Raw genomic sequence first — 443,796 nt, forward strand, 5'->3', positions numbered from 1 at the left:
GCCTGGCGCGCGATCCACCCGGTGCTGCCGCCGCATCACGAGTTCCCCTACACGATCCGCGTGGTCTCGGAGATCACCGAATCCAACGGCTCCTCGTCGATGGCTTCGGTCTGCGGCGCCTCGCTCGCGCTGATGGACGCAGGCGTGCCGTTGAAGCGGCCGACCGCGGGCATCGCGATGGGCCTGATCCTCGAGGACAAGCGCTTCGCGGTCCTCTCGGACATCCTCGGTGACGAAGACCATCTCGGCGACATGGACTTCAAGGTGGCCGGCACCGAGCAAGGCATCACCTCGCTCCAGATGGACATCAAGATCGAGGGCATCACCGAAGAGATCATGAAGGTGGCGCTCGGCCAGGCCAAGGAAGGCCGTATCCACATCCTCGGCGAGATGGCGAAGGCGCTCACCAACGCCCGCGCCGAGCTCGGCGAATACGCGCCGCGCATCGAGACCTTCAAGATCGCCACCGACAAGATCCGCGAAGTGATCGGCACCGGCGGCAAGGTGATCCGCGAGATCGTCGAGAAGACCGGCGCCAAGGTCAACATCGAGGACGACGGCACCGTGAAGGTCGCCTCCAGCGACGGCGAAGCGATGAAGGCCGCGATCAAGTGGATCAAGTCGATCGCGTCCGATCCGGAAGTCGGCCAGATCTATGACGGCACCGTCGTCAAGGTGATGGAGTTCGGCGCCTTCGTGAACTTCTTCGGCTCCAAGGACGGCCTCGTCCACATCAGCCAGCTCGCGGCCAACCGCGTGCAGAAGACCTCCGACGTCGTCAAGGAAGGCGACAAGGTCAAGGTCAAGCTGCTCGGCTTCGACGACCGCGGCAAGACCCGCCTGTCGATGAAGGTGGTCGACCAGACCACCGGCGAAGACCTCGAAGGCAAGGGCGGCGAGGGCGAGAAGGCCCCGCGCGAAGCCGCCGGCGAGTAAGTCTCACGACATCAGAAACGCGAAGGGCGGCCGAAAGGCCGCCCTTTTTGCTTGTGTTCGCTCCGGGCGATCTGCGCTCCCCCCTCCCGCTTGCGGGAGAGGTTGCACCGACCACGAGGCGAGATCGCCTCACGCCACGATGTCGTAGCGGTCCAGGTTCATCACCTTGGTCCAGGCCTTGGCGAAGTCAGCCACGAACTTCTCCTTCGCATCCGAGGTCGCGTAGACTTCCGCGTAGGCACGGAGCTGCGAGTGCGCGCCGAAGATCAGGTCGACACGCGTGCCGGTCCACTTCACCGCGTTGGTCTTGCGGTCGCGGGCCTCGTAGCTGCCGTCAGCCGCCGGCGTCCACTGCGTGCTCATGTCGAGCAGGTTGACGAAGAAGTCGTTGCTGAACGTACCCACCTTCGCGGTGAAGACGCCGTGCTTCGACCCGTTCGCATTGGCGCCGAGCACACGCAGTCCGCCGACCAGTGCCGTCATCTCGGGGCCGGTCAGCCTCAGGAGCTGCGCACGATCGACCAGCGCCTCTTCCTGCTGCATGAACTGATGCCGCTTGCCGACATAGTTGCGGAAGCCATCAGCCCGCGGCTCGAGCGGTGCAAAGGACGCCGCGTCGGTCTGCTCCTGCGAAGCATCCATGCGGCCCGGCGTGAACGCAACCTTGACGTCGACGCCGGCATCCTTCGCGGCCTTCTCGACCGCGGCGGTGCCGCCGAGGACGATGAGGTCCGCGAGCGAGACCTTCTTCGCGCCTGACGAGGCGTTGAAGTCCTTCTGGATCGCTTCGAGCTTGCCGAGCACCTTGCTGAGCTGCGCCGGCTCGTTCACCTCCCAGTCCTTCTGCGGGGCAAGGCGAATGCGCGCGCCGTTGGCGCCGCCGCGCTTGTCCGAGCCGCGGAACGTCGAGGCCGACGCCCAGGCGGTCGAGACCAGCTCGGACACCGAAAGCCCCGAAGCCAGGATCTTGCTCTTCAGCGCAGCGATGTCCTGATCGCTGGCCAGCTCGTGGTTCACGGCCGGAATCGGATCCTGCCAGATCAGCGTCTCCTTCGGCACCAGCGGGCCGAGATAGCGCTGGATCGGACCCATGTCGCGATGGGTGAGCTTGAACCAGGCGCGGGCAAAGGCGTCAGCGAACTGAGCCGGGTTCTCCAGGAAGCGGCGCGAGATCTTCTCATAGGCCGGATCGAAGCGCAGCGAGAGGTCGGTCGTCAGCATCGTCGGCCGATGCTTCTTCGACTTGTCGAAGGCATCGGGAATGATCGCGTCGGCACCCTTGGCCGTCCATTGCTGCGCGCCGCCCGGGCTCTTGGTCAGCTCCCATTGGAAATTGAACAGGTTCTCGAAGAAGTTGTTGCTCCACTTCGTCGGCGTCGTCGTCCAGGTGACTTCGAGGCCGCTGGTGATGGCGTCGCCCGAGTGACCCGAGGCGTGCTTGCTCTTCCAGCCGAGGCCCTGATCCTCCAGAGCGCCCGCTTCCGGCTCCGGTCCAACCAGCGAAGGGTCGCCCGCGCCGTGGGTCTTGCCGAAGCTGTGGCCGCCGGCGATCAGCGCGACGGTCTCCTCGTCGTTCATCGCCATGCGGGCGAAGGTCTCGCGGATGTCCTTGGCCGCGGCGACCGGGTCCGGTTTGCCGTTGGGACCTTCCGGATTGACGTAGATGAGGCCCATCTGCACCGCGCCGAGCGGCTCGGCGAGCTGGCGTTCGCCGCTGTAGCGCTCATCGCCGAGCCAGGTGCCCTCGGGGCCCCAATACAGCTCTTCCGGCTCCCACACGTCAACGCGGCCGCCGGCAAAACCGAAGGTCTTGAAGCCCATCGATTCCAGCGCGACGTTGCCGGCGAGAACCATCAGATCGGCCCAGGAAATCTTGCGGCCGTATTTCTGCTTGATCGGCCACAGCAGGCGGCGCGCCTTGTCGAGATTGGCGTTGTCGGGCCAGCTGTTGAGCGGCGCAAAGCGCTGCTGTCCGGCGCCGGCGCCGCCGCGACCGTCGGTGGTGCGGTAGGTGCCCGCGCTGTGCCAGGCCATGCGGATCATCAGGCCACCGTAATGACCGAAATCGGCCGGCCACCATTCCTGCGAATCCGTCATCAGGGCGGTCAGGTCCTTGATCACGGCGTTCAGGTCGAGCGTCTTGAATTCCTTGGCATAGTCGAAGCCTTGGCCCATCGGATCGGACTTGTCGGAATTCTTGTGCAGCACCTCGATATCGAGCTGCGTCGGCCACCAGTCGCGGTTCACGCGCGTGGGTTTTCCGCCCGAAAACGGGCACTTCGAAGTGTCGTCCATGAATACCTCCTCTGGTGGCGTCGAACTCGCGCCTTTGACCAGGTAGAACCACTCTAGGCGCCGCGTTCGATCAGGGGAAGTTGACTTTAGTGATCGCTGCAATAAGAATTCCTGATGCTCAACGTGACCCTGCGCCAACTCCGGTATTTCGATGCGCTGGCGCGTCACGGCCATTTCGGCCGCGCGGCCGAGTCCTGCTCGATCTCGCAACCGGCCTTGTCGATGCAGATCAAGGAGTTGGAGGAGGCGCTGGGCGGGCTGCTGCTGGAGCGCAGCGCGCGCCAGGTGGCGCTGACCCGATTCGGCGAGGAGCTCGCACAGCGCGTCCGCGACATTTTGCGCTTCGTCGATGAGCTCGGCGATTTCGCCCGCGCCTCGCAGGATCACTTCTCGGGCCGCTTACGCATCGGCATGATCCCGACCATCGCGCCTTATCTGCTGCCCACGATCACCAAGAATCTCACGCGCATGCATCCGGAGCTCGACATCCGCGTCCGCGAGACCATGACGCCGCGGCTGATCCAGGAGCTGGTGGAGGGACGGCTCGACACCGCCATCGTGGCGCTGCCGGTGTCGGAGCCTTCGCTGACCGAGGTTGCGCTGTTCGAGGAGAAATTCCTGCTGGTCCGGCCCAGCACGGATGAGGGCACACCGGCGCCGTCGCGCGAGAGGATGCGCGAGATGCGGCTGTTGCTGCTCGAGGAAGGCCACTGCTTCCGCGATCAGGCGCTGTCGTTCTGCAACATGCAGTCGGCGCCGCCGCGCGAGATGCTGGATGCCAATTCGCTGTCGACGCTTGTGCAGATGGTCAGCGCCGGCATTGGCGTGACGCTGATCCCGGAAATGGCAGTGCCTGTGGAGACGCGATCGGCCTCGGTCTCGCTGGCACGCTTCCGCGACCCGCAGCCGTCCCGCACCATCGGCATGGTCTGGCGCAAGACCAGCCCGCTGGCCCGGCAGCTGCTGCAGATCTCCGAAGTGGTGTGCCTGTCGGCCGGCAAGGCACGCCCGCGTTCGGCCGCGCGCGATCATCGCAGCTGAGCGCCAGATGTCGCATCCCGTCATTCGTCCCGCCCGCGCAAACGAATACGATGAGGTCGGCCGCGTCTGGATGGAGAGCTGGGTCTCGACCGGCCTCGGCGAGGCCAGCGACTTCCTGCTCGCCAACCTGCGCGCGCGCATCCGGCGCGAGATCGCGGACGGCTGGAGCCTGTTCGTTGCCGACGATCGCGGCACGATCGCCGCCATGCTGGCGCTGCATGTGCCGAAGCGTTATCTCGACATGCTGTTCGTCGCGCCCGCCTATCAGGGCCAATCGCTCGGACGAAAGTTGCTCGCCTTCACCCGCACGCAAATGCCGGATGAGATGCACCTGCGCTGCGTCCGCGAGAACGAAAAAGCCTGGCGCTGGTACGAGCGCGAAGGATTTGTGTTCGAGAAGCAAGAGATCGAGCCGTCGAACGGCTTCATGATGAAGTACTATCGGTGGAAGCGGCCCATCGGGTAGGCACCGAACTCCGAGCGCAGCTTGCGGTTGTCGCCTTGACAACCTAGTGTGACGCGTCCGCTGTCACGTTGCGTCTGATCCCACTTGGAATCCATGTTTCGACCTGCTGTCCCAGTGCTCGTCCTGCTGTCCCTTCTGGGTCCGGCAGAGGCACATACTACGCCTGCAACCAGTGCTCCCGCCGCTCAGTCCGCGCCACAGGCGAAGCCGGCTCCCAAGAAAGCGGCCGCGAAGCCGAAGGCAGCAGCCAAGCCTGCGGACCCGGCGACGGCCGGTCCTTGCGGCGTCGGCGTGATTGCGGGGACCGGCGACATCTTCGTCGTCCAGAAGATCGGCCTGACCGTGTTCGGCAACGACTATGCAGAAGTCCCGGTGTCCTGGGGCCTCGACGATCTCGTCTTTGCGCGGGCGCGGGCCGCGGCAGGCAACACGCCGGTACGACGTATCAGCTACGCCAAGGGCGCGCTCGATTCCTACTATCACCCCAAATCCGGCCTGTTCCGTAATCAGCGCCAGGAGTTGTCGAACCTGATCCGACAGGTCGCGGGCAATGCCGGTTGCGAGCGTTATCTCGTCATCATGCGCAGCGAAGGACAGCTCGACGGGACCAATCAGTCGCTCAGCGGCATCGGCATCTTCAGCCGGGGTGTCGGTCTCATCTCCTACGCCTACGTCTTCGCCTCTATCGGCGTGACATGGATCGACGGCCGCACCTTCGAAGTCATGAAAGGTCCGGCCGTGACGTTCGAAGGTGTCATGAAGCATATGGCGGACAACTTCACGTCGAACGAACTGTTACAGAAGGTGGACAAGTCCATGTTTCCGGAGGCGGCCACGGACTCCGCCAGCAACACCGCCCTGCGCGACACCACGCGCGACTTTCTGACAAAGCGGCTCGACAAGATCTTGCCGCCGTATTTCGCGCAGTGAAGCGAGCACGATGTGACCATCAATCTTCTCGCCGTTGTCGCAATGGTCTCATATGCGCTGGTGTCCCCAAGCGGCGGACAGGTGCAATCGGCGCCAAAGCCGGAGCCGGTAAGACCGGCTGCAAAGAAGCCGGCTGTCGCTCCACGTGCCACCGCAGAAGCGGGCCCGTGCCACGTCGGCGTGATCCCGATCGCAGGCGACCTGTTCATGGTCGAGAAATTCGGTCCTCTGAAGTTTCTCGACAAGTACACGCGCACGTCGGTCGCGGCGTGGGCGCTCGACGACCTCGTCGTCTCCCGCGTTCGTGCTGCTGCACTTGGCATTTCCGTACGCAGGGTTCCTTACACCCTCGAGGAGCTCAGGTCCGGGGGCCGACAAAAGCAGAATCCGTGGTTCTATCGGGCCGAAGCCGACGTGAAGGGCTTTGTTCAATTTCTAGCGCCAAAGATCCGCTGTGATCGTTACCTCGTCGTCCACCGGCACGGCGGAACGCAGCGCGAATACGGTATCGGCATCTCGCAATACCCCTATGGCGGACCCGTGCATCTCTTCGCCATGATGCTCATCCGAATCTACGACGGCCGGACTTTCGAGCTGATCAAGGAGGCGCCGGCCTTGATGACCGAGGACACCTATATCGAGCGCATGACGCATAATTTTCTCGGCGGGCCCTCGATGAAGCTGGATCCTGCGATGTTTCCGGAAAAGCCTGCGGAAGTGGTCAACAATACTGTGCTGCGCGCCGGTGTGCGGACGATGCTGATAAAGAGCCTCGACAAGACGCTTCCGGCCCTGTTGCAACGTCCGACATCGCCTTCGTCGCGTTGACCAAGATATCGCTCGCAAAACTCTCCTTGCCTCTAGGCGTAGTGCGTTGCGAATGCGCTGCAAACGCGCCATGAATTGCGCGCCACCCGCCCCTTGCCGATGGAAGGTTCCGCGCCATGATCAAGCTCTATTGGTCGCCCCGCTCGCGCTCGTTCACGACGCTTTGGCTGATGGAGGAGAGCGGCTTGCCCTATGAGCGCGTGCTGACCGACATCTCGACCGGCGCGCAGAAGGCGCCGGACTATCTGAAGATCAACCCAATGGGCAAGGTGCCGGCGCTGACCGACGGCGATGCCGCGCTCGGCGAAGCCGCCGCGATCTGCGCCTACATCGCCGACCGCTATCCCGAGACCAAGCTTGCGCCGGGGGTGACCGATCCACGCCGCGCGCGCTATCTGCAATGGCTGTTCTTTTCGCCGGGCTGCATCGAGCCCGCCATCATCCAGATCTTCACTAAGATCGAGATTCCGACCTCGACCGCGGCCTGGGGCAGCGCCACGCAGGTGTTCGACGTGCTGGAAGCTGCGCTCGCCAAGGGACCGTGGATTCTCGGCGAGGATTTTTCGGCCGCCGACGTCACGATCGGCTCGGGCCTGAATTTCGCGGTGCGCCAGTTCAAGATGGTACCGACGCGTCCCGCCTTCGACGCCTATCTGGCGCGCTGCACCGCGCGGCCGGCGTTCCAGCGCGCGGAGAAGATCGCGGCGGGGTGAGACGGCGCGCTTACAATTTGATCTTGAGGACGGCGAGCCCGGACTGCTCCAGCAGTCCGGAGGACGTCATCGCAACACCGTAGCGGATGCCGAGATCGAACCCCTTGCCGTCCGCCGCGACGAGGCCCAGCGCGGTCGAGTAGATCCAGGGCGACAACGCAAGACCATTGGTAATGAAGCTCTCGCCACCGCCGGCAAACGCCGATTTGATCTGCAATCCCTGGTTCAACGTGTTGTAGCCGACGCCGACATCGCCGGTGAGATAGACCTGCTTCGCGATCCGGTATGCGCTCTTCAGCCCCGCCGTCACTGTCAGCTCGCGATAGGTTTGTGAATCCACATGGAGACTGAAGCCGCCCGCGCCGCCTTCCTGATAGGCGGGCGAGCGCACGTGCCCATAGTCCAGCCGCAATGACGGGGCGATCGCAAGTCCGGGCTCGATCGGAATCAGCTTGCGAATGCCGGCGCCCGCATGACCGCTATAGGAGCGATAGCCGGCGCCAGCCATGCCGTTGATGAAAGTCAGCGAACGGCTCTCGCTGCTGTCATTCAGCGCGCCGTCGAGCTGGCCATCGAGTTGAATGCCATGGCCGAGGGCGTAGGCCCCGTAGAGACCCGCCTGATAGGAATCGATGGCGAGCCGGTTCGGGACGGCATCGTCGCTGCCGGTGATGGCTTGATGCGAATAGGCGAGCACGCCGCCGAGCATCGCGCGCGGCGAGATCGTCGCGTCGGCACCGAGGGCCATGCCGCCGCCGGTCGCGTTATAACCGGGTACGCCGTCGACGCTTGCCTGCCGAATGCTGCCGCCGAGCGGCTTCATCCAAAGATTCCGTTCAGCCGCAACGCCCGTATTCAGCCCGAGCACATCGTCCAGTCGCCCCGTCATCGCCTGCTGGAACACGCGCTGCGTGGCGTAGGTCGCCTGCGATGCCGCGCCCGTTATAACCGGCAAGGTCTGGTTGACCGCGTTGACGAGACCGGATCCGTTGAGATTGTCGAGCGCAGTGAAGCCGGTTGCCATGCTGCCGCTCCAGCCGAGCGATGTCGCCGACAGGCGATACAGCATGCCGGCCGCACCCAATCCCGCGCGGCTATTCTGGGCCTGAAGCGTCTCGGCATAGGGGCGCACCAGGGAGAGATAGGCGTGGCCGCCGGTCGGATTGCCCGAGAGATCGTAGGTGCTGACGAGCATCTGCGCGCCCGAGGCGTCGCCGCTGGCGGAGCCATAGAGGCTGGCGAGCGTGCCGCGCGAGAGCGTGTTGAAGAGCACGTTGCCCTCCGGTGTCACGGATCCCAGCAGCGTGAAGTTGGCCGCATTGCTGCCCGCCGGCGCGACGCCCGCGCCCCAGAAATATCCGTTCTGGTAATTCGTGATGACGAAGCGGCCGGGCGCGGAGGTGCCGAACAACGAATTGCTGGTGATCCGCCATGGCGTGCCTGAGGTCCACGCCCATTGCGGGACCGAGTTGGCGGGAACGGGCTGCGAAGCCGGCGGCGTGAACGTCGCGGGATCGTAGGGCAGCATATAGGCCCAATGCGTCACCAGCAGGCTGTCGCCCGTGATCATCTGCATTTCCATCGCGGTCACGCCGTTGATGGTTCTCATATGACCGAGGCCGACCGTCACCGCGCCGCCCGATGTCGGCGTGAACTGCATCGTGATCTGGCCCGCGGTCGTGACGAAGCCCTGGATGGTCGAGGTGTCGGTCAGCAGCGCCGGCCCAAGCTTGAGCTGCGCCACGCTCGCTCCCGTGAACGAGCCGTTGGTCGCGGTCGCCAGCGACCACAGGGTCTGGTCGCCGATCGGAATCGGATTGGAGAAGCCGGTCTTGGGCGCGGCATAGGCCAGCAGCTGCGCCGTCGGGACGTACCAATTCGTGTTGGAGAGGGTCGTGTCCCAGATCGTGGATTGTGCCAGCGCGTGCGAGCCACCGCAAAGCAGCATCGCGCCGGCAACGGACGCCAGCGCGCTCGCGCGACACATCGCATGCAGCCTTATCGCATGCCGCCTTGGCACGATCACCCCTCCCGAACCGCAGGGAAAACGACCCTGAGGCGCCACCGGGGAGCAGCAAGCATAATTCTGTGGGCGAGTCAGCCCCATGATCGTGGGGCGCGAAGCTACTCCGGGGACTTCAAATCGTCCGGCCGCGGCATCAGCACGATGTTGTAGCCGGAATCGACATAGTGGATCTCGCCGGTGACGCCGCCGGAGAGATCCGACAAGAGATACAGCGCCGAACCGCCGAGCTCATCGAGCGTGACGCCGCGGCGGAGCGGCGAATGCTTCTGCATGAAGGCGAACATCGCGCGCGCCTCGCCGATGCCGGAGCCGGCGAGCGTACGGATCGGACCTGCGGAGATCGCGTTGACGCGGATGCCGCGCGGTCCGAAATCCGAGGCGAGATAACGCACCGAGGCTTCCAGCGCAGCCTTGGCGACGCCCATCACGTTGTAGTTCGGCATCGCTCGCTCCGAAGCGCCGAAGGTCAGCGTGATCATGCTGCCACCCTCATTCATCAGCTCGGCGGCGCGCTTTGCGACCTCCGTGAAGGAGAAGCAGGAGATCACCATGGTGCGCGAGAAATTCTCGCGGCTGGTGTCGGCGTAGCGGCCTTTCAGCTCGTTCTTGTCGGCGAAGCCGATCGCGTGGATGACGAAGTCGAGCTTGCCCCATTTTTCGCGAAGCGCCGCGAAGGTGGCATCGACGCTGGCGATGTCCTCGACGTCGCAAGGCAGCACCAGATCGACACCAAGCTGCTCGGCCAGCGGCTTGACGCGCTTGCCGAGGGCCTCGCCCTGGAAGGTGAAGGCAAGCTCGGCACCGTGCGCATGCAACGTCTTCGCCATGCCCCAGGCGATCGAATGATCATTGGCGATGCCCATGATCAGACCGCGCTTGCCCTTCATCAAACCTTCCATCTCAAGACCACCTTCCGCTTTCGTCATGCCCGGGCTTGTCCCGGCCATCCACGCCCTTCGGAGCCTGAGGCCAAGACGTGGATGGCCGGGACGAGCCCGGCCATTGACGAGAAAATCAACGGTGCACCAACAAGGACGTCACACATCCATCCGGCTGAACACCAGCGTGGCGTTGGTGCCGCCGAAGCCGAAGGAGTTCGACAGCACGGTGCCGATTTTGACGTTGTCGATGCGCTTGCGCACGATCGGCATGTCGGCGAACACAGGATCGAGCTCCTGGATATGGGCGCTCTCGCAGATGAAGCCGTTGTTCATCATCAGCAGCGAGTAGATCGCCTCCTGCACGCCGGTGGCCCCCAGCGAATGGCCGGTCAGCGCCTTGGTCGCCGAGATCGGCGGGCACTTCTCGCCGGCGCCGAACACCCGACGCAGCGCGTCGATCTCCGGCGGATCGCCGGCCGGCGTCGAGGTCGCGTGCGGATTGATGTAGTCCACCTTGGTCTTCACCGTCGACATCGCCATGCGCATGCAGCGCTCGGCGCCTTCACCCGATGGCGCGACCATGTCGTAGCCGTCCGAGGTTGCGCCATAGCCGACGATCTCGCCGTAAATGCGCGCGCCACGCGCCTTGGCATGCTCGAGCTCTTCCAGCACGAGGACTCCCGCGCCACCGGCGATGACGAAGCCGTCGCGGTTGACGTCGTAGGGACGCGAGGCCGTGGCAGGCGTGTCGTTGTATTTCGAGGACATCGCGCCCATGGCGTCGAACAGCACGGACAGCGACCAGTCCAGCTCCTCGCAGCCGCCGGCGAAGATGACGTCCTGCTTGCCGATCTGGATCGTCTCATAGGCATTGCCGACGCAATGGTTCGACGTCGCGCAGGCCGAGGAGATCGAGTAGTTCACGCCCTTGATCTTGAACCAGGTCGCGAGCGTCGCGGAGGCCGTGGACGACATCGCCTTCGGCACCGCAAACGGTCCGACGCGCTTCGGCCCCTTGGTGCGGGTGATGTCGGCGGATTCGACGATGGTGCGGGCGGACGGACCGCCGGAGCCCATGATGATGCCGGTGCGGATGTTGGAGACTTCGTCAGGCGACAGACCGGAGTCCTGGATCGCCTGCTCCATCGCGACGTGATTCCACGCCGCGCCCTGACCGAGGAAACGCATGGCGCGGCGGTCGACCACAGTCGCGGGATCGAGCGACGGCGCGCCTTGCACCTGCGAACGAAAGCCGAGCTCGGCATATTTCTCAGCCCGAGAAATGCCCGACTTCGCCTCGTGAAGGCTCGCAAGCACTTCCTGGGTGTTGTTTCCGATCGACGAGACGATGCCCATCCCGGTGACCACAACCCGCCTCATGACAGCCTCGCCCTGCTCGTTATCTTCTCGTTCTCTTCGTGGTGAATGCGCGTTAGCCCAGGCTCGTGCCCTGCTTGAACAGGCCGACCTTCAGGTCCTTGGCGCGATAAATAATCTGGTCGTCGACCGAAAGCCACCCGTCGGCAATACCGAGCACCAGCTTTGAACGCATCACGCGTTTGATATCGACGTTGTACACAACCTTGCGTGCCTCGGGCAGCACCTGGCCGCTGAACTTCAGCTCGTTCAGGCCGAGCGCGCGACCACGACCTTCGCCCCCGGTCCAGCCCAGGTAGAAGCCGACCATCTGCCACAGCGCGTCGAGGCCGAGGCAGCCGGGCATCACCGGATCGTTCTTGAAATGGCAGCCGAAGAACCAGAGGTCGGGCTTCACGTCGAGCTCGGCGCGCACCAGCCCCTTGCCGAACTCGCCGCCATTGTCGTTGATCTCGGTGATGCGATCGAACATCAGCATCGGCGGCAGCGGCAGCTGGGCATTGCCCGGACCGAACATCTCGCCGCGGGCACAGGCCAGCAGATCTTCGTATTCGTAACCGTTGCGCCTGTTCAGCATGGACGAGCCTCTGTTTGAATTCCGGTTGAGCGGCGTTTTTTGGCGAAAATGGGCCCCGTCTCGGTCGGAGAGCAACGCCAATTGCCACCGTCAGGCGCAGCTCCCGCATGCCCCGGATGGACTGCCGGCCGGGCCTCCATGCCCGGCTGCGCCAAAATCGGCTAAGCGGAACCGCGGGCTCTCTAACACAGGCCATTTCCGGTGGCAAAGTGCATCCATGAAGGTAAAATGACGCGATGTCGGCCCGGTTCCAAGATTGATGAGAACCTTCAAGGCTGATTAGAACCTCTCTAGTTGCGAGAAACTTGCATCTGCATCTTTCTGTTCTTATATTGCAGAGAGATATTTGTTCACGCGTGCCCGAAATCTGGAAATGAGCGAGAATACTGCGCCCCATCACGACGACGACGTCCACGCTGCGGCCCTCTTGTCCGGCCGTCAGCCGGCTTTGACCGGCTGTCCCTGGCACGACGTCAACGAAATGCTCCAGTCCGCCGGGCTCCGTCCGACGCGCCAGCGCATGGCGCTCGGCTGGTTATTGTTCGGCAAGGGTGCACGCCACCTGACGGCTGAAATGCTCTACGAGGAAGCGACCCTGGCTAAGGTCCCGGTGTCGCTGGCCACCGTCTATAACACGCTGAACCAGCTCACCGATGCCGGTCTGCTCCGGCAGGTCAGCGTCGACGGCACCAAGACCTATTTCGACACCAATGTCACCACCCACCACCACTACTACCTCGAGAACAGCCATGAGCTGGTCGACATCGAGGATCCGCATCTGGCGCTGTCCAAGATGCCGGAGGTGCCCGAGGGCTACGAGATCGCGCGCATCGACATGGTCGTGCGCCTGCGCAAGAAGCGCTGAGATCGGTCCGAACTGCTGAATTCGTCGTCATGGCCGGGCTTGTCCCGGCCATCGCCGTTTTGCGCGGTCATTCCGGGACGGTGCGGAGTACCGACCCCGGAATGACGCTTCGCGTCAATTCACCTGCTCGTCCGAGTAGACGCCCCAGAGGCGCTCCTGCTGGATCCAGCCGTCGAAGCCGTTGCCGGTGACGCGGCACCAGTTTGCAGTGCACTTCTTCACCTGCGTGACGACGCCGGCCTGGAGCTTTGCTGCAACCGCGCTGTCGAGATCGGCGCGATCGTAGATCGGGGCGAGATCGTCCTTGTGCTTCATGGTGACCACCGCGGTGCGGCGGCCCGACAGCAGCGAATGATAGACCCAGCCCTCGGCGCCCTCGGAATCGCGCACCCGGCGCCAATTCTCGAACTCGGCGGTAATTTCGACCGGCAGGCCGGCACGGGTGTAGACCCAGGCCACGTCATTGTCCTTGGTCGGACCGGCGCGAACATTGACGTGATCCGACTTGAGGCTGACGTAACGCGGCACCGGCAGGCCGCTGGTGGTCTGCGGGGTATTATCCTTGGCCGAATGCGAGGGACCGACCGAGGCGCTCCACCAGGTGCAAACGAGCGCCATCACCGAACAAAAACGCCCCAACGCCATCAACCCGTCTCCTGTCGAGGACCCGGCCTTGCCGGACCCCCACCCCAAATCCAAATCCTGCCGCGTCGATCCCGACCCGCCCCACGCGGGTGTTCCCCAAGCCTGGCCCGTGGTTCTTGTCTTGGCCCGGCCTTCTGCTAGAGAGGACGAGCACTTGAACAACCAGTTTGCCCCGATTTTCCGGGCCGGAAATCTCGGGAGAGCTTGAAGGAAACGCCGGAGACGGACACGGCAAGGGCAGTGTCGAACAACCGGGTTAATGAGGCCTCAACGACCAGCCTTTGGCGACAGGGGCGGCCTGCGACGCCTCATGAGAGCAGGACATGTCGGTGAAGAAAAAGCCCCTCGTCGTGGTGACGCGCAAGCTGCCGGATTCGATCGAGACGCGGATGCGCGAATTGTTCGACGCGCGGATCAATCTCGAGGACACGCCGATGTCCGCCGAACAGATCGCCGAAGCCGCGCGCACCGCCGACGTGCTGGTTCCGACGGTGACCGACCATATCAGCGCCGACATCGTCAACCAGCCCGACTGCAAGCTGCGGCTGATCGCCAATTTCGGCAACGGCGTCGACAATATCGACGTCGAGGCCGCCCACGCGCGCGGCATCACCGTCACCAACACGCCGAAAGTTCTCACCGAGGATACCGCCGACATGACCATGGCGCTGATCCTCGCCGTGCCCAGGCGAATGATCGAAGGCGCCTCGATCCTGACCGAGGGGAAGCCGTGGCCGGGCTGGTCGCCGACCTGGATGCTCGGCCACCGCATCGGCGGCAAGCGGCTCGGCATCATCGGCATGGGCCGCATCGGCCAGGCGGTGGCGCGCCGCGCCCGCGCCTTCGGCCTGCAGATCCACTATCACAACCGCCGTCCCGTCGCCCCGAAGATCGCCGAAGAACTCGGTGCGACCTATTGGGAAAGCCTCGACCAGATGCTGGCGCGGATGGACATCATCTCGGTGAACTGCCCGCACACGCCGGCGACCTATCATTTGCTCTCGGCGCGGCGGCTGAAGCTGATCCGCAAGGACGCCTACATCGTCAACACCGCGCGCGGCGAGGTCACCGACGAGGACACGCTGATCAAGCTGATCGAAGGCGGCGAGATCGCCGGCGCCGGCCTCGACGTCTACGAGCACGAGCCCGCGGTCAACCCGAAGCTGGTGCGGCTCGCCAAGGCCGGCAAGGTGACGCTGATGCCGCATATGGGCTCGGCCACGATCGAGGGCCGCGTCGAGATGGGCGAGAAGGTGATCATCAACATCCGCACCTTCCTCGACGCCCACAAACCGCCGGATCGCGTGCTGCCGAGCATGCTGTGAGAGCCTATTCGCCTCGCGCTTCGCACTTGCGCCAGTCGGCGACGAAATCGATGAAGGCGCGGAGCGCCGGCGGCGTTTGCCGCCGGCTCGGGTAATACAGGAACGGACCAGGGAACGGCTCGCACCAATCTTCCATCAAGCTGACCAGCGCGCCGGTTTTCAAGGCGTCGCCGACATAGCCGTCGATCGTTGCCCAGATGCCGACGCCGTCGAGCACCGCGCGCATCGCAAGGTTCATGTTGGTCGAGATCAGCTTTGCGGGCGGATCGACCTTCACGACCTGGCCGGCCTTCTCGAACTCCAGATCGTGCATGACGCCGCTCGAGTAGCGCGCGCGGATGCAATCATGCTCGAGCAGATCCTTCGGATGTTTCGGCCGGCCGCGCCGCGCAAGATATGCAGGCGATGCGACGACGACGTAGCTCTGCGGTCCGCTCAGCGGGATCGCAACCATGTCCTGCGCGAGATGCTCGCCATAGCGCACGCCGGCATCGTAGCCGGCACTGACGATGTCGACGAAGCCGCTCTCCGAGACGATGTCGAGATCGACCTGCGGATAGGCGCTCAGAAACGGCCCGACCATCGGCCCCAGCACGAGATCGACGGCCGGTGGCGGCGCGTTGATGCGCAGGCGACCCGAGGCGACCTCGCGAAGGCCCCGGACCTGATCGAGCGCATCGCCGACATCGCGCAAGGCCGGCGCCACCCGCGACAGCAGCAACTCGCCCGCCTCGGTCAGGGCGACGCTGCGGGTGGTGCGGTTCATCAGGCGGACGCCAAGGCGCTCCTCGAGGTCCCGGAGCCGCTGGCTGAGGCTCGACACCGACACGCGCATTTCGACCGCCGCACGCCGGAAATTGCGGGTGCGGGCGACCGCCACGAAGACATCGAGATCGCGCAGATCAGGCTCAGGCATTGTTCGCTAATGTGAACAAGCTATTCTTGATTGTCCAGCTTATCGGCGCAATCGAGCCGGCGCATATCTCCCTCGTCACGCGGCGCAATCAGCCGCATTTTAAGGGAGAACCATCATGGAACAGCGCAAACTCGGTTCAGCCGGCCCCACCACCTCAGCCCTCGGCCTCGGCTGCATGGGCATGTCCGAGGTCTATGGCCCCGCCGACCGCGGCGAAGCCATTGCCACTGTGCATGCGGCGATCGACGCCGGCATCACACTGCTCGACACCGGCGATTTCTACGCGATGGGTCACAACGAAATGCTGGTGCGCGAGGCCCTGAAGGAGGTCGCCCGCGACAAGGTGCAGATCAGCGTCAAGTACGGCGCGCTGCGCGGTCCGGCCGGTGAGTTCGCCGGCATGGACACGAGGCCGGGCGCGACCAGGAACTTCCTCGCCTATTCACTGCAACGTCTCGGCACCGACTATCTCGACATCTACCGTCCGGCGCGGCTCGATCCCAACGTCCCCATCGAGGAGACCATCGGCGGCCTCGCCGATCTCGTGAAGGCCGGATACATCAGGCATATCGGCCTGTCCGAGGTCGGCTCCGATACCATCCGCCGCGCGCATGCGGTGCATCCGATCGCAGACCTCCAGATCGAATATTCACTGATCGAGCGCGGCATCGAACGCGATATCCTCAAGACCTGCCGCGAGCTCGGCATCGGCATCACCGCTTACGGCGTGCTGGCGCGCGGACTGATCAGCGGCCATTGGACCAAGGACAGCGGCAAAGTCGGCAGAGACTACCGGCTGATGACGCCGCGCTTTCAGGGCGCCAACCTCGATGCCAATCTTGCGCTGGTGGAATCCCTCCGTGCGATCGCCACCGAGATCGGCGCAACGCCGGCGCAAGTCGCGATTGCCTGGGTGGCGGCGCAGGGCAAGGAGATCGTGCCGCTGGTTGGCGCACGAACCCGCAACCGTCTCACCGAAGCGCTCGGCGCGACCCGGTTCACGCTGACACAGGCGCATCTTGCGGCGCTGGCAAAAGCCTTCCCGCCGGATGTCGCTTCCGGCACGCGCTACGCCGCCGAGCAGATGGCGCATCTCGACAGCGAGAAATTGGCCACGGCGTAATCAGGCGATCAGCTGCGGTGGGCGCTGAGGTCGGCGACCACGGGCCCATCGCCGTTGAGCGGGTTGGCCGGATCGCGCCCATAGCGCAGCGTTTCGAAGCGCATCGCGCGCGCATCGATCATCAGGAGGCGGCCGACGAGGCCCTCGCCAAAACCGACGATCTCGCGGATCGCCTCCAGCGCCATCATCGAGCCGAGCACACCGGCGAGCGCCCCCATGACGCCGGCTTCCGCGCAGGCCGGCACGGTGCCGGGCGGCGGCGCCTCCGGAAACAGGCAGCGATAGGTCGGATTGAATTCGCCCTGCTCGTTCCTCTCATGCGCGCGGATGGTGGTGAGCGAGCCGTCAAAGGTGCCGAGCGCGGCAGTAATCAGCGGCCGCTTCGCGAAGAAGCACGCGTCCGAGACCAGATAGCGCGTCGAAAAATTGTCGGAGCCGTCGAGCACGAGATCGTAGTCGCCGATCAGGCTGAGCGCGTTGTCGGCATTCAGCCAGGTGGCATGGCCGACGAAGCGGACATGCGGATTGAGCGCCGCGATCCGCTCGGCGGCGCTCTCGACCTTGTGCCGGCCGATGTCGGGCGTGGTGTGGATGACCTGGCGCTGCAGATTGGACAGCGACACCACGTCGTCGTCGACCACGCCGAGCGTGCCCACGCCGGCCGCGGCCAGATACATCAGAACGGGCGCGCCGAGGCCGCCGGCGCCGACGACCAGCACGGAGGCCTTTTTCAGCGCGGCCTGGCCTGGGCCGCCGACGTCGCGCAGCACGATATGGCGGGCATAGCGTTCGAGTTCGTCCGGGCTCAGCATCGCTTTCGTTCCTCTCACCCCTCATGGTGAGGAGGCGCGAAGCGCCATCTCGAACCATGCAGGCCCTGCTGCGGCAGCTCGGCCTTCATGCTTCGAGACGCCGCTTCCGCGGCTCCTCAGGATGAGGGTCAACAGCCTGAACCACCCCAACATTGTTCGCGACCAACGAGATGTGCTTCAATGGCATTGCGTTCAATGGGCTGGTTGGATTTGTCATGAGATCGATGCTTGCGGCAACCTTGATGTTTGCGGCTGCCACCGGCGCGCAGGCCCAGATGACGACGCCGCAGATCCCCGGCACCAAGCCGAAGACGGTGCAGACCGTGCCGATCCAGCCTCCGGCCATGCAGACGCCGGCGGCGACGGCGGATGCCATGGCGAAGGCCGAGCGGCTGGCGCTGCAATCCGACCTCGCCTGGGTCGGCCAGTACAACGGCGCCATCACCGGCGACGTCAGTGAGCGCTTGGTCAACGCCATCAAGGAATACCAGAAGGCCAAGGGCGGCAAGCCGACCGGCGTGCTCAATCCGCAGGAGCGCGCCGCGCTCGCCGAGACGGCGCGAAAGAAGCAGGACGGCGTCGGCTGGAAGATCGTGACGGAGCCGACCAGCGGCGCCCGGCTCGGCATCCCCTCGAAACTGGTGACACAGCAGGCAAGCGACGCCAACGGCTCGAAATGGACCTCGCCGAGCGGAACCGTGCAGGTGCTGCTCAGCCGCCGCAAGGAGGCGAACCCGACCGCGGCAAAACTCGCGGAGCTGGAGAAGGAGCCGTCCGGACGCAAGGTCGATTACACCGTGGTGAAGCCCGACTTCTTCGTGCTGTCGGGCTTGCAGGGCCTGAAGAAGTTCTACGTGCGGGGCGCCTTCAAAGGAGATGAGGTCCGCACCATGACGATCCTCTACGACCAGGCGATGGAGAACACGGTCGAGCCGGTCGTGATCGCGATGTCGAGTGCGTTCAACGCGTTCCCGTCGGGACCGCAGGCCGGGCCGCCGCCGCGCAAGACCGTCGAATACGGCACCGGCATCGTCGTCAGCGACGACGGCGCGATCGTCGCTGACCGCCTCGTCACCGACAGCTGTCTCGCGATCACGATCGCCGGCCATGGCAGTGCCGACCGTCTGGCCGAAGACAAGGAGCGCGGCCTCGCGCTCCTACACATCTACGGCGCCCGCGGCCTGAAGCCGTTGAGCCTTACTGGCGGCGCGGCAAAGACCAGTGTGGATGTCGTCGGCATCGCCGATCCGCAAAGTCAAGGCGGCGCCGGCGGCGTGTCAATCGTCAAGGCTGCGCTGGCGCCGGTCCCGAGCAGCGAGTCCATGCTGTCCCCGCCGCCGGCGGTCGGGTTTTCCGGTGCTCCGTTGATCGATAGCGACGGCAAGTTCGCCGGTATTGCGCTGTTGAAGCCGGCCATGGTGGCGGGACCTGCGACATCGGTTCCGGCCTCGCAGGCCGTGATGGTGTCCGCGGACGCCGTACGCGATTTCCTGAAGGCGAACAATGTCGCAGCCAACGGCACCTCGACGGACGCAAAGGCGGCCGTCGTGCGCGTGATCTGCGTCAGGAAATAGAGCGAGAGATCATCATGCTCTCTCGTGTCCGATGCGGTGCGGCACGTGATGCGCTCCGCTCGGCCACGCCCATGCAGAGTCTCACGTGATATTCTGCGAAGTCCCGAGATTCTTAAGGGGCGCCGTCAGACGACATTTGAGCCCGGCCGAGCCGTAGGAAACATCGACGGAACCGCTGAAATCGTCTTTCAGCACGCGCGAAATAAGCCTGGAGCCGAAACCTGCGCCAACGGGCTCCGATACAAGCGGGCCGTCAATCTCCTCCCAGACAAAAACGAATTTGGACTCGCCATCCTCAGTCTCGACCGTCCATGTGATGGATACACAGCCTCCCGCCACGGTCAGAGCGCCGTACTTCAAAGCGTTGGTCGCAAGTTCATGAAGCGCCAGGGACAGAGCAAGCGCTTGGCGAGACTTCACGACGAGTGGAGGACCCGACACCGTGAAGCGGCCTTCACCTGTCCGATAGGGTGCTAGAGCCGTGCGGATCACATCGTGGAGCGGCGCGGCCGCCCAGTTTGACGCGGTCAGCAGGTCCTGCGCGCGTCCAAAGGCGCCCAGCCGCGCCTGGTACTTTTCGAGGCTCGCTTTGCTCGTGGGATCGCGAAATGTCTGCGCAGCGACCGCGCTCAACACTGCAAGCGTATTCTTGACGCGGTGCTTCAGCTCCTCGTTGATGAGGTTGAGCGCTTCCCTTGCAATATGCTCGGACGTGACATCCCTGCAGACGACAAGCACGCCGCCAACCTCGCCTTCAAGATCGATAGGGCCGAAGCTATAGGTCCACCAAACGTCCTCGCGACGTCCGTGACGCGTGACCGGCACCAATTGGTCCTCATTCCAGGTCGCTCCCTTGCCGGACATGACGTACTCGATCTGAGGACCAATGATGTCCCAGATCTCAGCCCAGCACTCGCGGCCGCAGCTCCCCAAAGCGCTTGGGTGCCTTTCCGGCCCCATCGTCTCCCGGTATGCATCGTTGTAGAATTGGATGAGCTCCGGCCCCCACCAGATGAACATGGGGTGCCGCGAGGTCAGAACGAGCCGCACCGTGACCCTAAGACTTTGGGGCCAGCTTTCTGGAGCGCCCAGGGATGTGCTCGACCAGTCAAACGCTCGCGTCAAAGCGCCCAACTCGCCTCCGCCAGCCAAGAAGTCGCCGCCGATATCCCTGCCCATACGCACAGCCTTACTGAGACGTTGACAGACGCGCCTGCCGCCAGCCAGCCCCAGCATATACTGCCGGGCTCACGCCGTCATCCGCAGGGGATCGGGTCCGAGGTGACGTCGATGTGCACCGGCAAAGGCCATTGTTCGAATAATGCCGCGGCAATCCGAGAACTGCCAAGCGCGGAACGAAGGCGATGCCGTCCGCAGGCGATTGGACGAGTTCAGTGGCCTCGACGGGCGAGCGAACCGGTCTTGTAATTTCCCGGTCAGCCCAACCTGAATCTGATGCCACTCCGCGCGAGACCACCCGATATCCCGACCGGCGTGCCGTCAGCACGCCAGCAGGCGGCCCCGGTCATGGTGCCGTCGTCGTCGAAAGCGATGCCGTTCATGCCGCCTGCGACCGTCGCAACGGGCTGCACTGTGTGGCCGAGGCTTTCGAGCTTGGTGCGCACGGTCTCCGGCACCGTCTGCTCGACCTCGAGCGCGTTGCCCTCGGTCCAGACCCTGGGCGCCTCGACGGCCTCCTGCAGGCTCATGCCGTGGTCGATCAGATTGACCAGGGCCTGCATCGCACTCGGAAAGATGCGCTTGCCGCCGGGCAATCCGAGCGCATAGCGCAGCTTACCACCCTTCAGCGCCATCATCGGCGACATCGAGGTGGTGACACGCTTGCCCGGCGCCAGCGAGAGCGCGTGGCCCGGTCGCGGATCGAACAGGTTCATGTAGTTGTTGGCAATGGCCCCTAAGCCCGGGATCATGATCTTGGCGCCGAACAGATTGTTGATGGTCTGCGTCGTCGCGACCACGTTTCCGAAAGCGTCCGCCGAAGTCATGTGCGTGGTGTGGGCACCTTCGAGCTGCGACACGCCGGCGCCCCAATTCTGCGCCCGCACGGAGTCGATGGCGCGCCGGCGCTCTTCGGCATAGGCTTTGGAGGTCAGTTTCTCCACGGGGACGCCGACATAATCAGGATCGCCGCTGGCCGCAGCGCGGTCGGCAAAGGCGATCTTCAGCACCTCGGCAAGATAGTGGATCGTCTCTGACGTGCCGAAGCCGAGGGCGCCGATGTCATAGCCCTCCAGGATGTTGAGCATCTGGGCAATGTGCACGCCGGACGCGGCGGGCGGCGGAGGTCCAAGGATGGTCCAGCCGCGATAATCGGCGCGGACCGGCTGCCGCTCGACGGTCTTGTAAGCCGTGAGGTCATTGCGACGAATGAAGCCGCCGTTCTTCTCCATGTAGTTGGCGAGGATATCGCCGAGCGGCCCTTCGTAGAGAGCTTTTTCGCCATGATCGGCGATATAGCGCAAGGTCTCGGCATATTCGGCTTGCACCACGCGCTCGCCGACCTTCAGCGGCTCGCCATCGGGCAGATAGATCGCCGCGATCGGCTTATCCTTGCGCATCTCGACGGCGCTCTCGCTGATGCATTCATGCAAGTAGGGCGTCGCCGCATAGCCGCGGGCCGCATGCTTGATCGCGGGCTGAATCACGTCGGCGAGGCTCATGGTGCCAAACCGATGCAGGGTCTCGCACCAGGCCTTGAGCGAGCCCGGCACCGCGACGGCCTTCGCCCCGTTGAGGTTCTCGTTGCCGACGGTGTCGAACACGTCGTGGGCCGAGCCGGGCGCGGACGTATAGGTCGTGTCGCGAACGGCCGACGGGACGGTGCTCTGGCCATCGATGAAGCGGTGGCTTCCGTCGGCCAGCCGGATGTGTGCCATGCCGCCGCCGATGATGCCGACCATCATCGGCTCGACCACGGTCAGCGTGAACAGGGTCGCGATCGCGGCATCGATGGCGTTGCCGCCGGCGGCCAGCATCTCGGCCCCGGCGCTGGAGGCCAGGGGATGGTTGCTGACCACCATGCCGCGGCTCGAGACCGCCGGCATCTTCTGGCAGTCAAAGGTGGTTGTTGTCCGGTCGCGCCAGTTACCGCTCATCGCCTGCCCTTTCCATCACGGCAGCGAGCACATCACACGTACGAGTACTGGTCCAGTAATGGTACGGATTAGCTGGCATTCCCTATTCCGCCATCATCATGACTGCTGATTCGGACCTCCGCGATCCCCCTTTGGATCGGGCCGGCACGTCCTGAGCGAGAAGAGCTCAGCATCGCGATTGATGCACGTTCGCGTGGCGTATTCCTGACCCAAGCACTCCAAAGGATTGACCTTCAAATGCACACGATCGTACTGGCCACCCAAAAGGGTGGCAGCGGCAAGAGCACGCTCGCCATCGGCCTCGCGCTCGCAGCCAAGCAGGCCGGCTTTACCGTCCGCCTGATCGAGACCGACCCGCAGGGCACCCTGTCCAACTGGCAGCGTCGCCGCACCGCCGACGATCTCGTCGTCGAGCCGATCTACCACGCCGCCGACATCGAGCCGCGCCTGAAGATGCTGGCTGACAGCGGCCTGCAGCTCGCGATCGTCGACACCGCCGCCGGTCTTTCCGCCGCCACCACCGCTGCGATCCGTCATTCCGACCTCTGTCTGATCCCGGCCCGCCCGAGCGTCGCCGACATCGAGGCGACCGTCTCCACCCTCAGCGTTGCCCGCGCCTGGAAGCGGCCCTACAGCTTCGTGCTCAACCAGACCCCGATCCGCGGCCAGCGCATCGACAACGCGGCCAACACGCTCGCCGAGGAAGCCGCACTCGATCTCGCTGACGTGCTGGCACGCCCACTGATCGTGATGCGCAATGATCACCAGGACTCGCTCGCGAGCGGCCTTGCGGTGAGCGAATTCGCGCCGAACGGCAAGTCCGCGGACGAGATCCGCGACCTCTGGCGCTGGATCGAGACCCGGCTCGAGCTCGAAGCCACGACCAATGTCCTGATCGACCAGGTGATGTCGGCCGCAGACGGCATGCTGCACATCGCTGCCGAGCTCGCGGCGGACGAGACCACGACTCTGGCGTCCTGAGCGGGGCCATCGCTCAGACGACCGTCGGCCCTTCGCCATCCGGAAGGGCCGAAGCGACGAAGCAGTCCGGCCACCAGCCCGGCCGGATTGCTTCGCTTCGCGTTTTTGGGAAGACGCCTTCGTGCCCGATCATCACTTCTGACATTTCGGACACCAGAAGGTCGACCGGCCATTCTGGGTGAAACGCTTGATCGTGCCGCCGCAGCGCGGCGTGGTGCATTTCTCGCCCTCGCGGTCGTAGACTTTGAACGAATGCTGGAAATAGCCGAGCTCGCCGGAGGTCTGGCGATGATCGCGCAGTGACGATCCGCCGGCCTTGATGGCGTCGTTCAGCACGGTGTGAATCGCACCGACCAGCCGCTTCGCATGATCGGTCGGCTCGCCCGCGCCGACGCCCTTGCGACCCTTGGTCGCGAGCGTCGCGGCGATCCTGCGTGGCGACAGATGCGAGCGATGCAGGGCTTCGCAGACATAGATGTTGCCGAGGCCTGCGACCACGCGCTGGTCGAGCAGTGCCGCCTTCAGGCTCGTGAGCTTGCCTGCGCAGGCCCCCGCCAGCATCGCGGCATCGAATTCGTTGCCGAGCGGCTCGGGGCCGAGCCCACGCAACAACGGCTCCTCGTCGAGTGCACTGCGCGCGATCACTTTCATGTAACCGAAGCGGCGCGGATCGTTGAAGACGATATCCGCGCCGGAGGACATCCGAAACAGCACGTGGTCGTGCGCCGAATCCTTGCCCTTCGGATAGTGAAACTCGCCCGGAGCGGCGTCGTTGTCCGGCTTGATGACGCGGAACGAGCCCGACATGCCCAGATGCATCAGAAGCACGTCACCGGAGGCAAGATCGGCCATGAGATATTTTGCGCGGCGGCCCAGTCCTGTGACGACCTGGCCCTGGAGCCGGGCCACGAAGTCCGGCTGGAACGGAAAGCGCAGGTCCGGCCGGCGAGCCTCCGCCTTGAGGATTTTCGCACCCTCCATGACGGGCTGAAGGCCGCGGCGGACGGTCTCGACTTCGGGCAATTCAGGCATGGTCAGGCATTCACCTTATGAGGGCGGTGTGATAGCGCCATTGCGGCGGGCGCGCTATGGTCCGCCCAGTGGAGTAGAGTAATGGATCGGCCGGGCGAAACCACGCATTTTGGCTTCAGGGACGTGCCCCTCGGGGACAAGCAGACGCTGGTGAACGACGTGTTTCACAGCGTGGCGTCGCGCTATGATTTGATGAACGATTTGATGTCCGGCGGCCTGCACCGGGTCTGGAAGGACATCATGATCACGGCGCTGGATCCGCCCAGGAGCGATCGGCCGTTCGCCTTGCTCGACGTGGCCGGCGGCACCGGCGACATCTCGTTCCGCGCCGCCAAGGCCGCAGGTGCGGGCTTCCATGCCACCGTCTGCGACATCAACACCGACATGCTGGCGGTAGGCCGCGAGCGCGCGGCCAAGCGGCATCTCGAAGCCAAAGTCGATTTCGTCGAAGGCAATGCCGAAGCGCTCGGCTTCGCGGACCGCAGCTTCGACGCCTATACGATCGCGTTCGGCATTCGCAACGTACCCCGGATCGATCTGGCGCTGCACGAAGCCTATCGCGTGCTGAGGCCCGGCAGCCGCTTCCTCTGCCTTGAATTCTCCAGCGTCGAGATGCCCGGGCTCGATCGGCTTTATGACCTGTTCTCGTTCAAGGTGATCCCGCCGCTCGGCCGTATGATCACGGGCGATGCCGAGTCCTACCAATATCTGGTTGAATCGATCCGCAAGTTTCCGAAGCCGAACGCCTTCGCCGACATGATCCGCGAAGCCGGCTTTTCCCGCGTCAGCTGGCAGACATTGTCCGGCGGCATCGTCGCACTGCATTCGGGCTGGCGTTTGTGATCTCTGCCTTCAACCACATTTCGCGCCTGATCCGCGCCGCGTTCGTCTTCGCGCGCGAGGGCGTGTTCGGCTCGGTCGATCCGAGCCTGGTGCCCCCGCCGGGACAGCTCGCGCTGAAGCTCGCACGCCTCGTCGAACGCCGCGGCACCAAGCACGGTCCCCGGATCGCTCGCGCGCTGACACGGATGGGCCCCGCCTATCTCAAGCTCGGACAGTTCCTGGCGACGCGCCCCGACGTCGTCGGCGTCATCATGGCCCGCGACCTCGAAAGCCTGCAGGATCGCCTGCCGCCGTTTCCGCAGGACGAAGCCGAGGCCGCGATCGCGACGTCGCTGGAGCGCCCGCTGAAGGACGTGTTCGTGAGCTTCGGGCCGGCCGTCGCAGCCGCCTCGATCGCGCAGGTACATCGCGGCGAAGTCCTGCACGACGGGATCCGCAAATCGGTCGCGGTCAAGGTGCTCCGGCCGAACGTCGCCGCGCGTTTCCGCCGCGATCTCTCCGACTTCTTCTTCGTCGCACACAAGGCCGAGACCTACTCGGCGGAAGCGCGGCGGCTGCGCCTCATCGAAGTCATCAACACCATGTCGCGCTCGGTCGCCATGGAGATGGACCTGCGTCTCGAGGCAGCTGCGCTGTCGGAGATGGCGGAGAACACCCGCGACGACCCCGATTTCCGCGTGCCTGCAGTCGACTGGGACCGCACCACGCACAACGTGCTGACGATGGAGTGGATCGACGGCATCGCGCTGAACGATCACAAGCGCCTGGAAGAGGCGCAGGTCGATTTGCCCGACCTTGGCCGCAAGGTGATCCAGAGCTTCCTGCGCCACGCGCTGCGCGACGGCTTCTTCCATGCCGACATGCATCCGGGCAATCTGTTCCTCGACGACGCCGGCCGTCTCGTCGCGGTCGATTTCGGCATCATGGGCCGGCTCGGCATGAAAGAGCGGCGCTTCCTCGCCGAAATCCTGCTCGGCTTCATCACCCGCGACTATCGCCGCGTCGCCGAGGTGCATTTCGAGGCGGGCTACGTGCCCGCGCATCACTCGGTCGAGAATTTCGCGCAAGCCATCCGCGCCATCGGCGAGCCGATCCACAATCGCACGGCGGAAGAGATCTCGATGGCGCGGCTCTTGACGCTGCTGCTCGAGGTCACCGGCCTGTTCGACATGACGACGCGGCCCGAGCTGATCCTGCTGCAGAAGACCATGGTCGTGGTCGAAGGCGTGGCGCGCGGCTTCGATCCCCGGCTCGACATCTGGAAGGTCGCCGACCCCGTGGTGCGCGAATGGATCGAGCGCAATCTCGGTCCGATCGGCCGGGTGCAGGGCGCGCTCGCCGGAACCGGCGACATCGCGCGGGTGCTGATGCGGCTGCCAGAGATCGCCGAGCGGTCGGTGAAGGTGCTCGAGCAACTCGAAACCATGACGCGGGAGGGCATCAGGCTGTCGCCGGAGAGCATCGCCGCGATGGGACGGAGCGAAGGCCGCAAGAACCGCTGGCGCACCGTCGCGCTCTGGATCATCGCCGCGACCTTCATCGGAATCCTGATCGCCGTCCGGAATTTATGATTGCACTGCAATCATGCGAATGATAGCATCGCTATCATTCCGTGCTGGAGGGCGCCGTGGCAAGCCTCACCATCCGCAAGCTCGACGAACACGTCAAAACCTATCTGCGGCTGCGCTCGGCCAAAAACCACAGGTCGGTCGAGGAAGAGGTCCGGGTCATCCTGCGGGAGCTGATCGAGGGCCGCGAGGAGCCGCTGAGGCCGTTTTCGGCGCCGCCCGCCGCATCCACCGCCCCTACGCCGCAGCGCGCCGGCGCGGTCGCAGAGGCCAGCGTCACCCTGATCATCGGCGGCGGCATCGCGGCCTACAAATCGCTCGACCTGATCCGCAGGCTGAAGGAGCGCCGCATCGAGGTTCGGTGCGTGCTGACCAAGGCGGCCCAGCAATTCGTCACGCCGCTGGCGGTGAGCGCGCTGTCGCATGAGCGCGTCTACACCGACCTGTTCGATCCCCAGAGCGAGTTCGACGCCGGGCATATCCGCCTCGCGCGCGACTGCGACCTCATCGTGGTGGCGCCGGCCACCGCAGATCTGATGGCGAAGATGGCGAACGGCCATGCCGACGATCTCGCCAGCGCCATCCTGCTCGCAACCAACCGCAAGGTGCTGCTGGCACCGGCGATGAATCCGCTGATGTGGAGCAATGCGGCGACCCGCCGCAACGTCACGCAGCTTCAGCGCGACGGCGTCGTGCTGTGTGGACCGAATTCCGGCGAGATGGCGGAGGCGGGCGAGGCGGGCGTCGGCCGCATGTCGGAGGCGATCGAGATCGCCAATGCCGCCGAGCGCCTGCTGCGGCCCCCGATGCCAAAGCCGCTCGCCGGCAAGCGCGTGCTGATCACTGCAGGTCCGACCTACGAGCCAATCGATCCGGTGCGCTACATCGCCAACCGCTCCTCCGGCAAGCAGGGCTTTGCCATTGCCGCGGCCGCTCAGGCCGCCGGTGCCGAGGTGATCCTGGTGAGCGGTCCGGTCGATCTCAGCGATCCCCCGGGCGTGACGGTAAAGCATGTCGAATCGGCCCGGCAGATGCTGGAGCAGGTGCAGGCCGCGCTGCCCGCCGACATCGCGATCTTCGCTGCCGCCGTCGCCGATTGGCGCGTCGCCAATGAAGGCGAGCAGAAGCTGAAGAAGACGTCCGCCGGCATGCCGCCGCTGCAGCTGGTCGAGAATCCCGACATCCTCGCCACGATTTCAAAATTGACCGACAAGCGCCCGCCGCTGGTGATCGGCTTTGCCGCCGAGACCGAGCACCTCATCGACAACGCCAAGTCGAAGCTCGCCCGCAAGGGCTGCGACTGGATCGTCGCCAACGACGTCTCCCCCGCCACCGGCGTGATGGGCGGCGACCGCAACACCGTGCATCTGATCAGCCGCAAGAATGGTGAGAAGAATGGCGAGATGGCAGTTGATTCCTGGCCGGTGATGACCAAGGAACAGGTCGCCATCGAACTGGTCGCGCACATCGCAAAGAGCGCGACCGACACATCCCTGGAGTCGGCGCCTTGAGCACGAAAGTCACTGTCGAACTGCAGCAACTGGCGCATGCCGACGGCCTGCCATTGCCGGCCTATCAGACCAGTGAGGCCGCCGGGCTCGATTTGATGGCCGCGGTTGCGGACAGCGAGCCGCTGACGCTCGCGCCCGGCCAATATGTGCTGGTGCCGACCGGGCTTGCGATCGCCTTGCCGCCCGGCTTTGAGGCCCAGGTGCGGCCGCGCTCGGGACTCGCGGCCAGGCACGGCGTCACCGTGCTGAACTCGCCGGGCACGATCGACGCCGACTATCGCGGCGAGATCAAGGTGATCCTGATCAATCACGGCACGGCCCCGTTCGTGATCAAGCGCGGCGAACGCATCGCCCAGATGGTGATCGCGCCCGTGGTGCAGGCGGCGCTGGTTCCAGTGGCGACGTTGTCGACGACCGATCGCGGCACCGGCGGCTTCGGCTCGACCGGGCGCTAACGCACGGCAGATCCAGCCGAATCATCCCGAAGAACTACGTGAGCTGGAACACCGCGCCCCGCATTTTTTTGGGGCCGCCTTTGCGTTCACGATCTGGACTCTTACCGGCGGAGTCACGGTGAGGGTATTGTCTTTTGATTCGCGCGCGACGGGGGTCGCCGCGCGTAGATTCGTGCGGTCTTGGGGCAACTATGTCAGGCGTGATCGTGTCGATGCGTCGGACGCTGCTGTCGTGCACATCACTTGCGCGCAACGGCTTGTTGGGAGGCGCTCTTGCAGCGCTGCTGCCGGCTGCGCCGGCCGAGGCCGCCGACCTCATCGACACCCTCTCCATCATGCTGAATTTCAACCGGCAGGAACTCGCGGTGCTCGCCACCGCGCTGGCCCTGCTCGGCTTCTCGGTGATGGCCGCGATCCTGTTGATGCGCACGCGCGTGCGGACGGCGAAGAGCGAGGCGCGGCTGCGCGCCCGGATCGGGGAACTCCAGCTGCAGGCCGACCGCTTCGGCGCGCTGCTGTTCGCCGAGCCGCAGATCCTGATCTCCTGGCCGGCCGGCGACAATCGCGCGCAGATCTCCGGCGACATCTCCTTGGTGCTGCCGCGCGACTCCTCGCCGCAGCGCGTGCTCGCCTTCGGAACCTGGTTGCCGCCGGAACCCGCGCTGCAGATGGACCATGCGGTCGACGCCCTGCGTGACCGCGGCGACGGGTTCCAGCTGACGCTGGGCACCGCACATGGCCATACGCTGGAAGCGATCGGCCGCGCCATCGGCGGCCAGGCCATCGTCCGGATTCGCGAACTCTCGGGCCTGCGCCGCGAGCTGGCCGAGACCCATCTGCGCTACAACGCGCTCTCCGACGAGACCGAGATGCTGCGCGGCTTTGCCGCCGCCGCACCCTGGCCGATCTGGGCCAAGAGCGAGAACGGCGCGCTGACCTACGCCAACCCGGCCTATGTCCGCGCGACCGAAGCGAACAGCGTCACCGACGCGCAGGAACGCAAGCTCGAGCTGCTCGACAGTGCCGATCGCACCGCGCTGGAGCGGGGCCTGAAGGACGCGGCCAGTTTCAACGCGCGGCTGCCGATCGTGATCGGCGGCGAGCGCCGCATCTACGACGTGCGCGCGGTCAATGTCGGCAGCGGCAGCGTCGGCGTCGCCATCGATGCCAGCGAGGCCGATGGCCTCAGCTCGGCGCTGGTGCGCATGGCCGAGGCGCATCGCCGCACCCTCGACCAGCTCTCCTCCGGCGTTGCCGTGTTCGACGGCCAGCGCCGCCTCGCCTTCTACAACGATTCCTACCGCCGGCTGTGGGACCTCGACCGCAGCTTCCTCGACGCCCATCCCGACGATTCCAGCGTGCTCGACCAGCTCCGCGCCGCGCGCAAGCTGCCGGAACAGCCCGATTTCCGCGCCTGGAAAGCGAAACTGCACGAGGCCTACCGCGCGGTCGAGGCTGCGAAGGACACGTGGTATCTGCCCGACGGCCGTGCGCTCTCCGTCGTCACCACGCCGAACCCGGAAGGCGGCGTCACCTATCTGTTCGACGACGTCACCGAGAGCCTCGAGCTCGCCCGCCGCTTCGACGGCATGATCCGGGTCCAGCGCGAGACGCTGGACAGCCTCGCCGAGGGCGTCGCGGTGTTCGGCAGCAACGGCAAGGCGCAGCTGTTCAACCCGGCCTTCGTCCGGATGTGGAAGCTGTCGAGCGATGCCATGCGCGACGAGCCGCACATCCAGACGGTGGAAGGCTGGTGCCACCAGCTGTTCGACGACCCCGCGGTCTGGCGCCAGATCCGCGAGGCAGTCACCTCGATCGAGAGCCGCGCCGACGTGCCGCTGAAGCTGGAGCGCAAGGACGGCAGCGTGCTCGACGGCATGATCCGCCCGCTGCATGACGGCGCAACCATGCTCACGTTCCAGGACATCACCGACACCGAGAATGTCGAGCGCGCGCTGCGCGAGCGCAACGAGGCGCTGGAGACAGCCGACCAGATGAAGGTGGATTTCGTCCACCACGTCTCCTACGAGCTGCGCTCGCCGCTCACCACCATCATCGGCTTCGCGCATTTCCTCAGCGATCCCTCGACCGGGCCGCTGACCCCGAAACAGGCCGAATATCTCGACTACGTCACCAAATCGACCAACGCGCTGCTGGCGCTGACCAACAACATCCTCGATCTCGCCACCATCGATGCCGGCGCGATGAAGCTGGAACTCGGGCCGGTCGACGTCAGCAAGACCATCGAACTCGCCGCCGAGGGCATCCAGGACCGCCTCGCCACCGACCGCATCCGCCTCAAGGTCGAGATCGCGCCCGATGTCGGCAGCTTCGTCGGCGACGAGAAGCGCGTGGTGCAGGTGCTCTATAACCTCCTCGCCAACGCCGTCGGGTTTTCTCCACAGGATTCCACCGTCGGCATCAGCGCGCGGCGTACCGAGCGCAGCGTGGTCTTCACCGTGACAGATTCCGGGCCTGGAATACCTGCCGACATGAAGGACAAGGTGTTCAACTGGTTCGAAAGCCGCTCGCAGGGCTCGCGTCACCGCGGCGCCGGGCTCGGCCTGTCGCTGGTGCGCTCCTTCGTCGAGCTGCATGGCGGCAAGGTGCGGGTGGATTCGATCGTCGGCCGCGGCACGGTCGTGATCTGCGATTTCCCGACCGACCAAGCGGCGCATCGCGACGCCGCCGAATGACAGAACCCACGAAACTCTCCGTCGCGCTTCACAACGAGACGGCCACCGCGCAATTGATGGCCGACCTCGCGCTGCTGGTCGGCCCTGGCGACGTCATCGCCCTGACCGGCGATCTCGGCGCCGGCAAGACCGCAGCAGCGCGCAGCCTGATCCGCTATCTCGCCAGCGACGAGGAGCTGGAGGTGCCCAGCCCGACCTTCACGCTGGTGCAGGGCTACGAGCTGCCGCCCTTCCCGGTGCTGCATGCCGATCTCTACCGCGTCGAGGACGAGAGCGAGCTCGAGGAGATCGGGCTGTCGCCACTGCCCGATGCCACGCTCGTCCTGATCGAATGGCCGGAGCGCGCGCCGTCGGCAATGCCGCAGGACCGCATCGACATCGCGTTGACGCATCGCCCGGCGCTGGGGTCGAATGCACGCGCAGCCGACATCGCCGGGTATGGCAAGGGTGCCGCGACTGTGGCGCGATTGCAGGCGCTGCGCGAATTTCTCGATGCCTCCGGATACATCGACGCGACGCGCAAGCGGATGGCCGGCGATGCCTCGACACGATCCTACGCGCGCCTGATCCGCGACGACGAGGTCGTCATCCTCATGAACTCGCCGCAGCGGCCGGACGGCGCGGCGCTCTACAACGGCAAGTCCTACAGCGCCGCGGTGCATCTCGCGGAAAACATCAAGCCGTTCGTTGCCCTCGACGAAGGCCTGTGCGAGGCAGGAATCTCCGCGCCGAAGATCCACCATTTCGATCTCGACCACGGTTTCCTGATCTCCGAGGATTTCGGCAGCGCAGGCGTGATCGAAGGCGATCCGCCGCGCCCGATCGCCGAGCGCTACGAGGCCGCGACCGATCTATTGGCCGCGCTGCATGGCAAGACGCTGCCGGAGACGTTGCCGCTGGACGGGCAGACCTATGCCATTCCCGTCTTCGACATCGAGGCGATGCTGATCGAAATCGGCTTGATGCCGGAATGGTATCTGCCCGACCGCAACGCGCCGCTGAGCGAGGCAGCGCGCGCAGAATTCTTCGCGATGTGGCGGGAGCTCTTGAAGAAGCCGCTGGCGGCACCGCGGACGTGGATCATCCGCGACTACCACTCGCCGAACTTGATCTGGCTCGCTGACCGCGACGGCATCCAACGCGTCGGCGTGATCGATTTCCAGGACACCGTGCTCGGTCCGCACTCCTACGACGTGGTGTCGCTGCTGCAGGACGCCCGCATCGACGTGCCCGAAAACATCGAGCTGACGCTGCTGTCGCGCTACATCAAGGCGCGGCGCGCGGCCGATGCCGGCTTCGAGGCGGCCGGCTTCGCCGAGCTCTACGCGATCATGTCGGCGCAGCGGAACACGCGGCTGCTCGGCACCTTCGCCCGCCTCAACCGCCGCGACGGCAAGCCGCATTATTTGCGTCACCAGCCGCGGATCTGGACCTATCTGCAGCGCTCGCTGGCCCATCCCGCGCTGAGTGCCTTGCGCGACTGGTATCTCGCCAACGTCCCGCCTCCTCAGGCCTGATTAACGACCCGATTTACCGGCCGTTAGCCAAGATGTCGCTATTCTGACGGCGAGGGAGCCGGATGATTACGGGGCTGGAGCAGGGCAGATGGCGGCGAAAGCGGATCAGCGCGGAAATAGCAGGGTCGTTTTCGAGCGTGGGATTCCGGCCCAGATGATGGGTATCGACGGGACCTGGCGGCGCGAATGCACCATGGAGGATGTCTCCGATAGCGGCGCCAAGCTGACCATCGACGGCTCGGTCGAAGGCCTGCACCTGAAAGAGTTCTTTCTGCTGCTGTCGTCCACCGGACTGGCCTACCGGCGCTGCGAGCTTGCCTGGGTCAATGGCGACCAGATCGGCGTCAATTTCCTCAAAGTGGGCGACAAGAAGAAAAAGGTGCGTTCCACAGCCGTCGGGGCATGACGGCAACACCCGTCGTACAACCGTCACGGCGGGTGGCTAAGGCGGTTGAGATGCGGTGCGGCCAGTCGTGGCTCATGCTAGGATTGCCGCGAAAGCGAAATCAAGGGATCTGAGAAAGCGAAGGATGTCCGTCAAGCCGACCAAAGCCATGGTGCTCGCCGCAGGGTTCGGCCTGCGCATGCGTCCGCTGACGGACAAGATGCCGAAGCCGATGGTGCCGGTCGCCGGCCAGCCGCTGCTCGATCACGTGCTCGACAAGCTCGGCCAGGCCGGCGTGAGCGAGGCCGTGGTCAACGTGCATTACCTGCCGGATCAGATCATCGATCACACGGCCTCGCGCCAGCATCCGCGCGTCACCATCTCCGACGAACGCGACCAGGTGCTGGGCACCGGAGGCGGCGTGGTCAAGGCGCTGCCGCTGCTCGGTGATGCGCCATTCTATCATGTCAATTCCGACACGCTCTGGATCGACGGCGTGCGCTCCAATCTGACGCGGCTCGCTGAAAATTTCGACCCCGCGCGCATGGACATCCTGCTGCTGATGGCGCCGACCGCAACCAGCATCGGCTATAGCGGCCGCGGCGATTACGGCATGCTGCCTGACGGCGCCCTGCGCAAGCGCAAGGAAAAAGAGGTCGTCCCGTTCGTCTATGCCGGCGCGGCGATCCTGTCGCCCGCGATCTTCGCAGGCGCGCCGCAGGGTGAGTTCTCGCTGACCAAGATGTTCGACCGCGCCAACGAGCAGGAGCGGCTGTTCGGCCTCCGCCTCGACGGCGTCTGGATGCATGTCGGCACGCCCGATGCAGTCCATGCCGCGGAAGAAGCGTTCCTGGAGAGCGTGGCGTAAGCGCTTCCGTGTCCTGGACGCGGTGCGACGCCATAAGCGCGTTTACGCGCGTCTTCGACACGCTATGGTGCCGCGCCGCAGAGCCGGCACCCACTCGATCCTCCCTCACGGAACGAAGCAGCGTGGGCCCCGGCTCAGCAGCGCATCACTGCGTGCTGCGCAGCGTCCGGGGCACGAGCGGTGGCTCGCACGAACAACGGGGACTATCTACCCTCCACCCATGACCATTTGATCCCGCCTCCTTATATTGGCGCCTGATCCACCGAATCAGGCAGCTCATGCGCGTCTTCAGCGTTCCCCTCTCAGTTCCGTTCCTGCGCACGGTTGTCACGGCCCTGCTCGAGGGGCGGCTGGTCGAGGGATTCGAGGCGCGCAAGGAACCGGCGCGCCTGGCGGACGCCACGCTGTATTTACCGACCCGGCGCGCCATGCGCGTCGTGCGCGAGATCTTCCTCGACGAGATGAAGGCGGATGCGGTGGTGCTGCCGCGCATCGTCGCGCTCGGCGACATCGACGAGGACGAGCTCGCTTTCGCTGACGAGGGCGAGCAATTCTCCGGCACGACGCCCCTCGAGATTCCGCCGCGGCTCGGCGAGCTCGAACGGCGGCTGACGCTGGCGCAGCTCGTCGCGGCCTGGGCCAAGGGCCCGGTGCTGGCGCCGTTGGTGGTCGGCGGACCCGCCTCGACGCTCGCGCTCGCCGGCGATCTCGCGCGCCTCATCGACGACATGGTCACGCGCGGCGTCGACTGGAGCGCGCTCGACGGCCTCGTGCCTGACAACCTCGATCGCTATTGGCAGCACTCGCTCGAATTCTTGCGCATCGCGCGCATCGCCTGGCCCGCTCATCTCGCCGAGATCAACCGGATCGAGCCCGCGGCGCGGCGCGATCTCCTGATCGCGGCGGAAGCCAAACGGCTGACCGCGCATCCAAGCGGGCCGGTGATCGCGGCGGGATCGACCGGCTCGATGCCGGCCACCGCGAAATTCCTGCACGCGGTCGCGCAACTAGCCCATGGCGCCGTGGTGCTGCCGGGCCTCGACACCGATCTCGACGAGGACGCCTGGCGGACCATCGGTGGCGTGCGCGATGCGCTCGGCAAATTCGTGGAGCATCCGGCCTCGAACCATCCGCAATATGCCATGCACGCGCTGTTGCAGCGCTTCGGCATCAAGCGCACCGACGTCGAGATCCTTCAGCCGCCGACTGAGGGCGGCCGCGACCTGCTCGCATCGGAATCGATGCGCCCCTCGGCCAAGACGGAAGTCTGGCACGACCGGCTGAAGCAGCCTGATGTCGCAGCGAAGATCTCAGGCGGCATGAACAATCTTGCGGTCGTCGAGGCTCCCAATCCTGAAATGGAAGCGCTCGCCATCGCCATTGCGATGCGTGAGGCGCGACATCTCGACAAATCCGCCGCGCTGGTGACGCCCGACCGCGCGCTGGCGCGACGGGTGATGGCGGCGCTGACCCGGTGGGGGCTCAGTTTCGACGATTCCAGCGGCGATGTGCTGATGGAAACCTCGGCCGGAATCTTCGCGCGCCTTGCGGCAGAGGCGGCGACGAAAGGGTTGGAGCCACCGACGCTGTTGGCGCTGCTGAAGCATCCGCTGTGCCGGCTCGGACGCGCGGGCGGCGCATGGAAGGCGACGATCGAAGACCTCGAACTCGCGGTCTTGCGTGGCACGCGTCCGCCCGCCGGCACCGCCGGCCTGCTGCGCGAATTCAACCGCTTTCGCGAGGAGCTTGCAAAACTGGGGCGCCGCGAGGTTTCCGCACTTCATAAATCCGAGCCCCGCGCGCGTCTCAAGGCCGAGGATCTCGATGGCATCCAGGCGCTGATCGGCGTTTTGCAGAAGGTGCTGGCGCCGATCGAGAGCCTGGCCTCAGCGAAACCATATGACTTTGCCGAACTGGCACACCGGCACCGTGAGATCATGATCGAGCTGTCGCGCGACGAGCAGGGTATCCCACTCGCTTTCGAGGACCGCGAGGGCCTCGCGCTCGCCAGCGCCCTCGACGATCTCCTGCGCGGCGGCACGACCAGCGGATTGATGGTGCAGCTGCCCGACTATCCCGACGTCTTCCAGACCGCCTTCGGCGATCGCGCGGTGCGACGGCGCGACAAGCCCGGCGCGAGGCTGCAGATCTACGGCCCCCTGGAATCGCGCTTGATGCAGGCCGACCGCATCATCGTCGGCGGCCTGATCGAGGGCGTCTGGCCGCCGGCGCCTCGCATCGATCCCTGGCTGAGCCGGCCGATGCGGCACGAGCTCGGCCTCGATCTGCCGGAGCGCCGCATCGGCCTCTCCGCCCATGACTTCGCGCAACTGCTGGGCGGCGTCGAGGTCATCCTCACCCATTCCGCCAAGGCGGGCGGCGCGCCCGCGGTGGCCTCGCGCTTCCTGCACCGGCTCGAGGCGGTCGCGGGCGACGAGCTCTGGAAGGCCGCCATTCGCGCCGGTGAGACGTATGTGCGATTTGCAAACAGGCTGGATCAGCCCGACAAGGTCGAGCCGATCAAGCAGCCCGAGCCGCGGCCGCCGCGCGCGACGCGGCCGCTGAGAATGTCGGTCACCGCGATCGAGGACTGGCTGCGCGATCCCTACACGATCTACGCAAAACACATCTTGCGGCTGGATGCGCTCGATCCCGTCGACATGCCCTTGTCGGCCGCCGACCGTGGCTCTGCGATCCACGAAGCGCTTGGTGAGTTCACCAAGTCCTATGCTTCGTCTCTGCCCGACGATCCCGCCCGTGTGCTGCGCGAGATCGGCGAAAAGCACTTCGCACCTTTGATGGAACGTCCCGAGGCGCGAGCGCTGTGGTGGCCGCGCTTCCAGCGCATCGCGCGCTGGTTCGGTGAATGGGAGACCGCGCGCCGCGAGGCGATCGAGGCGGTCACCGCAGAAACCCGCGGCGAGATCTCGATCCCACTCGACAATGCGCGCACGTTCTATCTCTCCGCGCGCGCCGACCGCATCGAGCGGCGCCAGGGCGGCAGCTACGCCATCCTCGACTACAAGACCGGGCAGCCACCGACCGGCAAGCAGGTGCGCATGGGCCTGTCGCCGCAGCTGACGCTGGAGGCCGCGATCCTGCGCGAAGGCGGCTTCGCTGATATCGACGCGGGCTCGTCAGTGAGCCAGCTCGTCTATGTGCGCGTGAGCGGCAACAACCCGCCGGGCGAGGAGCGCATTCTCGAGCTCAGATATCGGCAGAGCGACGCACAGCAGCCGCCTGACACGGCGGCCGCGGAAGCACGCGCCAAGCTGGAGGCGCTGATCCGCGCCTTCGAGGACGAGAACCAGCCCTACACCTCGCTGAACCTGCCGATGTGGACGAACCGCTACGGCGCCTATGACGACCTCGCCCGGATCAAGGAATGGTCGGCCGCGGGCGGATTGGGGATCGAGGAATGGTGAAGGCACCGCGCCCCATCCCCGACGAGGTGCGTGCGCGGCAGGCGCGCGCGTCGGATCCGACCGCCTCGGCCTTCGTGTCGGCCAATGCCGGCTCGGGCAAGACCCATGTGCTGGTGCAGCGCGTGATCCGCCTCTTGCTGTCGGGCGTGCCGCCGGAAAAGATCCTCTGCATCACCTTCACCAAGGCCGCCGCCGCCAACATGGCCGAGCGCGTGTTCACCACGCTCGGGCATTGGGTGACGCTGGATGACCCCGCGCTCGACGCGGCGATCCGCGCGGTCGGCATCCCGCATCCCAATGCAAAGCTGCGCCGTGACGCGCGAAAGCTGTTTGCTTGCGCGCTGGAGACGCCGGGCGGCTTGAAGGTGCAGACCATCCACGCGCTGTGCACGCGCCTGCTGCAGCAATTCCCGTTCGAGGCCAACGTGCCTGCGCGCTTCTCCGTCATCGACGAGCGCGACCAGAACGACATGATGGAGCGCGCCAATCTGAAGGTACTGCTGGAGGCCGCGCGCGATCCCGAGAGCGTCACCGGCCGCGCCTTGCTGACCGCGATGGCGAGCGCCGCCGACGTCACCTTCAAGGAGGTCGTGCGCGAGGCCTGTCTCAGCCGCGATCATTTCATGGCCTGGACAGACGGGGCCGGCAACGCGGAAGCTGCTGCCGCGCAGATGGCGGCGGCGCTGGGCGTCGATGCCGGGGACCGGATCGAGGACGTCGAGACGGAGATTCTCGATGGGCCCTATTTGCCGCGCTCGCGCTGGGACGACATCGCCTTTTCGCTGGAGGACGGCAGCAAGTCCGACAATGACCAGGCTGGCCGGCTCCGCGAAGCCAAGATATTTTCCGGCAGCGCGCAGGTTGACGCCTATCTCGGGGTCTTCCTCACCGACGAAAAGCTGCCGCGCAAGACGCTGCTGACCAAGAAATTTTGTGATCATAATCCCTCCGTCGCCCGCCTGTTCGAGGCGGAGGCGCAGCGCGTGAGCGGATTGGTCGAGAAGCGCCGCGCCGTGACCATGCGCGACCGCACCGCAGCCTTGCTGCATATCGCGACCGCGGCCGCCGCAAACTATCGCCGCGAAAAGCAGGAGCGCGGCCTGCTCGACTACGACGATCTCATCGACAAGACGCTGGCGATGCTCGACCGCATCTCCTCGGGCTGGGTGCATTACAAGCTCGATCGCGGTGTCGACCACGTCCTGATCGACGAGGCCCAGGACACCAGCCCGCGGCAATGGGACATCGTCGCCCACATCATCTCCGAGTTCACCGCCGGCGAAGGCGCGCGCGAGGGATTGAACCGCACCATCTTCGCGGTCGGCGACGAAAAACAGTCGATCTTCTCGTTCCAGGGCGCCGCGCCGCACGAATTCGACGCGCGCCGGCGCGAGCTGCACCGCAAATTCACCGCCGCCGGGCTGAAATTCGACCCCGTTGCTTTCACCTATTCGTTCCGCTCGGGCGCCACCATCCTGCACTCGGTCGACCACGTCTTCCGCGATCCCCAGATCTACAAGAGCATCCATTCGGTCGAGATCGGCCACCCCCTGCACAATGCACTCGCTGACGCCGGCCCCAGCGTGATCGAGCTGTGGGATCTTGCCGAGGCCGACGACCGGCAGGAGATCGAGGGCTGGCGCGCGCCGTTCGACGGCGTTGCCGCCACGAGCCCCGAGGTCAAGCTGGCGCGCCGCATCCAGGCCGAGATCAAGCGGCTGGTTGAGAGCGGCACGCTGACGGGACACGAAGGCGAGCGCCGGCCTCTGCGTTACGGCGACATGCTGATCCTGGTTCGCCGGCGCGGCAATGCGTTCGACGCGGTGATCCAGGCGCTGAAGCACGCGGGCGTGCCCGTCGCCGGCGCCGACCGGCTCAAACTCACCGAGCATATCGCGATCATCGATTTGATGAACCTCGCGGACGCTCTGCTGCTGCCGCAGGACGATCTCGCGCTCGCGGTGGCGCTGAAGAGCCCGCTGTTCGGACTCGACGACGACGACCTGTTCCAGCTGGCCCATGACCGCAAGGGGTCGCTGCGCCGCGCGCTCGGCGAGCACGCCGTCGGCAACGAGAAGTTCGCGACCGCGCTGCGTCGCCTGGAAGCCTGCGAGATGTGGGCGCGCGAGGAGACGCCGTTCGCCTTCTACGCCTGGCTGCTCGGCGGCGACGGTGGCCGCGCCCGCATGCTGCGCCGGCTCGGTCACGAAGCCAACGACGCGCTCGACGAGTTCCTGGAGCTGGCGCTGAACTACGAGCGCAAGGCGCCGGCCTCGCTGCAGGGCTTCATGGCGTGGCTGCGCTCGGCCGACACCGAGGTGAAGCGCGACATGGAGATCTCGCGCGACGAGGTGCGGGTGATGACCGTGCACGGCGCCAAGGGTCTCGAAGCCTCCGTCGTGTTCATGGTCGACACCACGTCGTCGCCCGCGGACTCGCAGCGGGTCCGGCTGATCCACGTGCCGCGCGGCAATGGCGGCGAGGTCGTGGTCTGGGCCGGCCGCAAGGCCGACGATCCCAAGCCGGTCGCGGACGCACGCAAGGCGATGATCGACGAGACCGAGGACGAATATCGCCGCCTGCTCTATGTCGCGATGACGCGCGCGGCAGACCGGCTGATTGTCGGCGGCTGCATGCCCGGCAACATGAAGACGGTCCGCAAGCTCAGCTGGTACGATTTGGTCGACACCGGGCTCGCCGGCTCCGGTCTGGACAAGCAGGTGATCGAGACGCCGCTCGGCAAGGTGACCCGATTCGCCCGGCCGGAGGATGTGGCGGCGCTGGGCACGCCGGCGGCATCCGTGGACCAGACCGTTGCCCTCCCCGATTGGCTACGGGAGGCGGCGCCACGCGAGACCACCGACGATGACATGGTGCGCCCGTCGGGTCAGCCGGCCGACGAAGGCCGCAGCGTGCGATCCGGCGAATCGGTGCAGTCCCGCGCGCTCGCATTGCAACGCGGCACGCTGGTGCATCGGCTGCTGCAATCCCTCCCCGACATCGCCGTCGAGCGGCGTCGCGAGGCGGCCCTCGGCTTCATGGCGCGCAATGCCGCGGACTGGACCGACGCCGATCGCACCGCACTGGCCGACAAGGTGCTCGCTTTGATCACTGAACCGCGCTTTGCGCCGGTCTTTGCCGCCGGCAGCCGGGCGGAAGTCGCCATCGCCGGCCGGCTGGAGCGGCCGGGCCGCCCGCCGGCCTTGGTGTCGGGGCAGATCGATCGGCTGGTCGTGCGTTCGGATGAGGTTTTGATCGTCGATTTCAAGACCAATCAGGCGGCGCCTGCGAGCGCGGCTCAGGCGCCCGTCGCCTATGTCCGGCAACTTGCGCTGTACCGGGCGGTGCTGGCGCGGCTTTATCCCCAAAAGCCCATCCGGGCCGTTCTGCTCTGGACCGAGGCCCTTGAATATATGGAGATTTCAGCCCCCGCGCTGGACGCGGCGCTGGCATCCCTTCATCTCGGTGTGAGCGTCCTTGACCCGGCAAGAAGCCGTTCATAGGTTCACCCCATGATCCCGGGCGCGATTCCAGGTCGCGCCGATTCTTTCAACCCGTGTGAGGTACTCCCAATGGCCGTTAGCAAGGTTTCCGACGCCGATTTCGAAGCCGAAGTGCTCAAGGCGAACGGCCCCGTGGTCGTCGATTTCTGGGCGGAGTGGTGCGGCCCGTGCCGCATGATCGCACCCGCGCTCGACGAGATCGCCGGCGCGATGGGCGACAAGGTCAAGATCGTGAAGCTCAACGTCGACGAGAGCCCGAAGACCGCCTCGAAGTACGGCGTGATGTCGATCCCCACCCTGATGATCTTCAAGGGCGGCGAGATGGCCTCCCGCCAGGTCGGCGCCGCGCCGAAGGCGAAGCTGCAGCAGTGGATCACCTCCGCGGTCTGATCCGTTTCGCGCAAGATTATTTTCGACAACGGCCGGCGAAAGCCGGCCGTTCTGCGTTGACGGGACGTGTTCAGCGTATGACGAGTCCCGTCCTTGCCAGCCCCTCCCCGAAAGCGCGCCCGAAGATCGACCTCGCTCGTTGCGATGGAGGCGCGCTCGGTCGACGAGATCCCGCGCGGCAAGGAGTGGCAGTACGAGCCGAAATGGGACGGCTTTCGCTGTCTCCTCTCGCGCGACGGCAGCCGGGTCGATCTGCGCTCGAAGTCAGGTGAGGACCTCGCGCGCTATTTTCCGGAAGTGGTGGCCGCTGCCCTGAAGCTCAAAGCGGATCGTTTCACGCTCGACGGCGAGCTCGTCGTGCCGCACGGCAAGGGTTTTTCCTTCGACGCGCTGCTGCAACGGATCCATCCCGCCGCAAGCCGCGTGAAGAAGCTCTCGGAAGAAACCCCGGCGCTCTATCTCGCCTTCGATCTGCTCGCGACCGCCAGAGACGAGCAGCTTGCCAAAAAGTTGCTGAGCGAACGGCGGCCGGTGCTGGAAGCATTTGCGAAAGCCAATCTGAAAGGCGGCATCTTTCGTCTCTCGCCGTCCACGACCAGCTATGCCACGGCCAAAAAGTGGCTGGCGCAATCCGGCGGCGGCTCGGACGGCGTCATCGCCAAGCGGATCGACCTGCCGTATCAGGCCGGAAATCGCGACGGCATGCAGAAGATCAAGAAATTCCGCAGCGCCGATTGCGTGGTCGGCGGCTTCCGCTATGCCACCAACAAGATCGCCGGCCGCAAGGTGGTGGGATCGCTGCTGCTCGGGCTCTATGACACGAAGGGACTGTTGCACCATGTCGGCTTCACCTCGGCGATCAAGGCGGGCGAGAAGCCCGAACTGACCGACCGGCTGGAGGCGCTGATTGGCGAGCCCGGCTTTACCGGCAACGCGCCGGGCGGACCGAGCCGCTGGTCGACCGAGCGCTCAGCAAAGTGGTGCCCGCTGAAGCCGAAGCTGGTGATCGAAGTTTGCTACGACCATTTCAGCGGCGAGCGCTTTCGCCATGGCACCTCGATCCTGCGCTGGCGCCCGGACAAGGCCCCGCGGCAATGCAGCTTCGATCAGTTGAAGCAGAAGGCGGCCCATCCGATGAAGCTGCTGAAGTAGCACGGTCTGGTGCCCCGGACGCAGCGCGAAGCGCTGCAGAGCTTTGTGCTGCACCGCGCCCGGGACACGAGCGTGGTTACCCGATCCATCCCGTCGCGAGCGCGTTCGCGAGCTCAGGCTGCCCGTTGCGACGTGCGAGCACCGCCATAGCCTCGTGATCATACGCGACGTTTCGGAACGTCACCTGCCAGGCACCATCAAACAATTCGAGGATCGCATAGCGCGCGTGCGGCGTGCCGGCTTCGACGACATGCGGATACGGATGCTTGTCGCGAAAACCGGGGCAACCGACGCTGCCGGGATTGACGATCAGCCGGCCGTCACGCAACCGCACGGCACGGGCGAGATGGGTGTGGGCGCAGAGGATCAGCGGTTGCGTGACGCCATGCGCGAATTGCTCGATCCGGTCCAGCGGCGACAGCGCCACCGCGCCGTCGGGATGCACAATGTCGAGCCAATAGATCTCGTCATTGCCGGGGGTCGCATGACAGAGAAACACCTGATCGCGAAATACAAGCGTCATCGGCTGCGCACGCAGCCAGTCGAGTTGCGCGGCATTCAGTGCGTCATGGGCGGGACGGTCCCACGAGCCCATCTTCTCCGGCGGACGGTCGAGCAGATAGCGGTCGTGATTGCCGAGCACGTGCACGGCGTCGAGCGGCATCAGCATTTCCATCGTGCGGCGGGCATCGAGCGGGCCGCTCAGCATGTCGCCGAGATTGACGATGTCGGTGATGCCAAGCGCGCGGATGTCGGCGAGCACCGCCTCCAGCGCAAGGTAGTTTCCGTGGACGTCGGCGATGGCCGCAAAGCGCATTGTCGTGATCCCCTAATCTCGTGCCCCGGACGCGGCGCATCACGCAGTGGTGCGCTGCTGAGCCGGAGCCCATGGTGCGGCATTCCGGGTCCCGGCTCGCGCTTCGCGCGTCCGCGACACGCAACCTCATGCAGGAGGCGTGCCGTTGATCGCCAGCACGTGACCGGCCAGATACAGCGAGCCCGTGATCAGGATGCGCGGCGGCACCTCATAAGCGAGCTTCGACAGGGCCCGCAGCGCGGCTTCGACGTCGGGCGCGGGCTCGACGCGCATGCCGAGGCTGCGCGCGGCGTCGGCGAGGCGGTCGGCCGGCATTGCGTTCTCGGTGTCGGGGATCGGCACCGCGATGATGTGGCGGGTGAGGCCGGCGAAATTGGCCAGGAAGCCTTGCGCATCCTTGTTGGCCATCATGCCTGCGATGACGACCAGCGGCCGCGACACCCGCTCTTCGAGGTCGCCCAGCGCCGCGGCCGCGACACGCCCGCCTTCGACATTGTGCCCGCCATCGAGCCAGATCTCCGAGCCCTGCGGACCCCAGGACAGCAGCTCGCCCGAGGTGATGCGCTGCATCCGCGCCGGCCATTCGGCGCCCACGATGCCGGCCTCGAAGGCGGCCTGATTGATCTTGAAATCCGGAACCGCGCGCAGCGTCGCGATCGCGAGCCCGGCATTGTCGAACTGATGGCGGCCGAACAGGCGCGGTGCCGGCAGATCCATCAGGCCACGATCGTCGGAATAGACCAGACGTCCGCGCTCGACATTGACGTGCCAGTTCTCGTTCGCGGCAAACAGCGGCGCACGCATGCGCCTCGCCTGCGCCTCGATCACCGCCATGGCGTCCGGCGATTGCTCCGCAGAGATCACGGGCACGCCGCGCTTGATGATCGCCGCCTTCTCGCCGGCAATCGATGTCAGGGTATCCCCGAGGAAGTCCATGTGGTCCATGCTGACGGGGGTGATCACGCAGGCCGCAGGAGTGTCGATCACATTGGTCGAGTCGAGCCGGCCGCCGAGGCCGACTTCGAGCAACACGACGTCAGCCGGATTCTGCGCGAACAGATGAAAGGCGGCTGCCGTCTTCAGCTCGAACAAGGTCGCGACCTCGCCGGCATTGACGCGCTCGACCTCTTCCAGCGCCGCGCGTAGTTCATCGTCACCGACCAGCACGCCGCCGCCGGCGCGGCCGAGCCGGAAGCATTCGTTGATGCGGACGAGGTAGGGCGAGGTATAGGCGTGGACGCGCAAGCCCGCAGCCTCCAGCGTCGCGCGCAGATAAGCCAGCGTCGAGCCCTTGCCGTTGGTGCCGGCGATGTGGATCACCGGCGGCAGCTTGCGTTCGGGATGGCCGAGCCGCGCGAGCAGGCGGTGCATCCGCTCGAGGCCGAGATCGATGCGCTTCTGATGCAGGGCCGACAGCCGCCCGATCAATTCGCCGAGCGGCGTCTTCGTGCTGTCAGGGGACGCGTTCACGCGTGGGGCGCAGCCGGCGCCGTCTCAGCGGCCGATACGATCTGTGCCGGGCTCGTCACGGCCTGGGTCGGCTTCGATACGCCCTCCTGCGCCGGCGCCTTGGTCAGCAGGCGGCAGAGCCGCGCCAGGGTCGGGCGCAACTCATGACGATGCACGACCATGTCGACCATGCCGTGCTCCTTGAGATACTCGGCGCGCTGGAAGCCTTCGGGCAGCTTCTCGCGGATGGTCTGCTCGATCACGCGCGCGCCGGCAAAACCGATCAGCGCGCCGGGCTCGGCGATCTGCACGTCGCCCAGCATCGCGTAGGACGCAGTGACGCCGCCGGTGGTCGGATTGGTCAGCACGACGATGTAGGGCAGCTTGGCCTCGCGCAGCATCTGCACTGCGACCGTGGTCCGCGGCATCTGCATCAGCGACAGGATGCCTTCCTGCATGCGCGCACCGCCGGATGCGGCGAACACGATGAACGGAGACTTCTTCTCGACCGCGAGCTCGAGCCCGCGCACGATGGCTTCGCCTGCGGCCATGCCGAGCGAGCCGCCCATGAAGTCGAAATCCTGCACGGCGACGACGACGGCGGCGCCTTCGAGCTTGCCGTAGCCGACCTTGATCGCGTCATTGAGGTTGGTTCGCGCGCGGGCATCCTTGATGCGGTCGACGTATTTCTTCTCGTCGCGGAACTTGAGCGGGTCGGGCGTCACGTCGGGCAGCGCCACGTCGTACCAGGTCTCGTTGTCGAAGATCGACTTCAAGCGCGCCACCGCGCCCATGCGCATGTGGTAGTTCGAGCCGGGGATGACGAACTGGTTGGCCTCGACGTCCTTGTAGAACACGAGCTGTCCGGAATCCGGGCACTTGATCCACAGATTCTCCGGCGTTTCCCGCCGCAGCATGTTGCGGATCTTCGGCCGGACCACATTGGTAAGCCAGTTCATGGTTTGCTCCGATGTGCGAGCCCCCGCTGGGGTTCGCCTGAAGGGATATATGGCCGCCGGACCTAGCCCCGGCAAGCCGTCGTCTCGGGCCTATTCGGCCGCCTGTTGCGCGCCCTTGACGCCCTGGGCCAGGGCTGCGGTCAGCTCGGCGACGGCATTGACGGTCTTGGCCGTCGCGCGCCCTTCCGCATCGAGGCTGTTCTTGAGCGCATCGACCAGCGCAGTGCCGACCACCGAGCCATCGGCCTTCTCGGCAATGGCACGTGCCGCCTCCGGCGTGCGGATGCCGAAACCGACGCATATCGGCAGCTTGGTGTGCCGCTTGATGCGCGCGACAGCGTCGCCGACGACATTCGCGTCCGCCGCCGCTGCACCGGTGATGCCGGCGATCGAGACGTAATAGACAAAGCCAGAGGTGTTCGCGAGCACCGCGGGCAGGCGCTTGTCGTCGGTGGTCGGAGTCGCCAGGCGAATGAAGTTCAGGCCGGCCTTCAGCGCGGGAATGCAGAGCTCGTCGTCTTCCTCCGGCGGCAGATCGACGATGATCAGGCCGTCGACACCGACCGTCTTGGCATCGGTCAGGAACTTGTCGACGCCGTAAATGTAGATCGGATTGTAATAACCCATCAGCACCAGCGGCGTGACATTGTCGTCCTTGCGGAAGTCGCGCACCAATTCCAGCGTCTTCTTCAAGGTCATGCCGACCTTGAGCGCGCGCAGACCTGCAGCCTGAATCGAGGGACCATCCGCCATCGGATCGGTGAAGGGGATGCCGAGTTCGATGACGTCGGCGCCTGATTTCGAGAGCGCCTTGACGATCTCGAGCGACGTCGCCGGATCAGGATCGCCGGCCATCACATAGGTGACGAAGGCCGCGCGGCCCTGCTTCTTCAGCTCGGCAAAACGGGTGTCGATACGCGTGGTCACTTCTTGCCCCTCAGGATGTCGCCGACCTGCGGGACGTCCTTGTCGCCGCGGCCGGAGAGATTGACGACCATCAGGTGGTCTTTCGGCCGCTTCGGTGCCAGCTCCATCACCTTGGCGATGGCATGCGCGGGCTCGAGCGCGGGAATGATGCCCTCGAGCTTCGACAGCAGCTGGAACGCGGCGAGCGCCTCGTCATCGGTCGCCGAGAGATAGTTCACGCGGCCGACCTCGTGCAGCCAGGAATGCTCGGGCCCGATGCCGGGATAGTCGAGGCCGGCCGAGATCGAATGGGCGTCCTGGATCTGCCCGTCGGCGTTCATCAGGAGATAGGTGCGGTTGCCGTGGAGCACGCCGGGGCGGCCGCCCGCGATCGAGGCCGCGTGCAGTTGCGTCAGGCCGTGGCCTGCGGCCTCGACGCCAAAGATTTCCACGGAGGGATCGTCGAGGAACGGATGGAACAGGCCCATCGCGTTGGAGCCGCCGCCGATGCAGGCGACCAGCGAATCCGGCAGGCGACCCTCGATCTCCTGCATCTGCGCCTTGGTCTCGTGGCCGATGATCGACTGGAAGTCGCGCACCAGCATCGGATAGGGATGCGGGCCTGCGACCGTACCGATGCAGTAGAAGGTGTTGTGCACGTTGGTGACCCAATCGCGCAGCGCCTCGTTCATGGCGTCCTTCAGCGTGCGCGTGCCCGACTGCACCGGGACCACCGTCGCGCCCAGCATCTCCATGCGAATGACGTTGGGCTGCTGCCGCTCGACGTCGACCGCGCCCATATAGACCACGCATTCCAGGCCGAAGCGCGCACACAGCGTCGCGGTGGCGACACCGTGCTGGCCCGCGCCGGTCTCGGCGATGATGCGCTTCTTGCCCATGCGCCGCGCCAGCATGATCTGGCCGAGCACGTTGTTCACCTTGTGCGAGCCGGTGTGGTTCAGCTCTTCGCGCTTGAGGTAGATCTTTGCGCCGCCGAGATGCTCGGTCAGGCGTTCTGCGAAATATAGCGGCGAGGGCCGGCCGACATAGCTCTTGAGATAGCCGTTCATCTCGGCCTGGAACGCCGGATCGGCCTTGGCCGCTGTGTAGGCCTTCTCCAGGTCGAGGATCAGCGGCATCAGGGTTTCGGCGACGAAGCGTCCACCGAAAATGCCGAAATGGCCGCGATCGTCGGGGCCGCTGCGATAGGAATTGGGTTTGGCGACGTTCATCGAACACTCAACTCTTGGCTGGCGCGCGCGGCGCGAATGAAGGCTTTGATCATCTCCGGGTCCTTCACGCCGGGAGCGCTCTCGACACCGGAGGAAACATCGACGCCGCCAGCGCGAGTGACGCGCAGGGCTTCGGCGACGTTCCCCGCATGCAGACCGCCCGAAACCATATACGGCAGCTTGAGCTCAAGGTTTCCGAGCAGGCGCCAGTCGAAGGGCGTACCGAGGCCGCCGGGCCGCGTCGCGTCTTTCGGTGCTCGCGCGTCGAACAGGATGCGGTCGGCAACCGCCGCGTAGCCAGGCAGCACGGCAAGATCCGCAGCCACCTCGACCGGCACCACTTTCATCACCGGGCGGCCGAACCGCTGCTTGATGTCGCGCAGCCGCGCGACGCTTTCCTTGCCGTGGAGCTGGAAGATGTCCGGCGACAGCGCGTCCATGATGTTGTCGAACGTGGCATCATCGGCATCGACGGTGAGCGCCACCTTGAGCGCGCGCCCCCTCACCTGGCGACCGAGGTCGCGGCCGAGCTCCAGGGACAGGTGCCGCGGCGACGGCGGAAAGAACACGAACCCCACCATATCCGCACCCGCCTCAAGCGCCGTTTGAAGCGTCTCGGGCGTGGACAGGCCGCAGATCTTGACGAGCAGGGACATGGTCTCAATGCAAATGGAGGCCGCAGGTCCGCGGCCGGAAAACGGGGCTTTCGGTTGCGGCCGCTTCTACAACGTCGCGCGCTGCTTGTCTCGCCCGATGGGCCCGTAAAGCCCGACCCCGGAGGGAACGGGAAGGCGCTGGGACTGTGGCCTTGCTGCAGCCGCCTGGGCCCGCAGATCGGCCAGTTCGCCCTTGGCGGCCCGGGCATCCGCCTCATGCCGGCGCGCGGAGCGCCGCCAGTGCCGCTGGCCGAACCAGACGGCGCAGCCGCCGGCGAAGACGCCGATAGCCGCCACCAGGATCAGCAGCAGGAACAGCGGCAAGGTGACCGACAAGGACGGGTCGTTCGCAATGAAGGGATCGAACGAGACCGTGACGAAATGCCGGTTGGCGACGGCGAAGGTCACCAGGATCAGGCCCAGCGGAAGCACGATCAGCGCGGTCAGGAACTTTCGCATCTCGCTTTGCTCGCCTTGAATCAAGCTTGCGGCCGCATGCACGACCGCAAGACAAATCCCCATGCCAGCTCAGTCTGGGGCGCCCGGATCCGGATGATCGCGGTTCAGCCGCTCGCGCATTTCCTTGCCGGTCTTGAAGAACGGAACGCTCTTCTGATCGACGGGCACATGCGCGCCAGTCCGCGGATTGCGCCCGGCGCGTGCAGGGCGATGCTTGACCGAGAAGGCACCGAAGCCGCGCAGCTCGACGCGGTCACCGCGTGCGAGGGCCGCTACGATCTCTTCGAGAATCGCATTCACAATGTTCTCGACATCCCGCTGGTACAGATGCGGGTTGTGCTCGGCGATACGCTGAACAAGTTCGGATTTGATCATCGAGAGATAGGACCCGGAAGCGTGCGGATGACCATTTCCGTGAAAATACCTTGATCTGTCAAGACGCTAAATGAAGGCTGAGCGTCGTGAAAATGCGTGACAAATGCCGAAAAAGCGGGCTGTCCCGATGCCCGTCAGACGGGAAAACCTTGGGAAGCTCGCCCGGCCCCTCAGTTTGAGGCGGCCGGTTGCCACAGAGCCAGCATTCCATCCATTCCAAACCGATCGACCGCCTGCGCGACGCCGGTTTGCCCGATTTGATGCGCAATCGAGCCTAAACCAAGCGCTTCCAGCGTGACGGCGGCCGCCGTCTTGAGGAACGGCAGATCGCCAAATCGCGGCTCGAGCTTGTAGTTGCGTACCGGCAGACCCTTCTTGACGCTCTTGTTCTCGACCAGCCAGGTCACCGCCGTCTTCTCATCGCCGATCTGGTCGATCAGCTTGAGATCGATCGCCTGGCGTCCGGTGAAGACGCGGCCGTCGGCCACTTTCTCGAGCTGCGTGTCATCCATGCCACGCCGTTCCTTCACCAGTCCCCTGAACCAGGCGTAGGAATCCTTCACCAGCGCGTCGAGGGCGGCGCGCGCCTCGGGACTGGTCGGCTCGAAACCATTGGGTGCGGCCTTCAGAGGCGACGACTTCACCTCCTCGACCTTGACGCCGATCGTCTTCAAGAGCTCGGAGACGTTGGGATATTGGAACAGCACGCCGATCGAGCCGACCAGCGAGCTCTGCTGGGCGATGATGTGATCGCTGGCGATCGCCGTGATGTAGCCGCCGGAGGCCGCCAGGCCCTCGACCACAACCACCAGCGGCTTCTTCGCTTTCAGCCGGACCAGCGAATCGTAGAGCTGCTCGGAGCCGGCGGTGGTGCCGCCCGGCGAATTGATGTGGACGATGACGGCGGCGGCCTGCGAATTCTCGAGCCGCTCCAGCGCCTGCGTGCGATCGGAATCGCTGCGGATCAATCCCTCGATCTGGACCCGCGCGATCGAGCCGGCGGATACGAAGGACCCCCGCGCACCCGGCGTCGCAATCAACGCGACGCTTGCGATCGCCGCGATCGCGATCAGCGCGGCCATGACGCGCCAGAACGTCAGCTTGCGACGGATCCGCCGACGGTCGACGATGATGTCCGAATCGAGCGACATCGGAATATCTCCAAATGAAAGACTGGACGCGTTGTGCCGTCACGAGATGACCGACGGCTTATCTCGATACATCAATTGCGGCGCAATTTGAAGAAAACAAGGCTGTAAGCGGTAGCTGCGTAGCCCGGATGGAGCGCAAGCGTAATCCGGGGCCGTCACCGCGCCGAAAGACCTTCCCGGATTACGCTTTGCTCCATCCGGGCTACGGGCAACAAGGCCAACAAAAAAGCCCCGGCTTGCGCCGGGGCTTCGATGTCAGCGAAAGCTGCGTTTCGCTTACTTGCTGTCGCGGTTCTTGAGCGCGGTGCCCAGGATGTCGCCGAGCGTCGCACCCGAATCCGAGGAGCCGTACTGCGCGATGGCTTCCTTCTCTTCGGCGACTTCGAGCGCTTTGATCGACACCTGGACCTTGCGGGCCTTCTTGTCGAACTGGATGACGCGGGCATCGACTTTCTCGCCGACGGCGAAGCGTTCGGCGCGCTGATCGTTGCGGTCACGGGCAAGCTCGGAGCGCTTGATGAAGGTCGAGAAGTCGGTCCCGGTGATCTTCACCTCGATACCGCTTTCCTTCACTTCGAGCACTTCGCAGGTCACGACCGCGCCCTTCTTGACATCGCCCGGCTCGGCGAAGGGGTCGCCTTCGAGCTGCTTGATGCCGAGCGAGATGCGCTCCTTCTCGACGTCCACGTCGAGCACCACGGCCTTCACCATGTCGCCCTTCTTGTAGTTGTCGATCACCTGCTCGCCCGGAAGCTTCCAGTCGAGGTCGGAGAGATGGACCATGCCGTCGACGTCGCCCTCGAGGCCCAGGAACAGACCGAACTCGGTCTTGTTCTTGACTTCGCCCTCGACCACCGAACCGGTCGGGTGACCTTCGACGAAGACCTCCCACGGATTGCGCATGGTCTGCTTGAGGCCGAGCGAGATGCGGCGCTTGACGGAATCGACTTCCAGCACCTGCACTTCGACTTCCTGCGAGGTCGAAACGATCTTGCCGGGGTGCATGTTCTTCTTGGTCCACGACATCTCGGAGACGTGGATCAGGCCTTCGATGCCCGGCTCGAGCTCGACGAACGCACCGTAGTCGGTGATGTTGGTGACGCGGCCAGTGAAGCGGGCCTGCAGCGGGTACTTCGCCTCGATGCCCTGCCACGGATCGTCCAGCAGCTGCTTCATGCCCAGCGAGATGCGGTGCGTCTCGTGGTTGATCTTGATGATCTTGACCTTCACGGTCTGGCCGATCGAGAGCACCTCGGTCGGGTGGTTGACGCGGCGCCACGCGATGTCGGTGACGTGCAGCAGGCCGTCGATGCCGCCGAGGTCAACGAACGCACCGTAATCGGTGATGTTCTTGACCACGCCGTCGATGACCTGACCCTCTTCGAGGTTCTGCACCAGCTCCTGGCGCTGCTCGGCGCGGGTCTCTTCGAGAACCGTGCGGCGGGACACCACGATGTTGCCGCGGCGGCGGTCCATCTTGAGGATCTGGAACGGCTGCGAGTTGTTCATCAGCGGCGCAACGTCGCGGATCGGACGGATGTCGACCTGCGAGCGCGGCAGGAAGGCCACGGCACCGTCGAGGTCGACGGTGAAGCCGCCCTTGACCTGGTTGAAGATGACGCCGTTGACCTTTTCGTTGTTCTGGAACGCCTTCTCGAGCTTGCCCCAGCTCTCTTCGCGGCGCGCCTTGTCGCGCGACAGCACGGCTTCGCCGAGGGCGTTCTCGATGCGGTCGAGGAACACTTCAACCTCGTCGCCGACCTTCAGTTCACTGTCACGGCCGGGGCCGGAAAATTCGCGCAGGGCGACGCGGCCCTCGGTCTTCAGGCCGACGTCGATGACGGCCATGTCCTTTTCAATTGCAACCACCTTGCCCTTGACGACGGAGCTTTCCTGCAGGTTGCCGCCTGCGAAGGACTCGTCGAGCATCGCGGCGAAATCGTCGCGCGACGGGCTATAGGTATCAGCAGAAGTCGAAGCCATTTGTTCTCCAGTTGCGGATGTCGTGCCGGCCGTTGGGTTCATGGGCGCATCGCACACGCAGTGTCGGAAGGTCCGCAGAACCTTCGAGCGACCGCTCGCAGCCCCGGCTTGACACCGGAACGGCGGAAGCGGGCCGGCTGAGGCCCGCGCGTTCGATACGTGGAAATCTTGTGTCCGGAGCCTGGATCGCGCCGGTCCCGAAACAGGGACCTGACGTATCGACCTCAAAGAGCGGGAGCGGGCACTTCCTCCAATGACGGCGGCGGCTTAACCCCGCGACCGGCCCGCTCGGACGGCCTCGATAATGTCGATGGCGGCCCGGACGCCGCTCTCTATATCCAGTTGGGAGTTATCTAGCAAGTAAGCATCCGGGGCGGGCTTTAAAGGCGCAATCGGCCGGTTCTTGTCGCGTTCGTCGCGCTGGATGATATCGGCGAGCACGGCGGCTTCGTCGGCCTCCTCGCCCCTGGCCTTGGCTTCCATGGTCCGGCGGCGGGCGCGGACCTTGGGGTCGGCGACGACGAAGATCTTCACGTCGGCATCGGGGCAGATCACGGTTCCAATGTCCCGGCCATCAAGCACGGCGCCGGGCGGATCGGCGGCGAATTGCCGCTGGAAATTGACCAGGACCTCGCGAACCCTGGGGATCGCCGAGACGATCGAGGCGCCCTCGCCGGCCTTCTGGGTCTTCAGGGCGGGATTGCCGAACTTTTCGGGATCGAGCTCCAGGGCGGCCTGCACCGCGGCGGCCTCGTCGCGGAGATCATGACCTGATTGCATCAGGGCATAGGCCACCGCGCGGTAGATCACGCCGGTATCGAGATGACGATAGCCGTAATGGTGCGCAAGACGCTTGCCGAGCGTCCCCTTGCCCGAGGCCGCGGGCCCGTCGATGGCGATGATCATGAAAACTCGGCCCCTAAAGAACGCATCATCGGAATGAAGTCCGGGAAACTCGTGGCGATAAAGGCGGTGTCGTCGACGGTCACGGGCTGATCGGAGGCGCAACCCATCACCAGCGCCGACATCGCGATGCGATGGTCCATGTGGGTGGCGACGGTGCCGCCGCCGGGAACGTGGCCGCGTCCCTCGACGATGAGATCGTCGCCGGAAATGGTGACCGTCACGCCGTTGACGCGCAGCATGGCGGCGGTGGCCTCCAGCCGGTCGGATTCCTTGACGCGCAGCTCCTGGAGGCCGCGCATGATCGTCGTGCCTTCGGCGAAGGACGCCGCCACGGCCAGCACCAGATATTCGTCGATCATCGATGGCGCGCGTTCGGACGGCACCTCGACCCCGCGCAGTTTCGAGGCGCGCACGCGCAATTGCGCCATCGGCTCGCCGGCGTCACGACGGACCTCGCTTTCCTCGATCGAAGCGCCCATCTCGCGCAGCGTCGTGAAAAGACCGGTGCGCAGCGGGTTGGTCATGACATCGGACAGGACGACATCCGAGCCCTCGACGATCAGCGCTGCGACGACCGGAAAGGCCGCCGAGGACGGATCGGCGGGCACCACGACGGTGGCACCATGCAGTTCGGGCTGGCCCTTGAGCGTGATGCGGCGGCCGTGCTGGCCTTCCTGCGCCGAGGTGATGTCGGCGCCAAAATGCTTGAGCATCAACTCGGTGTGGTCGCGGCTGGCCTCGCTCTCGATCACGGTCGTGGTGCCCGGTGCGGCAAGGCCGGCCAGCAGCACCGCCGACTTGATCTGGGCCGAGGCGACCGGGGTCGTGTAGGTGATCGGCAGCGGATCGCGCGCGCCCTGAAGGGTCAGGGGCAGGCGGCCGCCCTCGCCGCCGGAAATGACCTTCGCGCCCATCTTTTCCAGGGGATCGAGGATCCGGCGCATGGGGCGGCTGCGCAGCGAGGCATCGCCGTCGAAAACCGCCGAGATCGGGCAGCCGGCGACGGCGCCCATGACCAGCCGGCAACCGGTGCCGGAGTTGCCGAAATCCAGAGGGGTCTTGGGCGTGGCGAAGCCCGCAACGCCCACGCCGTTGACCTTCCAGGCAAAATCCCCGGTGCGCTCGACCCTGGCGCCCAGCGCCTGCATGGATTTGGCGGTGTTGAGGACGTCCTCACCCTCGAGCAGGCCCGATATCCTGGTCTCGCCGACCGCGAGCGCGCCCAGGATCAGCGCGCGGTGGGAGATCGACTTGTCGCCGGGCACCCGTACTTTCCCGGTCAGGGGACCGCTGGCGCGAGACTGAAGCGGCCTCGGTTGGTCGGAATGAGTCAAGATTGTGTCCTTGGATGAGCCCTGAGGGGACTGCGGCGCAGGTACCACATGGTCCGCGCCCCGTCACGGGCATGTCGTTCTCCCGTAATGCGCTATTGACAGCGGGCCGCCAACTAGCCAAGTGAAACACCGCTTTTCAGACATTCCCAGGATTCCTGCCGTGGCCAAGTCCGAACTCGGAACCAAACGTATTTGCCCGACCACGGGCAAGAAGTTCTATGACCTCAACAAGAATCCGGTGATCTCGCCCTATACCGGCGAAGTCGTGCCGATTGCCCCGGTGGCGCCGGCGCGTATGCCCCGTGGCGCCGAAGCCCGGCACGCGGCGACAGCGGATGCTGCGCCCGAGCCGGCAGAGGTCGAAGAGGTCTCGCTCGAGGAGGCCGACGCCGAGGAGAACACCGGCAAGGTCAAGGCCGTGGTGCCCGAATCCGAGGACGATATCGAGGTCGACGAGACCCTCGACGACGACGATGACGATGATTCGACCTTCATTGCCGATGAAGAAGAGGGCGATGAGGACGTTACCGACATCATTGGTGATGTCGGAGGTGATGAAGAGACTTGAGATCAGTCCTGATCTGTGAAAAAGGGTGCACCGCGCGAGTCGCCAGGACTCGCCGGTTGGGGTGATCCACCAGATTTCACCCCGTTAAGGACTAAGGGGCCATAGCTCAGCTGGGAGAGCGCTTGCATGGCATGCAAGAGGTCGGCGGTTCGATCCCGCCTGGCTCCACCAGCCTTCGCCCGCTTCGAAGGCAAAGCCGGCTCTGGCGAAACGCTACTTCCCGATCACCGCATTCAGCCGATCCCTGAGCGCCACGATCTCGTCCTTCATCGCCACCAACTCCGACACCGAGCAATCCGACGCCGCCAGGATCGATTGCGGCACGGCACGCGCCTTCTCCTTCAGGGCATGGCCTTGCGCCGTCAGCGCGATCAGGACCTGGCGCTCGTCCTCGCTGGAGCGGGTGCGCTTCACGAGATGCGCCGCTTCCAGCCGTTTCAGCAGCGGGGTCAGGGTGCCCGAATCCAGGAACAGCCGCTCGCCGATGTCCTTGACCGGCACGTCGTCGCGCTCCCATAGCACCAGCATCACCAGATATTGCGGATAGGTCAGGCCGAGCCGGTCCAGCAGCGGCTTGTAGACGCGGTTGAAGGCATGCGCGGCCGAATAGACCGCGAAGCAGATCTGGTTGTCGAGCCGCAGCGGCGCGTCCGCTGCCGATGATTTTCGGGGCATGGGAATCTCTTTGGGACTTGTCTCATTCTGGCGCCGCGCGCCGGCACATTCAATTGCGAACAATTAAATGTGAGACGGCGAAGTTTCAATTGCGCACAATCTAATTGTCTGCGATATAGATCGCACCCCCACCCCAAGACCCCAGGGAGACGACAATGTCCGTGAACGTCCTCTACAAGACCAGCGCCAAGGCCACCGGCGGCCGCGACGGCCATGCTGCGACCCTCGACGGCGCCCTCGACGTCAAGCTCACCACGCCGAAGGAGCTCGGCGGCGGCGGCGGCGCCGGCAACAATCCCGAGCAGCTGTTTGCGGCCGGCTATGCCGCCTGCTTCATCGGCGCGATGAAGTTCGTGGCCTCGCAGGGCGGCCCGAAGGTTCCCGCCGACGCCTCCGTCACCTCGACCGTCGGTATCGGCCCGCGCTCCGAGGGCGGCTTCGGCCTCGATATCGACCTCGCGGTCTCGCTGCCGGGCCTCGCCCGCGCGGAGGCCGAAGCACTGGTCGAAAAGGCCCACCAGGTGTGCCCCTATTCCAACGCCACGCGCGGCAATGTCGACGTTCGCCTGACGGTCGTCTGATCGGAACGGCGGATTGGCCGGCCCGAGATCCCCCTCGGGCCGGCCACTTGCGTTGATTTGCCACGCCGCGGGACTGACGCTCGGCGGCGCATATGGCCCTACGCGAGGGCCCATTGCTGGCGCAAACAAACCTCGCTAGGCCTGTGACCAAAGATCGACACAGGGGAAGCGAAGGCAATGAGTTCTGAAGCCGCCACAGGTGCCATGAGCGGACTGCGCGTCATCGATCTCACGCGCGTGCTCGGCGGTCCCTACTGCACCCAGATCCTCGCCGACCACGGCGCCGACGTGATCAAGGTCGAGCCGCCCGCCGGCGACGAGGTGCGCGAATGGGGTCCTCCCTTCCACGAGGAGGACGCGGCTTATTTCGTCGGCATCAACCGCAACAAGCGCTCGATCGGCCTCGACCTCGCCTCCGAGGGCGGCCGCATCGTGCTGCTCAAGATGCTGGAGACAGCCGACGTCCTGATCGAGAATTTCAAGCCGGGCACGCTGGAGAAATGGGGCATCGGCAACGACGTCCTCAGTAGGAAATTCCCGCGTCTCGTGCATTGCCGGATCTGCGGCTTCGGCGCCGACGGTCCGCGTGGCGGCAATCCCGGCTATGACGCCATCATCCAGGCCATGACCGGCATGATCGCCGCGACCGGCTCGCCCGAGAGCGGGCCGATGCGGATCGGCGTGCCCTTGGTCGACATCACCACCGGCCTTTATGCGGCGATCGGCATCCTGATGGCGCTGTCGGAGCGGCAGCGTTCGGGCCAGGGCCAATTCCTCGAGACCACGCTGTACGAGACCGGCCTTGCCATCATGCATCCGCACACCGCGAATTATTTCATGCATGGCAAGCCGCCCTCGCTCACCGGCAACGAGCACCCGAACCTCGTGCCTTACGCGATCTTCCCGACGAAAACCGACAACATCTTCATCGGCGTCGGCAATGACGGCACCTTCCGCAAGCTCGCCAAGGAGATCGGCAAGCCCGAGCTCGGCACCGATCCGCGCTTTGCCCGCAACAAGGACCGCATCGCCAACCGCGAGGCGCTGCGCGCCGAGCTTGCCGCCGTGTTCAGCCAGCACGAGGCCGAGCCGCTGTGCAATCGCCTGCTCGCCGCGGGCCTGCCCGCAGGGCCCGTGCAGAAGATCGACCAGGCGCTGACCAATCCGCACACGATCGCGCGCGGCGATATCATCGAGAAGGACTGGTACAAGGGCGTCGCCTCCCCGATCCGGCTCGACCGCAGCAAGCCGAGCCTGCGCCGGCTGCCGCCGAAATTCAGCCAGCACGCAGCCGAGGTGCTGGGCGAGTTCGGCTACTCCAGGGCCGAGATCGACGCGATGGTCGAAAAGGGCACGGTCTGCGGCCCCGAGCGCAAGCGGTAGAGGCCACCTCCGTCCAACGAATGATGCCGCAGTGCGGCGCGGGCACGATAGTGCACCGCGAACGGAGGAGGCTGGCTGTGGCCTCTTCGCCTATTTGACGACTTCCCATTTAGCAGCGCTTGCTGCTTTCGTTTCTCCCGCTTACACAGTCATGTGAACGTCATATGGCACTGCTAGCGCAAGCGCTTCTTTAGTGACGGGCAAGGGAGGTTTTCTTGATGGCTCTTCGACATTTTGGCACGGCTGCTGCTGTTGCACTCACGGTTGGTCTCGGCGCCTCGCCGGCATTGGCCGTGACCGAGATCCAGTGGTGGCACGCGATGACCGGCGCCAACAACGACGTCATCGTCAAGCTCGCCAACGACTTCAACGCGTCGCAGAGCGATTACAAGGTGATCCCGACCTACAAGGGCAACTACGCCGATACGATGAATGCCGGCATCGCGGCGTTCCGCGCCGGCAACGCGCCGCACATCATGCAGGTGTTCGAGGTCGGCACCGCCACCATGATGGCCGCGACCGGCGCCGTGAAGCCCGTCTACAAGCTGATGGCCGAGGCCGGCGAAAAGTTCGATCCCAAGATCTACCTGCCCGCCATCACCGGCTACTACTCCACCTCGAAGGGCGAGATGCTCTCGTTCCCCTTCAACTCGTCGTCGACCGTCATGTGGGTCAATCTCGACGAGCTGAAGAAGGCCAATGTCGCGATCCCAAAGACCTGGCCCGAAACGTTTGAGGCCGCCAAGAAGCTCCATGACAACGGTCATGCGACCTGCGGGTTCTCCAATTCCTGGGTCACCTGGGTCAATCTCGAGCAGCTCTCCGCCTGGCACAACGTGCCGCTGTCGAGCAAGGCCAACGGCCTCGACGGCTTCGACACCAAGCTCGAGTTCAATGGTCCGCTCCAGGTCAAGCATCTCGAGAAGCTGGTCGAGCTGCAGAAGGACAAGACCTACGATTATGCCGGCCGCACCAACACCGGCGAGGGCCGCTTCACCTCGGGCGAATGTCCGCTCTATCTGACCTCGTCGGCATTCTTCGGCAACGTCAAGGCGCAGGCCAAGTTCGCCTTCACCGCGGTGCCGATGCCCTATTACCCCGACGCGAAGGGCGCGCCGCAGAACTCCATCATCGGCGGCGCTTCGCTCTGGGTCATGGGCGGCAAGCCGGCCGAGGAGTACAAGGGCGTTGCAAAATTCCTGACGTTCCTCTCGGACACCGATCGCCAGGTCTATATTCACAAGGCCTCGGGCTACCTGCCGATCACCAAGGCGGCTTACGAGAAGGCCAAGGCGGAAGGGTTCTACAAGGACCAGCCCTATCTCGAGACCCCGCTGCTCGAGCTGACCAACAAGGAGCCGACCGAGAACTCCCGCGGCCTTCGCCTCGGCAACATGGTTCAGCTGCGTGACGTCTGGGCGGAAGAGATCGAGCAGGCGCTCGCCGGCAAGAAGACCGCCAAGCAGGCGCTGGACGCGGCCGTCGAGCGCGGCAACACCATGCTGCGTCAGTTCGAAAAGACCGCCGTCAAGTAAGGTCACGGATGGCAGGCCGGGCAACCCGGCCTGCCACTCCTGCGGACATCATGCAAAAGCAAGCCATTTTCCAATCAAAGCTGTTGCCGTATGCGCTCGTTGCGCCGCAGCTCGCGATCGTCCTGATTTTCTTCTACTGGCCGGCCCTGCAGGCCGTGATCCAGTCCTTCCTGCAGCAGGACGCCTTCGGCCTGTCGACCACCTTCGTCTGGTTCGAAAATTACGTCGAGCTGTTCGGGGATTCCGCCTATTTCGAATCGATCCTCCGCACCTTCTTCTTCTCGTTCGCCATCGCGGTCTCGTCGCTGTCGTTCGCGCTGCTGCTCGCGGTCATGGCCGACAAGCCGCTGCGCGGCTCGATGCTCTATCGCACGCTGCTGATCTGGCCCTATGCCGTGGCGCCGCCGGTCGTCGGCGTGCTCTGGATCTTCATGCTGCATCCCTCGCTCGGCGTGATCGCGCGTTATCTGCGCGCCCTGGGCATCGACTGGAATCCGCTGCTCGACGGCGACCAGGCCGCAACGCTGATCATCCTCGCCGCCGCCTGGAAGCAGATCTCCTACAATTTCCTGTTCTTCCTCGCCGGCCTGCAGAGCATCCCGCGCAGCGTGCTCGAAGCCGCCGCGATCGACGGTGCCCGCCCGATGCGAAGGTTCTGGACCGTGACCTTCCCGCTGCTGTCGCCGACCATCTTCTTCCTCTTGGTCGTCAACATCGTCTACGCCTTCTTCGACACCTTCGGCATCATCGACACCATGACCCGCGGCGGCCCCGGCAAGTCGACGGAAACGCTGGTCTACAAGGTCTATTCCGACGGCCTGCTCGGCGGCAATCTCGGCAGCTCCGCGGCGCAATCGGTGGTCCTGATGATCATGGTCATCGTGCTCACCGGCATCCAGTTCCGCTTCGTCGAACGCAAGGTGACGTACTGATGGTCGAGGAAGAGGGCTTTCGGCGCTATGTCGCCCACGTCATCCTCTGGATCGGGATCGCGATCGTCGCGTTCCCGGTCTACATCGCGATCATCGCCTCGACGCAGGAGAACGCGCTGATCGCGAACGGGCAGATGTCGCTGCTGCCCGGCGGTCATTTCTTCGAGACCTACTACCAGACCATCTTCGTCGGCACGAGCGGCTCGACCCGCGAGCCGGTCGGCCACATGATGCTGAACTCGCTGGTGATGGCGCTGATGATTGCGGTCGGCAAGATCGCGATCTCGATCATCTCGGCCTATGCGATCGTGTATTTCCGCTTTCCGCTCCGCATGCCGATCTTCTGGCTGATCTTCATCACCCTGATGCTGCCGGTCGAGGTGCGCATCTATCCGACCTACAAGATCGTCGCCGACCTGCACATGCTCGACAGCTATGCGGGCCTCGCGCTGCCGCTGATCGCCTCGGCCACGGCGACGCTGCTGTTCCGCCAGTTCTTCATGACCGTGCCGGACGAACTCCTGGAGGCCTCGCGCATCGACGGCGCCGGCCCTTTGCGCTTCTTCTGGGATACGCTGCTGCCGCTGTCGCGCACCAACATGGCGGCGCTGTTCGTGATCCTGTTCATCCTCGGCTGGAATCAATATCTCTGGCCGCTGCTCATCACCACCCGCGACGACATGCAGACCATCCAGGTCGGCATCCGCAAGATGATCACCACCACCGACGCGCTGACCGAATGGCCGATCGTGATGGCGACCGCCGTGCTGGCCATGCTGCCGCCGGTGTTCGTCGTCGTCGTGATGCAAAAATTGTTCGTGCGCGGGCTGGTCGAGACGGAAAAGTAAGAAGCGAGTTTTCATGGCTAACGTCACCCTGCGCAACGTCCGCAAGACCTATCCCGGCGGCTTCGAGGCCATCAAGGGCGTCAACGTCGATGTCGGCGACGGACAGTTCTGCGTGCTGGTCGGACCAAGCGGCTGCGGCAAGTCGACCTTGCTCCGCATGGTCGCGGGCCTGGAGACCGTCACCGGCGGCGAGATCGACATCGGCGGCAAGGTCGTCAACCAGGTCGAGCCCGCCGATCGCGACATCGCGATGGTGTTCCAGAACTACGCGCTCTATCCGCATATGAGCGTCTACAACAACATGGCTTACGGCCTGCGCAACCGCGGCATGGCGGAGGCCGAGATCAAGACCCGCGTCGAGGAAGCCGCGCGCGTGCTCGAGCTGTCGCCGATGCTGGAGCGCAAGCCGCGCCAGCTCTCCGGCGGCCAGCGTCAGCGCGTCGCCATGGGCCGCGCCATCGTGCGCCAGCCGAAGGTATTCCTGTTCGACGAGCCGCTGTCGAATCTCGACGCAAAACTGCGCATCGCGATGCGGGTGGAGATCCGCAAATTGCAGCGCCGGCTCAACACGACCTCGATCTACGTCACCCACGACCAGCTCGAGGCGATGACGCTCGCCGACATTCTCGTCGTGATGAATGGCGGCCAGGTCGAGCAGGTCGGCAATCCCCTGGCGATCTACGAGAAGCCGGCGACCACCTTCGTCGCCTCCTTCATCGGCGCGCCGCCGATGAATCTGATGTCGACGCGGCCCGAGGAAATCCGCGCGCAGCTCGCCGGCAGCAGTGCTGCCGATGCCGGCATTCTCGGCATCCGTCCGGAAGACTTCGTCATCACCGACCAGACCCCGGCGGGCGGCGTCGCCTTGCCGCTGACCGTGGAAGCGATCGAGCGCGTCGGCGCAGAAACTTTCGTCTATGGCTCGCGCGAGCAGGAAGAGCAGCACCTCGCCGCCACGCCCGGGGAGCTGCCGCCCGGCGAGATCATCGTCCGCATTCCCGGAACCGATGCCCCCGCCATCGGCGCGAAAATCCGAGTCGCTGCGGTACGCAGCAAGCTGCATTTGTTCAGCGGCGACGGCCGGACGCGGCTCGAGGCCTGAGGGTTCCGAGGCCTCCCAAACCAAAATTACGAAAACAACCCCATGCACAGTAGAGGGGGCTTTGTTTTCGTTGGGAAAAATCCGCGACGGAAAGCCATCACGCCCGGGCTTGTCGGCTCAGCCCGTACGACATCACTGAGAGGCGTCCGGAGACATGGCTGACACATGGGTGACAGCAGAATGGACGGGCGACCGACATGCCCCCAATCCACAGCATCCCGGCTACCTGCTTGAACCAACACGGGAACGTGCCCATATTGCGTCTCAAGGGGCGCCTCTATGGGCCCCGACACACCAAAGTCGCTTCTGCGAGGACTTTGTAAACTATGTCTCGTGTTCCCACGTTATCCAGTCCGTTCCTTCTGGGCTTCGACGAGATTGAGCGCGTGCTCGATCGCGTCGTCAAAGGCGCCGACGGCTACCCTCCCTACAATATCGAGAGGTGCGACCGATCGGACGGCCAGCCCGAGCGTTTGCGCATCACGCTGGCGGTCGCCGGATTCACGCGCGACCAACTCGATGTAACCATTGAGGAAAACCAGCTCGTGATCCGTGGGCGGCAGCAGGACGACAAGTCCCGGCAATACATCCATCGCGGCATCGCCGCGCGCCACTTCCAGCGCACCTTCGTGCTGGCAGAGGGGATGCTGGTGCTGGGTGCGGATCTGAAGAACGGGCTGTTGTCGATCGATCTGGCCCGGCCTGAACCGGAGAGGATCGTTAAGACAATCGCTATCAATGAGCACGAATAATGGAACGAGTAGCGGACTCGACCGCTTAGTGTTCCAGAGGAGTCGAGACCATGAGTGAAGGTCACGTTGCGTTCGAATACGAAGCCAAGAACGTCTCGCCCGAGACGCTGGCAACCCTCGGCGAAGGCCATATCGCCTATGTGAAGCAGATCCGCTCGGAAGACGTGCCGGGCCTGTTTCCCGAAGCGCCGAAAATCGCGCCGGGCCTCAAGCTCTTCGCGCTCCACGCCGCCGACGGCACGCCGATCATGCTGACCGACAGCCGCGAAGCCGCGGTCGCCAACGCCTGGAGCAACGAGCTGCAAGCGGTGAGCGTGCACTGAGCGCGCGAGCGTCGCACGAAGATTAGGATTTTGAGCGGGCATGCCTTCGCAGGAAGGCGTGCCCGTTTTCATTTGTGTGATGACGTCTCGGCTTTGTCATTGCGAGCGCAGCGAAGCAATTCAGAATCCCTCCGCGGAAAGACTCTGGATTGCTTCTGCGCTCGCAATGACGGCGTATAAGGCTATCGCACGCTCAGCTCTCGTGCCCCGGACGCAGCGCAGCGTCCCTTCGACGGTGCGCTGCAGAGCCGGGGCCCATGCGGCTGACCGCAATCCGTGAGGCGCTGGGTCCCGGCTCTGCGCAGCAACGCTTAAGCGTTGCTGCTGTCCGGGACACGCGCCACTCTCATTCACTTCAGAAAGCCAAGCCCTTCGCGCGCGGTGTCGACCGCCCATTTGTCGTTCGGCGGCAGCGCGAGCACGTTGTTGAAATCGGCGCGCGCGTGCTTTGGATCCGACATCATCATGTAGAGGAGGCCGCGATTGGCCGGCGCGGCCTGGTTCTTCGGATCGAGCCGGACTGCGTCGTTGTAGTCGGCGAGCGCACGCGTGTGCTCTCCCATGTCGCGAAGCAAGGCGGCACGGTTATTGTAGGCCGCCGAATTTGCGGGCTCCAATCGAACCGCTTCGTCGCAATCGGCGAGGGCGCGCTTGTCGTCACCCTTCCTGTGCCAGGCGAGGGCACGAGCGAGATAGGCTCTCGCGAAAGCCGGGGTCATCCGCGTGACCTCGTCAAACTCCCGGATGGCCCCGTCGGCATCGTCCTTTTTCAGGAGGATGACCGCCCGGCAATAATGGCCGCCGGCTTTGCCCGGCTCGAGGCGAACGGCGCTGTTGCAATCGTCGAGCGCCGCGTCGATTTCGCCCTTCCCGACATGGATCGTGCTGCGCAGCTCGTAGGGCCAAGCGGCAGCGGGGTTACGCCGCATCGCCTCGTTGTAATCGGCGACGGCGCGGTCGGTGTCGCCCTTCGCGGCGTAGGCTTCACCTCTCATGACGGTGGCAAAATAGACCTGCTTGGGATTGCGTTCGATCGCCTCGGTGAAGCCGACGATCGCGCCCTCGAAGTCGCGCTTGTTGAAATATTCCTGGGCACGCGAGGTGTAGGATGGCCCATAGCCGGGATCGAGACGAATGGCTTCGTTGTAGTCGGCCATGGCGTGATCGCGATCGCCTTTGGCGGAATAAGCGCGGCCGCGGCAATTATAGGCCCGGCCGAAATTCGGATCGATCCGGATCGCAGCACTGCAATCCTCGAAAGCGCGATTCCAGTCGTGCTTGAGGTAGTAGGCTTCGCCACGCAGTTCGTAGGCGACCGCGTTCGTCGGGTCGGCCGCGATGATCTCGGACTTCTCCGCGATGACGCGGTCGTTGGAGGCCTCGTCAGCATGCGCTGCGGCCGTGGTGATCACGGACACGGAGCAAAGCAGACCAAAAACCCGACCGATCGAACCGCACATCATCTCTGAAAATTCCCGCGCCAAATCGGCGCCGGGACGCACAACGATCAGAGCTGACGGAGACATGTCATGGCGCCCGGCCTAGACATTAGGTCGCAGCCGGCGCGGCTCGGGTTCGAACCGGAAGACTTACGCCGCGGTCGCCGGCGGCAGGGCCAGCACCGAATAGATCGCCTGCGCATCGCGCGAGGCGCGGAGCTTCTTGGCGATGTCCTGGTCGCGCAGGAGGCGGGCGATGCGGGCGAGGGCCTTGAGGTGATCGGCGCCGGCGCCTTCGGGGGCGAGCAGCAGGAAGACCAGATCGACCGGCTGGCCGTCCATGGCCTCGAAATCGATCGGGCGGTCGAGCCGCGCGAACAGGCCAAAGATCTTTTCGAGCTTGGGCAGCTTGCCGTGCGGGATGGCGACGCCATAGCCGACCGCGGTGGTGCCGAGCTTCTCACGCTGCAGCAGCACCTCGAACACCGAGCGCTCGTTCTGCCCGGTCAGCTCGGCGGCCTTGGCCGCGAGCTCCTGCAAGGCCTGCTTCTTGCTGTTGACCTTCAATGCCGGGAGAATCGCCTCGGGTGCGACCAGATCGGTAATCGGCATGGAGGCTTTCCGAGGTGAATTAAACCGTCAGGTTCCGAATTGGCCAGCTTGATAGACCAAGCCGAGCCAGCGTCAATAACGTGAAGCAGGAAGGGGACTTAGCCCAAAGTCCTGCCAAGTCCAGATGTGGGGGGCTTCTACTCCAACGCAATCCCGGTGCCAACTCCCGCGTGCGGCTTTGCCACGGTCATTGTTAAGGGCCGGGATCGTACGGAGCCCCGCCCCGCCTAACCGCCCGCCTTGCCATCGACCTTGCCGTCCACCTTGGCCCCCGGCGGATCGATCCAGCCGACATTGCCATCCGCCCGGCGGTAAATGATGTTCACCCGGCCCGAAGAGCCATGCTGGAAGACCAGGCACGGGGCACCGCTGAGGTCGAGTTCCATGACCGCCTCGCTGACCGAGAGCTGCTTCAACGAGGTGGTCTGCTCGGCGATGATCACGGGGCTGTAGCCGGTGACGTCCTCCTCGCCCTCGCCGGGCGCCTCCAGCACGTAGGCTGTCGCGTCGAGCGCAGCCATGGCCTCGGAGGCGACATGGGCCTTGCGGGCGGAGCGGTCCTTGAGCCGGTTCTTGTAGCGGCGCAGCCGCTTCTCGATCATCAGCAGCGCCTGGTCGGCGCTGGCATAGGCATCCGGCGCGTTCGAATCGGCCTCGAGCGTGATCCCCGAATCGAGGTGCAGGGCGCAATCGGTGCGGAAGCCGAAGCCGTCCTTGCTGAGCGTGATGTGGCCGGAATAATTGCCGTCGAAATATTTGCGCAGCACCTCGTCGGTGCGGTCGGCGACGCGGCCGCGCAGGGCCTCGCCGACGCTGATGCTCTTGCCCGAAATCCGAAGAGTCATGGGATGCCTCGCTTGATTTGCTCATCAGCCGCGACGACGCGTCACCGCAGCTGAAGTCGTTCCCTGCGCATGATCTCCCCACGAACCCGTTCCGCGTTGGTCGCGAGAGGAGACCGCTGTGCACTTTTTCGAATCATGCGCGTGCTTGGATCGGTTGCAAAGGGGAGCCGAGAGTAGCGCGATTTCGCGCCAGTGCAATCAGGCCGGTTCGGGATTGCGCGAGCGATCGGACAAGGCGGTGGAGAGGACGTTACCAAGGGCGCTCTGCTTGTCGCGGCGGCGTTGCACCGAGGAAGGAATGCGCATGGCTTCGCGGTACTTCGCGACCGTGCGGCGGGCAATATCAATGCCCGAAGCGCGCAAGCGTTCCACGATGGTGTCGTCCGACAGGATCGCGCTCGGCTCCTCCGAATCGATCAGCTGCTTGATGTGATGGCGCACCGCTTCGGCGGAATGCGCCTCGCCGCCGTCGGCCGAGGCGATCGAGGCCGTGAAGAAATATTTCAGCTCGAACGTGCCGCGGTTGGTCGCCATGTATTTGTTGGCGGTGACGCGGGACACCGTGGATTCGTGCATCTGGATGGCGTCGGCGACGGCCTTCAGATTGAGCGGCCGCAGATGCGCCACGCCATGGGTGAAGAAGCCGTCCTGCTGGCGCACGATCTCGGTTGCGACTTTCAGGATGGTGCGGGCGCGCTGGTCGAGCGCGCGCACCAACCAGGTCGCGTTCTGCAGCGCGTCGGTGAAATAGGACTTGTCGCCGTCCTTGCCGATCTTCTTCGAGAGCTGCGAATAGTAGGTCTGGTTGACCAGCACGCGCGGCAAGGTGTCGCTGTTGAGCTCGACATGCCAGCCGCCGTCGGGACCCGGGCGGACATAGACGTCGGGCACCATCGTCTGCAGGCGCGCCGAACCGAACTTCATGCCGGGCTTGGGATTGAGGCGGCGGATCTCGCCGATCATGTCGGCGATGTCCTCGTCGTCGACGCCGCAGAGCTTGCGCAAGGCGGCGATGTCGCGTTTGGCGAGGAGATCGAGATGCTCGACCAGGGCCTGCATCGCGGGGTCGTAGCGGTCGAGCTCGCGGAGCTGGATCGCCAGGCATTCGCTCAAATTGCGCGCACAGACGCCGGGCGGATCGAACTTTTGCAGCACGGCAAGGACGCCCTCGACGTCGGCTTGCGATGCGCCGAGGCGCTCCGCGGCCTGGCCGAGATCGGGCGGCAGATAACCGGCCTCGTCGACGAGGTCGATCAGGTACTGGCCGATCATGCGCTGCGCGGGCGCGGTGAAAGCCACCGAGAGCTGCTCGGCGAGGTGGTCGCCGAGTGTCATCTCAGCAGCGACGAAAGCTTCGAGATTGTAGTCTTCGTCACCGGAGGCGCCGCCGCCCCATTCGGTGTAGGTGGTCGGCGCGGCGTCCTGGGCGTTGCGTGCCGCGGCCTCGGCCGGCTCCTCGGAGAAGACGTTGTCCAGGCCCGTGTCCAGGGTCTGCTCGATCTCGGCGCGGGTGCCGAGATCCTTGCTCATCCATTCTTCCTGGCCCGGCTCGAACGCCTCGCCGGGACCGCCGCCGGGCTCATCGGCGTTGCCGCCGCCGAAATCGTCGCTGTCGCTGAACTGGCCAGCATCCGTGGGGGTCTCACCCGCGGGGGCCTCGTCACTGGCCCGTTCCAGCAGGGGGTTACGCTCGAGTTCCTCTTCCACGAAGGTCGTGAGATCGAGATTGGACAATTGCAGCAGCTTGATCGCCTGCATCAGCTGCGGCGTCATGACCAGCGACTGCGACTGCCGGAACTCTAATCTCTGCGTGAGCGCCATGAAGCTAGAACCGATCCCAAAAAGTTGGTCCGATTTTTGCTTATCCTAGTCCGGGCCCGATGTACACGTCTTGACGAAACGCAAAAACGGGCTAGAGGCGGAATTCCTCGCCAAGGTAAAGGCGGCGCACGTCCGGATCGGCCACGATCTCATCCGGGCTCCCCTCGGTCAGGATTTCCCCGGCATAGACGATATAGGCGCGATCGGTGAGGCCGAGCGTCTCGCGCACATTGTGGTCTGTGATGAGCACGCCGATGCCGCGATTGGTGAGATGGCGGACGAGGTCCTGGATGTCGCCGACCGCGATCGGGTCGATGCCGGCGAACGGCTCGTCGAGCAGCATGTAGTTCGGCCGCGTCGCCAGCGCGCGTGCAATCTCGACGCGGCGGCGCTCGCCGCCGGACAGCGCGATCGACGGCGATTTGCGCAGCCGCGTGATGTTGAATTCGTCGAGCAGCGAGTCGAGCTGCTGCTCGCGCTTCTTGCGCGAGGGCTCGACCACTTCGAGCACGGCGCGGATGTTCTGCTCGACGGTGAGGCCGCGGAAGATCGAGGCTTCCTGCGGCAAATAGCCGATGCCGAGCCGCGCGCGCTGATACATCGGCAGTTTCGTGACGTCGTGGCCGTCGAGCTCGATCGCGCCGCGATCGGCCTTGATCAGGCCGGTGATCATGTAGAACACGGTGGTCTTGCCGGCGCCGTTCGGACCGAGCAGGCCGACGGCTTCGCCGCGGCGCACATAGATGCTGACGCCGCGAACCACCTGGCGGCTGCCGAAGGCCTTTTCCACGCTATGCACAGCCAGGAAACCCGGCCGCTTCAGGAGCTGAGGCGCGGTCGCGCCATTGGACCTGCCGGCAGCCCTGACCGGGTGAACCGCCTGCGGGCGGGGCTCGGCGTGATAATCGGCTTCGTAGCCGTCCTGATAGTCAGCCTGGAACTGATCGGGCGCACGCGCCGGGTCGCGGGCGAGCGGCGGCGCATCGCGGATCGGGCTGGCCACGAGCCCGCCGACACTGTCACCGAGCGCGGAGATGTCCTGGCGCGCAAATCCTGGCCGGCCGCGCTTGGCGGGGCGCCGACGGAACATGCTGAAGAGATCGACCATCCCCGCCTTCTAAGCCTTTCGCGACGATCCTGCGCGACGATCCCGCGCGAATTCGCGCGATCTGCCGCATCGGGCTTTCGATTCGCCGATGCAGCATGAGTGAAGGGATGTCTCATGCCCAGTGAAACACGCCCGAAAAGCGGCGGACCCCGCTTCGAAAGCCCTGGGCGCTAGATACAGTCTCGCCCGCCAAGCTTCAACCTCGGTTCGGTTGCATCCGAACCAAGTCTTTGAATTTATTTCGGTTTACTTGCACCAGGCAATTGCAGAGGCGCTGCTCCGCCGCCCTTGCCCGAACCGCAATCATTGCCGGCGCCCTGGGGCAGCAAGACCTGAACCCTCCCGCTATCAGATTCCACCCGCGACACGCCGGTCGTCATGTCGACCTTCAGCCGATCGCCACGCATCACGTTCTTGCACTGCGTCATGACCACCTGCCCAGCGCCGCCGCCGAACATCGTGATGAGATTGGTCTTGGTGTCGAATATGGCGGTCTCGCCCGTCACCACCTGGTCTTTCTGGGTGACGACGACATTGCCGTGCGCCTCCAGCCGCTTGATCGAGGAACTGCCGCCCGGGCCTGGCTGCGCCGACTGCATCGGCGCCGTCGACTTCGCGCCCTTCGCGGGCTGCGGCGGCGTGGCCGGCTTGTCGCCGCCCGATTCGTAAAACACCACCAGCGTCTTCGAGGTCATGGTGGTGTCGCCCTGGATGACCTTCACATTGCCGGCGAAGGTCGCCTCCTTCTTCTTGTCGCGCATCTCGAGCGAAGCGGCCTCGATCTGAATCGGCTGATCGCGGTTCTGCGAGAAGCCCTGCATCGCGTTGGGCACGCCCTGCATGGTGTTCTGCGCGATGGCCGCACCTGTGGCGACCAGAACAATGCCGACGGCAAGTGCAGCCGCGCTGACGATGGCGCGCCGCTGGTCGTCGCTGCGCGAAAAGATCTTGGTCATGAAAATCATCTTGAGTTGGCAGACTTGTTCTGAGGCGGACGTGTCTTTGCCGGCGGCGCGGGCTCGGGTGGCGCAGGCTGTGCGGCGGCGGGGTCATCCAGCTTGTCCAGATGCATGACCACATTGCCTTCGAAACGGATGACGTCGCCGCCTTCCGTAATTCGCAGGCGATCCGCGGTCAGCGTGCCGTTGGTCAGCTTGACGTCGACACGCTCGTCCGAGGAGACCGTGCCCTTGTTCATGTCGACGAAGGCGGAGTTCAGCCGCGCCTCGTAGCCGGTGGAGGTGCGCAGGAAGATGTCCTTGTGCAGATCGAGCTGCTGCTGCTTGTTGTCGAAGCGGCCGGTGCGGGCATCGAGGAACAGGGTGGATTGATCCTCCATCAGCACTTTCGCACGGAGGTCGTTGAGATCGACGTGATCAGGATCGGTGATGTCCTGCGTCGCGGTCTTGGCCCAGAGCTCATAGGGCCGCTGATCCGGTGTGAAGCCGGACAGATGCGGCGATTCCATCGTGATCTTGGTGCCCGACACCACCATGTTCTCGACGGTGAGCGGCAGCTCGGGAATCCGGAATTTGTTGAAGAACGCGATGTAGATGATCACGGCCATGGCCACGACCACCGTCGCGGGGACCCAAACCCTGAGAATCCGCACCAGGCGGCTGTGGCGCGCCGCGCTGGCAAACTTCGCCGCAAGCGCGGCGTCGTAGGTGGGATTATGGGCCGAATTCACCTGAGCTCCTGAGGTGTCGCTCGCCAAGCCGGATCGAGGGTCGTCCCATTGTACCCCTCACCGCGCCAATATGCAGCCGTGGACGTCGCTGGCTGGCGTTGCAGGCTTGGCGTGGCCTGGACAGACCGCGCGAAAGTGTCCGAAACGGGGCGCGGTCCAGAGTCTAACCGGGGACCCGGGCTCAGGAATGCGCGAAAATGTCCTCCTCCGCCCAGCCCTGGAGGTCGAGCAGTGCACGGGTCGGCAGGAAGTCGAAACAGGCCTTGGCGAGCGCCGTGCGGCCTTCCCGGACCAGCATGGCATCGAGTCGTTCGCGCAAGCCATGCAGATGCAGCACGTCCGAGGCGGCGTAGGCGAGCTGCGGCTCGGTCAGGCTGTCGGAACCCCAATCGCTGGACTGCTGCTGCTTGGAGAGATCGACATTGAGCACCTCGCGCACGAGGTCTTTCAGGCCGTGGCGGTCGGTGTAGGTACGGGTCAGGCGCGAGGCAATCTTGGTGCAATAAATCGGCCCGGTCATGACGCCGAAGGTCTGGTACAGCACCGCGACGTCGAACCGCGCGAAGTGGAAGATCTTCGTGATGGCGGGATTGGCCAGCAGGGCCTTCAGGTTCGGCGCGTCGGTGTGCCCCTTCGGGATCTGCACCACGTCGGCGCTGCCGTCGCCGGGCGAGAGCTGCACCACGCAGAGCCGGTCGCGGTGCGGGTTGAGCCCCATGGTCTCGGTGTCGATCGCCACCGCTGTGGTGTAGCGCGTGAGGTCGGGCAGGTCACCGCGATGCAGGCGTACGGTCATGGCGTTTCAAAACCTCGGGTCGAATCGGTTGCGTCGGCACAATAGCTAATTCGGATTGCCCGCGATGTAGCCATTGCCGGCGGGCCGCGCAAGCACGCGGTTCGGTCAGATCGCCGGCAGCATGATGCAGATCATCGCCGCGACCGTGATGCGGCCGCGCCCGCGCAACCCCCTCAGGGCGCCTTCTTCTGCGCAGGCACGGCGGGCTTGGCAGGCGTCACCTGGGCATGCGGCTGTGCCGGTGCAGCTTCCGGCGTCGCGATCGCGATCGCGAACAGGCGCCATTGCCCCGCAACGATCTGAAACGTCAGATCGAACTGGATCTGCTGCGGCCGGGTCGGAATGTAACCTGCGAGGCGCAGCATCCCGCGCTGATCGAGCGCGGGCGCTTCGCTGAATTGCGGCGCCAGCAATGCCGCAGCATAGAGATCGAAATTGCGGCGCCGCAGGTCGAGAAAATTCAATCCGAGATCTGCGGCGGTGTTGCGCGCCTGGAAGTCGGGCGCCGCGAGGTCGCGCAGCACCGTGTAATTGCCGGTGCGGTTGGCATCATTGAGCGTGAGCAGCGTCGAGCGGATCAGATAGAGCGCCTTCTCCAGCGTGACGGGCAGCGACGGCTGCGCCGGGGCCGGCTCGGGCGTCTTCTGCTGCGCCATCGCCCCGCTGCCGCAGGACAGCAGCAACGCCAGTGCAATCACGGCTCGCACGATCAATCGCATGGCACGGCCCCTTGCATGAAGTGGCCTGCTGCCTTCACCAGCCGACACGCATGCCGACGCGGCCGCCCAAGCCGCCGCCGTTCGTGCCATAGGTCAGCCCGCCGCTGGCCTGCACGTGCTCGCTGACACGCAGCGCCGCACTCATGGAGAGCGCATTGGTGTTCTGAAACGTGCCCCAGTTCATGCTCATCGCGATCTTCTCGGACGGCATCAGCCAGGGCGAGCCGGACATCGCGAAGGCCATCGCGACACCGTTGACCGCCTTGCCGGTCCTGCCGTCGAGGTCGTTGAGCCGGGCATTGATGCCTGCGAGCTGGCTGTTGATGCCTGCGATATCCGCGGGGCTCGCAAACCCGAGCGCGCTGAGCGAGGTGGATGCGAGATTGCCGGCAGCGTCAGTGGTGACGAGCTGCACGGGCCCTGACTGCGCGGCCGTGCTCGCGGCCGAGGTGACGCCTGTCATCGTGTAGGTATTGCTCGCCGTCCCGTAAACCTGCTGGTTCGCGCGCGTCGCGGTGGCGCCATTGCCGATCGCGGTGGAATTCCCGAAAGTTGCTGATGCGCCATTGCCGTAGGCCGACGAATTCGCGCCGGTGGCATTGGCGCCGTTACCGACCGCGGTGTTCGCGACACCGTTTCCGCTCGCATTGGCGCCGTTGCCGACCGCAATGTTGAAGCTGCCGGTCCCACTGGCATTGGATTGCGTGCCGTTCGCGATATTCGCCGAATTGGCGCCGCTGGCATTCGCCAGATAGCCGGCCGCCGCGTTGGAGCTGTTGGCGCCAAATGCGTTGGCGGCGTTGCCGGTGGCGACGTTATTGCTTCCGGACCCGCTCGCGTTGGTATTCACGCCGGTCGCGATATTGAAGCTGTTGTCGCCGGTCGCGTTGGAGTTGGGGCCGGTCGCGATGTTAGCGCTGCCGTTGCCGTAGGCGTTGGCGTTGGTCCCCGTCGCGGTGTTGAAGCTGTTGTCGCCGTAAGCCCTGGCGACAAACCCGGTCGCAACATTTCTGCTGTTGTTGCCGGAGGCATTGGAACTGCGCCCTGTCGCAACGTTCCTGCTGTTGTCTCCGTTGGCGAGGGCTGTCAGCCCGGACGCAAGATTGCCGCTGTTGTTGCCACCGGCGTTGGCTCCGGCGCCGGTCGCGATATTGTTGCTGTTGTCGCCGCTGGCCTGCGCGTTGTTACCGGACGCGATGTTTTTGCTGGTGTCACCGCTGGCGATGGCTCCCGCTCCGGTCGCGCTGTTGAAGCTGTTGTTGCCGCTGGCGTTGGCATTGTTTCCGGTCGCCATATTGGAGCTGCTGTGGCCGCTGGCGTTGGCGGAACCGACGGCAATATTGCTGCTGGCATTTCCGTCAGCGTAAGCGCCGCTCCCGATCGCGGAGTTGTTGCTGCCCGCACCCGGAGCGGAGGCGGAGGGCCCGCAGGCAAAATTGCCCGCTGAGCCGGCCGCACTGGCGCCTTGATCGGATAAGGCCCCATCCACGCAGATGAACTGGGCCCGGGCTCGCGGCGCGCCGGCGCAGGCCACGACGACGGCGATCAGCACCGTTGCGAGACAAGCGCTGATTCGCGCTCGCGATGAGATCATCATGTTGGTCCCCCCACCCCGTCTTCCGACCTTGCGACCGGCAAGTGGCGCACGAAGAACCAAGACCGCCGTCACTTCCAGCCGAAGGCCGCCACCACGTCAACGCGATTGACGCTTGCGCCATATGCGATACTCAAAGCATGCAGTCCATGGCTTTGGGAAGACGCGGATGCGCGACGGACCGCGCGGCATTCCGTCCCCCCATATTCATGGGGTGCGCGCGGTGCACTGCTTCTCAATCCGCGCACTCTTTTCGCAAAGAAGCGGACGGCTCGTCCGACGGGAGGCTGTTGCCCGGATCCCACAACCCGGCGCGAGTTCAGGTTCCCGGCAGCAACGAGAGCTAAGCGGCCCGTGAAAATCGTGCGGGCCCACCCCATCTGCCAGTTTCCCTCACCGCCCCCGACGAAATCGAGACCCATGACCGAACAGACGCTCGCTGCGCCTATCGACGCCCCATCGGAGCAGCCGCGCGGCTTTTCGCGCTACCAGGCGCTTCTCATCGCGCTGCTCGCGTTCACGCAGTTCACCATCATCCTCGACTTCATCATCATGTCGCCGCTCGGCGCCATCCTGATGCCCGCGCTCGACATCACGGCCACCCAATTCGGCGTCGCGGTGTCGGCCTACGCGTTCAGCGCGGGCATTTCGGGCGTGCTGGCCGCCGGCTTTGCCGATCGCTTCGACCGCAAGCGCCTGCTGCTGTTCTTCTATGTCGGCTTCACGCTCGGCACCGCGCTCTGCGCGGCGGCGCCGAACTACCACGTGTTGCTCATGGGCCGGATCGTGACCGGATTGTTCGGTGGCGTGATCGGCTCGGTGGTGCTCGCCATCATCACCGACCTGTTCCCGCTGCGGATGCGCGGCCGCGTGATGGGGATTATCCAGACGGCGTTCGCGGCGAGCCAGGTGCTCGGCATTCCCGCCGGGCTGTTTCTCGCCAATCACTGGAGCTGGCATGTCTGCTTCATCGCGATCGTCGTGGTGTCGATTGCCGCGATCGCCATCATCGCCTTCGCCATGGAGCCGGTCGATGCGCATCTGAAGCTGAGGCAGGACAAAAACCCGTTCCACCATCTGATCGCGACGCTCGCGCAGCCGCGCTACACGCTGGCCTTCGCGGTCACGACGCTGCTGGCGACCGGCGGCTACATGCTGATGCCGTTCTCCAGCGCCTTCACCGTGCACAATCTCGGCATCGACATCACGCATCTGCCGACGATCTATCTCGTCTCCGGCCTGTTCAGCATCGTCACGGGGCCGCTGGTCGGCCGAGCCAGCGACGCGTTCGGCAAATACCCGACCTTCGTGTTCGGCTGCGTGATGACCGTGATCATGGTGCTGATCTACACCCATCTCGGCCACGTCTCGCTGGTGACCGCGATCGTCGTCAACGTGCTGATGTTCATCGGCATCTTCTCGCGCATGATCCCGTCGCAGGCGCTGATGTCGGCGATCCCCGATCCGACCCAGCGCGGCTCGTTCAGCGCGGTCAGCGCCTCGCTGCAGCAGCTCTCCGGCGGCCTCGGCTCGGTGCTCGCCGGTGCGATTATCGTGCAGGCGCCCGACGGGGCGCTGCTCCATTTCGACCGGATCGGCTACGTCGTCGTCGCCACGACGATCATCACGCTGGTGATGATGTATTTCGTGCAGAAGGCGGTGGCCGAGCGGACGGGGAAGCGGGTGGTGTGAGGGGGGATTGCCCGGTTGGCGATTTGATGCAGCACCTTTCCAACAATGGTTATTGGGAGCGGCATTGGTGGAGCGAATTGTCATGGCTGCGAGCGCGGATCTCGGCGAAGCCCTTGAAAACTTTGTAAAAAATCTAGTCGCTTCGGGTCGTTATCACTCCAAGAGCGAGGTGCTGCGGGAGGGCGTCCGGCTTATCCAGGAGCGTGAAGCCCGTCTGGCCGCGTTGGACGCTGCAATCGCGCGCGGGCTTGAGGACGCCGGAGCAGGACGGGTCAAATCGAACTCTGAGGTGTTTGACCGGCTGGAAGCGAGATTGGCCGCCAAGGCTGAGCCCGCGTGATTGTCGTCATCACCGCGGAAGCGGAAGCCGACCTTGAGGAGATTGCGTCCTATGTCGCTGGGCAGAGCCCGCGGAGCGCGCTCGCGCTTATCCGCGCACTGCGCGAAAAGTGCGAATCCCTTGCTGACGCACCACGCGGCTACCCCTTGGTCCCGCGCTAGGAGCACAACGGTATTCGACGGCGACCGTTCGGAAGCTTTTTGATTTTCTACCGTGTCGGTATCGATGCGATCGAGGTGATCCACATCCTCCACGGCGCACGTGACTACGAGCCGCTACTCTTCCCGGAGGACCAGGGTGTCACGATCGACCGCTATGTGCAGCTCGCACAAGCACAAAATGGTGCCCAGGAAAGGACTCGAACCTTCACGGCCGTTAAGCCACTGGCACCTGAAGCCAGCGCGTCTACCAATTCCACCACCTGGGCATGCCGTTTGGGGCACGGAGGCGGTTACTACGGTTCGGTGACGCCGTTGTCAATTCATGCTTGCGGCCCGGTCGGGATGCCGATTGCGCATCGCAAACCGGCCCGATACAAGCCTGACAAGACGCACTCTTTTCCGCAGGATTGGCTCCCATGGCATCGAATCTGGAAACTCTCGTCACGGTTTTCGGCGGATCGGGGTTTTTGGGCCGGAATGTCGTCCGTGCCTTGTGCAAGCGCGATTATCGGGTCCGGGTCGCGGTGCGGCGGCCGGAACTGGCGGGCTTCCTCCAGCCCTCCGGCAGGGTCGGGCAGGTCCACACCGTGCAGGCCAATCTGCGCTATCCGGCCTCGGTCGAGGCGGCGCTGCGTGATTCGCATGTCGTGATCAATCTGGTCGGCGTCCTCACTGAAGCCGGCGAGCAGACGTTCGACGCGGTCCAGGCCAGGGGTGCCGAGACGGTCGCCAAGGCGGCGGCCGCGGCAGGGGCCCGCCTGGTGCATGTCTCAGCGATCGGGGCCGACGCCGAATCGCCCGCGCGCTACGCCAGGGCCAAGGCGGCCGGCGAAGCCGCGGTCTTGGCCGCGGTGCCCTCGGCCACGATCTTCCGCCCGTCCATGATGTTCGGCCCCGAGGACCAGTTCACCAACCGCTTCGCCGCGCTGGCCCGGATCTCGCCGGTGCTGCCGCTGATCGGCGGCGAGACCAAGATGCAGCCGGCCTATGTCGGCGACGTCGCCACCGCGATCGCGGACGCCGTCGACGGCAAGGCCAAGGCGGGCGCCACCTACGAGCTCGGCGGGCCTGAAGTGCTGACCATGCGCGAGATCATCGAGGCCATCCTCGCCATCACCGATCGCGAGCGGATGCTGGTGCCGCTGCCGTTCGGCCTCGCCCGCTTCAAGGCCGCCTTCCTGCAATTCGCGCCGGGCGCATTCAAGCTGACGCCGGACCAGGTCACGCTGCTGGAGCGCGACAATGTCGTGTCCGACGCGGCGAAGGCCGCCGGCCTGACGCTGGAAGGGCTCGGCATCCAGGCCGATTCGCTGGAAGCGATCGCCCCGCAATATCTCTGGCGTTTCCGCGCCGCGGGCCAGTTCCAGCGCAAGAGCGCGTGAGGGGTCGCCAAGAACGTCGATGCCCGGCACAAGGCCGGGCATGACGAGCTTCGACGTCGCGACTGCCGTTACCTGAACTTCGCGCCTACCGGCCGAGCGCCAGCGCGATCAGGCCGAGCGTGCCGACGATGACGCGCCACCAGGCGAACACCACGAAGCCGTGCCGGGTGACGTATTCCAGGAACGTCTTGACCACGATGATCGCGGTGATGAACGACACCACGAAACCGATCGCGACGATGCCCATATGGTCCATCGTCATCTCGGAGCGGTTCTTGTAGAAGTCGTAGGCGAACGCGCCGATCATGGTGGGGATGGCGAGGAAGAACGAGAACTCCGCCGCCGCGCGCTTGTCGGCACCCAGGAACATCGCGGCGACGATGCTGGCGCCGGAACGCGACACGCCCGGGATCATCGCCACGCACTGCGCGATGCCGATATAGAGATACATCAGCAGCGGAAACCTCGTGGCGTCATGCTCGCGCGGCTTGAGATCGAGCTTGTCGACCCAGAGCAGGATGGCGCCGCCGACGATCAGCGTGAAACACACGACCCAGGGATTGAACAGCACGCTCTTGATGTATTTGCCTGCGACGAGCCCGACGATCACAGCGGGCAGGAACGCCACCAGCACGCCGAGCACGAAGCGGCGCGAATAGGTGTCGCCGGTGAAGAAGCCGATCACGACGTCCCAGAGCTTCTTGAAGTAGAGGCCGACGATGGCGAGGATCGCGCCGAGCTGGATCAGAACCGTAAACGAATCCCAGAACGCGCCTTCGCCGAGATGGAAGAAGCGCTCCGCGAGCAGCAGATGGCCGGTCGAGGATACGGGAAGGAACTCGGTCACGCCCTCGATGATGCCGAGGATCACTGCCCGTATTGCGTCTGACATATTTACGGTCCATTTCGGCTTGAAAAGCGGGGCTCTTCTCGCCTATTCGCCCCTATGCCGCAATCGCAAAATGCGACATCACGCCCTTGCCTCGCGGTTTTGAAGGACTAGTGTGGCGCTGCACAAACATTGATGGATTCTTAAGCACCATCAAATAGTCAAAGGCTTCATGTTTACGCTGTTTCATCATCCGTTCTGTCCGCATTCGCGCTTCATCCGCTTGATCGCGGGCGAGTACGGGCTCGACCTGAAGCTGGTCGAAGAGCGCAGCTGGGAACGGCGCGAGGCATTTCTGCTGCTCAACGCGGCGGGGACGACGCCCGTCATGGTCGACGACGAGCAGCCACCCGTCCCGGGCGCGGCGATCATCGCGGAATATGTCGACGAAGCCTATGGCGCCGAGATGGGACCCAAGCGCCTGATGCCGGAGACGATTTCCGAGCGCGTCGAGGTGCGCCGGCTGATGGCCTGGTTCAACGAAAAGTTCTTCGAGGAGGTCTCGCATCCCCTCGTCACCGAGCGCATCTACAAGCGCTTCATGAGCGAGGAGAACGGCGGCGGTGCGCCTTCCGCCGACGTGATGCGCGCCGCCAAGGCCAATGTGCGCTATCATCTGGCCTATATCGGCTGGCTGGCGCAGACGCGCAATTTCCTCGGCGGCGACCGGCTCACTTACGCGGACCTCGCCGCCGCGGCGCATCTTTCGGCGATCGACTATCTGGGCGACGTGCCATGGAGCGAGGACGATTCAGCAAAGGCGTGGTACGCGCGGGTGAAGTCCCGCCCGTCGTTCCGTCCGCTGCTGAGCGAATGGCTGGCCGGCGTGCCGGCATCGCGGACCTACGTGGACCTGGATTTCTGAGCTCCGATCCGACTGAACTGAAAACGGCGCTCGCACGCGAAGCGCGTGAGCTCGGCTTCGACTGCATCGGCGTTACCGCACCCGGCACGATCGAGAACGCCGGAAGATACTTCCTCGAGTTCATCGCATCCGGCGGCCATGGCGACATGGACTGGCTGGCCGCGCAGCCGGAGCGCCGCGTCGATCCACGCGGGCTGTGGAGCGACGTGCGGAGCGTGATCATGCTCGGCGTCAATTATGGTCCCGACTCCGATCCACTGGCGATCCTGAAGCAGCGCACGCGCGCAGCGATCTCGGTCTATGCGCAAGGCGACGATTATCACGACCTCATCAAGAAACGACTGAAGGCGCTGGCGCGCTGGCTGGTCGCGACCGCGCCGTCGGACGTGAAAGTGTTCGTCGACACCGCGGCGGTGATGGAGAAGCCGCTGGCGCAGACCGCGGGTCTCGGCTGGCAGGGCAAGCACACCAACCTCGTCTCGCGCGGGTTCGGCTCATGGCTGTTCCTCGGCGCGATCTACACAACGCTGGAGTTGTCGCGCGACGCCGCGGAGATCGATCATTGCGGCTCGTGCCAGGCCTGCCTCGACATCTGCCCGACCGCGGCATTCCCCGCGCCCTACAAGCTCGATGCGCGGCGCTGCATCTCCTATCTCACCATCGAGAACAAGGGGCCGATCCCGATCGAATTCCGCAAAGCCATCGGCAATCGCATCTATGGCTGCGACGACTGTCTCGCCGCCTGTCCATGGAACAAGTTCGCGCAGGAGGGACGCGAAGCGAAGCTCGCCGCGCGCGATGAGTTGCGCGCACCGTCACTTTCCGAGCTGGCGCGGCTCGACGACGCCGCGTTTCGCGCGCTGTTCACAAAGTCACCGGTGAAACGCATCGGCCGCGACCGCTTCTTGCGCAACGTGCTGATCGCGATCGGCAACTCCGGCGATACAGCGCTGGCGGGCGAGGTACGGCGATTGCTGGAGGACGCGAACCCGCTGGTGCGTGGGGCGGCGGTGTGGGCGCTGGGGGAGTTGGTGGAGCGCGAAGAGTTTGTTGCGTTGAGGCATGCTGCGTTGGACAAAGAATCCGACGAGAGTGTGCGTGAGGAGTGGCGCGTCGCCTCCTAATCCACCGCTGTCATGCCCCGGCTTGACCGGGGCATCCAGTACGCCGCGGCCTATCGAGTAAACCGCTGCCGTCTCGGAGTACTGGATCGCCCGATCAAGTCGGGCGATGACACCGCTTTTGTGGCCACGCCTCATCACCCTTGATTTCTCCACTCATTCCCGCAATCTCGCGCGCATGACAAACATGCCTTTCTTCACCCGCGACGGCGACACATTCCATCCGACGGAAGTCGCGAACGGTCCATGGGATCCGAAATCGCTGCATGGTCGCGTCATCGTCGGCCTGCTGGGCTTCGCCATCGAAGAGCGCCATTCCGGTCCCGACCTGGTGCCGGCGCGGCTCACCGTCGACATGTTTCGGCTGCCGACCATCGACAAGCCGATCGAGGTGACGACGCGCCTTGTGCGCGACGGGCTGCGCATCCGCGTGGTCGAGGCGGAATTCGTCTCCGGCGGCGTCAGCATGGCGCGCGCCTCCTGCCAGCTGCTGCGCAAGACGCAAAATCCCGACGGCAATGTCTGGTCGCCGCCGAACTGGGACGTGCCGAAGCCGTCAGACATTCCAAAACCTGCCGATCCCAGGCTCGGCATGAACGGCAAATGGACGACGCGCCCGATCGTCGGCCACATGGGCTCGCTCGGGCCGCGCCGGCTCTGGATGAGCGAGGTGCGCGAGCTCGTTGCCGGCGTCCCGATGACGCCGTTCGTCCACGTCGCCACCGGCGCCGATTTCGCAAGCCCCTTTGCCAATGCCGGCGACAAGGGTCTCGGCTACATCAACAGCGACGTGACGATCTATCTGCATCGCCTGCCGGTAACGGAGTGGATCGGTTTCGAGGTGGTGAACCATCAGGCGACCGACGGCGTCGCGATCGGCGAATGCTGGCTCTATGACGAAGCGGGCCCGATCGGCACCGCAACGGTCGCCGCGCTGGCGCAGCGCAAGCCGATGGCGAATCCGTCGAAGCGGTAGGGAGCGCGCGCCTTTCTCCGCTCGTCATTCCGGGATACGCCGTCAGGCGCAGACCCGGAATCCATCGGGCTACAGGCCCGGAGGAGAAATGGATTCCGGGTTCGCGCTTCGCGCGCCCCGGCATGACGGTCAGGTGAGATGCCGCTGCATCTCCGGCCGCTGCTTCAATTCCATGCCCTGCTTGGCGACGATCTTCGCGATTCTTTCCGGCGCGAACTTCAGATCGACGAACGCCGGCGCCGTGTTGGCGACCTCGTGATAGCTGACGATCTGCCCCTCACGAAGCGTCATGATCGCCACGCCCTCGAACATCGCACGCGCACCATTCGCTTCCGGCAGCGTCGAGCGATAGCTGAAGGTGTACCGCGCATAGAGCGTGGCGCCGTCAGTGACGGGGTCATGCATGTCCCAGCGAAAATCGGTCGCCGTGCGATAGAACCAGTCGTCGATCATCGCGGCGATCTTTTCGCGGCCTGCGAAGGCGCCGTAGAAGACGTCGTGATAGACGCCGTCCTCGGTGAAGAGCTCGGCAAAGGCGCGGCCGTTGCGTTGCTCGACGGCGTCGCAGAAAGCGCGCAGCATGGCGATGGTGGTCATCGTGTTATCCTCCCGGCGCTCTTCTTTCCCTCTCACCTTGTGGGAGAGGGGGGAACAGTTTCACCCGATCTCGGCCACCGCGGCAAGAATGCGCGCGATGTCTTGCGGGCGGGAGAGGCGGTGGTCGCCGTCCTGGATCATGGTCAGCACGACGTCGTCGGCCGGCAGACGGTGCGTCAGCGCGAAGGCGTGCTGCCAGGGCACATCCGGGTCCTGGGCGCCCTGCAGGATGCGAACCGGGCAGCCGAGATCGATGGCGCTGCCGAGCACGAGATGGTTGCGCCCCTCCTCGATCAGCTTCCGCGTGATCGGATAGGGCGAGCCGTCGCCATAGTCCGACGGCCGCATCCAGACGCCCTTGGTCTCGATCTCCTGCTTCGCAGCAGGCGAAAAATTCTTCCACATCAGCTCTTCGGTGAAATCGGGCGCCGGCGCGATCAGCACGAGCCCCGCAAGCGAGGCCTTGGCTTGTTGTTTCTCCTGCCGCTTCTTGATCTCGCGCGCGAGCAACAGCGCCATCCAGCCGCCCATGGAGGAGCCGATCAGAACCTGCGGCCCCTCGCAAAAGCGCCCGAACACCGCGACGCTGTCCTCGAGCCAACTGCCGATGGTTCCATCGGCGAAATCGCCGCCGGATTCGCCGTGACCGGAATAGTCGAACCGGACGATGGCGCGGCCGTGATCCCGGGCCCAGGCATCCAGTGCCAAGGCCTTGCCGCCCTGCATGTCCGACTTGAATCCGCCCAACCAGACCAGGCCAGGCCCCGAGACATGGTCCTTCCCGGCACGGCGGCGCACCGCGATCCTGCGTGCGGACGGCCCCTCGCCCACGTTGATGAAGTCGGGCACGGCATCGGGAATTGCTGAAGTCATGGAACGTTTACTCTGGCTGTGCGGTTTGAGCTGTCCGGGGTGCCTCCTGCGACGCAACCGGGATGCGGCTGCGCCCTTTGGGACGCTTGCGGAACAGACGCAAGGTGTCTATGTCGGTCAGCGTGCCCGGGCGTGGCCAAAATACCTCGCATTTGAGGGTTTTTCGCGTCCCGCACGAGCGACTTGCTTGCCGGCAACCGCGACTTCCTTCAAGATGGCCGCTTCTTTCACAACTTTGGAGAACCACCCATTCGCCGTCCTAATAAAGCTCCGCCCGCTGCCAGCAAAGACGGGCCGCGCATCAATGATGATATCCGCAATGCGCAGATCCAGCTGATCGACGCGGCCGGTGACAACAAAGGCACCGTCGAGACAGTTATGGCAATCCGCATGGCTCAGGAAGCCGGCATGGATCTTGTCGAGATCTCGCCGAACGTCAGCCCTCCCGTCTGCAAAATTATGGACTACGGGAAGTACAAGTATTCGGCACAGAAGAAAGCCGCCGAAGCCCGCAAGCGGCAGAAGACCGTCGAGATCAAGGAGATCAAGCTCCGCCCGATGATCGACGATCACGATTACGACGTGAAGATGCGCGCGATGCAGCGGTTCTTCGAAGAGGGCGACAAGGTCAAGATCACGCTGCGCTATCGCGGCCGCGAAATGGCGCACCAGGAGATCGGCACCAAGTTGCTGGACAAGATCAAGACCGACGTGGCCGAACTCGCCAAGGTCGAGCAGGACGCGCGATTCGAGGGCCGCCAGGTCGTCATGGTGCTGGCGCCACGCTGATTCCAGCACGTTAGGACGTTAAGAGGTTCAACGGCCCGTCCGGATTTCCGGCGGGCCGTTTTGTTTTGGCCAAGGTGCAGGCCGCGAGCGCTGCTGCACCTCGCTCGCTTGCGGGAGAGGGAGCGCACCGAGCGTCTGACGACAGCTAGGTCCGTGTCGCCTGCCAGGTGCCGCTGCAGGCGTCGCCGGAAATGACGCCCTTCCACGAGCCGGCGCCGTTGACCCCGGCGAGCCGGCCGCCACCGTTGGCATGCGACGCGCCGACCGAGACCTGGACCGCGACCGCGCCGCCGCGCCTGACCGTGCCGGAGACCCGGCCGCCGCCGGCGGACGAGACCCGGCTGCCCGTGACGGTGAAGGGCACGCTGTAGCCCGAGCTGCAATTGCCCCTCGTGGTGGCGAAGGTGACATTCCAGGTGCCGTCATAGCCGCCGGCACGGGCATCGGCGGTCGATGGCAGCGCGGCCGTGGCCAGCACAGCGAGCAGCGCCAGATGGCGCGGGCGGGCGAAACCGGTCAGAGACGAAAGCAATTGGGAAAAATGGGCCATTGTGGTCCTGCTCCAGGCGACAAACTTGGACATGAGGGCAGCATTTCCGGATAGTCGCGGGGCGGGTTCCGGTGGTTCATCGTTGCCAATTGGCTTGTCCTCTGCCATAAGCCCAGCCTTCATCGCCCGGCTGATTAAGGGCTGCCGTGGCGGTGTTTCGTGCGGGTTTCGCGCTTGTTCGTAAAACCTGAGCACAATCAACGCTCTAACGAGCATTTTTGACGGCCAGCCGCCTTCGCGGGCGGAACTCTGTGGCCATTAGGAGAGCCAAATGCCCAAGCTGAAGACCAAATCGGGCGCTAAAAAGCGCTTCAAGGTGACTGCCACCGGCAAAGTGATGCACGCCCAGCGCGGCAAGCGTCACGGCATGATCAAGCGGACGAAGAAGCAGATCCGTCAGCTCCGCGGCACCCGCGTGCTGTTCAAGACCGACGGCGACAACGTCAAGAAGTACTTCTTGCCGAACGCCTGATCGCGTCCCCGATCATTGCCAACCGTGCCGCATCTCGCGGCAATCCGATAACCAAAGTCATCTCTGAAGGATTTCGTCATGTCTCGCGTCAAACGCGGTGTGACCGCCCACGCCAAGCACAAGAAAGTCTACAAGGCCGCCAAGGGCTTCTACGGCCGCCGCAAGAACACCATCCGCGCCGCCAAGCCGGCGGTCGAGAAGGCGATGCAGTACGCCTTCCGTGACCGCAAGCGCAAGAAGCGGACGTTCCGCGCGCTCTGGATCCAGCGCATCAACGCTGCCGTCCGTCCGTTCGGCATGACCTACAGCCGGTTTATCGACGGCATGGCCAAGTCCGGGATCACCGTGGACCGCAAGGTGCTGTCGGATCTGGCGGTCAACGAGCCCGCCGCGTTCCAGGCGATCGCCGAGAAGGCCAAAGCCGCGCTGGCGGCCTGATACCGGCGCAAGCCGTCCTCCACTGTGCTCTGCGCAGCATTCAGCTTGTGATGGCCCCGGGCAGAGGCGCTTCTTGCGCCTTGATGCCCCGGCCGTCTCTCGCGCAAACACTTCTCCGACGTGGAAGCCCGGCGCATTTACGCGAAGACGCGCTTCGCGCTTCTGGGCCGGGCGTAACGGGCTAGGATCATCGGCTCAGCATCCTGGCCAAAAGGGATTGCCATGACCGATCTTGCCCAGCTCCAAGCCCAGATCATCGCCGACATCGCCGCCGCCGCCGACGAGGGCGCGCTCGAAGCCGTGCGCGTCGCAGCCCTCGGCAAGAAGGGTTCGATCTCCGCGCTGCTCGCAACGCTCGGCAAGATGTCGCCGGACGAGCGCAAGTCGCAAGGGGCCGCGATCAACCAGGCCAAGGACGAAGTCACCCAGGCGCTCGCGGCAAGGCGCGACGTCCTGAAATCGGCGGCGCTCGATGCGCGGCTGGCGTCCGAGACCGTCGACGTCACGCTGCCGCTGCGCGAGGCTCAGGCCGAAGCCGGCCGCATCCATCCGCTGAGCCAGGTCTGGGACGAGCTGACCACGATCTTCGCCGACATGGGATTCTCGGTGGCCGAAGGTCCTGACATCGAGACCGACGATTACAACTTCACCAAGCTGAATTTCCCGGAAGGCCATCCCGCGCGCGAGATGCACGACACGTTCTTCTTCCATCCGAAGGAGGACGGCTCGCGCATGCTGCTGCGGACCCACACCTCGCCGGTGCAGGTGCGCACCATGCTGAGCCAGAAGCCGCCGATCCGCGTGATCTGCCCGGGCCGTACCTACCGCATCGATTCGGACGCGACCCACACGCCGCAATTCCACCAGGTCGAAGGCCTCGTCATCGACAAGACCTCGCATCTCGGCCACCTCAAATGGATCCTGCACGAATTCTGCAAGGCGTTCTTCGAGGTCGACCACATCAACATGCGCTTCCGGCCCTCGTTCTTCCCGTTCACCGAGCCGTCGCTGGAAGTCGACATCCAGTGCCGCCGCGACAAGGGCGAGATCCGCTTCGGCGAGGGCGAGGACTGGCTCGAGATCCTCGGCTGCGGCATGGTGCATCCGAACGTGCTGCGCGCCTGCGGCATCGATCCCGACGAGTACCAGGGCTTCGCCTGGGGCATGGGCATCGACCGCATCGCCATGCTGAAATACGGCATCGCCGATTTGCGCCAGCTGTTCGACAGCGACGTCCGCTGGCTGAGCCATTACGGGTTCAAGCCGCTGGAGGTGCCGACGCTGGCTGGGGGGTTGAGCACGTGATGGCTGTGATTGGCCATACGAAAGCTCTCTCCGTTCCCTCCCCCCTTGTGGGGGAGGGTCAGGGAGGGGGGTAGCCGCGGATGCCGCACGCAGTTGTGAGCGAGCGTCAGCGCAGCAAGGCGAAGGATCTTCGCCGAGCGATGACGCGCGCCGAAACACTGCTGTGGCGTTACTTGAAAGCTAACCGCATGGATGGCGTTGGGATCCGTCGCCAGACGCCGATCGGAAACTACATCGCTGACTTCGTGTGCTTCTCCTCAAAGCTCATCATCGAACTCGATGGAGAATCCCACAATTTCGAGGAACGTCAGAAGAAGGACGAGCGTCGTGACGCGTTCTTCGCAGCTGAGGGCTTTCAGGTCCTGCGCTTCAACAACGATCAGGTGATGACGAACCTTGAGGGAGTTGTTGAGGCAATTCGCCAGGCAGCTTCCGCCGGAGCCCGCGGCTCACCCCCCTCCCTGACCCTCCCCCACAAGGGGGGAGGGAACACTGGCACCGACCAAGATCAATTCGTAAACACCGACAAGAGCCGAGGCACACAGCCATGAAATTCACCCTCTCCTGGCTGAAGGATCATCTCGAGACTGACGAGCCGCTCGACAGGCTTGCCGAGAAGCTCACCATGATCGGACTCGAGGTCGAGAACATCGAGGACAAGGCGAAGGCGCTCAAGCCCTTCACCATTGCGAAGGTGATTTCCGCCGAGCAGCATCCGAATGCGGATCGTTTACGCGTCTGCATGGTCGACACCGGCGACGGTGGCGCGCCGGTGCAGGTCGTGTGCGGCGCGCCGAATGCGCGTGCGGGTCTGGTCAGCGTGTTCTCTCCGCCCGGCACCTACATCCCCGGCAAGGACATCACGCTGGGCGTCGGCACCATCAGAGGCGTCGAGAGCCGCGGCATGCTGTGCTCGGCGGCCGAGCTGCAGATCTCCAACGATCATGACGGCATCATGGAATTGCCGGCGGATGCGCCGATCGGCGCAGGTTACGCCGAATGGGCGGCGCTCGGCGATCCCGTGGTCGAGATCAATTTGACGCCGAACCGGCAGGACTGCACCGGCGTGCACGGCATCGCGCGCGACCTCGCCGCCGCCGACATGGGCAAGTTCAAGGACCCGACCATCAAGCCGATCAAGGGCGAATTCCCCTGTCCTGTGAAAGTCACGGTTGAGGACACCTCGCTCTGTCCGGGCTTCGCGCTTCGCCTCGTGCGCGGAGTCAAGAACGGGCCGTCGCCGGAATGGCTGCAGAAGCGGCTGACGGCGATCGGCCTGCGTCCGATCAACGCGCTGGTCGACATCACCAACTTCATGACCTACGACCGCGCGCGTCCGCTGCACGTGTTCGACGCCAAGAAGGTGAAGGGCAATCTCGTCGTACGCCGCGCGCGCGAGGGCGAGAGCCTGCTGGCGCTCGACGGCCGCACCTACAATCTCGATCCCGCGATTTGCGTGATCGCGGACGAGCATGGCGTCGAATCGCTGGCCGGCATCATGGGCGGCGAGGCCTCGGGCTGCGACGAGACCACCACCGACGTGCTGATCGAATCGGCGCTGTGGAACGAGATCAACATCGCGCAGACCGGCCGCAAGCTCGGCATCAATTCCGATGCGCGCTACCGTTTCGAGCGCGGCGTCGATCCGGCCTTCATGGTGCCCGGCCTGGAGCTTGCGACGAAACTCGTGACGGAGATGTGCGGCGGCGCGCCGTCCGAGACCGTCGTGGTCGGCAAATCCTTCGGCGACGACCGCGTGATCGATTTCCCGGTCACCGAGGTGAAGCGTCTCTCCGGCATCGACGTGCCGCAAGCAGAGATGAAGCGCATCCTGACCCATCTCGGCTTCATGATGGCCGGCCCGGGGCCGGTCGTGAAGGTCGCTGTGCCGTCCTGGCGCTCCGACGTGCACGGCAAGGCCGACATCGTCGAGGAGATTGTCCGCATCTTCGGCGTCGACAAGGTCCCGATGACGCCGTTCGAGCGCGGCGAGGACGCGCGCAAGCCGGTGCTGACGCCGCTCCAGCTGCGCACGCGCCGGGCCAAGCGCGCGCTCGCGGGCCGCGGCATGGTGGAGGCGGTGACCTGGTCCTTCATCACCAAGAGCGCGGCACAGTTGTTCGGCGGCGGCCAGCGCGAGCTCGAGGTCGCCAACCCGATCGCGTCGGATCTCTCCGACATGCGCCCGACGCTGCTTGCGGGCCTGATCGCGGCGGCACAGGCGAACGCCAACCGCGGCGTGAACGATGTCGCGCTGTTCGAGGTCGGCCAGGTGTTCAAGGGCGATCGCCCGCAGGACCAGTTCATGGCCGCGAGCGGCGTCCGCCACGGCATTGCTTCGTCCGAAGGCCTGGGACGGCACTGGACCGGCTCGGCGCAGGCCGATGTGTTCGACGCCAAGGCTGATGCGCTGGCGGTGCTGGCAGCAAGCGGCGCGCCGATGCAGGCGCTGCAGATCGTGTCCGGTGGACCGTCCTGGCTGCATCCGGGCCGCTCCGGCACCATCCAGATCGGGCCGCAGAACGTGCTCGGATATTTCGGCGAGGTGCATCCGCGCGCGCTCGAAGCGCTCGGCGCCGACGGCCCGCTTGTCGTGTTCGAGGTGATCCTGGACCGTATCCCGGAAGCGAAGAAGAAGCCGACCCGCGCCAAGCCGCTGATCGAACTCTCGGCGTTCCAGCCGGTATCGCGCGACTTCGCCTTCATCGTCGATCGCACCGTGAAGACGGGCGACATCGTGCGCGCCGCGCAGGGTGTCGACAAGAAGCTCATCACCGGCGTCAACGTCTTCGACGTCTATGAGGGCAAGGGCATCGACGAGGCCAAGAAATCGATCGCGATCGCGGTGACGCTCCAGCCGCGCGAGAAGACCCTGACCGATCAGGAGATCGACGCCGTCGCGGCGAAGATCGTCGCCGAGGTCACGAAGAAGACCGGCGGCACGCTCCGCGGATGACGCTCGCTGATTTCCTCCCCAAGGACGTCAGCCTCACCATCGCGATGGCGCTCTGCGCCGTCGCTTTCGTTTCGGGCACCGCCCGCGGCTTCTCCGGCTTCGGTTCGGCGCTGATCTTCATGCCGCTCGCGAGCAGCATCGCGGCGCCGCGGCTCGTTGCGGCGCTCCTGCTCGTCATCGATTTCGTCTCGGCGGCGCCGCTGCTGCCGGACGCGTGGCGGAAGGCTGACCGCAAGGCCACCGCCGTGATCGTGCTGGGCGCGCTGGTCGGCGTCCCCGTCGGCACCTATTTCCTCAGCGTGCTCGAGCCCGTCACCACGCGCTGGATCATCTCCTGCTTCGTCACCGCGCTCCTGCTTCTGCTGCTGTCGGGCTGGCGCTATCGCGGCAAGGACCATTCCTGGCTCTCGGTCGGCATCGGCGGGCTCTCCGGCTTCTGCAGCGGCCTCGCGCAGACCGGCGGCCCGCCGATCGTCGGCTATTGGCTCGGCCGACCGATCGCGCCGATCGTCGCGCGCGCCAACATCGTGCTGTTCTTCGGCGCCTCTGATTTCTTCTCGATGATCAGTTACGCGACCACGGGCCTGATCAGCCGCGAATCGCTGGTGCTCTCGCTGATCGTCGGCCCGGTCTATGCGATCGGCGTCGCGTTCGGCGCCTCGCTGTTCGGGCGCGCGAGCGAGAAGGTGTTTCGCGGGATTTGCTACGGACTGATTGCGTTGGCGGTGATTTTTGGATTACCGGCGCTGGACGGGGTGTTGCGCCGATAATCTCCGCTGTTTTGAGGCGGAGTGCCCTATTGCCGCGGCACTCGCCGCTTCTTGGTCGATTGCGTCGGCACATCCGCCGGGTCGTCCTTGAGCGCGCCGATCTTGCGCAGGGCGGCATCCGCGGCACGCTCGCCACTTTCCCAGGCGCCGTCGACGGTGCCCCACAACGTCTCATGGGTGGCTTCGCCGGCGAGGAACACATTGCCGATCGGCTCGGTCAGAATTTTTCGCGAGAGCTGACCGCCGGGTGACGCCGCCGACATCGCGCCCATCACGTAGGGCGAGGCGTTCCAGCGCGTGACGCTGGTCTTCTGCACGGCGGCCGCCGCCTCGCTGCCAAACAGCTTCGTGATCCATTCCCTGGCAAAGGCGACCATGGCCTTCTCGCCCTGCTCGGACAGTTCGCGGCCGAACGCGCCGCCGACATCGATGGAGCAGAGCGAGGATCCCCCGATATTGGCGAACATCAGCGCCGTGCGTGTCGAATTGCTCTGCTCGATCAGGCTGTCGTCGCGCGACAGGCCGAGCGGATTGCCCGGCAATTGCAGCATGATGCGATCATAGCTGCCGAGACCGAGTTTCGACGCCGCGTCCAGCGTGCGCTTGGGAATGTCAGGCGCGAACTTGATCGCGCCAGATGTCAGCACGTTGGTCGAGACCGTGACGATGACGGCGCGCGCGGCGATCTTGCCCGCTTGCGTCTCCACACCAACGTCGCGGCTGCTCCAGGCTATGCGGCTCACCGGGCTCGACAGCGCCACCGGCGCCTGCTCGCCGAGCCTGGTGATCAGCGTGCCCAAGCCCTGACGGCAGGCGATCGCCGCGTTGCGGTCCTGCGCGCGGCCCTTGTCGATCGCGGACAGCTCCTTCAGATCCTTGCCGGCGAAGCTCGCGCCCAGCATGAACTCGGCCGCGCCCGCCCAGTCGCCGAGATCCTTCGGCAGCACGGACGCGCAGGAAGTATCGAGCTTGCCCCGCGCCGCCTCGTCGATGGCGCGGTTGGCGCGCACCAGCGCCGCCAGGAACTGCTCGGTTTCGCCCGCACGCGCGTTGCGGCGGCCGATACGCATCTTCTGGCCGGACGGCGCCGGCAGCACGTCGAGCCCGGCGCTGCGCGCCAGCCGGATCATCGGATTAGTGTCGGGATTGTGCATCCAGCGCGCACCGCGGTCGAACGGCGTGTCGAAGGTCGTGCTGTCGGTGATACAGCGGCCGCCAATTTGCGATGCCGCTTCCACCACGACGACCTTGCGGCCCGTCGCCATGATGCGCCGCGCCGCGGCGATGCCCGCAGCCCCCGCCCCGACCACGACGATGTCGGCCTCGCGCGGCAAGGGCGCGGCGCTTGCGCGCAGGACCGGCATCGCGGCAAGGCCCGCCGACGCGACAAGGAAACCGCGGCGCGTGATTGTCATGTCATGGTTTCCGAGGACTTGCGGCAAACGGGAACAGTCAGCGAACCTTGCCGCATCTGATGTTGCACGGCAACCATCATGGTGAATCAATCGTGCTTGACCTCACGGATTGATGAACCGAATGGCAACACGTTTCGACCATGATAGAGAAGGGAAAAAGACGGCCGGAAAAGGCCGTGGGGGGAGCTTGAAATGGGGACGGTCCTAGATTCAGTCGGCAAGTTGATTGCCGCGTACCTCTCCAAGGAGGTGCCCGGCTATGAGCCGTTCACGCCAAGCGACCCCGAGCACCTGCGCGGCGTCATCGAGCCCGGCGACGTGCTGCTGGTCGAGGGCAACAACCGCATCTCCGGCATCATCAAATATCTGACCCAGTCGACCTGGTCGCATGCCGCGCTCTATGTCGGTCCGGTCGAAGGCGCCGCGGAGCCCGATGGCGAGCCGCACGTGCTGATCGAGGCCAATATCGGCGAAGGCGTCACCTCGGCGCCGCTGTCGAAATATTTTCCGTATCACACCCGCGTCTGCCGCCCGGTCGGGCTGTCCTATGAGGATCGCACCACGGTCTGCCGCTATGCGATCAACCGCATCGGCTTCGGCTACGACACCAAGAACATCGTCGACCTCATGCGCTTCCTGTTTCCGCTGCCGGTGCCGCAGCGCTGGCGGCGTCGCATGATCGCGATCGGCTCGGGCGATCCGACCAAGATCATCTGCTCGGCACTGATCGCGCAGGCCTTCGACGCCGTGCGCTACCCGATCCTGCCCAAGATCACCAAGGCCGGCAGCCGCGCCGCCCGCCGCGAGATCCTGCACATCCGCGATTCCTCGCTCTACATGCCCCGCGACTTCGACATCTCGCCCTATTTCGAAGTCGTCAAACCCACCATCGTGCACGGGTTCGACTACACCGCCCTGCACTGGGCCGACAAGCAGAAGCCGCTCGAGGAGGTAGCGGGCACATTCAGTGTGTTTCCAGAAACGATCAGTGCGCCGCCGCTCGTTCCTGAAGCGATTGACCAAGAGGCGCCGGATGAGATTCCGGCTGAGCAAGTGAGTGCGGATGTTGCAGTGGCCGGAAGCGTCACTGCTTCCGAGCATGTTCCGCTGCTGAAGAAGCTGGCGATGTACCGCCCGCGTCGGCGTGGCCGCGCAAGAGAGAAAGCGGCATAGCCGCTGCGGCCCTTCCGTTCGCAGGCACGACACCGAGTGTGTTGCGGGACTTCTCCTCACGGACCGTTATTGCGATGGGCGTAGCGACGAAGCTGCGCTCGCGACAACGGTGAAAACCTACCGCTCCGCCCGTCCGATCACCGCCATCAGCTCCGCGATCTTCTCGCGCTGGTCGGTCTTGTCGCCGCTCGCGATGGCGTGCTCGACGCAATGGGCGACGTGATCCTTCAGGACTTCCTCCTCGACCCGGCGCAGCGCGGCACGCACCGCCGAGATCTGCGTCACGATGTCGATGCAGTAGCGGTCCTCCTCTACCATTTTCGAGAGGCCGCGAACCTGGCCCTCGATCCGGCCCAGGCGTTTTCCGACAGATGCCTTGATGTCCTTGCGCATGAGGTCTATATACCCCTACCGGGTATGGGTTGCAAGCCCGGATACGGGACCAGGCACAAGGGCCGGAGCATGGCAATGAACAACAACGAGCACGGGCATCATCACGACACGAACAAGCCTTCCGGATGCGGTTGTTCGAGCAAGGCGGCGCCGGCCGCCAAGCCCGCGACCTCCTCGTGCTGCGGGGGTCACGGCGATCATTCCGGCCATGCCCATCATCACACCCATGACCGCGGTGACGCCTTGACGGGGGTCAAGGACCCCGTCTGCGGCATGAGCGTCGATCCCGCGACCTCGAAGCACCGCTTTGACCATCACGGCGAGACCTTCCATTTCTGCTCGGCCGGCTGTCGCACCAAGTTCGCCGCCGATCCCGCCAAATATCTCGCCAAGGAGAAGGCGCCCGAACCCGAGATGCCCGCGGGCACGATCTACACCTGCCCGATGCACCCCGAGATCCGCCAGGTCGGTCCCGGCAGTTGCCCGATCTGCGGCATGGCGCTGGAGCCGGAAGTCGCGAGCCTGGAGAGCGGACCCAACCCCGAGCTCGCCGACATGACACGCCGGTTCTGGATCGGCGGCGCGCTGGCGCTGCCGGCCGTGGTGCTGGAGATGGGCGGCCATCTCACGGGTCCGCACAACTGGATCGACGCGACGCTCTCGAACTGGATCCAGCTCGTCTTCGCCACGCCGGTGGTGCTGTGGGCCGGCTGGCCGTTCTTCGTCCGCGGCTGGCAATCGCTGCTGACGCGCAACCTCAACATGTTCACGCTGATCGCGATGGGCACGGGCGTTGCCTATGTCTACAGCGTCCTCGGCACCGTCACGCCGCAGATCTTCCCTGCGACGTTCCGTGGCCATGAAGGCGCGGTTGCCGTCTATTTCGAGGCGGCCGCCGTCATCACCGTGCTGGTGCTGCTCGGCCAGGTGCTGGAGCTGCGCGCGCGTGACGCGACCTCGGGCGCGATCAAGGCGCTGCTGCAGCTCGCGCCGAAGACCGCGCGCCGCGTCGATGCCGATGGCAGCGAGCACGAGGTCGAGATCGATACGCTTCATGCCGGCGACCGCTTGCGCGTTCGTCCCGGCGAGAAGGTGCCGGTCGACGGCATCATCCTGGAGGGGCGCTCCTCGCTCGACGAATCCCTGGTGACGGGCGAGTCCATGCCGGTCACCAAGGAAGCCGGCGCCAAGGTCATTGCCGGCACGCTGAACCAGTCGGGCAGCTTCGTGATGCGCGCCGACAAGGTCGGCCGCGAGACGCTGCTGTCGCAGATCGTGCAGATGGTCGCGGACGCGCAGCGCTCGCGCGCGCCGATCCAGCGCCTCGCCGATCAGGTCGCCGGCTGGTTCGTTCCCACCGTGATCGTCGTCGCTCTCGTCGCGTTCGGCGCATGGGCCTGGTTCGGACCGGAGCCGCGGCTGGCCTTCGGCCTCGTCGCGGCCGTCAGCGTGCTGATCATCGCCTGCCCCTGCGCGCTGGGCCTTGCGACCCCGATGTCGATCATGGTCGGCGTCGGCCGCGGCGCGCAGGGCGGCGTGCTGATCAAGAACGCCGAAGCGCTGGAGCGGATGGAGAAGATCGACACGCTGGTGGTCGACAAGACGGGCACGCTGACCGAGGGCAAGCCCAAGGTTGTCGCGATCGTGCCGGCCGCCGGCTTTGCGGAAGATGACATCCTGCGGCTCGCGGCCAGCGTCGAGCGCGCCAGCGAGCATCCTTTGGCTGACGCGATCATGCGCGCGGCCAAGGAGAAGCAGCTCGCGCTCGGCCAGGTCGAGCACTTCGACTCGCCAACCGGCAAGGGCGCCACCGGCAAGGTCGACGGCAAGACCATCGCGCTCGGCAACGCCAGATATCTCGCCTCGATCGGAATCGACACGATAGCGCTCGACGCCGAGGCCGAGCGGCTGCGCCAGGACGGCGCGACCGTGATCAACATGGCCGTCGACGGTGCGCTTGCCGGCCTGTTCGCGATCGCCGATCCGGTCAAGGCCTCGACCCCGGAGGCGCTGAAGGCGCTGGCGGACGAAGGCATCAAGGTGATCATGCTGACCGGCGACAACCGCACCACGGCGGAAGCGGTGGCGCGCCGGCTCGGCATCTCCGAGGTCGAAGCCGAGGTGCTGCCGGACCAGAAGAGCGCGGTGGTGAGCAAGCTGCAAAAGGCCGGCCGCGTCGTCGCCATGGCCGGCGACGGCGTCAACGACGCGCCGGCGCTGGCCGCCGCCGAAGTCGGCATTGCCATGGGCACCGGCACGGATGTCGCGATGGAGAGCGCCGGCGTGACACTGCTCAAGGGCGATCTCGTCGGCATCGTCCGCGCGCGAAAACTGTCGCAGGCGACCATGAGCAACATCCGGCAAAACCTGTTCTTCGCCTTCATCTACAATGCCGCCGGCATCCCGATTGCGGCCGGCATCCTCTATCCGGCGTTCGGCCTGTTGCTCTCGCCGATCATCGCCGCGGCGGCGATGGCCCTGTCCTCGGTGAGCGTGGTCGGGAACGCGCTGCGGCTGCGCGCGACGCGGCTGTAGGGATGGCGGCGTAGCCCGGATGGAGCGCAAGCGAAATCCGGGGGCCTGCCCTCTTATTGGCACCGTCCCGGATTGCGCTTCGCTCCATCCCGGCTACGGTTCAGGGGGACACAGGCGGGAGCATCTGATGCAGCGAATTACGATCACGATCGAGGACGATCTGCTGGCGGAGATCGACGCGGCGGCAGAGGCGCGCGGCTACCAGAATCGCTCCGAGATCATCCGCGACCTCGCCCGCGCCGGCCTGCAGCAGAGCACCGAGGACACCGCGCAAACAGGCCAATGCGTCGCCGGCCTCGTCTATGTCTACGACCACGCCGCCCGCGATCTGTCGAAACGACTGGTGCAGGAATTTCACGGCCATCACGACCTCGCGCTGGCGACCCTGCACGTCCATCTCGACGACGACAATTGCATGGAGATGACGGCGCTGAAGGGCGCTGCCGACGAGGTCAAGCATTTCGCCGACCACATCATCGCCGAACGCGGCGTGCGCTATGGCCGCGTCGTGATGATCCCGACCGGGGAGCGGAAGCCGGCGAAGGCGCGGAAGCACGGGCACCGGCATGGGTAGACCGGAACGAGTGTGCGGGCAGTGCAAACCCTCTCCCCCTTGTGGGAGAGGGTGGCTTGCCGCGTAGCGGCGAGGCGGGTGAGAGGTATCTATCTGCGATTCCAATTCTCATTTGGACTCGCGGATAGATACCCCTCATCCGGCGCTTCGCGCCACCTTCTCCCACAAGGGGGAGAAGGGAAGCAGCCGCTCTCCCTTGCCGAAGCCGCAATCGGTGTCTACCTCTCGCGAGTGATTTCGTGAAAGGGTCTCCCATGCTGGATGCCGCCGTGAAGGCGCTGTCGCAAATGATGTCGCCGCCGATGCGCTCGATCCTGTGGCGGTCGATTGGGCTCGCGCTGGTGCTGATCATCGTGCTGGCGATCGGCTTGCAGCGGCTGCTCAGCTGGTTTGCGACCTCCGGCGAGGTCTGGCTGGAAGGCCTGCTCGGGCCGGGCTGGCATACGTCACTCGACGTCCTGTCCTGGATCGTCTCGATCGCGGCGGGCCTCGGCGTCGTGTTCGGCGGCATCTTCCTGATGCCCGCGATCACCTCGCTGGTGGCGAGCCTGTTCGTCGACGACGTCGCCGATGTCGTGGAGCGCGAGCATTATCCGGCCGAGCAGCCGGGTCTCGCGCTACCCTTCAACCAGGCGATCTTCGAAGGCATCAAGACCGCGCTGCTGACGATCTTGGTCTACCTGATCGCGCTGCCGCTGGTGCTGTTCGCCGGCGCCGGATTCCTGATCTTCTTCCTCGCCGCGGCCTGGCTGCTCGGCCGTGAATATTTCGAGCTCGCGGCGATGCGCTTCCGTTCGCCGGAGGAAGCCAAGGCGATGCGGCGCGACAATGCCGCGACCATCTTCACCGCCGGCCTGTTCATCGCCGCCTTCGTCTCGATCCCGATCGTCAATCTGGCGACGCCGATCTTCGGCATGGCCTTCATGGTCCACATGCACAAGCGGCTGTCAGGCCCGCGGCCGGAGCTGATCGAACCGGCGCGGCAGATGCGCTAACGGCGCCGTCTCAGACCGTCTTCTCCGGCCACCGGCAGAGATCGTTGATCAGGCAGACCTCGCAGCGCGGCTTGCGCGCGAGGCAGGTATAGCGGCCGTGCAGGATCAGCCAATGATGGGCGTGCAGCATGAACTCGGCCGGGATGACCTTCTCGAGACCGAGCTCGACCTCCAGCGGCGTCTTGCCGGGCGCCAGGGCAGTGCGGTTGCCGACGCGGAAGACATGCGTGTCGACCGCCATGGTGTGCTCGCCGAAGGCCATGTTGAGCACGACGTTGGCGGTCTTGCGGCCGGCGCCGGGCAGCGACTCGATCTCGGCGCGGGTGCGCGGCACCTCGCCGCCGAACTCGCTGAGCAGCTTTGCCGACAGCGCGATCACGTTTTTCGCCTTGGTGCGGTAGAGGCCGATGGTCTTGATGTAGTCGCGCAAGCGCTCCTCGCCGAGGTCGAGCATCTTCTGCGGGGTATCGGCGATTTCGAACAAGGCGCGCGTCGCCTTGTTGACGCCGGCATCGGTCGCCTGCGCCGACAGCACCACGGCGACCAGCAGCGTGAACGGATTGACGTGCTCGAGCTCGCCCTTCGGTTCCGAGTTGGCCTTGCGGAAACGGCTGAAGACCTCGCGGACCTCGGCGGGCGTCCAGGGTCTGATCGCTTTGAGTGATTTTTTCGCTGGAGCCGTTTTCTCGCCGGGCTTGGGCTTCGCGACAGCGGCCCTTGCCTTTTTCGGCGCGGCGGCCTTGCGCGGGACCGGCTTGCGGGTGATTTTCGCCATGATCGGGATATACTGACGGACGATGAGCACAGGCAACGAAATTGAGCGCAGCGATCGTGATCCGCGCGACGTGCAGATCTTCTCCGCGCTGCTGACGCCGCACCGCTCGCTGAACCGCACCGGCTTCCTCGCCGTGATGCTGTTCGTGAGCGCGGTCAGCTTCGTCACCGGCCTCGTCTTCCTGATGATGGGCGCCTGGCCGGTGTTCGGTTTCTTCGGCCTCGACGTTCTCGTGATCTGGTGGGCCTTCAAGGCCAATTTCCGCGCCGCGCGGGCCAGCGAGGAGATCGTGATCACGCCTTCGGAGCTGCGCGTGCGCCGCGTCAGTCACCGCGGTCAGGTTGCCGAATGGACGTTCAACCCGCTCTGGGTCCGGCTCGACCAGGAGATCGACGAGGAATACGGCATCGAACATCTCTATCTGATCTCTCGCGGCAGCCGGCTGCGTATCGCCGGCTTTCTCGGACCGGAGGAAAAGACAAGTTTTTACAATGCCTTGGTCGGCGCCCTGAATGCCGCCCGACGCGGCCCGACCTATAATCCGGTGACTTGAACGTAGTCAGGAATCGGGTGGTTTCCGACCCGCCCCTCTCCTACATTTCCGGTCATGATGACACTCGCCATACATGACCAGCGCCTGACCAAGCCGGGCCCCCAACACGCCGCGTTGCGCGACTATGATTCGGTGCGCCGGGCGATCGCCTTCATCTCGGAGAACTGGCGCGCGCAGCCGACCATCGAGGCGATGGCCGATGCGGCCGGCGTCACGCCGGATGAGCTGCACCATCTGTTCCGCCGCTGGGCCTCGATCACACCAAAGGCCTTCATGCAGGCGCTGACGCTCGACCACGCCAAGGGCCTGCTGCGGGACTCCGCGAGCATTCTCGACGCCGCGCTCGATTCCGGCCTGTCGGGCCCGGGCCGGCTGCACGATCTCTTCGTCACGCATGAAGCGATGTCGCCGGGCGAATGGAAGAACGGCGGCGCCGGCCTCACCTTGCGCTACGGCTTTCATCCCTCCCCGTTCGGCACGGCGATCGTGATCGCCACCGATCGCGGCCTGTCGGGGCTTGCCTTCGCCGACCACGGCGACGAGAAGATCGCGCTCGCCGACATGACGCGGCGCTGGCCGAATGCCACCTATGTCGAAGACCACGAAGGCACGGCGCCGCTCGCGGCGCGCATCTTCGACACCAGGCTGTGGCGGCCGGACCAGCCGCTGCGCGTGGTGATGATCGGCACCGATTTCGAGGTGCGGGTGTGGGAGACGCTCTTGAAGATCCCGATGGGCCGCGCGGTGTCCTATTCGGACATCGCCTGCAACATCAACAGTCCGAAGGCCTCGCGCGCCGTCGGCGCCGCGGTCGGCAAGAACCCGGTCTCGTTCGTCGTGCCCTGCCACCGCGCGCTCGGCAAGAGCGGCACGCTCACCGGCTATCATTGGGGCATCACGCGCAAGCAGGCGATGCTGGGCTGGGAAGCCGGGCAGCTCGGGATGCAGCGGAATTCGTAGGGTGGGTTAGCCGTAGGCGTAACCCACCTCTTATGCTTCCGCGGCGGCAGAGATGGTGGGTTACGCCAGCGATTGCGCTTCGCGCAGACGCTGTCTAACCCACCCTACGGCACCGCGCGTGGAGCGAGGTTTAGCCCGCCAGATCCAGCTTCGACGCCACGGTCGAATCCGCGTTGAGCCGGTAGATGATCGGCACGCCGGTCGCGAGCTCGCGCTTCAAAATGCCTTCGGGCGACAGCTTCTCCAGCACCATGATCAGCGCGCGCAGCGAATTGCCGTGGGCGGCAACCAGGGTGCGCTTGCCGTTGAGCACGCCGGGCAGGATCTCCTGCACGTAATAGGGCAGCGCGCGCGCGAGCGTGTCCTTCAGGCTTTCGCCGCCGGGCGGCGGCACGTCGTAGGAGCGGCGCCAGATCAGCACCTGATCCTCACCCCATTTCTTGCGGGCGTCGTCCTTGTTGAGGCCGGAGAGATCGCCGTAGTCGCGCTCGTTCAGCGCGAGGTTCTTCGAAGTCGGCAAGCCCTTCTGGCCGAGCTCGCCGAGGATGATATCGAGCGTGTGTTGCGCGCGCGTCAGCACCGAGGTGAAGGCCACGTCGAACACGAGACCCTGTGCCTTCAGCTTGCGGCCGGCTTCGGTAGCTTCCTTCACGCCGAGCTCGGTGAGGTCAGGATCCTTCCAGCCGGTGAACAGGTTCTTCAGATTCCATTCGCTCTGGCCGTGGCGCACGAGCACGAGAAGACGTTCGCTCATTGACTGCTTTCCGTTGCTTATTGTCGACTAGATATCGGCAAGGCCGAGCACGTCGGCCATGGAGTAATGCCCCGGCGCTTTGCCATGCGCCCACAGCGCCGCCTTCAGCGCGCCATGGGCGAACAGCATGCGGTCCTCGGCCTGATGCGTCAGCGTCAGGCGCTCGAACGGCCCGAGGAAGGTCACGCTGTGATCGCCGGCGACGGTGCCGCCGCGCAACGAGGCGAAGCCGATATTGCCAGGCCTGCGCGCGCCGGTGATACCGTCGCGGCCCCGCTCGGAATGCTCATCGAGCGTGACGCCGCGGCCACTGGCGGCGGCCTGGCCCAGCATCAGCGCCGTGCCGGAGGGTGCATCGACCTTCATGCGGTGATGGGTCTCGACGATCTCGATGTCGAAACCCTGGTCGAGCGCCTTGGCGACGCGCTTGACCACGGCGGCAAGCAAATTGACGCCCAGGCTCATATTGCCCGACTGCACCACGACGGCACGGTTGGTGACGCTCTTGATCACGGCGTTGTCGGAGCCCGACAGCCCGGTGGTGCCGACGACATGGACGATGCCGCGCTCGGCGGCGATCGCGACATTGGCGATGGTGGCGGCAGGGACGGTAAAATCGAGGATACCGTCGGCCTCCTTCGACATCGCCCAGAGATCGGCCGAGAGCTTGATGCCGTTGGCGGGCAGCCCTGCGAGCACCCCGGCATCCTTGCCGAGCAGCTCCGATCCCGGGGCCTCCAGCGCGCCGGCCAGCACCGCGCCTTTGCTCTCGGAAATCGCCCGCACCAGCGCGCGGCCCATCCGGCCGCCGGCTCCAGCAACAATCAAGCGCATGTCGGACATGGTGTGATCCTCTTCGCCGCCGTTGTAGCGGGGGGAGGCAGTTCCGGCAACCGAGGGGCTTGGGAGGCACGCGCTCGCTTACCCTCCCCTGGAGGGGAGGGTAAGTGAGATCGCGCCTCAGCCGTCCTGCGGCTGCGGGCCGTCATAGCCCTCGATGATGATGAGATCGGCGACCGAGTGCGGCTGGCGCACCTTGATGTTGGCCTGGTATTCCGGCGAATTGTAGCAGGCGATCGCGGTCTCGTAGTCGGGGAATTCGATCACGACGTTGCGGGTGCGGCTGGCGCCTTCGACGGTGGTGAACTTGCCGCCGCGGACGACGAAGCGGCCGCCCCATTTCTTGAAGATCGGACCGTTGGCGACGGCGTAGGGCTTGTAACCCTCGTCACTGCTCACGTCGACGCGCCCGATCCAGTAGCCCTTTGCCATTATTCTTCTCCCTGTGTTGTTGATCAGCCCAGCGCCTGCGCGATCTCGGCCTGAATGGCGTCTGCGATGGCCCTGGGATCAGCGGCTTCCACGACCGGACGCCCGACGACGAGATAATCGGCGCCGGCGGCGATCGCGCGGCCCGGCGTCATGATGCGCTTCTGGTCGCCGGTCGACGAGCCGGCGGGCCGGATGCCCGGTGTGACGAGGCACATCTGGTGGCCGACGATCTTGCGGAGCGCTGCAGCTTCCTCCGGCGAGGACACCAGCCCGTCGACGCCAAGCACCTGCGCCTGCTGCGCGCGCGCCTCGACCAGCTCGGAGACGCCGAGCCGGAAACCTGCCGCATGCAGATCGTCGTCGTTATAGGAGGTCAGCACCGTGACCGCGAGGATCTTCAGGCTCGAATTGCCGCGGCCCTCGACCGCGCCCTTCATGGTCTGCGGATAGGCGTGCACGGTCAGGAAGGTGGCGCCGAGCCTGGTGATGCTCTCGACGCCTTGCGTCACGGTGTTGCCGATGTCGTGCAGCTTGAGATCGAGAAAGACCTTCTTGCCCTTGTCGGCGAGCTTGCCGACCAGCGGCAATCCGCCGGCATAAGCGAGGCGATAGCCGATCTTGTAGAAGGTGACGCTGTCGCCGAGACGGTTGATCGTCGCCTCCGCGGCATCGACGCTGGGCAGATCGAGCGCGACGATCAGGCGGTCTTTTGGAGCGATCTCGGCTGGCGTCATGTCACCTCACATCATGCGTTGGGAAATGTCGATCAATTGCGCGACGAGCTCCTTCAACGCGGCGATGTCGCCCTCGTTCTTGAGCCTGTCCATATCGTCATAGGCCTGGTCGGCAAAGCCGAGCGTGAGCTGACTGGCAATCACATTGGCGTGGCAGGAGGTCAGGATCAGCCGCAGCGCCTGCAGTGCGCGCGCCGCGCCGAGCCGGCTCTGTGACGCCCCGGCAAGCGCGAAGGCGCGGTTGCGAAACACGTCGCCGCGCGCCTCATTCAGCTCGTGCACGCGGCTGACCCAGTCGATCGCGTTCTTGAGCAGCGGCGGCACCGAGGCGTTGTATTCGGGCGTGACGAACAGCACGCCATGATGCGCGCCTATCATGCGCTTGAGGTTGATCGCGTGCTTGGGCACGCCGGATTTGGCCTGGAGATCGCCGTCATAGATCGGAAGCGGAAAATCGGCGAGCGAGATGCGGGTGACATCGACGCCGGCCCGGGCAAATTCATAGGCGATGACCGCCGCCAGCTTCGCGTTGTGCGAGCCGGTGCGCAGCGAGCCGGGAATGACCAGGATTTTCGGTGCGGACATCCACTTCCATACGTTCGGCGAAACGAGCCCGCCGCGCATAGAAGGAAGCCGGCGGGATTAGTCCTTGCGATACACCCAGACGCGGGCCGGCGGAAGGTTCATCCAGATCCGTTCCGAAGCCTCTGTGGACACGCCGGGCAGCGATTTCGGGATCGGCGGCACCACCGCATAGGTGAACTGGACGAAGGGCGCGCCGGGCGCCAGCGCCGTGAAGGCATCGCGGATCAGCCGCAGCCGCGTCAGCATCGGCTTTGTCACGAGCGGCAGGCCGGAGACGACCGCGCTGGCCGGCGCGCTCAGCACGTTCCAGAGCGTGTCGCGCAGGCGATAGGCATCGCCCTGCACCACCTTGGCCTGCGGATAGCGGTCGCGCAGCAGCGCGCAGAAGCCGGGATTGTATTCGACGAGAACGAGACGCTTCTGGTCGACGCCGCGCTCGACCAGCGCGGAGGTGATGGCACCGGTGCCGGGCCCGAGCTCGACCACTGGCGCGTCCGAATCGACATCGACGTAATGGGCCATGGTCCGGGCCAACAGCTTGCCCGACGGCATCACCGCACCCATGTGCAGCGGCTTTTCGATCCACGATCTGAGAAAGCGCACCTCGTCGTCGAGACGAGGCTTCTTCAACGCACGCGCGGACGATGGCAATGGCATGTCTGGACCGGACGGGACCGCAGGACCGCGGCGTGTCAGAAAATGGTCATAAAGACGTATAGGCCGAAGGCGGTACGGTCAAGCCGAGTCAACTCGCCCGATTACCGAAGAAATCCTTGACCTTGGCGAAGAAACCCTCGGATTCCGGCTGGGTGTTGCCGCTTGACAGCCTTTCGAACTCGGCCAGCAATTCCTGCTGCTTCTTGGTGAGGTTCTGCGGGGTCTCGACCACGACCTGAACATACATGTCGCCCATCTGGCGCGACCGCAGCACCGGCATGCCTTTTGATGCAATGCGGAATCGGCGGTTGGACTGGGTCCCGGCCGGCACCTTCACCTTGGCCTTGCTGTTCTCGATGGTCGGCACCTCGAATTCGCCGCCGAGGGCGGCCGTCACCATCGAGATCGGCACACGGCAATGCAGATCGGCGCCGTCGCGCTGGAAGAACTGGTGCTGGGCCAGCGACAGGAAGATGTAGAGGTCGCCGGGCGGACCGCCGCGGACTCCCGCTTCGCCTTCGCCGGCGAGCCTGATCCTGGTGCCGTCCTCGACGCCGGGGGGAATGTTGACCGACAGATTGCGCTCGCGGGTGACGCGGCCCTGGCCCGAGCAGGACGGGCAGGCATCCTCGATCATCTGGCCGCGGCCCTGGCAGCCCGGACAGGTCCGCTCCAACGTGAAGAAGCCCTGCGATTGCCGCACGCGGCCGGCGCCGCCACAGGTCGAGCAGGTCTTCGGCTTGGTTCCGGCCTTGGCGCCGATGCCCGAGCAGGCCTCGCAGGTGACCGAGACCGGAATCTCGATCTGCGCGGTCTTGCCGCCAAAGGCTTCCTCGAGCGTGATTTCCATGTTGTAGCGCAGGTCGGCGCCGCGCTCGCGGCCGCCGCGGCCGCGCTGCCCGGCCATGCCGAACAAATCTTCGAAAATGTCGGAGAAAGAGGACGCGAAGCCCGCACCGAACCCGGCGCCGCCACCGCCCTGCTCGAAAGCGGCATGACCGTAGCGGTCATAGGCGGCGCGCTTGTCCTTGTCTTTCAGAACCTCGTAGGCCTCGTTGATTTCCTTGAACTTGACTTCGCTGGTGTCGTCCCCGGGATTACGGTCGGGGTGGAACTTCATCGCCAGCTTGCGAAACGACGATTTCAGCTTGCCTTCGTCGGCATCACGTTCGACTTCGAGAGTCTCGTAGTAGCAGCGCTTGGTGGACGTGGACATGATGAGCTCGGTCTATCCAATCGCGAATCAAGTCGGAGCGAAACGATGCCGCTGCGCGACGACATAAGCGCCCTTCCGCCTCGCGACGGAAGCCGGCACGGCGGCGTTCAGCATAACAGCTGGGAATTGATCGATCGTTGCGGGTATCGGTCCCGCTGAGCCCGACACCGTGGCCTCCCCCGCGAGGGAGGAGGCCTTTGGTGCGTGTGGGGTCCAAGCCGTCCGCATCATCACCCTCTTGGGGCTTAAGCGGACTTCTTGTTGTTCTTGTCGTCGTCGACCTCGGTGAATTCCGCGTCGACGACGTCGTCCTTGGCCGCGTCCTTCTTGGCATCGGCCTCGGCCTGCTGCTTGTACATGGCCTCGCCGAGCTTCATCGAAGCCTGGGCCAGCGTCTGGGTCTTGGCCTTGATCGCCTCGGCATCGTCGCCCTTCAGCGCTTCCTTGAGGTCGCCGACGGCGTCCTCGATCGCGCGGCGCTCGGTCTCGCCGACCTTCGAGCCGTGCTCGGCCAAAGCCTTCTCGGTCGAATGCACCAGACCATCCGCCTCGTTCTTGGCGGTGACGGCCTCGCGGCGCTTCTTGTCCGCCTCGGCATTGGCCTCGGCGTCCTTGACCATCTTCTCGATGTCGGCTTCCGACAGGCCGCCGGAGGCCTGGATGCGGATCTGCTGCTCCTTGCCGGTGGCCTTGTCCTTGGCCGACACGTTGACGATGCCGTTGGCGTCGATGTCGAAGGTCACCTCGATCTGCGGCATGCCGCGCGGAGCCGGCGGAATGCCCATCAGGTCGAACTGACCGAGCATCTTGTTGTCGGCCGCCATTTCACGCTCGCCCTGGAAGACGCGGATGGTGACCGCGTTCTGGTTGTCTTCGGCGGTCGAGAACACCTGGCTCTTCTTGGTCGGGATCGTGGTGTTGCGGTCGATGATGCGGGTGAACACGCCACCCAGCGTCTCGATGCCCAGCGACAGCGGGGTCACGTCCAGCAGCAGCACGTCCTTGACGTCGCCCTGAAGCACGCCGGCCTGGATCGCAGCGCCGATCGCCACGACTTCGTCCGGGTTGACGCCCTTGTGCGGCTCCTTGCCGAACAGCTGCTTGACGACTTCCTGGACCTTCGGCATGCGCGACATGCCGCCGACCAGAACGACTTCGCCGATCTCACCGGCGGTGACGCCGGCATCCTTCAGCGCCTTGCGGCAGGGCTCGACGGTCTTCTGGACGAGGTCGTCGACCAGCGCCTCGAACTTGGCGCGGGTGAGCTTCATCGTCAGATGCTTCGGACCGGTCTGGTCTGCGGTGATGAACGGCAGGTTGATCTCGGTCTGCGTCGTCGAGGACAGCTCGATCTTGGCCTTTTCAGCGGCTTCCTTCAGGCGCTGCAACGCGAGCTTGTCGTTGCGCAGGTTGATGCCCTGCTCCTTCTGGAATTCGTCGGCGAGATAGCCGACCAGGCGCATGTCGAAGTCTTCGCCGCCGAGGAAGGTGTCGCCGTTGGTCGACTTCACCTCGAACACGCCGTCGCCGATCTCGAGGATCGAGATATCGAACGTGCCGCCGCCGAGATCGTACACCGCGATCGTGCCGGTCTTGGTCTTGTCGAGACCGTAGGCGAGCGCGGCCGCAGTCGGCTCGTTGATGATGCGCAGCACTTCGAGGCCCGCGATCTTGCCGGCGTCCTTGGTCGCCTGACGCTGGGCGTCGTTGAAGTAGGCGGGAACGGTGATGACGGCCTGATCGACCTTCTGGCCGAGATGGGCTTCCGCGGTCTCCTTCATCTTCTGCAGGATGAACGCCGAGACCTGCGAGGGCGAGTAGGTCTGGCCGTCGGCCTCGACCCAGGCATCGCCGTTGGACGCCTTCACGATCTTGTAGGGGACGAGCTTCTTGTCCTTCTCGACCATCGGGTCGTCGTAGCGGCGGCCGATGAGGCGCTTCACTGCGAAGAAGGTGCGCTCGGGATTGGTGACGGCCTGGCGCTTGGCCGGCTGGCCGACGAGGCGCTCACCGTCATCCGTGACGGCGACGATCGAAGGCGTCGTCCGCATGCCTTCGGAATTCTCGATGACTTTGGCGTTCTTGCCATCCATCACGGCGACGCACGAATTCGTGGTGCCGAGGTCGATCCCAATGACCTTTCCCATGGTCCTGATATCCTTCTTTTTGCGGCAGGTTGGCTGGGCCCAGAAGGCACCCGAACCGAAACCCCCTAAGATCAAACATTCGCGATATTGCGATGGTTGAGGCTCATATAGGAGGGGGGGAGGGGCCCGCAAGGACCGAACGCAAGTTTGAGCCGTGAAAACATTGGGTTTTGGAAGATCATATCCGGGCTCCACCGCCCTTGCGGGTGAGGAATCATTAACAGGTTCAGGCATCAGCAAGCCCCCGCTACCGCGAGCCCCGCCCGCCCTGTTGCCTCGGGCCCAAACCCGGTAAAAGGCGGGCCGGCCGGGCAGCCGCCACAGCTGCTCCGCGCGACAAAGCGGCCCGGTGGCCGACCATCGAACGGCCTCAATGTGAACCAATCAGAGTGCCCATGAAGCTGATCCGCCCCCTCGCCGCGCTCGCCCTTCTCGCCGCCTCCGCGCTTCCGGCCCTCGCCGCCGACGCCGTGTTTCCACCCGGCCTGCGCCTCGGCATGGTGCCGCTGGTCGGCCTCAACACCGCAAAAACCTTTCCGGGCTTCGAGAGTGAGGATGGCAGCGTCAAGGTGCTGATCACCGAGCTGCCGCCGGCTGCCTACGGCGAGGTCGTGAGCGCCTTCAATGCCAATCCGGCCGGAACGAACGGCGTCAAGCAGGACAAGGTCGAGACCCCCGCGGGTCTGGCCTATTTCACCACCGAAAGCGGCAAGGCCGGCGACACCCCGGTGAAGCGCTATTCGATGATCGTGCCGGGCGCCGGCTTCTCCGGCTATGTCGCGGTGCAGGTCCCCGAGAACGCGACCAAGATCTACACCGACGAGGCGGTGCGCCAGATGTTCGCGAGCGCAACCACGCGCAAGCAAGTCTCGGCGGAAGAGCAGATCGCACTGATGCCGTTCAAGATCACCGATCTCGCCGACTTCAAGGACATCCGCACGCTGGCGCCGGGCAGCAGCATCATCCTGGCCGACGGCGACGAGAGCACGGGCTATGAATCGAAGCCGTTCATGATCCTCGGCGTGATCGGCGCCACCCCGCAAGCCGCCGACGACCGCGCCCGCTTCGCCCAGGAGGCCGCGCTCCAGATCCCCGGCGTGCGCGAATCCCGTGTCACGATGTCGGAGCCGATCCGCATCAACGGCCAGCAGGGCTTCGAGACCCGGATCGACGGCGTCAGCGGCAAGGACAAGACGCCGGTGACCGTGGTGCAGTGGATCCGCTTCTCGAGCGGCGGCGCTTCGCTGCGCATCATCGCCAGCGCTCCGCGCGACCAGTGGCAAGCAGCTTTCACCCGCTTCCGCGCCGTGCGCGACGGGATCCAGCCGAAGGGCTGAAGCGCGACGGCCGCGCAAAACACTTGCTGTCATCCCCCGCATTCGCAGGGTCGACAGCGAGGTTGGGGCTGCACGCCCAACCCCTCACCAACACCGGCTGCATTTTCGGGCTTCTGTTCGCTGCCGCGCAGAACTAGGCTTCGCTCCGTTGGATCATCCTGAGGGGAGGCGAACAATGCTGGATCGACGACAAGTCTTGGCAATGCTTGGAACGACGGCGCTGGCGACTCTCGCGCCGACCGCACTGCTTGCAGCGGCATCGATCAAGCCGGACGAGACCTCGGCGCTGCTCGTGATCGACGTACAGAACTGCTTCCTGCCGGGCGGAAGCCTCGCCGTGAAGGAGGGCGAGCAGGTGGTGCCTGTCATCAACAAGATCTCGAAGGCGTTTGCGAACGTGGTGATGACGCAGGACTGGCACACGCCGGGCCACGTCTCGTTTGCCTCAGTCCATTCCGGCAAGAAGCCGTTCGAGACCGTCGACCTTCCCTACGGCAAGCAGGTGCTGTGGCCTGATCATTGCGTGCAGGGCACCGACGGCGCGGCGCTGTCCAAGGATCTCGCGATCCCGCACGCCGAGCTCATCATCCGCAAGGGCTTTCACAAGGACGTCGACAGCTATTCGGCCTTCCTCGAAGCCGACGGCAAGACCTCGACCGGCCTCGCCGGATATTTGAAGGGGCGCAAGATCAAGCGCGTCTTCGTCGCTGGCCTGGCGACGGATTTCTGCGTGGCCTGGACGGCGCTCGACGCGCGCAAGGCGGGCTTCGAAGTCTATGTGGTGGAAGACGCCTGCCGCGGCATCGACACGCAGGGCTCGCTCGTAAAGGCCTGGGCCGACATGGCCAAGGCCGGCGTGAAGCGGATTCAGTCTGCGGATATCGCGGTGGGGGCCTAGGCGTTTCGCGTCGTCATTCCGGGGCGGCTCGAAGTGCCGAACCCGGAATCTCGAGATCCTCCGGTGCGCAGTGCGCACTGGAGTTCGATGCTGCGCATCGCCCCGGAATGACAACCCAACTCAGTTCGGCGCGCCGCTCGATTCGTTGTTGTTCGCGGCGGGCGCGGGCTTCGCACCGCCCTTGGCGACGCCGACCAAGGCCGGACGCAGCACGCGATCGCCGATGGTGTAGCCGGCCTGCATGATCTGGACCACGGTGCCAGAGGGCACCGACGGATCGGGCACTTCGTACATCGCCTGGTGGAAATTCGGGTCGAACTTCTGGCCCTGCGGATCGAGCTTCTTCACGCCGTGCTTTTCCAGCGCGTTGAGCAGCGACCGCTCGGTGAGCTCGACGCCCTCGATCAGCGAGATCAGGCCGGGATCCGCCGCGGCGCGAGCCTCGGGTGGAACGGCATCGAGCGCGCGCTGGAGATTGTCGGCGATGTCGAGCACGTCGCGGGCAAAGCCGGTAATGCCGTAGAGGCGGGCGTCGGCGACTTCCTTGGTGGTGCGCTTGCGCAAATTCTCCATCTCGGCCAGCGTCCGCAGCGTGCGATCGCGCGCCTCGGCGACTTCCTTCTGCAGGCTCTCGACCGAGCCTGGCTCGGGATCGTCGGGCATGATGTAGGGCTTCGACACCACGGGCTCGCCAGTCGGCGCGGCCGCGTCTTCGGGTTGCCGGTCTCGATCGGTCATCGGCTCTTATCTCGAACTCGTTTCCAGGGATTGTTGGTCCGGATATCGTGCTTTGAGCCGCGAAAATCAAGCGGCCGTGATCGGATCGAACCCGATCAGCCCCCCAATAGGCGGCTGACGATGCGAGCGGCGTAGTCCACAGTCGGGATCACGCGGGCATAATTCAGCCGCGTCGGCCCGATCACGCCCAGGACACCGACGATGTGGCCGGCGGCATCCCGATAGGGCGAGATGATGGTGGAAGACCCCGACAGCGAAAACAGCTTGTTCTCGCTGCCGATGAAGATACGCACGCCCTCGGCCGTCTCGGCCCGGCCGAGCAGATCGATCACGCCGCGCTTGGTCTCGAGGTCGTCGAACAGCAGGCGGACCCGCTCCAGATCCTCCAGCGCGTGCAAATCCTCCAGCAGATTGGCGTGGCCGCGCACGATGAGCTGGCGGTCCTCGTTCTCGCCGCCGGACCAGCTGGCGATCCCGGCGGAAATCACCTTCTGTGCCAGCTGATCGAGCTCGGCGCGGGCCTCGCCCAACGCCGTCTCGAGCTCGAGCCGCGCTTCCGCCAGGGTCCGGCCGCGGATTCGCGCATTGAGGAAATTGCCGGCTTCGGTGATCGCCGAGGAGGGAACTCCGGGCGGCAGCGTCAGCACCCGGTTCTCGACCTGGCCGTCCTCACCGACGAGGATGACCAGCGCTTTCTCCGGTTCCAGACGGACGAATTCAATGTGCTTCAGCCGCGCATTGGATTTTGGCGTCAGCACCACCGCGGCGGCCCGGGTCAAGCCGGACAGCCGCGTCAGCGCCTGGTCCAGCGCGGCCTCGACCGAGTGGGCCTGACCGACGGATGTGAGCTGGCTCTGGATCGACTGCCGCTCGGCCTCGTTGAGGTCGCCGACCTGCATCAGGGCGTCGACGAAGAAACGCAGGCCGAGTTCCGTCGGCAGCCGGCCGGCGGAGGTGTGCGGCGCATAGATCAGGCCGAGCTGTTCCAGGTCGGCCATGACGTTGCGGACCGAGGCCGGCGACAGCGGCATCGCGATCAGGCGCGAGATATTGCGCGAGCCCACGGGCTCACCGGTCGCGAGATAACTTTCTACAATTTGACGAAAAATGTCGCGGGAACGCTCGTTGAGCTGGGCAAGGCCTGCGCGCGGCGCGATCAGATGGATCGGATCGTGATGGGCCACAGACTGTAACTCCTCTCAGATACTCATAATTTGTCTATCCCCGAGGCGTCTGACAAGCGTGGCGTTTGCGGACCCGGAATCAGGGCAGGAATCGAGAGAGGAATCGAGGGAGAAATCGGGGGATGAATAAGCCCTTGCCGCCCACCCTCACCCCACCTACAAGCACCGCCAACAGCCTTATCCCGTGAATTTTGGAGGATTTCCCATGCGGCCAAGCCGCCGTGCGCCCGATGAATTGCGCCCCGTGACGCTGGAGCGCGGCGTGGTCAAATATGCGGAAGGCTCGTGCCTGGTGAAGTTCGGCGACACCCATGTGCTCGTCACCGCCACGCTGGAAGACCGACTGCCGCCGTGGCTGAAGGGCCAGGGCCGCGGCTGGGTCACCGCCGAATACGGCATGCTGCCGCGCGCAACCTCCGAACGCACCCGCCGCGAGGCCGCCGCCGGCAAGCAGAGCGGCCGTACCGTCGAGATCCAGCGCCTGATCGGCCGCTCGCTCCGCACCATCGTCGACCTCGAAGCACTCGGCGAGCGCCAGATCACGGTCGATTGCGACGTGCTGCAGGCCGACGGCGGCACGCGCACCGCCTCGATCACCGGCGCCTGGGTCGCACTGGCCGATTGCGTCAACTGGATGAAGGCGCGCAACATGATCAAGGCCAATGTCATGCGCGACAACGTCGCCGCGATCTCCTGCGGTATCTATAACGGCACGCCGGTGCTTGATCTCGACTATGCCGAGGATTCGGAAGCCCAGACCGACGCCAATTTCGTCATGACCGGCGATGGCCGCATCATCGAGGTGCAGGGCACCGCGGAACGCGAACCGTTCACGCAGGACGAGTTCCTGAAGCTGATGGCCCTGGCGCAGAAAGGCATCGCGCGTCTGGTGGACTTGCAGAAACTGGCCGTAGCGTAGTCAATAAGCCATGCACCGCCGAATCACCGGAAAGCTGGTCATCGCCACCCACAATCCCGGCAAGCTCGCCGAGATGCGGGAGCTGCTCGCGCCCCACGGCGTCGAGGCGGTGTCGGCCGGTGAGCTCGGCCTCGCCGAGCCGGAGGAGACCGGCAACGATTTCCGCAGCAATGCCGCGATCAAGGCGATCGCGGCGGCCCAGGCGACCAGGCTTCCTGCTTTCGCCGACGATTCCGGCATCGTGGTCGACGCGCTCGACGGTGCGCCCGGCATCTACAGCGCGCGCTGGGCCGGCCCGGCCAAGGACTTCAACGCCGCGATGGCGCAGATCGAGCGCCTGCTGCAGGAGCGCGGCGCCACCACACCGGACAAGCGCAAGGCACATTTCGTCTCGGCACTCTGCGTGGCCTGGCCGGACGATCATCTCGAAGAGGTCGAGGCGCGCGTCGACGGCACGCTGGTCTGGCCGCCGCGGGGCACCGCCGGTTTCGGCTACGATCCGATGTTCTTGCCCGACGGCCACGACCGCACCTTCGGCGAGATGGAGAGCATCGAGAAGCACGGCCTGCCGCCGCTCGGTCTCGGCCTGTCGCACCGTGCCCGCGCCTTCGTGAAACTGGCGGAGATCTGCCTTGAGCCGCGCTAACGAAGCTTTTGGCGTCTACGTGCACTGGCCGTTCTGCCTGTCGAAATGTCCTTATTGCGACTTCAACAGTCATGTCCGCCACGCCCCGATCGACGAGGTGCGCTTCGCTTCCGCCTTCGCGCGCGAAATCGCAGCGACCGCCGAGCGCGCGCCCGGCCGCGAGGTCACCTCGATCTTCCTTGGCGGCGGCACACCGTCGCTGATGCAGCCCGCGACCGTCGGCGCGGTGCTCGATGCGATCGGCAAGCACTGGAGCGTGGCAGGCGACGTCGAAGTCACGCTCGAAGCCAATCCCACCAGCGTCGAAGCCACGCGCTTTGCCGGCTATCGCACCGCCGGCGTGAATCGTGTCTCACTCGGCGTGCAGGCGCTCGACGATGCCTCGCTCAAGGCGCTGGGCCGGCTGCACAGCGCGCGCGAGGCGCTCGATGCCGTCGCCATCGCGCGACGCTCGTTCGACCGTTACTCATTCGACCTGATCTATGCCCGCCCCGACCAGACGCCGGCGATGTGGGCCGATGAACTGCGTCTCGCCATCGATGAAGCGGCCGAGCATCTGTCGCTTTATCAATTGACGATCGAGGAAGGCACGCCGTTCTTCGGCCTGCACCAGGCCGGCAAATTGAAGACGCCGGATGAGGCGGTCGCGCGCGCGCTCTACGACGTCACGCAGGAAACCTGCGACAAGCTCGGCCTGCCCGCGTACGAGATTTCAAATCACGCGCGGCACGGCGCCGAGTGCCGGCACAATCTCGTGTATTGGCGCGGCGAGGAATATGCCGGCATCGGCCCCGGCGCGCACGGCCGCCTCGACATCGACGGCGTCAGGCATGCGACCGCCACCGAGAAGCGTCCCGAAGCCTGGCTGATGCGGGTCGAGACCAACGGCCATGGCGTCGTCACCGACGATCTCCTCAACAGCGAGGAGCGCGCAGACGAATTTTTGCTGATGGGGTTGCGGCTTGCCGAAGGCATCGATCCCGAGCGCTACAGAACCCTTTCCGGCCGCCGGCTCGATCCCAAACGCATCGCGCTGCTGCGCGAGGAAGGCGCGATCATTGTGGATCCGACGGGACGGCTGCGCGTGACCAGCAGCGGATTTCCGGTGCTCGATGCAGTGGTCGCGGATCTCGCGGCGTAGCGAGCTACGCCCCAAAGCTCTTCGGCGAACCCGCGACAGCAACGCCGCCGCCTTGCGTCACCTTCATTACCGCGAGCCCGCGCTCATTGGTGCCGTCGGCGCGGAAACGGAACAGGCCGTCGATGCCGGCGAAACCCGAGGGGTTGGTGAGCACGTCGGGCGAGAAGCGCGTGGTGCCCTGCGTGCGCGCGAGCGCGGCAACGAGGGCGACGGCGTCATAGGCCAGCGTCGCGGTGCGGATCGGCTCGGCGCCGTATTTGGTGCGGTAGCGGCCCGAGAAGGCGCGAAAACCGGCCGGATCGGGCGCGGCGTAGAGGCCGCCTTGCAGGCTCGCATTGGCATAGACCCGCGGATTGTCCCACAGGCCGGTGCCGAGCAGCTGGATGTTGCGCAGGTTCGCGCCCGCGGCGGTCATCGCATCGGCGACCGTCACCACGGCATCGCCGTCATCGGCAATGAACAGCGCGTCCGCACTGCCGAGCTGCTGCGCCACGGTGCGCGCCGGCGTGGCGCGATCGGCGCCGTATTTCTCGAAGGCGACGATGCGTCCGCCGCGGCGCGGCACCGCCGCCTTCACCGCGGCCTCGACGACATTGCCATAGGCGTTGTCGGGCACCAGCACGGCGACGGAGCGCTTTCCGATGCCGGCGGAATATTCAACGATGCGGTTGACGTCGGATTCCGGCAGGAAGGAGAGCAGATAGACGCCGCGACCGGCAATGCTGGAATCGGTCGAGAACGCGATCACCGAGATGCCGCGCGTGCGCGCGATCTGCGCCACCGCCGGCACCGACTGCGCGAACAGCGGTCCGAGGATGATCTCGGCGCCCTCGTCGACGGCCTGCTGCGCACTCGCCTGTGCGCCTTGCGGGCTGCCATTGTCGTCCTTGATCAGCAGCTGAATGTTCGGGTTCTGGAACTCGGCCAGCGCCATCTCGGCAGCGTTGCGCATGGATTGCGCGGCCAGGCCCGCATTGCCGGCCGCCGACAGCGGCAGGATCACGGCGACCTTCACGCCGCCGGTGCCGGCGGTGGTCGCCTGCTGCGGGGGACCTGCCGGCTGGGCGGGCGGCGCCGAGCTCGAGAACGGGTTGGAGAACTGGCTGAGACTCTGCTGCACGCCGGCGCAGGCCGACAGCAGGGGCGCGCCAAGCAACAGGCCGAGCGCGCTCCGGCGGGTCGCCCCTGACATCGGGGGCCCCTGGACGGGAGACTTCAAATCGCGCGGGCCCACCATGGCAGCTTCTCTTCTGACCAGCGATCGCCAGCCGGTCACAACACTCGTCCCGCGACTAAGGCCGCGGATTCAGGCATATTGTCGGCAAATAGTTAACTAAAACAAAAGGATAATGATCGCTTAACGCGGCCGCACCCCAAAGTCCTGGCTAGCTGTCCACCGTCCGTCATCCAGCATCAAGGCGGCGTTTTCGCCGTGAATATGACGCTGATGCTTCATTCCCTTCGAATGTGATGCCTGTCGGATCACATTCCAGTCCTTCCTCACCCCTCACCTCGGTACGATCTTTTTCCAGGAGCTGGTTCCAAGCCCTGCGGATCGTGCCTAAGTTGACTTCATTATGCGCGCAAAGCCGGCCCCGATAAATACGCCTGAAGCCCAAGACGCCGCCTCGCGCGGCTTCTCCATTGATGCCCATCGGCTCCCGGCGCCGAAGGCGGCACCGGGCCTCCATCTGGTCGCAACCCCGATCGGCAATCTCGGCGATATCACGCTGCGGGCGCTGCAGACGCTGGCCGGCGTCGATGTCATCGCCTGCGAGGACACCCGCATCACCCGGCGCCTCACCGAGCGCTACGCCATCACCGCGCAGCTCAAGCAATATCATGAGCACAACGCCGAGGCCGCCCGGCCCAAAATCCTGGAGGCGCTTGCGGCGGGCGGCTCGGTCGCGCTGGTCTCGGACGCCGGCACGCCCTTGATCTCCGATCCCGGCTTCAAGCTCGTGCGCGAGGTCTGCGCCGCGGGCCACGCCGTCTATGCGCTGCCCGGGCCGTCCTCGGTGCTGGCGGCGCTGTCGGTCGCGGCGCTGCCGACCGACCGGTTCTTCTTCGAGGGTTTTCTGCCGGCGAAATCCGCCGCGCGCCGCGCCCGCCTGACCGAGCTCGCCCGCATCGACGCGACGCTGGTGATGTTCGACTCCGGCAACCGGGTGCAGGACACGCTCGCCGAGCTCGCCGAGATCATGGGCACACGCGAGGCCGCGATCTGCCGCGAGCTGACCAAGCTGCATGAGGAGATCTCGCGGGGAAAGCTGACCGAGCTGGCCCGCGATGCCGACGGGCTGGAGACGCGCGGCGAATTCGTGCTGGTGATCGCGCCGCCGGCTGATGACGCCGAGGTGCTGACACCGGATGCGCTGGACGAGCTCCTGCGCGAGCAGCTGGCCGCGCACAGCGTCAAGGACGCGGTGGCGCATGCGGTCGCGCTCTCAGGCCGGCCGCGCCGCGAGGTCTATGCCCGCGCGCTCGAGCTCGCAAAAGATTTGCGGGGCGGCAATGGCGAAGGCTGAGACGCCGAGGGAACCCAAGGTCGCCTCGCCCGAGCGCATCGCCGCGTTCCGCACCGGCATCTCCGCGGAAAGCCGCGCCACCGCCTATCTCATGGCCAAGGGCTACCGCATCCTCGCCAAACGCTACCGCACGCCGCATGGTGAGATCGACATCGTCGCGCGCCGCCGCAACTTGATCGCTTTCGTCGAGGTCAAGGCACGCGCCAGCCTCGACGATGCCGCCTTCGCCGTGACGCCGCGCCAGCAGCAGCGCATCATCGACGCCGCGCAAGGCTGGCTCGTGGCGCATCCCGAGCATGCCGAATTCGAATTGCGATTCGACGCCATGCTGATTGCGCCGCGCTCACTTCCGCGCCATGTGTTGGCGGCATTCGACGCCTCGACCTGAAAGGCAGACCATGAAACTGAACGTCGCCGTCCAGATGGACCCCATCGCCCGCATCAACATCAAGGGCGATTCCACCTTCGCGCTGCTCCTGGAGGCGCAGAAGCGCGGCCATGGCCTGTCCTATTACACGCCGGACAAGCTCTCGATGGTCGGCGAGGAGATCGTCGCGCCGGTTCAGCTCCTGACCGTGCGCGACGAGCCCGGCGATCATTTCACCCTCGGCGAGCCCCGGCGCGAAGCGCTCAACGGTTTCGACGTGGTGCTGCTGCGCCAGGATCCGCCGTTCGATCTCGCCTACATCACCTCGACGCACATGCTCGAGCGCATCCATCCGAAGACGCTTGTCGTCAACGATCCCGCCTCGGTGCGCAACGCGCCGGAAAAGCTGTTCGTGATGAACTTTCCGCAGCTGATGCCGCCGACGCTGATCTCGCGCGACTTAGATGAGATCAACGCGTTTCGCGACAAGCATGGTGCCGTCGTGATGAAGCCACTGCACGGCCATGGCGGCGCGGCGGTGTTCCGCGTGATGCCGCAGGACATGAATTTCGGCTCGCTGTTCGACATGTTCTCGGTGACGTTCCGGGAGCCGTGGGTGATCCAGCAGTTCATCCCCGAGGTGAAGCACGGCGACAAGCGCATCATCCTGGTCAATGGTGAATTCGCGGGCGCGGTGAACCGGGTGCCGGCCGCCGATGACCTCCGCTCCAACATGGTGCGCGGCGGCGCGGCGCAGGAGACCGAGCTCACCCCGCGCGAGCGCGAGATCTGCGCCACGGTCGGCCCGGCCTTGCGCGAGCGCGGCCTGTTGTTCGTCGGCATCGACGTCATCAACGGCAACCTCACCGAGATCAACGTGACCTCGCCCACGGGTATCCGCGCGATTGCGCGGCTCGGCGGCCCGGATGTCGCGGCGAAGATCTGGGACGTGATCGAAGAGAAGCGGAAGAAGTGAATCTTACTGGAGAGCCCGCACTCTCTCTCCACGCCGTCCCCTCACTAACCACCCGTTCACCATGACGCGCTCCCGCTCGTGCGAACGCACGAGTGCGCTTACGTGAATCTACGGGGTCGCTGGCCGACCGGCTAACGGGACGTTCACCATCTGCCGAAAGACCCCGGCGTGACCGGCGGGCGCGTTCGGCCTCGCAAGACCCCTTATACTTTTACTCCCTACTCATCGACACGGGGGGACCCGCCAGGTGCGGTTCGAGTGCCCCGCGTATGAGTAAAGCGTATGAACACCGCACGCATTGTCGTTCTCGTCATCGCGTTGGCCGCCGGCGGCGTCGCTGCCTATCTGGCGAGCGGCTATCAGAATGCCCCCGCGCCCGTTGCGGCCGTCGCCGAGAAGCTGCCGACGGTCGAAGTCCTCATCGCCAAGAACGACATCCAGCTCGGCCAGGCGCTCAAGCCCGACGATCTGCAATGGCAGACCTGGCCGGCGGCGACTGCGAGCAGCGCCTTCATCCGCCGTGACAGCAGGCCCGAGGCCGCGAGCCAGATCGCCGGCTCGATCGCGCGCGTCCCGCTGATGCAGGGCGAGCCGATCCGCGAGCAGAAGCTGGTCAAGGCCGAAGGCTCCGGCTTCATGGCCGCGATCCTGCCCTCCGGCATGCGCGCCGTTTCAACCGAGATTTCAGCCGAAACCGGCGCCGGCGGCTTCATCCTGCCGAACGACCGCGTCGACATCGTGCTGACCCGCCGCCTGAAGAATCCCGATACCAACGGCCCGACCGGCGGCAACGACCTCATCCTGTCCGAGGTCATCCTGACCAATATCCGCGTGCTCGCGATCGACCAGGCGCCGAAGGAGAAGGACGGTCAGAACGCGGTGGTCGGCAAGACCGTCACGCTCGAGCTCAAGCCCGACCAGGTCGCCACGCTGTCGGCCGCGCGCCAGGGCGGCACGCTGCAGCTTGCGCTGCGGAGCATCGTCGATGCCAACGCGACGGAAGTCACGGTCGAGGACCAGGGAGCCAAGCGCTCCGGAGGCGTCAACGTCATCCGCTACGGCGTGCAAACGCGGCAACTGACGTCACAGAAGTGATGGGGACATGATGAAGTACGGGGACAATCGGACGGGCGCGTGCATTCGGGGGAAGCGCGCACGCTCGTTCTGGACGGGGGTGGTGCTGGTGCTGGGGCTGCTCGCAGCCCCCGACTGCGTCAGGGCAGCGGACGCGCCGGTCGGCGACCAGGCACCGATGCAGGCGCCGGATCTCGGCGTGTCGCCGGTCGCGACGATGGCGTCGGCGCGGACGCGTTTTCTCTCGCTCGGTATCGGCAAATCCGTCGTCATCGACCTGCCCCGCGAGGTCAAGGACGTGCTGGTTGCCGATCCCAAGATCGCCAACGCGGTCATCCGCTCGGCTCAGCGCGCCTATATCATCGGCGGTCAGGTCGGCCAGACCAACGTCGTGTTCTTCGCCGCCGACGGCCAGCAGGTCGCCTCCTACGACATCGCGGTGAAGCGCGATCTCAACGGCATGCGCGCGGCCCTGCGCCAGTCGCTGCCGGGCGTGCAGATCGAAGGTGTCGGCGACAGCGTGATGCTGACCGGTTCGGTGTCGAGCCCGGTCGAGGCGCAGCAGGCCGGCGACGTCGCCGCAAAGCTGGTCGGCGGATCGGACAAGGTCGTCAACAACATCGTCGTGCGCGGCCGCGACCAGGTGATGCTCAAGGTCGTCGTCGGCGAAGTGCGCCGCGACATCGTCAAGCAGCTCGGCGTCGATCTCAGCGCCAGCCTGAACGCCGGCACGGCGGTGGTGAATTTCAACAATTCCAACCCGTTCTCGGTCTCGGGCGGGCCGATCGTCGGCAGCAACGGGCTCGGCGTCGCCGGGCTCGCCAAGGGCATCGCCACCGTCAGCGCCACCATGCGCGCGATGGAAAGTGCCGGTGTCATGCGCACGCTGGCCGAACCGAGCCTGACGGCGATCTCGGGCGAATCCGCCACTTTCGTTGCCGGCGGCGAATTCCCGATTCCCGGAGGCTATGCCTGCGATCCGGTCACTCACGTCTGCACCACCCAGGTCACCTACAAGAAGTTCGGCATCTCGCTGAACTTCACCCCGGTCGTGCTCAGCGAAGGCCGTATCAGCCTGCGCGTGATGACCGAGGTCTCGGAGCTGTCGAACACCAACTCGATCACCTTGACCCAGGCGGTGTCCTCGACCTCGAGCAATTCGATCACCATTCCCTCGATCCAGACCCGCCGCGCCGAGACCACACTGGAAATTCCCTCGGGCGGCTCGATGGCGATGGCCGGCCTGATCCAGCAGCAGACCAAGCAGGCAATCAACGGACTGCCTGGCGTCGACCAGGTACCGATCATCGGCGCGCTGTTCCGCAGCCAGGACTTCGTCAACAACGAGACCGAGCTGATGGTGATCGTCACGCCCTATGTGGTGCGCGCAGTCGCCCAGAAGGAATTGTCACGGCCCGACGACGGCTTTGCGCCGGCCTCGGACGCACAAAGGGCGCTGCTCGGCCGGGTCAATCGCCTCTACGGCGTCGCGGGCCCTGTCGATCCGGTCGCCGGCACGCCCGGGGATTTCGGGTTCATCATCGACTGAGACGAACGGTCTGGGGATCGGGGCAAGGAACGGGCAAGAGGGGACCAGGCGATGACGACAACATCAGCCGATCGACGTCGCGGCTTTGGGATCGCGCTGGCACTGACGGGCCTGTCCGTCATGCTCGGTGCCTGCAACACCACCGGCGACATCGTCACCCAGACGGTCCCGACCGATTACCGCCAGCGTCACCCGATCGCGGTGCAGGAGGGCAAGAAGTCGATCGTGATCTTCGTCGGCAAGGCGCGGGGCGGCCTCTCTGCCCCGCAGCATTCGGATGTCGCGGGCATTGCGCGGGACTGGGTGCGCGAAGGCACCGGCTCGGTCGTCGTCGACGTTCCCGTCGACAGCGCGAATTCGCGCGCGGCGGCCGCGACCTATCAGGAGATCCGCTCTGTGCTCGCATCCGGCGGCGTGCCGTCGCGTGCCATCGTGCAGCATCCCTATCGCCCTGAAGATCCCGGGCTGCTGCCCACGATTCGCCTGAGCTATTCCAGGATGGCCGCGGTGGCCGGCCCCTGCGGGCTGTGGCCGGAAGACGTCGGGCCTAACATCCTCGACCCCGGCTACAACGAGAACCGGCCCTTTTTCAATCTCGGCTGCGCCAGCCAGCGCAACCTCGCGGCAATGATCGACAACCCCGCCGATCTCGAGCAGCCACGATCCGAGACACCGGCCTATACCGCGCGGCGCGACATCGCGTTCGAGCGCTATCGCAAGGGCACGGCGATCTCGACTCCCAATCCCGACGCCGACAAGGCAAAGCTGAGCGACACAGGCAAATGACGGGCATCCACGACGAAGAAGCGGACGATTCGCTACATCCCGAGGAACACATCGCGCCGGTTCCTCGCATCTCGGTGCAGGCCTTTTGCGAGACCGAGCAGACGCTCAAGGCGGTGACCGCGGCCGGTCAGGACCGCCGGCTTGCCAAGGCGCATCTCACCGCCAAGGACGGCGGCCTTGCCGCGGCGATCGAAGTCTATGAGTCGATGCCGACGCCGAACGTGATCGTGATCGAATCCGACGGCACGCGCGACATTCTCGAGGGATTGGACGACCTCGCCGGCGTCTGCGACCCCGGCACCCGCGTGGTGGTGATCGGCAATCCCAACGACACGGCGCCCTATCGCGAGCTGGTGCGCCGCGGCGTCAACGACTATGTGGTCGGACCGGTCGAGACTCTCGACGTCGTCCGCTCGATCTGCAGCCTGTTCTCGGCCTCCGAGACCATCATCACCGGCCGCGTCATCGCAGTGGTCGGCGCCAAGGGCGGCGTCGGCGCGTCCACCGTCGCGCATAACGTGGCCTGGACCATCGCCCGTGATTTGTCGCTCGATTCGGTCGTGATCGACCTCGATCTCGCCTTTGGCACCGCGGGCCTCGATTACAACCAGGATCCGGTGCAGGGCATCGCCAATGCGGTGCTATCGCAGGACCGGCCGGATACGGCGCTGATGGAGCGCCTGCTCGCCAAATGCACCGAGCGCCTCAGCCTGCTCGCTGCGCCGGCGACCCTCGACCGCGTCTACGATTTCGGCGCCGAAGCCTTCGACGCCGTGTTCGACACGCTGCGCATGACCACGCCCTGCATCGTGCTCGACGTCCCCCATCAATGGTCCGGCTGGACGCGGCGCGCGCTGGTGAACGCCGACGACATCGTCATCGTCGCCGAGCCCGATCTTGCGAACCTGCGCAACACCAAGAACATGCTGAGCGTGCTGAAAGCGGCGCGACCAAACGACCGGCCGCCACTGTACTGCCTCAACCAGGTCGGCATGCACAAGCGCGCGGAGATCGACGTCAAGGCCTTCGCCAAAACCATGGAGAGCCAGCCGATCGCGGTGATCCCGTTCGATTCGAAGCTGTTCTCGACCGCGGCCAATAACGGCCAGATGATCGCGGAAGTCTCCAAGAACCACCGCACCACCGAGCTGTTTCAGAACATGGCGAACCGCCTCGCGGGCCGCGGCGAGGTGAAGAAGCCGAAGCGCTCGTTGCTCGAGCCGTTGCTGAAGAAGCTGAAGGGCCGGTCGGGCCGCCCATCGGCCCCGCATCGCAAGGCCTCGTAGGCAAGAAGGCCGGGCTACTTCTCGGCCCGCTGCTGCTGCTTCTTCGCCAGAAGCTGGCGCAGCGCCGTGACCTTTTCCGCCGCCTGATCCGGCGGCAAATCCGCCTTGACGAGGATTTCAGCCTCGGCCTGGCGTCCCTGCAATCCCAGCACGAGGGCGAGGTTGGCACGGATCCGCACGTCTTTCTGATTGCGCTGATGGGCGCGGCCGAGCACCTGTTCGGCCCGCGGCAACTTGTTCTGCAGCATGTAGGACAGGCCGAGATTGGACAGAATCTGCGGCTCATCAGGCACGATCTTCAGCGCGCTTGCGTAATATTGCTGCGCCTCTTCATTGCGGCCGAGCTGATCGAGCGCGGCGCCCTGCGCCGATAATATCCGCCAGTCGGGATCTTCAGGCGTATGCGCGCGGCTGAGCACGTCGAAGGCCTGCTGAAAATTGCCGCTGTCGGCGAGCGCACGGCCATAGCCGGCGAGCAGCGCCTTGTTGCTGGGATGGGCGAGCACGGCCTGCTCCAGCACCGCAACCGCCTGTGCGCGCTGGCCGGTGTCGCGCAGCGCCTTGCCGTATTCGAGCGCAATGGCGGGATCGCTGGGCTTGGCGCGGTAACGCTCGCGAAGCGCGTCCATCTCCGGCCTGGCGTCGGCTTTGGCGGCGGATTCCTGCTTGCCGTCGAGCGCCCCGGTGACGTCCTCGATGCCAGTGGTCTGACAGCCGCCGAGGCCGAGCACCAGGAGGGCGGGAAGCAGCAATCTCGCCGGGGGGAAGGCGAGGGACGAACGCTTGGACATACTCTGATCACTCGGCAACTGATCAGAGATGCTTACCGATTAACGCTAAAGTCCCGTTAAGGACGAAGGGCCCTTGCGTCTCAATCGGTGAATTCAGCGCCGAACTCGCAGCCGATGCGCCAGCGCAGCCGGCACTGCCGGGAATAGTCGGGCGCGAAGATGATGGTGAATTGCGGCGGCACTTCCAGAAACTCCGCCACGACCTTCACGCCGCCATCCGAGATATCCGTGATCGTGCAGTCCCGCGGCAGCGAGCCCGCGCCAAAATGGATCTTGGCGAGCCGGCTGCACACCCGACGTTCGCTTCTCCGGCGATTTGCAAGCATTTGAATTGTTCACCCGTTAGACCACGGCCCATCCCGCAGCCCTAGGAGTAACGGACATTCGTTGGAATGTGCTGAGGGGAGAAGCTCGCATTTGAGGTGGTGTGTCGGTCCGGCGTTTACGATCGGTTAGGGGTTGCTCGCCCTCCTCGAATGTTCCTGTATTGTTCTTGCGGAGAGGACCAAGCTCTGCTACCCCTAATTGCACAAGAGGGGCAGGCTGGTTTGAGCATGGTTCAGCGGGTTTCCACCGTCGCCTTTGAGGGGATCGAGGCCCGCGCGGTCGACGTGCAGGTGCAGGTCGCGCCTGGATTGCCGGCCTTCGCCATCGTCGGCCTGCCGGACAAGGCGGTGTCGGAGGCGCGCGAGCGGGTGCGTTCGGCGCTGATCGCCTCTGGGCTTGCGCTGCCGGCGCGGCGGATCATCGTCAATCTGGCGCCGGCCGACCTTCCCAAGGAAGGCAGCCATTACGATTTGCCGATCGCGCTCGGCCTGATGGCGGCGATCGGGGCGATTCCGCCGGATGCGCTGACGGGCTTCACTGTGCTCGGCGAGCTCGGTCTCGACGGCTCGATCGCACCCGTGGCCGGCGTTCTGCCCGCCGCGATCGGCGCCAATATGCGCGAGGAAGGGCTGATCTGCCCGGCCTCCTGCGGCTCCGAAGCGGCGTGGGCGAGCCCGGACATCCAGATCATCGCAGCCCACTCGCTGATCCAGATCGCCAACCATTTCAAAGGCACGCAGGTGTTGTCGCGGCCCTTGCCGAAGGTGCACGAGCCTGCTGCGTCCACGCTCGACCTGCGCGACATCAAGGGTCAGGAAAGCGCCAAGCGGGCGCTGGAGATCGCGGCGGCCGGCGGGCACCATCTGCTCATGATCGGCGCGCCCGGCGCCGGCAAGTCGATGCTGGCCGCGCGCCTGCCATCGATCCTGCCGCCGCTGTCGCCGGGCGAGCTGCTCGAGGTCTCGATGATCGCCTCCGTTGCCGGCGAGATCGAAGGCGGCGCGCTGACGGCGCGGCGGCCGTTCCGCTCGCCGCATCATTCCGCCAGCATGGCCGCGCTTACCGGCGGCGGCATGCGCGCCAAGCCCGGCGAGATCTCGCTGGCGCATCAGGGCGTGCTGTTCCTCGACGAGCTTCCCGAATTCGATCCGCGCGTACTGGATTCGCTGCGCCAGCCGCTGGAGAACGGCGAGGTCGCGGTGTCACGCGCCAATCACCGCGTCACCTACCCTGCCCGCTTCATGCTGGTCGCGGCGATGAATCCGTGCCGCTGCGGCAACGCGTTCGAGCCCGGCTATGCCTGCAAGCGCGGCCGCATCGACCGCTGCACCGGCGACTACCAGGCGCGCATCTCGGGGCCGCTGATGGACCGCATCGATCTGCGCATCGAAGTGCCGGCCGTGACCGCGGCCGATCTGATCCTGCCGCCGCCGGCGGAAGGCTCCGCCGAAGTCGCGGCGCGCGTGGCCGCGGCGCGCGACATCCAGCTCGCGCGTTACGCGGATGCCGGCCTGCCCAACGTCCGCACCAATGCCGAGGCGCCTGCGTCGGTGCTGGAGGAGATCGCCAAGCCGGATGCGCAAGGCGCAAAACTGCTACGCGACGCCGCCGAGACGATGCGGCTGTCGGCGCGCGGCTATCACCGCGTGCTGCGGGTGGCGCGCACGCTGGCCGACCTCGATCATGCCGACAAGATCGGCCGGCTGCATCTCGCCGAAGCGCTGTCCTATCGCGCACTCGCGGAGGATGTGCGGCAGCTGGCTTGATCATTCCGCACATCAACCCGGCGGTAACGAGTTTCCTTTACGCTCTGCAAACCATAAGGCCCGCTGATTTCGGTTTCGAGTTCCCCGAGGGCCCGGCGAGTAGAGTGTCATGTTGCGTTTCAAGATCCTGGCCTCGGTTGTTCCCCTGTTGGCGGCGGCGGTGTTTGCCCGGGCCGAGATCGGATCGGTCTCGCATCCCTGCATCGCCCTCGGCGACACCTCGGTCGAGCTGACGTCGCTGTTCTGGACCGCCGGCGTGCATGTCGCCTTCACCGATGATCCGGAACGGGCCACGGTCCGGGTGCAAGTCACCGACGATGCCGACGCTGCGGACTTCACCGTGGTGGACGACGGCCTCGGTTCCGAGCCGGATTCCTGCCAGGCCAATCCCTCCACGCGCCTCGTCTCGATTGCCGCGCAGCCCGTCGATGGCGGCCAGGTGATCTATCTCTCCACCGAAGGGCCGGCGGACTACCGCATCTATGTGCGCTCGAAGTCGTTCTCGCAGCGCGAGGCGGCGGCGCTGATCGTCGGCGCCCGCGGCAGCCATCGCCATCTCCAGGCCGCCTCGCTCTGAGGGGTTAACACCTCATCAACCCTGTTTGGAGGCAGCAGCAAAGCCTCAAACTGTTCGCAAGGTCGAGGCGACATCGTCGCACGCGGCGGCGGGTTTGAGACAAAGGTCGGTTGGCGATGGGTCGGACGTTCCGGATCAAGGTGCGCATGCGCCGTTTCAGGCGGCAGCACCCCCGCATAGCCTTCGCGATCCGCTCCTTCATGATCTTCTCGGCGACCTTCGGCGGCGCCTATGGTTTCGTCTCCGGCAGCCGGTCGGAAAACTCCGGCTACGATCCCCATGCCTTTGCGATCGGCGCGAGCCTGCTGTTCGCGATCGCCTGCCTCGGCCTTGCGACGCTCAGCATGCGCCTGCGCTTCGTGGCCAAGCGGCTGCGGACGCTCGCCGCCCACAACGAAACCCTGATCGACCGCAATTGGGAGCTGAAGGAAGCGGAAGAACGCGCCCGCAGCCTGTTCGAGCAGCAGGGCGATCTCATCGTGCTGCGCGCGACCGACGGCCGCATCACCTTTGCCAACGAGGCCTATTGCGCGCTCGCGGGACAAAAGCGCAGCGCGCTGGTCGGCACGCGTTTTAATTTCGACGTGCTGGAGCAGGGCGACAGCGCGCGCGAGAGCAACGGCACGCGCATCCACGACCAGAAGATCGCAACCCCGCTCGGCGCGCGCTGGATCGCCTGGCGCGAGGGTTATGTCCGCCTCGATGCCGGCCAGCCCGCCGAATTGCAGAGCGTGGGGCGCGACGTCACCGACCGCACCGAAACCGAGCGCGCCTTGTCCGACGCGCGCGACCAGGCCGACGCCGCCAACCGCGCCAAATCGCGCTTCCTCGCGATGGCCTCGCACGAGATCCGCACGCCGCTCAACGGCATCATCGGCATGGGCGGGCTCCTGCTCGACACCAATCTGACGCCGGAGCAGGCAACCTATGCCAAAGCGGTCAAGACCTCGGGCGAGGCCTTGATGGCGCTGATCGAGGAATTGCTCGACTATTCCAAGATCGAAGCGGGCAAGCTCGATCTCGAGCAGCGCCCCTTCGCGCTCTCGGTCCTGGTCGAGGAGATCACCGAGCTGCTGGCGCCGCGCGCGCAGGCAAAGTCGCTGGAGATCGCGGCCTATGTCGACGAGCGGCTGCCGCTGGAAGTGGTCGGCGACGCCGCTCGGCTGCGCCAGGTGCTGCTCAACCTCGCCGGCAACGCCATCAAGTTCACGGGCAGCGGCGGCGTCGCGCTGATCGTCGAGCCCGGCATCTGGCCGAACGAGATCAGCTTCCTGGTCCGCGACACCGGCATCGGCATTGCGCCGGAAGCGCAGCAGCGCATCTTCCGCGAATTCGAGCAGGCCGACGAGCGCATCGCCCGCACCTATGGCGGCACCGGGCTCGGGCTTGCCATCAGCGAACGCATCGTCAGGCGCATGGGCGGCCGGATCACGCTCGAAAGCGAGCCGGGCAAGGGCTCGACCTTCGAGATCGCGGTGCCGCTTCCGCCGTCGCAAGCCAGCGCGGGACAGACGGCCTTTCCGAGCCCCGACCTCGCCGGCAAGTCGATCCTGCTCGTCGCCGACGGCATCGAAGCCTCGCTGATTGCGCGGCGCCTGGAGCGCTGGGGCGGCCAGACCTGCATGGTTGCGGACGCCGCCGTCGCCGAAGCGCTGCTGCCCGAGCGCTCATGGCACGTCGTGCTGATCGATCGCGCGATCGGCCCTGAATTGGCCGACCAGCTGGGCGACATGGCCCGCGCGCATGCGCCGCAGCGCCTCGTCCTGCTGACGTCGAGCTCGCGCCATGAAAAGCAGTCGCCGGCCTTCACCGGCTTTCTGGTGAAGCCGCTGCGGGCGGCCTCGCTCGCCGCGCGCCTTTCGCTAGCGCCGGAGGTCGCCTCGCCCGATCTCGCGCCGGAACCACCGGCTGAAGCTACGGGCGGGCCACAAGCAAAGGGCCTGTCGATCCTCGTCGCAGAGGACAACGAGATCAACGCGCTGTTGATGCGCTCGCTGCTGACGAAGCTCGGCCATCGCGTCGTGATCGCCGTGCACGGCGAGGCCGCGCTGGAATCCTGGCTCGCAGCGTCATCGGCCGGTACGCCCTATGATCTCGTGCTGATGGATATCCAGATGCCGCAGCTCGACGGCATCGAGGCGACGAAGCGGATCCGCGCGCATGAGGCCGCCACGGGCAGCCACCACACGCCGATCCTCGCCCTCACCGCCAATACGCTGGTGGAGGATCGCTATGCCTGCTTCGAAGCCGGCATGACCGGCTTTCTGATCAAGCCGCTCGATCGCGACAAGCTCGACGAAGCGCTGGCAGGGCTCGCGGCCGCGCGGCGGCTGGCCGTCTAATCGGGAACCTCGCGGGAACCCGGGTCGGTCAGCATTCGATAATTGAAGTCGAGCGGTTTGCGCGTCACCATCCTCGGGGGCATTGGCAATCGAGGATTTTGCGCATGAACGTGCTTTGCCGCCTCACATTGATTGTCCTGCTCGCCGGCTTCTCCCGACATGCCGCGGCCGATACGCCTGATCTCATCGCCTCGCTCAAGCAAGGCGGCTACGTGCTGATCTTCCGGCACACCGCCACCGACGACAGCCAAAAGGACGTCTATCCCTTCAAGTTCGACGATATGAGCGCGCAGCGCCAGCTCAGCGACAAGGGCAGGGACATGGCGCGCCAGATCGGGGCGGCAATCAAGGAGCTCGCGATCCCGATCGGCGATGTCTATACCAGCCGGCTGAACCGCGCGATCGAGGCCGGCAAGCTGATCTCCGGCCACGAGGTCAAGCCGGTCGATGCGCTGACGGACAGCAGCAATGCCAGCGCGTCGGGAATGGCAAACCCGACCGGCGCCAATGCCAAGGCGGGACAGGCCGTGCGTCAACTCGTCGATGCGCCGCCGAAAGCCGGCACCAACACGTTCCTGATGACCCACAAGACAACCATCGCCGATGCCTTCGGCAAGGAGGCCGGCGACGTGCAGGAAGGCGAAGCCTTCGTTTACAAGGCCGGTGGCTCCGGCCCCGCCACCTTTGCAGGACGCATCAAGATCGCGGATTGGACCACGAAGGCCGGCAAGTGACAGGCCGGATCCATCCGGCCGGCGGCGCGACGGAGGCGGGGCGTGACTTGCGACCATGACTTGCCGCTCCGCCTCGGTCCTGTGCTAGCAACGTCCGGTAAGGTGCGACTGGAGGCCGGCGACACGTGAGAACATCGGAAGACCGCTCATTCCTCGTCTGGCTCGGCGCGATCACCCTCGTGTTCGGCTGGCTGCTTTGGCCGTTCTCCGGCGCGGTATTGTGGGCCACGCTGCTGGCGATCATCTTCGCGCCGGTCTATCGACGCTCCCTGGAAATGTTTCCGGAATGGCGCAACCTTGCTGCGCTCTCCACCGTCATCGTGGTGGTCGTCATGGTCCTGATCCCCGTCGGGATCGTGATCGCGTCGCTCATCGACCAGGGCGGCGAGCTCTACCAGCGCGTTCAGACCGGCGAGATCAATCTGGCTCATCCCCTGCAGCAGCTGAAAGCCGCGCTGCCGGATTGGGCCGCCTCCATATCGGATCGCCTGGCCGGCATCGATCTGACCGCACTGAAGGAACGCCTGTCGAGCCTGGTGGTGCCGGCCGGCCAGCAGCTCGCCGGGCACGCGATCAACCTCGGCCAATTGACGCTGGAGTTCGTCGCGAGCCTGCTCGTGATGCTGTACCTGCTGTTCTTCTTCCTGCGCGACGGCGACGAGCTGAACCTGCGGATCCGCGACGCGCTGCCGCTGCGCGCGAGCCAAACCGCCGAGATCTTGGACGCGTTCACGCTGGCGGTTCGCGGGACGATCAAGGGCATCATCCTGGTTGCGATGATCCAGGGTGCGCTTGGCGGGCTGATCTTCTGGCTGCTCGGGCTGACCGCGCCGCTGCTGGCGGGCGCCATCATGGCGCTGCTTTCGCTTCTGCCCGTGCTTGGCTCCGCCCTCGTCTGGGCGCCCGCCGGACTCTATTTGCTTGTGTCCGGTTCCGTCACGAAGGGGCTCATCCTGCTCGCTTTCGGAACCTTCGTGATCGGTCTTGCCGACAATTTTCTGCGTCCTGTCCTAGTCGGACAGTCGATCCGGATGCCCAGCTACGTCGTGCTGCTCGCCACGCTCGGCGGCCTTGCAACCTTTGGCGCGAACGGCTTCGTCATCGGCCCGCTCGTCGCCGCGATGTTCCTGACGGCATGGCAGATCTTCATCGGTTCGAAAGAGCGGCAGCAGATCCGCAAGTGACCCGTTACGCGGCGTGAGCCACAAAACGCGGCGCGGAGAGCCTGTCAGGCGGCCCCGGAGTTTCCTTGAAGATGGTATCCGCCTGCGCGGCGCGCTTGCAATGCGGGCAGACGAAGAGGTGCGCGATGATCGGAACCGGCTCGTCCGCGAGCAGTTCGGATCGCCACCATCTCATCTCGATATGGCAATCCGGGCAGGTCGGCGCTTCCAGATGCTCGGCGGCACTTCTGAGACGATCAACCATGGAGCCCTCGCATTTCGAAGGTCATAGCCGAATACCGCTTGCCGGTCTGCAACAAAAGACACTTTTTGCCCGAACAGACCAGCGCTGCTCAACCGATGCGATCACAGCCGCCTGAGCGCCACGCTCTCCACCGTGTGGTCGGCGCCCTTCTTCAGGATCAGCGTCGCGCGGGGACGGGTCGGCAGGATGTTGTCCTCGAGATTGGCGAGGTTGGTGCGCTCCCAGATCGCGATCGCGGTGGCGGTGGCTTCATCGTCCGAGAGCAACGCATAGCGGTTGAAGTAGGATTTTGGATTGGTGAACGCGGTGTCGCGCAGCGCCAGGAAGCGCTTGATGTACCATTGCCGCAGCGCCGCCTCGTCGGCGTCGATATAGACCGAGAAATCGAAGAAGTCGGAGACCACTGGCACCGCCTTGCCGTCCCGCGGCAGCTTGCCGGTCTGCAGCACGTTGACGCCCTCGACGATCAGGATGTCGGGCTGGTCGATCTCGGCCCACTGGTTCGGCACGATGTCGTAGGTCAGATGCGAATAGACCGGCGCGCGCACATGACGCCGGCCGGACTTGATATCGGAGAGGAAGCTGAGCAGCAGCGGCAGGTCGTAGCTTTCAGGGAAACCCTTCTTCTGCATGATGCCCTGCCGATCGAGCACCGCGTTGGGATAGAGAAACCCGTCGGTGGTGACCAGCTCGACCTTCGGACGCGGTGACCAGCGCGCCAGCAGCGCCTGGAGCACGCGGGCCGTGGTGGATTTCCCGACGGCGACCGATCCGGCGACGCCGATGATGTAGGGCACCTTGCGGTCGCGGATGTTCAGGAACTGGCGCTCGGCGTAATACAGGCGCTGCATCGCATCGACGTAGATCGAGAGCAGGCGCGACAGTGGAAGGTAGATGTCCTCGACCTCCTGAAGGTCAAGGCGGTCGTGCAGTGAGCGCAGCCGGTCGAACTCGCCCGGCTCCAGCGTCATCGGCGTGTCGTCGCGCAGTCGCGACCACTCTTCGCGCGTATAAACGCGGTACGGATTATACTGCTGCTCGGGTGCGCGGATATCCATGACGCGACCTTTCCGTTGAGAGCCTGACTAGCTGCCGCTCTTGCGTGACGCTTTCTCTTCCAACCCAGACATATTCGTCCGCTTGTCCAGCGCCGCCTCGACCTCCTCCAGCTTTACGCCGCGGGCCTTGAGCAAGACAAGGAAGTGATAGAGCAGGTCGGCACTTTCAGCGATCAGATGCGCGCGATCGTTTTCGACTGCTGCGATTACGGTTTCGACTGCTTCCTCACCGAACTTCTTGGCGCAATGCTCGGCGCCCTTGTCGAGGAGCTTGCGGGTATAGGACGCCTCGCCGCCGGCCGCCGCGCGGGCGTCGATGGTCTCGGCCAGATCGTGGATCGTGAAACGCGGCATCGGACTTACTCGAAAACACGCTTGGCAGCAGACTTGGCTACGGAGGCCATCCCCGCTACCTCATGTAGCACTTTTACGAACGGGAGTCGTCAGGCATCGAGGCGCATCGCCAGTCCGCGGCGGGCCATGTGCTCCTTGGCTTCGCGGATGGTGAATTCCCCGAAATGGAAGATCGAGGCCGCCAGCACAGCCGTGGCGTGTCCATCGCGGATGCCGTCGACGAGATGGTCGAGATTGCCGACGCCGCCCGAGGCGATCACCGGAACGGGCACGCTGTCGGCGATCGCCCGGGTCAGCGGGATGTCGAATCCTTTCCTCGTGCCATCGCGGTCCATCGAGGTGAGCAGGATTTCGCCGGCGCCGAGCGAGACCACTTCCTGGGCATATTCGATCGCATCGATACCGGTCGAGTTGCGCCCGCCATGGGTAAAGATCTCCCAGCGCTCACCGCCCGGGCGCTTGACCCGCTTGGCGTCGATCGCGACCACGACGCACTGCTCGCCGAATTTCTCGGCCGCTTCCTTGACGAACTCACGCCGCGACACCGCGGCGCTGTTGATCGAGACCTTGTCGGCCCCCGCGCGCAGCAGCGTCTTGATGTCGTTGACCTCGCGCACGCCGCCACCGACGGTGACGGGCATGAAACAGGCTTCCGCGGTGCGGCGGACCACGTCGAGCATGATGCCGCGGTTTTCGTGAGTGGCGGTGATGTCGAGGAAGGTGAGCTCGTCGGCGCCGGCGGCGTCATAGGCAATGGCGGCCTCGACGGGATCGCCGGCATCGCGCAGGTCAACGAAGTTGACGCCCTTGACGACGCGGCCGTCCTTGACGTCGAGGCAGGGGATCACGCGCACCTTGAACATGTGTCGGCTCCTAGGCGGTGCGCGCGTTGCGGATCAAGGTGAGGGCAGCCGCGGGATCGAGCCGGCCGTCGTAAAGCGCGCGGCCCGCAATCGCGCCGGCGAGCTTTTTCGCGCGCGGCGTCAGCATCGCCTTGACGTCCTCGATCGAGGCGAGGCCGCCCGAGGCGATCACGGGAATCGAGATGGCATCGGCGAGCGCAATGGTCGCGTCGAGGTTCAAGCCCTTGAGCAGGCCGTCGCGCGCGATGTCGGTGAAGATGATCGCGGCGACGCCGGCATCTTCGAAACGCTTGGCGATTTCGAGCACCGTGACCTGCGAAGTCTCGGCCCAGCCTTCGACCGCGACCTTGCCGTCGCGCGCATCGAGCCCGACCGCGACGCGGCCGGGGAATGTCTTCGCGGCAGATTTCACCAACTCCGGATCACGCACCGCGGCAGTACCGATGATGACGCGGGTGATGCCCTTGTCGAGCCAGGCTTCGACGGTCTGGAGATCGCGAATGCCGCCGCCGAGCTGCACCGGAATCTTGATCGTCTTCAGCATCGCCTCGACGGCCTCAGCATTCACCGGCTTGCCGGCGAAGGCGCCGTCGAGGTCGACGACGTGCAGATACTCAAAGCCCTGCTCGACAAAGCTCTGCGCCTGCGCGGCCGGATTGAGGTTGAACACGGTCGCGCGCGCCATGTCGCCTTGCTCGAGGCGCACGCACTGACCGTTCTTGAGGTCGATCGCGGGGAAGAGAATCACGGTTTCCATCGCAAAAAGTTCGAGATCAAAGCGAGGCCGAAGCGCTGGCTTTTCTCGGGGTGAAACTGCGTGCCGATGGCGGTGTCCTTGCCGACGATCGCGGTGACAGGCCCGCCGTAATCGGCGCGCGCGAGCACGTCCGCCTCGTTGGCGGCGTTGAGGTGATAGGAGTGAACGAAGTAAGCGTGCTGGCCCTTTGGGCCGAGCGGCAGCTTGTTCAGCACCGGATGCTCCCTGAGCACCTCCAGCGTGTTCCAGCCCATGTGCGGGATCTTCAGGCTCTCGTCGCGCGGCGTGATCTTCTCGACGTCGCCGCCGATCCAGTTCAGGCCTTCGGTGACGACATGCTCCTTGCCGCGGCTCGCCATCAGCTGCATGCCGACGCAGATGCCGAAGAACGGGCGCGCCTTGACGCGCACCGCTTCGGTGATCGCCTCGACCATGCCGTTGACGGCATCGAGCCCGCGGCGGCAATCGGCGAAAGCGCCGACGCCGGGCAGCACCAGACGGTCGGCTTCGTAAGCTTGGTCCGGATCGCTGGTAACAAAGACCTTTTGCGGGTTCTCCAGGCTGCGCGCGGCGCGCTCGAAGGCCTTCGCGGCGGAATGCAGATTGCCGGAACCGTAATCGATGATGGCGACGCTCATCTTGACCCTCCCGGTTCTGGAAACAATCCAATGATGCCGCCGGCCGGAATCGGCGGCGGGTTCGAGAATGGCTGACCCGGCACGCTGCGGGTCGGCGGCGGGCCGCCGCGATCGACGGCCCATTGATCATTGACGATGCCGTGCTGGGATTTACTCCAGCGCTCGAAGAAGCGGCGCTCGGCCGTGTCCTCGTCGTCGGCAACCACCACGTCGAGTTGCCGCCAATTGCCGCGCGACAGCGTCCAGCGGCACAGGCTCGCAGCCTCAAGACCCATCAAGAGGGCGACGATGAGGTCAGCGAAGAAGATCGACGAGCGTCCGACGCCGAGGCTCGACAGCCCCGCATTGAACGCGGCGACGAAGATCAGATAGCCGATCAGCGCCAGCCACAGCCTGTTCCACAGCAGCCAGAGCGGTCCGAAGATCATCGCCCAGAAATGAAAGCCGTCGCGCACGAACACGAATTTGTCGGTCGCGCGCAGATCGGCTCCGGCAGGGGAGGGAGCGTGAACTGTGTAGACAGGCATGGTGATGCCCCGTTCCTCGGAATTCAGTGATAGGCGGCGTGTGCCGCCGGCCGAATGTCAGCCGCCGAGCGAGCCCTTGGTGGACGGGATCTCGCCCACAGCCTTCGGATCGATCGCGACCGCCGTGCGCAGCGCCCGCGCCAGACCCTTGAAGCAGGACTCGGCGATATGGTGGCTATTATCGCCATATAGGGTCTCGACATGGAGAGTCACGCCGGCGTTCATGGCGAAGGCCTGGAACCACTCGCGCACCAGCTCCGTGTCGAACTCACCGATCTTGTCGCGGGGGAAGTCGGCCTTGAATACCAGGAACGGGCGGCCCGAGATGTCGATGACCACGCGCGACAGCGTCTCGTCCATGGGCATGTGCACGCCGGCATAGCGGGTGATGCCCGCCATGTTGCCGAGCGCCTGCTTGACCGCCTGGCCGAGCGCGATGCCGGTGTCTTCGGTGGTATGGTGATAATCAATGTGCAGGTCGCCCACCGCCTTGACCGTGAGGTCGATGCGGGAATGGCGGGCGAGGAGATCGAGCATATGGTCGAAAAAGCCGATGCCGGTCGCGATATTGGCCACGCCGGTGCCATCGAGGTTCACGGTGACCTCGATGTCGGTTTCCTTGGTCTTGCGCTTGATCGTCGCGGTGCGCATTGAAAACTGGCTTTCATCCTAGCTAGGGAGCCGAAAACGCCAGTCTATTAACAGCCAAATGCCCCCTTCGCTACTGCGGGAACGGCCGGCCGGCCCTCTACTTCTGCCTATGGTGAGCGAAATTCGGCCCGGAACGGCCCGTTGTGCCCCGGTTGTCGACCGCCTAAATCAGGCCGGACAACGAGGATCATTCATGCAGGATTCCCAAAACAGCTCCCCGGGCTGGCACGGCACCACCATTTTGACGGTCCGCAAGGGCGGCAAGGTGGTGGTCGGCGGCGACGGTCAGGTCTCGATCGGCCAGACCGTGATCAAGTCCAACGCCAAGAAGGTCCGAAAGCTCGGCAAAGGCGACGTGATCGGCGGCTTTGCCGGCGCGACCGCCGACGCCTTCACCCTGTTCGAGCGGCTGGAGGCCAAGCTCGAGCAATATCCGGGGCAGCTGACCCGGGCCGCGGTGGAGCTGGCCAAGGACTGGCGCACCGACCGCTATCTGCGGCGGCTGGAGGCCATGATGATCGTGGCCGACAAGGACGTCTCCCTGGTGCTCACCGGCACCGGCGACGTGCTGGAGCCCGAAGCCGGCGTGATGGCGATCGGCTCCGGGGGCAATTACGCGCTGGCGGCGGCACGGGCCCTGCTCGACACCGACAAGGACGCCGAAACCATCGTCCGCCGCTCCATGGACATCGCCGCGGATATTTGCGTCTACACCAACCGGAATCTGACCATCGAGAGCCTGGCGACAGGGTAGGGCGGAGGTCATTTGTCCGAAAGCCTATCCACATGCACGGTGCAACCTCTCCCGCTTGCGGGGGAGGTCCGCGCGAAGCGCCGGGTGGGGGCTTTCCCCCCTTGGGGGCTATCCCATTGCAGAGATCCCCTTTCCCCAGGCCTCTCCCGCAAGCGGGAGAGGGAGCGCACCGGCGCGCGATGACGCCTACCTACACGTTCCGTCCGATGACAGCGGCCGACCTGCCGCTGATCCAGCGGTGGCTGGGCGAGGCCCATGTGCGGGAATGGTGGGGCGATCCGGACGAGCAGTATGCGCTCGTCAGCGGCGACCTCGACGAGCCAGCGATGGACCAGTTCATCGTGTTGGCCGGCGACAAGCCCTTCGGCTATCTTCAGTGCTACCGCCTGACCGCCTGGAATACGGGCTTCGGGCTGCAACCGGAGGGCACGCGTGGGATCGACCAGTTCATCGGCGAGAGCGACATGATCGGACGCGGCCATGGCTCGGCGTTAATCCGTCAGTTTGTCGATGAGCAGTTTCGCAGCGGCCTGCCGCGCATGGTCACCGATCCTGATCCGCTCAACGCGCGCGCCCTGCGCGCCTATGAGAAGGCAGGCTTCGTCCGCGACCGCTTGGTCGAGACGCCGGACGGAGCGGCCCTATTAATGGTGCGCGAAGCATGACGCTGGTTCACGCGCGCGCAAGCAAGACCGCGTTTTCACCACTTGCCTGGGCCGGCATCGCGCTATCGCTGCTGGCTCTGCAGGCCGCGATCCTGCTTGCGATGGGCCGGGTGCCGATCTGCACCTGCGGCACTGTCAAGCTGTGGCACGGCGTGGTGAACAGCTCGGAGAATTCCCAGCACATCGCCGACTGGTACACCTTCTCGCACGTGCTGCACGGCTTCCTGTTCTATGGCTTGACCTGGCTTCTGTTCGCGCGCCTGCCGTTCCTCAGCTTGTCCTGGCCTGCTCGGCTGATCACCGCGATGCTGATCGAAGGTGCCTGGGAGATCGTCGAGAACTCGCCCTTCATCATCGAGCGCTACCGCGCCGGCACGATCTCGCTGGATTATTTCGGCGACAGCATCGTCAACTCGGTCTCCGACAATCTGGCCATGGTGCTCGGGTTCCTCGTCGCGCGCGCACTGCCGGTCTCGATGACCGTTCTGATCGGCCTCGCCTTCGAGATCATGCTGGCGCTGCACATTCGCGACAATCTGACGCTCAACATCCTGATGCTGATCCATCCGATCGAGGCGGTGAAGCAATGGCAATCGGGCCCGCCGATCATCTGACGGCCGAAAAAAGCGGCTTGTCCTCCTCCGCAACTGACCCTAGCTAAGGTCCCATGACAGACTTCTCTCCGCGTGAAATCGTTTCCGAACTCGACCGTTTCATCGTCGGCCAGGCCGATGCCAAGCGCGCCGTCTCGATCGCGCTGCGCAATCGCTGGCGGCGACAGCAGCTCGAAGGCTCCTTGCGCGAGGAGGTGCTGCCGAAGAACATCCTGATGATCGGCCCCACCGGCGTCGGCAAGACCGAAATCGCGCGGCGACTGGCAAAACTCGCGAACGCGCCGTTCCTGAAGGTGGAGGCGACCAAATTCACCGAGGTCGGCTATGTCGGCCGCGACGTCGAGCAGATCGTGCGCGACCTCGTCGAGGTCGCGATCGCCCAGGTCCGCGAGAAGAAGCGCAAGGACGTGCACGCCCGCGCACAGCTCGCCGCCGAGGAGCGCGTGCTCGATGCGCTGGTCGGCGCCAATGCCTCTTCCACGACGCGGGAATCCTTCCGCAAGAAGCTGCGCGCCGGCGAGCTCAACGACAAGGAAATCGAGGTCGAGACGCAATCCTCCGGCAGCGGCATGCCGATGTTCGAGATCCCGGGCATGCCGGGCGCGCAGATGGGCGCGATCTCGATCGGCGACATTTTCGGCAAGTTAGGGGGTCGCAGCAAGACGCGGCGCCTGACCGTGGAAGGCTCGCACGAGATCCTCGTCAACGAGGAATCCGACAAGCTGCTGGATAATGATCAGCTGACGCTGGAGGCGATCAGCGCGGTCGAGAACAACGGCATCGTGTTCCTCGACGAGATCGACAAGATCTGCGCCCGTGACGGCCGCGTCGGCGGCGACGTCTCGCGCGAGGGTGTGCAGCGCGATCTCTTGCCTCTGATCGAAGGCACCACGGTCTCGACCAAGCATGGCGCGGTGAAGACCGACCACATCCTGTTCATCGCGTCCGGCGCGTTCCACGTCGCCAAGCCGTCCGACCTGTTGCCGGAATTGCAGGGCCGCCTGCCGATCCGCGTCGAATTGCAGGCGCTGACCCGCGACGACATGCGCCGCATCCTGACCGAGCCCGAGGCCTCGCTGATCAAGCAATATGTCGCCTTGATGCGGACCGAGGGTGTGACGCTCGACATCACCGACAGCGCCATCGACGCGCTCGCCGACGTCGCGGTCGCCGTGAATTCGACCGTCGAGAACATCGGCGCGCGGCGGCTGCAGACCGTGATGGAGCGGGTGCTGGACGAGATCTCCTTCACCGCCCCCGACCGTAGCGGCGAGACCGTCAAGGTCGATGCCGATTTCGTGCAGAAGCACGTCGGTGATCTCGCCAAGAACGCGGATTTGAGCCGGTTTATTTTGTAATTCGGGGCGGTCACGCTATGGATGCGGCGTGACCGTACGCATCCTGCAAAATCCCTGGCGCCTGCTGCTCGCGATCAACGCGGCGGTGATCGTCAGCGTGTTCGTGCACAAGATCCAGCTGCCGCCTTACGTCCCCTACATCCACCTCCTGGTCGATTACCATTTCGGCTTCATCAAGCGCGCACTGATCGGGGCGATGGTCGCGCTGCTCACCGACAAGGTGCCGGTCTGGCTGGTGTTCGCGCTGGGCGGGGTGACGTGGCTGGCGACGCTGGGGCTGTACGCAAAGCTGTTCCAGAAGACCTTCGGCTTCACCGCGAAGACGCTGCCGCTGTTCGTCTTCATCGCGGGCTCGCCGTTCTTCCTGAAGAATTTCATGCACACGCTCGGCCATTTCGACATCTATGGCTGTGCGCTGGCCATGATCCTGCTGCTGATGCCCGCGCGCTCGCTGCTGTTCGTCGCCACGGCAGCGCTGTTCTCGGTCATCCTCGTGCTGATCCACCACATTCATCTCTTGATGTATGTGCCGACGATCGTCACCATCGTCGTGATCAGGCACTATCTCGCTTACGGGCTTGATCGCGGCAATGTCGCGTTCGGTATCGTCGCCCTCGCGATCGTCTCCGCGCTGTTCTTCGCCGCGCAATTCTGGGGAACGATGCCGATCCCGGAGGCGGACTTCGTCACCTATTTGAAAACGCGCATGGCCGATCCCTCGCGCACCGATCTCTTGCAATTCGCCTATATCTGGTACCAGCCGCTGGCGAAGGAAGTTTCCGACACCTGGGGCCGCCTGCCGCACAACAGCCTCGGTATACCTGTGTTCGCGTTGCTGATCTGGCTGCACACGCCGCTGTGGCGTTTCCTCGCGAAGCTGATCGGCACGCTCGCGAGCGAGATGCACCGCCGCCTCGTCATCGCGGCGCTGATCGGAATCAGCCTCGCCTATCTCGTGATGTTTGCGATGGTGTTCGACTATTCGCGCTGGATCTCGAACTGGGCGGTCTGCATGTTCCTGATCCTGCATGCGGTGAAGATGCTGCCGGCGGCGCACGAGACCGCGCTGATTCCGCCTGACGACCGGAAGACAAACATCTTCGGCCTGATCATCACCCTGATCCCGCGCGTCGGAATCATCCGGCCGTTCTAGAGTCTGGCCCGCCTGATCCGCACATACAGCGCGCCCTCGCCGCCATGGCCGATATGCGCCGTCTCGAATCCCACGACGAAGGCGCGGAATTCGGGCAGGCTCAGCCATTCCGGCACCTGGCGGCGCAGCACGCCGCTTTCGCCGCCGCTGCGGCCCTTGCCGGTGATGACCAGCACGAAGGTCAGGCCGTCATGATGGGCGCGGTGCAGGAAGCCGGTCAGCGCGCGATGGGCGCGCGTCTGGGTCATGCCGTGCAGGTCGAGCCGCGCCTCGATCTCGCTGCGGCCGCGCGACAGCTTTGTGCGCTCGCGCTTGCCAAGCGGCGCCAAGGGCGGGACTTGCGGCTTCGCGATACGCGGCGCCGGGGCCTCAGCCACCGGCCTCGGCGGTGGCGAGGGCCGCAGCGCCGGGGCTACCAGTGAAGGTCCAGCGAGCGGCGCGGCGTGCGCCTTGACCACCACCTTGGCCACGCGGTGCTTCCGCAGCGGCTTGACCTGTTTGGCGACCGTCTCCCACAGCTCGCGCTCCTCCTCGCTCAGCGCGCGACGACGCGGCGAGGGGCGAGGCTCCAGCACGGGCGGACGAGACGATCGCTTCATTGCTGCCGATGGGGACGCTTCTTCACCGGCCGCTGCGGTTCGGGAGCGGGCTCGATCGCGGGGCGCGGCACCGGTAGCGGGACCGGACCTGCGGTGGCAATTGTTTCCGTCTTGTTGTCCGCTGAAGCGGCGGCGGCTGCCGGCTTCGTCGTCCCCTTGCCCGGATCGGTCTGCGGAAACAGCTTTGCGATCTTCTCCGACGGACGCGGATCAGGCACCGGCAGGCGCGCGGCGCGAACCGAGGGATCGAGCCCCTTCGGCACCAGCATCACGAAATGCATGGGATGGCGCAGTCGGCCGGAGATGCGGCCGGCCTCCTGGCCAGCACCGAAAAACAGGTCGGCGCGCGCAGGCCCGATGATGGCCGAGCCGGTATCCTGCGCGATCATCAGCCGATGGAACGGTGTTTTCGCGCGGTCGGATTCGATCGGCAGCTCGCCCTCGATGAAGAACGGCGTGCCGTAGACATGCAGCGATTTGTCGACCGCGATCGAGCGTCCCGCCGTCAGCGGAATGCCTTGCGCACCCACCGCCTCGTCCTTGTCGGACAAATTGACCTCGCGAAAGAAGATGTAGGCGCGGTTGGCGCGGCGCAGCTCCTTGGCGCCGTCAGGGTTTTGCGTCATCCACTCCCTGATCTTCTGCATCGACATCTCTTCCCTGGGGATGATGCCGCGCTCGATCAGGATGCGCCCGACGGCGGTGTAGGGATAGCCGTTATAGGCGTCGTAGTTGAGCCGGACCGAGCTGCCGTCGTCGAACTTGATGCGCGCTGAACCCTGGATCTGCGCGAACAACAGATCGGTGGGATCCTTCAGCCAGGCGATCTCCAGTCCGCGGCCGGCGATCTTGCCGTCCTCGATCTCGCCGCGGTCGTAATAGGGCACCAGCTTGCGGCGGCCGATCTTGCGATAGACCGGGCCCTTGTTGGGCAGGCTCACCGAATCCTGCTTGTAGCCGCGCACGAACAGATTCGAAGGGCGGCGGTAGACAGGAACGTTGTAGATGTCGGTCTGGGTGCGCGATCCCTCCAGCACCGGCTCGTAATAGCCGGTGACGAAACCATCGGGCTCGCCGAGCCGCGAGATGCGCAGCGGCGCAAAATTCTCCTCGAAGAAGGTCTTTGCTTTCGCGTCGTCGCTGAGCTCGAGCGTCTTCGCGACCTTGCAAGGCTCGTTCAGCGAACCCGCCAGCGCTTTCGGTTCAGTCGCGCCGGTCTGCGCATTGATCGACTTGCAGCTCGCGCGGAACGTCTTGAACGCGGCGAGATGATTGTCGTCGCCCCAGCCCTTCACGTCCGCCCAGGCCAGCGGCATGTATTGCGCGCCTGATATTTCGAGCGGCAGGGGGAGTTGCGGATAGGGCAAGGCCCGCGGCGGAGCAGCGGGCAAGTGCGGGAGATGATGGTGATGGTTGCGGTAGTGGCGCCGCGCCGCCTCGGCGCCGAGCGAAAACGACGACAGCACGACGACGCCTGCGCAAAGCGCGGTCGCGCTGTTCTTCAATAGGATCTTAATTCGCGCTTCCGGTGCCAACCAGCTTCCAGTTCGGATCGCGAGAGGTGATGTCGCGGGCGAAAGTCCAGATGTCGGTGATGTCGGCAACCGTGTCGGCACTGCCGTCGACGATGTTGCCGGCCTTGTCCCGGGTGGCCGAGATCATCTGCGAGACGAAACGGATCGTGAGCTGGGCGGTCCGGTCGCGCAGCTCGGCGCCGACCAGCTCGGCCTTGTCGATCGAGACGAAGCGGGTCTCGGTCTTCTGCTCGTTCTTCTCGCGTTCCTTGATCGCCGCGTCGAAGCTGTCATAGACGTCCGGCGACAACAGGTCGCGCAGCGCGCGGCGGTCGCCGTTGGCGAAGGCCAGCACGATCATCTCATAGGCGCCGCGGGCGCCCGAGATGAAATGACGCGGGTCAAAGGTGGAATCCTTCTCGACGATGGCATCCAGGCCCTGCGCCAGCGTGGTCCCGGGTTCGGCGAGGCCCTTCCAGCGGTCGGAGGGAGGGGTCGGGTCGGCGGTCGGCGCCAGCGGGGCCTGGTCGATCACCTTGCCCGGCATGGTCACGACGTTGTTGTCCTGGGCACCTCCCAGCGCATTGCGAGCGGCGGTCCGATCGAACGGCGGCCGTTCGTTGCCGGTTCGCTGCCCGAGCACGCTGCGCAGCCGCAGAAAGATGAAGACCGCCAGCGCCAGGAAGATGATGGTGTAGATGTCCACGTCGTATTCGCTTTCTGGCCGTTGCCTGGGTCTTCGCTTTTGGGGTCGTCGCCGGGAAAATCAATCCGGCCAGTAGACCGTTCCACACGGGAACGGCAAGTCTACATCACCATTTTAGGTCCACGTCAGGTCCTGGGGATGTAGGCACGAAATCTTGCCCGGCCAATGGCGCCTTTTGGCACAGCACCGAGTGTAGCGCGTTTTATGCTTAAGGGGAAACCCGATCCTGCCCGGAAATCGCGCATCTTCAATCGTTTAAGGCGCTATTTTGCCGAAAAGGCCGGATGACCGCCGCAAGGCTTGGCGCGGCCGGAAATCCCACCCCGGGACCGTTCGTCCTTGTGGAACGAGGCAGCCCTATGTTAGCCAACCGCCGCGAAATTCAGCCCAAATCGGGTAAGGAGAGACTCTCATGACCAACGGTAACGGCACCCCTCCCGAGGCGGCCCAGGCTCCCCAGCTCAACGTGCTGGCGCAATATACCAAGGACCTGTCGTTCGAAAATCCGAACGCGCCCAGCTCGCTCCAGCAGCAGAGCCAGCCGCCCCAGATCAACATCCAGATCAACGTCAGCGCCAACAATCTCAGCGAACAGGAGTTCGAGGTGACGCTGTCGGTCGAGGGCAAGGCCGAGACCGCGGGCAAGATCATGTTCTCGTTCGAGCTCGCCTATGCCGGCGTGTTCCGCATCGCCAACGTGCCGAAGGAGAATCTGCATCCGCTGGTCATGATCGAGTGCCCGCGCCTGCTGTTCCCGTTCGCACGCGAGATCATCGCGACTGCGGTGCGCGACGGCGGGTTCCCGCCCTTGATGCTGGATCCGGTCGACTTCGTCGGTCTCTATCGCCAGAACATGGAGCGGCAAATGGCCTCCCAGGGCGGCGGCCAGACCGGCCAGGCCTAACTCACAGCCTTAACCAGCCGGAGAGGCGACTGGAGCAACGAGATACTCGTTCCAGATCGCCTTTTCGCCCATCGTTGCGATGAAGGCCCGATGGGCCTCCCGCTCGGCATCCGAAACCCGCGGCGCAAGCGGCACCAGGCGCTGCCGCCGCGGCGTATCGCCCGCAGCATTGATGCGAATCTCTTCGCTCTCCGACGCCAGAAGCAGCTGCGACTGCCGCGCCCCGACCAGATCGACATAGACCTCGGCCAGCAGCTCGGCATCCAGCAGCGCGCCGTGCTTGGTGCGGTGTGAATTGTCGATCGCATAGCGCGAGCAGAGATCGTCGAGCCGGTTCGACACGCCGGGATGCTTGCGTCGCGCCAGCAGCAGCGTGTCGACCAGCCGCTCACGCGGGATCGCTGCGCGCTTGATCCTGTCGAGCTCGGCGTTGATGAAGCCGATGTCGAACGAGGCATTGTGGATCACCAGCGGCGCATCGCCGATGAACTCCAGAAACGCATCGGCGACTTCGTGGAACAGCGGCTTGGTCGACAGGAATTCGGCCGACAGCCCGTGCACCGCGAAGGCCTCCGCCGGCATGTCCCGCTCAGGATTGATATAGACGTGATAGGTCTGGCCGGTCGGCATGCGGTTGAAGATCTCGACGCAGCCAATTTCGACCAGACGATCGCCGCGGAGCGGATCGAGGCCGGTGGTTTCGGTGTCGAGAACGATTTCGCGCATGACTTGAGATCAGTAAGTTGAGGTCGGAGTGCTGAAAGCCGGCGAGGCGGCGAATCAGGTTCGCCGCTGCGGCATCTTAACGACCTCGGCCAGGATGTGCGCGATTTGCGCCCGCACCGGCTCGAGTCCGTGCGAGGTATCCACCACGAAATCGGCCCGCTTGCGCTTCTCGGCATCGGGCGTCTGCTTGGCGATGATGGCGTCCAGCTTGGCTTCGTCCATCGTGCCGCGCGCCAGCACCCGCTCGCGCTGGAGTTCCGGCGAGGTCGAGACCACGACCACCGCATCGACCCGCTTCTCGCCGCCGGTCTCGAACAGCAGCGGGATGTCCAGCACCACGACCGGCGCCTTGGCAGCCTCGGCCTCGGCAAAGAACTTTTGCCGGGAGGCGCCGAGCATCGGATGCACGATCTGCTCGAGCTGCTTGATGGCGGCGGGATCGTGCACCACGCGCGCCGACAATTTTGGCCGGTCCACCTTGCCGTTCACGGTGGTGCCGGGAAAGGCGGCCTCGATCGCCGGCGCCGCGTCACCTTCATAGAGCTGATGCACGGCGGCATCGGCGTCGTAGACGGGCACGCCCGCCTCCGCGAACAGCTTTGCGGTGGTCGATTTGCCCATCCCGATCGAGCCGGTCAGTCCGAGGATCCGCATCAGCCTACAGCCATGTCTGTCATTCACACGGCAACTAGCCGTTCGCTTCGCAGGAACGCAAGCAGCGGCAGCAACGGCAGACCGAGAATGGTGAAATGATCGCCCTCGATGCGCTCGAACAGATGGATGCCCAACCCCTCGAGCTGATAGGCGCCGACGCTGGTCGTGACGGCGTCGCCGGCAACATCCAGATACGCTGAAAGCTCGCCCTCGGTCATCTCACGCATCGTCATGCGGGCGATCGAGACGTCTTCGAAAACAATCTTGCCGTCATGCGCCACGGCGACTGCGGAGTTTAGCTCATGGCTGTTGCCGGCGAGCTCGCGCAATTGCGCCAAGGCCTGCGGGCGGCCCGCGGGCTTGTTGAAGAGGCGGTTGCCAAGAGCCAGCGTCTGATCGGCGCCGATCACGTAGCTCCTGGGATAACGGGCGCAGACCGCCCTAGCCTTTTCGCGCGCCAGCAGCAAAGCGATCTCGCGCGGATTTGAAAGCTCTGATGCGCCTTGAATACCGCGTTCGTCGATATCAGCGGTCACAGCCCTGAACTCCAGCCCGGCATTGGCCAGCAGCATTTTCCGCGCGCTGCTCTGCGACGCCAGGATCAACGGAGATGTGCCGAGCCACAGACCCATCGCGAAAACTATTCGGAAGGCCGGTTGCGTTGGCGATCGCTGTAGAGCTTCATGATCGCCGCCGCGGTTTCCTCGATCGAGCGGCGCGTGACGTCGAGCAGCGGCCAATCGTGCTTGGCGCTGAGCTTGCGCGCAAACGCGACCTCCTCGGTGACCGATTGCTTGTCGGTGTAAGTGTCGCTGCCGGACTCGGCTCCCATGGAGAGCAGGCGATTCTGGCGGATCTGGATCAGGCGTTCCGGCGTCGCGTGAAGGCTGACCACCAATGGCCGCGTCAGCGTCTCCAATTGCGAGGGCACCGGAATGCCCGGAACCAACGGCACGTTGGCGGTCCGGATGCCGCGGTTCGCCAGATAAATCGACGTCGGTGTTTTCGAGGTGCGGGACACGCCGACCAGGACGACGTCGGCATCGTCGAGGCCTTCGACATGCTGGCCGTCGTCGTGGATCATCGTGTAGTTCAGCGCGTCGATGCGCTTGAAATATTCCGCGTTGAGGACGTGCTGGGCGCCGACGCGGCCGGTGGTTGCTGCGCCAAGATAGGCTTCGAACAGCTGCATCACCGGGCCGATGATCGACAGGCTCGGAACGTTGATCCCCTTGCACTTGTCCTCGAGCCTGGAGACGAGATCCTTCTCGAGCAGCGTGAACAGCACGATTCCCGGCGCCTCCTCGATCTCATCGAGGACCCGATCGAGCTGCTTCTGGCTGCGCACCAGCGGATAGACGTGCTCGACCGGCGTCACATTGGCGTATTGAGCCGCAACCGCGCGAGCCACGGTGATCAGCGTCTCGCCGGTGGAGTCGGAGACGAGGTGCAGATGGAAATAATTGTTCGAGGTCGGCACAAAAACTCTTTGTATGAGGGCGGTGTGGTTTGTGGATTTCTGTGGACCTTAACTCCTCGGAAAGGGTTGCGCGACACCAGGGGCGGGACAAGTGCCAATTTTCTTCACACCGCTGCCCGTCTGAACAAGTTCGCCGGCCTGCCCGCCGGGAAACGGGATTATGCGGACAACCCCCTTGATAAGCTGCCGACAGAAAGGCGCAAGCCTTTGAGGCTGGCCGACTTATCGCAGAGCGCCAGGAACGATAGGGGATATGTTGACGGGTGTGAACAAGCGCGCGCGAACCCGCGGATGGAATTGCATGAGTCCAATCCACGGTCACATAGACTCAAACCTTAAGAATCTAAGATTCTAGATTTGAGGAAGGCACACCGGACGGATATGTGTGCACGGTGAGACCTTAACGAGTTCTTACTATCCCCAGTTCCATTCGCTGGGCAGCAATCCGGGGCCGAAAATGTTCGAAGACGTCTATCTCTGGATCAAGGCCCTGCACGTGATCGCCGTCATCGCCTGGATGGCGGGCATGCTCTATCTGCCGCGGCTGTTCGTCTATCATTCCGAGGCCGAGATCGGCTCGAAGCAGTCGGAAACGTTCAAGGTGATGGAGCGTCGGCTGCTCAAGGCCATCATCAATCCCGCCATGATGGTCACCTGGCTCGCCGGCCTCTATCTCGCCTGGTCCGGCCATTGGTTCTCGTTCGGCTGGCTGCACGTAAAACTGGCACTGGTCCTGGCGATGTCGGCGGTCCACGGCTTTTTTTCCCGCTGGCTGAAGGATTTCGCTGCCGACCGGCGCCCGCGCACCCAGAAATTCTATCGCATTATCAATGAGGTGCCGACTGTCCTGATGATTGTCATCGTCATCATGGTGATCGTGAAGCCGTTCTAGGCAAGGCCTCTCGCGAATAGCTCAGCGCTTCTTCTTGCGGAGCTGGAAGCGATTTTCTATATTGTCGACATCCCACCCAACGCAGGCGGATGTGGTTGTGTCTGAGCTTTCCAGAGGCCGGACACCGCATCAGGTTTGAAGCCTCATCGGCACTTAACCTTGCCAGACCTGCGGACCTTCTCTTCTCACGTCCGCATTTCAGAGCCTCCTCGCACCCCCCTCCCCAGGTTACCCCACAGGACCACCCCAATGCGGGAAATTAAACTCGAAGACCTCAAGTCCAAAACGCCGGCCGAGCTCGTCTCGTTTGCGGAGGAGAATGGGGTCGAGAACGCCAGCACGATGCGAAAGCAGGAGCTGCTGTTCGCCATCCTCAAGCAGCTCGCACTCGCCGAGACCGACATCGTCGGCCAGGGCGTCGTCGAAGTGCTTTCCGATGGCTTCGGCTTCCTCCGTTCGCCCGATGCGAATTATCTGCCGGGCCCGGACGACATCTACGTTTCGCCGTCGCAGATCCGCCGTTTCGGCCTGCGCACCGGCGACACCATCGAAGGCCACATCCGCAGCCCGAAAGAGGGCGAGCGCTATTTCGCGCTGCTGAAGGTCAACACGCTCAATTTCGAGGATCCGGAAAAGGCCAAGCACAAGGTCAATTTCGACAACCTCACGCCGCTGTTTCCGAATCAGCGCTTCCGCATGGAAATCGACGATCCGACGCGGAAAGACCTGTCTGCACGCGTGATCGACATCGTCGCTCCCATCGGCAAGGGCCAGCGCGCATTGATCGTTGCGCCGCCGCGCACGGGTAAGACCGTGCTGATGCAGAACATCGCGCACTCGATCACGCACAATCATCCCGAATGCTACCTGATCGTGCTCTTGATCGACGAGCGTCCGGAAGAAGTCACGGACATGCAGCGTTCGGTGAAGGGCGAGGTCGTCTCTTCTACCTTCGACGAGCCGGCGGTGCGTCACGTCCAGGTCGCCGAGATGGTGATCGAGAAGGCCAAGCGTCTCGTCGAGCATGGCCGCGACGTCGTCATCCTGCTCGATTCGATCACGCGCCTCGGCCGCGCCTACAACACCGTCGTGCCGTCATCCGGCAAGGTGCTGACCGGCGGTGTCGACGCCAACGCGCTGCAGCGCCCGAAGCGCTTCTTCGGTGCCGCCCGCAACATCGAGGAGGGCGGCTCGCTGACCATCATCGCGACCGCGCTGGTCGATACCGGCAGCCGCATGGACGAAGTCATCTTCGAAGAGTTCAAGGGCACCGGTAACTCGGAACTTATCCTGGACCGCAAGGTCTCGGACAAGCGCACCTTCCCGGCGATCGACATCTCGCGCTCCGGCACCCGCAAGGAAGAGCTCATCACCGACCCGCAGGTGCTCAAGAAGATGTACGTGCTCCGCCGCATCCTCAATCCGATGGGGACGATGGACGCGATCGACTTCCTGCTCGACAAGCTGCGTTCGACCAAGAGCAATTCGGAGTTCTTCGACTCCATGAATACTTGAGTGCAGTGCAGCATAAGATCAGAGGGCGCCTTCGGGCGCCCTTTTTGTTGTGCGTTGTTGCTGCGGAAAAGCCGCAGCATGAGCGATGGCGGGACGACCGATTCCTGCCTTCGATTAATCTGTTGATATATCTTGGTAATACTTGAATTCGGCTCGGCCGAACTGCTGCCCGAGAAGGTGTTTCTGCAGCAGAATCCGGCGGATATATTGCAGTGCAATAAGGAATTGCTGCGGGATTTCTGCAGCAAATTGCGCCGCGGACGGAGCTGAAGCCCACATTTGCTTTTTCGTCGGCAGCTGGACAAATGGGCCATGCATCCGCGAGACCAGACCATTTTTGCGCTGTCATCCGGCCGGGCGCCCAGCGCGATCGCGGTGGTGCGCGTGTCGGGCTCGCAGGCCGGCCAGGTGCTGAAGATGCTTGCCGGCAAGCTGCCGGCACCGCGGCAGGCCAGCCGCCGCCTGCTCCGGGATAGGGCCGGCGAGCCGATCGACGATGCGGTGGTGCTCTGGTTTCCAGGACCTGCCAGTGCGACGGGCGAGGACATCGCTGAGTTCCATACTCATGGCGGCCGCGCGGTTCTGGCGACGCTGCTCACCTCTATTTCTTTTATTCCGAATACACGGGCGGCCGAACCGGGTGAGTTCACGCGGCGGGCATTCGAGAACGGCAAGCTCGACCTCACCGAGGCCGAGGGTCTCGACGATCTCATTCACGCCGATACCGACCGGCAGCGGCGCCAGGCGCTGCGCCAGTTGCAGGGCCTGCTCGGCGACCGCGCGCGCGACTGGCGCGAGCGCATCATTGAGGCGTCGGCGCTGATCGAAGCCGGCATCGATTTTTCCGATGAAGGCGACGTGCCCGCCGAATTGATGGCGCCGGCGATCAGCGCCATCAAAGCGTTGCATGACGAAATTGCAAAAGTCCTTGCGACGCAGGGACATTCTGAACGTCTGCGCGACGGGCTCGTGGTCGCGATCGCCGGCGAGCCGAATGTCGGCAAGTCGACGTTGATGAATCAGCTCGCACGCCGCGAGGTCGCGATCGTCTCGCCGCATGCCGGCACGACGCGCGACGTGATCGAGGTACAGCTCGATCTCGACGGCTATCCGGTCACGATGATCGACACCGCCGGCATTCGCGAGACCGACGATCCGGTCGAGCAGGAGGGCGTGCGCCGCGCCCGCGCGCGGGCCGAAGACGCCGACCTCGTGTTATGGCTGGTCGAACCCGAGCAAGCCGTTGATCCGGTGCCGTTGCAGTCGCTTCAAAATTCCGGGACTGAGAGCGATCGGTCCGGCGGCCCGGTGTGGATCGTCCGAAACAAGATTGACCTCAGCAGAGCCGGAGGCTCCGCCGCGCCGGGCGAGTTTGCGATTTCGGCGCGTGAAGGCGATGGCATCCCCGAGCTGGTCGAGGCCCTCGTCAAATTCGCGGCCGAGTTCTTCGGAGCCAGCGAGGACGGCGTTGTGACCCGGGCGCGCCAACGCGACCTGTTGAGCCGCGCGTCGGACAGCTTGCGCCGGAGCCTCGAGCTTGTAGAACAAGGCGAAGAGCTGGCCGCCGAGGAATTGCGTGCCGCCGCTTATGCCTTGGGCCGGCTGCTGGGTCGGGTGGACGTCGAGGATGTCCTGGGCGCCATTTTTCAGAAATTCTGCATCGGAAAGTAGGGCTAGTTCTTCATTGTAGAACTAGCGCTTGTTCCATTTCTTGTGTTTCACGTGAAACGTGGTCCCGCTTAGAAGTTCCGGCCTCGTAGCCCGGATGGAGCGAAGCGCAACCCGGGCCGGTCATAGCCGGGCCAACGAGCTTCCCGGGCGCTTCCTCCAGTGGGGTTCCGGTCGTTTCACGTGAAACAGGTGACGGCCGGACCGGTCTCGATTCCCCATGCCGCTAGCCAGTCGGAAAGCGCAACCGTCGAAACGATCGGTGTGCTCGCGATCCCGTCATTAAGAGGCGCTCCTAAAACGAAGCGATCCGGACCGCCTTCAGGGAGACAGGGGCTGGCTTGCTTCGCTGCGCTCCCAACGGCCGGGCCTGCCGCCGCCGGGCTTTGGCCCCGGCGCTTCAGGCATGGGCATTCCGTTTCACGTGAAACAGCATCCCTCCCAAGGTTTCCTACTTTGCATGGGGTTGTTTTCGCAAAATCGTTTTTGCCGCCCCGCCCGGCACATGTTTCACGTGAAACACCGTGCGCCCCAGTTTCCGCTTCCGGCTTTCCCGCCTCTGAGCTAGAAGTCCGCCCATGCGAACAGAGCGAGAGAGCTTCGACGTCATCGTGATTGGCGGCGGCCATGCCGGCTGTGAAGCCGCGGCTGCGTCTGCCCGGATGGGCGCGGCGACCGCCCTGGTCACGCACCGTTTCTCGACCGTCGGCGCGATGTCCTGCAATCCCGCTATCGGGGGTCTCGGCAAGGGCCATCTCGTCCGAGAAGTCGACGCTCTCGATGGTCTGATGGGCCGGGTCGGCGATGCCGGCGGGATCCAGTTTCGCGTCCTCAATCGCCGCAAGGGTCCTGCTGTCCGCGGTCCCCGGGCCCAGGCGGACCGGAAGCTTTATGCCGCTGCGATGCAGGCCGCGATCCGCGAGACCGAGGGCCTTTTCATCATTGAAGGCGAAGCCGACGAGCTGATCGTGACCGATGGCCGAGTGACTGGATTGCGCTTGGCTGACGGCCGGGAGCTCCGGGCAGGGGCCGTTGTCGTCACCACCGGCACCTTTCTCCGTGGTCTGATCCATCTCGGTGAGAAGAATTGGCCGGCCGGCCGGGTCGGCGAGGCCCCCGCGATGGGTCTGTCGGCCTCCTTCGAGCGGGCCGGCTTCACCTTGGGACGGCTCAAGACCGGCACTCCGCCGCGTTTGGATGGCACCACGATCGACTGGTCCGCGGTCGAAATGCAACCCGGTGACGAACCGCCGGAGCCCTTCTCGGTCATGACCGAGCGGATCACGACCCCGCAGATCCAATGCGGGATCACCCGGACCACCGCGGCAACGCATGAAGTGATCCGGGCCAATGTCCATCGCTCCCCGATGTACTCCGGCCAGATCAAGAGCTCCGGTCCGCGCTATTGTCCCTCGATCGAGGACAAGATCGTCCGCTTCGGCGACCGTGACGGTCACCAGATATTCCTGGAGCCGGAAGGACTCGACGACAGCACGGTCTATCCCAACGGCATCTCGACGTCGCTGCCCGAGGAGGTCCAGCTCGCGATCCTCGCCACCATCCCGGGCCTGGAGCGGGTGAAAATGGTCCGTCCCGGCTACGCCATCGAATACGACCATATCGATCCCCGGGAGCTCGATCCGACCCTGCAGACCAAGCGTCTGCGTGGGCTGTTCCTGGCCGGGCAGATCAACGGCACTACCGGGTACGAAGAAGCGGCCGGGCAGGGCATCGTGGCCGGTCTGAATGCGGCGCTTGCTGCGAGCGGAGCGGCACTGACGGTGTTCGATCGTGCCGATGGCTATCTCGGGGTGATGATCGACGACCTCGTCACCCGCGGCATCAGCGAACCCTATCGGATGTTCACCTCGCGGGCCGAGTACCGGCTGACGCTGCGGGCGGACAATGCCGATCAGCGTCTGACGGAGAAGGGCATCGCCCTGGGGTGTGTTGGAAGCGGCCGAACCCTGCACTATCGCGCCAAGATGGACGCCCTGAACGCAGCCCGGACGCTCTCGAAGTCGCTGACCATCACCCCGAACGAGGCGATCAAGCACGGATTGTCCCTGAACCGCGATGGCCAGCGCCGGTCGGCCTTCGAGCTGATGGCTTATCCGGAGATCGGTTGGAGCCAGGTCCGGACGATCTGGCCTGAGCTATCAGCCATCGATCCCGTCATCGCGACCCATCTTGAGATCGACGCCAAATACGATGTCTATCTCGAGCGCCAGAGCGCCGACGTCGAGGCTTTCCGGCGCGACGAGGGGATGGTGCTGTCGGAGGTCGACTACAGCCTCGTGCCCGGTCTGTCCAACGAGGTCCGCGCCAAGCTGGAGAAGGCGCGGCCGTTTACGGTCGGCCAGGCCGGCCGGATTGACGGCATGACACCAGCGGCGCTCGGCATCCTCGCGGCCTATCTTCGTCGCGAGGCACGGAAGACTTCCAAGGCAATCGCATAAGCCAATTGCAATAGGCGTTTCACGTGAAACAGCGCGGACCGGGCGGAGACAGACCGTTATCGCGACGACCCGGCACAGGTGAGGGCGCGGGTCATCGATCTGATCCGGGGCCCGCCAAGCCGAAGATCGACAAAGCCAGCGCGAACGATCCCGCACTCGATTCCATCATCGCCGCGGACAAGCGGGCGGCGTTGAAGCTCGCGCCCGTTTCACGTGAAACCGAGGAGCGGCTCGATCGCTATATCGCGCTGCTCCGGGAGTGGCAGGCCAAGACCAATCTGGTCGCACCTTCGACGTTGCCACAGCTTTGGACCAGGCACATTGCCGACTCGCTTCAGCTGGTCGAGCTCGCGCCTACGGCAAAACGCTGGGCCGACCTCGGCAGCGGCGGCGGCTTTCCCGGCGTGGTGCTCGCCTGCGCCATGGCCGGTACGCCGGATGCGAGGGTTCATCTCGTCGAGCGAATCGCGAAGAAGGCCGCCTTTTTGCGCGAAGCGATCCGCGTCACCACATCTCCGGGAGTCGTACATCTCGCTGAGATCGGGGATAATGTGGATAGAATCACCGGCCCCGTCGATTGCGTCACCGCGCGTGCGCTGGCTCCGCTACATCAACTCATCGGCTTTGCGGAGCCGCTGATGCGCCAGGGCGCAAAGGCGTTGTTTCTCAAGGGTCAAGATGTAGAGGCTGAATTGACCGAAGCCTCTAAATATTGGAATATTGCGCCTCAGCTCCACCAAAGCCGCACGGGTGACGGCTGGATCGTGGAGCTGGATGCGGCCGAACGGCGCGGGTGAGGCGTTCAGGGGACTGGGGAATTTTCGATGACCGTGATTGACGAGCCGCAGCAGACGCAAGAACCGACCAGCGAGGTGCCGCACGGCCACCCGCGCATCCTGGCGCTGGCGAATCAAAAGGGCGGTGTGGGAAAAACAACCACAGCGATCAATCTCGGCACGGCGCTCGCCGCGATTGGCGAACGCGTCCTGATCGTCGATCTCGATCCCCAGGGCAACGCCTCGACCGGCCTCGGGATCGACCGCCGCAGCCGCTCCTGCTCGACCTACGACGTGCTGATCGGTGAAGCGCCCCTGCGCGAAGCCGTGGTCTCGACCGCGGTGCCGCGGCTGCACATCGCGCCGTCGACCATGGATCTCTCCGGCCTCGAGCTCGAGCTCGGCACCACGCCCGGCCGCGCCTTCAAGCTGCGCGACGCCATCGGCGCGCTCAACAACAACGTCTCGCCGGATGCCGACTACACCTATGTGCTGATCGACTGCCCGCCCTCGCTCAACCTGCTGACGGTGAACGCGATGGCGGCTTCGGATGCAATCCTGGTCCCGTTGCAGTGCGAGTTCTTCGCGCTCGAAGGTCTGTCGCAATTGCTGCAGACGGTGGAGCAGGTGCGCTCGACGCTCAATCCGAACCTGTCGATCCACGGCATCGTGCTGACCATGTTCGACTCGCGCAACAACCTGTCGAACCAGGTCGTCGCGGACGTCCGGCAGTTCATGGGCGAGAAGGTCTACAAGACCATGATCCCGCGCAACGTGCGCATCTCGGAGGCGCCGTCCTACGGCAAGCCGGTGCTGGTCTACGATCTCAAATGCGTCGGCAGCGAAGCCTATTTGAGGCTCGCCACCGAGGTGATCCAGCGTGAGCGCGAGCTGCGCGTTACGCATTGACGTGAGATCCGCAGGGCGGGTTGGCGCAGCGTAACCCGCCGATCTCTCGCCGCGAACGAACCTGTGGCGGATTACGCTGCGCTGATCCGCCCTACGACCTACGATTTGAAATTCAGTTCTGGAGTGCTGCACCGTGAATCCAAGGGAGCTGGCGATGGCCGATGAAGCGCGTTCGCGACTGGGCCGGGGGCTTGCAAGTCTGATCGGTGATGTCGGTGGCGAGGCTCAGCACGTCGATCGTCCGCGCGCGCAGCGCAAGGTGCCGATCGAATTCATCAAGGCCAATCCGCGCAATCCGCGCCGCACCTTTTCCGACACCGAGCTGAAGGAGCTCAGCGAGTCCATCAAGCAGCATGGCGTGATCCAGCCGATCGTGGTGCGTCCCGTGAAGGGCGCGCAGGATCGCTTCGAGATCATCGCCGGCGAGCGGCGCTGGCGCGCTTCGCAAATGGCCGGCCTGCACGAAGTGCCGATCGTGCCGGTCGACATCAGCGACAGCGATGCGCTGGAGTTCGCGATCGTCGAGAACGTGCAGCGCGAAGACCTCAACCCGATGGAAGAGGCGCAGGGCTATCACGCGCTGGCCAACGAGTTCAAACGCAGCCAGGACGACATCGCGAAAGTCGTCGGCAAGAGCCGCAGCCACGTCGCCAACATGATGCGGCTGACCAAGCTGCCGGCGGAGGTGCAGGCCTTCATCGCAACCGGCGAGCTGACGGCCGGTCACGCCCGCGCACTGATCGGCGTGCCGGATCCGCTCGCCGCCGCCAAGCGCATCGTCGAGGAGGGACTCAACGTCCGGCAGGCCGAAGCGCTCGCGCATGAAGAGGGCGTGCCGGAGCGCAAGCCGCAAAAGGCGCGCAGCACGGGGGGCAAGGAAAAGGACCCCGACACGATCGATCTGGAGAAGCGCGTCAGCGATGCGCTCGGCCTCAAGGTCACCGTCAATCACCGCGACCCCGGCGGCTCGGTGCAGATCAACTACCGCAACCTCGATCAGCTCGACGAGGTCATGAAGCGTCTGGCCAAGGGCGCGCTGTAGGCCACGACCTGCCCTGGCGTTGTGAGCCGGGCGATTGGCCACACCTTCAGTGTTGTCCTGGCGTTCGCCAGGACGACCTTGGGAAGGCCGCGTGCTTCAACATTGCTTCGCTGCGCTCGCAATACGCGGAGAGAGTTCGGGCTCAGCCCCGCCGCTTCGCATTTGCGGCGATCGCCATCAGCGTGCGCTGGGCGATGGCGGCGGCAAGGGTGGATTGCTTGCGGGTGTCGAGCGCCGCGGCCGCGAGCTGCTCGATCACCGCGGCGAGCTTCGCCACGCTGAAATTGCGCAGCGCGGTTTCGACCGCGGGCTTTCGGGAAAAATGCAGGCGCGGATAGCCGCCGTCGAGCACGGCGGAGGCAGGCTGGCCGTCGGCGATGGCGAGCGCGGATTTGTGCAGCCACGCCGCCTGGCGCTGCGCGGCGGAGATGATCACGCCGGGATAGGTGCCGGCGATCATGGCTTTTGCGAATTCGGTCTCGACGATATCGGGCCGCCCGGCAAAGGCGCCGTCGACGATCGGGTCGAGCTTCAGCTCGGACGCGTCCGCGACCACCGCCATCACGTCGTCCAGCGTGACCTCGCCCTTGCCGTGGGAATAGAGCGTCAGCTTGCGCAGCTCGTTGCGCGAGGCCTGGCGGTCACCGCCGAGGAACGACATTAGCGCGGCACGGGCGTCCTGTGCGATGCGCAGATTCGCGATACGCAGCTCGTCGTCCATCAGCTTGGCGAGATCGCGCTCGGTGTCGGGATAGCAGCCGATCGCCACAGCCGTCTTGGCTTTCTCGCACGCCTTGCGCAGCGGCGATTCCGGGCGGAGCTCGCCGGCCTCGATCACGATGCGGCAATCCCTGACGTTCATCTCGGCCAGGGTGTCTATCCCGCTGGCAAAGCTGCGCGAGCCTGCGCGGATGCGGATGGCGCGGCGGCCGCCGAACAGCGGCACCGTCATGGCCTCGTCGACCAGCCGCGATGGCTCGGCAGACAGCTCGTCGCCGTCGAGCTTCACCATCGCAAAGGGATCGTTGGGATCATCGACGGCGGAGGCGATCAACGCATCGGCGCGCTCGCGCACCAGACCGGCGTCGGGACCGTAAAGCAGGATGATCGGACGGCCCGCATCGGGGCGGGCGAGGAAGCTGTCGATCTCTTTTCCACGCAGCGCGACCATGGCCTAGATCGTCATTCCGGTGCGCGCGAAGCGCCAACTACGGTGCGCATTGCGCACCTGAGAATCCAGAGATTGTTGATCGAGATTCCGGGTTCACGCTGTGCGTGCCCCGGAATGACGGGAGTGGTTCAGGTCCCCGCGGTAAAGAACGAGGCGAGCCGGGTCGTGATGTTCTCGGCAATCTCGCTGGCGGCACGATCCTCCGCGTCGCGCACGGCGCGGTTGCGGGAGAAGCGCTGATAGGACCCCGGCATGTCGTAGGACACGCGCGAGAAGGTCGAGCCGGACATGACGGATTTGCCGGTCGCGACGTCGATCAGATTGTATTGGGCGTCGATGCCGAGATTTTCGTTGGTCGGCAGTCCCGTCGCGGTGCTGACGATCAACGAGGAACGGTTGGTGGTGAAGCGGATGTCCAGCCGGTGGGTCGGCGGCATGCCCGTCGCCGAGCCGTAAAGCTTGAAGGCGAGGGCGTTGCGGATCTCGACGCCGACGCGAGCCTCGCGGGAGGCGTTGGGCTTGCTGATCGGGGGCAGCTCGACCCCCATCAGCTTCTCGCGCAGGCCGGGGGTGCCGTCGTTTCGCTCGGCATACATCGGCTGGAAGCAGCCGGCGGTCAACGCGGCCAGGGCGGCGACCGCCAGCAAGCGGGCTGCGATGCGGATCCTAGCCGACAACATTTACGATCCTCTTGGGGACGATGATCACCTTGCGGACGGGCTTGCCGTCCAGGGCCAGCTTTACCGCATCGAGGGCCAAAACGGCAGCCTCGATTTCCGGATTCTGGGCCGCTGTTGCAACTGTGACCTCACCCCGCTTCTTGCCATTGACCTGGACCACCAGGGTTACGCTGTCTTCGACCAGCAAATCGCGTTCGATTTGGGGCCAATTGGCCTCGGAAACCAGCCCGCTCTGGCCCATAGCCTGCCAGCACTCCTCGGCGAGGTGCGGCATCATCGGGGAGAACAGCTGGACCAGGATCTGGCTGGCCTCCCGGATCGCCCAAGCCAAATCTGGAGCGAGATCGGACGACGGCTGGCCGGGGCGCTGGAGGATTTCCGAGAAGCTGTTGGCGAATTCGCGGATATGAGCGAGGCAGACGTTGAAGTGCAGCCGCTCGATCCCGGTGGTCACCTTGTCCAGCGCGCCATGGGCGGCCTTGCGCAGGGCGGTGGCGTCGGGGCCGAAGCTGGCCGGCCGGGCCGCGGGCGCTGCCTTGCCGAGCTCCACGGAATCGTTCACCAGTCGCCACAGCCGCTGCACGAAGCGCGAGGCGCCCTGGACGCGCTCGTCGCTCCAGATCACGTCGCGGTCGGGCGGGGAGTCCGACAGCATGAACCAGCGGGCGACGTCGGCGCCGTAGGTCTCGATGATGTCGTCGGGGTCGACCGTGTTCTTCTTCGACTTCGACATCTTCTCGATCGGGCCGATCTGGATGTCTTCGCCCGTGCTGAGCAGCGTCGCGCGGCGCCCGTTGCCGCCAACCTCGACCTTGACCTCGGCCGGCTGCACATAGGTACCGTCGGCCCGCTGGTAGGTCTCGTGTACCACCATGCCTTGCGTGAACATGCCGGCGAACGGCTCGTCCAGCGCAATGTGCCCGGTCGCCTTCATCGCGCGGGTGAAGAAGCGGCTGTAGAGCAGATGCAGGATCGCGTGCTCGACGCCGCCGATATACTGGTCGACCGGCAGCATCCGGTTGGCGACCGCGGGCGTCGTCGGCGCGGTCTCATTCCAGGGATCGGTGAAGCGCGCAAAATACCAGGACGAATCCACGAAGGTGTCCATGGTGTCGGTTTCGCGGTTAGCGCTGCCACCGCATTTGGGGCAGGTGACGTGCTTCCACGTCGGATGATGGTCCAGCGCGTTGCCCGGCTTGTCGAAGCTCACATCCTCCGGCAGCACCACCGGCAAGTCGGCGTCCGGCACCGGGACCACGTCGCATTTCGGACAATGGATGACCGGGATCGGGCAGCCCCAATAGCGCTGGCGCGAAATGCCCCAATCGCGCAGGCGGAAATTGACCTGCCGCTCGCCGACCGGCGCGTTGCCGCGCAGCTCGGTCTCCAGGCGCTTTGCGACCTCGTCCTTGGCCTGATCGATCGTCATGCCGTCGAGGAAACGCGAATTGATCATGCGGCCGTCACCGTCGTAGGCGGTGTCGGTGATCACGAACGTCTTCGGATCCTGGCCCTCCGGGCACACGACGGGCGTATTGCCGAGATTGTACTTGTTGACGAAGTCGAGGTCGCGCTGGTCGTGCGCCGGACAGCCGAAGATGGCGCCGGTGCCGTATTCCATCAGCACGAAATTGGCGACATAGACCGGCAGCTTCCAGCTCGGGTCGAACGGATGCACCGCGCGGATGCCGGTGTCGAAACCCTGCTTCTCTGCGGTGTCGATGATCGACTGTGCGGTGCCGATCTTCTTGATGTCGGCGATGAATTCCGCGAGCTTCGGGTTCTTCGCGGCTGCTGCCTGCGCCAGCGGATGATCCGCCGAGATTGCCATGAACTTCGCGCCGAATAACGTGTCAGGGCGCGTCGTGAAGATCTTCAGCTCATTCTCGCCAGCCGGCGTCGTCGCCGCATCCAGCGCGAAACGGATCAACAGGCCCTCGGAGCGGCCGATCCAGTTGCGCTGCATCAGGCGCACCTTGTCGGGCCAGCGGTCCAGACCATCCAGCGCCGACAGCAATTCCTGCGAGTACTTCGTGATCTTGAAGACCCACTGGCTCATTTCCCGTTGTTCGACAATTGCGCCGGAGCGCCAGCCGCGGCCGTCGATGACCTGCTCGTTGGCGAGCACGGTCATGTCGACCGGGTCCCAGTTCAGCTTGCGCTTCTCGCGCTCGGCGAGACCTGCGGCGAGCATGTCCAGGAACATCTTCTGCTGGTGCTTGTAGTAGCTGGGATCGCAGGTCGCGAATTCGCGGCTCCAGTCCAGCGACAGCCCGATCGAGCGGAGCTGCTTCTTCATCGCGGCGATGTTGTCGTAGGTCCAGGCCTTCGGCGCGACCTTGCGCTCGATCGCGGCATTCTCGGCCGGCAGGCCGAACGCGTCCCAGCCCATCGGGTGCAGCACGTTGAACCCCTTGGCGCGCATGAAGCGGGCCAGCACGTCGCCGAGCGTGTAATTCCTGACGTGACCGATATGGATGCGCCCGGACGGATAGGGAAACATCTCGAGTACATAGTATTTCGGCCGCGAATCGTTGTTCTTGGAGACGAAGATCGCCTGTTCGTCCCAGAGGCGTTGCCAGCGCGGTTCGGCGTCGCGGGCGTTATAGCGTTCGGAGGTCATGGAATCGTTGGGGTTTTCATGGGTTCGGCCGTCTCAAGACGGCGGACTAGGCCATAGAAGTCCTCAAGGGGTCAATGGGTTGCCGCGATTTGGAACTTTGCGCGCGCCTCCGCATAACTACGAGGGCCTGCGTTGGCGTGTGATTAAGGGGTCGATGCCAATTTGCGGCCCAATAAGACCGCATGAGCGCAATGGATTCCAGCTTCGACGATCCCGATTATGATTATGCCGCCTCCATCGCCGGACGGGCGATGCGCAGCATGGCCGAACAGCGGATTGCGCCGACGCCGGCTAATTTCGCGGTCTGGTACCAATATTTCGCGGGCAGCCACGACGATCTGCGCAACGCGATCGATCTCTTGATCGACCACAATCGTCCGTTCGACGCCCGTACCAATCAGGATCTGTTCGAGACCTATGTCGCGCCCCAGGTCAGCGCCATCGTGGTCGACACGTCCGAGCGGCTGCAGGCCCTGATGGGAGCGGCCAAGGAATTTCTGGCGACCGCGATCGCTGACAACCATTCGCAGATGCAGGCCATCAGCCAGGTGGCCGACGAGAGCAAGGCTGGCGTCGATCCGAAGGCGCTGGTCGCCCAGCTCATGAACGAGCTGGCCCGGGCCGCCACACGCGCGACGCGGCTGGAAGCGGGCTTTGCGGAAAAAACCCGCGAGCTCGATGTCATCAGGGATTCGCTCTCGCGGTCCGAGCAGCGCGCCCGGACTGACACCCTGACGGGCCTTGCAAACCGGCGGGCGCTCGACGAATTCCTGCGCAAGGCGCAGGGGACTGCGGATTGGGGCGAGCCGCTCAGCGTGCTGATGCTCGACATCGACCACTTCAAGACCTTCAACGACAATTTCGGCCACGGCGTCGGCGACCAGGTGCTGCGCCTGATGGCGAAGGTGCTGCGGGAAAAGGTCCGGACGCAGGATCTGCCGGCCCGCTATGGCGGGGAGGAGCTGATCGCGGTGCTGCCGGACGCCGATCTCGCCACTTGCGCCGAGATTGCCGAACGCATCAGGCGTGCGCTCGCCGAATGCACGATCACGCGCCGCTCGACCGGCGAGACCCTGCCCAATATCAGCGTGTCGATCGGCGTGGCACAGTACCGGCCCGGCGAAGCGATCACCGATCTCATCGAGCGCTGCGATCGCGCGCTCTATCTCGCCAAGGGCAGCGGCCGCAATCGCGTGGTGACGGAGATCGAGCTCGATCGCGCGGGAGCTCCAGGATAGCGCCCGGGCCGGGACACGATCATTCCGTGCCGGCGTGCCAACAGCGTATCGGGTATTCCCATTCGATTCATTTTACCTTAGGTTGTACAGGCAAGCCCTCCAGTCAGGCTGAGCCGCGCAATGAACATTTTCGGCGCCGTCACCTTTGGAAGCCTGATCAAGACCTTCCTTCCGGGTCTGGTGTGGCTGTGTGCATTTGGCATCGTCGAAGCCGACATCGCTCAGTACAGGGGCTACGAATCCTATGTCCTGAAGATTCTCGGTAACAGCAGTCAGGCCTCGACGCTGTTGATCATCGCATTCCCGGCGTCGATCTTCGTCGGATTGCTGTCCAACATCATCGTCTTCATGGGATTGAACGACTTGCTCGTGCGCAATCCGTTCAAGATCAAGAACAGCGATTTGTCCGCGCTGCACGCCAGACTCTCGCAAATGCTGCGCGACAAGAGCTGGACGGTGCTCGGACTGAACGACGCCACGTTGAAGGAAAGCTTCGATCAGTGGACCGATCCCGAGATCATCCTGGTCGAGAGGATTGGTCCCGAAAAGCTGGCCTATGTCCGGGAGCAGTACTGGTATCATTTGGAGTTTCAGCTCAATCTTCTGATTTCCTTCCTCGCCGTCTTTCTCGCGCTCGTCATTTCGGCCTTCATCAACGGCATCTTCGATTCGGCAGGTGGCTTCGGCCGCTTTCTTGTCATGGCCGGCATCTACTTCCTGATCAGTGCCGGGTTGCTGCGCGCGGCCCGCAAGAACTACGAACGGCATGTCGCCAAGATGGCGAGCCTGCTGACCGCGGTGCTGACGCAGTCGCAAGACGAAGAGGATGAGGTTGCTTAGCCGGCCATCAACAGCTCTCGGAGCCCCCCGCGCATTGGCCGGTTTCGGATCGCCGCCCGATGACCTATATTGGGGGCATGCAGGCCTATTTCTTCGACCTCGACGGAACCCTGACCGATTCTAGGGCAGGCCTCTATCCTGCGTTTCGCCGCGGCCTGGAGGTGATCGGTGTCCACGGGGTGCCGGACGCCCGGCTCAAGACCTTCCTGGGAACGCCGCTGCCTCAGGTGTTTCGCGCGATGCGCCCCGACGTCAGCCAAGCTGAAATCGACCACGGAATGACGGCCTTCCGTGCGCTTTTCGAGCGGACCGGCATCGTTGCCAATGAATTGTATCCGGGCGTAATTGATCTGCTTCGCAGCATCCAGATGCGCGGTTCGGCGATCTGGGTGGTGACCTCCAAACCGCAGAACCAGGCGATCGAGGTGGTGAGCTATCTCAAGCTCGATCGCTATGTGGCTGGCGTGATCGGTGCCGGACTGGCCGAAACCGATACCAAGACCGATCTCGTCGGCCGGGCCCTTGCGGCCGCGCAGGCGGACAGCAGCAAGGCTGTGATGGTGGGTGACCGCTCCTACGATATCATCGGGGCAATCGACAACGGCGTGCTGCCGATTGGTGCCCTGTGGGGATATGGGTCCGAGGACGAACTGAAGGCGGCTGGATGCCGGCACTTTGCCAAGTCGCCGGACGATTTTCGCGTCGCGTATGTCGAGACAAGGGCAGGCTTTGTCGATACCGGCCTGACCGCCGCCGCCGGGCGATATTAGCCCGCCATCATCATATCAGCCGCGCCGCTCTCGATCGCCTGGATGCCGTGCTCGACGACATTGTTGCGGCCACGGTGCTTGGCGGCGTAGAGCGCGGCGTCGGCGGCTTCGATCAAATCGCCGGGACGCAAGGCCTCGTTGGGCTTCGTCGCGGCAACGCCGATCGAGACGGTGACGATCATATGGGCCGAGGTGATGTGCGGCAGGCACAGTTTCAGCACCGCCGCGCGCACCTGTTCGCCGATTTTCACGGCGCTGTTCACATCGGTGTTCGGCAGCAGCAGGCAGAATTCCTCGCCGCCATAGCGCGCCGCAAAGCCCATCGTGTCGGCGGCGATGCCGGACAGCGATTCGCCGAGCCTGGTCAGGCAGGAATCGCCTTCGAGATGACCATAGGTGTCGTTGAACAGCTTGAAATGGTCGACGTCGATCATCAGCAGCGCGAGGTCGCTGCCATATTGCTGCGCGCGCATCCATTCGAAGTCGAGCCGGCTCTGGAAGCCGCGGCGGTTGGCAAGGCCCGAGAGCATGTCGATCGAGGCCATCACCGTCAGCCGGTCGTTGCTCGCGATCAGCTCGCGTTCGCGCTGGCTCAGTTGCGCGGCCATCGCGTTGAACGCGCGGGCCAGCGGCACGAACTCGGCCGGCAGGCGATTGCGCGCCGCGCGGGCCGACAGATCGCCCTCGCCGAGACGCTTGGCCATGTCGACCAGCATCTCGATCGGCTTGATGACGAGCTTCTCGGCAGCGATCAGCGCGCCGAGCAGGACGAACACCACGACGAAAGCGAGCTGGAGATAGGCGGTGCGGATGTCGCGGCTGACCGCCGCGGACACCTTGTCCTCGTCGATGCTGGCGATCAGGCGGGCATTGGTGCCCGCGATGCGGATGTAGCTGACCGCGCGGCGCGAGCCGTCGGCGGCGAGGAAAGACAGCGCGCCCTCGTCCTGGTCTGAGCGCAGCGCCCGGTCGGCGATGGCGGACATCAGCGGCATGTTGTCGAGCGGACGGCCGACCGCGCTGTGCTGGTCGGCCGGCGCGGCCAGCACGGTGCCTGCGCTGTCGACCAGCACGGCGGTGATGCCGGCGCGGCCGCCCAGATTGCTCATCACCTTCGACATCCAGTCGAGGTTGACCGTGGCGAGCACGACGGCATCGGCGACGCCGCTGAAGGCGGACACCGGGTAGACCGCCATGACGGTTGGCGTCTGCACCGGGCGCGACAGGATGAAATCGCTCAGCACGAAGCGGCCGGTTTCCTGGGCCTGCTGAAAATACGGCCGGTCGCTGAGGTCGAGGCCGACATACATGTTGTTGGTGGCGCATTGGATGCGTCCGTCCTGGCCTGCGATCAGAAGCGTACGGATCCAGGGCAGATTCGACGGCAGGCTCGCGCGCAGCACGTCGCAGCTCTTGCTGACGCCGCCGGCGGAGGCGCGGATGAAAGCTTCCGACTTCAGGATGGTCTCGACCGACGAGATCACCTCGCGCTGCGCGTCGGCGCTGTGCCTTGCGACGGTGGTGAATTCAATCGTGGCCTGCGCGATCTGCCGGGCGCGGGTGTCTTCGAGCGAACGAATGCGCTCGAGCATCAAGGGTGCCACCAGAATCACCGCGAGCAACGCAAGCCGCGCTCGGATCCCGAGAACCTGCTTGAGTTTCGCTCGCTTGCGGTTGAGACTGATGCTTGCCATCTTCGCTACCCACCCCGATGGGCAAGGTAAAGCGAAGGGTTCAAAAACTCTTTCTTGAACTCGGTAAAATTGGACTTACCCCAGTTACGTCCTTAATCAGTCGACGTCATGACAGATGAAAACGCCGCGCCGGTAACCGGCCATTCACCAAACGCGCTTGCCGCGGTCGAAGCCGAAATTGCACGCGCCTGCAAGGATGCGCGGCGCGATCGCGCCTCCGTGACGCTGATCGCCGTGTCCAAGACGTTCGCCGCGGACGCCATTATCCCGATCATCGACGCCGGACAGCGCGTATTCGGTGAGAATCGGGTGCAGGAGGCCAAAGGCAAGTGGCCCGCGTTAACGTCTGTTTACCCCGGCATCGCGCTGCATCTGATCGGACCGTTGCAATCCAACAAGGCGAAAGAGGCGGTCGCGCTGTTCGATGCCATCCACTCGGTGGACCGTCCGAGCATTTGCCAAGCGTTAGCCAAGGAAATCAAATCACAGAACAAGCACCCGCAGCTCTTCGTCCAGATCAACACCGGCGAGGAGCCGCAGAAGGCCGGCATCGCGCCCGGAGAGGCCGACGCCTTCCTCGCCAGCTGCCGCGACACCTATGGGCTGACGATATCGGGCTTGATGTGCATCCCGCCGGTCGACGAACCGCCGGCCGCGCATTTCGCGCTGACCGCCAAGATCGCCGCGCGCAATGGATTGACCAATCTCTCGATGGGCATGAGCGCGGATTTCGCCACCGCAATCATGCTGGGTGCCACCCATGTGCGGGTGGGAAGTGCGATCTTCGGGCACAGGTGATTGCTGTCGTCCCTGCGAAGGCAGGGACCCATACCGCGTGATCTCTCATTTGATCACCGGTGTTCGTACCGGCGAAAGTTAGGTGACTCCGGTCTTCGCCAAACTTCTCCCTGGGGTTATGGATCCCTGCGTTCGCAGGGACGACAGGAGAGTGTGAGTTGCCTACACGAACCCCACCGCCACCGTCCCCAACACCCCAAAGTCCACCGTCATGTGATCGCCGGCCGCAATCGGCAGCGGTGGATGGCACGTGCCGGTCGTCACCACCTGCCCTGCCCGCAAGGTGATGCCGAGCCCGGAGAGCTCATTGGCGAGCCAGGCGAGCGCGACGCGGGGATCGCCGAGCACGTTCTTGCCGTGACCGACATAACGCTCGCCGCGCACCGTGATCTGCGGCCGCTCCTCGACGAGATCCATCGTACGCCAGTTCGCAGCCGTCGCCTCGCCCAGCACGAACAGATGCGCGCAGGCATTGTCGGCGATGAGCTGCGCCTCGCCGGCGCTGGCGAAATCGCCAAAGCGCGAATCGGGAATCTCGATCGCGGGATGGAAGCTGTCGACGGCGGACAGCACCTCGTCGACGGTGTACGACGCTGGGCGCGGCGGCAGGTCGCGTCCCATGCGGAAGGTGAATTCAGGCTCGCCCACGCGCATCTCGTTGCCCTTCATCGACGCAGTCCCTCCGTCGGCGATGACCGTGTCGCTCATGATGCGACCGGCCAGCGGTCCGGTGACATTGATGTGCTGCTGTCCTGATACGCTCGTGGCTGCGATCTTCCAGCCGAACAATTCTCCCAGAGACTGGGTTTCGAGCGCAGCTTGGATGGCGTAGCCCTCGATTCGGCTCTGCGGTCGCACCGGAGCCTCCAGCGCGTCAAGCTTGGAGCCGTCGCGCCAATGTTGAACGAGCACGCGCGATGCGGCCGCGATCTGATCCTTGTCGAGCATTGGTCTCACCCGATGATGATTCTTGTTTGTGGGCCCAGGCGCCGAACCAATTGCAGCATCGCAGATTTCGTCATCGAGACGCAGCCCGCAGTCGGGCCGAAATTGTCGCGGGCCAGGTGCAAAAATACCGCGCTGCCGCGGCCGGCAATCCGCGGCCTGGTATTGTGGTCGATCTCGATGATGAAGTCATAGAGATGATCTGTGCGCTTGAGGCGGTCGCCGCCCTGCCCCTCGCTCAGCCGGATTCCCTGGTTGTAATGGCGGTCCTTCGGATCCTCGCACCAGGCGTCGGCTGCCGTGATGGTCCGGGCCGGCAAGAAGCTCTGCGGACGGCTGTGCCGGTCGCCCCGCCACCACAATCGCCGGGGACGGAAGCTGCCTCGGGGGGTGCCGCCGTCGCCCTCGCGCTTGTTGGCCAGGATGCCGCCCCGCCCCAGCGCGACCGGAATGGTCAGCGAGCCCGCGATCAGCCAGCCTCGCCGCGGATTGCCGGCGGCAGGCTTAACGCGGATCGTTCGAAGCGGTCCGGCACTTCGATTCATGGTGTAACCGACTGAAACAGCTCTATTTTTCATGTGAACGTGCAATGTCGAATTCATTACAGGACATTCATCGAAACGCCCTGCTATTCTGAGTTAGAGTGGTTCTGGCTTGTGAATCGGTGACAGCCCACTACTTCAACACGAACAACAATAACAACAGCGACCCCTAAACTTCCCCTCACGGCTGGGTGCGGCATTGGATGCGCGCCGAGCCGGACCCCAAAAGGATGACCCCCTATGGCCAATGCCCGCAAGATCCTGATCGTGGATGACGATACCGATCTGCGCGATACGTTGGTGGAGCAATTATCGCTACACGAAGAATTTGAGGCCTCCGCCGTCGATACCGGCGCCAAGGGCGCGAGCGCCGCCAAGGCCAATGCCCCCGATCTCGTTCTGATGGATGTCGGCCTGCCGGACACCGACGGCCGTGAGGTGGTCCGCTCCCTGCGCAAGGGTGGCTTCAAGGCTCCGATCATCATGCTGACCGGTCACGACACCGATTCCGATACGATTTTGGGGCTGGAATCCGGCGCCAACGACTATGTGGCAAAGCCCTTCCGCTTCGCCGTCCTGCTGGCCCGCATCCGCGCCCAGCTCCGCCAGCACGAGGCCAGCGAGGACGCGGTGTTCTCGGTCGGCCCCTACTCCTTCCGTCCCGGCTCGAAAATGCTCACCGCGGCCAATGCCCGCAAGGTGCGCCTGACGGAGAAGGAAACCGCCATCCTCCGCTTCCTCTACCGCGCCGGCCAGATGCCGGTCTCGCGCGAGACCCTGCTCCAGGAGGTCTGGGGCTATAATTCCGGCGTCACCACCCACACGCTGGAAACCCACATCTACCGCCTGCGCCAGAAGATCGAGAAGGACGCCGCCAACCCGGAAATCCTGGTCACGGAAGCCGGTGGCTACAAGCTGGTGCCGTGATACGCTTGAAGGGCGTGCGAATCGTTTTAGATCGCATGCCCTTGAGCCTCGGATCTGAATGTCAATCGACGACGACGTAGCGCTTCTCGAGCGAGTTCCGACACTGCGCCTGTTGGGCGACGCCTCGTTGCGCATGCTGGCGATCGGGTCCGAGCAGCGTGACTTCGTCCGCGGCGACACCCTGTTCAATCTCGGCGACGACGCCGATGCCGGCTTCGTGGTCCAGCGCGGCGCGTTCCGGGTCGACGACGGCGCCGGCGCCGAAATGATCGCCGGTCCCGGCGCGCTGATCGGCGAGCTCGCGCTGGTGGTGCCGATGAAGCGTCCGTCGAGCGCGATCGCTCTGGAGCACTCCTCCGTCATCCGCGTCGCCCGCAGCCTGTTCCAGCGCGTGCTCGAGAGTGACCCCGCTGCTGCCGTTCGCCTGCGCGATGAATTCGCGGTGCGCTCGAGCCAGATCGCGAGCGACATCTTGATGGCGGGCGCGAAGCTGACGTCCTGATTACCGCTCCATCCGGGCTACGAACTTATACGTCCAGCGTCACCGTCACGGGCACATGGTCGGACGGCCGCTCCCAGCTCCGCGCATCGCGCAGGATTTTGAAATCGCTGACGGCATCCTTCAATGCGCGCGACACCCAGATGTGGTCGAGCCTGCGGCCGCGATCGCCGACGGTCCAGTCGGCGGAGCGATAGCTCCACCACGTGTAGACCTTCTCGGACATCGGAATGCGGTCACGTGCGACGTCGACCCATTCGCCGGCCTCGAGCGCGGCCTGGAGCTTTTCCGTTTCGACAGGCGTGTGCGAGACGACCTTCAGCAGCTGCTTGTGCGACCACACGTCGTTCTCGTGCGGGGCGACGTTGAGATCGCCGACCAGGATGTGGCGATCCTCTCCGCGCGGATGCAGCGGCTCGCACGCCTTCATCTCGTCGAGGAAGCGAAGCTTGTGATCGAACTTCTCGTTCACCGCGGGATCGGGAATGTCGCCGCCGGCGGGCACGTAGAAATTATGCAGCACCAGCGGCTTTGCGATATTCGCCTTCTCGCCGAACGAAACGGAGATGTGGCGCGAATCCACCTTGTCGCAGAAGGTACGGATGTCCTTTGACTCGAACGGAATCTTCGAGACGATGGCGACGCCGTGATAGCCCTTCTGCCCGTTCAGCGCGACGTGCTCATAGCCGAGTCGCTTGAAGCGCTTCAGCGGGAAGGCATCGTCGATGCACTTGGTCTCCTGCAGGCACAGCACGTCGGGCCGCGCGCTTTTGAGGAATTTCGCGACCAGATCGATGCGCAGCCGCACCGAATTGATGTTCCAGGTTGTCAGGGAAAAACGCATGGGAAATGCGTCTTAGCATGGATTGGCGCGGGGAAAGCACCCGTGCGCGATAGACCGACTATGGCCATCCACGACAATCTCTCGTGCCCCGGACGCGCTGCAGAGTCGGGGCCCACTGCGCTGCATTCTGGGTCCCTGTGTATCGAAATCCTGTCATGGTGGAGTGGGCGGGAAGCCGTTGGGTCCTTGGCGCTTGACGCCGTGAGCCGGCTCGGTCTCCCGCCCGTTCCATTTATCAACCTGAACAGTTGCACGAGGCTGCGCCAACAGACCTCGCATCACAGGGACAGGCACCATGATCATACGCCCTCGTTACGTCGGAATCGACGTCTCCAAACGATATCTCGATATCTTCGATGAGAGCCTGGGCGTGCCGGAGCGCATCGCCAACGCGCCGCAGGCCATCACACAGATCGCGGCGCGTTGGCGATGCGATGTGCTGGTCGTCTTTGAAGCCACGGGCGTCTATGACCTTGAGCTTCGTGAGGCGCTCAGCCAGGCCGGCATCCGCTTTGCCCGGATCAACCCGGCCCGGGCCCGGGACTTTGCGCGCGCCAGCGGCCAGCTCGCCAAGACCGACCCGATCGATGCCCGGATGCTGGCGAGCTTTGCCCGGGCCATGCAGCCTGCCGCTGAGCAGGCTGCCAATCCTGCCCGCAATGCCCTGGCGGGGCTTGCAAAACGGCGGGATCAACTGGTTCTCATGCGTGCCCAGGAGAAGAACAGGCGCAGCGAGGCCGAGGACCGCGCCATGGCCGATCGCATCGGTCGGCTCATTGAAGTCCTCGACAATGAGATCGCCGCAATCGAGGCCGATATTAGCGCACTGATCAAGACTGAGCCGGAGGTCTCCGATGATGCGCAGTTGATGCGGTCACTTCCCGGCGTGGGCCCCGTAACCTGCATGCAGCTGATCGCGCAGATGCCGGAACTCGGAAAAGTGGGACCGAAGCAGGTGGCCGCGCTCGCCGGCCTGGCTCCCTTCAACGTCGACAGCGGCGCTTACCGCGGCAAGCGGAAGATCGTCGGGGGCCGAAAGCGCGTCCGCGATGCCCTCTACATGGCCGCTCTCAATGCGGTCCGCCGGGCCGATCCATTCAAGGCCTTCTACGCTCGACTGCGACAGGCCGGTAAACCTGCCAAGCTCGCTCTCATTGCCGTTGCCAGGAAGCTGTTGACGGTCCTCAACGCCATCATCCGCGATCGAAAGCCGTACCTGTACACTAGACCGGCTATGCGCCGCACCGCTACGCGCTGCGTCGCGTCCGGGACACGAGACGGGACTAGCCCGGCGCCGGGCCGTAATTGGTGAAATCGATCTTGAACATGCCGGGATCGAGCTTCTTGCTCGAATCCAGATTGTAGACCGCGATCGTGGTGTCGTAGCCCTGCGGATCGGTGACGGTCCACTGCTTGAGCTGGCCGTCCTTGGCGCCGAACATCAAGAGCAGGCGGCTGGTGCCGACCAGCGCCTGCTTCTCCTCGATGGTGACGCTGACGAAGACGTCGTCGGCCGAGACGCCAACGACATTGGTGTCCTTCATCAGGTCGATGCGGTCGGACAACAGGAAGCGCAGCGGCGTCTGCGACAGCGGATAGACGTCCTGGGTCGCGAGCTTGCGGTCGCGCACCACCAGCGACGATCCGTCCGCGACGATGTCGATCGGGCTCGGCGCGTCATATTCGAAGCGCACCTTGCCCGGCTTCTGGATGTAGAAATCGCCCTGCGTCTTGCTGCCGTCGGGGCCGACCTGGACGAAATTCCCGACCAGCGTCGAAAGCGACGAGAGATAGGCGCTGACCTTGGCCGCCTGCGCCTTCTGGTTGGCATCGAAGGTCTGGAAGATGCTGCTCGGCACGTTGCGGCGCGGATCGGGGATCACTGGATTCGGCGGCGTCTGCGTCGCGCCGGTGACAGCGGGTCCACTGCCCCCGGATTGAGCACCATCACGGCCCTTCGGCGCGGGCTTCGGCACCGGCACGGTCTGCGCGAACGACGTCGCGGTCACCATCGCGGCAGTGACGAGCAGCACGCCGGCCACGCGCGCGCTTCGCGCAGCGATATTGGCAGCGAATCGAATGTCCGGATGTCTGATCAACGCGTCGTCCTGTATGTCTAGGCGCCTTTTAGCGTGATTTCGGGCAAAAGCAGATATCGATTTTGCGTGAAATGATGTCTCGTCGAGGCTCCTCGCCTCACATATGGCTGTCTTCTTCCTCGACCAGAATCTCGCGCTTGCCGGCGTGGTTGGCGGGTCCGACGATGCCTTCCAGTTCCATGCGTTCCATCAGCGATGCGGCGCGGTTATAGCCGATTTGCAGGCGGCGCTGGATATAGCTGGTCGAAGCCTTGCGGTCGCGTTTGACGATCGCAACGGCCTGCTGGAAGAGATCGCCGCCGCCGTCCGCGCCCATGCCGCTGGCGTCGAACACGGCGCCGCCGTCCTCGTCTTCGGTCGGCTCTTCGGCGGTCACCGCCTCGAGATATTCCGGTTGTCCCTGCGTCTTGAGGTGACGCACCACCTTCTCGACTTCGTCGTCGGACGCAAAGGGCCCGTGCACGCGGCTGATGCGGCCGCCGCCGGCCATGTAGAGCATGTCGCCCTGGCCGAGCAATTGCTCGGCGCCCATCTCGCCGAGAATGGTGCGGCTGTCGATCTTGGACGTGACCTGGAAGGCGATGCGGGTCGGGAAGTTCGCCTTGATGGTACCGGTGATGACGTCGACCGACGGACGCTGCGTCGCCAGGATCACGTGCAGGCCGGCGGCGCGCGCCATCTGCGCGAGGCGCTGCACCGCGCCTTCGATGTCCTTGCCGGCGACCATCATCAGGTCGGCCATTTCGTCGACGATGATGACGATGTAGGGCAGCGGGTCGAGCGAGAGCTTCTCTTCCTCGTAGATCGCCTTGCCGGTCTCCTTGTCGAAGCCGGTATGCACCGTGCGCGTCGGCTCCTCGCCCTTGGCCTTCAATTCGAGCAGGCGCGTGTTGTAGCCGTCGATGTTGCGCACACCGAGCTTGGCCATGTTCTTGTAGCGCTCTTCCATCTCGCGCACGGCCCATTTCAGCGCGACCACCGCCTTCTTCGGGTCGGTCACGACGGGCGTGAGCAGATGGGGAATGCCGTCATAGACGGAGAGTTCGAGCATCTTCGGATCGACCATGATCAGGCGGCACTGGTCCGGGCGCAGCCGGTAGACCAGGCTGAGGATCATGGTGTTGATGGCGACCGATTTGCCGGAGCCGGTGGTGCCGGCGATCAGCATGTGCGGCGTGCGCGCGAGGTCGATGATGACGGGGTCGCCGCCGATGGTCTTGCCGAGGCAGAGCGGCAGCTTGGCCACCGTGTCGGTTGCTTCCTTGGCGATCAGCAATTCGCGCAAATAGACCTTTTCGCGATGCGCGTTCGGCAGCTCGATGCCGATGGCGTTGCGGCCAGGCACGACGGCGACGCGCGCCGACAGCGCGCTCATCGAGCGGGCGATGTCGTCGGCAAGCCCGATCACGCGCGAGGATTTGATGCCGGGCGCGGGCTCCAGCTCGTACAGCGTGACCACGGGGCCTGGATTGGCTTTCACGATCTCGCCGCGCACGCCGAAATCCTGCAGCACGCCTTCGAGCGAGCGCGAATTGGCTTCCAGCTCGGCCTTGCTGAGCGGCTGGCGATCGCCGGCCTTGGGCGCGGCCAGCACGGACACGGACGGAAGCTCGAATTTGTCGGAGGATTTCTTGGGGGAGGCCTTCGGCGAAGCCTTCTTGCGCGGTGCGCGCGCGACGGGCTCCTCCTCTTCCTCCTCCTCGTCTTCCTCTTCCTCGTGCTGATCCTCGTCGTCTTCGTCGTCGGACTGCGGCGAGATCGAGGGCGCGGAGCGCCCGCCTCCGAGATTCGGCTCCTGCCGGCTGAACGCCACGGCCTTGGTCTTCGGTCCGCTCGAGACCAGCGAACGGTAGGCGGCGCCACACAGCCAGATCAGCCGCGCCTTCGTGCTCATCAGCGCATGGAACAGCCAGCCCAGCGACACCGAACCGCGATCGCTCTCATCGTCTTCCTCGAGCGGCTTGTCGTCGTCCTCGATCTCCGCGAGCTCGTCGTCATGCTCACGGGCGCCGAGGCCGCAGGCAATCAGAAAGGTCGCGGCCATCGCAGCGAACAGGATCGTGCCGAGCACGATGCGATAGATCGTGCCCGGCGGTCCGAAAATCACCGCGGGCGCGCGCACCAGGGCATCGCCGACGACGCCGCCGAGGCCGGTTGGCAGTGGCCATGCGCCGCCATGGGGCCAGCAGCTGACGAAGCCCGCCGCGATGACCGTGCAGAGAATCCAGGAGCCGAGCCGCAGCGCTTCGCGGTCGAACGGGCGATGCGTCATCATGCGCCAGCCCCAGACCGCGACGGTCAAGACCAGCATGATCGCGCCGAGCCCGAGGATCTGCATCGCAAGATCGGCGCCGATCGCGCCGGCATAGCCGAGGATGTTGCGGATCGGCCGCGAGGTGGCGTGGCTGAGGCTGGGATCCTGCACCGACCAGGTCATCAGCGCGGCCGAGGCGACGCCCGCCAGCGCGATCAGGCCGAGGCCGGAGAGTTCGCGCATGCGCCGCGCCAGACCCTCACGGATCGATGGCGGCAGATGGCCGACCAGTGGAATGACACGTTCGATTGCCGACATGCTCACGGGCCCGCCTAACCCAGAGTCTCGACCAGGCGATGCAACGCCTGCGCCGTGGTCTCACCATCCTGCACCAGCGCGAGACGAATGTAGCCCGCGCCGGGATTGAATCCGTCAGGTTGCTGTCGCGCCAGGAAGCTGCCGGGCACCACGCGCACACCTGCTTCCTTGAAAAGCTTGAGCGTCACGGACACGTCGTCGCCGATCCCCGACGTATTGAGCCAGACGCAGAAGCCGGCATCGGGCCGGCGATAGCCGTAACGGTTGCCGATGATCTGGTCGGCGAGGTCGAACTTGATCCGGTACAGCCTGCGGTTCTCCTCGACATGCGCTTCGTCGCCGTAGGCGAAGGTCGCGACATGCTGCAGCGGCACCGGCACCTGGGGCGCTGCGATGTTGCGCAGCTCCAGGAACATGCCGATGAATATCTTGTCGCCGGCGGCGAAGCCGACGCGCAGGCCCGGCAGGTTCGAGCGCTTCGATAGCGACTGGAACGCGGCCACGCGGGTGAAATCCGCGCCCGCGCATTCGAGCGCGCTGCCCGGCGCTTCGCGGGTGTAGATCTCCGAATAGCATTCGTCGCTGAGGATCATGAAGCCGTAGCGATCGGCGAGGCGCTTCAGGCGCGTGAAGTAATCGCGCGAGGCGACCGAGCCTTGCGGGTTGGCAGGCGAGGCCAGATAGAACGCCACGGTGCGCGCCAGCGTTGCCTCGTCGATGGCGTCGAGATCAGGCAGGAAGCCGTTTTCGACCGTGGTCGGCAGATAGACTGGCTCGCAGGCGGCAGCGAGAGCGCCGGCGCCATAGACTGGATAGAACGGGTTCGGCATCAGGATGGCGGGCTTGCCGGGGCGCGGGCCGACATAGCGCGCGGCTGCGATCGCGGCGAGGAACAGGCCCTCCCGGCTGCCATTGAGCACGAGAATCTCGCCCTTGGGGTCGAGCGCCCGCGGCAGCTTGAAGCGCGACGACATCCAGGCGCTTGCGGCCTGGCGGAACGGGTCGGTGCCCTGGTTCATCGGGTAACGCCCGAAATCGGCGATGTGCTTGGCCAGCACCGGCCCGACGAAATCGGGCACGGGATGCTGCGGTTCGCCGACCGCAAGCGAAATCAAGGGCTTGCCAGGCTGATGCGGCGCCAGCAGCTCGTTCAGACGGACGAAGGGCGAGCGTTCGTTGTTGGAGCTTCCACCGGCCTGCGGCGCACGGGATGAAGCGGTCATGACCATTCTGGGCGCCAGTACTCTTGGAACAGCCGGTCGCAGCACGGCGCCGGCAGGAAGCGGTTCAGTTCACCATAGATAGGGCGAGGTTAAGACGCGATTAACCATCGGTCGGCAGGTGCGTCCAGAGCTGGAATATTGAGGCCGGATAACAACGGGATGCGGGCGTGTTCGGGGGCTGCGTCATGGCCGGGCTTGTCCCGGCCATCCACGCCTTTCGGGCAGCACTCAAGAAACTGGATGCCCCGGACAAGCCCGAGCATGACGAGCTTGGCAAGCCTCCCGGCCTCAGCGCCCCGGCAGTTTCTCGAACGTCTTCATGCCCGCGGGGATCGCATGGAATTCCTGGATGTCGCAGGTGTAGATCGCCATCTGCGGATGGAACTGGGTCGGATCGTCCAGCGTGCCGACCTTCACCACCACGGCGGGCAGGCCCGGAACCTTGGTCACCAGATGGGTGCCGCATTCGGCGCAGAACTCACGCGTGACGGCGCGTTCGAGGTCCTTGCGGGTGAACTGCTTGGGCTGACCCTTGGTGTAGCTGAAGCCGGCCACCGGCATCGCGATGAAGGTGTTGGGCGCGCCGCCCGAGATGTACTGGCACTCGCGGCAATGACACTGGGCCTGCATCATCGGGTCGCCCTCGGCCTGGTAGCGCACTTCGCCGCAATAACATCCGCCTTCCAAACGCATGACGACCTCCCGCTTGTTGTTTCTTATGGGCGACATTTCTGCGCCGCCGGTGCGGAATGGCAATCCCTTTCTTCGCTGCGAAATCAAAAACAGCCGCGCGAAAAGAAAGGGGCTCCAGCTTGCGCTGGAGCCCCTCAACGGTCAGGGCATTGCCGGGTATGTGCCCGGACCGTAGTTGTGGACGCGGTCTCCGGGGAGACCGCGCCCGGGAGGAGCCTTACATGTTGTAGGCGCGCTCGGTGTGCTCGGTGATGTCGAGGCCTTCACGCTCGCTCTCGACATTGGTGCGCAGACCGACGATCACGTCGACGACCTTGTAGAGGATCGCCGAACCGACGCCCGACCACACCAGCGTAGTTCCGACGCCCCAGATCTGGGACATCATCTGCGCCGCGAAGTCGTAGTCGGCGACCTTCGGCGGGATCGCGGTATAGTCGATGATGCCGGCGCCGCCGAGGGCGGGGTTGACGAGAATGCCGGTGCCGAGGGCGCCGACGATGCCGCCGACGCAGTGCACGCCGAACACATCGAGGGAGTCGTCATAGCCGAGCGCGTTCTTCACGACGGTGCAGAAGAACAGGCAGACCACGCCGACGATGAGGCCGAGGACGATCGCGCCCATCACGCCGGAGAAGCCGGCGGCGGGGGTGACAGCCACGAGGCCCGCGACAGCGCCGGAGATGACGCCGAGCACCGACGGATGGCCCTTGATGATCCACTCCGCGAACATCCACGACAGCGCGGCGGCCGCGGTGGCGACGAAGGAGTTGGTCATGGCGAGCGCTGCGCCGCCGTTGGCTTCGAGGTTGGAGCCGGCGTTGAAGCCGAACCAGCCGACCCAGAGCAGCGAGGCGCCGATCATCGACATGGTCAGCGAGTGCGGAGCCATCAGCTCCTTGCCGTAACCGACGCGCTTGCCAATCAGGAGAGCGCCGACGAGGCCTGCGATGCCGGCGTTGATGTGCACCACGGTGCCGCCCGCGAAGTCGATCGCGCCCTTCTTGAAGATCCAGCCGGCGTCGGCGTTGATCTCGTCGAGCTTGGCCTGCGCCGCGGTCTTCGCCGCCGCGTCAGTCGCCGCGGCAAGAGCCTTGGCAGCGTCCTGGATCATGTCCGGGCCCGGCCAGTACCAGACCATGTGCGCGATCGGGAAGTAGATCAGCGTGACCCAGAGCGGGATGAACAGCGCGATCGCCGAGAACTTCATGCGCTCGGCAAAGGCGCCGACGATGAGGGCGGGGGTGATCGCCGCGAAGGTCATCTGGAAGCACATGTAGATGAGCTCCGAGATGTTGGCGTCGACCGAGAAGGTCGCGGCCTTCGAGTCGGTGGTGACGCCCATCATGAAGGCCTTGGAGAAGCCGCCGATGAAGTCGGAGCCGCCGGTGAAGGCCAGGCTGTAGCCGTACACGGCCCAGATCACGGTGACGACGCAGACGGTGTAGAACACCTGCATCAGGACGGAGAGCATGTTCTTGGAACGGACGAGACCGCCGTAGAACAGCGCGAGGCCGGGAATCGTCATCAACAGCACGAGCACTGTCGATGTCAGCATCCAGGCGTTGTCTCCCTTGTTGACCGTTGGCTCGGCGTAGGCTGCGGTCGCAGCGAACAGGCCGACTGCGAGAGCCGCCAATCCCGCGCCATAGGGACGCTTGAACGTCATATTATTCACTCCTGATTGGATAATGGTTGAGCGCGAAATCAAAGGGCCGCGGCATCGGCCTCGCCGGTGCGGATACGCACCGCGTGGTCGAGGTTGATGACGAAGATCTTGCCGTCGCCGATCTGTCCGGTCTTGGCGGCGGACGTGATGGCGTCGATGGTCTTGTCGACCTGGTCGGAGGCGACAGCGACCTCGATCTTGATCTTGGGCAGGAAGCTCACGGCATATTCGGCACCGCGATAGATTTCCGTATGGCCCTTCTGGCGGCCATATCCCTTGACTTCCGTCACCGTGAGACCGTGAACGCCGATGGCGGTCAGGGCGTCACGGACTTCTTCCAGCTTGAATGGCTTGATAATCGCCATAACAATTTTCATGGGTCCTATCCCCGCTTGGGCCCGGTCCGGACATGGCCGGGCGTTCTCGACTGGTTCGCCACGAGGGAGAAGTTCACTACGCGGGCACAGCCGGACCCATAGAATCAAATGCCGTGCCAGATCGGGCGCGTTGCCTAATGGACTATGAAAACGGGGGTTTTCGCGTTTGGCGGGTATTGCAGTGCGGTGCGCTATTCCGTCGCGCCCAAAACGTGGTCATGTCTGCTCAAAAGGAGTGCACGACAGGCTGCCGACACAATGTTGCTCATGTGTCGGGCAGCAAAAAGGTAATTACGTAGCGTCAGCGTTATTGCAGGGCTTCGCCGTGCTGCGAAATATCCAGCCCTTCGAGCTCGTGCTCACGGGATACGCGCAGTGGCACGAACAGGCCGACCAGCTTGAGCAGGACGAAGCTCACGCCGGCCGACCAGACGAAGGTTGCGGCGATCCCGTACAACTGGATCAGCACCTGCTGCGGATGGCCCTCGAACAGGCCGGCGGTGCCGCCGATGGCGCTGGTTGCGAACACGCCGGCGAGCAGGGTCCCGGTCAGGCCGCCGATGCCGTGGACGCCGAACACGTCGAGCGAATCGTCATAGTTGAAGCGGTGCTTCAGCCAGGTGCAGGCCCAATAGCAGACCGCACCGGCGACAATGCCGATGACGATGCCGTGCCAGGGCGCCACGAAGCCAGAGGCCGGCGTGATGGTGCCAAGCCCGGCCACCGCGCCGGAGATCATGCCGAGCACGGAGGGCTTGCGCCGCGTCGACCATTCGATCGCACCCCAGGTCAACGCGCCTGAGCAGGCCGCAAGATGCGTGGCGATGATCGCCATCACCGCGCGTGAATTGGCCGCGCCGGCCGAGCCGCCGTTGAAGCCGAACCAGCCGACCCACAGCAGGCCGGTGCCCATCACCGCGAGCGACAGATCGAACGGCGAGAGATTTTCGGAGCCGTAGCCTTGGCGACGCCCCATCACCTTCGCCGCAATGAGGCCGGAAGTGCCGGCCGACAGGTGCACCACGAGGCCGCCGGCGAAATCCAGCACGCCCATGCTGTTGAGAAAGCCGCCGCCCCACACCCAATGCGCCAGCGGAATGTAGACGAAGATGAACCAGGCCACGGAGAACAGAAGATAGGCGGAGAACCGCATCCGGTCGGCGACCGAGCCTGCGACCAGCGCCACCGTGATGATGGCAAACGTCATCTGGTACAGCATGAACAGCGCTTCAGGGATGGTCTTCGCCGCCGGATTGACGCTGTCCATGGTCATGCCGGCGAGAAACCAGCGGTCGAGCGTGCCGATCCACGGGCCATCGCCGACGAAGCAGAGCGAATAGCCGAACGCGACCCAGAGGATGGAGATCAGCGCGACCGCGGCGAGGCTCTGCGCCATGGTGGCGAGCACGTTCTTCTTGCGCACCATGCCGGAATAGAACAGGGCGAGGCCCGGGATCGTCATCATCAGCACCAGCGCGGTGGCGACGATCATCCAGGCGGTATCGGCGGCGTTGATCTCACTTGTCGCGGCTTGCGCCGGCGCGGCCATGACCAACGCAATTCCGATCGGCGCAGCCATGGCAGCTGCGCGGCGCAACAATCCCGCCATATCGTTCCCCCCGGCATCAATTGGCGTCACACAAGCTAGCGTCGTTGCTGGTGCGATCGAAGAAGATCAAAGCGTTTTCGCGCGAAGTGGATACCGGTTCGCGTGAAGAAAACGCGTCAAAACAAGAATCTAAAGCGCGTCGCTGTCGGTTTCGCCGGTGCGGATGCGCAGCGCGTGATCGATCGGCGTGACGAAGATCTTGCCGTCGCCGATCTGCCCGGTGCGGGCGGAGGCCGTGATCACACCGACGGCCTTGTCGGCGATGTCGGAGGCCACCGCGATTTCGATGCGCAGCTTGGGCAGGAAGTTCACGACATATTCGGCGCCGCGATAGATCTCGGTATGGCCCTTCTGCCGGCCATAACCCTTCACCTCGGTCACAGTCATGCCGTGGACGCCGATCGCCGTCAGGGCCTGGCGGACCTCATCGAGCTTGAAGGGTTTGATGATCGCGACGACGAGTTTCATGGTCAGGCCTATTCCCCGGGATGCGCCGCGCCGTATGTCCCCGGCGCTGCGTCAATCTGGCATCTTTCCGGGCAAATGGCACAAAAAACTTGCAGATTGAAGCGCAAAAACGTTTGGCCAAGGGCGGTCATGTGAACGGCCGCCTCTGTACAGGGCAACCGTTCATCCTTCACAATGCATTTTTGGCATGGATACGGTGAACCCGGGCCGGCCGAGCGGTACATAAGTATTTTGAGGGGACGCTTCATGGCGAGTTGGTTCTACGCATCCGAGGGCAAGCAGCAGGGGCCCTTTCCGGAAGGGCAATTCCGCGACCTCGTTGCCCAGGGTGTGGTGCGCCCGGATACGCTGGTGTGGACCGAGGGCATGGCCGGCTGGCAGAAGGCCGCCGAAATCCCCGGCCTGGTCGGGGGCGGCGGCGCGCCGCCGATGATCCCGGCGGGCGGCCCGCCGATGATGGGCTCCCGTGTTTATGCTGGTGACGCCGGCGGCGGATCGCTGGCCGTCGATTTCGGCATCCTCGAGTTCACCTGGCGCACGCTCGTCTTCGTGATTGGCTCGTGCTTCATCATCCCGGTGCCGTGGCTGTTTGTCTGGTACCTGAACTGGATCGTGCCCTGCGTGAAGGTCCCCGGACGGCCGAATCTCAGCTTCACCGGCACTGCGATGACGCTGGTGCCATGGTTCTTCGGCTTCATCGTTCTGGCGATCGCGATCGGTTTCGTCGGCAGCCAGCTGCTGAGCAATCTGCTGTTCATCGTCCAGATCGTGCTCTACTGGCTGCTGGTCAAATGGATGATCGCCAACCTCGCCTCCAACGGGCAGCCGCTGGGCTTGAGCTTCACCGGCTCGGTCTGGGCCTATATCGGCTGGAATTTGCTGTTTGCGATTTCCATCATCACCATCATCGGCTGGGCCTGGGTCGCCGCAGCCCAGATGCGCTGGTTCTGCCGCAGCATCGAGGGCACGCGGCGCGAGATCGTGTTCAAGGGCTCGGGCCTCGACATTCTCTGGCGCGGCATCGTCGCTGCGATCCTGAGCAGCCTGATCATCCCGATTCCGTGGGTGTATCGCTGGATCATGAACTGGTTCGCGTCGCAGACCGAGCTCGCTCCGCGCGGGTCTCTTGGTGCATGAGCTCAAAAGCCTCGAACGCGAGACCTCGCGTTCGAGGTGATCATCCCTTTCGCTCGCGCACGGAGCCTTCCTGCGCGACGGAGGCGACCAATGTGCCGTCGGGCTTGAAGATCGAGCCGCGGGTCAAGCCGCGGCCGCCGCGCGCATTCGGCGAATCCTGGGCGTAGAGCAGCCATTCGTCGGCGCGGAACGGGCGGTGAAACCACATGGCGTGATCGAGGCTCGCCGGCATCATGCGCTTGTCGAACAGCGTGCGGCCATAGCGCGCCATGATCGCATCCAGCAGCGAGAAGTCCGAGGCATAGGCGAGCGCGCACATGTGCAGCGCCGGGTCGTCGGGCAGCTTCGCGGCGGTCTTGATCCAGACATGGATGCGGCCGTCGTCGATCTTCTGGCCGAAATAGCGGCCGAGTTCGACCGGACGCAGCTCGATCGGCCGGTCCGATTCATAATAGCGGCGGATGAACTCCGGCATCTCCTTGAACATCGGCTGCTTCGCCACCTCCTCTGCCGTGAGCTTCTCCGGTGGTGGCACGTCGGGCATCTTGTCCTGGTGATCGAAGGCGCTTTCCTCCTCAGCATGGAACGAGACCATGATCGAGAAGATGGCGTTGCCGTGCTGGATCGCGGTGACCCGGCGGGTCGAATAGCTCTTGCCGTCGCGCAGACGTTCGACCTGGTAGATGATCGGGATCTGCGGATCGCCGGGCAGGATGAAATAGCAATGCAGCGAATGCGGCAGCCGCCCCTCGACGGTGCGGCAGGCCGCGACCATCGCCTGTCCGATCACCTGGCCGCCGAACACGCGCTGCCAGCTCGTCTTCGGGCTGTTGCCGCGGAACAGGTTCACCTCGAGCTGTTCGAGGTCGAGGATCGAAATGAGGTCGATCAGGCTCTTGGACATCGGGTGCTTTCAATTGTCTCGTCATTCCGGAACATCGCGCCAGCGATGAACCCGGAATCCCGAGCTGATAACCTCGATATTCCGGGCTCGCGCATTGCGCGCCCCGGAATGATGGGAACGAAGGGCTCGCCGCCCTTGTTTCACAGCACTGTTTCGCCCAGCTCAAGTCTGCTAGCAAGACCGAGAATTGACCGGGAATTTGGGTATGTCGGTACAGGGAAGCATTGTCATTGGCGGCGGCGCGTTTGCCGGCCTCGCGCTGGCCTTGGCGTTACGCCAGGGGCTCGGCCCCGAGATCCCCGTCATCGTCGCCGATCCCGCGCTCGCGACACGTCCCAGCCGCGACCCCCGCGCGACCGCGATCGTGGCCGCCTGCCGCCGCCTGTTCGAGGCGATCGGCGCCTGGGAGGACGTCAGGGCCGAGGCGCAGCCGATCCTCGACATGGTCGTCACTGACTCCAAGCTGGAGGACGCTACCCGTCCGGTCTTCCTCAATTTCGCGGGCGACGTCGCGCCGGGCGAGCCCTTTGCGCATATGGTCGAGAACCGCCGGCTGATCGATGCGCTGACGGCGCGTGCGGAAGCCGAGGGCATCGATCTCCGTGCCACCACCGTGGCGTCCTACGATGCGCGGCCCGAAGGCATCGACGTGACGCTGGGCGACGGCAGCGTGATCGCCGCCGGCCTTCTGGTCGCCGCCGATGGCGCGCGCTCAAAGCTGCGCGAACGCGCGGGCATCGCGACTCATGGCTGGGAGTATGATCAATCCGGCATCGTCGTCACGGTCGGCCACGAGCGCGATCATGAGGGCCGCGCCGAGGAGCATTTCCTGCCGGCTGGTCCCTTCGCGATCCTGCCGCTCTCCGGCAAGCGCTCCTCGCTGGTGTGGACCGAGCGCCGGGCTGAGGCCGCGCGCATCGTTGCGCTCAGCGACGAGAAATTTCACGCCGAGCTCGAGCAGCGCTTCGGCCTGCATCTCGGCGAGGTCAAGGCGCTCGACAAGCCGCGCGCGTTTCCGCTGTCCTATTTCGTCGCGCGCTCCTTCATCGCAGAGCGCCTCGCGCTGGTCGGTGATTCCGCCCATGTCATCCACCCCATTGCGGGCCAGGGCCTCAACATGGGCTTGAAGGATGTCGCGGCCTTGGCCGAAGTCGTGGTCGATGCCGCGCGGCTCGGCATGGATCTCGGCGGCGCCGACGTGCTTGAGCGCTACCAGCGCTGGCGCCGCTTCGACACCATGGCGATGGGCGTTGCCACCAACTCGCTGAACTTCCTGTTTTCCAACCAATCGACGCTGCTGCGCACCGTCCGCGACATCGGCCTCGGACTCGTCGACCGCGCTCCGCCGCTGAAGAACCTCTTCATCCGCCAGGCCGCCGGGCTCACGGGCGAGGTGCCACGGCTGTTGAAGGGCGAGGCGTTGTAGGATTTTCGTAGCCCGGATGGAGCGCAGCGTAATCCGGGGTCGCTGCACCGTCTGCGCAAGGATTCCCGGATTGCGCTGCGCTCCATCCGGGCTACGAGAAACTCAATCGATCTTCCGCGCCTCTTCCGGCAGCATGATCGGGATGCCGTCGCGGATCGGATAAGCGAGCTTGGCGCTGCGCGAAATCAGCTCCTGCTTGGCGGAATCGAACTCCAGCGGGCCCTTGGTCAGCGGGCAGACGAGAATCTCCAGCAATTTGGGATCGACGCTGGCTTCGGGACGTTCGGTGGGCGTATTCATTTTGGTCTCCGGCGTTCGGCTGCCTCTAGCACAGAAATTCGCCACCGCCCATCGCGGGCTCAAGCGGAGACCATCGTTAAGACCTCGTCGAGCATGGGCTGCAGCCGTGCCGCCGGCACCGGCGCGCCTGAAAGCGCGAAGCCGAGAAACGTCCAGTAGAGAATCTGTGCGCGGGCCTGCGCCGTCGCCGCTCCGAGCCCGCGCTTTCCCAGCAGCTGCTCGATATAGTCGAGCCTGCGGCGGTCGATCGCGCGCACGGCCCCTTGCGCAGCGGCATCGAAAGCCGCCCAATTGCGCACCGCGCGTTCGAGATCAAGCCGCGCGCCGAACGTCCTGCGCAGCAGCGCCTTCAACGGCTCGTCGCTGGCGGCCTCGACGTCGGCGATGATCTGCTCCGCCGCGATCTCGCGCCAGCGCTTCAGCACGGCGGCGTGGAACGCGCCGAGATCGGCGAAATGCCAGTAGAAACTGCCGCGCGACACCCCCATGGCCTTTGCCAGCGGGTCGGCCTTGAGCGCGGTGAAGCCGCTGCTGGCGAGCGCCTTGAGGCCTGCCTTGATCCAGTCGTCGGCTGAAAGCTGGTCGGTCATGTCGGGTTCCCGGAATTTGACCATACACTAGTGTATTGACAGGACGCAGACCAGCGCCTATCTCTCCATACAGCACTGTATGGACGGAGGAGGCGAGGTCTGCCGATGCGTGATCTGCTGCTGCAATGTGCCGGCGTCGCGGGAATCGTTGTCGCCCTGATCCATGGCGTGCTGGGCGAAACCAAGGTGTTCGCCAGGGCGACCATCACCCCGGAAAGCCTGCGCATGCTGATCCGCCTAGTCTGGCAGGCCGGGACGGTCGCCTGGATCGGCGGCGGCGTGCTGCTGCTTGCGGCGCCCATGCTGGGATCGGACAGCGCACGGCACTGGATCGTTGTGACCATCGTCGCCGTCTACGGCTTTGCGGCCGTCGCCAACGCCTGGTGGTCGCGCGGACGCGGCTTCGGCTGGAAGGCTCTCGCGGCCGTGGTCGCGCTGGCCGTCGCCGGATATTGAGGCTGCCGGCCCGCGCCAAAGGAGGAGCACGATGACTGATCGCGTCCGTGTGACTGTCGTGGATGACGTGGCCCACGTCCGCCTGAACCGTCCGGACAAGATGAATGCGCTCGATCCCGCGATGTTCGCGGCGCTCATCGAAGCCGGCGCAGACCTGCGCGACAGCCCGGAGATTCGGGCCGTCGTGCTCTCCGGCGAGGGACGCGCATTCTGCGCGGGCCTCGACCTGGAGCGCCTTGTCGCCACGACGCGAGGCGAGCCGCTGCTTCCGCCCGTGGATCTCACGCAGCGAACCCACGGCGTCGCGAATTATGCCCAGCACCTCGTCTGGCTCTGGCGCGAGCTGCCGGTGCCCGTGATCGCAGCGGTGCACGGCATTGCCTTCGGCGGCGGTTTCCAGCTCGCGCTCGGCGCGGACCTGCGCTACCTCGCGCCCGATACGAAGCTCGCGGTGATCGAGACGAAATGGGGTCTGGTGCCGGATATGTGCGGCACGCAATTGATGCGCCATCTCGCGCGCGAGGATATCGTGCGTGAGCTGACCTATACCGGGCGCGTTTTCTCGGCCGACGAGGCGGTTACCTACGGCTTTGCAACGCGGCTCGTCGATGATCCCGTGGCCGTCGCACTGGCAACAGCGCGTGAGATGGCTGGCCGCAGCCCTGATGCGATCCGTGCCGCCAAGCGGCTGCTCAAACTGTCCGCAACTTGCCAGGTGGCAACCGGTCTCGCCGCCGAGACTGCCGAACAGGCGGCGCTGCTCGGCTCCGTCAATCATGTCGAAGCGGTCAGGAGCAACCTCGAAGGCCGCACCCCACGATGGAGCCACGCATGAGCATGCTGCACGGATTCGACCTCCGAGCGCTCGAGGCGGTCAACGCGTCCGCGGCGTTCAACCGCGCCGCGGGCTTCGACGTTGTTGCGGCCGGCAAGGGCGAGGCGACCATTCGCATGAATTGGCGCGACGAGCTCACCCAGTATTCCGGGCATCTCCACGCCGGCCTGATCGCGGCCCTGCTCGACACGGCCTGCGGGTTCGCCGCAGCAACGCTCGTGGGCGCGGTCACCGCATCGCATTTCTCGATGAACTGCCTGAGGCCGGCCATCGGTCGCTCCTTCCTCGCCAAGGGAACGACGCTCCGCGCAGGGCGCAGGCAGGTGTTCGCCCGCGCCGAACTGTTCGCGGCCGATGAGCAAGATGCGTTGACCCTCGTCGCGACAGGCGAGACCGTGCTCGTCCCCACTGGCGAGCCGTCGCGCAAGACCGACGGGAGTTGAATCATGGTGCTGACGCTCGTCACCGGAGGTACAGGGCATCTCGGTCGGGATATCGTCGATCGCCTGGTTCGCGACGGACGTCGCGTTCGGGTGTTTGCACGATCGCCCGGCCTACGGACGGACGTCGAATGGGCCACAGGCGATCTCGCCACAGGCGCGGGGTTGCGGCACGCCCTGCATGACGTCGATACGGTGATCAATGCGGCGACCTATTCGCCGATCGCACGGCGCGGCAGCGTTCGTCCGATCGATTTCTTCAGATCGCCTTCCGCCGTGGATGTCGAGGGAACGGAGCGGCTGCTGTCGCTCTGCAGGGAGGCCGATGCACGGCATTTTCTGCATGTTTCGATCGTCGGGCTCGAGCAGGCAACCCTGCCCTACGCACGGATCAAGCTCGCCGGCGAACAGCTGGTGCGTGCCTCGGCCTTGTCCTGGTCCATCGTTCGCGCGATGCCGTTCTATTACCTGCTCGACAAATTGCTCTTGAGCCTCGCTTGGCTCCCGGTATGGCCGGTGCCAACCACGCTGTTCAATCCTGTCGATACATCGGACGTCGCCGATCACGTCATGACCTGCGCGTTCGACGGGGAGCGCGGCGTACGTGCGGAGATTGGTGGCCCCGAAGCTCTCGATCTCGTTGCTTTCGCCCGCCAATACCGGGATGCAAGGCAACTGCACCGGAAGATCCTGCCAATCGGCCTGTCCGAGGCGAAGGCGCGCGACATGGGCTTCGTCGTCAGCCAGGGTGTGCGCGGACGTCTCCGTTGGACGGACTGGCTGCAGCACAACTATCCGGCAATGCGAAGCGCGGCGTAACGCGGCTGGTGAGGCCGGCCGTTTATCCGGACCGTGAGGCGTAAGGCCGCACTGGTCGGCCGAATCCGCATTCTCCTCAGAGCGCGCTCACGTTTTCGTCCATGTTAGAACCAGTCTAAACTCAACAATAGAACTTATCTAAAGCGCGGCGTGCCCGTACCGGATTGACTTCATCATCCCCTTTGCTTCCTTCACTCCCGCTTCGCACCTCGCGTAGCGCGCACGACAGAAGAGGAGATGTTCGTGAAGGTCATTCGTGTTGTTGCCATTGCACTGACGGTCGGGATCGGCATGGGGTCGGCGGCCATGGCCGATGGTTTCAAGGACTGCACCAAGCTCGACAAGGCGTCGTGGAAGCCGGCCAGCGAGGCCGAAGCCAAGGCCAAGGCGCTCGGCTATGAAGTGCGCCGCTCCAAGATCGAAGGCTCGTGCTACGAGGTCTATGGCGTCAAGGAAGGCAAGCTTTACGAGCTGTTCTACAGCCCCGAAGATCTCAGCCTGAAGCACACGATCGCCAAGTAAATAGCCAAGCAAATAGCCAAGTAAATCGGCTGCGCGAATTGATCTGCGCAAAGCAGGGCTCGAGGATGGTCTTTGCTTGATTGAAGAAGCGATGCCAGAAGCGCGCGGGGCGTCCAACAGGACCCCCGCGGACCGAACCGCTTCGCGGACGGTCGTAGTCTGGGACCTCCCACTGCGCCTCTGGCACTGGGCTTTCGCGGCCTGCGTCCTGGCCGCGTGGTTCACACCTACTGTCTATGATCGGCTTCACCGCATCGTCGGCTATGCGGTGCTCGGCCTTCTCGCCTTCCGCTTCGTCTGGGGCTTCTGGGGAAGCCGCTATTCGCGCTTCCGCATGATCAGGGCCCGGCTCCGCGCCGCGCCGGGCTATCTCTGGAATCTACGCCGCGGCATCACCGGCCGCTATATCGGACTCAATCCCGCCGGCACGTTGATGCTGGTGGCGCTGTTGGTCTCGCTCACCGTCTCGGCGGTCACCGGCGCGATGTCGGTCACCGTCACCTTCTTCGGCATCTGGTGGGTCGAAGACACCCACCATTATTCATCGGACGCGGCCATCGTCCTGGTCGTGCTGCACGTGCTTGGCGTGCTGCTGATGGGGATTCTCCAGCGCGAGAATCTGATCCGCGCAATGCTCAGCGGCCGCAAGCACATCCGCAATCGTCCCTAGATATTCGTTGCCGATCGTTGCACGCCTTCGCCCAGTTTGGGCGGGATTGCGACGGGAGACATAGGAATGCCAGGCAAATTCGAATCGAATCCGAAGCATTAACGTGCCGGTAAGCATGCAACCGGACATTGCACGGGATTAACGCAAAGGACGCTTAGCCGGCCCACGATCGACCATATTGACGATGGAGCGGTACTGGATGTTCCGCATTTTCTCCTGTCTTACCGTTGAGCACGATTGGCGGCTGGTCCTGCTCGCTGGTCTGGTCTGCTTCGTCGCGAGCATCGTCGCGGTCAGTATTTTCCACCGTGCGATCGCGGCGCGCGCAAGAACGCGCCTGATCTGGATCGCGATCGCCGGCGCTGCGATCGGATACGGAATCTGGGCGACGCATTTCGTCGCAATGCTCGCCTACGAGCCCGGAGTCGCGACCGGCTACGGCATCGTGCTGACATCGCTTTCGCTGGCGACCGCAATGCTGCTGACGTCGGTGGGCTTCGGCGTTGCGGCCGGCGATTCCGGCCGGTGGCGCCCGGAGACAGGCGGCGTCATCATCGGTGGCGGCATTGCCAGCATGCACTATCTCGGCATGTGGGCCCTTGAAGTGCCGGGCCGCGTCGCGTGGTCGCTGGACCTCGTGCTGGTCTCGATCACACTCGGCGTGTGCTTCGGCTATGCCGCCCTGGCCGTCGCGATCAAGTATCGGCACTACCAGGGAACGCTCGCGGCGGCAGTCCTGCTGACGCTAGCCATCATCTCGCATCATTTCACTGCGATGGGTGCCGTGCACATCACGCCGGATCCGACGCGTGCGACGGACGCCCTGTCGCTGTCTCCGGGTGTGCTCGCGGTGGCCATCGCCGGAGTAGCGCTGTCCGTGCTGGGCATGAGCCTGATCGGCGTGCTGGCCGATCGCCGCCTTGCAAGCAGAACCGCCAAATTCGAGGGGATCATCAGCCAGCTCTCCGACGCCCGGCAGCAGCTCGAAGATTCGCAGCACGAATTGGAGGAGCAGACGCTGAGGCTGGATACGGCGATCAACCATATGGTCGAGGGCCTTTGCATGTTCGACGCCGACAAACGGCTCGTGATTTGCAACGAGCGTTACGCCAATTTGTACCGTCTGCCGCCGGAGCTGCTGCGCGCGGGAACGCCGCATAGCGATATCATCAGGCATCGCATCATCAGCGGCACACTCAAGGGCGATACCAGCGCCGCCGCCGCCGAGCAGCAAATCTCGAAGCTCGATGCCCTGCCCGTCAATGCGGTGTCGAGCCGGATCGACGAGTTCGCCGATGGCCGGTTGATCTGCGTGACACGGCAGCCGATGGCCGGCGGCGGCTGGGTGGCAACCCATCTCGATGTCACGGAGCAACGCCGGTCCGAAGCCAAGATCGCCTATATGGCGCAGCACGACGCGCTGACGGAATTGCCAAATCGCGTGCTGATGAGGGCGCGTTTGGACCAAGCCTCTGCCATCACGCGCAATGGAGACCTCCATCTGGCGGTCCTCATGCTCGATCTCGACCGCTTCAAGGAGGTCAACGACACGCTTGGACATCCGGCGGGCGATTTGCTGTTGCGCGCGGTGGCGACGCGCTTGCGCGAGTGCAGCAGGGAAACGACGTTGATTGCCCGACTCGGCGGCGACGAGTTCGCCGTCGTGGACTATGTGACGAATCCGGTCGTGGAGGCGGCCACCCTCGCAGAGACGATCAAAGCGGCGCTCTGCGAGCCCTTTGATCTTGGCGACCATCAAGTCACGGTGGGAGCCAGCATCGGCATAGCCGTTGCGCCCCGCGATGGCGTCGATTCCGATGTCATTCTCAAGAGCGCCGATCTCGCCCTCTACGCGGCGAAGGCCGCCGGACGCGGCGCATTCCGCTTCTTCGAGCCGGAGCTGGACCAGCTCATCCACGTCCGGCGCAACCTGGAAAAAGATATGCGGAAAGCGCTGGCGCGGGGCGAATTCGAGCTCCATTACCAGCCGTTCGTGAGCGTGGAGAGCGGACGGATCTGCGGCTATGAGGCGTTGTTGCGGTGGCATCACCCCGAGCGCGGTCTGGTCCTTCCTGGCGAGTTCATTCCGCTCGCGGAGGAAACCGGCCTGATCCTGCCTATCGGCGAGTGGGTCTTGAGGGCGGCCTGCACTGAAGCCGCCAACTGGCCTTCCGATCTCACGATCGCAATCAACCTGTCTCCCGCCCAGTTCAGGAGCAAGGAGCTCGTCTCCATCATCGTCGGCGCCCTCGCGGCCTCGGGGATTGGTCCGCAAAGGCTCGAGCTCGAGATCACCGAGACGGTCATCATGCATGACAGCGAAGCGGTGTTCGCAGCCCTCGAACAGTTGCGTGAGCTCGGCGTGCGAATTGCCCTCGACGATTTCGGCACGGGCTATTCGTCGCTCAGCTTCCTGCAGAAATTTCCGTTCGACAAGGTCAAGATCGACCGCAGCTTCGTCAGCGAGCTCGCCAGCGAGGGCGAAGAGGCGCATCGGATCGCCCGCGCTGTGGTTGCATTCGCCGTCAGCCTCGGCAAGACGACGACCGCCGAGGGCGTCGAAACCCAGGAGCAGCTGGCCATTCTGCGCGAGGAGGGCTGTGCAGAGGCGCAGGGCTATTATTTCAGCCGGCCCATGCAGGCCTCAGGGATCGCGCAACCGGCGCAGCGGGAGGCCGAAGCGGCCATCTGCGCAGCCTGAAGCGCGATGCGATCAGGCTGAATCGCCGTCCCTCACTGCAGCGGCGGATCGCCGCTGGTACGCTTCTTGGCGAGGTCCATCTCGGTGACCGCGATCAGGATCTCGGCGCGGGTCTTCAGGTCGGGCGCCTCCAGCATGGCCTGCTTCTCCGCGGGGCCATAGGGCGACATCATCGCCAGCGCATTGACGAGCGCTTCGTTGGGCGCGCTCTCGACGCCCTCCCAGTCGACCTTGAGATTGTTGGCCTTCAGGAAGTCCGCGAGTACCGAAAGCAGCGCCTCGCGGTCGACCTCTTCCTCGCCCATGCGCGCGGTGAAGTCATTGGCGTAGGCGAAGAAATCCACCTTGCACTGTCGGTAGGCCGTGAGCACCTCGAGCTCCTCGACCACCTTGAAGCGCGAGACGCCGGTGAGCTCGAGGATGTAGCGGCCGTCGCCGGATTCGGCGAGCTGGGTGATGCGGCCGACGCAGCCGACCCGGAACAGGGTCGGCTTGTCGGAATCCTTCGGGGAATGCGCGACGTCGGGCTGAATCATGCCGATCAGCCGATGGCCGTCGCGGAAGCTGTCGTCGACCATCGCAAGGTAGCGCGGCTCGAAGATGTTGAGCGGCATCTGGCCGCGGGGCAGCAGCAGCGCGCCCGGCAGCGGAAACACCGGAATGATCTCCGGGAGGTCGGCGGGCCCGCGATATTCGATGTTGATCGGCATCTGCCCGGTCCCCCCTGGCCTTGCCAGCGCGCCTTACGAAAACAGGATCGTCGACAAACGCTTGCGTCCCTCGACGGTTGCATCATCCGTGCCGCCCCAGGCCTCGAAGAACTGCACCAGCTGCTTGCGGGCGCCGTCGTCGTTCCATTTGCGGTCGCGCTTGACGATCTCGAGCAGCTGCGCGGTGGCAGCAGCACGGTCGCCTTTCGCGTTGAGCGCGGTCGCCAGGTCGAATCGGGCCTGATGATCGAGCGGGTTTGCGGCGACTTTCTGTTCCAGCTCCGCGACCGGCCCGAGCGATTGCGCCTGCTCGGCGAGATCGATCGTGGTCTGCACGGCCTTCACCGCGGGGTCGTTGCGCTTGGATTCCGGCACCATGGCAAGCGTCTGCTTGGCCTGTTCCATCGCGCCGGAGGTGGCGTAGCATTTTGCGAGGCCCGCGAGCGCGGCGATGTTGGTCGAATCGTACTGGAGCACCTCGGCATAGATCTGCGCGGCGGCCGCGGCATCGCCCTCCGCGAGGACGGCTTCGGCCTCCTGCAGGATTTCGGCGATATTCGGCTCGCCCGGCGCGGTCACGCCCTTGGTCAGCTTCTCGATGAAGGCGTTGAGCTGGCTCTCGGGCACCGCGCCCATGAAGCCGTCGGCCGGCTGGCCGTTGACGAAGGCGATCACGGCCGGGATCGACTGGATGCCCATCTGGCCCGGAATCGCGGGGTGCTGGTCGATGTTCATCTTGACCAGCTTGACCTTGCCCTTGGCCGCCCTGACCGCCTTTTCCAGCACGGGGGTGAGCTGCTTGCAGGGGCCGCACCACTCCGCCCAGAAATCGATCAGCACCGGCTGGCGCTTCGATTCCTCGATGACGTCCTTCACGAAGGTCTGGGTGGTGGTGTCCTTGATCAGATCGGCGGCGGCCGGGTTTGCGGCTCCGTTACCCTGGTCGATGATCGTCACGGGATCCCCTCGTCTGATGTCCGGAATGGCGGCTCTTTAGCACGTCGCCGCTTCCTGTGCTTTGCTGTCGGCTCCTAAATTGGGCCGAATGGGCCGAATTTCAATCCACCGCGGCCGATTCGGCGGTTCCCGGACCTTTTCGGGCCGTTCGGCCGCAGGAGGGGCCCAAATAGCGCCCTCGAATGCCAATTGATGCCGCCGGTAGCTGTTGCATTCCCCTCCCGCTTTTGGCATACGACAGCCGTTGCCGGCGCGTCACGCGACCGACACAGGATGCGGGTGTAGCTCAGTGGTAGAGCACGACCTTGCCAAGGTCGGGGTCGAGGGTTCGAGCCCCTTCGCCCGCTCCAAATTTTCCCAGAGCATCCAGCCAAACCGTACAGAATCGTGGTTCTCCACGCGGCTGGCGGCTGTCTTGGGGGCGCAATGACAATCCTGGTCACCGGCAGTGCCGGCCATCTCGGTGAAGCCATCATCCGCACCCTGCGTGGTCGCGGCTCGCCTGTGCGCGGGATCGACCTGAAGCCCTCGCCGTTCACCGATGCCGTCGGCTCGATCGTCGATCCCGGCTTCGTGTGGGGCCAGATGGCCGGCGTTGCCGCGGTGATCCACACCGCGACGCTGCACAAGCCGCATGTGGCGACCCACACCAAGCGGGACTTCGTCGACACCAACGTCACGGGCACGCTCAATCTGCTCGAGGCGGCGGCTTCTGCCGGTGTGCGCAGCTTCGTCTTCACCAGCACCACCAGCGCGTTCGGCTCGCAGCTTCGGTCCGGGGCCGGACAGGCTGCGGTCTGGGTCACCGAGGATCTGCCGTCGGTCCCGAAGAACATCTACGGCACCACAAAGCTGATGGCGGAGAATCTGTGCGAGCTGTTCTTTCGCGAGCGCGGCCTGCCGGTGGTCGTGTTGCGAACCTCGCGCTTCTTTCCGGAGGACGACGATGATCCCGCGATGCGGTCGGCTTACGCGCTGGACAACGGGCAGGCCAATGAGCTGCTCTATCGCCGGCTGGATATCGCGGACGCGGTGAGCGCTCATCTGCTCGCCGTCGAGCGCGCGGCAAAGATCGGGTTTGGCCGTTACATCGTCTCGGCCACCAGCCCGTTCGAGCCGCGTCATCTCGTGGCGCTGGCGCGCGATGCGGCCGGTGTCGTGCGTGAGCTCTATCCGGATTGCGCGGAGCTCTATGCGGCGCGGGGCTGGACCCTGTTCCGCGAGATCGACCGTGTCTATGTCAACGAACGCGCGCGTCGCGAGCTGGGCTGGCGGCCGGAGTATGATTTCGCGCATGTGCTGCGCAGCCTGCGCGAGAGCCGCGATTTTCGCAGTAGGCTGGCGCGCGAGATCGGCGCGAAAGGCTATCACTACATGGTGTTCGACGATGGACCCTACCCCGTCGCCGGGTAAGCGCGCGATTGCTGTTTTGCCCGACGAGTCAATTGCCTGCGGGGCTCGCCCCGCGCGGCGCGACCTGCGCCGTTCTACTGTGCATGGGGTTGTTTTCGCGTTTTTTGTTTTCCCGTTCTCGGCCTTGATTCCGCGTTGCAGCGAGAGCCCTGTCGTCACGCCGTTCGCTTGTTGACACTCCGTCTCAATTTTTATGCGGCGCAACTGCGGTGCGTGCGCCGCGCTTCTCAGCGCTCGCAGATGTGCTAACCTTTTTGCGTCTGTCGTCCCGACGGACCCAAAACTTCGCCTCTCGACTAGCAAAATAAAATAAATCGCAGCCCTGACGGCTGCCTTAGGGGAGTGACGCGATGACATCGGTGTTCCATCGATCCGTGTTGGCGCTTGCAGCCGTGGCCCTTCTTGCCGGGACCAGTGCTGCCAGCGCGCAAGACAAGAGCAAGCCACTCAAGAAATACGAATCCGGCACCAAGGAGTTCTGGACCCATCCGCCGGATGACTGGTTCCTTGGTGACGAGACCGAGGCGCAGAAGGGCCTAGCACCGCCGTCCGGCCCGCCGACCGGCGCTTCCGACGCTGAGCTCGCCAACATCATCAAGAAGGTCAAGCTGCCGCCGGGCTTCAAGATGGAGGTCTATGCCTCCGGTGTGCTGGCTGCGCGGCAAATGGCCTGGGGTGACAAGGGCACGCTGTTCGTCGGCTCGTTCGGCCTCGGCAACGTCTATGCCATCAAGGACAATGGCGGGAAGAAAGAGGTCAAGACCATCCTCAAGGGGCTGAACATGCCCACCGGCCTCGCCGTCAAGGACGGCGCGCTCTACGTCATCGCGGTCGACAAATTGATCCGCTACGACGACATCGAAAACAAGCTCGACAATCCCGGCGAGGGCAAGGTCGTCTATGACGACATGCCGTCCTATGCCGCGCATGGCTGGAAGTACATCGCGGTCGACAAGGAAGGCTGGTTCTACATTCCGTTCGGACCGCCCTTCAACATCGGCATCCCGCCGACCAGCGTCTCGCAGATCCGGCGCGTCGACCCCAAGACCGGCAACGCGGAGATCTATGCGCTCGGCGTGCGCAACTCGGTCGGCGGAGACGTCGATCCGCGCACCGGCAAGTACTGGTTCACCGAGAATGCCCGCGACTGGATCAGCGATGATCTGCCCTCAGACAAGCTGAACATGATCAACAAGATCGGCGAGCATTTCGGCTATCCCTACTGTCACCAGGGCAATCTGCCGGACGACAAGTTCGCGATGGGCCACAAGTGCTCCGAGTTCACGCCGCCCGTGCTGAATCTCGGCGCCCATGTCGCTCCGCTCGGCATGAAGTTCTACACCGGCGACCAGTTCCCCGCCGAGTACAAGAACAACATCCTGATCGCCGAGCACGGCTCCTGGAATCGGCACAAATATCAGGGCGGCCGCATCATGCGCGTGATCGTCGGGCCTGATGGCAAGAACCCCAAGCAGGAGGTGTTCGCCTCCGGCTGGATCGAGGGCGACCAGGGTTATCTCGGTCGTCCTGACGACATCATCCTTGCCAAGGATGGATCGATCCTGGTTGCCGACGACTGGGCCGGCGCGATCTATCGCATCAGCTACAGCAAGAAGTAAGCGCGACGTTGCGAAGAGGCTGCGACCGGGTGACGGCCGCAGCCTCTTTCATGACAAGGTCTTTTACTGTCGTTCCGGACCGCGCGCCAGCGCAAAGCCCGGAACCCATAACCCCGACTGGTGGTTATGGATTCTCGGATGCGCAATCGCGCATCGGAGCTCGCCCTCCGCACGCCCCGGAATGACGGGCTCGTTAAATCGGAATCCTCATCATGCGCCGTCAGTTTTTGTCGTACGCTATCGGTGCGCTATTGCTCGCAGCGCCAGCCTTCATCCCGGCCCAGGCCGCCGATAATTCCGCGATCAAGGAGAAGGCCTCGGTCTGCTCCGGCTGTCACGGCGAGAACGGCATTTCGCAGACCGAGAACATCCCCTCGCTGGCCGGGCAGCCCGATCAATTCATCCAGTGGCAGCTGGTGTTCTTCCGCGCCGGCTCGCGCAAGAACGACCAGATGAAGCCGATTGTCGAGGAGATCACCAACGAGGACATCCGCAGCTTCGGCGCCTATTTCTCCCAGATGACGCCGCCGAAGGCAGCGGACGACGGCGACCCGGACCTGTCGAAGAAGGGCGCGCAAGTTGCCGCCGGCCGCCGCTGCGCTTCATGTCACACGGACAGCTTCGCCGGCACCAAGGCAGTCGCGCGGCTCGCGGGTCAACGCGAGGAATATCTGGTCAAGGCGCTGCATGACTACAAGGCGGGCCAGCGCGTCGGCGGCGGCGTCGCCGCGATGGCCGACGTCGCCTATCACATGAGCGACGAGGAAATCACCGCCGTCTCGCACTATCTCGCGCATTTGAAATAGTTGCCGCAAACGCCACACCGAGTGTGTGGCGGGCCACTACCCCGCCCGCTGCTTTTCGTACGCCTTCAAATGGGTATACGCGATGCGCAGCTTCGGCACCGGCACCTTGGCGGCGTCTGCGCGCGCGATGAGGTCGCCGATGACGTGATCGGCCTCGACCGGCAGGCCGGCCTTGATGTCGCGGAACATCGAGGCGGTCATCGGCGATCCCTCCGCGGTGAGGTTGCCCTTCACCCGTTCGAAGAACGGCCCGCCTGGCGGATAGCCCGACGCAGTGGCGATCGCACTGGTCTCATCCAGCATGCCGAGCAGGAAATCCCGGCCGCCGGGCGCTGCGAGGATGTTGCCGACGGAGGTCCGCATCAGGCTGGTGGACGCTGCGAGCGAGGACAGGAACACCCACTTCTCCCACATGTCCTGCATGATGTTCTGGCTGGCGGCGGCGCCGGTGATGCCGCTCTTGAAGGCTTCATCGATCGCCTTGACGCGATCCGACAGCTTGCCGTCGCGCTCGCCGTAACTGATCGCCTGCATCGGCTGGAGCTGCACCACCTCACGCTTCTCGTTCAAGGTTGCCGCGATGGCGCAGAGGCCGCCGAGCACGCGCTCCTTGCCGAACTTGCCGTCGAGGATGTCGAGATGGCGCATGCCGTTGAGCATCGGGATGATCGCGGTGTCCGGCCCGACGGCCGCGGCAAACGATGTGATGGCGTCGTCGAGATCGAACGCCTTGCAGCTCAGGAGCACGACGTCGAACTTGTCCTTGAGCGCGTCGGCCTGCACGGTCGGCGGATTCGTCAAGGTCACATCGCCATTGGGGCTCTTGATGACGAGCCCGGCGCTCGCGAGCTCGCTGGCCCGGCGCGGCCGGACCAGGAAGGTGACGTCGCGGCCGGCCTGCAACAGCCTGCCACCAAAATAGCCGCCGATGGCACCGGCGCCGACCACGAGGATACGCATGGGATGCTCCGTTCTTTTCTTGGCGAATGGCGAATAGGGAGTAGCGAATAGCAGGCGCGATTTCCACTCGCTATTCGCTACCCGCCATTTGCGCGCTTCACTTTCCCGACACCATCTCCTCGACCTCGCGGAGCTGCTCCTTGCCGAAGAACATCTCGTTGCCGACGAAGAAGGTCGGCGAGCCGAACGCGCCGCGAGCCACGGCTTCCTCGGTATTCTTGATCAGCTTGCCCTTCACGTCGGGCTCCTGCGCGCGGGTGAACAGCTTCTGGGCATCGAGCCCCGAGGACGCCAGCGCCTTCGCGACGACTTCAGGATCGTCCATCTTCTTCGGCTCGCGCCACATGTGGTGGAAAGCGGCCTCGACGTATTTCTCGAACACGCCCTCCGCTTGCGCCGCGATCGCCATGCGCATCAAGTTCAGCGTGTTGACGGGAAAGTGCGGATTCCAGACATAGGGCTGAACCTTGAAGCGCTTGATGAAGCGCTCGGTCTCGACCTGCAGGAATTCACGCTTGTTCTTGACGCCGGCGAGCGTTTCGGCCGGCGACTTGTTGTTGGTCGACTTGAAGATGCCGCCGAGCAGGATCGGGACGTATTCGAACTTGACGCCGATGCGCCGCTCGATCGCGGGAATCGCGAGATGACTGAGATAGGCGTTCGGGCTGCCGAAATCGAACAGGAATTGCGGCTCTTTGCGGGTCAAACTCATTCTCCCTGACCTGACTTTTTGATCTGGCTTTGATCTATTGTGGCGCAGGGCGGTCCACAGGTCCACCGTTTAATGATGATCATAATACTCTGGGCATCAGACCAGGCGCCGGATCGCCCGCTTGCGCCACACCAGCAAGTAATAGCCCATCTGCAAAACAAGCATGGCGCAGAACACGATGGGATAAGCGGCCCATACGCCCTGAAGGCCAATGATGCGGCTCAGGACGATCGCAGCGGGCAGCTCGATCGCAACGATCGCGAGGATCGAGAGCAGCATCGGCGTCAGCGCGACGCCGGCTGCGCGCATCGCCCCGGAAAACACCGTGGCGAGGCCGAACGGCACCGAGCTCCACAAGGCGATGTCGAGCAGGCCCTTCGCCAGATCGAGCACGGCGGCGTCGGTGATGAAGATGCCGAGGATGGCTCGCGGCGTGAGATAGATCAGTGTCACGAGCCCGCCGGTCAGGACGAAGTTGAAAGCGAGGCCGGTCCGCACGATGCCGTCGAGCCGGCCTCTGTTGCCGCTGCCGACCGCCTGTGCGCCCAGGATCGAGACCGCGATCGAAATCGACATGGCCGTGAACTGCGTGTAGCCCATCACCTGGTTGACGGCGCCATAGGCTGCGGTGGCGTCCGATCCAAAACCGTTGACGAGGCCGAGCAGAACCAGCTCCGCGATCGCCATCACGACCATGCCGACGGCGCTCGGCAATCCGATGCCGAGAATCTTGCCGAGCATAGCGCGGTTGAGTCGCAGCTGGCGCAGCAGGGCCGCGTCGGGCGCGAGCGCGTGCTTCTTCCGCCGCAGATAGGCGGCCAGTGCGATCAAGGTGAGTGCGTTCGCGATCGCCGCCGCCCAGGCCGGGCTGGTGATGCCGGCCGCCGGCAGTCCGAACGATCCGCGGATCAGCATCGGGGTCAGGATCAGGCCGATCGCCGTCGACAACGCCAGGGCCAGCAGCGGCGTGAGCGCATCGCCGACGCCGCGGATCATCGCCGTCATCAGCAGGAAGACGAAGCCGAGCGGCAGGGTGAACAGCATGATCCGCGCATAGGCGCTGGCGGGAGCGAGAATGTCCGCTGGCGTGGCGAGCGCCATCATGAATTGACGGCTGAAGAGCCCGCCGATCAACGCCACCGTAATGGAAAGCAGCAGGCCGATCGCAAGCGTGGTGCCGACAACGCTTCTGATCTTGTCGTGCTCGCCCGCGCCGTAGGCCTGACCGATCAAGACGGTTGCGCCGGTGCTGAGGCCCATGACGAAGGCGAACAGGAAGAACATCACGGGGAAGAACACCGAGACCGCCGCCAGCGCATCGACGCCGATCATCTGGCCGAGATAGACGTTGCTGACGGTGCCGAACAACGATTGCAGCGCGTTGCTCAGCATCAATGGCGCGAGGAAGCGCAGGAACGTCTTCCAGAGTGGCGTGGCGGCGGACATGAATGTGCCTTTCATCAGGGCGTGCGACGCCGTTACCGCGCAAGGCGCGGTTCGGCCGTCGATGGGGTTGTGAAGAGCGGTGCGCGGCTTACGCGCGGTCGCTGTAGGCGAGCTTGACGATATGGTCGCGGATGTCGGTCGGCCAGTCCGCGATCAGTGCGGTGAAGCGGCGCCGGTCATCTGCGAACAGCGCGCGCGAAGCTTCCTCGAACTGCGGCAGATTGCCGGCCATGGTCGACATGAAGTGATAGGCCGCATCGCGTGCCTGCCGCTCGCGATCCTTGTCGCCGCTGGCGCGCCTGGCTTCGTCGACCAGCTTGCGCAGCGCGACCGAGGCGCCGCCTGCTTGCGCGCCGAGCCACTCCCAGTGCCGCGGCAGCAGCGTCACCTCGCGGGCGACCACGCCGAGCTTCGGCCGCCCGCGGCCGCGCGGCTCGCTCGGTGGCGTGCTTTCCTCGACAGGAGGCGGGACAAGCTTGGCCAATCGCGCCAAGACCTCGCGATCGCCGCCGCGCAGATCGAAGTCGATCGGTCGGCCCGTGGCGTCCTCGAATATGATGATCGGCTCGTCCGGCCGGGCCGCCACCCGCTTGACGACCAGTGCGACCTCGCCGGCCGGCCCGGACACCAGGCGGCGCGGCCCCTGGAAGGCGGTGAAAATCTTCTGCATTGGAATCTTTGCCATATTGACGATGTTATCCGTTTTAATACCCGGGTAAATTTGCGAGGTCAATATACCCGGGTGAAAATATCTGCCTGGACGGCTCGACATTGTGTTTCCAGGCTGGCACGAACAGCGCCGCCGACCGACCACGCCTAGCCACCACGCCTAAGCTTTGGGGACCTACCGATGCTGACCGTTCACCACCTCAACAATTCCCGCTCGCAACGCGTGCTGTGGCTGCTCGAGGAGTTGGGCGTGCCTTACGAGATCGTGCGCTACCAGCGCCAGCCGGACATGCGCGCGCCGAAGGAGCTCCGCGCCATCCACCCGCTCGGCAAATCGCCTGTCATCACCGACAACGGCAACACCATCGCCGAATCAGGCGCGATCATCGAATATCTCATCGCGACTTACGGCAACGGCCGGCTGATCCCGCCGCCTGATACACCGGAGCGGCTGCGCTTCACCTATTGGCTGCATTATGCCGAGGGCTCTGCGATGCAGCCGCTGTTGCTGAAGCTTTTGTTCACGCTGATGCCGAAGCGCGCGCCCGCGCTGCTTCGTCCGCTGGTGCGCAAGGTCTCGAACCAGGCGCTGACCACGCTGGTCAATCCGCAGCTCAAGCAGCACATGGATTACTGGGAAGGCGAGCTCGGCAAAAGCGAGTGGTTCGCCGGCAACGAGTTTACCGCAGCCGACATTCAGATGAGCTTTCCGCTGGAAGCGGCGCAAGCGCGCGGCGGGCTCGAGCAGGGCCATCCCAAGGCGATGGCGTTCCTCGAGCGCATCCACGCGCGGCCGGCTTATGCGCGTGCGCTGGAAAAGGGCGGGCCGTACCAGGTGGGGCGGTAGTTATCTGCCCCGTCATTCCGGGGCGGTACGCAGCGCCGAACCCGGAATCTCGAGGTTCTCAGGTGCGCAATTGCGCACCACAGTTCACGCTTCGCGTGCCCCGGAACGACATCTCTCCGTTAATGCGCGTGCAGCACACGTCCGCGTGTCTCCGGCAGCGCAAAGGCGGCGATGAAGAACACCGCGTAGGCCGCCACCGCGAAGATCGCGATCGCATTCGCAAGCGATGTCGTCGCCGACAGCGCGCCGACGAGGAAGGGAAACAGCGCGCCGATGCCGCGGCCGAAATTGTAGCAGAAGCCCTGGCCGGAGCCGCGCAGCCGCGTCGGATAAAGCTCGGTCAGGAACGCACCGACGCCGGAGAAATAGCCCGAGGCGAAGAAGCCGAGCGGGAAACCGAGCACCCACAGGATCTCGTTGGTGAGCGGCATCTGCGTATAAAGCAGCACCACCGCGATGGCTCCGATCGAGAAGATCAGGAACAGATTGCGCCGCCCGATCCGGTCGGCGAGCCAGGCTCCCGTGAGATAGCCGATGAAGGAGCCGATGATCAGCGTCGACAGGTATCCGGTCGAGCCGACGATCGACAGGTGCCGCTCCTTGGTCAGGAATTGCGGCACCCAGAAGGTGACGGCGTAGTAGCCGCCCTGGCAGCCCGTCGCCATCAGCGAGGCCAGGATCGTGGTCTTCAGGATCGGGCCGGAGAAGATTTCCCAGAGCGCAGGGCGATCGCCGCTCGCAGCCTGCCTGGCGCGGGCCTGCGCCGAGATCTCCGGCTCGGTGACCGAGCGGCGGATGTAGAACACCAGAAGGGCCGGCAGCGCGCCGATTACGAACATCCAGCGCCATGCCGTTTCCGGCGGCAAGACCGAGAACAGGATCGCCTGCGACAGCACCGCGAGGCCCCAGCCGACCGCCCAGCCCGATTGCACCGAGCCGACCGCGCGCCCACGATATTGCGGCCGGATCGCTTCACCCATGAGCACGGCACCCGCGGCCCACTCGCCGCCGAAGCCGAGGCCGAGCACGGCACGCGCGATCAGGAGCTGGTCGAAATTCTGCACGACCGCGCAGACCAGCGAGAAGAACGAGAACCAGATGATGGTGATCTGGAGCGTTCGCACCCGTCCGATATGGTCGGAGAGATAGCCGCCGAGCCAGCCGCCGATCGCGGACGCCAGCAGCGTCACCGTGCCGGCAAGGCCGGCCGAGGCGGCATCGACCTTCCACAGCGCGATAATGGTGCCGATCACCAGCGGATAGATCATGAAATCCATGCCGTCGAGCGCCCAGCCCGCCGCGCAGGCCCAGAACGTCCGGCGCTCCGGCGCGTTCATGTCGCGATAGAACGCCAGAAGGCTGGTGTCCTCGATCTCGGCGCGCTCGATGTTCTGGAGCGGATCGGTCGTGGTCATGGCGTTTCCCCGGCAGTTTTTTTGGCTGCCCTTTGGTAGCACGCGTGGCCGCGAGAGCTAGCGGGCCGGCGCTCCCGTGCCATGCAAACGGTGTGGCTAGTGCCCCGCCGCCTCTGCGCCCCGCGTGCGGGGGTCGGGCGCGCCGAGCGGCCCGTTCGGCGTCACGAGAATCGAATTCGCCGATGTCTGCCCCATCGGCTCGACGATCGTGTGGCCCATCGCCTTCAGCCCCTGCAACACGTCCTCGGGAAAGCCGCGCTCGACGCGCACTTCGTCGGGCAGCCATTGATGATGCAGCCGTGGCGCCGCGACGGCGGCCGCAACATCCATCCTGTAGTCGAGCACGTTCACGATCACCTGCAGCACGCTGGAAATGATGCGGCTGCCGCCGGGCGAGCCCGTCACCAGCACCGGCTTGCCGTCCCGGAGCACGATGGTCGGCGACATCGATGAGAGTGGACGTTTGCCGGGGCCGGGCAGATTGGCCTCGAAGCCGACGAGGCCATAGGCGTTCGAGGCGCCGACCGCGGCGGTGAAGTCGTCGAGCTCGTTGTTGAGCAGCACGCCGGTGCCTTCGGCAACCAGGCCGACACCGTAGCTGAAGTTCAGCGTATACGTATTGCTGACCGCGTTGCCGCGGGAATCCACCACGGAGAAATGCGTGGTGTTGCTGCCCTCGCGCGGCGAGGGGGCCGCGGATGCGAGCTCTTTCGATGGCGTAGCGCGTTCGGCAGAGATGCCGGAGCGCAGCTTGGCGGCGTAGTCCTTCGCGGTGAGCGTCTCGATCGGCGCGTTGACGAAGGCGGGATCGCCAAGATAGTGCGCGCGGTCCGCATAAGCGCGCTTCATCGCCTCGACCAGCAGATGCAGCGATGCCGGCGATCCCTGCTTCGAATCGGCAAGCTGGAAGCCTTCGAGAATGTTGAGGGTTTCCACCAATACGATGCCGCCGGACGAAGGCAGCGGCATCGAGACGATGTCATAGCCGCGATAGCTGCCGCGAACCGGCGCGCGGATCACGGCTTGATATGCTTTCAAATCGGCCGGCGTCATGATGCCGCCCGCATCAGCCACCGCCTTGGCGAGCTTTTCCGCAACCACGTCCTCATAGAAGCCGCGTGGCCCCTGTGCGGCGACGGCCGAGAGCGTTTCGGCGAGATCGCCCTGCACCAGCCTGTCGCCTTCACGAAGCGGCGAGCCATCGGGTCGCGAGAAGATCTTGGCCGACGAAGGCCAGCGTGCCAGTCGCCGGTACCAGGTCGGCAGCGTATCGGCCATGTCGTCGCTGATCACGAAGCCGTCGCGCGCGAGCGCAATCGCAGGCTCGAGCAATTGCGCCAGCGTGAACTGGCCGGAGCCGTATTTTTCCAGTGCCAGGGAAAGACCGGCAATCGTGCCGGGCACGCCGACGCCGAGCGCGGAATCTCGTGACTTCGCCGTATCGGGCTTGCCGTCGGCGTCGAGGAATATCTGCGGTGTGGTCGCCGCCGGCGCCGTCTCGCGGTAGTCGATCGTGATGTCTTCATTGCGGTCAGCGGAATGGATCACCATGAAGCCGCCGCCGCCGATATTGCCGGCGCGCGGATAGGTCACGGCCATCGCAAAGCCGGTCGCGACCGCTGCGTCGACCGCATTGCCGCCACGCCGCAGGATCTCGGCGCCAACTTGCGCGGAGATCTTCTCCTGCGCGACCACCATGCCATGCTCGGCCGCGACGGCGCGCACGGCGTCGCGAGCGGGTGGGACGTAGCCCTGCCGTGCGTCCTGGGCGGCTGCGGGCGCAAGACCGAACGTCAGAACGGCTAGCAAGGCGAAAAACGTCCGCCGGGTCGAATATGACGACATGATCAAGTTTCCGCAGGGGCTTCGGACTGGTTCACACGCCTCGCTGCAATGCTATACGGTTTGCCCCAACAGAGGCAAAACTGTTCGTGATGAGGACTGCGTGATGACGACGATCGCCCCGGATGCGCGCATGGCCGATGCGCAGCGGACCTATCCGCCACGCGCCGCCGTTGTCAGTTGGATCTTCTTCGATTGGGCCGCGCAGCCCCATTTTACGTTGATCACGACCTTCGTGTTCGCGCCGTATTTCGCCACCAGCATTGCACCGACCCCCGCAGCCGGCCAATCGCTGTGGGGATTTGCGATGGCGGCTGCGGGACTTGCGATCGCGCTGCTGTCGCCGGTGCTGGGGGCCATCGCGGATGCCTCCGGCCGAAGGAAGCCGTGGATTGCGGGATTCGGCGCGGTGCTTGTGCTGGCATCTTGCACGCTATGGATCGGCAAGCCTGGTGATCCCTCGGTCATTCCGCCCCTGCTCACCGCGGTTGCGCTCGCCAGCGTCGGAGCGGAATTCGCCACCGTCTTCAACAATGCGATGATGCCGACGCTGGTGCCGCCGGAGCGGATCGGCCGGCTCTCCGGCACCGGCTGGGCGACGGGCTATATCGGCGGCATCGTCAGCCTGATCATCGTGCTCGGCCTGCTCGCCGCCAATCCCGAGACCGGCCGCACATTGCTGGGCCTGACGCCGTTGTTCGGGCTCGATCCGGTCAGCCATCAGGGCGATCGCATCGTCGGACCGCTGACCGGGCTGTGGTTCGTGATCTTCGTGACGCCGCTGTTCCTGTTCACGCCGGATTACCCGGCGAAGCGTCCGCTGCGCGAAGCGCTGCACGAAGGACTGGCGGAGCTGAAGAAATCGATCAAAAGCCTGCCGAAGCAGAAGTCGCTCGCGGCATTCCTGCTCGCCAACATGATCTACACCGACGGCCTGGTGTCGCTGTTCGCCTTCGGCGGCATCTATGCGGCCGGCACGTTCGGCTGGCACACCATACAGATCGGCACCTTCGGCATCATGCTCGCGATAACAGGCACGTTCGGCGCATGGCTCGGCGGCAAGCTCGACGATCATCTCGGGCCGAAGCGCGTCATCGCCGGAAGCTTGCTGTTGCTGCTGCTGTCGGTGGCAGCGATCCTCCTCGTCGACAAGGATAGCGTGTTGTTCGTCAAGGTCGCGACGCCGCAAGCAGGCGCCGCCATGTTCTCGAGCGCCGCGGAACGCGCCTATCTGGTGCTGGGCTGCCTCATCGGCGCGGCCGGTGGTCCACTGCAGGCGGCGTCGCGCACGCTCCTGATCCGTCTCGCGCCGAGAGATCGCATCGCGCAATATTTCGGTCTGTTCGCGCTGACCGGGAAGGTGACGTCCTTCATCGGACCGCTGCTGATCGGCATGATCACCGCTGCGACGGCGAGCCAGAAGGCCGGCATGGCGGTGCTGGTGGTGTTCTTCGTCGCGGGATTGGGGCTGTTGATGCGGGTGCGGGAGTAGCACCCCATCGTCATTCCGGGGCATCGCGGAGCGATGAACCCGGAATCCAGAAGTTGTGGCGCGAGATTCTCAGGTGCGCAATTGCGCACCAGGGTTCGCGCTGCGCGCGCCCCGGAATGACGGCGAACTCAGTGGCGGAAGTGCCGCGTCCCCGTGAACACCATGGCGATGCCGTGCTCGTCGGCGGCCTTGATCACCTCGTCGTCGCGCATCGAGCCGCCGGGCTGCACCACGGCGGTGGCGCCGGCTTCGATGCAGGCGAGCATGCCGTCGGCGAACGGGAAGAACGCATCCGAGGCCACCACCGAACCCTTGGTGAGCGGCTCGGGAAGCTTCAGCTCGTTCGCCGCGTCCTGCGCCTTGCGCGCCGCGATCCGCGCTGAGTCTACCCGGCTCATCTGGCCAGCGCCGATGCCGACGGTGGCGAGATCCTTGGCGTAGATGATGGTGTTGGACTTGACGTGTTTTGCCACCCGGAACGCGAATTTGAGGTCGCGCATTTCGGCCTCTGTCGGCGCACGCTTGGTCACGACCTTGAAGGTCATGTCGTCAACCACGGCGTTGTCGCGGCTCTGCACGAGCAGGCCGCCGGCAACCGTCTTGGCGGTGAGGCCGGGCGCGCGCGGGTCGGGCAGGCTGCCGGCGAGCAAGAGGCGCAGGTTCTTCTTGCCGCCGATAATGGCGATCGCCTCCTCGGTGGCGTCGGGCGCGATGATCACCTCGGTGAAGATCTTGGTGATCTCGCGTGCGGTGTCGGCGTCGAGCGCGCGGTTCATCGCGATGATGCCGCCGAAGGCCGAGGTGGAATCGCAGGCCAGCGCCTTGCGATAGGCCTCGACGAGGTTCGCGCCTTCCGCGACGCCGCAGGGATTGGCGTGCTTGACGATGACGCAGGCCGCGGTGCGCTTGGTGTCGAACTCGCCGATGCATTCATAGGCGGCATCGGTATCGTTGATGTTGTTGTAGGAGAGCTCCTTGCCCTGGAGCTGCCGCGCGGTCGAGACGCCCGGGCGCTTGTCCGGCGTCGCGTAGAACGAAGCGGTCTGATGCGGGTTCTCGCCGTAGCGCAGCGACTGGATCAGCCTGCCGCCGAAGGCGCGGAAGTCGGGCGCGTCGATCTCGATCTGCCGGTTGAACCAGTTCGAGATCGCGGCGTCATAGGCGCCGGTGCGCGCATAGGCCTTTGCGGCAAGCCGCCGGCGCAGCTTCAGCGTGGTCGCGCCCTTGTTGGCGGCAAGCTCGTCGAGCACGGCCTTGTAGTCCTCGGCTTCCACCACGACGGCGACGTCGTCATGGTTCTTGGCGGCGGCGCGGATCATCGCGGGGCCGCCGATGTCGATATTCTCGATGCAATCCTCGAAGCCCGCGCCTTTGTCGACGGTCGCCTCGAACGGATAGAGGTTGACGACGAGCAGGTCGATCGGCGCGATGCCGTGCGCCTTCATCGCCTCCGCATGCTCCTTGTTGTCGCGGATCGCGAGCAGCCCGCCGTGGACCTTCGGATGCAGCGTCTTGACGCGGCCGTCCATCATCTCGGGGAAGCCGGTGAGGTCGGAGACGTCCTTCACCGCGAGGCCGGCCGCGGCGATCGCTTTCGCGGTGCCGCCGGTCGAGACCAGCTCGACACCATGCGCGGCCAGCGCTTTGGCGAAATCGATCAGGCCGGTCTTGTCGGAGACGGAGAGCAGAGCGCGGGTGACGCGGCGGGGGTGGTCAGTCATGAGCAAGATCCTCTGTTCAGGGAGTGTCTATGCCCAGGCGCGCGGCAGATATGTGTCGCGCTTCCCGATGGTGCTCCATCCAAGGTCGCCAGTCGCGCGAGCGAGGGCTCGATAGCAGCTTTTGGCCGTTTTCACAACGACGAGATGGGCCAAATCGCGTGCGTTTACAGCGGCAATTCCGGCTCCCGCCGCGCGTTACGGCGGGCATTGGTCACCGCCGGCGAGGCCGTGGAACGCACGAAGCTCCAGCGGATCGAGGGCGCCTGGCGTGCATCCTGCCGGATCACGATCTGCGCGGTGCGGCGCGGGCCGTCATTGCCGGCCAGGAACACGCTGTCCTCGAGGTCGACCTTGTCGTCCAATGCTTCGAAGGTCCAGACGTCGCGGTTCGGCAGCACCAGCATGACGCCGCGGGCATCCGACAACCGGCTCGCCTTCACGGCCGGATGCAGATGGAAGCGCAGCGCGAAATCGGCATCCGCGCCCTTGAAGCGTCCGCCCTGCGGCGGCGACAGCGTGTCCTCGCCATCGATGCGCGCGCCGTCATTGGCGATCATCAGCACGCGGCGATGGATCGCGCCGAACTTGGAGAGATAGCCGTCATGCGAGGCCGTGAGCAGCGTGCCGTTCTGCACGATCTCGCGGTAGCTCTCGACCTCAACGGGCCCGCTGGTGACGGGCGAGCCGTGCAGGAGCCGCTTCATCGCCGACATCTCGACGAACTGACAGGACGAGGTGTCGTGATAGGTCAGCGTCGAATGCGCCGCCGTGCTGCGTGCGAACGGCCGCCAATTGTCGCGGCCCGTGGTCGGCATGCCGCAATTGGTGACGATGCGGCTGATGCCGGAGGACAGCTCGAACGACAGGCAGCCGGCATGGGCATCGTGACTGACGCCGGCCGGCGGCGGCGGCCCCGTGTCGATGATCACGGTGGTCTGGCCGGCGTCGAGGCGCTGGAAGCCGGTATGCGGCATGTTCGCCATCGGCGCGCCGTGGGTGTCGTCATAGGCGAGCAGCGTGGCGAGCAGATCCGAGGATGTCGCGCTCATGCCGTTGAACAGCGCGAAATTGCCGTCGCCGTGCCGGAAGAAGCGCAGCATCGGCATCATGCGGTCGATCGCGTTGAGCAGCGCCGGCGGCGGCGCGATATTGCGCGCGGCGAAGGTCTGCCGCAGCGGCAAGAGGTCGATCAGGAGCTCGATCAGCGCGCCGGGGTTGCGGGAGATGTGTCCGCCATCGGGCAGGATCTGCCGCTGCAATTCGTCCGACAGCTTTTTCGATGCGCTGCGGATGTGGCGCGCCTGGTTGGCAAGGCACAGCGCCGCATAGCACAGCGCGATCAGCACCTGCAGCTTCGGCACCCCATCCGGAATGTCGACCATGGCGAAGCGCAGGAAGCGGATCTCGCGTGCGAGGGCACGCAGGTAACGGCGGTAGAATTTGTTGTCGGTCTCGTTCAGCACCAGCGGCGCCTGCGACAGCAGCGAGATCACGCGCCTCGCCAGCACGTCGGCGCGGCGCGCGACGGGGCGGCGCTTGTTGGCGGGGTTGGCGATCCAGTCCTCGATCAGGGCGCGCGCATTCGCGCGTGTCAGCGCGGTGTCGGCGGCGCGCAAATGGCGCAGCCAGCCGAAGCCGAGCAGCGCGACCTCCCAGTCCTCCGACGGCGGCTCGAGATCGAAGATCGAGCGGCCGTGGCAATTGACGATCTTGCCGGCGAAGACGAAGCGGCCGGCATAGATTTCGGCGGCGCGGGTCGCATCCGCGGTGCGCAGATCGTGCGGCGCGATGATCAGGCGGTCGGTGCGGCCGGGCCAGACCCGCGACAGCGCAACGGAACCGCCGCTCGCGCGCGCGAGCATGTTCCGCGCGAAGCGGTTCATGACGAGCGTCGAGATACGTCTGCGTTGAGCGACCGACACGCCTTGCCTTGAAGGGGGAGAGGGATTCCGACGAATCCCTATTAATCCCAAAATCGGACGCCTGACACCACCTTGAACGTGTGCGAATCAGCGCCGTGGTCGCAAAATCCAGTGCAAAATCAGGATTTAACGAGCCGGGCCGCGAAAAATCCGTCGAGACCGCCGAGCTTGGGATCGGCGTTCGGCAGATGGCTGGGCAGGGTGCGCAGATCGCCCTCCGGCGTGAGGATTTCGTCCAGGCCCGCGACCTCCGACGCCGTGATCGGGACGCGGCGAAGCGCAGGCTCGGCCGCCAGCAGCGTTGCCACGGCCTGCTCGCCCTCTTCGGGTTCCAGCGAGCATGTGCAGTAGATCAGCGTCCCGCCCGGCTTGAGCAGCGACACCGATTTTCGCAGCAGTTTTTGCTGGAGCGCGGTCAGGGCGGCGATGTCGGATTCCTGCCGCAGCCAGGCCACGTCTGGATGGCGGCGGATCGTGCCGGTCGAGGTGCAGGGCGCATCGATCAGGATACCGTCGAAGCCCTCGGCGGGACCGGCCCATTCGACGGCGTCAGCGACGACGGTCTCGGCCTGGAGCGACAGCCGCGCCAGGTTTTCGCGCAGTCGCGCCACCCGGGCCGGCGAGCGGTCGATCGCCGTGACATGCGCGCCAGCCAGCGCCAGTTGCGCGGTCTTGCCGCCGGGGGCGGCGCAGAGATCCGCGATGGACTTGCCCTTGACGTCGCCGAACAGCCGGGCCGGCAGCGCGGCGGCGGCGTCCTGCACCCACCATTGTCCCTCGGTGAAGCCTGGCAGCATGGTCACCGCGCCGTGCAGCAGCATCCGCACCGTCCCGGTCGGCAGCGTCTCGCCGTGCAGGCGGCTCGCCCATTGCGCGGGATCCGACTTCACGGTGAGATCGAGCGAGGGCTCGTGGCCGAGCGCCAGCGCCATCTCGCGTGCGGTCGCCTCGCCATAATGCGCGCTCCAGCGCGCGAGCAACCACGGCGGTAGGTCGAGCGATTGCGTGGCGACCTCCTCGACCAGCGCCTTGCCCTCGCGCGCGCAGCGGCGCAGCACGGCGTTGACGAGGCCGGCATAGCGCGCGGCGCGCCGGTCGGATTGCACCAGGCGTACGGAGAGGTCGACGGCCGCGTGATCCGGCACGTCCATCCAGAGGATCTGCGCCGCACCGATCAGCAGTGCGCTCTGTGCGCGCGGCGCTTCGGAGGGAATGCCCTTGTCGAGCAGGCGCGACAGCACGTGGCCGAGCGTGCCGAGCCGGCGCAGCACGGTGGCGACCAGACGCCGCATCAGTGCGCGGTCGCGGTCGGCCAGCGTCTTCAGTCCGGGATGGGCGCCGCCGCCGTCGAGCTGATCGTCGAGCGTGCGGTGCTTGTGCAGCACGCCGTCGACGATATCGGCGGCGATCCGACGTGCCGCAAGGCCTGGCACTTCGGACGGAGGGGCAAAACGTTGAGATGGCATGCGGAAGCAAGGTTCTGAGCGAGCGGCAGTTCCGCCGCAATGGGCGCATGCCTTGAGAAAGCGATCTCTGGCACGCGAATATGCCAAATGTAAGAATCACTTCCGGCTTTTTCAGCCCTCCGGGCCTGATTTCAGGAATGCGTTATTGCCCGTCGCAATGGGGCGCGTCCTGCGCTAGAAGACCGGACGATGAGTGACCAGCCTCCCGTCCCCGATCGCAAGCAGCTGTCGCCGGCCGCCCAGCGCGCGCTGGCCGAAGCCGAGGCACGCCGGCAGGCTGCCGCCGCGGAGGCCAACGGCGAGGCCAAGGCGAAGGAGCTGCAGGGACCGAAGGGACCCGAGCCGACCCGCTACGGCGACTGGGAGCGCAAGGGCATCGCCTCCGACTTCTGAGCCGTTCCGACTTCTGAGCCGTTGCCGATCCCGCCGATCGTGCCTGCCTCCGGACGCTACAGATAGTGATTGTCGCGGAGGTAACGGATGATGCGATCGCAGGCCGCGTCGGTCGACAGCTCCGAGGTGTCGATGGTGATCTCCGGCGCTTGCGGCCTCTCATAGGGATCGTCGATGCCGGTGAACGCCGGTATCTCGCCTGCCCGTGCCTTGCGATAGAGTCCCTTGGGATCGCGGCGTTCGCATTCGGCGAGCGGGGTCGCGACGTGGATCTCGATGAATTCGCCCGCCTCGACCCGCTGGCGTGCCAGCTCGCGCTCGCTGCGGAACGGCGAGATCAGCGCGACCAGCGCGATCATGCCGGCGTCGACGAACAGCGCGGCGATCTCCGCGGCACGCCGGACGTTCTCCGCCCTGTCCGCGCTGGAGAAGCCGAGATCGTGGTTGATGCCGTGGCGAAGGTTGTCGCCGTCGAGCAGCGCGGCGTGGCGGCCGAGCTCGGCAAGCCTGCGGTCGACGAGATCGGCGATCGTCGATTTGCCGGCACCGCTCAGCCCCGTGAACCAGAGCACGCAGGGCCGTTGCTGCTTCAGCCGCGCCCGCACCGATTTGTCCACGGCCAGCCGCTGCCAATGAATGTTGGTGGCGCGGCGGAGCGAAAGGTCGATCATTCCCGCGGCGGCCGTGCGGTGGCTGATCGGATCGATGAGAATGAAGCTGCCCATGTCGCGGTTGTCGCGATAGGCCTCGAACACCAATGGACGGTCGAGGTTGAGATGGGCGTAGCCGATCTCGTTGGCACCGAGCGTCTCGGCGCTTTCCTGCGCCATGGTGTCGATGGCGATGCGGTGCTTGAGCGTCGTGATCACCGCTCCGGTCGAGGCCGCGCCGCATTTCAGCAAATAGCGCCGGCCCGAGACCATAGCCTCGTCGTCGAACCAGACGAGATGGGCGGCCAACTGGTCCGAGACCTGCGGCGCGGCTCCCGCCGTCAGCACGTCGCCGCGGCTGACGTCGATCTCGTCGGCCAATGTGAGCGTGACCGATTCGCCCGCCGCCGCGCGCTCGCGCTCGCCACCGGGCGTGAGAATGTGCGCGACGCGCGTCTGACGGCCCGAGGGCTGCACCGCGACCGTCTCGCCGGTCGCAATCGTTCCGCTGGCGATCCGCCCGCAGAAGCCGCGGAATTCGGCGTTCGGCCGGTTGACCCATTGCACCGGCAGCCGGAACGGCTGCTGCGAGACCGCGCCGGAGACGTCAACCGATTCCAGATGGGCCGTGACGGTCGGGCCGCTGTACCAGGGCATCCGCGCGCTCGGCGCGACGATGTTGTCCCCGTCGGGCGCGACGATCGGAATGCACTGGACCTGCGAGATTCCGAGCTGTCCGGCCATGGTGAGATATTCGGCGGTGATGGCCGCAAAGCGATCCCCGTCGAATCCGATCAGGTCCATCTTGTTCACGGCGAGCACGACGTGACGGATACCCAGCAGCGACAGGATGTGGCTATGGCGCCGCGTCTGCGTGATCACGCCCTTGCGGGCGTCGACCAGCACCACGGCGAGCTCGGCGTTGGATGCACCGGTGGCCATGTTGCGCGTGTACTGCGCATGGCCTGGCGTGTCGGCGACGATGAAGCGGCGCAGCTTGGTGGCAAAGAAGCGGTAGGCCACGTCGATGGTGATGCCCTGCTCGCGTTCGGCCTGCAAGCCGTCGACCAGCAGCGCGAAATCGAGATCGCCGCCGGTGGTGCCGACGGTCTTGCTCTCGGACGCCAGCGCGTCGAGCTGGTCGTCGAGCAGTGTCTTCGAATCGTAGAGCAGTCGGCCGACCAGCGTGCTCTTGCCGTCGTCGACGCTGCCGCAAGTGACGAAACGCAGCGTCGGGCGGTCGTCCTGATCCAGCCGCGGCGCACCGGAGGCGGCGATCGTGGGGGCCTCGTGATAGGACATCAGAAATAGCCTTCCGCTTTCTTGCGCTCCATCGATGCCGGGCTGTCCCGGTCGATCATGCGTCCTTGCCGCTCGGAGGTGCGTGAGGCCGTCATCTCCCGCACGATCTCGGGCAGGGTTGCCGCCGTCGAGATCGTGGCACCGCTGAGCGGATAGCAGCCCAGGGTCCGAAACCGGACCGAGCGCCATTGCGGCTGTTCGCCTGCAAGCAGCGGCATCCGTTCGTCGTCCACCATGATCAACGCGCCGTCGCGCTCGACCACCGGACGCGAGGCCGCCAGATAGAGCGGAACGATCGGGATGTCTTCGAGCAGGATGTAGTCCCAGACGTCGAGCTCGGTCCAGTTCGACAGCGGAAACACCCGCATGCTCTCGCCGGGCGCAAGCATCGTGTTGTACAGGCTCCACAGCTCGGGCCGCTGGTTCTTCGGATCCCAGCGATGCGCCGCGCTCCGGTGCGAGAACACGCGCTCCTTGGCGCGCGACTTCTCCTCGTCGCGCCGTGCGCCCCCGATCGCGGCGTCGAAGCCGTGAAAGTCGAGCGCCTGCCGCAACGCCTGCGTCTTCATGACGTCGGTGTAGCGGGCCGAGCCGTGGGTGAAGGGGTCGATCCCCTCCCGCAATCCGTCGTTGTTGGTATGGACGATCAGATCGACGCCGAGCTCGCGCGCGCGGCGGTCGCGGAACGCGATCATCTCGCGAAACTTCCAGGTCGTGTCGACGTGCAGCAGCGGAAACGGCGGCTTGCCGGGATGAAACGCCTTCATCGCCAGATGCAGCAGCACCGACGAGTCCTTGCCGATGGAATACAGCATGACCGGCTTGCGGAACTCGGCCGCTGTCTCCCGGAGGATATGGATGCTCTCCGCCTCCAGGCGGCGGAGATGGCTGGCAGCGTGACGCTGCTCGCCGCCCGTTCTTTCAGCGAAGGCGGGTTCGGCGGTCGTGGGGCACTCCAGCATGCTGATCACGCGGCCTCAGCGAACCAGTCGCCGAACAGGTCCGCGGAGATTGCGGCATTGAGGCCGAGATCGCGAACGCATGCCGCGACCGAGGCTCGATAGGCGTCATTGACGCCGCAGCGCTCCAGAATTTCCAGCTGGGCTTCGCTCACCGAGGCCGTCGCGCGGCGCTGATAGCGATAGGCGCTGTCGGACGTGTGCAGATTGGGCACCTTGTAGATCGTCGCTTCGCTCGGAAAGATGACGCGTGCGTTGTTCGCTTGAACGTCCCCCGGTTCCCGCCATGACGTCACGGCATGCTCGGTGAAGCTGCTCGAAAGGCCGAGGCGATCGAACAAGACGCGCACCGAGGATAGAGCCTCCTTGCTCACCTCGTAGACGTAGTGGGTGACGGGAACGCCCTGTTGCCGGGCGTAGCTTGCGACGCGGGCCGCGCTGAGCGCGGCGACGACGTAGTGCCGCAGCAACGTATCTGCGGGCGCGCGCGAGATCAGCTTCTCGAGCCATGACGCCAGCGAACTCGCAGGCTCACGATCGAGCATGATGAGATGCAGGCGGTGCCGCGGATAGCCCGCGTCGATCAGGAGCTGCAACGGATTGAAAAAGCTCTCGGCGAGCACGTAGGGCCCGATCGTTTCCTTGCTGAAGATGTGCGGCTCGTCGGTCGCCGAGGGGATGACCCAGGGCGTCAGCGGACGGCCGACCAGCGCCTCGCGCAGGATCGCTTTCAGCGGTTGATAATATGAGGGCATGCCGGTCATGCCGAACAGATTGCTGAGAGCAGTCGATCCGACCCTGGCCTTGCCGCATGCGAAATAGAGCATCGGAAAGTCTTGCGCGGAGCGATGCTGGAAATGTCCGGCGAGGCAGTCCGTCACTTCGCGCATCAACGTCGCGAGGGTGACGGTTCTGGTCTGGAATTCGCCCACTGGCGACAACGGCATGGTGTCGAGGGAATGATGCTGCTGCCGAACGAGATCGGCCATTCGTTCGAGCGAATCGGCTGTTGCGTCGATGTTCATGTTGGGGGACCCACACGGCTGGGAGTTCCACGAGCAATTGCTCGTGGGTTCTTATCCAACCTACAGTTGCTGACGGTGCCTAACAATTCCGGGCAATCCCGGAGGCGCGATCTCTATGCGACGAGCATCGGAGATATGTTGCCGCTTTGCGGATTCATGCCGCGCGCACCGTGTTGAGGAACTTCTCCACCTCGGTCTTCAACAGGGCACTTTCGCTGGAGAGCGAACGCGCCGATGTCAACACCTGTCCCGACGCCGCGCCGGTGGCGCTCGCGCCGTGACTGACCTGGGCGATCTTGTCCGCGACTTCCACGGTTCCCTTGGCGGCCTCGCTGACGTTTCGCGCAATCTCGGCCGTGGCCGCACCCTGCTCCTCGATCGTCGCAGCAATGGTCGTCGAAATATCGGAGATGCGGGCGATGGTCGCGCCGATCTCCTTGATTGCGCCGACGGAGTCCTCCGTAGCCGATTGCATGCCGGCGATCTGCGCGCTGATTTCCTCGGTCGCTCGCGCCGTCTGCGCCGCAAGCGCTTTGACCTCGCTCGCCACGACTGCAAAGCCGCGGCCGGATTCGCCGGCGCGCGCCGCCTCGATCGTTGCGTTCAACGCCAGGAGATTGGTCTGCTCGGCGATCGCCGTAATCAATTTGACGACGTCGCCAATTCGGCCGGCCGCCTTGAGCAGTTCATTGATCCGGATGTCGGTGCGCTCGGCCTGCTTGACCGCTTCGCCGGCGATGCGGCTGGAATCGTGGACCTGGCGGCTGATCTCGACGACCGACGTGCTCATTTCTTCGGCGGCCGACGCTACGGCTCCGACATTGGTCGACGCTTCCTCCGAAGCGGCCGCGACCATCCCGGAGAGCTGCTGAGTCTCTTCCGCGGTTCCCGACAGCGTGCCGGCGGCAGCCTCGAGCTGTTGGGAGGCTGCCGACACGGAGCCGATGATGCCACCCACGGCGGCTTCGAACACGCCGGCCAGCTTGGTCATCTCCTCCTTACGCTGAGCAGCGGCTGCAGCTTCCAGATTCTTCTGCTCGGCTTCCATCTGCTCGATGCGAATCAGATTTTCCTTGAAGGTCTGAGCCGCGCGAGCGTTGTCGCCGACTTCATCGCCACGGCGCGTGTAGGGGATCTCGACCGCCTTGTTGCCGCTGGCGAGCTGGAGGAGCACGTCGCCGATACGCCGGATCGGCCGGGCGATGTTCAACACGGAGAACACTGCGGACCCGATCAACGTGAGAACGACGAATACGCCGACGATCAATGCGAAATTGGCGACGCGATCCAGTTCGGCGAGCATCTCGCCCTTGCGGCGCGCGGCGAATTCGTTGGCAACGCCAACCAGATCGTCGATACGTTTGCCGACTTCGAGCGCTGCCGGACGCATAAGCTCGGCGAGAATGCTTGCCCTCGCCGCTTCGGCTGCAGTCCTGGCGCTGCCGGCGGCGCTGATGACGGTCTTTTGCGCGACGGCCAGTTCAATGCCGCTGGCCAGATACGCATCGACAAATTTCTTGGTCTCACGATAGGCGTCCTGGGTGACCTTCCGGGTCGCCCGCTCCGTCGCGGCATCGATTTCCGCACCGGCTTCGCTTGCTCGTGCGCGGAGATTCTCCAGGAGCTTGTCGACCTCTCCGGCCGTCGCAGCGGAACCGATCTCGAGAGCTGCGAGCTGCGCCCGCGCCATCGCGGTCTGCGTCGCCTGGGCATTGCCCTTGTTGAGATAGTTGATCGTGACCAGGCGATTGGATTCAGCAATCGACCGGTTCCCGAGCATCTGGTTGGTCAGCATGCCGCAGACCAGCACGATGCTCACGCCCGTCACGATGCCGAGCTTCGTTCCAATGCGAAATCTGAAAGACCTCACCGCAATCTCCTCGCGTTACCCGTAACACGTATTCGCAACCAATGATTGAGATTTGGGTAATATTCGCGGATCTCCAGTAGAACTACGGCTGACGTAGTGGGGACCGGAACTTTCTTGCAGAGGTTGTTGCCGGTTCTGGCCTGCTGCAGCCCCGCTTGTGAGTTCCCCGACTCAGTCTTAGCGTGAGTTGATGCGTTTCCCCGATCGTCCCAGTTCCTATCGGCCACAGTTCAGCGGTTCGCCGTTCGGTCGGCACTTCTCCGGATTGTTGCCGTGGATGTTCGTGGTGGGCATCGTGCTGGCCGTCGTGCTGACGTTCCGCCATGGAACGGACTGGCTTGTTCCGCGGAGCGATGGCGACCGCACCGGGGATGCCGAGATCGTTCTCCGGCAGGCGGGCCATCCCGATGTCCGCGAGCCCGTAGACGTCGTTCGCACCATCGACGGCGATACGTTTCTGGCGCGTGTTCGTCAGCGCGACGGCCGCGATCTCGTCGTGCGCGTCCGGCTGCGCGGCATTGATGCGCCCGAGCTGAAGGCGTCCTGCCAGGAGGAGCTGGACAAGGCGGAAGCAGCGGCCCGTGCGTTGCGCGGTCTGCTTGGCCAGGGCGGTGTGACCATCACCAATCTCGGCCCCGACAAATACGGCCGCGTGCTCGCCGACGTCGCGACCCGGCGGACGGCGAACGTCTCGGCGGCGCTGCTCGCCGGCGGTTTTGCGCGAAGCTACAATGGCGGACATCGCGACGGCTGGTGCGCACGCGGCTGGCGCTTCTGGTAACAAAAAGGCCGCGTCCGGAGACGCGGCCCTTTGCTGTCGCGGCTGATCGCGGGATCAGCGCGTCACGATCACCGTCGTGCCGACGGAGACGCGGCCGTAGAGATCGGTGATGTCGTCGTTGAGCATGCGGATGCAGCCATAGGACACGAAGCCGCCGATCGAACCCGGCACGTTGGTGCCATGGATGGCATATTCGCCGCCGGCGAGAGTCATCGCCGCGACGCCCATCGGGTTGCGCGGCGAGCCGCCCGGAATCATGTCGGGAATGTTGGGCTTGTCACGCTTGACCTCGGCCGGCGGTGCCCAGGCCGGGTTGCGATACTTCCCGTCGATCTTCGTCGTACCGGCCCACTGCTTGCCGGCCTTGCCAACGCCGACCGGATAACGCACGGCTTGGCCGTTACCGACGATGAGATAGAGCCGTCGCTCGCTGGTTTTGACCACAATGGTGCCGGGCGAATAGTCAGCCAGATGCGTCCCGACCATTTCCGGCCGCGCCTCTGCTGCATTCGACATCAAGACGCCAGCCCCGATGGTGGCGGCCATCGCCACCGCAATCCTCATCGACATCGATCTCCCCCTTGCCCCAAAACGGATCGTCCAGAATGACGCAGAACCCGGCAATCGCCGCCGCGCCAAGTCCTTGTGAGGGACATTCTTAACCGCGCCCGTTAACCGGATGGTTTCCACGCGCGGCCTCCGAAGGCCGGTCAGCAGGGGGAACAAAGGAAATGTTCGAAATAAAGTAAATGACCTGAAAACAACACTCGGCGGGAAAGATGCGGGCGCCGTGCGGCGCGCGCTGACAAGCGCGTGAGGATGTGAACGGCTGTTGTTTTGGGGAGCGCGTTGGAGGGTGATGCACTCTCGTGTCCCGGACGCGCTGCAGCGCCAAGGCGCATGCTGCGCGGAGCCAGGACCCAGCAGGCCGCACGTTCCCTCGTCAGATGGGCCCCGGCTCAGCAGCGCACCGCCAAAGAGGCGCTGCGCTGCGTCCGGGGCACGAGAGCCTGCCTTACGCCGGTCTACGATTCTGTCGGTTCTTGACGAGATCGTCGACCACGGCGGGATCGGCCAGGGTCGAGGTGTCGCCCAGGCTGCCCGGCTCGTCCTCGGCGATCTTGCGCAGGATGCGGCGCATGATCTTGCCGGAGCGGGTCTTGGGCAGGCCCGGCGCGAACTGGATCTGGTCGGGCGAGGCGATCGGGCCGATCTCCTTGCGCACCCAGGTCACGAGCTCCTTGCGCAGATCCTCGGTCGGCTCGATGCCGGCCATCAGGGTGACATAGGCGTAGATGCCCTGGCCCTTGATGTCGTGCGGGAAGCCGACCACCGCGGCCTCCGAGACCTTCTCATGTGCGACCAGTGCGCTCTCGACTTCCGCGGTGCCCATGCGATGGCCGGAGACGTTGATGACGTCATCGACGCGGCCGGTGATCCAGTAATAGCCGTCGGCGTCGCGTCGGCAGCCGTCGCCCGTAAAATACTTGCCCTTGTAGGTCGAGAAATAGGTCTGCTCGAAGCGGGCATGGTCGCCATAGACGGTGCGCATCTGGCCGGGCCAGGAGCGGGTGAGGCAGAGATTGCCCGACGTTTCGCCCTCCAGCACCTTGCCGTCGGCGTCGACAATCTCGGGGACCACGCCGAAGAACGGCTGCGTCGCCGAGCCCGGCTTCAGCTTGGTCGCGCCCGGCAGCGGCGTGATCAGGATGCCGCCGGTCTCGGTCTGCCACCAGGTGTCGACGATCGGGCAGCGGTCGTCGCCGACGACGCGGTGATACCACTCCCAGGCTTCCGGGTTGATCGGCTCGCCGACCGAGCCGAGCAGGCGGAGCGAGGCGCGCGAGGTCTTCTTCACCGGCTCGTCGCCCGACTGCATCAAGGCGCGGATCGCGGTCGGCGCGGTGTAGAAGATGTTGACCTTGTGCTTGTCGATGACGTTCCAGAACCTGGAATTATCAGGGTAATTCGGCACGCCCTCGAACATCAGCGTGGTCGCGCCGTTCGCCAGCGGCCCGTACAGGATGTAGCTGTGACCGGTGACCCAGCCGACATCGGCGGTACACCAGTAGATGTCGCCATCATGATAATCGAAGACGTATTGATGCGTCATCGAGGCGAACACGAGATAGCCGGCGGAGGTGTGCAGCACGCCCTTGGGCTGGCCGGTCGAGCCTGAGGTGTAGAGGATGAACAGCGGGTCCTCGGCGTGCATGTGCTCGACCGGGCATTCCGTCGTCACCATGGCCGCCGCCTCGTGATACCAGAGGTCGCGCGTCGGGTTCATGTCGACCTTGCCGCCGGTGCGCTTGACGACGACGACCCAGTCGACGCCATCGGTCTTGGCCAGCGCCGCGTCGACATTGGCCTTCAGCGGCACTTTCTTGCCGCCGCGCAGGCCTTCGTCCGCGGTGATGATGACCTTGGATTTACAGTCATTGATGCGCTGGGCGAGTGAGTCCGGCGAGAAGCCCGCGAATACCACGGAGTGAACAGCGCCGATGCGTGCACAGGCGAGCATCGCATAGGCCGCTTCCGGAATCATCGGCAGGTAGATGGTGACGCGGTCACCCTTCTTGACGTTACGGGTGCGCAGGATGTTGGCCATCCGGCAGACCTCGTCGTGCAGCTCCTGATAGGTGATGTGCTTGGACTGCGAGGGATCGTCGCCTTCCCAGATGATCGCGGTCTGGTTGCCGCGCTTGGCGAGATGCCGGTCGATGCAATTGTAGGCGACGTTGAGGATGCCGTCCTCGAACCATTTGATCGAGATGTTGCCGGGCGCGAACGAAACGTTCTCGATTTTCGTGGGCGCGTGCATCCAGTCGATGCGCTTGGCCTGCTCCGCCCAGAAACCGTTGGGGTCCGAGATCGAGCGAGCGTACATCTCCTGGTACTTGGCCTGGTCGACCCAGGCGCGCTTCGCCCACTCCGCGGGGACGTCGTAGATCTTCTCGGACATGCTTTCCCTCCACATACGGCAGGCCGAACGCTAGCGACTGGCGAGCCGACTTGATCATTGACTGATTATGCGTCGGGCTAACCGGGCCCGACAAGGAGCACAAGCTGGACCTTCGGCGGGCCGCCGACCATGCGGAGGATCAAGGCCACCTGCTGCGATTGTCGCAGATCTGAAACAGGCCCGTGGGCGGCTTTCACTGAGTTTACTCAGACCATGGAGCAAGCCTGCGCAGAGCCTCCATGCATTCCGGGAGGTATTTAGAAACCGCCTGTCACTGATTCGGGACTCGCAATACGGTTCGGAACACCCTAAATGGCCAACCCGGGTCCGAAGAGACCCCTTGGAACAAAAATCAGAACAGCGGCATTGACCGGTAACAGACAGGGCTAAGGCATAAGACTATGATGGATCAGCAGAATCTCGGGACGATACGGCCCGCTTCGGCCGATCCTGCTGCCATTGCGCTGGCCAAAGCCCTCGGACAGTGGCCGAAACCGACCGGTTTCAGGCGTCCCAGCCCCAAAAAGACCTACGACACCGCGCCCGCGACGGTCGAGGCGCTCGCCAAGGAGCTTGGCCTGCGGCTCGGCGACCAGAATGAGCTGACCATCCGCCGCATCAAGCGCGGCAAGGGCTATTCCTTCGTCCGTCCCAACGGCGCGCACATCCGCGACGCCCGCACCATCCGCCGGCTGCATTCCATGGCGGTGCCGCCGGCCTATCGCGAGGTGCGCTACTCGGCCGATCCGAGCTCGCATCTTCAGGCCGTGGGCCGGGATGCGGCGGGCCGGCTGCAATATCGCTATCACGCCGATTGGGAGAAGGTCCGCGAGCATCGCAAGGCGCATCGCCTGGAGAAGCTCGTCGGCGCGCTGCCAAAGATCCGGCGCAAGGTTTCGGCGTTCCTGTCGGGCGACGAGCCGACGCGTGAATTCGCGCTCTCGGCCGTGATCGAGCTGATCGCGCGCACCGCGATCCGCCCCGGCAACGAATCCTACGCCCGCCTCAACGGCACGCGCGGCGCGACCACGCTCTTGAAGTCCAACGTCACGCTGGAAGACGATTGCTTCGTGCTGACCTTCAAGGCCAAGGGCGGCAAGGCGGTACGCAAGGAGTGCGACGCGGCCAAGCTCGTGCGCGCCATCGGTATTCTGCAGGGCGTCCCCGGCAAGCGCATGTTCCAGTATCGCGATGCCTACGGCATCGTGCGCGCTGTCAGCACCACGCAGGTGAATGCGTTCCTGCGCGAGATCGCCGGCATCAAGATCTCGCTGAAGGATTTTCGTACGCTGATGGCCTCGGCCGTCGTCGTGGAATCGCTGTCGCGGATCACGCCGGCGACCAGCCAGCGCGGCCGCAAGAAGCAGGTGCTCGACGCGATCCGCGCCGCCGCCGACAAGCTCTCGAACACGCCGGCGATCTGCCGCAAGAGCTATGTCCACGACACCATCGTCACCGCCTTCGAGGACGGAATCCTCGAACGTTTTGCGGCGACCATGAAGGGCCAGCGCTCGCAGGCAAGGCGCGAGCAACTGCTGGCGCAGGTCGTCGCGACCGCGGCGGTGTAACGGGCCAAGGCAGCGCCGGAGGATGGGCAAAGGCGCTTAGCGCCGTGCCCACCTCTCCAACCGCAGGATGGTGGGCGCGCGACGCTCTGCCGACCCCACAGAGCTACGGCTTGGTCGAGACGCCGTTATCGGGACCAGCATCGCCGCCCGCGGCTGCGATCGTCAGCCGACCCAGATAATGCCCCCACCCCGTCGCGTGCGCCGCGGCCTGCGCTTCGCTCGGCAGGCCGCTATGGGTCATGCGCAGCAGCGTGCCGCCATCGCGTTCGATCAGGTCGATCTCGATCAGGCTGGAGCCCGGCGGCACTTCCTGGCCGCCCTCCCAGCCGAACGTGTAGGCCAGACGGTGCACCGGCACGACCTCGCGGAAAGCACCGCGGGCGACGCCGCCGCGCGGGCCGACGCCCCTCAGCAGATAGAGCCCGCCGGGATGCGGCTCCGTGGTCGCGTCGGATCCCATCCAGCTCAAGATCTTTTCGGGGTCGGTCAGGTAAGCGAAAACGGTCGCGCGTGGCGCTGCGATATGGGTCTCGCGTCGCACGATGAACGGTTCAGTCATGGGCCATCATCCCTTCGCTGACATCACGACATGGCGGCGCCCGGGCGGCCCGTCAAGGATTGCCCGTGACAAACCCGGCCCGCCTTCGTCATGATCGGACCATGCAGCTCTCGCCGACGCTCGCCTGGCTTGTCGATGTCGCCTCGGACAGTGCCGGGGCCGACCGCCTGCTCGCGGAACTCGGCGCTCATCTGATGGCCGACGGCGTGCCGCTCGCGGCGGGCGCCCTGACGCTGGAAGTGCCGCATCCGCTGATCGCGAAGCGAACTTGGCTGTGGCGTGCCGACAGCGGCCAGGTGATCGAAGCGCTCGGCTTCGCGCCGGGCGGGCTCGCACCGGATCCGCCGAACGATGCCGGTCGCCGCTGGTTACGCGACATCGCGCGCGGCGAGGTGCACGAAGACGCCGTCGGACGGCCCGACGGCCCGCTGCTCGGCTGGATCGGGCCGCGGCCGTTCACCGCAGATGAAATCGGGCAATTGCGTCAGGCCGCGCGTTTTGCTGCAACGCCCCTCGCCGTGCTCGCCGCGCGCGCCACGTTGCGGGCGACGCTGGATGCCTATCTCGGCAAGCGCAGCGCCGAGCGGGTGCTGGCGGCACCCCTGCGGCGCGATCTCGGCGAGACCATTCAGGCCGCGCTGCTCTATGCGGATTTGCGCAATTTCACGACGTTGTCGGACACCTCACCGCCTGGAGAGGTCATTGCCGCGCTCGACGCCTGGTTCGATCGCATCGCCGGCGCCGTTCACGCTTTCGGCGGCGAGGTGCTGAAATTCATCGGCGACGGCGTGCTGGCGATCTTTCCTGTGGTCGAGGCGTCGCCGCGACGGGCCTGCGAGGCCGCTTTGCGTGCGGCAGGTGCCGCCGAGGCCGGGATGGCCTATCTCAACGCCGAGCGCGGCGCCAAGGGCCTGCCGCCGCTGGCATTCGGTGCCGCGCTGCATCTCGGTGAGATGCTCTGGGGCAATATCGGCGCGGCCAATCGGCTCGATTTCACCGCGATCGGTCCCGCCGTCAATCTTGCCAGCCGCCTCGAGGGATTGTGCAAGGCGTTGGGAAGAACCGTGCTGGTATCGGGCGCGCTCGCCGCCGAGACGGACATGCCGCTGGTCGCGCTCGGATCGCATTCGCTGCGCGGCATCGCCGCGCCGTGCGAGGTGTTCGCTTTGCCGTGAGGTGAGAGACTACATCCCGCCCATCTTGCAGACGAGCTTCCACTCCTCCGCCGTCACCGGCTGCACCGAGAGGCGCGAATACTTCACCAGCGCCATGTCGGCGAGCTTCTTGTCGGCCTTGATCGCGGCCATCGTCACCGGAGTCTTCAAGGGCTTGTCGGCCTTGATGTCGACGCAGACGAATTTTTCGGTCTTGTCGGTCGGATCCGGATAGGCTTCCTTGATGATCTCCGCGATGCCGACGATCTCCTTGCCTTCGTTGGAATGATAGAAGAACGCCTTGTCGCCCTTCTTCATGGCGACGAGGTGCTGGCGCGCGGTGTAGTTGCGCACGCCGGTCCAGGCCTCGCCCTTGGCGCCCTTCGCCACCTGCTGGTCCCAGGACCACACCGACGGTTCGGATTTCACCAGCCAGTACGCCATATCTATTCCTCTGACTTGAAGGGGCGCGTCAGCAGCCCCGAGATCGCGGCGTCGATCGTGCTCCGGCCGCTCAGGATCGACGCGACCGCTTCTGATACCGGCATCTCGATGTTTTGCGAAGCTGCGAGTTCGACCAGCACCGGCGCAGTGAATTCGCCCTCGGCAAGCTTGCCGGCGGGCGGCTGCTCGCCGCGGCCGAGTGCGAGTCCGAGGGCGAAGTTGCGTGATTGCGGGCTCGAGCAGGTCAGAATGAGATCACCGAGGCCGGACAGGCCCGTCAGCGTCTCGCCGCGCGCGCCGAGCGCGCGACCGAGACGCGTCAGCTCGGCAAAGCCACGCGTCGTCAGCGCGGCCTGGGCGGAGGCGCCGAGCTTGCGCCCGACCGCGATCCCGACCGCAATCGCCAGCACGTTCTTGGCAGCGCCGCCGATCTCGACGCCGCGAATGTCGGTGGAGTGGTAAGGACGGAATGTCGGCGAGCCCAACGCTTGCACGAGCGCGCTCGCCAACGTCTCGTCGCCTGCCGCCAACGTCACCGCCGTCGGCAGACCGCGCGCGACGTCGTCGGCAAAGCTCGGGCCCGACAGGATAGCCGGCAGCGCGCTCGGCGCGGCTTCCGCGATCACGTCGGTCATGAATTTGTGGGTGCCGTGCTCGATGCCCTTGGCGCAGGCAATGACCGGTGCCGGTCGTACCAGATGCGACGCCAGCATGTTGACGGCGCCGCGGACATGCTGCGCCGGCGCTGCGATCAGCAGCATGTCCGCGCGCGACGCCTCGGCGAGATCGCTCGTGACAATGATCTCGGGCGGGATTCGGACGCCGGGCAGCCGCGGGTTGTCGCGCGTCGAGGCGATCCGCGCGGCATGTTCGGCATTACGTGCCCACAGCGTCACGGCGCGCCCCGCCCGCGCGGCCACGGTCGCCAGCGCCGTGCCCCAGGCACCCGCGCCGATCACCGCGACGGATTTGAACGCAGACATTTTAATATCCCGCCCGCGTCTTGCCGTAGCCTGCCGGCGCCGTTGCGTTGGCATCGAGCAGCCAGCGCGCCCGCGGTTGTGCATCCATCGTGTCGGTCATGCCGAGCGCGAGGCGCTCGGCGCCAGCCCAGGCGATCATCGCGCCGTTGTCGGTGCAGAGCTCGGGCGGCGGCATGATCAATTGTGTCCCGGCCTGCTTTGCGACGTCGTCGAGGGCGCCGCGGATCGCCTGATTGGCGGCGACGCCGCCGGCGGCGACGAGGGCGCGGGGCGCGCCGAACCGCTCGCGGAAGAGTTTTAGGCCGACACTCAACCGGTCCGCCGTCGATTCGAGCACGGCAGCCTGGAAGCTCGCGCAGAGATCGCTGATGTCCTGCGGTGTGATCTCGGCGAGCCGGCTCGCCTCGGTGCGCACCGCCGTCTTCAATCCCGACAGCGAGAAATTGGCGTCGGGTCTGCCCTGCATCGGACGCGGAAGAGCGAAGCGAGCGGCGTCGCCGCTTGCGGCCGCGCGCTCGACCTGCGGCCCGCCGGGATAAGGCAGGCCCAGCATCTTCGCGACCTTGTCGAAGGCCTCGCCGATCGCGTCGTCGACGGTGGTGCCGAGCCGCACATATTGTCCGACGCCGGTGACCGCGACGATCTGGGTGTGGCCGCCGGAGGCGAGAAACAGGCAATAGGGAAATTCGATTGCATCGGTGAGGCGCGGCGTCAGCGCATGCGCCTCCAGATGGTTCACTGCGACCAGCGGCGTGTCGTGCACCATCGCGATCGCCTTCGCGGTGGTGAGTCCGACGATGACGCCGCCGATCAGGCCCGGCCCCGCGGCGGCCGCGACACCGCCGAGCTGGCTGAAGCCGATTCCGGCCTCGCGCATGGCGCGATCGACGATACCGTCGAGCAGGTCGACATGGGCACGGGCGGCGATCTCCGGCACCACGCCGCCGAAGCGGGCGTGCTCCTCGATCTGCGACCGCACGATATTGGACAGGATCTTGCCGCTGCCGTCGGACGCGCGCTCGATCACGGCCGCGGCGGTCTCGTCGCAGGTGGTTTCGATGCCGAGTACCAGCATTGGCGAATTGTTATCCAATTTGCGCCCTTGCGCTCATCCGTAAAGCAGAGTTCTGGTACGTCCGGTAGCATTCCGGGGCCGGATAGCGCAATCGGTCATGCGTCACCGCCAATTGGTTCGGGAACACCAGCGATGTCCATTCTTGTCACACGGCCGCATCCCGACAATGAAGCGACGGCGGAAAGTCTGCGCGCGCGCGGGCACGAGGTGCTGCTTGCGCCGGCGCTCAAGTTCGAGCCGGTCGCCTTTCACGACGAAGGTGAAGCTCCCTACGGTGCCATCCTCGTCACGTCGGCCAACGCGATCCGTGCCGTCGCGCCACAATTGCGGGACCCTGGTCTCCTGGAGCTGCCGCTGTTCGCGGTCGGCGAACATACGGCCGCTGCGGCGCGCGACGCCGGCTTTGTCCGGGTGATCGTCGCCGGTGGCGATGCCGCCTCCTTGCGCGACAAGGTGATGCAGAGCGCCCGCGACAAGGTGCTGAAGAAAAAGAGCACGCTGCTGTATCTCGCGGGCGCGGATCTGTCGCGCGACCTCGGCGGCGAGCTCGACGCGGAGGGCTTTTCCGTGGTCACGCAGACGACCTATCGGATGATTCCGGTCAAGCATCTGCCCCGCGCGGTCTGCGAGGGCTTTGCCGCTCACGGGGTCGAGGCGGTGCTGCACTACTCCCGGCGCAGCGCCCGGGCGTTCCTGGATGCGGCCAGGGACGAAGGCGTCGAAATCTCGGCGCTCGCCATACCACATTGCTGCTTGTCCGCGACGGTCGCGAGCGTGCTGCGCGACGCTGGCGCGTCACAGGTCCTGGTGGCGGAGACGCCGGATGAAAACGCCCTGTTTGGCACCTTGGAGCGTGCTTTGCGCACCCGTTTGGCGTAAGAGGTCGGGTCCGAATCCGACGCAATCTGATCTACCCAGGTATGGAAGTGTGAGGAACCGTCACGATGGCCGACGACAAGCCTGAAGACGCAGGATTGGCGCCCGACAGCGGTCGTGCCAAGCGCATTCCGCCCACCATTGATCTTGAAGCCACCGAAGTCTCGACCCAGCCACAGGAGACGGCGGTTGAGCCGGAGGCCGCGCCGGCGCCGGAACAGGCTGCGCCCGAGCAGGCAAATTCCGACAAGGTTGACGCAGAGCCGGAGCCCGTCGAAGCGCAGGCTCCCGTGTCGTCGGTTTCGCCCTGGGTCATTGCGCCGCTCTCCGGCGCTGTCGCAGCAACGGTGGTCATCGCGGTCGGCTGGATGCTGGGTTGGCCCGCCGTGCAGGCACCGCCGGCGGCGCCGCAAGTCACCACGGCGACGGTCGATGCGCTGAGCGGCCGTGTTGCGGCGGTCGAAGCCAGGGCCGGCAAGCCTGTCCCCGATCCGGCTATGGCGGCGCGGATCGACGCGCTGGAGAAGTCCGCAAACAGCTTGCGCAGCGACGTCGCCAATCTACGTACGCAGTTCGACAAGACCGCGAACGCGCTGAACGACACGAAGTCGAGCCCCGCCGCGGCCGCGCCCGATCTTGCCGCGCTCAACGAGCGCATCGCGCAGCTCGAGCGCGCCAGCAAGACGGAGCGGGCCGAGCTCGCGCAACAGGGCGAGAAGATCGCCGATGCAAAAGCCAGGGATGACAAGCCGCTGCGCTTCGTGGTGGCCGCGGCGCTGCTCGACGTCGCCGTTCGCCATGGCGATCCCTACCAGTCGCAGCTGTCCGCGGCGCGCACGCTTGCCGCCAAGCCTGACATGCTCAAGCCGCTCGACACGTTTGCATCGTCGGGCATCCCGACGCCGGTCGCGCTGAGCCGCGAGCTGCTCACCATCGTGCCGAAACTGTCGCCGCCGGCGGAAGCCCCGGCCGCGAGTGCCGGCATCGTCGAGCGCCTTCAGGCAGGCGCGTCAAAACTGGTCCGCATCGAACGCACTGACGGCGTGGGCAACGACCGTGGCGCGATCGTGGCACGCGTCACGGCGGCCGCGCTGCGCAATGATTTCGTGGAAGCGCGGCGCGAGCTCAAGGCGCTGCCCGAGGCCGATCGCGCACCGGCACAGGCCTGGCTCGACAAGGCCGATGCCCGCGACGCCGCGCTCGCCGCCTCACGCAAATTCGCCGACGATGCGATGGCGGATCTCGCCAAATCTGCTCAATAAAGGTTCGCGCAACAATCAGCGCGTATAGGGATCGTCATGCTTCGCATCGTCCTCTTCCTCGTCCTGATTGCGCTGGCGGCGGCCGGCGCGGCCTGGGTTGCCGACCAGCCCGGCGAAGTGGTCTTGACCTGGGGCCCCTGGCGCGCCTCGCCGACCATTCCAGCGTTCGTGCTGCTTCTCGGCGTCTTCGCCGTCGCGGTCGTCCTGCTCTGGAGCATCCTGACGACGATTTGGCGTATGCCGGGGCGTCTGCGGCGGCGCCGCCACGACAAGCGCCACGCGAAGGGCCGCCACGCCATCACGCACGGCCTGCTCGCGATCGGCCATGGCGACACCGCGCTGGCCCGCCGTCACGCCGAGGCTGCGCGGCGGCACGCGCCGAACGATCCGCTTGCGCTGCTGCTGCACGCGCAGTCGGCGCAGCTCGAAGGCAATCGCGATGAGGCGCAGCGCGCCTTCCGCGCCATGGCCGAGCGCGAGGACACGCGGCTGCTCGGGCTGCGCGGCCTGTTCATCGAGGCGCAGCGTGCCGACGATGCGGTCGGCGCGGTGATGATCGCGGAGGAAGCGATCAAGCTGTCGCCGTCCTCGACCTGGGCCTCGCATGCGGTGCTCGGCTTCCGCTGCGCGCGCGGCGATTGGAGCGGCGCGCTCGCGATCCTCGATTCGAATTTGTCCGCAGGCCTGATCGACAAGCCGGCCTATCGCCGCCAGCGCGGCGTGCTGCTCACGGCGCGCGCGCTGGAATTGGAAACCATGGACCGCGACGTCGCGCGCGAGAGCGTGATGGAAGCGATCAAGCTCGCGCCGACCCTGGTGCCGGCTGCGGTGCTCGCCGCGAAATTCGAGAGCGAGGCGCATCAGGTGCGCCGCGCTATGAAGCTGGTCGAGGCCGCTTGGCTCGCCAATCCGCACCCCGATCTCGCCGATGCTTACGCCCATGTGAAGCTCGGTGATTCCGCGCGCCAGCGCCTGCAGCGGGTCGAGACGCTCGCGGCCAAGACGCCCGCCGACAAGTCAGGCCATGTCGAGGGCCAGCTCGCGATCGCGCGTGCCGCGATCGACGCCTCCGAATTCGCCCGCGCACGCGAGGTGCTGGCGCCCTACGTCAATGACCCGACCCAGCGCGTTGCGCTGCTGATGGCCGAGATCGAGCGCGCCGAACACGGCGATAGCGGCCGCGCCCGCGCCTGGACCTTGCGCGCGGTGCGCGCCCGTCACGATCCCGCCTGGACTGCGGACGGTTACGTCAGCGACCGCTGGCGCCCGGTCTCCCCGGTCACCGGCCGGCTCGATGCGTTCCAGTGGCAGACGCCGGTCGCCAGCCTGCCCTCGGACAAAGGCACCACGATCGAATCCTCGGCCTTCGAGGAGGCCATGCTGGCGGCCCCGCCGCCGAAGCGCGTGACGGTGGCTCCCAGCGAAAGCCCGGCGGAACCGGCAGCAGTCGAGCCCGAGCCAGCCCCCGTGCCGGCCGCCCAGGACAATTCGCCTCCGAACGCCAAAGAAGAGCCGGCCGCAGTGGCCGCCGCCGAACCGGTCCAGCCGGCTCCCGAGCCCGCCGAATCATCGCCGCCGGCGGCGACACCGGTGTTCCGGACCCGCGCCGATCTCGGCAAACCCGCGCCGGCGCCGATTCCCGCGGTCGTCCCGATCGTCCGGGCTCCCGACGATCCCGGGATCGACGACGAGGGTCCGAGCGATGAATTTACGGAACAAATCGGCACGCCCAAGGCCCAGGCCGGCGGCTGGCGCGGATTCTGGTCCCGCTGGGGCGCGTGAGCCGCATTTCGAAGCCGGCTTGTCCTTGCCAATTCGGGCCATGCCCGATATCAGGAGCGCGCGTATCGGGGCCGGCATCGCCCGGGCCCCGGCAGGGTTCGCCGCAATAGCTCAGTCGGTAGAGCACGTCATTCGTAATGACGGGGTCGGGGGTTCGAATCCCTCTTGCGGCACCAGCGCCTCGGTTCATCCCGGTCCTTCCAACCAGCGCCAGCGCTTTGCTCCTTGAGGCCGGCCCGCGCGTTGCGCTCCGCCCTCGTGTCACTACGATGCGTGGGGACGGAAATGCGCGCAACGGGGCAAGTGGTGGGTACCGAGACGACGGCCAGGACGAATTGGATTGCATGGCTGCGGATCTTCGGCTTCGTCAGTCTCACCGCCGGCATCACCGCCATCGTCGCCGCGAGATCGCTCGATACCTCGCAGCTGCGCGGGCGGTTGTCCGTTCCCCCGCTTTATGACGACGTCTCCTATTTCCTGGATGCCATCAGGTGGATGAATGCGGTCGGTGACCGGAGCATCGCCGCAAGTAGCTGGACTCTGCTTCACGACCACGCGCCGTTTTCGACGATGGTGGCGATCACGGGATTTGCGCTGTTTCCCGGCAGCTTCATCGGGCCTTATCTCGTCCACGCCGTATTGGTCTTTGCATTTCTGCTCGGGATCGTCTGGCTGGCGTGGCGGCGGCCGGTGCTCGAGATCGCGGCGTGCCTGATCGCGGTCGCTTGCGTCCCGGTGCTGTGGCACACGGTGACCGAGGCGCGACCGGATCTGCCGTCGGGTCTTGCCATTGGCCTTGCTGCCGGGGCGATCGTTCACCGCGGCGTGCTCGATCGGAGCGCACGTGCCCTGGCCGGTCTCGGCATTGCCTGCGCACTGGCCGTCAGCATCAAGCCGACCGCGTTCTTTGCCACGCTCGCTCTGCTCGGCAGTTCATTTGCGATCCGGCTGTTCGTCGATTGCCTGGAGGCGGGCGGATTGCGCATCTCGATCCGCAAGGCGCTCGCTGCGCTGCTGTGGTTCGTGCTGCCGCTGCTTGCGACAACGGCCCTCTTGATCGGGCCTGCACTGGTCGAGACCGTCACCTACATCCTTCACGTTTTCGTCGGTCAGCGCGACCTCTGGACGACAGGCGAAAGTTTCTCGGCCGGTTTGCTGCGCTTCTCGATCGGCGGAGAAGGTCAGTTCGGCCTGCATTACTGGTTCGCCATCGGGACGGGCCTGATGCTGCTGCGTCTGGTGCTGGCGGTCATCTGCGGAAGCGCCGCGCTGCGCGACGCCGTCGTTCTGCTCGCGGCTGTGCTGATCGCCTATGCCATTCCCTCCGTCGCGGCGATCAAGACCTATTATTTCGGCGCGATGTTCTATGGCGTGTTCATCGTCGCGATGGTGCTCAACGGCTGCGCCAGCATGGCGCTCATTGAAGAGCTGCTCATCCGTTTCGGCCTCCGCAACGACATCCGCCGCTACCTTCTCACCGCCTGTCGGGTGCTGGCGCTCGCCTTTGTTCTTCAGCTCTTTCTCAGGCACGTCGTCATCGGTCAGATCAGCACGGCGACACCGCTCAGCGCGCAGCAGCAGGAGAGCATCCGCCGCGCGACCGGACGGCTCTGGTCGCTGCTGCGCGAGATCAAGCCGCAAGCGCCCGGCCCGCTCTATGTCGGCTTCTCCAGCCCTTATCCGGTGACGTCGGCGGCCATCCAGCTCTACGCGGCGCAGGCGAAGATGAATCTCGTCGTACGCGACGAGCTGTATTTCCGGAGCGCGCAGGAAACGGGCGATGCATTGTTGAAGTCGGAGATTCTCGTGCTCTCGAGCTCGATCCAGCACACGCTGGTCGGGCCGCGCGTCGGCGATGAGCTCATCGCCCGCATGGACGCGGAGAAGGGCGTTTGCCTGCTCGACAGCAAGAGCTTTCCGGACGTGACTCTGCGGGTGTATCGGCGCGGGTGTTGAGCGCAGCCGGCCGGTTCGAAATTGTACCGCGATTGTGTGAGGCCAATCACTTAACCCCACGCGCATCCCCCGTAATGTCCCGGTCACGCCAACACGGGGAGACTTTCACATGCGCAAGATCATTCTGGTTGCCGCCATGGTCCTGACCGCCGCATCCGCCCAGGCGGACGGCTCCCGCAGCCTGTCGCTGTCAGCGTCAGGCGCTCAGGCACCGGCTCCGCTGACCACGCCGACGTCGGCGACTACGGCACAAGTGAGCGAGCCAGCGCCGGCCACCGAGGCGCCGAAATATTCCGACCGTCCGCCGGCCGTGTCGCTCTCCGCGCCACCGGCCACCACGGCCGCACCTGCGGCGGCCGCGCCTGCCACCGCCGCGGCGCCCGCCGCGACGGCCAAGCCCGCCACCAGGAAGACCGCAAGGGCGGACAAGCCGAAGCCCAAGCGCAGCTGGACCGAGCGCCGCATCATCAGCGAGCTGCACCGCCACGGCATCTATTGGTAAGCTGCCTGCCCAAAGCAAATGGCCGGGCAAAAGCCCGGCCATGCGCATTCCCGCCTTGGTGGTCGCGTTTACTGCGAGACCGTCTGCACCACGCTCGAGATCGGACGCGTATTCGTGCTCGCGGTCGGCACCTTCATGTCCTTCATGATCGCTTCGTCATATTCCGGCAGCGTCTGCAGCGGCGCCTTGGCCTTCATCTGCACGACCTTGTAGCCGCCGGCCTTCAGCCGCGCGAGCAGCGTCGGCAGGGCGATGCCGGTGTTCTTCTGGAAATCGTGCATCAGAACGATGCCCTTGCCGAGCTTGTCCAGCCGCGTCATCACCGTCTCGACGATCTTCTCCGGCGTGGCGCCCTTGCGGAAGTCGAAGGAGTCCACGTCGGTCGAGAACATCGCGACGTTGCGGGTGCCGAAATAGCTCACGATCGCCGGATTATGCTGAAGCTGCGGGAAGCGGAAGAACGGCGCAGGGTTGGCACCGAGCGCGAATTTCACCGCGCTGATGCCCTTCTCGACCTCGTCCTTGGCCATCTGCTCGGTCATCTTCTTGCCGTTCAGATTGACGTGCGACCAGGTGTGCGTGCCGACCGTATGGCCCTGGGCCAGCACCTGGCGCAGGATTTCCGGATGATAGGTCGCGTGCTTGCCGACCGAGAAGAACAGGCCCTTGGTGCATTCATCCGCGAGCGCCTTCAGCACATTCGGCGTGTTCACGGGCCAGGGACCGTCGTCGAAGGTCAGCACGACCTCCTTCTCGGTGAGGAAGTCGAACTGCTTGAAATGATCGAAGCCGAAGCCGGGGCCGCCGGTGGTGTCGATCTCGACAACGCGGGAGACGCCCAGCGCATTCGGATTGGCGCAGGCCTGCTTCGGCTGCACCGGCATGACGGGAGCGGGCGCAGGCGCCTGGGCCATCGCCGCCGGCTTGGCCGCAACCGTCGCGGTGGTCTCGACGTCATCCCTGGCGGCGAGCTTCGCCGGCGCCGGCAACGGATCGGCAGCACGGGCGGCAATTGTCTTGGGAGCGCCCTGATCGGCGCGCGCGGAATAATAAAACCAACCGCCGGCGGCGATCACGACCGCCGCAACTACACTGGCCAGCATCAGGCCCAACGCATTACGCATCGCTACTCTTTCCAATTACGCAACCAAACCTGCGGAATTTCCCGCGCGACGAGCCATTAATGCGAAGTAACAGTTAACGTGACACCAACACGACGGCGGTTGTGGAGGAATTTCAGGGCGGTGCGCCAATGTGACTGAGATCACAATCGAGGCGGGCCGCGTGACTGTCATCACAGTGGAAACTGTTTTGCTGGAGCATCGTAGTTCCCATCAACAACGGGCGCCGTTGCGACGGCGCCAATGGGAGCCTCAAATGACCAAGTCTTCTGACACCAAGTCCTCTGACACCAGGTCCTTTAGCACCACGTCTCTGAACACCAGGTCGTTGACCAGCAGGATCCGCGACACAAGCCTGGCTCTGGGCTTTGCCGCCATCGTCTCTCTGATCTCGACGACCTCGAGCTTCGCCTTCTCGGCCGAGGCGCAGCAGATGTGCACCGGCGATGCCTTCCGCCTGTGCTCGTCGGAAATCCCCAACATCCCGAAGATCACGGCATGCATGATGAAGCATCGCTCGGACCTGAGCGCCGGCTGCCGCGCGGTGATGGACAAGGATCTCGCCAAGGGCGCCTCGCGCAAGGTCGCTGACGCCCAGGACAGTCAGTAACAGCGCACGACCACATCGTCGTGTGATCAGCTCCCTTCGCGATGTGCCCCGGCGTCAAGCCGGGGCCACGCGGCGGCGCGGCTCCTGCTCGCAATAAAGCGTTGCAGGTGTGGGATCATCGCACTAGCTTCCCCGCACGTCCTTCCGGGCAAGAGGCATTACGCGATGACCAGATTTCTTTTCGTTATTTCTCTGCTCCTGTGCGCATCGAGCGCCTCCGCCCAACAGCAGCCCGGCCATGATGCCTGCGCGCGCGATGTCTCGCGCTTCTGCCGTGCCGTGATGAACAATGGCGATGGCGCCGTGCTCGCCTGCCTGAAGCAGAACCGCACGAAGCTGAGCAAAGGCTGCGACAAGGTGCTGACCGAGCACGGGCAGTGATGGTCATTCCGGGCTCGCGCCTGACGGCGCCCCCCGGAATGACGACGTCTACGTGCTGCTTCCCGCTGCGGTCGCGACCACCGGCAGCACCTCGGCGCTGGCGCGGTCCGGCGTGTCTTCCTTCCAGCGCACCGAACCGAACGGGCGCTCCAGCATGCGGCGGATCCGCACCGGCTCGGGGCCGATGTGGAAGGCGATCGCCTCCTGGTGCAGCGCGCGTTCGCTCTGGGTCGAGCGGTTGCGCTGGCGCAGATAGTCGAACCAGGTCGGACAGTGGTAGCGCTCCGTCCACAATTCAGGATCGGCGATGTCGCGGGCGATCGACCAGCCATAGGCGCCGTTGCGCTGGCGGGAGAGCTGCACGTCCTGCATCACGTTGTGGAAGGCGCGCGCGTTGTCCTGCGCGACGCGATATTCGATCTCGACCACCAGCGGGCCGCTGCGCCCGGTCAGGGACAGCTTCACCTCGGGGTCGGCGAGCACGTCGGCATCCTCGTTGCGGGCACCGACGCGCGGCATCGTCAGCCAAAGCCCGAGCAGCGGCGAGATCAGCATCAGGCCAGCCGCGGTCAGCAGCGCGACCTCGACACCGGCATAGTCGGTGAGATGGCCCCAGCCCCAGGCGCCGATGGCGATGCCGCCGGAAATCGAGGCCTGGAACGCCGCGAGCGAGCGGCCGGCGACCCAGCGCGGCGCCGAAAGCTGCACGCCGATATTGAACAGTGCAATCGCAGCCATCCAGACCGCGCCGGCCAGCACCAGCGCCGCCGCCGTCAGCACCGGCTCCGTACTGAGGGCGAGCGCAGCCATCGCGAACGCCATCGAGATGGTGCAGGCGCGGATCGCGGCCTCGCCGCTCATGCGCTTGCGCAATTCGTGGATGTTCAGCGCGCCGATCACGGCGCCCATGCCGAAGGCGCCGAGCATGATGCCGTAGGTCTGCGCGCCGCCATGCAGGAGGTCGCGCGCGACCAGCGGCATCAGCGCCATGATGGCGCCGCCGATCAGGCCCATCACCAGCGTGCGCAACAGCACGATCTTGATCGGCGGCGAATTGGTGATGTAGCGGAAGCCCGACACCATGGCCCGGTTGAGCTTTTCGCGCGGCAGCCGGGAGGGCTCGGTGCTGCGCCGCCAGAGCAGTAGCACCACCAGCAGCGGCAGATAAAGGATCGCGTTGCAGGCGAAGGCCGCGACAGCGCCGAGGGCGGCGACGATGACGCCGCCGACCGCGGGACCGAAGCTGCGCGCGATGTTGTAGCTGATGCCGTTCAGCGCGACGGCCGAAGGCAGCGCATCGGGCGGCACCTGCTCGCTGACCGAAGATTGCCATGCCGGGCCGAACAGCGCGTTGCCGCTGCCGACCACGAAGCAGAAGGCCAGAAGCAATTCGGGGCTGATCAGGTTGAGGCCGGCCAGCACGGTGAGCGCGCTTGCGCCGATCAAAGCAATCATCAACGAGACCAGCGTGACGATGCGGCGGTCATACATGTCGGCGATGGCGCCGGCCGGCATCGAGATCAGCATGATCGGCAGCATCAGGGCGGTCTGCACCAGCGCAACCTGGTCGGCCGATGCCGCCATCTGCGTCATCGCCCAGGCCGCGCCCACGCCCTGGATCAGCAGGCCGAGATTGGAGAGCAGGCTGGCGAGCCAGATGCGCCGGAACACGGTGTAGCGCAACGGCGCGGTGATGCCGTCGGCGGCCATTTTCTGACGGTTTGGCTGCTCGGTCATATCCCCTTCCATATGGGCTGGCAGAACGGGTTTCGGGCGATTCCGGCAATTTCTTTGATGCCTGCGAAAGTCCTTCGCTGTCCAGTGGTTAGGCCGCTATAAGCGGTGCAAAGAGGCGGTTTGCCGGGGAGGAACAGATGAAGCTGTCACGACGGACGATCGTGCTGGGGGCTGGCAGCTTGCCCTTCGCAACTGCGAGCTTGCGGACCGGGGCATTCGCCCAGGCCGCGCCGGCTACGCCGGGCAATGAGGTGCCGCCGATCCTGTTCGTGCACGGCAATGGCGACTACGACGCGCTCTGGATGACCACGCTGTGGCGGATGGAATCCAACGGCGTCGCGCGCGATCGCATGATGGCGATCAATTTCACCGATCCCAATGCGCGTACCGACGACAAGGTCGAGCAGGCGAACCGCTCCTCCACCGAGGACCAGCGCCGCGAGCTCACGGCTGCCATCGCCGAGCTGAAGCGCCGGACCGGCGCGGCGCGGGTCGCACTGGTCGGCAGCTCGCGCGGCGGCAATGCGATCCGCAACGTCATCAAGAACGGCGGTGTCGCCGATGTCAGCCACGCCGTTTTGTGCGGCACGCCCAATCACGGCGTGTTCGCAACCGACGATCAGCAGAACAACGAGTTCAACGGCCGCGGCCCATTTCTGCGCGGCCTGAACGAGGGCGAGAGCGAGGTGACGCCGGGCGTCGCCTTCCTGACGCTGCGCAGCGACGGCATGGACAAATACGCCCAGGCCGATGGCCGTTTCATCGGCAAGCCCGGCACGCCGACCGGCGTCACCAATGAAGGGCCGGAGCTGAAGGGCGCAACCAACCTCGTGCTCGGTGCGCTCGACCATCGCGAGGTGGCGTTCCACCCGAGGGCGTTCCGCGAGATCTACAAGTTCATTGCCGGCCGCGAGCCCGCGCGCATCGCGATCCTGCCGGAAGCCAATGTGAAGTTGGGCGGCTTGGTCACGGGTACGCCCGGCGGCGTGTCGACCAACCGTCCGGTCGCGGGTGCAACCGTCGATGTCTTCCGCGTCGATCCTGATACCGGTGAGCGCAAGGACGGCGCAGTGTACAGCGCGCAGACCGGCGCCGACGGTCGCTGGGGCCCCGCGCCGGTCGATCCCTCCTGGTCGCTCGAAATCGTGCTGACGTCGCCTGGCGCGCCGATCACGCACATCTATCGCTCGCCGTTCCCGCGCTCGTCCGACGTCGTCCATTTGCGCGCCGCACGGCCGCTCGGGCCGGCCGACAAGGACGCCGGCGCGGTCGTCATCATGTCGCGGCCGCGCGGCTATTTCGGCCTGCCGCGGGACGTGGTTCTATTCGACGGAAAGCAGCCGGCCGACGTCAAGCCGGGCGTGCCGACGGATTCGGCGGCAACATTGCGGCTTGCGGCCGGCGAGGTTGGACGTAACATCGTGGCTCAATTCGGCGAAGAGCGGATTGTGGCGCGGGCCTGGCCCGCTTCCGAGAACAGGATTGCGATTGCCGAGCTGACTTATTAGCTGTTGCCTGCGTCACATCAGCGGGAGAGAGCCATGAATATCGCCAGCGTGCGTCGGCCCATCATCCCTCCGGCTCCCCCGCGTGCGCCCGACGACATGTCGTTCTTCGGCCGGCTTGCCGTGATCCGGCAGAACATGATCGCGACCTGGGGACAGCGCGCCTATGAGGAAGACGTCATCAAGGGCCGCTTCTTCCTCCGCAACAGCTTCATCCTGAACCAGCCGGACGCGATCCGGCATGTCCTGCTGACCAACTACGAGAACTATACGCGCACGCCGGCGGGCATTCGCATGCTGCGTCCCGTGCTGGGTGACGGCCTTCTGATCGCGGAAGGCCATTCCTGGACGTTCCAGCGCCGCACCCTCGCGCCGGCCTTCACGCCGCGCGCCACTGCCAATCTCGTTCCGCACATGACGGCGGTGCTCGACGAGACCATCGCCAAGCTGGATGCGCGCACGGGCGAAGACCTCGACCTGCGCGAGATCATGCAGCGCATGACGCTGGAGATCGCCGGGCGCACGATGTTCTCGTTCGGCACGGACCGGCATGGCGCGACCTTGCGCAATTTCATCATGGAATATGCCGCGCGGTTGGGGCGCCCATATCTTCTCGACATGGTGCTGCCGGTGTCGTGGCCGAGCCCGATGGATTTTGCCCGCGCCCGTTTCCGCCAGCGCTGGACCGAGTTCGTCGCCATGCTGATCGCCGAGCGGCGCGGGGCCGGCAAGAAGGACGGCGCGCCGCCGCGGGACCTGTTCGATCTCATGGACGCGGCGCGCGATCCTGAAACCGGCAAGGGCTTTTCCGACGAGCAGCTCGTCGACGAGGTCGCGACCATGATCCTTGCGGGTCACGAGACCACGGCGACGGCGCTGTTCTGGGCGCTCTATCTGCTCGCGCTCGATCCGGACACGCAGGAGGAGATTGCCTCCGAAGCGCGCGGCGAGCATCTCGACAGCATCGCCGACATTGACCGGCAGAAATTCACCCGCGCGGTGATCGATGAGACCATGCGGCTCTATCCGCCGGCGTTCCTGGTCGCGCGTGCCGCGCGCGAGAAGGACAATGCGGCCGGAATCGAGATCGGCAAGGGCGACATCATCATGATCGCGCCCTGGCTGCTGCACCGGCACGAGAAGCTGTGGGATCAGCCGAACGCGTTCATTCCAAAGCGCTTCATGTCGGCGGAGGCGCCCGACCGCTTCGCTTATCTGCCGTTCGGCGCGGGTCCGCGCGTCTGCATCGGCGCACCGTTCGCGCAAGCCGAATCCGTGCTGGCGCTGGCCCGGCTGATCGGTGCGTTCCGTGTCGAACTCGCCGATCAGGCCGATCCCGTGATCCCGCTCGGCGTGGTCACGACCCAGCCGGACCATTCGCCCATGTTCCGCATCACGCGTCGGTGACGGGTCTCTCGTCTGGCCGATGGCGTGGTCCACCCTAGATAGAGTCTCGCCATGAGCGACATCCAGGCCCAGTTCTCCGTTCTGAAGCAGACCGCCGACGCGAAGGTGGTCGATGCGATCGTGCACCTCATCGAGGATGGCGAGGATCACGAGCTCAACCGCGTCAATGTCCTCGATTTCTCGACGGCGCACGGCCTCGACGAAGAGCACGCGATCTCCGCCTTCCTGCATTCGGCGCGGCTCGGGCTGTTCGATCTCGGTTGGAACGTGCTGTGCCCGGGGTGCGGCGGCGTGCTCGGCGCGCACTCGACGCTCAAGGCGCTCAAGCCCGACGACTATCATTGCGCCCTCTGCGCCTGCGGTTACAAGGCCTCCGTCGACGACCAAGTCGAGGTCTCCTTCACGGTGAACCCGCGTGTCCGCCGAATCGCGGCCCATGACCCCGATACGCTTCCGGTCTGGGACTATTTCAAGCAGGTGTTCTGGAGCTCCGGCGTCGACTTCAACAAGGAATCCTTCGCGGCGCTGGCCAACGAAGTGACGCTCGATACGATGGAGCTGCCGGCGGGCGAGAAGGCGACCATGTCGCTGCAGCTGCCCAATGACTTCGTCATCATCTTCGAGCCGGTGACGCACGCCGCTCATTTCATCGACGTGCAGGGCGAGCCGACCAGGGACCGTCAGCAGCTCGCCATCATGTACAACAAGGTGCAGGCCCCGACCGGGACCACGACCATGCGGCCCGGTCCGCTGCGGCTGTCGCTGGAGAACCAGGCCGGCGTGCGCGTGCTGCCGTCGGTGTTCATCGCGGCCGAGGCGCTTCACCACCTCATCGGCAAGCGCAAGCCGTTCCTCACCGCCAAGCGGATGCTGTCGAACCAGACCTTCCGCGATGTGTTCAAGGCGGACAATCTCAGTCTCGATCAGCGGCTCCAGATCACCTCGCTCACCTTCCTGTTCACAGATCTGAAGGGCTCGACCGCGCTCTATGAGCGGGTCGGCGATCTCGCCGCCTTCGACCTCGTGCGCGCGCATTTTCATGCGCTGCTCGAGATCATCTCCTCCGAGAAGGGCGCGGTTGTGAAGACCATCGGCGATGCCGTGATGGCGACCTTCGTCAGACCCGAGCACGCCATCGTCGCAGGCTTGCGGATGCGCGCGGCCATGGATGAGCTCAACAAGCAGCGCGGCACCGACGATCTCATCGTCAAGATCGGCATCCATGAAGGCCCGTGCCTCGCGGTGATGCTCAACGAGCGGCAGGATTATTTCGGCCAGACCGTCAATATCGCCGCCCGCGTGCAGAGCCTGTCGACCGCGCAGGAGATCCACATCACCGGCCCGGTGCTGGACGCGCCCGCGGTTGCCGAGGTGCTGAAGCAGCGCGAAATCACGCCGATCCAGAAACAGGCGGCGCTGCGCGGCATCGCGGACAAGATGGTGGTGTACGAGATTCCTTGAGCTTTGGATCGTCATTCCGGATTCGCGCTTTACGCGCCCCGGAATGCCAGCGCCCATATTGCCGAAACGTAATCCGGCGCGCGGAACTGACGCACGTTGCGCCGGTTGAGTTTCCTGCTCATATAATGCTGTTAACAGCCGCGCTCCCCGCGGCGGCATCGATTTCGGTAGGACCTTATGCTCGACGGCCTGCGCCAATTCATCGCCGACATTGTCGCTCCCCACGACCAGAGCCGCAGCTTCGGCGACAGCGATTATCGGCTGGCGGCCACGGCGCTGCTGGTCCATGTGGTCTCGCTGGACGGCCAGCCGACGGCCGCCGAGCGGCGCAAGCTGCACAGCCTGATCGAAAGCCATTTTGGGCTCGATCACGGCACGGCGGATCGCCTGATCGCGGACGCCACCGAGGTCGAGGGCGAGGCGGTGGACCTCTATCACTTCACCAGTGTGATCATGCGCTCGCTCGACGAAGAGGGTCGCAAGCGCATCGTCCGGATGATGTGGGAGCTGGTCTATGCCGACGGCCAGGTCAGCGAGTTCGAGGACAACGTCGTCTGGCGCGCCTCCGATCTGCTCGGGATTTCCCAGCGCGAGCGGATCGAATTGAAGCATTTCGTTGCGGAGCGCGTCGGCGGTCAGGTGAAGAATGGCGCCGTCGGCGGCTGACCCGTCCCGCCCGGCGGATGGCGTGGCCTGCGAGCCACATGACGAAACTTTAATGTAATCGCCGGCCGTCCCCGTTCTGGCGGATTCGCCAGCAAATCCCTGTCCTTCCTGCCCCCCTGTCGCCCGCTCAAGCCGCCATTCCGCCAACGCCGCTTGCCTGTCGCGCACGGCTTATGCTCTCGTTCAGCCATTGCGGGGCCAAAGACTTCAATTCAAGAGACTTCGATCGTGATTGAGCGGGTAACGTTGATCACCGGTGCCTCGGCGGGCATAGGCACGGAGCTGGCGCGCGTATTTGCCGCCAACGGACATCGCCTGGCATTGACGGCGCGGCGCGCGGATCGATTGGAGGCGCTCGCGAGCGAACTCGTTGCCAAGGGCGGCAAGAAGCCGATCGTGATCGCCTGCGATCTCGAGGTCCCGGATGCCGGAGAGAAGATCGCTGCAAGGCTCGCCGCCGAAGGCGTCGAGCTCGATCACCTCGTCAACAATGCCGGCTTCGGCGTGTTCGGCGATGCCATCGAGCGCGATCGCGATACGCAGATCGGGATCGTCGATGTCAACGTGCGGGCCCTGACGGATTTGTCGCTGCGCTTTGCCGATCAGCTCATCAGGAACAAGGGTGGTCTGCTCAATGTCGGGTCGGTCGCGGGCTTTTTGCCCGGCCCCGGCATGGCCGTCTATTATGCCTCCAAGGCCTACGTAATATCCTTCACCGAAGCGCTGCGCGCGGAGCTCGCGCCGCGCGGCGTTCGCGTCACCGTGCTTTGCCCGGGCCCCGTGCCCACCGAATTCCAGGCGCGCGCCGGTGTCGGGTCGCAGCACGATACGGCCCTGCTCAATGTGTCTGCAGCCGATGTCGCGCAGGAGGCCTATCGTGGCCTGATGGCCAATAAACGGGCAGTGCTGCCCGGTCTGGGCATCAAGATCGTGCCGTTTGCGCTGCGCTTCTTCCCGCGGGGCTTCATCCTGGCCGCCACCAGTCGGTTCCAGAGGCAGAGGCGCTGAGAGCCCCCAGTGTCCGTATTGGCCCGGAGCTTGCTTCCTCTTGGGTGTGTGCGCGAACTCACACGAAATTAACGATCGCTTAGTTATGCTGGCGGTCTGAACCAATAGCTTTCGCAAGGGCAATGTCGTTCCGGACGGACAGGTTTGGTGGCGCAGAGGTGGTGCCCTTCCCGCGAAGGGCGCCTGGCGCGGCTGCCTCTGATTCGGCGAGCGGCCTGCCGGTTCTCATTATCCTGCATCAGGAATCCTCGACCCCGGGCCGCGTCGGCAATGCGTTCCGCGCGCTGGGCCATCGCCTCGACATCCGCCGTCCCCGCTTCGGCGATCCCCTGCCCGAGACGCTCGATCAGCACGCCGGCGCCGTGGTTTTCGGCGGTCCGATGAGCGCCAATGATTCCGACGATTACATTCGCCGCGAGATCGACTGGATCGAAATTCCGCTGCGCGAGCAGCGGCCGTTCCTCGGCATCTGCCTTGGAGCCCAGATGCTCGCGATGCAGCTCGGGGCGCGCGTCGCGCCGCATGCCGATGGGCTGACCCAGATCGGCTATTACCCGATCCGCCCCACAGCCGCGGGTCACGCGCTCTGCCCGGCCTGGCCGGCGCAGGTCTATCACTGGCATCGCGAGGGATTCGAGCTGCCTGTCGGCGCCGAGCTGCTGGCGGAAGGCGATGATTTTCCGGTGCAGGCGTTCCGCGCCGGCAATGCCTTCGGCGTGCAGTTTCATCCCGATGTGACCTACGCAATGATGCATCGCTGGACCACGCGGGGCTATGACGGCTTCAGCGCGCCCGGTGCGCGGCAGCGACATCATCATTTCGCGGATCGTGCCGTGTACGATGCCGCAGAGCGCGCCTGGCTCGACCATTTCATCGACGGCTGGCTGGCGCGCCGGCCCGTGCTGGCGCAAGCCGCCGAGTAACCCGCGCCTTGCCGCGAGTTCTTGGCGCGAGTTCTTGGCGCAAGTCCTTGGCGCAGGTCCTTGGCGCAAGTCGCTGCCTCCATCCTTGATATGCTAGGCTCTCCGCCAACGCGCGCGCACCAATGCGTGCCGGCGAACAAGGGAGAGCGCCATGGCCTACGAGCACATTCTCTACGACGTCAGCGACAAGATCGCGACCATCACGCTCAACCGCCCTGATCGCATGAATGCGTGGACGCCCACCATGGAGCGCGACGTGCGTCACGCGATGGAAGCGTCAAGCGCCGACGACAATGTTCGCGTCATCATCCTCACCGGCGCGGGCCGCGCGTTTTGCGCTGGCGCCGATATGGATGCTTTGAAGGGACTCGACCCCGATGATATCAGGCGGGCGTCGAACCTGCCGCCCTTCGACATGAACCGCCGGCCGGACTGGCAGACGCGCTATGGCTTCTATCCGTCGATCAAGAAGCCGGTCATTGCCATGCTCAATGGCGCCACCGCCGGCATCGGCCTCGTCCACGCGCTGTATTGCGACCTGCGCTTTGCCGCCGACAACACGGTGTTCACCACGGCCTTCGCGCGGCGCGGATTGATTGCCGAGCACGGTATCAGCTGGATGCTGCCGCGCATCGTTGGTCATGCCAACGCGATGGATCTGTTGCTATCGGCGCGGCGCGTGTCGAGCGAGGAAGCCTTTCGGATCGGGCTGGTCAATCGGCTCTGCGCGCCCGACAAGCTGCGCGAGGAGACCTACGCCTATGCCCGCGATCTCGCTGATTTCGTCTCGCCGAGTGCGATGGCCGTGATCAAGCGCCAGCTCTACGAGGTGCCGTTCCAGTCCCTGGCCGAGGCAACGATCGAAGCCAACCGTGAGATGATGGTGGCGCTGGCCGGCAGCGATTTCCGGGAGGGGGTGGCGAGCTTCATGGAGAAGCGGCCGCCGCGGTTTACGGGGAGGTAAGGGGAGATCGGAGAGAGCCCGGCTTCGACCTGCGGGCTACGCCGCGGCAGCCTTCGCTACGAAAGGGCTTGCCGAGCCGAAGCAGGCGCAGCCTACGAAGGCTGGTGGAGCCAGGCGGGATCGAACCGCCGACCTCGTCATTGCGAACGACGCGCTCTCCCAGCTGAGCTATGGCCCCTTTGCTGGCCGCTCTGGTAAACGCGGCCGACAACCGGGCGCCATTTAAGTCCCCGCCAAGGTCAAGTCAAGGACGGGTGTCGCCCGGTTTTAGCCATTCGGGGTGCCGACTTCCCTTGTTTGGGCGGGGGGGAACCGATATCTAGCAAAAGGCGTCACTTCCGCCCGCAGCCAGTCTTCAAAAGCCGCAGTCTTCAAAAGCCAGAGCCCTGAAAAATCATGCGTGCCGTTCTCGACATCGTCATCATCGTGCTCGACCTCTACGTCTGGCTGCTGATCGCGTCTGCGATCCTGTCCTGGCTGATCGCTTTCAACGTCGTGAACACCCGCAACCAGTTCGTGTCGGCTGTGGCGGAGTTCCTGTACCGAATCACCGAGCCGGTGCTGGCGCCGATCCGCAATTTCCTGCCCAGCCTCGGCGGCCTCGACATCTCGCCGATCATCCTGATCCTGCTCATCATGTTCATCGAGCGGGTGATCCTGTACTACATCTACCCCAACGTGATCTGAGCGGGCTGGAGCGCCTTGGTCGCGAACGAAGCTCGCAAGCAAGCTCACAAGGAACCTTGGCGCTACGGGGCCTCCGGTATCAGCATCGCGCTGCGGGTGACGCCGCGCGGCGGTCGCGACGACATCGACGGGATCGAGCAGCTGGCCGACGGCCGCAGCGTGCTCAAGGTGCGGGTGCGCGCCATCGCCGATGGCGGCGAGGCCAACAAGGCCGTTCTGGTCCTGCTGGCGAAATCGCTTGGCGTGCCCAAGGCCAGCGTGAGGCTCCTGTCGGGAGCCACCTCGCGGCTGAAGCAGATCGCGGTCGACGGCGATCCGGTGCGGCTCGGCGAAGCCCTGCGCCAGCTCGTCCAGGCCAAATCGGCTGACGCCAAATCGACAGACTGAGGAACTGACATGACCGCCAAAATCATCGATGGGAAAGTCATCGCCGCGGAGCTTCGGGCGCGCGTCACTGAGGAGGTCGCCCGGGTCAAGCGCGAGCACAATCTGGTGCCGGGTCTCGCCGTGGTCCTGGTCGGCAGCGACCCCGCCAGCGAGGTCTATGTCCGTTCCAAGCACACCCAGACCCAGGCCGCCGGCATGGCCTCGTTCGAGCACAAGCTGCCGGCCGACGTTTCGCAGGCAGATCTGCTGGCGCTGGTCGCAAAGCTCAATAACGACCCGGCCGTGCATGGCATCCTAGTGCAGCTGCCGCTGCCGAAGGGGCTGAACACCGAAGCCGTCATCAACGCCATCGATCCCGCCAAGGATGTCGACGGTCTGCATCCGAACAATGCCGGCCGGCTCGCCGGAGGCTTCCAGGCGCTGTCGCCCTGCACGCCGCTCGGCTGCATCATCCTGACCAAGAGCGTGCACGCCTCGCTGGAAGGCATGAACGCCATCGTCATCGGCCGCTCCAATCTGGTCGGTCGCCCGCTGGTGCAATTGCTGCTGAACGAGAACGCCACGGTGACGATCGCGCATTCGCGCTCGCGCGACCTGCCCGGCCTCGTGAAGCAGGCCGATCTCGTCTATGCCGCGGTCGGCAAGGCGGAGATGGTGCGCGGCGACTGGCTGAAGCCGGGTGCGACCGTGATCGATGTCGGCATCAATCGCATCCCCAAGGAAGACGGCAAGACGCGCCTCGTCGGCGACGTCGCCTATCAGGAAGCGCTCGGGGTTGCCGGCGCCATCACGCCGGTGCCGGGCGGCGTCGGTCAGATGACGGTGGCCTGCCTGCTGGTGAACACGCTGCGCGCGGCCTGCGCGATCGCCGGGCTGCGGAAGCCGGCGGTGTAGGCGAACTCTCGTGTCCCGGACGCGGCGCGTCCAGGAAAAAGAACTCAGCCCTTCTTCTTCTTCTCGCGATCCATGCCTTCGAGGATCAGCTTGTGCGCTTCTTCGGGGCCGCCCCAGCGCAGGATCTTCACCCATTTGCCCTTCTCGAGATCCTTGTAGTGCTCGAAGAAGTGCTGGATCTGCTGCAGCGTGATGTCGGGCAGGTCGGAGTACGACTTCACCTTGTCGTAGCGCTGCGTGAGCTTCGACGACGGCACCGCCAGAATCTTCTCGTCGCCGCCGGCTTCATCCTCCATGAACAGCACGCCGACCGGGCGCACGCTCATGACGGCGCCGGGAATGATGGCGCGGGTGTTGACGATCAGGACGTCGCAGGGGTCGCCATCATCCGACAGGGTGTGCGGAATGAAGCCGTAGTTACCGGGGTAACGCATCGGCGTGTAGAGGAAGCGGTCGACCACCAGCGTGCCGGCCTCCTTGTCCATCTCGTATTTGATCGGTTCGCCGCCCACGGGGACTTCGATGAGGACGTTGACTTCGTGCGGTACGTTCTTCCCGATCGAGATCGCATCGATACGCATTCAAGGCTCCGTTGTTGCCGAGGTAAAATCGCGCCCGGCAGCCGATTTTGGCGCTGTCATACGCGGGCTTGGCCCGCTGATCCATCGCGTTTTTGTGAAATAATGAATCCGGAAATCACCGGCGCGAAGGCGAACGGTATCGACGGAAGGAGGACGGCTGCCGCTTAGGCTTTCAGCAGCTCAATTGGTCCAAATTTGGTTGGTCCAGATCTTAATTGGTCCAGGCGAAGGCGACCTTGTCGAGCGCCTTCGGCCCGAACCGCTCCGACGAGCGCGCCACCATACGGCCGCCCAGCGCCCGGTAGAACTCGGTCGCCGGGTCGTTGTCCGAGAGCGCCCACACCACCATGCTCTTCAGTCCGCTCTGCATCAGGTCGCGGCGGGCGGAGGCGAACAGGCGGCGGCCGAAGCCGAGACCCTGGAATTCCGGACGCAAATAAAGCTCGTAGATCTCGCCGTCGAAATGCAGGCTGCGGGCGCGGTTGCGACCGTAATTGGCATAGCCCGCGATCTTGTCGCCGAACACGAGCACGCTGACGCGGCTGCCCTTGCGGATCGCGCTGTCCCACCATTGCGGGCCGCGGCGGTTGATGAGCTTTTCCAGCTCAGCGCCGGGAATGATGCCCTGATAGGCGGAACGCCAGGCTTCGTCATGAGTGGACGCCACCGCAGTTGCATCTGCAGCTTTGGCCGGCCGGACCTCGATCAGGGTTGTGCTCATGGACGCAATCAAACCAAGTCGCCGCGTCGGCGGCAAGACCTATCGTTAATTATCGGTTAACGTGTGGACTTTGTGCATCAGTATCTAAGCCGTGTTGTACCGAAAAAAGACAAGACGCCAACTGAAATGGCGCCGGCACGCCGTGCGTCGGTGCAAAACTCCAGCTGCGGCAACGGATGAACGGCAATGGCGACGCAGAAAGTCCGCCCATCCTGATTCGTTCCTACTAGTGTGACTGTTGCAATTCGCGTTCGCCCTCGGCCATTCATGCGGCTCCTCAACACCATCGCGCTCCTGCCTCTGCTGGCCACGCTGACTGCGTCGCCTCTGTGCGCCCAGGTCACGTTCGGCCCATCGGGCGAGGAGGGCGAACCGCTGCGCCGCCAAGAGTGGCTGGTGCCGTCGCCGGATACCGACATTGCCGCGCATGCCCTGCTGTTTCGCCCCACCGGCGCGGGTCCGTTCCGGCTTGCGGTGATCGCGCACGCCTCGACGCAGAACGTCTTGCGTCGTGCGCAGATGCCGCAGCCGGAATACCGCGCGCTCGCAGCCTTCCTGGTCGCGCGCGGCTTTGCCGTGCTGGTGCCGGAGCGGCTCGGCCACGGCGCGACCGGCGGCCGCTATGTCGAGGACCAGGGCGGATGTGACGAAGCCGATTATGCGCGTTCGGGCCGTGCAACGGCCGAGCAAATCCGGCTCGCGCTGGAGCATTTACGAAAGCAGGATTTCATTCGCAAGGAAGCCGCCATCGTGATCGGCCATTCCGCCGGCGGCTGGGGCGCGCTGGCGCTCGCCAATGCCGATCCGAAGACGATTTCCGCGATCGCCGTATTCGCGCCGGGGCGCGGCGGCCATGCCAATGACGAGCCGAACCGGATCTGCGCGCCGCACACGCTGCTTGCCGCCGCCGCGGAGTTCGGCAGGGGCGCGCGCGTCCCCGTCACATGGCTCGTTGCGGCCAATGACAGCTACTTCTCGCCGGCATTTTCGAAGGCGCTTGCCGATACGTTTCGCGGCAGCGGTGGCAAGGCCGATTTTCGCACCTTGCCCGCGGTCGGCGGCGAGGGGCATTGGCTGATCGAGAGCCAGGCCGGTGTCAAAGCCGCAGGCGACGCGCTCGCGCGCGTGCTGAACCCGTCGAAGCCCGTGGCGACCAAGAAGCCATGACGCTGTACTTCCTGGTAAAATATCTGCACGTGCTCGGCGCCATCGTCATCCTCGGCACCGGAAGCGGCATCGCCTTCTTCATGCTGATGGCGCATCGCACGAACGACGTGGCGTTCATTGCGCGCACGGCCTCGGTGGTGGTGGTCGCGGATGCGATCTTCACGCTGTCGGCAGTGATCCTGCAGCCGCTGACGGGCGGGCTGCTGATGATGCTCTCGGCGACGCCGATCACCGAGCAATGGCTGCTCGCCTCGCTCGCGCTCTACGTCGTCGCAGGCCTGTTCTGGATCCCCGTCGTGTTCATGCAGATCGAGATGCGCGATCTCGCGCGCCAGGCTGCCGATCAGCGCGCCGCCTTGCCGGAGCGCTACTTCATCCTGTTCCGCCGCTGGTTCGCATTCGGCTTCCCCGGCTTCGGCGCGACGATGCTGATCCTGTGGCTGATGATCGCGAAACCGTTTTGAGAGGCGCAATGAGTGAGCGAACCATTCTGGTGCTCGGTGCTTCCGGCCTGATCGGTCGCTTCGTCACCGATGATCTGCGCGCGCGGGGATTTCGTGTCGTAGGCCTTGCACGCAGCCTGTTGCCGGCGCAAAGGATGAGCCCACTGGACATCGAGCTGCCGATCCTCTCGCTGGATGCCGCAGCTCTGGCGCGGCTCCTGCGCGAGCGTGAAGCCGACGTCGTCGTGAATTGCCTCGGCGTGCTCCAGGACGGGCCTGGCAGCGATACGGGCGCCGTGCATCGCGATTTCGTCACGCGGCTGCTCGCGGCGATCGGCGAGAGCGGTCGCGCAATCAGGCTGGTGCACATCTCGATTCCGGGAACGGCGGAGGCCGACCGCACCGCCTTCGCGACGACCAAGCGCGAGGCCGAGCGCTTGATCGCCGCCTCCGGCATTTCACATGCCGTCCTGCGGCCCGGCTTTGTCGTGGTACCGTCAGCCTATGGCGGCAGCGCCATGCTCCGCGCGCTCGCCGCCTTTCCGCTCGATCTGCCGGCCAAGGAGATGGCAACGCCGTTCCAGCCTGTCGCGGTGGAGGATATTTCGGCCACCATCGCCTGGCTCGCCACGCGCGACATTGGCGATGCCGCCGTGACCGCGATGAGCTGGGATCTCATGCAGGCTGAGCCTGTCACGATGGCCGCCGTCATCGGGCAATTCCGCCGCGCGTTCGGCACATCCGGCTGGCTCCGCATCGCGGTGCCGGCTTTCATGCTCGATCTCGGGGCCAAAATCGGCGATCTCGCCAACGCTCTCGGCTGGATGCCGCCGATGCGCTCCACGGCCATCGCCGAGCTGCGCCGCGGCGTGACGGGCAATCCCGCCGCCTGGATCGCCGCGACCGGCATCACGCCAAAGACGCTGGTTGAGACGATCGGCCGCCATCCTGCCACCGTCCAGGACAAATGGTTCGCGCGCCTGTTCCTGATCAAGGCGTTGATCTTCGCGAGCCTGGTCGCGTTCTGGCTCGTCTCCGGCTGCATCGCGCTGTTCGTGTCCTATCGTGCCGCCGCCGGCATCCTGACGGCGCACAACTTTCCACCGGCGCTGGTCGATCCCATCACCATCGGTACCAGCTTGATGGACATGAGCATCGGCGTGCTGATCGCCGTCCGCCGCACGGCGGCAATCGGGCTCGCCGCGGGTATCATGGCTTCGCTCGGCTATATGGTCGGCGCGGCGATCCTGACGCCAGATCTCTGGATCGAACCGCTCGGTGCGCTGGTGAAGACGGGACCGGCGATCGTGCTGATGCTCGTCGCACTGCTGATGCTGGATAACCGGTAGCGTCTTCGAGCGAAGTGGAATTCCGGCTTCGCGTGAAGACAACGCGTCAAAAAGAGAGTCTGATGAGTAGATGGCCCGACGATGACGTGATCCTGTTCGACGGCGTCTGCATCTTCTGCTCGCGCTGGGTCCGCTTCGTTGCCGCGCGCGACACGGCGAGGCGGTTTCGCTTCACGCCGATCCAGTCGGATTACGGCGCCCGGCTCGCGCGCACCTTCGGCATCGATCCCCATGATCCCGATACCAACGCGGTCGTTCATGGCGGGGAGGTCTTCATGAAGTCCGATGCCGCGCTGACGGTGCTGTCGCAGCTTCCAGGCTGGAGCTGGGTGCGCGCGTTGTTCGCCGTGCCGAAGCCGCTGCGGGACGCCGTCTATAGCCTCGTGGCGCGCAACCGCTATCGCATTTTTGGGAAATACGATGCGTGCTTCGTGCCCGATGCTGATCTGCGGGCGCGGGTGATCGAGTGACGCGATAGCCACGCCACATGATTGGTGTCGTCCGGCGTTCGCCGGGACGACATTGGTAGGGAAGCTAGCGCTTCCCTATCGCCGCCAGCACTTCCTTCGCCGCCCGCTCGCCGCTGTCCCTCGCCCCGTGCGCTGTCGTGAAGAACTCCGGCGAGGTCGCCTCGCCGGCAAAGAACAGCCGTCCATCCACCGGCGCTGCCAGCACCGCACGATCGCCGGCGTGGCCGGGCAGCGCGTGCGAATAGGAGCCGCGCGCAAAGGGGTCGTGCGCCCAGCGCGACTCGTACAGCGGCTTCAGCTTGCGCCTGATATCATTGCCGAGAAAGCCCGCGATCTCGCTGATCGCCTGCGCGGCGATGGCGCCTTCGCCGGAATCCTCCAGCGCGCGGGCAAAGCTGCCGCCGAAAAAGCCTTCGATGCAGGGCTGGCCGAACGGGCGGATGTGATAGGTGCCCATCTCGGTGCGCATGGTGGCGCCGCGCAAATTGCCGTCCTTCGGAAAAGCTTCAGCGCCCTCGAGCGCCAGCATCACCTTGTCGTCGACGCCGAGCGGCAGGCCGGCGGCGGCATTGACCTTGGACGGCAGCGGCGGTGAGAAGCGCATCGTCTCATCGGCGAGCAGATTGGTCGGCACGGTGACGATCGCCTTGTCGGCGGTCAGCCTGCCCTGCGATGTTTCGATGCGGATGCGCCTATCGGAATGATCGATCAGGGTGACGTTGCAGCTCAACGCCACCGGGCAGGGCGCGCCGTAGGCCGACACAAGCGCGCCATAGCCGCGGCGGACGCGCCAGTTGAGGCCGGTGTCCTCGTAGGCGTCCCAATCCAGCGTCGACATGTCCTTGAGCTCGCAGCCGTTGATGTAGGTCGAGATCGCGTCGATCATGGGATTCCAGCGATTGCCCACGTCGAGGCTCATGCTCGCGGGCTCGTCCTTGCCTCTGTGCGCGGCCTGCCAGAGGCGCTCATAGAACGCGTCCATCGCGCGCATGAAATCGTCGCGCTCGACTTGCGGAAACGCGTTGCCATAGGCGCGCTCGCGCCACGGCGGCAGGTCCTTGTTGAGCTCGAAACCGAGCTGCTGCGCGATGGGGACGAAGGAGTTCTTGTCTGCCGAATGCAGCCAGCCGCAGCCGACGTCGAATGTGACCTCGGGCGAGGCCTGCACCGTCCAGGCCCGGCCACCGAGCCTGTCACGCGCCTCGAGCACCATCACCGAGAGGCCGGAGCCCGCCAGCGCATGCGCCGCACCGAGGCCGGCGGCACCGGCGCCGATGATCGCGACGTCGACGGAGGAGGGAAGCGACATGGGTCGGCTCTAGCACGTTCGCTGGATGTGCTGAAGCCGGACGGATATGCCGATCTCGTGTCCCGGACGCGGTGCGGCGTGTGACGCCGCTCCGCAGAGCCGGGACCCATGGTGATGTGCAGGAGGGAGAACGTCTGGGCCCCGGCTCGGCAGCGCACCGCTATCGCGCTGCGCCGCGTCCGGGGCACGCGAGAGGTGGCTTACGCCACCGCTTCCTTGGCCTTTTCCGCGCGCTTGCGCTCGTTCGGGTCGAGGTGCTTCTTGCGCAGGCGGATCGACTTCGGGGTGACCTCGACGAGCTCGTCGTCCTCAATATAGGCGAGCGCCTTTTCCAGCGTCATGCGGATCGGTGGGGTCAGGCGCACGGCTTCGTCCTTCGACGTCGTGCGGATGTTGGTGAGCTGCTTGCCCTTGAGCACGTTGATCTCGAGATCGTTGTCGCGGGTGTGCTCGCCGACGATCATGCCCTTGTAGACCTTCCAGCCCGGCTCGATCATCATCGGGCCGCGATCCTCCAGCTTGAACATGGCGTAGGCCACCGCTTCGCCCTGGTCGTTGGAGATCAGCACGCCGTTGCGGCGGCCCTGGATCTCACCCTTGTACGGCGCATAGCCGTGGAACAGGCGGTTCATGATCGCGGTGCCGCGGGTGTCGGTGAGCAGTTCGCCCTGGTAGCCGATCAGGCCGCGGGTCGGCGCGTAGAACACCAGGCGCTGGCGGTTGCCGCCGGAGGGCTTCATCTCGATCAGCTCGGACTTGCGCTCGCTCATCTTCTGCACGACGACGCCGGAATGCTCCTCGTCGACGTCGATCACGACTTCCTCGATCGGCTCCAGGGCGCCGCCGGTGGCTTCGTCCTTCTGGTAGACGACGCGCGGACGCGACACCGAGAGCTCGAAGCCCTCGCGGCGCATGGTCTCGATCAGGATCGCGAGCTGCAATTCGCCGCGGCCCGAGACTTCCATCGCGTCCTTGTCCGCGGCTTCCACCACGCGCAGCGCGACATTGCCTTCGGCCTCGCGCAGCAGACGGTCGCGGATCATGCGGCTCGTCACCTTGTCGCCTTCGGTGCCGGCGAGCGGGGAGTTGTTGACGATGAACGACATCGAGACGGTCGGCGGATCGATCGGCTGTGCCGGCAGCGGCACCTCGACGGTCGGGTCGCAGAAGGTGTCGGCGACGGTGCCCTTGGTCAGGCCGGCAATGGCGACGATGTCGCCGGCTTCGGCTTCATCGAGCGGCGTGCGCTCGAGGCCGCGGAACGCCAGGATCTTGGTGATGCGCCCGGACTCGACCAGCTTGCCCTCGGCGTTCAGCACCTTGACTTGCTGGTTTGGCTTGAGCACGCCGGACGAGATGCGGCCGGTGATGATGCGGCCGAGATAGGGGTTGGCTTCCAGAATGGTGCCGATCATCTTGAACGGACCCTCCTCGACCTTCGGCGGTGCGACGTGGCGCAGGATCAGGTCGAACAGCGGCTCCATGCCCTTGTCTTTCGGACCCTCCGGGCTGTCGGCCATCCAGCCCTGCTTGGCCGACCCGTAGAGGATTGGGAAGTCGAGCTGCTCCTCGCTGGCATCGAGTGCCGCGAACAGGTCGAACACCTCGTTGATGACTTCGGTCGGGCGCGCGTCGGGCCGGTCGACCTTGTTGATGACGACGATCGGCTTGAGGCCGACCTTGAGCGCCTTGGAGACCACGAACTTGGTCTGCGGCAGCGGGCCTTCGGCGGCGTCGACCAGCACCAGGGCGCCATCCACCATGTTCAGGATGCGCTCGACCTCACCGCCGAAATCGGCGTGGCCGGGGGTGTCGACGATGTTGATGCGGGTGTCTTTCCACTGCACCGAGGCCGCCTTGGCCAGAATGGTGATGCCGCGCTCGCGCTCCAGATCGTTGGAGTCCATGGCGCGATCCGTCACCTTCTGGTTCTCGCGGAACGTGCCGGACTGCTGGAGGAGCTTGTCGACGAGGGTCGTCTTGCCGTGGTCGACGTGGGCGATGATGGCGACGTTACGAAGATTCATGGATGAGCTTCTTTGCGGTCGAACAATGGGTTAAGCGCGATCTCGCCGGTCAGACCGGGACCTCTTCTCGAAACAACGCTGGAAGACTGGAAACGGGGCGCTTTCTGCCCAAAAAGGAAGCCCGGCCATATCAGACCGGGCACCTTACGCGTTGCGGCGCAATATATGCAAAAACGGCCAAAAAACAATGCGTTCTTTGGGCCTTGGTTGACTGAATTTTGTCCGGGAATCCCCGGGGGTTAGCTCCCATTCCGGGCCGGCGGGGCCTTTCGGCCCACGATGGCCGCCCAGATCATGACGACGCCTCCGATGCCGATGACCAACCCCAAAAAGACCAGCGAGGCGATGTCGGAGGGGATCTGGCCACCCTCGACCACCGACATTCCGCCGAACAGGAGCGCGCAGAGTCCCGGCAGCAGCATGAAGATCCCGGCGATCGCCATCAGTGCGGTCAGGCAGCCGCTGCGCGGTTGCTGGATCTGTGGAGGCACTGCCGGTGGGGTGGGGCTGGAATCGCTCATGGTCTCTTTCTCGCTGCCCTGATCAACATCACGCCGGCAAAGGCCACCAGCATTGCAAGCACGAGGACGGGGATGAAACGGGTGTCGAAGTGTGACGACTGGGTCTGGTCGAAGGCAAAGATCAGGGCGCAGATGCCGGGGAGCAGCAGGATCACCCCGCACATTACCATGAACGCGGTGACACATCCGCTCCGCGACGCTGGAGGTGAAGGCGTCTCGCTCAACGCGGCATCTCCTCACGCTGCCCGGCGTCCCGATAGGTTTCGCCGGCCAACTCGGCGCGGATGCCGTCGATCTTGCCGTTGCGGTAGAACAAATTGTAGGTGTCGAACGGAATGATCGCCCCCTGCTCCGTCACGAAATGGATGCAGCTGCGCTTGACGTTGCCGACGCAGAAATTGAAGCGGTCGAGGAACTGCACGATGGTGACGCGGAAGACGTTCTCGTAAGACAGCCCGTCCGGCACCTGGAAGCTCGGCAGGCAGCACAAGAGTTCGCAGACGCGCTCGCTCGTGTTGAGCGGGCCCGACGACAGCGAGAACAGATCGACGAATTTTTCCCGCAGCACCGGGTATTTCTCCGGGCTTATCGTGTTGGGCATCACCGCGACGAGCTGCTCCTGCGGGATCAGCGAGGTCAACGGCAGCACCTTCTCGCCATTGCGCAGGCCATAGCCGATCGAGATGCTCTCGGGATTGCACGGCAGCGGGATCATGTCCTTGTCGCCGAACACGCCGGTTTCGATCACGCGCTTGCGGATCTCCGACAGCATGATGCGGTCGGTCTTCTCGTCGAAATCGTCGTTGCGGCCGGCGTCCTGCACGGGCTGCAAGGTGACGCCGCGCACGCATGTCCAGGTGAGTGCGTGGCGGACGATGTCGCCGATCTCGGCATCGTTGACGCCGCGCTTGATGGTCGCCACCAGCGTGGTCGATACGCCAAAATGCTCGAGATTTTCCAGCGCCTGCTGGCGGATCTTGCGCAAGTCCGCGCCGCGCAGATTGATGAGCGCGTCGCGCTGCAGCGAATCGAACTGGAGATAGACCTCAAGGCCACGCTTGTTCTCGGCCAGCCGCGCCACGAAATCCTTTTCGCGAGCGATGCGCAGGCCGTTGGTGTTGATCATGACGTGGCGGATCGGGCGTGCGCGCACAGCGTCGAGGATCGCGAAGAAGTCCGGATGCAGCGTCGGCTCGCCGCCTGAGATCTGCACGAGATCGGGCTCGCCCTCGCTCGCGACCAGCGCGTCGAGCATTTTTTCGATGGTCGCGAGCGGGGTGAATTTCGTTCGCGCCGGCGACGATTCTGCGAAGCAGACCGGGCAGGTGAGGTTGCAGTGCTCGGTGATCTCGATCAGCGCCAGGCAGGAATGCTGCTCGTGGTCGGGGCAGAGACCGCAATCATAGGGACAGCCGAACTCCGTGCGCTGCTGGAATTGCAGCGGCCGGTCGCCGGGCTTGATGAAGTCCTTACACAGGCGCCAATAGGCGGCGTCCGTCGAGACCAGGGTCGACTGGACACCGTGCTCCCTGCAACGCTTTTCGTACCAGACCTCGTTGTCCAGGATCTGGATCTTCGTCGGCACCAGCTTCAGGCAGGTCTCGCAGAGAGATTGGGTCTGGCCCCAGAAAATATAGGGGCGCGATCTACGCAACGGCGCGTTCATGCAAATAACTCATTCTGCAAAGGTCTCGCTTTGGGCGTCGTCGCCAGCATGACGCCGGCGTAGAGCAGGATGGACAGCGACAGCAGGTGAAACAGGGTGAGGGGGCCGATCAGCGCGCCGTAGGGCTTGAGGAATTCCCATAGAAAGCGTTGCGCTCCATAATAGGCGAGCGCCAGGTAGAAACCATTGGTGATTACAAACGCGTTCCGGTTCAAGACTGCCAGCACATAGATGAGGGCAAACACGGCCATGGCCGCGCTCTCGTAGAGTTGCACGGGATGACGCAGAACGCCGTCGCCGAAATCATGGCCCCAGGGCAGCGATGTTGGCGTGCCATAGGTGAAGTCGTCGAGGCCCGCGAAGTAGCAGCCGAGCCGGCCGATCGCGATGCCGACGGCCAGCGGCAGCGCAAACCGCGCGCCGGTGCGCAAGGTGATGCCGGCCGTCCATTTATAGAGCTCGATCGCCACGATGCCGCCCGCCAGCGCGCCCTCGACCGAGCGCGCAATGCCGCTCTGGCCCGACAGCCAGAGATTGGCGGAGCCGAACAGATAGGCGCCGAGGCCGGCGCCGAACACCAGCGCGGCGACATACGGCAGCTGGAAGGATTGCGCCGGAAACTGCAGGCGTTGTCGCGACAGCCACCAGACGGCGGCGGCCGCCGCCAGCCACGCCAGGATGTCGAAGATAGTGTGCAGCAAAGCCCCGCTCATGCCGGGGATACTAGCGCAGGTTCAGGCGGTGCGGGATAGTGGGAAGAAGCCGCTACCCCGCCTCCCGCTCCTCGGTCGGGTAGACGCCGCGCAGCACCTCTTCGAAGTGCATCTTCACCGCGTCGTTGCACAGGCAGGCGCGAAGCCTCAGGCCGTCGCGGTTGAGGACCAGGATCGAGCCGCGCCGCGTGTCGAGAATCCGTTCTGCCTTGAACGACTGAAGCACGCGGCTGGCATAGGAGCGGCCAACGCCGAGCAGTGTCGCAAGCTGCTCGTGGGTCAGCGGCACGCTGCTCTCGTCGCCGGTCCGCTCCATCGCCGCCAAAATCCATTTGGCGGTGCGTTGCTCGATCGAATGGATCGCGTTGCAGGCGGTCGACTGGAAGATCTGGGCCAGCATGCAATCGGCATAGCGGGCGAAGATGTTGCGCAGCGACGCCGAGCGCAGCTTGGCCGCTTCCAGCTTGGCGACATGAATGCGCGCGAACGGCCCACCGAATTTCACGCAGATCCGGGTATAGGCCGGCAAGTATCCCTCGCTGACGATGCCGCCCACCGCGCCCTCGCGGCCGACCAGGATGGTTTCGACGTCGCGGCCGTCCTCGTTGGGAACGAGAAAGGTCGCGAGCGCCGGTCCGCAGGGGAAGTGGACGACCTGGACGTCATCGCCGGGACTGTAGAGCAATTGATTGGCCGCGGCGGTCTCGACCGTCACATGCGGCGCAAGCAGGGCGTAGTCCGCCTGGCTCAAACGCCGCAACAAATTGTTGGCCGGCCGGCTCTCGGCCTCGATTGTCTTGCCGATACGCGCATCCATCGTGAACTCCCATCCTCCTCCCTACCCTAGCGAGTTCCGTCAAGGTCCTGTGTGCACAAGTGGACAGACTAGGAAACGGCGATGTGGTGGGTTTCGTTCCGGGAACCCTTCGATGCGCTGTGCGCAGGCATCGTGTCGCGGCTGTCCTGATCCAAAACCCCCGCACCAAGATCCGATCATGACACCCGTAGTTCCCGATGGCACAGGCTGGCCGGCTGACGTTCTGATTGTCGAAGACGACCCGATCATCGCGATCGATTTCGAGGACCGGCTGCTCGGCTTCGGCGTGACGAATGTGCGGACTGTCGGCTCGGTAACCCAGGCGCTGAACGCCATTTCGGAGCGTGCGCCGGACTTCGCGCTGCTCGATGTCGAGCTGGTCCGCGAGACGAGCTTTGCGGTCGCCGAGCGGCTGGTCGCGCTGAAGATCCCGTTCGTCTTCGTCACCGGCTACGGTGCCGAAGCGCGCATTCCGCCCGAATTCTCCGGCCAGCCCCGGCTGCAGAAGCCGTGTTCGAGCGACGCCCTGGAGGCGGCGCTGAAGCTGCGCGCCACCGGTTAGAGCGTTCTCCGGCGAAGGAGAAGCTGCAACAGTCAGCTTGGCTTCGGATCGAGCGTGGTCGACCACAGCGCGACATCGGCGCGGTCGCGCAGCGTTACCGTCATCTGGCCGGAGGCGCCGTCGATCTTGACGTGACCGAAGAACTGCATGCCGGCGGACGGCGGCAGGTTCTGGCTGTCCTTGCCGGGCGCCTTGACGAAGCGCACCTCGGGTCCAAAGGTGTTGTCGAGCGCGGCCGGACCGAATGTGCCGGCATGCAGCGGGCCCGAGACGAATTCCCAGAACGGCTCGAACTCCTGGAATTGCGCCTTGTTCGGATCGTAATAATGCGCGGCGGCGTAGTGCACGTCGGCGGTCAGCCAGACCGTGTTGCTGATCGGCGCCATCTTGATGAAGCGCAGGATGTCGGCGATCTCGAATTCGCGGCCGCGCACCGGACCGTCGCCTTGCGCGATGGCTTCCGAGCCGCCTTTCGGCGTGTCCGACACGACGAGGCTCAGCGGCATGTCGGAGGCGATCACCTTCCAGGTCGCGCGCGAATTGATGAGGCCGCGCTTCAGCCAGGCGATCTGCTCCGGCCCGAGGAAATAGCTGGCGGGGCCGTATTCCGTTTCCAGATTCGGGCCGTTCGCGCCGCGATAGCTGCGCTCGTCGAGCACGAACACGTCGAGATGCGGGCCGTAGGCAATCTGGCGATAGACCCGGCCGGGCTCGTTGATGCTCTCGCGCAGCGGATACATCTCGTGGAAGGCGCGGCCCGCGCGCGCGGCGAGCAGCGCGATATTGCGTTCCTTATAGGTCGCCGGCAGCTCCTTCGACAGTGACCAGTTGTTGGTCACCTCGTGGTCGTCCCACTGCACGAAGATCGGCACCTCGGCATTGAAGGCGCGAAGATTGCCGTCGGTGAGATTGTATTTGTGCGCGGCGCGGAACTCGTCCAGCGTCTCGGCGACCTTGGCCTTCTCGGGAATGGTGAGGTTCTTCCAGATCTTGCCGTCGGCGAGCTTCACTTCGGATTGGATCGGGCCGTCGGCGTAGATGGTGTCGCCGGAATGCAGGAAGAAGTCCGGCCGGTGCGTGCGCATCGCCGAGAAGGTGAACATGCCGCCGTCGTCGGGGTTGATGCCCCAGCCCTGGCCCGCAACGTCGCCGCCCCAGACGAAGCTGACGTCGCGGCGGTCGGCCGGCGCGGTGCGGAAACGGCCGACGACCGCCTCGCCCTCGACCGCGCTGTGCGAGAGATCGCGGAAGCGGACGCGGTAAAAGATGTCTTGGCCGCCCGGCAGGTTCTCGATCAGCATCTTTGCGGTGAAGTCGCTCTCGGGGAGCGCCGTGATCGGCGGCAGCGCCCGGGCATTCTTGAAGGACTCGGTCGTTGCCACCTCGACCAGCATCTGCGCGGGCCGGTCGGTGCGTGCCCACACCACGCCGCCATCGACCGTGACGTCGCCCGACTGGACGCCGTGCGTCACCGCCGGCCGATCGGCCGCGCGCGACAGATAGGGCATCGCGATCGTGCCGAGCGCACCGGCGCCGGTGGCGAGGAAGCGGCGGCGGGAGAATTTGATGTGCATGGAAGTTGGCTCCAAATCCGAGCTTGCAGAAGAGGCCGTCATTCCGGGGCGTGCGTGGCGCGAGCTATGGTGCGCAATTGCGCACCTGAGAATCCATGTCTCCTCGCGAATGCGGCGCGATGGATTCCGGGTTCGATGCTGGCGTATCGCCCCGGAATGACACGAGGAGCTATATTGAGGCAATGTGACGCAGCGATTACGCGCGCGAGGGCTTACGCGTTGCCGGCGGCCCGGAACTGCGCGCCCGCGCGTTGCAGGTTCTGCGGCAGGCTGAACAGCACCGTCTTGCGGTCTGCGACGGCGGCGTGGAACTGATCCAGCGCGATGTTGAAGGCAGTGAGCGAGCCCTCCTCAATCGCGCCGTGATCGAAGCAGCGCAGCGTATCGCGCAGGATCTCGTCGGCCTCGGCCTGCATCTGGTCGAGCTCCTCGGTCGTCTCGCATTTGCGCGCGGTCGCGATCATGTCCAGCAGCCGTTCGCGCAGATGGCTGTTGTTGTCGCGCTCGTCCTTCTTCAGATAGCCGGCGAACCAGGCGCCGATTGAGCCCATGGCGGAGAGCGCCATCAGGCCCCACCAGATGTAATCGCTGTATTTGTCGAGGAAGGTCTTTTCCTCGCCGTCGACGAAGGCGGCCGCGCCGGGATGCACGGGGATCACCGCATCCTTGTCGGTATCAGGCGTTTCGATCTTCGCCGCGAGCGGGAATTCCGCCACCAATTGCTGGCGCACCGCGAAGAGCTGGCGTGTGAACGCCGCGATGGTGGTTTCGGACACGCCTTTGCGCGCCACGATGTGGTGCGAGAAGCTGACGGTCTTGACCTCGTCCTCGGGGCGGGCCGGCGAGCCACCATAGGTGCCGGCGGGAATCTCGGATGCTTCGTAGACCGGATGGTTCTGCGCGATCGCGTCCGCCGAATCGATCGCGATGAAGCTGGGCGAGCCGAAATCCTTGGTGGTGGCGGCGATCGCATCCGCCGTGATCTTGCTGTTGACCGGGCCCGCCGCGAGATAGACGTCCGCCTTCTGGCCCTTGATCGCCTCGGCAACTTCGTTGGCCGGGAACTGCACGATCTCGACCTTGGCGGGATCGACACCGTATTGCTGCAGGATCACCTTGAGCAGATTGACGTTGGCCTGGGTGCGGCCGACCACGCCGACGCGGTGGCCGGCGAGCTGCGAGATCTTGGTGATCTTCGCGCCGCGCTTCTTGCCCTTGCCAGGCACCGACCACAGCACCACGACGTTCTTGCGCAGGGTCGCGACCGCTTGCGCGTTCTTGGGAACATCGACGTCGCCGCGCACGATGGCGAGATCGACCTTGCCTTCCGCGAGCGCATTTGCGCTGGCCGTGGCGCCGTCGGTCTGGATCGGCCGCAGCCGCACCTGGCTCTTGTTCTGCGTGAAGGCCTGCGTCAGCGCCTGCACGACCTTGACGTCATCGCTGTTGGCGGGGCCGACCGCGATCCTCAGCGCAAAGGGCCGCATCGCGAAGTAATAGCCGCCGGCGAGCGCGCCGACGATCGCGAGCACGAATGCGAGAGTCACCAAGGCGGTCTTCCGCGCCGTGGATCGCGGCGAAGGCGGAGGGGGCGCTTCGGCCAGGTCCAATCCCCCGGTCATCGATCTCCCAAACAGGCGCTTGAGGCTCAGTTTCATCTTGGCCGGCGATTTACGCCCGCAATTGTAGCAAATTTCTTGTCCGGCGGGGTTACATCTCCGTCATGGTTAGCGGATGGCGGAAATCCCCGTATGAACCCGGGCGTCAGCACCGTGTTAGGGTAAAGTTCCCCTGAAGAACGGAGATGACCATGGCAGAACGGCTCTCGGCGGAGGCGCGCAAGCAGGCTTTGGGTGGATTGTCCGGCTGGACCGAGGTTCAAGGCCGGGATGCCATCGCCAAGACCTTTATCTTCAAGGATTTCAACGAGGCGTTCGGCTTCATGACCCGCGCCGCGCTGGTCGCTGAGAAGATGGATCACCATCCCGAATGGCGTAACGTCTACAAGACGGTGGAGGTGGTGCTGTCGACCCACGACGCCGGCGGCGTCACGGCGCTCGACGTCACGCTGGCCAAGGCGATGAACGCGATCGCAGGCTGAGACCCTACCGGCGTCTTGCAGGGACCGGCCACATCCCCATCTTGTGATCAACCAGGATGCGGCGGTCCGCCGCTTCGGGGCTGAACGGGGAGTTTATCGAACATGGCTGCCGAACACAGTGTCGGTTTCGAGCCGGCCGATCGGCTCGCGGAAGATCGCGAGAGCGTGCGCCGCCGCTTCTGGCGCAAGCTGAAGCGTGGCGCCTCGCATCTGCCATTCGCCGAAGACCTGCTTGCGGCTTACTATTGCGCGTTCGACCGGCAGACGCCGCGCCACGTCCAGGCCTCGCTGTTAGGGGCGATCGCCTATTTCATCCTGCCGTTCGACTTCGTCGCCGACGTGATGCCGATCCTCGGCTTCGCCGACGACGCCGCCGTGCTCGCCACCGCCATCCGCATGGTCGCCGGTCATATCACCAATGAGCACCGCGAAGCTGCCCGCGCCGCGCTGAAGCGTGGGGTGGAGGAAGGGGACGCGGAAGCGGCGTAACGGCTGCCGTCTCAGCCACACCCACCATTGTCATTCCCCGCGAAGGCGGGGAATCCAGTACGCCGCGGCCCTTCGTGGCGATGGCATCGCGACACCATTCGCCACGGCATGACCTCACGGATGCAAAATCACCTTGCCCATGGCCTGGCGTCCCGCAAGCACCTTCAGCGCGTCAGCGGTCTGGGCCAGCGGGAAGGTGCGATCGACATGCGATGAGATCTTTCCTTCCGCCGTCCACTTCACGAGCTTCTCGAGATTGGCGCGGTTCTTCTCCGGATTCTGCCGGGTCCAGGCGCCCCAGAACACGCCGCGGATGTCGCAGCCCTTCAGCAGCGCGAGATTGAGCGGCATCTTCGGAATGTCGCCGGCGGCAAAGCCGATGACGAGGAAGCGGCCTTCCCAGGCGATCGAGCGCAGCGCCTGTTCGGCATACGCACCACCCACGGGATCGAAGATGATGTCGACGCCCTTGCCGCCCGTGAGCTTGCGCAGGCCTTCCTTCAGGTCCTCCTTGGCGTAGTTCAGCGTCAGCTCGGCGCCGTGCGCTTTGGCGAATTCGAGCTTCTCGTCCGACGAGGCGCAGGCGATCACCTTCAACCCCATCAGCTTGCCGAGCTCGCAGGCGGCAAGGCCGGTGCCGCCCGCCGCGCCCAGCACCGCGAGCGTCTCGCCCGGCTTCGGGCTGGCGCGATCCTCCAGCGCATGCAGCGCGGTGCCGTAGATGATGATGATGCCGGCGGCGCGGTCGTAATCGAGATTGTCGGGAATCTTCACGATGGATGCCGCAGGCAGCGCGATCTTCTCGCGCGCGCCGTTGTGGCCGCAGGAGGCGACGACGCGATCGCCGACTTTCAGATCGCTCACACCCGCGCCGATGCTCTCGATCACGCCGGCAACTTCAGCGGCCGGCGAGAACGGAAACGGCGGCTTGATCTGGTATTTGCCCTGGATCATCAGGATGTCGAAGAAATTCAGCGCCGCGGCTTTGATCGCGATCACGGCCTCGCCGGGACCCGCCACCGGATCCGGCACCTCGGCCAGCACGAGATCGTCGGGCTGGCAATATTGCGAGCAGAGGATGGCTTTCATGGCGGCACCTGAAGCGTTTCGAGTGGAATTATAGTTGGGCCGTTTCTGCCGGATTTAGCCGCGGGCGACAATCCGGATTCTTTGTCTGCGGCCACGCACCGGCTTATCCTCGTCATTGCGAACGCAGCGAAGCAATCCAGGCTATTTCCGCGGCACGGACTCTGGATTGCTTCCCGGCGCTCGCAATGACGGAAGAAGGATTCAAACGATGTTTGAAACGGGTCTGCTCAAGAACAAGCGCATCCTCGTCACCGGCGGTGGCTCGGGTCTCGGCGCCGCGATGGGACGCCGCTTCGTTGCGCTTGGCGCCGAGCTCGTGATCTGCGGCCGCAAGCGCGACCGGCTCGAGGCCACGGCAACCGAGATGCGCGAACAGACCAATGGCAAGGTCACCACCATCGCCTGCGATATCCGCGACGGCGTTGCCGTCGAGACCATGATGGACCAAATCTGGCGTGAGGCGCCGCTCGATATCCTCGTCAACAACGCTGCCGCCACGTTCATCGCACAGAGCGAGCATCTGTCGCTCCGTGCGGCCGATGCGATCCTGGCGCCGACGCTGCATGGTGCGATGTATTGCACGCTTGCGGCCGGCAGGCGCTGGATCGAGGACAAGCATGGCGGCGTCGTGCTCTCGATCCTCTCGACCTCGACCATCACCGGCCGCGCCTTCACCGTGCCGTCAGCGATGGCGAAGTCGGCGCTGCTGGCGATGACCAAAAGTCTTGCCGTGGAATGGGGGCCGAAGGGCATCCGCACCGTCGCCATCGCGCCGGGTCCGTTCCCGACCGCCGGCGCGTCGGGGCAGCTCCGCCCCGAAGGCCGGGACGAAGGCTGGACCGCGCGCAATCCGCTGGGCCGGACCGGAGAGCACGGCGAGCTTGCCGATCTCGCCAGCTTCCTGGTCTCGGATCGCGCCGGTTACATCAATGGCGAGATGGTCGTCATTGACGGTGGCGCACATCTGCGCAGTTCAGGCGCCGAGGATTTGCTTGGCTGGACCGAGGCGCAATGGGCCGCCCAGCGTGCCGCGCGATCCAAAGGTTGAGACCGCTAACTGCCTTCCCAAATTGAACTTTCCCGGCTATCCCTGCCGCGGGGACAAAGCGCGGCCGGGCCATCTTCCAGTCACAATATTGAGGGAACCACTCCAGCATGTGGCGGGTGCTGATTTTAGCTTTGATGACTGGTGTGATGGCCGGTGGAATCGCCGATTCCGCGCGGGCGCAGACGGCGCAACCGGCGCCCAAGAGCGCTGCACCGAAGGCGGCCGCGCCTGCTCCCACGACCGCAAAATCGGCTGCAAAGCCGGAGAGCAAGCCGGCAGCACCGCCCGCGTCAGTTGCAGGTGGCGCGGAGCCGACCCTGATCGGCCAGTTCGGCACCTGGGGCGCCTATTCGGCGACGCCCAATGGCAAGAAGGTCTGCTTCGCGCTGGCCAAGCCGTCGTCGTCGAAGACCAACCCGCCGAACCGGCCGCGCGATCCCGCCTATGCCTTCGTCTCGACCCGGCCGGCCGAGAAGGTGAACAACGAAGTCTCGGTGATGATCGGCTATGCGCTGAAGCCGGGCTCGGAATCCTCGGTCGAGGTCGGCGGCGCCGCCTTTGCCATGTATACGCATGGCGACGGCCTCTGGATCAAGAACGCGGCCGAGGAGGAGCGGATGGTCGAGGCCATGCGCAAATCCGCCGACCTCGTCGTCAAGGGGGTCTCGGCCAAGGGCACCGAGACGACCGACACGTTCTCGCTGAAGGGCCTCGCCCAGGCGCTCGACAAGATCGCGCAGGATTGCAGGCGTTAAGCCTGCCGGCGGGAAGGTCGCAATCGGCGGTTCCGGTTGCTATATAGGGGCGGTTCCAGATTTTCTTTCCGTCATTCCGGGATGGTCCGAAGGACCAGACCCGGAATCTTGAGGTTCTCAGGTGCGCAATTGCACACCATAGTTCGATGCTTCGCATCGCCCCCGGAACGACAACACAATCGGGCCTATTCAATGCAACCGACGACCGAGCCGCACAACGCAATCCTGGTGGAGAAGACTCCGCTCGAAACCTATGTGCCGCCGGCAAGGCCGTCGCTGATCGGCCTGTCGCGCACGGAGTTGGCCGATCGCCTCGGCGAGATCGGCGTCGCGCCGGCGCAGCGCAAGATGCGGGTGCAGCAGCTGTGGCACTGGCTCTATTTCCGCGGCGCCCAGAGCTTCGACGACATGACCTCGATCTCGAAGGGCATTCGCGCCGAGCTCGCGCAGCATTTCACGGTCGACCGTCCCGAGGTCGTGGCCGAGCAGATCTCCAACGACGGCACCCGCAAATGGCTGCTGCGTTTGCCGAGCGGCGACAATGTTCAGAAGGCGCATGAAGTCGAGTGCGTCTATATCCCCGAGACCGATCGCGGCACGCTGTGCGTCTCCTCGCAGGTCGGCTGCACGCTGAATTGCTCGTTCTGCCACACCGGCACGCAGCGCCTGGTGCGCAACCTCACGGCGGGCGAGATCGTCGGCCAGATCATGGTCGCGCGCGATCGCCTGAACGACTGGGCCGATCGCGAGGACGGCACGCGCCGCGTCACCAACATCGTGATGATGGGCATGGGCGAGCCGCTCTACAATTTCGACGCGGTGCGCGATGCGCTTCTGATCGTGGGCGACAATGAAGGCATCGGCATCTCCCGCCGCCGCATCACGCTGTCGACCTCCGGCGTGGTGCCGAACATCGTGCGCGCCGGCGAAGAGATCGGCGTCATGCTCGCGATCTCGCTGCATGCGGTGCGCGACGAGCTGCGCAACGAGCTGGTGCCGCTCAACCGCAAATATCCGATCAAGGAGCTGCTGCAGGCCTGCCGCGACTATCCCGGGGCATCGAACGCGCGCCGCATCACCTTCGAATATGTGATGCTCAAGGGCGTCAACGATTCGCTCGACGATGCAAAACTGCTGGTGAAATTGCTCAAGGGCATTCACGCCAAGATCAATCTGATCCCGTTCAATCCCTGGCCCGGCACGGCTTACGAGTGTTCGGACTGGGACCAGATCGAAAGATTCTCCGAATACATCTTCAACGCCGGCTATTCATCCCCGGTGCGCACCCCCCGCGGCCGCGACATCCTTGCGGCCTGCGGCCAGCTCAAGTCGGAGACCGAGAAGCTCTCAGCCAGGGAACGCCAGGCGCTGCGCGCCATGGCGATGACGGATTGATGATGGCGGCGACGCTCTCGCAATGACCGCAACGGTGGCTTTCGTGTCATGTCCCTGATCGGCCGCCTCGTCGTCATCTTCATCGGCTTCCTCGCCGCCTGCTTCGTCGGCGGCATGATCGTCGTTGTCGCGCTGCTGTTCCCGGAATTCGCCGATCTCGGCGCCGGTCCCGTCGACCAGGGCACGATCGACGTTCTGCTCGGCTTCGGCTTCATCTTCGTCTCGGGCTTTGCACTGGTGCCGGCGATGGTGATCGTCGCGATCACCGAGGCGCTCTACATTCGCAGCGCGCTCGCTTACGCCGTCGGCGGCGGCCTCGTCGGGCTCGCCTGCTATCTCGGCCTCGTCCCGTTTCACTCTGACACGTTTCAGTTCGAGGGCATCGTGCGGCGTCATCTGGAGATCATGACCGGCGCGGGCATCGTCGCCGGCGTGGTCTACTGGCTGATCGCCGGCCGCAACGCCGGCGCCTGGCGCATCCCGCCGCCTCCGCGCATGCCGCCTCCGCCTTTGCCGTCGAATTCAAGGCCGGATGCGCCGTAGTTTACGCCGTCAATCCGGAATGACCGCTGCAAGGGTTTCCATCTCCGCCTCACTCCGCTAAACCGCGCGCCATGAACCGTACCGGACTCTTCATCGGCCTTTCGCTGTGGCTCGTGATCGGCGTCGTTTTCGGCCTCTATCCCGAGCTCGATCTCAAGCTCGCCTCGCTGTTCTTCGATCCCCAGACGAAAACCTTTCCGCTCAAGCTGAACGATTGGGCGGGCTTCGCGCGCGACGCTGCGATGTGGGTCGCCTGGGCCTTCGTGCTGCCGTCGCTGGTGGCGCTCGTGGTCAAGATGGTCAGGCCCGACCGGCCCTTGATGGTGTCGGGGCGCGCGATCGTGTTCCTGCTGGTCACGATCATCCTGTCGGCCGGCATTCTCACCAACCTCACCTTCAAGACCTATTGGGGCCGGCCGCGCCCGGTGGTGGTGACGCAGTTCGCCGGCGACCAGCAATTCGTGCCGTGGTGGGATCCGCGCGGCGGCTGCGCGCGCAATTGCTCGTTCTTCTCGGGCGAAGGTGCGACCGCGTTCTGGACGCTGGCGCCGGCCGCGCTGGCGCCGCCGGCCTGGCGGCCGCTCGCCTATGCCGCCGCCGTGATCTTTGGCGCCGTCACGAGCGGGCTGCGCATGGCCTTCGGCGGGCACTTCTTCACCGACGTCTCAATCGCCGGCCTCGTCACCTTCGTCGTGATCTGGTTTGCCTACGCGCTGATTTACCGCTGGCCGCGGACCCGGTTTTCCGACGAGGCGGTCGATGCCGCCTTGACCCGGCTGAACATGCCCGCCTACCGGCTCCGCCAGCGCCTGTTCGGCCGCAAGACGAGCGCCGAACCGTCCGTTTAGGCCATTAAATGGGTGCCGAGCCCCGCGAAATTTGTTATTCGCGCGGTCAATCGTCCTCACATCAGCCCCTTGAGACCCGATTGGAAGCCCCATGACCACGATCCTGAAAAGCCTGCCCAAGGGTGAGAAAGTCGGCATCGCTTTTTCGGGCGGCCTCGACACCTCCGCGGCGCTGCTCTGGATGAAGCAGAAGGGCGCGCGCTGCTACGCCTACACCGCCAATCTCGGCCAGCCCGACGAGGCCGACTACAACGAGATCCCGCGCAAGGCGATGGAGTTCGGCGCCGAGAAGGCCCGGCTCGTCGATTGCCGCACGCAGCTCGTCCACGAGGGCATCGCCGCGATCCAGTCCGGCGCCTTCCATATCTCGACCGGCGGCATCACCTATTTCAACACCACGCCGCTGGGGCGCGCCGTCACCGGCACGATGCTGGTCGCGGCGATGAAGGAAGACGGCGTCAACATCTGGGGCGACGGCTCGACCTTCAAGGGCAACGACATCGAGCGCTTCTACCGTTACGGCCTGCTCACCAATCCCGGCCTGAAGATCTACAAGCCCTGGCTCGACCAGCAGTTCATCGACGAGCTCGGCGGCCGCGCCGAGATGTCGGCGTTCATGGCGGCGCAGGGCTTCGCCTACAAGATGAGCGCCGAGAAGGCCTATTCGACCGACAGCAATCTGCTCGGCGCCACGCACGAGGCCAAGGATCTCGAAAGCCTCGACAGCGGCATCAAGATCGTCAACCCGATCATGGGCGTGCCGTTCTGGCGCGACGATTGCGCCGTGAAGGCCGAGAAGGTCGTGGTGCGTTTCGAGGAAGGCCAGCCCACGGCGCTGAACGGCCAGACCTTCGCCGATCCCGTCGCGCTGTTCCTCGAAGCCAATGCGATCGGCGGCCGTCATGGTCTCGGCATGAGCGACCAGATCGAGAACCGCATCATCGAGGCCAAGAGCCGCGGCATCTATGAGGCGCCCGGCATGGCGCTTCTGCACATCGCCTATGAGCGCCTCGTCACCGGCATCCACAACGAGGACACCATCGAGCAGTACCGCATCAGCGGGATGCGCCTCGGCCGCCTGCTCTATCAGGGCCGCTGGTTCGACTCGCAGGCCCTGATGCTGCGCGAGACCGCGCAGCGCTGGGTCGCGCGCGCCGTCACCGGCGAGGTGACGCTGGAGCTGCGCCGCGGCAACGACTATTCGATCCTCAACACCGAGAGTCCGAACCTCACCTATGCGCCCGAGCGGCTCAGCATGGAGAAGGTCGAGGACGCCGCCTTCACGCCAGCCGACCGCATCGGCCAGCTCACCATGCGCAACCTCGACATCAACGATACCCGCGCCAAGCTGAAGCTCTACACCGATACGGGCCTGCTCTCGGGCAGCGAAGGCTCGCAGATCTTCCGGCTCGAGAGCGACAAGGGCTGAGTTTCTCGTAGCCCGGATGGAGCGAAGCGAAATCCGGGACTTTGTCGCCAAGCGGATAGATCCCGGATTGCGCTTCGCTCCATCCGGGCTACGGCCTGCCAAAGGCACAAACAAAAATGGCCGGGATCGCTCCCGGCCATTTTGCATTTGTGTGTGCCGTTACCGCGGCGGCGCGGTGCCGGGCGGGGGCGGCGGCAACGAGGCCTGGCCGCCGTTGAGCAGCGGCGTGATGTTGCGGATCGTGACGCGACGGTTGATCGCGCTCGGGCCTTGCGTCTGCTCCTTCAGATACTGCTCGCCATAGCCCTGCGACGTCAGGTTCTCCGCGGGGACACCGAACTGCTGCGTGAGCAATTCGGCCGCGGCCTGCGCACGACGGTCCGACAGCGAGAGATTGTCGACCTCGTTGCCGACCGCGTCGGTGTGTCCCTCGATCAGGAAGACCTCGCGCGGATTGCGCTGGATCGCCTGGTTGAGGCCGTCGGCGATCGTCTGCAGCCGGGCCGCCTGGTCCGGCGGGATGGTCCACGATCCCGTTTCGAAGACGATCGTGTTGACGTCGATGCTCGGCATCTGCATGCGAACATTCGGGCTGTAGCGGATCTCGTCGAGCGAGTAGCGCCGATCGATCCGCTGCACAGGCGGTGCCACCATGGTCTGGTAGATGACATCAGGTGACGCTTCCTGGGCGTCGACGATGTAGCGATCGTAAGGAATGTTCACGACCGGCGGCGGCACGTCGACATAGAAGCCGCCGACCGCCCGTGGATCGCGGTAGGTGTTGTCGATGATGATGAGCTCGTGTCCACGGGGATCCCTGCGGATGCGCCGCATCAGCCGGCCGTCGGCGCCGACGACGGTGATGATTTCGCTGCCGTCAGGACGAACGACGACCGTGCGGGTTTCGCCGCCGACCGTGTCCGTGCGGATGTCGCGGGCGCCGTAACGGAAACGATAGAGGTCGTTGCCGCGGACATAGGCCTGCCCGCCCGGATCGCGGATGATGATGCGGTCCGGCTCGGTGTAGACGGTGCGGCCGCCTTCGATGGTCTCGCGTCGCTGATTGTGCATGTCGGCGATGGTGGCGCCGATCACGGCGCCGGCCACCACGCCTGCACCGACCGCGAGCGGCGTGAGGTCACGCTGCGGCGGACGCGGGGCAGGCGGCAAGGGCGCGGCGACCGTCGGGGCGGCCCGGAAGGCCGGGGCAACCGTCGGCGGAGCGTATTGTGCCCTGTTCGGCGGCGGCGCTGCGGCCGCCGAGCCGGGGACGACAGTCGGTGCTGCCGCGCCGGCGGGAGGTGCCGGCGGCCGGGGCGGAGCGCCAGCCTGCGGTGAGGCGGGCGGAGTTCCGGCGGCAGGCGGCGTTGCACCCTGCTGGCCAGGCGCTGGCGTCGCGGTCGGAGCCGGTGTCGCGCCGGGTGCCGCACCTGGGCGTCCGGGCGGCGGCGTCGGCGTGCCAGCCGGAGCTGGCGTCGCGGTCGGAGCGGCCCCGGGAGCTGGAGCCCCTGCGGCCGGAGGCGCGCCGGGACGACCGGGCGGCGGTGTACCGGGACGGCCAGCCGGCGGTGCGCCGGGTGTGCTGCCAGGTGTGCTGCCAGGAGCCGGCGTTGCGGTTGGCGCCGGTGTCGCGGCCGGAGCTGGCGCGCCCGGTCGTGCCGTCGGCGCGGCCGGTGACGGAGACGGCGTTGCCGTGGGCGCGGGCGCAGGGCGGCCCTGGGGAGTTGCTGCGGGAGGCGGAGCCGGTGGAGTCGGAGCGGGACGCGCGCCCGGCGGTGGCGGAGGCGGCGTGTGGGGTTGTGCGGCGGGCGGCGGCGTGGGCGCGTGCTGCGGCGCCGCGGCGGGCGGCGGTGCTGGGCGTGCTGCCGGCGGTGCGGGAGGCGGCGTCGGGGCATGCTGCTGCGGGGCCGCAGCCGGGGGCGGTGACGGCGGTTTCGGCGCGGCAGGCGGCGGGGGTGGCGGCGGCGGGGCCGGGCGGGCCGCAGGTGGCGGTGGAGGCGGAGGTGGCGCGGCCGGGCGAGGCGGTGCGGCCGCCGGCGGCGGCGCAGCAGGCGGATGGGGAGGTGCAGCTGCGGGCGGCGGCGCGGCGGGGCGCGCGGGCGGGGCAGGCGGCGCGGCTGCTGGCGGCCCCTTCGGCGGCTGCTTCGGTTTTCCGTCAGGGCCCGTGTCTTGCGGCTGGGCCTGCGCGACCACGAGCGGCGGCGCACTTTGCGCTTGCGATGCGGAGCTTGCGAATTGCATCGCGGTCAGAGCCGTCGTCGCAAGCAGCACGAAACGAAGATTGGTCATGGTGGTGAACTTCCCCGGAAGGTTCTTTGACGAAGTGTTGGGATGAACAGCTACGCGTTAGGCCGGATTGTGGCGGGCGAAGCGATCGCGGCCCGATTTATTTCTGCATGGAAATTACGTCACTCCAGCGACGTTCATTGCGCATTCAGACGCTGGTTGCAATTGCCTCACATGTGATGAGGCATCTCATGCGCTATCCCGCGGCGGATTCGCGTCCGTCGCGGGGTTGGGGGTGAGCGGCCCGTTCGGCCCGCGTGATGGAATCTCTTCGGGCACGTTGCCCGGGAGTTCATCGGGCCGCGGGGATTCACCGGGCTCGCGCACCGGCGGCGCGATTTCAGGCTGCGGATTGCCGGGCGGAATTCCCGGCGGCGGCTCGGTCGGCGTGCCCGGTGTCGAGGGTGGAATCTCGGGCGGCTCGATCGGCATCACATCGAGACCTTGCGGTTCTCACCGATGTCCGGGCGCGTGTTCGTCACCGCCGCAGCCGCCATCTTCACATAGGAGATCACCGTGCCCGGCGAATCCCAGAACTCGGCATCGTCGGGTGCGATCTTGAGCACGCGGATGTTGGGATCCTCCGCGCTGTCCCACCACGCCTTGGCTGGCGTCGAGAACAGCTCCTTGATCTTTGCACGGTCGTTGGAGACCACGGCCGTGCCGGTCAGCGAGACATATTTCTGGCTGCCGGAATCCGCGAACGACAAATTGATCGAGGGATTGCGGGCGATCTCCTCGTCCTTGTGGCGCCGTGCGTCGGTCAGGAAGTAGATCGTGTTCGCGTCGCGATCGAGATGGGCGCTCATCGGCCGCGCACGGAGCTTGTCGCCGTCGCGCGTCACCAGCATCGCGAAGCCGATCTTCTTCATCAGCTCCCAGGCGCGATCGACGTCGCGGGCATTGTCGTTGGCCATATCGTACTCCTCGCTGCAAGCAACGATAACGGCCGCCGGGATTTCAGGTTCCGGCAGGAACCCGGCTATTCCGGGGTGTGGCAGACCGCCTCGATGTTGTGGCCATCGGGGTCGAGCACGAAGGCGCCATAATAGTTCGGGTGATAATGCGGGCGGATGCCGGGCGGGCCGTTATCGCGTCCGCCGGCCGCGATCGCCGCCTTGTAGAACGCGTCGACGGTAGCGCGGTTGTCGGCACGAATGGCGATATGCACCGGCTTGTTCATGGCGCCTTCGCCGCCGAACCAGAAATCCGGCTTGCCCTCAGTGCCGAAGCCTGCGGCCGCAGCGTGCCCGGTCTGCTCAGCCGTGACCTCCATGACCAGGCCGTAGCCGAGCGGCGCCAGCGCCTTGGCGTAGAACGCTTTCGCGCGCTCGTAGTCGGAGACGGAAAAGCCCAAATGGTCGATCATCGCCAGCTCCCTAGTTCGTTCTTGCAAGCCGTGACAGGAACGTATTGCTTCGTGTCTTGCGCACGATCGTAAAGCCGCGCGCGACCATGTCGGCGATACAATCCTGCTGCCATTCGTTTTGCGAGAGGTGCTCGATCACCACCGCGCGCGGCCACAGCGCGGCCGGTGCGTCGCGGAAGAAGCCGGTCAGCACGCGGTCCTCAAAACCTTCGACGTCGATCTTGAGCGAATCGATCTGGGTGACGCCGGCCTCGTCGAGGATGCGCGTCAGGCGCAGCGACGGCACCTTGATCGCGTCCGCGCCGGCCGTGCCGGTGACGACATGGGTGGCGCCGAGATTGCCGCCGCCGCTCTCGATCATCAGCTCGCCGTCGGTCTCACCGGCCGCGGCCTGCACCAGGCGCACCTGCGCAGCTTTCGATGCGGCGTGATTGAAGGAAAGCCGTCCAAACGTCAGCGGATGCGGCTCGATCGCGACCACCTTGCCGGTGCTGCCGACCTGTCGCGCCATCACCAGCGCAAACGTGCCGACATTGGCGCCGACATCGACGAAGGTGCCGCCGGAAGGGGTGTACTGGCGCAGGAAGTCGAGTTCGTCGAGATTGTAATCGGGATTGAACAATGCGCCGCGCTCGGTCGCGCTGCCCTGGTGATAGAGCCGGAACGAGGCGCCCTGATATTGCACGTCGACGGGGCCGCTCCGCAGCAGGTTCACCAGCCGCGACATCCACGGACGGAACGCGCCGCGCTTCAGCCCCGATTGCGTCGTGAGGCGGATGATCGCGGCCTGCGCCGCGTTCGGCGCAAACGCGCCGAACGGCGCGGACGAAGGGGTATTGTCGGTCGTCAAGCAGCAGATCCTCGTTGCAAGCGGCGCATGCATAGCCGGTTTTGCGGAGGACTCCAATCTTCACGAGAAGTTCGTAATCCGGATAAGGCGCAGCGAGATCCGGGACCTTTTCCGCTTGCGGCACGAGCCCCGGATTGCGCTTCGCTCCATCCGGGCTACGGCCTCACGCCGCCTTCTTCGGCGCCTTTCGCTGCCTCAGGAATCGCCCGAGCAGTCGGCGCTTGCCCTTGCGCGGGATCAGGTCGATGTCGCTGACCAGCTTGGCGCCGCCCTTGCGGCGCTCCAGCACGATCTTGCGGCTGTGGAAGGCCTCGAGCTCCGCGCGATGCGCCACGCTGACGATGGTCGCCTTCGGCAACTCGTCGGTGACCATCTTCATCATCTTGTCCTGGCTCTTCTCGTCGAGCGCCGAGGTCGCCTCGTCCAGCACGACAATGTCGGGGTTGTGCAACAGGAGCCGCGCGAAGGCGAGGCGCTGCTTCTCGCCGCCTGACAGCGTCTGGTCCCAGGGGCCTTCCTCCTCGATCTTCTCCTTGAGATGATCGAGCCCGACCTTGTGCAGGGCCTCGCCGATCTCGTCGACGGTCCAGTGATCGGCTGCGCCGGGATAGGCGACCGCGCGGCGCAGCGATCCCGAGGGCACGTAAGGCCGCTGCGGCAGCATGAACAGGCGGCGGTCCGGATGGAAATTCACGCCGCCACCGCCCCAGGGCCAGAGGCCGGCGATGGCGCGCACCAGCGTGCTCTTGCCCGTGCCGGATTCGCCGGCGACCAGCAGCCGCTCGCCCGGCTCGATCACCACTTCGGTCTCGCCGACCACCGCGGTGCCGTCGTCGAGCGTGACCGAGAGGTCGTGCAGCTCCAGCATGGCGTCGTTGTGCGTCTCGCCGCGCTTGATGCGGCCGAGACCGTCGCCCTGCTCGGCGCGCTCGAGGCCGTCGAGCGACATCATCAGCGAGGCGATGCGGCGCGCGCAGGCGTTCCAGTCGGCGAGCCGCGGATAATTGTCGACCAGCCAGCCGAACGCGCTCTGCACGATGGTGAAGGCGGAGGCCGCCTGCATCACCTGTCCCAGCGTCATGCTGCCGTCGAGGAATTTCGGTGCGCAAAGCAGGAGCGGCACGACGGGCGCAACCAGGCTCGAGCCTTGCGACACCAGCGTGGTGCGCATGTGCTGGCCCGCCAGCCGCGCCCATTGCCGGATCACATTGGTGAAGTTGCGGTCGATGCCGCCGCGCTCCTCCTCCTCGCCGCCGAGCAGCGCGATGCTCTCGCCGTTCTCGCGCACGCGCGTCAGCGCGTAGCGGAAGTCGGCTTCGGCCTGGTTCTTGTCTTCGGACACCTGCACGAAGCGGCGGCCGATCACCAGGATCGAGCCGGAAGCTATTCCCGCATAGAGCATCGCGGCGATCACGAGGAAGCCTGGAATGGTGATGCTCGTGCCGCCAAGCGTCAAGGTGAGCGCGCCGCCGATGGTCCAGAGCACGACGATGAAGGTCGCGGCCGACAACAGCGCCGAGGCGACGCCGGCGAGGAAGTCGACCGGGGAATCGGTCGCGATGCGCAGATCTTCCGCGATCCGGTATTCGGGATTCTTGTGGTCGCCGCTGACGAGATTGAGCTGGTAGTAGCGCCCGTTCTTGAGCCAACGCGTCAGCACGCTCGACGTCAGCCAGGCCCGCCAGCGCCGCTGGATGCCCATGCGCGCGAACACTTGCGCGACGCCGAGCACGATGCTTCCGATCGCGAGCGGAAAGAACACCGCGGTGAGATGGAAGACGCTCGCGGCCTCGCGCTTCTCGATCGCGTCGAAGATCGCCCTGTTCCAGACATTGATGCCGTACTGGAAGCCGACGGTGAGGATGATCAGGACAACGAGGCCGATCGAGAACGGCCAGGCGAGGCGGTCGCCGCTGCGTCCCCAGAAGCCGCGCGCGCTGATCCAGAACCGCGTCAGCAGATAATCCTTGCGAACCTGCTCGGCCTCCTCGGGCGAGAGCTCCGGGTCGGGCTCGAGCAGCTCCGGCGGCGGAGGGGCGACCTCGTCGCCGTTCTCGCCCTTGATTCCGACGATGGGCGACTTGGAATTGTCTTGACGCTTGGGGGCGGGCTTGGGCATGCGCGGACAACGCGAGGGAAATCAACCGGTTCCCTCGGGTTCCGCAAGGTTCCTATTCGGCGGCGCCGTCCCGGACGCGCCGGATACGGGCGGCCCGATGCAGAACGCGCGACAATTCCTCGACCGAATAGGGCTTTTGCACCAGATCGAAGCCGGCCACGCCCTCTTGTGACAGGGCCTGGCTGTAGCCCGTGGTCAGCACGATCGGCACGTCGATGGCGCGGTCGCGGATCGCCTGCGCCAGATCGAGCCCGGTCATGCCCGGCATCACCACGTCGGAGAACACGACGTCGAAGCGATCGGCGTCCATCACGAGCTCGGCGAGGGCATCCGTCGCATTGTCGACCAGCGTGATGCTGTAGCCGAGCTCGGTGAGACCGTCGGCGGCGAAATTGGCAAGCTCGATATTGTCCTCGACCACCAGCACCGACATGCCGCTGCCGGCCACCGCCGGCGCCGTGTTGGGCGCCTGCCGCTGCGGCAGAAGCTCCGGCGGCACGCGCGGCAGATAGAGCGAGAAGGTGCTGCCGTGTCCCACTTCGCTCGTGACCGTCACCTCGCCGCCGGATTGCCGGGCGAAGCCGAACACCTGGGACAGGCCAAGGCCGGTGCCGTGGCCGACCTGCTTGGTGGTGAAGAACGGCTCGAAGATGCGTCCCAACCGGGCGGCGGGAATGCCGATGCCGGTGTCGCTGACGGTCACGCTGACGAAGCCATGGCTTGCCGGGCTCTGGTTTCCCAGACTGTGGCTGCCCAAGGGCTGATTTCCCAAGCTCTGGCTAGCCGAGGCCCCGGCCAGCGCGTCCGGAACGGCCGACGCGGTCTCGACCTTGAAAGTGATCCTGCCCTTGCCCTGCATGGCGTCGCGCGCGTTGGTCGCCATGTTGATCAGCGCCGTCTCGAACTGGCCGGCATCGGCACGGACCAGGCAGGGCTCGGTGGGCAGCCGCATGGCGATCTCGATGGCCGGCCCCAGCAGGGGCGCGAGCATGTCGTGCAGCGACTGCATCCGTTCGCCGACGTCGAACACCTCCGGCTTCAGGGTCTGGCGCCGCGCAAAGGCGAGCAGCTGCGAGGTCAGCTTGGCCGCCCGGGCCACGGCGTCCGCGATGGCGGTGATGTAGCGCTGGCGCCGCTCCTCCGTCAGCTGCGGCCGGTTCAACAGGTCGACGGAGGCGCGGATCACCGTCAGCAGATTGTTGAAGTCGTGCGCGACGCCGCCGGTGAGCTGTCCGAGCGCCTCGAGGCGCTGGCTATGCTTGAGCGCTTCCTCGGCTTCGCGCCGCTTGGCGGCTTCGGCCTGAAGGTGCTGGGTGCGTCGCAACGCCAGCGCCAACAGCAGAAACAGCAGTGCGGTGGCGGGAATGCCGAACACCAGATGCTGGCCGATCGTGGCGAACCAGCGCGCGCGGATCGCCGAGGTCTCGAGCCCGGCGCTGACATAGATCGGGTATTCCGCGACGCGCCGGTAGCCGATGCGGCGCTCGACCCCGTCCGACGGCCAGGCGACGGTGATGAGGCCACGCTCGGGGCGCGCCGCGATTTCCCGGCCGACCGGCCCGGTCGGATCGAGCCTGATGTCGCGGTCAAGCCGCGGGAAATGCGTGAGCATGGCGCCGTCGGTGCGGCCCATCGCGAAGAAGCTGCCGGGATCCGATCCGATGCGAGCGTAGAAGCTCTCGAAATATTCCGGCAGGACCGAGGCTTGGATCACCCCGATGAAGCGACCGTCGTCGGAGTCGCGGCGGCGGCTCACGCCGAAAAAGCGGGCGCCCTGATAGGGCGGTCGTGGCGTCAGGGCGGTGCCGATGAACGTGCCGATGCTCTGGTCGATATGGGCGTAGAAATAGTCGCGGTCGGCAAAGCTCAGCTCCGGCGGGGGGGAGGCGAGGCTGTTGACCAGCGCCTTTCCGTCCGCATCGAAGATCCAGGCCGATTTGAGCTGCGGCAGCGAATCGCTCAGCCGCTTCAGCCGCCGGTGCAGCGCCGGCTCGCGCGCGCGGATGGTGTCGTCGGAAAGGCCGCGGACCACCTCGTTGAGCTCGGCAAGGCTGCGGTCGATGGTCTCGAACACCTTGAGCGCGTGCTCATGCGCGACGTCGAGCGTGCGCTCGATCTCCCGGTCGGCGATCTCCCTGGTCGAGGTGTAGGAAATCGTGGCGGCGATCGCGAACAGCGCAACCGGCAGCGCCAGGGATGCCGCCATCATCCACTGTAACAGCCTTAGCGAGTTGCGTTGCGCCCTCTGCACAGTCGCTCCGTCCCTGACGCGAGCTTAACTGAATCTCGCGTGAGGAAGGAAGCAGCTTGTGCGGGAACCGCAGGTTGTGAGACGAAAATATACGCGCGCGGCGGGCCGGAGAAAATTCTCCTCGAATTGGCCGCGATCCCGGAACGTCCCGGCCGGTCAGCCGGAACGCGAAGCACGAAATACGTCTTTAGATCTGGCGCTCGACCATCTTGAGCTTGAGCTCGGCGATGGCTTCGGCCGGGTTGAGGCCCTTCGGACAGGCCTTGGCGCAGTTCATGATGGTGTGGCAGCGATAGAGCCGGAACGGATCCTCGAGATTGTCGAGCCGCTCGCCGGTCGCCTCGTCGCGGGAATCGGACACCCAGCGATTGGCCTGAAGCAGCGCGGCGGGGCCGAGATAACGTTCGCTGTTCCACCAATAGCTCGGGCACGAGGTCGAGCAGCAGGCGCACAGGATGCACTCGTAGAGGCCGTCGAGCTTCTCGCGGTCCTCGTGGGTCTGGCGCCATTCCTTCTGAGGCGTCGGCGATGTCGTCTTCAGCCACGGCTCGACGGATGCGTATTGCGCATAGAAATTGGTGAGATCGGGAACGAGGTCCTTCACGACAGGCTGGTGCGGCAGCGGATTGACCTTCACCGCGCCGTCCTTGACGTCGTGCATCGAGCGGGTGCAGGCCAGCGTGTTCTGGCCGTCGATGTTCATGGCGCAGGAGCCGCAGACGCCTTCGCGGCAGGAGCGGCGGAAGGTCAGCGACGGGTCGATGTGGTTCTTGATCCAGATCAGGCCGTCTAGCACCATCGGGCCGCAATCATTGGTGTCGACGTAATAGGTGTCGACGCTCGGATTCTTGCCGTCGTCCGGATTCCAGCGATAGACCCGGAACTCGCGAACCTCTGTCGCGCCCGCGGGCTTCGGCCAGGTCTTGCCGCCTGAAATCTTGGAGTTCTTCGGAAGTGCGAATTCAACCATTTCGATAAGGCCTTCGCTGTTCGCTCAATACACGCGCGCCTTCGGCGGGATGTACTGCACGTCGTTGGTCATGGTGTAGTCGTGAACCGGGCGGTACTCGATCTTGACCTTGCCGGCATCGTCCAGCCAGGCCAGCGTGTGCTTCATCCAGTTCTTGTCGTCGCGTTCGGAGAAGTCCTCGCGGGCATGGGCGCCGCGGCTCTCGGTGCGGTTGGCGGCCGAATTCATCGTCACCACCGCCTGCGAGATCAAATTGTCGAATTCCAGCGTCTCGACGAGATCGGAATTCCACACCAGCGAACGATCCGACACGGCGATGTCGGTGATGCCGCTGTGGACCTTCGCGATCAGGTTCTGGCCTTCGCTCAGCACTTCGCCGGTGCGGAACACCGCGCAATTGCTCTGCATCACGTGCTGCATGCCTTCGCGCAGTTTTGCGGTCGGCGTGCCGCCGGAGGCGTAGCGGTAATGGTCGAGCCGGCCGAGCGCGACCTCGGCCGAGTTCGCCGGCAGCTCCGGCTGCTTGGCGTTCGGCGTCAGCTTCTCGGCGAGGCGGAGCGCGGCGGCGCGGCCGAACACGACGAGGTCGATCAGCGAGTTGGAACCGAGGCGGTTGGCGCCGTGCACGGACACGCAGGCGGCTTCGCCGATCGCCATCAGGCCGGGGATGACGGCATTGTCGTCGCCGTCCTTCTTGGTCAGCACCTCGCCATGATAGTTCGTGGGGATGCCGCCCATGTTGTAGTGCACGGTCGGCACGATCGGGATCGGCTCGCGCGTCACGTCGACATTGGCGAAGATCTTTGCGGATTCGGAGATGCCCGGCAGCCGCTCGGCGAGCACCGCGGGATCGAGATGGTCGAGATGCAGGAAGATGTGGTCCTTCTTCTTGCCGACGCCGCGTCCCTCGCGGATCTCGATGGTCATCGCGCGCGAGACGACGTCGCGCGAGGCGAGGTCCTTGGCCGACGGCGCGTAGCGCTCCATGAAGCGCTCGCCTTCGGAGTTGACGAGATAGCCGCCTTCGCCGCGCGCGCCCTCGGTGACGAGGCAGCCCGAGCCGTAGATGCCGGTCGGGTGGAACTGGACGAACTCCATGTCCTGCATCGGCAGGCCGGCGCGCAGCACCATGCCGCCGCCGTCACCGGTGCAGGTATGCGCCGAGGTGCAGGACGCATAAGCGCGGCCGTAGCCGCCGGTCGCGAGAATCACGGTCTGGGCGCGGAAGCGGTGCAGCGTGCCGTCGTCGAGCTTGAGTGCGATGACGCCGCGGCAGGTGCCCTGGTCGTCCATGATCAGGTCGATGGCGAAGAACTCGATGAAGAACTCGGCCGCGTGGCGCAGCGACTGGCCGTACATCGTGTGCAGCATGGCGTGGCCGGTGCGGTCGGCGGCGGCGCAGGTGCGCTGCGCCTGGCCCTTGCCGAAATCCATGGTCATGCCGCCGAACGGGCGCTGATAGATCTTGCCGTCCTCGGTGCGCGAGAACGGCACGCCCCAATGCTCGAGCTCGTAGACCGCGTCGGGCGCGTTGCGCACCATGTATTCGATCGCGTCCTGGTCGCCGAGCCAGTCCGACCCCTTGACGGTGTCGTACATGTGCCAGCGCCAGTCGTCCTTGTGCATGTTGCCGAGCGAAGCGGAGATGCCGCCTTGCGCAGCGACCGTGTGCGAGCGGGTCGGAAACACCTTGGTGATGCAGGCCGTGCGCAGGCCCGCCTCGCTGCAGCCAACCACGGCGCGCAGGCCCGCGCCGCCGGCACCGACCACGACGACGTCGTAGGTGTGGTCTTCGATCGGATAGGCCTTGCCGTTGGTGGCGGGAGCGCCGTTGCCCGAGCCATTCGTTGTATTGGCCATGGGTTACACTCCGGAGGACAGTTTCAGGATCGCGTAGGTCGAGGCGAGCGCGACGGCGACCGAGAAGAAGTTGTTGAGCATGATCGAGACGAGCTTCAGCTTCTCGTTATGGACGTAGTCCTCGATCACGACCTGCATGCCGATCTTCATGTGCCAGGCGCTGGCGAAGATGAAGAGCAGCAGGATCACCGCGATCGGCAGCGAGCCGAGGATCTGCGCGGCGCCGGCCTGATTGCGGCCGAGCAGCATCATGACGATCACGATCACCGGAATCATCAGCAGTGTCATGGCGACGGCCGTGATGCGCTGGCGCCAGAAATCGGAGGTGCCGGAATGTGCCGCGCCGAGATTGCGGACGCGGCCGAGCGGCGTGCGCATGCTGCGCTTGGGCGTGTCGGCTGAGCTCATCGGCCGCCTCCGATCGCATAGGCGATGATCCAGACCAGCACGGTCAGCGCGATGCCGCCGATCAGTGCGCCCCAGGTCAGCGCTTCCCGCTCATTGGCCTTGAAGCCGTAGCCGAGGTCCCAGACGAAATGCCGGATGCCGCTCAGCATGTGGTGCATCAGCGCCCAGGTGTAGCCGAACACGATCAGACGGCCGATGATGCTGCCGGTGAAGGCCTGGACATGGGAATAGGCGGCCGGGCCGGAGGCCGCTGCGATCAGCCACCAGGCCAGCAGCAGGGTGCCGACGTAAAGGGCGATGCCGGTGGCGCGATGGACGATGGACAGCGCCATCGTCAGCGTCCAGCGGTAGACTTGCATGTGTGGCGAGAGCGGTCGTTCGATCCGTGCGGTCATGGGCTTTGATGTTGTCTTGCGGCCCAGCAGGGGGCGCGCGGGGATCGGAAAGGTCGGCTCTATTTACGGAGTCGATTTGGCCCGCGCAATCACCAAATCGCCATAAATCGAACCGTCGTTCAGCCCTAGAGCCTTGATGATGCAAGCCCAATCAGGGTCTTGGTATACCAGCATGCCTGTCCGCCAATGAAGTACCGAATATAAATTCATTTATTGCGATGACTGCGAGGTCCGTTGAAATTGCTATTGGAACGCATCTAAACGGACCATGCCGTCCAAACCGGCCGAGGGGGCCCGGCGGCGGCATCCACCCCATCTGTGGGCGCCATTCTGCGCCCTCGCTGCGGCCGGTTCGATCCGGTTTTGGATATGCACGCCCTGCATTCCACCCCAGCCGGGAAGCCCGGCGTGTCGACCGCGGGAATCAGATCGCCTAATGCTCCGTACGCAGCTCTCGGAAGCGAGCCGCTGCGACCAGTCGCCGGGGGCAGGTCAGGGGTGATTGCAGGTCTGGATATCAAGGACATCGTCGAGCTCGCGCTGCTGTTGATCGCAACCGGTGCGCTCTCAGGGTTTCTGGCCGGCGTGTTCGGCATCGGCGGCGGCGCGATTCTGGTGCCGGTGTTTTACGAATGCTTCCGCATCGCCGGCGTGCCGCTCGAAGTGCGCATGCCGCTCTGCATCGGCACCTCGCTCGCCGTGATCATCCCGACTTCGATCCGTTCGTTCCAGGCGCATTACAAGCGCGGCGCCGTGGACATGAGGATCCTGCGCGCGTGGTGGCTGCCGATCGTGGTCGGCGTCGTCGCCGGCAGCGTGATCGCGCGCTATGCGCCGGAGCGGCTGTTCAAGATCGTGTTCGTCTGTGTCGCCTATTCGGCGGCAGCGCGTCTCATCTTCGCGCGCGAGGGCTGGCGGTTCGGCGAGGATCTGCCGAAGGGTCCCTTGATGCGCGCCTACGGTTTCTGCGTCGGCATTCTCTCGACGCTGATGGGCATCGGCGGCGGCCTGTTCTCGAACTTGTTGATGACGTTCTACGGCCGTCCGATTCATCAGGCGGTGGCGACCTCGTCGGCGCTCGCCGTGCTGATCTCGATCCCCGGCGCGCTCGGCTACGTCTATGCCGGCTGGCCGGCGGCGGCGAACTATCCGGCCGTCGCCGCACTGCAAGTGCCGTTCGCGCTCGGCTATGTCTCGCTGATCGGCGCCGTACTGGTGATGCCGATGAGCCTCGTCACCGCGCCGCTCGGCGTGAGAGCCGCGCATGCGATGTCCAAGCGCACGCTGGAAGTGGCGTTCGGGTGTTATCTGTTCATCGTGGGCAGCCGGTTTGTACTGAGCTTGGTGGGTGGGCTGTAGCCGCCGCATACTCCGTCGTTGCGAGCGAAGCGAAGCAATCCAGAAATCTCTGCGCTGTGAAAGCCTAGATTGCTTCGTCGCAAGAGCTCCTCGCAATGACGGCGAGAGAGCGCGCCCCCTCACTTTTTCGCGTAAATATCCTTGTACGTCTCGCGCAGCACGTTCTTCTGCACCTTGCCCATCGTATTGCGCGGCAGCTCGTCGACGACGAAGACGCGCTTGGGCATCTTGAACTTTGCGAGCCGTCCGTCGAGGCCCTTGAGCACGGCCGCTTCGTCGATGCTCGCGCCGGGCTGGCGCACCAGTACCGCGGTGACGCCCTCGCCGAAATCGGCGTGCGGCACGCCGATCACGGCGGACTCGATCACGCCCGGCATGGCGTCGATCTCGCTCTCGATTTCCTTGGGGTAGACGTTGAAGCCGCCGGAGATCACGAGATCCTTGCCGCGGCCGAGGATGTGGACATAGCCCTTGGCGTCGATCTTGCCGAGGTCGCCGGTGATGAAGAAGCCGTCGGGCCGGAATTCAGCCTTGGTCTTCTCCGGCATGCGCCAGTATCCCTTGAAGACGTTCGGCCCCTTCACCTCGATCATGCCGATCTCGTCGCGCGGCAATTCCTTGCCCGTCTCGGGCTCGGTCACGCGCACCGAGACGCCGGGAAGCGGGAAGCCGACCGCGCCGGGCACCCGCTCGCCGTCATAGGGGTTCGACGTGTTCATGTTGGTCTCGGTCATGCCGTAGCGCTCGAGCACCGCGTGGCCCGTGCGCGCCGACCATTCGCGATGCGTCTCGGCCAGCAGCGGCGCCGAGCCCGAGATGAATAGCCGCATGTGCTTTGTCGTCTCCTGCGACAGCGCCGGGTTCTGCAGCAGCCGCGTGTAGAACGTCGGCACGCCCATCAGCACCGTGGCGCGCGCCATCAACTTGATGATGAGGTCCGGATCGAGTTTTGGCAGGAAGATCATCGACGCCCGCGAAAACAGCGTGACGTTGGTCGCCACGAACAGGCCGTGCGTGTGATAGATCGGCAGCGCGTGGATCAGCACGTCCTTGTCGGTGAAGCGCCAATAGCCGACCAGCGAGAGCGAGTTCGACGCGAGATTGTCGTGGCTGAGCATCGCGCCCTTGGAACGGCCGGTGGTGCCCGAGGTGTAGAGGATCGCGGCGAGATCGTCGTTTGCGCGCGGCACCGTCGTAAACTCACTGCTCGCCTTCTCGGCGGCATCCGTCAGCGAGCCCTTGCCGTCAGGCCCGAGCGTCTCGACCTTGGCCTTCACCTTGGCGGCGATCGGGGCGAGGCCTTCGGCCTTGGCGGGATCGCACACAACCAGCGACGGCTCGGCGTCGCCGATGAAATAATCGAGCTCGTTCAGCGTGTAGGCGGTGTTGAGCGGCAGGTAGACCGCGCCGGCCCGCACCGTGGCTAGGTACATCACGATATTGGCCACGGATTTTTCCACCTGCACCGCGACGCGGTCGCCGGGCTTCACGCCGCGTGCGACCAGCACGTTCGCCATCTGCCCGGCCCGCGCGATCAGATCGCCATAGCTGATGCGAACCCCGTCCTGCGTCTCGATCGCGAGGCGGTTGGGATCGTCCAGGCCATCGAACAGGCGGGAAAACAGATTGGCGTTGGCTGCTGGGTTCATGCAAGAATTCCTCGACCGCAAGGCTGACAAGGCCGGTCAAACCGAGGGCTGGATTAGCAAAAACCGCCCCGATGAAGCAACGGAGACAGTTTGCATGACCAAAATTGGGAAACGCGTGGCCTGGGTCACGGGCGGCGGCAGCGGGATCGGGGAGGCCGGCGCGGAGGCATTGGCGGCCGACGGCTGGATGGTGGTGGTCTCGGGCCGGCGCCAGTCGGCCCTGGATACCGTGGTGGCGAAGATCATCAAGGCGGGCGGCGCCGCCGAGGCGCTCGCGCTTGATGTCTCCAACGCGACCGAGGCCCAGAAGGCCGCCGATCAGATCGTCGCCAGGCACGGCCGCATCGACCTGCTGGTCAACAATGCCGGCATCAATGTTCCCAAGCGCAGCTGGAAGGACATGGAGCTGGAGGGCTGGGACCAGCTGGTCCGGGTCAATCTCAACGGCGTGCTCTATTGCATGCGCGCGGTGCTGCCGACGATGCGCAAGCAGCAGGACGGCGCGATCATCAACGTCTCGTCCTGGGCCGGCCGCCACGTCTCGAAGATGCCGGGCCCGGCCTACACCACCACCAAGCATGCGGTGCTGGCGCTGACCCATTCCTTCAACATGGACGAGTGCGTCAACGGCCTGCGCGCCTGCTGCCTGATGCCTGGCGAGGTCGCGACGCCGATCCTGAAGCTGCGCCCGGTGGTGCCGAGCGAAGCGGAGCAGGCGAAGATGCTGCAACCGGAAGATCTCGGCCGCACCATCGCGTTCATCGCGAGCATGCCGGCCCGCGTCTGCATCAACGAGGTGCTGATCAGCCCAACGCATAATCGCGGATTCATCCAGACGCCGAACAACCGGGATTGAGCGAGCACAGCGCGGGCCACATTCTCCGCTGTCGTCCCGGGGCGCGACGAAGTCGCGAACCCGGGACCCATAACCACAGGGAGAAGTGGTTGCGCGAAACTGGTCACTCCGAGTCTTCGCCAAACATCTTCCTGTGGTTATGGGTCCCTGTGTATCGAAATCCTGTCATGGTGGAGTGGGCGGGAAGCCGTTGGGTCCTTGGCGCTTGACGCCGTGAGCCGGCTCGGTCTCCCGCCCGTTCCATTTATCAACCTGAACAGTTGCACGAGGCTGCGCCAACAGACCTCGCATCACAGGGACAGGCACCATGATCATACGCCCTCGTTACGTCGGAATCGACGTCTCCAAACGATATCTCGATATCTTCGATGAGAGCCTGGGCGTGCCGGAGCGCATCGCCAACGCGCCGCAGGCCATCACACAGATCGCGGCGCGTTGGCGATGCGATGTGCTGGTCGTCTTTGAAGCCACGGGCGTCTATGACCTTGAGCTTCGTGAGGCGCTCAGCCAGGCCGGCATCCGCTTTGCCCGGATCAACCCGGCCCGGGCCCGGGACTTTGCGCGCGCCAGCGGCCAGCTCGCCAAGACCGACCCGATCGATGCCCGGATGCTGGCGAGCTTTGCCCGGGCCATGCAGCCTGCCGCTGAGCAGGCTGCCAATCCTGCCCGCAATGCCCTGGCGGGGCTTGCAAAACGGCGGGATCAACTGGTTCTCATGCGTGCCCAGGAGAAGAACAGGCGCAGCGAGGCCGAGGACCGCGCCATGGCCGATCGCATCGGTCGGCTCATTGAAGTCCTCGACAATGAGATCGCCGCAATCGAGGCCGATATTAGCGCACTGATCAAGACTGAGCCGGAGGTCTCCGATGATGCGCAGTTGATGCGGTCACTTCCCGGCGTGGGCCCCGTAACCTGCATGCAGCTGATCGCGCAGATGCCGGAACTCGGAAAAGTGGGACCGAAGCAGGTGGCCGCGCTCGCCGGCCTGGCTCCCTTCAACGTCGACAGCGGCGCTTACCGCGGCAAGCGGAAGATCGTCGGGGGCCGAAAGCGCGTCCGCGATGCCCTCTACATGGCCGCTCTCAATGCGGTCCGCCGGGCCGATCCATTCAAGGCCTTCTACGCTCGACTGCGACAGGCCGGTAAACCTGCCAAGCTCGCTCTCATTGCCGTTGCCAGGAAGCTGTTGACGGTCCTCAACGCCATCATCCGCGATCGAAAGCCGTACCTGTACACTAGGCCAACATAACAGTTGCCGGATCGGCGCTTCGCTTGTCCGGGACGACGGCAGAGTGTGTGGCGCGCGCCCCCACACGAACATCCCGCCCCAGAGTTTCACGCATCACAAAGAATTTTTCTCCGAAACCGCACGCCAAACCCTCCCGTAGTTCGGTCCAACGACGGCACTGCTGCATCGCCCCAAATTGTCGCAGTCGCCGTTGTTGCCCCAACCCAACACCGGCCATCGCCGGTCACAATCCAATCGGGAGACTCTCCATGTCGAAGCGCATTGCCTATATCGCTGCCGCCGCCTTCAGCGCCCTGGCCATCACCGCGACCATCGTCGCGCCGGCGAGTGCCGAGGAAAAGACCGTCATGGTCGGCGGCGCCGCGATGTTCCCCTCGAAGAACATCGTGCAGAACGCGGTCAACTCGAAGGACCACACCACGCTGGTCGCGGCGGTGAAGGCGGCTGGCCTCGTGCCGACGCTGGAGGGCAAGGGCCCGTTCACGGTGTTCGCGCCCACCAACGCTGCCTTCGGCAAGCTGCCGGCCGGCACCGTCGACAATCTGGTCAAGCCCGAGAACAAGGCCACGCTGACCAAGATCCTCACCTACCATGTCGTGCCGGGCAAGCTCGAGGCTTCCGACCTCACCGAGGGCAAGAAGCTGAAGACCGCCGAGGGCGAGGAGCTGACGGTCAAGAAGATGGACGGCAAGGTCTGGATCGTCGATGCCAAGGGCGGCACCTCGATGGTCACGATCTCCAACGTCAACCAGTCCAACGGCGTGATCCATGTGGTCGACACCGTGCTGATGCCGGCCTCGTAACACCGCGCGATCCTGTTTCATCCCCGGACAGGAATGGCTTCAGACCGCGAGCCGGGGATACCCGGCTCGCTTTTTTGTGACCACAATAGCCTGACGGCATCGATTCGATGACGAGCAGGACGTAACGGAAGCGGACGGTCTGGCGTATAATTCCCAACACACGATCCTCCAGGACGGAACCATCATGGCGAGCCTCACAGTCACCGATGAGCAGGTCAGGGCCATCAAGGCCAAAGTGATCCAACCGGCCTGGGTGCGGGTCATGCACTGGATCAACGCCCTTGCCATGATCCTGATGATCCTGTCGGGCTGGCAGATCTACAACGCCTCGCCGCTGTTCGGCTTCACCTTTCCGCGCGACTACACGCTCGGCGGCTGGCTCGGCGGCGGCCTGCTCTGGCATTTTGCCGCGATGTGGTTGTTGATGCTCAATGGCCTTGCCTATCTCGTCACCGGCTTTGCCACCGGCCGCTTCGCCAAGAAGCTGTTTCCAATCACCCCGTCAGGCGTGCTCCACGACGTCAGGGCTGCCCTGACCTTCAAGCTCGGCCATGACGATCTCACCGTCTATAATTACGTGCAGCGCCTGCTCTATGCCGGCATCATATTGGTCGGCGTGCTGATCGTGCTCACGGGCCTCGGCATGTGGAAGCCGGTGCAGCTCTATTACCTCGTTGCGCTGTTCGGAGATTACCCGACCGCGCGCTACATCCATTTCTTCTGCATGGCCGCGATCTGCGCCTTCCTCGTCGTTCACGTCCTGCTCGCGCTGCTGGTGCCGAAGAGCCTGCGCGCGATGATCATCGGTCGCTAAAGCGGAGCGGAGAACACAGCCATGGCCAAGCGTTCATTCCTGATCCCCGGCGTCGACAAGCGGCTCCTGATCAAGGACTCCATCAAGACCATGCCCGACGTCACCCGCCGCCGCTTCATCGCCGGCGGCGCCAGTCTCGGCGCCCTGACATTGCTCACCGGCTGCGACGTCGTCGATTCCTCCTCGGCCGAGGAGATGCTGAAGAGTGTTTCGAAATTCAACGACGCGGTGCAGGCCTTCATCTTCAATCCCGACGCGCTGGCGCCGACCTTCCCCGAGAGCGCGATCACCAAGCCGTTTCCGTTCAACGCCTATTACGATCTCGACGACGCGCCTGATGTCTCGGCCGCAGACTGGAAGCTCGAGGTCCGGGGCCTCGTCGACAACAAGAAGCCCTGGACGCTGGACGAGTTGCACAAGCTGCCGCAAGTGACTCAGATCACCCGTCACATCTGCGTCGAGGGCTGGAGCGCGATCGGCAGCTGGACCGGCACGCCCCTGCGCGATTTCCTGAAATTGATCGGCGCGGACACGCGCGCGAAATATGTCTGGTTCCAATGCGCCGACAAGGAGGGCTACAATTCGCCCTTGGATATGCGCAGCGCGCTGCACCCGCAGACCCAGATGACGTTCAAATATGCGAACGAGATCCTGCCGCGCGCCTACGGCTTCCCCATGAAGATCCGCGTGCCGACCAAGCTGGGCTTCAAGAACCCGAAATACGTGGTCTCGATGGAAGTCACCAACGACTACAAGGGCGGCTATTGGGAAGACCAGGGGTATAATTCGTTCAGCGGGAGCTGATGGCCGTCATTCCGGGGCTCGCGAAGCGAGAGCCCGGAATCCATCGGGCCGCAGGACTGGTGGATGAATGGATTCCGGGTTCGCGCTACGCGCGCCCCCGGAATGACAACCTAGCCCGGCCCCACTTTCCGCTGACACAGCGCCGCCACCGCACCCAGCGCCAGCAGCGCCGCCGACACGTTCAGCGCGTAGCTCAAGCTCCCCAGTGCATCCGTGATCGCGCCGACCACGATCGGGCCGAGCGTCTGGCCGACGCCGAACGAGATCGTCATTGCCGCGATCGCGGTCGGCCACACCTGCGGCGGATAGTTGAAGCGCACGAAGGCGGTGGTCGAGCCGACCACGGCGAAGAAGGCGACGCCGAACACCACGGCCGAGACCGCAAGCCATGCCGGCGAATGCCCGAGCATCGGCAGGGCCGCGCCCGCCGCGTTGGTTCCGAGGATGATGGCGGTGGCGAGCCCGCCGCGATCGAGCGCCAGCACGCCGCGCCAGGCCCAGGGCGTGACGAAGGCGGAGAGGCCAATGAGTCCCCAGAATCCCGCCTGCGCCGCGGCCCCGCCGCCGCCGTCGCGCACATAGGCGATCATGAAGGTCATGTAGGCGATGTACCCGGCGCCGAACAGGAAGTAGGCGGCCAGATAAATCAGCACCGGCCAAATCGCGAACGAGCCGTGACCGCCTTCCGAGAAGCGGACATCGCTCTCGATGCGGATCAGGAACAGCGGGATCGTCATCGCGACCGAGAGCAGCGTCAGCGCCCACCAGACGATCCACCACGAGCCCGGCCCGAAATATTGCAGCGTGAACGGGGCGATCAGCCCCGAGGCGAGAATGCCGATGCCGGGCCCGGCATAGAACAGGCTGAGCAGGAAATTGGCCCGCGTGGGCTGCGACTGCGCGATGGTGGCGGCGAGCGCCCCGCCGGCGACGAAGCCGGCCGCAGCCCCGAGACCGAGCACGAGGCGCGCCAGGCTCAGCGCGACGAAATTCCCCGATAGCGCGCACGTCGCGAGCGCGGCGACGCAGGCGAGGGTTCCGCCGCGGATGGCGGCCGCCCAGCCGACGCGCTGGATCAGGCGGGACGCCAAGAGCGCGCCGACGAGATAGCCGACGGCGTTGATGGTGTTCATGAATCCGGCCGCCGAGTAGGACCAGCCGAGGGTCTCCCGCATGTCCGGCAGCACCAGCGCATAGGCAAAGCGGCCGATGCCGAGCCCGACGGTGGCGGCCAGCGACAGCGTCAGGATCAGCCGCGCGGGATGCGCGTAGGGCGGGCGGTCAGGGGCGTGCAAGGGAATCTCCGGCCCTCGCAGTGTGGCAGGCCCCGTCCGCCTTGCACAGCCGCACCCCGGCAATGGTGTCTTGCCAAGCGCGCAACGCCGCTCTAGCACTCCGGCCGAATTCGACCTGAGAGGAACGACCATGGCGACCCACAAACTGCTGCTGCTTCCCGGCGACGGTATCGGCCCCGAGGTGATGGGCGAGGTGAAGCGGCTGATCGACTGGCTCAATTCGGCCGGGATCGCCAAGTTCGAGACCGATACCGGCCTCGTCGGCGGCTCCGCCTATGACGCGCACAAGGTGTCGATCTCCGAGGGCGACATGGCCAAGGCGCTGGCCGCCGACGCCATCATCTTCGGCGCGGTCGGCGGTCCGAAATGGGATGCCGTTCCCTACGAGGTGCGCCCGGAAGCCGGCCTGCTCCGCCTGCGCAAGGATCTCGCGCTGTTCGCCAATCTGCGTCCCGCCGTGTGCTACCCGGCGCTGGCCGAGGCTTCGAGCCTGAAGCGCGAGGCGGTCGAGGGCCTCGACATCATGATCGTACGCGAGCTCACCGGCGGCGTCTATTTCGGCGAGCCCAAGACCATCACCGATCTCGGCAACGGCCAGAAGCGCGCCATCGATACCCAGGTTTACGACACCTATGAGATCGAGCGCATCGGCCGCGTCGCCTTCGAGCTTGCCAGGAAGCGCAAGAACAAGGTGACGTCGATGGAGAAGCGCAACGTCATGAAGTCGGGCGTACTCTGGAACGAGGTCATGACTCAGGTTCACAAGCGCGAATATCCTGACGTCACGCTCGAGCATCAGCTCGCCGATTCCGGCGGCATGATGCTGGTGAAATGGCCGAAGCAGTTCGACGTCATCGTCACCGACAACCTGTTCGGCGACATGCTGTCCGACATCGCGGCGATGCTGACCGGCTCGCTCGGCATGCTGCCCTCGGCCTCGCTCGGCGAGGTCGACGTCAAGACCAAGAAGCGCCGGGCACTGTACGAGCCCGTGCACGGCTCGGCGCCTGACATCGCAGGCCAAGGCCTCGCCAATCCCATCGCGATGATCTCGTCCTTCGGCATGGCGCTGCGCTACTCCTTCGACATGGGCGATCTCGCCGACAAGGTCGACGCCGCGATCGCCGCGGTGCTGGCGAGCGGCCTGCGCACCGCCGACGTCAAGTCGGAGGGGACGACCGCTGCCTCGACCACGCAGATGGGTGAAGCGATTTTGAAGGAATTGCAGAAGCTGCACGGGTAAGGCGGGAAGAATCGTAGCCCGGATGGAGCGAAGCGAAATCCGGGTTCTCACCCCGTAGACAGACCTTGCCGGATTGCGCTTCGCTCCATCCGGGCTACGGCCTCATTGGAGACCGCCTCATGGATTCACCCCGCCCCAAGATCGCGGAATCCATCATCCATGACACGGTGCGCCGGCGCGAAGCACAGATCGGGCGCCGCTGCGAAATTCTCGCCAACACCCGCATCGAATACGCCTCGCTCGGCGACTATTCCTATCTTGGCGAGAATTGCGACGTCGCCGATGCCGTGATCGGCAAGTTCACGGCCATCGCCAATTCGGTGCGGATCGGCGCGCCCAATCATCCGATGGGCCGCCCCTCGCAGCACCGCTTCACTTATGTCCCCGAATATTACGAGGCGTCGGCGAGCCGCGACCGCGACTTCTTCGCGGATCGTCGCGGCGATCGCGTCATCGTCGGCAACGATGTCTGGATCGGCCACGCCGCCATCCTGCTGCCGGGCGTGAACGTCGGCGACGGCGCGGTGATCGCGGCAGGCGCGGTCGTCAGTCGTGATGTCGCGCCCTACACGATCGTCGGCGGCGTGCCGGCACGCGCCATCCGCAAGCGCTTCGACGATGCGGTCGCGGCAAGCCTGCATCGCATCGCCTGGTGGGACTGGCCGGACGAGCTCATCTTTGAACGTCTCGCCGATTTCCGCTCCGAGGCGATCGGGGAGTTCTGTCGGCGTTATGACCCTGCGGCGAATGCGTGAGGCGCAGGCAGCTCTCCAAACAAAAAAGCCGGGCGCGAGCCCGGCCTTTTGATTCGGTCGTGACGTCCGCTCAGTACAGCGGGAAATTCTGCGGATAGCCGCCGATATCCTGCGGCGGCGAGAGCGGCTGGCGGTCGATCGGGCGATTGAGGTTCTCGCGGGCGAAGGACGGATAGCCCACGGCCGGCGGGAAGGCGTAGTCGCTGAACTTGCGGTCGCCCGGATTCACCTCGGTGCCGCCGTCGAGCCAGGAGCGCTTGCTGACATAGATGCGGGTGCGGCCCTGCTGATAGACGGCGTTGGGGCCCGCCGGGCCGTAATAGTGCCGGCCGCGCTCGTCATAGCGCTTGGTCTTGTTGTCGGCCGAAGCCGGCGTCGCCAGAACAGAGGACATGGCAATCACGGCGCCCGCAGCAAACAAGGTCGCCAATTTGGCAGAGAATTTCGAGCTCATCACGTCCCCTTCAGGCGGCGCACCGCCAGTCGATGTCACCCCATACTAGCCCGGCCGGGGTCAGCGCAACTAGGTCTATTGGGTCACACCAGCTCGAAAATAATCGCGCGCGTCGGCGAAAGTTGCATCAATACCAGCCACTTGAGCTTGATGCGGACTAGAGCGCCCCGCGCAATTGCGCATTCGCGGCGCCCAGCAGCCAGTCCGGCGAGCCCTGGAGGTCGCAAGCCCGGCGCTTCAGCTCGGCGCGGGCGAACAGGTCCGCCAGCTTCGGCTCGTTGCCGGAGGTGAGCAGCGTCAGCCGGTTCAGCGTGCAGGCAACGGCCGCACGCTGGGCGGGCAGGGTGTTGCCCTGGCAGGAGAAGCCGGAGATCTGCAAGGCAGGCTCCTCGCTGCGCTTGAGGTAGCCGAGGCAGGCCGGCGTCCCCGTCGTGCCCATCGGCCGGAACAGCGCCACGGGGCCGAATTTGGTGTCGATCAGGCCGGCCTGCTCGAGCGGGGTCGCCGCGTTCAGACCCATCTGGACGGCGAGATCCATGGTTGCCGGACGGCCCAAGTCGAATTCGCCGCCCTCCCGGTAAATCTCGAGCTCGGCCAGCACCTTGTCGGCTTCGCCGGTCCAGCGCATGACGTCCCTGCGACCGCCTGCGGGATCCCGAAGGGTGGTGTAAGAGGCTGTTTTCTCTGACGAATCAAGTCGGCTGAGAGCGAAGGCCGGATGCGAGCGGTCGGCCACGCTCCAGGCCTTCCCCGGCGCCTGCTCATCGCCGCGCAAATCGGGCAGCTGGCCAAGCGCCGCAAGGCCGAGGATGGCAAACAGCGCCAGCGTCCCCACATAGGCGAACAGTCGCGCCAGCGTGCCGACCACCTCGTCGGCGAAGGCTGCCAATGCCAGATGGAGACTGGTCCGGGTCGAGATTGCGGCCATGCTGGCCTCAGGCGACTGCATCCACGGCCATCCGGCATGGTCCCACGTTGTCTTGAGGCCGGTTCTCGCATAGAAGCGCTGCTCTTCCTGTTTAAGCGTCAGCTTCAGGAACGGGCTTTTTCATCGGAGAGTGAACGATGGGTTACAAAGTCGCAGTCGTCGGCGCGACCGGCAATGTCGGACGGGAAATGCTCAACATCCTGGATGAGCGCAAATTCCCCGCGGACGAGGTCGTGGCCCTCGCCTCTCGCCGCAGCATGGGCGTCGAGGTCTCCTATGGCGACCGCACCCTGAAAGTCAAAGCGCTCGAGCACTTTGATTTCTCCGATGTCGACATCTGCCTGATGTCGGCGGGCGGCTCGGTGTCGAAGGAATGGTCGCCGAAGATCGGCGCCGCCGGCGCGGTGGTGATCGACAATTCCTCGGCCTGGCGCATGGACCCGGACGTGCCGCTGATCGTGCCCGAGGTGAATGCTGCTGCGACCGAAGGCTTCAAGAAGAAGAACATCATCGCCAACCCGAACTGCTCGACCGCGCAGCTCGTCGTCGCGCTCAAGCCGCTGCACGACAAGGCGGTCATCAAGCGCGTCGTGGTCTCGACCTATCAATCGGTGTCGGGCGCCGGCAAGGATGCGATGGACGAATTGTTCTCGCAGACCAAGGCCGTCTACACCAACAGCGAGATCGTCAATAAGAAGTTTCCTGCGCGCATCGCCTTCAACGTCATCCCCCAGATCGACGTCTTCATGGAGGACGGCTACACCAAGGAAGAGTGGAAGATGATGGCGGAGACCAAGAAGATCCTTGATCCCAGGATCAAGCTCTCCGCCACCTGCGTGCGCGTGCCGGTGTTCGTCGGCCATTCCGAGGCGGTCAACATCGAGTTCGAGAATCCGATCAGCGCCGACGAAGCCCGCGATATCCTGCGCAAGGCGCCCGGCTGTCTCGTCATCGACAAGCAGGAGCCCGGCGGCTACGCCACGCCGTATGAGGCGGCCGGCGAAGACGCCACCTATATCAGCCGCATCCGCGAGGACGCGACGGTGGAGAACGGCCTCGCGCTGTGGTGCGTGTCGGACAATCTCCGCAAGGGCGCAGCCCTCAACGCGATCCAGATCGCCGAAGTCCTGATCAACCGCAAGCTGATCAGCGCGAAAAAGCAGGCGGCCTGACGCTGCCGTAGGGCGGATTAGCCCGCGGCTGCGCGAAGCGCAGTCCGCTTGGCGTAATCCGCCGCTTCCCTTCGCGATACGAACGCTGGCGGATTACGCTTCGCTAATCCGCCCTACGAGAGCGGTGGCCTACGCCACGGCCCGCGCGTTCCTGAATTCCTTGCTCGTCTTGTCCAGCACGAACAGCGATCCCTCCGCGACGCCGAAATAGGCGCCGTGGGTCTGCATCTGGCCGCTCTCCACGGCCTTGCGCACGAACGGGAACGTCATCAGGTTTTCCAGGCTGCGGAACACCGCGGCCTTCTCGATGCGCTCGACGAACTGCGCCATGGTCTCGTGGTCGCGCTGCTCGACCACTTCGCCCGGCTTGATGAACATCTGCATCCATCTGCCGATGAAGTCGCCGGGCGTCAGCGGCTCGATCTTGTCGACGAAGGCACGGATGCCGCCGCATTGGGCGTGGCCGAGGATGACGATGTGCTTCACCTTCAGCACCGTCACCGCATATTCCAGCGCCGCCGAGACGCCGTGCGCGTTGCCGTCGGGCTGATACACCGGCACCAGATTGGCGATGTTGCGGACCACGAACAATTCGCCCGGGCCGACGTCGAAGATCACCTCGGGCGAGACGCGGCTGTCGCAGCAGCCGATCACCATCACTTCCGGGAACTGTCCCTTCACCGACAGTTCGCGATAGCGGGTCTGCTCGGTCGGCAGCCGCTGGGTGGCGAAGGCCTGGTAGCCTTCCAGCAAATGCTTCGGGAATGTCATCATGGCCTATGCCTAATCATATACCGCTGGGGTGAACAAGCCTTTCGAAGAGGCAGGCCAAGTGCTATCCGCTCCGCCAGGACGCCGCTAGGAAACCGCCAAGACAACCGCCAAGACAACCGGAAGGAACGCCCGCATGACCCGCCCGCGCCGCAGCCATCTGTTCATGCCAGGCTCCAATCCCCGCGCGCTGGAAAAGGCGCGCAATCTGGCCACCGACGGCCTCATCCTGGATCTCGAGGATTCCGTCGCCCCCGATGCCAAAGCGGCGGCGCGTGACGGCATCGCCGCCGCGATCGCAGCCAAGGGCTTTGGCAAGCGCGAGATTCTGATCCGGACCAACGGCCTCGACACGCCCTGGTGGGCCGATGACGTCGCGATGGCCGCCAAGGCCTCGCCCGACGGCATCCTGGTTCCCAAAGTTTCAAGCATCGAAGATCTCGACACGATCGGCCTGCGTCTCACCGAGCTCGGCGCGGCGCCGACGGTGAAGGTCTGGGCCATGATCGAGACGGCGCGCGCGGTGCTGCATGCGGAGGAGCTCGCCGAGGCCGGGCGCGATAAATCGCGGCGGCTGGAAGGCTTCGTGTTCGGCCCCAACGACATCTCGCGCGAGACGCGGATCAGGATGCTGCCCGGCCGCGCCGCGATGATCCCGATGATCACCCATTGCATCTTGGCGAGCCGCGCTCATGGCCTAGAAATCCTCGACGGCCCCTACAGCGACATCGCCAACCCCGACGGTTTCGCCACCGAATGCGCGCAGGGCCGCGATCTCGGCTTCGACGGCAAGACGCTGATCCACCCTTCGCAGATCGACGCCTGCAACGCGATCTTCACGCCCCCGGAGGAGGAAGTCGCGCGCGCGCGAAAAATCATCGCGGCGTTCGAGCTGCCGGAGAACGCCTCGCGCGGCGCGATCCGCCTCGATGGTGCAATGGTGGAGCGCCTGCACGCCGACATGGCCCGCCGCACGATCGCCATCGCGGATGCGATCGCGGCGATGGGGAAGGGCTAGAGGGATCAAGCTCTCACGGCTTTGCCACAGCCAGGACCGCGATAGCGATCGTGGCGAGCAGAACGAGCGCCAGGGATCTCGACGCCGTGGGTGAGGCGCCTGCCTCGATCCTGCGGAGGCGGCCGCTCTGGATGCCGTGCAGGGCCGACAACAGCCCGACAAAGCCGAGCTTGGCGTTGAGCCAACCCTGGCCGAACCATGGTCCGGATACGGCAAGCCCTGTTCCGAACGTCCAGACCGCGATGATTGCCGGCACCGTTACCCACCGGTCGTAACGGCGGATGCCCGCGACGAGCCGTTCGCTCGCTTGAGGCATCCCCGGCAACAGGGCAAGCGTCAGCGACGTCACCGTCACGCCGCTGACGAAGAGCAGCGCAGCCGCGACATGGGCGGCCTTCAGCCAAACGTAATAAGCGGCCAGGCTCATCGCGTGGAATATTTCTGCCGAAGAGCTTCGATGCGTCGCCGGATGTGACGCGACGCGAGAAAGCCGGCGAATGGCACGAAGGCCGAGGCTGCGAGCAGGGCGATCTGGCGGCGCTGCCAAACGTCGGCGCCGACGCTCTGCAGCAGTGCCCAGCCGTAGAAAATGAACGCAAGGCCGTGCAGCGGTCCGATCGCTCGCACGCCGGCGGGCCAATCCCAGAGATGTTTGAGCGGAACGGCAACGCAGACCAGCAGAGCCAGCGTCGAGGCTTCGATGACGGAGGCGAGCTCGAGGCGGCCCAGCAGCGCGGTTTTGATGTCGAGTTCGTTCTTCATGGCCTGACCGTCGGCGCTCTGTCGCGCGTCGGCGTGGTTAGCGGATCTGGCCAAAACCCACGAGTGGCGCTTCTGCCGATTAGTGATCGATTCCTGCCAAAACATGATACTGACGCCGGCAGGCGACCGTCGGAGACACAGCGTCATGGTTCACAGGGTTTGCATTGTCGCGATGGATCATGTGATCCCGTACGACATGACACTCGCTTATGAAGTGTTCGCCCGGCTCAAGGACGACAAAGGCAAGCCGTTCTACGACGTGCGCGTGTGCGCCGAGGCAGCCCGTGTCGACGCCGGCGCATTCGGTCTGGTCGTGCCCTTCCGCCTGGATGACCTCGCTCGTGCGCGCACCGTGATCGTGCCTGGGGTCGAGAATCCTCTCGTTCCCAGATCGAAAGCCGTTTTGCGCGCGTTGCAGAAGGCTCACCGCCGCGGGGCGCGAATTGCTTCGATCTGCTCCGGCGCCTTCGTGCTCGCGGAGGCCGGTCTCCTGAACGGGCGCCGGGCAACCACCCACTGGCTTTGCGCCGACCTGCTCGCCAGCTGCTACCCGCAAGTGAAGGTCGATCCGAACGTTCTCTTCGTGGATGAGGGGGAGATCGTGACATCGGCCGGTGCCTCGGCGGGAATGGACATGTGCCTTCATCTCGTCAGGCGCGATCTTGGTCAGGCCGTCGCGGCTCATGCGGCGCGGCTAGCCGTCGCTCCCATCAACAGGGAAGGCGGGCAGGCTCAATTCATCCGGCGAGATCCGCCGCGATCGAGCGGTTCTCTGGCATCGCATCTCGAATGGGTTGCAGCTCATCTGGCGGAGCCGCTCACGGTGGCACGGATTGCGGCCCAGGCGGCGATGAGCGAACGGAGCTTCGCGCGCCGCTTCCGGGAGCAGGTGGGCACCACTCCGATGCAATGGTTGCTGAGCGTGCGTATCCGCCGGGCGCAGGAACTCCTGGAGAGCAGCGCGGCTCATGTGGACCAGATCGCCGCGGCTTGCGGCTTTCAGTCGACTGTCACCTTTCGCGCGCGCTTTCGCCGGATCGCCGGCATCAGCCCCGGCGGCTATCGGCGCCGGTTCAACGCTGGACAATCATCCCGGACGCCGGGATCGAAAGGCCGTGTCGTGGCAGGTGCGAGCCGCAGCGAGAGCGATAGCGCTGCCGCTCAGTCGTAGTGCATCGCCTGCCGATTCAGACACCGCCTCAGCGCGGTGCGACGTCGGCGCGGTCGAGCGATTCCAGCGTCGAGGCATTGGCGCAATAGCCGCGATAATTCTCCGCGGCGGTGCCGTCGGCGAGATCGCGGTCGCATTGTCCCTTGTGATTGCACAGCGAGCAGACCCGCTCCATGTCGCGGAGCAGCAGCGGCTGCGCGCGGCCGAGCCCTTCGGCGCTGATGCCGAGCTGCTGCAGCATCATGGGCAGCTCGTCGGCGGAATGCCTGCCGTGACGGACCAGCTCTTCCAGATCGTCGGGCGCGATCCGCAAATCGCTCGCGATCCGGTCGAAATCGGCGCGGTCGAGCTGCCGCATCTCGTTCATCTCGCGGCGATGCTTCAGCCAGCTCGCAAAGGACTCGATGAGGTCCTGGACGATCGGATATGGCCTGCTTGCGGTGCTCATGGAAAGCTCCCTTCGGACAGCGGAACTGGAGCGAATTAAGCACAATGATGCAGGGGCGCGTTGCGCTGGATCAAACTGGGGGTGCCCGAGGCTCATGTCGGACGCGCTGCAGCGTGCAACGCTGCTGCGCAGAGCCGGCACCCATTCTTCCGCTGCGCTGGGCCCCGGCTCAGCAGCGCATCACCAGGGGGTGCTGCGCTGCGTCCGGGGCACGAGACCTAGCCAAACCGCTCCGTCGCCCAGGCATACAGGCTGCCCGGGATCGGCTTTTCGCCGCCGCGGCCCTTGGGCGAGATGTGCAGGCCGATGATCTCGGGGCTGGTGACGAGGCCGAGATAGCTCGAGGGATCGAAGAACAATTTCGGCTCGGCATGCACGGCATAGAACGACTGCTTCGGCAGCGCGTATTGCAATTCGCCGGTGCGGCGCGCCAGCGCGGTCAGGGCTGCGGGTCCGTAGATCGCGACGCGAATGTCCGAGAGGCGGTTCGAGCCGCCGCGCAGGCGTCGCATCATGAAGGTGACGCGATGGCGGATCGACAGCCAGTTCGGCGTCAGCTCCTCCTGCTCCATCAGCTCTTCGAAGGCGGCGACGATGCCGTGCGCGGGCGGAAGATAGATCACGGAATTGCCGAGCTGGCGCGGCCGCTCCCAGGCGAAATAGGGTTTTGCCGGATCGATCTCGACGGGCTTCAAGAGCAGCACGTCGGCATCGAGCCAGAGGCCGAGGCCCTTCGCCATCAGCTTCATGCGGAAGAAGTCGCTGAATTGCAGAATGGTCCAGTCGCGCCAGCTGCCATCCGGCTGCGGCGGCCGCAGCCGTTCTGAGAACGCATGCGGCAGGATCGCCTCGGCATCCGCGTTGGCGACGCCGGCGGGAAGGCCGGGAATGGTGTCGAAGCTGTAGACGGTGACCTTGTGGCCGGCAGCTAACTGCGAGCGCAGACAGGTCTGGCGCAGCGCGTCCATCGGGCCATGCCAGAAGGTGACGATCTCGGGGAGCATGCGGCGAAGCTATACGGGATAACCAAGGCAAAGAAAAAGCCCCGGCGCTGACGGCACCGGGGCTCGAAGCAAAGAGCGATCTCAGGCCCAGGCGCGTTCGCGCTTGAGCTTGTCCTCGTAAGAGTCGATCGAGGCCTTCTTCTCCATCGTCAGGCCGATGTCGTCGAGGCCGTTGATCAGGCAGTGCTTGCGGAACGGGTCGATCTCGAACTTGACCTTGCCGCCGTCGGGCCCGCGGATCTCCTGGTTCGGCAGGTCGATCGTCAGCGTCGCGTTGGCGCCGCGCTCGGCGTCGTCGAACAGCTTGTCGAGGTCTTCCTGGGAGACGCGGATCGGCAGGATGCCGTTCTTGAAGCAGTTGTTGTAGAAGATGTCGCCGAACGAGGTCGAGATCACGCAGCGGATGCCGAAGTCGAGCAGCGCCCAGGGCGCGTGCTCGCGGCTCGAGCCGCAGCCGAAATTGTCGCCGGCGACCAGCACCTTCGCGTTGCGATAGGCGGGTTGGTTCAGCACGAAATCCGGGTTCTCGCTGCCGTCGTCCTTGTAGCGCTGCTCGGAGAACAACCCCTTGCCAAGGCCGGTGCGCTTGATGGTCTTCAGGTACTGCTTCGGAATGATCATGTCGGTGTCGACATTGATGATCTTCAGCGGCGCCGCGACGCCTTCCAGCGTGGTGAACTTGTCCATCTTGGGCTTCCCGGTTTGTCTCAGGGAGGGCTGTTTAGCCCGGTTGGCACACAAATCCTAGGCCGGAATCGGCAATCTTGGTCTGTCAGCCCTGAGGAGCCATCCGGTCAGGCGCAAAGCCGGTCGGCAGACCGTCGATGCTCTTCACGTTCTTCAGGCCCCAGTACTTTCGCAAATTGTCGAGGCCCTGCCTGGTCCAGTAGCGCACGAGGCTGCCACGCTCTTGCTTATAGTCGAACAGTGGCACGCCCATGCCGCACGACGTCTGCACGAGGTCGATCGAGAGGCGGATGATCTGACGTGCCCCGGCGACGTCCTCGAACCGAGGGGCGAGGTCGGCGTAATCAGGCGTGCCTCGCATGAGCGACCGGCCTTGGCCATAGAGGCGCAGGATCATCGGGGCGCCATCGAAGGCGCAAAACATGATGGTCAGCCGCTTGTCGTCAGAAGCCATCAGGTGCGCGCGCGTCTCGCTACCGCTGCCAGTGACGTCGAGATAGGCGACATCATTGTCTCCGAGCACCCGGAACGAGGACAGGCCCTTGGGGGACACGTTGATGCGTCCCTTGGGCGGGGCGCTGGCAACGAAGAAGATCTTCTGCACCTCGATGAAAGCCCTGTGCTCCGGCTCGATCCGCGTGAACTGCTTGCCCATGCCCGTGCGTCCTCTGCGCAGCGACGAAATAACGACGGAAAAGCTAGCATGCGGTTAATACCAGTTTAAGGACCTATATTATGCTAGTATAATTACCACTATGAAAGGACAGGATCCAACCGCCCCGGCTCTCTCGCTCAGCGCGTTCTTGCGGGCGCTCCGGGAGCGCCAGTCACCGGCAGAATTCGGCCTCGCCGGTGGATCACGACGGCGCACGCCCGGACTTCGGCGAGAAGAGGTCGCGCAGCTCTGCGGATTGAGCGTCACTTGGTACACGTGGATCGAGCAGGGGCGCGACGTGTCCGTCTCCGCGGCGGCACTTTCGCGCCTCGCGCACGGATTGCGTCTGTCACGCGCCGAGCGCAGCTACCTGTTCGAGGTTGCGGGCAAGCGCGATCCCGAACGTCCCAGCACAAGGGATGATCCGCCTGAAGAAATCCTGGCCTGTGTCGATGCGATCGATGGACCGGCCTATATCCTCGATCGCACATGGCGTGCGCGTCGCTGGAATGCACAAGCGTCCCTCCTGTTTGCAGGATGGCTCGATGCAGACGGCGAAAAGAATCTCCTGCGCTACATCTTTCTGAGGCCTGAGGCTCGAACCCTGATCCTTGACTGGACTTCCCGAGCACGCCGCGTCGTTGCAGAGTTCCGTGCCGCGGTGACAGCCTACTCCGATGATCCCGAGATTCGCTGGCTGGTGGAGCAACTGAGACGAGAAAGTCCCGATTTCGAGCGCTGCTGGGACACGCAGGGGGTCTTGGCTCGCGAAGGAGGCGAGCGTGCGTTCAATCATCCGACCATGGGGCACCTGCACTATAAGCAGGTGTCGCTGTCTCTAGCGGGGTGGTCCGATTATCGACTGACGATGCTCCTCTCTGCGCCGCGCCTTGGTCAGTCCGCGTCCTGCTCCGCCTGAGCCTCGATCGCTTCCATATCGTCGTCCGAAAGACCGAAATGGTGGCCGATCTCGTGGATCAGGACGTGGCGGACGATGTGGCCGAGGCTTTCGTCGTGCTCGGCCCAGTAATCCAGGATCGGCCGGCGGTAGAGCCAGACCATGTTGGGCAGCCGCGCCACGTCGCCCAGGCTCTGCTGCGGCAGGCCGACGCCCTGGAACAGGCCGAGCAGGTCGAACTCGCTCTCGCACTCCATCTCGTCCAGGACCTCCTCGGTCGGGAAGTCGTCGACGCGGATGATCACGCCCTCGCAGAGCTTGCGGAATTCCGCCGGCAGGCCTTCGAAGATCTCGTGCGCCGTCGCTTCCATCTCGGCCAGCGAGGGCGCTTTCAATTCCGTCCACATGGGCTTCTCATAGCGTGGGTTCCGCGGCGATGCATCCCGCTTTATAGATGCGGCGAGGTTGACGGGCGGCGCCAAAACGGGGAGCGTGGCCGCTCGACGGGACGTTTCAGGTGGGCGAAAAAATGCGAGCAAGAACAGCGCTGACGCTACTGTGCATGGGGTTGTTTTCGCAATTTTGCGTTGGCGCGGAGGCGCAGACGGCGGCCCCCGGCGTCAGGCTGGCCCAGGCCGCCTCACCGGACGACATCCCGCCGCCGCGCAAACGGCACCCGGCGCGCCTGCGCGTCACGCCCTATTACAGCCCTGACGGCGTCTATCCGCGCTACAATCCCGGTCCCAATGCGGTCCGCGAATGCAACGCGACCTATGTGCAGGAATTCCGGCCGAGCGGCACGGTGATCGTGCCGCGCGTGAGCTGCTACTGGCGCCCGGGCTAGGGCGGCGCGCGGCGTTGGAGCCCGGCGGGGTGATCATGGCGAGATGGTTTGCATGGGCCGTTGCCGGCGCGCTGGCCGCCGGCCTGCCTTGCGCGTCAGCGGCGCATCGGGTGGCGATCCCGGAGGCCTCGGCCGGGATTGCGGTCTTCGATATGCGACGGCCCGCGCGAACCTACGTAGTGCCGCCCCTCGTGCGCCGTGATCCCCGCTACTACGCGCGGCCCGCGCACTACCGTCCCTATCCCTACGGCGTGCCCGCGCCGTTCGCGTTCGGCTACGGCCCGTTCTGGTGACGCGCTAGCCGGCGGGCGTAAATCCCTTCACCAGCAGCACGGTGGCCTCAGCGCCCGCCTTGCGGTCGCGGGAGATCTCCTCGTAGTCCGGTGAGTTCGAGAAGGCGAGGAAGGCCGCTTCGTCGGGAAACGACATCATGACCAGCTTGTCGTGCGGCCAGGTTCCTTCGAGCACGCGCGGGCGCTCGTCGGCGGCGAGCAGCCGGCCATTGTATCTCCTGAACACGTCGAAGAACCGCGCCTGGTAGCGGTCATAGGCCGCGCGGTCCGTCATCTTCAATTGTGCAATCGCGTAGACCGTCATCTCACGACTTCCTCCCATCGCGGCACAGCGCCGCAGCGCGCAGGCAGCTTCGTTCATTCATGGCGCGTTCACATCGCTGTCCGCAATTTAATCCCGGGAGCGACTGCAATTGAACAGGGATGACGCGGGCTCGGAACGAGCACCGCAACTCCGCTGTTCGGATTCAGGGAGGATTTCCATGCTGAGGATAATGGGTCTCAGGGCAAGCCCGATGCGCCTGCTCGGGATTGCGGCCGCGGCGACGCTGATGCTGACGGCCGGGACCGCGCGCCGGGCTGAAGCGCTGAACTTGATCAATCCGGCGACGTCACCCGCGACCAAGGCGGCGAGCGACGATCTCGTCACGCAGGTTCGTCATGGCGGCGGCGGACATGGCGGGGGCGGACATTTTCACGGTGGGGGTGGCTTCCGCGGTGGCGGCGGACATATCGGCGGCTTCCGCGGCGGCGGATTCCACGGCGCTCATATCGGCGGCATCCGCGCCGCGCCGGCCTTCCACGGCGGCGGCTATCGCTATGGCGGCGTTCACCGCTATGGCGGATTTCATCGCTACGGAATCTATCGGCCGCACTACGGTCACCGCCACTTCCACCGGCGCTATTATGTCGGCGGCTATTATCCCTACTACCACCATCCGCGCCGCTGCCGGATCATCTGGACCTATTACGGCCCGCGACGGGTCTGCCGCTGGCATCGCTGGCACCATCCGTACCGATACTATTGGTGATGTGAGTGAGGTGACGTCATCTCGAGATTCCGGGGTCGCCCGTCGGGCGCCCCGGAATGACGTCGGGGTTGGACGGCCTACAGCCAATCCTTCAGCTTCCACGACGAAGCCTTCCACCGCATCAAATTCTCGAGCTTCCACTGCTTGAACATCGCGGGCGGCCAGCGGCTGAGCTTCGATGTTTCCTCGACCTCCGGCTTGGCGACGATGCGCAAGGGCATCGCGCGCCGCCGGTGCTGGCGCGTGGCTTCGCTGATCAGGTCGACATATTCAGGCTTGTTGGCCATGGCGCGCGTCCTCGCGAAAACCTCGCGAGGACGACAGTGTCAGGCGATCGTTTAACGGCGGTTTGCCGCGATCGCTACAATTGCTGGGATTGGCTTAGCGCCAGTCCCTGACGTCGACGAAGTGACCGGCGATCGCCGCCGCCGCCGCCATCGCCGGCGACACCAGATGGGTGCGGCCCTTGAAACCCTGGCGGCCCTCGAAATTGCGGTTCGAGGTCGAGGCGCAGCGCTCTTCCGGCGCCAGCTTGTCCGGATTCATCGCAAGGCACATCGAGCAGCCCGGCTCGCGCCATTCGAAGCCGGCCTTGATGAAGATCTTGTCGAGACCTTCAGCCTCGGCCTGCTCCTTCACGAGGCCCGAGCCCGGCACGACCATGGCATTGACGTTGGCCGAGACGGTCTTGCCCTCCGCGATCTTGGCGGCGGCGCGCAGATCCTCGATGCGGCCGTTGGTGCAGGAGCCGATGAAGATGCGGTCGACCTTGATGTCGGTGATCTTCGTTCCCGCGGTGAGGCCCATGTATTTCAGCGCGCGATGCTTGGAGATGCGCTTGGCCTCGTCCGCGATCTGATCTGGATCGGGCACGAATCCGGTCACCGAGATCACGTCCTCGGGGCTGGTGCCCCAGGTCACGATCGGCGGCAGCTTGGCCGCGTCGAGGCGCAGTTCGTTGTCGAAATGCGCGCCGTCGTCGGAGCGCAGTTTCTCCCAGTAGCGCATGGCCGCATCCCAGTCCGCGCCCTTCGGGGCCTTCGGACGGCCGCGCAGGAAGTCGAACGCCTTCTGGTCGGGCGCGACGAGGCCGGCGCGGGCGCCGCCTTCGATCGACATGTTGCAGACCGTCATGCGGCCTTCCATCGACAACGCACTGATCGCGTCGCCCGCGTATTCCAGCACATAGCCGGTGCCGCCGGCGGTGCCGATCTCGCCGATGATGGCCAGGATGATGTCCTTGCCCGTCACGCCGTCAGGCAATCTGCCGTCGACGGTGACGCGCATGTTCTTCGCCTTTTTCTGGATCAGCGTCTGCGTCGCCAGAACATGCTCGACCTCGGAGGTGCCGATGCCGTGCGCGAGCGCGCCGAAGGCGCCATGCGTCGAGGTGTGGCTGTCACCGCAGACGATGGTGGTGCCGGGCAGCGTAAAGCCCTGCTCGGGGCCGATGACGTGGACGACGCCCTGGCGCTTGTCGAACTCGTTGTAATATTCGATGCCGAATTCCTTGGCGTTCTCGGCCAGCGCCTTGATCTGCTCGATGCTCTCCGGATCGGGATTCGGCTTGGTGCGATCGGTGGTCGGCACGTTGTGGTCGACGACGGCGAGCGTCTTCTCCGGCGCGTGAACCTTGCGCCCCGTCGCGCGCAGGCCTTCGAACGCCTGGGGCGAGGTCACCTCGTGCACCAGGTGGCGATCGATATAGAGCAGGCAGGTGCCGTCGTCGGCTTCGTGCACCAGATGGTCGTTCCAGATCTTGTCGTACAATGTGGTGGGCTTGGACATGAGCGTCAGCTCCGAAGAATGTGTGAAGCGGGTAAGCGCGCATCGCGCGGGCAACAAAATCGTCAGCGCAGCCTGTTAGGCTGCGGGACTAAGCTCTGACGTTGCCGAGGTCGCGAAGCGGCCGAAGAACCGGCCAGGCAGCCGCGAGCGATCGTCGATGACGATGCGCTGGACGGGGGCGAGGCTGGTCGGATCTGGAAACATTCCAGGAATATATAGCAGGCCGAACTGGAAGCGCGAGTGGTTTGAAGCGCACGGCTGACGCAACAAAAAAGCGCGGAGCCGAGCCCCGCGCTTTCGAAAACGTGCCTGGAGAAGCGAGGCTTACTCGTTGACGGCAGCCTTGGCGTGCTCGGTCTTCTCGACGATGCGGGCCGACTTGCCGCGCAGGTTGCGGAGATAATAGAGCTTGGCGCGACGCACCTTGCCGCGGCGCACCACCTTGATCGAGTCGATCATCGGCGACATCACCGGGAACACGCGCTCGACGCCTTCGCCGTAGGAGATCTTGCGCACGGTGAAGCTCTCGTTGAGGCCACCGCCGGAACGGCCGATGCAGACGCCTTCATAGGCCTGCACGCGGGTGCGATCGCCTTCGACGACCTTCACGTTGACGATCACGGTGTCGCCGGGACCGAATTCCGGAATGTCCTTGCCGGCGGACAGCTTGTCGAATTGCTCTTGCTCGAGCTGCTTGATCAGGTTCATGGGTAAATCTCCATCGGCGCGCCCAGCCCTGGAAACGGGGGGCTGCGCAAAATTCGTCTATCCAGCCATTGCGGATTTGGCCGCTGCTATAAGGCAAGCCGGAGCGTTTGTCACCCGTCTGTCTTGTTTTTTGGCGTTTTTTGGCGACGGGCCCGATTCGCCGGCTTGGGCGGGATCTTGGCCCATAAATCGGGCCGCCGGGCCTCGGTGAGGGCCTCGGATTGCGCCCGCCGCCAGGCCGCAACCTTGGCGTGGTCCCCGGAGGTCAGGATCTCTGGGATCGGAACCCCCTCGAACAGCTGCGGGCGGGTGTATTGGGGGTATTCCAGAAGACCATCGGAGAAGCTTTCCTCGGTTCCCGAGGCCTCCTTGCCCATCACCCCCGGCAGCAGCCGTACGCAGGCGTCGATCAGGGCTAAGGCTGCGATTTCGCCCCCCGAGAGCACGTAATCGCCGATCGAGACCTCCTCCAGGCCCCGCTTGTCGATCACCCGCTGGTCGATCCCCTCGAAGCGCCCGCAGACGATCAGGGGACCGGGGCCCCGGGCAAGCTCCGTCACCCTGGCCTGGGTCAATGGCCGACCGCGCGGGCTCATCAGCAGGCGCGGCCGCTCCGGTGCGATCTCGGCGGCGTCGATCGCGGCCGCCAGCACATCCGCCCGTAGCACCATGCCCGGTCCGCCGCCGGCGGGGGTGTCGTCGACGCTGCGGTGGCGGTCGGTGGCGGAGGCCCTGATGTCCCGCGCCTCGATATGCCAGAGTCCCGCGGCCAGCGCCCGCCCGGCAAGGCTCACGCCGAGCGGTCCCGGAAAAATCTCCGGAAACAGCGTCAGCACAGTCGCGCGCCAGGGTGAGGGATTGGTCATCGGATCTCGGTTCTCGTCGTCCCGGGGCGAGCGAAGCGCGAGCCCGGGACCCCTGACCACCGCACGTCATTTTGCGATGATCTAAGCTATCAGCTTAGCCAAAAAACGACGGCCTGTGGTTATGAGTCCCCGCGTTCGCCGGGACGACTCGGGGAGGGATCGTTGTCGTCGTCCCGATCGCCCTCGATCTCCTGCGGCAGCGCGATCACCACGCGGCCGGCTTTGAGGTCGACCTCCGGCACCACCGCATTCGAGAACGGCAGCAGCATCGTCGGTCCCTTCGGCGGCGCGATTTCGATGATGTCGCCGGCGCCGAAATTATGGATCGCGAGCACGCGGCCGAGCGCATCGCCGCCCGTGGTGACGGCGGCGAGCCCGATCAGATCGGTGTGGTAATATTCGTCCTCGTCCGTCGCGGGCAGTTTTTCGCGCGCGACGTAGAGCTCGATGCCGTTGAGGCTCTCGGCCTCATCGCGGGTCGTGACGCCCTTGAACGTCGCGACCAGATGATCTTTGGCCTCGCGCGCCTGCGCGACTTCGAACTGGCGCCTGCCATCCTTGGACAGCAGGGGCCCGTAGCGACGGACGGCAAACGGATCTTCCGTAAAAGTCCAAAGCTTGACCGCACCGCGCACACCATGCGCGGCGCCGATCCGCGCGACGCAGACCAGCGCCGACATGGTCTAGCCTTAGCCCTTGGCGGCGGCTTCGGCCTGCGCCTTGCGCTCCTTGCGCGGCACGGCCTTCTCGGGGTTGTTGCGCGCTTCGCGCTTCTTGACGCCGGCGGCATCGAGGAAGCGGGACACGCGGTCCGACGGCTGCGCGCCCTTGGCGAGCCAGGCCTTCACCTTGTCCATGTCGAGCTTCAGGCGGGTCTCGTTGTCCTTCGGCAGCAGCGGGTTGAAATAGCCGAGGCGCTCGATGAAGCGGCCGTCGCGCGGAAAGCGCGAATCGGCGACGACGACGTGATAGACGGGACGCTTCTTGGTGCCTGCGCGGGCGAGGCGGATAACGACGGACATCTAGTTCTCCTTCAAAATACGGTTTGTTCGGTTGATCGGTATTTGCGCGCCGCGCGAGACCGTGCGGTCCCTCGCGACGAATTCCTCATTTCTTCTTGCCGGGGAAACCGCCGAGGCCCGGCAGCGTCGGCTTGCCGCTGAGGCCCGTTAGCCCCGGCAAATTCGGCAGGCCCGAGCGAAGACCGGGCGGCAGATCCTTCGGCAGGCTGGGCAGACCCTGGCTGCCGCCGCTCTGCATCTTTTCCTGCATCGCCTTCATCTCTTCGGGCGAGGGCATCTTCATGCCGCCGCCAAAGCCCATCGCCTGCGCGATGCCGGCGAGCGGGCCGCGCTTGCCCGAGCCCATGGCCTTCATCACGTCGGCCATGTTCCGGTGCATCTTGAGCAGCTTGTTGACCTGCTCGACGCTTTGGCCGGAGCCGGCGGCGATGCGCTTCTTGCGGCTGGCCTTGAGCAGGTCGGGATGACGGCGCTCGTCGCGCGTCATGGAATCGATCACTGCGACCTGACGCTTCAGAATCTTGTCGTCGATGCCGGCGGCCGCGATCTGGTTCTTCATCTTGGCGATGCCGGGCATCATGCCCATCAGGCCGCTGATGCCGCCCATGTTCGCCATCTGCAACAGCTGCTCGCGCATGTCGTTGAGGTCGAACTGACCCTTGCGCATTCGCTCGGCGGTGCGCGCGGCCTTCTCGGCGTCGATATTGGCAGCGGCGCGTTCGACCAGCGAGACCACGTCGCCCATGCCGAGGATGCGGCCGGCGATACGGTCGGGGTGGAAATCTTCCAGCGCGTCGGTCTTTTCGCCGGTGCCGATCAGCTTGATCGGCTTGCCGGTGACGGCACGCATCGACAGCGCGGCACCGCCGCGGCCGTCGCCGTCAACCCTCGTCAGCACGATGCCGGTGAGGCCGACGCGCTGATCGAAGGCGCGTGCGAGGTTCACGGCGTCCTGGCCGGTGAGGCTGTCCGCGACCAGCAGCACTTCATGCGGATTGGCGGCGGCTTTGATCGCCGCCGCTTCCGCCATCATATCTTCGTCGAGCGTGGTGCGGCCGGCGGTGTCGAGCAGCACGATGTCGTAGCCGCCGAGCTTGCCGGCCTCCAGCGCGCGCTTGGCAATTTGCGGCGGCTGTTGCCCCGCCACGATCGGCAGGGTCGGAATGTCGAGATCGCGGCCGAGCACGGCCAGCTGCTCCATCGCCGCCGGACGGTAGACGTCGAGCGAAGCCATCAGCACCTTGCGCTTGTCGCGCTGGACCAGGCGGCGGGCGAGCTTTGCGGTGGTGGTCGTCTTGCCCGAGCCCTGCAGGCCGACCATCATGATCGGCACCGGCGGCACGGAATTGACGTCGATGGTCTGGCTTTCGGCGCCGAGCGTGTTGATCAGCTCGTCATGGACGATCTTGACCACCATCTGGCCGGGGGTCACCGACTTGACGACAGTGGCGCCGATCGCCTGCTCGCGGACGCGCTCGGTGAAGCTGCGGACCACCTCGAGCGCAACGTCGGCCTCCAGCAGCGCGCGGCGCACCTCGCGCATCGCGGCGTCGACGTCCTTTTCGGTCAGCGCACCGCGCCCCGTCAGACGATCGAGAATTCCGCCAAGCCGTTCCGACAGATTGTCGAACAATGAAGTTGTCCTGTTGCTGTCCCCCGCCTTCGCGGGGGATGACCACTTCCTCGGCCAAACGATCTTCCAAACACCTTTGCGCCCGAGGGCGCACAGCGCTGTCGGGCGTTGACCTCCGGCCCCGAGGGCCGGTCGGCGGGTCGAAAAGAAAGCCTTTCCGAGAAAGTGGCGGGGTTAAACGCCGCTCCCGCCCAAAAGTCAAGGAAAGTTAGGGTGCCGGGCCGCCGCTGCCAGGCCAAGGTTCTGAAAAGAGAGCAATTTTAGCGGCCGGTTCCTTTTCGCGGGGGTCCGCCCATATAGAGGCGATGACCTGCCTCCGTTACCACCCTTGAAGTTCCCATGCCGATCACCCGCCGCCGCCTGTTCGGACTGCTTGCCGGGGCCGGCGCGGTGGTCGGCGTGCCCTCGCTCTGGATGTCCTACATGAAAACCTATGACGGCCCGGTCTCCGATCATTTCGACGGCCTGACCTTCTTCGATCCGGACGGCGCACCGCCAAAGTCGCTGCGCGAGGTGCTGCGCTGGCAGCTCGGCGGCAAGCGGAATCGCGCCGAATGGCCCGACTGGGCGCCCAGCCCTCATGCCGACACCCCGCCGGCGCGGGTCGACGGCGATCGGTTGCGGCTCTCCTTCGTCGGCCATGCCAGCTGGCTGGTCCAGACCGGCGGCCTCAACATCCTCATTGACCCGGTCTGGTCGATGCGGGTCTCACCGGTCGCCTGGGCCGGGCCAAAGCGGCACAACGATCCCGGCATTGCGTTCGAGAAGCTGCCGAAGATCGACGTCGTGCTGGTCTCGCATGGCCATTACGACCATCTCGACATCGCGACGCTGTCACGGCTCACCAAGAATTGTGCCCCGCGTGTGGTCACCCCGCTCGGCAACGACGTGACGATGCGCAGCTGGGATTCCACGATCAAGGTGGAAGCCTTCGACTGGCACGACCGCGTCGAGCTCGGCGGCGGCATCGCCGTGCATCTGGTGCCGACGCGGCACTGGAGCGCGCGCGGCATGTTCGATCGCAACAAGGCGCTGTGGGCGAGCTTTGTCCTGGAGACGCCGGCCGGCAAGATCTATGTGGTCTGCGATTCCGGTTACGGCGATGGCCGGCATTTCCGCCGCGTCGCCGAGAAGCACGGCAAGCTGCGCCTCGCCATCCTCCCCATCGGCGCCTACGAGCCGCGATGGTTCATGCGCGACCAGCACATGAATCCGGAAGACGCCGTGAAGGCGCTGGCCGATTGCGGCGCCGAGGCCGCGCTCGGGCACCATCACGGTACGTTCCAGCTGACGGATGAAGCGATCGACGCGCCGGCGAAGGCGCTGGTGGAAGCGCTGGATGCCGCGAAGATTCCGCAGGAGCGGTTCGTGGCGATGAAGCCGGGGCAGGTGGTGGAGATCTAGGTCGTGTACCCATAAGCCCGGCGGCGTGATGCGACGAAAGCAGTGTCCGCTTTGCTCCCATGGCGACAAGTTCATGCGGCTCTGCGGTATTGAACCAGAAAGCCCATGACGCAACCAAACACCATGGATTTGGTCGGAAGACCTTGATTGATGGATGGAGCCGGCCTGTGGGATTTTTGCTGAGAATTGTGCTTGCAGCCGCTCTCGCGAGCCTTGCTCCTGCCGTCGTCCAGGCGAAGAACGCCGTCGCTTCTCCTGCCTTGCAGAAGGAATTCGATGGCTTCATCGAGAAGTTTCGCGCAGCGCTGAAGGCAAACGATTCCGCCGCCGTCGCCGCTATGACACGATTGCCGTTCATGAACGACAACGCCATTCGCGACGCCGCGCAATTTGGCGCCAAGACCTATCGGACCTCGTTCACGGCGAAAAATCGCGCGTGTATCCAGCGCGGCAAGGCCGTCTACGATCGCGATGACTACAAGAACGACAGTTACTTCGTCTTCTGCGGCGAGCTCATCTTCGTCTTTACCAAGACGCCGACGGGGTTCCTTTTTACGGATATCAGCGCGAATGATTGATCAGGCAGGTGGTGGAGATTTGGCTCCGCTGTCTCCAAATATTGCTGTCGTCCCGGACAAGCGAAGCGCAGATCCGGGACCCATAACCACAGGGGATGTCTGGCGAAGTTTCGGAGTTACCTGCGTCGCGCCATAACCACTCCCTGTGGTCATGGGTCCCTGCGTTCGCGGAGACGACGCCATTGATGTCGCGGCGATGTGTCACTTATTAGATGACGAGAGCTATTGCTCTTTCGCCTTGATCGTCCAGCTCACATTCACCGTCACCGACAGCGTCTCCTCGCCCGGCGCGACGGCGGCACCTGCGGCCAGGGGAGCTGCGGCCATCCGGCCCTTGAACAGCGGCACAGGCGCGCCGCCCTCGGACACGCTGAGCGGCGCGCCCAACGTCACTCCGGTTGCCTTGGCGTAGATATCGGCCTTGCGGCGGGCGTCCGCCACCGCCTGCTCGCGCGCGTCGTCGAGCAGTTTCGAGACCTGCGTCACCTCGAAGGAGATGTTGCCGATGTCGTTGGCGCCGGCGGCAACCAGCGTGTCGATGATGCCGGCGACCTTGGTCACGTCGCGGATCTTCACTGTGACGCGATTGCTGGCGCGGAAGCTGACCACAGGGGAGGCGCCGGTGGATTTGTTCTGGCCGTATTGCGGCTGCAGCGACAGGCGCGAGGTCTGGTAGTCCTTCTCGGCGATGCCGGCGCCCTTCAGCGCCAGCAGCACCTTGCCCATCGCGGCGTTATTGGCGTCGGAGGCTTCCTTCGCCGTCTTGGCGTCGTTGGCGACGCCGGCGTCGATCTGCGCGAGATCCGGCGCTGCGGACACGCTGGCTTCGCCGCTCACCGAAATGGCGGAGACGACATCGTCGGCGAGTGCGGACGTTGCCGGCAGGGTGACGGCAAGAACGGCGGCGAGGGAGGCAGCAAGGATGGCAGGCTTCGTCATGTCTCTCATTTCAGCGGCACGAAAACGTTGATCACGAGCTTGTCTTCGGCGGTCTTCAGGGGATCGGTGAGGTATTCCTCGATGAAGGTGTCCTTGGCTTCCAGCCTCTTGTCGTCGAGGTGATTGGTGATCGCCTCGTAGGTGTTGTCCATGTTGTCGTAGGAGCCGCGATGGACGAATTTCAGCACCTTGCCTTCCGGCGATTTGCCGATGCTCATGTCCTTGGTCAGGTTCTTGGGATCCTGCTCGATCGGGATCTCGGCCAGGAAGGTGAAGCCGGTATCGTCCGTCGAGGTGTAGACGATCATCGCATTGCCGGCATGCTTGATGCCCTGCTTGTCCAGCAGCGTGTTCAGCGCCTTGAAGGCGTCGATCAGCGTATCGAAGGCCGAATCCCAGTTCGCGGTGCCCTTGACCATCACGACCTTCTTGGCCTCGAGCGTGGTCTCGAGGCCGAACGGATCGGCGGTCTGCACCGGGGCGGGGGTCGCGGCGGCCGCCGGCGGCGGGGCCGTTGGGCTCGGTGAGGCGCTGGCGGCGGGCGAGGGCGACGCCGCCGGAGCAGGCGAAGCGCTGGCTGCAGGCGTTGGTGCGGGTGAGGCCGTCGCCGCGGGCGCCGGCGACGCGCTCGCGGCCGGCGCAGAGGAGGCCGATGGGGCCGGCGAGGGGCTTGCCGAGGCGGCCGGCACCGGGCTTGGGGTCGCCGGGCTCGGGGTCTGCGCCAGAACCTCGGGCAGGCCAAGCGACAAGGCCGCGGCCGGGATCAGCGCGGCCAGAGCGAGACGACGAAACCTGAACATTTTATTCTCCCCAAGGCCTCGACTGCTAAGGCCTCAACTACCAAGGCCTTAACCACCAAGGCCTAAATCCGTCTTTGCGCCCGGCCGCGCCCGGTTCGCGCGAACGCGCCGTTCTAACACGCGGGCGCCAAATTCGTCCCATGACAGATGCGTCATGGCAGACCTCTGGCGACCGCCGGCAAAACACTGGCCAAGCCGGCAAGGATCGCCATATAAGACAGGCGAAATTCGGGAATTTTCATGAGCGCGCTGGCCAATCACGCATTTGCCAAGATGAACGGCATCGGCAACGAGATCGTCGTTGTCGACATGCGCGATTCCGCAGGCCGGGTGACGCCCGACGACGCCCGCGCGGTGGCCTCCGCGAATGGCGGCGTGGCCTATGACCAGCTCATGGTGCTGCAGAAGCCGCGGCTCGACGGCACCGAGGCCTTCATCAGCATCTACAACAATGACGGCTCGGAAGCCGGCGCCTGCGGCAACGGCATGCGCTGCGTGGTGCGGCGCATCTTCGAGAAGAACGGGCAGACCAATGCGACGTTCGAGACCGCTTCCGGCCTGCTCAATGCCTGGCAAGGGCCGGCGCCCGATCTCTACACCGTCGACATGGGCATGCCGAAGTTCGGCTGGCAGGACATCCCGCTGGCCGAAGAGTTCCGCGACACCCGCTACATCGAATTGCAGATCGGGCCGATCGACAATCCGATCCTGCATTCGCCCTCCGTGGTGAGCATGGGCAATCCGCATGCGATCTTCTGGGTCGACGACGTCGACGCCTACGATCTCGGCCGCTTCGGTCCGCTGCTGGAAAACCACCCGATCTTCCCGGAGCGTGCCAACATCACGCTCGCCCATATCGTCGATCCCGAGCACATCACGATCCGCACCTGGGAGCGCGGTGCCGGCCTGACCAGGGCGTGCGGCTCGGCGGCTTGCGCCACGGCGGTCGCCGCGGCCCGCCTGAAGCGGGCCGAGCGCAATGTCGAGATCACGCTGCCCGGCGGCAAGCTCGGCATCGAATGGCGCGAGCGCGACGACCACGTGCTGATGACGGGCACGGCGACCTTCGAATATGAGGGCCGATTCGATCCGGCGCTGTTTGCGCCGGCCGCCTGATGGCCGTCGACATCGTCACGTTCGGCTGCCGCCTCAACGCCTTCGAGGCCGAGGTGATCCGCCGCGAAGCGGAAGCTGCGGGGCTCGAAGATACCATCGTCATCAACAGCTGCGCCGTCACCAACGAGGCGGTGGCGCAGGCGCGGCAATCGATCCGCAAATTGAAGCGTGAGCGCCCCTCAGCGCGCATCGTCGTCACCGGCTGCGCGGCGCAGACGCAAAGCGGCATGTTCGCCGACATGGCCGAGGTCGATCGCATCGTCGGCAATGACGACAAGATGCGCAGCGAAGCGTGGCACGAGACGCGCAGCGCCTTTGACCTTGGCGCCAGCGAAAAGATCGCCGTCAGCGACATCATGGCTGTGAAGGAGATGGCGCCGCATCTCATCGACGGCTATGCGAGCGGCCTGCCGCGCGTGTTCGTGCAGGTGCAGAACGGCTGCGATCATCGCTGCACCTTCTGCATCATTCCTTATGGCCGCGGCAATTCGCGCTCGGTGCCGATGGGCGCGGTGGTCGAGCAAGTGCGCAACCTTGTCGAGCGCGGCCATGCCGAGATCGTGCTGACCGGTGTCGACCTCACCAGCTACGGCGCTGATCTGCCCGGGGCGCCCAGGCTCGGCATGCTGACGAAGCAGATCTTGCGGCATGTGCCGGAGCTGAAGCGCCTGCGCATCTCCTCAATCGATTCGATCGAGGCGGATGCCGATCTGCTCGATGCCATCGCTGATGATGCGCGGCTGATGCCCCACCTGCACCTGTCGCTGCAATCCGGCGACGACATGATCCTGAAGCGCATGAAACGGCGGCATTCGCGACAGGATGCGATCGCATTCTGCGACCAGGTCCGCCGCCTGCGCCCCGACGTCGTCTTCGGTGCCGACATCATCGCGGGCTTCCCGACCGAGACGGACGAGATGTTCTTGCGGTCGCTCGATCTCGTCGAAGCGTGCGGGCTGACATTCCTGCATGTCTTCCCCTATTCGCCGCGCCCCGGCACGCCGGCTGCAAGGATGCCCCAGGTTGCGGGCGGTGCGATCAAAGAGCGTGCGCGACGGCTGCGTGCGGCAGGCGAGGCGGCGCTGCGGCGAAGGCTGCAAGCCGAGATCGGCACGACGCGTGAGGTGCTGATCGAGAGCGAGGGACAGGGGCGCACCGAGCACTATCTGCCGGTGGCGATTGCGGGCGAGCGTGCGGGCAGCGTCGTGCCGCTCGTGATTGCCGGCAGCGATGGCGAGCGGCTGACCGTATAGCGGTGTCGGAGTTGCCACGCATGGCATCCCCAACGTCGTCCCTGCGAACGCAGGGACCCATACCGCGTGATTTATCGGTCGTGGATGGTAGGAGTACCGAACTGCGAATCTTCGCTAAACCTCCCCCTGTGGTTATGGGTCCCTGCGTTCGCAGGGACGACACCGAGGGTGTGGAGACTCTGTCCTCGATCGCGCGCGCCGCTACGACGCCCGCACCTGCCAGAACCGCAGCGTCCGCTTTGCATTCTCCTGCGTCATCCGCGCGTAGTGTCCCTGCGCCCGCGCGAGGTCCGCTGGCTTCATCGCGCCGGTCGCAAAACGGCATTCGAGCACGGCGGTGGTGGTTTCCCAGCTCAGCTGCGCGGCCTTGCACGGCACCAGGAGGCCGTCGTCGCGCAGGCTCTGCATCAGTGGACGAATGACTTCGACGGTCGATCCGGACAGCGCCGCCAGGGCGGCTGCGGTCTCTTCGTAGCGCCGCTGCCTGGCGAAGCCGAGCAACGTGGCCTCATTGAGCTGGCCGGTGGCCTTGAGCATGGCAATCGCGCGTTTGGCGCCCTCGAAATCGCGGACACCGGACATCTCGCGCTCGACGCCGACGGCGATGGCCGCGATCGCGCTCTGGATCTCCTCGAACAGATGGGGCGGCGCGCGAGACAACAGGCGGGCACGCACGGCATCGGTCGCCGAGCGCAGCAATCCGCGGCGCAGCTCCGACGGCAGGTCGACGCGGACGCCGACGCTGAGGGCAAGCTCGGGATCCGCCTCGGCCTGGGCGACCAAAAGTGCGAATCCGTTGCCCGAGACTCGCGCGCCGGGATTGGCGGCGAGCCTGCGGCTGACGCTCGGATAGCGGCGCGCCAGCAGTGCGTCGGTGACGATCTCCTTCAGCCACCAGCGGCCGGCGATCGCGAGCAGATGCGGCTCGCCCTTGGCCGAGGCGATCTTCACCAGCTCGCCGTCGTCGAGGCGGGCGGATTCCTGCAGCACGGGACCGGCGATGCGGATCTCGTCATTGCTGGCGAGGCGGCGGATCACGGAGGGCGGCGCTTGAGCCACCGGCGCCAGTTGCGCGCTGATCTCGGCGAGCGCGATGCGAGCGCCCATGTCGGCAATCGCGCGCAGCTCGATGGTGCCGATCAGGCGATCGAGCACCTCGTCGAACAGCGCGATCTGCTCGTCGTCGAAACTGCCGGCGGAGGAGAGGAACAGGTCGGTGACGCGTCGGGCTGTCGCAAGGCCCTTTTCCGGCGAGCCCGCGCGAATTGCGGATTCGACCTCGTCGATGATCGATAGCCCGGCCGTGGACATGACGCGTTGCTCGTCCTGAGCGGTTACAGAAGCTTGTTCTAAGCAACCGTCATCATGAGGGACGAGGACTGAAGGTTTCGTAAACCATGGGCGGGAGCGGCGAGCGTCCGCAAGATGCAGCCGCGGCGTCGGTGCGCTCCCTCCCCCGCTTGCGGGAGAGGTGCACCTTGCGGCGCCTATTCCCCATTCCAGCCGCAGGCCCTGAGCTTCTCGTGCATATGCGGCGGCGCCGGCGCCACGACGCGGACCGGCTCCTTGTTCCGGGAGACCGGCACCACGATCTCGCGGGAATGCAAATGCAGCTTCGGCTCGCCGAAGCGCGGGCCGTTGCCGTAAATGTTATCGCCGAAGATCGGCCAGCCCGTCGCGGACGAATGTACCCGCAATTGATGGGTCCGCCCCGTGACCGGTTCCATGGCGAGCCAGGTGAAACCGTCGCCGCGGCCCATCACCTTCCAGTTGGTGATCGCCTTTTGCCCTTCCGGGTCCGGCTTCTGCCACCAGCCGCGCTCGGCATTGAGCCGGCCGAGCGGCATGTCGATGGTTCCTTCGTCTTCAGTGGGCCCGCCCTCGACCACGGTCCAGTAGGTCTTGCCGATCTTGCCGTGCTTGAAGAGCAGGCCGAGCGAGGCGGTCGCCTTGCGATGGCGGCCGAGCACGAGGCAGCCGGAGGTGTCCTTGTCCAGCCGGTGGGCCAGCACCGGCGGCCGCGGCAGGCCGAAACGCAGCGCGTCGAAGGAATCCTCCAGATTGGCGCCGCCCTTGGGGCCGCGATGCACGGGAAGGCCGGCCGGCTTGTCGATGATCAGCATCAGGCCGTCGCGATGGAGCACGCGGGCCATGATCTCGTCGGCGGACAATTGGGGAACATCGAGCAATTGCAGGACTTTCGGTCAAGTCTTTCGTTTGGAAGCCGGAACGGCTAACACACCGCCACCATGAACGATACCACGTCAGATCCCCCCAAGCTGAGCTGGTGGCGCCGCCTGTCCAACGGGCTGAAGCGCACCTCGTCCTCGCTCGGGACCGCGGTCGCCGACCTCGTCACCAAGCGCAAGCTGGACCGCGCCATGCTCGACGACATCGAGGACGTGCTGCTGCGCGCCGACCTCGGCACGTCAGTCGCGGTGCGGATCGCGGACGCGGTCGGCACCGGCCGTTACGACAAGGCGATCTCGGCCGACGAGGTCAAGGACGTCGTCGCGACCGAGGTCGAGAAGGTGCTGTCGCCGGTGGCAAAGCCGCTCGTGATCGACGCGGCCAAGAAGCCGTTCGTCATCCTCGTGGTCGGCGTCAACGGCTCCGGCAAGACCACCACGATCGGAAAGCTCTCGCAGAAATTCGCCTCCGAAGGCCGCAAGGTGATGCTGGCCGCCGGCGACACGTTTCGCGCGGCAGCGATCGAGCAGCTCAAGGTGTGGGGCGACCGGACGAAGACGCCCGTCGTCGCGGGGGCGCAAGGCTCGGATTCGGCGAGCCTCGCCTTCAACGCGCTCACCGCGGCGAAGGAGCAGGGCATCGACGTGCTCTTGATCGACACCGCCGGGCGTCTGCAAAACAAGGCCGAGCTGATGAACGAGCTCGAAAAGGTCGTGCGCGTCATCCGCAAGGTGGACGACACTGCGCCGCATGCCGTCCTGCTGGTGCTTGATGCGACCGTCGGCCAGAACGCGCTGTCGCAGGTCGAGGCGTTCCATCGCACCGCCGGGGTCACCGGCCTCGTGATGACCAAGCTCGACGGCACCGCGCGTGGCGGCATCCTGGTGGCGCTCGCGGAGAAATTCAAACTGCCGGTGCACTTCATCGGCGTCGGCGAAGGCGTCGACGATCTCGCGCCGTTCACCGCGCGCGACTTCGCCCGCGCCATCGCCGGAATCGAAAGCTAGAGATGGACAAGACCCAGCCGCATCCGCTGTTCAAGCTGGCGACCGAGCTCGGTCCGCTGCTCGTGTTCTTCTTCGTCAATGCGAAGTTCAATCTGTTCGCGGCAACCGGCGCCTTCATGGTCGCGATCGTGGCGGCGATGGCGGCGTCCTATGTGGTGACGCGCCATATCCCGATCATGGCGATCGTCACCGGCGTGATCGTGCTGGTGTTCGGCACGCTGACCCTGGTGCTGCACGACGAGACCTTCATCAAGCTCAAGCCGACCATCATCTACGGCCTGTTCGCCGCGATCCTCGGCGGCGGCCTGCTGTTCGGCCGCTCCTTCATCGCCGTGATGTTCGACCAGATGTTCAATCTGACGCCGCAGGGCTGGCGCATCCTGACCCTGCGCTGGGCGCTGTTCTTCGCCGGCATGGCGGTGCTAAACGAGATCATCTGGCGCACGCAAAGCACCGACTTCTGGGTGAACTTCAAGGTGTTCGGCGTCACCCCGCTGACCATGATCTTCGCCGTCGCCCAGATGCCGCTGACCAAGCGCTATCACCTCGAGCCGGTGTCACTGGAGGCCAGCGAGGCCGAAGCGGGGGACGTGAGCAAGGGGTAGCGGCCGGCGCCGGCCGGGGCATCCAACCACCACCCTCTATTCACGCTGGCGTGCACTTCGCGCGCGCAACTGACCGGATCGAGCGACGCGTCCGGCGGGTTCCTTCATCGCTCTATAACCGCAAGCTGAGATTCTTCAGCTCCGGACCTTGTCCGAACGGTCGCAGGCGATAGCCTCGGGTCGTGAAGAGAGGGTGGCACGCCGGAGGGCCCGGTGATGAGTGCAAAACAGGACCAGACCGCTGAACACCTGATTCAGTACCTCCGGCAACTCGCTCCGCAGGTCCGGCGCCGCCTGCTTGCCGAACTGGAGCGGCTGCACCTCCTCGGCGAGGACATCCCGCATTCCGAGCCATTGATCGCGGCGCTGCGTGCCGAGTTTCGCAACACGGGCCCGAACCACTACCGCGTCGGAAATCCCTCACGTTACTTCTTCGAGCCGCTCGAGCCGGTGCTGGTGGACAGCGCGCCAGAGCGGGCCAATAGCGGACAGATCGCCCGTGGATCGCTCGCACCGATCTGGAGCCTCGTGACCGAGCAATTGCTGCGCAGCATGGCGGCCGACTACATCGCCAACGCGACGAAGGCCATCTCTGCCGACAAGCAGCCCGAAGCACGGCAGATGGCCCAGGCGTTCCAGAAGAAGGTGCTGACCTCTCTCAACGGCCAGCTTGGGTCTGCCGAGGGCGCAGCCGGCATTCGCGACGGGCTGATGGCCTATACCAGCTCCCATGCGACGTTCGATGACCTCAAGAAGATGCTGCGCTGTCTCGACCTGCAGCGGGAGCTCGACGAGTTTGGCCGTGCGCTTGCGCCGAAGATCGCCCGGCTCGAGGGCGCCAGCCTCGACAAGGTCCTTGGCCTCCTCAGCACGCTCAAGTCCAGGCGCGCCGATGCGGTGCCGTTCGCGCTCACGATCGTCGCAAGGCGTCTGGAACGTCCATGGGAGCTGCTGTCGCTCGCGACCACGACAGCCGACGACCGGGCTGCGGCGCGGATCGCGGCGGGCCCCTTCGCGATCGCGGTTTCGATGGTGCTCGATCAGATCGAGCAGAAGCACCACCTCCTGCTCTTCGCGCTCAGGAACAATCGCCCGGTGCGGGCCAGGGAGATCGTGAGCGAGATCTACCGGATCGAGCAGGCACTGCGAACGCAGATCGAGCTCAAAGGGTCCGGCTGGGCCCAGCGCCTCGATGACCTCATGACGGATGTCCAAGCCGCCGTCGACGCGGAGGTCAGCAGCATTCCCGGCGATCACCGGCACCTGACGCACATTCTGGAATCGCCGCGGCTGCGCCCGGACGATTCCTTCGGCCACAAGGTCGGCCATATCTTCGAGAAGGGCTGGGATGCCGTGGCTGGCCTGCTCGCGGGCCACACGGACCCGACCCATCGTCGCGACAACGTGCCGTGAACTCACGCCCTCGGGCAGCTTGTCCGCGCCAGGTCAGCTTCCTGCCTTGAGCGCCTTCTCCAGCTCCGGCATCAGCACCGTCTTGAGGTTTTGCGCCGTGACCGGGCCGACCAGCTTGTAGACGATGGTGCCCTCGCGGCCGACGACGAAGGTTTCCGGCACGCCGTAGACGCCCCATTCGATCGAGGCGCGGCCGTTGGCGTCCACGCCGACGCGGCCGAACGGGTTGCCGTAGCGGCCGAGGAAGCGGCGCGCATTGTCGGCCGTGTCCTTGTAATTGATGCCGACCAGCTGGAAGCGCTTGTCTTTTGCCAGTTCGGTCAGAAGCGGTGCTTCGTCATGACAGGGCACGCACCAGGACGCCCAGACATTGACGAGACTGACCTTGCCCTTGAACGCGGCGGGATCGAGCCCCGGTACGTGCGCGTTGTCGGCCTGCAATCCCTCGAGTGGCGGCAGCACGGTCTGCGGCACCGGACGACCGATCAGCGCGGAGGGGATCCGAGAGATATCGCCGCTGCCGAGCCGGAACCAGAACAGCAGCGCAAGTCCGATGAAGGCGATCAGCGGCAGCACCATCAGGACGGTGCGGCGCTGCGGCGGCGCGGAGGCAGGTTGATCGGTCATCGCAATTCCGTCGCGCTGCGGCCGGAACGGCGCGTGATGCCGCGCTCCTCCAGCTCGCGCAGGCGCTGCGTCTGGTTGCGATGGTCGAGCGCGATCCAGCCGATCAGGATCGCGACCACGAGGGCCGCGGCGGCATAGGACGTCACGATGAAGGAGGCATAGGGACCCAGCGACATGATCATGCGGCCCCGACTTCGTTCGACGCGTTTTGTCCGCGCGCGCCGGCACCGATCTCGCTCGAGAACGCGACACGGCTCGCCTGCATCATCTGCAGCGAGCGGACGCGGCGGCGCAGGATCTCGTTGCGCATCGCGGCCAGATGCAGCGTGACGAACAGCAGCGTGAAGGCGATCGCCATCACCAGCAGCGGAATCAGGAAGGATTTGTCGAGGGCCGATCCGCCCATGCGCATCACCGAGGCGGGCTGGTGCAGCGTGTTCCACCAGTCGACGGAGAATTTGATGATCGGCAAATTGATCGCGCCGACCAGGGTCAGCACCGCGGCGGCGCGGGCCGCGCGCGAGGGATCGTCGACCGCCCGCCACAGCGCCATCAGGCCGAGATACATCAGGAAGAGAATCAGCACCGAGGTGAGCCGCGCGTCCCATTCCCAATAGGTGCCCCACATCGGCCGGCCCCACAGCGAGCCCGTGAGCAGCGCGAGGAAGGTGAAGGCGGCGCCGATCGGCGCGGCCGCCTTGGCGGCGACGTCGGCGAGCGGATGACGCCACACCAGCGTTCCCAGCGAGGCGATGCTCATCACGCCCCAGACGAACATCGACAGCCAGGCATTGGGCACGTGGATGAACATGATCTTCACCGTCGCGCCCTGCTGGTAGTCGTCGGGTGCGAGCGCGGCTTGATAGAGACCGATCGCGAGCAGGACGACGGTCGCGGCCGCAAGCCACGGCAGGACCCGCGCTGTCAGCGCGAGGAACCGCGTGGGGTTGGCGAGGTCGATCAGTGTCATGGTACCCTGATAATCGTCGATGGCCGCTCAGGCAATCAGCACGAAAGCGAGGGACGAAAGTTGATCGGGGTCAAGGTCGGCCGAGTCCATCCTAATCAAGTCCATGCCGCAGGCTCGCCGCGGCTGCGAAGGGGCCGATCACGAGGCTGACCAGCGACAGCGCGCACAGGATCGAGAACGGCGCGCCGAAGGTCATCGGGCCGACGATCACGGCCTGCGAGGCCGCTACGCCGAAAATCAGCACGGGAATCGACAGCGGCAGCACCAGCACCGCCATCAGCAGCCCGCCGCGGTGCAGCGTCACCGCCAGCGCCGCGCCGATCATACCGGTAAACGTCAGCGCCGGGGTACCCGCCAGAAGCGTCAGCGCCACCGCGCCGGTCGCGACCATGTCGAGGTTGAGCAGGAGGCCGAGCACGGGGGTTGCGACAATCAGCGGCAGGCCGGCGGCCAGCCAATGCGCCAGTGCCTTGGCGGCACAGGCGAGTTCCAGCGGCGTCCGGCTCATCGTGATCAGGTCGAGCGAGCCGTCCTCGTGGTCGGCCATGAACAGCCGGTCGAGGGTGAGCAGGCTCGCCAGCAGCGCTCCGAGCCAGAGGATGGCCGGCCCCAGCCGCGACAGCAGCGCCAGATCGGGCCCCACTGCGAACGGCATCAGCACCACCACGGTCAGGAAGAACAGCACCCCGATCAGCGCCCCGCCGCCGACGCGGAGCGCGATCCGGATGTCCCGGCGGACGATGGCGGACAGGGCGGTCATGAGGTGGCCCTTCTGGCGAAGCGGCCATGGGAGTCGGGCTGGCGCTGCGGGGACGGTGCGCTCCCTCCCCCGCCTGCGGGGGAGGAGTGGGGAGAGGGGATCTCGACAACGAAGATTTCCCCTGAGGATAGAACCCTCACCCGGCGCCTTAGCCGATGCAAAGCATCGGCGTTTTTTAGGGACGGCGGCCAGGGGCCGCCTATGCCGGCCTCTCCCGCAAGCAGGGAAGGCGAGGGGACGGAGCGGCCGCCACCTGGCCGCTCGGAAAGCTGAGGGTCGGGCCGCATCACGCCACACCCCCGATCCGCAGCTCCCGCGACTCAATCCCCAACGGCGCGTGGGTCGCCGCGACGATCATGCCGCCGCGCGACAGGTGCTCGCGCATCAGGTCGCCGAACATGTCCTGTCCCGCCACATCCAGCGCGTTGGTCGGCTCGTCCAAGAGCCAGACCGGGCGGCGGACAGTCAGCAGGCGCGCCAGCGACAGGCGGCGGCGCTGGCCGGCCGACAGGAAGCCGGCGGGCAGGTGGGTGGCGTGCGCGAGACCGACAATGGCGAGGCTCTCGGCGAAGTCAAAACGCTCGCCGCCGAGAAATTCGGCCCAAAAGGTCAGATTTTCGGCCACGCTGAGCGCCGGCTTGAGGGCATCGCGATGGCCGAGATAGTGGCACTGCTCGGGCAGCGTCAGCTCGGGATCGCCGCCCGCCAGCGCGATCTTGCCTTCCGCCGGCACGAGCAGGCCGGCGATCAGCCGCAGCAGCGAGGTCTTGCCCGATCCGTTGCGGCCGACGACCGCCACGGCCTCGCCGGAGACCGCGGCGAAATCGAGCCCGGCGAACACCTGGCGGCCGCCCCGCACGCAGGCGACCCCGTGTCCGGAGAGCTGCATCTCGCCTTGTTTCAGGTCACTCAAAACCGGGCCTCAGGAAAACTTGGGGTAGCGCATGGGAATTTTTGGCTGGCGGTTGCTGCGGCACGATTGTGGCTGTGGCGGCGCGGTTAGAAAGCTTCTATAAGCCCGGAACTACTTGATGCAGCAACTCAACCTGCCCCCGCAAGCGGCCCAGCCTAGATGTGCTGACGGTGTTAAAATACCCTGCCGGGTATAACTAACAATTGGGATTTCCTACATGACCTCGCTCGACAGCTTCAAATGCAAAAAGACCCTCAAGGTCGGCGCCAAGACCTATGTCTATTACAGCCTGCCCACGGCCGAGAAGAATGGTCTGAAGGGAATTTCCAAACTTCCCTACTCGATGAAGGTCCTGCTCGAGAACCTGCTGCGCAACGAGGACGGCCGTTCGGTCAAGAAAGAGGACATCGTCGCCGTCTCGAAATGGCTGCGCAAGAAGTCGCTGGAGCATGAGATTGCGTTCCGCCCGGCGCGGGTGCTGATGCAGGATTTCACCGGCGTGCCGGCGGTGGTCGATCTCGCCGCGATGCGCAACGCGATGCAGAAGCTCGGCGGCGACGCCGAGAAGATCAATCCGCTGGTGCCGGTCGACCTCGTCATCGACCACTCCGTGATCGTGAACTTCTTCGGCGACAACAAGGCTTTCGGCAAGAACGTCACCGAAGAGTACAAGCAGAACCAGGAGCGCTACGAGTTCCTGAAGTGGGGCCAGAAGGCGTTCTCGAACTTCTCCGTCGTGCCGCCCGGCACCGGCATCTGCCACCAGGTCAATCTCGAATATCTCTCCCAGACGGTGTGGACCAAGAAGGAGAAGATGACGGTCGGCAAGAAGACCGGCACCTTCGAGGTCGCATACCCTGACTCGCTGGTCGGCACCGACTCCCACACCACCATGGTCAATGGTCTGGCCGTGCTCGGCTGGGGCGTCGGCGGGATCGAGGCGGAAGCCTGCATGCTCGGCCAGCCGCTGTCGATGCTGCTGCCCAACGTCGTCGGCTTCAAGCTGAAGGGCGCGATGAAGGAAGGCGTCACCGCGACCGACCTCGTGCTGACAGTCACGCAGATGCTGCGCAAGCTCGGTGTGGTCGGCAAGTTCGTCGAGTTCTTCGGCCCCGGTCTCGACAATCTCTCGGTCGCCGACAAGGCGACGATCGCCAACATGGCGCCCGAATATGGCGCGACCTGCGGCTTCTTCCCGGTCGATGCCGCCGCGATCGACTACCTCAAGACGTCGGGGCGCGCCGCGCCGCGCGTTGCACTGGTGCAGGCCTATGCCAAGGCGCAAGGGCTGTTCCGCACCGCCAAGTCGCCCGATCCGGTGTTCACGGAAACGCTGACGCTCGATCTCGCCGACGTCGTGCCGTCGATGGCCGGTCCGAAGCGCCCCGAAGGCCGCATCGCGCTGCCGTCGGTCGCCGAAGGCTTCTCGCTCGCGCTCGGCACGGAATACAAGAAGGCCGAGGAGCCCAACAAGCGCTTTTCCGTCGAGGGCAAGGATTTCGAGATCGGCCATGGCGACGTCGTGATCGCCGCCATCACCTCCTGCACCAACACCTCGAACCCGAGCGTGCTGATCGGCGCCGGCCTCTTGGCCCGTAACGCCGCCGCGAAGGGCCTGAAGGCAAAACCGTGGGTGAAGACCTCGCTCGCCCCCGGCAGCCAGGTCGTCGCGGGCTATCTCGCCGATTCCGGCTTGCAGAAGGATCTCGACAAGGTCGGCTTCAACCTGGTCGGCTTCGGCTGCACCACCTGCATCGGCAATTCCGGTCCGCTGCCCGAGGAGATCTCGAAGTCGATCAACGACAACGGCATCGTCGCCGCCGCCGTGCTGTCCGGCAACCGCAACTTCGAAGGCCGCGTCTCGCCCGACGTGCAGGCGAACTATCTCGCTTCGCCCCCGCTGGTCGTCGCCCACGCGCTCGCGGGCAGCGTTACCAAAAACCTTGCCGTCGAGCCGATCGGCGAGGGCAAGGACGGCAAGCCGGTGTACCTCAAGGACATCTGGCCCACGACGAAGGAAATCAACGCCTTCATGAAGAAGTTCGTGACCTCGACGATCTTCAAGAAGAAGTATGCCGACGTGTTCAAGGGCGACGCCAACTGGCGCAAGATCAAGACGGTCGAGAGCGAGACCTATCGCTGGAACATGTCTTCGACCTACGTGCAGAACCCGCCCTATTTCGACGGCATGAAGAAGGAGCCGGAGCCGGTCACCGACATCGTCGAGGCGCGCATCCTCGCCATGTTCGGCGACAAGATCACCACCGACCACATCTCGCCGGCCGGTTCGATCAAGCTCACCTCGCCCGCGGGCAAATATCTCAGCGAGCACCAGGTGCGTCCCGCCGACTTCAACCAGTACGGCACGCGCCGCGGCAACCATGAAGTGATGATGCGCGGCACCTTTGCCAACATCCGCATCAAGAACTTCATGCTGAAGGGCGCCGACGGCAACATCCCCGAAGGCGGCCTCACCAAGCATTGGCCCGACGGCGAGCAGATGTCGATCTACGACGCCGCGATGAAGTACCAGCAGGAGCAGGTGCCGCTGGTGGTGTTCGCCGGCGCCGAATACGGCAACGGCTCCTCGCGCGACTGGGCTGCCAAGGGCACGCGCCTGCTCGGCGTGCGCGCCGTGATCTGCCAGAGCTTCGAGCGCATCCATCGCTCCAACCTGGTCGGTATGGGCGTGCTGCCGCTGACCTTCGAGGAAGGCACCTCCTGGTCGTCGCTCGGCCTGAAGGGCGATGAGAAGGTCACGCTGCGCGGCCTGCAGGGCGACCTCAAGCCGCGTCAGAAGCTGACCGCGGAGATCGTCTCCGGCGACGGCTCGTTGCAGCGCGTTTCGCTGCTCTGCCGCATCGATACGCTGGACGAGCTCGACTACTACCGCAACGGCGGTATCCTGCACTACGTGCTGCGCAAGCTCGCGGCCTAAGCGCGGATTTGTGAACGGTGGCTCACTGCGAAGTGAGTAGAAGGTTAAATGAAGGCGGCCTATCACAAGGCCGCCTTTCATGCGTTTGCGGCACGTTCGGATGGGCCCGCGCGGCGGAAAACGGTCCTTGGGCGGTTATCTGGACGGATGAAGTATCGTGCCCCGTAAGACTACGGTGACCATCAGGCGATAAGATCCCCCTCCACGAGTGACGGTGTGTGACGTTCGACATGACAACAATGACGGCTTCTCATCTGGTTTCACGTTGGTCCGGTGCCCTCTGGTCGAGTGCTCTCGGCCTTTGTGCCATCGTCGCCGTCGTCGTTCCCGCCTCTGCCGATCCCCGCGCCGTTGTCGAATTGTTTACCTCGCAAGGCTGCTCCTCCTGTCCGCCCGCCGACCAGATCATCGGCGATCTCTCCAAGGATCCGTCGATCATCGCGCTGAGCATGCCGATCGATTATTGGGACTATCTCGGCTGGAAGGACACGCTGGCGGATTCGCGCTTCTCTGCACGACAGCGTGCCTATTCGAAGATGCGCGGCGACCGCGAGGTCTACACCCCGCAGGTCGTGGTCAACGGCTCCACCCATGTCATCGGCAGCGACCGTACCAGCATCGAGAATGCGATCGGCAAGACCGACAAGGGTGTGGGCGTGATGAGCGTGCCGGTGACGATGTCGCTCGCGGGCAAGCAGATCAACGTCTCGGTGGCCGCGAGCAAAGAGCCGGCCGTCTCGCATGGCGAGGTCTGGATCTGCTCAATCGCCAAGTCGGTCCCGATCGCAATCACCCGCGGCGAGAATCGCGGGCAGCAGGTCACCTATCACAACGTGGTGCGCAACCTGCTCAAGGTCGGTGACTGGACCGGACGTTCGGAAAGCTGGACGGTGCCGATCGAGAATTTGACGCGCGACGGCGTCGACGGCGCGGTGGTCTACGTCCAGGACGGCAGCCGCGAGCGGCCGGGCCCAATGCTCGGCGCGGCATACACGTCGCTGCATTGAAGTAAGCACAGCATCTCGGCAATTGTTGCTCGTCATTCCGGGCGCGCGAAGCGCGAGCTAGGGTGCGCAATTGCGCACCTTAGAATCCATCTATCCATGGACAAGCTGAGAAATGGATTCTTAGATGCGCAATTGCGCATCGTAGTTCGCGCCAAGAGGCGCGCCTCGGAATGGCAGCGCGCCAGCAACATCCCGACACAAACAAAAAAGGACCAACTTGCGTTGGCCCTCCTTGTCGTGCGTACAGACCCGATCCTGTTCGACCCCGGGGGGCTGGGGGCTGAGGAATCCGGAACCGAAAGGACCGGGTCAACGCACATGAATCTTTTCGCAGTGCAGGGCGGCAGTCGCTAGGCGGAAAAGCGGCGAGACTATGATTCCTTCTAACGATCCCGTGACGGTTCGCCGCGACAAAGTTCCACCTTTGCGTGTGCCCGGCATCGCACCTGATTCGATCGGTTGAATGGGGGGGGGCGAGTTCCATCAAGAGCCTTGCGGCGAGAGACGGATGGCGCAATCATACCATTGTCATGATCCGGTTCCGGGGACGGTTCGCGGACGGGGTTCAAGTCGTGCGATGAGGAGGCTCTCCATGAGTCTGATGTCGGAGGATGCCGATCCGAGCGAGCAGCGCGCGGCGGCGCGCCCCGCCGCTGCGAATGCGCAACAACTGAGCCGGGTGACGTTCAACCGGCTCGAGCTGCACCGCATTCTCAATCTCTACGGCCGCATGGTCGCCGACGGCGAGTGGCGCGATTACGCCATCGACTTCCTGAAGGACCGCGCGGTGTTCTCGGTCTATCGCCGCGCCTCGGAAGTGCCGATCTATCGCATCGAGAAGGATCCGCGGCTGGCGCGCAAGCAGGGCATGTACAGCGTGATCTCGGCGACGGGCCTGATCCTGCGCCGCGGCCACGAGCTCGAGCGCGTGCTGCTGGTGATCGACCGGAAACTGGCAGTGGTGTAGCCACTGACCCCGTCGCCCGAAGGGAGCGAAGCGTAATCCGGGGCCGTTGTACCAGCGGATGGACCTGTCCCGGATTTCGCTTCGCTCCATCCGGGCTGCAAGAGCTTCCTACTGCCCCGGCACCGTGCTCGCGCCCTCGCCGAGGTCGCGCTGCATCATCACCGTGTCCAGCCAGCGGCCGAATTTCAGCCCGACATTGCGATGCGTGCCGATCATCTTGAAGCCGCCCTTGGTGTGCACGCCGATCGAGCCGGCATTGGCGGAATCGCCGATCACCGCGATCATCTGGCGAAAGCCGCGCGCCTCGCATTCGGCGACCAGCCGCTCCAGCAGCGCTGAGCCGACGCCGCGGCGATGGAAGGCGGGATCGAGATAGATCGAGTTCTCGACCGTGAAGCGATAGGCCGGCCGCGGCCGGTAGGCGCCGGCATAGGCATAGCCGGCAACGCGGCCGTCGAGCATGGCGACGAAATAGGGATAGCCGCCGTCGACAAGCGCGCGATAGCGGCGCGTCATCTCCGAGAGGTCGGGCGGCTCCAGCTCGAACGTGGCGGTGCCCTCGCGGACGGCCTGCTGGTAGATGGCGGTGATGGCGGGAAGGTCGGCCTCGGTTGTGGGCCGGATGTCTGCTGCGGTCATGGGGCGAAGATTAAAGCGTTCCCGGGACGGCTGGAAGGGGCGAACGGCCTTTCCACGTCGTCATTGCGAGCGAAGCGAAGCAATCCAGAAATGCATCTGCGGAGGGACTCTGGATTGCTTCGCGGAGTTCGTAATGAAGGGAAAGGCATCACTTGTAGCCCGGATGGAGCGCAGCGAAATCCGGGACAGGTGTATCGGCTGATGCCACGTTCCCGGATTGCGCTGCGCTTCATCCGGGCTACGGGAACGGTGCTCCCGGCCAAACAAAAACCCCGGCCTTTCGGCCGGGGTTCGTGTCGTTCGCTCTGTCAGTCGCTTAGTCGCGCTGGCCGAGCAGCTGCAGCAGCAGCGTGAACAGGTTGATGAAGTTCAGGTACAGCGACAGCGCGCCGGTGATGGCCGCACGCTCTGCGATGTCACCGCCGGCCGAAGCATAGCCGTAGATGTAGTCGTTCTTCAGCCGCTGGGTGTCCCAGGCGGTGAGGCCCGCGAACACCAGGACACCGACCACCGACACGATGAACTGCAGCATCGAGCTCGCCAGGAACAGGTTCACCAGGCTCGCGATGATGATGCCGATCAGGCCCATGAACAGGAACGAGCCCATGCCGGTCAGGTCACGCTTGGTGGTGTAGCCGTAGAGGCTCAGCGCACCGAAGGTCGCCGCGGTGATGAAGAACACCCGCACGATCGAGGTGTGGGTGAACACCAAGAAGATCGACGACAGCGAGACGCCCATCAGCGCCGCGAACACCCAGAACAGGATCTGGGCCGTCGAGGGCGCGAGACGGTTGATGCCCGCCGAGATCACGAACACCATGGCCAGCGGCGCGAGCATGAACAGCCATTTCAGCGGGCTGACGAACATCGCGTAGCCGAACGGCGTCAGGAACAGCTTGCCGACGCGGACGGATTCCGCCGTCGGAACGTCGGTCACGGCAGCCATGTAGACGCCGAGCGCGGCCAGGCCGGTGATGGCGAGGCCGATGCTCATGTAGTTGTAGATGCGCAGCATGTAGGCGCGCAGGCCGGCATCGACCGTCGCGGCGTCAACACGCCCGGCGGCCCTGCCGAAAGGAGAAGCGTAGTTACGGTCTAGGTCCGACATGGTCGAATTCCCGTTGGTTGGTCCGGTCCGGCACTGGGGTCGCCGTGCCGCCGGTTCGTCAAACTCTATCTCGGATACCGATGCCAACCGACTAAATTTTGGCTAACAATCGGGGCTCCGAACCCACTCGATATGTGGGAAACTAACACATTCGCTGCAACCTTCCACGCGCGGCTGAATGTCGCCCTTGGCGGCAATCCTGACGCGAACCTGACGAGCAGTCGTGGTTAATCGCGGGAATCGTGCGATTCCGCATCCGTGCGGCCAGCCGCTACCATTTGTCACAAATTCCGCAACACCGTTGCGGGCTTTTTGTTCAATGCCAGCAGCGTGCCTGCGAGCCCGAGCCCGACCGTGACGACGAGCGCGGCCGCGACGACTCCGGCCGCGCTGCCGGCCTGCCAGACGAAGCTCAGCGTCATCAGCCGCGTCACGATCATCCAGGCAGCCAAGCTGCCGGAGATCACGCCGAACAATGCGGTGGCGAGCCCGATCAAGAGATATTCGAGCGCATAGGCGCCCAGCAGCCGCAGCCGCGTCGCGCCCAGCGTCTTCAGGATCACGGCATCGTAGACCCGGTGGCGATGGCCGGCGGCGAGCGCCCCGCCCAGCACCAGGATCGCCGAGATCAGGGTCACCGCGCTGGCGCCGCGAATCGCCAGCGCCAGATTGGTCACCACCGCGCCGACCGTCTGCATCACCTCGCGCACGCGCACGCTGGTCACCATCGGATAGGCGTCGGCCACCTGCTTGATGATCTTGCCGTCGCCTGCCGCATTTCCGCCCGGTTCCGTCAGCGTCGCGATATGGGTGTGCGGCGCGCCCTTGAAGGCGTTCGGCGAGAACACGAGGACGAAATTGATGCCGAGTCCCTGCCAGTCGATGCTGCGCAGATTGCCGATTTTGGCCGGGATGTCGCGGCCGAGCACGTTGACCACGATCTCGTCGCCCAGCTTGAGGCCGAGGCCGTCGGCGATCTTCTTCTCCATCGACACCAGCGTCGGGCCGGAATAGTCGGCGCTCCACCATTCGCCCTCGACCACCTTGGAGCCTTTCGGCAGCTCGCCGGTGTAGGTCAGGCCGCGGTCGCTCTGCAGCACCCATTCGGAATCGGTGGACGGCTTGAGCTCCTCGGCGCGCAGCCCGCGCGCGGCGACGATGCGTCCGCGCAGCATCGGCACGTCCTCGACCGTCGCGCCGGGCGCGATCTTGCGCAAGTAAAGGTCGAACTGCTCGGCCTGCGCGCTCGGGATGTCGATGAAGAAGAAGGATGGCGCCTGGTCGGGGAGGGCCGCGAGGAACTGCCGCCGCAGATTGCCGTCGATCTGGGTGATGGTGACGAGCACGGCGAGCCCGAGTCCCAGCGACAGCACGACCGAGGGCGTCAGGGCGCCCGCCCGGTGGATGTTGGCGATCGCAAGCCGCAGCATCGGCAGCCGCGTCCGCGGCAGCCGCCGCGCGATGGCCATCAGCAGCGCGGCGATGCCGCGCAGCAGGGCGAACACGACGACCGAGGAGGCCACGAACACCGCGGCGATGCGCTTGTCGAAGGAGAGCCCGATGACAACCGCGATCAGCAGCGCGATCACCACGCCCATGAACACGAGATAGCCCGCGCGTGGCCGGTGCCATTCCGAGCTGATGGTGTCGCGGAACAGCGCGGCTACCGGCACGTCGTGGACGCGTCCGAGCGGCCAGAGGCCGAAGGCCAGCGCCGTCAGGAAGCCGTAGATGAAGGACAGCGCGAGCTCGTCGGCATGCACGGCCGGCACCACCGGCAGCGGTAGCAGCTTGCCGAACAGGCCGACGATGGCGAACGGCATCGCCGCGCCGAGCGCAAGGCCGATCACCGAGCCGATCGCGGCGAGCAGGAGGACCTGTGCGAGATAGATGCCGAACACGTCGCGACCGGTGGCGCCCACGGCCTTGAGGGCCGCGATCACTTCGAGCCGGCGGTCGATATGGCTCTTCACGGCATTGGCGACGCCGACGCCGCCGACCAGCAGCGCGGCAAGTCCGACCAGCGTCAGGAACTGCGTGAAGCGATTGATGTTGCGCTCGAGCTGCGGCGAGGCGTTGGAGCGGCTGCGGATCTCCCAGCCGGCTTGCGGCGCGGCGCTGCGCGCATCCGCGATGAAGGTTTCGGTGGCGCGCTCGTTGTTGGCGACGTCGGGCAGCTTCACCCGGTAGACCCAGCGCACCAGGCTGCCGGGCTGGATCAGGCCGGTGGCGCGCAAGGCCTCCTGGCTGATCAGGAAGCGCGGGCCGAAGCCGATGCCGCCGGCGAGCTTGTCGGGCTCGGCTTCGACGGTGGAGCGGATCTGGAAGGTCGCCGAGCCGATGGTGACGCGGTCGCCGTTCCTCAGCGACAGCCGCGCCAGCAGCGTCGGATCGGCGGCCGCACCGAACGCGCCGTCGCGCTCCGCGAGCACGTCCGACATCGGCAATTGCGGTTTCAGCGTCAGCTGGCCCAGCATCGGATAGGTGTCGTCGACCGCCTTCATCTCGACCAGTGCGAGCTGGCCGTCGGCCGCGCGCGCCATGCCGCGCAAGGTGGCGGCGGTCGACACGGCGCCGCGCGAGCGCAGGAAGGCAACCTCGTCGGGTTTCGCTTCGCGCTGGAACAGCACGAAGGAGACGTCGCCGCCGAGCAGCGTGCGGCCCTCGCGGGCGAGGCCGTCGGACAGGCTCGCCGACACCGAGCCAACGCCGGCGATCGCCATCACGCCGAGCGCGATGCAGGCGATGAAGACGTAGAAGCCGCGCAGGCCGCCGCGTAATTCGCGCAGCGCATAACGCAGCGAGAGCGCGACGCCGCCCGGCTTCGCGAAGGGTTCGGCAGCCACGCTCATGCCGGCGCCGACTGCGTGTCGATGCGGCCCGAGCGCAGCCGGATCACGCGGTCGCAGCGATGCGCGAGCGAGGAATCGTGCGTCACCAGCACCAGGGTCATGCCGCGCTCGGCGTGCTTGCTGAACAGCAGATCGACGATCTGTTTTCCGGTGGCCTCGTCGAGATTGCCGGTCGGCTCGTCGGCGACGAGGATCGCGGGATCGGGCGCCAGCGCGCGGGCCAGCGCCACGCGCTGCTGCTCGCCGCCGGAGAGCTGTGTCGGATAATGATGCAGGCGGTCGCCGAGCCCGACCGATTGCAGCTCCTGCGCCGCGCGCTTGGCCGCGTCGGGATTGCCGGCAAGCTCGAGCGGCACCGCGACGTTCTCGAGCGCGGTCATGGTCGGGATCAAATGAAAGGACTGGAAGACGATGCCGACCTGGCGTCCGCGGAAGCGGGCCAGCGCGTCCTCGTCGAGGGCATTGAAAGGCGTGCCATTCACCACCACCTCTCCGCTATCAGGACGCTCCAGCCCCGCCATCACCATCAGCAGCGTGGATTTGCCCGAGCCTGACGGGCCGATCAGGCCGATCGTCTCGCTACGGCCGACTCGCAAGCTGATATCCTTGAGAATGTGAACGCGTGCCGCGCCCGTGCCCAATGAGAGATTGACGTTGGAGATGGCGATGGTGTCCGCCGTAGTGACGGCGAGCGAAGAGGGATCGATGCGAGTGTCCATGGTCCGGTCATATGGCAACTCCGATAGCGCGGTCGAGAGGCGTTACGGATTGTTCATGCACATAGCCGTGTTGATGCTCGCCTTCATGACAATAGCGAACCCGGCTTGGGCGGACGCGACAAAACCGGTCAAGCTGGTCGTCCTCGGCGATTCCCTGAGCGCCGGTCTCGGCCTTCCGGCCCAGGAGGCATTCCCCCAGAAACTTCAAAAAGCCTTGCAGGCCAAAGGCATAGCAGTCGACATGACCAATGCCGGGGTGTCCGGCGACACCACCTCGGGGGGGCGCGACCGGCTCGACTGGTCGGTGCCGGACGGAACCGAGGGCGTCATCGTCGAGCTCGGCGCCAACGATGCACTTCGCGGCATCGATCCCGATTTGACGCGCGCCGCGCTCGCCGACATCATCCAGCGGCTCAAGACGCGCAAGATTCCGGTCATGCTCTGCGGCATGCTGGCGCCGCCGAACTACGGCGCCGATTATGCCGCGCGCTTCAATTCGATTTATCCGGATCTGGCGAAAAAATTCGACGTGCCGCTCTATCCTTTCTTCCTTGAAGGAGTTGCGGCCGACGCCAAGCTCAACCAGGCCGACGGCATTCATCCGACCGCTCAAGGCGTCGACGTCATCGTGGGCAACATCATGCCCACCGTCGAGGCATTCCTTGGCACGATCGCTGAGCAACGACGTTGAAAAGCATGCAGCGCCTCCTTCATACCCAGGGTTTTCCCGGGGTCAGGCGTGCGATGCTTCGCAGAGTCACACAACTGCGATAGGAATCAGGGTACCGGTGATTCGTCGCCGGCTCTAATTTGGATATGATCCTGCTCGAAGGATCGTACCCAAGCATCGGGAGTGCGAAACGATGCCGCGTTTGTTCACAGGTCTGGAAATTCCGGCCGAGATCGGCCAGTCGCTTTCCAACTTGAGGGGTGGCCTTCCCGGCGCCCGCTGGATCGATCCCGAAAATTACCACGTCACATTACGCTTCATCGGCGACATCGACGGCGTCTCCGCCAACGAGATCGCCTCGATGCTGTTTCGCGTCGATCGCAAACCGTTCGAAGTGAAGGTGCAGGGCCTCACCAGCTTCGGCGGCCGCAAGCCGCGCGCCGTCGTTGCGACCATCGCGCCGAGCAAGCCGCTGATGGAGTTGCAGGCCGAGCTCGAACGCATGATGCAGCGGATCGGTCTCAACCCGGAGGGCCGCAAGTTCATCCCGCACGTCACGCTCGCCCGGCTGCACGACGCCACCGACCGCGACGTCGCCGACTATCTCTCGCTGCGCGGCTATTTCCCCAGCAAGGCGTTCATGGCGGAGCGTTTTGTGCTGTTCTCCTCGCGCGCCTCGACCGGCGGCGGACCGTATGTGGTCGAGGACGCCTACGAGCTGTGTGAGTAGGTCCGCTCTGGTGTCCCGGACGCTGCGCAGCGCGTCCGGGACACGGAACGCATAGCGCCTCGCACCAATTCACGGCTTGCAATTTCCGCCGGTCTCTGGCGGGTAAGGGCCATGCTCTCGACCCCCAGTTCCCCATTCAGCGAAGCCTATCAGGCCCAGATCGCGTCAGGCGCTATCGAGCCGGATGCCGCGCAGGCCGAGGTCGCCGAGGCCTATGCGGCGCTCGACCAGCGGCTCGCAAGCTACAAGCCCGCGCGCAAGCAGGGGCTGCTCAGCCGCCTGTTCAGCAGCGACAAGGACGAGGCGCCGCGCGGGCTCTACATCCATGGCGAGGTCGGCCGCGGCAAGACCATGCTGATGGACCTGTTCTTCCAGCACGCGACCGTCGAGCACAAGCGGCGCGCGCACTTCCACGAATTCATGGCCGACGTGCATGAGCGCATCTACGATTATCGCCAGAGCATCGCGCGCGGCGAGATCGCCGACGGCGACGTCATCGCGCTGACCGCGAATGCGATCTTCGAGGAGAGCTGGCTGCTCTGCTTCGACGAATTCCACGTCACCGACATCGCGGACGCGATGATCCTCGGACGCCTGTTCGCAAAATTGTTCGAGCTCGGCACCGTCGTGGTCGCGACCTCCAACGTCGCGCCTGACGATCTCTACAAGGGCGGCCTGAACCGCTCGCTGTTCCTGCCCTTCATCAAGCAGATCACCGACCACATGGACGTCGCGCGGCTCGATGCGCGCACCGATTTCCGGCTGGAGAAACTTCAGGGCGTGCCGATGTGGCTGACGCCGGCGGATAGTGATGCGGATGCAGCCCTCGACCGCGCCTGGAAGCGGATGTCGGGCGGCGCCACCTGCCGCTCGCGCGACATCTCGATCAAGGGCCGCATCCTGCACGTGCCGTGCTCGGCCCATGGCGTGGCGCGGTTCTCGTTCGCCGATCTCTGCGAGAAGCCGCTGGGGGCATCCGACTACCTCAGGCTGGCGCACGACTATCACACCATCCTGGTCGACCATATTCCAGTGATGGATATCTCCCAGCGCAATGCCGCCAAGCGCTTCATCACGCTGATCGACGCGCTCTATGACAATGCGGTGAAGCTGATGGCCTCGGCCGACGCCAACCCGATCTCGCTCTACCTCGCCAACGAGGGCGTCGAGGCCATGGAGTTCAAGCGCACCGCCTCGCGCCTGATCGAGATGAGCTCGGAATCCTATCTGGCGCTGGCTCACGGCCGCAAGGATTCCACCGCCAGCGGCTCCACCAAGGGCCTGGTGGAGACTTAAGTCCTATTTGCCAGCGCTGTCATTCCGGGACGTCGCGAAGCGAGGGGCCCGGAATCCATTGCTCGGCGCGCTCTGCCGACCGATGGATTCCGGGCTCGCGACTTTCGTCGCGCCCCGGAATGACAGGGCTGCGTGCCCGCGGCCGCGCCAAGCCCGACAATTGGGCATTGGGCGACTTGAACGGGGGAGGCGAAAGGGATAACCACCCGTCTCAGTTTTCCCCTCCTTACGTGTCTAAAGGACAGGCTCACATGGCGCGCGACAAGATTGCTTTGATTGGCTCCGGTCAGATCGGCGGAACGCTGGCTCACCTCATCGGCTTGAAGGAGCTGGGCGACGTCGTGATGTTCGACATCGCCGAGGGCGTGCCGCAGGGCAAGGCGCTCGACATCGCGCAGTCCTCGCCAGTCGACGGCTTTGACGCGCATTACACCGGCGCCAACTCCTACGAAGCGCTCGACAATGCCAAGGTCTGCATCGTCACCGCCGGCGTGCCGCGCAAGCCCGGCATGAGCCGCGATGATCTGCTCTCCATCAACCTCAAGGTCATGGAGCAGGTCGGCGCCGGCATCAAGAAGTATGCGCCCGACGCGTTCGTCATCTGCATCACCAACCCGCTCGATGCGATGGTATGGGCGCTGCAGAAGGCTTCCGGCCTGCCGCACAAGAAGGTCGTCGGCATGGCCGGCGTGCTGGATTCGGCCCGCTTCCGCTACTTCCTCGCCGACGAGTTCAACGTCTCGGTCGAGGACGTCACCGCCTTCGTGCTCGGCGGCCATGGCGACACCATGGTGCCGCTGGTGAAGTATTCCACCGTTGCCGGCATCCCGCTGCCCGACCTCGTCAAGATGGGCTGGACCTCGCAGGCGCGCCTTGACGAGATCGTCGACCGCACCCGCAACGGCGGCGCCGAGATCGTCAATTTGCTCAAGACCGGCTCGGCCTTCTACGCGCCCGCCGCCTCCGCGATCGCGATGGCCGAGAGCTATCTGCGTGACAAGAAGCGCGTGCTGCCCTCGGCTGCGTATCTCAACGGCGAATACGGCGTGAAGGACATGTATGTCGGCGTGCCCGTCGTGATCGGCTCCAAGGGCGTCGAGCGCGTCGTCGAGATCGAGCTCGCCGGCAAGGACCGCGAGGCCTTCGACAAGTCGGTCGGTGCCGTGCAGGGCCTGGTCGACGCCTGCAAGAAGATCGCCCCCGATCTTCTCGGCCGCTAAGCGCTAGCAATTCCCGCCGAAGCCCGAAAACCGGTCTTCGGCGGTTTCATTTCCGGGGCCCGGTTGTCGGGACAGGCTTCGGGTCGGCAGTCCAGAGATCGATGTCAAAGAATCCGGGTTGCAGTTCCTGTGGTATATGGTATGCCAGCCACAAGACTGAGGTGGGCCCTAGAGGTCACCGCCCGCGGGTTCAGGGAGCGACCATATGAATATCCATGAATATCAGGCCAAAGCGTTGCTGGGTGAGTTCGGCGTGCCGATCTCCAAGGGCGTGCCGGTCCTCAAGGCCGCCGACGCCGAAGCCGCCGCCAAGGCGCTGCCGGGTCCGGTCTATGTGGTGAAGAGCCAGATCCATGCCGGCGGCCGCGGCAAGGGCAAGTTCAAGGAAGCCTCGGCCGGAGACAAGGGCGGCGTTCGCATCGCCAAGTCGGCCGCAGAGGTCTCCGAATTCGCCAAGCAGATGTTGGGCGCGACGCTGGTGACGATCCAGACCGGCCCCGCCGGCAAGCAGGTCAACCGCCTCTACATCGAGGACGGCTCGGACATCGACAAGGAATTCTATCTCTCGCTCCTGGTCGACCGCGAGACCTCGCGCGTGTCGTTCGTCGTCTCGACCGAGGGCGGCGTCAACATCGAGGACGTCGCGCACAACAATCCCGAGAAGATCGTGACCTTCTCCGTCGATCCCGCCACCGGCATCATGGGCCATCACGGCCGCACGGTTGCCAATGCGCTCAAGCTGTCCGGTGATCTCGCCAAGCAGGCCGAGAAGCTCACCGCGCAGCTGTTCACCGCCTTCGTCGCCAAGGACATGGCGATGCTGGAGATCAACCCGCTGGTCGTGACCAAGCAGGGCCAGCTCCGCGTGCTCGACGCCAAGGTGTCGTTCGACGACAACGCGCTGTTCCGTCACCCCGAGGTGCTCGCGCTGCGCGACGAGACCGAGGAAGACGCCAAGGAGATCGAGGCGTCCAAATACGACCTCAACTACGTCACGCTCGACGGCAACATCGGCTGCATGGTCAACGGCGCCGGTCTGGCCATGGCGACGATGGACATCATCAAGCTCTACGGCATGTCGCCGGCCAACTTCCTCGACGTCGGCGGCAGCGCCAGCAAGGAGAAGGTCGCAGCGGCGTTCAAGATCATCACCGCCGATCCCAACGTGAGGGGCATCCTGGTCAACATCTTCGGCGGCATCATGAAGTGCGACGTGATCGCCGAGGGCGTCACGGCCGCGGTGCGTGAAGTCGGCCTCAGCGTTCCCCTGGTGGTCCGCCTCGAAGGCACCAATGTCGAGCTCGGCAAGAAGATCATCCGTGAATCCGGACTGAACGTGGTGCCCGCCGACAATCTCGACGACGCCGCGCAGAAGATCGTGAAGGCCGTCAAGGGAGGCTAAGGCCATGGCCCAGGACCATCTCGCCGCATCATCTCCGCTTCCCGAGCATGCGCGCCTCGCCGCGTTCGCCGGCGAATGGGATGGCGAAGAGGTGGTCTTCCCGTCGCGCTGGACGGCGGGCGGGCCGGCGACATCGCGCACCGTCGCGCGCATGGACCTCAATGGGTTCTATCTGATCCAGGACAGTGTCCAGATGCGCGACGGCAAGCAGCTCTTCGCCACGCACGGCCTCTTCACCTACGACCGCGACGACCGGACCTACAAGCTGTTCTGGTACGACTCGCTCGGCTACACGCCGCCCTCGCCCGCGTCCGGCGGGTGGGTCGGCCAGACCCTGACGCTGGTGCGCGGCTCGCTCCGCGGCAATGCGCGCCACGTCTACGAAATCATCAATGAGAATTCCTACTCGTTGAAGATCCAGTTCTCGCCGGATGCGGAAGGCTGGGCCGACGTGCTCACCGGCGTCTACCGCCGCATCCACTGACCCTCTCACTCCGTTAGTTTCGCGAAAGCAGACCTCATGTCCATCCTGATCGACAAGAACACCAAGGTCATCTGCCAGGGCTTCACCGGCAAGAACGGCACCTTCCACTCGGAGGCCGCGATTGCCTATGGGACCAAGATGGTCGGCGGCACCTCGCCCGGCAAAGGCGGCTCGACGCATCTGGGCCTGCCGGTGTTCGACACCGTGCGCGATGCGCGTGAGAAGACCGGCGCCGACGCGTCGGTGATCTACGTGCCGCCGCCGGGCGCGGCGGACGCGATCTGCGAAGCCATCGACGCCGAGATCCCGCTGATCGTCTGCATCACCGAAGGCATTCCCGTCATCGACATGGTGCGGGTCAAGCGCTCGCTGGTCGGCTCCAAGTCGCGCCTGATCGGGCCGAACTGCCCGGGTGTCATGACCGCCGGCGAGTGCAAGATCGGCATCATGCCCGCCAACATCTTCAAGACCGGCTCGGTCGGCATCGTCTCCCGTTCGGGCACGCTGACCTATGAAGCCGTGTTCCAGACCTCCCAGGAAGGCCTCGGCCAGACCACCGCGGTCGGCATCGGCGGCGACCCGGTCAAGGGAACCGAGTTCATCGATGTCCTCGAAATGCTCCTGGCCGACCCCAAGACCGAATCGATCATCATGATCGGCGAGATCGGCGGTTCCGCCGAGGAGGACGCCGCCCAGTTCCTCAAGGACGAGGCCAAGCGCGGCCGCAAGAAGCCGATGGTCGGCTTCATCGCCGGCGTCACGGCCCCTCCCGGCCGCCGCATGGGCCATGCCGGCGCGATCATTTCGGGCGGCAAGGGCGACGCCGGTTCCAAGACCGAAGCGATGAAATCGGCAGGGATTACAGTGTCCCCGTCGCCCGCACGCCTCGGCCACACGCTTGCCGAAAAGTTGAAAGGCTAATTCACTTCTTCGTACTTTTCCGGGCGAAGTTTCGCAGCAAATAGGGTAAAGGGTGCCTGTCGCGCCGAGCCTCTGCCGGGGAGCTCGGTGCCAGCGCCGTTTGTTATGCGCGAACCGAAATCGCCAGGAACTCAAGTATGTCTCGCCAGGACGCGAACGCAGCCTTTGCCCTGTCATCCTTTTTGCAGGGCACCAACGCCACCTACATCGACGAAATCTACGCCCGCTACCAGAAGGACCCCTCCTCGGTCGACGCCGAGTGGCAGGAGTTCTTCAAGAGCCTGAATGACGCGCCTGCTGACATCAGCAAGAACGCGGAAGGCCCGTCCTGGGAGCGCGACAACTGGCCGCTCACCCCGCAGGATGACCTGACCTCCGCGCTCGACGGCAATTGGGCGGAAGTCGAGAAGGCTGTTGGTGCCAAGATCGCCGCCAAGGCGCAGGCCAAGGGCGGTGACAAGGGCGGCGCCGGCCTCTCCTCAGGCGACCTGCTCCAGGCGACGCGCGACTCGGTCCGCGCCCTGATGCTGATCCGCTCCTACCGCATGCGCGGCCACTTCCACGCCAAGCTCGATCCGCTCGGCATCGAAGCCCAGCGCAACCGCGAAGAGCTCGACCCGCGCACCTACGGCTTCAGTGAAGCCGATTTCGACCGCAAGATCTTCCTCGATCACGTGCTCGGTCTCGAATACGGCACGCTGCGCGAGATCACCGCGATCTGCGAGCGCACCTACTGCCAGACGCTCGGCGTCGAGTTCATGCACATCAGCAACGCCGCGCAGAAGGCCTGGATCCAGGAGCGCATCGAGGGACCCGACAAGGAGATCTCGTTCACCCGCGAAGGCCGCCGGGCGATCCTGATGAAGCTGGTCGAAGCCGAAGGTTTCGAAAAATTCTGCGACACCAAGTTTACCGGCACCAAGCGCTTCGGCCTCGACGGCGGCGAAGCGCTGATCCCCGCGCTCGAGCAGATCATCAAGCGCGGCGGCAATCTCGGCGTGAAGGAGATCGTGCTGGGCATGCCGCATCGCGGCCGCCTCAACGTGCTGACGCAGGTGATGGGCAAGGCCCACCGCGCCCTGTTCCACGAATTCAAGGGCGGCTCGGCCAACCCCGACGCGGTCGAAGGCTCGGGCGACGTGAAGTATCACCTCGGCGCCTCCTCGGACCGCGAGTTCGACGGCAACCGCATCCATCTGTCGCTGACGGCCAACCCCTCGCATCTCGAGATCGTCGATCCCGTCGTGCTCGGCAAGGTGCGCGCGAAGCAGGACCAGCACGGCGATCCGCCCGACATGCGCATCTCGGTGATGCCGCTCTTGATGCACGGCGACGCCGCGTTCGCCGGCCAGGGCGTGGTTGCCGAGTGCTTCGGCCTGTCGGACCTGAAGGGCTACCGCACCGGCGGCTCCGTGCACTTCATCGTCAACAACCAGATCGGCTTCACCACCTATCCGCGCTATTCGCGCTCCTCGCCTTATCCGTCGGATGTGGCGAAGATGATCGACGCGCCGATCTTCCATGTGAACGGCGATGATCCCGAAGCCGTGGTGTTCGCGGCCAAGGTCGCGACCGAATTCCGGCAGAAGTTTCACAAGCCGGTCGTCATCGACATGTGGTGCTATCGCCGCTACGGCCACAACGAGGGCGACGAGCCGGCCTTCACCCAGCCGGTGATGTACAAGCGGATCGCGGCCCATCCCTCGACGCTGACGCTCTACTCCAAGCGCCTGATCGCCGAAGGCGTGGTCACCGAGGGCGAGGTCGACAAGCTCAAGGCCGACTGGCGCGCCCGGCTCGATGCCGAGTTCGAGGCCGGCACCTCCTACAAGCCGAACAAGGCCGACTGGCTCGACGGCAAGTGGTCCGGATTCAAGATCGCCGACCAGGAAGAGGACGCCCGTCGCGGCGTCACCGGTGTCGACCTGCCCGTTCTCAAGGACATCGGCCGCAAGATCACCAAGGTGCCGGACGGTTTTCGCGTCCACCGTACCATCCAGCGCTTCCTCGACAATCGCGCCAAGGCGATCGATACCGGTGCCGGCATCGACTGGGCGACCGGCGAAGCGCTGGCGTTCTGCACGCTGCTGCAGGAAAACCACCATGTCCGTCTGTCCGGGCAGGATTCCGAGCGCGGCACCTTCTCGCAGCGCCATTCGGTCCTGATCGATCAGGAGACCGAGAACCGCTACACGCCGTTCAACCATCTCGGCAACGAGCAGGGCCATTACGAGGTCATCAACTCGCTGCTGTCGGAAGAGGCCGTGCTCGGCTTCGAATACGGCTATTCGCTCGCCGAGCCGAACACGCTGACGCTGTGGGAAGCGCAGTTCGGCGACTTCGCCAACGGTGCGCAGGTCGTGTTCGACCAGTTCATCTCCTCGGGCGAACGCAAATGGCTGCGCATGTCCGGCCTCGTCTGCCTCTTGCCGCACGGCTATGAGGGCCAGGGACCGGAGCACTCCTCGGCGCGCCTCGAGCGTTTCCTGCAGATGTGCGCGGAAGACAACATGCAGGTGGTCTACCCGACCACGCCGGCGAACTACTTCCATGCACTGCGCCGCCAGCTGCATCGCGAGATCCGCAAGCCGCTGATCATGATGACGCCGAAGTCGTTGCTGCGTCACAAGCGGGCGGTGTCGCGCCTCGAAGAGCTGGCGAAGGGAACGACCTTCCACCGCATCCTCTATGATGACGCCCAGATGCTGCCGAACGAGGCCATCAAGCTCGTTCCGGACGAGAAGGTCCGCCGCATCGTGCTGTGCTCGGGCAAGGTCTATTACGACCTCTACGAGGAGCGCGAGAAGCGCGGCATCGACGACATCTATCTGATGCGCGTCGAGCAGCTCTATCCGGTGCCGCTGAAGGCGCTGGTGGCCGAACTGTCGCGTTTCAAGAAGGCCGAAGTGGTGTGGTGCCAGGAAGAGCCCCGCAACATGGGTGCCTGGCACTTCATCGAGCCCTATCTGGAATGGGTGCTGAACCAGGTGAACGGCGCGAGCCGGCGTCCGCGTTATGTCGGCCGCGCCGCTTCCGCCGCGACCGCGACGGGTCTGATGTCCAAGCATCAGGCTCAGCTGAAGGCGTTCCTGGACGAAGCACTGAGCTGAACTTTTTGAACTGCGTCATGCCCCGCCTCGTGCGCAACGCGCTCGAGGCGGGGCACCCGGTACGCCGTGACTGCAACGTCGCGGCTTGCTGGTTGGCTTGCTTTTCGCGGGCCATTGACGACCGACCTATGACCGCATTGGCGATCCCTTAAGGAAAAGACCATGACTGAAATTCGTGTGCCGACGCTCGGCGAATCCGTCACCGAGGCCACCATCGGCCGCTGGTTCAAGAAGGCCGGCGATCCCGTCGCTGTCGACGAGCCCTTGGTGGAGCTCGAGACCGACAAGGTCACCATCGAAGTCCCCGCGCCCTCCGCCGGCACGCTGAGCGAGATCATCGCCGCTGATGGCGCGACCGTTGCGGTCGGCGCGCTGCTCGGCCAGATCACCGATGGTGCCGGTGCTGCGAAGCCTGCTGCCGCGCCCGCCAAGCCTGCCGCGGCTGCGGCCCCCGCCGCTGCTGCACCGGCTCCGGCCGCGAAGGCCGCGCCGGCCGATGCGCCGCTCGCTCCGTCAGTGCGCAAGCTCTCGGCCGAGAGCGGTGTCGACGCTTCCACCGTTCCGGGCTCCGGCAAGGACGGCCGCGTCACCAAGGGCGACATGCTGGCTGCGATCGAGCGCGCCGCCTCCGCGCCGACGCCGGTCAACCAGCCCGCTGCCGCCGTGCAGGTTCGTGCGCCGTCGCCGGCCGACGACGCCGCCCGCGAAGAGCGCGTCAAGATGACCCGGCTGCGCCAGACCATCGCGCGCCGCCTCAAGGACGTGCAGAACACCGCGGCCATGCTCACGACCTTCAACGAGGTCGACATGACCAACGTGATGGCGCTGCGCGCGCACTACAAGGATGCGTTCGAGAAGAAGCATGGCTCCAAGCTCGGCTTCATGGGCTTCTTCACCAAGGCCGTCGTGCAGGCGCTGAAGGACATCCCGGCCGTCAACGCCGAGATCGACGGCACCGATTTGATCTACAAGAACTACTACCACATCGGCGTCGCCGTCGGCACCGACAAGGGCCTCGTCGTGCCCGTGGTGCGCGACTGCGACCACAAGTCGATCGCCGACATCGAGAAGGGCATCGCCGATTTCGGCCGCCGCGCCCGTGACGGCCAGCTCAAGATCGACGAGATGCAGGGCGGCACCTTCACCATCACCAATGGCGGCATCTACGGCTCGCTGATGTCGACCCCGATCCTGAACGCGCCGCAGTCCGGCATCCTCGGCATGCACAAGATCCAGGAGCGTCCGATGGTCGTCGGCGGCAAGATCGAGGTCCGCCCGATGATGTATCTGGCGCTGTCCTACGATCACCGCGTCATCGACGGCAAGGAAGCCGTCACCTTCCTGGTGCGCGTCAAGGAGAGCCTGGAAGATCCGGCGCGCCTGGTGCTCGATCTCTGATTCCTGATGCTCTGCGAGCGCCGTCGCTACTTGCGACGGCGCGTGTCGAACCATGGAGGCGCGCGTGACCGATAAAGTCGTTGTCATCACCGGCGGCAGCCGCGGCATTGGGCGGGCGACTGCGCTTGCGGCGGCCGCGCGCGGCTATCGCGTCGTGGTCGGGTACGCCAGCAACAAGAAGGCCGCCGACGAGGTGGTCGCTACGATCGAGGCCAGCAACGGCAAGGCCGTTGCGGTGAAATGCGATGTCGCCGAGGAGCGCGACATCATCGACCTCTTCAAGGAGGCCGACAAGTTCGGCACGCTCGGGGCGCTCGTCAACAATGGCGGCATCGTCGGCACCAGCGGCGTGCGGGTCGACGAGATGTCGGCCGAGCGCATCCAGCGCGTGCTGGCGGTCAACGTCACCGGCTCGATCCTCTGCGCGCGCGAAGCCGTCAAGCGGATGTCGACCAGGCATGGCGGCCAGGGCGGCGTCATCGTCAATTTGTCGTCGGTCGCCGCCAAGCTCGGCGCGCCCAACACCTATGTCGATTATGCCGCGTCCAAGGGCGCGATCGATTCCTTCACCACCGGTCTCGGCTATGAGGTCGCCGGCGAGGGCATTCGTGTCGCGGGCATTCGCCCCGGCCTGATCGACACCGAAATCCACGCCTCCGGCGGCGAGCCCGACCGGCACCATCGCCTGGCCCATATGGTGCCGATGAAGCGCGTCGGCACCGCCGACGAGATCGCCAACGCCATCATCTGGCTGATGTCGGACGAGGCCTCCTACATCACCGCAGCCACTCTCGATGTGTCCGGCGGACGCTGAGGCGCCGCGCGGACGCTGACGCATCCTCATCACGTTAAACTCACGGGACTTTCTCTCATGGCTACCTACGATCTCGTCGTCATCGGCACCGGACCTGGCGGTTATGTCTGTGCGGTGCGCGCCAGCCAGCTCGGCATGAAAGTCGCCGTGGTCGAAAAGAACGCCACCCTCGGCGGCACCTGCCTCAATGTCGGCTGCATGCCGTCGAAGGCGCTGCTGCACGCGTCGGAAATGTTCGAGGAAGCCGGCCACTCCTTCGCCAAGATGGGCGTCAGCGTTTCCGCGCCGAAGCTCGATCTGCCCGCGATGATGAACTTCAAGCAGCAGGGCATCGACGGCAACGTCAAGGGCGTCGAGTTCCTGATGAAGAAGAACAAGATCGACGTGCTCAAGGGCACCGGCAAGATCTTGGGCACCGGCAAGGTCGAAGTCTCCGCCGACGGCAAGTCGCAGGTGGTCGAGACCAAGAACATCGTGATCGCCACCGGCTCGGACATCGCGCGCCTCAAGGGCATCGAGATCGACGAGAAGCGCATCGTGTCCTCGACCGGCGCGCTGTCGCTGGACAAGGTCCCCGGCAAGCTCCTGATCGTCGGCGCCGGCGTGATCGGCCTCGAGCTCGGCTCGGTGTGGCACCGTCTCGGCGCCGAAGTCGTCGTCGTCGAATTCTTGGACCGCATCCTGCCCGGCATGGACGGCGAGATCGCCAAGCAATTCCAGCGCATCCTCGAGAAGCAGGGCTTTGCGTTCAAGCTCGGCGCCAAGGTCACCGGCGTCGACACCTCCGGCAAGTCGCTGAAGGCGACGATCGAGCCGGCCGCCGGCGGCGCGGCCGAGACGCTGGACGCCGATGTCGTGCTCGTCTGCATCGGCCGCGTGCCCTACACCGAGGCGCTCGGCCTGAAGGAAGCCGGCGTCGCGCTCGACGCGCGCGGCCGCGTGCAGATCGATCCGCATTTCGCCACCAGCCTGAAGGGCGTCTATGCCATCGGCGACGTCGTCGCTGGGCCCATGCTGGCGCACAAGGCCGAGGATGAAGGCGTTGCGGTCGCCGAGATCATCGCCGGCCAGGCCGGCCACGTGAATTACGATGTGATTCCGGGCGTCGTGTATACCACGCCGGAAGTGTCCTCCGTCGGCAAGACCGAGGAGGAGCTGAAGCAGGCGGGCACCGCCTATACCGTCGGAAAGTTTCCGTTCACCGCCAACGGCCGCTCCAAGGTGAATCAGACCACTGACGGCTTCGTGAAGATTCTCGCAGATGCGAAGACCGATCGTGTGCTCGGCGTGCACATTATCGGCCGCGAGGCCGGCGAAATGATCCACGAGGCGGCCGTTCTCATGGAGTTTGGCGGCAGCGCGGAAGATCTCGCGCGCACCTGTCACGCCCATCCGACCCGGTCGGAGGCCATCAAGGAAGCCGCGCTTGCAGTCGGCAAGCGGGCCATCCATATGTAGCAAGCGCCCAGCGCCGAATCGGGCGGGAAACACATGTTGCGCCGCCTTCTTCAACCGGTCTGGGTCCTGCTTGCGATCATCTTCCTGATCGAAGCCTGGCTGTGGGACCATCTCGAGCCGATCGTCGCGCGCGTTGTCGCGGCGATTCCGCTGGCGCGCTTCAAGCAGTGGCTGACGGAGCGCGTCGACGCGTTGTCGCCGGCGGCGACGCTGATCATCTTCGCCGTGCCGATCATCCCCTTGTTCCCGCTCAAGCTGATCGGCCTGTGGCTGCTCACCCACGAATATTGGATGACCGGCGTATCCACGTTCCTGTTCGCAAAACTGCTCGGCGTCGGCGTCACCGCCTTCGTGTTCGACGTCACGCGCGACAAGCTCTTGGAGATGCACTGGTTCGAGCGGATCTACGATCTCGTGCTGAAGATCCGCGCCAAGGCCGCCGAGCTGGTCGATCCCATCAAGCAGCGCATCCGCGAGCTGATCGCCGGCAACGGCGAAGGCTGGTCCGCCCGTACGCTGCGTCTGATCCAGCGCTTCAGGAAGAGCGTTCACCAGGCGCGATAGTTGCCAGCCACACGCTCGGCTGTCATCGCCCGGCTTGACCGGGCGATCCAGTATCCCAGAGACGTCAATGATTGAACCGAGAAGCCGCGGCGTACTGGATGCCCCGGTCAAGCCGGGGCATGACACTGTCTGTGTGGCGTCAAACGGCGCGCCACACGCACCGACTAATGCAGATGCAGCAGATGCGGCCACCACAGGCCGAGCGCGGTCATGAAGAGGCCGGCGATCGTCAGGATGCCGCTGACATAGGCCAGCGCGAACATGCCGGTGATGATGGTGGCCGAGGCCAGCACGATGCCGATCTGGAAGGCGGCCGAGGCCAGCTCGAAATGGTGGTATTTCGCGGTCGCCTCGTCGCGGTCGTGCTCGGCATGCTTGGCCTTCTCGGCGAGCTGCTCGGTGCCTTCGCCGGTCTCGGGCTCGGAGCGGTAGCGCTGCGCCGTCTTGGTCCAGTCCTCGACCTGCTTCTGCACGGCGGGCTTCTGCGCCTCGTCCGCGGTGGCGAGCGTGAGCTTGCCCTGTTCGGCCGCGGTCACCACCACGGTGCGGCGGATGCTCTTGGCCTGGAAGAACGCCCAGAGGTTGGCCGCCTCGACATTCTTGCTGATCGATTCGGTCTGGGCGCCCTTGCCGAGCGTCTCCGAGACCGCCAGGAACAGCGCCAGCACCGCGATCAGGAGCGCGATCTTCTTGTTGGAGCCGGACGCGTGTTCGGCGTGCTCGGCATGCTCCATGCTTTCGTGTGCGCTCATGATTCCCCTCCGCTTCGGTTCCGCAACGATTGACCGAACCGTGCGGCCTGCGCAAGAGGCACGCGCGTTGTGACGTCGGTGTGTCAGCAGCTCTCGTGTCCCGGACGCAGCGCAGCGTGCAACGCTGCGCTGCTGAGCCGAGACCCAGAAGCTACAGGCGATCACGCGGTGGGATAGGCCCCGGCTCTGCAGCGCACCGCTAAGGAGCGCTGCGCCGCGTCCGGGGCACGATAAATCGTGAGACTTCAGCGCCGCGGATGGGCGCTGGCATAGACTTCCAGCAAGCGCTCGGAATCGATGCCGGTATAGACCTGGGTGGTCGAGAGCGAGGAATGGCCGAGCAATTCCTGGATGGCGCGCAAGTCGCCGCCGCGCGAGAGCAGATGCGTGGCGAAGGAATGACGGAGCGCGTGCGGCGTGGCGCTGTCGGGCAGCCCAAGCGCGCCGCGCAGCCGCTCCATCGCGAGCTGGATGATGCGCGGGCTCAAGGGACCGCCGCGCGCGCCGACGAAGATCGGCCCCTCTGCCGGCAGCGGATAGGGGCACATCGCAACGTACTCTTGCACCAGCTCGAGCACGTTCTGCAGCACCGGCACCATGCGGGTCTTATTGCCCTTGCCGGTGACGATCAGCACGTCGCCTTCGCCGGGCTTCGGCACCTCGCGGCGCTTCAACCCCAAGGCCTCGGAGATGCGCAGGCCCGAGCCATACAGGAGCGCCATCACGGCTGCGTCGCGCGCGAGAATCCAGGTCTCGCGATCCTCGCCGGCGCGCTCGTCGGCATCGGCAAGACGTTTGGCGGATGCCATCGGCAGCGGCTTCGGCAAGCTCTTGGCGACTTTCGGCGCGCGGATCGCGGAGAGCGCGCCGACCTTGCCCTTGCCCTCGCGCTCCAAAAACCGTCCGAACGAGCGCAGGCCTGCCAGCGCGCGCATCAGGCTGCGGCCGGCGATGTCGTCGGCCCGGCGCATCGCCATGAAGGCGCGCACGTCGGTTGCTTCCAGCGCGGCGAAACGTTTCAGCGTGACGCGCTCGCCCCAATGGGCGCAGAGAAAATCCAGGCATTGCCGCAAATCGCGGCCATAGGCTTCCAGCGTCTTCGGCGACAGCCGTCGCTCGGCGCCGAGATGCGACAGCCAGCGCGTCATCTCCTGCGCGATCGAGGGATCGGCGCTGGCGAACTCGATTTGGGGTGCGGCGGCTTTGCTCATCGCTCTGGACGGATTGATTCCGCTCAGTATATCGCATCACACCCGTTTACTGTTCGCTAAGGCCGCCCCAGGGCGCTAGCCTTGGCGCTCCAGGTTCCGATTCTCCCTGCAAAGACCGTTGATGGACCATTCGTCGCGCAGCAACGCCGCCCCCACCAACGCGACCGGCATGGTCGACGTGCTGGTGCCGGTTGCGCTCGACCAGACCTATTCCTACAAGGTGCCGCGCGGGATGGAGCTGAAGGCGGGCGATCTCGTCGGCGTGCCGCTGGGGCCGCGCGAGGTGCTCGGCGTGGTCTGGGGAGAGAACGCCAATCCGGATCCGCGCCTGCACAACCGCCTCAAGGAGGTCAGCGAGAAGCTCGACATCCCGCCGCTCAAGCCCGAGCTGCGGTCCGTGGTCGACTGGGTCGCCAATTACACGCTGAGCCCACGCGGCATGGTGCTGCGCATGTGCCTGCGGATGGGCGAGAATCTCGGCCCCGAGCGGGTGCGTCCCGGCGTGCGCCTCACCGGCGATCCGCCGAAGAGGCTGACGCCGGCACGGGCGCGCTTGCTCGAGGTGCTGTCGGACCGGCTGCTGCACGGCAAGTCGGAAGCCGCCAAGGAAGCCGGCGTCTCCTCGGGCGTGATCGACGGCCTCGTCGACGAAGGCACGCTCACGGTCGAGCCGATGCCGCCGCCTGCGCCGCCACCTAGCCCCGATCCGGAGTTCGGCAGGCCGGATTTTTCGCCGCTGCAACGGGCCGGCGTGGATGCGATGCGCGCGCTCGCGGCCAACGGCACGTTCCATGTCGCATTGCTCGACGGCGTCACCGGCTCGGGCAAGACCGAGGTCTATTTCGAGGCCGTCGCTGAAACCATCCGCCGCGGAAAACAATCGCTGATCCTGATGCCGGAGATCGCGCTCACCGGCCAGTTCCTCGATCGCTTCGCGCAGCGCTTTGGCGTGCGCCCGATCGAGTGGCACTCCGAGCTGACCCCGCGCACACGTGCGCGCAATTGGGCGGCGATCTCCTCCGGCACCGCGCCGGTCGTGGTCGGCGCGCGCTCGGCGCTGTTTCTCCCTTACGCCAATCTCGGGCTGATCGTCGTCGATGAAGAGCACGACCAGGCCTACAAGCAGGACGACGGCGTGCATTATCACGCCCGCGACATGGCGGTGGTACGCGCGCATATCGCCAGGATTCCGGTCGTGCTGGCGTCGGCGACGCCGTCGGTCGAGTCCGAGGTCAATGCGCGCAAGAACCGCTATCAGCGCGTCGCGCTGCCTTCGCGCTTCGGCGGCCAGCACATGCCGCATATCGAGGCCATCGACATGCGCCGCGAGCCGCCCGCCCGCGGCCGCTTCATCTCGCCGCGGCTTGCCGGCGAGATCAGGACCGCGATCGAAAAGCGCGAGCAGGCGCTGCTGTTCCTCAATCGCCGCGGCTATGCGCCGCTGACGCTGTGCCGGGCTTGCGGCCATCGCTTCGCCTGCACCATCTGCGATGCCTGGCTGGTCGATCACCGTTTCCGCCAGCGACTCGTCTGTCACCATTGCGGCTTCTCGATGCCGCGGCCGCCGACCTGTCCGCATTGCGCGGCGGAGGAATCGCTGGTCGCGGTCGGGCCCGGCGTCGAGCGCCTGCAGGAGGAGGCGGCCGCGCTGTTCCCGCAGGCACGCACCATGGTGCTGTCGAGCGATCTCATCACCTCGATCGAGACGATGCGCTCAGAACTCGCCGAGATCGCGGAGGGTCGCGTCGACATCATCATCGGCACGCAGCTCGTCGCCAAGGGCCACAATTTTCCGCGGCTCAACCTCGTCGGCGTGGTCGATGCGGATCTCGGCCTCAGCAACGGCGATCCGCGCGCGGCGGAGCGCACCTGGCAATTGCTCAACCAGGTGATCGGCCGCGCCGGTCGCGAGCAGGGCCGCGGCGTCGGCTATTTGCAGACGCACCAGCCCGACCATCCCGTGATGAAGGCGCTGATCGCCTGCGACCGCGAGGCCTTCTACGATAGCGAGATCGACCTGCGCGAGAGGACGCTCTATCCGCCGTTCGGCCGGCTCGCGAGCCTGATCATCTCCGCCGGCGACCGCCCGAGCGCCGAAGGTCTCGGCCGCCGTCTCGTCGCGCTCGCGCCGCGCGACGAGCGCGTCGTGGTGCTGGGACCTGCGGAAGCGCCGCTCGCCGTGATCAAGGGCCGCTACCGCTTCCGCATCCTGGTGAAATCGGCCCGCGGTTTCGACCTGTCGGACTATTTGCGCAACTGGCTCGCGGTGTGCCCGAAGCCGACGGGCAATCAGAAGCTCGAAGTCGACGTCGATCCGCAGAGCTTTTTGTAGGAAATGGTCTCGTGCCCCGGACGCAGCGCAGCGCTTCTTCAGCGGTGCACTGCAGAGCCGGGACCATGCGGAGCGGACTTCGTGGCTCCTGGGCTCTGCGCCGCAACGCTCACACGTTGCAGCTTGTCCGGGAGACCAGCGGCAATGACAGCACGAAAAAAAGCCCGCGGTCCCCCAAGACCGCGGGCTTGTTTTATTCGCGCAGCAAACTGATGGAAAACTGCGCGATCACTGAGGCGCTAACGCGCCTTAGGAGACGACTTCCGCGGTGACGCGGCCGACGCCGGCGCCGGTGAGGCCGATGGCGCGGGCCGCACCCGTGGAGAGGTCGAGAACCCGGCCGCGAATGAACGGGCCGCGGTCGTTGATGGTGACGATGACGCTCGAACCGCGGTGGGTGACGCGCAGCTTGGTGCCGAACGGCAGCGAGCGGTGCGCCGCGGTCAGGGCGTTCTGGTTGAAGCGCTGGCCCGAGGCGGTGCGGCTGCCGGACTCGTTGCCGTAATAGGAGGCCATGCCGGAGAAGCTGTGGCCGCCGCCCGAGGTCGGATTCATCGACGCGTTGGCGTTGCGCCAATCGGAGGTCGCGTTGGTATCGGTCTGGGCGTGGTGGCGGTGGTGATGATGCCGGTGATGCCGGGATTTGGCGGAAGCTTCGGTGGCAGTTCCACCGATGAGGAGAGTTGCGGCAACGAAAGCGATCGCCGTACGCGGCCGGGTAACAAGGCCCAGCGTCTTCAAAGACAGCATTTAGTGGTCCCTAAGCTAGTATTGCCACATATGTGGCTAGTGGAGCCCCCATCAGTTTGTGAGCGGGTTCGCGTTTCGATTCCCAATGCGGCGTGAATTGGGCAGTAAATCCGTTCCGTGTCGTCATGAAACATCTTGTTACCGGCGCAGGATATTCAGCTTGCATCTCCAAATCTTCGCTTTTAACGATTTGTTAAGCAGGTGATTACTTCGAAATACTGTAAAACGAAGTTATCGTTTTCATTGTTTAGAATTGGGTAAGTATTCGGGGCGGGGAGCAACGGACGTCGGAATCACGCCTCAGCGATCCGTGTTCATGGCCGCTATGCGCTGGAGGCAGGAACCAACGGGGGAGTTGAGGGCGGCCGGGCTCAAACCATTCCGCGACACGGTAGCCCGTCACCCAAGTCCTTGATCCCTTCGTGATCGATCCTTGGATCAGGCAGTGTTCGGTGTCTCGCAGCGTGCGACGAACTGGCGACAGAACCTCGTGCCTTTAATTTGGCGTCATGTTGCACCTGCGCGCCTGCTATGTTAGCAAAGCCGCGATTTTAACGAGCCCGGCACGTCCCGTGCTGGTCGAAAATCGAAGTCCCGCTTGAATTCCAAGGGCTTGGATCGCTAGGCGCCGCTTTGTGGCGACGGTTTTTCCCTTGCGAGTTTGACAGCAAAAAGAGCGCGTCTGTGGCTGCAGAAGATACGTCCGTTTCCGGTGTGTCCGGCCGTTATGCAACGGCATTGTTCGACCTGGCCCGCGACCAGAAAGTGGTCGACGAGGTCAAGGCCGACCTCGAGAAATTCGAGGGCTTGCTGAACGAAAGCGCCGATCTCACGCGCCTCGTTCGCAGCCCGGTGTTCGCCGCCGACGCCCAGTCCAAGGCCCTGTCGGCCGTGCTGGCCAAGGCCGGCATCGCCGGCATCTCCGCCAATTTCCTCAAAGTGCTGACCGCCAACCGCCGCCTGTTCGCGGTGACGGACGTCATCCGCGCCTACCGCGCCCTCGTCGCCAAGTTCAAGGGCGAGACGACGGCCGACGTCACGGTGGCGGAAGCGCTCTCTGACAAGAATCTCGACGCCCTCAAGGTTGCCCTGAAGTCGGTGACCGGCAAGGACGTCGCGCTGAACGTGAAAGTCGATCCCGCGATCATCGGTGGCCTCGTCGTCAAGCTGGGCAGCCGCATGGTCGATGGTTCGCTTCGCACCAAACTCAATTCGATCAAGCACGCGATGAAAGAGGCAGGCTGATGGACATCCGCGCCGCGGAAATTTCCGCGATCCTCAAGGACCAGATCAAGAATTTCGGCCAGGAAGCTGAAGTCTCCGAAGTCGGACAGGTGCTGTCCGTCGGCGACGGTATCGCTCGCGTCTACGGTCTGGACAACGTCCAGGCCGGTGAAATGGTCGAGTTCGAGAACGGCACCCGCGGCATGGCGCTGAACCTCGAAACCGACAACGTCGGCGTCGTTATCTTCGGTGCCGACCGCGAGATCAAGGAAGGCCAGACCGTCAAGCGCACCCGCGCCATCGTGGACGCCCCGGTCGGCAAGGGCCTGCTCGGTCGCGTTGTCGACGGTCTCGGCAATCCGATCGACGGCAAGGGTCCGATCCAGGCCGACAAGCGCATGCGCGTCGACGTCAAGGCGCCCGGCATCATTCCGCGCAAATCGGTGAACGAGCCGATGGCGACCGGCCTCAAGGCGATCGACGCCCTGATCCCGATCGGCCGCGGCCAGCGCGAGCTGATCATCGGCGACCGTCAGACCGGCAAGACCGCGATCGCGCTCGACACCATCCTGAACCAGAAGCCGCTCAACGCGCAGCCCGACGAGAACATCAAGCTGTACTGCGTCTACGTCGCGGTCGGCCAGAAGCGTTCGACCGTCGCTCAGTTCGTGAAGGTTCTGGAAGAGCAGGGCGCGCTCGAATATTCGATCGTCGTCGCCGCCACCGCATCCGATCCGGCGCCGATGCAGTACATCGCGCCGTTCACCGGCTGCACCATGGGCGAGTACTTCCGCGACAACGGCATGCACGCCGTCATCATCTATGACGATCTGTCCAAGCAGGCCGTCGCCTATCGCCAGATGTCGCTGCTGCTGCGCCGCCCGCCGGGCCGCGAAGCCTATCCCGGCGACGTGTTCTATCTGCACTCCCGCCTGCTCGAGCGCGCGGCGAAGCTGAACAAGGACCAGGGCTCCGGCTCGCTGACCGCTCTGCCGGTCATCGAAACCCAGGCCAACGACGTGTCGGCCTACATCCCGACCAACGTCATCTCGATCACCGACGGCCAGATCTTCCTGGAAACCGACCTGTTCTTCCAGGGCATCCGTCCCGCGGTGAACGTCGGTCTGTCGGTGTCGCGCGTCGGTTCGTCGGCGCAGACCAAGGCCACCAAGAAGGTCGCCGGCAAGATCAAGGGTGAGCTCGCGCAGTACCGCGAAATGGCGGCGTTCGCGCAGTTCGGCTCCGACCTCGACGCCTCGACCCAGCGCCTGCTGAACCGCGGTTCGCGCCTGACCGAGCTCCTGAAGCAGCCGCAGTTCTCGCCGCTGAAGATGGAGGAGCAGGTCTGCGTGATCTGGGCCGGCACCAACGGCTATCTCGATCCGCTCCCGGTCAACAAGGTGCGCGCGTTCGAGGATGGCCTGTTGTCGCTGCTGCGCGGCAAGAACGCCGACATCCTCAATTCGATCCGCGACACCCGCGACCTCACCGACGACACCGCTGCCAAGCTGAAGTCGGTGGTCGAAGGTTTCGCGAAGAGCTTCGCGTAAGAAGAACGCCGTCATGGCCGGGTCAAAGAGCGAAGCGCGTCTTCGCAACTGAAGTCCCGGCCGTCCACGCCTTACGGTGTGGGAGGCGAGACGTGGATGCCCGGGACGAGCCCGGGCATGACGACAGAGATAGGCTAGCGGCTTGATCCGAGAGATCGAACCGTCGGGGACGAAGAATGGCGTCACTTAAAGACATGCGCGTCCGCATCGCCTCCACCAAGGCGACGCAAAAGATCACCAAGGCCATGCAGATGGTCGCGGCCTCCAAGCTGCGCCGCGCGCAGACCGCAGCGGAAGCCGCGCGTCCCTACGCCGACAAGATGAGCGCGGTGATCTCCAACATCGCCAGCGCCGCGGCGGGCTCGCCCGGCGCGCCGGTTCTGCTGGCCGGCACCGGCAAGGATCAGGTTCACCTGCTGCTGGTCTGCACCGGCGAGCGCGGCCTGTCCGGCGCTTTCAATTCGTCGATCGTGCGTCTCGCCCGCGAGCGCGCCCAGGCGCTGATGGCGCAGGGCAAGGAAGTCAAATTCTTCTGCGTCGGACGCAAGGGTTACGAGCAGCTCCGCCGCCTGTTCGACAAGCAGATCGTCGAGCACATGGACCTGCGCAGCGTCCGCCAGCTCGGCTTCGTCAATGCCGAGGAGATCGCCAAGAAGGTTCTGGCGCGGTTCGACAACGGCGAGTTCGACGTCTGCACGCTGTTCTATTCGCGCTTCCGCTCGGTGATCGCGCAGATCCCGACCGCCCAGCAGATCATTCCGCTGGTGGTCGAGACGGCCGCTGCCGCCAACACGACGTCTTACGAATACGAGCCGGAAGAGGACGAGATTCTCACCCGTCTTCTGCCGCGCAATCTCGCGGTCCAGATCTTCCGCGCGCTGCTCGAGAACAACGCCTCGTTCTACGGCGCGCAGATGAGCGCGATGGACAACGCGACGCGCAACGCCGGTGAGATGATCCGCAAGCAGACGCTGGTCTACAACCGCACGCGTCAGGCGCAGATCACCAAGGAACTGATCGAAATCATCTCGGGCGCCGAAGCCGTCTAAGGACGCGTCGACACCCATTCAACCCATCATCCCGGTCGTTGACCGTGGTCTAGAAGTTCGGATCGAAGGAGACATTCAATGGCAGCCCAGGTCGGTCGCGTCACCCAGGTCATCGGCGCCGTCGTCGACGTGCAGTTCGAAGGCCACCTCCCGGCCATTCTCAATTCGCTCGAGACCAAGAACGGCGGCAACCGCCTGGTGCTCGAAGTCGCCCAGCATCTCGGCGAGTCCACGGTCCGCACCATCGCGATGGACACCACCGAAGGTCTGGTCCGCGGCCAGGAAGTGACCGACACCGGCGCTCCGATCCGCGTTCCCGTCGGTGAAGGCACGCTCGGCCGCATCATCAACGTCATCGGCGAGCCGATCGACGAAGCCGGCCCCGTCAAGACCGAAGGCCTGCGCGCCATCCACCAGGAAGCACCGACCTACACCGACCAGTCGACGGAAGCTGAAATTCTCGTCACCGGCATCAAGGTCGTCGATCTTCTTGCTCCGTATGCGAAGGGCGGCAAGATCGGCCTGTTCGGCGGCGCCGGCGTCGGCAAGACCGTGCTGATTCAGGAGCTGATCAACAACGTCGCGAAGGCGCACGGCGGTTACTCCGTGTTCGCCGGCGTCGGCGAGCGCACCCGCGAGGGCAACGACCTCTATCACGAGTTCATCGAATCCAAGGTCAACGCCGATCCGAAGAATCCGGATCCGAGCGTGAAGTCGAAGTGCGCGCTGGTGTTCGGCCAGATGAACGAGCCCCCGGGCGCCCGCGCCCGCGTCGCGCTCACCGGTCTGACCATCGCGGAAGACTTCCGCGACAAGGGTCAGGACGTGCTGTTCTTCGTCGACAACATCTTCCGCTTCACCCAGGCCGGCTCTGAAGTGTCGGCGCTGCTCGGCCGTATTCCTTCGGCGGTGGGTTATCAGCCGACGCTCGCGACCGACATGGGCGCGCTGCAGGAGCGCATCACCACCACCCAGAAGGGCTCGATCACCTCGGTGCAGGCCATCTACGTTCCGGCCGACGACTTGACCGACCCGGCGCCCGCGACCTCGTTCGCGCATCTTGACGCGACCACCACGCTGTCGCGCTCGATCGCCGAAAAGGGCATCTACCCGGCGGTGGACCCGCTCGACTCGACCTCGCGCATGCTTTCCCCGCTCGTCGTCGGCGAGGAGCACTACGCGGTCGCCCGTCAGGTCCAGCAGGTGCTGCAGCGTTACAAGGCGCTGCAGGACATCATCGCCATTCTCGGCATGGACGAGCTTTCGGAAGAGGACAAGCTGACCGTGGCCCGCGCCCGCAAGGTCGAGCGCTTCATGTCGCAGCCGTTCCACGTCGCCGAAATCTTCACGGGCTCGCCGGGCAAGTTCGTCGACCTCGCCGACACCATCAAGGGCTTCAAGGGCCTGGTGGAAGGCAAGTACGACCACCTGCCGGAAGCCGCCTTCTACATGGTCGGCACCATCGAAGAAGCCGTCGAGAAGGGCAAGAAGCTGGCGGCGGAAGCCGCCTAAGCTGGCGAATAGCGAATAGGGAGTGGCGAATAGCTGCTCCCTCTTTCAACCACTCGCCACTCACCATTCGCAGGTTTCTTATGGCCACCTTCCATTTCGATCTCGTCTCTCCGGAAAAGCTCGCCTTCTCGGGCGAGGTCGATCAGGTCGACATTCCCGGCGTCGAGGGTGATTTCGGCGTGCTGGCAGGGCATGCGCCGGTCGTGGCGGCGATCCGCCCCGGCATTCTCACCATCACCACCGGCGGCAAGCACGAGAAGATCATCGTGCTCGGCGGCCTCGCCGAAGTCTCCGAAAAGGGCCTGACCGTGCTCGCCGACGTTGCGACGTCGCTCGCCGAGCTCGACCGTGCGCAGTTCGCCGAGACCATCTCGGAGATGGAAGAGAACCTGAAGGAGCATGAAGGCGGCGAGCTCGATCACGCCATCGAGCGGCTCGACCATTACAAGAGCATTCAGCATCAGCTCAACGCGACGGCTATGCACTAAGCCCCGGGGCACTGCTCCGGGGCTTTGGGCCTAGGATTCCTGAACAGGTTCAGCGCTCGTCACCGGCCGGTGGCGGGCGCTGAAACTTTGTTGCACCGCGCTTGCGATAGCGGCATTCTCCCCGGTGAATTTTGTTCCCGGGGCAGGGTGCAGATGAAACGCAAGATCGCAGCGATCTTCGCAGCCGATATTGCCGGTTACTCGCGGCTGGTCGCGGAAGACGAGGAGGAGACGCTGCGGCGTCTGGCCTCCTATCGCGAGGTCGTCGACGATTTCATCGCAAAGGCCGGCGGGCGCATCTTCAACACGGCGGGCGATGCCGTGCTCGCGGAATTCCCCAGTGCGGTCGATGCCGTGCGCTGCGCGATCGACATCCAGGAATCCCTGCGGACCCGCAACATGGCCTATCCGCCGAGCCGGCAGATGTCGTTCCGCATCGGCATCACGATCGGCGACGTGGTCGAGCGCGACGGCGATCTCTTGGGCGACGGCGTCAACATCGCGGCACGGCTGGAGGGCCTCGCAGAGGTCGGCGGCATCTGCGTCTCCCGCGCGGTACACGAGCAGGTCGCCAACAAGCTCTCGGTGCAGTTCGCCGATATCGGCGCGCAGGAGGTGAAGAATATCCCGACGCCCGTTCACGCCTACATGGTGGCGATGCGGCGCGAGGACGGGACCTATGGCAAGCCGCAGCTGAAGAAGCCGGCCGCCAAGCTGGCCGCCGCCCCGGTGTGGATGTGGCCGCTGGTGGTCGCGGTGGTCTCGATCGTCGGCATCGGCGTCACAGGCTTTCTCTACAACACCAAGCTCAAGCAGGCGGCGAATGTCGCCGTGGCGCCGCTCGCCGCGACGCCGAACGCAGCCCCCAGCACGGCGCCAACGGCAAGTGCCGTCTCGCCGAGCCCGTCACCGACCCAGCTCGCCAAGGCGCCGATGGCTCCAATGGCATCGCCGAGCGTTAGCGCCGCGATGGCGCCGACGCCGTCGGCATCACCGATGTCAGTCAAATTCTCCGCCGACAGCGTGCCCTTCATCAACGAGCGCGTGCGCAGCTTCCTCGCGGGCGACTACGCGGCCTCCGGAGATCACAAGGCCTTCGCGCTGAATGTCGGCGGCTTCACCGGCTCGGCGCTGAACCAGGCAAGCGAGGAGGCGGCGCGCAACACCGCGCTCGAGCAGTGCCAGAAGCGCGCCGACGCCGCGCAATCGCCGCGCCGCTGCGAGCTCTATGCGGTCGGCGACACCGTCGTCTACGCGCACGGCAAGCCGCCGATGCCGCCGTCTCCCTACTTCCGGCATGATGCGATGACGGAGCGAGCCTTCGCGCCGAAGGATTTTCCGATCGTGCGCGAGCCGCAGAAAGTCCGGCTCGAGAACATCTTCGTGCCGGCGGCGAAATCCCGCTCGGTTGCGCTCGGTCCGGGCGGGCAATATTTCATGGTGCTCGGCGCCTCATCCGCCGAGGACGCGGCGCGACGGTCGCTGGAATCCTGCGGCGCGATCGCCGGCGTCGCCTGCCTGGTCGTTGCGATCGACGACAATTTCGTCGTGCCGATCCCGACCCTGTTCAGGATCACCGGCTTCTTCAATGCCGCTTCCAACGCTTCGATCGTGGCCGATGCGCGCGGCGAGGTGGTGCGCAAGCTCGGCGACGCCATGGGTTGGAACGCGGTCGCCGTCGGCACCGCCGGCCGGCCGGGCCTCGGCCTCAAAGCCGCCGCCGAGCAGGCCGCCGTCACCTCGGCCCTCGCCGACTGCGCCAAGCGCGACAGCGACTGCCACGTCATCGCCATCGGCCCATTCACGGTAGGACCGATTAATTAGAAATTTCCGGCGAAAATTCTTCAACAATTCCAACCCCCATTCTACCGCGCATGGGGTTGTTTTCGCGATTTCAGTTTGCGAACACCGCAAACTCCCGCGCCACTGCCAGGTAGACTTCGCGCCGGAACGGCACCACGACGTCCGCGACCCGATCGAGGCGCTCCCAGCGCCAGGCGTCGAACTCGGCGGGCTGGCCGTTGCGCGGCGTCAGCGGATCGATCTCGTCGTCCTTGCCGGTGAAGCGGAGCGCGAACCATTTTTGCCGCTGCCCGCGAAACTTCGCGAGGCGATGCGTCTGCGGGCCGTCGTAAGGCGGGAATTCGTAGGTGAACCAGTCCGTCTCGCCGAGATAATCGGCGCTGACGACGCTGGTCTCCTCCCAGAGCTCGCGCATCGCCGCATCGCGCAGGTTCTCGCCTTCGTCGACGCCGCCCTGCGGCATCTGCCAGTCGAGGCCGGGCAGGATGATCTCGGGGCCGTCGCCCTTGAAGCGGTGGCCGATCAGGACGCGGCCGTCGGCATTGAACAGGGCGATGCCGACATTGGGACGGTAGGGTTTTTCAGGCGTCACTTGCAGGTCTTTCGTCGTCATCCGGGTTCGTGCTTCGCACGCCCCGGAATGACGATGCAAATCATTCCTCCGCCAGCGCGGAAAATTCCTGCACCACGCGCTCATAGACCGGGCGCTTGAACGGGATGATCAGCCCGGTCAGGTTCTTCATCGGCTCCCAGCGCCAGCTGACGAACTCGGCCTTGTGGCCGCCGCCGCCGGGCTTTTCGACGTTGATCTCGCTGTCCTTGCCGGTGAAGCGCACCGCGTACCATTTCTGGCGCTGGCCGCGGTAGCGGCCTTTCCAGGCGCGCCCGGCGACCGTGCGCGGGATGTCGTAGGTCAGCCAGTCCGGGACCTCGCCGAGCCGCTCGACCGAGCGCACGCTGGTCTCCTCATAGAGCTCGCGCTTGGCGGCCTCCCAGGTGTCCTCTCCGGGATCGACGCCGCCTTGAGGCATCTGCCAGACATGGGTGTCGTCGACATGTTCGATGCCGCCGGCACGGCGGCCGATGAACACCAGTCCCGCTGTGTTGATCAGCATCACGCCGACACAGGTCCGGTAGGGCAGATCCTCATAACGCGCCATTCCGCCAGACCTCTCGCATGCTGCCGGTACGGCTTAACCGGCCCCCCGCCAGGACCCGTGCCGTACCAATCCGTTGATTTAGCTGGATTTTGATTTCAGCATCGCGGTTGTCAATGGCACCAGAAGAATACCCCGGTCGCCCAATGTCTTGGTCCAGGCACCGATGCGGTCGATCGAGACGGGCAGGGCGGAGGCCGTGCCGACGGCGATGCCGCGCTCGCGGGCCGTCGATTCGAGCTTGTTCAGGGCGCGGTCGATCTCGGTCGCCGTCGGCACCACGTCGACCGCGAGGTCGCCCTTGCCGAACGGCATGGCCTGGTTCGCCGCCGCCTGGGCTGCGATGCTGCGGGGCGAGGAGCCGTCGTCGAAGAAGCCGAGGCCGCGCTTGGCTGCCTCGCGGATGATCGGCTGCATCGCCGGCTCGGTCGCGACGAAGCGCGCACCCATGAAGTTGGCGATGCCGGCATAGCCCTGCATCCGGCTGAGATGCCAGTACAGGCGGTCCATGTTCTGGTCGGCGCTGAGCGAGGTCAGCAGCGTCTGCGGTCCCGGGTCGTTGTCGGGAAAGTCGTAGGGCTCCATCGGGATCTGCAGGAAGATCTCGTGGCGCTGCGCGCGGGCCCGTTCGGCGAGCTTGCCGGGATCGGCGCCGTAAGGCGTGAAGGCCAGCGTCACCGCGGCCGGCAGCTTCATGATGGCGTCGGTTGTCTTGGCGGCGCCGACGCCGAGGCCGCCGATCACGATGGCGACTACCGGCATCTTGGCCGCCTTGGCGCGATCGGCCTCCGCCGCATAGACGTTGAACGGCTTGAGGTCGCCGGAGACCATTGGAATCATGCCGTAGCGCGATTTCTCCAGCAGCTTCTGGTCGATCCCGGCCATCACCGCCGGCGGCGCCGAAGCTGCGGCTGCCTCGCTCTTGCCCGCGGCATCGCCGCCGATCACCACGTCGTGGCGCGCGCCGGTGGAGCCGTCGATCATGGTGACGGTCTTTTGCTCGCCCGGCGGCTTCGGCGTCTCCTTGGTCTCGTGCTTGCTCTCTTGCTTGCTGTCGCCGGCATGGCTCGAGGCCGCCGGCTTTTCGTCTGCGGCCTTGTCCGCCGGCTTGATCGCGATCCGCGTCAGCGGCTCGCCGCCGAGCGGATCCTTGTTGAAGATGGCGAAGCCGGCAAAGGTCAGGAGGAACAGGCCGAGCAGCACGGCGAGCAGTTGCATGGCCGAGAACGGCAGCCGCAGCCGGCGTTTCCGGCGCGGCTTGTCCTGTCCGAGCGGGGCGCTCAGATCATCGGCCGTTTCAGTCATGCGCGATCCCGAATCACTGCGACGGACGATACCACGCCGAGGTCAAGCGGCGGCAGGCCGGGATAGGCCGGGGATGCCACTGTTCAATGCGAGTTCCCAAGCAAAAAGGGCGGCTCCAGGAGCCGCCCTTTGCGTTGGGATCGTGTGATTCCGACCTAGTTCGCCGCTTTCGGCTTGTCGGTCGTGGCCTTGTTGTCGCCGCTAGGCGTGGGCGCGGCCGAGGCGCTGTTCTTGATGCCGTGGAGCAGGTCGCCGGCGAGCTTGAGCGCCTTGTCGTCCTTGGCGTCCGGCGGGACGTAGGACTGCGAGCCGGTCTTCTCGTCGCCGTCGTTCTTGAGATGGCCGCGCAGCGAAGCCTCGCCCTTGGTGTCGGTGCGCGACTTCAGCTCGTCCGGCACGTCCTGCAGCACTTCGATGTCGGGCACGATGCCCTTGGCCTGGATCGACTTGCCCGACGGCGTGTAGTAGCGCGCCGTGGTCAGACGCAGCGCGCCGTTGCCGCTTCCGAGCGGGATGATGGTCTGCACCGAGCCCTTGCCGAACGAGCGCGTGCCGACGATGGTCGCGCGCTTGTGGTCCTGCAGCGCGCCGGCGACGATCTCCGAGGCCGAGGCCGAGCCGCCATTGACCAGCACGATGACAGGCTTGCCCTTGGTGAGGTCGCCTGAATGCGCGGTGCGGCGCTGGGTCTCCTCGGCATTGCGGCCGCGGGTCGAGACGATCTCGCCCTTCTCCAGGAAGGAGTCGGAGACGGTGACGGCTTCCTCGAGCAGGCCGCCCGGATTGTTGCGGAGGTCGATGATGTAGCCCTTGAGCTTGTCGCCGATCTGGTTCGAGAGGTTGGCGACCTCGCGCTTCAGGCCTTCGGTGGTCTGCTCGTTGAAGGTGGTGATGCGGATATAGGCGATGTCGTCCTGCTCGACGCGCGCGCGCACCGAGCGGACGCGGATGTTGTCGCGCACCAGGGTGACGTCGATCGGATTGTCCTGGCCCTTGCGGATGATCTTCAGCTTGATCTTGGTGTTGACCGGGCCGCGCATCTTCTCGACCGCCTGGTTCAGGGTCAGGCCCTGCACCGCCTCGTCGTCGAGGTTGGTGATGATGTCGTTGGCCATGACGCCGGCGCGCGAGGCCGGCGTGTCGTCGATCGGCGAGACCACCTTGATGAGGCCGTCTTCCATCGTGACCTCGATGCCGAGGCCGCCGAACTCACCACGCGTCTGCACCTGCATGTCGCGGAAGCTCTTGGCGTCCATATAGCTCGAATGCGGATCGAGGCCGGTGAGCATGCCGCTGATGGCGGATTCGATCAGCTTGGTGTCGTCGGGCTTCTCGACATAGTCGGAGCGCACGCGCTCGAAGACGTCACCGAACAGGTTGAGCTGGCGATAGGTGTCCGCGGTGGCGGCTCGCGCGCTGGAGCCCATGAACACCGCGCGCGGCTGGGTCACGAACAGCGTCAGCGCCGCACCGGTGGCTGCGCTGAGGAGGATTACTGAAGTCTTGCGCATCATCCGCGAACCTTCTCGCCTTCATTTGCGGCCCACCATGGGCCTGGATCGATTGGAGTGCCGTCCTTACGGAACTCGACATACAGCACAGGTTGACTCGCGTTCGTCGCGAGAATGGAGGCGACTTGAGATGTCGACCCCATGGTCGCGACCGGCTCCCCCGTGAGCACAAACTGTCCGATGTTGACCGAAATGCGCTCCATCCCGGCGATCAGGACATGATACCCGCCCCCGGCGTTGAGGATCAAGAGTTGTCCATAGCTGCGGAACGGGCCGGAATAGACCACCCAGCCGTCACACGGGGTCGTGACCTGGGAGCCGGGCTTGGTCGCCAGCGAAATGCCCTTCTGGACCCCGCCGACACCGTCGGAACCGCCAAAATCCCTGATCTTGTTACCGTTAACCGGAAGCGGCAGGAGACCCTTGGCGGAGGCGAAAGCGATTGCGGGGGTGGTGCGGGACCGATCCTTGAATGCGGCCGGGCCCGACTTGGCGCTGGCGGCTGCCAGCTTGGCTTCCTTGGCCTCGGCCTGCTTTGCGGCCTCGGCGGCTTTCTCGGCGGCCTTGGCGGCGCTTTGCAGATCCTGCTCCATCTTGGTGATCAGGCCCTGGAGATCGCCGACCTGCTTTGAAAGCATGATCGCGCGCGTGTTCTCGGCGTCGAGATCCTTCTCGCGCGCCGCCTGCTGGCGCTGCCGCTCCTCGACCAGGGCGGTGAGCCGGGTCTGGTCGCTGCGGACCTTGTCGCGGTCTGCGGCGAGCTGGTCGCGCTCGGTCGCGATGGTCTTGCGCAAGGCCACGAGCTCGCCGAGCTCGCCTGCGATCTTCTCGGCGCGGCCGCGCAATTCCGGCACGACGGCGCCGAGCAGCATCGCGGTGCGCAGCGATTGCAACGCGTCTTCGGGCCGCACCAGCAGCGCCGGCGGCGTGCGCCGGCCGGCGCGCTGCAAGGCGGCCAGCACCTCGACGATGTCGGCGCGGCGCGAATCCAGCGACGCGCGCATCTGCTGTTCGCGGCCGTTCAGACTTCGCAGCCGCGCTTCGGTGTCGTCGATCTTGCTCTCGACCCCGCGCACATTGGCGGCGGTGTCGATCAGCTGCTGGTTGAGCTGGGTGCGGTCCCTGCCGAGCGAGGTGATCTCGGCCTTCAGCTTGGCCTGCGCCTCTTCCGCGCTCTTCTGCCTGGCGCGGGCGGCTTCCAGCTCCTGCTCGCGCTGCTTGATGGCATCGGGCGAGACGGCCGCGGTCTGTGGCGCCGGCGTTGCCGTCTGAGCTTGCGCGAGGCTTGTGCTTGCTTGCGCGAGGCTTGCGCCGGCAACGCCAGTGATCAGCAGCAGGTTGAGGAGCGGCGCTCGCATCGTGTCGGCAAAGATGCTCGTTATGGCGCGCATCACGCGCGGTGATAGGGGTGGCCGGCCAGAATGGTGGCGGCCCGGTAAAGCTGTTCCAGAAGCATGACGCGGACCATTTGGTGCGGCCAGGTCGCAGAGCCGAACGCGATCGCGAGCTTGGCCTTACGGCGCAATTCGGGCGAAAGTCCGTCCGCCCCTCCGATCACGAAGATAGTATGTCCGGCACCTTCATCGCGCCAGCGGCCAAGATGCCGTGCGAATACGGTGGAATCGAGATTCTGGCCGCGCTCGTCGAGCGCCACCAGGATCGATTTTTCCGGAATATGGGCCGAGATCGCCGTGGCCTCCTCGGCCATCCGCGTCGCGGTGTCGCGCGCGCGGCTCTCGGGGATTTCGTGGACGACGAGCTCGCGGAATCCGAGCTTGCGACCGGCCTCGTCGAACCGCTCGAAATAGCGGTCGGCGAGCTCCCGTTCGGGGCCCTGCTTGAGCCGGCCCACCGCAATGACAGCCACACGCATGGATTCTTCGGAGCCGTGTTTCAAGACCGCGCGCAACGAGCGCGCGCACGACGCTAGCATGCGCGTCAGCCGATTCGAAATCGGCCCGATGAGCCTAGATCGCCTTCGCCGCCCCTGGGCCCTGCGTGTACAACCGCTCGAGATTGTAGAACTCGCGGACCTCGGGTCTGAACACGTGCACGATCACATCGCCGGAATCGATCAGCACCCAGTCGCAATTGGGCAAGCCCTCGACGTGGATGTTCTTGATGCCGTTTTCCTTGAGGCCCTTGGCGACGTTCTCCGCGATCGCGCCGACGTGCCGGTTCACCCGGCCGGTGGTGACGATCATGTAGTCGGAGTAGGCCGATTTGCCGCGAAGGTCGATGGTGACCGTCTCTTCCGCCTTCATGTCGTCGAGGCGGGAGAGGATCAGGCTCAGCGTCTTGTCGGCGTCGGGTTGCGCCTTCAAGGCCGCAGCTTTGGTCGATGTTTTACGCGCCGGTTTTGCCTTGGGTAAAACAGACTTCGTTGAAGCTGACTTCGCTGAAGTTGACTTGGACAATACAGATGTGGTCAGGGACCATTCCTTTCACTGTATCGCGAACGCCGAATCCGGCGCCCACCGGTTACACTACATCATGTGGGGTTAAGGGTTTCAATATGCCAGAGAGCCCGGAGCCACCCCCGTCCGCACGCTCTGTCTCACTTCGTACCTTTCCAGCTCCCGTCCGGGTTCCGCAGGCCCGTGGAGGACAGATTCAGCTTCAATCCGGTCAGGAACACCCAGGCGGGCGCCGGCTCATCCGCGAGCAGCGCTGCCTTGTTCTCGGGCAGGCGGTAACGCGCTAGGGCTTTGGCGGCAGGCGAGGCGAGGGCGCGAAAACTCTGGGGCGGACGGTCGATGACCGCCATCGGCACCTGGCCCGCGATGCGCCGCCAGTCCTGCCATCGATGGAATTGAGCGAGGTTGTCGGCGCCCATGATCCAGACAAAGCGCAAGCCCGAGAGGCGGCGGCGCAAGGTGTTGATCGTGTCGATAGTATAGCGGGTGCGAATGACGGATTCGAGACAGCTCACCTCGATCCGCGGGTCGTCGGCGACGTCGCGCGCCGCCTGCATGCGCTCGCCGAGCTCATACAGCGTGCCGTTCTCCTTCAGCGGATTGCCTGGCGTCACCAGCCACCACACGCGATCGAGCTGAAGCCGCTTCAGCGCGAACTGGCTGATCGCGCGATGGGCCTGGTGCGGCGGATTGAACGAGCCGCCGAGCAAGCCGATACGCATGCCCGACGTGTGGGCTGGTATGGCCTGCGCGAAGAAGCGTGGCGCGACGAAATTGTTGCTCAATGCCCCGCGCCTTGCGTCGGTTACGGTCGCGTCTGCCCGGTGCCGCGAACGCGGTATTTGAAGCTCGTCAATTGCTCGGCGCCGACAGGGCCGCGGGCGTGGAAGCGGCCGGTGGCGATGCCGATCTCGGCGCCAAAGCCGAACTCGCCGCCATCGGCGAACTGCGTCGAGGCGTTGTGCAGCACGATCGCGGAATCGACCTCGCTCAGGAATTTGTTCGCAGCCGCCTCATCCGCGCTCACGATCGCATCGGTGTGATGCGAGCCGTGGTTCTGGATGTGCGCGATCGCGCCGTCGACGCCGTCCACCACCTTCGCCGCGATGATCGCATCGAGATATTCGGTGTCCCAATCATCTTCGCTGGCAGGTTTTACGCGCGCGTCGGCCTTCTGCACGGCGTCGTCGCCGCGCACTTCGCAACCCGCCCCGAGCAGCATCTCGACCAGCGGCTTGAGATTCTTGCCGGCAGCGGCGCGATCGACCAGCAGCGTCTCGGCTGCGCCGCAGACACCGGTGCGGCGCATTTTTGCGTTGAGCACGATCGACTTCGCCATGGCGAGGTCGGCGCTGGCGTCGACATAGACGTGATTGACGCCTTCGAGATGCGCGAAGACGGGCACGCGCGCTTCCTGCTCGACGCGCGCGACGAGGCTTTTTCCTCCGCGAGGCACGATCACGTCGACCGCGCCGTTCAGCCCTGACAGCATCATGCCGACCGCCGCGCGGTCGCGCGTCGGCACCAGCGTGATGGCGGCCTCGGGCAGGCCAGCTTCGCGCAGGCCTTGCACCAGGCATTCATGGATCGCGCGGCACGAACGAAAACTGTCCGAGCCGCCACGCAGGATCACGGCATTGCCCGACTTCAGGCACAGCACGCCGGCGTCCGCGGCGACATTGGGCCGGCTCTCGAAGATCACGCCGACGACGCCGAGCGGCACGCGCACGCGTTCGATGGTCATGCCGTTCGGCCGCTGCCAGCTCTCGGTGACGATGCCGACAGGATCGGCGATGCCGCGCACGATGCCGATGCCCTCGGCCATGCCCTCGATGCGCGCCGGGGTCAGCGTCAGGCGGTCGATGAAGGCGGAGGTGGCATTGCCGGAGGCGCGGGCCTCCGCGACGTCCTCGGCATTGGCGGCGAGAATGGCGGCCGCATTGCCCCGGATCGCCCGCTCCATGGCCTCCAGCGCCCGGTTCTTCTGCTCCGGCGGCGCCAGCGCCAGCACGCGCGCGGCAGCGCGGGCACGGGTTCCGAGATCGGACATCAGCGCCTGAAGATCGGCAGTGCCGTCAACGGCTTTGAGGGGGGCGGCCATGGGAGTTTCAACCTTCTGCTAAGGTGGTGTCCTAGCACGGAAATCCCGGGCCTGCGAAGGGCGGGGCGGGTATGGCAGGGCCTCGGTTCGCCGCCGGTCGGCCAATGGCCGGGTTGTGCGCCGAATGCTCGATCGATCCTTGCGAACACCCAAAATATCAACAATTATCATTATTTGATATCGGAGCCCCCTATGGCCAGCAGCTACAGCATCGGCAAGCATTTCGAGGACCTGATCGATGGTCTGGTCGAGAGCGGGCGCTATGCCAGTGCGAGCGAGGTGATGCGCGAAGGTCTTCGCTTGATTGAGGAGCGCGAAGAACAGCGCAAGCTCAAGCTGCAAGCGCTGCGGGAGGAAATCCAGAAGGGCTTTGACAGCGGGCCGATGGAGGAGATCGGCGACATGTTCGAGCGGATCAAGTCAGAGGGTCGGAAGCGTCTGGCGGCTAAAAATGCCAAAAAGACCACTTAAGAGTCCGCAGACAGAAGTCGACCTTATGGCGATCTGGACTACATCGCCGCGGAAAGTGTGAGAGCGACCGATACGCTGATCGATCGCATCGATGCAACATTCGATATGCTGGCAGAGACGCCGTTTGCCGCCCGTGATCGCAGCGAATTGCGCGCCGAGTTACGTAGCTTTCCGGTCGGCAACTACCTGGTTTTCCACGTACCCACACCCGACGGTGTTGAGGTCGTCCGGGTCATGCATGGCCGGCAGGATATCGGCGCTGACGACATGCAATAGTTGGCGGCCTGTCCGCTCTTACCCGCCCACCACCAGATCGTCGCGGTGGATCATCTCGGCGCGGCCGCTGATCCCGAGAATGGTCATCACGTCGGGGGAGGAGCGGCCCTTGATCCGCTCGGCCTCGTCGGCATCGTAGGCGATCAGGCCGCGGCCGATCTCGCTGGTGTCGGGGCCGCGCACGATCACGGCATCGCCGCGGGCGAACTGGCCCTCGACCTTGATCACGCCGGCCGGCAGCAGGCTGGCGCCGGCGCGCAGCGCCGTCACGGCGCCGGCATCGATGGTCAGCGTGCCCTTCGGCTCCAGCGTGCCCGCGATCCAGCGTTTGCGCGACGTGATGGGATTGGCGGGCGTCAGGAACCAGGTGCAGCGGCCGCCATCGGCGATCGCCTGCAGCGGATGCTCGATCTTGCCGGAGGCGATCAGCATATGCGTGCCGCCTGTCGTGGCGATCTTCGCGGCCTCGACCTTGGTGCGCATGCCGCCGCGCGACAGCTCGGATTCGGCGTCGCCCGCCACGGCCTCGATCTCCGAGGAGATGCTCTCGACCACCGGAATGAGCTTTGCGTTCGGGTTGTTCTTCGGCGGCGCGTCGTAAAGCCCGTCGATGTCGGACAGCAGCACGAGCAGGTCGGCGCTCGCCATGGTGGCGACGCGCGCGGCGAGGCGATCGTTGTCGCCGTAGCGGATCTCGTTGGTCGCCACCGTGTCGTTCTCGTTGATCACGGGAATGGCGCGCCATTCCAGCAGCTTGCCGATGGTGGAGCGCGCGTTGAGATAGCGGCGGCGCTCCTCCGTGTCCTGCAAGGTCACCAGGATCTGGCCGGCACCGATGCCGTGCGCCCCGAGCACCTCCGACCAGATCCGTGCCAGCGCGATCTGGCCGACGGCGGCGGCGGCCTGGCTCTCCTCCAGCTTCAGCGGGCCGCGCGGCAGCTTGAGGCGGCTGCGGCCGAGCGCGATCGAGCCGGAGGAGACCACGAGGACGTCGCGGCCTTCCTTGTGCAGCTTGGCCATGTCGTCGGCCAGCGCAGCGAGCCAGGACGCCCGCACCTCGCCCTTGTCGGAATCGACCAGCAGCGCTGAGCCGACCTTGACGACGATGCGGCGGAATTGACTGAGTTCGGGGCTGGCCATGTGTCTATGTGTACTTGGGCGCCTGGACGATCTGCACTGCATTGGAGACGGCGGAGCGAGAAAGCGGCGCCGATGGGCCTGCTTTTGCAGCAGGACGATGGCCGGCGCAAGGCGGCCAAGATGGCAACGGATGGTAAACGGCGAAGGTCGGCCTTGTCCGGGACGCTGCTCTGGTTCTAATTGATGCCAACTAAAATGGGGTCAAAAGGGGAAACGCATGGATCGCCGCGAATTCATGGCCGGATGTGTCGCTCTGCCGCTGCTGGCGCAGGCCGGCAACGTGCACGCGCAGGCCGGGCTGAGCAAGATCATCTTCCCGTTCGCCGCGGGGGCCGGCGGCGACACGCTGTGCCGCTTGATCGCGCAGGAGATGGCGCCGGCGCTGCAGCGGACCATCGTGGTCGAGAACCGCACCGGCGGCGACGGACTGATCGGCATCAAGGCGGTGAAGGGCGCAAGCCCCGACGGCAGCATGGTGCTGGTGACGACAGGCCCCACCATGTACCTGCTACCAATGGTGGAGACGACGCCGAGCTTCGACACGGCGAAGGATTTCATGCCGCTGTCACTGCTGGCGCGGTTCGAATTCGCGCTGGTGATCAATCCGGCGGTGGAGGCCTCCGATTTCAGGAGCTTCGTGGCCTGGCTGAAGGCGCATCCGGACAAGACCTCGTTCGGCGTGCCGAGCAACGGCACCATTCCGCACTTCATGGGCTCCAAGCTCGAGAAGGACCTCGGCATCCCGCTGACCCGCGTGCCCTATCGCGGCAGCGCGCCGATCCTCAACGATCTCGTCGGCGGCCATATCTCGTTCGGCATCGTGACATTGGCCGACGCGCTGCCGCAGCATCGTGCCAAGGGTGTGAAGATCATCGCGGCCTCGAGCGCCGAACGTTCGCCATTCGCGCCTGAAGTCCCGACGTTGAAGGAGAGCGGCATCGATCTCGTCGCCGATGCCTGGTACGGCATGTGGCTTCCCGCCGGCAGCCCGCCCGAGTTCGCCAGCAAGCTCGGTGCGGCCGCGAGCGCGGCGCTCGCCAAGCCCGAGGTGAAGGAGAAGCTCACGGCGATCGGGCTGATCCCGGTCGGGTCGACCCCGGATGGGTTGACCAAGGAGCTCGCCGCGAACATCGCGCTGTGGCAGCCGATCGTGAAGGCCACGGGCTACAAGATCGAGAATTGAGTCGCCCGCGGCGCCGCACACTCAGCCGTCGTGGCCGGGCATGACGAATGGAGAGGGCCTCGCTCCGGTCGCTCACATCTTTCCGCGCTGCGCGATGCCGTCCTTGATCGCGGCGAGTTCGTTCTCATCCCAGATGCCGATCAAAACGCCGTTCTTCACCTGGAGCTGGTTGTCGGCATAGGCCGCGATCTTCTCGCGCGGGGTGGTGATGTGGCCGCTCGGATGCAGCGCCCAGTCGAACAGCTCGGCCTGCAGCCGCGCGATGATCGCCGCACACTCCGGGTCGTCGCCGCGATCCAAAAACTCTTCCGGATCGGTTTCGAGATCGTACAGCATCGGACGGAAGCCGGAGACGTGGATGTATTTCCAGCGGCCGTCGAACACCATGAACAGGCGGCAGCGTTCGATCGGCTGGTTCAGCTTCAACCTGACGTCCTGCATGGCATAATCGTATTCGGAGAACGCGACCTTGCGCCAGTCTGACGGCTTCTCGCCGCGCAGCAGCGGCAGCAGCGAGCGCCCCTCTAGGATGTGGCCGGGCACCTTGCCGCCGAAATAATCGACGAAGGTCGGCGCGAGATCGATGCCTTCCACCAGCGCGTCACTGCGTGTGCCGCGCGTGGCGTCGGCTTCCCTGGAAGGATCGATGATGATCAGCGGAATTTTTGCGGACTGCTCGTGGAACAGGTCCTTCTCGCCCATCCAGTGGTCGCCGAGATAATCGCCGTGATCCGACGTGAACACGATCATGGTGGTATCCAGCAGGCCGCGCGCCTCCAGAAACGTCATCAGCACGCCCATCTGGTCGTCGATCTGGGTGATCAGGCCCATATAGGTCGGGATCACCTTCTCGCGGGCGTCGTCGCGCGCCATGTTGCGGGAGTAGCGCATGTCCATATAGGCGCCGAACACCGGATGCGGATTTTGCCGCTCGCGCTCGGAGCGGATCGCCGGAATCATGTCATCCGTCGAATACATGCTGGCATAGGGCTCCGGCGCGATATAGGGCCAGTGCGGCTTGATGTAGGACAGATGCAGGCACCACGGCTTGCCGTCGGTCTCGGCTTCGCTGATGAAGTCCATCGCGCGCCGCGTCATATAGGGCGTCTCGGAATGCTCCTGCGGCACGCGCGCGGCCTTGTCGGCATGGACCAGCAGCCAGCCGTTCTGCAATGAGCCATCTTCCGCCGCGCCTGAATTGGCCCAGTGCTCCCAGGGATTGCTGGCTTCAAAGCCGTGCTGACGCAGATACTCGTCATATTTCGGGCGCGGCCGCCCCGTGGGATGCAGGCCGTCGTCGCGCTCATAAGGCTCAAAGCCGCATTCGGCGACGTGCACGCCGATGATCGATTCCGGGGGAATGCCGAGCGCCTTCATGCCTTCGATATCGGGCGCCATGTGGGTCTTGCCGACCAGCACGTTGCGCACGCCGATCTTGTTGAGGTGATCGCCGAGCGTGGGTTCGCCGACACGCAGCGGCCAGCCGTTCCAGTGGGAGCCGTGCGAGCGCATGTAGCGGCCGGTGTAGAACGACATCCGCGAGGGCCCGCAGATCGGTGATTGCACATAGGCCTTGCTGAACAGCACGCCGCGCCTCGCCATGGCGTCGATGTTCGGGGTCTTCAGCGTGGGATGGCCGGTGCAGCCGAGATAGTCATAGCGAAGCTGGTCGCACATGATCCAGAGAACGTTCTTCGCGCGCGCCATGCGTCATCCCTGCCGTTTCTTGATTGTGTGATGCTGCGATATCGGAGCGATGAAGACAAGCCGGTGAGGTGCATGCCCCAGCCGCACGCACCGCTGTCGTCCCCGCGAACGCAGGGACCGATAACCCCAGGGAGTAGTTTGGCGAAGATTCGTAGTTCGGTACTGCGACCATCCGCAATCGAGAGATCACGCGATATGGGTCCCTGCGTTCGCAGGGACGACAATTACGCCGACCACGGCTCCGCTTCGGCCGCGCTCTTTGCCTTGGCCGACACCGGGGCCTCGCCGATCACCTCGGCCAGCGCGCGCAACGCTTCCGTCACGCCCTGACCGGTCACGCCGGACAGCAGCAGCGGTGTCTTCTTGGCGGCGCGCTTCAGCCGGTCCTTCTGCTTCTTGAGCTCGTCCGGCTCGACCGCGTCGATCTTGTTCAGCGCGACGATCTCGATCTTGTCGGTGAGCTGCCCGGCATAGGCGTCGAGCTCCGCGCGCACGGTCTTGTAGGCCTTGCCGGCATGCTCGCAGGTGGCATCGACCAGATGCAGCAGCACGCGGCAGCGCTCGACATGGCCGAGGAAGCGGTCGCCGAGGCCGGCGCCTTCATGCGCGCCCTCGATCAGGCCGGGAATGTCGGCCAGCACGAATTCGCGGCCGTCGGCATTCACGACGCCGAGCTGCGGATGCAGCGTGGTGAAGGGATAGTCGGCGATCTTCGGCTTGGCCGCGCTGACCTTGGCGAGGAAGGTCGACTTGCCGGCATTGGGCAGGCCGACGAGGCCGGCATCCGCAATCAATTTCAGCCGCAGCCAGATCCAGCGCTCTTCGCCCGGCTGGCCGGGATTGGCATTGCGCGGCGCGCGGTTGGTCGACGACTTGAAATGCGCATTGCCGAAGCCGCCATTGCCGCCCTCGGCCAGCACGAACTTTTCGCCGACCTTGGTGAAGTCGTGGATCAGCGTCTCGCGATCCTCGTCGAAGATCTGCGTGCCCATGGGCACCTTCAGCACGATGTTCTTGCCGTTGGCGCCGTGACGGTCCGAGCCCGAGCCGTTCTCGCCCTTCTGGGCCTTGAAGTGCTGCTGATAGCGGTAGTCGATCAGTGTGTTGAGGCCGTCGGCGACCTCGATGATGACATTGCCGCCGCGGCCGCCATTGCCGCCGGAGGGGCCGCCGAATTCGATGAACTTCTCGCGGCGGAACGCCACGCAGCCGTTCCCGCCGTCACCGGAGCGGATATAGACCTTTGCTTCGTCGAGGAATTTCATGGGCCATAGGTAGGCCAGCCGGCCCCCTGCGGCAACCCGGATAGACCCGCAAATCGGCCGAAATTCCGCGAATTGCGACCCTTGCTTAACCCGCCGGTCGCTTCCGGATCAGGAATTTCTGCGCTCCCTCCAGCACCAGCTCCTTGCGCTGGTTGAACACGGTACTGCGCAGCGTCACCGCGCCGGTCGTGCGGCCCGGCACCAGCTCGATGACCTCGAGCGCCGGATAGATCGTGTCGTCGGCGAACACCGGCTTGAGAAACCGGCTCGACTGCTCGAGGAAGCCGACCAGGGAGTCCTCGACCATGAACGGAAACAGGCCGGCGCCGGGCGCGGTGTGGATCAGGGTCTGGAAGCCGTGGGCGAGCAGATGCGGCATGCCGCGGCTGCGGCAATATTCCACGTCATAATGCACCGGATGGGTGTCGCCGCTCGCGGTCTGGAATGCGGCGAAGATCGCCGAGGTCTGGGTGCGGCTCGGCAGCACGAAGCGTTCGCCGACGACGAAATCCTCAAACCAGCGTTGCGTGGAGATCATGCGATGCCGGGTCGGGTCGAAATCGGTCATGTCAAAGCTCGCTTTGTCGATGTGGCGTCTATCGCTACTGCGATGCGAAGAGTGCGACAATCCGTTCAATTCAGCGTGGCGGGCTTGTCCGTATTGCTCATGGCATTACAACGGCGCCAATGCCCATCTTCAAGAACCTCTCCGCCTATGACGATCGCTCCGCGCGCCTCGCCGGCATTGCGCTCATGGTGCTGTCGATCTTCATGTTCTCGTTCGGCGATGCCATGGGCAAGTTCCTGGTCGGGACTTATTCGGTGGGGCAGCTGTTGTTCCTGCGCGCCTGCGCGGCGCTGCTGCTGCTGTCGCCGCTGATCTGGACGCAGCGTCACCAGTTCCTGCATCTGGAGCGGCCGCGCCTGCAGCTGTTTCGCGTCGTGCTCTCGACGCTGGAGGTTGCCGCCTTCTTCCTTGCGACCGTCTATCTGCCGCTCGCCGACGTCATCACCTATTATCTCGCCGGCCCGATCTTCGTCACCGCGATGTCGGCGATCTTCTTAGGGGAGAAGGTCGGCTGGCGGCGCTGGACCGCAATCCTGATCGGCTTCAGCGGTGTCCTGATCGCGCTGCGGCCCTCGGCGCAGACCGTCAGCCTGCCGGCGCTGATCGCGCTCGGCGGCAGCCTGTCTTTCGCGACCTTGATGCTGATCACGCGCAGCCTGCGCAAGACGCCCGATATCGTGATGGCGTCCTCGCAATTCGTCGGCACGTTTTCGCTCGGCGCCGTGTTGTCGGCGTTCAACTGGGTGCCGCCGACATCGGGCAGCCTGGTGTTCTTCGCGCTGGCCGGGGTCGTCTCGGTGACGGCATTGTTCTGCGTCAACCGCTCGCTCAAGCTGGCGCCGGCCAGCGTCGTCGTGCCCTATCAATATTCGATGATCGTCTGGGCGGTGATCTTCGGCTTCGTCGTGTTCGGCGACGTGCCGTCGGTCGCAACGCTGATCGGCGCGGCGATCATCATCGGCGCCGGGTTCTACATCTATCTGCGCGAGAGGGATCTCGGGCGCGAGAGCGCCGAAGTGAATCCGCCGGCGTGATGCCCACCCTCCCCCTCCAGGGGAGGGTAAGCGCCGCCCTGCCTACCTCATCCGCCGCGCGCTGCTCCAGCTCTTCAGCGAGGCCCACACGCCGCGGGACAGGCGGAAGCAGTCGACCGGCGTCGAGGAGCCCAGCGCCAGGAAGCGATGCAGCTGCACGCCGCTCCATTGGAAGCCGCACTTCTCCAGCACCTTGCGCGAGGCCGGGTTGGTGACACGCGCGCCGGCATGGAGATGCTCGTCCTCGAATTCCTCGAAGAAGAAGTCGATCGCGCCGCGCGCAGCTTCCGTGGCAAAGCCCTGGCCCCAATGCTCGACGCCGAGCCAATAGCCGAGCTCGGCATTGCCGGGCGTGGAGCAGTCGATGCCGACCATGCCGACCGGGTTGGTATCGTGCTCGATCAGGAACACGGTCTCAGCTCCGAGCGCGGCGGTGGCGCGGATGAATGCGACGGCGTCGTCCTGCGAATAGGGATGCGGCAGGCGGCGGGTGTTTTCGGCGACGCGGCGGTCGTTGGCGAGCCGGGCGATGGTCCTGACATCGGCAAGCGTCGGCCGCCGCAAGGTCAGCCGTTCGGTGGCGACGACGCCAGGTCTCGCCTCAGCCAAGGTCACGCTCGAGAAATCCTGCAACATGTCCGGCTCCGCTAGAAAGTCACTAAGTCAAAGTGAGCAAGTCAAAAGAAAAGGGGAGGCCGGTTTCCCGCCTCCCCCTGGAGCCTTCGATCTCTATGATCTGGACTCCGCCGGTTCAGTCGGGACCGGCGGACTCCAATTTGATCCACCGTCTATTCAGCAGCCTCTGCGATCGGGAGTACCGATACGAAGGTGCGGCCGTTGGCTTTGGCCTGGAACGCAACACGACCCTCGATCTTGGCGAACAGAGTATGGTCCGTGCCCATGCCGACATTAAGGCCGGGGTGCCAGGTGGTGCCGCGCTGACGCGCAATGATGTTGCCGGGAGTGACGACCTCCCCGCCGAACGCCTTGATACCGAGGCGCTTGCCCTTGGAATCGCGTCCGTTACGCGATGAACCGCCTGCTTTTTTGTGAGCCATGGCTCGTCTCCGAAATCCTGCGTAGTTCTAGGTCAATTCCTTGACGGAATCATTTCAAAATTTCTCACGCATCAATTCGTGAATTGGCGTGATCGATTTCAGCTATTCGGCGGCTTCCGCTGCCGGCTCCTTCGCCACTTTTTCCTTCTTCGGACGCGGGCCCTTGGTGGGCTTGGCGCCGTCGGTCAGGATCTCGCTGATGCGCAAGACAGTGATCTCGTCGCGATAGCCGCGCTTGCGGCGCGAATTCTTGCGGCGGCGCTTCTTGAACGCGATGACCTTGGGGCCGCGCTTGTGGTCGAGCACCTCGACCGCAACGGAGGCGCCTGCCACCGTCGGAACGCCCAGCACCGGCGAGTCGCCGCCGACCACCAGAACTTCATTCAGCTGCACGATCGAGCCGACTTCGCCTTCGATCTTGCCTACTTCGAGAACATCATCCGGCACGACGCGGTATTGCTTGCCGCCGGTTTTGATGACTGCGAACATCGTTTTTTTCTCCGTGTTCAATCCCGGCCTCGCGACTGCTACGTCGGGGCCGGCTTTTTGTCAGTCGCTAAGGGTTTATACGAGTCTTGTGCGGGCAGGGTTTATCCCTTTGAAAACCCACGCAAAAACAAGCGGCGCGAGAAACGCCCCACGCCGGTTGTGGGACTTATAGCCGCGATCAGCCAAGAGTCAAGCAAGAGTCAGGGAAAAGCCGGCGAAAAGCGCCCGGATTTGAAGGATTTGGCTCTCTCGCGGCCTTCAGCCGAATCTCGATTTGGCTTTGCAACAAACCGGTTCCCGCGCCGTTAGTCAGGCCGGAACAGATCAGCGGGCAAGGGCTCTTCAATGGCAACGGACGAACTGGTCAAGACGACGACGGGCATCGCCCATCACGGCGCCGAGCGGCTGCCGTCGGTGGACATCGACAGCTTCAACATCGAGATGAAGGACGAGGACGGCTTTCTCGGCGACCGCGCCAGCAAGGGCGCGTTCCGCGACATCCTCGACCGCTGGCGCAAGCCGCTGCGCAAGACGGGCGAGGACCCGTTCGGCAAGGAGCCGTCGGAGAACATCAGCAAGAAGACGCTGGATGCGATCCTGGTCGGTGACGACACCGAGGCCTCCGCGCTGGTGCATAGCGCCATCGAGGATTTCGCCCAGGAGCTCGCTTACGTCACGCGCCGCTTCCTGAAGACAAAAGCCTGGGCCAAGACCGAGCGCATCGTGGTCGGCGGCGGTTTCCGCGATTCCCGGCTCGGCGAGCTCGCGATCGCGCGCACCGAGATCATCCTCAAATCGGAGGACTTCAAGATCGACATGATGCCGATCCGCCATCACCCGGATGAAGCCGGCCTGATCGGCGCGCTGCATCTGGCGCCGTCCTGGATCTTCGAGGCCCATGACAGCATCCTCGCCGTCGACATCGGCGGCACCAATATCCGCTGCGGCCTCGTCGAAACGGCCTGGAAGAAGGCAAAGGACCTGTCGAAGGCCAAGGTGGTGAAATCCGAGCTGTGGCGTCATGCCGACGACGAGCCGACGCGCGAAGGCGCGGTGAAGCGGCTCACCAAGATGCTGAAGGGGCTGATCACGGAGGCCGAGAAGGACGGCTTCAAGCTCGCGCCCTTCATCGGCATCGCCTGTCCCGGCGTGATCAACGCGGACGGCTCGATCGAGAAGGGCGCGCAGAATCTGCCGGGCAATTGGGAGAGCAGCAAGTTCAACCTGCCGGCGAGCCTGCTCGAGGGCATTCCGCAGATTGGCGAGCACGACACCGCGATCCTGATGCACAATGACGGCGTGGTGCAGGGCCTCTCCGAGGTGCCGTTCATGCAGGACGTCGATCGCTGGGGCGTGCTCACCATCGGCACCGGCCTCGGCAATGCCCGCTTCACCAACCGCCGCAAGGAGAACGGCAAGGACGCGGACAACGGGAAGAAAAAGGACAAGGACAGCAAGAAGGGCGACTAGCCGCTGCTTCTTCCTGGGTGCGATCGCCGCCACGGCGGAGGTCCACTCCCTCTCCCGCCTGCGGGAGAGGGCCGGGGAGAGGGTGCCTCCGCGTTGGGACCCCCTGCGGACAGAGGCGTCCGCCGCGCCGTCGGCGCGACCGCCGAACCGTCCCCCCAAGTAACCTTGACCGGTTAGGTTAAGGACCGGATTGCGTTGCGGTGCGCCCGCCGCACGCTAGGGTCGAACCGTCGCTTCCACCTGGCCGGCGAAGCCGCCCTTCCCAGCCAGAATTTCAATGAGCGGCACCGGGACCGCCAGTGTTTACCGCGTCTGGCGGTCCCACCCCGTTTTTCCAAGCATGTTTTGAATCCGGCCTCCGCCCCACCGGCGCTGCGCCCCCTCCCCCGCTTGCGGGGGAGGGTCGGGGGAGAGGGTCTCTCCGCGCTGGGATCGCCAATGGCATTTGCCCCGTTGGCCGAGATCATCAGGTGCTCCATGCCAGTTCCTCCCCCAAGGCAGAGCCGTTGTCGCGCAAGGCGGCCTCCGATTCGCCCGACAAAACGCCTCAACCCGGCAATCCGCACCACCTTTCCGGAGCGTTCGTGCCGGGAAGCCCGGGCAGCGGCCGAAACAGGCAGCGGATTTTCCCCTTTCGCGCCTTGTCTGGCCCGCCATCCTCGCCTATTAACGCCCCCAACCACAGGGGCCCTGCTCCTACCATGGCGCCTTCAGGAGAGGTGGCAGAGTGGTTGAATGCACCGCACTCGAAATGCGGCATAGGTGCAAGCCTATCGGGGGTTCGAATCCCTCCCTCTCCGCCAGCTCAGTCAAAATCTCCGGTCAAAGATTCGCGGCCGTCGCGGGAGCATTCCCTCATGGACAGCTTCGTCGCGCGAATGCGGGACGGATGCTTGGCCTTGATTTTGTAGGACGTTCGTCCTAATTCTTAGGTCAATTGTCCTACGTGCGGTCTTGCCGTCCGCACCGATCGTGAAGCAGCCATGGGCGCCAGCGAAACTCGCCAGCAGATCGTAGAAGTCGCCGACCGGCTCTTCTATGAGCGCGGCTTCGACGCGACCTCTTTCGCTGACATCGCAGCGGCGGCGGGCTTGTCGCGCGGCAACTTCTATTACCACTTCAAGACCAAGGACGAGATTCTCGACGCCGTGATCGCGCGGCGCGTGGCCGATACGCTCAACATGCTCGATGCTTGGCAACAAAGCACTTCTTCGCCGGTGGATCGGGTCCGCAGCTTCGTCCACATCCTCATCGCGAACCGGACCAAGCTCATGGTGTTCGGTTGCCCGGTCGGCACGCTGTGCACCGAATTGGCAAAGCTGGATCATATCGCAAGGGCCGACGCGGCTGCCCTGTTCACATTGTTTCGCGACTGGCTGCGCCGCCAGTTCACCGAACTCGGGCGTGAAGCAGATGCGGATGCGCTGGCCCTGCACGTCCTGATGCGCAGCCAAGGCGTTGCGACGCTCGCCGCCGCGTTCCGCGATGAAGCGTTCATCCGCCGCGAAGTTGCGGACTTGGACGCGTGGGTGCTTGCCCAAAGTCGGGGCGCTCCAAATTCAAACGCCCAACAACTTGCTTGATGGAGAGATCATGTTTGTCATCACCCTTCGCTTTGCGGACAAGGCCAAGGCGCCTCTTTTCATGGAGGGGCACAATGTCTGGATCAAACGGGGCTTCGACGATGGCGTCTTCCTGTTGACGGGAAGTCTTCAACCGAACGCCGGCGGCGCAATCCTCGCGCACAATGCCTCGCCCGAGGACATCGCGGCGAGGGTCCAGGACGACCCCTTCGTCGCCGAGGGCGTCGTCAATGCTGAAATCCACGCCATCACGCCTGGGCGTACCGACGAGCGGCTCGCCTTTCTCAAGGCCTGAGCTGCGCATGCTGGCCGATCGCTCAGCCTTCCGCAGGCCAGTTGAACCCACGCCGCGCCCGCCCCGACCCAGCAATGCCCCGCCCTCCGGCGGGCCCGAGGTAACCCACCCCGATGTTCGAGAAGACCTACCGCGACCGCCTCGACGCCGATCTTGCGCGATGGGAGGCCGACGGCGTGATTGCGCCGGCGGCTGCCGCCGCGATCCGCCATGCACTGCCGCCGCTGCCTGCGGGCATCAATATCGCGGTGGTGGTCGGCATCGTCGGTGGTCTCTTGATCGCGGCGGCGTTCCTCGCCTTCGTCGCCGCGCACTGGACGGAGATCGCGCGGCTGCTGCGGTTTGCGATCCTCATCGCCGGCATGGTCGTGACCTCTGCTCTCGGCGCCTGGTTCGCTGCGCGGGGGCGTGAGGTTCTCGCCGATCTCTGCGCCAGCATCGGTGCGATCATCTTCGGTGCGGGCATCGCGCTGGTCGGCCAGATGTATCATCTCGGCGACGACTTTGCCGGCGGCATGCTGCTGTGGTCGATCGGCGCGTTGGCCGCGGCGCTGCTCACCGGCTCGCGCGGGGCGCTTGCGGTCGGCCTCGCCGCCGCCGGCATCTGGACCTGCATGCGGATCATTGATGCGCCCGACATCCTGCATCTTCCGTATCTGGCGGTCTGGCTGCTCGCCGCCGGCCTTGCGTTCGCGTGGAATTCCCGCGTCGCGGCCCACCTCGTCGCGCTCGCGGTGCTGCCGTGGTGGATCGCCACCTCGCTGCGCTTCGACTTCGACGGGCCGCAGCCGTCCTTCGTGCTCGCGAACAGCGCGGCCCTGCTGTTCGGCGCCGGGCTTGCGATCGCAGCTGCGCCCTCGCCGCGGGCGTTGCAACTCGGGAGCGTGCTGTCGATCTACGGCGCGTTCTCGCTCGCCGCGGCCGCGGTCCTCGAGGTCACGACGGTCGACGACATCATCCGCTTCCGCACCGGCGCGGGATCCGCCCAGCCCTTGTGGGCGATCCTGTGCGGAGCGGCCGGCGTGGTCCTCGCACTCGTCTCCGCCGCGCTCACCAAGCGCAAAGGTGAGATCCTCGCAGCCTGCGCGATCGGGCTGGTGTTGCTTGCCGCACCGCTCTGGCCGGTCGCGACAGCCGGCGAGCCGTGGCTCGCTTATGCCGCGCTGCTGTGCGCCATGCTGTGCCTCGTCGTCTCCGGCGTGCTCGACGACGTGCGGCCGCGCATCGTGGCCGGCTGGCTCGGCATTGCCGGCGTCATCGCCGGCATCACCTGGGCGGTGAAGGGCTCGCTGCTCGCCCGCTCGGCGTTCCTTGCGGCGGCCGGCATCGTCGCCGTCGCCTTCGCAACGGCGCTCAACCGCGCGCTGCCGAGGAGTGCACGATGAACCAGCTGATCACATCCATGTCCGCGCTCTGGCAGCGCATCCCGAAGCCCGTGCTGTTCGGCGTCGCCGTTCTGCTGCAATGCCTGCTGCTGGTGCTGATGGTGGTCGACCGCGTGCAGATCCTGCGCGAAGGCACCGAGGTCACGCTGCAGACCCAGCCGGTCGATCCGCGCGATCTCCTGCGCGGCGATTATGTCGTGTTGCGCTACGACATCTCGCAGGTCGCGGCCGGCGCGCTCGCCGGCAAGCCGGCGGAGTCGCGCAACCCCGCCGTGTTCGTCAAGCTCGTGCCCAACGCCGACGGCGTTTACGCCGCCGTTTCCGCGCATGCCGAGCCGGTGCCGGTCACCGCGCCCGAGGTGCTGATCCGCGGCCGCGTCAGCTATTCCTGCGGATCGCACATCCGCACCTTCTGCGACAAGCTGACGGTCAAATACGGCCTTGAAAGCTATTTCGTGCCGGAAGGCGAGGGCGGCAAGCTCGAGCAGGCCCGCAACCAGCAGAAGTTGCGCATCGTCGCCGCCGTGCTGCCCTCAGGCCGCGCCGCCATCAAGCGGCTGCTGCTCGACGGACAGCCGGTGTATGAGGAACCGCTGTATTAGGTTGCCTCGTGCGCGCCGTGACAATGCTTGTAGCGTTTTCCTGAATTGCACGGGCAAGGGTCATTGCGCCGCAAGCCTGCAACCTCCGCCGACGACCCCGGTTCGGCGGGAATCTTCATGACGAGCGTCGATGATCCATCCGAAGCTGCGGCCGGCAATGAAGCGGCCGGGGCGTTTCGGCGGTTCATCAGCCATCCGACGAAACATGAGGTCACCACGAACCCGCCCAGAAGCGCCATGCCCAGCTTGGTGTCGAAAGCCTGCTTGCGGTCCCGCTCCTCGGACTCTCTGGCCGCTTGCTGGCGCTGCTCTTCCCGTTCCACATACCATTTTGCGGCGGCTTGAAGCGCCGTCGCGGGAATGCTCCAGCTCACCGATGTCTTTTCCGGCCGCGAGAGCATGACGGCCCGCGACAGCAATGCCATCTGCGACGGAGAATTGCTTTCAGAGTTGATCCGGGTTGCTGTCACGCGCGATGCAAGGCCGAGCGACACCCCGCCGCACACCGATGAGACCAGCGTCATGCGACGGTTGCCCTTGGTCTCCTCGATGGTTTCCCAACGCCCCAGGCCTGGAAGTGTATCGGGCAATTCGACGTGATCGATCTCGTGAGCGTCGATCAGCCGCGTGAGCTCATAATGGTGGAGGTTCCGCTCCTTCAGGATATGTGCGATCGCGAAATGCCGGTAGATATTGTACATGTCGCGCCAGATCGGCTCGGCCCGGATGGTCTCTTCCATGCGGGCGGTCCAGTCGCAGGCGAACTCCCTTGCGATGGGATCTTCATTTCCGTTCTTGGCGCCTGCATCCGCATTGGCATCGGCGTCGCTGAGGATCACCTGGGCCGACTGCAGCGACGCTATTTGGTAGTCGTGTGAATATTCGAACTTGCCTGGCTCGAACCAGAACCGGCGCCGGCTGCTCCAATCGCCCATGGACGTGCCGGCCCGCAGCATCTGTCGCGACTGATCGAGCCGGCGCGCGAACGTCCCGGGCAAGGGCGGACTGACCGGCAATTGCAGCGTGCCCTGCGAAACCTGCTTCATGCGATAGTCGGCTTCGACCAGCACCTTCGTCACGCGACAATGCCTGGGCAGGGAGTCGACGCGAACCTTTTGCGGCTGTTGGGAGCACATCCGCAAATATTGCTGCTTCGCGGCTGCATCGCGCCCCGAAATCTGGTCGAGATGCGGCGTTTGATCTCTGTCCGGATCCAGAGAGATGCCCGGCTCGATGTTGCCGTACTTCCTCGCGGCCGACCTGATCGCGACGATGAGATCGTCGAGATAAAGATCCGGCTGGCCCTTCTCGGCAATGCCGCAGAGCAGGATGTCGTAGTCATCGTCCCGGCAGACGGTATCGATCCGGGTCAATCCCGTGAGCCGCTTTGACCCGCCCGATTTCGCCCGCTTCAACGCCTCGCGCAGCGAGACGGCGACCTCCGCCCGCATGTCCGTTTTCGAAACCGCGGCGGGAACGCTGCACGACTTGTCCGCCGCCGTCGCAGCCAGGGGCTTTTGCAGGACTAACGCGCTCACTCCTGACGCCAGAAAACCGCGCCGATCGACAAGCACCTTGTGCATCATGGAAGTCTATGTCCCCGCCCTTATAAATTCTTCGGTCAAGTATCCGGCTTCTTCAAATTGAGAATCTTGCGCCTGAGTTCGCTCAGGTCGCTTTCCGTCCCGATCGGCGCCGCTCCGATGTGCACGCCGCCGACGGGCGCCGAAGCTGAGGGACGCGTTGGCCCGCTGACGTTCGACGCGGATGGCTTTGAGCCGATGTTGGGTGAATTCGAGCTCGAGCCAGCCGGCTCGCCGGAGCCGCTGACGCCCGATTCTCTGGTTGGGAAGGAATGTCCGCTCGGGGAGGAATTTGGCTTCCTGGCGCTGGGAGCCACGCGCCCGCCACCGTCACCCGAAACGTCCGACTCCAGTGGCGTGCGCTGATTTCGCCAACGCTGCAGCTCCATCAGCTCGCGAGCGGCGGCGGCGGCGCTGTTCAGCCGCATCCGTTCCTCTTGAGGACTTTCGTAGTTCGGCCTGGTGACGAGATTCTCTCTCAACGAGAGCCTGCTGACGCATTGTCCCTGATTCCAGCCGATTTCAGCGACATCCTCTCCGCCCTTGTCGCAGTCCATGCATTTTTTGTACAGCTCATACAAGTCGAAGGAGATGTAGCTGCAGTTCCATCCAGGGCCGTATTTCTTCTGCAAGGTCTCGGCCTGGGCCGGACAATTGCAGATTGCGAGAACGGCAATTGCCGCGAGAATGAAATAGCGCATGAATGTCGTTCAGCTAATGATGTGACCGACCCGTGGCCGGCTGAAATTTACACTGCGCAGCTTAATCCAGCGGGCCCATGCCGCAACCTCTTTTTGCCCACTTAGCCCGTATCGGCGTTTCAGTTTGCTTAATCCCGTTGCCGCGGATCAGGCGCCATTGTTTCGGGAGTGCTTTTTCAATGCCCGCCGCAGCACGTCCCACACCAGGGGATCGTTCATCTGCGCCACGTTGAAGCGCATGAAATGCGAGGCGGTCTGCGCCACGCTGAACACGTTGCCCGGTGCCAGCACCACATCCTCCGCGAGCGCCGCGCGCGCGAGTTGTGCGGCGTCCTGCCCGCCCGTGAGGCGGCACCACAGGAAGAAGCCGCCGCGCGGCATCAGCCAGGGTTCGATGCCGATCGCCCCAAGTTTTCGCGCGACGTCCCGCCGGGTGCTCGCGAGCTTTTGCCGGAGCTCGTCCATGTGCTTGCGATAGCCGCCGCCGGCCAGCACTTTCGCGATGATCTCCGTCGCCACCGGGCTGGGACCGCCAAAGCTGGTTGCGACCTGGAGGTCGACGAGATGCTCGATCCAATCGGCCCGCGCGGCGATGTAGCCGGAGCGGACCGAGGCCGACAGCGTCTTGGAGAAGCTGCCGATGCGGATCACGCGATTGAGCCCGTCGAGCGCGGCAAGCCGCGGCGAGCGCTCCGGCTCGAGGTCGCCGAAAATGTCGTCCTCGATGATGGTGAGGTCGTGCGCCGCGGCCGCCGTCAGCAGACGGTGCGCCGTCTGAAGCGACAGCGTCGCGCCAGTCGGATTGTGCAGGGCCGAATTGGTGATGTAGAGCCTGGGACGCTCAGTGGCGAGGATCTGCTCGAAGCGCGCGATGTCCGGGCCCGTCGGCGTCATGGGCACGCTGACGATCCTGGTCTGATGCGCCCGCAGCAGCGCACGGAAATTGAAGTAGCAGGGATCGTCGACCAGCACCGTATCGCCGGGACGCAGCAGGAAGCGGCAGACGAGGTCGGTGGCTTGCGTCCCCGAGCCCGTCAGCATGAGCTGATCGACGGACGCGTGAATCGCATCCTCGGCGAGGCGCGCGAGCAGCAGCCGGCGCAGCACAAGTCCGCCGCGGGTGCTGCCATAGTCGGTCAACAGATCCGCATCGGTCCGTGCGAGCGCACGGATCGCGCGGCGCAAGCCCGCCTCCGGCATCCAGCTCGCCGGCAGCCAGCCGCAGCCGGGCTTTGGCACGCCAGCTTCGGCATCGAGCGATTGCCGGGAGACCCAGAACGGATCGACCTCCCGGTCGCGCCGCGGCCCGCCTTCGGCAAGCGCAAGCGGCGGCATGATCGCCGGCGCAACATAGAAGCCCGAGCCGCGACGGGCGCGGATCAGGCCTTCGGCGGCGAGGCGGTCATAGGCTTCCACCACCGTGGAGGGCGAGACGTTCATCGCTGCGGCGAAGCTGCGGATCGACGGCAGGCGGTCGCCGGCACCGAGCGCGCGGCCGGCGACCTTGGCGCGGATAGCGCTCATCACGTCGATGGTCCGCCTGCCGCCGCGTCCCCTGGTTTGCGCCTCGCTGTCCAAAGTGTATGACCTTCCATACCCACACAGTTTTGCCGGATTGTACTGGATTGTCACTGGTCTCGCCACCGCCGAGGGCCCAGTGTCGCGACACAGGAGAATAAGACGGCGATGCAATCTGCGGGCAGCGGCTGGGGCAACGGACTTCTCGGCGTCATCATCTTCAGCGGCTCCCTGCCGGCGACGCGCGTCGCGGTCGGCGGCTTCTCCGCGCTGTTCCTGACCTCGGTGCGCGCGGTCATCGCGGCGCTGATCGGTCTTGCCGTGCTCGGTCTGCTCCGTCAGGCGCGGCCGCAGCGCGAGGATCTCGTCTCCCTCACGATCGTCGCCGTCGGTGTCGTGGTCGGCTTTCCCCTGCTGACCGCGCTCGCGCTCCAGCACATCACCTCCGCGCATTCCATCGTCTTCATCGGCCTGTTGCCATTGTCGACGGCGGTCTTCGCCGTCGTGCGCGGCGGCGAGCGGCCGCAGCCGCTGTTCTGGCTGTTCGCGGGTCTCGGCAGTGCCACGGTGGCCGGCTTTGCCTTGTCCGGCGACGGATCGGCCTCGTTCACCGGCGATCTCCTGATGGTGGCCGCGATCGTGTTGTGCGGCCTCGGCTATGCCGAAGGCGCGGCGCTGTCGCGCCGGCTCGGCGGCTGGCAGGTGATCTCCTGGGCGCTGCTGCTTGCTCTGCCGCTGATGCTGCCGGTCGCGCTTCTCACCTGGCCGTCCGCATGGAGCGGCATCAGCGTGCCCGCCTGGGTCGGGCTCGCTTACGTCTCGATCTTCAGCATGTTCGTCGGCTTCATCTTCTGGTACCGCGGCCTCGCGCTCGGCGGCATCGCGCGGGTCGGCCAGTTGCAACAGCTCCAGCCGTTCTTCGGCCTCGCGCTCGCGGGCCTTCTGCTGCACGAGCCCGTCGCCTGGAGCATGATCGCCGCGACCATGCTCGTGGTCGCCTGCGTGTTCTTCGCGCGGCGGTTTGCCTGACGGCGACGTCAGCTCTGTTGCCTGCCCGATCGGGCCTTTTCGATTCCGGGAATTCGCGCGATCTGCCCGGCGAGGAAATCGACCAGCAGCCGTACCCGTGCGACGCCGGAGCGCTCCGGTACGATCAGCAGGCTCAGCGGGACGGGAGGCGGCGAATAGTCCGCGAGCACGCGTTCGAGCCTGCCGGCCGCGAGAAGATCGTGGACGAGCCAGAGATGCGTGGGCCCGATGCCGCGGCCGGCCGCTAACGCCTCTCGCGCGGCAAGTCCGTGATCCACGCGCAATCGCCCCGTGAACGGGACCTCATGGCGTCCGCCGCGGCGGCCTTGCAGCACGAGCACATCACTGCCGGCGACGTTGGACATTCTGATTCCCTGGTGGCTTGCGAGGTCCTGCGGACACGCGGGCCTGCCGCACCTCGCCAGATAGTCGGGCGCGGCAACAAGCAGCCGCCGCGACTGCCCCAGGGGTCTGAGCTTCATCGAGCTCTCGGCGAGCGGCCCCAGGCGGAGCGCGACATCGACACCTTCCCTCACGAGGTCGACCCGTTCGTCCGTCAGGTTGAGGTCCACCGACACATCGGGATAGCGGTCCTGGAAAGCGAAGATGAGACGGCTGACGTGGAGCACGCCGAACGCCGCGGTGCAGGATATCCGTATCGTTCCGGCGGGCGCGCCGCGGGCGCTGCGTGCCTCGTCGCCGGCGTGCTCGACCAGGCGCAGGATCTGCACGCAATCGGCATAATAGCGGCGCCCCTCCTCCGTCATCGTCACGCTGCGCGTGGTCCGCGTGAGCAGCGGCACGCCCACGGCCTGCTCCAGTTCCCGAATGTGCCGCGTCACGCTGGACTGGCCAACGCCGAGCTCGCGCGCGACGGCCGACAGGTTTCCCCGCTCGGCGACCCTCACGAAGCTGCGCATGCGCTCGAGGCTGACCTCCGATCTATCCATTTTTCGGTATGATCCTATCCATTACCGTCATCTAGCGGATTGCAGGGGGCCGCGCTAGCTGCGGGACATCCTCAACGAATGGTGCCGATCATGAAGGTATTGATAGTTTTTGCGCATCCGGAGCCGCGATCGCTCAACGGCTCGCTGCGGGATGTTGCGGTCCGAGAGCTCGAGGCGCAGGGCCACGACGTGCGAGTGTCGGACCTTTACGCGCAGGGCTGGACCTCGGCCCTCGGCCGCGCCGACTTTCCGGCGCTGCCGACGGATGCGCGGCTTGCGCCCGCGGCTGCATCCAAGCAGGCTTTCGAAAGCAGCACGCTCACCCCCGACGTCAGGGGCGAGATCGAGAAGTTGCTATGGGCAGATACGCTCATTCTGCAATTCCCGCTGTGGTGGTTCAGCATGCCTGCGATCCTCAAGGGATGGGTCGATCGCGTGTTCGCCTATGGTTTCGCATATGGCGTCGGCGAGCACAGCGACACGCGGTGGGGCGATCGCTACGGCGAAGGCAAGCTGGCGGGCAAACGGGCGATGCTGATCGTGACGACCGGCGGCTGGCAGGAGCATTACTCGGCTCGCGGAATCAACGGGCCGATCGACGACCTGCTGTTTCCAATCCATCACGGCATTCTCTACTATCCGGGATACGACGTCCTTCCGCCGTTCGTCGTCTACAAGGCCGACAAGCTCGACGAAGCCGGTTTCGACGCGATGGCCGAACGTTTGCGGGAGAGGGTCAGGACGCTTGCGACGGCCTCGCCCATTCCGTATCGGCGCCAAAACGGCGGCGACTACCTGATTCCAAGCATGCAGCTGCGCCCCGGGCTCGAGCCTCCCGCGGCGAGCGGCTTTGCGATCCACCTCGCGCCCGAGGCCAGCACCGCGCCGAGAGACTCGACGAGAGAGGCGGGTGTTCACTTGCCGGCGGATGCCTGCGCCGCGAAAGCCTGAGCGCGAAGATTGCAAGGGCAGGCCGGCGAAGGCGCGGGCGAGACCGACAAGTCTCGCGCGCCTTCAACGACGTGAGCCGCAGGCGAACTTACTCCATCACCGTTTTCGTCAGCGTCGAACGGGCGAACTTCTTCAGCGGCATCGGCTTGCCGAACAGGAAGCCCTGCACGAGGTCGAAGCCGAGCTCGTTGGCCGCGACGAGGTCGGCGCGGCTCTCGACGCCTTGCGCCACGCTGCGCGCGCCATAGCCCTGCGCGAGCTCGACGATGTGGCGGCACACCGTGCGCTTGAGCCGGTCATTGCCGCTGCCGGTGACGAATTGCCGGTCGGCCTTCAGCTTCACGAAGGGAATTCTGTCGAGCTCCATCAGCGCCGGCCAGTTGGCGCCGAGATTGTCGACCGACAGGCCGATATTGTGCAGGCCGACCTCGCGCGCGACCTCGGTCAGCAGATCGAGGTCGCGGATCGCCTCCTCGCTGTCGATCTCGACTGTCAGCCCGCCGAAGGCCGGATGCGTCGGCACGCGGCGGCAGAGATCGCGCACCGCCTGCGGATCCCTGAGATAGGAGGCGGGAAGGTTGATCGACAGATCGACCGGGCTTTGATGTTCCAGAAGATAGTGCCAGTCCTGCATGGCGCGATCGATCACGAACTCCGACAGGTCGCGCAAATGCGGATCGTGCGGCTCCGGAATGAAATAGGCCGGCGGCACGACGCCCCAGGTCGGATGCCGCATCCGCACCAGCGCCTCGGCGCCGCTGCGGACCAGCGTACGCGCGTCGATCTTGGGCTGGTACCAGAGCTCCAGCCAGCCGGCGTGCAGGGCTTCGCCGACATGGACGGCCGGGCTCGGCGCCGGTTCGTCCGGCAGCAGCATCGCGACACGGTCGCGCAGCGTCTCCGCGGCAAAGGGCGTGGTCAGCGGCGGCAGCATGGCAAGGCCATATTCCTCGCCGACCTGCCGCACGGCCCTGACGATGATGGATTCGCGCGCGCCGACCGCCAAAACTTTCCCGGCGAAGGCTTCACGCACCAATATCTCCAGAAACCGTCCCGGCTCGATGCCGTCGGTGGCGACGCCGAGCAGGATCAGATCCGGCAATTCGGTGGCGAGCACGGTCTGCAGCTCGTCCGCGCTGGCGCATTCGCTGGTGACGAAGCCGAGATCCTCCAGCACTTCGCTGAGGAAGGCGCGCAAGTGACGCTTGCTGTCGGCCACGCAGGCGCGCGGCGTCACCTTTCGCCGTCCGAAGGTCACAGGCCTTCGTCCGACGAGCTCAACCATCCCATCGTTCATTGTATACCACTCCCGTTCCGTGACGGTTTCTTAAACGGCGAGCGTGGGTTCAAATAAGGTGAGCTTCACATCGTTGTTGAATTATTTGAGTAACGTTAAACCCTGCAACTCGAGCTAATTTTTCGACGAATTCTTCGAAAACAACTCGCATACCCCAGCACCTCACGCGCAACGGCTGCACGCGCATGCAGATCTTCGATCGCGCAACATGGGCGCAACCTGCGCGCCGGCGGACGCTGGTGAGCGATGACGTGATGTATCCTTTCGAAGCACCTGCAACACCATCGGAAGATTAATTTAAGACGCCATTTTGCGATGCGCGACCGGCCGTGCGCGACGCCGATGGTGAATGGAGCGCCGTCCGTGGACAGTGTGTCAGTCGTCCACCCTAACCAACGAGCGAGGGCGGGCAGGGGACGGTTCGCGTTCGCGCGGTGCGGGCATGTTTCGCCAGTGCGCGCGGAGATGCTGCGACAACGCGGCCGCGCGTGCCGCCGCGAATGTGAAACGCATCACACGCGTATTGCTGCACTTGCGCTATTGCTCCGCGTAGCCGGTGGTGGGCTGTCGAGGATTTGCGACAATGACGACGCGGCGGTTGATGTATTGGTGGTTCAGGGTCGTGATGTCAGGGCGATTTCTCGATCGCTTCCTGTGCCTGCCTCGCGCGCATTAAGCGCGACGTGCGATATCAGCTCTGTCCGATCAATTTGCGAAACGCTGCGGCGCCGTCCTGCATCGCGTCGCGCCCCTTCCAGGCCAGATAGGTCAGCTTGCCGCCGATCGTGTCATGGCTGCGCAGCCGGCGTGACCCGAGAATATGGCCGACATTGGACGGGAAGCGGCTGACCTCGGCGGACACCAGGGCCGCGATCGCGTCCATCAATTGTTGAAGGCGGACACCCCATTCGCAATTCTCGATGCCGTCGATGCGCACCTTGAGCGCATATTCGGTGTCGTAGATATCGGCGAGCAGATCGCGCGCGACCAGCACCCGGTTGTGCCGGAGCGCGACACGAAGCGCGAGGCGCTTGTCGTCGAGCCGGTCGAGCACCATGGGGATGACGCAGGCATAGGGCGTGGCGGCGACGTCAGCGGCGCTCTTGCTCGCGGCAGCCTTGGTGGCGAGGCGCGCCAACTGCCAGGACGTCGCGAGGCGCCGCGCCACCAGCGCCAGCGCGAAGGGCAGTGCTTCCGGATGGGCCTTCTTGAAGGCGTCGAGTTGCGCGGTGATCTGGGCAACCTGGCCGTCGCCGAACTTCGCGATCTTCTCGGGCAGCTTCTCGTTGAATTTCGGCAGCGCATTGCCGGCGCGCAGCACATGCAGCATCTTCTTGACGTCGTCGAAGGCGCTGCGTGATGCCGTGTATTGCGCGAGCTTGCCGCGAGCGAATTCGGCGCTCTCCTCCGAAGCGAACGTGCTCTCGAGAACCTTGACGACCTTGGTCTGGAAGGTCGACGCGATCTTCAGGACTTCCTTCGGGTTGTTGGCGACGACCTGGTCGCCGATCGCCTTGATGTAGTCGCGTGCCATGGTCGGCAGCAGATCGCGGCAGATCCACTCCCAGATCGGCGTGAGGGTGTTGCGCGAGATCCGCCCCATGTTGGCGTGCTCGGGCGCGCCGTCGATCAGGAGCAACTCGAGCGGCGCGAAGAAGTAGCGCGAAGGGCTGGTGGCGCGCGCCTGGGTCGATCCGTCCTTGCGAAATTCGGCGCGCAGTCGCGACTGGATCTCAGCCGAGCCCGGCATGTCGATGCCGCACAGCTCGAGCCGCTCGAGTTCGCTGAGCAGACAGCTGCGCGACAGCGGCGTCAGCCTCTGCAGGAATTCCGACAGCCGATCGATCTCGTTCATGGCACGCAATCTTTCGCAGCGTTTCCCGCGGGCGTGCGGGCCCAATGCGTGGAGGCATTTGCGCGCTCTCAACCCCAAGAGAAGCAAGTCGCCGTTAATTATTCCGTAAAAACCGGGGGGCGCCCTCGGGGCGAAGACAGCGGTTAAGGAGTTTTCGCCTGTCTGCCCAAGAATTAGTCAGGAATTCGGCGGGAAACTCAACCTCTGCGCGGGCGAGGGCAACATAACTCAAGCACAAATTGTGCCGACGCCGCCGTTTTAGCGCAAAACCGTCAAAATCACCGTAGTCTTACGGAGCAAAAAGTTAACCACAGAGCGCCCCGGGTTCCGCTAAATGAGTGACATGGGGTCACAGAATGATACGGCCACCGATTCGCGGCCGTCGGAATGGTACGAAAGCAGCGCTGCTCCAACTGAAGAGCTCGATTTCGTCCGCCTGAGCGCCGCCCGGGCCAAGGCGGCCGACGAAATGGCCGCTGCCATCGCCCGCGAGCTCAACGGCCCCCTGACCGCGCTGCTGCTCTACATGGGCGAGATCAAGCATCACAGCGATCAGCTCGCGCCTGTGACCGGCGACCGTGCCTATCTGCAGCGGGTGGTCGAGAATGCGCTGGCGCAGACCGAGCGCGTCTGCGGCCTGGTCAAGCAGCTTGCCGGCCCTGGCAAGGGCGGCTTGCCGATCCCGTCCAGCGTCGAGGACGCGGAGACCAAGGCGATGCGCGCACAGCCCGCCCAGCGCGTGCCGAGCACCGAACTGCTCGGCCTGGCGGGCCAGAAGCGCCTGACCAAGCGCGAGCGCGAGGTGCTGAGGCTGATCAGCGAAGGTTACTCGAACAAGCAGGGCGCGCTTCGGATGCAGATCAGTCCGCGCACCTTCGAGAGCCATCGGGCCGAGGCGATGCGCAAGCTCGGTGCGCGCAACACCGCGGACCTCGTCCGTGCGGCGCTGCTGCATTCAATCGACTGAGGCTGGCGTGTTGCATTGCCGGCAGGCGGCGCCGGCAAGACCCGAGATCTCTCTCCGGAAGTCCGGAAAGCCCGATCGCGCTCAGAAATAGTCCTCGGCGAAGGGACGCGCGCGCGAGGCGGGGCGCAGCGGCTTGATCTCTTCCCTCGGCCCGTTCGGGATGATCGTGATGGTCCAGCGGGGAGGCATGGTCGATTCTTGCTCCAGCACCGAACGCACGAAGCCGGTCACCGTCGACTCGCCAGCCTTCACCGTCGCCATGCGGCCGTTGAACTGAGCGATGCGGAAGCGGCGAACCTCTTTCTGGTCCGCGGTCTCGTAGGTGAACATGGAAAACCCTCCTGGTTTTCCGGGACTATCGCCACCTATGATTAGCCATCTCTAAAAATCGCACGCCGTAGAAGTACGGCGGGAATGCACGCCCGAGTGGTTAGCGCGGCGGCTCCTGTGCGCGCGCGGCGGCGTAGGCGGCATCCATCAGGTCCAGCAGGTCGCGGAATTCGACATCGCCGAGCCTGTCCGCGGTCTTCTCCAGCACGAGCGCCAGCGCCGCGAGCCTGACATAGCCGAACGTTCCGGCCGCGCTCTTCAGCGAATGCGCTTCGCGCGCGATCCTGGCGTGGTGTTGCGCGAGCGAGAGCGTGCGGAAGAGCTGCAGGCGCGCGCAGGTCTCGCTCCAGAACACGTCGCGCACTTCACTCGCACCATCCTCGCCGATCTCGCGCACCAGTGCTTCATAGGCGCGCGGCTCGCGTGCGGGTTCGGCATCGAGCACTTGCTGCGCGGGCGCGATGGTGACGTCAAACATGGCCTTGCCTGATCATTGGTCATTGTCGCGCGGTACGTCCCGCGCGAGGGCACGTCGCCGTCTCTACGGCATTCGAATTTCAGTTCCGGTAGCGGGACATCAGGTGTTTGCAGGCCGGCGTTAGCCGGCGGTTCACCATGCGGGCCGCGGTCAGCGCGCGCCGAGCAGCCGGTCGTACTGGGCCTTGACGGTGGCGTAGCACTCGCACGCCGTCTGGCGCAGGCCGTCGAGGTTGACGATCTGGATGTGTCCGCGGCTGTAATGGATGAAATTGGCCTGCTGCAAGGTATTGGCCACCAGCGACACGCTGTTGCGCCGCGCTCCGATCATCTGCGCCATGGCCTCCTGGGTCAGCAGCAGGCGGTAGTCGCCCGACAGGTCGTGCGTGTGCAACAGGCAGCGCGACAGCCGCGACTCCACCGGATGGGCCGCGTTGCAGCCCGCGGTCTGCTGGACCTGGACGTAGACCGCCAGTCCGTGGCGCGTCAGCAAGGTGCGCAGGGTGCTGCTCTGATCGGCGGCGATCCGCAGCTGGTCGAGATCCATCACCGACGCAAGGCCCGGCACCAGCACGATGGCGGTGTTCAACGCACATGCATCGCCCAGGGTCGAGAGCGCCCCGAGCAGGCTGTCACGGCCGATCATGGCGACCTGGACATGTTCGCCCTTGGCGAGTTTCACCACCAGCGAGATGACGCCGCGGTGAGGAAAATAAGCGCGCTTCAGCGCCTCGCCGGTCTCGACCAGCACCGCCTCGTGGGGCAGATCAACTGTTCGCAGATGCGGGCGGATCAATTCATAATCGTCTGCCGGCAGTGAGGACAGGAAACCGTTGGACGAGCGCACCATCGTTTCCAAAGCTGCCTCCCGTTTCCCGCGCGCTCGTCTCGCGACACGCGACATCACGTCCTGCACGGGTAGGTTCCATCATGTTCCCGCCGGGATATATTGGCAATTGGGACAAGATGTCCGCCCCGGCGATCGTTCCCCGGATGCTGCATTCACGCCGGCGCACGATTGAGGGCTGAGTCATCCTCACGGCACGGCTCCCACCAGACGCAGATGTTGGGCCTTTACCGCCGCATAGCAGTCGCAGGACGTCTTCTCCAATGCCCGCAGATCGAGGATTTCGATCTGGCCCCGGCTGTAATGGATGATGCCGGCACGCTGCAGCGCGTGCGCGACCAGCGAGACGGCATTGCGCCGTACGCCCATCATCTGCGCCAGCGCCTCCTGGGTCAGCGGCAGTATTTCACTGTCGGAGAGGTCGCGGGCCCGCAACAGCCAGCGTGCGAGCCGCGCTTCGACCGGGTGCAACGTATTGCAGAGCAGCGACTGCTGCGCATGCGCGAGCAAGGACTGCTCGTGCCGGACCATCAGCTCGCGAAACGGCGCGCTTGCGGCGGCGACAGCGCGGAAAGCCGCTATTTCAAGCGTGGAAGCCGCGCCGGGGAACAGCACGACCGCGTCCGTCGGCGCGATGCCGTCGGCAAGCGCCGCACCGCCCCCCACGACGCTGTCGCGGCCCAGCATCGCAACCTCGATCATCTGTCCCTCGGACAGGCCCACCGTGATCGAAACCGATCCGCCATGCGGAAAGTACACATATCTCAGCGCGGTCCCGGCTTCGCCCAAGACAGACTTCCTGACCATTTCGATCGTCGCGAGATGCGGACGCAGCAGATTGAAACCCGCGACGTCGAGCAGTTGCAGGATCTGATTGGGCGGCCGCCCGCTTGCGGTCATGCAGGTCAATCCGAGGGGTTCGATCGACGATCGGCGCGGCGTCCGTTCGTCGTTCAGCTGCACGGCGAACAAATACTATTGTAAAGGTTGTGGCGTCGTCCATATACCCGTTAGAGGGCAGACAGGCTGTCTCATTTGCGGCGGAAATATGAATGGCGCGCTGATTCGCTCGTGACGGCGCGTGCCCTGCAAGGGCATGCAGGAAAAAGCGGTAAGGGGGCCTTCATGAGCCGGAAGCATTGCACCCGTGCTGGCATCGGATGCCGGTCCACTCGCCCCGCCTCGTCCGCCGGACGAGCGCTTACGATGATCCGACATTGCCTTGAACCTTGGCGGCCGACGATCGCGGATTTTATCTCCGTCGTCTCCGTCTTGCTCGTTCCGCCGATGACGTTTGCGACCATTCCTCTCTTGTTCGAAAGCAAAGGAGAACGGCGTGCCCCACGGTTCAATTATTGAATCGCCGAAACCGGAAGCTCATACGGGGACCGAAAGTCTACGCCACATTCTCGTTGTCGACGACGACCCGATGGTGTGCATGGCCATCGATGTCTATCTTCAGCGCAACAATTTTCGAGTGACGATTGCCGAGGGAGGCGAAGCCGGCCTGCGTGCCCTCGAACATGGACAATTCGATCTGATGATCATCGATATCTTCATGCCGCACATGCGCGGGTTCGAATCGATCCGGATCTTTCACGAGCGTGCGCCGGTCGTTCCGTTGATCGCGATGTCCGGCTACGCTTTCGCCGACCTGAATTCGCCTGCACCGGATTTTCTTCGGATGGCACTGGAGCTCGGTGCCGCACGCTGCCTGCGCAAGCCGTTCACGCCGCATGCGCTGCTCGCCGCCATCAACGATTGCCTGGCGGAGCATCGTCCCGACGGCGGCATGACCTCGGCCGCGCGGTTGGGTTAGCGCGGCGCAGGCCGCCATGGCGACAGGGTAACCGTTCGTTTACCGCATGTGCGGACCTCGCAGGTCGCGGCGACCACGCGAAACAGGGGGCCCGGGTGCGCTCCCGATTGCGGACGGCCCGGGTCGACGTCCCGCAGGCCGTGCCTATCGCACTTCATGGGCAGGGCTTTCCCGCGCGCGCCGTCTCACTGTTATCGGCCTGTTTACTGCGCGACTCCAAGCTGCGGCGGCACGGAGCCGGGTTTGCCGAAAAGCGTTGCCGCACGCCGCCGAACCGCAAACTTCTCTTCAATATCCGTATTAGCACGGAGGATGAAATTAACGGGACTGTGAAAGGGGATGTCTAACGATCCAGAGGAGGGCTTCCGTCCGTGCCAAGGGTGGCTCAGGCGTCGAGGTCCCAGGGTTCAGGTCAGTAAGGCGTAGCTCATGGATGATCTGTTGCGGGAGTTTCTGACGGAGACCAGCGAGAGCCTGGACACCGTGGACAATCAATTGGTGAAGTTCGAGCAGGAGCCGAACAACGCCAAGATCCTGGATAACATCTTCCGCCTGGTCCACACCATCAAGGGCACGTGCGGCTTCCTCGGACTGCCCCGGCTCGAAGCGCTGGCGCATGCCGGCGAGACCTTGATGGGCAAATTCCGCGACGGCATGCCGGTGACGGGCCAGGCGGTCACGGTGATCCTGTCCTCGATCGACCGCATCAAGGAGATTTTGGCAGGCCTGGAGGCGACCGAGGCCGAGCCCGAGGGGAACGACCGCGACCTCATCGACAAGCTGGAAGCGATGGTCGAGCAGGGCATGGCCGCAATGGCGGCGGGTGCTGCTGCTCCTGTCACCGAGGCCCCGCCGCTGGCGCCGGAGGCACCTGTTGCTGCTGCCGCGCCCGCCAAGGACCTGACCACGGGCACGCTGATCGACCAGACCCTGGAGCGTCCGCTGCGCCCCGGCGAAGTCTCGCTCGACGAGCTCGAGCGCGCCTTCCGCGAGACCGCGATCGAAGCGCCTGTTGCCAAGGTCGAGGCTGCGCCGGCGCCGGCCGCCGAAGCCCCGGCTCCTGCACCCGCTGCGAAGGAAGCGGCCAAGCCCGCCAAGGAGAAGGCCGCCCCGAAGAAGTCGATGGCCGACGAGGGCGCCTCCGAAGGCGACCGCATCGCCAACCAGTCGATCCGCGTCAACGTGGATACGCTGGAGCATTTGATGACCATGGTCTCCGAGCTGGTCCTGACCCGCAACCAGCTTCTGGAGATCTCCCGCCGCAACGAGGACACCGAGTTCAAGGTGCCGTTGCAGCGCCTGTCCAACGTCACCGCCGAGCTGCAGGAGGGCGTCATGAAGACGCGCATGCAGCCGATCGGCAATGCCTGGCAGAAGCTGCCGCGCATCGTCCGCGACCTCTCGAGCGAACTCGGCAAGCAGATCGAACTCGAGATGCATGGCGCCGACACCGAACTCGACCGCCAGGTGCTCGACCTGATCAAGGACCCGCTCACCCACATGGTGCGCAACTCCGCCGATCATGGTCTGGAGACCCCCGCCGAGCGCCTCGCCAGCGGCAAGGGCGAGCAGGGCACCATCCGCCTGTCCGCCTATCACGAGGGCGGCCACATCATCATCTGCATCGCCGACAACGGCCGCGGCCTCAACACCGAGAAGATCAAGGCCAAGGCGATCTCCTCAGGCCTCGTCACCGAGGCCGAGCTCGAGAAGATGAGCGAAGCCCAGATCCACAAGTTCATCTTCGCGCCGGGCTTCTCGACCGCGGCCGCCATCACCTCGGTCTCCGGCCGCGGCGTCGGCATGGACGTGGTGCGCACCAATATCGACCAGATCGGCGGCACCATCGACATCAAGTCGGTGGCCGGCGAGGGCTCTTCCGTCACCATCAAGATCCCGCTGACGCTGGCCATCGTCTCGGCCCTGATCGTGGAAGCCGCCGGCGACCGCTTTGCGATCCCGCAGCTCTCGGTGGTCGAGCTGGTCCGCGCCCGCGCCAACTCCGAGCACCGCATCGAGCGCATCAAGGACACCGCGGTCCTTCGTCTGCGCAACAAGCTCTTGCCGCTGATCCACCTGAAGAAGCTCTTGAAGATCGACGACGGCGCGGCCTCCGATCCCGAGAACGGCTTCATCGTGGTCACCCAGGTCGGCAGCCAGACTTTTGGCATCGTCGTCGACGGCGTGTTCCACACCGAAGAAATCGTGGTCAAGCCGATGTCGACGAAACTGCGTCACATCGACATGTTCTCCGGCAACACCATCCTGGGCGATGGCGCTGTGATCATGATCATCGACCCCAACGGCATTGCCAAGGCGCTCGGCGCCGCCGGCTCCTCGGCCCATGACATGGGCGACGAGAACGGCGCGCACCACATCGGCTCGGGCGAGCAGACCACCTCGCTCCTCGTCTTCCGCGCCGGCTCGGCGCAGCCCAAGGCGGTCCCGCTCGGGCTCGTCACGCGCCTCGAAGAGCTGCCCGCCGACAAGATCGAGTTCAGTAACGGCCGCTACATGGTGCAGTACCGCGAGCAGCTGATGCCGCTCGTCGCCATGGACGGCGTCACCATTGCAAGCCAGGGCGCCCAGCCGATCCTGGTGTTCGCCGACGACGGCCGCTCCATGGGCCTCGTCGTCGACGAGATCATCGACATCGTCGAGGAACGCCTCAACATCGAGGTCGGCGGCTCCTCCTCCGGCATCCTCGGTTCGGCCGTGATCAAGGGCCAGGCCACCGAGGTGATCGACGTCGGCCACTTCCTGCCCATGGCGTTCTCCGACTGGTTCACCCGCAAGGAGATGAAGCCGTCGCTGCACTCGCAGTCGGTGCTCTTGGTCGACGACTCTGCGTTCTTCCGCAACATGCTGGCCCCGGTCCTCAAGGCCGCCGGATACCGCGTCCGCACCGCGCCGACCGCGCAGGAGGGCCTGGCTGCCCTGCGCGCGCAGAGCTTCGACGTGGTGCTGACCGACATCGAGATGCCCGACATGAACGGGTTCGAGTTCGCCGAGGTGATCCGCTCGGACAACAATCTCGGCTCGATGCCGATCATCGGCCTCTCCGCGCTGGTGTCGCCGGCGGCGATCGAGCGCGGCCGTCAGGCCGGCTTCCACGACTATGTCGCCAAGTTCGACCGTCCCGGTCTGATCGCGGCGCTGAAGGAGCAGACCGCGGGCGCCGCCGGCGCCTCCGAGCTGAGCCGGGCAGCGGCGTAACCAACGGGATCAGGAGATACGCTTATGGCCACCAACAAGACCCAATCCGCCGAAGGCGCCATGGTCGAATACGTCACCGCGATGATCGGCGGCCAGCTGTTCGGCCTGCCGATCTCCCGCGTCCAGGACGTGTTCATGCCGGAGCGCGTCACCCGCGTGCCCTTGTCCTCGCGCGAGATCGCGGGCGTGCTGAACTTGCGCGGCCGCATCGTCACCGTGGTCGACATGCGCGCCCGTCTCGGCCTGCCGCAGCCCGAGGACGGCAAGGTGCCGATGGCGGTCGGCGTCGACCTGCGCGGCGAATCCTATGGCCTGCTGATCGACCAGATCGGCGAGGTGCTGCGCCTGCCCGAGGCCGGCATGGAAGAGAACCCCGTCAACCTCGATCCCCGCATGGCCAAGCTCGCCGGCGGCGTCCACCGCCTCGACGGTCAGCTCATGGTCGTCCTCGACGTCGATCGCGTCCTCGACCTCGAAACCAAAGTGCAAATGGCCGCGTGAGCCAACGAAACATCGGAGCCGGAGAACCAAAATGAAAACCTGCTTGGTGGTCGACGATTCCAGCGTGGTGCGCAAGATCGCGCGTCGGATCCTGGAGGGCCTGGAATTCCAAGTGACCGAGGCCGAGGACGGCTCGAAGGCGCTCGAAATCTGCCAGCGGCAGCTGCCGGATGCGGTGCTGCTCGACTGGAACATGCCCGTGATGGACGGTTTCGAATTCATGGGCCACATGCGCCGCCTGCCCGGCGGCGACCAGCCCAAGGTGGTGTTCTGCACCACCGAGAACAATGTGGCTCATATCGCCCAGGCGCTCAGCGGCGGCGCCAACGAGTACATCATGAAGCCTTTCGACAAAGACATCATCGCCGACAAGTTTGCTGAGGTCGGCTTGCTCCCGGTCGGACAAGCCATGGTCTGAGTGAGTCTGGCCCGCGCATTTTGGCCAGAGTGTTCCAGTACAGCTTCGAAGAGGCTACCAGTGACCCCGACCGAGTATGAGTACCTGCGTAAGTTCCTGAAGGACAATTCCGGGCTCGACCTTTCCGCAGACAAGCAATATCTGATCGAAAGCCGGCTGCTGCCGCTCGCCCGCAAGGCGGGCCTCTCCGGTATTCCGGAGCTCGTGCAGAAGCTGCAAGGCGGCGCGCGTCAGCTGATCACCGACGTGGTCGAAGCCATGACCACCAACGAGACCTTCTTCTTCCGCGACAAGGTCCCGTTCGATCATTTCCGCGACACCATCATGCCGGAGGTCATCAAGGCACGTGCCGCCAGACGCAGTGTGCGCATCTGGTGCGCCGCCGGTTCGACCGGGCAGGAGCCTTACTCGCTGGCGATGTGCTTGAAGGAGATGGGCGCGGCCCTCACCGGCTGGCGCATCGAGATCATCGCGACCGATCTGTCGCAGGAGGTGCTGGAGAAGGCCAAGGCCGGCATCTACAGCCAGTTCGAAGTGCAGCGCGGTCTGCCGATCCAGATGCTGGTCAAATATTTCAAGCAGACCGGCGAGACCTGGCAGGTCAATCCCGAATTGCGGGCGATGATCCAGCATCGCCAGCTCAATTTGCTGCACGACTTCTCGCAGCTCGGCACGTTCGACGTCATCTTCTGCCGCAACGTGCTGATCTATTTCGACCAGGACACCAAGATCAACATCTTCAACCGGCTGGCGCGCCAGATCGAGCCCGACGGCTTCCTGGTGCTGGGCGCGGCCGAAACCGTGGTCGGCCTGACCGACACGTTCCGCCCGATTCCGGAGCGGCGCGGCCTCTACAAGCCGAACGATCCGCGCACTGCTGCCGCCAAGCCGGCTCTCGCCGGCGCGGCGCCGCGCCTGGCGGTCATGGCAGGGCGATAGACATGGCCGAGGATGGCAAGGGTACGGAACGCGTGACTTTCAGTCGTGGCTATGATGTCTGCATCATGGCCATCGACGGCACCTGGCGCCGCGACTGCAAGCTCAACGCGATCTCCGACACCGACGCCGTTCTCACGGTGGAAGGCTCGATCCAGGGGTTGAACCTGAAAGAGTTCTTCCTGCTGCTGTCGTCCACGGGACTTGCCTATCGCCGCTGCGAACTGATCCGCGTCAACGGCGCCGAAATGGACATCCAGTTCCTGCGCGGCAAGAACAGGAAGAAGCGCGGAGCGGCCGGCGGCCACGACGCCGCGGCGTGATCCGCCGCGTCCATTGCCGTCCTTCCGATCTCTTGCTTCACATTTTCTGAAGATATCAAAACGAATTCGCGAGGGCGGCTTTACGTGGCTTAAGCGCGAACATCGTATCCATTGACGGTCTCAATCTCAGGATACGGAAATGCCCAGAAGTTCTCTTTCGCCCATCACGTCAAACCTGGCCGACGGCACTGAGCGGCGTCCGCTTCAGCTTCTGGTGGTCGACGACGATGCCACGCAGCGCAGCCTGATCACGGTCGCCGCCAAACAGGCCGGACACGAGGTCACCGTGGCGCCGTCCGTGGCGGATGCGATCGAGAAGCTGCGCGCCGCCCGCTTCGATTGCGTGACGCTGGATCTCGTGCTGGAGGACGGCGACGGCATCGACGTGCTGCGCGAGATGGCGGCTGCGAAGTTCGGCGGTGCCGTGATCGTCATCAGCGGCATGGACGGCAAGCGCCGCAGCGCTGCCCGCAGCTTCGCCCGGTCCGTCGGGATCGAGCTGCAGAGCCTGCCGAAACCGCTCGACCTTGCGGCCCTGCGCATCAGCCTCGCCAATCTCGGCAAGACCGCGATGGGCCTTCCCGCGATCCACACCTGGGGTGGTGTCGCCACCGACGCGATCGTGGAACGGCACCGCGCCTAGGGTTCGCGGAGCTGCCATGCGATGGCATGCGGCCGGCGCGCCGTGCCGATCGCGCGCTATCCCGGCGTGCCGGATTCCGACAGACATTGCAGGGCGTGGCCAAGGCCCGCCCGACAGGCGTTGAGGGCGGCGCTCGCCGTCGCATAGCGCGGCGTGACGTCGTCGAGCACGAAAATATCGGCGGAACCGGCCGGATCGCCGCCCGTTTCCAATACGCCAGCTTCCATCATGGCTGCGTCGATCAGGCGCATGCTGCTCTCGATCCGTGTGATCAGGGCGCGAAGATCGGCGGCGATCAACTGACGGCTGTCGGTTTCAGCCATCGCGACGAGCGGGGGTGTGCCGGCGAAATTTAGCATGGATATTCTCCGTACCCCGCAATTAGGCACCCTGCCGCTACTTGTGCGTTAAGTCCATGTCCCGTACAAATACGGGTGGGCCGAATCCGCGCCGAACGCCATAAACGGTTGGGGCGGACGCGAGTCCTTCATGCCAACCGGATGTGGCACATGGCCGAACAAAGCTCTCGCGGTGAAATCTTCGTAGTGGACGACGACCCTGCCGTTCGCGACACCCTGTCGATGGTGTTGAAGGCGGCGGGCTATGAGGTGATCTGTTTTGCGGACGGCGCAGCGCTGCTCTCCGTCGCGCGAAACCGCACGCCTGCTGCGATCCTGCTCGACGTGAACATTCCCGGAAAGTCGGGCCTCGACATTCTCAAGGAGCTGCAGGGCGAGGACTATCCGGCACCGATCTTCATGATTTCCGGACAGGGCGACATCGCGATGGCGGTGGGCGCGATCAAGAGCGGCGCGCTCGACTTCATCGAGAAGCCGTTCCGCGGCAGCGAGATCGTCGGCCGGCTCGACGAAGCGATCGGCGCTTATGCGCGCAGGCAGGCGGAGAGCGCTTCGCCGAAATTCGGCTCGCTGCATTTCCCCGGACGCGAGCCGCTGACGCGCAGGGAGCGCGAGGTGCTCGAGCAGTTTGCTACCGGCGCGTCCAACAAGGAGGCCGGCCGCACGCTCGGCATCAGCCCGCGCACCATCGAGGATCACCGCGCCAACATCATGAAGAAGCTCGGCGCGCGCAACGCCGCCGATCTGATCCGCATCGTGATGACCGCGGCGCAGCGCGCGTCGTAGCGTTAGACGATGTAGAAAGAGATCGTGGGCACGGCATAAGTGCGCCTTCCACCCTACGAGAGCTCTGTCAGCGACCTTGCGTAGCCCGGATGGAGCGCAGCGCAATCCGGGGCTCGCGCGAGCGGCAAGACTGCCCCGGATTGCGCTGCGCTCCATCCGGGCCACGCGTTTCAGGCGCCCAGCGCCTTGCGGATGATGCGCGCCAGATCCGATTTGCGATAAGGCTTGGCCAGCAGCATCACGCCGGAATCCAGCCGGCCGTGATGGATGATCGCATTCTCGGTATAGCCTGACGTATAGACCACCCTGAGATCCGGGCGCGTCTTCAGGAGCTCGTCGGCGAGCTGCCGTCCGTTCATCTTGCCGGGCATGATGACGTCGGTGAACAGAAGGTCGAACGGCTTCCCGGCGGCGACGATCGCGAGCGCCTCCGCGGCGTTCGCGGCCTGCAAGGTGACGTAACCCAGCGAATGCAGCTGCGCCAGCACGTAGTCTCGCACCAGCCGGTCGTCCTCGACCACCAGGATCGTCTCGTGTCCGCCCTCGATCGTCGCCGGCGTCACCCCCTCGCCGGCCGCCGTCGGCGTCTTGCCGGGGGGCAGATACATCTTGATCGTGGTGCCGTGGCCTTCCTCGCTGTAGATCTTGATGTGGCCGGCGGACTGCTTGATGAAGCCGTAGACCATCGAAAGCCCGAGCCCGGTGCCCTTGCCCGGTCCCTTCGAGGTGAAGAAGGGGTCGAACACCCTGGTCAGGATGTTCGCAGGGATTCCGCTGCCGGTATCGCTCACGGCAATCAGCACGTAATGGCCGGGGCGGATGTCGTTGACGCTGGCATAGACCTCGTCGAGATAGGCGGCGCCGGTCTCCACGATCAGCTTGCCGCCACCGGGCATGGCGTCGCGCGCGTTGAGCGCGAGGTTGAGGATCGCGGTGGTGAGCTGGTTGGGATCGACGATCGCGACGCAGTTCTCGTCCTCGAACACCGATTCGATCTGGATCTGCTCGCCCAGCGTCGGCCGCAACAGCTTCGCGGTGTCGACGACCAGCGAGTTGATGTCGATCTCGCGCGGCTGGAGCGGCTGCTTGCGCGCGAAGGCGAGCAGGTGCTGGGTCAGGTCGGCGCCGCGCGCGGCCGCCTCGTCGATCATCTTGGTGATGGCGGCAAGCTCCGGCTCCTTCTCGACGGCCTCCGCGAGGATCTCGATCGTGCCGGTGATGACGGTGAGGATGTTGTTGAAATCGTGCGCCACGCCGCCGGTGAGCTGGCCGATCGCCTCCATCTTCTCGGCGTGCCGGATGCGCTCGTCGGCCGCGATCTTGTCGGTGAGATCGCGATAGAACACGTTGAACAGCAGGCCCTCGCGGCGCTTCAGCGCGGTGACGCTGACCTCGGCCCTGAATTCCTTGCCGTCGCGGCGGCGGCACATCAGCTCGCGGCGGCGGTTCAGCGTCCTGCCGTCCTCGTTCTCCAGGAACTGCTTCAGGCCGGCCCTGACCCTGTCGCGTTCGCTCTCGGCGACGATGAGGTCGATCGTGCTCTTGCCGAGCACCTCGTCGCGTCGCCAGCCGAACAGCTGTTCGGCCTGCGAGTTCCAGTTCAGGATGCTGCTGGTCTCGTCGGTCTGGATGAAGGCGTCGAGCGAGGTTTCGACGATATTGCGGGCGAGCCGCTCGCTCTCGCGCAGCGATTCCTGCGCGAGCCGCGCTTCCGTCATGTCGCGCCCGACAAAGAAGAAGCGATGCGCCTGCTCGGACCAGCTGCCCAGCCACGACAGCCAGACCTCGTGCCCATTGCGGTGGAAGCAGCGCGTGTCGCCGAGCTTGGGGCGCTCGCCGCGCCGCAGCGCGCGCATGTCCTCGCGCGATTGCTCCAGATGATCGGGATGAATGAAGTCGGCGCCGCTGCGGCCGATCATCTGATCCGGCCGGTAGCCGAGAATGGTCTCGCTGCTCGGACTGATCTGCGCGATATGGCCCCGCGCATCCATGATCATGATGAGATCCTGCGAGGTCTCGAAGATCTGCCGGCGTTCCTCGATCTGCTGCTGCAGCTGCCGCTCGGCCCGCCGCGCCTCGGTGAGGCTGTGCGCTGTCCCGGAGGCGCCGATGATCTCGCCCGAAGGCCCCCTGATCGGCGACAGGCTGAGCGAAATCTCGACCGGCGTGCCGTCCTTGCGCAGGCGCACCGTCTCGAACCGCTCGATCGGCTCGCCCCGCGCGATCCGTGCCAGATAGTCCTTGCCATGGTTACGGCGGTCGGGCGGGACGATGATCGCGGTGGATTTTCCGATCGCCTCGCCTGCCGAATAGCCATAGAGGCGTTCGGCTGCGGGATTCCAGCCCGTGATGATGGCATCGAGCGATTGCATCACGATCGCGTCGTCGGAGGATTCGACGGCGGCGCTGAACAAATGCTCGCGCGCCGCATGATGGCTTCGCGCTTCCTCGGTGCGGCGATGCTCCTCGATCTCGCGCTCGAGCGCGGCCGTTTTCGCCCGCGTCTCCTCGACCATCCGGGCGAAGGCGCGTGCCAGCACGCCGGTCTCGCCGCTGGCGTCGACGGGAATGTCGGCGTGACGGCCGCGGCCGATCGCCTCCACGGCCGCGGTCAGGCGACCGATCGGCCGCGTCAGCGAACGTGACAGGAGCACCGCAAGCGAAGCTGCCGCGAGCACGGCCAGGAAGCCGACCAGCAGGGACGTCTTTTGGATCGCCGCCGGGACCACGCCAAACACAGGCGCGGGAATCGTCTCGATGATCGCGACCCATTCCTTGCCAGCCAGCAGCGCAGGGGCGATGGCCGCGCCGCTTGGCTTGCCCGACCCATCGGTCATGAGCCGCGTAGATCCTTCCCGTGTGCCCGCCAGAGCCGCGAAATACGGAAAGTCCTTGCGCCAATCGTCGGGACGGTCACGCAATGTGCCGAATTCGCGCGCGCGATCGGGGTGGACGAGATAGTCGCCGCGCCCGTTCACGAGGTAGATGTCTCCTCCGGAGCTCGCGGTCGATCGGACCTGGTCGAGCGCCGGGCGCATGTCGACATTGGTGACGATGATGCCGAACGGCTTGCCGCCCGGCGCGAAGAGCGGCATCGCCGCCCGCAGGGTCGGAACGTGAGGGGCCGTGGTTCCCCCCTGCCGCGTGGCGAGCTCGACGGCCGAAATATAGATCTCGCCAGGCCCGAGTCGGATCGCCTCCTGGAAGTAGGTTCGATCGCCCTTGCGCTCGAGCTCACTGTCGGGGACGATCCGCGCGGCTCCGTTGGGGCCGGAGCGATCGACACGAACCAGCTCGAGCTGATCGTTATCAACGCCGATGATTCGAAACTGCCCGTAGATGGGCTTCGCGTCGATCTCGGCCGCCAACCGTGTCGCGATACGCTCTCGCCAGGTTTGCTCGGAGACACCGTCAGTAGGATCAACTCCGCCGCCGATATGGGCACGGATCAGGCCCTGGATGGCCGCGGCGGCGTGATAGCCGATCAGATCGCCGCGCACGCCGGCGACGTATGATTCAAGATTGGTCGCGAGCAGCCGTGACTGGGCTTCGACCCGCTCCAGCACCCGCGGAATGACGGCTTGGCTGGTGTTGCGATAGCCCAGCCAGCCCACCGCGGCCACGGTGACCGCCACCAGCAGGATCATGGCGATGGCCAGCCGCGTGGCGAGCGTCATGGGGATGCTCGTCGCGGCATTTCCGGGATGATCGCGGTCGATCTGGCCTGAAGCAGCGGAGCCCTCGTTATCTGCGGCCGGAGCTGACATCGGACCCCTCCGGCTCGCCGGCCTTCAGGCAGCCATCGACCGCGGCGAGCAGCGCCGCGGGCCTGAATGGCTTCTGCAGGCTTGCCACCGCGCCGAGCTTGGTCGCCATCTTCAGGAAGTCCGGCTCCGCATAGGCATCCGGCGTGATCGAGCGGCCGGAAATGACGATGATCGGAATGGCCGGAGCCAGCGCCCGGATGTGACGCATCGTCTCCAGCCCATCCATGCCAGGCATGAAGATATCGAGAAACAACAGATCGAACCGGCTCGCCTCGAACAGCGCAAGTCCCTTGCGGCCATCGCCGGCGACGGTGACGTGATGACCGGCCCTCTCCAGGAGCAGCCGGATCGTGAGTTGAACGGCCGGGTCGTCATCCACGATCAGGATGTTGGCCACGTCTAAATTCCTCCGGGCCGGACAGGACGTTCCTACCGGCCGCAAATCAAACCATCAAAGACGAAATTGTTGCGCGGATTCCGCCCATCCTGCAAGCACTTCGCGAAGTGCGCGCGGCCGCTTGGTCCGGTCTCGGCGGATGCCGTCATTATGCATGGTTCCGTGCACATGGCGCCGCCGCACCTTATCCCACCTGCGCGATGGCCAGAACCGTTTTTCTCGCCGTAGTTGCACGGGAGCGAGATTTCACTGAAATGAAGGCGGCCGATCAAAGTCGGCGTCAGTTCCGAAGAATGCGGCTCAATCGTGTGCAACGATGAAACGATCGGCGCGGGCTCGTTCACCTCTCCCGCAAGCGGGAGAGGGAGTGCGCCTTTCCTCGTGGCGCTAGCCCCCGTCTCATCGCTCTAATCCGTCAGATATTCCGGATAATGGCTTCGGATCTTGTCGAGCTCGCTCAGCGTGCCCGACAGGTGCTTGCGCAGATGCTGCTGCGCGGCATCGGGGTCGCCGGCCTCGATCGCACGGGTAATCAGCTTGTGGTGGCGGACGATGTTCTGGGCCTTGCCGGGTGAGGGCAGATGCAGCCTGCGCAGCCGGTCGATATGTCCACTGCTTCTGCGCACCAGCGTCCACAGCTCCTGCTTGCCGGCTGCGGCATAAAGCTGCGCGTGAAAATCATTGTCGGCGGCGATGAAGCTCGCGAAATCGCCGGCCTTGGCGAATTGCTGCTGGAGCGCGATCGCGTGGTCGAGGCGGAGGACCAGGGCCTGGTCGTGCTGCTCGGCGAGCAGCCGGACGATTTCGAGCTCGAGCGCCTGGCGCAGGAAGTGCGCCTGCTCGGCGCGGCCGACATCGACCCGGCTGACCACGGTCGCGTGCTGCGGAAACACGTCGACCAGACCTTCCTCTTCCAGCCGCATCAGGGCATCGCGGATCGGCGTCGAGCTGACGCCGAATTGCGCGGCGAGATCGGTGCGTGACAGCGGCGCGCCCGGGGGGAGTTCGAGCGCGAGAATGGCGTTGCGCAGCCGCTCGAACACCTGCGGTGCGGCCTGCCGCGCCCGGTCCAGCCGCGGCCCGCGGCGGGCGGTCGCGCGGGGCGCGGGATGGGCGGTTTCCATGCGAAGGGCTCCGGCGGGCTTGCCTTTGATGCACTAATGCATTAGTGCATCAGCAAGGCCGCTCGTCAATGGCGCCCGGAGGAAACGAACAATTATGATCAAGCCCTTTCAGCGTGGCGTTGCCGCCATCGCCCTGATCGTCGCGACCGTGCTGGCGGCTTCGCCGGCGCGTGCGCAGCAGAAGTCCGAGATCGCGCTGTCGCGCCAGCCCGGCATCTTCTACATGCCGAGCCACATCATGGAGAAGCTGAAGCTGATCGAGAAGCACGCGGCTTCGCTCGGTGTCTCCGGCGTCACCACCAAATGGATCACCTTCTCCGGCGGCGGCGCGCAGACCGATGCGCTGCTCGCGGGCGGCGTCGACATCCTCAACACCGGCACCGGCAATCTGCTGCTGCTGTGGGACCGCACCCGCGGCGGCGTGAAGGGCATCGTCGCGACCTCGGCGCAGCCGATGACGCTGATCAGCCGCGACGCCAACATCAAGTCGATCAAGGACTTCGGCCCCAGCGACAAGATCGCGGTGCCGACGGTGAAGGTGTCCACGCAGGCGATCGTGCTGCAGATCGCGGCCGCCGAGGCTTTCGGCGCCGATCAATGGTCCAAGCTCGACGCCAACACCGTGCAGCTCGGCCATCCCGACGCCTATGCGGCGCTGTCCAATCCCAAGCACGAGGTGCACAACCACTTCTCGATCCCGCCCTTCACCTTCCTGGAGCTGAAGAACGTGCCGGGCGCGCATATCGTGCTGTCGTCGCCCGATGTGATGGGCGGCCCGCTCAGCCAGGCGCAGTTCTTCACCACCACGAAGTTCGCCGACGCCAATCCGAAGATCATCCAGGCCGTGCGCGACGCCACCAAGGAAGCGCAGGACCTGATCCGCAGCGACACCAAACAGGCGGTCGAGATCTACAAGGAGATCACCGGCGACAAGACCTCGGTCGAGGAGCTGCTCCATCTTCTGAAAGAGCCCGGCATGATGGAGTGGAATCTGGAGCCGCAGGGCACGATGAAATTCGCGGCCCATCTGTTCAAGACCGGCACGCTAAAGAACCAGCCCAAGGCCTGGACGGACTATTATCTCCCCGTCGCGCACGATCTGAAGGGCAACTGATGGCGCTGCTCGACGTCAGTGGGGTGACGCTGCGCTACAAGACCTCAAGCGCCGTCGTCACCGCCACGGAGAGGGTGAGCTTTAAGGTCGACAAGTCCGACCGCTTCGTTCTGCTCGGTCCCTCCGGCTGCGGCAAGTCCACGCTGCTCAAGGCCGTTGGCGGCTACATGACGCCCAGCGAAGGCCGCATGACGATCAACGACCGCGAGATCCACGGTCCCGGCGCCGATCGCATGATGATCTTCCAGGAGTTCGACCAACTGCTGCCCTGGAAGAGCGTGCTCGCCAACGTGATGTTCCCGCTGCTGACCGCGCGCAAGCTCTCGCGCAAGGACGCGGAAGCGAAGGCGCGGGCCTATATCGAGAAGGTCGGCCTGACCCGCGTCGTCGATGCTTATCCGCACACGCTGTCGGGCGGCATGAAGCAGCGCGTCGCGATCGCGCGCGGCATGGCGATGGAGCCCGATATCCTCCTGATGGACGAGCCATTCGCAGCGCTCGACGCGCTGACGCGCCGGACCTGCCAGGACGAGCTGCTCCAGCTCTGGAGCGAGACCAAGTTCACGGTGCTGTTCGTGACCCATTCGATCGCGGAAGCGATCCGCATCGGTAACCGCATCCTCTTGCTGTCGCCGCATCCCGGCCGCGTCAAGGCCGAGGTGGTCGATGTCGACAAGGTCGGAAGCGAAGACGGCAGCGCCGGCCGGCTGGAGAAGGAGATCCACGATCTCCTGTTCGCCGGCGAAGCCACCGCGCATTGAGGAGCCTCTGATGGGCGAAGCCAAGATATTGCTGCGCGCAGAGCCGGCCGCCGCTTCGGCTGCCGGCGAGGTCGAGCGCAAGCTGAGCGTGCCTGAAATGCTCTGGAACGACGGCTTCGTCCGCAAGACCGTCATCATCCTGTTCCTGGCGGCGATCTGGGAAGCCTACGGCGTCGCTCTCGACAATCCGCTGTTGTTCCCGACGCTGCATGACACCGCCATCACGCTGTTCGACCGTGTCAAGGATGGCACCATTCCGATGCGGGCTTGGACCTCGCTGAAGGTGCTGTTCATGGGCTATTCGGCCGGCATCGTGCTGGCGGCGATCTTCACCATCCTCGCCATCTCCACCCGGATCGGCACCGATTTCCTCGAGACGGTGACCGCGATGTTCAACCCGCTGCCGGCGATCGCGCTGCTGCCGCTCGCCTTGATCTGGTTCGGCCTCGGCAATGGCAGCCTGGTCTTCGTGCTGATCCACTCGGTGCTGTGGCCGGTCGCGCTCAACACCCATTCCGGCTTCAAGAGCGTGTCCAACACGCTGCGCATGGTCGGGCGCAATTACGGCCTGCGCGGCTTGCCCTATGTCGCCAGGATTCTCATCCCGGCCGCCTTCGGCTCGATCCTCACCGGCCTCAAGATCGGCTGGGCCTTCGCCTGGCGCACGCTGATCGCGGCCGAGCTGGTGTTCGGTGTGTCCTCGGGCCAGGGCGGGCTCGGCTGGTTCATCTTCGAGAACCGCAACCTGCTCGACATACCCGCAGTGTTCGCGGGCCTCTTGACGGTGATCATCATCGGGCTCTTTGTCGAGAACCTGATCTTCCGCGCCATCGAGCGGAACACCGTGCAGAAATGGGGCACCCAATCATGACCAAGAAGAAAACACCCGACCAGCTCCGCAGCGCGCGATGGTTCGCGCCCGACGATCTCCGCTCGTTCGGCCATCGCTCCCGCACCATGCAAATGGGCTATGCGCCCGAGGAGTGGAAGGATCGCCCCATCATCGCGATCCTCAACACCTGGTCGGACGCGCAGCCCTGCCACATGCACTTCAAGTCGCGCGTCGACGACGTCAAGCGCGGCATCCTGATGGCCGGCGGCCTCCCGCTGGAGCTGCCCGCGCTGTCGCTGTCGGAATCGCTGCTCAAGCCGACCACCATGCTCTATCGCAATCTGCTGGCGATGGACGCGGAGGAGCTGCTGCGGAGCCATCCGGTCGACGGCGTCGTGCTGATGGGCGGCTGCGACAAGACCACGCCGGCACTGCTGCTGGGCGCGACCTCGATGAACATCCCGGCGATCTACCTGCCGGCAGGCCCCATGCTGCGCGGCAATTGGAAGGGCAAGACGCTCGGCTCCGGCTCGGACGGCTGGAAATATTGGGACGAGCGCCGCGCCGGAAAGATCTCCGACAAGGACTGGCTCGACATCGAGGCCGGCATCGCCCGCAGCTACGGCACCTGCATGACCATGGGCACCGCTTCGACCATGACCGCGATCGCGGAGGCGATCGGCATGACGCTGCCCGGCGCTTCCTCGATCCCCGCCGCCGATGCCAATCACATCCGCATGGCCAGTGAATGCGGCCGCCGCATCGTCGAGATGGTGTGGGAGGATCTGACGCCGAAGACGGTCCAGACCCGAAAAGCCTTCGAGAACGCGATCGCGGTGGCGATGGCGATGGGCTGCTCGACCAACGCCATCATCCACCTGATCGCCCAGGCCCGCCGCGCTGGCCAGGACATCGGCCTCGATGATTTCGAGATCGCGAGCCGCAAGGTGCCCGTGATCGCCAACGTCCGTCCCAGCGGCGATGCCTATCTGATGGAGGACTTCTTCTACGCCGGCGGCCTGCCGGCGCTGATGGGCCAGATCAAGCCGCATCTGCACCTCGACTGCATCACCGTGACAGGGAAGACGGTGGCTGAGAACATCGAAGGCGCCGAGGTGCACAATGCCGACGTGATCCGCGGCGTCGACAATCCCATCTACAAGGAGGGCGCGCTCGCGGTGCTCAAGGGCAATCTCGCGCCCGATGGCTGCGTCATCAAGCCGAGCGCATGCGCGCCGCGCTTCCTCAAGCACACGGGACCAGCGCTGGTGTTCGACGATTATCCTTCGATGAAGAAGGCGGTCGACGATCCCAACCTCGACGTCACCGAAGATCACGTCCTCATCCTGCGCAATGCCGGGCCGCAGGGCGGGCCGGGCATGCCGGAATGGGGCATGCTTCCGATCCCGACAAAGCTGGTGAAGCAGGGCGTGCGCGACATGGTGCGCATCTCTGATGCGCGCATGAGCGGGACCAGCTACGGCGCCTGCATCCTGCACGTCTCGCCGGAATCCTACATCGGCGGCCCGCTGGCGCTGGTGCAGAACGGCGATCGCATCACGCTCGACGTGGCCGCGCGCACCATCAATCTCGACGTCCCCGAAGCCGAGCTCGCAAAACGCCGCGCCGCCTGGAAGCAGCCCGAGCGCCGCTTCGAGCGCGGCTATGGCTGGATGTTCACAAAACACATCAAGCAGGCCAATGACGGCTGCGACTTCGACTTCCTCGAGACCGATTTCGGCGCGCCGATCGGCGAGCCTTCGATTTATTGATGACCCCGTCATTCCGGGTTCGCGCTACGCGCGCCCCGGAATGACGACAGAGAGAGCGTAACAAATGACAAGACTCAGCGAAGCCACCCGCACCAAGCTCAAATCGGTCTCCACCGCGACCGTCGCCACCGCGCTGTTCAAGCGCGGCCTGCGCATCCAGATGATCCAGGACGTGCATCCGGTCGGTGCGGACCAGCCGACCATGGTCGGCGAAGCCTTCACGTTGCGCTACATGCCGGCGCGCGAAGACCTCAACACGATCGAGGTCTTCAAGGACCGCTCGCATCCGCAGCGCAAGGCGGTCGAGGATTGTCCGCCGGGTGCCGTGCTGGTGATGGACAGCCGCAAGGACGCGCGCGCGGCCTCCGCCGGCGCGATTCTGGTGACGCGCCTGATGAAGCGCGGCGTCGCCGGCGTCGTCACCGACGGCGGCTTTCGCGATTCCGCGGAGATCGCCAGGCTCGGCATTCCCGCCTATCACCACCGCCCGAGCGCGCCGACCAACCTGACGCTGCACCAGGCGATCGAGATCAACGTACCCATCGGCTGCGGCGATGCGCCGGTGTTTCCGGGCGACGTCATCCTCGGCGATGCCGACGGCGTCATCGTCATCCCCGCGCATCTCGCGGACGAGATCGCCAACGAGACCTTCGAGATGACGGCGTTCGAGGATTTCGTCACGGAAGAGGTCGGCAAGGGCCGCGGCATCTTCGGTCTCTATCCCGCCACCGACCCGCAGACGCTCACCGATTTCGCGGAATGGCGGAAGAAGAACGGCCGGTAAGGCATAACGAATTCACGTCGAGAAACGGGCCGGCCGCATCAAGCGCCGGCCTTTTGACAAGCAGGGAGGATTTCCATGAACTTCACGCGACGTAACCTCATGGCCGGCGCCGGTGCGGTGGCCGCTTCCACGTTGCTCGCCCGCGCCGCCGGCGCGCAGTCGTTCCCGTTCACGCCGAACCAGCGCTATCCTGATCCCGCGGTCCAGATCCTCGATCCGAGCTTCGCCAAATACCGGCTCTATTCTTCGACGGTGGAGCAGGTCGCGACCGGCTTCCGCTGGGCCGAAGGCCCGGCCTATTTCCCCGAAGGCGGCTACCTGCTGTTCTCGGACATTCCCAACAACCGGATCATGAAGTTCGACGAGAAGACCGGGCAGACCAGCGTGTTCCGCGCCAACGCCAACTACGCCAACGGCAATGCGCGTGACCGCCAGGGCCGCCTCGTCACCTGCGAGCATTCCGTCACCCGCCGCATCACCCGCACCGAGAAGGACGGCAAGATCACCGTGCTCGCCGACAAGTTCGAGGGCAAGCGGCTGAACGCGCCGAACGACATCGTGGTGAAGTCTGACGACAGCATCTGGTTCACCGATCCGCTGTTCGGCATCAACGGCGAGTGGGAAGGCAAGAAGGAGAAGGCCGAGCAGGCCACCACCAACGTCTACCGCATCGCCAAGGACGGCAAGATCAGCGCCGTGCTCACCGACCTCGTCAATCCCAATGGCCTCGCCTTCTCGCCAGACGAGAAGAAGCTCTATGTCGTCGAATGGAAGGGTACGCCCAATCGCAGCATCTGGAGCTACAATGTTGGCGACGACGGCGCGCTCAGCGGCAAGACCAAGCTGATCGACGCCGCCGACCAGGGCTCGCTCGACGGCTTTCGCGTCGATCGCGACGGCAATCTCTGGTGCGGCTGGGGCTCCAACGGCGCGCTGCAATCCGAGCCGAGCGACATCGGCGGCCGCAAGGTGTTTCAGCTCAAGGCGAGGCCCGAGGATCTCGACGGCGTCATGGTGTTCAATCCGGACGGCAAGCCGCTCGCCTTCATCAAGCTGCCCGAACGCTGCGCCAATCTCTGCTTCGGCGGGCCGAAGAACAACCGGCTGTACATGGCGAGCAGCCACTCGGTGTATGCGCTGTATCTCGAGGCGCACGGGGCGGTGTGAGCCTTTTGCCTCTCCCCGCTTGCGGGGAGAGGCCGTAGCCCGGATGGAGCGAAGCGTAATCCGGGAGCAGTCTTCAGTTGCGCGAACCCCGGATTTCGCTGCGCTCCATCCGGGCTACAAGATTACGCCTCCGCCATCCCCGCCGCCCATAGCGCGAACGCATAGACGATCGCGACCTCGTCGAGCCGGTCGAACCGCCCCGAGGCGCCGCCATGGCCGGCACCCATGTTGGTGCGGAGCAGGACCGGGCCGCCGCCGCTCATGGTGGCGCGCAGGCGGGCGATCCATTTGGCGGGCTCCCAATAGGTGACGCGCGGATCGGTCAAGCCGCCCATCGCCAGGATTGCCGGATACTCTTTCGCCGCGACATTGTCGTAGGGCGAGTAGGACAGGATGGTGCGAAAATCCTTCTCGCTCTCGATCGGGTTGCCCCATTCCGGCCATTCCGGCGGCGTCAGCGGGAGCGTGTCGTCGAGCATGGTGTTGAGCACGTCGACGAACGGCACCTCGGCGACGATGCCGGCGAACAATTCACCGGCGCGGTTGGCGACCGCGCCCATCAGCATGCCGCCGGCCGAGCCGCCATGGCCGACGATGCGCTTGGCGCTGGTGTATTTCGCTGAGATCAGCGCGCGCGCGCTGGCTGCGAAATCGTCGAACGAATTCGTCTTCTTCTCGCGCTTGCCGTCGAGATACCAGCCCCAGCCCTTGTCGGCCCCGCCGCGAATATGGGCGATGGCGTAGACGAAGCCGCGGTCGACCAGCGACAGGCGGTTGGCGTTGAACGAGGCCGGCATCGCCATGCCGTAGGAGCCGTAGCCGTAGAGCAGCAGCGGCGCCGTGCCGTCGAGCTTCAGCCCGCGGCGATGGAGGATCGACACCGGCACCTCGGCGCCGTCATGCGCCTTCGCCATGATGCGCGTCGTGACGTAGTCGGCCGCATCGTGGCCAGACGGAATCTCCTGGCGCTTGCGTAAGGTGCGCGTGCGCGTGACCATGTCGTAGTCATAGACCTCCGACGGTGTCGTCATCGACGAATAGGCGAAACGCAGATTCGTGGTTTCGAATTCGTAGGAGCCCATCGTATCCAGCGAATAAGCGGCCTCGTCGAAGGCGATGGCGTGCTCCTCGTTCGACGTGAGATCGCGGATCACGATCGACGGCAGCGCGTTGGCGCGCTCCAGCCGCACCAGATGACCGGCATAGAGATCGAGGTCGATGATGTAGATGCCGGGGCGATACGGAATCAGGTCGCGCCAGTTCTTGCGTTCGGGCTGGGCAAGCGGCGCCGTGACGATCTTGAAGTCGATGGCATCATCCGCATTGGTCAGGATGAACAGTTCGTCGCCGCGGTCGGCGAGCGAATATTGCACGCCCTCTTCGCGCGCCGCGACGAGGCGCGGCGGCGCCTCGGGATTGGCGAGGTCGATCAGCCGCTGCTCCGACGTCTCGTGGTCGCCGCCCGCGATCACGCAGAAGCGGCCGCTGGTGCTCTCGTGCAGATGGGTGAACCAGCCGGCATCCTGCTCCTCGTAGACCAGCGTATCGTCGGCCTGCTTGGTGCCGAGCCTGTGACGCCAGACCTGCATGGGGCGGTGGTTGTCGTCGAGCTTCACGTAGAAGAAGGACTTGGCATCCGCGGCCCAGACCACGCCGCCGTCGGTTTCCTCGACGAGGTCGTCAAAGTCCCTGCCGCTCGCCCAGTCGCGGACGCGGATGGAGAAATATTCCGAGCCGTTGGTGTCCGCACTCCAGGCCTGCATCTTGTGATCCCAGGAGTGCCGGCTGCCGCCGAACTTGAAATATTTGTGGCCCTTGGCGAGCGCGTCGCCGTCGAGCACGATCTTGCCCTCGCCCTCGCCGCCATCGCGCGGCATGCGGCCGAACAGCTCGTGCTGCCCGCCCTCGCGGAACCTGCGGAAATAGGCGAACGGCCCGTCCGGCGACGGCACGCTGGAATCGTCCTCCTTGATCCGCCCGCGCATCTCGCGCACCAGCGTCTTCTGCAAGCCCGCCGTATGGCCGAGCAGGCTCTCGGTGTAGACATTCTCTTCGTCGAGATATTTGCGGATGTCAGGATCCAGCACGGTGGGATCGCGCAGCACCTCCTGCCATTTGTCGTCCTTCAACCAGGCATAGTCGTCGGTCACGGTGATCCCGTGCCGCGTGAAGGAATGCGGCCGGCGCGGGGCGACGGGGGGCTTCGAAGGTGTATTGGTCTGGGTCACTCGGTCCTCGTTCGTGTCCGACGTCGCTGCGTTTCACCTCGCCGCTTGCGGGGAGCGGGCTCGCGCGTTCCCTTATATCGTCCCGATTCCACGAATTGCCAGCACGTCTGCTGGAGATCGCCGGGTTGTTGATCGCTCCCGTCTATGCTTTACGAACCAATATCCCCGCCGCCGGTCCAGCCTGATGCTGTTCAATTCCTACCCGTTCATCCTGCTGTTCCTGCCGATCGTGCTGGCCGGCTATTTCTGGCTCGGGCGGCGCAGCAATCTCACGCCGGTGATCTGGCTGGCGCTGGCCTCGCTCGCCTTCTACGCGATCGGCAACTGGCAGTTCGTGGCCCTGTTGCTGCTGTCGATCGCGTTCAACTACGGCATCGGTCATCTCCTGATCGTGGCGAAGCTGACGTCGTCGCAACGCAAGGCGGCGCTCGCGCTCGGCGTCGCCGGCGATCTCCTCGTGCTCGGCATCTTCAAATATGCCGGCTTCGTCACCGAGAACGTCAACGCGCTGCTCGGCACGCATGCCGCGGTCCACATCCTGCTGCCGGTCGGCATCTCCTTCTACACCTTCACGCAGATTGCGTTCCTGGTCGATGCCTATCGCGGCCAGGTCGCGGCCTATGCGCTGCCGCATTACGCGCTGTTCGTGACCTATTTCCCGCATCTGATCGCAGGGCCCATCCTGCACCACAAGGACATGATCCCGCAATTCGAGCGGGAGGAAACGAAGCATCCGGACGGCCATCTCATGCTGTGCGGCGTCATCATCTTCGCCATCGGCCTGTTCAAGAAGACCTGCCTGGCCGACGGCATCCAGCCGCTGGTCGCGCTCGCCTTCGAGGCGCGCTCGCCGAGCTTCGACCAGGCCTGGCTGGGTGCGCTCGCCTACACCTTCCAGCTCTATTTCGATTTTTCCGGCTATTCCGACATGGCAATCGGAATTTCGCTGATGTTCGGCATCTTCCTGCCCGTGAATTTCAACTCGCCCTACAAGGCGACCAGCATCGTCGAGTTCTGGCGGCGCTGGCACATGACGCTGTCGCAATTCCTGCGCGACTATCTCTATATCGCGCTCGGCGGCAACCGCAGGGGACGCGTGCTGCGTTACGTCAATCTGCTGATCACGATGCTGCTCGGCGGCCTCTGGCACGGCGCGGCCTGGACGTTTGTCGTGTGGGGCGCGTTGCACGGGGTGTATCTCTGCGTCAATCACGCCTTCAATGCCTTGGTGCCGAAAGCTCCGCCGCTGCTTGAACGCCCGTCTCGCATCGCGGGCGCTGCGCTGACGTTCCTCGCCGTCGTGGTCGCCTGGGTGTTCTTCCGTGCCGCGACTGTGGAATGGGCGTTGCGCGTCCTTCGCGCCATGGCCGACCCCTCGAATATCGTGTTCGGCCGCGAGGAGATCGCGGCGCTGGTGATGGTCGCCATCTACGCCGCGCTGGTCTGGCTGGCGCCGAACACGCAGAGCATCATGGGATACGACCACGCGGGCCGCAGGGTCGGCGAAGCCTTGCGGGCAGGGCGGATGCGGCCGCTGTTCCTCTATGCGGCGTCGCTGGTGCTGGCGTTCGGGATCCTGGGGATCCAGAGCCACAGCGAATTCATCTATTTCCGGTTCTGATGCAGGGTGCGTTCACACAATTGAAGCGTCTTTTGCTCGCCGGCATCGCGTGCGTGCTGGGCGCGGCCTTGCTCACCTATGCCGTCGATCCCCTGCAACTGTTCCGCCCTTCGCATCTAGCCTTCTATTCCGACGACACGCGGGTGCAGAATGCCGGGCTGATCCGCAGCCAGTCGTTCGACACCGCCTTCATGGGCACCTCGCTCGCGATCCATTTCCGCCAGAGCGACATCGATCGCGCGCTCGGCACCCGCTCGCTCAAGCTGGCGATGACCGGCTCCAACTCGCGCCAGCAGGGTTTCGTGCTGGAGCAGGCGATCGACCGTGGCGCTAAGCGCGTGATCTGGGCGATGGACGATTTTATCTTTGTCGATGCCGCCGACATCGAGACCGATCCTTATCTCTCCGTCGATCTCTATCGCGGGACGGCAAAGGGCATCGCGTCCTACCTGTTCAGCGCCGCCATGGCGAAGGAATCGCTGTTCGCGCTGCTGCGGTCTGTGCCACCGCTGCGGACGCCGCTGACGCGAGCCGCGCCCTATCTGCCCGTCAAGTTCGCGCTCGCCGACGTCGACGACATCTACGCGCTGCCGCGAGATTTCGACGTTGCGCGCGACTACAACGCGAAGAAGGCGCTTGCCTCCTTTGCCTATATCACCAGCCCGGTGCGCAGCCGCTTCCTCGGCGAAGGCTATAGTTACGACGCCATGGTGCGGCATTTCGAGCGCGACGCCGTCGACTTGGTCGCGCGCCACCCCGACGTGACCTTTGACATCTACTTGCCGCCCTATTCGATCCTGCAGTTCGTCGCGATGCGCGAGGCGTCACCGGAGACGCTGAAGATCGTCACCGACCTCACGGCGCGCATCGCCGAGCGGCTGACGCAGCTTCCCAATGTTCGCCTGCACGACTTTCGCGCGATCAAGGCGGTGACTCACGATCTGGATAATTACAGCGACGTCATCCACCATTCGCCGAAGGTAGATGCGATGGTGCTGCAATGGCTGAGAAGCAGCGAATATCGCGTCGATCCGAACGCGCCACTTGCGTCGCTAAATGAGCTTAAGAAGCAGGTGGAAGCGTATCGCGTCGAGCGCTGATCTTTCCCTCTCCCCTTGTGGGAGAGGGTGGCTCGCCGCGAAGCGGCGAGACGGGTGAGGGGTCTCTATCCGCGCGTGAAAATCTCACGATGCGATTCGCGGAGATTACTCCTCATCCGGCGCTTCGCGCCACCTTCTCCCACAAGGGGAGAAGGAAGAAAGCGCCCTACGCCGGCACCTCGTCCCCGAGATACGACACCGCCGCTTCCAGCCCGCCCTTGCCGTGCGGGATCTTCAGCGCGTTCAAGGCGATCTCAACCACCCCGAGGGTGCCGAGCAGCATCGGTGCGTTGACGTGGCCCATATGGGCGATGCGGAAGGCCTGGCCGGAGAGGTCGCCGATGCCGGTGCCGAGCACGACGCCGCATTTGTCCTTGCAATAGCGTTGCAGCACGGCCGGATCATGCCCGTTGCTCATGGTCACCGTGGTCACGGTGTTGGAGCGCTCGCTGGCTTCGGCGACGTTGAAGCCGAGCACCTGGCCTTCCGACCATGCGGCAACGGCGCGGCGCGCGGCTTCGCCGAGCAGGCTGTGGCGGCGGAAGGCGTTCTCGAGCCCTTCCTCGTGCAGCATGTCGATCGCCTTGCGCAAGGCGAACAACAGATGCACCGGCGCGGTGCCGGCATATTTGCGATAATTCTCGGTGCCCTCGCGCTCGCTCCAGCTCCAATAGGGCGTCGACATATTGGCCTTCTTGTGCACCTCGAGCGCGCGCGCATTGGCGGCGACGAAGCCGAGGCCGGGCGGCGTCATCAGGCCCTTCTGCGAGCCGGACATCGCGACGTCGATGCCCCATTTGTCCATCTCGAACGGCATGCAGCCGAGCGAGGCCACGGTGTCGACCATGTACAGCGCGGGGTGGCCGCTCGCCTTGATCGCCCTGCCGATCGCCTCGATGTCGTTCTGCACGCCCGAGGCAGTGTCGACCTGGACCACGACGACGGCCTTGATCGTGTGCTCCTTGTCGCGGCGCAGGCGCTCCTCGACCTCGTGCGGCCGCACCGCGCGGCGCCAGTCGCCCTTGAGCACCTCGACCTCGGCGCCCATCAGCGCCGCCGCATTGCCCCAGCCGATCGCGAAACGTCCGCTCTCCAGCACCAGCACCTTGTCGCCACGCGACAGCACGTTGCTGAGCGCCGCTTCCCAGGCGCCGTGACCGTTGGCGATGTAGATGTAGGACTTGCCCTTGGTCGCAAACAGCTTCGAGATGTCGCCGAGCAGGCTCTCGGTCAGGTCGAGCATCTCCTTGGAGTAGATGTCGATCGCCGGACGATGCATCGCCCGCAACACCTCGTCGGGCATCGTGGTGGGCCCGGGGATGGCCAGAAATTCCCGGCCCGCGCGAACGGTCATTGCTGTCAGTCCTTATTGCCAGAGATACAGATTGGTGGGTTGCTGATTCACAGTCTTACGCGGGGCGAGGGCCTCGGAAAAGCGCACAAAACGCAGGGCTGGGTTATCGCTTCGTCTCGCGGCAGCCCGCGGCCTCGGCCTCTTCGACCGAGCAGAACCAGCGGGTGCCCTTGCTGATCTTCATCCTGATCTGGGTGTACCAGCGGCTGGTCGGCTGGTGAAAGATGCATTCGCCGGCGCTGTTGACGTTGCCCTTGATGGTGCAATCCGGGGAAGGCGCGACCGGCCCCGAGGCCGAGGCGAGCAGCACCGCATGCGCTCCGTCGGGCGGCTTGGTGGCGCCCAGGATGACGGTCTTCTTGTTGCGGACGCGCCAGTCCCAGGGCGCGATGAAAGCGCCCTGCCACATCCCGGCCTTTGCCTCGCGCGCGGCCTTTTCGTCGGCTTCGTAATCGTGGGACATGCGGGTATAGGCCAACGCCCAGCCGGCGCGCACCAGCCATTTCTGGATGTCCTCGCCGCCGACCTCGCAGCGCGCCACGGTGCGGCCACGCCGGTCGATCGAGCGGGTGTGACAGACCCAGCTCTTGCCCTCGGCAAATTTGGCGAGCTCGTCGCGCGCGGCGACGCCGCAGGTCCAGCGCTCGGCCTTGGTGTTGAGGCAGAGCTGGTCGAGTGCGGGCGCGTCGATGCCGCCGAGCCGGATCCGCGTGTTGCCGATCACCACGGCATCGCCGGCGCGGACTTTTGCCGTGCCGGTGATGTCGGCGGCCTCGGCCAGCGAGGGGAGCGCGAGGAGAGACAGCGCAATCAGGAATTTTCGCAACATGCCGGTCCGCGTGGGATGAACATCTCGATAAGCCGCGCAATTGTGGTCGGCTTTTGGCCGCCGGGCCAGCTTATGCCTGACAGATCGGCTTTCAACTTCCCGTCATCTTGCGACGGCCTCTCGGCTCGTGTCCCGGACGCGCTGCAACGCGTCGCGTTGCTGCGCAGAGCCGGGATCCAGAAATTCACAGACGCATCTCGCAGAGGCATGGGCCCCGGCTCTGCAGCGCACCGCCGAAGAGGCGCTGCGCTGCGTCCGGGGCACGGATACAATGTGCCCTCACCCCCGCGCCATCGCCCGCTTCGCCACCGCCAATCCCATCAGCACGAAGGCCGACGTCACCTCCGGCCCGCCGACCAGAATCCGCGTCGGCGTCTTCATCTTGTTCCATTCATAGGCGCGGAACGGGCCGCGGCGGCCGCCTTCGCCAAGGCTCGCGACGATGACGTTCAGCGCCGGCGCGAAGGCGCGCGGGTCGGCGCCGAGATGGCCGAGCGCGATCAGCGCCAGTGCGGCGTCGAACACGTTCATCTCCGCGGCCATCAGCTCGCCCTTGACGTAGGACAGCACGCGGTGACGGATGAAGTCGAAATCGCCGGCGGGATCGATCGCGGCCTGCGCCGAAAGCGGCAGCGCCAGGAAAGCCGCATAGCAGCGGCCGAAATAGGCGCTGTAGAGTTCCGGCAGGTAGTAGATGTGCGAGCGCGGATTGGAGAAGGCGCCGCTCGCGGCCAGCCGCTTCTGGAAGCCGATGATGCGATGCACCGTGGCGAGCCGCGACGGTGTCTCCAAAACCTTCCAGCGCGCCAGGTTGCGGAAGCTCACCTCGAGAATGTCGAGATTGAGCGTCGGGTCGAGATCGTTTCCGTAGGGACGCTCGCCCTTGAGGTTGTCGATCCAGGTCGCGACCCCGCCCTCATAGTCGATATTGTCGTTGAGCGGCACGGTCACGCGCGGCGCGTTGACGCCGGCATGCACCTGATAGCCGGCATAGAAGTCGAGCAGCGGCTGGTCGATGATCGCATCGCGGCAGCCCGCCTGCGTCGCCGCCGAGATCGAGCAGGCCGTGGTGTCGCAATCCGGCACGTAGATGCCGAAGCCGAGATCCTGCTTGATCTGTGCGAAGTAGCGCGAGAACCGCGGATGCGGCGCGGGCGCGAGTGCCGTGACGACGTTGAAGCGCGCGCCGTCGATGCCCTCGACCTCCTCGCGGCTGATGTTGACGCAGAAATCCACCATGTCGGCAATGGCGCGCTCCGCTGCGACCTTGTCGGCCGGCGAGGCCAGTCCGGTCTCGCCATAGCTCAGCAGCGCCTCGATGAAGAATGCGTCGTAATAGGCCGAGCGGTGCCGGATCTGCACCGGCTCCCACATCGGCTCGGCGATGCCGCGCCAGGGCGGGTTGACAACGGCGGCGGCCTTCGAGCGCGCGATGAAGACGCGGGCGAGGTTGAACAGCAGCGAAGAATTCTTGTAGCCGCGGGCATTGAGGCCGGTGAGCGCCATGATCAGTTCGCGGCCGCGGAAGTCGGGATCGCCGATCAGATTGAAGGCGGCATAGGTCGGCAGAAAGCCGTGCTTGCGGTAGGAGCCGAGCAGATGCTGCGCGCAGTCGCGGATCACGCTGTCGATCTGCGCCGGCGGCGGGGCGGAGCCGGTGAACATCGCCGGCGGCGGCTTGGGGTGGTCGAGCGCGATGCTGTCGACGAGATCGGCGACCGGCTGGCCGACCGCCGCCCAGTCGGGTTCGGCCTCGTCGCGGGCGCGCGCCAGCGCCTGCCGCAGCGCCGTCAGCCTGGCCTCGTCGCGCAGCTCGGGCAGGCCGGCGCGCCGCAGCAGCACCCGCAGCGCGGGATTGCCGAGCGCAGTCTTGTAGAACTTGGCGAGATGCGGATCGCCGCTGGCCGGGCCTGACAGGATGGGATCGCAGACATCGTAAAGCGAGGGGCCGTCCTTCGGCGCCAGCAGCGCCCGGCAGGCGGCGCCGGCAAAATATTGAAAGCTCATGAAATACTCGGTCGCGGGGACTTCGGCAGGGTTAGGCCAGGGGCCGGCCGGCGCGCTCCCAGCCCCGCGCCACCCCCATGCAAGTCGTTGAAAAGGCTACCCGGATTCGCAGGAAATACAAATGTGACAGAGGTCACGGAAAAGCCGGCGGAAGGGCTGCATTTTGAGGGCCCCGGATGATACGGGGAAACACGGAAATGCAGAAATCTGGAGAAGAAAATTATCCAGCGTCTTCAGAAGCTTAAATCAAATTTTGGGCAATCTATTGCCGGGGCCCCTATATCCGGTTAAAGGTTTGTTTGGTGCGGCGCCGCAAATTGCGCGCAATTCGGGGGCACATCCCCGGCCGATCCCTCAAACCTAAAGACGCTATCGCGCTACTCAAACAGTGTGCGCGCGCTTGGCTGGTCTTTGGCACAGGAACCGAACCGAGATGAACGTAAAGCAGCTCGACCTTTCCCGACGCACCATCGCGGTGGCCGCAGCCCTGATCGGCTCGGTCTCGCTGGTGATCGGCGCCCATGCTGCTCTCAACATGCGTGCGATCGATGCCGCCAAGGCCGTCTCGACCGACCAGATCACCGGCTCGATCGGCCAGTCCTCGCGCCTCGCCCTCGTCATCGGCAATGGACATTATCCCGACGCCAGCGCGCCGCTGACGCAGTCGATCAACGACGCCCGCGCGCTGTCCTCGTCCCTGCGCAAGAACGGCTTTGACGTCGACATGGTGGAAGACGCGACCCGGGACGACATGGTTCGTGCCGTGAGCCGCCTCAAGTCCCGGATCAAGCGCGACACCGTCGTCATGCTGTTCTTCGGCGGCTATGGCGTGCAGGCGGGACGCGAGAGCTACATGCTGCCGGTCGATGCCGCGATCTGGAAGGAAAGCGACGTGCGCCGCCAGGGCGTCTCGATCGACGGCGTGCTCGACATGATGAAGGAGCAGGGCGCCAAGGCCAAGCTCGTCGTCGTCGACGCCTCCCGCCGTAACCCCTACGAGCGCCGCTTCCGCTCCTACAGCCACGGTCTCGCGCCGATCAGCGCGTCCGACAATGCGCTGATCCTCTCCTCGGCCTCGCCCGGCAAGGTTGTGGACGACGGCAAGGGCGAGCACAGCGTGCTGGTCAGCGAGTTCCTCAACAACCTCAATTCCAAGGGCAGCGCCGAAAGCGTCTTCAACAAGACCCGCCTCGCCATCTCCCGCGCCAGCGAAGGCGATCAGGTCCCGACCGTCTCCTCCTCGCTGCTCGAAGACGTCCATTTCGGCGAAGCCGGCGGCTAGTTTCCTTAGATCTTGAGACGTCTCGTGCCCCGGACGCGGCGCATCATGCAATGATGCGACGCTGAGCCGGGGTTCATTATTTTGGGTGTTTTTTTGCGGCGACATGGGTCCCTGTGTATCGAAATCCTGTCATGGTGGAGTGGGCGGGAAGCCGTTGGGTCCTTGGCGCTTGACGCCGTGAGCCGGCTCGGTCTCCCGCCCGTTCCATCTATCAACCTGAACAGTTGCACGAGGCTGCGCCAACAGACCTCGCATCACAGGGACAGGCACCATGATCATACGCCCTCGTTACGTCGGAATCGACGTCTCCAAACGATATCTCGATATCTTCGATGAGAGCCTGGGCGTGCCGGAGCGCATCGCCAACGCGCCGCAGGCCATCACACAGATCGCGGCGCGTTGGCGCTGCGATGTGCTGGTCGTCTTTGAAGCCACGGGCGTCTATGACCTTGAGCTTCGTGAGGCGCTCAGCCAGGCCGGCATCCGCTTTGCCCGGATCAACCCGGCCCGGGCCCGGGACTTTGCGCGCGCCAGCGGCCAGCTCGCCAAGACCGACCCGATCGATGCCCGGATGCTGGCGAGCTTTGCCCGGGCCATGCAGCCTGCCGCTGAGCAGGCTGCCAATCCTGCCCGCAATGCCCTGGCGGGGCTTGCAAAACGGCGGGATCAACTGGTTCTCATGCGTGCCCAGGAGAAGAACAGGCGCAGCGAGGCCGAGGACCGCGCCATGGCCGATCGCATCGGTCGGCTCATTGAAGTCCTCGACAATGAGATCGCCGCAATCGAGGCCGATATTAGCGCACTGATCAAGACTGAGCCGGAGGTCTCCGATGATGCGCAGTTGATGCGGTCACTTCCCGGCGTGGGCCCCGTAACCTGCATGCAGCTGATCGCGCAGATGCCGGAACTCGGAAAAGTGGGACCGAAGCAGGTGGCCGCGCTCGCCGGCCTGGCTCCCTTCAACGTCGACAGCGGCGCTTACCGCGGCAAGCGGAAGATCGTCGGGGGCCGAAAGCGCGTCCGCGATGCCCTCTACATGGCCGCTCTCAATGCGGTCCGCCGGGCCGATCCATTCAAGGCCTTCTACGCTCGACTGCGACAGGCCGGTAAACCTGCCAAGCTCGCTCTCATTGCCGTTGCCAGGAAGCTGTTGACGGTCCTCAACGCCATCATGCGCGATCGAAAGCCGTACCTGTACACTAGACCAACATAACAGTTGCCGGCCCTGCGCAGCAGCGTTACACGCTGCAGCGCGTCCGGGACACGAGAGTTGTCGAGAGACTACTTCGCCGCTTCCGCGGCCATCACCGGGCGCACCGGATCGCCTTCACGCAGCAGCGCGCCGGCGCGGGCGACGACGACGTCGCCTTCGTTGAGGCCGTCGCGGACCTCGATATTGCCGCCCGACATCAGGCCGACCTCGACGCGCTTGGTCTCGACGCGGTTGCGGCGGATCACCTGAACCACAGTGCCGGCCGAGGAATATTGCACTGATGTCAGCGGCACCGCGACGTTGCAGCTCTGTCCGGTCTTGATCAGCGCGCGGCCGCTCGCCTTCAGCAGCAACCGCTTCTGCGAGGAAATTCCGATATAGACCATGCCCTGCTGGATGTTGGGCTCGACGGTCGGGCCGATGCGGCGCACCTTGCCCTCGATGTCGCCGGCCCCCGCGATCCGCACCGTCGCCGGCTGGTTGACGGCGAGCTTGCGCACATCGGTGGTCGCCACGAGGCCGACGAGATCGTATTCGCTGCGCGCCACGATCGTGAACAGCGCCTCGCCCTTGGCCGAGGCGAAATTGCCGATCTGGGCGGTCGACGTCGCGATCACGCCCGCCACGGGCGCGGTGACCTGCAGCGTGCCGCCCTCGGGCAGCGCCAGCCGCGCCAGCACCTGGCCGGCGGTGGTGGTGTCGCCTGCTTCCGCCAGCACGTCCGTGACCTTCAGGCCCGGGCGCTCGGGCCGCACCGAGGTTTCCTCCCGCGCGATGATCGTGCCGGTGGCTTCGACGATGTCGGAGAAGCAGGATTTTGCGACCTTCAGCACCGTGACCGCCGGCCCCTTGGGCGCCTCGTCATCGGCGGCTCTGGCCGGAGATTGACCGAGGATCAGCACCCCGGCGACGGCTGCGGGACACAGGCTTCGAACAACGGCACGGGGCAAATGACGCATCGGAAATTCCACGGGTTCTATGCCTCCCATCGATAGCAGATGGCGGGGGCGCGGACTACGGCGGCATGGCCCCGAAAGGGAGGCCGCGCCGACGCGGGCCATCTTGGCAAGTCTTTGATTAGTCGCGTGATTGGACAACAGGTTCGCTTCTTATGAGCGATGCGTTGCGAACCGACCTACTCCCAAAGTGCGGACTATCACGGTCTTCTCAGCTGCCAGAGCCGCCTGTATGGAACTAAGATGGGGTGACGCGGTATCGCGGCCGCACGGCTCATGGTCGAGAGGCGGGATGCAACGGTTCGTTTGCGAGCAGAATATCGTTCATTTCGAGCGGCTGCTCAATGAAGCGGCCGATCCGACGGTGCAGAACACCGTGCGCGCGCTGCTGGCCTCGGCGAAGCGCCAATTGGCGTTGCTGAACTCGGCGGCGTCAGGAGCCGACGCGACGCCGCTTGAACAGCGCCGGCGGCAGCATGGCGACGCCGAGTTGATCCGCAGGCAATTCCAGCCCGAATTCGAGGCGTCACCGCATCCCTATATGCTGCTGGACCCAGGGCCGGGCCTGTTGATCGTCGACGTCAACGACGCCTATGCGGCCGCGACCTTGACCGGCCGGGCCGACATCGTCGGCCGGTCGCTGTTCGAGATATTTCCTGACAATCCCGACGATCCGCTCGCCGATGGCGTCAGCAACCTCTACGGCAGCCTGAGGATCGTCGGTGAAACCGGGCAGGCGCATGCCATGGCGGTCCAGCGCTACGACATCCGCGATCCCGACGGGGTCTTCGTCGAGCGCCATTGGCAGCCGATCAACTCGCCGATCCACGATGCGGCAGGCCATCTGGTCTACCTGCTGCACCACGTCGAGGACGTCACGGCGCAAGTCACCGGGCAAGTCACCGGGCGGCCGTAAAGCCTCTCAGCCGCGGCGGTTGCCCGCCAGCTTGCCGCTGGCCCGCTCGATCAGATGCAGCCGCGTGCAGGCCGGACAGGACACCGATACATGCGTGCGGTCGGTCGGCTCGTCATTGAGCCGATGCTGCACGTTCATGCCGGTCTGCGGGCACTTGAAGACGATCTGACGGTCCATGACCGCTGATATGACAATAAGTCGCGCCTTCCGAAATTACGGATGTTTACGTAGGCCGGCCCGGCCCCCCTCACGGCAGGGTCAGGAACTCCACCCAGTTCGGCTTCTTGCCGGTCGGATAGGATTTCAGCTTGGCCAGCGCGCCGCTGCTCTGGTCGATCGCGTACACCGTCATGCTGTCGGAGAGCTCGCCGACTGCGGCGAGGTAGCGCCCCGAGGGATCGACCTGGAAGCCGCGCGGCTGCTTCTCGGTCGGCACGCTGCCGATCGTGGTCAGCTTGCCGCTTGATACGTCGACCTTGTAGGCCGTGAGCGTGCTGGTGGTGCGCTCGGAGGCGTAGAGAAAGCGGCCGTCCGGGGTGATGTGGATGTCGGCGGCCCAGGGCTTTCCTGAAAAGCCTTCCGGCAGCGCGGTGGTGCGCTGGATCTCGTCCCAGGCGCCGCTCCTGGCTTCATAGGTGAATGCCGCGACGTCGCCGTTCAGCTCGTGCAGGAGATAGACGAACTTGCCATTGGGGTGGAACACGAAGTGCCGCGGCCCCGATTTCTCCGGCACCTTGTGGGCCGGCGGATCGCTCGGCGTCAGCGTGCCCGTGGTGGCATCGAACGCGAAGGCCAGCACCTGGTCGGAGCCGAGATTGGTCGCGAACACGAAGCGGTTGTCGGGCGAGGGCAGGAAAGCGTGCGCGTTCAGCCCGGTCGGGATCACCTGCTTCGGCTCGCCGGCGACGCCGTTCGCGTTCAACGGATTCAGCGCGACCTTGTTGCCGCCATAGGAGGCGCTGAACAGGAACTTGCCGCTGTGGTCGACGGCGATATTGGCCATGCTGTCGGCCAGCGGTCCGTTGCCGGCAGGGCTGAGCTGGCCCGTCCTGGGATCGATCGCAAAGCTCACGGCCTGATAGGGCTGCGAGCGCACGCCGGCAATCAGCACGCGGTGATCGGGCGTGATCGCGAGCGGCGTCGAGGAGCCGGGCTTGTCGACGCCCGTGAAGGCGGCCGTCTGCACCGGACTCATCTCGCCGCTCTCGGTCATCTTGAACACGCTGATGTCGTTGCTGTCGGCGTTGCCGACATAGGCGAAGGTGTCGGCCATGCCGGCGCGGACTCCAGAAATGAGAGTGAGGGCAGCGAACAGGGTGGTGGCGATCGCAGCGCGTGGCGATGCGCTGCGTCGGGTCGGTCTCGACATGGGCTCCTCCTGAAGGCCGCGGCGCGGCATTGCCGTTTTGCCGACGAGGATAGCGGGCGGCGCACCGCCGCACCAAATTCCAATGGGGATCGATCGATGCCGAAATCGCATCGGTCGCCGCCGACGGCTACCGCATCGCCGCGGTGCGCGAGGGCAGATGCGGGCCGGACGGATGCGCGGGCGGTCCGAGCACGGTCCAGACGACGACCGCAACCAGCGCTGAGGTCAGGATGGTCCAGGCGATGAGCCGTTTCCGCATCTGGTCGAATCCGTCGGCGTCATGGAAAGTCAGGGCATTTCGATCGTGCACTGCAAACCGCGGCAATCCTATGATCTCGTTCACAGTCGAAATTGGCCGGCGCAATGCGAACCAAAGCCGCGCCCGCGCATTGAAGGCGCATGCCCCGCGAAAACGATCTCGAAGGTAAGCCCGACATGGGAGGCAAGCATGGCGGTCAGGCCGGCCTGCCCAAGTCGCCACCGCGCCCGCAGCAGGGCGAGCGCGATGAGGACGTCGTGGCAAAGCGCCACACCGGCCAAACCGATCAGGCGCCGCCACCGACCAAATCCAAATAGCCCTTGCCGCGCGGTCGTGCCGCGCCCCGCGTCGGGAACGGCAGCACCGCGTTGCCGTTACCCCGGTCCCGCGGGCGGGTGAGATGAAGATGGAGGCTGGCTCGTGTTTTGGATTTATTGGGACACCGCCTGGTCGCTGATCATCAGCGGCATTTGGGTCGCCACCATCGTCAGCCATCCCGACGCCGAGTTCGTCGAAGTGCAGGCCGCCAGACGGCAGATGTGAGCCACCCCTGCTCGCGGCGCTCGGCGCGGTTCGGATTTTTCCAAGGCAGCCGAGGACGCAAGTGACATCAGCGCGGAGAGCCAGTGATCGTCGTCGAGGCAGAGCAGATCAAGATCGCTTGTCTGCCGTCGCCGATTCTAGGTCAGGCTCACGCCATAGCAGGCCGACATCAATCCAAGTTGCGGATATTGCCGGTCGATCGCCGCCACCTCTTTTCGCATCTGCGCGATGATCCAGTCCCGGATTTCGGCGGCGATGGGCCGCATGGGCCGGTTGCGGGGCGGCAGAAACTCGCAGAGGCGGCGCGTGGTGGCCAGTGTATCGGAGGCCGGTACCAGCGCGCCGGTCAGAAGCCAATGCGAGGTCACCGTCAGCCAGCCGAGAGCGATGCCCTGGCCTAGCAGGGCTGCCTGCACGACCACGGCATAATCGGTGAAGCTCAGCCCCTTGGCTGAGCCGCGGCGCCCGGTCAGAAACGATGCGTAATCCGCGGCCCAGTCGCCCGGCGTCTCGGCAAGACGGATGATGGTGTTGCCCTCGGCAGGATCGGTGTCCCCGAGATAGCCGGGGCTGCACATCGGCAGCATGACCTCCTTCATCACCAGCGTGCCGTCGGAGGAGGGCTCGTCGCGATCGCGAAAGCGCATGCCGAGATCGACGTTCTCGACCGGCCCGCGCAACGCGCCGGAGATCAGTTGGAAGCGTAGGTCGACTTGCGGAAACTGCTTCTGCAGCTTGTCGATGCGCGGCATCAGCCAGTGCGTGGTGAAAGCTGAGGAGACCGACAGCGTCACCGTTTCGGTGCCCTTGCGCCGCCGCTCGATCTCGACAAGCCCGCTCTCGATGCTGCGGAAGCCTTCGAGCACGCGGTGATACAGCAATTCGCCTTCCTCGGTGAGCACGGCGCGGCCTGCCTTGCGATCGAACAGGCGCACGCCGAGATGCTCCTCGAACTGGCCGAGCATCCGGCTCACCGCCGGCTGCGTCACGTTCAATTCCGCCGCCGCTGCGGTGAAGCTGCCATTGCGCGCCGCTGCGTCAAAGACGAACAGGGCGTTGCTGGATGGCAGCATGCGGCGGAGCTCGGGCATAACGTCATGTTATGAGCGCGGTGAGAATTTGGCAATTGCCGAGTTTTCGCAAGTCTGGTGTCATCGACATGACGGCCCAAAGACAGCGGCTCAGAGCGACGATTTGGTGCAGCGCACGCTTCCGCCACGATCGCAGCGAGCACTCTGTCTATAAAGCAGGCTTATGGCGCGCAGCGAGGCACGCCAGCTCGGGACATGGCGAGGTCGATCTTGGACAAGCGAGCGGAAAGCGTCGAGATCAGGTCTGCCAGCAAGGCCTATGGCGCCGTTCGCGCCCTCGATGATGTTTCGCTCACGGTCGGCGCCGGTGAATTCGTCTCCCTGCTCGGCCCCTCCGGCTCCGGCAAGACCACGCTGCTCGGTATCCTGGGTGGATTCATTCTTCCAACGTCGGGCACGATTCTCTTCGGCGGCCGCGACGTCACCTACATGCCGCCGCACAAGCGCGACATCGGCGTGGTTTTCCAGAACTACGCGTTGTTCCCGCACATGAGTGTCGGCGAGAACGTCGCCTTTCCGTTGCGCGCGCGGCGCCTGCCGAAAGCCTCATGGCCGGACAAGGTGCGTGCCGCGCTCGGCATGGTTGGCCTCGCCGGCTATGAGGAGCGCGGCATCGCGCAGCTCTCCGGCGGCCAACGCCAGCGCGTCGCGCTCGCACGCGCCATGATCTTCGAGCCGCGCCTGATCCTGATGGACGAGCCGCTCTCCGCCCTCGACAAGCAGCTCCGCGAATCCATGCAGATCGAGCTGCGCTCGCTGCACAGGCGCATCCAGGCCACCATCATCTACGTCACCCATGACCAGCGCGAGGCGCTGACCATGAGCGACCGCGTCGCCGTGATGAAGGACGGCCGGCTGGTCCAGATCGACGAGCCGGCGCGGCTGCACGATCATCCCGCGGATTCCTTCGTCGCCAGCTTCATCGGTGAAGCCACCATGCTGCCCGTTCGGCGCGTCGATGCCTCCAGCATCGCGCTCGGCAATGCTTTGCTGCGCAGCGCACGCGCCGTTCCCGATGGCGATGCCTTGATGCTGGCCGTGCACAGCGAGAAGCTGTTGATCGACGACGGCGCGCAGGACGCCGCTTGCAACCGGCTGACCGGCACCGTCACCGACATCGTCTACCAGGGCGAAAGCCTTCGCATTTTCCTGGCGCTCGCCGACGGCATCGCGCTCAGCCTGCGCCAGCCGAGCTACCACCAGGCCTATCACCGTATCCCGCCGCTCGGCGGCAGCCTCACCGTCACGCTCCACCCCGAGGACACGATCGTCGTGCCCAGGGCGGGGGATTGAACTTCAGATTCATCCAAGCCGAGAGAAGAAACGACATGTCGACCCAAGCCGCGTTCAGCAACTTCAAGGTTCTCACTTTCGACGTCGTCGGCACCTTGATCGACTTCGAAACCGGCGTGCTCGCCGCCGTGCGCAAGATTTCGGGCAAGACGCCGGCCGAGCTCAGCGACGACGTGATCTTCGAATCCTACAAGCGCGGCCGCGACAAGCATTACGAGCGCTCCAGCGAGGTGATGTTCCATGTCTACCGCTATCTCGCGAAGGAGCTCGGGCTGCCCGCCGACGATGCGTCCTGCGACGTGTTCCAGCTCGCCGTGCTGCGCTGGGGGCCGTTCCCGGATTCGGTCGAGGCGCTCAAGCGGCTGCGCACGAAATTCCGCCTGGTCGCGATGACCAATGCCGACCGCGTCGCGCTGTCCTGCTACGCCCATGCGCTCGGCAATCCCTTCGACGACACCGTCTGCGCCGACGACACCGGTGTGGCGAAACCGAACCCGGAATTCTTCGCCTACAACAAGGGCCGCCAGTCGGCCTTCGGCTACAAGCAGTCCGACATTCTGCACGTCGCGCAGAGCCAGTATCACGACATCGGGATCGCGCGGAAGCTCGGCTATAAGGTGTGCTGGATCGAACGCCGACAGGGCATCGCCGGCTTCGGCGGCACGCCGGCGGTGGAGGCGCTGACCAAGCCGGACTTCCATTACCCGACCCTGAAGGCGCTCGCCGACGCCGCAATCGGGCCAGTGGAGTAGATGAGCGCGGCCATGACGCAGGATTGGCGCGCGCTGCCATCGGTCGATTCGCTGTGGGAAGCCACGGCGAATCCGGCTCGCGCCTTTCCGGTGCTGTCGGGCGAGAGCCAGGCGGACGTGGTGATCATCGGCGCAGGCTATACCGGTCTGTCCGCGGCGCATCATGTCGCCAAGAGCGGCCTGTCGCCCGTCGTGTTGGAGGCAAACCGCCCCGGCTGGGGCGCGAGCGGACGCAACGGCGGCGTGATCACCGCAAAGTTTCGCCTCTCGTTCCGCGAGATCGACGCCGCACACGGCCGCGCCATGGCGCGGCGCATGTACGAAATCGCGCATCAAGCGACCGACATGGTCGAGGAACTGGTGTCGGAGTTCGGCATCGCCGGCGCGAACCTGACGCGCACCGGCCAGGTCAAGGCCGCACACAACGAGGCGACGCTCCGGGCCGCGATCGACGAGGCCAACTGGATGACGCGCGAGATGGGCTCGGCAGCGGTCCGCATCCTCGACAAGGACGGCGTGCGCGAGGAGACCGGCTCCGACGTCTTCGTCGGCGGCGTCCTCAATCCCGGCTCGGGCGGCATCCATCCGCTGAATTATCTGCGCGGTCTCGCCGATGGCGTGACCGGCCGCGGAGTGCCGATCTTCCAGGAATCGCCTGTGGCCAAGCTCTACCGGGACAAGGACGGCATCGTCGCCGAGACGCCGCAAGGCGCGGTGCGCGCCAAGCAGGCCATCATCGCGACCAACAGCTATTCGGATCTGACCGCCGCCACCGCGCACATGCAGCGCACGCTGATTCCGTTCCGCAGCGCCATGGTCGCGACGGAAAGACTGCCGCGCAATCTCGCGGGAAAACTGATGCCGACCGGGCGCACCTATACCGAAACCAAGCGCATGATGCGCTGGTTCCGCATGGTCGACAACCGCGTGATCTTCGGTGGCCGCGGCGCGTTCGGCAAACAGGACTCGCAGGCCGCCTTCGACGCCTTGCGCAAGGCGATGGTCGGCATCTTTCCCGATCTCGCCGACATTCCGCTCGCATACAAATGGTCCGGCCTCGTCGCGATGACGCTGGACTCGGTGCCGCATATCGGCCGGCTCGACGATCGCACGCTGGTCTCGATGGGCTACAACGGCGCCGGCGTTGCGATGTCGAGCCTGATGGGGCGCTATCTCGCGGCCCTCGTGCGCGGTGAGACGCCTGACGTCGGCCTGCTCGATGTCTGGCGCATGAAATCCATTCCGTTCTATCCGCTGCGCGAGCCCGCCATACGCTTGGTCGCCGGCTGGTACCAGTTTCTCGATGCGATCGGCCGGTAAGCCAATTTTGGCGAAGGAGGAGGCGACGATGAACACCAAACGCAATTTCGAACTTGGCTGCACGCTGCTTGGCGTGCTCGCGCTCGGGGGCACCGCGGCTGATGCCGCCGAGCAGATCACCTTCGTCTCGCAGGGCGGCGCCTATCAGCAGGCGCAGACGGTGGCGATCCTCGATCCCTCCGCCAAGAAGCTCGGCATCACCATCAACCAGGACTCCATTCCCGACGCCTGGCCCGCGATCAAGACGCAGGTCGGCAGCGGCAAGCCGATCTGGGACGTGGTCGACACGCCGACCGGCAATTGCCTGCGTGGCGGCGAGCAGGGCCTGATCGAGAAGCTCGATTTCTCCAAGATTCCGAACGGTGCGGCGATGCCGGAAGCGTATCGCAGCGCCTATTCGGTGTCCTACGAGTTCTATTCCAGCGTGCTCGCCTTTAGCCAGAAGACCTTTCCGAAGGGCGCCCCGAACAGCTGGGCCGATTTCTGGGACGTGAAGAAATTCCCCGGACGCCGCGCGCTGCGCAACCACCCGTTCGCCACGCTCGAGGCCGCGCTGATGGCCGACGGCGTCGCGCCCGACAAGCTCTATCCGCTCGACGTCGACCGCGCCTTTAGGAAGCTGGAGGAGATCAAGCCGCACATCACGGTGTGGTGGACCTCGGGCGCGCAGTCGGCGCAGCTCCTCAACGACGGCGAGGTTGACATGGAGATGGCGTGGAACGGCCGCGTCAGCGCTGTCGCCAAGGAAGGGGCCAAAGTGTCGTTCACCTATAACCAGGGCATCCTGCAGAGCACCTCGCTGTGCATCCTCAAGGGTGCGCCGAACCTCGACACGGCGGTGAAATTTCTCAACGAGGCCGTCGACCCCGTGCACCAGGCCAATCTGCCGCTCCAGATTGACTACGGCCCGGGCAATCCCAAGGCGTTCGAGACCAACGTGATCAAGCCCGAGCGTGCCGCGCAATTGCCGAGCGAGCCGGCGAATGCGGCGAAGCAGGCGTTGATGTCCTATGCCTGGTGGTCTTCGCCGGCCGGAGAGGCCGCCGAGAAGCGCTGGGCGTCGTTCATGCAGAAGTAGGCGGAGCCAGCGTTGACGACATCAGTGCAAGATCCATCCCTGAAGCATCAGCGCCGCGAGCACGGCCTGATGCTGGCATTGGTGTCGCCGGCGCTGCTGGTGATCCTGGCGCTGATCGTGCTGCCGGTCGGCTGGCTCGCCTGGCAGTCGGTCTACCATGACGGCTTTACGCTGGAGAATTATCGCCGCGTCTTCACCGAGGACGTGTACTGGCGCAGCTTCGCTCTGACCTTCGAGATCAGCCTCGCAGTCACGGTGATCGCGCTATTGCTCGGCTATCCCGTGGCCTATCTCGCCAATTCGTTGCCGAAAGGGTGGAGCATCCTCATCCTGTCGCTGGTCGTGCTTCCGTTCTGGACCAGCGTGCTGGTGCGCGCCTATGCCTGGCTGGCCTTGCTGCAGCGTACCGGCGTGATCAACCAGTTCCTGCGCTATCTCGATGTGATCTCGGAACCGCTCGCGCTGGTCCACAATACGTTCGGCACGGTGGTCGCGACCGTGCATATCCTGCTGCCGTTCATGGTGTTGCCGCTCTATGCCGCCATGCAGAAGATCCCGAACGACCTGATGCAGGCCGGCGCCAGCCTGGGCGCGAGCCCGTCGCTCACCTTCTTCCGCGTGTTCCTGCCGCTGTCGTTGCCGGGCGTGCTCGCTGGCTGCACCATGGTGTTCGTGCTCTGCCTCGGCTTCTACATCACGCCCGAATTGCTCGGCGGCGGTCGCACCGTGATGGTGTCGATGCTCGTCAGCCGAAACGTCGAGCTCTACAACCAGTTCGGCGCGGCGAGCGCCGTCGCGGTGGTGCTGCTCGCGAGCGTGCTCGCGACCTTCTTCGTCGTCAGCCGCTTCATCTCGCTCGATCGCGTGTTGGGGCAGAAATGATGCGCGCCTCAACCGCACGGATTGTTCTGTACGTGGTCAGCGCGCTGGTGCTGGTCTATCTGATCCTGCCGGTTCTGATCATCGTGCCGATCTCGTTCTCCAGCGCGCGCTTCCTGACCTTCCCGCCGCCGTCCTTCTCGCTGCGCTGGTACCAGCTTTATTTCTCCAATCCGGCATGGATGCAGGCGACGCGGGTGACGCTGACGGTTGCACTGCTGACCGTTGCGATCGCGACCCCTTTCGGCGTCGCCGCCGCCTATGCCATCAGCCAGTCGAAGCTGCGGATCATGCGGCTGATCCACATGACGCTGCTGCTGCCGCTGGTGGTGCCCATCATCATCACCGCTGTCGGCATCTTCTTCGTGTACGCCAAGGTCGGCCTGGTCGCGACCATGCCCGGTCTCGTGCTCGCGAACGTGATGCTGGGCCTGCCCTATGTCGTCATTTCCGTCCTGGCCGGCCTGCAGAGCTTCGATCCCGCGCAGGAAATGGTGGCGCGCAGCCTCGGCATGAACCGTCTCCGCAGCTTCTTTGCGGTGACGCTGCCGCAGATCAAGTCCAGCGTGGTCGCTGGCGGCATTTTCGCATTCATCTCGGCAATGGACGAGACCATCGTCGCGCTGTTCATCTCCGGCGGCCAATACCAGCCGCTGACCAAGCGCATGTTCACGGCGCTTCGGGACGAGATCGATCCCACAATTGCGGCGATATCGGCGCTGATGACGGCGGGCTCCTTCCTCCTCGTGCTGCTCGCGACCACAAGACAGGGGAAGAAGACGTAGAGCGAATGGCGGCCTTCAGGCTGAGGCGTCGAGGAGGGCGCCTTTCCCCGCGACCATTTCGCGGAGCGGGCGTCCCGCTGAAGAGGAGGCGTCGCTAAGCTGCCGCCGCCTGCGCCGCCAGCAGCAGCTTCAGCTTCGCCGCCGGCACCGCCGGGCTGAACAGCCAGCCCTGCATCTGGCTGCAGCCGAGCTGGCGCAGCACCTCGCGCTGGGCTTCGGTCTCGACGCCTTCGGCGGTCGTCGCCATGCGGCGGGCCGCGGCCATGTGCACCACGGCCTGCACGATCGGCGAGGAATCTTCGGACTGGCCGATGTCGCTGATGAAGCTGCGGTCGATCTTGATCTTGTCGAACGGGAAGCGGTGCAGATAGCTCAGCGACGAATAGCCGGTGCCGAAATCGTCGAGCGCGATGCGCACGCCGAGCTCGCGCAGCTGCTGCAAAATCGTCAGCGCCTCCTCGTCGTCGCGGATCAGCACCGTCTCGGTGATCTCGAGCTCGAGCCGTCCGGGCGCCAGCCCCGACTCCGCGAGCGCGGCTGCGACCTTGAGCGCCAGCGTCCGCGAGCGGAACTGCACCGGAGAGACGTTGACCGCGATGTGAATCTGGCCGGGCCATGAGGCTGCCTCGCGGCAGGCCTGCCTCAAGACCCATTCGCCGATCTCGCCGATCAGCCCGGTGTCTTCCGCCACGGGAATGAAGTCTGCCGGCGAGATCATGCCGCGCTCCGGATGGCGCCAGCGCAACAGCGCCTCGCAGCCGGTTACGACGTTGGCCGCGAGATCGACCAGCGGCTGGTAGTGCACCTCGAACTCGCCACGAACCAGCGCCTGGCGCAGATCGAGCTCGAGCTGACGGCGCAGCCGCGCCTTGGCGTCGTATTCGGGCGCGAAGATCCGGTAGGTGCGGCGCCCCTCCGACTTCGCCGCGTACATCGCCAGATCGGCGCGCTTGAGCAGATCGTCGAGATTGTCGCCATGATCGGGCGCGATCGCGATGCCGATGCTGGCGTCGGTCGGAATGTCCTGGCCCTTGCAGTCCACCGGCGCGCGCAACGCCGTGAGGATGTTCTCCGCCAGCGCCGTCAGCTCGGCCGGATCGCTCGTGCCGGCCTTGACGATGGCAAACTCGTCGCCCCCGAGCCGCGCGACGAGATCGTTGCCGGACACGCAGGCGCGCAGGCGGTTCGCGACCTGGCGGAGCAATTCGTCGCCGACCTCGTGTCCGAGCGAATCGTT

Annotated in this window: 427 protein-coding genes, 6 tRNA genes, 3 pseudogenes and 1 riboswitch (2 of these 437 running past the window's edge); of the genes and pseudogenes, 224 read left to right on the forward strand and 212 right to left on the reverse strand. The window is 65.1% G+C overall.

Going from position 1 to position 443,796, the window contains the following annotated elements; translation table 11 throughout:
• A protein-coding gene (gene pnp / locus AC0WRY_RS00260) for a polyribonucleotide nucleotidyltransferase (protein WP_194405143.1) crosses the window boundary here: on the forward strand, window positions 1–936 show its 3' portion. Its footprint begins 1,221 nt before the window's first position; only the last 936 of its 2,157 coding nucleotides appear in the window; its start codon lies off the left edge, out of view; its stop codon occupies window positions 934–936.
• Window positions 937–1,065: 129 nt separating this feature from the next.
• Here pnp and katG read toward each other — a convergent pair whose 3' ends face one another.
• Window positions 1,066–3,231: a catalase/peroxidase HPI gene (gene katG / locus AC0WRY_RS00265; RefSeq protein ID WP_194405144.1), complete on the reverse strand. Its 2,166-nt coding sequence runs from the start codon at window positions 3,229–3,231 to the stop codon at window positions 1,066–1,068.
• Window positions 3,232–3,345: 114 nt separating this feature from the next.
• On the opposite strand from katG, the gene AC0WRY_RS00270 reads away from it, so the two are divergent.
• The 5 genes from AC0WRY_RS00270 (at window position 3,346) to AC0WRY_RS00290 (ending at window position 7,209) form a co-directional block, all read left to right on the forward strand.
• Window positions 3,346–4,272, forward strand: a complete 927-nt coding sequence (locus AC0WRY_RS00270; protein ID WP_491122529.1) for a hydrogen peroxide-inducible genes activator — start codon at window positions 3,346–3,348, stop codon at window positions 4,270–4,272.
• Window positions 4,273–4,279: 7 nt separating this feature from the next.
• Window positions 4,280–4,738, forward strand: coding sequence for a GNAT family N-acetyltransferase (locus AC0WRY_RS00275; RefSeq protein ID WP_194405146.1), 459 nt, complete (start codon window positions 4,280–4,282; stop codon window positions 4,736–4,738).
• A gap of 291 nt (window positions 4,739–5,029) precedes the next feature.
• A complete protein-coding gene (locus AC0WRY_RS00280; protein WP_246776384.1) occupies window positions 5,030–5,668 on the forward strand; it encodes a hypothetical protein in 639 nt (212 codons plus the stop codon).
• Window positions 5,669–5,680: 12 nt separating this feature from the next.
• Complete coding sequence (locus tag AC0WRY_RS00285) at window positions 5,681–6,496, forward strand: hypothetical protein (protein WP_491122530.1); 816 nt, start codon at window positions 5,681–5,683, stop codon at window positions 6,494–6,496.
• A 116-nt stretch (window positions 6,497–6,612) separates the two neighbouring features.
• Complete coding sequence (locus AC0WRY_RS00290; protein WP_194405149.1) at window positions 6,613–7,209, forward strand: glutathione S-transferase family protein; 597 nt, start codon at window positions 6,613–6,615, stop codon at window positions 7,207–7,209.
• Between the two features lie 10 nt (window positions 7,210–7,219).
• On the opposite strand, the gene AC0WRY_RS00295 is transcribed toward AC0WRY_RS00290, so the two are convergent.
• From AC0WRY_RS00295 to fabA, 4 genes are all read right to left on the reverse strand, one after another.
• Window positions 7,220–9,196 (reverse strand): autotransporter family protein, encoded by a 1,977-nt coding sequence (locus AC0WRY_RS00295; RefSeq protein ID WP_194405150.1) that lies wholly within the window; start codon window positions 9,194–9,196, stop codon window positions 7,220–7,222.
• A gap of 137 nt (window positions 9,197–9,333) precedes the next feature.
• The gene (gene fabI / locus AC0WRY_RS00300) at window positions 9,334–10,134 is read right to left on the reverse strand and encodes an enoyl-ACP reductase FabI (protein WP_194408112.1); all 801 of its coding nucleotides are present in this window, start codon (window positions 10,132–10,134) and stop codon (window positions 9,334–9,336) included.
• 138 nt (window positions 10,135–10,272) lie between these two features.
• Window positions 10,273–11,496, reverse strand: a complete 1,224-nt coding sequence (fabB, locus tag AC0WRY_RS00305) for a beta-ketoacyl-ACP synthase I (RefSeq protein WP_194405151.1) — start codon at window positions 11,494–11,496, stop codon at window positions 10,273–10,275.
• Between the two features lie 52 nt (window positions 11,497–11,548).
• Window positions 11,549–12,070 (reverse strand): bifunctional 3-hydroxydecanoyl-ACP dehydratase/trans-2-decenoyl-ACP isomerase, encoded by a 522-nt coding sequence (gene fabA, locus AC0WRY_RS00310; protein ID WP_092289360.1) that lies wholly within the window; start codon window positions 12,068–12,070, stop codon window positions 11,549–11,551.
• 373 nt (window positions 12,071–12,443) lie between these two features.
• Between fabA and irrA the strand changes: the two genes are divergently transcribed.
• Entirely contained in the window at window positions 12,444–12,935 is a 492-nt protein-coding gene (gene irrA, locus AC0WRY_RS00315) for an iron response transcriptional regulator IrrA (protein ID WP_008131763.1), read from the forward strand.
• 114 nt (window positions 12,936–13,049) lie between these two features.
• On the opposite strand, the gene AC0WRY_RS00320 is transcribed toward irrA, so the two are convergent.
• A complete protein-coding gene (locus tag AC0WRY_RS00320) occupies window positions 13,050–13,580 on the reverse strand; it encodes an SH3 domain-containing protein (protein WP_194405152.1) in 531 nt (176 codons plus the stop codon).
• Window positions 13,581–13,903: 323 nt separating this feature from the next.
• Here AC0WRY_RS00320 and AC0WRY_RS00325 point away from each other — a divergent pair, with 323 nt between their 5' ends.
• Entirely contained in the window at window positions 13,904–14,905 is a 1,002-nt protein-coding gene (locus AC0WRY_RS00325; protein WP_194405153.1) for a 2-hydroxyacid dehydrogenase, read from the forward strand.
• Between the two features lie 4 nt (window positions 14,906–14,909).
• Here the strand turns inward: AC0WRY_RS00325 and AC0WRY_RS00330 are convergent, their stop codons facing one another.
• Complete coding sequence (locus AC0WRY_RS00330; protein WP_194405154.1) at window positions 14,910–15,821, reverse strand: LysR family transcriptional regulator; 912 nt, start codon at window positions 15,819–15,821, stop codon at window positions 14,910–14,912.
• Window positions 15,822–15,936: 115 nt separating this feature from the next.
• Between AC0WRY_RS00330 and AC0WRY_RS00335 the strand changes: the two genes are divergently transcribed.
• Window positions 15,937–16,944: an aldo/keto reductase gene (locus tag AC0WRY_RS00335; RefSeq protein WP_194405155.1), complete on the forward strand. Its 1,008-nt coding sequence runs from the start codon at window positions 15,937–15,939 to the stop codon at window positions 16,942–16,944.
• Between the two features lie 8 nt (window positions 16,945–16,952).
• On the opposite strand, the gene AC0WRY_RS00340 is transcribed toward AC0WRY_RS00335, so the two are convergent.
• Window positions 16,953–17,756 carry a HesA/MoeB/ThiF family protein gene (locus AC0WRY_RS00340; protein ID WP_194405156.1) on the reverse strand — a complete coding sequence of 268 codons (804 nt, stop codon included), beginning with the start codon at window positions 17,754–17,756 and terminating at the stop codon, window positions 16,953–16,955.
• A 215-nt stretch (window positions 17,757–17,971) separates the two neighbouring features.
• Between AC0WRY_RS00340 and AC0WRY_RS00345 the strand changes: the two genes are divergently transcribed.
• A complete protein-coding gene (locus tag AC0WRY_RS00345; protein WP_491122531.1) occupies window positions 17,972–19,330 on the forward strand; it encodes a peptidoglycan-binding protein in 1,359 nt (452 codons plus the stop codon).
• A gap of 81 nt (window positions 19,331–19,411) precedes the next feature.
• Here AC0WRY_RS00345 and AC0WRY_RS00350 read toward each other — a convergent pair whose 3' ends face one another.
• Together AC0WRY_RS00350 and ggt (AC0WRY_RS00355) are read right to left on the reverse strand one after the other, a co-directional pair.
• Window positions 19,412–20,350 carry a sensor histidine kinase gene (locus AC0WRY_RS00350; RefSeq protein ID WP_246776385.1) on the reverse strand — a complete coding sequence of 313 codons (939 nt, stop codon included), beginning with the start codon at window positions 20,348–20,350 and terminating at the stop codon, window positions 19,412–19,414.
• Window positions 20,351–20,766: 416 nt separating this feature from the next.
• Window positions 20,767–22,446, reverse strand: coding sequence for a gamma-glutamyltransferase (ggt, locus tag AC0WRY_RS00355; protein WP_491122532.1), 1,680 nt, complete (start codon window positions 22,444–22,446; stop codon window positions 20,767–20,769).
• Window positions 22,447–22,683: 237 nt separating this feature from the next.
• Between ggt (AC0WRY_RS00355) and AC0WRY_RS00360 the strand changes: the two genes are divergently transcribed.
• On the forward strand, window positions 22,684–23,427 hold the full coding sequence (locus AC0WRY_RS00360; RefSeq protein WP_491122533.1) for a nucleotide-binding protein: 744 nt from the start codon (window positions 22,684–22,686) through the stop codon (window positions 23,425–23,427).
• 132 nt (window positions 23,428–23,559) lie between these two features.
• On the opposite strand, the gene mutM is transcribed toward AC0WRY_RS00360, so the two are convergent.
• On the reverse strand, window positions 23,560–24,459 hold the full coding sequence (gene mutM, locus AC0WRY_RS00365; RefSeq protein ID WP_211415298.1) for a bifunctional DNA-formamidopyrimidine glycosylase/DNA-(apurinic or apyrimidinic site) lyase: 900 nt from the start codon (window positions 24,457–24,459) through the stop codon (window positions 23,560–23,562).
• A gap of 81 nt (window positions 24,460–24,540) precedes the next feature.
• On the opposite strand from mutM, the gene ubiE reads away from it, so the two are divergent.
• The 12 genes from ubiE (at window position 24,541) to AC0WRY_RS00425 (ending at window position 42,772) form a co-directional block, all read left to right on the forward strand.
• Entirely contained in the window at window positions 24,541–25,302 is a 762-nt protein-coding gene (gene ubiE / locus AC0WRY_RS00370; protein WP_194405162.1) for a bifunctional demethylmenaquinone methyltransferase/2-methoxy-6-polyprenyl-1,4-benzoquinol methylase UbiE, read from the forward strand.
• On the forward strand, window positions 25,299–26,873 hold the full coding sequence (ubiB, locus tag AC0WRY_RS00375) for a 2-polyprenylphenol 6-hydroxylase (RefSeq protein WP_211415297.1): 1,575 nt from the start codon (window positions 25,299–25,301) through the stop codon (window positions 26,871–26,873). The genes ubiE and ubiB overlap by 4 nt, the downstream gene beginning before the upstream one ends.
• 56 nt (window positions 26,874–26,929) lie before the next feature.
• A complete protein-coding gene (gene coaBC / locus AC0WRY_RS00380; protein ID WP_491122534.1) occupies window positions 26,930–28,381 on the forward strand; it encodes a bifunctional phosphopantothenoylcysteine decarboxylase/phosphopantothenate--cysteine ligase CoaBC in 1,452 nt (483 codons plus the stop codon).
• The gene (gene dut / locus AC0WRY_RS00385; RefSeq protein ID WP_491122535.1) at window positions 28,378–28,836 is read left to right on the forward strand and encodes a dUTP diphosphatase; all 459 of its coding nucleotides are present in this window, start codon (window positions 28,378–28,380) and stop codon (window positions 28,834–28,836) included. The genes coaBC and dut overlap by 4 nt, the downstream gene beginning before the upstream one ends.
• Before the next feature lie 191 nt (window positions 28,837–29,027).
• Window positions 29,028–31,532: a sensor histidine kinase gene (locus tag AC0WRY_RS00390; RefSeq protein ID WP_491122536.1), complete on the forward strand. Its 2,505-nt coding sequence runs from the start codon at window positions 29,028–29,030 to the stop codon at window positions 31,530–31,532.
• Entirely contained in the window at window positions 31,529–33,049 is a 1,521-nt protein-coding gene (gene tsaE / locus AC0WRY_RS00395; RefSeq protein ID WP_491122537.1) for a tRNA (adenosine(37)-N6)-threonylcarbamoyltransferase complex ATPase subunit type 1 TsaE, read from the forward strand. Before AC0WRY_RS00390 ends, tsaE begins: the two co-directional genes overlap by 4 nt.
• Before the next feature lie 88 nt (window positions 33,050–33,137).
• Window positions 33,138–33,455 (forward strand): PilZ domain-containing protein, encoded by a 318-nt coding sequence (locus AC0WRY_RS00400; RefSeq protein WP_194405168.1) that lies wholly within the window; start codon window positions 33,138–33,140, stop codon window positions 33,453–33,455.
• Between the two features lie 124 nt (window positions 33,456–33,579).
• Window positions 33,580–34,302 (forward strand): nucleotidyltransferase family protein, encoded by a 723-nt coding sequence (locus AC0WRY_RS00405; protein ID WP_194405169.1) that lies wholly within the window; start codon window positions 33,580–33,582, stop codon window positions 34,300–34,302.
• A 278-nt stretch (window positions 34,303–34,580) separates the two neighbouring features.
• On the forward strand, window positions 34,581–37,727 hold the full coding sequence (gene addB / locus AC0WRY_RS00410) for a double-strand break repair protein AddB (protein ID WP_491122538.1): 3,147 nt from the start codon (window positions 34,581–34,583) through the stop codon (window positions 37,725–37,727).
• The gene (addA, locus tag AC0WRY_RS00415) at window positions 37,721–41,230 is read left to right on the forward strand and encodes a double-strand break repair helicase AddA (protein WP_194405171.1); all 3,510 of its coding nucleotides are present in this window, start codon (window positions 37,721–37,723) and stop codon (window positions 41,228–41,230) included. Before addB ends, addA begins: the two co-directional genes overlap by 7 nt.
• 69 nt (window positions 41,231–41,299) lie before the next feature.
• The gene (trxA, locus tag AC0WRY_RS00420; RefSeq protein WP_008540017.1) at window positions 41,300–41,620 is read left to right on the forward strand and encodes a thioredoxin; all 321 of its coding nucleotides are present in this window, start codon (window positions 41,300–41,302) and stop codon (window positions 41,618–41,620) included.
• A gap of 144 nt (window positions 41,621–41,764) precedes the next feature.
• Entirely contained in the window at window positions 41,765–42,772 is a 1,008-nt protein-coding gene (locus tag AC0WRY_RS00425; protein ID WP_194408113.1) for an ATP-dependent DNA ligase, read from the forward strand.
• 76 nt (window positions 42,773–42,848) lie between these two features.
• Here AC0WRY_RS00425 and AC0WRY_RS00430 read toward each other — a convergent pair whose 3' ends face one another.
• From AC0WRY_RS00430 to aroA, 12 genes are all read right to left on the reverse strand, one after another.
• Window positions 42,849–43,589 carry a metallophosphoesterase family protein gene (locus AC0WRY_RS00430; protein WP_194405172.1) on the reverse strand — a complete coding sequence of 247 codons (741 nt, stop codon included), beginning with the start codon at window positions 43,587–43,589 and terminating at the stop codon, window positions 42,849–42,851.
• Between the two features lie 126 nt (window positions 43,590–43,715).
• Window positions 43,716–45,059, reverse strand: coding sequence for a bifunctional folylpolyglutamate synthase/dihydrofolate synthase (locus tag AC0WRY_RS00435; protein WP_194405173.1), 1,344 nt, complete (start codon window positions 45,057–45,059; stop codon window positions 43,716–43,718).
• Entirely contained in the window at window positions 45,056–45,997 is a 942-nt protein-coding gene (gene accD, locus AC0WRY_RS00440; RefSeq protein ID WP_194405174.1) for an acetyl-CoA carboxylase, carboxyltransferase subunit beta, read from the reverse strand. The genes AC0WRY_RS00435 and accD overlap by 4 nt, the downstream gene beginning before the upstream one ends.
• Before the next feature lie 90 nt (window positions 45,998–46,087).
• A complete protein-coding gene (trpA, locus tag AC0WRY_RS00445; protein WP_194405175.1) occupies window positions 46,088–46,924 on the reverse strand; it encodes a tryptophan synthase subunit alpha in 837 nt (278 codons plus the stop codon).
• Complete coding sequence (gene trpB, locus AC0WRY_RS00450; protein ID WP_491122539.1) at window positions 46,921–48,135, reverse strand: tryptophan synthase subunit beta; 1,215 nt, start codon at window positions 48,133–48,135, stop codon at window positions 46,921–46,923. The genes trpA and trpB overlap by 4 nt, the downstream gene beginning before the upstream one ends.
• A complete protein-coding gene (locus AC0WRY_RS00455; RefSeq protein WP_194405177.1) occupies window positions 48,132–48,791 on the reverse strand; it encodes a phosphoribosylanthranilate isomerase in 660 nt (219 codons plus the stop codon). The genes trpB and AC0WRY_RS00455 overlap by 4 nt, the downstream gene beginning before the upstream one ends.
• A 66-nt stretch (window positions 48,792–48,857) precedes the next feature.
• Window positions 48,858–49,250: a lipopolysaccharide assembly protein LapA domain-containing protein gene (locus tag AC0WRY_RS00460; RefSeq protein ID WP_194405178.1), complete on the reverse strand. Its 393-nt coding sequence runs from the start codon at window positions 49,248–49,250 to the stop codon at window positions 48,858–48,860.
• A 69-nt stretch (window positions 49,251–49,319) separates the two neighbouring features.
• Window positions 49,320–49,625 (reverse strand): integration host factor subunit beta, encoded by a 306-nt coding sequence (locus tag AC0WRY_RS00465; RefSeq protein WP_007598410.1) that lies wholly within the window; start codon window positions 49,623–49,625, stop codon window positions 49,320–49,322.
• A 170-nt stretch (window positions 49,626–49,795) separates the two neighbouring features.
• Complete coding sequence (sppA, locus tag AC0WRY_RS00470; protein ID WP_194405179.1) at window positions 49,796–50,776, reverse strand: signal peptide peptidase SppA; 981 nt, start codon at window positions 50,774–50,776, stop codon at window positions 49,796–49,798.
• 276 nt (window positions 50,777–51,052) lie between these two features.
• Window positions 51,053–52,759, reverse strand: coding sequence for a 30S ribosomal protein S1 (gene rpsA, locus AC0WRY_RS00475; RefSeq protein ID WP_194405180.1), 1,707 nt, complete (start codon window positions 52,757–52,759; stop codon window positions 51,053–51,055).
• Between the two features lie 267 nt (window positions 52,760–53,026).
• Window positions 53,027–53,665, reverse strand: a complete 639-nt coding sequence (gene cmk, locus AC0WRY_RS00480) for a (d)CMP kinase (RefSeq protein WP_194405181.1) — start codon at window positions 53,663–53,665, stop codon at window positions 53,027–53,029.
• Entirely contained in the window at window positions 53,662–54,999 is a 1,338-nt protein-coding gene (gene aroA / locus AC0WRY_RS00485) for a 3-phosphoshikimate 1-carboxyvinyltransferase (protein ID WP_194405182.1), read from the reverse strand. Before aroA ends, cmk begins: the two co-directional genes overlap by 4 nt.
• A 160-nt stretch (window positions 55,000–55,159) precedes the next feature.
• On the opposite strand from aroA, the gene AC0WRY_RS00490 reads away from it, so the two are divergent.
• A complete protein-coding gene (locus AC0WRY_RS00490) occupies window positions 55,160–55,567 on the forward strand; it encodes a TIGR02300 family protein (protein ID WP_028133602.1) in 408 nt (135 codons plus the stop codon).
• Window positions 55,568–55,662: 95 nt separating this feature from the next.
• Window positions 55,663–55,738 (forward strand) — tRNA-Ala (locus AC0WRY_RS00495).
• 42 nt (window positions 55,739–55,780) lie between these two features.
• Here the strand turns inward: AC0WRY_RS00495 and AC0WRY_RS00500 are convergent.
• Window positions 55,781–56,242, reverse strand: coding sequence for a MarR family winged helix-turn-helix transcriptional regulator (locus AC0WRY_RS00500; RefSeq protein WP_491122540.1), 462 nt, complete (start codon window positions 56,240–56,242; stop codon window positions 55,781–55,783).
• Window positions 56,243–56,397: 155 nt separating this feature from the next.
• Between AC0WRY_RS00500 and AC0WRY_RS00505 the strand changes: the two genes are divergently transcribed.
• The 8 genes from AC0WRY_RS00505 (at window position 56,398) to AC0WRY_RS00540 (ending at window position 63,698) form a co-directional block, all read left to right on the forward strand.
• On the forward strand, window positions 56,398–56,823 hold the full coding sequence (locus tag AC0WRY_RS00505; protein ID WP_061023501.1) for an organic hydroperoxide resistance protein: 426 nt from the start codon (window positions 56,398–56,400) through the stop codon (window positions 56,821–56,823).
• A 177-nt stretch (window positions 56,824–57,000) separates the two neighbouring features.
• Complete coding sequence (locus AC0WRY_RS00510; RefSeq protein ID WP_246776386.1) at window positions 57,001–58,206, forward strand: CaiB/BaiF CoA transferase family protein; 1,206 nt, start codon at window positions 57,001–57,003, stop codon at window positions 58,204–58,206.
• Between the two features lie 218 nt (window positions 58,207–58,424).
• Window positions 58,425–59,741 (forward strand): sn-glycerol-3-phosphate ABC transporter substrate-binding protein UgpB, encoded by a 1,317-nt coding sequence (ugpB, locus tag AC0WRY_RS00515; protein WP_194405184.1) that lies wholly within the window; start codon window positions 58,425–58,427, stop codon window positions 59,739–59,741.
• A gap of 50 nt (window positions 59,742–59,791) precedes the next feature.
• On the forward strand, window positions 59,792–60,673 hold the full coding sequence (gene ugpA / locus AC0WRY_RS00520; protein ID WP_194405185.1) for a sn-glycerol-3-phosphate ABC transporter permease UgpA: 882 nt from the start codon (window positions 59,792–59,794) through the stop codon (window positions 60,671–60,673).
• Window positions 60,673–61,521 carry a sn-glycerol-3-phosphate ABC transporter permease UgpE gene (gene ugpE, locus AC0WRY_RS00525; protein ID WP_194405186.1) on the forward strand — a complete coding sequence of 283 codons (849 nt, stop codon included), beginning with the start codon at window positions 60,673–60,675 and terminating at the stop codon, window positions 61,519–61,521. The genes ugpA and ugpE overlap by 1 nt, the downstream gene beginning before the upstream one ends.
• A gap of 13 nt (window positions 61,522–61,534) precedes the next feature.
• Complete coding sequence (locus AC0WRY_RS00530) at window positions 61,535–62,623, forward strand: sn-glycerol-3-phosphate import ATP-binding protein UgpC (protein ID WP_194405187.1); 1,089 nt, start codon at window positions 61,535–61,537, stop codon at window positions 62,621–62,623.
• 326 nt (window positions 62,624–62,949) lie between these two features.
• Window positions 62,950–63,375, forward strand: a complete 426-nt coding sequence (locus AC0WRY_RS00535) for an Hsp20 family protein (protein ID WP_028133593.1) — start codon at window positions 62,950–62,952, stop codon at window positions 63,373–63,375.
• 50 nt (window positions 63,376–63,425) lie between these two features.
• Window positions 63,426–63,698 carry a BQ00720 family protein gene (locus AC0WRY_RS00540; RefSeq protein ID WP_011083553.1) on the forward strand — a complete coding sequence of 91 codons (273 nt, stop codon included), beginning with the start codon at window positions 63,426–63,428 and terminating at the stop codon, window positions 63,696–63,698.
• 350 nt (window positions 63,699–64,048) lie between these two features.
• Here the strand turns inward: AC0WRY_RS00540 and AC0WRY_RS00545 are convergent, their stop codons facing one another.
• The 10 genes from AC0WRY_RS00545 to AC0WRY_RS00590 form a co-directional block, all read right to left on the reverse strand.
• Entirely contained in the window at window positions 64,049–65,116 is a 1,068-nt protein-coding gene (locus AC0WRY_RS00545) for a tetratricopeptide repeat protein (protein WP_491122541.1), read from the reverse strand.
• 171 nt (window positions 65,117–65,287) lie between these two features.
• Entirely contained in the window at window positions 65,288–65,749 is a 462-nt protein-coding gene (gene ptsN, locus AC0WRY_RS00550; protein ID WP_008141251.1) for a PTS IIA-like nitrogen regulatory protein PtsN, read from the reverse strand.
• Between the two features lie 227 nt (window positions 65,750–65,976).
• A complete protein-coding gene (hpf, locus tag AC0WRY_RS00555) occupies window positions 65,977–66,594 on the reverse strand; it encodes a ribosome hibernation-promoting factor, HPF/YfiA family (RefSeq protein WP_211415263.1) in 618 nt (205 codons plus the stop codon).
• Window positions 66,595–66,792: 198 nt separating this feature from the next.
• Window positions 66,793–68,415, reverse strand: coding sequence for an RNA polymerase factor sigma-54 (rpoN, locus tag AC0WRY_RS00560; RefSeq protein WP_194405189.1), 1,623 nt, complete (start codon window positions 68,413–68,415; stop codon window positions 66,793–66,795).
• A gap of 91 nt (window positions 68,416–68,506) precedes the next feature.
• Window positions 68,507–69,523 carry an LPS export ABC transporter ATP-binding protein gene (gene lptB / locus AC0WRY_RS00565; RefSeq protein WP_491122542.1) on the reverse strand — a complete coding sequence of 339 codons (1,017 nt, stop codon included), beginning with the start codon at window positions 69,521–69,523 and terminating at the stop codon, window positions 68,507–68,509.
• A gap of 236 nt (window positions 69,524–69,759) precedes the next feature.
• A complete protein-coding gene (locus tag AC0WRY_RS00570; RefSeq protein WP_371746233.1) occupies window positions 69,760–70,488 on the reverse strand; it encodes an LptA/OstA family protein in 729 nt (242 codons plus the stop codon).
• Window positions 70,485–71,213 carry an LPS export ABC transporter periplasmic protein LptC gene (gene lptC, locus AC0WRY_RS00575; protein ID WP_194405192.1) on the reverse strand — a complete coding sequence of 243 codons (729 nt, stop codon included), beginning with the start codon at window positions 71,211–71,213 and terminating at the stop codon, window positions 70,485–70,487. The genes AC0WRY_RS00570 and lptC overlap by 4 nt, the downstream gene beginning before the upstream one ends.
• Before the next feature lie 181 nt (window positions 71,214–71,394).
• Window positions 71,395–72,009 (reverse strand): ribonuclease D, encoded by a 615-nt coding sequence (locus AC0WRY_RS00580; protein WP_194405193.1) that lies wholly within the window; start codon window positions 72,007–72,009, stop codon window positions 71,395–71,397.
• Between the two features lie 173 nt (window positions 72,010–72,182).
• Entirely contained in the window at window positions 72,183–72,728 is a 546-nt protein-coding gene (locus AC0WRY_RS00585) for a hypothetical protein (RefSeq protein WP_246776388.1), read from the reverse strand.
• Between the two features lie 34 nt (window positions 72,729–72,762).
• Window positions 72,763–74,022: a hypothetical protein gene (locus tag AC0WRY_RS00590; protein WP_246776389.1), complete on the reverse strand. Its 1,260-nt coding sequence runs from the start codon at window positions 74,020–74,022 to the stop codon at window positions 72,763–72,765.
• 720 nt (window positions 74,023–74,742) lie between these two features.
• Between AC0WRY_RS00590 and AC0WRY_RS00595 the strand changes: the two genes are divergently transcribed.
• The 3 genes from AC0WRY_RS00595 (at window position 74,743) to AC0WRY_RS00605 (ending at window position 76,515) form a co-directional block, all read left to right on the forward strand.
• Window positions 74,743–76,014 (forward strand): MFS transporter, encoded by a 1,272-nt coding sequence (locus AC0WRY_RS00595; protein ID WP_194405194.1) that lies wholly within the window; start codon window positions 74,743–74,745, stop codon window positions 76,012–76,014.
• Window positions 76,015–76,096: 82 nt separating this feature from the next.
• Window positions 76,097–76,354 (forward strand): type II toxin-antitoxin system ParD family antitoxin, encoded by a 258-nt coding sequence (locus AC0WRY_RS00600; RefSeq protein WP_194408118.1) that lies wholly within the window; start codon window positions 76,097–76,099, stop codon window positions 76,352–76,354.
• Window positions 76,351–76,515, forward strand: coding sequence for a type II toxin-antitoxin system RelE/ParE family toxin (locus AC0WRY_RS00605; protein ID WP_491122543.1), 165 nt, complete (start codon window positions 76,351–76,353; stop codon window positions 76,513–76,515). The genes AC0WRY_RS00600 and AC0WRY_RS00605 overlap by 4 nt, the downstream gene beginning before the upstream one ends.
• Before the next feature lie 179 nt (window positions 76,516–76,694).
• Here AC0WRY_RS00605 and AC0WRY_RS00610 read toward each other — a convergent pair.
• Window positions 76,695–76,781: transfer RNA gene (locus tag AC0WRY_RS00610), tRNA-Leu, on the reverse strand.
• Between the two features lie 150 nt (window positions 76,782–76,931).
• Here AC0WRY_RS00610 and AC0WRY_RS00615 point away from each other — a divergent pair.
• Entirely contained in the window at window positions 76,932–77,897 is a 966-nt protein-coding gene (locus AC0WRY_RS00615; RefSeq protein WP_194405208.1) for a complex I NDUFA9 subunit family protein, read from the forward strand.
• Window positions 77,898–77,982: 85 nt separating this feature from the next.
• Here the strand turns inward: AC0WRY_RS00615 and AC0WRY_RS00620 are convergent, their stop codons facing one another.
• Window positions 77,983–78,789, reverse strand: a complete 807-nt coding sequence (locus AC0WRY_RS00620) for an undecaprenyl-diphosphate phosphatase (protein WP_028139439.1) — start codon at window positions 78,787–78,789, stop codon at window positions 77,983–77,985.
• 169 nt (window positions 78,790–78,958) lie between these two features.
• Between AC0WRY_RS00620 and AC0WRY_RS00625 the strand changes: the two genes are divergently transcribed.
• The 3 genes from AC0WRY_RS00625 to AC0WRY_RS00635 all read left to right on the forward strand — a co-directional run bounded on the left by AC0WRY_RS00625 (window position 78,959) and on the right by AC0WRY_RS00635 (window position 81,748).
• Window positions 78,959–79,651: a glutathione S-transferase family protein gene (locus tag AC0WRY_RS00625; RefSeq protein WP_194405209.1), complete on the forward strand. Its 693-nt coding sequence runs from the start codon at window positions 78,959–78,961 to the stop codon at window positions 79,649–79,651.
• The gene (queG, locus tag AC0WRY_RS00630; protein WP_194405210.1) at window positions 79,600–80,775 is read left to right on the forward strand and encodes a tRNA epoxyqueuosine(34) reductase QueG; all 1,176 of its coding nucleotides are present in this window, start codon (window positions 79,600–79,602) and stop codon (window positions 80,773–80,775) included. Before AC0WRY_RS00625 ends, queG begins: the two co-directional genes overlap by 52 nt.
• Before the next feature lie 175 nt (window positions 80,776–80,950).
• Window positions 80,951–81,748 carry an acyl-CoA thioesterase domain-containing protein gene (locus AC0WRY_RS00635; protein ID WP_194405211.1) on the forward strand — a complete coding sequence of 266 codons (798 nt, stop codon included), beginning with the start codon at window positions 80,951–80,953 and terminating at the stop codon, window positions 81,746–81,748.
• A 129-nt stretch (window positions 81,749–81,877) separates the two neighbouring features.
• Here the strand turns inward: AC0WRY_RS00635 and AC0WRY_RS00640 are convergent, their stop codons facing one another.
• Both AC0WRY_RS00640 and AC0WRY_RS00645 read right to left on the reverse strand, forming a co-directional pair.
• Window positions 81,878–82,345 carry a nuclear transport factor 2 family protein gene (locus AC0WRY_RS00640; protein WP_194405212.1) on the reverse strand — a complete coding sequence of 156 codons (468 nt, stop codon included), beginning with the start codon at window positions 82,343–82,345 and terminating at the stop codon, window positions 81,878–81,880.
• A gap of 60 nt (window positions 82,346–82,405) precedes the next feature.
• The gene (locus AC0WRY_RS00645) at window positions 82,406–83,218 is read right to left on the reverse strand and encodes an alpha/beta hydrolase (protein ID WP_194405213.1); all 813 of its coding nucleotides are present in this window, start codon (window positions 83,216–83,218) and stop codon (window positions 82,406–82,408) included.
• A 249-nt stretch (window positions 83,219–83,467) separates the two neighbouring features.
• Between AC0WRY_RS00645 and infC the strand changes: the two genes are divergently transcribed.
• Entirely contained in the window at window positions 83,468–84,007 is a 540-nt protein-coding gene (gene infC / locus AC0WRY_RS00650; RefSeq protein ID WP_080672213.1) for a translation initiation factor IF-3, read from the forward strand.
• Window positions 84,008–84,152: 145 nt separating this feature from the next.
• Here infC and AC0WRY_RS00655 read toward each other — a convergent pair whose 3' ends face one another.
• Window positions 84,153–84,557, reverse strand: a complete 405-nt coding sequence (locus tag AC0WRY_RS00655) for a hypothetical protein (protein ID WP_194405214.1) — start codon at window positions 84,555–84,557, stop codon at window positions 84,153–84,155.
• 271 nt (window positions 84,558–84,828) lie between these two features.
• On the opposite strand from AC0WRY_RS00655, the gene rpmI reads away from it, so the two are divergent.
• The 6 genes from rpmI (at window position 84,829) to AC0WRY_RS00685 (ending at window position 90,498) form a co-directional block, all read left to right on the forward strand.
• Window positions 84,829–85,029 (forward strand): 50S ribosomal protein L35, encoded by a 201-nt coding sequence (gene rpmI / locus AC0WRY_RS00660; protein ID WP_008539890.1) that lies wholly within the window; start codon window positions 84,829–84,831, stop codon window positions 85,027–85,029.
• Window positions 85,030–85,107: 78 nt separating this feature from the next.
• Window positions 85,108–85,467 (forward strand): 50S ribosomal protein L20, encoded by a 360-nt coding sequence (gene rplT / locus AC0WRY_RS00665; RefSeq protein WP_194405215.1) that lies wholly within the window; start codon window positions 85,108–85,110, stop codon window positions 85,465–85,467.
• A gap of 222 nt (window positions 85,468–85,689) precedes the next feature.
• On the forward strand, window positions 85,690–86,772 hold the full coding sequence (pheS, locus tag AC0WRY_RS00670) for a phenylalanine--tRNA ligase subunit alpha (protein WP_194405216.1): 1,083 nt from the start codon (window positions 85,690–85,692) through the stop codon (window positions 86,770–86,772).
• Between the two features lie 80 nt (window positions 86,773–86,852).
• A complete protein-coding gene (locus AC0WRY_RS00675) occupies window positions 86,853–87,323 on the forward strand; it encodes an endonuclease domain-containing protein (protein WP_194405217.1) in 471 nt (156 codons plus the stop codon).
• Entirely contained in the window at window positions 87,320–89,728 is a 2,409-nt protein-coding gene (pheT, locus tag AC0WRY_RS00680; RefSeq protein ID WP_194405218.1) for a phenylalanine--tRNA ligase subunit beta, read from the forward strand. The genes AC0WRY_RS00675 and pheT overlap by 4 nt, the downstream gene beginning before the upstream one ends.
• Window positions 89,725–90,498, forward strand: coding sequence for a sulfite exporter TauE/SafE family protein (locus AC0WRY_RS00685; protein ID WP_194405219.1), 774 nt, complete (start codon window positions 89,725–89,727; stop codon window positions 90,496–90,498). Before pheT ends, AC0WRY_RS00685 begins: the two co-directional genes overlap by 4 nt.
• A 26-nt stretch (window positions 90,499–90,524) precedes the next feature.
• Here AC0WRY_RS00685 and AC0WRY_RS00690 read toward each other — a convergent pair whose 3' ends face one another.
• Window positions 90,525–91,913, reverse strand: a complete 1,389-nt coding sequence (locus AC0WRY_RS00690; protein ID WP_194405220.1) for a flavin monoamine oxidase family protein — start codon at window positions 91,911–91,913, stop codon at window positions 90,525–90,527.
• 192 nt (window positions 91,914–92,105) lie between these two features.
• Between AC0WRY_RS00690 and AC0WRY_RS00695 the strand changes: the two genes are divergently transcribed.
• Window positions 92,106–93,086 carry a YiiX/YebB-like N1pC/P60 family cysteine hydrolase gene (locus AC0WRY_RS00695; RefSeq protein ID WP_194405221.1) on the forward strand — a complete coding sequence of 327 codons (981 nt, stop codon included), beginning with the start codon at window positions 92,106–92,108 and terminating at the stop codon, window positions 93,084–93,086.
• Between the two features lie 117 nt (window positions 93,087–93,203).
• On the opposite strand, the gene AC0WRY_RS00700 is transcribed toward AC0WRY_RS00695, so the two are convergent.
• Window positions 93,204–93,479 (reverse strand): metal-sensitive transcriptional regulator, encoded by a 276-nt coding sequence (locus AC0WRY_RS00700; RefSeq protein ID WP_194405222.1) that lies wholly within the window; start codon window positions 93,477–93,479, stop codon window positions 93,204–93,206.
• A 75-nt stretch (window positions 93,480–93,554) separates the two neighbouring features.
• Between AC0WRY_RS00700 and AC0WRY_RS00705 the strand changes: the two genes are divergently transcribed.
• The 3 genes from AC0WRY_RS00705 (at window position 93,555) to AC0WRY_RS00715 (ending at window position 97,583) form a co-directional block, all read left to right on the forward strand.
• Entirely contained in the window at window positions 93,555–96,014 is a 2,460-nt protein-coding gene (locus AC0WRY_RS00705; RefSeq protein ID WP_194405223.1) for a heavy metal translocating P-type ATPase, read from the forward strand.
• Window positions 96,015–96,141: 127 nt separating this feature from the next.
• On the forward strand, window positions 96,142–96,588 hold the full coding sequence (gene nikR, locus AC0WRY_RS00710) for a nickel-responsive transcriptional regulator NikR (RefSeq protein ID WP_194405224.1): 447 nt from the start codon (window positions 96,142–96,144) through the stop codon (window positions 96,586–96,588).
• 254 nt (window positions 96,589–96,842) lie between these two features.
• On the forward strand, window positions 96,843–97,583 hold the full coding sequence (locus tag AC0WRY_RS00715; RefSeq protein ID WP_194408119.1) for a sulfate transporter family protein: 741 nt from the start codon (window positions 96,843–96,845) through the stop codon (window positions 97,581–97,583).
• 10 nt (window positions 97,584–97,593) lie between these two features.
• Here AC0WRY_RS00715 and nth read toward each other — a convergent pair whose 3' ends face one another.
• Complete coding sequence (gene nth, locus AC0WRY_RS00720; RefSeq protein ID WP_194405225.1) at window positions 97,594–98,358, reverse strand: endonuclease III; 765 nt, start codon at window positions 98,356–98,358, stop codon at window positions 97,594–97,596.
• A gap of 22 nt (window positions 98,359–98,380) precedes the next feature.
• On the opposite strand from nth, the gene AC0WRY_RS00725 reads away from it, so the two are divergent.
• Together AC0WRY_RS00725 and AC0WRY_RS00730 are read left to right on the forward strand one after the other, a co-directional pair.
• The gene (locus AC0WRY_RS00725) at window positions 98,381–98,911 is read left to right on the forward strand and encodes a DUF2244 domain-containing protein (protein ID WP_194405226.1); all 531 of its coding nucleotides are present in this window, start codon (window positions 98,381–98,383) and stop codon (window positions 98,909–98,911) included.
• Window positions 98,912–98,965: 54 nt separating this feature from the next.
• Window positions 98,966–99,871, forward strand: a complete 906-nt coding sequence (locus AC0WRY_RS00730; RefSeq protein WP_194405227.1) for a methylated-DNA--[protein]-cysteine S-methyltransferase — start codon at window positions 98,966–98,968, stop codon at window positions 99,869–99,871.
• Window positions 99,872–100,001: 130 nt separating this feature from the next.
• On the opposite strand, the gene AC0WRY_RS00735 is transcribed toward AC0WRY_RS00730, so the two are convergent.
• From AC0WRY_RS00735 to dnaK, 8 genes are all read right to left on the reverse strand, one after another.
• On the reverse strand, window positions 100,002–100,625 hold the full coding sequence (locus tag AC0WRY_RS00735) for a 2,3-bisphosphoglycerate-dependent phosphoglycerate mutase (protein ID WP_194405228.1): 624 nt from the start codon (window positions 100,623–100,625) through the stop codon (window positions 100,002–100,004).
• Between the two features lie 27 nt (window positions 100,626–100,652).
• Entirely contained in the window at window positions 100,653–101,468 is an 816-nt protein-coding gene (gene dapB / locus AC0WRY_RS00740; protein WP_194405229.1) for a 4-hydroxy-tetrahydrodipicolinate reductase, read from the reverse strand.
• 117 nt (window positions 101,469–101,585) lie between these two features.
• On the reverse strand, window positions 101,586–101,897 hold the full coding sequence (locus AC0WRY_RS00745; protein ID WP_194405230.1) for a DUF1330 domain-containing protein: 312 nt from the start codon (window positions 101,895–101,897) through the stop codon (window positions 101,586–101,588).
• Window positions 101,898–101,920: 23 nt separating this feature from the next.
• Complete coding sequence (gene pyrF / locus AC0WRY_RS00750) at window positions 101,921–102,631, reverse strand: orotidine-5'-phosphate decarboxylase (RefSeq protein WP_194405231.1); 711 nt, start codon at window positions 102,629–102,631, stop codon at window positions 101,921–101,923.
• A gap of 6 nt (window positions 102,632–102,637) precedes the next feature.
• Window positions 102,638–103,216 carry an NADPH-dependent FMN reductase gene (locus AC0WRY_RS00755; protein WP_194405232.1) on the reverse strand — a complete coding sequence of 193 codons (579 nt, stop codon included), beginning with the start codon at window positions 103,214–103,216 and terminating at the stop codon, window positions 102,638–102,640.
• Window positions 103,217–103,273: 57 nt separating this feature from the next.
• The gene (locus tag AC0WRY_RS00760; RefSeq protein WP_027534962.1) at window positions 103,274–103,873 is read right to left on the reverse strand and encodes a class I SAM-dependent methyltransferase; all 600 of its coding nucleotides are present in this window, start codon (window positions 103,871–103,873) and stop codon (window positions 103,274–103,276) included.
• A gap of 88 nt (window positions 103,874–103,961) precedes the next feature.
• Complete coding sequence (dnaJ, locus tag AC0WRY_RS00765; RefSeq protein WP_194405233.1) at window positions 103,962–105,089, reverse strand: molecular chaperone DnaJ; 1,128 nt, start codon at window positions 105,087–105,089, stop codon at window positions 103,962–103,964.
• 245 nt (window positions 105,090–105,334) lie between these two features.
• A complete protein-coding gene (gene dnaK / locus AC0WRY_RS00770) occupies window positions 105,335–107,236 on the reverse strand; it encodes a molecular chaperone DnaK (protein WP_092251376.1) in 1,902 nt (633 codons plus the stop codon).
• A gap of 395 nt (window positions 107,237–107,631) precedes the next feature.
• Between dnaK and AC0WRY_RS00775 the strand changes: the two genes are divergently transcribed.
• Both AC0WRY_RS00775 and pncA read left to right on the forward strand, forming a co-directional pair.
• The gene (locus AC0WRY_RS00775; RefSeq protein ID WP_194405234.1) at window positions 107,632–108,573 is read left to right on the forward strand and encodes a hypothetical protein; all 942 of its coding nucleotides are present in this window, start codon (window positions 107,632–107,634) and stop codon (window positions 108,571–108,573) included.
• Between the two features lie 175 nt (window positions 108,574–108,748).
• On the forward strand, window positions 108,749–109,471 hold the full coding sequence (pncA, locus tag AC0WRY_RS00780) for a bifunctional nicotinamidase/pyrazinamidase (protein WP_194405235.1): 723 nt from the start codon (window positions 108,749–108,751) through the stop codon (window positions 109,469–109,471).
• A gap of 120 nt (window positions 109,472–109,591) precedes the next feature.
• Here pncA and grpE read toward each other — a convergent pair whose 3' ends face one another.
• Both grpE and hrcA read right to left on the reverse strand, forming a co-directional pair.
• Window positions 109,592–110,209, reverse strand: coding sequence for a nucleotide exchange factor GrpE (gene grpE, locus AC0WRY_RS00785; RefSeq protein ID WP_194405236.1), 618 nt, complete (start codon window positions 110,207–110,209; stop codon window positions 109,592–109,594).
• A gap of 95 nt (window positions 110,210–110,304) precedes the next feature.
• Window positions 110,305–111,393 carry a heat-inducible transcriptional repressor HrcA gene (hrcA, locus tag AC0WRY_RS00790; RefSeq protein ID WP_063198796.1) on the reverse strand — a complete coding sequence of 363 codons (1,089 nt, stop codon included), beginning with the start codon at window positions 111,391–111,393 and terminating at the stop codon, window positions 110,305–110,307.
• A gap of 205 nt (window positions 111,394–111,598) precedes the next feature.
• Here hrcA and rph point away from each other — a divergent pair, with 205 nt between their 5' ends.
• Genes rph through hemW form a run of 3 tightly spaced genes read left to right on the forward strand, consistent with a single transcriptional unit; the run spans window position 111,599 to window position 114,099 of the window.
• Complete coding sequence (gene rph / locus AC0WRY_RS00795; protein WP_194405237.1) at window positions 111,599–112,312, forward strand: ribonuclease PH; 714 nt, start codon at window positions 111,599–111,601, stop codon at window positions 112,310–112,312.
• Window positions 112,313–112,322: 10 nt separating this feature from the next.
• Window positions 112,323–112,958, forward strand: a complete 636-nt coding sequence (gene rdgB / locus AC0WRY_RS00800) for an RdgB/HAM1 family non-canonical purine NTP pyrophosphatase (protein ID WP_194405238.1) — start codon at window positions 112,323–112,325, stop codon at window positions 112,956–112,958.
• Window positions 112,945–114,099 (forward strand): radical SAM family heme chaperone HemW, encoded by a 1,155-nt coding sequence (gene hemW / locus AC0WRY_RS00805; protein WP_194405239.1) that lies wholly within the window; start codon window positions 112,945–112,947, stop codon window positions 114,097–114,099. The genes rdgB and hemW overlap by 14 nt, the downstream gene beginning before the upstream one ends.
• Window positions 114,100–114,103: 4 nt before the next feature.
• Here hemW and AC0WRY_RS00810 read toward each other — a convergent pair whose 3' ends face one another.
• Window positions 114,104–115,336 carry a penicillin-binding protein activator gene (locus tag AC0WRY_RS00810; RefSeq protein WP_194405240.1) on the reverse strand — a complete coding sequence of 411 codons (1,233 nt, stop codon included), beginning with the start codon at window positions 115,334–115,336 and terminating at the stop codon, window positions 114,104–114,106.
• 340 nt (window positions 115,337–115,676) lie between these two features.
• On the opposite strand from AC0WRY_RS00810, the gene rsmI reads away from it, so the two are divergent.
• From rsmI to AC0WRY_RS00845, 7 genes are all read left to right on the forward strand, one after another.
• On the forward strand, window positions 115,677–116,627 hold the full coding sequence (gene rsmI, locus AC0WRY_RS00815) for a 16S rRNA (cytidine(1402)-2'-O)-methyltransferase (protein ID WP_194405241.1): 951 nt from the start codon (window positions 115,677–115,679) through the stop codon (window positions 116,625–116,627).
• Window positions 116,614–117,015 (forward strand): YraN family protein, encoded by a 402-nt coding sequence (locus AC0WRY_RS00820; protein WP_194405242.1) that lies wholly within the window; start codon window positions 116,614–116,616, stop codon window positions 117,013–117,015. Before rsmI ends, AC0WRY_RS00820 begins: the two co-directional genes overlap by 14 nt.
• 10 nt (window positions 117,016–117,025) lie before the next feature.
• Window positions 117,026–117,970: a glutathione synthase gene (gshB, locus tag AC0WRY_RS00825; RefSeq protein ID WP_194405243.1), complete on the forward strand. Its 945-nt coding sequence runs from the start codon at window positions 117,026–117,028 to the stop codon at window positions 117,968–117,970.
• 282 nt (window positions 117,971–118,252) lie between these two features.
• Window positions 118,253–119,065 (forward strand): Flp pilus assembly protein CpaB, encoded by an 813-nt coding sequence (gene cpaB / locus AC0WRY_RS00830; protein ID WP_194405244.1) that lies wholly within the window; start codon window positions 118,253–118,255, stop codon window positions 119,063–119,065.
• A gap of 10 nt (window positions 119,066–119,075) precedes the next feature.
• Window positions 119,076–120,593: a type II and III secretion system protein family protein gene (locus AC0WRY_RS00835; RefSeq protein WP_194408120.1), complete on the forward strand. Its 1,518-nt coding sequence runs from the start codon at window positions 119,076–119,078 to the stop codon at window positions 120,591–120,593.
• A gap of 51 nt (window positions 120,594–120,644) precedes the next feature.
• Window positions 120,645–121,379: a CpaD family pilus assembly protein gene (locus AC0WRY_RS00840; protein ID WP_491122544.1), complete on the forward strand. Its 735-nt coding sequence runs from the start codon at window positions 120,645–120,647 to the stop codon at window positions 121,377–121,379.
• On the forward strand, window positions 121,376–122,665 hold the full coding sequence (locus AC0WRY_RS00845) for a CpaE/TadZ family protein (protein WP_194405246.1): 1,290 nt from the start codon (window positions 121,376–121,378) through the stop codon (window positions 122,663–122,665). Before AC0WRY_RS00840 ends, AC0WRY_RS00845 begins: the two co-directional genes overlap by 4 nt.
• A gap of 14 nt (window positions 122,666–122,679) precedes the next feature.
• Here the strand turns inward: AC0WRY_RS00845 and AC0WRY_RS00850 are convergent, their stop codons facing one another.
• Both AC0WRY_RS00850 and AC0WRY_RS00855 read right to left on the reverse strand, forming a co-directional pair.
• Entirely contained in the window at window positions 122,680–123,456 is a 777-nt protein-coding gene (locus AC0WRY_RS00850; protein WP_491122545.1) for a tetratricopeptide repeat protein, read from the reverse strand.
• Between the two features lie 80 nt (window positions 123,457–123,536).
• Window positions 123,537–123,782: a PilZ domain-containing protein gene (locus AC0WRY_RS00855; RefSeq protein ID WP_011083489.1), complete on the reverse strand. Its 246-nt coding sequence runs from the start codon at window positions 123,780–123,782 to the stop codon at window positions 123,537–123,539.
• A gap of 228 nt (window positions 123,783–124,010) precedes the next feature.
• On the opposite strand from AC0WRY_RS00855, the gene AC0WRY_RS00860 reads away from it, so the two are divergent.
• The 5 genes from AC0WRY_RS00860 (at window position 124,011) to AC0WRY_RS00880 (ending at window position 130,386) form a co-directional block, all read left to right on the forward strand.
• Entirely contained in the window at window positions 124,011–125,549 is a 1,539-nt protein-coding gene (locus AC0WRY_RS00860) for a YifB family Mg chelatase-like AAA ATPase (RefSeq protein WP_194405248.1), read from the forward strand.
• A gap of 109 nt (window positions 125,550–125,658) precedes the next feature.
• Window positions 125,659–126,126 carry a hypothetical protein gene (locus AC0WRY_RS00865; protein WP_194405249.1) on the forward strand — a complete coding sequence of 156 codons (468 nt, stop codon included), beginning with the start codon at window positions 125,659–125,661 and terminating at the stop codon, window positions 126,124–126,126.
• Window positions 126,127–126,242: 116 nt separating this feature from the next.
• Window positions 126,243–128,468: an ATP-binding protein gene (locus AC0WRY_RS00870; RefSeq protein WP_491122546.1), complete on the forward strand. Its 2,226-nt coding sequence runs from the start codon at window positions 126,243–126,245 to the stop codon at window positions 128,466–128,468.
• A 104-nt stretch (window positions 128,469–128,572) separates the two neighbouring features.
• A complete protein-coding gene (locus AC0WRY_RS00875) occupies window positions 128,573–129,202 on the forward strand; it encodes a histidine phosphatase family protein (protein ID WP_491122547.1) in 630 nt (209 codons plus the stop codon).
• Window positions 129,203–129,327: 125 nt separating this feature from the next.
• A complete protein-coding gene (locus tag AC0WRY_RS00880; RefSeq protein WP_194405251.1) occupies window positions 129,328–130,386 on the forward strand; it encodes an AI-2E family transporter in 1,059 nt (352 codons plus the stop codon).
• A 4-nt stretch (window positions 130,387–130,390) separates the two neighbouring features.
• On the opposite strand, the gene AC0WRY_RS00885 is transcribed toward AC0WRY_RS00880, so the two are convergent.
• From AC0WRY_RS00885 to hisB, 8 genes are all read right to left on the reverse strand, one after another.
• Complete coding sequence (locus AC0WRY_RS00885) at window positions 130,391–130,630, reverse strand: hypothetical protein (RefSeq protein ID WP_194405252.1); 240 nt, start codon at window positions 130,628–130,630, stop codon at window positions 130,391–130,393.
• A gap of 101 nt (window positions 130,631–130,731) precedes the next feature.
• Window positions 130,732–131,688, reverse strand: a complete 957-nt coding sequence (gene coaA / locus AC0WRY_RS00890; RefSeq protein ID WP_194405253.1) for a type I pantothenate kinase — start codon at window positions 131,686–131,688, stop codon at window positions 130,732–130,734.
• Window positions 131,689–131,715: 27 nt separating this feature from the next.
• Window positions 131,716–132,042, reverse strand: coding sequence for a phosphoribosyl-ATP diphosphatase (locus tag AC0WRY_RS00895; RefSeq protein ID WP_194405254.1), 327 nt, complete (start codon window positions 132,040–132,042; stop codon window positions 131,716–131,718).
• An 89-nt stretch (window positions 132,043–132,131) separates the two neighbouring features.
• Window positions 132,132–132,905: an imidazole glycerol phosphate synthase subunit HisF gene (gene hisF / locus AC0WRY_RS00900; RefSeq protein ID WP_194405255.1), complete on the reverse strand. Its 774-nt coding sequence runs from the start codon at window positions 132,903–132,905 to the stop codon at window positions 132,132–132,134.
• 10 nt (window positions 132,906–132,915) lie between these two features.
• Entirely contained in the window at window positions 132,916–133,653 is a 738-nt protein-coding gene (gene hisA / locus AC0WRY_RS00905; RefSeq protein ID WP_194408121.1) for a 1-(5-phosphoribosyl)-5-[(5-phosphoribosylamino)methylideneamino]imidazole-4-carboxamide isomerase, read from the reverse strand.
• Complete coding sequence (gene hisH, locus AC0WRY_RS00910; protein ID WP_194405256.1) at window positions 133,650–134,300, reverse strand: imidazole glycerol phosphate synthase subunit HisH; 651 nt, start codon at window positions 134,298–134,300, stop codon at window positions 133,650–133,652. The genes hisA and hisH overlap by 4 nt, the downstream gene beginning before the upstream one ends.
• Window positions 134,297–134,827 carry a DUF2628 domain-containing protein gene (locus tag AC0WRY_RS00915; RefSeq protein ID WP_491122548.1) on the reverse strand — a complete coding sequence of 177 codons (531 nt, stop codon included), beginning with the start codon at window positions 134,825–134,827 and terminating at the stop codon, window positions 134,297–134,299. The genes hisH and AC0WRY_RS00915 overlap by 4 nt, the downstream gene beginning before the upstream one ends.
• 57 nt (window positions 134,828–134,884) lie before the next feature.
• On the reverse strand, window positions 134,885–135,478 hold the full coding sequence (hisB, locus tag AC0WRY_RS00920; protein ID WP_194405258.1) for an imidazoleglycerol-phosphate dehydratase HisB: 594 nt from the start codon (window positions 135,476–135,478) through the stop codon (window positions 134,885–134,887).
• Window positions 135,479–135,671: 193 nt separating this feature from the next.
• On the opposite strand from hisB, the gene hslV reads away from it, so the two are divergent.
• The 5 genes from hslV (at window position 135,672) to AC0WRY_RS00945 (ending at window position 140,022) form a co-directional block, all read left to right on the forward strand.
• The gene (gene hslV / locus AC0WRY_RS00925; protein WP_194405259.1) at window positions 135,672–136,232 is read left to right on the forward strand and encodes an ATP-dependent protease subunit HslV; all 561 of its coding nucleotides are present in this window, start codon (window positions 135,672–135,674) and stop codon (window positions 136,230–136,232) included.
• A gap of 179 nt (window positions 136,233–136,411) precedes the next feature.
• Window positions 136,412–136,897, forward strand: a complete 486-nt coding sequence (locus tag AC0WRY_RS00930; protein ID WP_194405260.1) for a GNAT family N-acetyltransferase — start codon at window positions 136,412–136,414, stop codon at window positions 136,895–136,897.
• On the forward strand, window positions 136,894–137,511 hold the full coding sequence (locus tag AC0WRY_RS00935) for a DUF2585 domain-containing protein (protein ID WP_194405261.1): 618 nt from the start codon (window positions 136,894–136,896) through the stop codon (window positions 137,509–137,511). The genes AC0WRY_RS00930 and AC0WRY_RS00935 overlap by 4 nt, the downstream gene beginning before the upstream one ends.
• 53 nt (window positions 137,512–137,564) lie before the next feature.
• Window positions 137,565–138,869 carry an ATP-dependent protease ATPase subunit HslU gene (gene hslU / locus AC0WRY_RS00940; protein ID WP_194405262.1) on the forward strand — a complete coding sequence of 435 codons (1,305 nt, stop codon included), beginning with the start codon at window positions 137,565–137,567 and terminating at the stop codon, window positions 138,867–138,869.
• A 28-nt stretch (window positions 138,870–138,897) separates the two neighbouring features.
• Complete coding sequence (locus AC0WRY_RS00945; protein WP_194405263.1) at window positions 138,898–140,022, forward strand: hypothetical protein; 1,125 nt, start codon at window positions 138,898–138,900, stop codon at window positions 140,020–140,022.
• On the opposite strand, the gene AC0WRY_RS00950 is transcribed toward AC0WRY_RS00945, so the two are convergent.
• The 3 genes from AC0WRY_RS00950 to AC0WRY_RS00960 are packed head-to-tail and all read right to left on the reverse strand — an operon-like array spanning window position 140,019 to window position 142,841.
• On the reverse strand, window positions 140,019–140,621 hold the full coding sequence (locus AC0WRY_RS00950) for a Smr/MutS family protein (RefSeq protein ID WP_194405264.1): 603 nt from the start codon (window positions 140,619–140,621) through the stop codon (window positions 140,019–140,021). The two genes, AC0WRY_RS00945 and AC0WRY_RS00950, sit on opposite strands and share 4 nt — an antisense overlap.
• Window positions 140,618–142,156, reverse strand: a complete 1,539-nt coding sequence (gene mltA / locus AC0WRY_RS00955) for a murein transglycosylase A (RefSeq protein ID WP_194405265.1) — start codon at window positions 142,154–142,156, stop codon at window positions 140,618–140,620. The genes AC0WRY_RS00950 and mltA overlap by 4 nt, the downstream gene beginning before the upstream one ends.
• Window positions 142,134–142,841: a Tim44/TimA family putative adaptor protein gene (locus AC0WRY_RS00960; RefSeq protein ID WP_194405266.1), complete on the reverse strand. Its 708-nt coding sequence runs from the start codon at window positions 142,839–142,841 to the stop codon at window positions 142,134–142,136. The genes mltA and AC0WRY_RS00960 overlap by 23 nt, the downstream gene beginning before the upstream one ends.
• Before the next feature lie 412 nt (window positions 142,842–143,253).
• Between AC0WRY_RS00960 and secB the strand changes: the two genes are divergently transcribed.
• Entirely contained in the window at window positions 143,254–143,745 is a 492-nt protein-coding gene (gene secB, locus AC0WRY_RS00965) for a protein-export chaperone SecB (RefSeq protein WP_194405267.1), read from the forward strand.
• Between the two features lie 9 nt (window positions 143,746–143,754).
• Here the strand turns inward: secB and dnaQ are convergent, their stop codons facing one another.
• From dnaQ to AC0WRY_RS00985, 4 genes are read right to left on the reverse strand one after another with little or no spacing between them, the layout of a single operon-like run.
• Window positions 143,755–144,471 (reverse strand): DNA polymerase III subunit epsilon, encoded by a 717-nt coding sequence (gene dnaQ, locus AC0WRY_RS00970; RefSeq protein WP_194405268.1) that lies wholly within the window; start codon window positions 144,469–144,471, stop codon window positions 143,755–143,757.
• Window positions 144,472–144,525: 54 nt separating this feature from the next.
• Window positions 144,526–145,125 (reverse strand): dephospho-CoA kinase, encoded by a 600-nt coding sequence (gene coaE, locus AC0WRY_RS00975; RefSeq protein WP_194405269.1) that lies wholly within the window; start codon window positions 145,123–145,125, stop codon window positions 144,526–144,528.
• A gap of 23 nt (window positions 145,126–145,148) precedes the next feature.
• On the reverse strand, window positions 145,149–145,757 hold the full coding sequence (locus AC0WRY_RS00980; protein ID WP_194408122.1) for a Maf family nucleotide pyrophosphatase: 609 nt from the start codon (window positions 145,755–145,757) through the stop codon (window positions 145,149–145,151).
• 8 nt (window positions 145,758–145,765) lie between these two features.
• On the reverse strand, window positions 145,766–146,605 hold the full coding sequence (locus AC0WRY_RS00985) for a pyruvate, water dikinase regulatory protein (protein ID WP_194405270.1): 840 nt from the start codon (window positions 146,603–146,605) through the stop codon (window positions 145,766–145,768).
• A 457-nt stretch (window positions 146,606–147,062) separates the two neighbouring features.
• On the opposite strand from AC0WRY_RS00985, the gene hemJ reads away from it, so the two are divergent.
• From hemJ to AC0WRY_RS01020, 7 genes are all read left to right on the forward strand, one after another.
• Entirely contained in the window at window positions 147,063–147,497 is a 435-nt protein-coding gene (hemJ, locus tag AC0WRY_RS00990) for a protoporphyrinogen oxidase HemJ (protein ID WP_194405271.1), read from the forward strand.
• 249 nt (window positions 147,498–147,746) lie between these two features.
• Window positions 147,747–149,012, forward strand: coding sequence for a transcription termination factor Rho (rho, locus tag AC0WRY_RS00995; protein WP_008133567.1), 1,266 nt, complete (start codon window positions 147,747–147,749; stop codon window positions 149,010–149,012).
• A 312-nt stretch (window positions 149,013–149,324) separates the two neighbouring features.
• The gene (gene mnmE, locus AC0WRY_RS01000) at window positions 149,325–150,683 is read left to right on the forward strand and encodes a tRNA uridine-5-carboxymethylaminomethyl(34) synthesis GTPase MnmE (RefSeq protein WP_194405272.1); all 1,359 of its coding nucleotides are present in this window, start codon (window positions 149,325–149,327) and stop codon (window positions 150,681–150,683) included.
• A 575-nt stretch (window positions 150,684–151,258) separates the two neighbouring features.
• Window positions 151,259–153,139 carry a tRNA uridine-5-carboxymethylaminomethyl(34) synthesis enzyme MnmG gene (gene mnmG / locus AC0WRY_RS01005; RefSeq protein ID WP_194405273.1) on the forward strand — a complete coding sequence of 627 codons (1,881 nt, stop codon included), beginning with the start codon at window positions 151,259–151,261 and terminating at the stop codon, window positions 153,137–153,139.
• Between the two features lie 164 nt (window positions 153,140–153,303).
• A complete protein-coding gene (gene rsmG / locus AC0WRY_RS01010) occupies window positions 153,304–153,936 on the forward strand; it encodes a 16S rRNA (guanine(527)-N(7))-methyltransferase RsmG (protein WP_194408123.1) in 633 nt (210 codons plus the stop codon).
• A 27-nt stretch (window positions 153,937–153,963) separates the two neighbouring features.
• Window positions 153,964–154,824 carry a ParA family protein gene (locus AC0WRY_RS01015; protein WP_194405274.1) on the forward strand — a complete coding sequence of 287 codons (861 nt, stop codon included), beginning with the start codon at window positions 153,964–153,966 and terminating at the stop codon, window positions 154,822–154,824.
• A gap of 154 nt (window positions 154,825–154,978) precedes the next feature.
• Window positions 154,979–155,866, forward strand: a complete 888-nt coding sequence (locus AC0WRY_RS01020; protein ID WP_026312464.1) for a ParB/RepB/Spo0J family partition protein — start codon at window positions 154,979–154,981, stop codon at window positions 155,864–155,866.
• Between the two features lie 142 nt (window positions 155,867–156,008).
• Here the strand turns inward: AC0WRY_RS01020 and holA are convergent, their stop codons facing one another.
• From holA to leuS, 3 genes are all read right to left on the reverse strand, one after another.
• Window positions 156,009–157,037, reverse strand: coding sequence for a DNA polymerase III subunit delta (holA, locus tag AC0WRY_RS01025; protein ID WP_194405275.1), 1,029 nt, complete (start codon window positions 157,035–157,037; stop codon window positions 156,009–156,011).
• A 128-nt stretch (window positions 157,038–157,165) separates the two neighbouring features.
• Window positions 157,166–157,717 carry an LPS assembly lipoprotein LptE gene (gene lptE, locus AC0WRY_RS01030; protein ID WP_194405276.1) on the reverse strand — a complete coding sequence of 184 codons (552 nt, stop codon included), beginning with the start codon at window positions 157,715–157,717 and terminating at the stop codon, window positions 157,166–157,168.
• On the reverse strand, window positions 157,704–160,340 hold the full coding sequence (leuS, locus tag AC0WRY_RS01035; protein ID WP_194405277.1) for a leucine--tRNA ligase: 2,637 nt from the start codon (window positions 160,338–160,340) through the stop codon (window positions 157,704–157,706). The genes lptE and leuS overlap by 14 nt, the downstream gene beginning before the upstream one ends.
• A gap of 191 nt (window positions 160,341–160,531) precedes the next feature.
• On the opposite strand from leuS, the gene AC0WRY_RS01040 reads away from it, so the two are divergent.
• The 3 genes from AC0WRY_RS01040 to AC0WRY_RS01050 all read left to right on the forward strand — a co-directional run bounded on the left by AC0WRY_RS01040 (window position 160,532) and on the right by AC0WRY_RS01050 (window position 163,188).
• A complete protein-coding gene (locus AC0WRY_RS01040; RefSeq protein WP_194408124.1) occupies window positions 160,532–161,578 on the forward strand; it encodes a GGDEF domain-containing protein in 1,047 nt (348 codons plus the stop codon).
• Between the two features lie 120 nt (window positions 161,579–161,698).
• Entirely contained in the window at window positions 161,699–162,418 is a 720-nt protein-coding gene (locus AC0WRY_RS01045) for a hypothetical protein (protein ID WP_194405278.1), read from the forward strand.
• A gap of 59 nt (window positions 162,419–162,477) precedes the next feature.
• Window positions 162,478–163,188, forward strand: coding sequence for an HAD hydrolase-like protein (locus AC0WRY_RS01050; RefSeq protein WP_194405279.1), 711 nt, complete (start codon window positions 162,478–162,480; stop codon window positions 163,186–163,188).
• Here the strand turns inward: AC0WRY_RS01050 and AC0WRY_RS01055 are convergent.
• Window positions 163,185–164,882 (reverse strand): diguanylate cyclase domain-containing protein, encoded by a 1,698-nt coding sequence (locus AC0WRY_RS01055; RefSeq protein WP_194405280.1) that lies wholly within the window; start codon window positions 164,880–164,882, stop codon window positions 163,185–163,187. The genes AC0WRY_RS01050 and AC0WRY_RS01055 overlap by 4 nt on opposite strands.
• Window positions 164,883–164,990: 108 nt before the next feature.
• Between AC0WRY_RS01055 and AC0WRY_RS01060 the strand changes: the two genes are divergently transcribed.
• Window positions 164,991–165,680, forward strand: coding sequence for a YggS family pyridoxal phosphate-dependent enzyme (locus tag AC0WRY_RS01060; protein ID WP_194405281.1), 690 nt, complete (start codon window positions 164,991–164,993; stop codon window positions 165,678–165,680).
• Between the two features lie 162 nt (window positions 165,681–165,842).
• Here the strand turns inward: AC0WRY_RS01060 and AC0WRY_RS01065 are convergent, their stop codons facing one another.
• Together AC0WRY_RS01065 and AC0WRY_RS01070 are read right to left on the reverse strand one after the other, a co-directional pair.
• Window positions 165,843–166,628, reverse strand: a complete 786-nt coding sequence (locus AC0WRY_RS01065; protein WP_194405282.1) for a 2-keto-4-pentenoate hydratase — start codon at window positions 166,626–166,628, stop codon at window positions 165,843–165,845.
• A 5-nt stretch (window positions 166,629–166,633) separates the two neighbouring features.
• Complete coding sequence (locus AC0WRY_RS01070; RefSeq protein WP_194405283.1) at window positions 166,634–167,203, reverse strand: L,D-transpeptidase family protein; 570 nt, start codon at window positions 167,201–167,203, stop codon at window positions 166,634–166,636.
• Between the two features lie 204 nt (window positions 167,204–167,407).
• Between AC0WRY_RS01070 and AC0WRY_RS01075 the strand changes: the two genes are divergently transcribed.
• Window positions 167,408–168,094: a response regulator transcription factor gene (locus AC0WRY_RS01075; protein WP_007598630.1), complete on the forward strand. Its 687-nt coding sequence runs from the start codon at window positions 167,408–167,410 to the stop codon at window positions 168,092–168,094.
• 58 nt (window positions 168,095–168,152) lie between these two features.
• Window positions 168,153–168,596 (forward strand): cyclic nucleotide-binding domain-containing protein, encoded by a 444-nt coding sequence (locus AC0WRY_RS01080; RefSeq protein ID WP_194405284.1) that lies wholly within the window; start codon window positions 168,153–168,155, stop codon window positions 168,594–168,596.
• 25 nt (window positions 168,597–168,621) lie between these two features.
• Here AC0WRY_RS01080 and xth read toward each other — a convergent pair whose 3' ends face one another.
• Window positions 168,622–169,437 carry an exodeoxyribonuclease III gene (xth, locus tag AC0WRY_RS01085; RefSeq protein WP_194405285.1) on the reverse strand — a complete coding sequence of 272 codons (816 nt, stop codon included), beginning with the start codon at window positions 169,435–169,437 and terminating at the stop codon, window positions 168,622–168,624.
• 295 nt (window positions 169,438–169,732) lie between these two features.
• Here xth and AC0WRY_RS01090 point away from each other — a divergent pair.
• Window positions 169,733–170,653, forward strand: a pseudogene (locus AC0WRY_RS01090) (IS110 family RNA-guided transposase); the annotation flags it as partial.
• 67 nt (window positions 170,654–170,720) lie between these two features.
• Here the strand turns inward: AC0WRY_RS01090 and AC0WRY_RS01095 are convergent.
• The 8 genes from AC0WRY_RS01095 to AC0WRY_RS01130 all read right to left on the reverse strand — a co-directional run bounded on the left by AC0WRY_RS01095 (window position 170,721) and on the right by AC0WRY_RS01130 (window position 180,144).
• A complete protein-coding gene (locus AC0WRY_RS01095) occupies window positions 170,721–171,479 on the reverse strand; it encodes an outer membrane lipoprotein carrier protein LolA (protein ID WP_194408125.1) in 759 nt (252 codons plus the stop codon).
• Window positions 171,480–171,633: 154 nt separating this feature from the next.
• Window positions 171,634–174,114 (reverse strand): DNA translocase FtsK, encoded by a 2,481-nt coding sequence (locus tag AC0WRY_RS01100; protein ID WP_194405286.1) that lies wholly within the window; start codon window positions 174,112–174,114, stop codon window positions 171,634–171,636.
• A gap of 8 nt (window positions 174,115–174,122) precedes the next feature.
• On the reverse strand, window positions 174,123–175,337 hold the full coding sequence (locus tag AC0WRY_RS01105) for an aminotransferase class I/II-fold pyridoxal phosphate-dependent enzyme (protein WP_194405287.1): 1,215 nt from the start codon (window positions 175,335–175,337) through the stop codon (window positions 174,123–174,125).
• 282 nt (window positions 175,338–175,619) lie between these two features.
• Window positions 175,620–176,024: a GFA family protein gene (locus AC0WRY_RS01110; RefSeq protein ID WP_194405288.1), complete on the reverse strand. Its 405-nt coding sequence runs from the start codon at window positions 176,022–176,024 to the stop codon at window positions 175,620–175,622.
• Window positions 176,025–176,241: 217 nt separating this feature from the next.
• On the reverse strand, window positions 176,242–177,690 hold the full coding sequence (locus AC0WRY_RS01115) for an ammonium transporter (RefSeq protein WP_194405289.1): 1,449 nt from the start codon (window positions 177,688–177,690) through the stop codon (window positions 176,242–176,244).
• A gap of 38 nt (window positions 177,691–177,728) precedes the next feature.
• Window positions 177,729–178,067, reverse strand: coding sequence for a P-II family nitrogen regulator (locus AC0WRY_RS01120; protein ID WP_008142813.1), 339 nt, complete (start codon window positions 178,065–178,067; stop codon window positions 177,729–177,731).
• Window positions 178,068–178,374: 307 nt separating this feature from the next.
• Entirely contained in the window at window positions 178,375–179,676 is a 1,302-nt protein-coding gene (locus AC0WRY_RS01125; RefSeq protein ID WP_491122549.1) for an ammonium transporter, read from the reverse strand.
• 129 nt (window positions 179,677–179,805) lie between these two features.
• A complete protein-coding gene (locus tag AC0WRY_RS01130; protein WP_027535359.1) occupies window positions 179,806–180,144 on the reverse strand; it encodes a P-II family nitrogen regulator in 339 nt (112 codons plus the stop codon).
• A gap of 246 nt (window positions 180,145–180,390) precedes the next feature.
• Between AC0WRY_RS01130 and AC0WRY_RS01135 the strand changes: the two genes are divergently transcribed.
• Complete coding sequence (locus AC0WRY_RS01135; protein ID WP_491122550.1) at window positions 180,391–181,281, forward strand: DUF4339 domain-containing protein; 891 nt, start codon at window positions 180,391–180,393, stop codon at window positions 181,279–181,281.
• A 40-nt stretch (window positions 181,282–181,321) separates the two neighbouring features.
• On the opposite strand, the gene tesB is transcribed toward AC0WRY_RS01135, so the two are convergent.
• A complete protein-coding gene (tesB, locus tag AC0WRY_RS01140) occupies window positions 181,322–182,185 on the reverse strand; it encodes an acyl-CoA thioesterase II (RefSeq protein ID WP_194405292.1) in 864 nt (287 codons plus the stop codon).
• Window positions 182,186–182,390: 205 nt separating this feature from the next.
• Here tesB and AC0WRY_RS01145 point away from each other — a divergent pair, with 205 nt between their 5' ends.
• Entirely contained in the window at window positions 182,391–183,611 is a 1,221-nt protein-coding gene (locus AC0WRY_RS01145) for a ubiquinone biosynthesis hydroxylase (RefSeq protein ID WP_491122551.1), read from the forward strand.
• Between the two features lie 102 nt (window positions 183,612–183,713).
• On the opposite strand, the gene AC0WRY_RS01150 is transcribed toward AC0WRY_RS01145, so the two are convergent.
• Complete coding sequence (locus AC0WRY_RS01150) at window positions 183,714–183,911, reverse strand: Trm112 family protein (RefSeq protein WP_194405294.1); 198 nt, start codon at window positions 183,909–183,911, stop codon at window positions 183,714–183,716.
• A 59-nt stretch (window positions 183,912–183,970) separates the two neighbouring features.
• A complete protein-coding gene (locus AC0WRY_RS01155) occupies window positions 183,971–184,501 on the reverse strand; it encodes a TetR/AcrR family transcriptional regulator (RefSeq protein ID WP_194405295.1) in 531 nt (176 codons plus the stop codon).
• 105 nt (window positions 184,502–184,606) lie between these two features.
• Between AC0WRY_RS01155 and AC0WRY_RS01160 the strand changes: the two genes are divergently transcribed.
• The 7 genes from AC0WRY_RS01160 to AC0WRY_RS01190 all read left to right on the forward strand — a co-directional run bounded on the left by AC0WRY_RS01160 (window position 184,607) and on the right by AC0WRY_RS01190 (window position 190,944).
• Entirely contained in the window at window positions 184,607–184,957 is a 351-nt protein-coding gene (locus AC0WRY_RS01160) for a hypothetical protein (RefSeq protein ID WP_491122552.1), read from the forward strand.
• Between the two features lie 31 nt (window positions 184,958–184,988).
• Window positions 184,989–185,792: a crotonase/enoyl-CoA hydratase family protein gene (locus AC0WRY_RS01165; RefSeq protein WP_491122553.1), complete on the forward strand. Its 804-nt coding sequence runs from the start codon at window positions 184,989–184,991 to the stop codon at window positions 185,790–185,792.
• A complete protein-coding gene (locus tag AC0WRY_RS01170; protein WP_491122554.1) occupies window positions 185,789–186,235 on the forward strand; it encodes a PaaI family thioesterase in 447 nt (148 codons plus the stop codon). Before AC0WRY_RS01165 ends, AC0WRY_RS01170 begins: the two co-directional genes overlap by 4 nt.
• 3 nt (window positions 186,236–186,238) lie before the next feature.
• On the forward strand, window positions 186,239–187,051 hold the full coding sequence (locus AC0WRY_RS01175; protein ID WP_491122555.1) for an SDR family oxidoreductase: 813 nt from the start codon (window positions 186,239–186,241) through the stop codon (window positions 187,049–187,051).
• Window positions 187,052–187,294: 243 nt separating this feature from the next.
• Window positions 187,295–187,573, forward strand: a complete 279-nt coding sequence (locus AC0WRY_RS01180; protein WP_063198686.1) for a PepSY domain-containing protein — start codon at window positions 187,295–187,297, stop codon at window positions 187,571–187,573.
• 91 nt (window positions 187,574–187,664) lie between these two features.
• Window positions 187,665–188,243, forward strand: a complete 579-nt coding sequence (locus AC0WRY_RS01185) for a cytochrome b/b6 domain-containing protein (protein WP_491122556.1) — start codon at window positions 187,665–187,667, stop codon at window positions 188,241–188,243.
• Between the two features lie 199 nt (window positions 188,244–188,442).
• Window positions 188,443–190,944, forward strand: coding sequence for an EAL domain-containing protein (locus AC0WRY_RS01190; RefSeq protein WP_491122557.1), 2,502 nt, complete (start codon window positions 188,443–188,445; stop codon window positions 190,942–190,944).
• Window positions 190,945–190,976: 32 nt separating this feature from the next.
• Here AC0WRY_RS01190 and AC0WRY_RS01195 read toward each other — a convergent pair whose 3' ends face one another.
• Both AC0WRY_RS01195 and trxA (AC0WRY_RS01200) read right to left on the reverse strand, forming a co-directional pair.
• Window positions 190,977–191,654 carry an LON peptidase substrate-binding domain-containing protein gene (locus AC0WRY_RS01195; protein WP_194405302.1) on the reverse strand — a complete coding sequence of 226 codons (678 nt, stop codon included), beginning with the start codon at window positions 191,652–191,654 and terminating at the stop codon, window positions 190,977–190,979.
• A 33-nt stretch (window positions 191,655–191,687) separates the two neighbouring features.
• The gene (gene trxA / locus AC0WRY_RS01200; RefSeq protein ID WP_491122558.1) at window positions 191,688–192,611 is read right to left on the reverse strand and encodes a thioredoxin; all 924 of its coding nucleotides are present in this window, start codon (window positions 192,609–192,611) and stop codon (window positions 191,688–191,690) included.
• 275 nt (window positions 192,612–192,886) lie between these two features.
• Here trxA (AC0WRY_RS01200) and AC0WRY_RS01205 point away from each other — a divergent pair.
• The 4 genes from AC0WRY_RS01205 to AC0WRY_RS01220 all read left to right on the forward strand — a co-directional run bounded on the left by AC0WRY_RS01205 (window position 192,887) and on the right by AC0WRY_RS01220 (window position 196,449).
• Window positions 192,887–192,961 (forward strand) — tRNA-Gly (locus AC0WRY_RS01205).
• 76 nt (window positions 192,962–193,037) lie between these two features.
• The gene (locus tag AC0WRY_RS01210; RefSeq protein WP_491122559.1) at window positions 193,038–194,024 is read left to right on the forward strand and encodes an NAD-dependent epimerase/dehydratase family protein; all 987 of its coding nucleotides are present in this window, start codon (window positions 193,038–193,040) and stop codon (window positions 194,022–194,024) included.
• A gap of 350 nt (window positions 194,025–194,374) precedes the next feature.
• The gene (locus AC0WRY_RS01215; RefSeq protein ID WP_194405305.1) at window positions 194,375–195,643 is read left to right on the forward strand and encodes a PQQ-dependent sugar dehydrogenase; all 1,269 of its coding nucleotides are present in this window, start codon (window positions 194,375–194,377) and stop codon (window positions 195,641–195,643) included.
• A gap of 212 nt (window positions 195,644–195,855) precedes the next feature.
• Window positions 195,856–196,449 carry a c-type cytochrome gene (locus AC0WRY_RS01220; RefSeq protein ID WP_285809228.1) on the forward strand — a complete coding sequence of 198 codons (594 nt, stop codon included), beginning with the start codon at window positions 195,856–195,858 and terminating at the stop codon, window positions 196,447–196,449.
• 36 nt (window positions 196,450–196,485) lie between these two features.
• Here the strand turns inward: AC0WRY_RS01220 and panE are convergent, their stop codons facing one another.
• The 4 genes from panE to AC0WRY_RS01240 form a co-directional block, all read right to left on the reverse strand.
• Entirely contained in the window at window positions 196,486–197,409 is a 924-nt protein-coding gene (panE, locus tag AC0WRY_RS01225; RefSeq protein WP_194405307.1) for a 2-dehydropantoate 2-reductase, read from the reverse strand.
• A 97-nt stretch (window positions 197,410–197,506) separates the two neighbouring features.
• Window positions 197,507–198,121 (reverse strand): 2-hydroxychromene-2-carboxylate isomerase, encoded by a 615-nt coding sequence (locus tag AC0WRY_RS01230; protein WP_194405308.1) that lies wholly within the window; start codon window positions 198,119–198,121, stop codon window positions 197,507–197,509.
• A 96-nt stretch (window positions 198,122–198,217) separates the two neighbouring features.
• Window positions 198,218–199,567, reverse strand: coding sequence for an MATE family efflux transporter (locus tag AC0WRY_RS01235; protein WP_491123533.1), 1,350 nt, complete (start codon window positions 199,565–199,567; stop codon window positions 198,218–198,220).
• Window positions 199,568–199,655: 88 nt separating this feature from the next.
• Window positions 199,656–200,252 carry a DUF2239 family protein gene (locus AC0WRY_RS01240; protein ID WP_491122560.1) on the reverse strand — a complete coding sequence of 199 codons (597 nt, stop codon included), beginning with the start codon at window positions 200,250–200,252 and terminating at the stop codon, window positions 199,656–199,658.
• 165 nt (window positions 200,253–200,417) lie between these two features.
• Here AC0WRY_RS01240 and AC0WRY_RS01245 point away from each other — a divergent pair, with 165 nt between their 5' ends.
• The gene (locus tag AC0WRY_RS01245) at window positions 200,418–201,083 is read left to right on the forward strand and encodes a glutathione S-transferase family protein (protein WP_491122561.1); all 666 of its coding nucleotides are present in this window, start codon (window positions 200,418–200,420) and stop codon (window positions 201,081–201,083) included.
• 119 nt (window positions 201,084–201,202) lie between these two features.
• Here AC0WRY_RS01245 and AC0WRY_RS01250 read toward each other — a convergent pair whose 3' ends face one another.
• Window positions 201,203–202,498: an MFS transporter gene (locus AC0WRY_RS01250; protein WP_194405312.1), complete on the reverse strand. Its 1,296-nt coding sequence runs from the start codon at window positions 202,496–202,498 to the stop codon at window positions 201,203–201,205.
• Between the two features lie 96 nt (window positions 202,499–202,594).
• Window positions 202,595–204,343: a gamma-glutamyltransferase gene (gene ggt / locus AC0WRY_RS01255; RefSeq protein ID WP_491122562.1), complete on the reverse strand. Its 1,749-nt coding sequence runs from the start codon at window positions 204,341–204,343 to the stop codon at window positions 202,595–202,597.
• A 103-nt stretch (window positions 204,344–204,446) separates the two neighbouring features.
• Between ggt (AC0WRY_RS01255) and AC0WRY_RS01260 the strand changes: the two genes are divergently transcribed.
• The gene (locus AC0WRY_RS01260) at window positions 204,447–205,832 is read left to right on the forward strand and encodes an MFS transporter (protein WP_491122563.1); all 1,386 of its coding nucleotides are present in this window, start codon (window positions 204,447–204,449) and stop codon (window positions 205,830–205,832) included.
• A gap of 128 nt (window positions 205,833–205,960) precedes the next feature.
• Here the strand turns inward: AC0WRY_RS01260 and purH are convergent, their stop codons facing one another.
• The 3 genes from purH to AC0WRY_RS01275 all read right to left on the reverse strand — a co-directional run bounded on the left by purH (window position 205,961) and on the right by AC0WRY_RS01275 (window position 210,941).
• Complete coding sequence (gene purH / locus AC0WRY_RS01265; RefSeq protein ID WP_491122564.1) at window positions 205,961–207,553, reverse strand: bifunctional phosphoribosylaminoimidazolecarboxamide formyltransferase/IMP cyclohydrolase; 1,593 nt, start codon at window positions 207,551–207,553, stop codon at window positions 205,961–205,963.
• A gap of 24 nt (window positions 207,554–207,577) precedes the next feature.
• A riboswitch (ZMP/ZTP riboswitch) is annotated at window positions 207,578–207,659 on the reverse strand.
• A gap of 58 nt (window positions 207,660–207,717) precedes the next feature.
• Window positions 207,718–209,436 (reverse strand): heparinase II/III family protein, encoded by a 1,719-nt coding sequence (locus AC0WRY_RS01270; protein ID WP_491122565.1) that lies wholly within the window; start codon window positions 209,434–209,436, stop codon window positions 207,718–207,720.
• Between the two features lie 158 nt (window positions 209,437–209,594).
• Complete coding sequence (locus tag AC0WRY_RS01275) at window positions 209,595–210,941, reverse strand: RsmB/NOP family class I SAM-dependent RNA methyltransferase (RefSeq protein ID WP_211415165.1); 1,347 nt, start codon at window positions 210,939–210,941, stop codon at window positions 209,595–209,597.
• Between the two features lie 189 nt (window positions 210,942–211,130).
• Between AC0WRY_RS01275 and AC0WRY_RS01280 the strand changes: the two genes are divergently transcribed.
• The gene (locus AC0WRY_RS01280; protein ID WP_194405318.1) at window positions 211,131–211,334 is read left to right on the forward strand and encodes a DUF1674 domain-containing protein; all 204 of its coding nucleotides are present in this window, start codon (window positions 211,131–211,133) and stop codon (window positions 211,332–211,334) included.
• A 56-nt stretch (window positions 211,335–211,390) separates the two neighbouring features.
• Here the strand turns inward: AC0WRY_RS01280 and cysN are convergent, their stop codons facing one another.
• The 4 genes from cysN to AC0WRY_RS01300 form a co-directional block, all read right to left on the reverse strand.
• Window positions 211,391–213,286: a sulfate adenylyltransferase subunit CysN gene (gene cysN, locus AC0WRY_RS01285; protein WP_491122566.1), complete on the reverse strand. Its 1,896-nt coding sequence runs from the start codon at window positions 213,284–213,286 to the stop codon at window positions 211,391–211,393.
• Window positions 213,286–214,248: a sulfate adenylyltransferase subunit CysD gene (gene cysD, locus AC0WRY_RS01290; RefSeq protein ID WP_194405320.1), complete on the reverse strand. Its 963-nt coding sequence runs from the start codon at window positions 214,246–214,248 to the stop codon at window positions 213,286–213,288. The genes cysN and cysD overlap by 1 nt, the downstream gene beginning before the upstream one ends.
• 5 nt (window positions 214,249–214,253) lie before the next feature.
• Window positions 214,254–215,270 carry a sulfotransferase family protein gene (locus AC0WRY_RS01295; protein ID WP_194405321.1) on the reverse strand — a complete coding sequence of 339 codons (1,017 nt, stop codon included), beginning with the start codon at window positions 215,268–215,270 and terminating at the stop codon, window positions 214,254–214,256.
• A gap of 154 nt (window positions 215,271–215,424) precedes the next feature.
• Entirely contained in the window at window positions 215,425–217,140 is a 1,716-nt protein-coding gene (locus AC0WRY_RS01300; RefSeq protein WP_491122567.1) for a methyl-accepting chemotaxis protein, read from the reverse strand.
• A 190-nt stretch (window positions 217,141–217,330) separates the two neighbouring features.
• Here AC0WRY_RS01300 and AC0WRY_RS01305 point away from each other — a divergent pair, with 190 nt between their 5' ends.
• On the forward strand, window positions 217,331–217,921 hold the full coding sequence (locus AC0WRY_RS01305) for a thermonuclease family protein (protein ID WP_194405323.1): 591 nt from the start codon (window positions 217,331–217,333) through the stop codon (window positions 217,919–217,921).
• A gap of 54 nt (window positions 217,922–217,975) precedes the next feature.
• On the opposite strand, the gene AC0WRY_RS01310 is transcribed toward AC0WRY_RS01305, so the two are convergent.
• Both AC0WRY_RS01310 and acs read right to left on the reverse strand, forming a co-directional pair.
• Complete coding sequence (locus tag AC0WRY_RS01310) at window positions 217,976–218,491, reverse strand: L,D-transpeptidase (RefSeq protein ID WP_194405324.1); 516 nt, start codon at window positions 218,489–218,491, stop codon at window positions 217,976–217,978.
• 445 nt (window positions 218,492–218,936) lie between these two features.
• Window positions 218,937–220,883, reverse strand: coding sequence for an acetate--CoA ligase (gene acs / locus AC0WRY_RS01315; protein ID WP_194405325.1), 1,947 nt, complete (start codon window positions 220,881–220,883; stop codon window positions 218,937–218,939).
• Between the two features lie 401 nt (window positions 220,884–221,284).
• Between acs and AC0WRY_RS01320 the strand changes: the two genes are divergently transcribed.
• Window positions 221,285–222,451, forward strand: coding sequence for a DNA topoisomerase IB (locus AC0WRY_RS01320; RefSeq protein WP_194405326.1), 1,167 nt, complete (start codon window positions 221,285–221,287; stop codon window positions 222,449–222,451).
• Window positions 222,452–222,554: 103 nt separating this feature from the next.
• On the opposite strand, the gene AC0WRY_RS01325 is transcribed toward AC0WRY_RS01320, so the two are convergent.
• Window positions 222,555–223,010, reverse strand: coding sequence for an SRPBCC family protein (locus AC0WRY_RS01325; protein WP_194405327.1), 456 nt, complete (start codon window positions 223,008–223,010; stop codon window positions 222,555–222,557).
• Between the two features lie 101 nt (window positions 223,011–223,111).
• On the opposite strand from AC0WRY_RS01325, the gene AC0WRY_RS01330 reads away from it, so the two are divergent.
• Entirely contained in the window at window positions 223,112–224,185 is a 1,074-nt protein-coding gene (locus tag AC0WRY_RS01330) for an adenylate/guanylate cyclase domain-containing protein (protein WP_194405328.1), read from the forward strand.
• Between the two features lie 9 nt (window positions 224,186–224,194).
• Here the strand turns inward: AC0WRY_RS01330 and AC0WRY_RS01335 are convergent, their stop codons facing one another.
• The 3 genes from AC0WRY_RS01335 to tsaD are packed head-to-tail and all read right to left on the reverse strand — an operon-like array spanning window position 224,195 to window position 226,666.
• Window positions 224,195–224,608 (reverse strand): EVE domain-containing protein, encoded by a 414-nt coding sequence (locus AC0WRY_RS01335; RefSeq protein ID WP_194405329.1) that lies wholly within the window; start codon window positions 224,606–224,608, stop codon window positions 224,195–224,197.
• A 2-nt stretch (window positions 224,609–224,610) separates the two neighbouring features.
• Window positions 224,611–225,591 carry an NAD(P)H-dependent glycerol-3-phosphate dehydrogenase gene (locus AC0WRY_RS01340; RefSeq protein WP_194405330.1) on the reverse strand — a complete coding sequence of 327 codons (981 nt, stop codon included), beginning with the start codon at window positions 225,589–225,591 and terminating at the stop codon, window positions 224,611–224,613.
• A 1-nt stretch (window position 225,592) separates the two neighbouring features.
• Window positions 225,593–226,666, reverse strand: a complete 1,074-nt coding sequence (gene tsaD / locus AC0WRY_RS01345) for a tRNA (adenosine(37)-N6)-threonylcarbamoyltransferase complex transferase subunit TsaD (protein WP_194405331.1) — start codon at window positions 226,664–226,666, stop codon at window positions 225,593–225,595.
• A 132-nt stretch (window positions 226,667–226,798) separates the two neighbouring features.
• Between tsaD and AC0WRY_RS01350 the strand changes: the two genes are divergently transcribed.
• From AC0WRY_RS01350 to AC0WRY_RS01375, 6 genes are all read left to right on the forward strand, one after another.
• The gene (locus AC0WRY_RS01350) at window positions 226,799–227,545 is read left to right on the forward strand and encodes a uroporphyrinogen-III synthase (RefSeq protein ID WP_194405332.1); all 747 of its coding nucleotides are present in this window, start codon (window positions 226,799–226,801) and stop codon (window positions 227,543–227,545) included.
• A 65-nt stretch (window positions 227,546–227,610) separates the two neighbouring features.
• Window positions 227,611–228,804, forward strand: a complete 1,194-nt coding sequence (locus AC0WRY_RS01355) for a COG4223 family protein (RefSeq protein WP_194405333.1) — start codon at window positions 227,611–227,613, stop codon at window positions 228,802–228,804.
• 36 nt (window positions 228,805–228,840) lie between these two features.
• A complete protein-coding gene (locus AC0WRY_RS01360; RefSeq protein ID WP_194405334.1) occupies window positions 228,841–230,586 on the forward strand; it encodes a heme biosynthesis protein HemY in 1,746 nt (581 codons plus the stop codon).
• 100 nt (window positions 230,587–230,686) lie between these two features.
• A tRNA-Thr gene (locus AC0WRY_RS01365) sits at window positions 230,687–230,762 on the forward strand.
• 109 nt (window positions 230,763–230,871) lie between these two features.
• On the forward strand, window positions 230,872–232,542 hold the full coding sequence (locus tag AC0WRY_RS01370; RefSeq protein WP_194405335.1) for an ArnT family glycosyltransferase: 1,671 nt from the start codon (window positions 230,872–230,874) through the stop codon (window positions 232,540–232,542).
• A gap of 109 nt (window positions 232,543–232,651) precedes the next feature.
• Window positions 232,652–233,044 carry a hypothetical protein gene (locus AC0WRY_RS01375; RefSeq protein ID WP_194405336.1) on the forward strand — a complete coding sequence of 131 codons (393 nt, stop codon included), beginning with the start codon at window positions 232,652–232,654 and terminating at the stop codon, window positions 233,042–233,044.
• 68 nt (window positions 233,045–233,112) lie between these two features.
• On the opposite strand, the gene AC0WRY_RS01380 is transcribed toward AC0WRY_RS01375, so the two are convergent.
• The gene (locus tag AC0WRY_RS01380) at window positions 233,113–234,168 is read right to left on the reverse strand and encodes a polysaccharide deacetylase family protein (RefSeq protein ID WP_194405337.1); all 1,056 of its coding nucleotides are present in this window, start codon (window positions 234,166–234,168) and stop codon (window positions 233,113–233,115) included.
• Window positions 234,169–234,421: 253 nt separating this feature from the next.
• Between AC0WRY_RS01380 and AC0WRY_RS01385 the strand changes: the two genes are divergently transcribed.
• Together AC0WRY_RS01385 and AC0WRY_RS01390 are read left to right on the forward strand one after the other, a co-directional pair.
• A complete protein-coding gene (locus AC0WRY_RS01385; protein WP_194405338.1) occupies window positions 234,422–234,775 on the forward strand; it encodes a hypothetical protein in 354 nt (117 codons plus the stop codon).
• A 165-nt stretch (window positions 234,776–234,940) separates the two neighbouring features.
• The gene (locus tag AC0WRY_RS01390) at window positions 234,941–235,156 is read left to right on the forward strand and encodes a cysteine rich repeat-containing protein (protein WP_194405339.1); all 216 of its coding nucleotides are present in this window, start codon (window positions 234,941–234,943) and stop codon (window positions 235,154–235,156) included.
• Between the two features lie 48 nt (window positions 235,157–235,204).
• Here the strand turns inward: AC0WRY_RS01390 and AC0WRY_RS01395 are convergent, their stop codons facing one another.
• Window positions 235,205–236,893 (reverse strand): MFS transporter, encoded by a 1,689-nt coding sequence (locus AC0WRY_RS01395; RefSeq protein WP_194405340.1) that lies wholly within the window; start codon window positions 236,891–236,893, stop codon window positions 235,205–235,207.
• Window positions 236,894–237,030: 137 nt separating this feature from the next.
• Between AC0WRY_RS01395 and AC0WRY_RS01400 the strand changes: the two genes are divergently transcribed.
• The 7 genes from AC0WRY_RS01400 (at window position 237,031) to AC0WRY_RS01430 (ending at window position 244,827) form a co-directional block, all read left to right on the forward strand.
• Complete coding sequence (locus tag AC0WRY_RS01400) at window positions 237,031–238,401, forward strand: hydrolase (protein ID WP_194405341.1); 1,371 nt, start codon at window positions 237,031–237,033, stop codon at window positions 238,399–238,401.
• A gap of 33 nt (window positions 238,402–238,434) precedes the next feature.
• Window positions 238,435–239,805 (forward strand): cytochrome P450, encoded by a 1,371-nt coding sequence (locus AC0WRY_RS01405; RefSeq protein WP_194405342.1) that lies wholly within the window; start codon window positions 238,435–238,437, stop codon window positions 239,803–239,805.
• A 51-nt stretch (window positions 239,806–239,856) separates the two neighbouring features.
• Window positions 239,857–241,266 carry an adenylate/guanylate cyclase domain-containing protein gene (locus tag AC0WRY_RS01410; protein WP_194405343.1) on the forward strand — a complete coding sequence of 470 codons (1,410 nt, stop codon included), beginning with the start codon at window positions 239,857–239,859 and terminating at the stop codon, window positions 241,264–241,266.
• A 177-nt stretch (window positions 241,267–241,443) separates the two neighbouring features.
• Window positions 241,444–241,932, forward strand: coding sequence for a tellurite resistance TerB family protein (locus AC0WRY_RS01415; RefSeq protein ID WP_194405344.1), 489 nt, complete (start codon window positions 241,444–241,446; stop codon window positions 241,930–241,932).
• Window positions 241,933–242,160: 228 nt separating this feature from the next.
• Window positions 242,161–242,940, forward strand: a complete 780-nt coding sequence (locus AC0WRY_RS01420) for an SDR family NAD(P)-dependent oxidoreductase (RefSeq protein ID WP_194408126.1) — start codon at window positions 242,161–242,163, stop codon at window positions 242,938–242,940.
• 122 nt (window positions 242,941–243,062) lie between these two features.
• On the forward strand, window positions 243,063–243,863 hold the full coding sequence (locus AC0WRY_RS01425; RefSeq protein WP_194405345.1) for a glutamine amidotransferase: 801 nt from the start codon (window positions 243,063–243,065) through the stop codon (window positions 243,861–243,863).
• Between the two features lie 151 nt (window positions 243,864–244,014).
• Window positions 244,015–244,827: an enoyl-CoA hydratase gene (locus AC0WRY_RS01430; RefSeq protein WP_194405346.1), complete on the forward strand. Its 813-nt coding sequence runs from the start codon at window positions 244,015–244,017 to the stop codon at window positions 244,825–244,827.
• A gap of 102 nt (window positions 244,828–244,929) precedes the next feature.
• On the opposite strand, the gene AC0WRY_RS01435 is transcribed toward AC0WRY_RS01430, so the two are convergent.
• Window positions 244,930–245,005 (reverse strand) — tRNA-Ala (locus AC0WRY_RS01435).
• A gap of 218 nt (window positions 245,006–245,223) precedes the next feature.
• Between AC0WRY_RS01435 and AC0WRY_RS01440 the strand changes: the two genes are divergently transcribed.
• Genes AC0WRY_RS01440 through folD form a run of 3 tightly spaced genes read left to right on the forward strand, consistent with a single transcriptional unit; the run spans window position 245,224 to window position 246,795 of the window.
• The gene (locus AC0WRY_RS01440; protein WP_007598721.1) at window positions 245,224–245,514 is read left to right on the forward strand and encodes a YggT family protein; all 291 of its coding nucleotides are present in this window, start codon (window positions 245,224–245,226) and stop codon (window positions 245,512–245,514) included.
• A gap of 15 nt (window positions 245,515–245,529) precedes the next feature.
• Window positions 245,530–245,901 (forward strand): DUF167 domain-containing protein, encoded by a 372-nt coding sequence (locus tag AC0WRY_RS01445; RefSeq protein WP_194405347.1) that lies wholly within the window; start codon window positions 245,530–245,532, stop codon window positions 245,899–245,901.
• Between the two features lie 9 nt (window positions 245,902–245,910).
• Window positions 245,911–246,795 (forward strand): bifunctional methylenetetrahydrofolate dehydrogenase/methenyltetrahydrofolate cyclohydrolase FolD, encoded by an 885-nt coding sequence (gene folD, locus AC0WRY_RS01450; RefSeq protein WP_194405348.1) that lies wholly within the window; start codon window positions 245,911–245,913, stop codon window positions 246,793–246,795.
• A gap of 44 nt (window positions 246,796–246,839) precedes the next feature.
• Here folD and ppa read toward each other — a convergent pair whose 3' ends face one another.
• Window positions 246,840–247,376 carry an inorganic diphosphatase gene (ppa, locus tag AC0WRY_RS01455; protein WP_194405349.1) on the reverse strand — a complete coding sequence of 179 codons (537 nt, stop codon included), beginning with the start codon at window positions 247,374–247,376 and terminating at the stop codon, window positions 246,840–246,842.
• Window positions 247,377–247,587: 211 nt separating this feature from the next.
• On the reverse strand, window positions 247,588–248,097 hold the full coding sequence (locus AC0WRY_RS01460; protein ID WP_194405350.1) for a GNAT family N-acetyltransferase: 510 nt from the start codon (window positions 248,095–248,097) through the stop codon (window positions 247,588–247,590).
• Between the two features lie 267 nt (window positions 248,098–248,364).
• Between AC0WRY_RS01460 and AC0WRY_RS01465 the strand changes: the two genes are divergently transcribed.
• From AC0WRY_RS01465 to AC0WRY_RS01480, 4 genes are all read left to right on the forward strand, one after another.
• On the forward strand, window positions 248,365–249,264 hold the full coding sequence (locus tag AC0WRY_RS01465; protein WP_194405351.1) for a dienelactone hydrolase family protein: 900 nt from the start codon (window positions 248,365–248,367) through the stop codon (window positions 249,262–249,264).
• The gene (locus tag AC0WRY_RS01470) at window positions 249,261–249,728 is read left to right on the forward strand and encodes a DUF2269 family protein (RefSeq protein ID WP_194405352.1); all 468 of its coding nucleotides are present in this window, start codon (window positions 249,261–249,263) and stop codon (window positions 249,726–249,728) included. Before AC0WRY_RS01465 ends, AC0WRY_RS01470 begins: the two co-directional genes overlap by 4 nt.
• Window positions 249,729–249,736: 8 nt before the next feature.
• On the forward strand, window positions 249,737–251,056 hold the full coding sequence (locus tag AC0WRY_RS01475) for an SDR family oxidoreductase (protein ID WP_194405353.1): 1,320 nt from the start codon (window positions 249,737–249,739) through the stop codon (window positions 251,054–251,056).
• Between the two features lie 62 nt (window positions 251,057–251,118).
• Entirely contained in the window at window positions 251,119–251,526 is a 408-nt protein-coding gene (locus AC0WRY_RS01480) for a thiol-disulfide oxidoreductase DCC family protein (RefSeq protein ID WP_194405354.1), read from the forward strand.
• Between the two features lie 64 nt (window positions 251,527–251,590).
• Here AC0WRY_RS01480 and AC0WRY_RS01485 read toward each other — a convergent pair whose 3' ends face one another.
• The 7 genes from AC0WRY_RS01485 to AC0WRY_RS01515 all read right to left on the reverse strand — a co-directional run bounded on the left by AC0WRY_RS01485 (window position 251,591) and on the right by AC0WRY_RS01515 (window position 258,579).
• Window positions 251,591–252,835: a flavin monoamine oxidase family protein gene (locus AC0WRY_RS01485; protein WP_194405355.1), complete on the reverse strand. Its 1,245-nt coding sequence runs from the start codon at window positions 252,833–252,835 to the stop codon at window positions 251,591–251,593.
• A gap of 200 nt (window positions 252,836–253,035) precedes the next feature.
• The gene (gene typA / locus AC0WRY_RS01490; protein WP_194405356.1) at window positions 253,036–254,862 is read right to left on the reverse strand and encodes a translational GTPase TypA; all 1,827 of its coding nucleotides are present in this window, start codon (window positions 254,860–254,862) and stop codon (window positions 253,036–253,038) included.
• Window positions 254,863–255,101: 239 nt separating this feature from the next.
• On the reverse strand, window positions 255,102–255,383 hold the full coding sequence (locus AC0WRY_RS01495) for a hypothetical protein (RefSeq protein WP_194405357.1): 282 nt from the start codon (window positions 255,381–255,383) through the stop codon (window positions 255,102–255,104).
• Window positions 255,380–255,607, reverse strand: a complete 228-nt coding sequence (locus AC0WRY_RS01500) for a hypothetical protein (RefSeq protein WP_194405358.1) — start codon at window positions 255,605–255,607, stop codon at window positions 255,380–255,382. Before AC0WRY_RS01500 ends, AC0WRY_RS01495 begins: the two co-directional genes overlap by 4 nt.
• Window positions 255,604–257,049: a radical SAM protein gene (locus tag AC0WRY_RS01505; RefSeq protein WP_194405359.1), complete on the reverse strand. Its 1,446-nt coding sequence runs from the start codon at window positions 257,047–257,049 to the stop codon at window positions 255,604–255,606. Before AC0WRY_RS01505 ends, AC0WRY_RS01500 begins: the two co-directional genes overlap by 4 nt.
• Window positions 257,046–257,762 (reverse strand): prolipoprotein diacylglyceryl transferase, encoded by a 717-nt coding sequence (locus AC0WRY_RS01510; RefSeq protein WP_194405360.1) that lies wholly within the window; start codon window positions 257,760–257,762, stop codon window positions 257,046–257,048. Before AC0WRY_RS01510 ends, AC0WRY_RS01505 begins: the two co-directional genes overlap by 4 nt.
• A 52-nt stretch (window positions 257,763–257,814) precedes the next feature.
• Window positions 257,815–258,579 carry a Crp/Fnr family transcriptional regulator gene (locus AC0WRY_RS01515; RefSeq protein ID WP_194405361.1) on the reverse strand — a complete coding sequence of 255 codons (765 nt, stop codon included), beginning with the start codon at window positions 258,577–258,579 and terminating at the stop codon, window positions 257,815–257,817.
• 178 nt (window positions 258,580–258,757) lie between these two features.
• On the opposite strand from AC0WRY_RS01515, the gene AC0WRY_RS01520 reads away from it, so the two are divergent.
• Window positions 258,758–259,141, forward strand: coding sequence for a response regulator (locus AC0WRY_RS01520; RefSeq protein ID WP_246776396.1), 384 nt, complete (start codon window positions 258,758–258,760; stop codon window positions 259,139–259,141).
• Window positions 259,142–259,173: 32 nt separating this feature from the next.
• Here AC0WRY_RS01520 and AC0WRY_RS01525 read toward each other — a convergent pair whose 3' ends face one another.
• Together AC0WRY_RS01525 and AC0WRY_RS01530 are read right to left on the reverse strand one after the other, a co-directional pair.
• A complete protein-coding gene (locus AC0WRY_RS01525; protein ID WP_491122568.1) occupies window positions 259,174–260,715 on the reverse strand; it encodes an alkaline phosphatase D family protein in 1,542 nt (513 codons plus the stop codon).
• Window positions 260,716–260,927: 212 nt separating this feature from the next.
• Window positions 260,928–262,373: a TAXI family TRAP transporter solute-binding subunit gene (locus AC0WRY_RS01530; RefSeq protein WP_491122569.1), complete on the reverse strand. Its 1,446-nt coding sequence runs from the start codon at window positions 262,371–262,373 to the stop codon at window positions 260,928–260,930.
• A 152-nt stretch (window positions 262,374–262,525) separates the two neighbouring features.
• Between AC0WRY_RS01530 and AC0WRY_RS01535 the strand changes: the two genes are divergently transcribed.
• Together AC0WRY_RS01535 and AC0WRY_RS01540 are read left to right on the forward strand one after the other, a co-directional pair.
• On the forward strand, window positions 262,526–262,816 hold the full coding sequence (locus AC0WRY_RS01535) for a 4a-hydroxytetrahydrobiopterin dehydratase (protein ID WP_483071593.1): 291 nt from the start codon (window positions 262,526–262,528) through the stop codon (window positions 262,814–262,816).
• Between the two features lie 102 nt (window positions 262,817–262,918).
• A complete protein-coding gene (locus tag AC0WRY_RS01540; RefSeq protein ID WP_194405366.1) occupies window positions 262,919–263,305 on the forward strand; it encodes a YkvA family protein in 387 nt (128 codons plus the stop codon).
• Between the two features lie 114 nt (window positions 263,306–263,419).
• On the opposite strand, the gene AC0WRY_RS01545 is transcribed toward AC0WRY_RS01540, so the two are convergent.
• Window positions 263,420–264,394: an NADPH:quinone oxidoreductase family protein gene (locus tag AC0WRY_RS01545; RefSeq protein WP_194405367.1), complete on the reverse strand. Its 975-nt coding sequence runs from the start codon at window positions 264,392–264,394 to the stop codon at window positions 263,420–263,422.
• 208 nt (window positions 264,395–264,602) lie between these two features.
• Between AC0WRY_RS01545 and AC0WRY_RS01550 the strand changes: the two genes are divergently transcribed.
• From AC0WRY_RS01550 to argG, 6 genes are all read left to right on the forward strand, one after another.
• A complete protein-coding gene (locus AC0WRY_RS01550) occupies window positions 264,603–265,442 on the forward strand; it encodes an SDR family oxidoreductase (protein ID WP_491122570.1) in 840 nt (279 codons plus the stop codon).
• A gap of 107 nt (window positions 265,443–265,549) precedes the next feature.
• Entirely contained in the window at window positions 265,550–266,197 is a 648-nt protein-coding gene (locus AC0WRY_RS01555) for an invasion associated locus B family protein (protein WP_491122571.1), read from the forward strand.
• Between the two features lie 192 nt (window positions 266,198–266,389).
• Window positions 266,390–267,592, forward strand: a complete 1,203-nt coding sequence (rlmN, locus tag AC0WRY_RS01560) for a dual-specificity RNA methyltransferase RlmN (RefSeq protein ID WP_491122572.1) — start codon at window positions 266,390–266,392, stop codon at window positions 267,590–267,592.
• Window positions 267,593–267,640: 48 nt separating this feature from the next.
• On the forward strand, window positions 267,641–268,135 hold the full coding sequence (locus AC0WRY_RS01565) for a hypothetical protein (RefSeq protein WP_194405371.1): 495 nt from the start codon (window positions 267,641–267,643) through the stop codon (window positions 268,133–268,135).
• Between the two features lie 71 nt (window positions 268,136–268,206).
• Entirely contained in the window at window positions 268,207–268,983 is a 777-nt protein-coding gene (locus tag AC0WRY_RS01570) for a phosphatase PAP2 family protein (RefSeq protein WP_194405372.1), read from the forward strand.
• Between the two features lie 91 nt (window positions 268,984–269,074).
• Window positions 269,075–270,412, forward strand: a complete 1,338-nt coding sequence (gene argG, locus AC0WRY_RS01575; RefSeq protein ID WP_491122573.1) for an argininosuccinate synthase — start codon at window positions 269,075–269,077, stop codon at window positions 270,410–270,412.
• A 159-nt stretch (window positions 270,413–270,571) separates the two neighbouring features.
• Here argG and AC0WRY_RS01580 read toward each other — a convergent pair whose 3' ends face one another.
• From AC0WRY_RS01580 to sdhC, 11 genes are all read right to left on the reverse strand, one after another.
• Entirely contained in the window at window positions 270,572–272,701 is a 2,130-nt protein-coding gene (locus AC0WRY_RS01580) for an OmpA family protein (RefSeq protein WP_491122574.1), read from the reverse strand.
• A gap of 186 nt (window positions 272,702–272,887) precedes the next feature.
• A complete protein-coding gene (locus AC0WRY_RS01585; protein WP_285809327.1) occupies window positions 272,888–273,130 on the reverse strand; it encodes a hypothetical protein in 243 nt (80 codons plus the stop codon).
• Window positions 273,130–273,615: a pyridoxamine 5'-phosphate oxidase family protein gene (locus tag AC0WRY_RS01590; protein WP_211415123.1), complete on the reverse strand. Its 486-nt coding sequence runs from the start codon at window positions 273,613–273,615 to the stop codon at window positions 273,130–273,132. The genes AC0WRY_RS01585 and AC0WRY_RS01590 overlap by 1 nt, the downstream gene beginning before the upstream one ends.
• A gap of 65 nt (window positions 273,616–273,680) precedes the next feature.
• Window positions 273,681–274,067 (reverse strand): VOC family protein, encoded by a 387-nt coding sequence (locus AC0WRY_RS01595; protein WP_211415122.1) that lies wholly within the window; start codon window positions 274,065–274,067, stop codon window positions 273,681–273,683.
• Between the two features lie 10 nt (window positions 274,068–274,077).
• On the reverse strand, window positions 274,078–274,917 hold the full coding sequence (locus AC0WRY_RS01600; RefSeq protein WP_491122575.1) for an FkbM family methyltransferase: 840 nt from the start codon (window positions 274,915–274,917) through the stop codon (window positions 274,078–274,080).
• A gap of 163 nt (window positions 274,918–275,080) precedes the next feature.
• The gene (locus tag AC0WRY_RS01605) at window positions 275,081–277,036 is read right to left on the reverse strand and encodes an ABC transporter ATP-binding protein/permease (protein ID WP_194405379.1); all 1,956 of its coding nucleotides are present in this window, start codon (window positions 277,034–277,036) and stop codon (window positions 275,081–275,083) included.
• A 52-nt stretch (window positions 277,037–277,088) separates the two neighbouring features.
• Window positions 277,089–279,287 (reverse strand): hybrid sensor histidine kinase/response regulator, encoded by a 2,199-nt coding sequence (locus AC0WRY_RS01610; RefSeq protein ID WP_194405380.1) that lies wholly within the window; start codon window positions 279,285–279,287, stop codon window positions 277,089–277,091.
• 187 nt (window positions 279,288–279,474) lie between these two features.
• Window positions 279,475–280,257: a succinate dehydrogenase iron-sulfur subunit gene (locus AC0WRY_RS01615; RefSeq protein ID WP_194405381.1), complete on the reverse strand. Its 783-nt coding sequence runs from the start codon at window positions 280,255–280,257 to the stop codon at window positions 279,475–279,477.
• A 24-nt stretch (window positions 280,258–280,281) separates the two neighbouring features.
• On the reverse strand, window positions 280,282–282,117 hold the full coding sequence (sdhA, locus tag AC0WRY_RS01620) for a succinate dehydrogenase flavoprotein subunit (protein ID WP_194405382.1): 1,836 nt from the start codon (window positions 282,115–282,117) through the stop codon (window positions 280,282–280,284).
• Between the two features lie 3 nt (window positions 282,118–282,120).
• Window positions 282,121–282,525, reverse strand: coding sequence for a succinate dehydrogenase, hydrophobic membrane anchor protein (gene sdhD, locus AC0WRY_RS01625; RefSeq protein WP_194405383.1), 405 nt, complete (start codon window positions 282,523–282,525; stop codon window positions 282,121–282,123).
• A complete protein-coding gene (sdhC, locus tag AC0WRY_RS01630) occupies window positions 282,522–282,920 on the reverse strand; it encodes a succinate dehydrogenase, cytochrome b556 subunit (RefSeq protein ID WP_194405384.1) in 399 nt (132 codons plus the stop codon). Before sdhC ends, sdhD begins: the two co-directional genes overlap by 4 nt.
• Window positions 282,921–283,418: 498 nt before the next feature.
• Here sdhC and AC0WRY_RS01635 point away from each other — a divergent pair, with 498 nt between their 5' ends.
• Entirely contained in the window at window positions 283,419–284,279 is an 861-nt protein-coding gene (locus tag AC0WRY_RS01635; RefSeq protein ID WP_194405385.1) for a sulfite exporter TauE/SafE family protein, read from the forward strand.
• 119 nt (window positions 284,280–284,398) lie between these two features.
• Here AC0WRY_RS01635 and AC0WRY_RS01640 read toward each other — a convergent pair whose 3' ends face one another.
• Window positions 284,399–285,928, reverse strand: coding sequence for a malonate--CoA ligase (locus AC0WRY_RS01640; RefSeq protein WP_491122576.1), 1,530 nt, complete (start codon window positions 285,926–285,928; stop codon window positions 284,399–284,401).
• 94 nt (window positions 285,929–286,022) lie between these two features.
• Here AC0WRY_RS01640 and AC0WRY_RS01645 point away from each other — a divergent pair, with 94 nt between their 5' ends.
• The 5 genes from AC0WRY_RS01645 (at window position 286,023) to AC0WRY_RS01665 (ending at window position 290,454) form a co-directional block, all read left to right on the forward strand.
• Window positions 286,023–286,784 carry an SDR family oxidoreductase gene (locus AC0WRY_RS01645; protein WP_194405387.1) on the forward strand — a complete coding sequence of 254 codons (762 nt, stop codon included), beginning with the start codon at window positions 286,023–286,025 and terminating at the stop codon, window positions 286,782–286,784.
• 307 nt (window positions 286,785–287,091) lie between these two features.
• A complete protein-coding gene (locus tag AC0WRY_RS01650) occupies window positions 287,092–288,033 on the forward strand; it encodes an IS110 family RNA-guided transposase (RefSeq protein ID WP_194404488.1) in 942 nt (313 codons plus the stop codon).
• A gap of 248 nt (window positions 288,034–288,281) precedes the next feature.
• Complete coding sequence (locus AC0WRY_RS01655) at window positions 288,282–288,836, forward strand: fasciclin domain-containing protein (RefSeq protein WP_194405388.1); 555 nt, start codon at window positions 288,282–288,284, stop codon at window positions 288,834–288,836.
• A 184-nt stretch (window positions 288,837–289,020) separates the two neighbouring features.
• On the forward strand, window positions 289,021–289,650 hold the full coding sequence (locus AC0WRY_RS01660) for a cytochrome b/b6 domain-containing protein (RefSeq protein WP_194405389.1): 630 nt from the start codon (window positions 289,021–289,023) through the stop codon (window positions 289,648–289,650).
• A gap of 21 nt (window positions 289,651–289,671) precedes the next feature.
• The gene (locus tag AC0WRY_RS01665) at window positions 289,672–290,454 is read left to right on the forward strand and encodes a molybdopterin-binding protein (protein ID WP_194405390.1); all 783 of its coding nucleotides are present in this window, start codon (window positions 289,672–289,674) and stop codon (window positions 290,452–290,454) included.
• 110 nt (window positions 290,455–290,564) lie between these two features.
• Here AC0WRY_RS01665 and AC0WRY_RS01670 read toward each other — a convergent pair whose 3' ends face one another.
• Complete coding sequence (locus AC0WRY_RS01670) at window positions 290,565–291,749, reverse strand: YbfB/YjiJ family MFS transporter (RefSeq protein ID WP_194405391.1); 1,185 nt, start codon at window positions 291,747–291,749, stop codon at window positions 290,565–290,567.
• A gap of 130 nt (window positions 291,750–291,879) precedes the next feature.
• On the opposite strand from AC0WRY_RS01670, the gene leuB reads away from it, so the two are divergent.
• Together leuB and AC0WRY_RS01680 are read left to right on the forward strand one after the other, a co-directional pair.
• Window positions 291,880–292,992, forward strand: a complete 1,113-nt coding sequence (leuB, locus tag AC0WRY_RS01675; protein WP_491122577.1) for a 3-isopropylmalate dehydrogenase — start codon at window positions 291,880–291,882, stop codon at window positions 292,990–292,992.
• A 119-nt stretch (window positions 292,993–293,111) separates the two neighbouring features.
• Window positions 293,112–293,747: a DapH/DapD/GlmU-related protein gene (locus tag AC0WRY_RS01680; RefSeq protein WP_491122578.1), complete on the forward strand. Its 636-nt coding sequence runs from the start codon at window positions 293,112–293,114 to the stop codon at window positions 293,745–293,747.
• Window positions 293,748–293,817: 70 nt separating this feature from the next.
• Here the strand turns inward: AC0WRY_RS01680 and AC0WRY_RS01685 are convergent, their stop codons facing one another.
• On the reverse strand, window positions 293,818–294,201 hold the full coding sequence (locus AC0WRY_RS01685; RefSeq protein WP_491122579.1) for a hypothetical protein: 384 nt from the start codon (window positions 294,199–294,201) through the stop codon (window positions 293,818–293,820).
• 157 nt (window positions 294,202–294,358) lie between these two features.
• On the reverse strand, window positions 294,359–295,150 hold the full coding sequence (locus AC0WRY_RS01690) for a hypothetical protein (RefSeq protein ID WP_491122580.1): 792 nt from the start codon (window positions 295,148–295,150) through the stop codon (window positions 294,359–294,361).
• 116 nt (window positions 295,151–295,266) lie between these two features.
• On the opposite strand from AC0WRY_RS01690, the gene AC0WRY_RS01695 reads away from it, so the two are divergent.
• Window positions 295,267–296,301: an aspartate-semialdehyde dehydrogenase gene (locus tag AC0WRY_RS01695; RefSeq protein WP_194405396.1), complete on the forward strand. Its 1,035-nt coding sequence runs from the start codon at window positions 295,267–295,269 to the stop codon at window positions 296,299–296,301.
• A gap of 129 nt (window positions 296,302–296,430) precedes the next feature.
• On the opposite strand, the gene AC0WRY_RS01700 is transcribed toward AC0WRY_RS01695, so the two are convergent.
• Window positions 296,431–297,075 (reverse strand): carbonic anhydrase, encoded by a 645-nt coding sequence (locus tag AC0WRY_RS01700; RefSeq protein ID WP_194405397.1) that lies wholly within the window; start codon window positions 297,073–297,075, stop codon window positions 296,431–296,433.
• Between the two features lie 133 nt (window positions 297,076–297,208).
• On the opposite strand from AC0WRY_RS01700, the gene AC0WRY_RS01705 reads away from it, so the two are divergent.
• Window positions 297,209–298,090 carry an HpcH/HpaI aldolase/citrate lyase family protein gene (locus tag AC0WRY_RS01705; protein ID WP_491122581.1) on the forward strand — a complete coding sequence of 294 codons (882 nt, stop codon included), beginning with the start codon at window positions 297,209–297,211 and terminating at the stop codon, window positions 298,088–298,090.
• A 13-nt stretch (window positions 298,091–298,103) separates the two neighbouring features.
• Here the strand turns inward: AC0WRY_RS01705 and AC0WRY_RS01710 are convergent, their stop codons facing one another.
• A complete protein-coding gene (locus AC0WRY_RS01710) occupies window positions 298,104–298,517 on the reverse strand; it encodes a CopD family protein (RefSeq protein WP_491122582.1) in 414 nt (137 codons plus the stop codon).
• A complete protein-coding gene (locus AC0WRY_RS01715) occupies window positions 298,514–298,999 on the reverse strand; it encodes a DUF3817 domain-containing protein (protein WP_491122583.1) in 486 nt (161 codons plus the stop codon). Before AC0WRY_RS01715 ends, AC0WRY_RS01710 begins: the two co-directional genes overlap by 4 nt.
• A 25-nt stretch (window positions 299,000–299,024) precedes the next feature.
• Between AC0WRY_RS01715 and AC0WRY_RS01720 the strand changes: the two genes are divergently transcribed.
• The gene (locus tag AC0WRY_RS01720; protein WP_491122584.1) at window positions 299,025–300,023 is read left to right on the forward strand and encodes a GlxA family transcriptional regulator; all 999 of its coding nucleotides are present in this window, start codon (window positions 299,025–299,027) and stop codon (window positions 300,021–300,023) included.
• A gap of 28 nt (window positions 300,024–300,051) precedes the next feature.
• Here AC0WRY_RS01720 and AC0WRY_RS01725 read toward each other — a convergent pair whose 3' ends face one another.
• From AC0WRY_RS01725 to AC0WRY_RS01740, 4 genes are all read right to left on the reverse strand, one after another.
• Window positions 300,052–300,471: a hypothetical protein gene (locus tag AC0WRY_RS01725; protein ID WP_194405401.1), complete on the reverse strand. Its 420-nt coding sequence runs from the start codon at window positions 300,469–300,471 to the stop codon at window positions 300,052–300,054.
• Window positions 300,472–300,689: 218 nt separating this feature from the next.
• A complete protein-coding gene (locus tag AC0WRY_RS01730) occupies window positions 300,690–301,475 on the reverse strand; it encodes a glycosyltransferase family 32 protein (RefSeq protein ID WP_194405402.1) in 786 nt (261 codons plus the stop codon).
• An 81-nt stretch (window positions 301,476–301,556) separates the two neighbouring features.
• Window positions 301,557–302,162, reverse strand: a complete 606-nt coding sequence (gene leuD, locus AC0WRY_RS01735; RefSeq protein ID WP_027573022.1) for a 3-isopropylmalate dehydratase small subunit — start codon at window positions 302,160–302,162, stop codon at window positions 301,557–301,559.
• Between the two features lie 85 nt (window positions 302,163–302,247).
• On the reverse strand, window positions 302,248–302,817 hold the full coding sequence (locus tag AC0WRY_RS01740) for a pyridoxamine 5'-phosphate oxidase family protein (protein ID WP_491122585.1): 570 nt from the start codon (window positions 302,815–302,817) through the stop codon (window positions 302,248–302,250).
• 100 nt (window positions 302,818–302,917) lie between these two features.
• Here AC0WRY_RS01740 and AC0WRY_RS01745 point away from each other — a divergent pair, with 100 nt between their 5' ends.
• The gene (locus AC0WRY_RS01745; protein WP_491122586.1) at window positions 302,918–303,736 is read left to right on the forward strand and encodes a helix-turn-helix transcriptional regulator; all 819 of its coding nucleotides are present in this window, start codon (window positions 302,918–302,920) and stop codon (window positions 303,734–303,736) included.
• Here the strand turns inward: AC0WRY_RS01745 and AC0WRY_RS01750 are convergent.
• Window positions 303,712–304,122 carry a metallopeptidase family protein gene (locus AC0WRY_RS01750; protein WP_194405406.1) on the reverse strand — a complete coding sequence of 137 codons (411 nt, stop codon included), beginning with the start codon at window positions 304,120–304,122 and terminating at the stop codon, window positions 303,712–303,714. The genes AC0WRY_RS01745 and AC0WRY_RS01750 overlap by 25 nt on opposite strands.
• Window positions 304,123–304,277: 155 nt before the next feature.
• On the opposite strand from AC0WRY_RS01750, the gene AC0WRY_RS01755 reads away from it, so the two are divergent.
• The gene (locus AC0WRY_RS01755) at window positions 304,278–304,559 is read left to right on the forward strand and encodes a hypothetical protein (protein ID WP_194408127.1); all 282 of its coding nucleotides are present in this window, start codon (window positions 304,278–304,280) and stop codon (window positions 304,557–304,559) included.
• Window positions 304,560–304,594: 35 nt separating this feature from the next.
• Window positions 304,595–304,852 carry a hypothetical protein gene (locus AC0WRY_RS01760; protein WP_491122587.1) on the forward strand — a complete coding sequence of 86 codons (258 nt, stop codon included), beginning with the start codon at window positions 304,595–304,597 and terminating at the stop codon, window positions 304,850–304,852.
• Window positions 304,853–304,856: 4 nt separating this feature from the next.
• On the opposite strand, the gene AC0WRY_RS01765 is transcribed toward AC0WRY_RS01760, so the two are convergent.
• Window positions 304,857–305,156, reverse strand: a complete 300-nt coding sequence (locus AC0WRY_RS01765) for a DUF1330 domain-containing protein (protein WP_491122588.1) — start codon at window positions 305,154–305,156, stop codon at window positions 304,857–304,859.
• 178 nt (window positions 305,157–305,334) lie between these two features.
• On the opposite strand from AC0WRY_RS01765, the gene AC0WRY_RS01770 reads away from it, so the two are divergent.
• Window positions 305,335–305,883 carry a hypothetical protein gene (locus AC0WRY_RS01770; RefSeq protein ID WP_491122589.1) on the forward strand — a complete coding sequence of 183 codons (549 nt, stop codon included), beginning with the start codon at window positions 305,335–305,337 and terminating at the stop codon, window positions 305,881–305,883.
• A 77-nt stretch (window positions 305,884–305,960) separates the two neighbouring features.
• On the opposite strand, the gene AC0WRY_RS01775 is transcribed toward AC0WRY_RS01770, so the two are convergent.
• The 7 genes from AC0WRY_RS01775 to ffh all read right to left on the reverse strand — a co-directional run bounded on the left by AC0WRY_RS01775 (window position 305,961) and on the right by ffh (window position 311,900).
• Complete coding sequence (locus tag AC0WRY_RS01775) at window positions 305,961–306,170, reverse strand: hypothetical protein (protein ID WP_211415097.1); 210 nt, start codon at window positions 306,168–306,170, stop codon at window positions 305,961–305,963.
• 94 nt (window positions 306,171–306,264) lie between these two features.
• Window positions 306,265–307,671, reverse strand: coding sequence for a 3-isopropylmalate dehydratase large subunit (leuC, locus tag AC0WRY_RS01780; RefSeq protein WP_491122590.1), 1,407 nt, complete (start codon window positions 307,669–307,671; stop codon window positions 306,265–306,267).
• A 324-nt stretch (window positions 307,672–307,995) separates the two neighbouring features.
• A complete protein-coding gene (gene rplS, locus AC0WRY_RS01785) occupies window positions 307,996–308,379 on the reverse strand; it encodes a 50S ribosomal protein L19 (RefSeq protein WP_028133304.1) in 384 nt (127 codons plus the stop codon).
• Window positions 308,380–308,489: 110 nt separating this feature from the next.
• Window positions 308,490–309,245, reverse strand: a complete 756-nt coding sequence (gene trmD / locus AC0WRY_RS01790) for a tRNA (guanosine(37)-N1)-methyltransferase TrmD (protein WP_491122591.1) — start codon at window positions 309,243–309,245, stop codon at window positions 308,490–308,492.
• A 119-nt stretch (window positions 309,246–309,364) separates the two neighbouring features.
• On the reverse strand, window positions 309,365–309,925 hold the full coding sequence (rimM, locus tag AC0WRY_RS01795; RefSeq protein ID WP_491122592.1) for a ribosome maturation factor RimM: 561 nt from the start codon (window positions 309,923–309,925) through the stop codon (window positions 309,365–309,367).
• Between the two features lie 9 nt (window positions 309,926–309,934).
• Window positions 309,935–310,267: a 30S ribosomal protein S16 gene (gene rpsP / locus AC0WRY_RS01800; RefSeq protein WP_014438992.1), complete on the reverse strand. Its 333-nt coding sequence runs from the start codon at window positions 310,265–310,267 to the stop codon at window positions 309,935–309,937.
• A gap of 85 nt (window positions 310,268–310,352) precedes the next feature.
• The gene (gene ffh, locus AC0WRY_RS01805; RefSeq protein WP_491122593.1) at window positions 310,353–311,900 is read right to left on the reverse strand and encodes a signal recognition particle protein; all 1,548 of its coding nucleotides are present in this window, start codon (window positions 311,898–311,900) and stop codon (window positions 310,353–310,355) included.
• A 339-nt stretch (window positions 311,901–312,239) separates the two neighbouring features.
• Between ffh and AC0WRY_RS01810 the strand changes: the two genes are divergently transcribed.
• Together AC0WRY_RS01810 and AC0WRY_RS01815 are read left to right on the forward strand one after the other, a co-directional pair.
• A complete protein-coding gene (locus tag AC0WRY_RS01810) occupies window positions 312,240–313,304 on the forward strand; it encodes an MBL fold metallo-hydrolase (protein WP_194405413.1) in 1,065 nt (354 codons plus the stop codon).
• Window positions 313,305–313,471: 167 nt separating this feature from the next.
• A complete protein-coding gene (locus AC0WRY_RS01815) occupies window positions 313,472–313,882 on the forward strand; it encodes a hypothetical protein (protein ID WP_194408129.1) in 411 nt (136 codons plus the stop codon).
• A 222-nt stretch (window positions 313,883–314,104) separates the two neighbouring features.
• Here AC0WRY_RS01815 and AC0WRY_RS01820 read toward each other — a convergent pair whose 3' ends face one another.
• Together AC0WRY_RS01820 and AC0WRY_RS01825 are read right to left on the reverse strand one after the other, a co-directional pair.
• Window positions 314,105–314,821 (reverse strand): SIMPL domain-containing protein, encoded by a 717-nt coding sequence (locus tag AC0WRY_RS01820; protein ID WP_194405414.1) that lies wholly within the window; start codon window positions 314,819–314,821, stop codon window positions 314,105–314,107.
• Between the two features lie 5 nt (window positions 314,822–314,826).
• Complete coding sequence (locus AC0WRY_RS01825) at window positions 314,827–315,621, reverse strand: GyrI-like domain-containing protein (protein WP_194405415.1); 795 nt, start codon at window positions 315,619–315,621, stop codon at window positions 314,827–314,829.
• 240 nt (window positions 315,622–315,861) lie between these two features.
• On the opposite strand from AC0WRY_RS01825, the gene dapF reads away from it, so the two are divergent.
• Together dapF and mtaB are read left to right on the forward strand one after the other, a co-directional pair.
• Window positions 315,862–316,737: a diaminopimelate epimerase gene (gene dapF, locus AC0WRY_RS01830; RefSeq protein WP_194405416.1), complete on the forward strand. Its 876-nt coding sequence runs from the start codon at window positions 315,862–315,864 to the stop codon at window positions 316,735–316,737.
• The gene (gene mtaB, locus AC0WRY_RS01835) at window positions 316,737–317,990 is read left to right on the forward strand and encodes a tRNA (N(6)-L-threonylcarbamoyladenosine(37)-C(2))-methylthiotransferase MtaB (RefSeq protein ID WP_194405417.1); all 1,254 of its coding nucleotides are present in this window, start codon (window positions 316,737–316,739) and stop codon (window positions 317,988–317,990) included. Before dapF ends, mtaB begins: the two co-directional genes overlap by 1 nt.
• A 201-nt stretch (window positions 317,991–318,191) precedes the next feature.
• Here the strand turns inward: mtaB and AC0WRY_RS01840 are convergent, their stop codons facing one another.
• Together AC0WRY_RS01840 and AC0WRY_RS01845 are read right to left on the reverse strand one after the other, a co-directional pair.
• Window positions 318,192–319,301 (reverse strand): DUF2336 domain-containing protein, encoded by a 1,110-nt coding sequence (locus AC0WRY_RS01840; RefSeq protein ID WP_194405418.1) that lies wholly within the window; start codon window positions 319,299–319,301, stop codon window positions 318,192–318,194.
• Between the two features lie 176 nt (window positions 319,302–319,477).
• The gene (locus tag AC0WRY_RS01845) at window positions 319,478–320,179 is read right to left on the reverse strand and encodes an RluA family pseudouridine synthase (RefSeq protein ID WP_246776398.1); all 702 of its coding nucleotides are present in this window, start codon (window positions 320,177–320,179) and stop codon (window positions 319,478–319,480) included.
• A 60-nt stretch (window positions 320,180–320,239) separates the two neighbouring features.
• On the opposite strand from AC0WRY_RS01845, the gene ftsY reads away from it, so the two are divergent.
• The 3 genes from ftsY (at window position 320,240) to AC0WRY_RS01860 (ending at window position 323,205) form a co-directional block, all read left to right on the forward strand.
• Window positions 320,240–321,187, forward strand: coding sequence for a signal recognition particle-docking protein FtsY (ftsY, locus tag AC0WRY_RS01850; RefSeq protein ID WP_194405419.1), 948 nt, complete (start codon window positions 320,240–320,242; stop codon window positions 321,185–321,187).
• A gap of 2 nt (window positions 321,188–321,189) precedes the next feature.
• On the forward strand, window positions 321,190–321,792 hold the full coding sequence (locus AC0WRY_RS01855; RefSeq protein WP_194405420.1) for a septation protein A: 603 nt from the start codon (window positions 321,190–321,192) through the stop codon (window positions 321,790–321,792).
• A gap of 216 nt (window positions 321,793–322,008) precedes the next feature.
• Complete coding sequence (locus AC0WRY_RS01860) at window positions 322,009–323,205, forward strand: Rossmann-fold NAD(P)-binding domain-containing protein (RefSeq protein ID WP_194405421.1); 1,197 nt, start codon at window positions 322,009–322,011, stop codon at window positions 323,203–323,205.
• A gap of 33 nt (window positions 323,206–323,238) precedes the next feature.
• Here the strand turns inward: AC0WRY_RS01860 and AC0WRY_RS01865 are convergent, their stop codons facing one another.
• From AC0WRY_RS01865 to ccmA, 5 genes are all read right to left on the reverse strand, one after another.
• Window positions 323,239–323,832, reverse strand: coding sequence for a DsbE family thiol:disulfide interchange protein (locus tag AC0WRY_RS01865; RefSeq protein ID WP_194405422.1), 594 nt, complete (start codon window positions 323,830–323,832; stop codon window positions 323,239–323,241).
• Entirely contained in the window at window positions 323,829–324,014 is a 186-nt protein-coding gene (gene ccmD / locus AC0WRY_RS01870; protein ID WP_194405423.1) for a heme exporter protein CcmD, read from the reverse strand. Before ccmD ends, AC0WRY_RS01865 begins: the two co-directional genes overlap by 4 nt.
• The gene (locus tag AC0WRY_RS01875; protein WP_194405424.1) at window positions 324,011–324,802 is read right to left on the reverse strand and encodes a heme ABC transporter permease; all 792 of its coding nucleotides are present in this window, start codon (window positions 324,800–324,802) and stop codon (window positions 324,011–324,013) included. Before AC0WRY_RS01875 ends, ccmD begins: the two co-directional genes overlap by 4 nt.
• 91 nt (window positions 324,803–324,893) lie before the next feature.
• Window positions 324,894–325,562, reverse strand: coding sequence for a heme exporter protein CcmB (ccmB, locus tag AC0WRY_RS01880; RefSeq protein WP_194405425.1), 669 nt, complete (start codon window positions 325,560–325,562; stop codon window positions 324,894–324,896).
• Window positions 325,563–325,848: 286 nt separating this feature from the next.
• Entirely contained in the window at window positions 325,849–326,451 is a 603-nt protein-coding gene (gene ccmA / locus AC0WRY_RS01885; protein ID WP_194408131.1) for a heme ABC exporter ATP-binding protein CcmA, read from the reverse strand.
• A gap of 241 nt (window positions 326,452–326,692) precedes the next feature.
• Between ccmA and acnA the strand changes: the two genes are divergently transcribed.
• From acnA to AC0WRY_RS01900, 3 genes are all read left to right on the forward strand, one after another.
• Window positions 326,693–329,413: an aconitate hydratase AcnA gene (acnA, locus tag AC0WRY_RS01890; protein ID WP_194405426.1), complete on the forward strand. Its 2,721-nt coding sequence runs from the start codon at window positions 326,693–326,695 to the stop codon at window positions 329,411–329,413.
• A 230-nt stretch (window positions 329,414–329,643) separates the two neighbouring features.
• Entirely contained in the window at window positions 329,644–330,420 is a 777-nt protein-coding gene (locus AC0WRY_RS01895; RefSeq protein ID WP_194405427.1) for a DUF1223 domain-containing protein, read from the forward strand.
• A gap of 592 nt (window positions 330,421–331,012) precedes the next feature.
• Window positions 331,013–331,387, forward strand: a complete 375-nt coding sequence (locus tag AC0WRY_RS01900) for a DUF2794 domain-containing protein (RefSeq protein WP_194405428.1) — start codon at window positions 331,013–331,015, stop codon at window positions 331,385–331,387.
• Window positions 331,388–331,495: 108 nt separating this feature from the next.
• Here the strand turns inward: AC0WRY_RS01900 and AC0WRY_RS01905 are convergent, their stop codons facing one another.
• The 4 genes from AC0WRY_RS01905 to AC0WRY_RS01920 form a co-directional block, all read right to left on the reverse strand.
• Window positions 331,496–332,026, reverse strand: a complete 531-nt coding sequence (locus tag AC0WRY_RS01905; RefSeq protein WP_194405429.1) for a GNAT family N-acetyltransferase — start codon at window positions 332,024–332,026, stop codon at window positions 331,496–331,498.
• 316 nt (window positions 332,027–332,342) lie between these two features.
• A complete protein-coding gene (locus tag AC0WRY_RS01910) occupies window positions 332,343–333,134 on the reverse strand; it encodes a Bax inhibitor-1/YccA family protein (protein ID WP_194405430.1) in 792 nt (263 codons plus the stop codon).
• A gap of 281 nt (window positions 333,135–333,415) precedes the next feature.
• Window positions 333,416–335,986, reverse strand: a complete 2,571-nt coding sequence (locus AC0WRY_RS01915; RefSeq protein ID WP_491122594.1) for an ABC transporter permease — start codon at window positions 335,984–335,986, stop codon at window positions 333,416–333,418.
• Complete coding sequence (locus AC0WRY_RS01920; RefSeq protein ID WP_194405432.1) at window positions 335,983–336,705, reverse strand: ABC transporter ATP-binding protein; 723 nt, start codon at window positions 336,703–336,705, stop codon at window positions 335,983–335,985. The genes AC0WRY_RS01915 and AC0WRY_RS01920 overlap by 4 nt, the downstream gene beginning before the upstream one ends.
• Before the next feature lie 55 nt (window positions 336,706–336,760).
• On the opposite strand from AC0WRY_RS01920, the gene AC0WRY_RS01925 reads away from it, so the two are divergent.
• From AC0WRY_RS01925 to AC0WRY_RS01980, 12 genes are all read left to right on the forward strand, one after another.
• A complete protein-coding gene (locus AC0WRY_RS01925) occupies window positions 336,761–337,396 on the forward strand; it encodes an arylesterase (protein WP_194408132.1) in 636 nt (211 codons plus the stop codon).
• Between the two features lie 172 nt (window positions 337,397–337,568).
• The gene (gene thpR, locus AC0WRY_RS01930; RefSeq protein WP_194405433.1) at window positions 337,569–338,105 is read left to right on the forward strand and encodes an RNA 2',3'-cyclic phosphodiesterase; all 537 of its coding nucleotides are present in this window, start codon (window positions 337,569–337,571) and stop codon (window positions 338,103–338,105) included.
• Window positions 338,106–338,216: 111 nt separating this feature from the next.
• A complete protein-coding gene (zapE, locus tag AC0WRY_RS01935) occupies window positions 338,217–339,401 on the forward strand; it encodes a cell division protein ZapE (RefSeq protein ID WP_194405434.1) in 1,185 nt (394 codons plus the stop codon).
• Between the two features lie 251 nt (window positions 339,402–339,652).
• Entirely contained in the window at window positions 339,653–340,621 is a 969-nt protein-coding gene (mdh, locus tag AC0WRY_RS01940; protein ID WP_008145224.1) for a malate dehydrogenase, read from the forward strand.
• Between the two features lie 205 nt (window positions 340,622–340,826).
• Complete coding sequence (gene sucC, locus AC0WRY_RS01945; RefSeq protein ID WP_194405435.1) at window positions 340,827–342,023, forward strand: ADP-forming succinate--CoA ligase subunit beta; 1,197 nt, start codon at window positions 340,827–340,829, stop codon at window positions 342,021–342,023.
• A gap of 4 nt (window positions 342,024–342,027) precedes the next feature.
• A complete protein-coding gene (locus AC0WRY_RS01950; RefSeq protein WP_194405436.1) occupies window positions 342,028–342,507 on the forward strand; it encodes a DUF1579 family protein in 480 nt (159 codons plus the stop codon).
• A gap of 36 nt (window positions 342,508–342,543) precedes the next feature.
• A complete protein-coding gene (gene sucD / locus AC0WRY_RS01955) occupies window positions 342,544–343,428 on the forward strand; it encodes a succinate--CoA ligase subunit alpha (RefSeq protein ID WP_194405437.1) in 885 nt (294 codons plus the stop codon).
• Between the two features lie 137 nt (window positions 343,429–343,565).
• On the forward strand, window positions 343,566–346,538 hold the full coding sequence (locus AC0WRY_RS01960; RefSeq protein WP_194405438.1) for a 2-oxoglutarate dehydrogenase E1 component: 2,973 nt from the start codon (window positions 343,566–343,568) through the stop codon (window positions 346,536–346,538).
• Between the two features lie 162 nt (window positions 346,539–346,700).
• A complete protein-coding gene (gene odhB / locus AC0WRY_RS01965) occupies window positions 346,701–347,936 on the forward strand; it encodes a 2-oxoglutarate dehydrogenase complex dihydrolipoyllysine-residue succinyltransferase (RefSeq protein WP_211415077.1) in 1,236 nt (411 codons plus the stop codon).
• Between the two features lie 52 nt (window positions 347,937–347,988).
• On the forward strand, window positions 347,989–348,750 hold the full coding sequence (locus AC0WRY_RS01970; protein ID WP_194405440.1) for an SDR family oxidoreductase: 762 nt from the start codon (window positions 347,989–347,991) through the stop codon (window positions 348,748–348,750).
• Between the two features lie 57 nt (window positions 348,751–348,807).
• On the forward strand, window positions 348,808–350,208 hold the full coding sequence (gene lpdA / locus AC0WRY_RS01975; protein WP_194405441.1) for a dihydrolipoyl dehydrogenase: 1,401 nt from the start codon (window positions 348,808–348,810) through the stop codon (window positions 350,206–350,208).
• A 33-nt stretch (window positions 350,209–350,241) separates the two neighbouring features.
• Window positions 350,242–350,772, forward strand: a complete 531-nt coding sequence (locus AC0WRY_RS01980) for a hypothetical protein (RefSeq protein WP_194405442.1) — start codon at window positions 350,242–350,244, stop codon at window positions 350,770–350,772.
• Window positions 350,773–350,936: 164 nt separating this feature from the next.
• Here the strand turns inward: AC0WRY_RS01980 and AC0WRY_RS01985 are convergent, their stop codons facing one another.
• Window positions 350,937–351,524 (reverse strand): DUF4337 domain-containing protein, encoded by a 588-nt coding sequence (locus tag AC0WRY_RS01985; protein WP_194405443.1) that lies wholly within the window; start codon window positions 351,522–351,524, stop codon window positions 350,937–350,939.
• A gap of 245 nt (window positions 351,525–351,769) precedes the next feature.
• The gene (locus AC0WRY_RS01990; protein ID WP_194405444.1) at window positions 351,770–352,735 is read right to left on the reverse strand and encodes a tyrosine recombinase XerC; all 966 of its coding nucleotides are present in this window, start codon (window positions 352,733–352,735) and stop codon (window positions 351,770–351,772) included.
• Between the two features lie 121 nt (window positions 352,736–352,856).
• Here AC0WRY_RS01990 and AC0WRY_RS01995 point away from each other — a divergent pair, with 121 nt between their 5' ends.
• Window positions 352,857–355,067 carry a primosomal protein N' gene (locus AC0WRY_RS01995; RefSeq protein WP_194405445.1) on the forward strand — a complete coding sequence of 737 codons (2,211 nt, stop codon included), beginning with the start codon at window positions 352,857–352,859 and terminating at the stop codon, window positions 355,065–355,067.
• 249 nt (window positions 355,068–355,316) lie between these two features.
• Here the strand turns inward: AC0WRY_RS01995 and AC0WRY_RS02000 are convergent, their stop codons facing one another.
• Window positions 355,317–355,817, reverse strand: coding sequence for a septal ring lytic transglycosylase RlpA family protein (locus AC0WRY_RS02000; protein ID WP_194405446.1), 501 nt, complete (start codon window positions 355,815–355,817; stop codon window positions 355,317–355,319).
• Window positions 355,818–356,501: 684 nt separating this feature from the next.
• Here AC0WRY_RS02000 and AC0WRY_RS02005 point away from each other — a divergent pair.
• The 6 genes from AC0WRY_RS02005 to AC0WRY_RS02030 all read left to right on the forward strand — a co-directional run bounded on the left by AC0WRY_RS02005 (window position 356,502) and on the right by AC0WRY_RS02030 (window position 363,464).
• Window positions 356,502–357,062, forward strand: a complete 561-nt coding sequence (locus AC0WRY_RS02005) for a F0F1 ATP synthase subunit delta (protein WP_194405447.1) — start codon at window positions 356,502–356,504, stop codon at window positions 357,060–357,062.
• Window positions 357,062–358,591 carry a F0F1 ATP synthase subunit alpha gene (gene atpA / locus AC0WRY_RS02010; RefSeq protein WP_194405448.1) on the forward strand — a complete coding sequence of 510 codons (1,530 nt, stop codon included), beginning with the start codon at window positions 357,062–357,064 and terminating at the stop codon, window positions 358,589–358,591. Before AC0WRY_RS02005 ends, atpA begins: the two co-directional genes overlap by 1 nt.
• A 176-nt stretch (window positions 358,592–358,767) precedes the next feature.
• A complete protein-coding gene (locus AC0WRY_RS02015) occupies window positions 358,768–359,640 on the forward strand; it encodes a F0F1 ATP synthase subunit gamma (protein WP_194405449.1) in 873 nt (290 codons plus the stop codon).
• A gap of 78 nt (window positions 359,641–359,718) precedes the next feature.
• Window positions 359,719–361,152: a F0F1 ATP synthase subunit beta gene (gene atpD, locus AC0WRY_RS02020; protein ID WP_025032831.1), complete on the forward strand. Its 1,434-nt coding sequence runs from the start codon at window positions 359,719–359,721 to the stop codon at window positions 361,150–361,152.
• An 80-nt stretch (window positions 361,153–361,232) separates the two neighbouring features.
• Window positions 361,233–361,640 (forward strand): F0F1 ATP synthase subunit epsilon, encoded by a 408-nt coding sequence (locus AC0WRY_RS02025; RefSeq protein WP_194405450.1) that lies wholly within the window; start codon window positions 361,233–361,235, stop codon window positions 361,638–361,640.
• 153 nt (window positions 361,641–361,793) lie between these two features.
• Window positions 361,794–363,464 carry an adenylate/guanylate cyclase domain-containing protein gene (locus tag AC0WRY_RS02030; RefSeq protein WP_491122595.1) on the forward strand — a complete coding sequence of 557 codons (1,671 nt, stop codon included), beginning with the start codon at window positions 361,794–361,796 and terminating at the stop codon, window positions 363,462–363,464.
• Between the two features lie 70 nt (window positions 363,465–363,534).
• On the opposite strand, the gene AC0WRY_RS02035 is transcribed toward AC0WRY_RS02030, so the two are convergent.
• The 9 genes from AC0WRY_RS02035 to AC0WRY_RS02075 form a co-directional block, all read right to left on the reverse strand.
• Window positions 363,535–364,035: an RNA pyrophosphohydrolase gene (locus AC0WRY_RS02035; RefSeq protein WP_491123534.1), complete on the reverse strand. Its 501-nt coding sequence runs from the start codon at window positions 364,033–364,035 to the stop codon at window positions 363,535–363,537.
• Window positions 364,036–364,096: 61 nt separating this feature from the next.
• Window positions 364,097–364,603 (reverse strand): RNA pyrophosphohydrolase, encoded by a 507-nt coding sequence (locus AC0WRY_RS02040; RefSeq protein WP_194405452.1) that lies wholly within the window; start codon window positions 364,601–364,603, stop codon window positions 364,097–364,099.
• Between the two features lie 78 nt (window positions 364,604–364,681).
• Entirely contained in the window at window positions 364,682–365,905 is a 1,224-nt protein-coding gene (locus AC0WRY_RS02045) for a divergent polysaccharide deacetylase family protein (protein ID WP_491122596.1), read from the reverse strand.
• A gap of 155 nt (window positions 365,906–366,060) precedes the next feature.
• A complete protein-coding gene (locus tag AC0WRY_RS02050) occupies window positions 366,061–367,419 on the reverse strand; it encodes a S41 family peptidase (protein WP_194405454.1) in 1,359 nt (452 codons plus the stop codon).
• Entirely contained in the window at window positions 367,416–368,774 is a 1,359-nt protein-coding gene (locus tag AC0WRY_RS02055; protein WP_194405455.1) for a murein hydrolase activator EnvC family protein, read from the reverse strand. The genes AC0WRY_RS02050 and AC0WRY_RS02055 overlap by 4 nt, the downstream gene beginning before the upstream one ends.
• Window positions 368,775–368,806: 32 nt before the next feature.
• Entirely contained in the window at window positions 368,807–369,289 is a 483-nt protein-coding gene (gene rlmH, locus AC0WRY_RS02060) for a 23S rRNA (pseudouridine(1915)-N(3))-methyltransferase RlmH (RefSeq protein WP_194405456.1), read from the reverse strand.
• Window positions 369,290–369,383: 94 nt separating this feature from the next.
• A complete protein-coding gene (gene rsfS / locus AC0WRY_RS02065) occupies window positions 369,384–369,740 on the reverse strand; it encodes a ribosome silencing factor (RefSeq protein ID WP_027515020.1) in 357 nt (118 codons plus the stop codon).
• Window positions 369,741–369,973: 233 nt separating this feature from the next.
• The gene (locus AC0WRY_RS02070) at window positions 369,974–370,618 is read right to left on the reverse strand and encodes a nicotinate-nucleotide adenylyltransferase (protein ID WP_194405457.1); all 645 of its coding nucleotides are present in this window, start codon (window positions 370,616–370,618) and stop codon (window positions 369,974–369,976) included.
• Between the two features lie 20 nt (window positions 370,619–370,638).
• Entirely contained in the window at window positions 370,639–371,934 is a 1,296-nt protein-coding gene (locus AC0WRY_RS02075; protein ID WP_491122597.1) for a glutamate-5-semialdehyde dehydrogenase, read from the reverse strand.
• A 192-nt stretch (window positions 371,935–372,126) separates the two neighbouring features.
• Here AC0WRY_RS02075 and AC0WRY_RS02080 point away from each other — a divergent pair, with 192 nt between their 5' ends.
• Both AC0WRY_RS02080 and AC0WRY_RS02085 read left to right on the forward strand, forming a co-directional pair.
• Entirely contained in the window at window positions 372,127–372,405 is a 279-nt protein-coding gene (locus tag AC0WRY_RS02080; RefSeq protein ID WP_194405459.1) for a type II toxin-antitoxin system ParD family antitoxin, read from the forward strand.
• Between the two features lie 57 nt (window positions 372,406–372,462).
• Window positions 372,463–372,681: a type II toxin-antitoxin system RelE/ParE family toxin gene (locus AC0WRY_RS02085; protein ID WP_246776399.1), complete on the forward strand. Its 219-nt coding sequence runs from the start codon at window positions 372,463–372,465 to the stop codon at window positions 372,679–372,681.
• Window positions 372,682–372,699: 18 nt separating this feature from the next.
• Here AC0WRY_RS02085 and proB read toward each other — a convergent pair whose 3' ends face one another.
• Window positions 372,700–373,821, reverse strand: a complete 1,122-nt coding sequence (proB, locus tag AC0WRY_RS02090; protein ID WP_194405460.1) for a glutamate 5-kinase — start codon at window positions 373,819–373,821, stop codon at window positions 372,700–372,702.
• 217 nt (window positions 373,822–374,038) lie between these two features.
• Here proB and AC0WRY_RS02095 point away from each other — a divergent pair, with 217 nt between their 5' ends.
• Complete coding sequence (locus tag AC0WRY_RS02095; RefSeq protein ID WP_194405461.1) at window positions 374,039–375,004, forward strand: Bug family tripartite tricarboxylate transporter substrate binding protein; 966 nt, start codon at window positions 374,039–374,041, stop codon at window positions 375,002–375,004.
• 72 nt (window positions 375,005–375,076) lie between these two features.
• On the opposite strand, the gene AC0WRY_RS02100 is transcribed toward AC0WRY_RS02095, so the two are convergent.
• The 3 genes from AC0WRY_RS02100 to AC0WRY_RS02110 all read right to left on the reverse strand — a co-directional run bounded on the left by AC0WRY_RS02100 (window position 375,077) and on the right by AC0WRY_RS02110 (window position 378,544).
• Window positions 375,077–376,711, reverse strand: coding sequence for an alkaline phosphatase family protein (locus tag AC0WRY_RS02100; protein WP_194405462.1), 1,635 nt, complete (start codon window positions 376,709–376,711; stop codon window positions 375,077–375,079).
• 224 nt (window positions 376,712–376,935) lie between these two features.
• Window positions 376,936–377,976 (reverse strand): GTPase ObgE, encoded by a 1,041-nt coding sequence (obgE, locus tag AC0WRY_RS02105; RefSeq protein ID WP_194405463.1) that lies wholly within the window; start codon window positions 377,974–377,976, stop codon window positions 376,936–376,938.
• Between the two features lie 85 nt (window positions 377,977–378,061).
• Window positions 378,062–378,544 (reverse strand): MaoC family dehydratase, encoded by a 483-nt coding sequence (locus AC0WRY_RS02110; protein ID WP_194405464.1) that lies wholly within the window; start codon window positions 378,542–378,544, stop codon window positions 378,062–378,064.
• Window positions 378,545–378,663: 119 nt separating this feature from the next.
• Between AC0WRY_RS02110 and AC0WRY_RS02115 the strand changes: the two genes are divergently transcribed.
• On the forward strand, window positions 378,664–379,578 hold the full coding sequence (locus AC0WRY_RS02115) for a DMT family transporter (RefSeq protein WP_194405465.1): 915 nt from the start codon (window positions 378,664–378,666) through the stop codon (window positions 379,576–379,578).
• A 42-nt stretch (window positions 379,579–379,620) separates the two neighbouring features.
• Here the strand turns inward: AC0WRY_RS02115 and AC0WRY_RS02120 are convergent, their stop codons facing one another.
• The 3 genes from AC0WRY_RS02120 to rplU form a co-directional block, all read right to left on the reverse strand.
• Window positions 379,621–380,214, reverse strand: coding sequence for a GNAT family N-acetyltransferase (locus AC0WRY_RS02120; RefSeq protein ID WP_194405466.1), 594 nt, complete (start codon window positions 380,212–380,214; stop codon window positions 379,621–379,623).
• 152 nt (window positions 380,215–380,366) lie between these two features.
• Window positions 380,367–380,636 (reverse strand): 50S ribosomal protein L27, encoded by a 270-nt coding sequence (rpmA, locus tag AC0WRY_RS02125; RefSeq protein WP_024338898.1) that lies wholly within the window; start codon window positions 380,634–380,636, stop codon window positions 380,367–380,369.
• A 102-nt stretch (window positions 380,637–380,738) separates the two neighbouring features.
• Window positions 380,739–381,125 carry a 50S ribosomal protein L21 gene (rplU, locus tag AC0WRY_RS02130; RefSeq protein WP_194405467.1) on the reverse strand — a complete coding sequence of 129 codons (387 nt, stop codon included), beginning with the start codon at window positions 381,123–381,125 and terminating at the stop codon, window positions 380,739–380,741.
• Window positions 381,126–381,470: 345 nt separating this feature from the next.
• On the opposite strand from rplU, the gene AC0WRY_RS02135 reads away from it, so the two are divergent.
• The 6 genes from AC0WRY_RS02135 to AC0WRY_RS02160 all read left to right on the forward strand — a co-directional run bounded on the left by AC0WRY_RS02135 (window position 381,471) and on the right by AC0WRY_RS02160 (window position 386,460).
• Window positions 381,471–382,595, forward strand: a complete 1,125-nt coding sequence (locus AC0WRY_RS02135; RefSeq protein ID WP_194405468.1) for an ROK family protein — start codon at window positions 381,471–381,473, stop codon at window positions 382,593–382,595.
• 713 nt (window positions 382,596–383,308) lie between these two features.
• A tRNA-Ser gene (locus AC0WRY_RS02140) sits at window positions 383,309–383,398 on the forward strand.
• Between the two features lie 180 nt (window positions 383,399–383,578).
• On the forward strand, window positions 383,579–384,178 hold the full coding sequence (locus AC0WRY_RS02145; protein ID WP_194405469.1) for a TetR/AcrR family transcriptional regulator: 600 nt from the start codon (window positions 383,579–383,581) through the stop codon (window positions 384,176–384,178).
• Between the two features lie 10 nt (window positions 384,179–384,188).
• Window positions 384,189–384,473 carry a YciI family protein gene (locus AC0WRY_RS02150; RefSeq protein WP_194405470.1) on the forward strand — a complete coding sequence of 95 codons (285 nt, stop codon included), beginning with the start codon at window positions 384,189–384,191 and terminating at the stop codon, window positions 384,471–384,473.
• 113 nt (window positions 384,474–384,586) lie between these two features.
• Window positions 384,587–385,858 (forward strand): DUF2157 domain-containing protein, encoded by a 1,272-nt coding sequence (locus AC0WRY_RS02155; RefSeq protein WP_194405471.1) that lies wholly within the window; start codon window positions 384,587–384,589, stop codon window positions 385,856–385,858.
• Window positions 385,855–386,460, forward strand: coding sequence for a GDYXXLXY domain-containing protein (locus AC0WRY_RS02160; RefSeq protein WP_194405472.1), 606 nt, complete (start codon window positions 385,855–385,857; stop codon window positions 386,458–386,460). The genes AC0WRY_RS02155 and AC0WRY_RS02160 overlap by 4 nt, the downstream gene beginning before the upstream one ends.
• On the opposite strand, the pseudogene AC0WRY_RS02165 reads toward AC0WRY_RS02160, so the two are convergent.
• The 4 genes and pseudogenes from AC0WRY_RS02165 to AC0WRY_RS02180 all read right to left on the reverse strand — a co-directional run.
• Window positions 386,457–386,570: pseudogene (locus tag AC0WRY_RS02165) on the reverse strand (SEC-C metal-binding domain-containing protein); the annotation flags it as partial. The gene AC0WRY_RS02160 and the pseudogene AC0WRY_RS02165 overlap by 4 nt on opposite strands.
• 957 nt (window positions 386,571–387,527) lie before the next feature.
• Window positions 387,528–388,046: pseudogene (locus AC0WRY_RS02170) on the reverse strand (hypothetical protein); the annotation flags it as partial.
• A gap of 35 nt (window positions 388,047–388,081) precedes the next feature.
• Window positions 388,082–388,744 (reverse strand): hypothetical protein, encoded by a 663-nt coding sequence (locus AC0WRY_RS02175; protein ID WP_491122598.1) that lies wholly within the window; start codon window positions 388,742–388,744, stop codon window positions 388,082–388,084.
• Window positions 388,745–388,891: 147 nt separating this feature from the next.
• Window positions 388,892–390,268 (reverse strand): aminotransferase-like domain-containing protein, encoded by a 1,377-nt coding sequence (locus AC0WRY_RS02180; RefSeq protein ID WP_491123535.1) that lies wholly within the window; start codon window positions 390,266–390,268, stop codon window positions 388,892–388,894.
• 162 nt (window positions 390,269–390,430) lie between these two features.
• On the opposite strand from AC0WRY_RS02180, the gene AC0WRY_RS02185 reads away from it, so the two are divergent.
• Window positions 390,431–391,291 carry a DMT family transporter gene (locus tag AC0WRY_RS02185; protein ID WP_491122599.1) on the forward strand — a complete coding sequence of 287 codons (861 nt, stop codon included), beginning with the start codon at window positions 390,431–390,433 and terminating at the stop codon, window positions 391,289–391,291.
• Window positions 391,292–391,299: 8 nt separating this feature from the next.
• Here the strand turns inward: AC0WRY_RS02185 and AC0WRY_RS02190 are convergent, their stop codons facing one another.
• Complete coding sequence (locus tag AC0WRY_RS02190) at window positions 391,300–392,241, reverse strand: LysR family transcriptional regulator (protein ID WP_491122600.1); 942 nt, start codon at window positions 392,239–392,241, stop codon at window positions 391,300–391,302.
• Between the two features lie 90 nt (window positions 392,242–392,331).
• Here AC0WRY_RS02190 and AC0WRY_RS02195 point away from each other — a divergent pair, with 90 nt between their 5' ends.
• The gene (locus tag AC0WRY_RS02195) at window positions 392,332–393,192 is read left to right on the forward strand and encodes an NAD(P)H-dependent oxidoreductase (RefSeq protein ID WP_491122601.1); all 861 of its coding nucleotides are present in this window, start codon (window positions 392,332–392,334) and stop codon (window positions 393,190–393,192) included.
• Between the two features lie 88 nt (window positions 393,193–393,280).
• On the opposite strand, the gene AC0WRY_RS02200 is transcribed toward AC0WRY_RS02195, so the two are convergent.
• Window positions 393,281–394,489, reverse strand: coding sequence for an EAL domain-containing protein (locus AC0WRY_RS02200; RefSeq protein WP_491122602.1), 1,209 nt, complete (start codon window positions 394,487–394,489; stop codon window positions 393,281–393,283).
• Between the two features lie 691 nt (window positions 394,490–395,180).
• Window positions 395,181–396,344, reverse strand: coding sequence for a hypothetical protein (locus AC0WRY_RS02205; protein ID WP_491122603.1), 1,164 nt, complete (start codon window positions 396,342–396,344; stop codon window positions 395,181–395,183).
• Window positions 396,345–396,687: 343 nt separating this feature from the next.
• Between AC0WRY_RS02205 and AC0WRY_RS02210 the strand changes: the two genes are divergently transcribed.
• On the forward strand, window positions 396,688–397,311 hold the full coding sequence (locus tag AC0WRY_RS02210) for a LuxR C-terminal-related transcriptional regulator (RefSeq protein WP_491122604.1): 624 nt from the start codon (window positions 396,688–396,690) through the stop codon (window positions 397,309–397,311).
• 81 nt (window positions 397,312–397,392) lie between these two features.
• Here the strand turns inward: AC0WRY_RS02210 and AC0WRY_RS02215 are convergent, their stop codons facing one another.
• The 4 genes from AC0WRY_RS02215 to AC0WRY_RS02230 form a co-directional block, all read right to left on the reverse strand.
• A complete protein-coding gene (locus tag AC0WRY_RS02215) occupies window positions 397,393–397,641 on the reverse strand; it encodes a hypothetical protein (protein ID WP_194405482.1) in 249 nt (82 codons plus the stop codon).
• Window positions 397,642–397,741: 100 nt separating this feature from the next.
• Entirely contained in the window at window positions 397,742–398,119 is a 378-nt protein-coding gene (locus AC0WRY_RS02220; protein ID WP_194405483.1) for an Hpt domain-containing protein, read from the reverse strand.
• Window positions 398,120–398,269: 150 nt separating this feature from the next.
• Window positions 398,270–398,968 carry a Crp/Fnr family transcriptional regulator gene (locus tag AC0WRY_RS02225; RefSeq protein ID WP_491123536.1) on the reverse strand — a complete coding sequence of 233 codons (699 nt, stop codon included), beginning with the start codon at window positions 398,966–398,968 and terminating at the stop codon, window positions 398,270–398,272.
• Window positions 398,969–399,154: 186 nt separating this feature from the next.
• Window positions 399,155–399,865, reverse strand: a complete 711-nt coding sequence (locus tag AC0WRY_RS02230; RefSeq protein WP_194408135.1) for a Crp/Fnr family transcriptional regulator — start codon at window positions 399,863–399,865, stop codon at window positions 399,155–399,157.
• Between the two features lie 436 nt (window positions 399,866–400,301).
• On the opposite strand from AC0WRY_RS02230, the gene AC0WRY_RS02235 reads away from it, so the two are divergent.
• The 7 genes from AC0WRY_RS02235 (at window position 400,302) to AC0WRY_RS02265 (ending at window position 406,821) form a co-directional block, all read left to right on the forward strand.
• Window positions 400,302–400,784, forward strand: a complete 483-nt coding sequence (locus AC0WRY_RS02235) for a response regulator (protein ID WP_194408136.1) — start codon at window positions 400,302–400,304, stop codon at window positions 400,782–400,784.
• 429 nt (window positions 400,785–401,213) lie between these two features.
• Entirely contained in the window at window positions 401,214–404,000 is a 2,787-nt protein-coding gene (locus AC0WRY_RS02240) for a hybrid sensor histidine kinase/response regulator (protein ID WP_194405484.1), read from the forward strand.
• Window positions 404,001–404,024: 24 nt separating this feature from the next.
• Window positions 404,025–404,501: a chemotaxis protein CheW gene (locus AC0WRY_RS02245; protein ID WP_194405485.1), complete on the forward strand. Its 477-nt coding sequence runs from the start codon at window positions 404,025–404,027 to the stop codon at window positions 404,499–404,501.
• A gap of 31 nt (window positions 404,502–404,532) precedes the next feature.
• On the forward strand, window positions 404,533–404,919 hold the full coding sequence (locus AC0WRY_RS02250) for a response regulator (RefSeq protein WP_194405486.1): 387 nt from the start codon (window positions 404,533–404,535) through the stop codon (window positions 404,917–404,919).
• A 60-nt stretch (window positions 404,920–404,979) separates the two neighbouring features.
• Window positions 404,980–405,858, forward strand: a complete 879-nt coding sequence (locus tag AC0WRY_RS02255) for a CheR family methyltransferase (RefSeq protein ID WP_194405487.1) — start codon at window positions 404,980–404,982, stop codon at window positions 405,856–405,858.
• Window positions 405,859–405,860: 2 nt separating this feature from the next.
• The gene (locus AC0WRY_RS02260) at window positions 405,861–406,178 is read left to right on the forward strand and encodes a PilZ domain-containing protein (protein WP_194405488.1); all 318 of its coding nucleotides are present in this window, start codon (window positions 405,861–405,863) and stop codon (window positions 406,176–406,178) included.
• 139 nt (window positions 406,179–406,317) lie between these two features.
• A complete protein-coding gene (locus AC0WRY_RS02265; RefSeq protein ID WP_194405489.1) occupies window positions 406,318–406,821 on the forward strand; it encodes a response regulator in 504 nt (167 codons plus the stop codon).
• A 56-nt stretch (window positions 406,822–406,877) separates the two neighbouring features.
• On the opposite strand, the gene AC0WRY_RS02270 is transcribed toward AC0WRY_RS02265, so the two are convergent.
• Entirely contained in the window at window positions 406,878–407,180 is a 303-nt protein-coding gene (locus AC0WRY_RS02270; RefSeq protein ID WP_194405490.1) for a hypothetical protein, read from the reverse strand.
• Window positions 407,181–407,330: 150 nt separating this feature from the next.
• On the opposite strand from AC0WRY_RS02270, the gene AC0WRY_RS02275 reads away from it, so the two are divergent.
• Window positions 407,331–407,966, forward strand: a complete 636-nt coding sequence (locus AC0WRY_RS02275) for a response regulator transcription factor (protein WP_194405491.1) — start codon at window positions 407,331–407,333, stop codon at window positions 407,964–407,966.
• A gap of 170 nt (window positions 407,967–408,136) precedes the next feature.
• Here AC0WRY_RS02275 and AC0WRY_RS02280 read toward each other — a convergent pair whose 3' ends face one another.
• The 3 genes from AC0WRY_RS02280 to AC0WRY_RS02290 form a co-directional block, all read right to left on the reverse strand.
• A complete protein-coding gene (locus AC0WRY_RS02280; protein WP_194405492.1) occupies window positions 408,137–411,733 on the reverse strand; it encodes a PAS domain S-box protein in 3,597 nt (1,198 codons plus the stop codon).
• Window positions 411,711–412,130 carry a response regulator gene (locus AC0WRY_RS02285; protein ID WP_194405493.1) on the reverse strand — a complete coding sequence of 140 codons (420 nt, stop codon included), beginning with the start codon at window positions 412,128–412,130 and terminating at the stop codon, window positions 411,711–411,713. The genes AC0WRY_RS02280 and AC0WRY_RS02285 overlap by 23 nt, the downstream gene beginning before the upstream one ends.
• Before the next feature lie 407 nt (window positions 412,131–412,537).
• Entirely contained in the window at window positions 412,538–413,254 is a 717-nt protein-coding gene (locus AC0WRY_RS02290) for a GntR family transcriptional regulator (RefSeq protein ID WP_194405494.1), read from the reverse strand.
• Window positions 413,255–413,348: 94 nt separating this feature from the next.
• On the opposite strand from AC0WRY_RS02290, the gene AC0WRY_RS02295 reads away from it, so the two are divergent.
• From AC0WRY_RS02295 to AC0WRY_RS02320, 6 genes are all read left to right on the forward strand, one after another.
• Complete coding sequence (locus AC0WRY_RS02295; protein WP_194405495.1) at window positions 413,349–414,368, forward strand: ABC transporter substrate-binding protein; 1,020 nt, start codon at window positions 413,349–413,351, stop codon at window positions 414,366–414,368.
• The gene (locus AC0WRY_RS02300) at window positions 414,368–415,129 is read left to right on the forward strand and encodes an ABC transporter ATP-binding protein (RefSeq protein WP_194405496.1); all 762 of its coding nucleotides are present in this window, start codon (window positions 414,368–414,370) and stop codon (window positions 415,127–415,129) included. The genes AC0WRY_RS02295 and AC0WRY_RS02300 overlap by 1 nt, the downstream gene beginning before the upstream one ends.
• A gap of 10 nt (window positions 415,130–415,139) precedes the next feature.
• On the forward strand, window positions 415,140–416,000 hold the full coding sequence (locus tag AC0WRY_RS02305) for an ABC transporter permease (RefSeq protein WP_194405497.1): 861 nt from the start codon (window positions 415,140–415,142) through the stop codon (window positions 415,998–416,000).
• The gene (gene araD / locus AC0WRY_RS02310) at window positions 415,997–417,733 is read left to right on the forward strand and encodes an L-arabinonate dehydratase (RefSeq protein ID WP_194405498.1); all 1,737 of its coding nucleotides are present in this window, start codon (window positions 415,997–415,999) and stop codon (window positions 417,731–417,733) included. The genes AC0WRY_RS02305 and araD overlap by 4 nt, the downstream gene beginning before the upstream one ends.
• A gap of 64 nt (window positions 417,734–417,797) precedes the next feature.
• Window positions 417,798–418,517, forward strand: coding sequence for a ribonuclease activity regulator RraA (locus tag AC0WRY_RS02315; protein ID WP_194405499.1), 720 nt, complete (start codon window positions 417,798–417,800; stop codon window positions 418,515–418,517).
• Window positions 418,518–418,592: 75 nt separating this feature from the next.
• The gene (locus AC0WRY_RS02320; protein ID WP_194405500.1) at window positions 418,593–419,684 is read left to right on the forward strand and encodes an SMP-30/gluconolactonase/LRE family protein; all 1,092 of its coding nucleotides are present in this window, start codon (window positions 418,593–418,595) and stop codon (window positions 419,682–419,684) included.
• 122 nt (window positions 419,685–419,806) lie between these two features.
• Here the strand turns inward: AC0WRY_RS02320 and AC0WRY_RS02325 are convergent, their stop codons facing one another.
• On the reverse strand, window positions 419,807–421,912 hold the full coding sequence (locus tag AC0WRY_RS02325; RefSeq protein ID WP_194405501.1) for a S9 family peptidase: 2,106 nt from the start codon (window positions 421,910–421,912) through the stop codon (window positions 419,807–419,809).
• Between the two features lie 184 nt (window positions 421,913–422,096).
• Here AC0WRY_RS02325 and AC0WRY_RS02330 point away from each other — a divergent pair, with 184 nt between their 5' ends.
• Window positions 422,097–423,533, forward strand: coding sequence for an MBOAT family O-acyltransferase (locus AC0WRY_RS02330; protein WP_194405502.1), 1,437 nt, complete (start codon window positions 422,097–422,099; stop codon window positions 423,531–423,533).
• Window positions 423,533–424,633, forward strand: coding sequence for a hypothetical protein (locus AC0WRY_RS02335; RefSeq protein ID WP_194405503.1), 1,101 nt, complete (start codon window positions 423,533–423,535; stop codon window positions 424,631–424,633). The genes AC0WRY_RS02330 and AC0WRY_RS02335 overlap by 1 nt, the downstream gene beginning before the upstream one ends.
• A gap of 166 nt (window positions 424,634–424,799) precedes the next feature.
• On the opposite strand, the gene AC0WRY_RS02340 is transcribed toward AC0WRY_RS02335, so the two are convergent.
• The 3 genes from AC0WRY_RS02340 to AC0WRY_RS02350 form a co-directional block, all read right to left on the reverse strand.
• Window positions 424,800–425,987 carry a pyridoxal-phosphate-dependent aminotransferase family protein gene (locus AC0WRY_RS02340; RefSeq protein ID WP_194405504.1) on the reverse strand — a complete coding sequence of 396 codons (1,188 nt, stop codon included), beginning with the start codon at window positions 425,985–425,987 and terminating at the stop codon, window positions 424,800–424,802.
• Window positions 425,988–426,090: 103 nt separating this feature from the next.
• Window positions 426,091–426,816, reverse strand: a complete 726-nt coding sequence (locus AC0WRY_RS02345; protein ID WP_194405505.1) for a thermonuclease family protein — start codon at window positions 426,814–426,816, stop codon at window positions 426,091–426,093.
• 279 nt (window positions 426,817–427,095) lie between these two features.
• On the reverse strand, window positions 427,096–428,823 hold the full coding sequence (locus AC0WRY_RS02350) for a hypothetical protein (protein ID WP_194405506.1): 1,728 nt from the start codon (window positions 428,821–428,823) through the stop codon (window positions 427,096–427,098).
• Between the two features lie 433 nt (window positions 428,824–429,256).
• On the opposite strand from AC0WRY_RS02350, the gene AC0WRY_RS02355 reads away from it, so the two are divergent.
• Together AC0WRY_RS02355 and AC0WRY_RS02360 are read left to right on the forward strand one after the other, a co-directional pair.
• Complete coding sequence (locus AC0WRY_RS02355) at window positions 429,257–430,105, forward strand: caspase family protein (protein WP_211420080.1); 849 nt, start codon at window positions 429,257–429,259, stop codon at window positions 430,103–430,105.
• 271 nt (window positions 430,106–430,376) lie between these two features.
• Window positions 430,377–431,318: an IS110 family RNA-guided transposase gene (locus AC0WRY_RS02360; protein WP_491121955.1), complete on the forward strand. Its 942-nt coding sequence runs from the start codon at window positions 430,377–430,379 to the stop codon at window positions 431,316–431,318.
• A 68-nt stretch (window positions 431,319–431,386) separates the two neighbouring features.
• Here AC0WRY_RS02360 and AC0WRY_RS02365 read toward each other — a convergent pair whose 3' ends face one another.
• Entirely contained in the window at window positions 431,387–432,277 is an 891-nt protein-coding gene (locus AC0WRY_RS02365; protein WP_194405508.1) for an efflux RND transporter periplasmic adaptor subunit, read from the reverse strand.
• A 289-nt stretch (window positions 432,278–432,566) separates the two neighbouring features.
• Here AC0WRY_RS02365 and AC0WRY_RS02370 point away from each other — a divergent pair, with 289 nt between their 5' ends.
• Window positions 432,567–433,190 carry a PAS domain-containing protein gene (locus tag AC0WRY_RS02370; RefSeq protein ID WP_194405509.1) on the forward strand — a complete coding sequence of 208 codons (624 nt, stop codon included), beginning with the start codon at window positions 432,567–432,569 and terminating at the stop codon, window positions 433,188–433,190.
• 6 nt (window positions 433,191–433,196) lie between these two features.
• Here the strand turns inward: AC0WRY_RS02370 and AC0WRY_RS02375 are convergent, their stop codons facing one another.
• The 3 genes from AC0WRY_RS02375 to AC0WRY_RS02385 all read right to left on the reverse strand — a co-directional run bounded on the left by AC0WRY_RS02375 (window position 433,197) and on the right by AC0WRY_RS02385 (window position 434,818).
• Window positions 433,197–433,367: a hypothetical protein gene (locus tag AC0WRY_RS02375; protein ID WP_194405510.1), complete on the reverse strand. Its 171-nt coding sequence runs from the start codon at window positions 433,365–433,367 to the stop codon at window positions 433,197–433,199.
• Window positions 433,368–433,437: 70 nt separating this feature from the next.
• Complete coding sequence (locus AC0WRY_RS02380) at window positions 433,438–434,559, reverse strand: lactonase family protein (protein WP_194405511.1); 1,122 nt, start codon at window positions 434,557–434,559, stop codon at window positions 433,438–433,440.
• A 127-nt stretch (window positions 434,560–434,686) separates the two neighbouring features.
• Window positions 434,687–434,818: a hypothetical protein gene (locus AC0WRY_RS02385; protein WP_256438879.1), complete on the reverse strand. Its 132-nt coding sequence runs from the start codon at window positions 434,816–434,818 to the stop codon at window positions 434,687–434,689.
• A gap of 140 nt (window positions 434,819–434,958) precedes the next feature.
• On the opposite strand from AC0WRY_RS02385, the gene AC0WRY_RS02390 reads away from it, so the two are divergent.
• Both AC0WRY_RS02390 and AC0WRY_RS02395 read left to right on the forward strand, forming a co-directional pair.
• Window positions 434,959–435,135, forward strand: a complete 177-nt coding sequence (locus tag AC0WRY_RS02390; RefSeq protein ID WP_194408511.1) for a hypothetical protein — start codon at window positions 434,959–434,961, stop codon at window positions 435,133–435,135.
• A gap of 103 nt (window positions 435,136–435,238) precedes the next feature.
• Window positions 435,239–435,361, forward strand: a complete 123-nt coding sequence (locus tag AC0WRY_RS02395) for a hypothetical protein (RefSeq protein WP_256438880.1) — start codon at window positions 435,239–435,241, stop codon at window positions 435,359–435,361.
• A gap of 137 nt (window positions 435,362–435,498) precedes the next feature.
• Here AC0WRY_RS02395 and AC0WRY_RS02400 read toward each other — a convergent pair whose 3' ends face one another.
• On the reverse strand, window positions 435,499–436,452 hold the full coding sequence (locus AC0WRY_RS02400) for a LysR family transcriptional regulator (RefSeq protein WP_194405512.1): 954 nt from the start codon (window positions 436,450–436,452) through the stop codon (window positions 435,499–435,501).
• A 210-nt stretch (window positions 436,453–436,662) separates the two neighbouring features.
• On the opposite strand from AC0WRY_RS02400, the gene AC0WRY_RS02405 reads away from it, so the two are divergent.
• The 6 genes from AC0WRY_RS02405 (at window position 436,663) to AC0WRY_RS02430 (ending at window position 442,559) form a co-directional block, all read left to right on the forward strand.
• Window positions 436,663–437,745, forward strand: coding sequence for an ABC transporter ATP-binding protein (locus tag AC0WRY_RS02405; RefSeq protein ID WP_194405513.1), 1,083 nt, complete (start codon window positions 436,663–436,665; stop codon window positions 437,743–437,745).
• A gap of 35 nt (window positions 437,746–437,780) precedes the next feature.
• On the forward strand, window positions 437,781–438,497 hold the full coding sequence (locus AC0WRY_RS02410) for an HAD family hydrolase (protein WP_194405514.1): 717 nt from the start codon (window positions 437,781–437,783) through the stop codon (window positions 438,495–438,497).
• 12 nt (window positions 438,498–438,509) lie between these two features.
• Window positions 438,510–439,817, forward strand: coding sequence for an NAD(P)/FAD-dependent oxidoreductase (locus AC0WRY_RS02415; RefSeq protein WP_246776400.1), 1,308 nt, complete (start codon window positions 438,510–438,512; stop codon window positions 439,815–439,817).
• A gap of 28 nt (window positions 439,818–439,845) precedes the next feature.
• Window positions 439,846–440,895, forward strand: a complete 1,050-nt coding sequence (locus AC0WRY_RS02420; RefSeq protein ID WP_194405516.1) for an ABC transporter substrate-binding protein — start codon at window positions 439,846–439,848, stop codon at window positions 440,893–440,895.
• 69 nt (window positions 440,896–440,964) lie between these two features.
• Window positions 440,965–441,777, forward strand: coding sequence for an ABC transporter permease (locus AC0WRY_RS02425; protein ID WP_194408137.1), 813 nt, complete (start codon window positions 440,965–440,967; stop codon window positions 441,775–441,777).
• The gene (locus AC0WRY_RS02430; protein WP_194405517.1) at window positions 441,774–442,559 is read left to right on the forward strand and encodes an ABC transporter permease; all 786 of its coding nucleotides are present in this window, start codon (window positions 441,774–441,776) and stop codon (window positions 442,557–442,559) included. Before AC0WRY_RS02425 ends, AC0WRY_RS02430 begins: the two co-directional genes overlap by 4 nt.
• A gap of 94 nt (window positions 442,560–442,653) precedes the next feature.
• Here AC0WRY_RS02430 and AC0WRY_RS02435 read toward each other — a convergent pair whose 3' ends face one another.
• Window positions 442,654–443,796: the final stretch of a bifunctional diguanylate cyclase/phosphodiesterase gene (locus AC0WRY_RS02435; protein ID WP_194405518.1), read on the reverse strand. It continues 1,521 nt past the right edge of the window; only the last 1,143 of its 2,664 coding nucleotides appear in the window; the start codon falls outside the window, past its right edge; the stop codon is at window positions 442,654–442,656.

Source organism: Bradyrhizobium sp. T-12 (assembly GCF_058314695.1).

What these genes read in the sequence shown, in the direction of transcription:
- nth (WP_194405225.1), bottom strand. Translation starts at nt 98,358, where the DNA reads ATGGCGAAAATCACCCGCAAGCCGGTCCCGCGCAAGGCCGCCGCGCCG.
- AC0WRY_RS01415 (WP_194405344.1), top strand. Translation starts at nt 241,444, where the DNA reads ATGCTCGACGGCCTGCGCCAATTCATCGCCGACATTGTCGCTCCCCAC.
- AC0WRY_RS00345 (WP_491122531.1), top strand. Translation starts at nt 17,972, where the DNA reads ATGAGATCGATGCTTGCGGCAACCTTGATGTTTGCGGCTGCCACCGGC.
- mdh (WP_008145224.1), top strand. Translation starts at nt 339,653, where the DNA reads ATGGCGCGCGACAAGATTGCTTTGATTGGCTCCGGTCAGATCGGCGGA.
- AC0WRY_RS01775 (WP_211415097.1), bottom strand. Translation starts at nt 306,170, where the DNA reads ATGGCCAACAAGCCTGAATATGTCGACCTGATCAGCGAAGCCACGCGC.
- AC0WRY_RS01535 (WP_483071593.1), top strand. Translation starts at nt 262,526, where the DNA reads ATGGCAGAACGGCTCTCGGCGGAGGCGCGCAAGCAGGCTTTGGGTGGA.
- AC0WRY_RS01895 (WP_194405427.1), top strand. Translation starts at nt 329,644, where the DNA reads ATGACAACAATGACGGCTTCTCATCTGGTTTCACGTTGGTCCGGTGCC.
- AC0WRY_RS00685 (WP_194405219.1), top strand. Translation starts at nt 89,725, where the DNA reads ATGACGCTCGCTGATTTCCTCCCCAAGGACGTCAGCCTCACCATCGCG.
- ugpA (WP_194405185.1), top strand. Translation starts at nt 59,792, where the DNA reads ATGCAAAAGCAAGCCATTTTCCAATCAAAGCTGTTGCCGTATGCGCTC.
- AC0WRY_RS01070 (WP_194405283.1), bottom strand. Translation starts at nt 167,203, where the DNA reads ATGAAAAATAGAGCTGTTTCAGTCGGTTACACCATGAATCGAAGTGCC.
- AC0WRY_RS01280 (WP_194405318.1), top strand. Translation starts at nt 211,131, where the DNA reads ATGAGTGACCAGCCTCCCGTCCCCGATCGCAAGCAGCTGTCGCCGGCC.
- ccmB (WP_194405425.1), bottom strand. Translation starts at nt 325,562, where the DNA reads ATGACCGCCCTGTCCGCCATCGTCCGCCGGGACATCCGGATCGCGCTC.
- AC0WRY_RS01335 (WP_194405329.1), bottom strand. Translation starts at nt 224,608, where the DNA reads ATGGCGTACTGGCTGGTGAAATCCGAACCGTCGGTGTGGTCCTGGGAC.
- AC0WRY_RS01385 (WP_194405338.1), top strand. Translation starts at nt 234,422, where the DNA reads ATGACCAAGTCTTCTGACACCAAGTCCTCTGACACCAGGTCCTTTAGC.
- AC0WRY_RS01395 (WP_194405340.1), bottom strand. Translation starts at nt 236,893, where the DNA reads ATGACCGAGCAGCCAAACCGTCAGAAAATGGCCGCCGACGGCATCACC.
- AC0WRY_RS01985 (WP_194405443.1), bottom strand. Translation starts at nt 351,524, where the DNA reads ATGAGCGCACACGAAAGCATGGAGCATGCCGAGCACGCCGAACACGCG.
- hisB (WP_194405258.1), bottom strand. Translation starts at nt 135,478, where the DNA reads ATGCGCACCGCGACGATCAAGCGCAAGACCAAGGAAACCGACATCGAG.
- AC0WRY_RS01075 (WP_007598630.1), top strand. Translation starts at nt 167,408, where the DNA reads ATGGCCAATGCCCGCAAGATCCTGATCGTGGATGACGATACCGATCTG.
- acs (WP_194405325.1), bottom strand. Translation starts at nt 220,883, where the DNA reads ATGTCCGAGAAGATCTACGACGTCCCCGCGGAGTGGGCGAAGCGCGCC.
- AC0WRY_RS01305 (WP_194405323.1), top strand. Translation starts at nt 217,331, where the DNA reads ATGCGTTTCCCCGATCGTCCCAGTTCCTATCGGCCACAGTTCAGCGGT.
- AC0WRY_RS01270 (WP_491122565.1), bottom strand. Translation starts at nt 209,436, where the DNA reads ATGAACCGCTTCGCGCGGAACATGCTCGCGCGCGCGAGCGGCGGTTCC.
- AC0WRY_RS02300 (WP_194405496.1), top strand. Translation starts at nt 414,368, where the DNA reads ATGGCGCTGCTCGACGTCAGTGGGGTGACGCTGCGCTACAAGACCTCA.
- AC0WRY_RS02425 (WP_194408137.1), top strand. Translation starts at nt 440,965, where the DNA reads ATGCTGGCATTGGTGTCGCCGGCGCTGCTGGTGATCCTGGCGCTGATC.
- tsaE (WP_491122537.1), top strand. Translation starts at nt 31,529, where the DNA reads ATGACAGAACCCACGAAACTCTCCGTCGCGCTTCACAACGAGACGGCC.
- AC0WRY_RS00730 (WP_194405227.1), top strand. Translation starts at nt 98,966, where the DNA reads ATGATGACACTCGCCATACATGACCAGCGCCTGACCAAGCCGGGCCCC.
- dapB (WP_194405229.1), bottom strand. Translation starts at nt 101,468, where the DNA reads ATGTCCGACATGCGCTTGATTGTTGCTGGAGCCGGCGGCCGGATGGGC.
- fabB (WP_194405151.1), bottom strand. Translation starts at nt 11,496, where the DNA reads ATGAGGCGGGTTGTGGTCACCGGGATGGGCATCGTCTCGTCGATCGGA.
- AC0WRY_RS00675 (WP_194405217.1), top strand. Translation starts at nt 86,853, where the DNA reads ATGCCGCACGCAGTTGTGAGCGAGCGTCAGCGCAGCAAGGCGAAGGAT.
- AC0WRY_RS01570 (WP_194405372.1), top strand. Translation starts at nt 268,207, where the DNA reads ATGAACCGTACCGGACTCTTCATCGGCCTTTCGCTGTGGCTCGTGATC.
- ptsN (WP_008141251.1), bottom strand. Translation starts at nt 65,749, where the DNA reads ATGCCGATTACCGATCTGGTCGCACCCGAGGCGATTCTCCCGGCATTG.
- AC0WRY_RS01350 (WP_194405332.1), top strand. Translation starts at nt 226,799, where the DNA reads ATGTCCATTCTTGTCACACGGCCGCATCCCGACAATGAAGCGACGGCG.
- odhB (WP_211415077.1), top strand. Translation starts at nt 346,701, where the DNA reads ATGACTGAAATTCGTGTGCCGACGCTCGGCGAATCCGTCACCGAGGCC.
- rplU (WP_194405467.1), bottom strand. Translation starts at nt 381,125, where the DNA reads ATGTTCGCAGTCATCAAAACCGGCGGCAAGCAATACCGCGTCGTGCCG.
- AC0WRY_RS00760 (WP_027534962.1), bottom strand. Translation starts at nt 103,873, where the DNA reads ATGCCATTGCCATCGTCCGCGCGTGCGTTGAAGAAGCCTCGTCTCGAC.
- nikR (WP_194405224.1), top strand. Translation starts at nt 96,142, where the DNA reads ATGCAGCGAATTACGATCACGATCGAGGACGATCTGCTGGCGGAGATC.
- AC0WRY_RS01020 (WP_026312464.1), top strand. Translation starts at nt 154,979, where the DNA reads ATGGCCGATGAAGCGCGTTCGCGACTGGGCCGGGGGCTTGCAAGTCTG.
- AC0WRY_RS00895 (WP_194405254.1), bottom strand. Translation starts at nt 132,042, where the DNA reads ATGCCGCGTTTCACGATCCACGATCTGGCCGAGACCATCGACGCCCGC.
- AC0WRY_RS01515 (WP_194405361.1), bottom strand. Translation starts at nt 258,579, where the DNA reads ATGGATGCGCGTATCGGCAAGACAATCGAGGCCGAGAGCCGGCCGGCC.
- pheS (WP_194405216.1), top strand. Translation starts at nt 85,690, where the DNA reads ATGACCGATCTTGCCCAGCTCCAAGCCCAGATCATCGCCGACATCGCC.
- AC0WRY_RS00950 (WP_194405264.1), bottom strand. Translation starts at nt 140,621, where the DNA reads ATGAAGCGATCGTCTCGTCCGCCCGTGCTGGAGCCTCGCCCCTCGCCG.
- AC0WRY_RS02355 (WP_211420080.1), top strand. Translation starts at nt 429,257, where the DNA reads ATGAACGTAAAGCAGCTCGACCTTTCCCGACGCACCATCGCGGTGGCC.
- AC0WRY_RS01530 (WP_491122569.1), bottom strand. Translation starts at nt 262,373, where the DNA reads ATGAAACTGAGCCTCAAGCGCCTGTTTGGGAGATCGATGACCGGGGGA.
- AC0WRY_RS01465 (WP_194405351.1), top strand. Translation starts at nt 248,365, where the DNA reads ATGCGGCTCCTCAACACCATCGCGCTCCTGCCTCTGCTGGCCACGCTG.
- AC0WRY_RS02430 (WP_194405517.1), top strand. Translation starts at nt 441,774, where the DNA reads ATGATGCGCGCCTCAACCGCACGGATTGTTCTGTACGTGGTCAGCGCG.
- mtaB (WP_194405417.1), top strand. Translation starts at nt 316,737, where the DNA reads ATGGCCGTCGACATCGTCACGTTCGGCTGCCGCCTCAACGCCTTCGAG.
- sdhA (WP_194405382.1), bottom strand. Translation starts at nt 282,117, where the DNA reads ATGGCCAATACAACGAATGGCTCGGGCAACGGCGCTCCCGCCACCAAC.
- AC0WRY_RS01360 (WP_194405334.1), top strand. Translation starts at nt 228,841, where the DNA reads ATGCTTCGCATCGTCCTCTTCCTCGTCCTGATTGCGCTGGCGGCGGCC.
- AC0WRY_RS00460 (WP_194405178.1), bottom strand. Translation starts at nt 49,250, where the DNA reads ATGCGAAAGTTCCTGACCGCGCTGATCGTGCTTCCGCTGGGCCTGATC.
- argG (WP_491122573.1), top strand. Translation starts at nt 269,075, where the DNA reads ATGACCACGATCCTGAAAAGCCTGCCCAAGGGTGAGAAAGTCGGCATC.
- proB (WP_194405460.1), bottom strand. Translation starts at nt 373,821, where the DNA reads ATGGCCAGCCCCGAACTCAGTCAATTCCGCCGCATCGTCGTCAAGGTC.
- AC0WRY_RS01710 (WP_491122582.1), bottom strand. Translation starts at nt 298,517, where the DNA reads ATGAGCCTGGCCGCTTATTACGTTTGGCTGAAGGCCGCCCATGTCGCG.
- AC0WRY_RS00455 (WP_194405177.1), bottom strand. Translation starts at nt 48,791, where the DNA reads ATGTCCCTGCTCGTCAAGATCTGCGGCCTGTCCACGCCCGAGACGCTT.
- AC0WRY_RS01260 (WP_491122563.1), top strand. Translation starts at nt 204,447, where the DNA reads ATGACGACGATCGCCCCGGATGCGCGCATGGCCGATGCGCAGCGGACC.
- AC0WRY_RS01155 (WP_194405295.1), bottom strand. Translation starts at nt 184,501, where the DNA reads ATGACCGACCAGCTTTCAGCCGACGACTGGATCAAGGCAGGCCTCAAG.
- AC0WRY_RS01765 (WP_491122588.1), bottom strand. Translation starts at nt 305,156, where the DNA reads ATGACGGTCTACGCGATTGCACAATTGAAGATGACGGACCGCGCGGCC.
- AC0WRY_RS01905 (WP_194405429.1), bottom strand. Translation starts at nt 332,026, where the DNA reads ATGACCGCAGCAGACATCCGGCCCACAACCGAGGCCGACCTTCCCGCC.
- AC0WRY_RS02015 (WP_194405449.1), top strand. Translation starts at nt 358,768, where the DNA reads ATGGCGTCACTTAAAGACATGCGCGTCCGCATCGCCTCCACCAAGGCG.
- addA (WP_194405171.1), top strand. Translation starts at nt 37,721, where the DNA reads ATGGTGAAGGCACCGCGCCCCATCCCCGACGAGGTGCGTGCGCGGCAG.
- tsaD (WP_194405331.1), bottom strand. Translation starts at nt 226,666, where the DNA reads ATGCTGGTACTCGGCATCGAAACCACCTGCGACGAGACCGCCGCGGCC.
- AC0WRY_RS01355 (WP_194405333.1), top strand. Translation starts at nt 227,611, where the DNA reads ATGGCCGACGACAAGCCTGAAGACGCAGGATTGGCGCCCGACAGCGGT.
- AC0WRY_RS00775 (WP_194405234.1), top strand. Translation starts at nt 107,632, where the DNA reads ATGAAGCTGATCCGCCCCCTCGCCGCGCTCGCCCTTCTCGCCGCCTCC.
- dnaK (WP_092251376.1), bottom strand. Translation starts at nt 107,236, where the DNA reads ATGGGAAAGGTCATTGGGATCGACCTCGGCACCACGAATTCGTGCGTC.
- AC0WRY_RS01750 (WP_194405406.1), bottom strand. Translation starts at nt 304,122, where the DNA reads ATGTGGACGGAATTGAAAGCGCCCTCGCTGGCCGAGATGGAAGCGACG.
- AC0WRY_RS01825 (WP_194405415.1), bottom strand. Translation starts at nt 315,621, where the DNA reads ATGTTCAGGTTTCGTCGTCTCGCTCTGGCCGCGCTGATCCCGGCCGCG.
- AC0WRY_RS00540 (WP_011083553.1), top strand. Translation starts at nt 63,426, where the DNA reads ATGAGTGAAGGTCACGTTGCGTTCGAATACGAAGCCAAGAACGTCTCG.
- AC0WRY_RS00295 (WP_194405150.1), bottom strand. Translation starts at nt 9,196, where the DNA reads ATGTGTCGCGCGAGCGCGCTGGCGTCCGTTGCCGGCGCGATGCTGCTT.
- AC0WRY_RS01275 (WP_211415165.1), bottom strand. Translation starts at nt 210,941, where the DNA reads ATGCCATCTCAACGTTTTGCCCCTCCGTCCGAAGTGCCAGGCCTTGCG.
- AC0WRY_RS00635 (WP_194405211.1), top strand. Translation starts at nt 80,951, where the DNA reads ATGACAAACATGCCTTTCTTCACCCGCGACGGCGACACATTCCATCCG.
- AC0WRY_RS01595 (WP_211415122.1), bottom strand. Translation starts at nt 274,067, where the DNA reads ATGATCGACCATTTGGGCTTTTCCGTCTCCGACTACGAGCGCGCGAAA.
- AC0WRY_RS00320 (WP_194405152.1), bottom strand. Translation starts at nt 13,580, where the DNA reads ATGGCGTTGGGGCGTTTTTGTTCGGTGATGGCGCTCGTTTGCACCTGG.
- addB (WP_491122538.1), top strand. Translation starts at nt 34,581, where the DNA reads ATGCGCGTCTTCAGCGTTCCCCTCTCAGTTCCGTTCCTGCGCACGGTT.
- AC0WRY_RS01250 (WP_194405312.1), bottom strand. Translation starts at nt 202,498, where the DNA reads ATGACCACGACCGATCCGCTCCAGAACATCGAGCGCGCCGAGATCGAG.
- AC0WRY_RS00645 (WP_194405213.1), bottom strand. Translation starts at nt 83,218, where the DNA reads ATGACTTCAGCAATTCCCGATGCCGTGCCCGACTTCATCAACGTGGGC.
- rho (WP_008133567.1), top strand. Translation starts at nt 147,747, where the DNA reads ATGCGGGAAATTAAACTCGAAGACCTCAAGTCCAAAACGCCGGCCGAG.
- AC0WRY_RS01405 (WP_194405342.1), top strand. Translation starts at nt 238,435, where the DNA reads ATGAATATCGCCAGCGTGCGTCGGCCCATCATCCCTCCGGCTCCCCCG.
- AC0WRY_RS00405 (WP_194405169.1), top strand. Translation starts at nt 33,580, where the DNA reads ATGTCCGTCAAGCCGACCAAAGCCATGGTGCTCGCCGCAGGGTTCGGC.
- AC0WRY_RS00715 (WP_194408119.1), top strand. Translation starts at nt 96,843, where the DNA reads ATGCTGGATGCCGCCGTGAAGGCGCTGTCGCAAATGATGTCGCCGCCG.
- purH (WP_491122564.1), bottom strand. Translation starts at nt 207,553, where the DNA reads ATGACTGACCACCCCCGCCGCGTCACCCGCGCTCTGCTCTCCGTCTCC.
- ccmA (WP_194408131.1), bottom strand. Translation starts at nt 326,451, where the DNA reads ATGCAGCTCTCCGGACACGGGGTCGCCTGCGTGCGGGGCGGCCGCCAG.
- AC0WRY_RS02100 (WP_194405462.1), bottom strand. Translation starts at nt 376,711, where the DNA reads ATGGCGCGCGCGAAGAACGTTCTCTGGATCATGTGCGACCAGCTTCGC.
- AC0WRY_RS01605 (WP_194405379.1), bottom strand. Translation starts at nt 277,036, where the DNA reads ATGCCCAAGCCCGCCCCCAAGCGTCAAGACAATTCCAAGTCGCCCATC.
- ugpB (WP_194405184.1), top strand. Translation starts at nt 58,425, where the DNA reads ATGGCTCTTCGACATTTTGGCACGGCTGCTGCTGTTGCACTCACGGTT.
- AC0WRY_RS00735 (WP_194405228.1), bottom strand. Translation starts at nt 100,625, where the DNA reads ATGAGCGAACGTCTTCTCGTGCTCGTGCGCCACGGCCAGAGCGAATGG.
- AC0WRY_RS00290 (WP_194405149.1), top strand. Translation starts at nt 6,613, where the DNA reads ATGATCAAGCTCTATTGGTCGCCCCGCTCGCGCTCGTTCACGACGCTT.
- rplT (WP_194405215.1), top strand. Translation starts at nt 85,108, where the DNA reads ATGTCTCGCGTCAAACGCGGTGTGACCGCCCACGCCAAGCACAAGAAA.
- AC0WRY_RS00865 (WP_194405249.1), top strand. Translation starts at nt 125,659, where the DNA reads ATGTTGCGTTTCAAGATCCTGGCCTCGGTTGTTCCCCTGTTGGCGGCG.
- AC0WRY_RS02095 (WP_194405461.1), top strand. Translation starts at nt 374,039, where the DNA reads ATGGATCGCCGCGAATTCATGGCCGGATGTGTCGCTCTGCCGCTGCTG.
- AC0WRY_RS01045 (WP_194405278.1), top strand. Translation starts at nt 161,699, where the DNA reads ATGAACATTTTCGGCGCCGTCACCTTTGGAAGCCTGATCAAGACCTTC.
- AC0WRY_RS00850 (WP_491122545.1), bottom strand. Translation starts at nt 123,456, where the DNA reads ATGTCCAAGCGTTCGTCCCTCGCCTTCCCCCCGGCGAGATTGCTGCTT.
- rph (WP_194405237.1), top strand. Translation starts at nt 111,599, where the DNA reads ATGCGGCCAAGCCGCCGTGCGCCCGATGAATTGCGCCCCGTGACGCTG.
- AC0WRY_RS00860 (WP_194405248.1), top strand. Translation starts at nt 124,011, where the DNA reads ATGGTTCAGCGGGTTTCCACCGTCGCCTTTGAGGGGATCGAGGCCCGC.
- AC0WRY_RS01245 (WP_491122561.1), top strand. Translation starts at nt 200,418, where the DNA reads ATGCTGACCGTTCACCACCTCAACAATTCCCGCTCGCAACGCGTGCTG.
- AC0WRY_RS02025 (WP_194405450.1), top strand. Translation starts at nt 361,233, where the DNA reads ATGGCCACCTTCCATTTCGATCTCGTCTCTCCGGAAAAGCTCGCCTTC.
- AC0WRY_RS02120 (WP_194405466.1), bottom strand. Translation starts at nt 380,214, where the DNA reads ATGTTGCAGGATTTCTCGAGCGTGACCTTGGCTGAGGCGAGACCTGGC.
- ccmD (WP_194405423.1), bottom strand. Translation starts at nt 324,014, where the DNA reads ATGATCATGTCGCTGGGTCCCTATGCCTCCTTCATCGTGACGTCCTAT.
- cysD (WP_194405320.1), bottom strand. Translation starts at nt 214,248, where the DNA reads ATGCTGGAGTGCCCCACGACCGCCGAACCCGCCTTCGCTGAAAGAACG.
- AC0WRY_RS02340 (WP_194405504.1), bottom strand. Translation starts at nt 425,987, where the DNA reads ATGACCGTTCGCGCGGGCCGGGAATTTCTGGCCATCCCCGGGCCCACC.
- AC0WRY_RS02410 (WP_194405514.1), top strand. Translation starts at nt 437,781, where the DNA reads ATGTCGACCCAAGCCGCGTTCAGCAACTTCAAGGTTCTCACTTTCGAC.
- AC0WRY_RS02135 (WP_194405468.1), top strand. Translation starts at nt 381,471, where the DNA reads ATGGCAACGGACGAACTGGTCAAGACGACGACGGGCATCGCCCATCAC.
- AC0WRY_RS01310 (WP_194405324.1), bottom strand. Translation starts at nt 218,491, where the DNA reads ATGTCGATGAGGATTGCGGTGGCGATGGCCGCCACCATCGGGGCTGGC.
- AC0WRY_RS02195 (WP_491122601.1), top strand. Translation starts at nt 392,332, where the DNA reads ATGAAGGTATTGATAGTTTTTGCGCATCCGGAGCCGCGATCGCTCAAC.
- AC0WRY_RS01550 (WP_491122570.1), top strand. Translation starts at nt 264,603, where the DNA reads ATGTTTGAAACGGGTCTGCTCAAGAACAAGCGCATCCTCGTCACCGGC.
- AC0WRY_RS02365 (WP_194405508.1), bottom strand. Translation starts at nt 432,277, where the DNA reads ATGCGTCATTTGCCCCGTGCCGTTGTTCGAAGCCTGTGTCCCGCAGCC.
- AC0WRY_RS00510 (WP_246776386.1), top strand. Translation starts at nt 57,001, where the DNA reads ATGAGTTCTGAAGCCGCCACAGGTGCCATGAGCGGACTGCGCGTCATC.
- cmk (WP_194405181.1), bottom strand. Translation starts at nt 53,665, where the DNA reads ATGATCATCGCCATCGACGGGCCCGCGGCCTCGGGCAAGGGGACGCTC.
- AC0WRY_RS01065 (WP_194405282.1), bottom strand. Translation starts at nt 166,628, where the DNA reads ATGCTCGACAAGGATCAGATCGCGGCCGCATCGCGCGTGCTCGTTCAA.
- AC0WRY_RS01135 (WP_491122550.1), top strand. Translation starts at nt 180,391, where the DNA reads ATGGCGAGTTGGTTCTACGCATCCGAGGGCAAGCAGCAGGGGCCCTTT.
- AC0WRY_RS02000 (WP_194405446.1), bottom strand. Translation starts at nt 355,817, where the DNA reads ATGCTGTCTTTGAAGACGCTGGGCCTTGTTACCCGGCCGCGTACGGCG.
- AC0WRY_RS02320 (WP_194405500.1), top strand. Translation starts at nt 418,593, where the DNA reads ATGAACTTCACGCGACGTAACCTCATGGCCGGCGCCGGTGCGGTGGCC.
- acnA (WP_194405426.1), top strand. Translation starts at nt 326,693, where the DNA reads ATGACCTCGCTCGACAGCTTCAAATGCAAAAAGACCCTCAAGGTCGGC.
- AC0WRY_RS01080 (WP_194405284.1), top strand. Translation starts at nt 168,153, where the DNA reads ATGTCAATCGACGACGACGTAGCGCTTCTCGAGCGAGTTCCGACACTG.
- mnmE (WP_194405272.1), top strand. Translation starts at nt 149,325, where the DNA reads ATGCATCCGCGAGACCAGACCATTTTTGCGCTGTCATCCGGCCGGGCG.
- AC0WRY_RS02175 (WP_491122598.1), bottom strand. Translation starts at nt 388,744, where the DNA reads ATGCGCTATTTCATTCTCGCGGCAATTGCCGTTCTCGCAATCTGCAAT.
- AC0WRY_RS02045 (WP_491122596.1), bottom strand. Translation starts at nt 365,905, where the DNA reads ATGACTGAAACGGCCGATGATCTGAGCGCCCCGCTCGGACAGGACAAG.
- AC0WRY_RS02050 (WP_194405454.1), bottom strand. Translation starts at nt 367,419, where the DNA reads ATGATGCGCAAGACTTCAGTAATCCTCCTCAGCGCAGCCACCGGTGCG.
- fabI (WP_194408112.1), bottom strand. Translation starts at nt 10,134, where the DNA reads ATGGAAGGTTTGATGAAGGGCAAGCGCGGTCTGATCATGGGCATCGCC.
- AC0WRY_RS01565 (WP_194405371.1), top strand. Translation starts at nt 267,641, where the DNA reads ATGTCCCTGATCGGCCGCCTCGTCGTCATCTTCATCGGCTTCCTCGCC.
- pyrF (WP_194405231.1), bottom strand. Translation starts at nt 102,631, where the DNA reads ATGACGCCAGCCGAGATCGCTCCAAAAGACCGCCTGATCGTCGCGCTC.
- AC0WRY_RS00340 (WP_194405156.1), bottom strand. Translation starts at nt 17,756, where the DNA reads ATGCTGAGCCCGGACGAACTCGAACGCTATGCCCGCCATATCGTGCTG.
- AC0WRY_RS01860 (WP_194405421.1), top strand. Translation starts at nt 322,009, where the DNA reads ATGAGTGCAAAACAGGACCAGACCGCTGAACACCTGATTCAGTACCTC.
- AC0WRY_RS01150 (WP_194405294.1), bottom strand. Translation starts at nt 183,911, where the DNA reads ATGAATACGCCCACCGAACGTCCCGAAGCCAGCGTCGATCCCAAATTG.
- araD (WP_194405498.1), top strand. Translation starts at nt 415,997, where the DNA reads ATGACCAAGAAGAAAACACCCGACCAGCTCCGCAGCGCGCGATGGTTC.
- AC0WRY_RS02375 (WP_194405510.1), bottom strand. Translation starts at nt 433,367, where the DNA reads ATGGACCGTCAGATCGTCTTCAAGTGCCCGCAGACCGGCATGAACGTG.
- AC0WRY_RS01440 (WP_007598721.1), top strand. Translation starts at nt 245,224, where the DNA reads ATGCGTGCCGTTCTCGACATCGTCATCATCGTGCTCGACCTCTACGTC.
- dnaQ (WP_194405268.1), bottom strand. Translation starts at nt 144,471, where the DNA reads ATGCGCGAAATCGTTCTCGACACCGAAACCACCGGCCTCGATCCGCTC.
- AC0WRY_RS00390 (WP_491122536.1), top strand. Translation starts at nt 29,028, where the DNA reads ATGTCAGGCGTGATCGTGTCGATGCGTCGGACGCTGCTGTCGTGCACA.
- AC0WRY_RS02180 (WP_491123535.1), bottom strand. Translation starts at nt 390,268, where the DNA reads ATGAGCGCTATCCGCGCCAAGGTCGCCGGCCGCGCGCTCGGTGCCGGC.
- AC0WRY_RS00500 (WP_491122540.1), bottom strand. Translation starts at nt 56,242, where the DNA reads ATGCCCCGAAAATCATCGGCAGCGGACGCGCCGCTGCGGCTCGACAAC.
- AC0WRY_RS01725 (WP_194405401.1), bottom strand. Translation starts at nt 300,471, where the DNA reads ATGAGCACCGCAAGCAGGCCATATCCGATCGTCCAGGACCTCATCGAG.
- AC0WRY_RS02370 (WP_194405509.1), top strand. Translation starts at nt 432,567, where the DNA reads ATGCAACGGTTCGTTTGCGAGCAGAATATCGTTCATTTCGAGCGGCTG.
- AC0WRY_RS01990 (WP_194405444.1), bottom strand. Translation starts at nt 352,735, where the DNA reads ATGAGCAAAGCCGCCGCACCCCAAATCGAGTTCGCCAGCGCCGATCCC.
- AC0WRY_RS01110 (WP_194405288.1), bottom strand. Translation starts at nt 176,024, where the DNA reads ATGCGTTTGGAAGGCGGATGTTATTGCGGCGAAGTGCGCTACCAGGCC.
- AC0WRY_RS01425 (WP_194405345.1), top strand. Translation starts at nt 243,063, where the DNA reads ATGTCGTTCCGGACGGACAGGTTTGGTGGCGCAGAGGTGGTGCCCTTC.
- AC0WRY_RS01175 (WP_491122555.1), top strand. Translation starts at nt 186,239, where the DNA reads ATGGTGCTGACGCTCGTCACCGGAGGTACAGGGCATCTCGGTCGGGAT.
- AC0WRY_RS01430 (WP_194405346.1), top strand. Translation starts at nt 244,015, where the DNA reads ATGGCCTACGAGCACATTCTCTACGACGTCAGCGACAAGATCGCGACC.
- AC0WRY_RS00400 (WP_194405168.1), top strand. Translation starts at nt 33,138, where the DNA reads ATGGCGGCGAAAGCGGATCAGCGCGGAAATAGCAGGGTCGTTTTCGAG.
- ggt (WP_491122562.1), bottom strand. Translation starts at nt 204,343, where the DNA reads ATGTCGTCATATTCGACCCGGCGGACGTTTTTCGCCTTGCTAGCCGTT.
- AC0WRY_RS02240 (WP_194405484.1), top strand. Translation starts at nt 401,214, where the DNA reads ATGGATGATCTGTTGCGGGAGTTTCTGACGGAGACCAGCGAGAGCCTG.
- AC0WRY_RS02150 (WP_194405470.1), top strand. Translation starts at nt 384,189, where the DNA reads ATGTTTGTCATCACCCTTCGCTTTGCGGACAAGGCCAAGGCGCCTCTT.
- sucD (WP_194405437.1), top strand. Translation starts at nt 342,544, where the DNA reads ATGTCCATCCTGATCGACAAGAACACCAAGGTCATCTGCCAGGGCTTC.
- AC0WRY_RS00980 (WP_194408122.1), bottom strand. Translation starts at nt 145,757, where the DNA reads ATGGGTCTGTGGCTCGGCACATCTCCGTTGATCCTGGCGTCGCAGAGC.
- AC0WRY_RS01325 (WP_194405327.1), bottom strand. Translation starts at nt 223,010, where the DNA reads ATGACTGAACCGTTCATCGTGCGACGCGAGACCCATATCGCAGCGCCA.
- thpR (WP_194405433.1), top strand. Translation starts at nt 337,569, where the DNA reads ATGCCGCGTTTGTTCACAGGTCTGGAAATTCCGGCCGAGATCGGCCAG.
- AC0WRY_RS01820 (WP_194405414.1), bottom strand. Translation starts at nt 314,821, where the DNA reads ATGACGAAGCCTGCCATCCTTGCTGCCTCCCTCGCCGCCGTTCTTGCC.
- AC0WRY_RS01715 (WP_491122583.1), bottom strand. Translation starts at nt 298,999, where the DNA reads ATGACGCTGTGTCTCCGACGGTCGCCTGCCGGCGTCAGTATCATGTTT.
- AC0WRY_RS01190 (WP_491122557.1), top strand. Translation starts at nt 188,443, where the DNA reads ATGTTCCGCATTTTCTCCTGTCTTACCGTTGAGCACGATTGGCGGCTG.
- hisH (WP_194405256.1), bottom strand. Translation starts at nt 134,300, where the DNA reads ATGAGCGTCGCCATCATCGATTACGGTTCCGGCAATCTGCATTCCGCC.
- AC0WRY_RS01545 (WP_194405367.1), bottom strand. Translation starts at nt 264,394, where the DNA reads ATGAAAGCCATCCTCTGCTCGCAATATTGCCAGCCCGACGATCTCGTG.
- AC0WRY_RS01540 (WP_194405366.1), top strand. Translation starts at nt 262,919, where the DNA reads ATGGCTGCCGAACACAGTGTCGGTTTCGAGCCGGCCGATCGGCTCGCG.
- rpmI (WP_008539890.1), top strand. Translation starts at nt 84,829, where the DNA reads ATGCCCAAGCTGAAGACCAAATCGGGCGCTAAAAAGCGCTTCAAGGTG.
- AC0WRY_RS02265 (WP_194405489.1), top strand. Translation starts at nt 406,318, where the DNA reads ATGCCCAGAAGTTCTCTTTCGCCCATCACGTCAAACCTGGCCGACGGC.
- rpmA (WP_024338898.1), bottom strand. Translation starts at nt 380,636, where the DNA reads ATGGCTCACAAAAAAGCAGGCGGTTCATCGCGTAACGGACGCGATTCC.
- AC0WRY_RS00640 (WP_194405212.1), bottom strand. Translation starts at nt 82,345, where the DNA reads ATGACCACCATCGCCATGCTGCGCGCTTTCTGCGACGCCGTCGAGCAA.
- AC0WRY_RS02390 (WP_194408511.1), top strand. Translation starts at nt 434,959, where the DNA reads ATGCCCCGCGAAAACGATCTCGAAGGTAAGCCCGACATGGGAGGCAAG.
- AC0WRY_RS01995 (WP_194405445.1), top strand. Translation starts at nt 352,857, where the DNA reads ATGGACCATTCGTCGCGCAGCAACGCCGCCCCCACCAACGCGACCGGC.
- ubiE (WP_194405162.1), top strand. Translation starts at nt 24,541, where the DNA reads ATGGATCGGCCGGGCGAAACCACGCATTTTGGCTTCAGGGACGTGCCC.
- AC0WRY_RS01460 (WP_194405350.1), bottom strand. Translation starts at nt 248,097, where the DNA reads ATGAGCACAACCCTGATCGAGGTCCGGCCGGCCAAAGCTGCAGATGCA.
- AC0WRY_RS00845 (WP_194405246.1), top strand. Translation starts at nt 121,376, where the DNA reads ATGACGGGCATCCACGACGAAGAAGCGGACGATTCGCTACATCCCGAG.
- coaA (WP_194405253.1), bottom strand. Translation starts at nt 131,688, where the DNA reads ATGGATATCCGCGCACCCGAGCAGCAGTATAATCCGTACCGCGTTTAT.
- AC0WRY_RS00275 (WP_194405146.1), top strand. Translation starts at nt 4,280, where the DNA reads ATGTCGCATCCCGTCATTCGTCCCGCCCGCGCAAACGAATACGATGAG.
- AC0WRY_RS01160 (WP_491122552.1), top strand. Translation starts at nt 184,607, where the DNA reads ATGCGTGATCTGCTGCTGCAATGTGCCGGCGTCGCGGGAATCGTTGTC.
- AC0WRY_RS01380 (WP_194405337.1), bottom strand. Translation starts at nt 234,168, where the DNA reads ATGCGTAATGCGTTGGGCCTGATGCTGGCCAGTGTAGTTGCGGCGGTC.
- AC0WRY_RS01910 (WP_194405430.1), bottom strand. Translation starts at nt 333,134, where the DNA reads ATGTCGGACCTAGACCGTAACTACGCTTCTCCTTTCGGCAGGGCCGCC.
- AC0WRY_RS01900 (WP_194405428.1), top strand. Translation starts at nt 331,013, where the DNA reads ATGAGTCTGATGTCGGAGGATGCCGATCCGAGCGAGCAGCGCGCGGCG.
- AC0WRY_RS02210 (WP_491122604.1), top strand. Translation starts at nt 396,688, where the DNA reads ATGGGGTCACAGAATGATACGGCCACCGATTCGCGGCCGTCGGAATGG.
- secB (WP_194405267.1), top strand. Translation starts at nt 143,254, where the DNA reads ATGACCAACGGTAACGGCACCCCTCCCGAGGCGGCCCAGGCTCCCCAG.
- AC0WRY_RS01145 (WP_491122551.1), top strand. Translation starts at nt 182,391, where the DNA reads ATGTCGGTACAGGGAAGCATTGTCATTGGCGGCGGCGCGTTTGCCGGC.
- hisF (WP_194405255.1), bottom strand. Translation starts at nt 132,905, where the DNA reads ATGTTCAAGGTGCGCGTGATCCCCTGCCTCGACGTCAAGGACGGCCGC.
- trxA (WP_008540017.1), top strand. Translation starts at nt 41,300, where the DNA reads ATGGCCGTTAGCAAGGTTTCCGACGCCGATTTCGAAGCCGAAGTGCTC.
- AC0WRY_RS01590 (WP_211415123.1), bottom strand. Translation starts at nt 273,615, where the DNA reads ATGGCCAACGACAATGCCCGCGACGTCGATCGCGCCTGGGAGCTGATG.
- AC0WRY_RS02400 (WP_194405512.1), bottom strand. Translation starts at nt 436,452, where the DNA reads ATGCCCGAGCTCCGCCGCATGCTGCCATCCAGCAACGCCCTGTTCGTC.
- AC0WRY_RS01120 (WP_008142813.1), bottom strand. Translation starts at nt 178,067, where the DNA reads ATGAAAATTGTTATGGCGATTATCAAGCCATTCAAGCTGGAAGAAGTC.
- irrA (WP_008131763.1), top strand. Translation starts at nt 12,444, where the DNA reads ATGAGCGAGAATACTGCGCCCCATCACGACGACGACGTCCACGCTGCG.
- AC0WRY_RS01015 (WP_194405274.1), top strand. Translation starts at nt 153,964, where the DNA reads ATGACCGTGATTGACGAGCCGCAGCAGACGCAAGAACCGACCAGCGAG.
- AC0WRY_RS02420 (WP_194405516.1), top strand. Translation starts at nt 439,846, where the DNA reads ATGAACACCAAACGCAATTTCGAACTTGGCTGCACGCTGCTTGGCGTG.
- AC0WRY_RS01390 (WP_194405339.1), top strand. Translation starts at nt 234,941, where the DNA reads ATGACCAGATTTCTTTTCGTTATTTCTCTGCTCCTGTGCGCATCGAGC.
- AC0WRY_RS01705 (WP_491122581.1), top strand. Translation starts at nt 297,209, where the DNA reads ATGACCCGCCCGCGCCGCAGCCATCTGTTCATGCCAGGCTCCAATCCC.
- AC0WRY_RS01040 (WP_194408124.1), top strand. Translation starts at nt 160,532, where the DNA reads ATGGATTCCAGCTTCGACGATCCCGATTATGATTATGCCGCCTCCATC.
- AC0WRY_RS00270 (WP_491122529.1), top strand. Translation starts at nt 3,346, where the DNA reads ATGCTCAACGTGACCCTGCGCCAACTCCGGTATTTCGATGCGCTGGCG.
- AC0WRY_RS01655 (WP_194405388.1), top strand. Translation starts at nt 288,282, where the DNA reads ATGTCGAAGCGCATTGCCTATATCGCTGCCGCCGCCTTCAGCGCCCTG.
- AC0WRY_RS01475 (WP_194405353.1), top strand. Translation starts at nt 249,737, where the DNA reads ATGAGTGAGCGAACCATTCTGGTGCTCGGTGCTTCCGGCCTGATCGGT.
- AC0WRY_RS02385 (WP_256438879.1), bottom strand. Translation starts at nt 434,818, where the DNA reads ATGCGGAAACGGCTCATCGCCTGGACCATCCTGACCTCAGCGCTGGTT.
- AC0WRY_RS02110 (WP_194405464.1), bottom strand. Translation starts at nt 378,544, where the DNA reads ATGACCGATTTCGACCCGACCCGGCATCGCATGATCTCCACGCAACGC.
- AC0WRY_RS01210 (WP_491122559.1), top strand. Translation starts at nt 193,038, where the DNA reads ATGACAATCCTGGTCACCGGCAGTGCCGGCCATCTCGGTGAAGCCATC.
- AC0WRY_RS02315 (WP_194405499.1), top strand. Translation starts at nt 417,798, where the DNA reads ATGACAAGACTCAGCGAAGCCACCCGCACCAAGCTCAAATCGGTCTCC.
- AC0WRY_RS01510 (WP_194405360.1), bottom strand. Translation starts at nt 257,762, where the DNA reads ATGAGCGGGGCTTTGCTGCACACTATCTTCGACATCCTGGCGTGGCTG.
- AC0WRY_RS02335 (WP_194405503.1), top strand. Translation starts at nt 423,533, where the DNA reads ATGCAGGGTGCGTTCACACAATTGAAGCGTCTTTTGCTCGCCGGCATC.
- rplS (WP_028133304.1), bottom strand. Translation starts at nt 308,379, where the DNA reads ATGAACCTGATCAAGCAGCTCGAGCAAGAGCAATTCGACAAGCTGTCC.
- AC0WRY_RS00915 (WP_491122548.1), bottom strand. Translation starts at nt 134,827, where the DNA reads ATGCCTGTCTACACAGTTCACGCTCCCTCCCCTGCCGGAGCCGATCTG.
- AC0WRY_RS02245 (WP_194405485.1), top strand. Translation starts at nt 404,025, where the DNA reads ATGGCCACCAACAAGACCCAATCCGCCGAAGGCGCCATGGTCGAATAC.
- AC0WRY_RS02380 (WP_194405511.1), bottom strand. Translation starts at nt 434,559, where the DNA reads ATGTCGAGACCGACCCGACGCAGCGCATCGCCACGCGCTGCGATCGCC.
- AC0WRY_RS01165 (WP_491122553.1), top strand. Translation starts at nt 184,989, where the DNA reads ATGACTGATCGCGTCCGTGTGACTGTCGTGGATGACGTGGCCCACGTC.
- AC0WRY_RS00360 (WP_491122533.1), top strand. Translation starts at nt 22,684, where the DNA reads ATGCACACGATCGTACTGGCCACCCAAAAGGGTGGCAGCGGCAAGAGC.
- AC0WRY_RS02220 (WP_194405483.1), bottom strand. Translation starts at nt 398,119, where the DNA reads ATGTTTGACGTCACCATCGCGCCCGCGCAGCAAGTGCTCGATGCCGAA.
- AC0WRY_RS02350 (WP_194405506.1), bottom strand. Translation starts at nt 428,823, where the DNA reads ATGAGCTTTCAATATTTTGCCGGCGCCGCCTGCCGGGCGCTGCTGGCG.
- AC0WRY_RS01230 (WP_194405308.1), bottom strand. Translation starts at nt 198,121, where the DNA reads ATGAGTTTGACCCGCAAAGAGCCGCAATTCCTGTTCGATTTCGGCAGC.
- AC0WRY_RS01320 (WP_194405326.1), top strand. Translation starts at nt 221,285, where the DNA reads ATGATGGATCAGCAGAATCTCGGGACGATACGGCCCGCTTCGGCCGAT.
- coaE (WP_194405269.1), bottom strand. Translation starts at nt 145,125, where the DNA reads ATGCGGATCCTCGGACTGACCGGCTCGATCGGGATGGGCAAATCGACC.
- atpD (WP_025032831.1), top strand. Translation starts at nt 359,719, where the DNA reads ATGGCAGCCCAGGTCGGTCGCGTCACCCAGGTCATCGGCGCCGTCGTC.
- AC0WRY_RS00930 (WP_194405260.1), top strand. Translation starts at nt 136,412, where the DNA reads ATGACGCCTACCTACACGTTCCGTCCGATGACAGCGGCCGACCTGCCG.
- AC0WRY_RS01505 (WP_194405359.1), bottom strand. Translation starts at nt 257,049, where the DNA reads ATGAACGCGCCGTTGCGTAGATCGCGCCCCTATATTTTCTGGGGCCAG.
- AC0WRY_RS02225 (WP_491123536.1), bottom strand. Translation starts at nt 398,968, where the DNA reads ATGGTGCGCTCGTCCAACGGTTTCCTGTCCTCACTGCCGGCAGACGAT.
- AC0WRY_RS02345 (WP_194405505.1), bottom strand. Translation starts at nt 426,816, where the DNA reads ATGTTGCGAAAATTCCTGATTGCGCTGTCTCTCCTCGCGCTCCCCTCG.
- AC0WRY_RS00430 (WP_194405172.1), bottom strand. Translation starts at nt 43,589, where the DNA reads ATGCGCTTTGCGGCCATCGCCGACGTCCACGGAAACTACCTTGCGCTG.
- AC0WRY_RS01410 (WP_194405343.1), top strand. Translation starts at nt 239,857, where the DNA reads ATGAGCGACATCCAGGCCCAGTTCTCCGTTCTGAAGCAGACCGCCGAC.
- AC0WRY_RS01695 (WP_194405396.1), top strand. Translation starts at nt 295,267, where the DNA reads ATGGGTTACAAAGTCGCAGTCGTCGGCGCGACCGGCAATGTCGGACGG.
- rlmN (WP_491122572.1), top strand. Translation starts at nt 266,390, where the DNA reads ATGCAACCGACGACCGAGCCGCACAACGCAATCCTGGTGGAGAAGACT.
- AC0WRY_RS01580 (WP_491122574.1), bottom strand. Translation starts at nt 272,701, where the DNA reads ATGACCAATCTTCGTTTCGTGCTGCTTGCGACGACGGCTCTGACCGCG.
- cpaB (WP_194405244.1), top strand. Translation starts at nt 118,253, where the DNA reads ATGAACACCGCACGCATTGTCGTTCTCGTCATCGCGTTGGCCGCCGGC.
- AC0WRY_RS02145 (WP_194405469.1), top strand. Translation starts at nt 383,579, where the DNA reads ATGGGCGCCAGCGAAACTCGCCAGCAGATCGTAGAAGTCGCCGACCGG.
- AC0WRY_RS00885 (WP_194405252.1), bottom strand. Translation starts at nt 130,630, where the DNA reads ATGGTTGATCGTCTCAGAAGTGCCGCCGAGCATCTGGAAGCGCCGACC.
- AC0WRY_RS00425 (WP_194408113.1), top strand. Translation starts at nt 41,765, where the DNA reads ATGGAGGCGCGCTCGGTCGACGAGATCCCGCGCGGCAAGGAGTGGCAG.
- sdhC (WP_194405384.1), bottom strand. Translation starts at nt 282,920, where the DNA reads ATGACCGCACGGATCGAACGACCGCTCTCGCCACACATGCAAGTCTAC.
- AC0WRY_RS02230 (WP_194408135.1), bottom strand. Translation starts at nt 399,865, where the DNA reads ATGACCGCAAGCGGGCGGCCGCCCAATCAGATCCTGCAACTGCTCGAC.
- AC0WRY_RS00335 (WP_194405155.1), top strand. Translation starts at nt 15,937, where the DNA reads ATGGAACAGCGCAAACTCGGTTCAGCCGGCCCCACCACCTCAGCCCTC.
- AC0WRY_RS01130 (WP_027535359.1), bottom strand. Translation starts at nt 180,144, where the DNA reads ATGAAACTCGTCGTCGCGATCATCAAACCCTTCAAGCTCGATGAGGTC.
- AC0WRY_RS01125 (WP_491122549.1), bottom strand. Translation starts at nt 179,676, where the DNA reads ATGGCGGGATTGTTGCGCCGCGCAGCTGCCATGGCTGCGCCGATCGGA.
- sdhD (WP_194405383.1), bottom strand. Translation starts at nt 282,525, where the DNA reads ATGAGCTCAGCCGACACGCCCAAGCGCAGCATGCGCACGCCGCTCGGC.
- rsmI (WP_194405241.1), top strand. Translation starts at nt 115,677, where the DNA reads ATGCGCGCAAAGCCGGCCCCGATAAATACGCCTGAAGCCCAAGACGCC.
- AC0WRY_RS01375 (WP_194405336.1), top strand. Translation starts at nt 232,652, where the DNA reads ATGCGCAAGATCATTCTGGTTGCCGCCATGGTCCTGACCGCCGCATCC.
- AC0WRY_RS01215 (WP_194405305.1), top strand. Translation starts at nt 194,375, where the DNA reads ATGACATCGGTGTTCCATCGATCCGTGTTGGCGCTTGCAGCCGTGGCC.
- AC0WRY_RS02275 (WP_194405491.1), top strand. Translation starts at nt 407,331, where the DNA reads ATGGCCGAACAAAGCTCTCGCGGTGAAATCTTCGTAGTGGACGACGAC.
- sppA (WP_194405179.1), bottom strand. Translation starts at nt 50,776, where the DNA reads ATGTCGCTCGATTCGGACATCATCGTCGACCGTCGGCGGATCCGTCGC.
- AC0WRY_RS00855 (WP_011083489.1), bottom strand. Translation starts at nt 123,782, where the DNA reads ATGCTTGCAAATCGCCGGAGAAGCGAACGTCGGGTGTGCAGCCGGCTC.
- AC0WRY_RS01650 (WP_194404488.1), top strand. Translation starts at nt 287,092, where the DNA reads ATGATCATACGCCCTCGTTACGTCGGAATCGACGTCTCCAAACGATAT.
- mnmG (WP_194405273.1), top strand. Translation starts at nt 151,259, where the DNA reads ATGCGAACAGAGCGAGAGAGCTTCGACGTCATCGTGATTGGCGGCGGC.
- ftsY (WP_194405419.1), top strand. Translation starts at nt 320,240, where the DNA reads ATGAACGATACCACGTCAGATCCCCCCAAGCTGAGCTGGTGGCGCCGC.
- AC0WRY_RS01050 (WP_194405279.1), top strand. Translation starts at nt 162,478, where the DNA reads ATGACCTATATTGGGGGCATGCAGGCCTATTTCTTCGACCTCGACGGA.
- ggt (WP_491122532.1), bottom strand. Translation starts at nt 22,446, where the DNA reads ATGAGCGGTAACTGGCGCGACCGGACAACAACCACCTTTGACTGCCAG.
- AC0WRY_RS01770 (WP_491122589.1), top strand. Translation starts at nt 305,335, where the DNA reads ATGCTGAGGATAATGGGTCTCAGGGCAAGCCCGATGCGCCTGCTCGGG.
- AC0WRY_RS01810 (WP_194405413.1), top strand. Translation starts at nt 312,240, where the DNA reads ATGCCGATCACCCGCCGCCGCCTGTTCGGACTGCTTGCCGGGGCCGGC.
- AC0WRY_RS01585 (WP_285809327.1), bottom strand. Translation starts at nt 273,130, where the DNA reads ATGCCGATCGAGCCGCCCGAGATTCCACCCTCGACACCGGGCACGCCG.
- AC0WRY_RS01660 (WP_194405389.1), top strand. Translation starts at nt 289,021, where the DNA reads ATGGCGAGCCTCACAGTCACCGATGAGCAGGTCAGGGCCATCAAGGCC.
- AC0WRY_RS01400 (WP_194405341.1), top strand. Translation starts at nt 237,031, where the DNA reads ATGAAGCTGTCACGACGGACGATCGTGCTGGGGGCTGGCAGCTTGCCC.
- tesB (WP_194405292.1), bottom strand. Translation starts at nt 182,185, where the DNA reads ATGTCCAAGAGCCTGATCGACCTCATTTCGATCCTCGACCTCGAACAG.
- AC0WRY_RS01240 (WP_491122560.1), bottom strand. Translation starts at nt 200,252, where the DNA reads ATGGCAAAGATTCCAATGCAGAAGATTTTCACCGCCTTCCAGGGGCCG.
- AC0WRY_RS01960 (WP_194405438.1), top strand. Translation starts at nt 343,566, where the DNA reads ATGTCTCGCCAGGACGCGAACGCAGCCTTTGCCCTGTCATCCTTTTTG.
- AC0WRY_RS02270 (WP_194405490.1), bottom strand. Translation starts at nt 407,180, where the DNA reads ATGCTAAATTTCGCCGGCACACCCCCGCTCGTCGCGATGGCTGAAACC.
- AC0WRY_RS00810 (WP_194405240.1), bottom strand. Translation starts at nt 115,336, where the DNA reads ATGGTGGGCCCGCGCGATTTGAAGTCTCCCGTCCAGGGGCCCCCGATG.
- AC0WRY_RS02250 (WP_194405486.1), top strand. Translation starts at nt 404,533, where the DNA reads ATGAAAACCTGCTTGGTGGTCGACGATTCCAGCGTGGTGCGCAAGATC.
- atpA (WP_194405448.1), top strand. Translation starts at nt 357,062, where the DNA reads ATGGACATCCGCGCCGCGGAAATTTCCGCGATCCTCAAGGACCAGATC.
- hslU (WP_194405262.1), top strand. Translation starts at nt 137,565, where the DNA reads ATGACAGACTTCTCTCCGCGTGAAATCGTTTCCGAACTCGACCGTTTC.
- AC0WRY_RS00690 (WP_194405220.1), bottom strand. Translation starts at nt 91,913, where the DNA reads ATGACAATCACGCGCCGCGGTTTCCTTGTCGCGTCGGCGGGCCTTGCC.
- AC0WRY_RS00835 (WP_194408120.1), top strand. Translation starts at nt 119,076, where the DNA reads ATGAAGTACGGGGACAATCGGACGGGCGCGTGCATTCGGGGGAAGCGC.
- AC0WRY_RS01865 (WP_194405422.1), bottom strand. Translation starts at nt 323,832, where the DNA reads ATGACCGATCAACCTGCCTCCGCGCCGCCGCAGCGCCGCACCGTCCTG.
- pheT (WP_194405218.1), top strand. Translation starts at nt 87,320, where the DNA reads ATGAAATTCACCCTCTCCTGGCTGAAGGATCATCTCGAGACTGACGAG.
- AC0WRY_RS01195 (WP_194405302.1), bottom strand. Translation starts at nt 191,654, where the DNA reads ATGCCGATCAACATCGAATATCGCGGGCCCGCCGACCTCCCGGAGATC.
- AC0WRY_RS01980 (WP_194405442.1), top strand. Translation starts at nt 350,242, where the DNA reads ATGTTGCGCCGCCTTCTTCAACCGGTCTGGGTCCTGCTTGCGATCATC.
- AC0WRY_RS02205 (WP_491122603.1), bottom strand. Translation starts at nt 396,344, where the DNA reads ATGAACGAGATCGATCGGCTGTCGGAATTCCTGCAGAGGCTGACGCCG.
- AC0WRY_RS01875 (WP_194405424.1), bottom strand. Translation starts at nt 324,802, where the DNA reads ATGACACTGATCGACCTCGCCAACCCCACGCGGTTCCTCGCGCTGACA.
- AC0WRY_RS00840 (WP_491122544.1), top strand. Translation starts at nt 120,645, where the DNA reads ATGACGACAACATCAGCCGATCGACGTCGCGGCTTTGGGATCGCGCTG.
- gshB (WP_194405243.1), top strand. Translation starts at nt 117,026, where the DNA reads ATGAAACTGAACGTCGCCGTCCAGATGGACCCCATCGCCCGCATCAAC.
- AC0WRY_RS02360 (WP_491121955.1), top strand. Translation starts at nt 430,377, where the DNA reads ATGATCATACGCCCTCGTTACGTCGGAATCGACGTCTCCAAACGATAT.
- dapF (WP_194405416.1), top strand. Translation starts at nt 315,862, where the DNA reads ATGAGCGCGCTGGCCAATCACGCATTTGCCAAGATGAACGGCATCGGC.
- AC0WRY_RS01730 (WP_194405402.1), bottom strand. Translation starts at nt 301,475, where the DNA reads ATGCTCCCCGAGATCGTCACCTTCTGGCATGGCCCGATGGACGCGCTG.
- AC0WRY_RS02190 (WP_491122600.1), bottom strand. Translation starts at nt 392,241, where the DNA reads ATGGATAGATCGGAGGTCAGCCTCGAGCGCATGCGCAGCTTCGTGAGG.
- AC0WRY_RS02055 (WP_194405455.1), bottom strand. Translation starts at nt 368,774, where the DNA reads ATGCGAGCGCCGCTCCTCAACCTGCTGCTGATCACTGGCGTTGCCGGC.
- AC0WRY_RS01840 (WP_194405418.1), bottom strand. Translation starts at nt 319,301, where the DNA reads ATGTCCACGGCCGGGCTATCGATCATCGACGAGGTCGAATCCGCAATT.
- obgE (WP_194405463.1), bottom strand. Translation starts at nt 377,976, where the DNA reads ATGAAATTCCTCGACGAAGCAAAGGTCTATATCCGCTCCGGTGACGGC.
- AC0WRY_RS01485 (WP_194405355.1), bottom strand. Translation starts at nt 252,835, where the DNA reads ATGTCGCTTCCCTCCTCCGTCGACGTCGCGATCATCGGCGCCGGTGCC.
- AC0WRY_RS01525 (WP_491122568.1), bottom strand. Translation starts at nt 260,715, where the DNA reads ATGCACATCAAATTCTCCCGCCGCCGCTTCCTCGCCACCGGCGCCGGT.
- AC0WRY_RS01340 (WP_194405330.1), bottom strand. Translation starts at nt 225,591, where the DNA reads ATGTCTGCGTTCAAATCCGTCGCGGTGATCGGCGCGGGTGCCTGGGGC.
- AC0WRY_RS01640 (WP_491122576.1), bottom strand. Translation starts at nt 285,928, where the DNA reads ATGAACCCAGCAGCCAACGCCAATCTGTTTTCCCGCCTGTTCGATGGC.
- katG (WP_194405144.1), bottom strand. Translation starts at nt 3,231, where the DNA reads ATGGACGACACTTCGAAGTGCCCGTTTTCGGGCGGAAAACCCACGCGC.
- AC0WRY_RS01220 (WP_285809228.1), top strand. Translation starts at nt 195,856, where the DNA reads ATGCGCCGTCAGTTTTTGTCGTACGCTATCGGTGCGCTATTGCTCGCA.
- AC0WRY_RS00875 (WP_491122547.1), top strand. Translation starts at nt 128,573, where the DNA reads ATGAACGTGCTTTGCCGCCTCACATTGATTGTCCTGCTCGCCGGCTTC.
- AC0WRY_RS01740 (WP_491122585.1), bottom strand. Translation starts at nt 302,817, where the DNA reads ATGGGCAAGCAGTTCACGCGGATCGAGCCGGAGCACAGGGCTTTCATC.
- AC0WRY_RS00580 (WP_194405193.1), bottom strand. Translation starts at nt 72,009, where the DNA reads ATGACCGTACGCCTGCATCGCGGTGACCTGCCCGACCTCACGCGCTAC.
- AC0WRY_RS00700 (WP_194405222.1), bottom strand. Translation starts at nt 93,479, where the DNA reads ATGCGCAAGGACATCAAGGCATCTGTCGGAAAACGCCTGGGCCGGATC.
- AC0WRY_RS00585 (WP_246776388.1), bottom strand. Translation starts at nt 72,728, where the DNA reads ATGCGATTGATCGTGCGAGCCGTGATTGCACTGGCGTTGCTGCTGTCC.
- AC0WRY_RS01755 (WP_194408127.1), top strand. Translation starts at nt 304,278, where the DNA reads ATGGGGTTGTTTTCGCAATTTTGCGTTGGCGCGGAGGCGCAGACGGCG.
- AC0WRY_RS00570 (WP_371746233.1), bottom strand. Translation starts at nt 70,488, where the DNA reads ATGATTTTCATGACCAAGATCTTTTCGCGCAGCGACGACCAGCGGCGC.
- AC0WRY_RS00935 (WP_194405261.1), top strand. Translation starts at nt 136,894, where the DNA reads ATGACGCTGGTTCACGCGCGCGCAAGCAAGACCGCGTTTTCACCACTT.
- AC0WRY_RS02155 (WP_194405471.1), top strand. Translation starts at nt 384,587, where the DNA reads ATGTTCGAGAAGACCTACCGCGACCGCCTCGACGCCGATCTTGCGCGA.
- AC0WRY_RS02030 (WP_491122595.1), top strand. Translation starts at nt 361,794, where the DNA reads ATGAAACGCAAGATCGCAGCGATCTTCGCAGCCGATATTGCCGGTTAC.
- AC0WRY_RS01495 (WP_194405357.1), bottom strand. Translation starts at nt 255,383, where the DNA reads ATGAGCGATTCCAGCCCCACCCCACCGGCAGTGCCTCCACAGATCCAG.
- AC0WRY_RS01855 (WP_194405420.1), top strand. Translation starts at nt 321,190, where the DNA reads ATGGACAAGACCCAGCCGCATCCGCTGTTCAAGCTGGCGACCGAGCTC.
- AC0WRY_RS00620 (WP_028139439.1), bottom strand. Translation starts at nt 78,789, where the DNA reads ATGTCAGACGCAATACGGGCAGTGATCCTCGGCATCATCGAGGGCGTG.
- AC0WRY_RS02115 (WP_194405465.1), top strand. Translation starts at nt 378,664, where the DNA reads ATGCCCATCTTCAAGAACCTCTCCGCCTATGACGATCGCTCCGCGCGC.
- dnaJ (WP_194405233.1), bottom strand. Translation starts at nt 105,089, where the DNA reads ATGTCCACGTCCACCAAGCGCTGCTACTACGAGACTCTCGAAGTCGAA.
- AC0WRY_RS01760 (WP_491122587.1), top strand. Translation starts at nt 304,595, where the DNA reads ATGGCGAGATGGTTTGCATGGGCCGTTGCCGGCGCGCTGGCCGCCGGC.
- AC0WRY_RS01915 (WP_491122594.1), bottom strand. Translation starts at nt 335,986, where the DNA reads ATGAGCGTGGCTGCCGAACCCTTCGCGAAGCCGGGCGGCGTCGCGCTC.
- zapE (WP_194405434.1), top strand. Translation starts at nt 338,217, where the DNA reads ATGCTCTCGACCCCCAGTTCCCCATTCAGCGAAGCCTATCAGGCCCAG.
- lptB (WP_491122542.1), bottom strand. Translation starts at nt 69,523, where the DNA reads ATGGTCGATCTCTTCAGCATGTTCCGTCGGCGCCCCGCCAAGCGCGGC.
- AC0WRY_RS01170 (WP_491122554.1), top strand. Translation starts at nt 185,789, where the DNA reads ATGAGCATGCTGCACGGATTCGACCTCCGAGCGCTCGAGGCGGTCAAC.
- lpdA (WP_194405441.1), top strand. Translation starts at nt 348,808, where the DNA reads ATGGCTACCTACGATCTCGTCGTCATCGGCACCGGACCTGGCGGTTAT.
- mutM (WP_211415298.1), bottom strand. Translation starts at nt 24,459, where the DNA reads ATGCCTGAATTGCCCGAAGTCGAGACCGTCCGCCGCGGCCTTCAGCCC.
- xth (WP_194405285.1), bottom strand. Translation starts at nt 169,437, where the DNA reads ATGCGTTTTTCCCTGACAACCTGGAACATCAATTCGGTGCGGCTGCGC.
- rimM (WP_491122592.1), bottom strand. Translation starts at nt 309,925, where the DNA reads ATGTCGGCGCTGGTCTGCGTCGCGCGGATCGGCGCCGCGCATGGTGTG.
- AC0WRY_RS01235 (WP_491123533.1), bottom strand. Translation starts at nt 199,567, where the DNA reads ATGTCCGCCGCCACGCCACTCTGGAAGACGTTCCTGCGCTTCCTCGCG.
- leuS (WP_194405277.1), bottom strand. Translation starts at nt 160,340, where the DNA reads ATGACCTCCGAACGCTATAACGCCCGCGACGCCGAACCGCGCTGGCAA.
- AC0WRY_RS02305 (WP_194405497.1), top strand. Translation starts at nt 415,140, where the DNA reads ATGGGCGAAGCCAAGATATTGCTGCGCGCAGAGCCGGCCGCCGCTTCG.
- AC0WRY_RS00615 (WP_194405208.1), top strand. Translation starts at nt 76,932, where the DNA reads ATGGCATCGAATCTGGAAACTCTCGTCACGGTTTTCGGCGGATCGGGG.
- AC0WRY_RS00755 (WP_194405232.1), bottom strand. Translation starts at nt 103,216, where the DNA reads ATGTCCGCACCGAAAATCCTGGTCATTCCCGGCTCGCTGCGCACCGGC.
- AC0WRY_RS00465 (WP_007598410.1), bottom strand. Translation starts at nt 49,625, where the DNA reads ATGATCAAATCCGAACTTGTTCAGCGTATCGCCGAGCACAACCCGCAT.
- AC0WRY_RS00600 (WP_194408118.1), top strand. Translation starts at nt 76,097, where the DNA reads ATGGCTGCGAGCGCGGATCTCGGCGAAGCCCTTGAAAACTTTGTAAAA.
- AC0WRY_RS01115 (WP_194405289.1), bottom strand. Translation starts at nt 177,690, where the DNA reads ATGACGTTCAAGCGTCCCTATGGCGCGGGATTGGCGGCTCTCGCAGTC.
- cysN (WP_491122566.1), bottom strand. Translation starts at nt 213,286, where the DNA reads ATGTCCTATCACGAGGCCCCCACGATCGCCGCCTCCGGTGCGCCGCGG.
- AC0WRY_RS01330 (WP_194405328.1), top strand. Translation starts at nt 223,112, where the DNA reads ATGCAGCTCTCGCCGACGCTCGCCTGGCTTGTCGATGTCGCCTCGGAC.
- AC0WRY_RS02295 (WP_194405495.1), top strand. Translation starts at nt 413,349, where the DNA reads ATGATCAAGCCCTTTCAGCGTGGCGTTGCCGCCATCGCCCTGATCGTC.
- hpf (WP_211415263.1), bottom strand. Translation starts at nt 66,594, where the DNA reads ATGACTCTTCGGATTTCGGGCAAGAGCATCAGCGTCGGCGAGGCCCTG.
- leuC (WP_491122590.1), bottom strand. Translation starts at nt 307,671, where the DNA reads ATGTCCAAGCCCACCACATTGTACGACAAGATCTGGAACGACCATCTG.
- AC0WRY_RS01970 (WP_194405440.1), top strand. Translation starts at nt 347,989, where the DNA reads ATGGAGGCGCGCGTGACCGATAAAGTCGTTGTCATCACCGGCGGCAGC.
- AC0WRY_RS00820 (WP_194405242.1), top strand. Translation starts at nt 116,614, where the DNA reads ATGGCGAAGGCTGAGACGCCGAGGGAACCCAAGGTCGCCTCGCCCGAG.
- AC0WRY_RS00595 (WP_194405194.1), top strand. Translation starts at nt 74,743, where the DNA reads ATGACCGAACAGACGCTCGCTGCGCCTATCGACGCCCCATCGGAGCAG.
- AC0WRY_RS00325 (WP_194405153.1), top strand. Translation starts at nt 13,904, where the DNA reads ATGTCGGTGAAGAAAAAGCCCCTCGTCGTGGTGACGCGCAAGCTGCCG.
- AC0WRY_RS00330 (WP_194405154.1), bottom strand. Translation starts at nt 15,821, where the DNA reads ATGCCTGAGCCTGATCTGCGCGATCTCGATGTCTTCGTGGCGGTCGCC.
- AC0WRY_RS00350 (WP_246776385.1), bottom strand. Translation starts at nt 20,350, where the DNA reads ATGTTCATCTGGTGGGGGCCGGAGCTCATCCAATTCTACAACGATGCA.
- AC0WRY_RS00870 (WP_491122546.1), top strand. Translation starts at nt 126,243, where the DNA reads ATGGGTCGGACGTTCCGGATCAAGGTGCGCATGCGCCGTTTCAGGCGG.
- panE (WP_194405307.1), bottom strand. Translation starts at nt 197,409, where the DNA reads ATGCGTATCCTCGTGGTCGGCGCCGGTGCCATCGGCGGCTATTTTGGT.
- lptE (WP_194405276.1), bottom strand. Translation starts at nt 157,717, where the DNA reads ATGTTGTCGGCTAGGATCCGCATCGCAGCCCGCTTGCTGGCGGTCGCC.
- AC0WRY_RS01555 (WP_491122571.1), top strand. Translation starts at nt 265,550, where the DNA reads ATGTGGCGGGTGCTGATTTTAGCTTTGATGACTGGTGTGATGGCCGGT.
- AC0WRY_RS01055 (WP_194405280.1), bottom strand. Translation starts at nt 164,882, where the DNA reads ATGGCAAGCATCAGTCTCAACCGCAAGCGAGCGAAACTCAAGCAGGTT.
- leuD (WP_027573022.1), bottom strand. Translation starts at nt 302,162, where the DNA reads ATGGACAAGTTCACCACGCTGGAAGGCGTCGCGGCGCCGCTGAAGATC.
- trmD (WP_491122591.1), bottom strand. Translation starts at nt 309,245, where the DNA reads ATGACCAATCCCTCACCCTGGCGCGCGACTGTGCTGACGCTGTTTCCG.
- grpE (WP_194405236.1), bottom strand. Translation starts at nt 110,209, where the DNA reads ATGACCGATCGAGACCGGCAACCCGAAGACGCGGCCGCGCCGACTGGC.
- AC0WRY_RS00705 (WP_194405223.1), top strand. Translation starts at nt 93,555, where the DNA reads ATGAACAACAACGAGCACGGGCATCATCACGACACGAACAAGCCTTCC.
- sucC (WP_194405435.1), top strand. Translation starts at nt 340,827, where the DNA reads ATGAATATCCATGAATATCAGGCCAAAGCGTTGCTGGGTGAGTTCGGC.
- AC0WRY_RS01925 (WP_194408132.1), top strand. Translation starts at nt 336,761, where the DNA reads ATGCACATAGCCGTGTTGATGCTCGCCTTCATGACAATAGCGAACCCG.
- queG (WP_194405210.1), top strand. Translation starts at nt 79,600, where the DNA reads ATGGCTGGCCGGCGTGCCGGCATCGCGGACCTACGTGGACCTGGATTT.
- AC0WRY_RS00535 (WP_028133593.1), top strand. Translation starts at nt 62,950, where the DNA reads ATGTCTCGTGTTCCCACGTTATCCAGTCCGTTCCTTCTGGGCTTCGAC.
- AC0WRY_RS00625 (WP_194405209.1), top strand. Translation starts at nt 78,959, where the DNA reads ATGTTTACGCTGTTTCATCATCCGTTCTGTCCGCATTCGCGCTTCATC.
- rlmH (WP_194405456.1), bottom strand. Translation starts at nt 369,289, where the DNA reads ATGCGTGTGGCTGTCATTGCGGTGGGCCGGCTCAAGCAGGGCCCCGAA.
- AC0WRY_RS00725 (WP_194405226.1), top strand. Translation starts at nt 98,381, where the DNA reads ATGAGCACAGGCAACGAAATTGAGCGCAGCGATCGTGATCCGCGCGAC.
- AC0WRY_RS02075 (WP_491122597.1), bottom strand. Translation starts at nt 371,934, where the DNA reads ATGGCCGCCCCCCTCAAAGCCGTTGACGGCACTGCCGATCTTCAGGCG.
- AC0WRY_RS01470 (WP_194405352.1), top strand. Translation starts at nt 249,261, where the DNA reads ATGACGCTGTACTTCCTGGTAAAATATCTGCACGTGCTCGGCGCCATC.
- AC0WRY_RS01680 (WP_491122578.1), top strand. Translation starts at nt 293,112, where the DNA reads ATGGATTCACCCCGCCCCAAGATCGCGGAATCCATCATCCATGACACG.
- AC0WRY_RS02280 (WP_194405492.1), bottom strand. Translation starts at nt 411,733, where the DNA reads ATGTCAGCTCCGGCCGCAGATAACGAGGGCTCCGCTGCTTCAGGCCAG.
- AC0WRY_RS02185 (WP_491122599.1), top strand. Translation starts at nt 390,431, where the DNA reads ATGCAATCTGCGGGCAGCGGCTGGGGCAACGGACTTCTCGGCGTCATC.
- AC0WRY_RS01645 (WP_194405387.1), top strand. Translation starts at nt 286,023, where the DNA reads ATGACCAAAATTGGGAAACGCGTGGCCTGGGTCACGGGCGGCGGCAGC.
- ugpE (WP_194405186.1), top strand. Translation starts at nt 60,673, where the DNA reads ATGGTCGAGGAAGAGGGCTTTCGGCGCTATGTCGCCCACGTCATCCTC.
- hemJ (WP_194405271.1), top strand. Translation starts at nt 147,063, where the DNA reads ATGTTCGAAGACGTCTATCTCTGGATCAAGGCCCTGCACGTGATCGCC.
- AC0WRY_RS01720 (WP_491122584.1), top strand. Translation starts at nt 299,025, where the DNA reads ATGGATCATGTGATCCCGTACGACATGACACTCGCTTATGAAGTGTTC.
- hslV (WP_194405259.1), top strand. Translation starts at nt 135,672, where the DNA reads ATGCAGGATTCCCAAAACAGCTCCCCGGGCTGGCACGGCACCACCATT.
- rpsA (WP_194405180.1), bottom strand. Translation starts at nt 52,759, where the DNA reads ATGGCTTCGACTTCTGCTGATACCTATAGCCCGTCGCGCGACGATTTC.
- AC0WRY_RS00505 (WP_061023501.1), top strand. Translation starts at nt 56,398, where the DNA reads ATGTCCGTGAACGTCCTCTACAAGACCAGCGCCAAGGCCACCGGCGGC.
- AC0WRY_RS01700 (WP_194405397.1), bottom strand. Translation starts at nt 297,075, where the DNA reads ATGATGACATTCCCGAAGCATTTGCTGGAAGGCTACCAGGCCTTCGCC.
- AC0WRY_RS01665 (WP_194405390.1), top strand. Translation starts at nt 289,672, where the DNA reads ATGGCCAAGCGTTCATTCCTGATCCCCGGCGTCGACAAGCGGCTCCTG.
- AC0WRY_RS01690 (WP_491122580.1), bottom strand. Translation starts at nt 295,150, where the DNA reads ATGCAGTCGCCTGAGGCCAGCATGGCCGCAATCTCGACCCGGACCAGT.
- AC0WRY_RS00695 (WP_194405221.1), top strand. Translation starts at nt 92,106, where the DNA reads ATGGGGACGGTCCTAGATTCAGTCGGCAAGTTGATTGCCGCGTACCTC.
- AC0WRY_RS01685 (WP_491122579.1), bottom strand. Translation starts at nt 294,201, where the DNA reads ATGAGCTCGAAATTCTCTGCCAAATTGGCGACCTTGTTTGCTGCGGGC.
- AC0WRY_RS02260 (WP_194405488.1), top strand. Translation starts at nt 405,861, where the DNA reads ATGGCCGAGGATGGCAAGGGTACGGAACGCGTGACTTTCAGTCGTGGC.
- AC0WRY_RS02200 (WP_491122602.1), bottom strand. Translation starts at nt 394,489, where the DNA reads ATGAACGATGGGATGGTTGAGCTCGTCGGACGAAGGCCTGTGACCTTC.
- AC0WRY_RS02290 (WP_194405494.1), bottom strand. Translation starts at nt 413,254, where the DNA reads ATGGAAACCGCCCATCCCGCGCCCCGCGCGACCGCCCGCCGCGGGCCG.
- AC0WRY_RS01920 (WP_194405432.1), bottom strand. Translation starts at nt 336,705, where the DNA reads ATGGACACTCGCATCGATCCCTCTTCGCTCGCCGTCACTACGGCGGAC.
- AC0WRY_RS01185 (WP_491122556.1), top strand. Translation starts at nt 187,665, where the DNA reads ATGCCAGAAGCGCGCGGGGCGTCCAACAGGACCCCCGCGGACCGAACC.
- AC0WRY_RS02040 (WP_194405452.1), bottom strand. Translation starts at nt 364,603, where the DNA reads ATGGCGCGTTATGAGGATCTGCCCTACCGGACCTGTGTCGGCGTGATG.
- fabA (WP_092289360.1), bottom strand. Translation starts at nt 12,070, where the DNA reads ATGCTGAACAGGCGCAACGGTTACGAATACGAAGATCTGCTGGCCTGT.
- trpB (WP_491122539.1), bottom strand. Translation starts at nt 48,135, where the DNA reads ATGAACGTCGCCAAACCCAATTCCTATCGCAGCGGCCCCGACGATCGC.
- AC0WRY_RS02215 (WP_194405482.1), bottom strand. Translation starts at nt 397,641, where the DNA reads ATGTTCACCTACGAGACCGCGGACCAGAAAGAGGTTCGCCGCTTCCGC.
- AC0WRY_RS01060 (WP_194405281.1), top strand. Translation starts at nt 164,991, where the DNA reads ATGACAGATGAAAACGCCGCGCCGGTAACCGGCCATTCACCAAACGCG.
- typA (WP_194405356.1), bottom strand. Translation starts at nt 254,862, where the DNA reads ATGAATCTTCGTAACGTCGCCATCATCGCCCACGTCGACCACGGCAAG.
- AC0WRY_RS01105 (WP_194405287.1), bottom strand. Translation starts at nt 175,337, where the DNA reads ATGGTCATGACCGCTTCATCCCGTGCGCCGCAGGCCGGTGGAAGCTCC.
- AC0WRY_RS01520 (WP_246776396.1), top strand. Translation starts at nt 258,758, where the DNA reads ATGACACCCGTAGTTCCCGATGGCACAGGCTGGCCGGCTGACGTTCTG.
- AC0WRY_RS00530 (WP_194405187.1), top strand. Translation starts at nt 61,535, where the DNA reads ATGGCTAACGTCACCCTGCGCAACGTCCGCAAGACCTATCCCGGCGGC.
- ppa (WP_194405349.1), bottom strand. Translation starts at nt 247,376, where the DNA reads ATGCGTATCGATGCGATCTCGATCGGGAAGAACGTACCGCACGAAGTC.
- holA (WP_194405275.1), bottom strand. Translation starts at nt 157,037, where the DNA reads ATGGTCGCGCTGCGTGGAAAAGAGATCGACAGCTTCCTCGCCCGCCCC.
- accD (WP_194405174.1), bottom strand. Translation starts at nt 45,997, where the DNA reads ATGAACTGGCTTACCAATGTGGTCCGGCCGAAGATCCGCAACATGCTG.
- rdgB (WP_194405238.1), top strand. Translation starts at nt 112,323, where the DNA reads ATGCACCGCCGAATCACCGGAAAGCTGGTCATCGCCACCCACAATCCC.
- AC0WRY_RS00745 (WP_194405230.1), bottom strand. Translation starts at nt 101,897, where the DNA reads ATGGCAAAGGGCTACTGGATCGGGCGCGTCGACGTGAGCAGTGACGAG.
- AC0WRY_RS01480 (WP_194405354.1), top strand. Translation starts at nt 251,119, where the DNA reads ATGAGTAGATGGCCCGACGATGACGTGATCCTGTTCGACGGCGTCTGC.
- AC0WRY_RS02415 (WP_246776400.1), top strand. Translation starts at nt 438,510, where the DNA reads ATGACGCAGGATTGGCGCGCGCTGCCATCGGTCGATTCGCTGTGGGAA.
- rpsP (WP_014438992.1), bottom strand. Translation starts at nt 310,267, where the DNA reads ATGTCCGTCGTTATCCGCCTCGCCCGCGCAGGCACCAAGAAGCGTCCC.
- folD (WP_194405348.1), top strand. Translation starts at nt 245,911, where the DNA reads ATGACCGCCAAAATCATCGATGGGAAAGTCATCGCCGCGGAGCTTCGG.
- AC0WRY_RS01295 (WP_194405321.1), bottom strand. Translation starts at nt 215,270, where the DNA reads ATGAACATCGACGCAACAGCCGATTCGCTCGAACGAATGGCCGATCTC.
- AC0WRY_RS01615 (WP_194405381.1), bottom strand. Translation starts at nt 280,257, where the DNA reads ATGGTTGAATTCGCACTTCCGAAGAACTCCAAGATTTCAGGCGGCAAG.
- pncA (WP_194405235.1), top strand. Translation starts at nt 108,749, where the DNA reads ATGCTGGATCGACGACAAGTCTTGGCAATGCTTGGAACGACGGCGCTG.
- leuB (WP_491122577.1), top strand. Translation starts at nt 291,880, where the DNA reads ATGGCGACCCACAAACTGCTGCTGCTTCCCGGCGACGGTATCGGCCCC.
- AC0WRY_RS02080 (WP_194405459.1), top strand. Translation starts at nt 372,127, where the DNA reads ATGGCCAGCAGCTACAGCATCGGCAAGCATTTCGAGGACCTGATCGAT.
- AC0WRY_RS01370 (WP_194405335.1), top strand. Translation starts at nt 230,872, where the DNA reads ATGCGCGCAACGGGGCAAGTGGTGGGTACCGAGACGACGGCCAGGACG.
- AC0WRY_RS00590 (WP_246776389.1), bottom strand. Translation starts at nt 74,022, where the DNA reads ATGGCGACCGGAAACAATGCCAACGCCAGCGGCAACAACAGCTTCAAC.
- AC0WRY_RS01745 (WP_491122586.1), top strand. Translation starts at nt 302,918, where the DNA reads ATGAAAGGACAGGATCCAACCGCCCCGGCTCTCTCGCTCAGCGCGTTC.
- AC0WRY_RS02330 (WP_194405502.1), top strand. Translation starts at nt 422,097, where the DNA reads ATGCTGTTCAATTCCTACCCGTTCATCCTGCTGTTCCTGCCGATCGTG.
- AC0WRY_RS01950 (WP_194405436.1), top strand. Translation starts at nt 342,028, where the DNA reads ATGGCCCAGGACCATCTCGCCGCATCATCTCCGCTTCCCGAGCATGCG.
- AC0WRY_RS00655 (WP_194405214.1), bottom strand. Translation starts at nt 84,557, where the DNA reads ATGGCCCATTTTTCCCAATTGCTTTCGTCTCTGACCGGTTTCGCCCGC.
- rpoN (WP_194405189.1), bottom strand. Translation starts at nt 68,415, where the DNA reads ATGGCGCTCACGCAGAGATTAGAGTTCCGGCAGTCGCAGTCGCTGGTC.
- AC0WRY_RS02160 (WP_194405472.1), top strand. Translation starts at nt 385,855, where the DNA reads ATGAACCAGCTGATCACATCCATGTCCGCGCTCTGGCAGCGCATCCCG.